Annotated in this window: 435 protein-coding genes, 3 tRNA genes and 1 pseudogene (2 of these 439 only partly in view); 187 read left to right on the top strand and 252 right to left on the bottom strand. The window is 49.4% G+C overall.

Annotated elements, in window-relative coordinates; all coding sequences use genetic code 11:
* On the top strand, positions 1–514 hold the 3' portion of the coding sequence (locus ACZ5ZZ_RS03065) for an alpha-ketoglutarate-dependent dioxygenase AlkB (RefSeq protein ID WP_464141190.1). Its footprint begins 404 nt before the window's first position; the window shows 514 of its 918 coding nt (coding positions 405–918); its start codon lies beyond the left edge, outside the window; it ends in the stop codon at positions 512–514.
* Here the strand turns inward: ACZ5ZZ_RS03065 and ACZ5ZZ_RS03060 are convergent.
* Positions 486–2,195 carry a hypothetical protein gene (locus tag ACZ5ZZ_RS03060; protein WP_464133339.1) on the bottom strand — a complete coding sequence of 570 codons (1,710 nt, stop codon included), beginning with the start codon at positions 2,193–2,195 and terminating at the stop codon, positions 486–488. The genes ACZ5ZZ_RS03065 and ACZ5ZZ_RS03060 overlap by 29 nt on opposite strands.
* Before the next feature lie 109 nt (positions 2,196–2,304).
* Here ACZ5ZZ_RS03060 and ACZ5ZZ_RS03055 point away from each other — a divergent pair, with 109 nt between their 5' ends.
* The 6 genes from ACZ5ZZ_RS03055 to ACZ5ZZ_RS03030 all read left to right on the top strand — a co-directional run bounded on the left by ACZ5ZZ_RS03055 (position 2,305) and on the right by ACZ5ZZ_RS03030 (position 7,818).
* Positions 2,305–3,579: a Glu/Leu/Phe/Val family dehydrogenase gene (locus ACZ5ZZ_RS03055; RefSeq protein ID WP_464120131.1), complete on the top strand. Its 1,275-nt coding sequence runs from the start codon at positions 2,305–2,307 to the stop codon at positions 3,577–3,579.
* Between the two features lie 30 nt (positions 3,580–3,609).
* The gene (locus tag ACZ5ZZ_RS03050) at positions 3,610–4,596 is read left to right on the top strand and encodes a quinone-dependent dihydroorotate dehydrogenase (RefSeq protein ID WP_464141188.1); all 987 of its coding nucleotides are present in this window, start codon (positions 3,610–3,612) and stop codon (positions 4,594–4,596) included.
* Positions 4,583–5,044, top strand: a complete 462-nt coding sequence (gene mutT, locus ACZ5ZZ_RS03045; protein ID WP_464120129.1) for an 8-oxo-dGTP diphosphatase MutT — start codon at positions 4,583–4,585, stop codon at positions 5,042–5,044. Before ACZ5ZZ_RS03050 ends, mutT begins: the two co-directional genes overlap by 14 nt.
* On the top strand, positions 5,032–6,144 hold the full coding sequence (locus ACZ5ZZ_RS03040) for a hypothetical protein (RefSeq protein ID WP_464141187.1): 1,113 nt from the start codon (positions 5,032–5,034) through the stop codon (positions 6,142–6,144). Before mutT ends, ACZ5ZZ_RS03040 begins: the two co-directional genes overlap by 13 nt.
* Before the next feature lie 3 nt (positions 6,145–6,147).
* Positions 6,148–7,407: a glycosyltransferase family 4 protein gene (locus tag ACZ5ZZ_RS03035; protein WP_464141185.1), complete on the top strand. Its 1,260-nt coding sequence runs from the start codon at positions 6,148–6,150 to the stop codon at positions 7,405–7,407.
* A 114-nt stretch (positions 7,408–7,521) separates the two neighbouring features.
* The gene (locus tag ACZ5ZZ_RS03030) at positions 7,522–7,818 is read left to right on the top strand and encodes an HU family DNA-binding protein (protein ID WP_464120126.1); all 297 of its coding nucleotides are present in this window, start codon (positions 7,522–7,524) and stop codon (positions 7,816–7,818) included.
* 50 nt (positions 7,819–7,868) lie between these two features.
* On the opposite strand, the gene ACZ5ZZ_RS03025 is transcribed toward ACZ5ZZ_RS03030, so the two are convergent.
* The gene (locus ACZ5ZZ_RS03025; protein ID WP_464120125.1) at positions 7,869–8,150 is read right to left on the bottom strand and encodes a hypothetical protein; all 282 of its coding nucleotides are present in this window, start codon (positions 8,148–8,150) and stop codon (positions 7,869–7,871) included.
* A 131-nt stretch (positions 8,151–8,281) separates the two neighbouring features.
* Between ACZ5ZZ_RS03025 and ACZ5ZZ_RS03020 the strand changes: the two genes are divergently transcribed.
* The gene (locus ACZ5ZZ_RS03020; RefSeq protein ID WP_464133333.1) at positions 8,282–8,854 is read left to right on the top strand and encodes a GNAT family N-acetyltransferase; all 573 of its coding nucleotides are present in this window, start codon (positions 8,282–8,284) and stop codon (positions 8,852–8,854) included.
* A gap of 30 nt (positions 8,855–8,884) precedes the next feature.
* Here the strand turns inward: ACZ5ZZ_RS03020 and ACZ5ZZ_RS03015 are convergent, their stop codons facing one another.
* The 6 genes from ACZ5ZZ_RS03015 to ACZ5ZZ_RS02990 form a co-directional block, all read right to left on the bottom strand.
* Positions 8,885–9,841: an ABC transporter permease gene (locus tag ACZ5ZZ_RS03015; RefSeq protein WP_464141183.1), complete on the bottom strand. Its 957-nt coding sequence runs from the start codon at positions 9,839–9,841 to the stop codon at positions 8,885–8,887.
* Position 9,842: 1 nt separating this feature from the next.
* Positions 9,843–10,376 (bottom strand): TolC family protein, encoded by a 534-nt coding sequence (locus tag ACZ5ZZ_RS03010; RefSeq protein ID WP_464141181.1) that lies wholly within the window; start codon positions 10,374–10,376, stop codon positions 9,843–9,845.
* 145 nt (positions 10,377–10,521) lie between these two features.
* A complete protein-coding gene (locus ACZ5ZZ_RS03005; protein ID WP_464141179.1) occupies positions 10,522–14,187 on the bottom strand; it encodes a tail fiber domain-containing protein in 3,666 nt (1,221 codons plus the stop codon).
* A gap of 208 nt (positions 14,188–14,395) precedes the next feature.
* Entirely contained in the window at positions 14,396–15,982 is a 1,587-nt protein-coding gene (locus ACZ5ZZ_RS03000) for a hypothetical protein (RefSeq protein WP_464141177.1), read from the bottom strand.
* Positions 15,983–16,134: 152 nt separating this feature from the next.
* Positions 16,135–17,304, bottom strand: coding sequence for an EF-P lysine aminoacylase EpmA (epmA, locus tag ACZ5ZZ_RS02995; protein WP_464141175.1), 1,170 nt, complete (start codon positions 17,302–17,304; stop codon positions 16,135–16,137).
* A gap of 60 nt (positions 17,305–17,364) precedes the next feature.
* Positions 17,365–17,601: a hypothetical protein gene (locus ACZ5ZZ_RS02990; protein ID WP_464120121.1), complete on the bottom strand. Its 237-nt coding sequence runs from the start codon at positions 17,599–17,601 to the stop codon at positions 17,365–17,367.
* A gap of 235 nt (positions 17,602–17,836) precedes the next feature.
* Here ACZ5ZZ_RS02990 and ACZ5ZZ_RS02985 point away from each other — a divergent pair, with 235 nt between their 5' ends.
* From ACZ5ZZ_RS02985 to ACZ5ZZ_RS02935, 11 genes are all read left to right on the top strand, one after another.
* A complete protein-coding gene (locus tag ACZ5ZZ_RS02985) occupies positions 17,837–19,261 on the top strand; it encodes a TldD/PmbA family protein (protein ID WP_464141173.1) in 1,425 nt (474 codons plus the stop codon).
* 11 nt (positions 19,262–19,272) lie between these two features.
* The gene (locus tag ACZ5ZZ_RS02980) at positions 19,273–20,610 is read left to right on the top strand and encodes a TldD/PmbA family protein (RefSeq protein ID WP_464133316.1); all 1,338 of its coding nucleotides are present in this window, start codon (positions 19,273–19,275) and stop codon (positions 20,608–20,610) included.
* Positions 20,611–20,618: 8 nt separating this feature from the next.
* A complete protein-coding gene (locus ACZ5ZZ_RS02975) occupies positions 20,619–20,942 on the top strand; it encodes a DUF4286 family protein (RefSeq protein WP_464120118.1) in 324 nt (107 codons plus the stop codon).
* A gap of 65 nt (positions 20,943–21,007) precedes the next feature.
* The gene (locus ACZ5ZZ_RS02970) at positions 21,008–21,481 is read left to right on the top strand and encodes an actin-binding protein (protein ID WP_464120117.1); all 474 of its coding nucleotides are present in this window, start codon (positions 21,008–21,010) and stop codon (positions 21,479–21,481) included.
* Positions 21,482–21,759: 278 nt separating this feature from the next.
* On the top strand, positions 21,760–22,092 hold the full coding sequence (locus tag ACZ5ZZ_RS02965) for a hypothetical protein (RefSeq protein WP_464141172.1): 333 nt from the start codon (positions 21,760–21,762) through the stop codon (positions 22,090–22,092).
* Between the two features lie 112 nt (positions 22,093–22,204).
* Positions 22,205–23,962, top strand: coding sequence for a phospholipase D-like domain-containing protein (locus tag ACZ5ZZ_RS02960; protein ID WP_464141171.1), 1,758 nt, complete (start codon positions 22,205–22,207; stop codon positions 23,960–23,962).
* Positions 23,963–24,001: 39 nt separating this feature from the next.
* On the top strand, positions 24,002–24,778 hold the full coding sequence (locus tag ACZ5ZZ_RS02955; RefSeq protein ID WP_464141169.1) for a hypothetical protein: 777 nt from the start codon (positions 24,002–24,004) through the stop codon (positions 24,776–24,778).
* A 58-nt stretch (positions 24,779–24,836) separates the two neighbouring features.
* Positions 24,837–26,021, top strand: coding sequence for an MFS transporter (locus tag ACZ5ZZ_RS02950; protein ID WP_464120113.1), 1,185 nt, complete (start codon positions 24,837–24,839; stop codon positions 26,019–26,021).
* A gap of 130 nt (positions 26,022–26,151) precedes the next feature.
* Positions 26,152–29,025, top strand: coding sequence for an aminomethyl-transferring glycine dehydrogenase (gcvP, locus tag ACZ5ZZ_RS02945; protein ID WP_464141167.1), 2,874 nt, complete (start codon positions 26,152–26,154; stop codon positions 29,023–29,025).
* A 3-nt stretch (positions 29,026–29,028) separates the two neighbouring features.
* Entirely contained in the window at positions 29,029–30,030 is a 1,002-nt protein-coding gene (locus tag ACZ5ZZ_RS02940) for a glycosyltransferase family 9 protein (RefSeq protein WP_464141165.1), read from the top strand.
* Positions 30,031–30,039: 9 nt separating this feature from the next.
* A complete protein-coding gene (locus tag ACZ5ZZ_RS02935; protein WP_464141163.1) occupies positions 30,040–31,056 on the top strand; it encodes a small ribosomal subunit Rsm22 family protein in 1,017 nt (338 codons plus the stop codon).
* Here ACZ5ZZ_RS02935 and ACZ5ZZ_RS02930 read toward each other — a convergent pair.
* On the bottom strand, positions 31,003–31,797 hold the full coding sequence (locus tag ACZ5ZZ_RS02930; RefSeq protein ID WP_464141161.1) for a substrate-binding periplasmic protein: 795 nt from the start codon (positions 31,795–31,797) through the stop codon (positions 31,003–31,005). The genes ACZ5ZZ_RS02935 and ACZ5ZZ_RS02930 overlap by 54 nt on opposite strands.
* A 171-nt stretch (positions 31,798–31,968) precedes the next feature.
* On the opposite strand from ACZ5ZZ_RS02930, the gene ACZ5ZZ_RS02925 reads away from it, so the two are divergent.
* Positions 31,969–35,151, top strand: coding sequence for an Ig-like domain-containing protein (locus tag ACZ5ZZ_RS02925; RefSeq protein ID WP_464141159.1), 3,183 nt, complete (start codon positions 31,969–31,971; stop codon positions 35,149–35,151).
* A gap of 145 nt (positions 35,152–35,296) precedes the next feature.
* Here ACZ5ZZ_RS02925 and ACZ5ZZ_RS02920 read toward each other — a convergent pair whose 3' ends face one another.
* Together ACZ5ZZ_RS02920 and ACZ5ZZ_RS02915 are read right to left on the bottom strand one after the other, a co-directional pair.
* Positions 35,297–35,722 carry a DUF4423 domain-containing protein gene (locus ACZ5ZZ_RS02920; RefSeq protein WP_464120107.1) on the bottom strand — a complete coding sequence of 142 codons (426 nt, stop codon included), beginning with the start codon at positions 35,720–35,722 and terminating at the stop codon, positions 35,297–35,299.
* 154 nt (positions 35,723–35,876) lie between these two features.
* Positions 35,877–36,407, bottom strand: coding sequence for an SAM-dependent methyltransferase (locus tag ACZ5ZZ_RS02915; RefSeq protein WP_464141157.1), 531 nt, complete (start codon positions 36,405–36,407; stop codon positions 35,877–35,879).
* A gap of 36 nt (positions 36,408–36,443) precedes the next feature.
* Here ACZ5ZZ_RS02915 and gcvT point away from each other — a divergent pair, with 36 nt between their 5' ends.
* The 8 genes from gcvT to ACZ5ZZ_RS02875 all read left to right on the top strand — a co-directional run bounded on the left by gcvT (position 36,444) and on the right by ACZ5ZZ_RS02875 (position 43,178).
* On the top strand, positions 36,444–37,526 hold the full coding sequence (gene gcvT / locus ACZ5ZZ_RS02910; protein WP_464141155.1) for a glycine cleavage system aminomethyltransferase GcvT: 1,083 nt from the start codon (positions 36,444–36,446) through the stop codon (positions 37,524–37,526).
* A 10-nt stretch (positions 37,527–37,536) separates the two neighbouring features.
* Positions 37,537–37,926 carry a glycine cleavage system protein GcvH gene (gcvH, locus tag ACZ5ZZ_RS02905; protein ID WP_464120104.1) on the top strand — a complete coding sequence of 130 codons (390 nt, stop codon included), beginning with the start codon at positions 37,537–37,539 and terminating at the stop codon, positions 37,924–37,926.
* A 100-nt stretch (positions 37,927–38,026) separates the two neighbouring features.
* Positions 38,027–38,109, top strand: a tRNA-Leu gene (locus tag ACZ5ZZ_RS02900).
* Positions 38,110–38,262: 153 nt separating this feature from the next.
* A complete protein-coding gene (locus ACZ5ZZ_RS02895; protein ID WP_464141153.1) occupies positions 38,263–39,018 on the top strand; it encodes an SDR family NAD(P)-dependent oxidoreductase in 756 nt (251 codons plus the stop codon).
* Between the two features lies 1 nt (position 39,019).
* The gene (locus ACZ5ZZ_RS02890; protein ID WP_464141151.1) at positions 39,020–40,666 is read left to right on the top strand and encodes a CRTAC1 family protein; all 1,647 of its coding nucleotides are present in this window, start codon (positions 39,020–39,022) and stop codon (positions 40,664–40,666) included.
* Complete coding sequence (locus ACZ5ZZ_RS02885) at positions 40,663–40,995, top strand: nuclear transport factor 2 family protein (RefSeq protein ID WP_464141149.1); 333 nt, start codon at positions 40,663–40,665, stop codon at positions 40,993–40,995. The genes ACZ5ZZ_RS02890 and ACZ5ZZ_RS02885 overlap by 4 nt, the downstream gene beginning before the upstream one ends.
* A 145-nt stretch (positions 40,996–41,140) precedes the next feature.
* Positions 41,141–41,593 carry a hypothetical protein gene (locus ACZ5ZZ_RS02880; RefSeq protein WP_464141147.1) on the top strand — a complete coding sequence of 151 codons (453 nt, stop codon included), beginning with the start codon at positions 41,141–41,143 and terminating at the stop codon, positions 41,591–41,593.
* Between the two features lie 127 nt (positions 41,594–41,720).
* Positions 41,721–43,178: a substrate-binding periplasmic protein gene (locus ACZ5ZZ_RS02875; protein WP_464141145.1), complete on the top strand. Its 1,458-nt coding sequence runs from the start codon at positions 41,721–41,723 to the stop codon at positions 43,176–43,178.
* A 10-nt stretch (positions 43,179–43,188) separates the two neighbouring features.
* On the opposite strand, the gene ACZ5ZZ_RS02870 is transcribed toward ACZ5ZZ_RS02875, so the two are convergent.
* Complete coding sequence (locus tag ACZ5ZZ_RS02870; RefSeq protein WP_464141143.1) at positions 43,189–45,051, bottom strand: hypothetical protein; 1,863 nt, start codon at positions 45,049–45,051, stop codon at positions 43,189–43,191.
* Between the two features lie 173 nt (positions 45,052–45,224).
* Complete coding sequence (locus tag ACZ5ZZ_RS02865; RefSeq protein WP_464133281.1) at positions 45,225–46,286, bottom strand: linear amide C-N hydrolase; 1,062 nt, start codon at positions 46,284–46,286, stop codon at positions 45,225–45,227.
* 134 nt (positions 46,287–46,420) lie between these two features.
* Here ACZ5ZZ_RS02865 and ACZ5ZZ_RS02860 point away from each other — a divergent pair, with 134 nt between their 5' ends.
* Positions 46,421–46,777 (top strand): zinc ribbon domain-containing protein YjdM, encoded by a 357-nt coding sequence (locus tag ACZ5ZZ_RS02860; RefSeq protein WP_464133279.1) that lies wholly within the window; start codon positions 46,421–46,423, stop codon positions 46,775–46,777.
* A 29-nt stretch (positions 46,778–46,806) separates the two neighbouring features.
* On the opposite strand, the gene ACZ5ZZ_RS02855 is transcribed toward ACZ5ZZ_RS02860, so the two are convergent.
* The gene (locus ACZ5ZZ_RS02855; protein WP_464120095.1) at positions 46,807–47,364 is read right to left on the bottom strand and encodes a hypothetical protein; all 558 of its coding nucleotides are present in this window, start codon (positions 47,362–47,364) and stop codon (positions 46,807–46,809) included.
* A gap of 132 nt (positions 47,365–47,496) precedes the next feature.
* Between ACZ5ZZ_RS02855 and ACZ5ZZ_RS02850 the strand changes: the two genes are divergently transcribed.
* On the top strand, positions 47,497–48,594 hold the full coding sequence (locus ACZ5ZZ_RS02850; protein WP_464141141.1) for a DUF2914 domain-containing protein: 1,098 nt from the start codon (positions 47,497–47,499) through the stop codon (positions 48,592–48,594).
* Between the two features lie 55 nt (positions 48,595–48,649).
* On the opposite strand, the gene ACZ5ZZ_RS02845 is transcribed toward ACZ5ZZ_RS02850, so the two are convergent.
* Complete coding sequence (locus tag ACZ5ZZ_RS02845; protein ID WP_464120093.1) at positions 48,650–48,892, bottom strand: hypothetical protein; 243 nt, start codon at positions 48,890–48,892, stop codon at positions 48,650–48,652.
* Between the two features lie 236 nt (positions 48,893–49,128).
* Positions 49,129–50,982, bottom strand: a complete 1,854-nt coding sequence (locus ACZ5ZZ_RS02840; RefSeq protein ID WP_464141139.1) for a monovalent cation:proton antiporter-2 (CPA2) family protein — start codon at positions 50,980–50,982, stop codon at positions 49,129–49,131.
* Between the two features lie 115 nt (positions 50,983–51,097).
* On the opposite strand from ACZ5ZZ_RS02840, the gene ACZ5ZZ_RS02835 reads away from it, so the two are divergent.
* Both ACZ5ZZ_RS02835 and ACZ5ZZ_RS02830 read left to right on the top strand, forming a co-directional pair.
* Complete coding sequence (locus tag ACZ5ZZ_RS02835; RefSeq protein WP_464133274.1) at positions 51,098–52,300, top strand: TCR/Tet family MFS transporter; 1,203 nt, start codon at positions 51,098–51,100, stop codon at positions 52,298–52,300.
* Between the two features lie 49 nt (positions 52,301–52,349).
* On the top strand, positions 52,350–52,949 hold the full coding sequence (locus ACZ5ZZ_RS02830; protein WP_464141137.1) for an NUDIX hydrolase: 600 nt from the start codon (positions 52,350–52,352) through the stop codon (positions 52,947–52,949).
* 327 nt (positions 52,950–53,276) lie between these two features.
* Here ACZ5ZZ_RS02830 and ACZ5ZZ_RS02825 read toward each other — a convergent pair whose 3' ends face one another.
* Positions 53,277–54,215 carry a hypothetical protein gene (locus tag ACZ5ZZ_RS02825; protein ID WP_464120090.1) on the bottom strand — a complete coding sequence of 313 codons (939 nt, stop codon included), beginning with the start codon at positions 54,213–54,215 and terminating at the stop codon, positions 53,277–53,279.
* Between the two features lie 90 nt (positions 54,216–54,305).
* Positions 54,306–55,154, bottom strand: a complete 849-nt coding sequence (locus ACZ5ZZ_RS02820; protein ID WP_464141136.1) for an NAD(P)H-hydrate dehydratase — start codon at positions 55,152–55,154, stop codon at positions 54,306–54,308.
* A 25-nt stretch (positions 55,155–55,179) separates the two neighbouring features.
* Between ACZ5ZZ_RS02820 and map the strand changes: the two genes are divergently transcribed.
* From map to ACZ5ZZ_RS02800, 4 genes are all read left to right on the top strand, one after another.
* On the top strand, positions 55,180–55,938 hold the full coding sequence (gene map, locus ACZ5ZZ_RS02815) for a type I methionyl aminopeptidase (RefSeq protein ID WP_464120088.1): 759 nt from the start codon (positions 55,180–55,182) through the stop codon (positions 55,936–55,938).
* A 77-nt stretch (positions 55,939–56,015) separates the two neighbouring features.
* The gene (locus ACZ5ZZ_RS02810; RefSeq protein ID WP_464135167.1) at positions 56,016–56,519 is read left to right on the top strand and encodes a GlcG/HbpS family heme-binding protein; all 504 of its coding nucleotides are present in this window, start codon (positions 56,016–56,018) and stop codon (positions 56,517–56,519) included.
* 107 nt (positions 56,520–56,626) lie between these two features.
* Entirely contained in the window at positions 56,627–57,022 is a 396-nt protein-coding gene (locus ACZ5ZZ_RS02805) for a hypothetical protein (RefSeq protein WP_464120087.1), read from the top strand.
* Between the two features lie 214 nt (positions 57,023–57,236).
* Positions 57,237–57,764 (top strand): MarR family winged helix-turn-helix transcriptional regulator, encoded by a 528-nt coding sequence (locus tag ACZ5ZZ_RS02800; protein WP_464141134.1) that lies wholly within the window; start codon positions 57,237–57,239, stop codon positions 57,762–57,764.
* Between the two features lie 59 nt (positions 57,765–57,823).
* On the opposite strand, the gene ACZ5ZZ_RS02795 is transcribed toward ACZ5ZZ_RS02800, so the two are convergent.
* Positions 57,824–59,071: a hypothetical protein gene (locus ACZ5ZZ_RS02795; protein ID WP_464141132.1), complete on the bottom strand. Its 1,248-nt coding sequence runs from the start codon at positions 59,069–59,071 to the stop codon at positions 57,824–57,826.
* Between the two features lie 207 nt (positions 59,072–59,278).
* Between ACZ5ZZ_RS02795 and ACZ5ZZ_RS02790 the strand changes: the two genes are divergently transcribed.
* The 3 genes from ACZ5ZZ_RS02790 to ACZ5ZZ_RS02780 are packed head-to-tail and all read left to right on the top strand — an operon-like array spanning position 59,279 to position 61,130.
* Positions 59,279–59,581 (top strand): hypothetical protein, encoded by a 303-nt coding sequence (locus ACZ5ZZ_RS02790; RefSeq protein WP_464120084.1) that lies wholly within the window; start codon positions 59,279–59,281, stop codon positions 59,579–59,581.
* Complete coding sequence (locus tag ACZ5ZZ_RS02785; protein WP_464120083.1) at positions 59,578–60,477, top strand: SAM-dependent methyltransferase; 900 nt, start codon at positions 59,578–59,580, stop codon at positions 60,475–60,477. Before ACZ5ZZ_RS02790 ends, ACZ5ZZ_RS02785 begins: the two co-directional genes overlap by 4 nt.
* A complete protein-coding gene (locus ACZ5ZZ_RS02780; protein WP_464120082.1) occupies positions 60,453–61,130 on the top strand; it encodes a flagellar brake protein in 678 nt (225 codons plus the stop codon). The genes ACZ5ZZ_RS02785 and ACZ5ZZ_RS02780 overlap by 25 nt, the downstream gene beginning before the upstream one ends.
* 146 nt (positions 61,131–61,276) lie before the next feature.
* On the opposite strand, the gene ACZ5ZZ_RS02775 is transcribed toward ACZ5ZZ_RS02780, so the two are convergent.
* Complete coding sequence (locus tag ACZ5ZZ_RS02775; protein WP_464120081.1) at positions 61,277–62,059, bottom strand: hypothetical protein; 783 nt, start codon at positions 62,057–62,059, stop codon at positions 61,277–61,279.
* Between the two features lie 76 nt (positions 62,060–62,135).
* On the opposite strand from ACZ5ZZ_RS02775, the gene ACZ5ZZ_RS02770 reads away from it, so the two are divergent.
* A complete protein-coding gene (locus ACZ5ZZ_RS02770; RefSeq protein WP_464141130.1) occupies positions 62,136–62,795 on the top strand; it encodes a hypothetical protein in 660 nt (219 codons plus the stop codon).
* Here the strand turns inward: ACZ5ZZ_RS02770 and smpB are convergent.
* From smpB to pal, 6 genes are read right to left on the bottom strand one after another with little or no spacing between them, the layout of a single operon-like run.
* Positions 62,740–63,198, bottom strand: coding sequence for an SsrA-binding protein SmpB (gene smpB / locus ACZ5ZZ_RS02765; RefSeq protein ID WP_464141128.1), 459 nt, complete (start codon positions 63,196–63,198; stop codon positions 62,740–62,742). The genes ACZ5ZZ_RS02770 and smpB overlap by 56 nt on opposite strands.
* Positions 63,195–64,022, bottom strand: a complete 828-nt coding sequence (rsmA, locus tag ACZ5ZZ_RS02760) for a 16S rRNA (adenine(1518)-N(6)/adenine(1519)-N(6))-dimethyltransferase RsmA (protein ID WP_464141126.1) — start codon at positions 64,020–64,022, stop codon at positions 63,195–63,197. Before rsmA ends, smpB begins: the two co-directional genes overlap by 4 nt.
* On the bottom strand, positions 64,019–65,056 hold the full coding sequence (tsaD, locus tag ACZ5ZZ_RS02755; protein ID WP_464141124.1) for a tRNA (adenosine(37)-N6)-threonylcarbamoyltransferase complex transferase subunit TsaD: 1,038 nt from the start codon (positions 65,054–65,056) through the stop codon (positions 64,019–64,021). Before tsaD ends, rsmA begins: the two co-directional genes overlap by 4 nt.
* Positions 65,057–65,060: 4 nt before the next feature.
* A complete protein-coding gene (locus ACZ5ZZ_RS02750) occupies positions 65,061–65,738 on the bottom strand; it encodes a tetratricopeptide repeat protein (RefSeq protein WP_464120076.1) in 678 nt (225 codons plus the stop codon).
* Complete coding sequence (locus tag ACZ5ZZ_RS02745; RefSeq protein WP_347358989.1) at positions 65,735–66,046, bottom strand: DUF4398 domain-containing protein; 312 nt, start codon at positions 66,044–66,046, stop codon at positions 65,735–65,737. The genes ACZ5ZZ_RS02750 and ACZ5ZZ_RS02745 overlap by 4 nt, the downstream gene beginning before the upstream one ends.
* Before the next feature lie 18 nt (positions 66,047–66,064).
* Positions 66,065–66,568: a peptidoglycan-associated lipoprotein Pal gene (pal, locus tag ACZ5ZZ_RS02740; RefSeq protein WP_464120075.1), complete on the bottom strand. Its 504-nt coding sequence runs from the start codon at positions 66,566–66,568 to the stop codon at positions 66,065–66,067.
* A 122-nt stretch (positions 66,569–66,690) separates the two neighbouring features.
* Here pal and ACZ5ZZ_RS02735 point away from each other — a divergent pair, with 122 nt between their 5' ends.
* Together ACZ5ZZ_RS02735 and ACZ5ZZ_RS02730 are read left to right on the top strand one after the other, a co-directional pair.
* Entirely contained in the window at positions 66,691–69,648 is a 2,958-nt protein-coding gene (locus tag ACZ5ZZ_RS02735; RefSeq protein ID WP_464141122.1) for a TolB family protein, read from the top strand.
* A 125-nt stretch (positions 69,649–69,773) separates the two neighbouring features.
* On the top strand, positions 69,774–70,283 hold the full coding sequence (locus tag ACZ5ZZ_RS02730) for a hypothetical protein (protein WP_374001263.1): 510 nt from the start codon (positions 69,774–69,776) through the stop codon (positions 70,281–70,283).
* 58 nt (positions 70,284–70,341) lie between these two features.
* Here the strand turns inward: ACZ5ZZ_RS02730 and ACZ5ZZ_RS02725 are convergent, their stop codons facing one another.
* Entirely contained in the window at positions 70,342–71,148 is an 807-nt protein-coding gene (locus ACZ5ZZ_RS02725; RefSeq protein WP_464141120.1) for a S1 family peptidase, read from the bottom strand.
* 185 nt (positions 71,149–71,333) lie between these two features.
* Between ACZ5ZZ_RS02725 and ACZ5ZZ_RS02720 the strand changes: the two genes are divergently transcribed.
* On the top strand, positions 71,334–72,299 hold the full coding sequence (locus ACZ5ZZ_RS02720) for a hypothetical protein (RefSeq protein ID WP_464141118.1): 966 nt from the start codon (positions 71,334–71,336) through the stop codon (positions 72,297–72,299).
* Here the strand turns inward: ACZ5ZZ_RS02720 and ACZ5ZZ_RS02715 are convergent.
* On the bottom strand, positions 72,296–72,538 hold the full coding sequence (locus ACZ5ZZ_RS02715) for a hypothetical protein (RefSeq protein WP_464120064.1): 243 nt from the start codon (positions 72,536–72,538) through the stop codon (positions 72,296–72,298). The two genes, ACZ5ZZ_RS02720 and ACZ5ZZ_RS02715, sit on opposite strands and share 4 nt — an antisense overlap.
* 3 nt (positions 72,539–72,541) lie before the next feature.
* Positions 72,542–73,453 (bottom strand): DUF2802 domain-containing protein, encoded by a 912-nt coding sequence (locus tag ACZ5ZZ_RS02710; protein ID WP_464141116.1) that lies wholly within the window; start codon positions 73,451–73,453, stop codon positions 72,542–72,544.
* A gap of 161 nt (positions 73,454–73,614) precedes the next feature.
* Here ACZ5ZZ_RS02710 and ACZ5ZZ_RS02705 point away from each other — a divergent pair, with 161 nt between their 5' ends.
* Positions 73,615–74,832, top strand: a complete 1,218-nt coding sequence (locus ACZ5ZZ_RS02705) for a hypothetical protein (protein ID WP_464120062.1) — start codon at positions 73,615–73,617, stop codon at positions 74,830–74,832.
* 70 nt (positions 74,833–74,902) lie between these two features.
* On the opposite strand, the gene ACZ5ZZ_RS02700 is transcribed toward ACZ5ZZ_RS02705, so the two are convergent.
* The 14 genes from ACZ5ZZ_RS02700 to ACZ5ZZ_RS02635 all read right to left on the bottom strand — a co-directional run bounded on the left by ACZ5ZZ_RS02700 (position 74,903) and on the right by ACZ5ZZ_RS02635 (position 87,843).
* Positions 74,903–76,105: a pyridoxal phosphate-dependent aminotransferase gene (locus ACZ5ZZ_RS02700; protein ID WP_464141114.1), complete on the bottom strand. Its 1,203-nt coding sequence runs from the start codon at positions 76,103–76,105 to the stop codon at positions 74,903–74,905.
* A 17-nt stretch (positions 76,106–76,122) separates the two neighbouring features.
* On the bottom strand, positions 76,123–76,605 hold the full coding sequence (gene coaD / locus ACZ5ZZ_RS02695) for a pantetheine-phosphate adenylyltransferase (RefSeq protein ID WP_464120060.1): 483 nt from the start codon (positions 76,603–76,605) through the stop codon (positions 76,123–76,125).
* Positions 76,598–77,179 (bottom strand): 16S rRNA (guanine(966)-N(2))-methyltransferase RsmD, encoded by a 582-nt coding sequence (gene rsmD / locus ACZ5ZZ_RS02690; RefSeq protein ID WP_464120059.1) that lies wholly within the window; start codon positions 77,177–77,179, stop codon positions 76,598–76,600. Before rsmD ends, coaD begins: the two co-directional genes overlap by 8 nt.
* On the bottom strand, positions 77,176–77,529 hold the full coding sequence (locus ACZ5ZZ_RS02685; protein ID WP_464141112.1) for a response regulator: 354 nt from the start codon (positions 77,527–77,529) through the stop codon (positions 77,176–77,178). The genes rsmD and ACZ5ZZ_RS02685 overlap by 4 nt, the downstream gene beginning before the upstream one ends.
* Positions 77,526–79,562, bottom strand: a complete 2,037-nt coding sequence (locus tag ACZ5ZZ_RS02680) for an ATP-binding protein (protein WP_464133237.1) — start codon at positions 79,560–79,562, stop codon at positions 77,526–77,528. Before ACZ5ZZ_RS02680 ends, ACZ5ZZ_RS02685 begins: the two co-directional genes overlap by 4 nt.
* Complete coding sequence (locus ACZ5ZZ_RS02675; RefSeq protein ID WP_464141110.1) at positions 79,483–80,166, bottom strand: hypothetical protein; 684 nt, start codon at positions 80,164–80,166, stop codon at positions 79,483–79,485. Before ACZ5ZZ_RS02675 ends, ACZ5ZZ_RS02680 begins: the two co-directional genes overlap by 80 nt.
* Entirely contained in the window at positions 80,153–81,607 is a 1,455-nt protein-coding gene (locus ACZ5ZZ_RS02670) for a glycosyltransferase family 9 protein (RefSeq protein WP_464141108.1), read from the bottom strand. The genes ACZ5ZZ_RS02675 and ACZ5ZZ_RS02670 overlap by 14 nt, the downstream gene beginning before the upstream one ends.
* 56 nt (positions 81,608–81,663) lie before the next feature.
* Entirely contained in the window at positions 81,664–83,226 is a 1,563-nt protein-coding gene (locus ACZ5ZZ_RS02665) for a glycosyltransferase family 9 protein (RefSeq protein WP_464141106.1), read from the bottom strand.
* Positions 83,226–83,837 carry a hypothetical protein gene (locus ACZ5ZZ_RS02660; protein ID WP_464120053.1) on the bottom strand — a complete coding sequence of 204 codons (612 nt, stop codon included), beginning with the start codon at positions 83,835–83,837 and terminating at the stop codon, positions 83,226–83,228. The genes ACZ5ZZ_RS02665 and ACZ5ZZ_RS02660 overlap by 1 nt, the downstream gene beginning before the upstream one ends.
* Position 83,838: 1 nt before the next feature.
* The gene (locus ACZ5ZZ_RS02655) at positions 83,839–84,885 is read right to left on the bottom strand and encodes a tetratricopeptide repeat protein (RefSeq protein ID WP_464141104.1); all 1,047 of its coding nucleotides are present in this window, start codon (positions 84,883–84,885) and stop codon (positions 83,839–83,841) included.
* Positions 84,886–85,031: 146 nt separating this feature from the next.
* Positions 85,032–85,457, bottom strand: a complete 426-nt coding sequence (locus ACZ5ZZ_RS02650) for a hypothetical protein (protein WP_464120051.1) — start codon at positions 85,455–85,457, stop codon at positions 85,032–85,034.
* Positions 85,458–85,480: 23 nt separating this feature from the next.
* Positions 85,481–85,888 carry a flagellar export chaperone FliS gene (gene fliS / locus ACZ5ZZ_RS02645; protein WP_464120050.1) on the bottom strand — a complete coding sequence of 136 codons (408 nt, stop codon included), beginning with the start codon at positions 85,886–85,888 and terminating at the stop codon, positions 85,481–85,483.
* A 36-nt stretch (positions 85,889–85,924) separates the two neighbouring features.
* Positions 85,925–87,292, bottom strand: coding sequence for a flagellar filament capping protein FliD (gene fliD, locus ACZ5ZZ_RS02640; protein WP_464141102.1), 1,368 nt, complete (start codon positions 87,290–87,292; stop codon positions 85,925–85,927).
* Positions 87,293–87,465: 173 nt separating this feature from the next.
* Entirely contained in the window at positions 87,466–87,843 is a 378-nt protein-coding gene (locus ACZ5ZZ_RS02635; protein WP_464141100.1) for a flagellar protein FlaG, read from the bottom strand.
* Positions 87,844–87,999: 156 nt separating this feature from the next.
* Between ACZ5ZZ_RS02635 and ACZ5ZZ_RS02630 the strand changes: the two genes are divergently transcribed.
* Positions 88,000–90,348, top strand: a complete 2,349-nt coding sequence (locus tag ACZ5ZZ_RS02630; RefSeq protein ID WP_464141098.1) for a phosphoenolpyruvate carboxylase — start codon at positions 88,000–88,002, stop codon at positions 90,346–90,348.
* On the opposite strand, the gene ACZ5ZZ_RS02625 is transcribed toward ACZ5ZZ_RS02630, so the two are convergent.
* Positions 90,338–92,494 carry a zinc-dependent metalloprotease gene (locus ACZ5ZZ_RS02625; RefSeq protein ID WP_464141096.1) on the bottom strand — a complete coding sequence of 719 codons (2,157 nt, stop codon included), beginning with the start codon at positions 92,492–92,494 and terminating at the stop codon, positions 90,338–90,340. The two genes, ACZ5ZZ_RS02630 and ACZ5ZZ_RS02625, sit on opposite strands and share 11 nt — an antisense overlap.
* A gap of 317 nt (positions 92,495–92,811) precedes the next feature.
* Complete coding sequence (locus tag ACZ5ZZ_RS02620) at positions 92,812–93,645, bottom strand: flagellin N-terminal helical domain-containing protein (protein WP_464120045.1); 834 nt, start codon at positions 93,643–93,645, stop codon at positions 92,812–92,814.
* A gap of 436 nt (positions 93,646–94,081) precedes the next feature.
* On the opposite strand from ACZ5ZZ_RS02620, the gene ACZ5ZZ_RS02615 reads away from it, so the two are divergent.
* Positions 94,082–94,720: a transposase gene (locus tag ACZ5ZZ_RS02615; protein ID WP_464141094.1), complete on the top strand. Its 639-nt coding sequence runs from the start codon at positions 94,082–94,084 to the stop codon at positions 94,718–94,720.
* A 186-nt stretch (positions 94,721–94,906) separates the two neighbouring features.
* On the opposite strand, the gene ACZ5ZZ_RS02610 is transcribed toward ACZ5ZZ_RS02615, so the two are convergent.
* The 4 genes from ACZ5ZZ_RS02610 to ACZ5ZZ_RS02595 all read right to left on the bottom strand — a co-directional run bounded on the left by ACZ5ZZ_RS02610 (position 94,907) and on the right by ACZ5ZZ_RS02595 (position 98,788).
* On the bottom strand, positions 94,907–95,731 hold the full coding sequence (locus tag ACZ5ZZ_RS02610; protein ID WP_464120043.1) for a flagellin N-terminal helical domain-containing protein: 825 nt from the start codon (positions 95,729–95,731) through the stop codon (positions 94,907–94,909).
* Positions 95,732–96,184: 453 nt separating this feature from the next.
* A complete protein-coding gene (locus ACZ5ZZ_RS02605; RefSeq protein ID WP_464141092.1) occupies positions 96,185–97,078 on the bottom strand; it encodes an N-acetylmuramoyl-L-alanine amidase-like domain-containing protein in 894 nt (297 codons plus the stop codon).
* 102 nt (positions 97,079–97,180) lie between these two features.
* The gene (locus ACZ5ZZ_RS02600) at positions 97,181–97,933 is read right to left on the bottom strand and encodes a 3D domain-containing protein (protein ID WP_464141091.1); all 753 of its coding nucleotides are present in this window, start codon (positions 97,931–97,933) and stop codon (positions 97,181–97,183) included.
* Positions 97,934–98,044: 111 nt separating this feature from the next.
* Positions 98,045–98,788 (bottom strand): substrate-binding periplasmic protein, encoded by a 744-nt coding sequence (locus ACZ5ZZ_RS02595; RefSeq protein WP_464120038.1) that lies wholly within the window; start codon positions 98,786–98,788, stop codon positions 98,045–98,047.
* A gap of 118 nt (positions 98,789–98,906) precedes the next feature.
* Here ACZ5ZZ_RS02595 and ACZ5ZZ_RS02590 point away from each other — a divergent pair, with 118 nt between their 5' ends.
* Complete coding sequence (locus ACZ5ZZ_RS02590) at positions 98,907–101,636, top strand: ATP-binding protein (RefSeq protein ID WP_464133217.1); 2,730 nt, start codon at positions 98,907–98,909, stop codon at positions 101,634–101,636.
* Here the strand turns inward: ACZ5ZZ_RS02590 and ACZ5ZZ_RS02585 are convergent.
* Genes ACZ5ZZ_RS02585 through ACZ5ZZ_RS02560 form a run of 6 tightly spaced genes read right to left on the bottom strand, consistent with a single transcriptional unit; the run spans position 101,633 to position 106,120 of the window.
* Positions 101,633–102,271, bottom strand: a complete 639-nt coding sequence (locus tag ACZ5ZZ_RS02585; protein WP_464141089.1) for an ATP-binding cassette domain-containing protein — start codon at positions 102,269–102,271, stop codon at positions 101,633–101,635. The two genes, ACZ5ZZ_RS02590 and ACZ5ZZ_RS02585, sit on opposite strands and share 4 nt — an antisense overlap.
* Positions 102,243–103,706 (bottom strand): ABC transporter permease, encoded by a 1,464-nt coding sequence (locus ACZ5ZZ_RS02580; protein WP_464141087.1) that lies wholly within the window; start codon positions 103,704–103,706, stop codon positions 102,243–102,245. The genes ACZ5ZZ_RS02585 and ACZ5ZZ_RS02580 overlap by 29 nt, the downstream gene beginning before the upstream one ends.
* Positions 103,703–104,743 (bottom strand): thiamine ABC transporter substrate-binding protein, encoded by a 1,041-nt coding sequence (locus ACZ5ZZ_RS02575; protein ID WP_464120034.1) that lies wholly within the window; start codon positions 104,741–104,743, stop codon positions 103,703–103,705. The genes ACZ5ZZ_RS02580 and ACZ5ZZ_RS02575 overlap by 4 nt, the downstream gene beginning before the upstream one ends.
* Positions 104,744–104,746: 3 nt before the next feature.
* The gene (locus ACZ5ZZ_RS02570) at positions 104,747–105,229 is read right to left on the bottom strand and encodes a DoxX family membrane protein (RefSeq protein ID WP_464141085.1); all 483 of its coding nucleotides are present in this window, start codon (positions 105,227–105,229) and stop codon (positions 104,747–104,749) included.
* A gap of 14 nt (positions 105,230–105,243) precedes the next feature.
* Entirely contained in the window at positions 105,244–105,897 is a 654-nt protein-coding gene (nth, locus tag ACZ5ZZ_RS02565; protein WP_464142359.1) for an endonuclease III, read from the bottom strand.
* Complete coding sequence (locus ACZ5ZZ_RS02560; protein ID WP_464120033.1) at positions 105,884–106,120, bottom strand: ferredoxin; 237 nt, start codon at positions 106,118–106,120, stop codon at positions 105,884–105,886. The genes nth and ACZ5ZZ_RS02560 overlap by 14 nt, the downstream gene beginning before the upstream one ends.
* Before the next feature lie 164 nt (positions 106,121–106,284).
* Between ACZ5ZZ_RS02560 and ACZ5ZZ_RS02555 the strand changes: the two genes are divergently transcribed.
* The 5 genes from ACZ5ZZ_RS02555 to ACZ5ZZ_RS02535 all read left to right on the top strand — a co-directional run bounded on the left by ACZ5ZZ_RS02555 (position 106,285) and on the right by ACZ5ZZ_RS02535 (position 112,228).
* Entirely contained in the window at positions 106,285–107,376 is a 1,092-nt protein-coding gene (locus tag ACZ5ZZ_RS02555) for a GNAT family N-acetyltransferase (RefSeq protein ID WP_464120032.1), read from the top strand.
* Positions 107,373–108,242: a hypothetical protein gene (locus ACZ5ZZ_RS02550; RefSeq protein WP_464141083.1), complete on the top strand. Its 870-nt coding sequence runs from the start codon at positions 107,373–107,375 to the stop codon at positions 108,240–108,242. Before ACZ5ZZ_RS02555 ends, ACZ5ZZ_RS02550 begins: the two co-directional genes overlap by 4 nt.
* 70 nt (positions 108,243–108,312) lie before the next feature.
* The gene (gene elbB / locus ACZ5ZZ_RS02545; RefSeq protein ID WP_464120030.1) at positions 108,313–108,966 is read left to right on the top strand and encodes an isoprenoid biosynthesis glyoxalase ElbB; all 654 of its coding nucleotides are present in this window, start codon (positions 108,313–108,315) and stop codon (positions 108,964–108,966) included.
* A gap of 44 nt (positions 108,967–109,010) precedes the next feature.
* Complete coding sequence (locus tag ACZ5ZZ_RS02540; protein WP_464133207.1) at positions 109,011–110,102, top strand: D-alanine--D-alanine ligase family protein; 1,092 nt, start codon at positions 109,011–109,013, stop codon at positions 110,100–110,102.
* 191 nt (positions 110,103–110,293) lie between these two features.
* Positions 110,294–112,228, top strand: a complete 1,935-nt coding sequence (locus ACZ5ZZ_RS02535) for a response regulator (protein WP_464141081.1) — start codon at positions 110,294–110,296, stop codon at positions 112,226–112,228.
* Here the strand turns inward: ACZ5ZZ_RS02535 and ACZ5ZZ_RS02530 are convergent.
* Positions 112,225–113,169: a hypothetical protein gene (locus tag ACZ5ZZ_RS02530; protein ID WP_464141079.1), complete on the bottom strand. Its 945-nt coding sequence runs from the start codon at positions 113,167–113,169 to the stop codon at positions 112,225–112,227. The two genes, ACZ5ZZ_RS02535 and ACZ5ZZ_RS02530, sit on opposite strands and share 4 nt — an antisense overlap.
* A gap of 195 nt (positions 113,170–113,364) precedes the next feature.
* Between ACZ5ZZ_RS02530 and ACZ5ZZ_RS02525 the strand changes: the two genes are divergently transcribed.
* Complete coding sequence (locus ACZ5ZZ_RS02525; protein WP_464120026.1) at positions 113,365–113,571, top strand: hypothetical protein; 207 nt, start codon at positions 113,365–113,367, stop codon at positions 113,569–113,571.
* Between the two features lie 43 nt (positions 113,572–113,614).
* Here ACZ5ZZ_RS02525 and ACZ5ZZ_RS02520 read toward each other — a convergent pair whose 3' ends face one another.
* From ACZ5ZZ_RS02520 to ACZ5ZZ_RS02465, 12 genes are all read right to left on the bottom strand, one after another.
* Positions 113,615–115,003 carry an aldehyde dehydrogenase family protein gene (locus tag ACZ5ZZ_RS02520; protein WP_464141077.1) on the bottom strand — a complete coding sequence of 463 codons (1,389 nt, stop codon included), beginning with the start codon at positions 115,001–115,003 and terminating at the stop codon, positions 113,615–113,617.
* A 5-nt stretch (positions 115,004–115,008) separates the two neighbouring features.
* Complete coding sequence (locus ACZ5ZZ_RS02515; protein ID WP_464141075.1) at positions 115,009–116,571, bottom strand: chemotaxis protein CheB; 1,563 nt, start codon at positions 116,569–116,571, stop codon at positions 115,009–115,011.
* Entirely contained in the window at positions 116,568–117,335 is a 768-nt protein-coding gene (locus ACZ5ZZ_RS02510) for a chemotaxis protein CheW (RefSeq protein ID WP_464141073.1), read from the bottom strand. The genes ACZ5ZZ_RS02515 and ACZ5ZZ_RS02510 overlap by 4 nt, the downstream gene beginning before the upstream one ends.
* Positions 117,332–119,068, bottom strand: coding sequence for a chemotaxis protein CheA (locus tag ACZ5ZZ_RS02505; RefSeq protein ID WP_464141071.1), 1,737 nt, complete (start codon positions 119,066–119,068; stop codon positions 117,332–117,334). Before ACZ5ZZ_RS02505 ends, ACZ5ZZ_RS02510 begins: the two co-directional genes overlap by 4 nt.
* 350 nt (positions 119,069–119,418) lie before the next feature.
* Positions 119,419–120,927 (bottom strand): di-heme oxidoredictase family protein, encoded by a 1,509-nt coding sequence (locus tag ACZ5ZZ_RS02500; protein ID WP_464141069.1) that lies wholly within the window; start codon positions 120,925–120,927, stop codon positions 119,419–119,421.
* A 12-nt stretch (positions 120,928–120,939) separates the two neighbouring features.
* Positions 120,940–122,025: an imelysin family protein gene (locus ACZ5ZZ_RS02495; protein WP_464120020.1), complete on the bottom strand. Its 1,086-nt coding sequence runs from the start codon at positions 122,023–122,025 to the stop codon at positions 120,940–120,942.
* Between the two features lie 37 nt (positions 122,026–122,062).
* On the bottom strand, positions 122,063–123,364 hold the full coding sequence (locus tag ACZ5ZZ_RS02490; RefSeq protein WP_464133195.1) for a hypothetical protein: 1,302 nt from the start codon (positions 123,362–123,364) through the stop codon (positions 122,063–122,065).
* Between the two features lie 153 nt (positions 123,365–123,517).
* Complete coding sequence (locus tag ACZ5ZZ_RS02485) at positions 123,518–124,540, bottom strand: NAD(P)H-dependent flavin oxidoreductase (RefSeq protein ID WP_464141067.1); 1,023 nt, start codon at positions 124,538–124,540, stop codon at positions 123,518–123,520.
* Between the two features lie 9 nt (positions 124,541–124,549).
* Positions 124,550–124,792: a DUF1653 domain-containing protein gene (locus tag ACZ5ZZ_RS02480; RefSeq protein ID WP_464133191.1), complete on the bottom strand. Its 243-nt coding sequence runs from the start codon at positions 124,790–124,792 to the stop codon at positions 124,550–124,552.
* 1 nt (position 124,793) lies between these two features.
* A complete protein-coding gene (locus ACZ5ZZ_RS02475) occupies positions 124,794–125,345 on the bottom strand; it encodes an inorganic diphosphatase (RefSeq protein ID WP_464120016.1) in 552 nt (183 codons plus the stop codon).
* A gap of 16 nt (positions 125,346–125,361) precedes the next feature.
* Positions 125,362–125,760, bottom strand: coding sequence for an HIT family protein (locus ACZ5ZZ_RS02470; protein ID WP_464120015.1), 399 nt, complete (start codon positions 125,758–125,760; stop codon positions 125,362–125,364).
* A gap of 103 nt (positions 125,761–125,863) precedes the next feature.
* Positions 125,864–127,381, bottom strand: coding sequence for a L,D-transpeptidase family protein (locus ACZ5ZZ_RS02465; protein WP_464133190.1), 1,518 nt, complete (start codon positions 127,379–127,381; stop codon positions 125,864–125,866).
* A gap of 244 nt (positions 127,382–127,625) precedes the next feature.
* On the opposite strand from ACZ5ZZ_RS02465, the gene ACZ5ZZ_RS02460 reads away from it, so the two are divergent.
* Entirely contained in the window at positions 127,626–129,356 is a 1,731-nt protein-coding gene (locus tag ACZ5ZZ_RS02460; protein ID WP_464141065.1) for a hypothetical protein, read from the top strand.
* Positions 129,357–129,437: 81 nt separating this feature from the next.
* Here ACZ5ZZ_RS02460 and ACZ5ZZ_RS02455 read toward each other — a convergent pair whose 3' ends face one another.
* The 6 genes from ACZ5ZZ_RS02455 to ACZ5ZZ_RS02430 form a co-directional block, all read right to left on the bottom strand.
* Entirely contained in the window at positions 129,438–130,577 is a 1,140-nt protein-coding gene (locus ACZ5ZZ_RS02455; protein ID WP_464120012.1) for a citrate synthase, read from the bottom strand.
* Positions 130,578–130,708: 131 nt separating this feature from the next.
* Entirely contained in the window at positions 130,709–131,602 is an 894-nt protein-coding gene (locus ACZ5ZZ_RS02450) for a PP2C family protein-serine/threonine phosphatase (protein WP_464133185.1), read from the bottom strand.
* A 23-nt stretch (positions 131,603–131,625) separates the two neighbouring features.
* Positions 131,626–132,795 carry a hypothetical protein gene (locus ACZ5ZZ_RS02445; RefSeq protein ID WP_464133183.1) on the bottom strand — a complete coding sequence of 390 codons (1,170 nt, stop codon included), beginning with the start codon at positions 132,793–132,795 and terminating at the stop codon, positions 131,626–131,628.
* Positions 132,773–133,525, bottom strand: a complete 753-nt coding sequence (locus ACZ5ZZ_RS02440; protein WP_464142357.1) for a class I SAM-dependent methyltransferase — start codon at positions 133,523–133,525, stop codon at positions 132,773–132,775. The genes ACZ5ZZ_RS02445 and ACZ5ZZ_RS02440 overlap by 23 nt, the downstream gene beginning before the upstream one ends.
* Positions 133,507–134,574 carry a prenyltransferase gene (locus tag ACZ5ZZ_RS02435; RefSeq protein WP_464141063.1) on the bottom strand — a complete coding sequence of 356 codons (1,068 nt, stop codon included), beginning with the start codon at positions 134,572–134,574 and terminating at the stop codon, positions 133,507–133,509. The genes ACZ5ZZ_RS02440 and ACZ5ZZ_RS02435 overlap by 19 nt, the downstream gene beginning before the upstream one ends.
* Complete coding sequence (locus tag ACZ5ZZ_RS02430) at positions 134,571–135,527, bottom strand: polyprenyl synthetase family protein (protein ID WP_464120008.1); 957 nt, start codon at positions 135,525–135,527, stop codon at positions 134,571–134,573. The genes ACZ5ZZ_RS02435 and ACZ5ZZ_RS02430 overlap by 4 nt, the downstream gene beginning before the upstream one ends.
* Before the next feature lie 92 nt (positions 135,528–135,619).
* On the opposite strand from ACZ5ZZ_RS02430, the gene ACZ5ZZ_RS02425 reads away from it, so the two are divergent.
* The 3 genes from ACZ5ZZ_RS02425 to ACZ5ZZ_RS02415 all read left to right on the top strand — a co-directional run bounded on the left by ACZ5ZZ_RS02425 (position 135,620) and on the right by ACZ5ZZ_RS02415 (position 137,277).
* A complete protein-coding gene (locus ACZ5ZZ_RS02425; protein ID WP_464120007.1) occupies positions 135,620–136,048 on the top strand; it encodes an acyl-CoA thioesterase in 429 nt (142 codons plus the stop codon).
* Between the two features lie 9 nt (positions 136,049–136,057).
* The gene (locus ACZ5ZZ_RS02420) at positions 136,058–136,513 is read left to right on the top strand and encodes a YkgJ family cysteine cluster protein (protein WP_464133179.1); all 456 of its coding nucleotides are present in this window, start codon (positions 136,058–136,060) and stop codon (positions 136,511–136,513) included.
* 152 nt (positions 136,514–136,665) lie between these two features.
* Positions 136,666–137,277, top strand: coding sequence for a L,D-transpeptidase family protein (locus ACZ5ZZ_RS02415; protein ID WP_464133177.1), 612 nt, complete (start codon positions 136,666–136,668; stop codon positions 137,275–137,277).
* A gap of 16 nt (positions 137,278–137,293) precedes the next feature.
* Here the strand turns inward: ACZ5ZZ_RS02415 and ACZ5ZZ_RS02410 are convergent, their stop codons facing one another.
* Positions 137,294–137,953, bottom strand: coding sequence for a hypothetical protein (locus tag ACZ5ZZ_RS02410; protein WP_464141061.1), 660 nt, complete (start codon positions 137,951–137,953; stop codon positions 137,294–137,296).
* A 153-nt stretch (positions 137,954–138,106) separates the two neighbouring features.
* Between ACZ5ZZ_RS02410 and ACZ5ZZ_RS02405 the strand changes: the two genes are divergently transcribed.
* Positions 138,107–140,029, top strand: a complete 1,923-nt coding sequence (locus ACZ5ZZ_RS02405) for a hypothetical protein (protein WP_464141059.1) — start codon at positions 138,107–138,109, stop codon at positions 140,027–140,029.
* Between the two features lie 6 nt (positions 140,030–140,035).
* Here ACZ5ZZ_RS02405 and ACZ5ZZ_RS02400 read toward each other — a convergent pair whose 3' ends face one another.
* From ACZ5ZZ_RS02400 to menA, 4 genes are read right to left on the bottom strand one after another with little or no spacing between them, the layout of a single operon-like run.
* Positions 140,036–140,353 (bottom strand): (2Fe-2S) ferredoxin domain-containing protein, encoded by a 318-nt coding sequence (locus ACZ5ZZ_RS02400; protein WP_464120002.1) that lies wholly within the window; start codon positions 140,351–140,353, stop codon positions 140,036–140,038.
* Entirely contained in the window at positions 140,350–141,513 is a 1,164-nt protein-coding gene (locus ACZ5ZZ_RS02395) for an AMP-binding protein (RefSeq protein WP_464120001.1), read from the bottom strand. The genes ACZ5ZZ_RS02400 and ACZ5ZZ_RS02395 overlap by 4 nt, the downstream gene beginning before the upstream one ends.
* A complete protein-coding gene (menC, locus tag ACZ5ZZ_RS02390; RefSeq protein ID WP_464133169.1) occupies positions 141,489–142,481 on the bottom strand; it encodes an o-succinylbenzoate synthase MenC in 993 nt (330 codons plus the stop codon). Before menC ends, ACZ5ZZ_RS02395 begins: the two co-directional genes overlap by 25 nt.
* Positions 142,478–143,365 (bottom strand): 1,4-dihydroxy-2-naphthoate octaprenyltransferase, encoded by an 888-nt coding sequence (gene menA / locus ACZ5ZZ_RS02385; protein WP_464133167.1) that lies wholly within the window; start codon positions 143,363–143,365, stop codon positions 142,478–142,480. The genes menC and menA overlap by 4 nt, the downstream gene beginning before the upstream one ends.
* Positions 143,366–143,483: 118 nt before the next feature.
* Here menA and ACZ5ZZ_RS02380 point away from each other — a divergent pair, with 118 nt between their 5' ends.
* Positions 143,484–144,707, top strand: a complete 1,224-nt coding sequence (locus tag ACZ5ZZ_RS02380) for a DNA recombination protein RmuC (protein WP_464119998.1) — start codon at positions 143,484–143,486, stop codon at positions 144,705–144,707.
* 91 nt (positions 144,708–144,798) lie between these two features.
* A complete protein-coding gene (locus ACZ5ZZ_RS02375; protein WP_464141057.1) occupies positions 144,799–145,749 on the top strand; it encodes a hypothetical protein in 951 nt (316 codons plus the stop codon).
* Between the two features lie 51 nt (positions 145,750–145,800).
* Here ACZ5ZZ_RS02375 and fliW read toward each other — a convergent pair whose 3' ends face one another.
* The 12 genes from fliW to flgF all read right to left on the bottom strand — a co-directional run bounded on the left by fliW (position 145,801) and on the right by flgF (position 156,063).
* Positions 145,801–146,328: a flagellar assembly protein FliW gene (fliW, locus tag ACZ5ZZ_RS02370; protein ID WP_464141055.1), complete on the bottom strand. Its 528-nt coding sequence runs from the start codon at positions 146,326–146,328 to the stop codon at positions 145,801–145,803.
* Positions 146,329–146,570: 242 nt separating this feature from the next.
* On the bottom strand, positions 146,571–146,798 hold the full coding sequence (gene csrA, locus ACZ5ZZ_RS02365) for a carbon storage regulator CsrA (RefSeq protein ID WP_038451346.1): 228 nt from the start codon (positions 146,796–146,798) through the stop codon (positions 146,571–146,573).
* Positions 146,799–146,858: 60 nt separating this feature from the next.
* Positions 146,859–147,941 (bottom strand): flagellar hook-associated protein FlgL, encoded by a 1,083-nt coding sequence (flgL, locus tag ACZ5ZZ_RS02360; protein WP_464119995.1) that lies wholly within the window; start codon positions 147,939–147,941, stop codon positions 146,859–146,861.
* An 88-nt stretch (positions 147,942–148,029) separates the two neighbouring features.
* Complete coding sequence (flgK, locus tag ACZ5ZZ_RS02355) at positions 148,030–149,439, bottom strand: flagellar hook-associated protein FlgK (protein WP_464119994.1); 1,410 nt, start codon at positions 149,437–149,439, stop codon at positions 148,030–148,032.
* 84 nt (positions 149,440–149,523) lie between these two features.
* Complete coding sequence (locus ACZ5ZZ_RS02350) at positions 149,524–150,042, bottom strand: flagellar protein FlgN (protein WP_464119993.1); 519 nt, start codon at positions 150,040–150,042, stop codon at positions 149,524–149,526.
* Between the two features lie 146 nt (positions 150,043–150,188).
* On the bottom strand, positions 150,189–150,518 hold the full coding sequence (gene flgM / locus ACZ5ZZ_RS02345) for a flagellar biosynthesis anti-sigma factor FlgM (RefSeq protein WP_464119992.1): 330 nt from the start codon (positions 150,516–150,518) through the stop codon (positions 150,189–150,191).
* A 78-nt stretch (positions 150,519–150,596) separates the two neighbouring features.
* Positions 150,597–151,349, bottom strand: a complete 753-nt coding sequence (locus ACZ5ZZ_RS02340) for a rod-binding protein (RefSeq protein ID WP_464119991.1) — start codon at positions 151,347–151,349, stop codon at positions 150,597–150,599.
* Between the two features lie 309 nt (positions 151,350–151,658).
* Positions 151,659–152,666 (bottom strand): flagellar basal body P-ring protein FlgI, encoded by a 1,008-nt coding sequence (locus ACZ5ZZ_RS02335; protein WP_374001217.1) that lies wholly within the window; start codon positions 152,664–152,666, stop codon positions 151,659–151,661.
* Positions 152,659–153,414, bottom strand: coding sequence for a flagellar basal body L-ring protein FlgH (locus ACZ5ZZ_RS02330; protein ID WP_464141053.1), 756 nt, complete (start codon positions 153,412–153,414; stop codon positions 152,659–152,661). The genes ACZ5ZZ_RS02335 and ACZ5ZZ_RS02330 overlap by 8 nt, the downstream gene beginning before the upstream one ends.
* Complete coding sequence (gene flgA, locus ACZ5ZZ_RS02325) at positions 153,411–154,340, bottom strand: flagellar basal body P-ring formation chaperone FlgA (protein ID WP_464119989.1); 930 nt, start codon at positions 154,338–154,340, stop codon at positions 153,411–153,413. Before flgA ends, ACZ5ZZ_RS02330 begins: the two co-directional genes overlap by 4 nt.
* A 3-nt stretch (positions 154,341–154,343) precedes the next feature.
* Positions 154,344–155,129 (bottom strand): flagellar basal-body rod protein FlgG, encoded by a 786-nt coding sequence (flgG, locus tag ACZ5ZZ_RS02320; RefSeq protein WP_464141051.1) that lies wholly within the window; start codon positions 155,127–155,129, stop codon positions 154,344–154,346.
* A 118-nt stretch (positions 155,130–155,247) separates the two neighbouring features.
* Positions 155,248–156,063: a flagellar basal-body rod protein FlgF gene (gene flgF, locus ACZ5ZZ_RS02315; RefSeq protein WP_464119987.1), complete on the bottom strand. Its 816-nt coding sequence runs from the start codon at positions 156,061–156,063 to the stop codon at positions 155,248–155,250.
* A 221-nt stretch (positions 156,064–156,284) separates the two neighbouring features.
* Between flgF and ACZ5ZZ_RS02310 the strand changes: the two genes are divergently transcribed.
* Together ACZ5ZZ_RS02310 and ACZ5ZZ_RS02305 are read left to right on the top strand one after the other, a co-directional pair.
* The gene (locus tag ACZ5ZZ_RS02310; protein ID WP_464119986.1) at positions 156,285–157,280 is read left to right on the top strand and encodes a lytic transglycosylase domain-containing protein; all 996 of its coding nucleotides are present in this window, start codon (positions 156,285–156,287) and stop codon (positions 157,278–157,280) included.
* Positions 157,277–158,464, top strand: coding sequence for an aspartate kinase (locus tag ACZ5ZZ_RS02305; RefSeq protein ID WP_464141049.1), 1,188 nt, complete (start codon positions 157,277–157,279; stop codon positions 158,462–158,464). The genes ACZ5ZZ_RS02310 and ACZ5ZZ_RS02305 overlap by 4 nt, the downstream gene beginning before the upstream one ends.
* Positions 158,465–158,476: 12 nt before the next feature.
* Here the strand turns inward: ACZ5ZZ_RS02305 and ACZ5ZZ_RS02300 are convergent, their stop codons facing one another.
* The 3 genes from ACZ5ZZ_RS02300 to ACZ5ZZ_RS02290 form a co-directional block, all read right to left on the bottom strand.
* Complete coding sequence (locus tag ACZ5ZZ_RS02300) at positions 158,477–159,883, bottom strand: hypothetical protein (protein WP_464141047.1); 1,407 nt, start codon at positions 159,881–159,883, stop codon at positions 158,477–158,479.
* A gap of 126 nt (positions 159,884–160,009) precedes the next feature.
* On the bottom strand, positions 160,010–161,590 hold the full coding sequence (locus ACZ5ZZ_RS02295) for a hypothetical protein (RefSeq protein WP_464141045.1): 1,581 nt from the start codon (positions 161,588–161,590) through the stop codon (positions 160,010–160,012).
* A gap of 127 nt (positions 161,591–161,717) precedes the next feature.
* The gene (locus ACZ5ZZ_RS02290) at positions 161,718–163,250 is read right to left on the bottom strand and encodes a hypothetical protein (protein ID WP_464141043.1); all 1,533 of its coding nucleotides are present in this window, start codon (positions 163,248–163,250) and stop codon (positions 161,718–161,720) included.
* A 154-nt stretch (positions 163,251–163,404) separates the two neighbouring features.
* Between ACZ5ZZ_RS02290 and ACZ5ZZ_RS02285 the strand changes: the two genes are divergently transcribed.
* The 3 genes from ACZ5ZZ_RS02285 (at position 163,405) to ACZ5ZZ_RS02275 (ending at position 166,557) form a co-directional block, all read left to right on the top strand.
* A complete protein-coding gene (locus ACZ5ZZ_RS02285) occupies positions 163,405–163,887 on the top strand; it encodes a glutathione peroxidase (RefSeq protein ID WP_464141041.1) in 483 nt (160 codons plus the stop codon).
* Between the two features lie 127 nt (positions 163,888–164,014).
* Positions 164,015–166,237 (top strand): S8 family serine peptidase, encoded by a 2,223-nt coding sequence (locus ACZ5ZZ_RS02280; protein ID WP_464141039.1) that lies wholly within the window; start codon positions 164,015–164,017, stop codon positions 166,235–166,237.
* A gap of 26 nt (positions 166,238–166,263) precedes the next feature.
* Entirely contained in the window at positions 166,264–166,557 is a 294-nt protein-coding gene (locus ACZ5ZZ_RS02275; RefSeq protein ID WP_464119979.1) for a hypothetical protein, read from the top strand.
* On the opposite strand, the gene ACZ5ZZ_RS02270 is transcribed toward ACZ5ZZ_RS02275, so the two are convergent.
* The 8 genes from ACZ5ZZ_RS02270 to ACZ5ZZ_RS02235 form a co-directional block, all read right to left on the bottom strand.
* Entirely contained in the window at positions 166,558–167,094 is a 537-nt protein-coding gene (locus ACZ5ZZ_RS02270; protein ID WP_464119978.1) for a DUF924 family protein, read from the bottom strand. It abuts the gene before it with no gap.
* Positions 167,095–167,143: 49 nt separating this feature from the next.
* A complete protein-coding gene (locus ACZ5ZZ_RS02265) occupies positions 167,144–167,887 on the bottom strand; it encodes a 3D domain-containing protein (protein ID WP_464119977.1) in 744 nt (247 codons plus the stop codon).
* A gap of 163 nt (positions 167,888–168,050) precedes the next feature.
* Positions 168,051–168,401 (bottom strand): DUF488 domain-containing protein, encoded by a 351-nt coding sequence (locus ACZ5ZZ_RS02260; RefSeq protein WP_464119976.1) that lies wholly within the window; start codon positions 168,399–168,401, stop codon positions 168,051–168,053.
* A gap of 189 nt (positions 168,402–168,590) precedes the next feature.
* A complete protein-coding gene (gene recA / locus ACZ5ZZ_RS02255) occupies positions 168,591–169,718 on the bottom strand; it encodes a recombinase RecA (RefSeq protein ID WP_464119975.1) in 1,128 nt (375 codons plus the stop codon).
* A gap of 70 nt (positions 169,719–169,788) precedes the next feature.
* Positions 169,789–170,274, bottom strand: coding sequence for a CinA family protein (locus ACZ5ZZ_RS02250; RefSeq protein ID WP_464133145.1), 486 nt, complete (start codon positions 170,272–170,274; stop codon positions 169,789–169,791).
* On the bottom strand, positions 170,274–170,726 hold the full coding sequence (locus ACZ5ZZ_RS02245) for a phosphatidylglycerophosphatase A family protein (RefSeq protein WP_464141037.1): 453 nt from the start codon (positions 170,724–170,726) through the stop codon (positions 170,274–170,276). The genes ACZ5ZZ_RS02250 and ACZ5ZZ_RS02245 overlap by 1 nt, the downstream gene beginning before the upstream one ends.
* A 29-nt stretch (positions 170,727–170,755) precedes the next feature.
* Positions 170,756–170,848, bottom strand: coding sequence for a hypothetical protein (locus tag ACZ5ZZ_RS02240; RefSeq protein ID WP_464121381.1), 93 nt, complete (start codon positions 170,846–170,848; stop codon positions 170,756–170,758).
* Entirely contained in the window at positions 170,817–171,449 is a 633-nt protein-coding gene (locus tag ACZ5ZZ_RS02235) for a GNAT family N-acetyltransferase (RefSeq protein WP_464119972.1), read from the bottom strand. Before ACZ5ZZ_RS02235 ends, ACZ5ZZ_RS02240 begins: the two co-directional genes overlap by 32 nt.
* Positions 171,450–171,835: 386 nt before the next feature.
* On the opposite strand from ACZ5ZZ_RS02235, the gene trpS reads away from it, so the two are divergent.
* Entirely contained in the window at positions 171,836–172,834 is a 999-nt protein-coding gene (trpS, locus tag ACZ5ZZ_RS02230) for a tryptophan--tRNA ligase (protein ID WP_464119971.1), read from the top strand.
* 55 nt (positions 172,835–172,889) lie between these two features.
* On the opposite strand, the gene ACZ5ZZ_RS02225 is transcribed toward trpS, so the two are convergent.
* Positions 172,890–174,578: an AMP-binding protein gene (locus ACZ5ZZ_RS02225; RefSeq protein ID WP_464119970.1), complete on the bottom strand. Its 1,689-nt coding sequence runs from the start codon at positions 174,576–174,578 to the stop codon at positions 172,890–172,892.
* Between the two features lie 90 nt (positions 174,579–174,668).
* On the opposite strand from ACZ5ZZ_RS02225, the gene ACZ5ZZ_RS02220 reads away from it, so the two are divergent.
* Genes ACZ5ZZ_RS02220 through alaS form a run of 3 tightly spaced genes read left to right on the top strand, consistent with a single transcriptional unit; the run spans position 174,669 to position 179,027 of the window.
* Positions 174,669–175,829, top strand: a complete 1,161-nt coding sequence (locus ACZ5ZZ_RS02220; protein WP_464133141.1) for a metallophosphoesterase — start codon at positions 174,669–174,671, stop codon at positions 175,827–175,829.
* 23 nt (positions 175,830–175,852) lie between these two features.
* On the top strand, positions 175,853–176,317 hold the full coding sequence (locus ACZ5ZZ_RS02215; RefSeq protein WP_464119968.1) for a regulatory protein RecX: 465 nt from the start codon (positions 175,853–175,855) through the stop codon (positions 176,315–176,317).
* Entirely contained in the window at positions 176,304–179,027 is a 2,724-nt protein-coding gene (gene alaS / locus ACZ5ZZ_RS02210) for an alanine--tRNA ligase (protein WP_464133139.1), read from the top strand. The genes ACZ5ZZ_RS02215 and alaS overlap by 14 nt, the downstream gene beginning before the upstream one ends.
* A gap of 8 nt (positions 179,028–179,035) precedes the next feature.
* Here alaS and ACZ5ZZ_RS02205 read toward each other — a convergent pair whose 3' ends face one another.
* The 3 genes from ACZ5ZZ_RS02205 to ACZ5ZZ_RS02195 all read right to left on the bottom strand — a co-directional run bounded on the left by ACZ5ZZ_RS02205 (position 179,036) and on the right by ACZ5ZZ_RS02195 (position 183,922).
* Positions 179,036–179,617 (bottom strand): hypothetical protein, encoded by a 582-nt coding sequence (locus ACZ5ZZ_RS02205; protein ID WP_464119966.1) that lies wholly within the window; start codon positions 179,615–179,617, stop codon positions 179,036–179,038.
* Positions 179,618–179,753: 136 nt separating this feature from the next.
* A complete protein-coding gene (locus ACZ5ZZ_RS02200) occupies positions 179,754–182,060 on the bottom strand; it encodes a hybrid sensor histidine kinase/response regulator (RefSeq protein ID WP_464133137.1) in 2,307 nt (768 codons plus the stop codon).
* Between the two features lie 11 nt (positions 182,061–182,071).
* A complete protein-coding gene (locus ACZ5ZZ_RS02195) occupies positions 182,072–183,922 on the bottom strand; it encodes a hypothetical protein (RefSeq protein ID WP_464142355.1) in 1,851 nt (616 codons plus the stop codon).
* A 227-nt stretch (positions 183,923–184,149) separates the two neighbouring features.
* On the opposite strand from ACZ5ZZ_RS02195, the gene ACZ5ZZ_RS02190 reads away from it, so the two are divergent.
* Entirely contained in the window at positions 184,150–184,539 is a 390-nt protein-coding gene (locus ACZ5ZZ_RS02190) for a hypothetical protein (protein ID WP_464133133.1), read from the top strand.
* Between the two features lie 196 nt (positions 184,540–184,735).
* Here the strand turns inward: ACZ5ZZ_RS02190 and rpsI are convergent, their stop codons facing one another.
* The 4 genes from rpsI to ACZ5ZZ_RS02170 all read right to left on the bottom strand — a co-directional run bounded on the left by rpsI (position 184,736) and on the right by ACZ5ZZ_RS02170 (position 187,611).
* Positions 184,736–185,134 carry a 30S ribosomal protein S9 gene (gene rpsI, locus ACZ5ZZ_RS02185; RefSeq protein ID WP_262553763.1) on the bottom strand — a complete coding sequence of 133 codons (399 nt, stop codon included), beginning with the start codon at positions 185,132–185,134 and terminating at the stop codon, positions 184,736–184,738.
* A 13-nt stretch (positions 185,135–185,147) separates the two neighbouring features.
* Complete coding sequence (gene rplM, locus ACZ5ZZ_RS02180; RefSeq protein WP_464119961.1) at positions 185,148–185,588, bottom strand: 50S ribosomal protein L13; 441 nt, start codon at positions 185,586–185,588, stop codon at positions 185,148–185,150.
* A gap of 108 nt (positions 185,589–185,696) precedes the next feature.
* The gene (truA, locus tag ACZ5ZZ_RS02175) at positions 185,697–186,485 is read right to left on the bottom strand and encodes a tRNA pseudouridine(38-40) synthase TruA (protein ID WP_464119960.1); all 789 of its coding nucleotides are present in this window, start codon (positions 186,483–186,485) and stop codon (positions 185,697–185,699) included.
* Between the two features lie 58 nt (positions 186,486–186,543).
* Positions 186,544–187,611: a hypothetical protein gene (locus tag ACZ5ZZ_RS02170; RefSeq protein WP_464119959.1), complete on the bottom strand. Its 1,068-nt coding sequence runs from the start codon at positions 187,609–187,611 to the stop codon at positions 186,544–186,546.
* Positions 187,612–187,898: 287 nt separating this feature from the next.
* On the opposite strand from ACZ5ZZ_RS02170, the gene ACZ5ZZ_RS02165 reads away from it, so the two are divergent.
* On the top strand, positions 187,899–188,156 hold the full coding sequence (locus ACZ5ZZ_RS02165) for a hypothetical protein (RefSeq protein WP_464119958.1): 258 nt from the start codon (positions 187,899–187,901) through the stop codon (positions 188,154–188,156).
* Between the two features lie 32 nt (positions 188,157–188,188).
* Here ACZ5ZZ_RS02165 and ACZ5ZZ_RS02160 read toward each other — a convergent pair whose 3' ends face one another.
* The 6 genes from ACZ5ZZ_RS02160 to ACZ5ZZ_RS02135 all read right to left on the bottom strand — a co-directional run bounded on the left by ACZ5ZZ_RS02160 (position 188,189) and on the right by ACZ5ZZ_RS02135 (position 193,935).
* Positions 188,189–189,283, bottom strand: a complete 1,095-nt coding sequence (locus ACZ5ZZ_RS02160) for a hypothetical protein (protein WP_464119950.1) — start codon at positions 189,281–189,283, stop codon at positions 188,189–188,191.
* The gene (locus ACZ5ZZ_RS02155) at positions 189,280–190,647 is read right to left on the bottom strand and encodes a CFI-box-CTERM domain-containing protein (RefSeq protein ID WP_464119949.1); all 1,368 of its coding nucleotides are present in this window, start codon (positions 190,645–190,647) and stop codon (positions 189,280–189,282) included. Before ACZ5ZZ_RS02155 ends, ACZ5ZZ_RS02160 begins: the two co-directional genes overlap by 4 nt.
* A 116-nt stretch (positions 190,648–190,763) precedes the next feature.
* Positions 190,764–191,771 carry an aspartate-semialdehyde dehydrogenase gene (locus tag ACZ5ZZ_RS02150; RefSeq protein WP_464133131.1) on the bottom strand — a complete coding sequence of 336 codons (1,008 nt, stop codon included), beginning with the start codon at positions 191,769–191,771 and terminating at the stop codon, positions 190,764–190,766.
* Positions 191,755–192,612 carry a CDP-diacylglycerol--serine O-phosphatidyltransferase gene (gene pssA / locus ACZ5ZZ_RS02145; protein WP_464119947.1) on the bottom strand — a complete coding sequence of 286 codons (858 nt, stop codon included), beginning with the start codon at positions 192,610–192,612 and terminating at the stop codon, positions 191,755–191,757. Before pssA ends, ACZ5ZZ_RS02150 begins: the two co-directional genes overlap by 17 nt.
* Before the next feature lie 27 nt (positions 192,613–192,639).
* A complete protein-coding gene (locus tag ACZ5ZZ_RS02140) occupies positions 192,640–193,227 on the bottom strand; it encodes a diacylglycerol/polyprenol kinase family protein (RefSeq protein WP_464141034.1) in 588 nt (195 codons plus the stop codon).
* Between the two features lie 204 nt (positions 193,228–193,431).
* Entirely contained in the window at positions 193,432–193,935 is a 504-nt protein-coding gene (locus tag ACZ5ZZ_RS02135) for a hypothetical protein (RefSeq protein ID WP_464141032.1), read from the bottom strand.
* A 137-nt stretch (positions 193,936–194,072) separates the two neighbouring features.
* Here ACZ5ZZ_RS02135 and ACZ5ZZ_RS02130 point away from each other — a divergent pair, with 137 nt between their 5' ends.
* A complete protein-coding gene (locus ACZ5ZZ_RS02130) occupies positions 194,073–195,137 on the top strand; it encodes an immunoglobulin domain-containing protein (protein WP_464133124.1) in 1,065 nt (354 codons plus the stop codon).
* A 30-nt stretch (positions 195,138–195,167) separates the two neighbouring features.
* On the opposite strand, the gene ACZ5ZZ_RS02125 is transcribed toward ACZ5ZZ_RS02130, so the two are convergent.
* Entirely contained in the window at positions 195,168–195,572 is a 405-nt protein-coding gene (locus ACZ5ZZ_RS02125) for an ExbD/TolR family protein (RefSeq protein ID WP_088566372.1), read from the bottom strand.
* A 2-nt stretch (positions 195,573–195,574) separates the two neighbouring features.
* Positions 195,575–196,204, bottom strand: coding sequence for a MotA/TolQ/ExbB proton channel family protein (locus ACZ5ZZ_RS02120; RefSeq protein ID WP_464119943.1), 630 nt, complete (start codon positions 196,202–196,204; stop codon positions 195,575–195,577).
* Between the two features lie 77 nt (positions 196,205–196,281).
* Here ACZ5ZZ_RS02120 and ACZ5ZZ_RS02115 point away from each other — a divergent pair, with 77 nt between their 5' ends.
* Entirely contained in the window at positions 196,282–198,093 is a 1,812-nt protein-coding gene (locus ACZ5ZZ_RS02115) for a sulfatase-like hydrolase/transferase (RefSeq protein WP_464141031.1), read from the top strand.
* Here the strand turns inward: ACZ5ZZ_RS02115 and ACZ5ZZ_RS02110 are convergent.
* Genes ACZ5ZZ_RS02110 through ACZ5ZZ_RS02085 form a run of 6 tightly spaced genes read right to left on the bottom strand, consistent with a single transcriptional unit; the run spans position 198,090 to position 204,950 of the window.
* The gene (locus ACZ5ZZ_RS02110) at positions 198,090–198,773 is read right to left on the bottom strand and encodes a hypothetical protein (protein ID WP_464133120.1); all 684 of its coding nucleotides are present in this window, start codon (positions 198,771–198,773) and stop codon (positions 198,090–198,092) included. The two genes, ACZ5ZZ_RS02115 and ACZ5ZZ_RS02110, sit on opposite strands and share 4 nt — an antisense overlap.
* 2 nt (positions 198,774–198,775) lie before the next feature.
* Positions 198,776–200,815, bottom strand: coding sequence for an FHA domain-containing protein (locus ACZ5ZZ_RS02105; RefSeq protein ID WP_464141029.1), 2,040 nt, complete (start codon positions 200,813–200,815; stop codon positions 198,776–198,778).
* Positions 200,815–201,993, bottom strand: a complete 1,179-nt coding sequence (locus ACZ5ZZ_RS02100; protein ID WP_464119939.1) for an FHA domain-containing protein — start codon at positions 201,991–201,993, stop codon at positions 200,815–200,817. The genes ACZ5ZZ_RS02105 and ACZ5ZZ_RS02100 overlap by 1 nt, the downstream gene beginning before the upstream one ends.
* On the bottom strand, positions 201,993–203,675 hold the full coding sequence (locus ACZ5ZZ_RS02095) for an FHA domain-containing protein (RefSeq protein WP_464141027.1): 1,683 nt from the start codon (positions 203,673–203,675) through the stop codon (positions 201,993–201,995). Before ACZ5ZZ_RS02095 ends, ACZ5ZZ_RS02100 begins: the two co-directional genes overlap by 1 nt.
* Positions 203,662–204,012 (bottom strand): DUF192 domain-containing protein, encoded by a 351-nt coding sequence (locus ACZ5ZZ_RS02090; protein ID WP_464119937.1) that lies wholly within the window; start codon positions 204,010–204,012, stop codon positions 203,662–203,664. Before ACZ5ZZ_RS02090 ends, ACZ5ZZ_RS02095 begins: the two co-directional genes overlap by 14 nt.
* Positions 204,012–204,950, bottom strand: coding sequence for a type II secretion system F family protein (locus tag ACZ5ZZ_RS02085; protein WP_464119936.1), 939 nt, complete (start codon positions 204,948–204,950; stop codon positions 204,012–204,014). Before ACZ5ZZ_RS02085 ends, ACZ5ZZ_RS02090 begins: the two co-directional genes overlap by 1 nt.
* Between ACZ5ZZ_RS02085 and ACZ5ZZ_RS02080 the strand changes: the two genes are divergently transcribed.
* Together ACZ5ZZ_RS02080 and ACZ5ZZ_RS02075 are read left to right on the top strand one after the other, a co-directional pair.
* Positions 204,949–205,524, top strand: a complete 576-nt coding sequence (locus ACZ5ZZ_RS02080) for a Maf family protein (protein ID WP_464141025.1) — start codon at positions 204,949–204,951, stop codon at positions 205,522–205,524. The two genes, ACZ5ZZ_RS02085 and ACZ5ZZ_RS02080, sit on opposite strands and share 2 nt — an antisense overlap.
* A 74-nt stretch (positions 205,525–205,598) precedes the next feature.
* Complete coding sequence (locus ACZ5ZZ_RS02075) at positions 205,599–206,456, top strand: polysaccharide deacetylase family protein (RefSeq protein WP_464141023.1); 858 nt, start codon at positions 205,599–205,601, stop codon at positions 206,454–206,456.
* On the opposite strand, the gene ACZ5ZZ_RS02070 is transcribed toward ACZ5ZZ_RS02075, so the two are convergent.
* Positions 206,457–206,882: a hypothetical protein gene (locus ACZ5ZZ_RS02070; RefSeq protein WP_464141022.1), complete on the bottom strand. Its 426-nt coding sequence runs from the start codon at positions 206,880–206,882 to the stop codon at positions 206,457–206,459.
* A gap of 216 nt (positions 206,883–207,098) precedes the next feature.
* Between ACZ5ZZ_RS02070 and ACZ5ZZ_RS02065 the strand changes: the two genes are divergently transcribed.
* The 4 genes from ACZ5ZZ_RS02065 to ACZ5ZZ_RS02050 are packed head-to-tail and all read left to right on the top strand — an operon-like array spanning position 207,099 to position 209,500.
* Positions 207,099–207,758: a YggS family pyridoxal phosphate-dependent enzyme gene (locus tag ACZ5ZZ_RS02065; RefSeq protein ID WP_464133106.1), complete on the top strand. Its 660-nt coding sequence runs from the start codon at positions 207,099–207,101 to the stop codon at positions 207,756–207,758.
* A gap of 9 nt (positions 207,759–207,767) precedes the next feature.
* On the top strand, positions 207,768–208,595 hold the full coding sequence (proC, locus tag ACZ5ZZ_RS02060) for a pyrroline-5-carboxylate reductase (RefSeq protein ID WP_464133104.1): 828 nt from the start codon (positions 207,768–207,770) through the stop codon (positions 208,593–208,595).
* Positions 208,596–208,655: 60 nt separating this feature from the next.
* A complete protein-coding gene (locus tag ACZ5ZZ_RS02055; RefSeq protein ID WP_464119930.1) occupies positions 208,656–209,195 on the top strand; it encodes a DivIVA domain-containing protein in 540 nt (179 codons plus the stop codon).
* A gap of 14 nt (positions 209,196–209,209) precedes the next feature.
* Complete coding sequence (locus tag ACZ5ZZ_RS02050) at positions 209,210–209,500, top strand: DUF167 domain-containing protein (protein WP_464119929.1); 291 nt, start codon at positions 209,210–209,212, stop codon at positions 209,498–209,500.
* On the opposite strand, the gene ACZ5ZZ_RS02045 is transcribed toward ACZ5ZZ_RS02050, so the two are convergent.
* Entirely contained in the window at positions 209,501–210,655 is a 1,155-nt protein-coding gene (locus tag ACZ5ZZ_RS02045) for a hypothetical protein (RefSeq protein ID WP_464133101.1), read from the bottom strand. It abuts the gene before it with no gap.
* 29 nt (positions 210,656–210,684) lie between these two features.
* Between ACZ5ZZ_RS02045 and ACZ5ZZ_RS02040 the strand changes: the two genes are divergently transcribed.
* From ACZ5ZZ_RS02040 to ACZ5ZZ_RS02025, 4 genes are all read left to right on the top strand, one after another.
* Complete coding sequence (locus tag ACZ5ZZ_RS02040) at positions 210,685–211,902, top strand: MFS transporter (protein WP_464133100.1); 1,218 nt, start codon at positions 210,685–210,687, stop codon at positions 211,900–211,902.
* Between the two features lie 5 nt (positions 211,903–211,907).
* A complete protein-coding gene (locus tag ACZ5ZZ_RS02035; RefSeq protein ID WP_464133099.1) occupies positions 211,908–212,243 on the top strand; it encodes a rhodanese-like domain-containing protein in 336 nt (111 codons plus the stop codon).
* A gap of 104 nt (positions 212,244–212,347) precedes the next feature.
* On the top strand, positions 212,348–213,394 hold the full coding sequence (locus tag ACZ5ZZ_RS02030) for a porin (RefSeq protein ID WP_464133096.1): 1,047 nt from the start codon (positions 212,348–212,350) through the stop codon (positions 213,392–213,394).
* 223 nt (positions 213,395–213,617) lie between these two features.
* On the top strand, positions 213,618–216,296 hold the full coding sequence (locus ACZ5ZZ_RS02025; protein WP_464119924.1) for a valine--tRNA ligase: 2,679 nt from the start codon (positions 213,618–213,620) through the stop codon (positions 216,294–216,296).
* A 64-nt stretch (positions 216,297–216,360) separates the two neighbouring features.
* Here ACZ5ZZ_RS02025 and ACZ5ZZ_RS02020 read toward each other — a convergent pair whose 3' ends face one another.
* The 6 genes from ACZ5ZZ_RS02020 to tsaA form a co-directional block, all read right to left on the bottom strand.
* The gene (locus ACZ5ZZ_RS02020; RefSeq protein WP_464141019.1) at positions 216,361–216,696 is read right to left on the bottom strand and encodes a hypothetical protein; all 336 of its coding nucleotides are present in this window, start codon (positions 216,694–216,696) and stop codon (positions 216,361–216,363) included.
* A gap of 129 nt (positions 216,697–216,825) precedes the next feature.
* Entirely contained in the window at positions 216,826–217,254 is a 429-nt protein-coding gene (locus ACZ5ZZ_RS02015) for a VOC family protein (protein ID WP_464141018.1), read from the bottom strand.
* A gap of 11 nt (positions 217,255–217,265) precedes the next feature.
* Positions 217,266–218,030, bottom strand: a complete 765-nt coding sequence (locus ACZ5ZZ_RS02010) for a hypothetical protein (RefSeq protein WP_464141017.1) — start codon at positions 218,028–218,030, stop codon at positions 217,266–217,268.
* Positions 218,031–218,038: 8 nt separating this feature from the next.
* Positions 218,039–218,518 (bottom strand): hypothetical protein, encoded by a 480-nt coding sequence (locus tag ACZ5ZZ_RS02005; RefSeq protein WP_464141015.1) that lies wholly within the window; start codon positions 218,516–218,518, stop codon positions 218,039–218,041.
* A gap of 126 nt (positions 218,519–218,644) precedes the next feature.
* Positions 218,645–219,628: an isopenicillin N synthase family dioxygenase gene (locus tag ACZ5ZZ_RS02000; protein ID WP_464141013.1), complete on the bottom strand. Its 984-nt coding sequence runs from the start codon at positions 219,626–219,628 to the stop codon at positions 218,645–218,647.
* A gap of 65 nt (positions 219,629–219,693) precedes the next feature.
* Positions 219,694–220,401, bottom strand: a complete 708-nt coding sequence (gene tsaA, locus ACZ5ZZ_RS01995; protein ID WP_464141011.1) for a tRNA (N6-threonylcarbamoyladenosine(37)-N6)-methyltransferase TrmO — start codon at positions 220,399–220,401, stop codon at positions 219,694–219,696.
* 129 nt (positions 220,402–220,530) lie between these two features.
* Here tsaA and ACZ5ZZ_RS01990 point away from each other — a divergent pair, with 129 nt between their 5' ends.
* The 3 genes from ACZ5ZZ_RS01990 (at position 220,531) to ACZ5ZZ_RS01980 (ending at position 224,348) form a co-directional block, all read left to right on the top strand.
* Complete coding sequence (locus ACZ5ZZ_RS01990) at positions 220,531–220,929, top strand: hypothetical protein (RefSeq protein WP_464119917.1); 399 nt, start codon at positions 220,531–220,533, stop codon at positions 220,927–220,929.
* 204 nt (positions 220,930–221,133) lie between these two features.
* Positions 221,134–222,717: a S8 family serine peptidase gene (locus tag ACZ5ZZ_RS01985; RefSeq protein WP_464141009.1), complete on the top strand. Its 1,584-nt coding sequence runs from the start codon at positions 221,134–221,136 to the stop codon at positions 222,715–222,717.
* Positions 222,718–222,809: 92 nt separating this feature from the next.
* Positions 222,810–224,348: a phospholipase D family protein gene (locus ACZ5ZZ_RS01980; protein WP_464141008.1), complete on the top strand. Its 1,539-nt coding sequence runs from the start codon at positions 222,810–222,812 to the stop codon at positions 224,346–224,348.
* 70 nt (positions 224,349–224,418) lie between these two features.
* Here ACZ5ZZ_RS01980 and ACZ5ZZ_RS01975 read toward each other — a convergent pair whose 3' ends face one another.
* Entirely contained in the window at positions 224,419–225,135 is a 717-nt protein-coding gene (locus tag ACZ5ZZ_RS01975; protein ID WP_464119914.1) for a Crp/Fnr family transcriptional regulator, read from the bottom strand.
* 260 nt (positions 225,136–225,395) lie between these two features.
* Between ACZ5ZZ_RS01975 and ACZ5ZZ_RS01970 the strand changes: the two genes are divergently transcribed.
* The 7 genes from ACZ5ZZ_RS01970 to ACZ5ZZ_RS01940 all read left to right on the top strand — a co-directional run bounded on the left by ACZ5ZZ_RS01970 (position 225,396) and on the right by ACZ5ZZ_RS01940 (position 232,534).
* Positions 225,396–226,376 (top strand): BMP family lipoprotein, encoded by a 981-nt coding sequence (locus ACZ5ZZ_RS01970; protein WP_464141006.1) that lies wholly within the window; start codon positions 225,396–225,398, stop codon positions 226,374–226,376.
* A gap of 5 nt (positions 226,377–226,381) precedes the next feature.
* A complete protein-coding gene (locus tag ACZ5ZZ_RS01965; protein ID WP_464119912.1) occupies positions 226,382–227,848 on the top strand; it encodes an ABC transporter ATP-binding protein in 1,467 nt (488 codons plus the stop codon).
* The gene (locus tag ACZ5ZZ_RS01960) at positions 227,845–228,873 is read left to right on the top strand and encodes an ABC transporter permease (RefSeq protein ID WP_464141004.1); all 1,029 of its coding nucleotides are present in this window, start codon (positions 227,845–227,847) and stop codon (positions 228,871–228,873) included. The genes ACZ5ZZ_RS01965 and ACZ5ZZ_RS01960 overlap by 4 nt, the downstream gene beginning before the upstream one ends.
* Positions 228,874–229,746, top strand: coding sequence for an ABC transporter permease (locus ACZ5ZZ_RS01955; protein ID WP_464141002.1), 873 nt, complete (start codon positions 228,874–228,876; stop codon positions 229,744–229,746).
* Positions 229,747–229,758: 12 nt separating this feature from the next.
* Positions 229,759–230,826: a hypothetical protein gene (locus tag ACZ5ZZ_RS01950; protein WP_464141001.1), complete on the top strand. Its 1,068-nt coding sequence runs from the start codon at positions 229,759–229,761 to the stop codon at positions 230,824–230,826.
* 55 nt (positions 230,827–230,881) lie between these two features.
* On the top strand, positions 230,882–231,916 hold the full coding sequence (locus ACZ5ZZ_RS01945) for a serine hydrolase domain-containing protein (RefSeq protein WP_464141000.1): 1,035 nt from the start codon (positions 230,882–230,884) through the stop codon (positions 231,914–231,916).
* 159 nt (positions 231,917–232,075) lie between these two features.
* Positions 232,076–232,534, top strand: a complete 459-nt coding sequence (locus tag ACZ5ZZ_RS01940; protein WP_464119907.1) for a hypothetical protein — start codon at positions 232,076–232,078, stop codon at positions 232,532–232,534.
* Positions 232,535–232,587: 53 nt separating this feature from the next.
* Here the strand turns inward: ACZ5ZZ_RS01940 and ACZ5ZZ_RS01935 are convergent, their stop codons facing one another.
* Positions 232,588–233,400, bottom strand: coding sequence for an EamA family transporter (locus ACZ5ZZ_RS01935; RefSeq protein WP_464142353.1), 813 nt, complete (start codon positions 233,398–233,400; stop codon positions 232,588–232,590).
* 233 nt (positions 233,401–233,633) lie between these two features.
* On the opposite strand from ACZ5ZZ_RS01935, the gene ACZ5ZZ_RS01930 reads away from it, so the two are divergent.
* On the top strand, positions 233,634–233,813 hold the full coding sequence (locus ACZ5ZZ_RS01930; RefSeq protein ID WP_464119906.1) for a hypothetical protein: 180 nt from the start codon (positions 233,634–233,636) through the stop codon (positions 233,811–233,813).
* 110 nt (positions 233,814–233,923) lie between these two features.
* On the opposite strand, the gene ACZ5ZZ_RS01925 is transcribed toward ACZ5ZZ_RS01930, so the two are convergent.
* Positions 233,924–234,556, bottom strand: a complete 633-nt coding sequence (locus ACZ5ZZ_RS01925) for a response regulator transcription factor (RefSeq protein ID WP_464140998.1) — start codon at positions 234,554–234,556, stop codon at positions 233,924–233,926.
* A gap of 492 nt (positions 234,557–235,048) precedes the next feature.
* Positions 235,049–236,128, bottom strand: a complete 1,080-nt coding sequence (locus ACZ5ZZ_RS01920) for a hypothetical protein (RefSeq protein ID WP_464140996.1) — start codon at positions 236,126–236,128, stop codon at positions 235,049–235,051.
* A 502-nt stretch (positions 236,129–236,630) separates the two neighbouring features.
* Between ACZ5ZZ_RS01920 and ACZ5ZZ_RS01915 the strand changes: the two genes are divergently transcribed.
* From ACZ5ZZ_RS01915 to ACZ5ZZ_RS01850, 14 genes are all read left to right on the top strand, one after another.
* Positions 236,631–237,704, top strand: coding sequence for an outer membrane beta-barrel protein (locus ACZ5ZZ_RS01915; RefSeq protein WP_464140994.1), 1,074 nt, complete (start codon positions 236,631–236,633; stop codon positions 237,702–237,704).
* A gap of 290 nt (positions 237,705–237,994) precedes the next feature.
* A complete protein-coding gene (rnr, locus tag ACZ5ZZ_RS01910; RefSeq protein ID WP_464140992.1) occupies positions 237,995–240,586 on the top strand; it encodes a ribonuclease R in 2,592 nt (863 codons plus the stop codon).
* On the top strand, positions 240,534–242,135 hold the full coding sequence (locus tag ACZ5ZZ_RS01905) for an ABC1 kinase family protein (protein ID WP_464140990.1): 1,602 nt from the start codon (positions 240,534–240,536) through the stop codon (positions 242,133–242,135). The genes rnr and ACZ5ZZ_RS01905 overlap by 53 nt, the downstream gene beginning before the upstream one ends.
* A gap of 12 nt (positions 242,136–242,147) precedes the next feature.
* On the top strand, positions 242,148–242,918 hold the full coding sequence (locus ACZ5ZZ_RS01900; RefSeq protein WP_464133062.1) for a LysR family transcriptional regulator: 771 nt from the start codon (positions 242,148–242,150) through the stop codon (positions 242,916–242,918).
* Between the two features lie 161 nt (positions 242,919–243,079).
* Complete coding sequence (locus ACZ5ZZ_RS01895; RefSeq protein ID WP_464140988.1) at positions 243,080–243,760, top strand: MotA/TolQ/ExbB proton channel family protein; 681 nt, start codon at positions 243,080–243,082, stop codon at positions 243,758–243,760.
* Positions 243,757–244,206 carry an ExbD/TolR family protein gene (locus tag ACZ5ZZ_RS01890; protein WP_464119895.1) on the top strand — a complete coding sequence of 150 codons (450 nt, stop codon included), beginning with the start codon at positions 243,757–243,759 and terminating at the stop codon, positions 244,204–244,206. The genes ACZ5ZZ_RS01895 and ACZ5ZZ_RS01890 overlap by 4 nt, the downstream gene beginning before the upstream one ends.
* 5 nt (positions 244,207–244,211) lie before the next feature.
* The gene (locus ACZ5ZZ_RS01885) at positions 244,212–244,709 is read left to right on the top strand and encodes an ExbD/TolR family protein (protein ID WP_464133060.1); all 498 of its coding nucleotides are present in this window, start codon (positions 244,212–244,214) and stop codon (positions 244,707–244,709) included.
* Positions 244,706–247,666, top strand: coding sequence for a tetratricopeptide repeat protein (locus ACZ5ZZ_RS01880; RefSeq protein WP_464140986.1), 2,961 nt, complete (start codon positions 244,706–244,708; stop codon positions 247,664–247,666). The genes ACZ5ZZ_RS01885 and ACZ5ZZ_RS01880 overlap by 4 nt, the downstream gene beginning before the upstream one ends.
* A complete protein-coding gene (locus ACZ5ZZ_RS01875; RefSeq protein WP_262554450.1) occupies positions 247,663–247,944 on the top strand; it encodes a hypothetical protein in 282 nt (93 codons plus the stop codon). Before ACZ5ZZ_RS01880 ends, ACZ5ZZ_RS01875 begins: the two co-directional genes overlap by 4 nt.
* Before the next feature lie 8 nt (positions 247,945–247,952).
* A complete protein-coding gene (locus ACZ5ZZ_RS01870; RefSeq protein WP_464140984.1) occupies positions 247,953–249,185 on the top strand; it encodes a TonB family protein in 1,233 nt (410 codons plus the stop codon).
* 12 nt (positions 249,186–249,197) lie between these two features.
* On the top strand, positions 249,198–250,214 hold the full coding sequence (locus tag ACZ5ZZ_RS01865; RefSeq protein WP_464133054.1) for a hypothetical protein: 1,017 nt from the start codon (positions 249,198–249,200) through the stop codon (positions 250,212–250,214).
* Entirely contained in the window at positions 250,214–250,957 is a 744-nt protein-coding gene (locus tag ACZ5ZZ_RS01860) for an outer membrane beta-barrel domain-containing protein (RefSeq protein ID WP_464140983.1), read from the top strand. The genes ACZ5ZZ_RS01865 and ACZ5ZZ_RS01860 overlap by 1 nt, the downstream gene beginning before the upstream one ends.
* Positions 250,954–252,021, top strand: a complete 1,068-nt coding sequence (locus ACZ5ZZ_RS01855) for a tetratricopeptide repeat protein (RefSeq protein ID WP_464140981.1) — start codon at positions 250,954–250,956, stop codon at positions 252,019–252,021. Before ACZ5ZZ_RS01860 ends, ACZ5ZZ_RS01855 begins: the two co-directional genes overlap by 4 nt.
* Positions 252,018–253,286, top strand: coding sequence for a hypothetical protein (locus ACZ5ZZ_RS01850; RefSeq protein ID WP_464140980.1), 1,269 nt, complete (start codon positions 252,018–252,020; stop codon positions 253,284–253,286). The genes ACZ5ZZ_RS01855 and ACZ5ZZ_RS01850 overlap by 4 nt, the downstream gene beginning before the upstream one ends.
* Here the strand turns inward: ACZ5ZZ_RS01850 and ACZ5ZZ_RS01845 are convergent.
* From ACZ5ZZ_RS01845 to ACZ5ZZ_RS01835, 3 genes are all read right to left on the bottom strand, one after another.
* On the bottom strand, positions 253,270–254,421 hold the full coding sequence (locus ACZ5ZZ_RS01845) for a hypothetical protein (RefSeq protein WP_464140978.1): 1,152 nt from the start codon (positions 254,419–254,421) through the stop codon (positions 253,270–253,272). The genes ACZ5ZZ_RS01850 and ACZ5ZZ_RS01845 overlap by 17 nt on opposite strands.
* 155 nt (positions 254,422–254,576) lie before the next feature.
* On the bottom strand, positions 254,577–255,410 hold the full coding sequence (locus ACZ5ZZ_RS01840; RefSeq protein ID WP_464119886.1) for a flagellin N-terminal helical domain-containing protein: 834 nt from the start codon (positions 255,408–255,410) through the stop codon (positions 254,577–254,579).
* A gap of 496 nt (positions 255,411–255,906) precedes the next feature.
* Positions 255,907–256,755: a flagellin N-terminal helical domain-containing protein gene (locus ACZ5ZZ_RS01835; RefSeq protein ID WP_262554465.1), complete on the bottom strand. Its 849-nt coding sequence runs from the start codon at positions 256,753–256,755 to the stop codon at positions 255,907–255,909.
* Positions 256,756–257,160: 405 nt separating this feature from the next.
* On the opposite strand from ACZ5ZZ_RS01835, the gene ACZ5ZZ_RS01830 reads away from it, so the two are divergent.
* On the top strand, positions 257,161–258,477 hold the full coding sequence (locus ACZ5ZZ_RS01830) for an HD domain-containing protein (protein WP_464119885.1): 1,317 nt from the start codon (positions 257,161–257,163) through the stop codon (positions 258,475–258,477).
* Positions 258,478–258,492: 15 nt separating this feature from the next.
* Here ACZ5ZZ_RS01830 and ACZ5ZZ_RS01825 read toward each other — a convergent pair whose 3' ends face one another.
* The 4 genes from ACZ5ZZ_RS01825 to ACZ5ZZ_RS01810 form a co-directional block, all read right to left on the bottom strand.
* Positions 258,493–258,867: a hypothetical protein gene (locus ACZ5ZZ_RS01825; protein ID WP_464119884.1), complete on the bottom strand. Its 375-nt coding sequence runs from the start codon at positions 258,865–258,867 to the stop codon at positions 258,493–258,495.
* Between the two features lie 7 nt (positions 258,868–258,874).
* Positions 258,875–259,627 carry an SDR family oxidoreductase gene (locus tag ACZ5ZZ_RS01820; RefSeq protein WP_464119883.1) on the bottom strand — a complete coding sequence of 251 codons (753 nt, stop codon included), beginning with the start codon at positions 259,625–259,627 and terminating at the stop codon, positions 258,875–258,877.
* A 72-nt stretch (positions 259,628–259,699) separates the two neighbouring features.
* The gene (locus ACZ5ZZ_RS01815) at positions 259,700–260,881 is read right to left on the bottom strand and encodes an acetyl-CoA C-acetyltransferase (protein ID WP_464133041.1); all 1,182 of its coding nucleotides are present in this window, start codon (positions 260,879–260,881) and stop codon (positions 259,700–259,702) included.
* Positions 260,882–260,899: 18 nt separating this feature from the next.
* Complete coding sequence (locus ACZ5ZZ_RS01810; protein ID WP_464119881.1) at positions 260,900–261,448, bottom strand: hypothetical protein; 549 nt, start codon at positions 261,446–261,448, stop codon at positions 260,900–260,902.
* A 341-nt stretch (positions 261,449–261,789) separates the two neighbouring features.
* Here ACZ5ZZ_RS01810 and ACZ5ZZ_RS01805 point away from each other — a divergent pair, with 341 nt between their 5' ends.
* On the top strand, positions 261,790–263,952 hold the full coding sequence (locus tag ACZ5ZZ_RS01805) for a hypothetical protein (protein ID WP_464140976.1): 2,163 nt from the start codon (positions 261,790–261,792) through the stop codon (positions 263,950–263,952).
* A gap of 81 nt (positions 263,953–264,033) precedes the next feature.
* Here the strand turns inward: ACZ5ZZ_RS01805 and ACZ5ZZ_RS01800 are convergent, their stop codons facing one another.
* From ACZ5ZZ_RS01800 to ACZ5ZZ_RS01790, 3 genes are all read right to left on the bottom strand, one after another.
* Positions 264,034–264,630 carry a hypothetical protein gene (locus tag ACZ5ZZ_RS01800; RefSeq protein WP_464119879.1) on the bottom strand — a complete coding sequence of 199 codons (597 nt, stop codon included), beginning with the start codon at positions 264,628–264,630 and terminating at the stop codon, positions 264,034–264,036.
* Between the two features lie 102 nt (positions 264,631–264,732).
* The gene (locus tag ACZ5ZZ_RS01795; RefSeq protein WP_464119878.1) at positions 264,733–265,737 is read right to left on the bottom strand and encodes a M23 family metallopeptidase; all 1,005 of its coding nucleotides are present in this window, start codon (positions 265,735–265,737) and stop codon (positions 264,733–264,735) included.
* A 23-nt stretch (positions 265,738–265,760) separates the two neighbouring features.
* Complete coding sequence (locus ACZ5ZZ_RS01790) at positions 265,761–266,486, bottom strand: Stp1/IreP family PP2C-type Ser/Thr phosphatase (RefSeq protein ID WP_464119877.1); 726 nt, start codon at positions 266,484–266,486, stop codon at positions 265,761–265,763.
* Positions 266,487–266,620: 134 nt separating this feature from the next.
* Between ACZ5ZZ_RS01790 and ACZ5ZZ_RS01785 the strand changes: the two genes are divergently transcribed.
* From ACZ5ZZ_RS01785 to ACZ5ZZ_RS01745, 9 genes are all read left to right on the top strand, one after another.
* A complete protein-coding gene (locus ACZ5ZZ_RS01785; protein ID WP_464119876.1) occupies positions 266,621–267,571 on the top strand; it encodes a TonB family protein in 951 nt (316 codons plus the stop codon).
* An 84-nt stretch (positions 267,572–267,655) separates the two neighbouring features.
* Entirely contained in the window at positions 267,656–268,849 is a 1,194-nt protein-coding gene (locus ACZ5ZZ_RS01780) for a Bcr/CflA family multidrug efflux MFS transporter (RefSeq protein ID WP_464133037.1), read from the top strand.
* A gap of 161 nt (positions 268,850–269,010) precedes the next feature.
* Positions 269,011–270,624 (top strand): putative zinc-binding metallopeptidase, encoded by a 1,614-nt coding sequence (locus tag ACZ5ZZ_RS01775; RefSeq protein ID WP_464133036.1) that lies wholly within the window; start codon positions 269,011–269,013, stop codon positions 270,622–270,624.
* Positions 270,625–270,749: 125 nt separating this feature from the next.
* Complete coding sequence (locus ACZ5ZZ_RS01770; RefSeq protein ID WP_464119873.1) at positions 270,750–270,917, top strand: hypothetical protein; 168 nt, start codon at positions 270,750–270,752, stop codon at positions 270,915–270,917.
* Between the two features lie 253 nt (positions 270,918–271,170).
* Complete coding sequence (locus ACZ5ZZ_RS01765) at positions 271,171–273,987, top strand: pyruvate dehydrogenase (protein WP_464140974.1); 2,817 nt, start codon at positions 271,171–271,173, stop codon at positions 273,985–273,987.
* Positions 273,988–274,070: 83 nt separating this feature from the next.
* Positions 274,071–274,841 carry a hypothetical protein gene (locus ACZ5ZZ_RS01760; RefSeq protein ID WP_464133032.1) on the top strand — a complete coding sequence of 257 codons (771 nt, stop codon included), beginning with the start codon at positions 274,071–274,073 and terminating at the stop codon, positions 274,839–274,841.
* Positions 274,842–274,910: 69 nt separating this feature from the next.
* A complete protein-coding gene (locus ACZ5ZZ_RS01755; protein ID WP_464133031.1) occupies positions 274,911–275,930 on the top strand; it encodes a hypothetical protein in 1,020 nt (339 codons plus the stop codon).
* A gap of 114 nt (positions 275,931–276,044) precedes the next feature.
* Positions 276,045–276,464 (top strand): hypothetical protein, encoded by a 420-nt coding sequence (locus ACZ5ZZ_RS01750; RefSeq protein WP_464133028.1) that lies wholly within the window; start codon positions 276,045–276,047, stop codon positions 276,462–276,464.
* Between the two features lie 45 nt (positions 276,465–276,509).
* Complete coding sequence (locus tag ACZ5ZZ_RS01745) at positions 276,510–277,001, top strand: methylated-DNA--[protein]-cysteine S-methyltransferase (RefSeq protein WP_464133027.1); 492 nt, start codon at positions 276,510–276,512, stop codon at positions 276,999–277,001.
* Here ACZ5ZZ_RS01745 and ACZ5ZZ_RS01740 read toward each other — a convergent pair.
* Positions 276,998–277,975: a hypothetical protein gene (locus ACZ5ZZ_RS01740; RefSeq protein ID WP_464133025.1), complete on the bottom strand. Its 978-nt coding sequence runs from the start codon at positions 277,973–277,975 to the stop codon at positions 276,998–277,000. The two genes, ACZ5ZZ_RS01745 and ACZ5ZZ_RS01740, sit on opposite strands and share 4 nt — an antisense overlap.
* 16 nt (positions 277,976–277,991) lie before the next feature.
* Between ACZ5ZZ_RS01740 and ACZ5ZZ_RS01735 the strand changes: the two genes are divergently transcribed.
* The 6 genes from ACZ5ZZ_RS01735 (at position 277,992) to ACZ5ZZ_RS01710 (ending at position 287,275) form a co-directional block, all read left to right on the top strand.
* Positions 277,992–278,642 (top strand): hypothetical protein, encoded by a 651-nt coding sequence (locus tag ACZ5ZZ_RS01735; protein WP_464140973.1) that lies wholly within the window; start codon positions 277,992–277,994, stop codon positions 278,640–278,642.
* Positions 278,643–278,777: 135 nt separating this feature from the next.
* Positions 278,778–279,434, top strand: a complete 657-nt coding sequence (locus ACZ5ZZ_RS01730) for a recA protein (RefSeq protein ID WP_464133021.1) — start codon at positions 278,778–278,780, stop codon at positions 279,432–279,434.
* The gene (locus ACZ5ZZ_RS01725; RefSeq protein WP_464133019.1) at positions 279,382–280,704 is read left to right on the top strand and encodes a hypothetical protein; all 1,323 of its coding nucleotides are present in this window, start codon (positions 279,382–279,384) and stop codon (positions 280,702–280,704) included. Before ACZ5ZZ_RS01730 ends, ACZ5ZZ_RS01725 begins: the two co-directional genes overlap by 53 nt.
* Positions 280,688–283,885: a DNA polymerase III subunit alpha gene (locus ACZ5ZZ_RS01720; RefSeq protein ID WP_464140971.1), complete on the top strand. Its 3,198-nt coding sequence runs from the start codon at positions 280,688–280,690 to the stop codon at positions 283,883–283,885. Before ACZ5ZZ_RS01725 ends, ACZ5ZZ_RS01720 begins: the two co-directional genes overlap by 17 nt.
* A 59-nt stretch (positions 283,886–283,944) precedes the next feature.
* On the top strand, positions 283,945–286,425 hold the full coding sequence (locus ACZ5ZZ_RS01715) for a hypothetical protein (protein WP_464140969.1): 2,481 nt from the start codon (positions 283,945–283,947) through the stop codon (positions 286,423–286,425).
* A gap of 46 nt (positions 286,426–286,471) precedes the next feature.
* A complete protein-coding gene (locus tag ACZ5ZZ_RS01710; protein ID WP_464140967.1) occupies positions 286,472–287,275 on the top strand; it encodes a hypothetical protein in 804 nt (267 codons plus the stop codon).
* A gap of 54 nt (positions 287,276–287,329) precedes the next feature.
* Here the strand turns inward: ACZ5ZZ_RS01710 and ACZ5ZZ_RS01705 are convergent, their stop codons facing one another.
* Positions 287,330–288,382: a hypothetical protein gene (locus ACZ5ZZ_RS01705; RefSeq protein ID WP_464140965.1), complete on the bottom strand. Its 1,053-nt coding sequence runs from the start codon at positions 288,380–288,382 to the stop codon at positions 287,330–287,332.
* A gap of 253 nt (positions 288,383–288,635) precedes the next feature.
* Between ACZ5ZZ_RS01705 and ACZ5ZZ_RS01700 the strand changes: the two genes are divergently transcribed.
* A complete protein-coding gene (locus ACZ5ZZ_RS01700; protein ID WP_464140963.1) occupies positions 288,636–289,694 on the top strand; it encodes an OmpA family protein in 1,059 nt (352 codons plus the stop codon).
* Positions 289,695–289,774: 80 nt separating this feature from the next.
* Here ACZ5ZZ_RS01700 and ACZ5ZZ_RS01695 read toward each other — a convergent pair whose 3' ends face one another.
* A complete protein-coding gene (locus ACZ5ZZ_RS01695) occupies positions 289,775–290,431 on the bottom strand; it encodes an O-methyltransferase (RefSeq protein WP_464140961.1) in 657 nt (218 codons plus the stop codon).
* A 115-nt stretch (positions 290,432–290,546) separates the two neighbouring features.
* Here ACZ5ZZ_RS01695 and ACZ5ZZ_RS01690 point away from each other — a divergent pair, with 115 nt between their 5' ends.
* The 6 genes from ACZ5ZZ_RS01690 to ACZ5ZZ_RS01665 all read left to right on the top strand — a co-directional run bounded on the left by ACZ5ZZ_RS01690 (position 290,547) and on the right by ACZ5ZZ_RS01665 (position 296,096).
* Entirely contained in the window at positions 290,547–291,071 is a 525-nt protein-coding gene (locus ACZ5ZZ_RS01690) for an OmpA family protein (protein WP_464133007.1), read from the top strand.
* A 26-nt stretch (positions 291,072–291,097) separates the two neighbouring features.
* Positions 291,098–291,760: an HAD family hydrolase gene (locus ACZ5ZZ_RS01685; RefSeq protein ID WP_464119857.1), complete on the top strand. Its 663-nt coding sequence runs from the start codon at positions 291,098–291,100 to the stop codon at positions 291,758–291,760.
* A gap of 105 nt (positions 291,761–291,865) precedes the next feature.
* Positions 291,866–292,858, top strand: coding sequence for an ABC transporter ATP-binding protein (locus ACZ5ZZ_RS01680; protein ID WP_464119856.1), 993 nt, complete (start codon positions 291,866–291,868; stop codon positions 292,856–292,858).
* The gene (locus tag ACZ5ZZ_RS01675) at positions 292,858–293,826 is read left to right on the top strand and encodes an ABC transporter ATP-binding protein (RefSeq protein WP_464140959.1); all 969 of its coding nucleotides are present in this window, start codon (positions 292,858–292,860) and stop codon (positions 293,824–293,826) included. The genes ACZ5ZZ_RS01680 and ACZ5ZZ_RS01675 overlap by 1 nt, the downstream gene beginning before the upstream one ends.
* A gap of 50 nt (positions 293,827–293,876) precedes the next feature.
* Positions 293,877–294,728: a PilZ domain-containing protein gene (locus ACZ5ZZ_RS01670; RefSeq protein ID WP_464133004.1), complete on the top strand. Its 852-nt coding sequence runs from the start codon at positions 293,877–293,879 to the stop codon at positions 294,726–294,728.
* Positions 294,729–294,965: 237 nt separating this feature from the next.
* On the top strand, positions 294,966–296,096 hold the full coding sequence (locus ACZ5ZZ_RS01665; protein ID WP_464140957.1) for a hypothetical protein: 1,131 nt from the start codon (positions 294,966–294,968) through the stop codon (positions 296,094–296,096).
* An 8-nt stretch (positions 296,097–296,104) separates the two neighbouring features.
* Here ACZ5ZZ_RS01665 and ACZ5ZZ_RS01660 read toward each other — a convergent pair whose 3' ends face one another.
* From ACZ5ZZ_RS01660 to trxB, 4 genes are all read right to left on the bottom strand, one after another.
* Complete coding sequence (locus ACZ5ZZ_RS01660) at positions 296,105–297,847, bottom strand: S8 family peptidase (protein ID WP_464140955.1); 1,743 nt, start codon at positions 297,845–297,847, stop codon at positions 296,105–296,107.
* Positions 297,834–298,574, bottom strand: a complete 741-nt coding sequence (locus tag ACZ5ZZ_RS01655) for a hypothetical protein (RefSeq protein ID WP_464140953.1) — start codon at positions 298,572–298,574, stop codon at positions 297,834–297,836. Before ACZ5ZZ_RS01655 ends, ACZ5ZZ_RS01660 begins: the two co-directional genes overlap by 14 nt.
* 177 nt (positions 298,575–298,751) lie before the next feature.
* Complete coding sequence (locus ACZ5ZZ_RS01650) at positions 298,752–299,249, bottom strand: response regulator (protein WP_262554540.1); 498 nt, start codon at positions 299,247–299,249, stop codon at positions 298,752–298,754.
* A gap of 7 nt (positions 299,250–299,256) precedes the next feature.
* Positions 299,257–300,201: a thioredoxin-disulfide reductase gene (gene trxB / locus ACZ5ZZ_RS01645; protein WP_464132996.1), complete on the bottom strand. Its 945-nt coding sequence runs from the start codon at positions 300,199–300,201 to the stop codon at positions 299,257–299,259.
* A 108-nt stretch (positions 300,202–300,309) separates the two neighbouring features.
* On the opposite strand from trxB, the gene ACZ5ZZ_RS01640 reads away from it, so the two are divergent.
* Entirely contained in the window at positions 300,310–300,600 is a 291-nt protein-coding gene (locus tag ACZ5ZZ_RS01640; protein WP_464140951.1) for a 2Fe-2S iron-sulfur cluster-binding protein, read from the top strand.
* A gap of 41 nt (positions 300,601–300,641) precedes the next feature.
* Here the strand turns inward: ACZ5ZZ_RS01640 and ACZ5ZZ_RS01635 are convergent, their stop codons facing one another.
* From ACZ5ZZ_RS01635 to ACZ5ZZ_RS01620, 4 genes are all read right to left on the bottom strand, one after another.
* Positions 300,642–300,926 (bottom strand): hypothetical protein, encoded by a 285-nt coding sequence (locus ACZ5ZZ_RS01635; protein WP_464140949.1) that lies wholly within the window; start codon positions 300,924–300,926, stop codon positions 300,642–300,644.
* An 87-nt stretch (positions 300,927–301,013) separates the two neighbouring features.
* Complete coding sequence (gene trmB, locus ACZ5ZZ_RS01630; protein ID WP_464119847.1) at positions 301,014–301,721, bottom strand: tRNA (guanosine(46)-N7)-methyltransferase TrmB; 708 nt, start codon at positions 301,719–301,721, stop codon at positions 301,014–301,016.
* Positions 301,690–302,730: a cation diffusion facilitator family transporter gene (locus tag ACZ5ZZ_RS01625; RefSeq protein ID WP_464132991.1), complete on the bottom strand. Its 1,041-nt coding sequence runs from the start codon at positions 302,728–302,730 to the stop codon at positions 301,690–301,692. The genes trmB and ACZ5ZZ_RS01625 overlap by 32 nt, the downstream gene beginning before the upstream one ends.
* A gap of 43 nt (positions 302,731–302,773) precedes the next feature.
* Entirely contained in the window at positions 302,774–303,775 is a 1,002-nt protein-coding gene (locus ACZ5ZZ_RS01620) for a GGDEF domain-containing response regulator (RefSeq protein WP_464119845.1), read from the bottom strand.
* A gap of 443 nt (positions 303,776–304,218) precedes the next feature.
* Between ACZ5ZZ_RS01620 and leuS the strand changes: the two genes are divergently transcribed.
* Together leuS and speA are read left to right on the top strand one after the other, a co-directional pair.
* Positions 304,219–306,609: a leucine--tRNA ligase gene (gene leuS / locus ACZ5ZZ_RS01615; protein ID WP_464132989.1), complete on the top strand. Its 2,391-nt coding sequence runs from the start codon at positions 304,219–304,221 to the stop codon at positions 306,607–306,609.
* A gap of 83 nt (positions 306,610–306,692) precedes the next feature.
* On the top strand, positions 306,693–308,597 hold the full coding sequence (gene speA, locus ACZ5ZZ_RS01610) for a biosynthetic arginine decarboxylase (protein ID WP_464140947.1): 1,905 nt from the start codon (positions 306,693–306,695) through the stop codon (positions 308,595–308,597).
* Between the two features lie 135 nt (positions 308,598–308,732).
* Here speA and ACZ5ZZ_RS01605 read toward each other — a convergent pair whose 3' ends face one another.
* From ACZ5ZZ_RS01605 to ACZ5ZZ_RS01590, 4 genes are all read right to left on the bottom strand, one after another.
* Positions 308,733–309,326 carry a hypothetical protein gene (locus ACZ5ZZ_RS01605; RefSeq protein ID WP_464140946.1) on the bottom strand — a complete coding sequence of 198 codons (594 nt, stop codon included), beginning with the start codon at positions 309,324–309,326 and terminating at the stop codon, positions 308,733–308,735.
* Between the two features lie 146 nt (positions 309,327–309,472).
* Positions 309,473–310,492 (bottom strand): ABC transporter permease subunit, encoded by a 1,020-nt coding sequence (locus ACZ5ZZ_RS01600; RefSeq protein WP_464119841.1) that lies wholly within the window; start codon positions 310,490–310,492, stop codon positions 309,473–309,475.
* A complete protein-coding gene (locus ACZ5ZZ_RS01595; RefSeq protein WP_464132984.1) occupies positions 310,489–311,526 on the bottom strand; it encodes an ABC transporter permease subunit in 1,038 nt (345 codons plus the stop codon). Before ACZ5ZZ_RS01595 ends, ACZ5ZZ_RS01600 begins: the two co-directional genes overlap by 4 nt.
* 138 nt (positions 311,527–311,664) lie before the next feature.
* Positions 311,665–313,287 (bottom strand): peptide-binding protein, encoded by a 1,623-nt coding sequence (locus ACZ5ZZ_RS01590; RefSeq protein ID WP_464119839.1) that lies wholly within the window; start codon positions 313,285–313,287, stop codon positions 311,665–311,667.
* Positions 313,288–313,435: 148 nt separating this feature from the next.
* On the opposite strand from ACZ5ZZ_RS01590, the gene ACZ5ZZ_RS01585 reads away from it, so the two are divergent.
* Positions 313,436–314,491: an agmatinase family protein gene (locus tag ACZ5ZZ_RS01585; RefSeq protein WP_464132981.1), complete on the top strand. Its 1,056-nt coding sequence runs from the start codon at positions 313,436–313,438 to the stop codon at positions 314,489–314,491.
* Positions 314,484–314,843, top strand: coding sequence for an arsenate reductase family protein (locus tag ACZ5ZZ_RS01580; protein WP_464140944.1), 360 nt, complete (start codon positions 314,484–314,486; stop codon positions 314,841–314,843). Before ACZ5ZZ_RS01585 ends, ACZ5ZZ_RS01580 begins: the two co-directional genes overlap by 8 nt.
* A gap of 36 nt (positions 314,844–314,879) precedes the next feature.
* Here ACZ5ZZ_RS01580 and ACZ5ZZ_RS01575 read toward each other — a convergent pair whose 3' ends face one another.
* The 5 genes from ACZ5ZZ_RS01575 to ACZ5ZZ_RS01555 all read right to left on the bottom strand — a co-directional run bounded on the left by ACZ5ZZ_RS01575 (position 314,880) and on the right by ACZ5ZZ_RS01555 (position 318,240).
* Complete coding sequence (locus ACZ5ZZ_RS01575) at positions 314,880–315,020, bottom strand: hypothetical protein (RefSeq protein WP_464119836.1); 141 nt, start codon at positions 315,018–315,020, stop codon at positions 314,880–314,882.
* A 68-nt stretch (positions 315,021–315,088) separates the two neighbouring features.
* The gene (locus ACZ5ZZ_RS01570; protein WP_464132977.1) at positions 315,089–315,226 is read right to left on the bottom strand and encodes a hypothetical protein; all 138 of its coding nucleotides are present in this window, start codon (positions 315,224–315,226) and stop codon (positions 315,089–315,091) included.
* Positions 315,227–315,461: 235 nt separating this feature from the next.
* Positions 315,462–316,532, bottom strand: a complete 1,071-nt coding sequence (dinB, locus tag ACZ5ZZ_RS01565) for a DNA polymerase IV (RefSeq protein WP_464132975.1) — start codon at positions 316,530–316,532, stop codon at positions 315,462–315,464.
* Between the two features lie 32 nt (positions 316,533–316,564).
* Entirely contained in the window at positions 316,565–317,401 is an 837-nt protein-coding gene (locus ACZ5ZZ_RS01560; RefSeq protein ID WP_464119833.1) for a lysophospholipid acyltransferase family protein, read from the bottom strand.
* Positions 317,365–318,240, bottom strand: a complete 876-nt coding sequence (locus ACZ5ZZ_RS01555) for a GNAT family N-acetyltransferase (RefSeq protein WP_464132973.1) — start codon at positions 318,238–318,240, stop codon at positions 317,365–317,367. The genes ACZ5ZZ_RS01560 and ACZ5ZZ_RS01555 overlap by 37 nt, the downstream gene beginning before the upstream one ends.
* Positions 318,241–318,357: 117 nt before the next feature.
* Here ACZ5ZZ_RS01555 and ACZ5ZZ_RS01550 point away from each other — a divergent pair, with 117 nt between their 5' ends.
* On the top strand, positions 318,358–318,885 hold the full coding sequence (locus tag ACZ5ZZ_RS01550) for a hypothetical protein (protein WP_464140943.1): 528 nt from the start codon (positions 318,358–318,360) through the stop codon (positions 318,883–318,885).
* On the opposite strand, the gene ACZ5ZZ_RS01545 is transcribed toward ACZ5ZZ_RS01550, so the two are convergent.
* The 7 genes from ACZ5ZZ_RS01545 to ACZ5ZZ_RS01515 all read right to left on the bottom strand — a co-directional run bounded on the left by ACZ5ZZ_RS01545 (position 318,886) and on the right by ACZ5ZZ_RS01515 (position 325,266).
* Positions 318,886–319,899: an L-threonylcarbamoyladenylate synthase gene (locus tag ACZ5ZZ_RS01545; protein WP_464119830.1), complete on the bottom strand. Its 1,014-nt coding sequence runs from the start codon at positions 319,897–319,899 to the stop codon at positions 318,886–318,888.
* 15 nt (positions 319,900–319,914) lie between these two features.
* Positions 319,915–322,464 carry an ABC transporter permease gene (locus ACZ5ZZ_RS01540; protein ID WP_464140941.1) on the bottom strand — a complete coding sequence of 850 codons (2,550 nt, stop codon included), beginning with the start codon at positions 322,462–322,464 and terminating at the stop codon, positions 319,915–319,917.
* Positions 322,464–323,129 carry an ABC transporter ATP-binding protein gene (locus tag ACZ5ZZ_RS01535; RefSeq protein WP_464132966.1) on the bottom strand — a complete coding sequence of 222 codons (666 nt, stop codon included), beginning with the start codon at positions 323,127–323,129 and terminating at the stop codon, positions 322,464–322,466. The genes ACZ5ZZ_RS01540 and ACZ5ZZ_RS01535 overlap by 1 nt, the downstream gene beginning before the upstream one ends.
* Positions 323,126–323,653, bottom strand: a complete 528-nt coding sequence (locus ACZ5ZZ_RS01530; RefSeq protein WP_464140940.1) for an arylesterase — start codon at positions 323,651–323,653, stop codon at positions 323,126–323,128. The genes ACZ5ZZ_RS01535 and ACZ5ZZ_RS01530 overlap by 4 nt, the downstream gene beginning before the upstream one ends.
* Before the next feature lie 138 nt (positions 323,654–323,791).
* Positions 323,792–324,145, bottom strand: coding sequence for an RNA recognition motif domain-containing protein (locus ACZ5ZZ_RS01525; protein ID WP_464140939.1), 354 nt, complete (start codon positions 324,143–324,145; stop codon positions 323,792–323,794).
* Positions 324,146–324,276: 131 nt separating this feature from the next.
* Entirely contained in the window at positions 324,277–324,762 is a 486-nt protein-coding gene (locus tag ACZ5ZZ_RS01520) for a YajQ family cyclic di-GMP-binding protein (RefSeq protein WP_464119824.1), read from the bottom strand.
* Between the two features lie 27 nt (positions 324,763–324,789).
* On the bottom strand, positions 324,790–325,266 hold the full coding sequence (locus ACZ5ZZ_RS01515; protein WP_464119822.1) for an FKBP-type peptidyl-prolyl cis-trans isomerase: 477 nt from the start codon (positions 325,264–325,266) through the stop codon (positions 324,790–324,792).
* Positions 325,267–325,449: 183 nt separating this feature from the next.
* Between ACZ5ZZ_RS01515 and ACZ5ZZ_RS01510 the strand changes: the two genes are divergently transcribed.
* From ACZ5ZZ_RS01510 to ACZ5ZZ_RS01475, 8 genes are all read left to right on the top strand, one after another.
* On the top strand, positions 325,450–325,983 hold the full coding sequence (locus ACZ5ZZ_RS01510) for an HNH endonuclease (protein WP_464119820.1): 534 nt from the start codon (positions 325,450–325,452) through the stop codon (positions 325,981–325,983).
* The gene (locus ACZ5ZZ_RS01505) at positions 325,980–326,435 is read left to right on the top strand and encodes a GNAT family N-acetyltransferase (RefSeq protein ID WP_464132963.1); all 456 of its coding nucleotides are present in this window, start codon (positions 325,980–325,982) and stop codon (positions 326,433–326,435) included. Before ACZ5ZZ_RS01510 ends, ACZ5ZZ_RS01505 begins: the two co-directional genes overlap by 4 nt.
* A 54-nt stretch (positions 326,436–326,489) precedes the next feature.
* Entirely contained in the window at positions 326,490–328,133 is a 1,644-nt protein-coding gene (locus tag ACZ5ZZ_RS01500) for an amidohydrolase family protein (RefSeq protein ID WP_464140937.1), read from the top strand.
* Positions 328,130–329,470, top strand: a complete 1,341-nt coding sequence (locus ACZ5ZZ_RS01495) for an AmpG family muropeptide MFS transporter (RefSeq protein WP_464119814.1) — start codon at positions 328,130–328,132, stop codon at positions 329,468–329,470. Before ACZ5ZZ_RS01500 ends, ACZ5ZZ_RS01495 begins: the two co-directional genes overlap by 4 nt.
* Before the next feature lie 205 nt (positions 329,471–329,675).
* On the top strand, positions 329,676–330,950 hold the full coding sequence (locus ACZ5ZZ_RS01490) for an NAD(P)/FAD-dependent oxidoreductase (RefSeq protein ID WP_464140936.1): 1,275 nt from the start codon (positions 329,676–329,678) through the stop codon (positions 330,948–330,950).
* Between the two features lie 45 nt (positions 330,951–330,995).
* The gene (locus ACZ5ZZ_RS01485) at positions 330,996–332,105 is read left to right on the top strand and encodes a 3-oxoacyl-[acyl-carrier-protein] synthase III C-terminal domain-containing protein (protein ID WP_464119812.1); all 1,110 of its coding nucleotides are present in this window, start codon (positions 330,996–330,998) and stop codon (positions 332,103–332,105) included.
* The gene (locus ACZ5ZZ_RS01480; RefSeq protein ID WP_464119811.1) at positions 332,102–332,602 is read left to right on the top strand and encodes a hypothetical protein; all 501 of its coding nucleotides are present in this window, start codon (positions 332,102–332,104) and stop codon (positions 332,600–332,602) included. Before ACZ5ZZ_RS01485 ends, ACZ5ZZ_RS01480 begins: the two co-directional genes overlap by 4 nt.
* A gap of 77 nt (positions 332,603–332,679) precedes the next feature.
* Positions 332,680–332,770 (top strand) — tRNA-Ser (locus tag ACZ5ZZ_RS01475).
* Positions 332,771–333,010: 240 nt separating this feature from the next.
* On the opposite strand, the gene ACZ5ZZ_RS01470 is transcribed toward ACZ5ZZ_RS01475, so the two are convergent.
* The 8 genes from ACZ5ZZ_RS01470 to ACZ5ZZ_RS01435 form a co-directional block, all read right to left on the bottom strand.
* Positions 333,011–334,156: an SIR2 family protein gene (locus ACZ5ZZ_RS01470; protein ID WP_464140934.1), complete on the bottom strand. Its 1,146-nt coding sequence runs from the start codon at positions 334,154–334,156 to the stop codon at positions 333,011–333,013.
* Positions 334,153–336,162 carry a Piwi domain-containing protein gene (locus ACZ5ZZ_RS01465; RefSeq protein WP_464140933.1) on the bottom strand — a complete coding sequence of 670 codons (2,010 nt, stop codon included), beginning with the start codon at positions 336,160–336,162 and terminating at the stop codon, positions 334,153–334,155. Before ACZ5ZZ_RS01465 ends, ACZ5ZZ_RS01470 begins: the two co-directional genes overlap by 4 nt.
* A 590-nt stretch (positions 336,163–336,752) precedes the next feature.
* Positions 336,753–337,058, bottom strand: coding sequence for a hypothetical protein (locus tag ACZ5ZZ_RS01460; protein WP_464140931.1), 306 nt, complete (start codon positions 337,056–337,058; stop codon positions 336,753–336,755).
* A gap of 17 nt (positions 337,059–337,075) precedes the next feature.
* The gene (locus ACZ5ZZ_RS01455) at positions 337,076–337,687 is read right to left on the bottom strand and encodes an adenylate/guanylate cyclase domain-containing protein (RefSeq protein WP_464140929.1); all 612 of its coding nucleotides are present in this window, start codon (positions 337,685–337,687) and stop codon (positions 337,076–337,078) included.
* A 97-nt stretch (positions 337,688–337,784) separates the two neighbouring features.
* On the bottom strand, positions 337,785–338,423 hold the full coding sequence (locus ACZ5ZZ_RS01450; protein WP_464140928.1) for a hypothetical protein: 639 nt from the start codon (positions 338,421–338,423) through the stop codon (positions 337,785–337,787).
* A 177-nt stretch (positions 338,424–338,600) separates the two neighbouring features.
* Positions 338,601–339,251, bottom strand: coding sequence for a PAQR family membrane homeostasis protein TrhA (gene trhA / locus ACZ5ZZ_RS01445; protein ID WP_464132954.1), 651 nt, complete (start codon positions 339,249–339,251; stop codon positions 338,601–338,603).
* 7 nt (positions 339,252–339,258) lie between these two features.
* Entirely contained in the window at positions 339,259–340,497 is a 1,239-nt protein-coding gene (locus ACZ5ZZ_RS01440; protein ID WP_464132951.1) for a DEAD/DEAH box helicase, read from the bottom strand.
* 161 nt (positions 340,498–340,658) lie between these two features.
* Positions 340,659–341,051 (bottom strand): DoxX family membrane protein, encoded by a 393-nt coding sequence (locus ACZ5ZZ_RS01435; protein WP_464132950.1) that lies wholly within the window; start codon positions 341,049–341,051, stop codon positions 340,659–340,661.
* Positions 341,052–341,164: 113 nt separating this feature from the next.
* Between ACZ5ZZ_RS01435 and ACZ5ZZ_RS01430 the strand changes: the two genes are divergently transcribed.
* Positions 341,165–341,803: a hypothetical protein gene (locus tag ACZ5ZZ_RS01430; protein ID WP_464140926.1), complete on the top strand. Its 639-nt coding sequence runs from the start codon at positions 341,165–341,167 to the stop codon at positions 341,801–341,803.
* Here ACZ5ZZ_RS01430 and ACZ5ZZ_RS01425 read toward each other — a convergent pair.
* From ACZ5ZZ_RS01425 to ACZ5ZZ_RS01395, 7 genes are all read right to left on the bottom strand, one after another.
* Entirely contained in the window at positions 341,800–343,110 is a 1,311-nt protein-coding gene (locus ACZ5ZZ_RS01425; protein ID WP_464140923.1) for a sensor histidine kinase, read from the bottom strand. The genes ACZ5ZZ_RS01430 and ACZ5ZZ_RS01425 overlap by 4 nt on opposite strands.
* Before the next feature lie 26 nt (positions 343,111–343,136).
* The gene (locus ACZ5ZZ_RS01420) at positions 343,137–343,274 is read right to left on the bottom strand and encodes a hypothetical protein (RefSeq protein WP_464140922.1); all 138 of its coding nucleotides are present in this window, start codon (positions 343,272–343,274) and stop codon (positions 343,137–343,139) included.
* 119 nt (positions 343,275–343,393) lie between these two features.
* Positions 343,394–343,741, bottom strand: coding sequence for an arsenate reductase (glutaredoxin) (arsC, locus tag ACZ5ZZ_RS01415; protein WP_464132945.1), 348 nt, complete (start codon positions 343,739–343,741; stop codon positions 343,394–343,396).
* 2 nt (positions 343,742–343,743) lie between these two features.
* Positions 343,744–345,042 (bottom strand): DEAD/DEAH box helicase, encoded by a 1,299-nt coding sequence (locus ACZ5ZZ_RS01410; protein ID WP_464140920.1) that lies wholly within the window; start codon positions 345,040–345,042, stop codon positions 343,744–343,746.
* Between the two features lie 94 nt (positions 345,043–345,136).
* Positions 345,137–345,634 (bottom strand): thiol peroxidase, encoded by a 498-nt coding sequence (tpx, locus tag ACZ5ZZ_RS01405; protein WP_464132941.1) that lies wholly within the window; start codon positions 345,632–345,634, stop codon positions 345,137–345,139.
* Positions 345,635–345,702: 68 nt separating this feature from the next.
* Entirely contained in the window at positions 345,703–346,461 is a 759-nt protein-coding gene (locus ACZ5ZZ_RS01400) for a transglycosylase SLT domain-containing protein (protein ID WP_464132938.1), read from the bottom strand.
* A gap of 106 nt (positions 346,462–346,567) precedes the next feature.
* On the bottom strand, positions 346,568–347,353 hold the full coding sequence (locus ACZ5ZZ_RS01395; RefSeq protein ID WP_464140919.1) for a phosphatase domain-containing protein: 786 nt from the start codon (positions 347,351–347,353) through the stop codon (positions 346,568–346,570).
* Positions 347,354–347,456: 103 nt separating this feature from the next.
* On the opposite strand from ACZ5ZZ_RS01395, the gene ACZ5ZZ_RS01390 reads away from it, so the two are divergent.
* Positions 347,457–348,068 (top strand): 16S rRNA (guanine(527)-N(7))-methyltransferase RsmG, encoded by a 612-nt coding sequence (locus ACZ5ZZ_RS01390; protein WP_464140918.1) that lies wholly within the window; start codon positions 347,457–347,459, stop codon positions 348,066–348,068.
* 90 nt (positions 348,069–348,158) lie between these two features.
* Entirely contained in the window at positions 348,159–348,545 is a 387-nt protein-coding gene (locus ACZ5ZZ_RS01385) for a SpoIIAA family protein (RefSeq protein WP_464132931.1), read from the top strand.
* 3 nt (positions 348,546–348,548) lie between these two features.
* Here the strand turns inward: ACZ5ZZ_RS01385 and ACZ5ZZ_RS01380 are convergent, their stop codons facing one another.
* Positions 348,549–349,163, bottom strand: a complete 615-nt coding sequence (locus ACZ5ZZ_RS01380; RefSeq protein ID WP_464132929.1) for a DUF899 family protein — start codon at positions 349,161–349,163, stop codon at positions 348,549–348,551.
* A gap of 190 nt (positions 349,164–349,353) precedes the next feature.
* On the opposite strand from ACZ5ZZ_RS01380, the gene ACZ5ZZ_RS01375 reads away from it, so the two are divergent.
* Positions 349,354–350,220, top strand: coding sequence for a M14 family metallopeptidase (locus ACZ5ZZ_RS01375; protein ID WP_464132927.1), 867 nt, complete (start codon positions 349,354–349,356; stop codon positions 350,218–350,220).
* 6 nt (positions 350,221–350,226) lie between these two features.
* Here ACZ5ZZ_RS01375 and ACZ5ZZ_RS01370 read toward each other — a convergent pair whose 3' ends face one another.
* A complete protein-coding gene (locus ACZ5ZZ_RS01370) occupies positions 350,227–351,207 on the bottom strand; it encodes an NAD(P)H-quinone oxidoreductase (protein ID WP_464140915.1) in 981 nt (326 codons plus the stop codon).
* A 119-nt stretch (positions 351,208–351,326) separates the two neighbouring features.
* Here ACZ5ZZ_RS01370 and ACZ5ZZ_RS01365 point away from each other — a divergent pair, with 119 nt between their 5' ends.
* The gene (locus ACZ5ZZ_RS01365; RefSeq protein ID WP_464132922.1) at positions 351,327–351,704 is read left to right on the top strand and encodes a cell wall hydrolase; all 378 of its coding nucleotides are present in this window, start codon (positions 351,327–351,329) and stop codon (positions 351,702–351,704) included.
* Here ACZ5ZZ_RS01365 and rnk read toward each other — a convergent pair.
* Together rnk and ACZ5ZZ_RS01355 are read right to left on the bottom strand one after the other, a co-directional pair.
* The gene (gene rnk, locus ACZ5ZZ_RS01360) at positions 351,701–352,105 is read right to left on the bottom strand and encodes a nucleoside diphosphate kinase regulator (protein ID WP_464119756.1); all 405 of its coding nucleotides are present in this window, start codon (positions 352,103–352,105) and stop codon (positions 351,701–351,703) included. The genes ACZ5ZZ_RS01365 and rnk overlap by 4 nt on opposite strands.
* 218 nt (positions 352,106–352,323) lie before the next feature.
* A complete protein-coding gene (locus ACZ5ZZ_RS01355) occupies positions 352,324–353,217 on the bottom strand; it encodes a phosphate/phosphite/phosphonate ABC transporter substrate-binding protein (protein WP_464140914.1) in 894 nt (297 codons plus the stop codon).
* Positions 353,218–353,342: 125 nt separating this feature from the next.
* Between ACZ5ZZ_RS01355 and ACZ5ZZ_RS01350 the strand changes: the two genes are divergently transcribed.
* The 4 genes from ACZ5ZZ_RS01350 to ACZ5ZZ_RS01335 are packed head-to-tail and all read left to right on the top strand — an operon-like array spanning position 353,343 to position 358,034.
* Positions 353,343–353,648, top strand: a complete 306-nt coding sequence (locus tag ACZ5ZZ_RS01350) for an Hpt domain-containing protein (RefSeq protein ID WP_464132918.1) — start codon at positions 353,343–353,345, stop codon at positions 353,646–353,648.
* Between the two features lie 6 nt (positions 353,649–353,654).
* The gene (locus tag ACZ5ZZ_RS01345) at positions 353,655–357,050 is read left to right on the top strand and encodes an ATP-binding protein (protein ID WP_464140912.1); all 3,396 of its coding nucleotides are present in this window, start codon (positions 353,655–353,657) and stop codon (positions 357,048–357,050) included.
* Between the two features lie 12 nt (positions 357,051–357,062).
* Complete coding sequence (locus tag ACZ5ZZ_RS01340) at positions 357,063–357,566, top strand: response regulator (protein ID WP_464132914.1); 504 nt, start codon at positions 357,063–357,065, stop codon at positions 357,564–357,566.
* 60 nt (positions 357,567–357,626) lie between these two features.
* Positions 357,627–358,034 (top strand): OsmC family protein, encoded by a 408-nt coding sequence (locus tag ACZ5ZZ_RS01335; protein WP_464119747.1) that lies wholly within the window; start codon positions 357,627–357,629, stop codon positions 358,032–358,034.
* On the opposite strand, the gene pbpC is transcribed toward ACZ5ZZ_RS01335, so the two are convergent.
* A complete protein-coding gene (pbpC, locus tag ACZ5ZZ_RS01330) occupies positions 358,035–360,056 on the bottom strand; it encodes a penicillin-binding protein 1C (protein ID WP_464140910.1) in 2,022 nt (673 codons plus the stop codon).
* Entirely contained in the window at positions 360,053–365,509 is a 5,457-nt protein-coding gene (locus ACZ5ZZ_RS01325; protein ID WP_464140908.1) for an alpha-2-macroglobulin family protein, read from the bottom strand. The genes pbpC and ACZ5ZZ_RS01325 overlap by 4 nt, the downstream gene beginning before the upstream one ends.
* 215 nt (positions 365,510–365,724) lie before the next feature.
* Here ACZ5ZZ_RS01325 and ACZ5ZZ_RS01320 point away from each other — a divergent pair, with 215 nt between their 5' ends.
* Positions 365,725–365,847 carry a hypothetical protein gene (locus ACZ5ZZ_RS01320; protein ID WP_262554655.1) on the top strand — a complete coding sequence of 41 codons (123 nt, stop codon included), beginning with the start codon at positions 365,725–365,727 and terminating at the stop codon, positions 365,845–365,847.
* Positions 365,848–365,910: 63 nt separating this feature from the next.
* Positions 365,911–366,474, top strand: coding sequence for a superoxide dismutase family protein (locus ACZ5ZZ_RS01315; protein ID WP_464140906.1), 564 nt, complete (start codon positions 365,911–365,913; stop codon positions 366,472–366,474).
* A gap of 32 nt (positions 366,475–366,506) precedes the next feature.
* Here ACZ5ZZ_RS01315 and ACZ5ZZ_RS01310 read toward each other — a convergent pair whose 3' ends face one another.
* The 3 genes from ACZ5ZZ_RS01310 to ACZ5ZZ_RS01300 all read right to left on the bottom strand — a co-directional run bounded on the left by ACZ5ZZ_RS01310 (position 366,507) and on the right by ACZ5ZZ_RS01300 (position 368,958).
* A complete protein-coding gene (locus ACZ5ZZ_RS01310) occupies positions 366,507–367,487 on the bottom strand; it encodes a fumarylacetoacetate hydrolase family protein (RefSeq protein ID WP_464140904.1) in 981 nt (326 codons plus the stop codon).
* An 11-nt stretch (positions 367,488–367,498) separates the two neighbouring features.
* Positions 367,499–368,062, bottom strand: coding sequence for an outer membrane beta-barrel protein (locus tag ACZ5ZZ_RS01305; RefSeq protein ID WP_464140903.1), 564 nt, complete (start codon positions 368,060–368,062; stop codon positions 367,499–367,501).
* 170 nt (positions 368,063–368,232) lie between these two features.
* Complete coding sequence (locus tag ACZ5ZZ_RS01300) at positions 368,233–368,958, bottom strand: hypothetical protein (RefSeq protein WP_464140901.1); 726 nt, start codon at positions 368,956–368,958, stop codon at positions 368,233–368,235.
* Positions 368,959–369,021: 63 nt separating this feature from the next.
* Here ACZ5ZZ_RS01300 and maiA point away from each other — a divergent pair, with 63 nt between their 5' ends.
* A complete protein-coding gene (maiA, locus tag ACZ5ZZ_RS01295; RefSeq protein WP_464140900.1) occupies positions 369,022–369,681 on the top strand; it encodes a maleylacetoacetate isomerase in 660 nt (219 codons plus the stop codon).
* A gap of 167 nt (positions 369,682–369,848) precedes the next feature.
* Here the strand turns inward: maiA and ACZ5ZZ_RS01290 are convergent, their stop codons facing one another.
* From ACZ5ZZ_RS01290 to fabG, 10 genes are all read right to left on the bottom strand, one after another.
* Positions 369,849–370,727: a UbiA family prenyltransferase gene (locus tag ACZ5ZZ_RS01290; RefSeq protein WP_464119731.1), complete on the bottom strand. Its 879-nt coding sequence runs from the start codon at positions 370,725–370,727 to the stop codon at positions 369,849–369,851.
* A 4-nt stretch (positions 370,728–370,731) separates the two neighbouring features.
* A complete protein-coding gene (locus tag ACZ5ZZ_RS01285) occupies positions 370,732–371,067 on the bottom strand; it encodes a cytochrome C oxidase subunit IV family protein (RefSeq protein WP_464140897.1) in 336 nt (111 codons plus the stop codon).
* Between the two features lie 3 nt (positions 371,068–371,070).
* On the bottom strand, positions 371,071–371,736 hold the full coding sequence (locus tag ACZ5ZZ_RS01280) for a cytochrome c oxidase subunit 3 family protein (RefSeq protein WP_464119727.1): 666 nt from the start codon (positions 371,734–371,736) through the stop codon (positions 371,071–371,073).
* On the bottom strand, positions 371,723–373,330 hold the full coding sequence (gene ctaD, locus ACZ5ZZ_RS01275) for a cytochrome c oxidase subunit I (RefSeq protein WP_464140895.1): 1,608 nt from the start codon (positions 373,328–373,330) through the stop codon (positions 371,723–371,725). Before ctaD ends, ACZ5ZZ_RS01280 begins: the two co-directional genes overlap by 14 nt.
* Before the next feature lie 10 nt (positions 373,331–373,340).
* The gene (coxB, locus tag ACZ5ZZ_RS01270; RefSeq protein ID WP_464132899.1) at positions 373,341–374,297 is read right to left on the bottom strand and encodes a cytochrome c oxidase subunit II; all 957 of its coding nucleotides are present in this window, start codon (positions 374,295–374,297) and stop codon (positions 373,341–373,343) included.
* A 6-nt stretch (positions 374,298–374,303) separates the two neighbouring features.
* Entirely contained in the window at positions 374,304–375,161 is an 858-nt protein-coding gene (locus tag ACZ5ZZ_RS01265; RefSeq protein ID WP_464140893.1) for an SCO family protein, read from the bottom strand.
* A gap of 35 nt (positions 375,162–375,196) precedes the next feature.
* Positions 375,197–375,733: a c-type cytochrome gene (locus tag ACZ5ZZ_RS01260; protein ID WP_464132896.1), complete on the bottom strand. Its 537-nt coding sequence runs from the start codon at positions 375,731–375,733 to the stop codon at positions 375,197–375,199.
* Positions 375,734–375,878: 145 nt separating this feature from the next.
* Positions 375,879–376,658 carry an alpha/beta fold hydrolase gene (locus ACZ5ZZ_RS01255; protein WP_464132895.1) on the bottom strand — a complete coding sequence of 260 codons (780 nt, stop codon included), beginning with the start codon at positions 376,656–376,658 and terminating at the stop codon, positions 375,879–375,881.
* Entirely contained in the window at positions 376,655–377,656 is a 1,002-nt protein-coding gene (locus ACZ5ZZ_RS01250) for an alpha/beta fold hydrolase (protein WP_464140891.1), read from the bottom strand. Before ACZ5ZZ_RS01250 ends, ACZ5ZZ_RS01255 begins: the two co-directional genes overlap by 4 nt.
* A gap of 29 nt (positions 377,657–377,685) precedes the next feature.
* Positions 377,686–378,435, bottom strand: a complete 750-nt coding sequence (fabG, locus tag ACZ5ZZ_RS01245) for a 3-oxoacyl-ACP reductase FabG (protein WP_464140889.1) — start codon at positions 378,433–378,435, stop codon at positions 377,686–377,688.
* Positions 378,436–378,582: 147 nt separating this feature from the next.
* Here fabG and ACZ5ZZ_RS01240 point away from each other — a divergent pair, with 147 nt between their 5' ends.
* The 5 genes from ACZ5ZZ_RS01240 (at position 378,583) to ACZ5ZZ_RS01220 (ending at position 383,118) form a co-directional block, all read left to right on the top strand.
* Entirely contained in the window at positions 378,583–379,590 is a 1,008-nt protein-coding gene (locus tag ACZ5ZZ_RS01240) for a ketoacyl-ACP synthase III (RefSeq protein ID WP_464132890.1), read from the top strand.
* Between the two features lie 21 nt (positions 379,591–379,611).
* Positions 379,612–381,117, top strand: coding sequence for an acyl-CoA synthetase (locus ACZ5ZZ_RS01235; protein WP_464140887.1), 1,506 nt, complete (start codon positions 379,612–379,614; stop codon positions 381,115–381,117).
* A 64-nt stretch (positions 381,118–381,181) separates the two neighbouring features.
* A complete protein-coding gene (locus tag ACZ5ZZ_RS01230) occupies positions 381,182–381,706 on the top strand; it encodes a hypothetical protein (RefSeq protein ID WP_464132886.1) in 525 nt (174 codons plus the stop codon).
* A gap of 73 nt (positions 381,707–381,779) precedes the next feature.
* Entirely contained in the window at positions 381,780–382,424 is a 645-nt protein-coding gene (locus tag ACZ5ZZ_RS01225; protein WP_464132883.1) for a matrixin family metalloprotease, read from the top strand.
* 1 nt (position 382,425) lies between these two features.
* Positions 382,426–383,118 carry a hypothetical protein gene (locus tag ACZ5ZZ_RS01220; protein ID WP_464140885.1) on the top strand — a complete coding sequence of 231 codons (693 nt, stop codon included), beginning with the start codon at positions 382,426–382,428 and terminating at the stop codon, positions 383,116–383,118.
* Here ACZ5ZZ_RS01220 and ACZ5ZZ_RS01215 read toward each other — a convergent pair.
* From ACZ5ZZ_RS01215 to ACZ5ZZ_RS01190, 6 genes and pseudogenes are all read right to left on the bottom strand, one after another.
* Positions 383,115–383,558, bottom strand: a complete 444-nt coding sequence (locus ACZ5ZZ_RS01215) for an outer membrane protein assembly factor BamE (protein WP_464119703.1) — start codon at positions 383,556–383,558, stop codon at positions 383,115–383,117. The genes ACZ5ZZ_RS01220 and ACZ5ZZ_RS01215 overlap by 4 nt on opposite strands.
* Before the next feature lie 86 nt (positions 383,559–383,644).
* The gene (locus ACZ5ZZ_RS01210) at positions 383,645–384,235 is read right to left on the bottom strand and encodes a hypothetical protein (protein ID WP_464140882.1); all 591 of its coding nucleotides are present in this window, start codon (positions 384,233–384,235) and stop codon (positions 383,645–383,647) included.
* Entirely contained in the window at positions 384,216–384,872 is a 657-nt protein-coding gene (locus ACZ5ZZ_RS01205; protein WP_464140880.1) for a hypothetical protein, read from the bottom strand. Before ACZ5ZZ_RS01205 ends, ACZ5ZZ_RS01210 begins: the two co-directional genes overlap by 20 nt.
* A 300-nt stretch (positions 384,873–385,172) precedes the next feature.
* Positions 385,173–387,659, bottom strand: a pseudogene (gene secA, locus ACZ5ZZ_RS01200) (preprotein translocase subunit SecA); the annotation flags it as partial.
* Positions 387,660–387,789: 130 nt separating this feature from the next.
* On the bottom strand, positions 387,790–388,272 hold the full coding sequence (locus tag ACZ5ZZ_RS01195; protein WP_464119698.1) for a tRNA (cytidine(34)-2'-O)-methyltransferase: 483 nt from the start codon (positions 388,270–388,272) through the stop codon (positions 387,790–387,792).
* The gene (locus tag ACZ5ZZ_RS01190; RefSeq protein WP_464119696.1) at positions 388,265–388,867 is read right to left on the bottom strand and encodes a gamma-glutamylcyclotransferase family protein; all 603 of its coding nucleotides are present in this window, start codon (positions 388,865–388,867) and stop codon (positions 388,265–388,267) included. Before ACZ5ZZ_RS01190 ends, ACZ5ZZ_RS01195 begins: the two co-directional genes overlap by 8 nt.
* A gap of 249 nt (positions 388,868–389,116) precedes the next feature.
* On the opposite strand from ACZ5ZZ_RS01190, the gene ACZ5ZZ_RS01185 reads away from it, so the two are divergent.
* From ACZ5ZZ_RS01185 to ACZ5ZZ_RS01175, 3 genes are all read left to right on the top strand, one after another.
* On the top strand, positions 389,117–389,455 hold the full coding sequence (locus ACZ5ZZ_RS01185; protein ID WP_347358666.1) for a P-II family nitrogen regulator: 339 nt from the start codon (positions 389,117–389,119) through the stop codon (positions 389,453–389,455).
* A 30-nt stretch (positions 389,456–389,485) separates the two neighbouring features.
* Positions 389,486–390,898, top strand: coding sequence for a type I glutamate--ammonia ligase (glnA, locus tag ACZ5ZZ_RS01180; RefSeq protein WP_464140877.1), 1,413 nt, complete (start codon positions 389,486–389,488; stop codon positions 390,896–390,898).
* A 70-nt stretch (positions 390,899–390,968) separates the two neighbouring features.
* The gene (locus tag ACZ5ZZ_RS01175; protein WP_464119692.1) at positions 390,969–391,379 is read left to right on the top strand and encodes a glycine cleavage system H family protein; all 411 of its coding nucleotides are present in this window, start codon (positions 390,969–390,971) and stop codon (positions 391,377–391,379) included.
* Between the two features lie 47 nt (positions 391,380–391,426).
* Here the strand turns inward: ACZ5ZZ_RS01175 and ACZ5ZZ_RS01170 are convergent, their stop codons facing one another.
* Positions 391,427–391,972, bottom strand: a complete 546-nt coding sequence (locus tag ACZ5ZZ_RS01170; protein ID WP_464119690.1) for a DUF4383 domain-containing protein — start codon at positions 391,970–391,972, stop codon at positions 391,427–391,429.
* A 152-nt stretch (positions 391,973–392,124) separates the two neighbouring features.
* Between ACZ5ZZ_RS01170 and ACZ5ZZ_RS01165 the strand changes: the two genes are divergently transcribed.
* Complete coding sequence (locus ACZ5ZZ_RS01165; RefSeq protein WP_464119689.1) at positions 392,125–393,012, top strand: DMT family transporter; 888 nt, start codon at positions 392,125–392,127, stop codon at positions 393,010–393,012.
* Here the strand turns inward: ACZ5ZZ_RS01165 and ACZ5ZZ_RS01160 are convergent.
* Positions 392,993–394,279 carry a hypothetical protein gene (locus tag ACZ5ZZ_RS01160; protein WP_464140876.1) on the bottom strand — a complete coding sequence of 429 codons (1,287 nt, stop codon included), beginning with the start codon at positions 394,277–394,279 and terminating at the stop codon, positions 392,993–392,995. The two genes, ACZ5ZZ_RS01165 and ACZ5ZZ_RS01160, sit on opposite strands and share 20 nt — an antisense overlap.
* 251 nt (positions 394,280–394,530) lie before the next feature.
* Here ACZ5ZZ_RS01160 and ACZ5ZZ_RS01155 point away from each other — a divergent pair, with 251 nt between their 5' ends.
* Both ACZ5ZZ_RS01155 and ACZ5ZZ_RS01150 read left to right on the top strand, forming a co-directional pair.
* The gene (locus tag ACZ5ZZ_RS01155; protein WP_464140874.1) at positions 394,531–395,178 is read left to right on the top strand and encodes a chalcone isomerase family protein; all 648 of its coding nucleotides are present in this window, start codon (positions 394,531–394,533) and stop codon (positions 395,176–395,178) included.
* A gap of 14 nt (positions 395,179–395,192) precedes the next feature.
* Entirely contained in the window at positions 395,193–396,191 is a 999-nt protein-coding gene (locus tag ACZ5ZZ_RS01150) for a hypothetical protein (RefSeq protein WP_464140872.1), read from the top strand.
* Between the two features lies 1 nt (position 396,192).
* Here the strand turns inward: ACZ5ZZ_RS01150 and ACZ5ZZ_RS01145 are convergent, their stop codons facing one another.
* The gene (locus ACZ5ZZ_RS01145; RefSeq protein WP_464119681.1) at positions 396,193–396,465 is read right to left on the bottom strand and encodes a peptidylprolyl isomerase; all 273 of its coding nucleotides are present in this window, start codon (positions 396,463–396,465) and stop codon (positions 396,193–396,195) included.
* A gap of 51 nt (positions 396,466–396,516) precedes the next feature.
* On the opposite strand from ACZ5ZZ_RS01145, the gene ACZ5ZZ_RS01140 reads away from it, so the two are divergent.
* Entirely contained in the window at positions 396,517–397,272 is a 756-nt protein-coding gene (locus ACZ5ZZ_RS01140; protein WP_464119680.1) for a substrate-binding periplasmic protein, read from the top strand.
* On the opposite strand, the gene ACZ5ZZ_RS01135 is transcribed toward ACZ5ZZ_RS01140, so the two are convergent.
* Positions 397,269–398,207, bottom strand: a complete 939-nt coding sequence (locus tag ACZ5ZZ_RS01135) for a hypothetical protein (RefSeq protein WP_464140871.1) — start codon at positions 398,205–398,207, stop codon at positions 397,269–397,271. The two genes, ACZ5ZZ_RS01140 and ACZ5ZZ_RS01135, sit on opposite strands and share 4 nt — an antisense overlap.
* A 103-nt stretch (positions 398,208–398,310) precedes the next feature.
* On the opposite strand from ACZ5ZZ_RS01135, the gene ACZ5ZZ_RS01130 reads away from it, so the two are divergent.
* Both ACZ5ZZ_RS01130 and ACZ5ZZ_RS01125 read left to right on the top strand, forming a co-directional pair.
* On the top strand, positions 398,311–400,689 hold the full coding sequence (locus ACZ5ZZ_RS01130; protein WP_464140869.1) for an ATP-dependent DNA helicase: 2,379 nt from the start codon (positions 398,311–398,313) through the stop codon (positions 400,687–400,689).
* A complete protein-coding gene (locus ACZ5ZZ_RS01125; RefSeq protein WP_464140867.1) occupies positions 400,680–402,245 on the top strand; it encodes a GIY-YIG nuclease family protein in 1,566 nt (521 codons plus the stop codon). The genes ACZ5ZZ_RS01130 and ACZ5ZZ_RS01125 overlap by 10 nt, the downstream gene beginning before the upstream one ends.
* Before the next feature lie 41 nt (positions 402,246–402,286).
* On the opposite strand, the gene ACZ5ZZ_RS01120 is transcribed toward ACZ5ZZ_RS01125, so the two are convergent.
* Positions 402,287–402,664: a SnoaL-like domain-containing protein gene (locus ACZ5ZZ_RS01120; protein ID WP_464119674.1), complete on the bottom strand. Its 378-nt coding sequence runs from the start codon at positions 402,662–402,664 to the stop codon at positions 402,287–402,289.
* An 80-nt stretch (positions 402,665–402,744) separates the two neighbouring features.
* The gene (locus ACZ5ZZ_RS01115) at positions 402,745–406,206 is read right to left on the bottom strand and encodes a hypothetical protein (RefSeq protein ID WP_464140865.1); all 3,462 of its coding nucleotides are present in this window, start codon (positions 406,204–406,206) and stop codon (positions 402,745–402,747) included.
* A 211-nt stretch (positions 406,207–406,417) separates the two neighbouring features.
* Here ACZ5ZZ_RS01115 and ACZ5ZZ_RS01110 point away from each other — a divergent pair, with 211 nt between their 5' ends.
* Positions 406,418–406,660, top strand: a complete 243-nt coding sequence (locus ACZ5ZZ_RS01110; protein WP_464119670.1) for an AbrB/MazE/SpoVT family DNA-binding domain-containing protein — start codon at positions 406,418–406,420, stop codon at positions 406,658–406,660.
* A gap of 14 nt (positions 406,661–406,674) precedes the next feature.
* On the opposite strand, the gene ACZ5ZZ_RS01105 is transcribed toward ACZ5ZZ_RS01110, so the two are convergent.
* Positions 406,675–407,439 carry a helix-turn-helix domain-containing protein gene (locus ACZ5ZZ_RS01105; protein ID WP_464140864.1) on the bottom strand — a complete coding sequence of 255 codons (765 nt, stop codon included), beginning with the start codon at positions 407,437–407,439 and terminating at the stop codon, positions 406,675–406,677.
* A gap of 96 nt (positions 407,440–407,535) precedes the next feature.
* Here ACZ5ZZ_RS01105 and ACZ5ZZ_RS01100 point away from each other — a divergent pair, with 96 nt between their 5' ends.
* Both ACZ5ZZ_RS01100 and ACZ5ZZ_RS01095 read left to right on the top strand, forming a co-directional pair.
* On the top strand, positions 407,536–407,856 hold the full coding sequence (locus ACZ5ZZ_RS01100; protein WP_464140862.1) for a hypothetical protein: 321 nt from the start codon (positions 407,536–407,538) through the stop codon (positions 407,854–407,856).
* Between the two features lie 116 nt (positions 407,857–407,972).
* A complete protein-coding gene (locus ACZ5ZZ_RS01095) occupies positions 407,973–409,337 on the top strand; it encodes a short-chain fatty acid transporter (protein ID WP_464140859.1) in 1,365 nt (454 codons plus the stop codon).
* A 222-nt stretch (positions 409,338–409,559) separates the two neighbouring features.
* On the opposite strand, the gene ACZ5ZZ_RS01090 is transcribed toward ACZ5ZZ_RS01095, so the two are convergent.
* From ACZ5ZZ_RS01090 to rpsU, 7 genes are all read right to left on the bottom strand, one after another.
* Positions 409,560–409,916 carry a hypothetical protein gene (locus ACZ5ZZ_RS01090; protein WP_464140857.1) on the bottom strand — a complete coding sequence of 119 codons (357 nt, stop codon included), beginning with the start codon at positions 409,914–409,916 and terminating at the stop codon, positions 409,560–409,562.
* A gap of 291 nt (positions 409,917–410,207) precedes the next feature.
* Positions 410,208–410,284: transfer RNA gene (locus ACZ5ZZ_RS01085), tRNA-Met, on the bottom strand.
* A 76-nt stretch (positions 410,285–410,360) separates the two neighbouring features.
* Positions 410,361–410,759: a hypothetical protein gene (locus ACZ5ZZ_RS01080; protein ID WP_464119569.1), complete on the bottom strand. Its 399-nt coding sequence runs from the start codon at positions 410,757–410,759 to the stop codon at positions 410,361–410,363.
* Between the two features lie 509 nt (positions 410,760–411,268).
* Positions 411,269–413,098: an RNA polymerase sigma factor RpoD gene (rpoD, locus tag ACZ5ZZ_RS01075; protein ID WP_464140854.1), complete on the bottom strand. Its 1,830-nt coding sequence runs from the start codon at positions 413,096–413,098 to the stop codon at positions 411,269–411,271.
* A gap of 14 nt (positions 413,099–413,112) precedes the next feature.
* Positions 413,113–414,981, bottom strand: a complete 1,869-nt coding sequence (gene dnaG / locus ACZ5ZZ_RS01070; RefSeq protein ID WP_464140853.1) for a DNA primase — start codon at positions 414,979–414,981, stop codon at positions 413,113–413,115.
* 14 nt (positions 414,982–414,995) lie between these two features.
* The gene (locus tag ACZ5ZZ_RS01065) at positions 414,996–415,442 is read right to left on the bottom strand and encodes a GatB/YqeY domain-containing protein (protein WP_464119563.1); all 447 of its coding nucleotides are present in this window, start codon (positions 415,440–415,442) and stop codon (positions 414,996–414,998) included.
* Between the two features lie 92 nt (positions 415,443–415,534).
* Positions 415,535–415,729 (bottom strand): 30S ribosomal protein S21, encoded by a 195-nt coding sequence (gene rpsU / locus ACZ5ZZ_RS01060; RefSeq protein WP_464121377.1) that lies wholly within the window; start codon positions 415,727–415,729, stop codon positions 415,535–415,537.
* A 179-nt stretch (positions 415,730–415,908) separates the two neighbouring features.
* Here rpsU and ACZ5ZZ_RS01055 point away from each other — a divergent pair, with 179 nt between their 5' ends.
* From ACZ5ZZ_RS01055 to ACZ5ZZ_RS01035, 5 genes are read left to right on the top strand one after another with little or no spacing between them, the layout of a single operon-like run.
* Positions 415,909–416,970 (top strand): hypothetical protein, encoded by a 1,062-nt coding sequence (locus tag ACZ5ZZ_RS01055; protein ID WP_464140852.1) that lies wholly within the window; start codon positions 415,909–415,911, stop codon positions 416,968–416,970.
* Between the two features lie 42 nt (positions 416,971–417,012).
* A complete protein-coding gene (locus ACZ5ZZ_RS01050; protein ID WP_464140851.1) occupies positions 417,013–417,765 on the top strand; it encodes a TerC family protein in 753 nt (250 codons plus the stop codon).
* Positions 417,765–418,697, top strand: a complete 933-nt coding sequence (tadA, locus tag ACZ5ZZ_RS01045; RefSeq protein WP_464140849.1) for a tRNA adenosine(34) deaminase TadA — start codon at positions 417,765–417,767, stop codon at positions 418,695–418,697. Before ACZ5ZZ_RS01050 ends, tadA begins: the two co-directional genes overlap by 1 nt.
* Before the next feature lie 59 nt (positions 418,698–418,756).
* Positions 418,757–420,079, top strand: a complete 1,323-nt coding sequence (locus tag ACZ5ZZ_RS01040) for a DEAD/DEAH box helicase (protein ID WP_464119555.1) — start codon at positions 418,757–418,759, stop codon at positions 420,077–420,079.
* Positions 420,049–421,065 carry a M48 family metalloprotease gene (locus ACZ5ZZ_RS01035; protein ID WP_464132824.1) on the top strand — a complete coding sequence of 339 codons (1,017 nt, stop codon included), beginning with the start codon at positions 420,049–420,051 and terminating at the stop codon, positions 421,063–421,065. The genes ACZ5ZZ_RS01040 and ACZ5ZZ_RS01035 overlap by 31 nt, the downstream gene beginning before the upstream one ends.
* Here ACZ5ZZ_RS01035 and ACZ5ZZ_RS01030 read toward each other — a convergent pair.
* From ACZ5ZZ_RS01030 to ACZ5ZZ_RS01000, 7 genes are all read right to left on the bottom strand, one after another.
* Entirely contained in the window at positions 421,062–421,871 is an 810-nt protein-coding gene (locus ACZ5ZZ_RS01030; RefSeq protein WP_464132822.1) for a gamma-glutamyl-gamma-aminobutyrate hydrolase family protein, read from the bottom strand. The two genes, ACZ5ZZ_RS01035 and ACZ5ZZ_RS01030, sit on opposite strands and share 4 nt — an antisense overlap.
* Positions 421,872–422,096: 225 nt before the next feature.
* Entirely contained in the window at positions 422,097–422,816 is a 720-nt protein-coding gene (locus ACZ5ZZ_RS01025; RefSeq protein WP_464140848.1) for a response regulator transcription factor, read from the bottom strand.
* Between the two features lie 53 nt (positions 422,817–422,869).
* On the bottom strand, positions 422,870–423,094 hold the full coding sequence (locus tag ACZ5ZZ_RS01020; protein ID WP_464140846.1) for a hypothetical protein: 225 nt from the start codon (positions 423,092–423,094) through the stop codon (positions 422,870–422,872).
* Between the two features lie 134 nt (positions 423,095–423,228).
* Positions 423,229–424,758: a SpoVR family protein gene (locus tag ACZ5ZZ_RS01015; protein ID WP_464119545.1), complete on the bottom strand. Its 1,530-nt coding sequence runs from the start codon at positions 424,756–424,758 to the stop codon at positions 423,229–423,231.
* A 15-nt stretch (positions 424,759–424,773) separates the two neighbouring features.
* Entirely contained in the window at positions 424,774–425,871 is a 1,098-nt protein-coding gene (locus ACZ5ZZ_RS01010) for a DUF444 family protein (RefSeq protein WP_464119543.1), read from the bottom strand.
* Positions 425,871–427,946 carry a PrkA family serine protein kinase gene (locus ACZ5ZZ_RS01005; RefSeq protein ID WP_464119541.1) on the bottom strand — a complete coding sequence of 692 codons (2,076 nt, stop codon included), beginning with the start codon at positions 427,944–427,946 and terminating at the stop codon, positions 425,871–425,873. Before ACZ5ZZ_RS01005 ends, ACZ5ZZ_RS01010 begins: the two co-directional genes overlap by 1 nt.
* Before the next feature lie 76 nt (positions 427,947–428,022).
* A complete protein-coding gene (locus tag ACZ5ZZ_RS01000; protein ID WP_464140845.1) occupies positions 428,023–428,622 on the bottom strand; it encodes a hypothetical protein in 600 nt (199 codons plus the stop codon).
* A 44-nt stretch (positions 428,623–428,666) separates the two neighbouring features.
* Between ACZ5ZZ_RS01000 and ACZ5ZZ_RS00995 the strand changes: the two genes are divergently transcribed.
* Positions 428,667–429,293 carry a hypothetical protein gene (locus tag ACZ5ZZ_RS00995; RefSeq protein ID WP_464119537.1) on the top strand — a complete coding sequence of 209 codons (627 nt, stop codon included), beginning with the start codon at positions 428,667–428,669 and terminating at the stop codon, positions 429,291–429,293.
* Between the two features lie 33 nt (positions 429,294–429,326).
* Here the strand turns inward: ACZ5ZZ_RS00995 and ACZ5ZZ_RS00990 are convergent, their stop codons facing one another.
* Both ACZ5ZZ_RS00990 and ACZ5ZZ_RS00985 read right to left on the bottom strand, forming a co-directional pair.
* Positions 429,327–431,198: a tetratricopeptide repeat protein gene (locus tag ACZ5ZZ_RS00990; protein ID WP_464140842.1), complete on the bottom strand. Its 1,872-nt coding sequence runs from the start codon at positions 431,196–431,198 to the stop codon at positions 429,327–429,329.
* Positions 431,199–431,303: 105 nt separating this feature from the next.
* Positions 431,304–431,801, bottom strand: a complete 498-nt coding sequence (locus tag ACZ5ZZ_RS00985) for a hypothetical protein (RefSeq protein ID WP_464132817.1) — start codon at positions 431,799–431,801, stop codon at positions 431,304–431,306.
* Between the two features lie 285 nt (positions 431,802–432,086).
* Between ACZ5ZZ_RS00985 and ACZ5ZZ_RS00980 the strand changes: the two genes are divergently transcribed.
* On the top strand, positions 432,087–432,611 hold the full coding sequence (locus ACZ5ZZ_RS00980; RefSeq protein WP_231839234.1) for a polyhydroxyalkanoate synthesis regulator DNA-binding domain-containing protein: 525 nt from the start codon (positions 432,087–432,089) through the stop codon (positions 432,609–432,611).
* Between the two features lie 70 nt (positions 432,612–432,681).
* On the opposite strand, the gene ACZ5ZZ_RS00975 is transcribed toward ACZ5ZZ_RS00980, so the two are convergent.
* The 3 genes from ACZ5ZZ_RS00975 to lpoB all read right to left on the bottom strand — a co-directional run bounded on the left by ACZ5ZZ_RS00975 (position 432,682) and on the right by lpoB (position 435,168).
* Positions 432,682–433,146, bottom strand: a complete 465-nt coding sequence (locus ACZ5ZZ_RS00975) for a hypothetical protein (RefSeq protein WP_464140841.1) — start codon at positions 433,144–433,146, stop codon at positions 432,682–432,684.
* A 168-nt stretch (positions 433,147–433,314) separates the two neighbouring features.
* Positions 433,315–434,532: a COG3014 family protein gene (locus tag ACZ5ZZ_RS00970; protein ID WP_464132815.1), complete on the bottom strand. Its 1,218-nt coding sequence runs from the start codon at positions 434,530–434,532 to the stop codon at positions 433,315–433,317.
* A gap of 36 nt (positions 434,533–434,568) precedes the next feature.
* Positions 434,569–435,168 (bottom strand): penicillin-binding protein activator LpoB, encoded by a 600-nt coding sequence (gene lpoB / locus ACZ5ZZ_RS00965; protein WP_464119529.1) that lies wholly within the window; start codon positions 435,166–435,168, stop codon positions 434,569–434,571.
* A 158-nt stretch (positions 435,169–435,326) separates the two neighbouring features.
* On the opposite strand from lpoB, the gene ACZ5ZZ_RS00960 reads away from it, so the two are divergent.
* On the top strand, positions 435,327–435,740 hold the full coding sequence (locus tag ACZ5ZZ_RS00960) for a JAB domain-containing protein (protein WP_464132813.1): 414 nt from the start codon (positions 435,327–435,329) through the stop codon (positions 435,738–435,740).
* Here ACZ5ZZ_RS00960 and ACZ5ZZ_RS00955 read toward each other — a convergent pair.
* Complete coding sequence (locus tag ACZ5ZZ_RS00955) at positions 435,734–436,330, bottom strand: hypothetical protein (RefSeq protein WP_464140840.1); 597 nt, start codon at positions 436,328–436,330, stop codon at positions 435,734–435,736. The genes ACZ5ZZ_RS00960 and ACZ5ZZ_RS00955 overlap by 7 nt on opposite strands.
* A gap of 336 nt (positions 436,331–436,666) precedes the next feature.
* Here ACZ5ZZ_RS00955 and ACZ5ZZ_RS00950 point away from each other — a divergent pair, with 336 nt between their 5' ends.
* A complete protein-coding gene (locus ACZ5ZZ_RS00950) occupies positions 436,667–437,191 on the top strand; it encodes a hypothetical protein (protein ID WP_464132811.1) in 525 nt (174 codons plus the stop codon).
* Between the two features lie 53 nt (positions 437,192–437,244).
* Here the strand turns inward: ACZ5ZZ_RS00950 and ACZ5ZZ_RS00945 are convergent, their stop codons facing one another.
* The 9 genes from ACZ5ZZ_RS00945 to ACZ5ZZ_RS00905 all read right to left on the bottom strand — a co-directional run bounded on the left by ACZ5ZZ_RS00945 (position 437,245) and on the right by ACZ5ZZ_RS00905 (position 447,293).
* Positions 437,245–438,162, bottom strand: a complete 918-nt coding sequence (locus ACZ5ZZ_RS00945; RefSeq protein ID WP_464132809.1) for a hypothetical protein — start codon at positions 438,160–438,162, stop codon at positions 437,245–437,247.
* On the bottom strand, positions 438,162–440,582 hold the full coding sequence (locus ACZ5ZZ_RS00940) for a fimbria/pilus outer membrane usher protein (protein WP_464140838.1): 2,421 nt from the start codon (positions 440,580–440,582) through the stop codon (positions 438,162–438,164). The genes ACZ5ZZ_RS00945 and ACZ5ZZ_RS00940 overlap by 1 nt, the downstream gene beginning before the upstream one ends.
* Positions 440,579–441,316 carry a fimbria/pilus periplasmic chaperone gene (locus tag ACZ5ZZ_RS00935; protein WP_464132805.1) on the bottom strand — a complete coding sequence of 246 codons (738 nt, stop codon included), beginning with the start codon at positions 441,314–441,316 and terminating at the stop codon, positions 440,579–440,581. The genes ACZ5ZZ_RS00940 and ACZ5ZZ_RS00935 overlap by 4 nt, the downstream gene beginning before the upstream one ends.
* 68 nt (positions 441,317–441,384) lie before the next feature.
* Complete coding sequence (locus ACZ5ZZ_RS00930) at positions 441,385–441,597, bottom strand: hypothetical protein (protein ID WP_464119515.1); 213 nt, start codon at positions 441,595–441,597, stop codon at positions 441,385–441,387.
* Between the two features lie 32 nt (positions 441,598–441,629).
* A complete protein-coding gene (locus ACZ5ZZ_RS00925; protein ID WP_464119513.1) occupies positions 441,630–443,597 on the bottom strand; it encodes a HAMP domain-containing sensor histidine kinase in 1,968 nt (655 codons plus the stop codon).
* A complete protein-coding gene (locus tag ACZ5ZZ_RS00920; protein WP_464119511.1) occupies positions 443,594–444,547 on the bottom strand; it encodes a hypothetical protein in 954 nt (317 codons plus the stop codon). The genes ACZ5ZZ_RS00925 and ACZ5ZZ_RS00920 overlap by 4 nt, the downstream gene beginning before the upstream one ends.
* Positions 444,528–445,007: a hypothetical protein gene (locus tag ACZ5ZZ_RS00915; RefSeq protein ID WP_464140837.1), complete on the bottom strand. Its 480-nt coding sequence runs from the start codon at positions 445,005–445,007 to the stop codon at positions 444,528–444,530. The genes ACZ5ZZ_RS00920 and ACZ5ZZ_RS00915 overlap by 20 nt, the downstream gene beginning before the upstream one ends.
* 98 nt (positions 445,008–445,105) lie before the next feature.
* A complete protein-coding gene (locus tag ACZ5ZZ_RS00910; protein WP_464119508.1) occupies positions 445,106–446,149 on the bottom strand; it encodes a rod shape-determining protein in 1,044 nt (347 codons plus the stop codon).
* Positions 446,150–446,249: 100 nt separating this feature from the next.
* Complete coding sequence (locus tag ACZ5ZZ_RS00905; RefSeq protein WP_464140834.1) at positions 446,250–447,293, bottom strand: hypothetical protein; 1,044 nt, start codon at positions 447,291–447,293, stop codon at positions 446,250–446,252.
* Positions 447,294–447,482: 189 nt separating this feature from the next.
* Here ACZ5ZZ_RS00905 and ACZ5ZZ_RS00900 point away from each other — a divergent pair, with 189 nt between their 5' ends.
* Positions 447,483–452,342, top strand: a complete 4,860-nt coding sequence (locus ACZ5ZZ_RS00900) for a hemagglutinin (RefSeq protein WP_464140833.1) — start codon at positions 447,483–447,485, stop codon at positions 452,340–452,342.
* Positions 452,343–452,346: 4 nt separating this feature from the next.
* Here ACZ5ZZ_RS00900 and ACZ5ZZ_RS00895 read toward each other — a convergent pair whose 3' ends face one another.
* Positions 452,347–453,981 carry a glycerol-3-phosphate dehydrogenase/oxidase gene (locus ACZ5ZZ_RS00895; protein WP_464140831.1) on the bottom strand — a complete coding sequence of 545 codons (1,635 nt, stop codon included), beginning with the start codon at positions 453,979–453,981 and terminating at the stop codon, positions 452,347–452,349.
* 3 nt (positions 453,982–453,984) lie between these two features.
* Complete coding sequence (locus ACZ5ZZ_RS00890; protein WP_464119503.1) at positions 453,985–454,440, bottom strand: hypothetical protein; 456 nt, start codon at positions 454,438–454,440, stop codon at positions 453,985–453,987.
* Between the two features lie 51 nt (positions 454,441–454,491).
* Between ACZ5ZZ_RS00890 and ACZ5ZZ_RS00885 the strand changes: the two genes are divergently transcribed.
* Together ACZ5ZZ_RS00885 and ACZ5ZZ_RS00880 are read left to right on the top strand one after the other, a co-directional pair.
* Positions 454,492–455,235, top strand: coding sequence for an HAD family hydrolase (locus ACZ5ZZ_RS00885; RefSeq protein ID WP_464119501.1), 744 nt, complete (start codon positions 454,492–454,494; stop codon positions 455,233–455,235).
* A gap of 129 nt (positions 455,236–455,364) precedes the next feature.
* The gene (locus tag ACZ5ZZ_RS00880) at positions 455,365–456,717 is read left to right on the top strand and encodes a PAS domain-containing protein (RefSeq protein WP_464140829.1); all 1,353 of its coding nucleotides are present in this window, start codon (positions 455,365–455,367) and stop codon (positions 456,715–456,717) included.
* Positions 456,718–456,752: 35 nt separating this feature from the next.
* Here the strand turns inward: ACZ5ZZ_RS00880 and ACZ5ZZ_RS00875 are convergent, their stop codons facing one another.
* Positions 456,753–457,824, bottom strand: partial view of an aminopeptidase P family protein gene (locus tag ACZ5ZZ_RS00875; RefSeq protein WP_464140827.1) — the 3' portion only. It continues 251 nt past the right edge of the window; the window shows 1,072 of its 1,323 coding nt (coding positions 252–1,323); its start codon lies off the right edge, out of view — the gene reads right to left on this strand; its stop codon occupies positions 456,753–456,755.

Below are 457,824 nucleotides of genomic sequence, written 5' to 3'. Positions count from 1 at the left end.
TGCTCCACGCGACATTCCCCGGGGCTGGCATCTGAACACATGTCTGATTAACTATTACGGCGACCAGATTGGTGAAGACGGCAAGAAAAATGATTGCGCCCGCGTGGGCGAGCACAAAGATTTTGAACCAGGGCCGGTGGCTTCAATTTCCTTCGGTGAACGTGCGTTCTTCCAGTTTGTGTCCAGCCAGGGAACAGAGTCCAAATCCAACGTCGTCTTTCAACAGTGGCTGGAAGACAGCTCTTTGCAGATTTTTGGCGGAGATAAATATAAAAAGCATCTTTTCCACCGGGTGCAGCGTGTGGACCGCAAGGAAAACCATATCTTCCCGTTAAACGAGATCGACAACTTTGAAACCCGCCGGATCAACTTCACGTTCCGCTATGTTCCCGATGAACACGTCACACCGTTTTATCGCCTGTCCGCGGAAGCCCAAGAAGACGTCCGCGGTTACATGACAAAACTGGCCGAGCACTCTGAGTTTTTTAAAGAGCAACTGGCCAAACAGCCCTGAGCGTCGCCCTGCCTGCACTCTGGTCGATGGAGATTTTCAGATTCTGATTCAACCAGCGCACGATCATTTCCTGCTCGGATCCAGTCATATCCTGATTCAGGAAACGGAAGTCAAATTGTGACAGTGGCAAGCTCAGGTTCATTGACTTTTCTTTGCCCTTGGCATTTTCCACTTCCAGCGCGATGGTCACAAAGCCGGATTTCTTGCCAGGCTCTTCAACCTCAAACCGCACCCTGGAACCCTGATCAAAGAAGCCTTTCCATTCCTCGTCCGACAGATCCACATCCAGATGTCTCTCGGTCATTTTGAAGTCCGGGGAATGAGACAGAATATACGACTGGAACAAGGACGTGATCGCAGACCAGTCATAGGGCACCGGCAAAGTGCAATGAACCCCTTGAGGCAGCTCCACGACCCGGATGTTTTTACTGTCCACTTTCAATTCTTTGTTCTGCAACTGCTGGGAGTTTAAATCATATGGCACCGCCGGGTCCTGCTCAGTTGCATAAACCAGCACGGGCTCTTCCACATGTTTGTAGTGACGCCAGAAATCGTTGAGCTCCCAGAAGTGAGTATTGTCTTCAACCCCCGGAGGCAGTCGGACCGAGTTCACATACGAAAGTCCGCCATGATATGTTCGGGCAATTTCAGAGATGGCCTTGCTCAGGTAAGAGAAGCTTTCAAAACTTTCAAGCGCCGGGATTTTTCTATCCAAACCTTGCAAACGCTGACGGCTCCATAAATCCACAAAGGCTGACTTCACCCCACTGTGGGTCAGGCTTTCCATCGTCGCGCGCAAGTTCACGACCGGACACAGGGCCGTAAACGAGTTGATCAGCGGTCCTCGCTTCGGCGAGTTGTATTTGTTCAGCAGAGACGAATACAGAACTCCATGCCCCCCCAGGCTGATCCCGAAAAGATGGATGCTGTCCACCAACTGCGACAGAGGCTCCACCGGGTCCGTCAACAACCGGGCCACCTGAATGTTCTGAATGCCTTCGTCATAACCGCCGAAGGAGAATCGACTGTTGTTGGCCACAAAGTCAGGGCTCGACATGTTTTCAAGCATCAGGACATTGAAGGGCGACTGTTCAAAGAGCATCATCAGCCACGCACGCTCGGGCTTGAAGTCTTCGACATTTGAGAAGATTCCCAGACGCACAATCACCAGCGGACGGCGTTTCATATCCCCCTTGAGTCCCAGCAAACCTTTGAGTTTTACATTGCCCGGCAGATTCACAACCACCCGGCGCAGGAAGGGATGCCCCTGAGGATCGTACTTCATCGTCATCATCCGTCGAACGTTCATAAACCAGCCGTCGTCGCCGGTCTCGAGTTCCGTCCGACAGTCCTGGAAGTATTTCTGAACCAACGCCCCCTGCAACTGAACCGACTTTTGGACGCGCGGGTCCTGCAATCGTGCCGCCCACACTTCAGGGGAGCATGCCGTGGACATCAGCTTCGGCGCTCCTGTCGGAATCCAACTGATGATGTTGGTCATTATAAAGTTCAGAGGCTCTGGATAACGCCCCGGGCTGTCTGCCAAAAGAGGAGAATTGTCGCCGGGGAAACTGATGCGAGAGCTTTGAAACTGTTCAAGAAAAGCTCGTTGCGGGTTGGCGGCAAAGACGTTGGAGCTGACGACTATAAGGCTGAAAAAACATAACCACGACCGAAGCATAGGGCCTCATTGTGGCCAAAAAGAATCATCGAGTCATCACCTTTTTCCGGAGTGACTTTGAGTATTTACTTCAATAAAATTTTTCGGTGTATTTAAGGAGACACATACCATGGAACACAAGATAGAGCCTCTCTATGACGGGCCTCTTTTCAGAAACGCCATTCAAACTCTCGATGAAGCTGCCAAAATTATCAACTGTGATCCCAACATCCTAGAGCGTCTGAAAAGGCCTCGTCGTTGCATCACTGTTTCCGTCCCTGTGCGCATGGACGACCACAGTGTGAAAGTCTTCACAGGTTATCGCGTGCAGTATTCTCCAACCTTGGGCCCTTACAAAGGGGGCATCCGTTACCACCAGAATGTGGACCTTTCTGAAGTTGTGGGCCTTGCGGCTTTGATGACTTTCAAGAACTCTGTTTTGGGTCTGCCATTGGGTGGAGCCAAAGGTGGTATCACTGTTGATCCAACCAAACTTTCCCGCGCGGAAAAACAAAGCCTGACTCGTCGTTATGCTTCTGAGATCGGGCCTTTTGTTGGACCGACAAAAGACATCCCGGCTCCGGATGTGGGCACAGATCCTCAGACCATGGCTTGGTTCATGGACACTTATTCTCAGGAAAACGGCGGCTTTGCACAGCCGGGTGTTGTGACTGGTAAACCAGTTGAGGTCGGTGGTTCTTTGGGTCGCAACCATGCCACAGGTCTGGGTGTTGTTTATGTTGCGGAAAAAGCTTTTGAAGCTTGTGGCATGAACTTGAAGGGCGCGTCCATCGCCATCCAAGGTTTCGGTAACGTGGGCTCTTTCGCGGCGAAATTCGCTTTTGAGCGTGGCGCCCGTATCGTGGCTGTCAGCGATGTGTCCGGTGGTATCTTCAACGGTGACGGTTTGGACATTCCTGACGTCATGGAATACATCAAGGCTCACAAGTTCCTGAAGGGCTATCCAAAAGCTCAGCCGATCAGCAACGAAGAACTGCTTGAAGTGAAATGTGATGCTTTGTTCCCGTGCGCTCTGGAAAACCAGATCGACACGCACAATGCTGAAAAAATCCAGGCAAAAATCATCGTCGAAGGCGCCAACGGTCCTGTCACAAATGCGGCGACCAAGATCCTTCATAAACGCGGTGTCTTCATTGCTCCGGATGTTATTGCCAACGGCGGTGGCGTGATTGTTTCTTACTTCGAGTGGGTGCAGGACACTATGTCCTTCTTCTGGGACGAAGAGGAAATCAATGGTCGCTTGAAAGGCATTATCACAAAAGCTTTCGACAAGGGTTATTCCCTGGCTAAAGAAAAGAACATTGACATGAGATCCGCAGCAATGGCGGTTTCTGTTCAACGTCTTGAGCGTGCGATGCTTTTGAGAGGCCTGTACCCTCGCTAGTGCTTGGGGCAGGATGTGGGACTGGATTTCATGAAAAAACCCTGGCTTCTTTTACCACCCCAGTGGGCTCACGACCTGAGCTCGCTGGCCTTACCTGCCTACGCACTTCTTCATGGCAAAAAAATCCCGCACTGGAAAAGCTTTACGTGGCGGGATCTTTACTTCCCCAACCCCGTGGGCATTGCCGGTGGCGTTGATAAAAATGCGGAGCATCTGAAAGACTGGTGGGCCCTGGGCTGTGGTTTCGTGGAAGTCGGCACCGTCACTCCCCGAGCACAGACACCGAATCCAGGTAAAATCATGGACCGCGATCTGAATCTTCAGGCCATGTGGAATAAGATGGGGTTTCCCAGTCATGGTGCGGAAGAGGTGTTTTATAATCTGGCCTCCTATGCGCCAAACTATCGCACCCCTATCTTTGTAAATATCGGAAAAAATCGTCACACCCCCAACAACAGTGCGGTGAATGACTATCTGACCTTGGTGGACCAATTCCGTCCGTTTGCAGATGCCTTTGTTGTGAATATCTCCAGCCCCAATACGGCCGGCCTGCGAGATCTTCAGAAAAAAGAGAATCTGCGCGCTTTGATTTCTCCGATTGTGGAACGCGTCTCTCACTTTGAGCCCACACCCGTTCTGGTAAAACTGTCGCCGGACATGGGTGATGAGGGCCTGGCTGAAGCCGTAAGCAACTGTCAGGAACTGGGTGTTGATGGCTTTGTGCTGACAAACACCACTCTGTCCCGCCCCGAAGGCTGCCACTTTCCTGCCGAAGGGGGCTTGTCGGGAGCTCCTTTAAAGAATCTCTCCAAGCGTGCCCTCGAAGTGGCTGTTCAAACTTTAGGCAAAAAACGTGAAGGCCTGCTTTTAGTCAGCGTTGGGGGCATTATGAGCCCAGAAGATGTCTTTGAAAGATTGCAAATGGGCGCCGATCTTGTTCAAATTTATTCTGCACTTGTGTTCCATGGACCAGGTTTCTTCCATAACGTAGCAAGAAGGTATAATGACGGGCGATAGCGCAGTGGAGACAAAACCTAAGAAATCAAAAATCCGCAAGGGTCATTGGATTCCTGTGGTGGCTGGTTTTTTGCGCAAAGACGGCAAGATTCTTGTCGGTCAACGTCCTGAGAACAACTCCCTGGCTGGCCAGTGGGAATTCCCTGGTGGCAAAATTGAAACCGGTGAAACCCCGGAAGAAGCTTTGGCTCGCGAATTAAACGAAGAGCTGGGCATTGAAGCCGAAGTAGGTGAACTGAAGCTGGCTTGCACTCATTCCTACGGAGATGTAGGGATTCTCATATTATTCTATGAAATCCTATATTGGAAAGGCGAACCCCGTGCCAAGCATCACATGATGCTGGAATGGATTCATCCGGAAGAACTCAAACACCGCAATATTCCGGAAGCCAACCGCAAGATCTTGCACAAGATCTACAAAGCTTTAGGACTTGAATGGCGAAAATAATACTGGTGAGCAAACATGTGAATGCGACTTCCTGGCAGCTTGCACAAGCTCTCAAGGCGCAACAACATGAAGTGATTCTGCTGACCAGTTACGGTGAAACTCCCCGCGACACCAGCGGTATCGAGTTCATGGGTTATTTCAAAAAATGGAGTTTCCTGGAAGGTATTCGCATCATCCCGGGATTGTTCGGCCTGCAACCGCAAATCCTGCATGTCCTTTTGGATGAAGACCGCATGAGCCCCGCGCAGATGGTACTTTCAACCTTCGCCAAATCCCATCCGACTTGTGTTTTAACGACGTCCCTTCTGAATATCCGCAAAGGCCTGAGCCGCAGAAATCCGGTTCGCTATCTGATCGAAGAAAGTGACATCATCACCTGCCCCACCGTGGAAGCACTGGGGTTGTTGCGTGGACTGGATGTTCGCTCCAACCGCCAGGGTCGCGGAATTTTACCGCCGGTTCTGGATTTGAAGGCGACTCCTCCCTCCGAAGAAGCCGTCGAAAGCAGCGAACTGCATTTACTGAAAACCCTGGCACAAAAGCCTTATGTGGTGATTCCTTTCAATGAACCTCGTTTCAATCCGGAATCTGAAAGCTTCATCCGCCTGCGCACGGTTGCACAAAAATATAAAGTGGCTTTGTGGGGAACGTATTCTCACTGGTCGCTGCGTGATCGCAAACGATTCGCTGCCTGGATGGAAGAGTTCCAATGCGGGGATCGCTGGCTGTTAACTGGACCTCTGTCTGCTTCGCTGACTCAAAATCTGCTTCAAAAAAGCACGGCTTTGATGCTCGCAGGCCAGCAGTTTACTCCGGTGGAAATGACGGAATACTATCTGCGGGCGATTCAGTCTCAGGCTGTTTTGATACTGGACTCGCGTCAGACCAGTGTGCATTCCGACCTTTGGAAAAACACGGTGAACTGCTGGGTTCTTAACCAAGGACAGTTGCAAAAAGACCTCATCAAACTTTTGGCCAAAAGCCATCTGAAACTTCCAGAATCCCTGTCTGAAAAGCTGGCTGAAGACCGCCATCTGATCGACTCTTCCATGAATGAACTCAATCGTCTGTACAACAAGGCCTTGAATCATCTAAGATAGGACATGGTCAAAAAGTCCCGTCTGCCGGAAACCCTCAATATCTGCCTGACATCCCATCGCTTTCCGATTCTCAGTCGTGCGACCGATCATGGTTTTTTGTGGCCAATTGCCAAGGGTCTGGCTCGCGAAGGACACAAGGTCACAGTTCTGGCGGCCAGCTCTGCCATGAAAAAGCCGGAAGTGCTTCGCGATGGTGTGAAAGTTCATTATCTGTTCGAGGGTGAAAAGAATCTGTCCCATTTAAGTTTTCAAATGGCGGTTCGCCAGAAGTTCGCACAACTTCACAAGGAAGATCCATTTCACATTCTTCATAGCATCGACAAGTCCGGTTACCGCGTCGGGACTCGCAAAAAAAAATTCAAAGTGGCGATGGCTTACGATGTCGAAGCGACTCAGATGTCCCAGCTTTTTGCCATTCTGGCGATGAAGCAGGAAACCCTGGGCAGTATGCTGACCACCGGAATTGCGACAGCCTATAAGTTTTTGACCACCTACTATGGTGGCGACCGTCAGTTGCTTTCTACCGCCGACGGAATTTTCGTCACCAATCCCCAGCAAAGGATCATTCTGGAGAGATATTATCTTTATCCGGATTTCCACACCTACACGGTGCCTTACGGGATTGAACTGGGTGACTTAAATCCGAAAGAAAAATCCCTGGAACTGAGAAAAAAACTGGGCATTCCTGAAAACGCCCATGTCGCTGTTTCCATCACCGACATGACCGAAGTTCAAGAGGTCATTCCGTTGTTGCGGGCTTTCGAAAAAGTCGCCATCAAAAAACCAGGCAGTTACCTTTTACTTGTTGGCAATGGGCCTAAATTTAAAGAGATCGAGTATCAAGTGCTGAACCTGGCCCTGGGCAACCGCGTGATCATGACCGGCGCGGTTCCGACGGGGGAACTGGAAGATTACATTGTTTTAGGTGATGTCTTCGTTAATATGGGCTCTCGTACAACTGGGTTTGAGCCCTCCACCTTAGAAGCTATGGCTCAGAAAAAGGTCGTTTTAGGTTCGGAAGTGTCCCCAATTGCCAATATCATCGAAGATGGCCGCGATGGCTTCCTTCTTAGACCTGCCGACGTCGACTCTATGAGTAATTTACTGGTTGAGATCTTTTCCGGGACGATGCCCGCCGAAGAAATCGGCGAAAGAGCCCGCCAGAAGGTTGTTGACCTGTTTGACACCCAGAAAATGGTCCAGTCAGTCCTTGATGCTTATCGTAAAATCCTGCTCAATACGGGCTTGTATAAGAAGCATTGAGTTAAATCATTGAAAAGTGGTAGTCAGCCCCCGGCTCTTCTGTATAATCGAGAGTGTTATCAATACTTTAAGTAGGTCAGTTGAGATCTTGGAAGTTCTGAAGGACGCGAGAACATGACAAAAGCGGATTTGATTAATTTGATCTCTGAAAAAGCGGGTATCACCCGTGTAAAAGCAGAAACCGTTGTGAACACCATTTTTGATTCTATGGTTGAAGCTTTGATGCGCGATGACCGTATCGAAATCCGTGGTTTTGGTTCCTTTGTGAACCGTCAGTATGGTGCCTATAAGGGGCGTAATCCCCGCACAGGTGAAATCATCAATGTTGATGAAAAGAAATTGCCGTTCTTCAAAGTCGGCAAAGAGTTGAAAGAGGATATCAACGGCGGCCCGGACGACGGCAAAGAATAAAAAAAGGGAGCTTCAAAGCTCCCTTTTTTATTTTCTGCGAATGAAGCAGCTTACTTACAAGTCGTATAATTCACTTGATAGAAGTACTCAGAGTCCACAAACGTCGTCACGCAAGTATAAGTCTTGCCATCGTAAACACGAACAGTGGTTTGCACAGCCAGATCAGCCCCGGCGACGCTCACAAATTTATGACCTTCGATCGCGGCGATTCCTTCATCAAAACCCAAAACTTCATAAACGCTTTCGTTGGTCATCGTGTAGATCTCTTTCATTTTCCCGGCAAATGCAGGAGCAGAAACAAACACCAAAGCAGCAATCAAAAGACCTTTCATATTGGAACCTCCGTTAGAATTTAAAAAGAGGCCCCTTTCTAACGGAGGCCCCGCAAATAAAACAGTCAAGATTCCCTTTTTGTCTTTTTTTCACCCGAAAAACCATGCGATCATCCCTCTACGGAGGCGCTATGAACACATCCGATCTGATCATCCCGACTTTACAGACTGAACGTCTTGTTCTGAGGGCCTTTTCACTGAACGACGCCAAAGAAATTCAACGTCAGGCCGGCTCACCCAGAATCGCCGCCACCACGTTGGCCATTCCTCACCCCTACCCTGACGGAGCCGCCGAGGACTGGATTGCCCGTCATCTGGAAACTTTCAAAAACGGCCACGGCGCCGACTGGGCCATCACACTCAAAAGCACCAACGAACTTATCGGCAGCATCAGTCTGATGAGCAGTAAAAATCATCATCGCTCCGAAGTCGGCTATTGGGTTGGCGAAGAGCACTGGGGCAAAGGTTATTGCACAGAGGCCACACGCGCCGCCATTCGCTATGGCTTTGAATCTTTGGGACTGAACAAAATCACATCTTGTCATATGGCCCACAACCCAGCTTCCGGCAAAGTCATGATCAAAGCCGGAATGGAAAAAGAGGGCTATCTCAAGCAGCAGATTTTAAAGAATGGCGAATACACTGATCTCGTCGTGTACGGTCTTTTAAAAAACGACTGGCTCAAGCAAAACAACACAGTGTAGCCAGAAAAAACAACCAGGCACCTTTTATATTCACTCGTATCTTAGGGCTTCGATGGGATGCAACTTGGAAGCTTTCGAGGCAGGATAACTGCCGAAGATAATTCCGATCAGGGCTGAGAACCCGAAGGACAGCAACACGGAGGATGGAGAAACCACCGTGGTCCATCCGACGACTTTGGCAATGAACAGAGAAAACCCCACACCCAACGCGATTCCCAGAAGGCCGCCACAGACACTGACGACGATGGATTCGGCCAGGAATTGCAGCAAAATATCGCGACGACGGGCGCCGATGGCTTTGCGCAGACCGATTTCTTTGGTTCTTTCCGTCACCGACACTAGCATGATGTTCATGATCCCGATACCACCGACCACCAAAGATATCGCAGCGATGGATGCCAGCAACATTGACATGGTCTGACTGGTGGAGTTCAGGGCCTGTTGAATATCGGCCATGTTGAAAATATTAAAGGCATCCCCTTGGGCCGAAACCGGCACACGATGACGCTTGTTCATAAGTGTCGACAGGGAGTCCTGCACATCCGGAATCTCCTGAGCGTCACGCACTTCAATGTCGACTGAGTCCACATAGTTTTTTCCGTACAAGCGATACATCGCCGATATGACAGGCACTATGATACGATCATCCTGATCCTGCGGACCGGCTGCGCCTTTTTCCGGAAGGACACCGATCACCCGGAAGTTGACCTTGTTGATTTTGATCATTTCTCCGATCGGGGATTTTTCACCAAACAGCTCTCGCGCTACCGTTGTTCCAATGACCGCCACCAGGGCACGTCGCTGATTTTCCTCTTCCGAAAAAAATCTTCCATACATCGGTGTGCTGGCACGCATCTGTTCATAAGCAGGTGCCACGCCCATCACGGAGGTGTTCCAGTTTCTATTTAAATAAGTCACCTGCCCCCGTCCCGAAGACGTGGGCGACACCTCTTTAATTGCCGGTATTTGCTCTTTGATTGTGGCCACGTCATCCAGAGTTATGCGGATGCGAACCCCGGATTCCTCGCCCCCCCTGAAAGCGCAGCCCGACCAGATTCAGATTGTCTGCGCGACGTTTTAGGATATTTTTGGCAAGCTTCAAAGAATCCTGTGCATACACCACACTGGCAAAAATGGTTTTCAAGTCATAACTCAGTTTTGCTTTTACTGTGCGCAGATTCGCCTCGGTCACTATGACCTTGCCTTCGGCTTCAGAAATCCGGGCACTGTCAGAAAAACCATTAAAGATATTTTGAGCGGCGTTCAAGTTGGCAGAATAGCCTTCATTTTCCAGATTGTCGGTTTCACCTTTTTGGTATCCCAGGTTGGCCGAGATCTGAGGCAGATAAGCGCCGTACAACGCCCGCATTTGGGATTGCACCGCTTGCAGATTTTGTTCAGCAGCAATCAATTCCGTATTATTCTTTTTTAGAACTTCCACACAGTCGGCAAACGAATAGGTCGCTGCCCCGACCGGGCCACAAGAGAAAGTCAGAATCAGGAAAACTATATTCTTTTTCATCACTCTAAATCTCACAGACTTTATTGCAACTCTCGCCAAAGAGTCAGTCAACTGTCTTAGAATAATCAATAAGTGATGACGAAACAGGGAAGGACCTTCTGTGCGTCGAAGGTCCAGAATCTAAGATATATCGGGGGCCTTACTTTTACTCTTGGCAGAACGCAAGACTCGCATCCTTGCTGCATAGAGACTTTTTAATGATCGTAATCTCTTCGACTTTCTTTTTAAGACGTTCGTTTTCCTCTTTCAAAGAGGCTATCTCACGCTTTTGTGTCGAAAGTTCACTGCGAATTTCCAGGGAATCCCCCAGCCATTTCGCATGAAGCTCCTTGAGCGCCTCAATCAGCGGCGCCACCAGGTTCTGATAGGCCACGGATTTGTAACCACTGGCATCAGTTTCAACAACCTCGGGGAAGACCTTTTCGACTTCCTGTGCAATCAAACCCATCTGCTTGCTTTGGTCTTTCTCTTCGTCTTTCCAGTAATAAGTCACTCCCCGCAGGTTCAGAATGTCATTCAAAGCTCCGTCAATGTCGACGATGTCTTTTTTAAAGCGAATGTCTGAGGACTGAGTCAAGGTTCCAGCCAAGGTCGCATTTCCGGTTGTGTACAAATTGAAATAACAAACACCAATGGCAAAACACATGGCGTTCGCTCCTAGAGGAGCCGCCGTGGACGAAGACAGCCACTTCCACTGCTGACCACCCGCGGCCGTGTTGGCATTGACGATCGATGTGTATTGCGCGTTGGAAGAAACATGCAGATGACCTATGGGATTGTTGGTGCCAATCCCCAGATAGCCCGAACTGGTCAAACGCATTTTTTCTGACATCGCTGAGCCGCTTTGTTTGTAAGCAAAGCGAAGACTGTCCTGAATGTCATCACCAAAGTAAAGCGTCGTATCGCCATCATTTAATGTTGCCGGATCCTCATCGCGATCCCACAGTGTCAAACCACCGAGATCATTTCCAGCACCATAGACAGCAATTCCCAACCCCGTCATATCAGTTCCACCCACGTACAAATCAGCAACGGTGAATTTGCTGATCGGAGTTGTCATATTCACCCCGACATTTCCCGTAGCAGCAACCGTCATTCGAGGAATATCACTGGTCACAAAGTGCACTGGATGAGCACTGCCGGTCCCCACCCCAAAGTTCGCTGCTGGATTTGTTGTATAACTTCGAAGCATGACCGAGTCCGCCTTGGGAATCGTGCCTCCCCCCCAGTTGCCGGTCACTCCGGTCCCATAACTGATCAATTGCACACCACTGCCATCAGTTTCCAAATCCACCGCCGCCGTGGCATTATCACCAGCGCTGGAGTTTTTAATTAGCAGTGCTGTATCGGAAGCCTGATCCCTTTGAATATGAAGGTTCTTGGTCGGAGCAGAAACACCGATGCCGACAAATCCCTCCGAAGTCACACGAAGCTTTTCCGTCGAAGTGCCTGCGGTCATCGTGACAACACTTAAAGCGCCGTTAATCGTGCTTGGCGTGGCACTGTCCCAAACGGTTTCGGTATAAGTACGTACACCCGCGGCCTCGGCAAAACCGACCCCGTTATAAGCTCGTGATTGAATAGAACCCACCAAGCTTCCCGCCGGCATCACGGCCGGGGCGGCAGCAGTGCCATACGATCTGTTCATGATGAGGGCCGGAGTGTTGGTGGTTGAATACGTGAAAATACCAAGATCATCGTTGGCATCCCCGACACCATCATTGACCAAAGTCAAACCCGAAGCGGGAGCCGTTGTGCCAACTCCCAGGCGTCCTGTTGTTGTCAAGGCCATGCGAGCGGTTCCACCTGTTACAAACTGCAGATTTTGTGCATCGGTCGTTCCAATATTGGCAGTCGCTCCGAAGGCGTTGCCGCCCTGTTTTAAGTACGTGCTGTCATATCCACCCGCAGGAAGATCTGCCGCCGCAATAGTTCTAAACGTCGGAGCTCCACTGGCACCCGATGGTGCGGCAAAGAAAGTCTTTGCTGACTGCGACCCAAAGTTCACTTTAGCCGAAGCAATCGAACCGGAGATATTGGATTCCGTAATGGAGATGTTCTGACACGTGAATGAATCTGTCAGCGAAGACCAGGTCAAAGTTTTATCCGCTGCACAGGATGAACCAGGGAAGATCGTATTTCCCGGAGTCACAGTCGAGCGAATGTCAGCAAGACTCAAGAAATTCGGTACATACTGAGTGCCATCATAGCGAAGCAACTGTCCTGCGGCTGTGGGTGCCGTGGCTGAAATCGCTTTTCCACGCAGCTTCACCACATCGGGATTGGGATAGGTCCCGTCCAGATCACCACCTGCAGTTCCCGCAGGAGCAACACCGGCAATAGTCACCTCTGTAACCGCCGTCAAACGACCTTGTGCATCCACCGCAAACTGCGGAACTTTTGTCGCAGTCCCGTAAGTTCCCGCCACAACGGAGGTGTTAGCTAAATTCAACGTGACTGCTCCGGAAGAGCCGCCCCCTGAAAGACCGGTGCCCGGATTGACTGAGGTGATCGTCCCGCCAGTTCCCGTGGCACTGATCGTAATACCTCCGGGACCGTTATTAATACTGACACCACTGCCGGCACTTATCAGCGCCGCTTGCGGAACATCCCCTGTTTTACCAATCAGAATCTGCCCGTCTGTCAAAGCTGGGGCTTCAACAATTTTCCCGGCGTTGGAAATCATAATCCGGTTGTTATTAAGTGCCGTCCCACTGCCGGTACCTCCCTGAGCAACCGGCAGCACCCCGGTGATGCCACTGGCTTTACCAGCAATATCCCCAGAAATTTTGGCCCCTGAAATCGAGCCGGATATCTGAGTTTCGGTGATTGTTAAAGTCTGACATTCAAATTTGTTGGCCGGAGTCACAAACACCACGGCCTGCCCTGCCGTACAAGCGGCCGATGGCAACACGGAGGAAGAAAGTTTATTGCCCATCGCCGTATCCAATCCGGCAATATCAGCAGATGTCAGGGTCGCTGGCACCCAGGTGCTGGAGCCGTCCAGTTTCAAAACCTGTCCCGCAGTTGGCGCCGTCGCACTCACGCTGACCCCATGGATCTTTTCGGCATTCAAAAATCGATTGTCATTGCCCGCAGCCAGGGTACCCGCCGAGTTCCCGATGACAGCCGAGATGGTGGGAATAGAGGCCGTTCCGCTTTTCACAAGGTAGGGGCCTGTCACATTCAAATCTGAAACCATTCCCGCTCCGCCGGCATCATTCTGGCAAAGGAAGTTGGTCCCATCGAACGTCAGATACTGACCCGCCATACACGAGGTCACTTCATTCTTCAGAACAAAGTCTGTCGGCAGCTTGTCACCGATTCGTGAAGACGAGTAAGCATAGTTTGCAAAGGGCACGGCCCGGATGATGTTGTTGGGGGTGATTGCCTTCCACCCGGTTCCGTCATGAAACTGAACCCGTAGAACCCGGACTTCGTCATGGGCCGGAGTGTAAGGAGTGGCAACACCGCTGCAACTGTGCGCGATGGAATTGTTAAAAACGTCACGCAGACTGTACGTGCTGGCCGTCGGAAACAGCTTGCTGCCTTCGCCGATCGCAATATCAAAGACCCCTTTGGATCCCTGCATGTTCACGCCATCACGTTGTTCACGGTAAAAGACACAAGATCCACTGGCATTTGTAATTTCAAATGCAAAGCTGACGTTGTTATATTCCAACGCCGTTCCGTCGGGTCGCAGAATACGCCCCTGATAATTCAATGTTGTCGGAGTGGCCCCTGCCAGATCTGAAAAAAGCAGGAGGATCACAGCCATATACCAAATACGTGCCGTTATATGTGTTCTCATATAGTACTTTTCGGCGACATTCCCGGATGGCGTTAATAAAGTTTCGCAATATTAATTCGTATTTGGACGAACTGTTCCGTGGTTGTACGTCAGTTTTTCCGGGAACTGTCTCTATATAAGACAGGCTCTGGCTGCAGGCTTTTCAACAAAAAAACCCCGAGGATTTCCTCGGGGTTTTTTCACTTTATCCTCTAAAAGTAAAGCTGGACTATTGTTTGACCAGCTTCAAAGTCATGCTGCGCTCTTCATTGGCGTTTTTAGCAAAGTGTTCGTTGGTCGCGCACTCTGCTGGATTGGAAAGATCCGCCACAAAGTTGTTTTCAACAGTCACAGACGCTGTTGTAGAACTTGTTTGCGTCAAGGTCATCTTGTCGATGTAAGTACCACCGCAAGTGATTGTGCCTGTGCGATCTGCATTTGGGAATGTGGAGTTAAAATGATGATTTTCCATCACAGTCCCTACGTTACCGATGATGAACAATTCCCCCAGCATGAACTGGTCCTGGGCTTTTTCCATCTGGAACAACACTTTGCCGGAAACGGAATCACGGCAACCGTCAAAGGACGTGTCAGAACACGTTCCGCTAGCGAACACACCTGCATCCGAACCCGGTCCTTGATAGTCCTTATCTGATGCCAGTTCATTGTTGTTTTCCCAGAAGACTCTGTAGCGTTTTTTACAAGTCGCCGCACCCCAATCAAAGTCAGGATTGTCGCCCCCGCTGCTCAAAGCGCCCATCACGCAATAAAGTTTACAGGCATCTTCACCCATGCCCCAGCCACCACCAGTGAAATCAACTTCACTGCAAAGTGTGGTGCCAGAAACAATTGCGCCGCCGCCTGTCTTCGTCGTTTTTCCACACACCGCCGTCATATTGTTTTGATGATCGGGATGCATTCTGACTTTAGCTTTCGTCGCCAAGGTCCCCAGCTTGTTGGTGTTGCTGATATCCATCGACACGCCACCAGTCATCGCACCAGCCCAGCCACCCGTCGCCGTCCAGCCACCATCCAAGGTGATACCTTCTTTGTCACCACAAGCCAGGCGAGCCGCCGCGTCTTTCCAAACTGACAAGCCCGTTTTTGTTGCGCCATCTTTTGTGGCTTGCAACTGTTTCAGATAAACGGAGGTTGGAATGTCATCTGCGCCTTGTGCCCCGTTACAGCTGGTCACCGGAATCCCGTTTTGATTTAAGGACGTTTCACAAGCGCCCGTGATGCTCCAAGTCCCCGTCGGATCATCCCAGACAACTGCCGGAGCAACCGATGAATTTTGAGTGATGTTTGCCACGGGAACAGACACCTTCGCATCCGTGATAGACAGATCTGTTGGAAGCTGAATGGCCGTTGCCCCTTGGTTGACGGCAAGACCGGATCCACCTGTGGCCCCAGTCATCCCGGCTTCGGCGGCCGTGAATTCAAAGTCTGCTACACGCTTTCCGGATTTAACCACCATACATCCAATGGGCTGTCCGGCACCGCCCGTGATGGACAATGAGAAACTGCCATCATCCGACAGCGCGCTGTGACCTGCGGTGAAGGGTTCAACCATCATGGCGCAAATCACTGTGTAGTCAGTGGCCGCAAATGTCGTGAAGTCGCCGTTTTTCGCCATGGGCTTTTTCAAGGACTGCAAACTTACGCCGGAAAATCCACCGCTGATCACAAGGGCGGCGCTGTCCGAAGGACTGTCTGAGGAACCTCCGCCACTGCATGCAGAAATCAAAAGTGCTGTTCCAGTCACCGCAGTCACCATTCCAGCCACCACTCTTACTCGAGAGCTTTTAAATAACATTCGCTTGTCCTTTCACTCTAAATGAGTCTTTATTTAAAGATAATTTCACATTAGCTTTATTCGCTCTGAAAGACTGACAAGGAACAATAAAGAATGGGAGTCCTTTGGACTCCGAACTAGACTGAAGTTTTCAAGATATAATAAAAGTGAACTTAGTTTTGTTGAGAAAACAAACGAAGGTCTGAGATGTTCTGGACATCGGTCAAAGCCATGAAAAGACGTTCCACACCCAAAGCAATCCCACCACTGGGCGGAAGTCCAGCCTCAAGACACTGGAAAAACTCCTCGTCCAAAGCGACGGCCTCTTTACCCATCAACACTTTCTTTTCAAGATCCTCTTCAGAACGCAATCGTTGAACCATAGGATCATTCAGCTCATGAAAGGCATTGCAAAGTTCAAGGCCCTTCCAGTAGGCCTCAAAGCGATCCCCCCAGCCATCTGCTGTCAGCCTTGCCAACGCGGCCTGATAGGGAGGATATTTTTCCACGAAAATCAATTCATCCGCAGGAAGCTGGGTTTCGATTTTATCCATGAAGATCAAAAAGAAATAATCATCGATACTTTCGGCGCTGCGAACATCAACACCGCATTTTTCAGCCAGCGCCTTCAGTTCGTCTTTGGAGGTCTCTGGTTTCAGTTCAAAACCGCAGTGAATTTTAAATAGCTCGGCCACCGTAAACGAGCGCACGGTTGTGGGAGCGGAAACGCCCAGAACTTTCGCCAACACCTGCACTAGCGAAATCATGTCTTCTTTGATGAGTTTCAGGTTCGCATAAGCCCGATACCATTCCAGCATCAGGAACTCGGGCTGATGGCGTTCCGTCACTTCGCCGTTACGAAAACACGGCGCCAGCTCAAAGATTTTCTCAGCCCCCAAAGCCAGGGCCTTTTTCAAGTGCAGTTCAGGACTTGTCGGCAAAAACAATTTTTGTTTTTTAGAGCCCACTTTCAGTTCGGTTGAAAACACATCCAAACTCGGCTCCGTTCCGGGGCACACAACAAGGCTTGGAGTTTTTAATTCCACGAAACCCTGGTCGACAAAAAAGGCCCGTAGAGCTTTCAAATAAAGCCCCCACCGCATCGTCATTTCTTTGTTCCAGGACCGATTCGGCAGCACCTGGCGTTGCGGCGCCAACAAGATCAGCTCTTGCGCAGAAATCACGGCGACCAAGTCACCTTCAATCAGGTGTTCGGAATAAGGCGGTGCTTTTTCAAATAGAATTTTATGTGTCTTTGAGTCGCGGTGAAGGGTCAGCTTTAATCCACCGTCTTCCCGCTCGATTTGATAAATGCGCCCGGCGGCCTGAGCATTGTCGGGCATTGCAGGATAGGGAGACCAAATCTGGGTTAGGTATTCATTTCGATTCAAAGCCCTGCCACTTTAGCGGCAAAGGCCCTGATCGCGCAAGGAATCAAGCTGGGACAAGATCGAATCCAGGTCATTGGCGCCATAAACGACATCTTCGTTCACTACGATACGGTGCTTCACCCAAGCTCCGTCGAAAAGACCTTCACTTTGCATCTGACAGCTGGGAGTTTCCAAGGTTGCCGCCTGAGCATTGAGGTGCACAACCATCATCATGAAACCTGTTGCTAACGCTGCTAGAAGTACTCTCATAATCTTTCCCCTCCCCTTGTTTGGCTGTAAGCCGGTTCCTTATGGCACCAGCAACCTCCTTGGTTTTATATAAAGCAAATGCCTTGCCAGAACATTTTGACCCCTTTTGCCACCCTCGCCCCCAGAGTACCAACCCACGAGACTTTTCATTCCGCGCCTTGAAAGGTTGTTTTTTGCCCCCTCTTCCGCTATGGAAGTGCTTAATTCCATTTAACTATTCAAAAAAGGACTGTGGATGCTTCACCTTGAAAGAACCATGAACTCCCTGAAAGGGGCGGCCGACTGGATCAGTTTGCGTCACGTGACTGAAAAAACCACCTTCCGCACCGTGCGCGATGAAAAACCCGATCGCAATCACATCTCGTTCGATCAAGGGATCATGGTCGAGGTTCTTGTGGACGGACACTTCGGCTTTGCTGGCACCAGTGACCTCAGTGAAAACGGTATCAAGCGCGCTTTGCACAAGGCCGTTTCCATCGCCAAAGCAGCCGCCTTGCACAAGGTTCATTCTTTCAGTGCCGAACACCGCCCGATGGCTGAAGGCAAATACAGCTCTCCGGTGGTAAAACCTCTGGATTCCTTCTCGGCCAAGGAAATTTCTGACATCTTCGTTGATGCCACTCGTGCCATGAAGGTGTCTGACAAGATCGTCAGTCGTTCAGCTACGGCCATGATTGTAGAAACCCACTTCCACACTGTGACTTCCAGTGGTTCAGACTTTGAACAGCGTTTTTCCATTGTCAGCACGGACTTCTCGGCCACGGCTGGAGCCGGGGGTGAAATGCAAACCCGCTCCGACAGTGGCGGTCTGGCCCGCTGTCTGCAAATCGGTGCGGAGGTCTTTGATCGCGCTTCTATTATCGACCGCTCCAAGAAGCTGGCCGATGAAGCTGTCGAACTGCTTTCTGCTGAAAACTGCCCGGATACGTCCATGGACTTGCTGCTGGCACCAGACCAGATGACTTTGCAGGTGCATGAATCCATCGGGCACCCACTGGAATACGATCGTATCCTGGGCGATGAAAGAAACTATGCCGGCTGGAGCTTCGTAAAGCCTGAAGACTTCGGAAAACTTCAATACGGTTCCAAGCTGATGAACGTGACTTTCGATCCGACGGTGTCCGATGCCATGGCTTCTTACGCCTTTGATGATTCCGGTCACAAAGCAACCAAAGAGTTTTTGATTCACGATGGTTTGCTAGTCCGCGGCCTGGGAGGGCTTGAATCCCAATCCCGTCTGAACCTGCCGGGTGTTGCCAACTTCCGCTCATCTTCTTGGAATCGTGCGCCGATTGATCGCATGGCGAATATCAATCTGGAGCCCGGCACTTCCAAGCTGGAAGACATGATTGCTTCCGTTGAACGTGGCGTGTTCATGCAAGCTAACAAATCCTGGTCCATTGATGACTATCGCAACAAATTCCAGTTCGGCTGCGAATACGGGAAGTTGATCGAAAACGGTCAGCTGACCAAGACTGTGAAAAACCCAAACTATCGCGGCACGACTGTGAAGTTCTGGAACAGCCTGAAAGCCGTCAGCGAAGTGCGTGAGACCTTTGGATCTCCGTTCTGCGGAAAAGGTGAACCAAATCAGGTCATTCGCGTGGGTCACACCAATCCTTATTGCCTGTTCTCTAACGTTGAAGTCTTCGGAGCCTAGAGGAGTCGCCCATGAATTTTACTGAAAAAACAAAACTTGCCTTCAACGCCGTGGCGGACCATCTTCTGGGAAATCTAAAATCCAATGAGCAGGCTTTGGTGAATCTTCATGCCGAAGAATCCCTGTTCGTTCGTTTCAACGGCAACAAAGTCCGTCAGAACACCCACGTCGAGCAGCGCTCTTTAAGTCTGCAACTGCAAAAGAATAAAAAAACCGCCAACATCACTTTTTCCATCACTGGTGAAGCGGATGAAGACAAAAAACGCGCGGACTTCTGGTTGGAACAAGCCCGTCAGGAATGTGATCTTCTGCCTGAAGATCCGTATCAGGTTCCCATCACCAACAACGGCACCAGCGACAGCACTTTCAAAGGCGCGCTATTGACCGACGAAGACGTGGTCAAAGCCATCACCACGCCGGCAGCAGGAACCGACCTTGCGGGGCTTTATTGTGCAGGACCGATCATTTCTGCCAATAAAAACTCTCAAGGCCAAAGTCACTGGTTCGCGACAGAGAACTTCTTCGTGGACTATTCCCTTTACTTGGGTGAAAAGGCCGTGAAGTCCATCTATGCCGGAACCAACTGGGACCAGAAGGCCTTTGAGGAAAATCTGGCACAAGCCAAAAACCAGCTCAGTCTGATGGATCGTCCTAAAAAAGTTCTGCAGCCGGGAGCTTACCGCACGTATCTGGCTCCGGGGGCTGTGGCGGAACTGTCCACAATGTTTGCCTGGGGAGCCTTGAGTTTTAATGCCTACAAACAAGGGGCCAGCGCCCTGCAACGTCTGGCTGACAAGGAGCGCACCCTTTCACCTTTGTTCAGCTTGCGTGAAAACTTCGCCATGGGGCTGACTCATCAGTACAACTCTTTGGGGGAACTGGCGCCGGAGAAACTGGATCTAATCAAAGAAGGACAACTGCAAAGCTTCCTGATCAGCAGCCGTTCAGCCAAAGAATATGGTGTCACCAGCAACGCCGGTGACACTGGTGAAGGTCCACGGGCGATGGAGATCCTTCCTGGCACACTGAAAAAGAACGAGATCCTGAAAGAACTGGGCACCGGTCTGTATCTGTCGAACCTGCACTATCTGAACTGGTCGGATCGTCTGAACGCCCGTATTACAGGAATGACCCGCTATGCCTGCTTCTGGGTGGAAAACGGGGAAATCGTGGCTCCGATCGCGGATCTGCGATTTGACGAGTCTCTTTTTGATTGTTTAGGTGCGAACCTTCTGGCTGTGACCGACTTCCAGGACATTGACCCTCAGGTTTCCACTTATGAGAGCCGCGCTTTAGGTGGCAAAAAAATTCCGGGCATGCTAATCAAGGACTTTAAATTCACTCTTTAAGGGGCGACATGGTTACTTATATTGTTCATATCTCTGTCAGACACGAAGTTTACACTGAGTACGTTGAGTGGCTCAAAAACGAACACATCAATGAAGTACTTGCTCTACCTGGCTTCATAAAGGCCGAACTTTGCTTGAGAAAAGGCGGCAGCATGGAAGCCTCCAGCAAAGACGTTAAGATCGTCTACACACTAAAAGACGAAGACGCGATGAAGACTTACATGACTGAATACGCAATGGGATTGCGTGAAAAGGGACTTGAGAAGTTCCCGGGCCAGTTCTCGGCCCACCGTGAAGTCTGGTTGGAAACAATTAATTTTACGTCAAAATAGGCTTGAGGGACTAGGAAATCCCCCGGGCGCAGTGTATGTTGGGAATGTAAACAAAGGAGACCGTTGTGGCATCTGCAGCTTTCCAAAAAATTCTTGAGAATCTTTCTGGTAACAAAAACATCCAAAACCTTCTTGAAAGCTTCCAAAAGCTAAGCGACGAAATCAAAAAGAAAGAAGCGGAACTAAAAGGCCGTTTTGATCAGGAAAAAGAAGACAAGATCGAACTTGCCTGGAAGAAATACCAGGAGATCGTAAAAGCTCTTTCTGTTTCTGAAGCAAAATTGGAAAAAGAAGTGAACAGCACTATTTCCAAAATCAAAAAGTCTGCTGATGACCTGGAAAAGAACATTCAGGCTTACAAGAAAAAAGCCATCGTTCAAAAAACGAAGCTTGAAAAAACTTTGTTCAAAAAACAAACGACGAAAAAAGCTTCTTCCAAAAAAGCAGCTCCTAAAGCAAAAGCTGCTACGACAAAGAAAGCGACTGCTAAAAAAGCTGTGGCTCGCAAAACCACCAAGAAAGTCGCGAAGAAAAAATAGTCTTCTGACTTTTCATAACTTTAAAAAGGGAAGGCCAAAACCTTCCCTTTTTTTATTTTCAGATCCAGGCACCTTCACTCGCTTCCCCACAAGACCCAACGCACTTGCTGTCGGCTCTGTTGCCAGGGGGTTTTGACCAATGATCTTTCTGTATATACTGGCGCAAGACACAGAAAGAGGTCGAGCCCCAAGTCTTGTTCCACGATAACCTGTGGACAGCTCTTCTTTCGCCCTGAGAGCATAAATATGTTTGAACGTTTTTCGAGGGGGAAATTATTATGAAACACCTATTACTTTCTTTGACCGTTTTGCTGTCTGGAGCTGCGGCGCAAGCCCAGGATTTATTCTGCAATCTGAAGGTTAACAACGACGTGATCGTAGACACGAAGGTGTCAACGATTGAAGGTAAAAACGTGACCTTTGGAAATTATGGAAGCTACCAGGCCAGCGTGCGCAACCTGGGGTCGTCTAAGTTCTATATCGAAATCTATGAAACCAACGTCTCTCGCACCTATGCGGACGGTGTTCTAAGAACTGAGGAAGACGAGATCAAGTGGACTCTGTGGAGCCGCGAGATCCTTATGGAAGCGTCCTGCCGTCTGGCGATCTAAGGTCCTTTCACGGCAAGGGTGACAGTTTTGGGCTCACCCCCACCCCCCTTGCACTGCCATTTCAAATATAAGCCATCCTCAAAAAGGCAGGGTCCTTGCTGTCTTTCAGAGGATGGTTAAGAAGTTATTATTCTTTAGTTTGTTCGTCCTTCAGCTTCTGGTCACCCCGGCCTGGGCGGACTCTTATGACTATGCTCGCATCTTCGATGTCACCTTCAAAGCCATGACCCAAAAAGACCTGTACAAGGCCCTGAATGAATCTGTCCTGCAGCAGAAAAAGCCACTGACACAGAGTCAGCTTGTCTTCCTGCTGAAAAGGAACCCCGAATACATCCGTATTCTTGAACAGACTGTCAACCGCCTGAAGGATTCCCAGGCAGAATCCCCGGAGTCCTATGCACAGGCTTTGAGTGAAATCAAAGTTCAACTGAAAGCCGTCGTACAGACACCGGCCTTTGCGGCTCAATTGGCCGCCTATGAAAGTCCGTCTCACCCCCTGACGATGGATCTTCCCGGTGGAGCCCCCGGGTTTCGCTCCATGCGCCTGTTCGTCAACCATCCTCGTCTGAAAGATGCAACAGATCCAAAAAGCCGTGTTCTGCCCGGGGAGGATCTGCGCAAAGTGGTGGTCGACTTTATTCGCGGGGCAGAGCAGGAAATCTGGTACAACGTTTTTGATTTTGACCTGAAAGTCATTGCGGAAGCTTTGAAAAACCAGCATCTCAAAAAAGGAGTGAAGGTCACCGGAGGTATTGATGCCGGAACCATCAACGTCCGCCCTGAAGTCAAAGCCATCTTTGATGATCTGGCGACCTTGGAAAGTGACACCTTTAAAACAGTGGCCGTTCGTTCGGTCGGGTTGAACCACCAAAAAATCATTCTGCGCGATCCCTTCGGCCCCAAGGCGGCCGTCCTGTTCCTGTCCGGAAATTTCACGCAAAGCTGTATCGGACCGGAAGGAGATCTGGTGGATCTTCCCAAAGAAAAACGCACCGAGTACTCTATCCCCAATGCCAATCACGCCTTGCTGATTCTGGGTTCTTTGCCGGCTCAGGCGACTAAGGCCGAACTGAAAAAAACCCTTGAACACAAAATCCGCGGTCAAAGCCAGTACCCGATCAGTGGCAGTTACAAAATTTTTGGCGAAAAACTTAAAGCCGATGAAGAGGCGCCCTACATCATTCTGTCCTTCTCCCCGAATGGCGGCGAAGGGGACGTGAACAAAAGCATTTATGTTCCCTTGATTCAAAATACCAAAGGCTCCATTGAAGCAGTGCACTTCGCATTTTCTTCAAAACAGATTCAGAATGCGTTGTTGGAACGCGCCACCCGCGACATGCAGGAAAAAGGTCATTTTGATTTCCGCTCTGTGGGTGACACTCCGTTTGCCCTGCGGGAGTGGAGTGCCTTCCTGTTGCTGTCCGGCCTGAAAAAAGATCTGCCTTCCGGCAAGTATCTGACCGACGGCGAAGCCCCGATCCTGCAGGCCCTGGGCGCTGCGGGAGTCACCGACTTGCAGAATAAAATCAGAACCGCTCCGGCGATTTATGGGGAACGTCATTTCCGTTTGGAGGATGGCAGTGCTGTGAAGACCACATCGAAAATTCATCACAAGGTTTTCATTTTCCCTGAGGACTCTTTGGCGGTTCTGGGAACCTCTTTCAATCCCAGCGAAAACGCCGAAAATAATAATGAGCAAATCGTGATTGTGAAGGACGCCAACATTGTTCGCCAGGCCCGAGGTCTGTTCGGATATCTGTATAAGAACTCCGCTCGGTCGGTCACGGCCGAAGCCAACCGCCGTAATTTGAAGGCCTTGCCAACCCCGGACGAGACTGTGGGCGGTGAGCCCAGCGAGCGGGATCAATAGAAGCTGACAGACTGATGCGTTTTTGTTAATTATCACCCTATGAGATTTCTGCGTAGCTCCCTTAAATACTTTGCCTTCTTTGTGCTGGGTCTGTTGACCTGTGCCTTCGTGGGCCTTGGGGCTATTACCTACTATGCCGTCGATTATCTGACGCAGAATCCTTCGGCCCCCCCGACCCAGAAAAAACCTTACCCGGTTGCCAAAGCCTCGCTGACACCCGAGATAAAAACCTCTAAGACCTCCACCGCCGACGATCTCATTCCCGAATCCTCCAAAGAAAACTTCCGCAGCGCCTTTAACACCAGCCGCTCTTTCTTGGAAACCAGCGCGCAGATGTCCAGTCTGCTAGGAAAACTGGATAAGCTCTCCATGCCCCCCCTGTGTCCGTCACTGTGCGACGCCAGCGCCATGGACAAAGAACAACTGAAAGCAGACGGAGTGGCCTATCTTGAAAGGTATTTACGCACTGAAGGGACTCGCGCCCTGCAAGACCCCGAGTTCCGCCTGCTCACCGACAATATTGGTCGCATCTATCACCTGATCGCTCCCGCACAGAAAATTATGGCAAAGATAGATCGTCTGAAAGCTCAGCAGGAAAAACCCGATGGCGCCAGCACCACGGACAAGCTTCTGATCACAGCTGAAATTCAAGGCATACTTATTTCTGATTTCTACAGCTTCGCGAATCACGTCGAACGACTCAAAGAGGACGGCGGCAAAATGAAGCTTATTCGCGATCTGCGCCGCGCCTGCCACAGAGGCAAGTCTGTAAAACAGCTCATATCAGAGTGCGACTCAATACTGTCCCAGCAATAATTCACATTGATATCTATTGATTGAATCTAAGATTCAAATGAATTACCTATAGGAGCCTATGGGAAAAGGCCTTTCGCGTTCACAAGTTTTCTTTATGACCCTGACCTGCATTCTGGTCGTGGGCAACCTTTACTACAACCAGCCCCTGCTGGGAATTCTGGCGCGCGAATATGGTGTGACCGAAGCCAAGGTGGCTTTGGTTCCGGCCTTCACCTTGATTGGCTATGCCTTGGGCATCTTGTTCCTGGTGCCGATGGGTGACATGATCGAGCGCCGCAAACTGATTCAAGGCGGTATGACGGCTGCAGGTCTGTTGGCGGTGACATTGCCTTTCAGTCCTTCGCTGGGCGTGTTCTGTGCGATCAGTTGCGTGATGGGTTTCTTCAACGTGTCCCAATCCATTCTGATCCCCTTTGCAGCAAATCTGGCCAAACCTGAAGAGCGCGGGAAAGTCGTCGGCATCGTTCTTTCCGGCATTCTGATCGGCTCTTTGATGGCGCGCACCCTGGCGGGGTTTATTGCCCAGTACTTCGGCTGGAAGACCGTTTTCATTTTTGCCGGCTCTGTCAGTCTGATTCTTTCCGTCGTCAGTCAGTTTGTCCTGCCGCGCTCCCAGCCGACGTTTAAGGGAACCTACAAAGAACTGATGGCATCCACCGCCCGCTTATTCAGAGAACTTCCCACCATCCGTGAAGCCGCTGTCATGGGTGCTATTTTGTTTGGAACCTTCTCGGCCTTCTGGACAACTTTGACCTTCCTGCTGGAAGCGGCTCCTTTTAACTTTGAACCAAAAACCATCGGCCTGTTCGGTGCACTGGGGATGATCGGAGCTTTGGCCGCCCCTCTGGCCGGGCGCTATGCCGACAAAAAAGGGGCTGCAGCCACCATCCGCATGGGACTTTACAGTGCGATGGCCGCCTTTGGTTTGTTGGCCCTTTCCTCTCAAGTGGTGATTGGAATTGTCCTGGGCGTTCTGCTTTTGGATCTGGGCATTCAGGTGGCCCATATCTCAAACCAATCCCGGATTTTCAACTTTGCCCCGGAAGCCCATTCCCGACTGAATACGATCTATATCTTCTTCTACTTTGTCGGAGGAAGCCTCGGATCTTATATCGGCTCAGCTCTTTGGAGCTGGGGTCAATGGCCTGCCGTCAGTCTGGGCGGCCTCGGCTTTTGCCTGATTGCCACGCTGATCTTCATGCGTGGGCAAAAAATCCGGGCAAGCTCTGCGAAAATGGCCTAAAATAACCTCATTTCGCCTTGCATTAGCACTTCTTCCCCACACTTCAACGACGCGGCCACGCAGCAAAAATGTTATCTGACGAAGTGGCCGGGGGTGTGCTAGTCTCGGGGCGTCTATTTTAGAGGTGCTCATGAAAATTGCAGATCTTTCTTCCAAGAACGAATTTATTCCCCGTCATATTGGTCCAACAGATTCCGACATTCACGAGATGTTGAAGACTCTGGGCTTCAACTCTTTGGACCAAATGGCTGACAAAGTTATTCCTTCGCAAATCCGCACAACTCACAAATACGAAGACGTGGGTTCTGGTATTTCCGAATACGCGCTTTTGAATCATCTGAAGCAGATGGTTTCCAAGAACAAAGTTTTCAAAAGCTACATCGGCATGGGTTACCACGACACCATCACCCCGACTGTGATTCAAAGAAACATCTTTGAAAACCCAGTGTGGTACACCGCCTACACCCCTTATCAGCCGGAAATTTCCCAAGGCCGCTTGGAAGCTCTGTTGAACTTCCAAACCATGATCGCGGATCTAAATGGCATGGAAATCGCCAATGCTTCTTTGCTGGATGAAGGGACTGCCGCTGCGGAAGCCATGTTCATGGCCCATTCCCTTTGCAAAAACAAAGCAAATGCCTTCGTGGTTTCCCCGGACATGCACCCGCATGTGATTGAAGTTCTGGGCACACGTGCCGAGCCTCTGGGCTTTGAGATGATCATCGCAGACCCGGCGAAATATGATTTCGCCAAACCTGTCTTCGGTGTGTTCTTCCAGTATCCGAACACCCATGGAAAAGTGGAAGACTACTCTGCCATTGCCAAAAAATACAAAGATCATGGCGCCTTGGTTACGGCTTCCACGGACCTGTTGGCAATGACCCTGTTGACACCTCCGGGGGAATGGGGCGCTGACATGGTGGTTGGTAACTCTCAACGCTTTGGTGTGCCGATGGGCTTCGGTGGTCCTCACGCTGGTTACTTGGCGACGAAAGATGCTTACAAACGCTTGATGCCAGGCCGCCTGGTGGGGGTCAGCGTGGATTCTCAAGGCAAACCTGCATTGCGTCTGGCTTTGCAAACTCGCGAACAGCACATCCGCCGCGAAAAAGCGACATCCAATATCTGTACAGCGCAGGTGCTTCTGGCGAACATGGCTTCCATGTACGCTGTTTATCATGGTCCACAAGGGCTTAAGAAAATCGCGTTGCGTGTGCAGCGCCTGACCGCGATTCTGGCAGAAGGTTTGAAAAAGCTGGGCCATAACGTGGCTGACGGCGCCTTCTTTGACACTCTGACTGTGACCACCGACAAAGCAGCGGCCATCATCGCACAAGCTGAAAAGATGCAGATGAACTTCCGCAACTTCGGCGACAACAAGCTGGGCATTTCCTTGAACGAAACAACTTCTTTGGAAGATGTGGAAATGATCTGGGCGGCGTTCAACCTTGGCAACATGGCCGGTTTCACCGCCTTGTCCATCGATGAAGCGCTGGGTGATGTGACGATGCCAGCGGCGTTGACTCGCTCCACGGCGTACATGACTCATTCCGTGTTTAATTCTCACCACAGTGAGACTGAGATCCTTCGTTACATCCACCATCTGCAGAACAAGGATCTGACCCTGACTCATTCCATGATCCCACTGGGCTCCTGCACGATGAAGCTCAATGCAACAACGGAACTGGTTCCTGTTTCCTGGCCGGAAATCAGCAAGCTGCACCCGTTCGCTCCGACAGCGCAAGCGACCGGTCTGATCGAGATGATCCATGACCTTGAGAAAAAACTTTGTGACATCACCGGCTTTGCGGCTGTGAGCTTGCAACCAAATGCCGGCTCTCAAGGCGAATACGCCGGACTTTTGGTGATCCGTAAATACCACCAGTCCCGTGGTCAGGGGCACCGTAACATCTGCTTGATCCCATCCTCCGCACACGGAACCAATCCGGCCTCTGCGGCTTTGGTGAACATGCAGGTTGTAGTGGTGGCCTGCGATGACCAGGGTAACGTCGACGTGGCAGACCTGAAACTGAAGGCTGAACAACACAAAGACAATCTGGCAGCATTGATGATCACTTATCCTTCCACACACGGTGTGTTTGAAGAAGGTATCGTGGAAATCTGCAAAATCATCCACGACAACGGTGGTCAGGTTTATATGGATGGCGCCAACATGAATGCTTTGGTTGGTATGTGCCGACCTGGCGTGTTTGGTCCGGACGTTTCCCACATGAATTTGCACAAAACCTTCTCCATCCCTCACGGGGGTGGCGGTCCGGGCGTGGGTCCAATCGGTGTGGCAGCACACTTGGCTCCGTTCCTGCCAAAACATTCCATGGTTCCTGAAGCCGGTCCGAAAGAGGGTATTTCTGCGGTGACGTCTGCTCCTTGGGGTAGCGCCAGCATTCTGCCGATCTCGTGGGCTTACATCACGATGATGGGCGCGGAAGGCCTGCGCAAAGCCACTTTGGTCAGCATCCTGAGCGCAAACTACATCGCGAAAAAACTGGAGCCGCACTACCCTGTTCTTTACAAAGGTAAAAATGGCCTGGTGGCGCACGAATGTATCGTGGATGTGCGTGAGATCAAGAAAACATCCGGCATCGACGTGACAGACGTTGCAAAACGTCTGATGGACTTCGGCTTCCATGCTCCGACCATGAGCTTCCCGGTGGCGGGCACCCTGATGATCGAGCCGACTGAATCCGAATCCAAAAAAGAGCTGGATCGCTTCATTGATTCCATGGTGACCATCCGCAAGGAAATCAGCGCAATTGAATCCGGAAAGATGGACAAGGAAAACAACGCTCTTAAAAATGCCCCGCACACTGCACAGATGCTGATGAAACCGGAATGGAATCATCCGTATTCTCGCGAAGAAGCCGTTTACCCGGTTGAATGGCTGCGCGCGAACAAGTTCTGGCCGGTCGTGGGCCGTGTGGACAACGCTTACGGCGATCGCAACCTGGTTTGCTCCTGCCCAAGCATTGAAGAGTACACGTAACGAATGAAGCGTGTTCTTCTGATCCGTTTAGACAAAATCGGCGACCTGATCTGCACCATGTGTGTAGATCAGGTTTCTTTTTTAAAGGACTGGGATCAGCAGTGGGTTATCGCCAAAGGATTGGGGTTTGTCCCCGACCACGCCGACCCCCGCCGGAAGTACATCGAGCTTTCCAAAGAAGACTCTAAAGAGTCCCTACAAAAACTTCGCGCTTTTCTGAAAGAATACAAACCCGACGTGGCCGTGAGCTTCCAAGCCCCCTGGTGGGTCAGCTTTGCCCTTTGGGCGGAAGGTGTGCCGGTTCGTGCCGGTGTGCGCTCGCAGTGGCACAGCTTTTTGTTCCTGAATAAGGGCCTGCGCCAGCGCCGCAGTCTGGCGGTGAAACACGAAGCCGAATACAACCTGGATGTTCTTAAGCATGCATTGAACAACACCAGTGCGGACACGGCCCCTGTCTTAAAACTTCAAGGCCCGACAAATCCTGACCTCCTGGCAAAACATCAACTGACTGCCAATGGCTATGTCGTGGTTCATCCAGGTATGGCCGGGTCAGCGCTGAACTGGCCAATTGCCAACTACATCGAGTTCATCAAACAAGTCAGCCCCCGCACCCAAGTTGTTCTGACAGGCACGGCGGCGGATGAAAAGTGGCTGACCGATATCAAAGCCACTTTCAAAAATGACCCTAACGTGATTTGCCTGCAGGGCCTTCTAAAGGCCTCAGAATTGTTCACCGTACTTAAAAACTCCAAGGCCGTGGTTGTGCCCAGCACGGGTGTCGCTCACATGGCAGCGTCTTTGGGTGCGGTGGTTTTGGGTATCTATCCGCATGTGCGGGTGCAAAAGCCTGTCCGTTGGGCAGCCCGCGGGCCTCATGTTCATATTTTTGAAGCCCCGACACTGAACCCGGACGGCAGCCACTGCGATGGCACCCGCTGTGAAGAATTTCACTGTATGGAGAAAATCACGGTGGAACAATTGCTTCACACCCTGTCCTCGCTTTAGAATACCGGCATGCAAAGAGAATTCAGTTTTCCCGCTTCATTTGAAGAATCCATTGACCGTGCTCTGGCGACTTACAAACTGTCGCTGAAGGACTCCAAGGCCTTGGCAAAATGTGTGCTGACTCTTTCTGATTACTTTATCACCAAGCCCGACAGTCCAACACCCTGGAATGAATCCTGGGCTCAGGTGGCCTATCTTTGCTACTATCTGCCGCTGAATTCCACGCGTCTGAATGGGATTTTCGCAGAAGCCGACAAAAGAAGCTTCTTCCAGGGTCTTGAACGGGTGATTGATTTCGGCGCAGGACTGGCAACGGCTTCGATCACTTTGAATGAACGACATAAGTTCAGCTATCAGTTGATTGAGCGCGCCTCTGAACCTCAGCAGATTATTGAAAAGCACTTCCCTCAATTTCCACCTCAGGACTGGCAGCGCACCTTCAGCTCCGCTCGCATGAAAGATGGGAATAAGACTTTAGCATTGTTCTCGTATTCCCTGACCGAACTCAGTGACCTGCCCGATTGGGCTTATCAGTGCGAAGCCTTGATGTTGGTGGAACCTTCCACCCAGCAGGACGGTCGCAAACTGTTACAACTTCGCCAAAAGCTTCTGGAAAAAGGTTATCATGTCTGGGCCCCGTGCACCCATGAAGGGCCATGCCCGCTACTGACCCAATCCAAAACCGACTGGTGTCATGATCGAGTGCACTTCAAAGTCCCGCAGTGGTTCCTGAATCTGGAAGCCGAACTTCCGATGAAGAATCGGACCTTAACCATGAGCTATCTTCTGATGCGAAAAACCCGCCCGACGGCCATTGCAGCCGCTAGGGTTGTCGGCGATCGATTGAAGGAAAAAGGCAAGGATCGCCAGATGATCTGTCGTGGTTCTGATCGCGAGTTTTTGGCCTGGATGCACAAGAACAAGATGGAACAGGAAATTCCTCGTGGTGTTCTTATTGAACTGCCAGAGAATCTACAGAAAGTTTCCAACGAACTTCGCGTCAGTCAGGAAATCACCATCTTGTAAGTCGCTTTTGCTGCCCAGAAGCTTTTTCCATTCACCGGATCGACGCAAACGCTGAATTTCACCTTCCAGCCACTTTTGCAGATTTTTATCCGCATCTCTGGATAAAAGAAACTTCCGCTCAAACTTCTCTACCGAGCGGTCGGAAATATAAATATCCTGACCCAGTTTCAAATCCTGAATCAGATAATCCGCCACCAGACGACCGGTGATCACAAAATCAATGCGTCCCCGGGCAAGCATTTGCAGGCCGTTACTTAAGGAGTTTGTCGTCTGGGAATCCACTTCCCCCGCGTGCTGCAACTTGCTGACGGTTTCTATGCTATGACCTGTGACGACAGTGGTCTTCAAATGCTTCAGGGATTCCATACCACGATAGTCCAATGGTTTTTTACGCGAAGACAGGACCAGGTTTTCATCATCCATCATGGCCGAAGTCCAAAAGAATTTCTTTTCATCCGTGTCTTCAAACCACTTCGGTGCCACCAAGGGAACGACCACAACCCCGTTTTTTTCCAATACTTTCAACAGACGTGCCCGGGGCAGAACCGTCACTTTAAATTCATACTTCCCCAGGGATCGGGCCGTCAGCAAAGATGCCAACTCAAACACCAGTCCCGTTTCTTTCTTCTGATCCACAATAAATGGAGGAGTATCATAAGGCGATATCATCTCGACGACTTGTTTAGCGAAAGCCTTTGTGGAAACTGCCAGAACAATTATTGTGATCCAAAGCAGACGCATAATTAACAGCTCCTTCGCCTGTATATCCATTGTAGCACAGTCATAGAGGCCCCATTGATCTAATTTGAAACATGAAAATTACTGGCACGTCATAACATGGACCTTAAAGATACATGCAAACAAGCCGATATATATTTGTAACGGGGTTTTACTTTGAATACATGGAGCGTAATGGGAAAATTCATTGTATGGATTTGCGTCAGTGCCTGGATTGCTGGTTGCACGATTAAGACCAGTGTTCACAACGGCGAACTCAAGGCTTCCCTGCAAGGCGCAGAGTCCCCGGCCTACTATACCAACAAGTCCCCGGTCAAAGTCCGGATTCAGTTCAACCGACCTCCGGATGTTGTGCACGCTGATCAATTCCAAGCTCAGAATGCCACGATCTCTGGTATTACCCGCCTCACAGGAACTGAGTATATAATTGAGTTAGTTCCAGATCATCAGGGACTGATCCGAATGCAATTGCCATCCGGCATAGCCGTTGGAAGCCGGGGTGAGAAATCCGAGCCCTCTGAAATCTTTGAAATTCACTTCGATGACATTCTGCCCACGATCGATACCGCCACTGTTCTGCCTGGTGCCGTCAGCTCGGTGGCTCGCCCCTCCGTTGCCGGCACAACAGAGCCCAAGGCCATTGTGACTTTATTTAATTCCATCACCTGCAGTGGTGATATTCTGGCAAACACCACGGCAGATGCCACCAGCGGAAATTATTCCTTCGAACTGGGACAAGCCCTGACGGCGGAAGGCTCCTATGCCTGGAGCCTTCTGACTGAAGATGCTGCAGGAAACACCTATTGCTATCCTTACCCGTTGGCTTACACTTTGGATCAGACAGCTCCGTCCACGCCTGCCATCTCCTTGGTTCACGGGACTATTTCCGACAATCCGGTTGCTGTGGATCTGGGCTCCTGTGCAGATGACAACCAGAATCCTGATTCTTATTATCAGGTGATTTTCACTCAAGACAGCTCGACTCCGCCAGCCCTGGACGATCCCGCATGGATGACCTGCACCGCCGGGACTAATCATTTCACACTTTCTGGTGCTGATGGCGCCCATACCATCATCTTGTGGGCCCGCGACGAGGCAGGGAATCTGACTGCGAGCAATACCATCCATCTGACTTTGGATACGGCAATCCCCAGCCTGAATTTACCGGCGACGATCAGTCTGGATCGCAACAGTGCCAGCACCGAACTTTTTGCTGATGCTTTGGTTGATTCAGACGAGGAAGGTGCTGGAACTTACAGTCTGGCGACAGCCGATGCCCCTCGATGTTCAGACTTCGGAAGTGTGTCGATTGATGCCGCAACGGGAGCTTTGACCTACGCCCCGACGACTCATTACTTCAATCGCTACAGCGGAGCCGACTATCATGGTGGCCCCTGCAACATCAAAGTGCAGTTTGCCGATCAAGTTCTGCCTGCACCTCACACCGTCACTGCCGATGTGGCCGTGACAGTGAATTTCGTTAACGAGCCGGTCCAGATCACCGTCTGGCCAGGCACCAACGGAACCACGTTGGAAAAATGTGGTAACAAGTGCTTTGCAAATTCCATCTTTGATCTGGCCTTTACCGTGTCCCCGGGCGGCAATGCAACCTTCCCGGACCCACAGCCTTTGACTTGTGCAGGCTCCACTGCCGATGCATATTACGTGGATATCGCCAATTGCGGAGTCTCTGGCACCACGGGGACGTTGGCGGTGCAGATGGGCACGGCTCACGCGTCTTCTAGTGATGGCACTATGATCACCTTCACAGCCAGCGATGGGATCGGCACGGACTCAAAAACTTTCAGCCTGCATGTAGACAACTATGTGATGAGCATGTATCCAGCCCTGGCCGTCAGCAAACAGCTTTCATGTATTTTGTGTCACGCTAACATTCAGGCCGATATCGTCACTGATTTCGGCGTCTCTCAAGCCAACTATGGCAATGCCTCGGACATTTTGGGTGTGGCCAACCTGGCTGGTTCATACATCTATCACAACGACAACAGTGTGATTGATTTCCTGGTCACGGGCTCAATCTATATGCCGAACATCACAGTGACCGACAAAAACTTTATCAAACAAACTTCCGGTAATCCGAACTCAGGTCCGCTCAACCTGCGAAACTTCCTGCAAAACAGCTGGAATCAGTACAGCCCCATCACCGACAGTCAGGGCACCATCCTGATGGATGGCGATGGTTTTATGCAAGTAAACCCCACCCCGGTGGCCAAGGCCCCTCAACTGATTCCTCCGAAAGTTCAAGGAGGACTGCAACTGAAGTCCTCGATCACGATCCGGGCCCCTTCCGATGCAGAGGTCTTGGCGCTGGACAGTTCTTTAAGCGCCGGAACAACGGCCTTTGTCTATAAAGGCCCGAACTCCAAACCGGGTTTAAGCGGTCTGCAAATTCATGACTTCGGTTATGGATCGTTTGTGCGCAACAATGGCACGATCATCTGTCATGGAAGTATTATCATCAGCGGAACTTTGTATTTGAATAATCCCGACATCCAAACCGATGACGTCGGCTGTTCTATTTATGTTGCAGGTAATGTCTTTATCGAAACCAATCGCGGCACTGCGATTCAGTACGTGGGGGGCGCAGCTTCGCCGACTTTACAAATCACAAGTTCGCGCAATATCCATATGGGTATTGGATTGTACGACATCCGCTTTATCCGCCGAAGTTTGAATAATTTTGAAGACGCCCAGAAGATCGTCAACGCCGCCAATCCGGGAGGTCTTCGCGACGCCGCAGAAGGCGCTCTGACCATCAAATCCAACAATGATGCCGGAGCATGGGAATGGATGCGCTGTCCACTGCGCCCTGAACATGCCCAGTATCTGGATGCTCACTATATTTCCAATGGAAACTATTCCGCTTGCGATCCTGGTGTCGATCCATGGAAGTGTGGCATGGCCAAAGAATTGTTTGATGATTGGACCGGGCCGGTGACGGGTTATGATCATGTCTTGGACGTCAAGGTCATCAACCAATCCGGCACTTTGGTTAACCCCATCGTGGCCTATGAAAACTTGTGCCGCTGGAACGGCTATCAGATGTCGAACTATGCTGCCCACTCGTGGCAGTGGTCAGGATACTGGGGAGAACAACCCGATCGTGTGGGCGCTCCGACGATCAATGCCACCCGCGTTTCAACGGTTTTTGATCACATTCGCATCAACGCGCAGAACGTGCACAGCCGCTATTATGGAGAATTCCGCGGATCCGTGATCGCCCCCTGGGCTCTGTTCGCGGTCGGAAATCTGGTCTTTAAATACGACACTCGCTTAAACAATGTCGTACCTTACCCCCGCCTCATGGTCCCCAATCCCATCTTCGATGTACAGTAATCGGCCCGGCCGAGCAGTGCTTCCCGCCAGGGGCCGTGCTGGAGCGCCGGCAGGCGCGCAAGCTGAAGCAGCTCCCCAGAAAATAAAAAACCGAGAGCTTTTGGGCTCTCGGTTCCTAGTCGAATTTAACTTTTGAATTCCGAAGCTACTCAGTCACGTAGCCAGAAACAGGGATCAAGGACACAGAGATCTGATAAGTCTTGCCTTGCACAACCCCAGCATCCAGGAATTGCGCCAGCTCACGACGGAAGCCTTTGATTTTTTCTTTAGCTTCAGCCAAACGCGCTTCATCCACATTGATTGTGATCGTGGAATGTTCACGTTCTTCACTTGGCATTTTCTCCAGAAGACGTTCCAACTTGCGTTTCATCTTCTTTTCACGGCTGATTTCGCCGAAACGCTGAAGTTCATCCGGAGTCAGGTTCAAACGCTCCCCGAACATACGGATGGTTCTCATTGTCACAGTACGTTTGCCGTTCAGGATTTTGGACAAGAAAGACGAGTCCACTTCCAAATGACGAGCAAACGCACGCAAAGAGTAACGGGGATAGTTTTGGCTACGGCGAGCCAATTCATCTTCAAGAAACTGTCTAAAATCTGAGTTTTTATTTACGTCCTGCATGAGGACACAATTATTTGCAGGGCCCCTGATAATCAATATTTTGTTCACAGTCTTACAGACATTTAATCTAGCTATTCGAGGCGCGTCATAAGGCCCGCGAACATTACAGAATTTTATCGAATATCAACAACTTACGATTTCGACCGCGCTCTTCGACGGAAAGCATTTCCGAGGCCCTCATGAAGTCGTTCGCCAGGGTTTTTTGCAATAAATCAGACAGCATCTGTTCGTCTCTTTGTGGACCCAATATCAGTCTGTCAGCGCTAAGAAGTCCCTTTTCCCGCAAAGTCTGCACAATTTTTAGAATCGTGTGAGCCCCCACTCCGGTAATGACCACCGTGCCTGACACAGACTGCCGCAGATCCTCCCCGGGCCGAGAGTGAAAAGCGGCCTGCGTAACAGCGTCTTCGCGGAAATATTCTGCCAAAAAACGAGCCTCCAGCTGTTCTACGATGTGCGGCACCTGATCCACGAAATGAACCTCGGAAAAAAGCCCGCTTTCATAGGCATTCAACCCCAGATATCCGTGGTCGCAGCAGAAGTCCCAGACGGGCTTTCCGGGCAAAAGGTGATCGTAGATAAGCTGCATGCGGCGAGAGAGTTTGAACATCGGGTCGCAAGATAGAATCCTCATTGACTGAATGTCACGGGGAAAGGGATATTCATGCGCATGAAAAAGACTCCATTAGCAGAAACACACGAGAAGCTCGGCGGCCGCATGGTCGATTTCGCCGGTTGGTATATGCCTGTTCAGTACGTGGGTGTGCGTGAAGAGCACAACAACGTGCGCACGAACGTAGGCCTGTTTGACGTTTCCCACATGGGGGAAATTCGCGTTAAAGGCCCCAAAGCCCTGGAAACCCTGGAATGGCTGACGACCAACGACGTGGCAAAACTGAATGTCGGAGAGGCTCAATATTCTTTGCTGCCGAATGATCAGGGCGGCCTGGTGGACGATATTATCGTTTATTGCCTGGAAAAGGATGCCGATTACCTGGTTTGCGTGAATGCCTCCAACAAAGACAAAGACTTTGCCTGGATGACCAAACACAATAAAGGCGCGGATATCACCGATGAATCCGACCGCTGGGGTCAGATCGCCATCCAAGGTCCAAAAGCTCTGGAGCTTTGCGACCGTGTATTCGACATCAAAGTCAGTGAAATGAAACCTTTCACTTTGAAGTCCGGCCAGTTCAAAAATCACAAGATCATGATCGCCACAACTGGTTACACCGGCGAAAAAGGCTGCGAAGTCTTTATCGAAGCCGCAGGAACTGTGGATCTGTGGATGACTTTGCTAGAAACCGGCAAAGACCTGGGCGTGATGAGCATCGGTTTGGGGGCCCGTGACACCCTCAGAACTGAAATGAAGTATTCTCTTTACGGCCACGAAATTGATGACACGACGAATCCCTACGAAGCAGGCCTAGGCTGGGTGATTAAACCTGCCAAAAAGGACTTCTTCAATAAAGCCCAGATTGTGGGCAAAAAAGAAGCCGGCTTAAGCCGAAATCTTGTGGGATTTAAGATGCTTGAGAAGGGCATCCCTCGTCAGGGCTACAGCCTGTTTTCTTTTGACAACAAAGAAATCGGCAGGGTAACTAGTGGTACTCACTCCCCGACCCTGGATGAACCTATCGGTATCGCTTTTATCGATGTAGCTTACGCAAAAGAAGGAACAGAGTTCCTTCTGGACATCCGCGGTCGCAAAGTGAAAGCCGTGGTTTGCAAAACACCGTTTGTAACGAAATAAGGAGCCAGACATGGGATATCACATTCCTGAAGACTATTATTACACTAAAGAACACGAATGGGCTCAGGTTGATGAGAACATCGTTACTGTAGGTATCACTGAATTTGCTCAGGATTCCTTGGGCGAAGTCGTTTACGTGGAGCTTCCAGAAGAAGGTCAAAAGATCACTCAAGGCCAAACTTTCGGCGTTATTGAGTCCGTTAAAGCGGTGAGTGACCTTTATGCCCCTGTTTCCGGCACGGTTATCGAAGTGAACTCATCTCTTAGCGATGACCCGTCTGTTTTGAACGACGACCCAGTGAATGAAGGCTGGTTGGTTCGTATCGAAATGGATACCGAAAAAGAGCTCGCAAACCTTATGAGAGCTCCAGACTACAAAAAATTGATCAGCGAGAAATAAGCTGAGTTGAGGCCAAGCGGACGTTTTTTTGAAATTTCCGCTTGCAATCTGACTCTGAAGTAAGCTATCAATAGTGCTTCCTTAAGCCTAGAGATGTGTTGCCCCGCTGGTGAAATTGGCAGACACGCTAGACTTAGGATCTAGTGCGCAAGCGTGGGGGTTCAAGTCCCTCGCGGGGCACCAAATCTCTAAGCTTAAGAACCACTAAAAAGCCAACTGAATAAGTTGGCTTTTTTTATGCCCAAAATCTTCAGACGACCACGAACTGTTCCTATTCCTAGACCTTCCTCTGGACCCGGCCTTGCTGAATAACACGCTGAAATTCATACTTTAATTATGGATTTATTTATCGTTACAGGCGGCTCCAAGGGGCTGGGGGAACAGGTTTGTCTTAAAGCTCTGCAACAGGGCCACCAAGTCGTAAATCTGTCCCGCTCCCGTCCCTCATTCAAATCACACAATTTCAAACATATTGCCGCTGACTTCAGCCGCGGCCTGGGGACGATCCAAAAGATCGAAGCCGTGCTGGAGAATCTGGATCTGGCTTCTTTCAAACATATCCATCTGATTAACAATGCCGCGTTGATCAATCCCGTGGGCTCTTTGGTCGATCTGGATCTGTCTGAAATGAACACACATCTGGTGACCAATCTGATTTCTCCTGTTCTGCTTTCCCAGGTCTGCGCCCGGCTCGCTGCTGAAGAAAAAAAGCCTTTGACGATATTCAACATCGGTTCCGGCGCCGCTTTCCGGCCCATTTCAGGATGGTCGATGTATTGTTCCTCCAAAGCCGGCCTGAAAATGTTTACCGAAAATACGGCTTTGGATCTGCAAAACTCTAAGAACAAAAAAATCAGAATCTATCACTTCAGTCCCGGTGTGCTGGATACACAAATGCAGCAGACCATTCGCAGCTTCAAAAAGAAGGACTTCCCCGAAGTGGCCAACTTTAAAAAGCTGAAGACGGATCATCAGCTGCGCCAGCCCGCAGATGTCGCTGATCTGGTCGTCCGCTTCTGTCTGGAACCGAAAAAATTCAAAACTCAATCGTCTGTGATCTCCATCCAAGATCTGGAAAAGAAGGTACGTTAAAATGAAACGATTATTTACCGGTGCTCTCGTTGTCGGGTTCTTTATTCTTGGCTTCAGGATCTCTAATCCCGAGGGGGGCTTTAACACCGCTCCCGTCAGTTCTGCTGAGTTCAGTTCAACCTCTTCGCAGTTCCAGGACATCACGGCGTCCTCGGGCCTGCCGGCGATCCATTCAACAACGCTGGCTTTTGGTGACTACGACAACGACGGCTGGGTCGATCTGCTGGCTGGCGGACGTCTGTTCAGAAATGTCAGCAGCAAAGTGAACATTCTGTTCTCTGACGTGACGGATCTTGTGGGCATTCGCGACATGAAGGGGGCTCCTTTATTTGCGGATCTGGACAACAATGGCCTGCTCGACATTCTGACAACCAAAGGACAGATCTTTATTCAGGTCTCCAAGGGTCAGTTCGTTGAATCCTCACGCCAGTGGGGCTTTTCTTTGCCAGAACACGCCCATGCACTGGCTATCGTTGATGTGAACAAAGATGGGTGGATTGATATTATTGCGGGCTTCAGCGAACCCAAATTCGGCGCCCCCCTTCTTCCCCAGAAGATGTACACCAACGTCAAAGGCAAGTTCCTGATCGACAGCACCCCAGTGGCCTTCCGGATGAACCCAAACTATCTTCGTGGCATTGCCGTGGCGGATTACAACAACAACGGTTCCATCGAAGCTTACTTTTCTAATTATCGCCTGCGCCCCAACAACCTGTACAACCTGGGAAGTGCGATCCTGATGGATCAGGCAACGGCCATGAACATTCAAGGGGATCACGACCCTAAAAAGTTCTACGACCAGTCCCGCAAAGCCTACTATGGACCACAATACGGTCACACGATCTCCTCGATCTGGTCGGACTTTGACAATGACGGAAATCTGGATCTTTGGGTTTCCAATCTGGTGCATAAGTTCGTGGGTATCAATGGCAAGGGCGTCTTTGATCAGCGCGGCTATCTGTGCGACGATTCAAAAATTTATCGCAACACCGGAAAGCCCTTCTACCGCCTGATTGACGTTCGACCTTCTTCCGGTATTGCCTATCGCCCTATCGGTGATTTCTCCAAATACAAAGGTGACGAACTGTGGGCACAAACGACGCCTGCTGATTTTGACAACGATGGTCTGCTGGATGTTTACATCAGTCAGGTTTACGATCTGGCCTATTCTTACTCTCTTCTTTACAAGAATATGGGTGGCTTCAAGTTCAGGGACGTCAGCGCAGAACAAGGCACTCGCGTTTTTGACAGTTATGCGGCGGCTTGGGCTGACCTGAACAACGACGGAAAAATGGACTTGGTTCAGTCAGGACGACGGCGCAACGGTGCCACTCCGGCACTTCGGGTTCTGCAAAACACCATGGGTGACAACAATAACTTCCTGCGCGTTCGACTGAAAGGCACCCGTTCCGGCACTCAGGCGGTGACGGCACAGGTTCGCGTTTACCATCGCAACGGGGTTTTCCTGCGCCAACAAGATGGTGTGACAGGGACCATGAATCAGCAAAACGATCCGACCCTGCATTTCGGCCTGGGCCCCGTCAAAGAGATCACCAAAGTGGAGATCCGCTGGCCTTCTGGAAAAGTGCAAACACTGGGACCGACTGCCGTAAACCAAACACTTAAGATTGAGGAACCACGCCAATGACCACCGAACAAAGAGTCGCCCTGGTACAGGGGCAACTGGATGCCTATAACAATCGCGACATCGAAAAGTTTTGCTCTTTTTACCACCCCGAAGTGACCGCCTACCGCCTGGGACAGGAAGGCCCGTTCTGCGTAGGGATGGAGACCTTCCGCAAACTGTATGATGAAAAGTTCAAAAACACCCCTGACTTGCACTGCACCCTGAAAAGCAGAATTGTCCTGAACAACAAGGTGCTTGATGAGGAGTCCGTCGTGCCTAGCGGGTCTCACGTCGTTGCCATCTATGATTTCAAAGACGGACTGATCAAAGACATCTGGTTTGCATACTAAGGCCTCAGGGGCCTGACAGCGCCTCTGATCAGCGAAGAGGCCCCGATTCATTATGCATTAAAGGCATATATACTTTCTTTTAATATAATTTACAAATAGCCCTCAAAGACCTACAAAAGCCCCATCAAAACATGGAGTTTTAATTATGAAGTCTTTGCTGGTGCTTTTATTGACTGTTTTTCCTGTGCTCTCCCTGGCGTCTTCCCGTGGTGAAGATCAATTCATTAAAAAAGTTTACTCTGTGATCGAGGCCAACAACGGAACTTTTAAAGAGGTGGCTCCGGCAAGCCTCAACCCAAAACAGCTCGCGGGTCTTATGAAAGCCGCACGCGAAGAAGCTGATATCTGGTATGACACCATTCTGGAGGGCGACTACATGTTGAACTCCGAAGCTGATATTGAGGTGGTCGAATTGAACCAATACTATTCTGCATCTGGAGAACTTGTAGCTTACCGTGCGGTCATTCAACATGCGGCCTTTGACGTGGGAGAGGACAACTGCACCCCAGGCTACATTTCCAGTGGCATCTTTATCAGTCCTGATTTCAGATTCCACTTCCGCGACGAAGATGCCATTGAGGACTTCACCGAACTGTAATGACCTCTCAGGGACCTGTCACCATTTCAGGTCCCCTTGATTTCCGGCAAAGGAACATCAAACCGGCAACAATGTGTCTGGAATCATTTTGACAGCCAGGGCGCGATTTCCAGATCATGATGCCACCATGAACATCAGCCGCCTCACTCAGATTATTCTATTTTCTGTGACCGCACAGCTTGTCCCTGTCTTTGCTGTTGGCGGCTTGAAGTTCGGCTTCAATCCCAGCAATGCGCCCCCTTTGCTTTATCAGTTTGAAAATAACGGCAACCCCATTCCCACGGGGGGACTGATCTACGAAGTTTCTGTCGCCATTGGCGATGAGCTGGGGGAAGACTACACGATCGAACGCATCCCCAGAAAACGTATTGCTCAGCAGATTGTGGAAAATCGCGTGGATTTGATCTGCCACAACAGCACCCGGTGGCGCCATGAATTTGCTGACAATGTGTTGTGGAGCACTCCTCTTTTTACCACCTCCAATGTACTGGTCAGCACAACGGCGATTCCTTTTGAAAAAGTCAGCCAAATCACAGGAATCACCATCGGCACGGTGGAAAACTACGTCTACGCAGACTTGGAAGATCGCTTTAATAACAAGGAACTGCAAAGATCTGACAGCGCCTCCATCGAAGTCAGTGTTAAGAAGCTGCTCAATGACCGTGTCAGCTACATTATTCTGGCCGAGCCCGAATACATCTATTTTAAGTCTCGGTATCCGCGCCTGGTGCGCAGCTCCTTTAGCTTCGATCAGACAGATATCCAATGTTCTTTGTCACGCAAGTCCTCTTTGTCATTGGATCGACTGAATCGCGCGATTGCCAATCTTCACCGCAAGAAGGTTCTGCAAAGAATTCTCGAGCGCTATTCCAACTCGGCGACGATGCCCCAGCCCTTCAGTTATGGTTTGAATAGCAATGATTCGCCCCCATTTATCTTCTTTGAGAAAAATGGGCACAACCTGAATCGCGTGCGTGGTGGATTGTTCTTTGATATCGGTCGCGAAATCGCCAAAAAGCTTCGCCGACCCGTTCATTTTGAATTGCTACCGCGCGGGCGCTTGGATGCCCGTCTGGCCGCCGGGCTGATTGAGATGGTCTGCTACGACAACGAGGCCTGGGCCGGTGAATACGCCAAACAATATCAATGGAGCCAGCCTATCTTTCGTCAAAGTGACCTTATCGTCAGCCTTCGCAACGACAAGGCAGACACTAAAGTCCGCTCGCTGGAGGATCTGAAGGGAAAGCGCCTTGGCACTGTGCTTAACTTTGTCTATCCCGCTTTATCACCGCTTTTTGAAAACCGCAGTGTCCTGCGTGAGGATGCAAGTTCAGGAGCCTCCAACCTGGAGAAGCTCTTTTCCCAGCGAATTCCGTTTATCGTTCTGAACAATCTTGAATACCAGTACTATGAAAGCAAGCACCCACACCTGCAAAGAGCCGCTTTGGAAGTGGACCCGGTCGATGTGAAGTGTGCCGTTTCAAAAAAAGCTGACTTGAAAATTCAAGAGGTGGACGCCGCCATTCGGGAACTGCAATCCTCGGGGAGGATGCAGAAGATCTTTTCGCCACCTTATGAACCTTAAAATAAAAAACTTACCACTTAAGACTGACCCAGATCATGCCGCGAAGACGGTCATTCACCCGTTCACCCTGCAGCTCCGGAGTAAAACCCTTGTCATAGAGTGGATAAGTGCGACGCCCCTGTTGATAGGACACTTCGGCTCCGGCCTGAACGAATTTTGCAAAATCCTTTTTCAGCCCCACACGGAACGAGTTGGAAGCAGGAATGTCATAGAAAGGATCCTGCTCTTTGTTGCTCATGACCTTGGCCATGTCGAAAGCGACATACACCTGTCCCATGCGTCCAGCCGGGAAACTGGCTTCTACAGTGTTCTTCAAAGCCGTCGCCGACATGTTTTCAACACCTTCGAACAAGAAGACTTCTCCGCGCACCAAAAGATAGACCTTGCCAATCTGCTTATCGAAAACCACAGACACTTTGTCAGCCTCAGTCACCCATTCAGTCTTGGATGAATAGTGACCTTCCTTCACACGACGGAAAGAACGTTCATAGCCTGCACTGACGTTGTCAGATACACGCTGGTCTACTCCGGCACGAACAACCAGATCCGCCGCACTGGCATCACCACCGTGAAGATTTGCATCCAGGTTGGTTCTCTCCAACTCCACTTTGCCTGTGGTTTTGTTGATCCGCGCTGTGCCTGTAAACTGAATGCCGTGGAAAAGAACTGTGCGCTCCTTCTCACTCCAGGTCATAGTTGGATTCAAAGTCGGGGAACCCACTTGGCCGATGCCGGCATATCCCTTGGCCACCAAACCGATTTCCTCTACGACCGAGTTCACGGCAATATTACCTCCGGCCTGCCCGGAAACACCCATACCCGAGAAACGATAACTGCCCTCGGCAGCATTGTGCTGTTGGTGCAACATGAAGGCACGAACGTATGAGCTGTCTTCAAACTTTTTTACGACCTGAACACCGACAGCATTGTCCTGATTCCCGATACGCAACTGCAAGATGGAACTTTCCGTCGACTTATAGGCCAACGAAGTAATACCTTCCTTGATCCACAAAGCTGTTTGAGGCAAATAGGCGTGATAACTGCCCTTGACGCCTTCCACATAGACCGTACCCACTAAAGGCCCCAGAACCCGATTGCTGACTTCCAGCATGTTCTGCTGCGTCTTTTGACCGGTTGCAATCACCTGTGAATAGTTCTGGATATAATACTGACCTGTTTTGGGATCTTTAAAGTGATAAATAAAATGACCACCGGAATCTTTACCTGATTTATCCTTCTGCCACACACCTGTGTGCATACCCACATCAGTGAAACCCAATGCCCGCGCCTGCCCGGCCAGATACTTATGAATGTCCCCGCAAACTCCGCCTTGATTGCCGTTCATCAGGGCGTTGCGGAAGACTTCTTCTGAGGTGTTACGGTTTTCCGTGGTCACTGAATAAAATCTGGAAAGATGCGATCCAGACAAAGACAGGATCAACAGTTTCTGATCCCGGCTTAGGACGATGGCCTCACGTTTCAAAAGACTCAGACTGCCTTCGTACGAAAGGGCTTTGGAATACATCGTGTTGTCCATGCCCGAAGCCGCTTTATAAAGCTCCACGGCAGCCCGATAATCATCCGGTCGATTCTTAAAGACATCGTTTATACTGAAGGCTGACACGTCCAGATTCGCACCTGATTTGGCGGTGTTGTAATAGAAATAAGAATCAAAGTACTTGGCTTGTTGGGCCTGTCCCTTGGAGGAGTTTCTAAGCTTGTCCTGGTAAGCCGCCTCCCGGCGAGCCGCTTCTTCCTGGAATGCACGGTCCATATCCTCTTCGTATGTGGAAGAAGATGGTGTGTCTTGAGCCATAGCCACAGAGGCCGATACCAACAGAACAGAACTGACAAGAATACCCAAACGCTTCATAGAGCACCTCAATAAGGAGGTCTCTATCCAAGAATCCGGCCAGCCCCACGACCGCTTAAAACACAAAAGAGTCTCGCAACTGCCTAAAGTGCAAATAAAAACGCCCCAAATTGTCTCTGCAATAAGGGGCGTTTGTTAAGACAAATCGAACACTTACCAAATATTAATGAGCCTTAAAGCTGTGCCTTCATCCCAGCAGGAACATCAGGTTTCAGGAATTGGAAGACCTTGGTGGGTTTAAACTTCCTGGTGATATCGCCACTCAACTCATAGTTTTTCACCAGGTTGATTTTTTTAACTCCGGCATTCTTTTTAAAATTCAATTTCGGCAGATCCACCCATACGATGAAGGGACTCATGGTGCTTTCATAGAAGTACAAGCCCCGATTCAGATCGGCTACGGTTCTCCAACGGGTCGTAGAAATATAGGGACGGGTTGGATCAGGAGTGCCAAAGGGCTGGGATACGTTTCTTAATACGCTAAAGACGCCGGCAATGGATTCACGATAGTCGTTTGGCTGCGGCAGCTGCTGAGCATAGAAAGCCGCTCGGACAAAGCGATCCGCCGCCGCTGTTGTGCCAGGCAGGTCTTTGTTTCCGCCAAAGCCCTTGTACTGCTTCATCGTCACAAGCTGCTGATCAAACGGAGGCGAATTCGTCATTACTTTGTATTCACGTCCATGATAGATCTTCGGCTGACCTTTGATGTACTCAATCACTGCACTGTCACCCGTCTTGTCAGAGATCGCCAAATGCACAGTCCCTTGTTTGATTCCCTGAGACGTTTGCACGCTGGCCATCAACACCTGGAACGGAGTTTTTTCCATCGCAGCCACAGCTTCCGCCACGGTTTCAAAGTTATCCAGGAAATACTGAGCCCACATACTGACGGACATGCCCGGGATCTTTTCATCTCGCACACCGAAATCGCTTTCAGTCAAAAACAACAGATTCGCCGTCAGACCTTTTTCATTAATACCATCCCCGGTGCCCATGTCATACATGGACAAAATCACGCTTCCGTATTTGGAAATCCATTTCAAAGAGTTTTTCTCTGCCAGGCCATCGCGCTCCATCCCCCGGGGAAAAAGCCACATATTTGAACCTGTGTCCTCGGCCCAATCCATATTTCGACCCACGATAATATCGTGCTTCTTTGTGTCCCACAGAACACGAGTGCATGGATAAGCCGGAACTGCCAACAAAACGGTCAGTAAAAAAGAAAGTGTTTTCATGCCCCATAGCCTAGAGAAGAAGAACGTGGAAGCCAAGTCCAGATATAAACCAGGTTGGGTTTTGACATATTTCTTATATTTGCGAGTCCTGTTTTTAATGGTCAAATCGACCTCGATATGATTTAGATGTACTCATGAACAATCCAACGAACTGTCCAAAATGTAATTCAGAACACATCTACCAAGATGGAAATTTATGGGTCTGCCCTGAGTGCGCTCACGAGTGGAGCCCCGAGGCTGTCGCTGCCGCCGCTGCTGCCGAAGCGGCCGCCAATGTGATCAAGGATGCCAACGGAAACATTCTTCAAGATGGCGACACGGTCACCGTGATCAAGGATCTGAAGATTAAAGGATCTTCCTCTGTGGTGAAAGTCGGAACTAAAGTGAAAAACATCCGCCTGGTTGACGGTGGCGACGGTCACGACATCGCTTGTAAGATTGACGGCTTTGGCGCAATGAACCTGAAGTCAGAATTTGTTAAGAAGGTCTAAAACGAAGGCTCCGCAAGGGAGCCTTCTTCTTATCTAATCGGCAAGATACGAATTTGATCTGGAATTCGAACGATTCGTCCTAAGGACAGCGTTTTCACAACCTTCGCAGATACGCCTGCGGCCCTCTCGGACACCTCAACATCCACATCTTCATGCACGACGATCATATAACTTGTGGTCAGAAAATCCCCGCTGCCGACATGGCGGAAGCCCACAAAGTAAGTGTACTGGGCGCCAGCCGCAAACCACCCCGCACGACCAAATGCTGTTTGAGCGCCGTGCGTGATCTCAATCCCACCGCAGTCTTCCACCCAACCGTCACTGCGTTGATCTGAATCCCTGCAATTTTCATTTTCGATGGTTTTGCGCAGCTCAGTCAGTCGTGAATCAGGATCATCCAAAATCATTTTCAGAAAACGCTCATTGTCGCTTCCATCCACATAGTCATGGGCCTGCACGGACTGCGACTCTTCCACCGTAAAGCTGATAACGGCTCTTTCAGCTGACACTCTTTCCATAGAGCGGGATTCCGCGGCCTGACAGACGCACGCAAGACTCATAACACATAGACTGATCCATGCTTTCATTCGCTAACTCCTTATTTTATGAGCGGCCATAGATAGCCCCCAATCTGCAAGAAAACAAATGAAGATCAATTAATGAAAACTCTGTCATCGGCGAGTCTTGCCAATATGCAAGACTCTGTTAACCTTAAGCCCATGACACAGCTTAAAGAACGCCTGCTCAACTTTTACGAAGAACATGAACGTACAGTAGATATCGCTTTCTTTCTTGGCGGCTTCTTCTTCGACGTCTGGACTCTTTCTGATATCGATGATCCCTTAGCCATACTTCAACAGGTCGTTTACCTGCTGATTCTGGGTGGTCTTCTTTATTTTGATTTCCTCAAATCCCACGGCTTTATTAAAATTCATCAAAAACTGGAGAGAGTGTGGGAATACCGTCGGCTGGCTGTGCATTTTCTTCTGGGCAGCTTGTTAAGTGTTTATTCTCTGTTCTTCCTGAAAAGCGCCTCGCTGTTCTCATCGTTGATTTTTATTCTGTTGCTGTTGGGACTGATGGTGGCCAACGAACTTAAACGAGTTCGTGAAAGTGAAATCAATCTGAAAATAGGTCTTTTCGTCATTTGTCTTTTTTGTTTCTTTTCAATGATGGTTCCCACCGCCCTGGGCTTTGTCGGTCTGGTGCCATTTACCCTGTCCCTGCTTCTGACCGCAGGGGCTCTATTCGGCATCTATAGTTTGCTGAAAAAGAACATCCAGGACATCACCGTCTTAAGAAAAAGTCTGATCATCCCTTCGGGCACCGTTCTGATTCTTTTTACGATGTTTTATCTTTTGGGCTGGATTCCACCGGTGCCACTGTCCGTTCAAAACATGGGCATCTATCACAGCGTTGAAAAGGTCAATGGCACCTATGTGCTTTCTTACGAAACACCTTCCTGGCAGTTCTGGCAAAGAGGGGATCAGAACTTTAAGGCCGAGCCGAACGACAGAATTTATTTCTTTGCCCAGATCTTTTCCCCCGCCCGGTTCAGCGATTCGGTGATTCTTCACTGGTATTACAAAGATCCGGTTCAAGGCTGGCAGACCACGGATAAAATCCCCATGACCATCGCGGGCGGCCGCGAAGGTGGCTATCGTGGTTTTGCTTCGAAACAGAACTATTCAGAGGGTCGCTGGCGTATCAGTGTGGAAACCACCGATGGCAGAGAGATCGGCCGAATCTATTTCAACGTCACAAAGGTCAGTGACATCAATCCGAACAGAGCCTTCTATAAAGACATCTTTAGATAAAAAACACCGCCGGGGGACAGCGGTGTTTGGGGGAAATACTGTCGAATTTTCTTAACTAGTGCCGAGCCTGCACCAAGCGAACTTCAAAGTCCTGGGAGGGGCTTTCTGTTTGAAGTTGCTCAGTCGCTTGTTCATTGGCCGCCACCGCCACCTGCTGCGAATTTAAAATTCGCAAGAGCTTCTTTCTGAGAAGCTTCTGACTCATCGAAGCCTCCTGAATCATCCCGTTAAAGTTCTGAACCTCAGCCTTCGAAAAGGCCGCCCACAATAAAACCGTCATCACAATCAAGAAGCGCATCCGTGCCCTCCTAACAATTCCTATTAGAAAGACCCAGAACCCACCCCAAAAAGGTTAAAAAAAATCCTCCGCCTCTAATCCCTCACCTCACCTACCCTCCACCGCCCAGCAAAGCGCCAGCAAAAGCGGCGGCGAAGCCCAGCCAGAATCCCCCACCTCCGTCTCCCCAGAAGGAGCAGGCAGGTCAAAAAGGCCCAGCCGCAAGGCGGAGGGGGGCCCCCGCAGCGCAGGCGTGCTTAATGCACGTCGGAGCGAGGAGGCCCCCCGACAACGACGTCGGATGGGCCTTTTTCACCTGCCTGCGGTTCGATGTAGGTTTTTTCGGCGTCTTCTTTGAGAACCTGAGCCAGTTGTTGAGCCGCCTGTCTGGATACATCTATAAAGCTCTTCTGATCATGGCGGACTTTGAATTGCTCCAACAACATCAGCTCATCATGACGACGGAACCGCTCGATAATCGCGTGTGCCCTGGCTTCCGGCGTTCCCATGGCAATCAAAAGCTGACCGCTAAGGTGGATGCTGGAATCCAAAGTTTCACGGCGAATAGACTTAACTCCAGCGTCAAGCAAATCGAAATTGTGCTGGCGATTGCGGGCACGGGCAAACACCTGAACGTGCGGGTAGTCTTCCTTCAGAATCTGGGCGATCCGATTGGACGTTTCAACATCATCCACGGCCAATATGAAAAACTTGGCATTACGAATCCCGGCAGCTTCCAGGATTTCCTTGCGAGCGGCATCGCCGTAATAAACCTTATTCCCAAATCGACGAAGCAATTCAATTTGTTCGGTATCATGCTCGATGGCCGTAAACGGAATGTCCTGAGTTCTTAGGATGCGACCGAAGATCTGGCCGAAGCGACCGAATCCCGCAATGATAACGGGATTGTTGGTTTCCTCGAACTTATCAAATTCCCGTCCCCCTGCCGCCGGAGTTTTACAAGCAATCCAGGCTTGTATCTTTTCATTCAAAACAATTATCAGGGGACTGGCTATCATGGACAAGGTCACCACCAAGGTGAATCGCTGTGTCCAATCAGCAGAAATTACCTGCGCACTCTGCCCTACACCAAAGATCACAAAAGCAAACTCCCCGCCCTGCACCAGATACACTGAAAGATTATTGGCGGCCTGAGAGTGCAACTTCATAAATCGGCCCACGGCAAAGATCAGAAGACCTTTTATAACCATATAACCGACCAACAACGACAGAATCATCGCCGGGGCCTGCAACAGCAACGAAAGCTTTACCGACATACCGACGGAAACAAAGAACAGCCCCATCAACAGCCCTTTGAAGGGCTCCAGATCGGCTTCCAGTTCGTGGCGATACTCGGACTCTGAAAGAAGCACTCCGGCCAGGAAAGCGCCCAATGCCATCGACAGGCCGACACTTTCCATCAGGAAGGCCACGCCAATCACAATCAGCAATGTCACACCGGTGAACAGTTCGCGACTGCGGGTTTCAGCAACCACCTGCAGAAATCTTCCCATCAGCAAACGACTGGAAATCGCCAGACCAATAAAGATCGCGATAGCCCCACCCCAATTGACAGAAGGCGTGTTAGCCGCCACCAGTCCCAAACTGGGAATCACCGCCAACGCAGGAATGGCCACCACGTCCTGCATTAGTAAAATCGCAAAAGAGGCCCGGCCAAACTCCGTGTTCAGAACTTTTCTTTCAGCCAGAGATTGCAACGCAAACGCCGTGGATGACAAGGACAGGGCAAAACCCACGACAGCGGCGCTGGCCCAAGGGATGCCCAGCTGATATCCGATCACGGTAAAGACGACCGTGCAGAACAGAATCTGCATTCCACCAAATCCAATCAGGGTTTTCCGCAAAGACCACAGCTTGCGAGGCTGCAGCTCCAGACCGATCATGAACAACAGGAACACGACACCGAACTCTGCGATGTGTTGCACGAACTGGAAATCGGATATCAATCCCCACCCCATGGGGCCGATAAGAATTCCCGCCGCCAGATAACCTAAAATAGTTCCCAGTCCCAGTTTTTGAAACAAGGACACCAGAACAACAGAAAAACCCAAAAACGCCAAAATCTGCAAAAGCTGCTCGTGTAAAACCATGCTCACAACGCTATCAAGAGTGCCCGGGCCACGCAATTGGATAGCAGAAAGTAAATTTTTATTAATATCAAAACAGCTGCTGACATTTGCAGATCGCTCTTCTAGCCTGAACCGTATGAAGAACTCAAAAGCGGGCATCTGGTTTATTTTTATCACTGTGACATTGGATATGATCGGACTGGGTCTGGTGATCCCGTCCCTGCCGGATATCATGCGCCGGTTCGTTTCCAGCGAAACTTCCGTTTCGGAATACTTCGGCTATTTCATTTCTGTCTATGCGCTGATGCAGTTTTTGGCCTCTCCTCTTTTGGGTGCGCTGTCAGATCGCTTCGGCCGCAGGTCCATCTTATTGGTGTCTCTGTTGGTCGCGGGCCTTGATTATATTCTGATGGCCTTTGCTCCGACTCTGGGAATTCTTTTCGCCGGGCGCGTGATTGCCGGGCTGACCGGGGCCAACATCACTGTCGCCATGGCATACATCGCCGATGTCAGTGATGAAAAAAATCGCTCTGCCAACTTCGGGATGGTCGGTGCCGCCTTCGGTCTGGGCTTTATCATCGGCCCAGCCATTGGCGGCCTGCTGGGGCATTTGGGGCCTCAGTATCCATTCCTTGCCGCCGCCGGTCTCAATCTTCTGAACTTCCTGTTTGGACTTTTCATTCTGCCGGAATCCCTGCCCCAGGAAATGCGTCGTAAGATTGACTTGCACAAGACCAATCCATTGCACTCTTTGGTCACCGTCTTCCGCTCCAAGCATCTGTTGGCGTTGTTGCTGGTTTACTTCTTTTTCCAACTGGGCGGTCAAACTCATCCGTCCATTTGGACATTGTACACAGAAACCCGCTTTAACTGGACAACCTCGCAAGTGGGACTCTCCCTGGCGGCGGTGGGTTTGTTGTCGGCCATTGCCCAGGGCTGGCTGACTCGTCTGGTGATCCCGAAACTGGGTGAACATCGCACGGTGGTGATAGGAGCTTTTGGTTATGCCGTTTCCTTCGCGCTTTTCGGGTTCGCCACTGAAGGCTGGATGATGTATGTCATTCTGCTGGGCTCATCGATTTTCTGGGTGGCACCTCCGGCATTGCAGTCTTTGATCAGTCACAACACGCCTCCGCAAGAACAAGGTGAACTGCAAGGGTCTTTGGTCAGTCTGGCAAGTCTAGCTGCCATTATCACCCCTTTGGTCACGACCAAGCTGTTCGCTCACTTTTCCGCACCGGCGGAAGGTGTGCCCTCCATTCCAGGTGCCCCTTATTTTTTTGCCGCGATCATCTGTCTGATTTCATGGGCGATTATGGCTCGCAGGAAGGTTTCCTAAAACGGCTGGCCTTGCGGGTCCTTCCCGTCAGGAGTACTCTTAAGAAGTCATGGATTCTGGTATCAAGTCTTTACTTCAAACTGCCATCACCGCGTTAGAGCCTCTGGATCTGGCCCCGATAATGGACCCGCATGCCTGCGTGGCGCTGATTCTGCGGGGACAGTCTGAAGAAAATCTGGAGCTGGGCTTTATCCAAAGAGCCCAACGTCCCGGGGATCGCTGGTCAGGTCAACTGGCTTTTCCCGGTGGCAAGCGTGAAGCCTTTGACATCACTGATCTGGATGCCGCTTTCAGAGAAACTCTGGAAGAAATCGGAGTTCGCCTGAGTTCCCACGAACTGCTGGGACGCCTGGATGATATTCAGGCCCGCAAAGCCGGAACACTGCTGGATTTTTATATCCGACCATTTGTGTTTTACACTGAACAGAACTTCCACGTGACTCTGGATGCCAACGAAGTGGCGGACTATTTCTGGGTGCCTTTAAAGAACATCCGCGATCCCCAAAGGCAAACCGTTTACAAAGTTCAGCGCGAAAACATGTCGATTGAACTTCCCGCTGTGTATCTGGATCGCGAGCCGCCTTTATGGGGTCTTTCCTATATGATGACTTTGAATCTGTTCGAACGCTTGCACAGGCTTTTAAAATAGCTTCGTCGCGATCAGAAACGGTTTTTCCGTTTCAAAGCAGCACAATTTAATTTTTTTAAACTTTTTCATTAAAAGTGCTCAACTATCCCAAGGTCCAGCCGATAAGTCTTATGAACCCAATGAGGTTCGCCTTGCACGAAAGGAGCCTTCAATGGCTAATAAGACAGTACGTAAAGAGTATATCTGGAACAGGGAGATTCGTGAATTGGTTCTCCTGACCGGAACGGGGCCACCATAACTCCAGTAAATTTTAAATTGGTGATTAAATAAAAAAACCAGGACGAAAAAGGCGCCCTGGTTTTTTTATTTTTCAATTTGAGACAACTCTTAAAGAATCGAGAAGATGGTCGAGAAGCTCAAAGTTGTGGATTCCGCTTTCAAATCTTTCGGGTAGAAATTCAAGTAAGGTGCAAAGTAGATGTCGCGGCTGAAAGCATAACCCATGCCCAGGCGACCGCTCAGGGTTTTGTTCAAAAGATCCCATTCCCCATCACGGGCGCGTGGATTCCAGAAGTTCATCGCCACAGAAGTGTAAACGTTCATCTTGTCAGAAACATTGTACTTCACTTGCGGATAGAAACCCAGGTGATAACGGGAAGCCTTGCCGTCTTTCTTTTCGTATCCACGCTCATACAAGAAGACACTCAAGCCAGTATCCAGGCCTGCCGCGAAGCCGGAATTGCCCAGGTTGTAAACCAAAGAGTTATCATAGGACAAAGAAGCGTACTGACCCACATCACGGAAGTTTGGAACTGTTGTCCAAGAAGCCCCATAAGAGTTTCTGACTTGCAAATCGCCCAGACGAGAATTGCGGTCATAGCTGATGAACGGCGTTTTTACGTCCGTGCGCTCAACCCCGTGGAAGGGAGTCAAAGCGTTGATACCTGTTCCGGCACTGATCGCGCTTTTTGAATCCAAACGGTAACGGCCGCTGATGGAACCGCTCAAAGAAACCTGATTCACACCGATGGAACCATCCGGATTTGGCTGCATTTTGCTGGAAAGATCACCCACAGGAGGGCCGAAGTAAGAAAGAGAGAATTTCAGAGAGTAACGGGACAAGGAACCGGATTCAGCTTTGAGCTTTGAGTCTGTGATATCTTTGTCGTCCTCAAATTTTTTGTTCTTCAGAACATCACCCACAGAAGTGGATGTTTTTTGAGTTCCGGATTCCACAGAAGGAGTGGAAAGTGTGGTGGAAGAAGTCTGCGCATTGGCTGCCAAAGAAATCCCCACAATAAACCCGATCAAAAGCCCTTTAACCATGAAAACCCCCAAAAGTTTCGAGAGTTTGTACCTGCCCCGAGGACAAAAGAAAAGTCATGCTTTTGTTATGTAATGCGCCAAGTAGAATTTTCAATCACCCTGACGAAGCTTATAGAGGACTTGAGGCAGCATTTCGACCACATCCGAGGCCGTCATCGCCAAAAGGTCCTTTTTTTGCGCTTTCCAAAGATTCGCCGTGGCCCCGTGCACATAAGCCCCCAAAAGTGCCGCCCGGGTTGGAGACAATCCCTGAGCCCTCAGGGACGTGATAACTCCTGAAAGCACATCCCCGGTCCCTGATTTCGCCAAGGCGGCATTCCCCGTTGAGATTCCATAAACACGCCGCCCATTGGCCACCAAAGTACCATGCCCCTTTAAAAGCACCACGCACTGAAAAAGCTCTTGCGCCATCTTGATAAATTCATAGCGATGCGCAGAGATTTCCTCTGCCGAAACTCCCAGACAGCGGGACAATTCCCCCGTGTGAGGCGTGACGATCCAGGTACGAGGTAGCGGGAACAAGTTCTGTTCCGCACAAACCGTGATGGCATCGGCATCCAGAATGACATTTGAAATATTTCGTTCTTTCAGCTCACAAATAATCCGGGCCGTGAAAGAATTCACACCAAAACCCGGTCCGCATAAAATCGCATCGAACTTTTGCGTTTGCCATTGTTTCTTGGCTAGATCCAACAGAAGAAAATCCGGATTCTCCAGCGAGGACACGGAAATATTTTTCTGCGCCAGAATCACATAACCACTTCCCATGCGCAGAGCCCCGCGGGCGGCCAGAATTCCGGCCCCGGGATAGTCGGCACTTCCCGCTAGCAGCAGACTGCGTCCGCGCGTGGCTTTGTTATCCTTTGCGGAAACAGCAGGTAAAAGTTTCCTCGCAGATGATTTTTTCAGAATACGCACGGGATCGTTGGCTTTTTCCATAGGGATCAGTGTATAACCCGAAGTCATGATCGTAAAGACAGAAGCCGACCTGGAAGGTCTTAAAAAAATTGGAAAGATTGTCGCCAACTGCCTGCAATACATGGCGGGCAAGATCGAACCGGGCATGAGCACCAAAGAGCTCGATGACCTGGGTGGCAAATACCTGGAGCTTCATGGGGCCAAGTCCGGCCCCATGGCAGTTTACAACTTTCCCGGCTACAACTGCATCAGCCTGAATCACGAAGTGGCTCACGGCGTGCCTTCTGACACTAAGAAAATTCACAAAGGCGACCTGATCAACATTGACGTGTCTGCCGAGCTGGGTGGCTATTTTGCAGATAATGGTGGATCCTTCGTTGTCCCTCCGGGGAAAAAAGCCGATGAAGAACTTCTGAAAGTCACACGCCTTGCTTTGGAAACCGCCATCAAAGCGGTCAAAGCCGGTGAGCTGATCAACGTGATCGGCTACAATATCGAAAAAGTCGCCAAAGCCCACGGTTACAGCGTGATTGAAAATCTGGGCAGTCATGGTGTGGGTCGCAGCTTGCACGAAGAGCCGAAGTTCATTGCCGGTTACTACGACAAAGACGATCGTCGCAAACTTAAAGAAGGCCACGTCATCACGATTGAACCTTTTGTATCCACCGGCGCCCGCTTTGTCGATGAGGAGTCTGACAATTGGACTCTGGTGGCTGGCAAAAATCATCGCACAGCGCAGTTCGAACACACGATGGTGGTGTTAAAAGACCGTGCACTGATCGTCACGATTCCTGATCCTGTCTAAAAACATCAGGCCTTTCTTTGCGACAGGCCCTTCTAAAGTTCTAAGATTTCCTTTCAACCTTAGGAGACCTTATGAACATGTCGAACTCACTTCTTTTTGTTTCTCTGCTTCTTGCAAACACCGCGGTGTCAGCCGCCCCCACTCCGGCAGCGGGGCTTAAATTTGAAGCCACAATTTCCTTGGCCCTGGCAGAAGAGGCCGCTCGCGAGGCCGTCGCCAACTGCGCCACCAAAGGTTATCAGGTCGCTGCCACCGTCGTCGATAAGGCAGGCGACATCAAAACTCTCTTTCGTGCCGATGGGGCTGGTCCGCACACTGTTGATGCCAGTCGCCGGAAAGCCTACACAGCCGCCTCTGCCAAGAATGGCACCTCCGCAATGCTTGCAACATCTCAAAGCAATCCTGCCGCCCAAAATCTGGGGGACATTGACGGATTCCTTCTGCTCGGCGGGGGGCTTCCCATACGAGCTGGCAGTATCGTCATTGGTGCTATTGGTGTGGGTGGCGCTCCAGGCGGTCCTTTGGACGACCAGTGCGCTCAAGCTGGAATCGACAAAATCAAGGATCGAATAGGCAACTAGTCCACCAGATTCCGCTTGAAAAGAAGCTAGACACACTGCCTAAAGGCTTTCAGGGCGGAATAAAAGGTGAAAGGCTATGGATGTTTCATTTATCACGGAGGACCTTTATGAAAATGTTTTTTGCAATCGCTTCTTTGTTCGTCGCTTTCTCAGCTCACGCTTCGGACCGTAAAGTTGGAAATGTCATCGCAGTTGAAAGAGAAATCTCTGACCTTTACAACACTTGCTTGAAGGCTGTTGAAGGTCCTACGGACAAACCTCAGAGCTTCTTCTCTTGTGCGATTAAGTATGTAAAAGATGGCGAGATTCCTGTGAGCAAAGGTCGTCTGTTGAAATTGATGGATGAACGTTGCCAAGTTCACGGTGAAGCAGTGAACGGCGTTGTTTTCATCACTTTCTCTGGTCCTAAAGCTCCATCTTCTTTCGAAGCTTCCCGCGCCTGCCTGGAAAGAGCACTGAGCGATAAAGATTTCGCAAAAGTGATCGTTTACACTCTAGAGTAAGAGATCTTCACATATCGCCCGATTTTACGAGGAAGAAGTGCTCCACACTTCTTCCTTTTTTTATTCTCCCTCAACTGCAAATAAACGGCGTTTCAGAGGAGAAAGGCGAGATAAGTTATGCTTTTTGTGCGTCCTTTTGCTTGCTTGGTCTTAGCCCCCTAATTAAACTGATACGGTGACTTGAATATGTTTGCTGACAGTTCCAGGAGGTTTTATGGCAAAGCTTTTTTTAACAGAGATTCCCTCCCGCGAAGCTATCCAGGAAGAAGCTGGTGTTTTGTATCCCCAAGTGAATCCTGAAGCTTGGTATTCGCACATTCTGTTGCGCAAGATCACCACGGAATTTGAAATCAATCTGGATAAGTTCTTTTCTCAGTACAGCCTATCTTCCGGCCGTTTCACGCTGATGATTCTTTTGAATAAATACAGCGATGGTCTGATGCCATCCGAACTGGCGCAGATGGTGGGCGTAACCCAAGCCACGATTTCCGGTCTGATCAACAGCTTGGAAAAAGCCGGAATCGTGCAAAGAACCACGCACGAAAAAGACGGTCGGTCTTATGTGATTAAACTGACGGAAAAAGGAAAGGCACAAACTCAAACCATTCTTCCCGAGTACCAAACGCGCATCAACAACTTCTGGGCCGAATTCGCCTCTGATGAAAAAAACTCGATCAACGATTTCTTCATGCGTCTGATCAAACAGATGAAAGAGATCGGACAGAAATCCACCGAGTCCTAAAAAGAAAAAGCCCGCTGAGAAGCGGGCTTTTTCTTTTATCAATCCCTTACTTTTCAATCTTACAAGTCACCCGCCAAAGAGCAGCTGACGATTGTGTCGAGCGTATAACCAGAAGTATTCTGGAATGGACCGAAGTGATTGTAAGAGCGACCTACGGCCATGTGTGGGCTCACACAACGCTCTGCTGGAGCTTTCAAAGTGCCGTTGGATTTCACATTGTACGGATGCGTGTTCTTGGAACTTGTCGCATTCACTTGCACCGCAAAGCTGCCTGTCACTTTCGCCGCCGCACAGAAGGCGTTGAAAGTCTGCAGGGAGCTGCCAAGGATGCGGATCAATTCTGCTTGAGAGGCATTCGTTTTGATCGCGTTTCTTGGATACAACTGATTCCACTCACGGATACAAGCCTGGATATTCCCACCAGCATCTGGCGTGAACTGGAACAGACCGATATTCAAACGGGATTCTGCCGGTTGGTAAGGATCTTCATAGAAGTTCACACCTGCTGGGCGTCGATAGCCCGCTGGAGCATACTTAGCCGCCACATTTTTTGCTTTTTGTGTGTCCGCGGTCGTCAAAGACTCCATGTACGACAGACACATCATGAATTTAGACCAGAGCTTGGAAGCCTTCACATATCCTTCACGATTGCCGGACAACGCCTCACGACGATAGCCATTCATCAGATCTGCAAACGTGTTGATCTTTTTGATTGTCGCTGCCGAAGGAATGTTCTTACCGGACAAAGTTGTATTCAAAGTCGCTGAGGTCACATTACATAGTGGATGTGAAATCAAGCTGTTCGGCAGATAAGTGTTAACGTCTTTATTAAGATTGAAGTAAGACGCCACATAACCCAGTTGCGCCTTGGACGGCTGCATTTTCAGTTCAACTGCATAAGCGATGCGATCTGCGAAACGGTCTTTACCATCCAGTTGTGGATCGGCGCTGTCGGTCGCGTGACCTTCCTGTGCATTACGAACCGGCAAAAGCTCGCGGTAGTTTTTATAGTTGTTATCTACAACACCACCGACCGGATAAGAAACTTCGGTAAAGACATCAAAGTTTTCCGGAGTGATGGAGTCAGCGATCGCCGCGGGTTCACGACCCGGAGCTGGAGCCGGGGCTGGACCCGGTGCCGGTGTTGTTGGAGGCGTCGTCGGTGTCGTCGCTGGTGGCTTCGTGGAGCCGGAGTTGTTTCCCGAGTCGATCGGCTTTTTCGCCATCGCGAACGCCGCCGGAGAAATAAGGGTTGTCGTAACGATAAGGCCTAGCAAGATGTTGGTTGTGCTTTTTTGTGTTTTCATACCTCCTAGATCGGAGCTAGGTCGCGCGACTAAAGGCGTCCTAGACCATTTTGAGGTCCAGTTTTCAGGATCTTGGTAAAGTCGGGGAAAACTGAAAAATTATTGTTCAGCCATATCCACGACCATAGTCGATGAACCGGGTTTAAGAACTCCGCAGGGGCATCCGATAATATGAAAGTAACCAAACCTACAAAAGGGAGTCTCATTATGAGTCAAAAATATGATGTACCGAACCTCTATAATTTCCTGCTGCACACTCCAGAGGGCGGTCTCAGAAAAATGCTCGTGGATAACAAGCCTTTCACGGAAGCGCACTTCAATCTGATGATGAAGGTTGTTCGTGCCTGCAACGAAAGTCAGTTTACAGAGCATTTCGACAAACAGGATTTCCCAAAGGTAAAAATGGGTCCTGGCGATATCAAAATTAAAGAGAAGTTCTGGGCCGACTGCATGACCGTCTGGGATAACCGTGGACTTCTGACTCCGGCTGTGGCAACTAAGGCGGCATGATCGCGTATCTTGCCCCTGAAAAATTTCTGCCAGAACTTCTTGAAGAGCTTAAAGACGTAAAGTCGGTTCACGGGAATCTGGTACTCACTGATGGGCCCTTGCAGAATTCTGTCTGGGCCCAAAACATTTGGCTTGATGCCCAGATCATTCCGTTTGAATCCATTTCCCAAGCGGCCAAGGCATTAAAGAGCCTGGGAAAACTCTGGGCTTGTTATACCTTCGAAAATCATCGCCGCGCCCAACTGATTCAGGACCAGCTTCCGAAGTTGCGTCCGCGTGTTCTGGATTTCCTCAGCGAACTTCCTGAAGACAATCTGGGAGCCTGGACTTTGTTGGATAAAAACACGCTGCTGGCCTCCCCGACCACGAACTCCCGCTTTCCTTTAGGGGAAGTAAAATTCAACGAAGACAAAAAAACACCGCCGTCCCGGGCTTACCTGAAACTGTGGGAGCTTTTCACCGTCTATGGCATCCGTCCTGAACCAGGTCAGAAGGTCGTTGATTTCGGCAGTTGCCCCGGGGGATGGACGTGGGTGCTTCAACGTGTGGGCTGCGAAGTCATCAGTATCGACCGAGCTCCTTTGGAGCCTTCCATTGCGGCCCTGCCGGGTGTGAAGTTTATGAAGACCAATGCGTTCAATGTGAAGCCGGAAGATCTTGGCCGCATTGATTGGTTCTTCTCCGATATTATTTGTTACCCTGAAAAACTGCTGGAGCTGGTACAGACCTGGCAAGCTTCAGGACTTTGCTCAAACTTCGTTTGCACGATAAAATTCCAAGGTGAGACTGACTACAAGACACTGAAAAAGTTTTTGCAGATGGAAAACACCCGAATTCAGCATTTGCACCACAACAAGCACGAGGTCACGGTATGGATCAAACCACCTTCAAGCTGATAAGTCGCGCTGACGAAAAGGCGAAACTTTGGGATGATATGGCAAAAGCTCGTGGCGAGTTTTTGTGCAAGGGCACCGACGACTTGATCTGCAAACTGCGAGTGCAGCTGTTCAACTCCAAACTTCAGGCTTTGGAATGCACCTTTGAATCCCCGACACAAATGAAGGATCAGGAAGAATATCTGGGACACTTCTTTTTAGGCGGTGAAAAGTATTACTTCCAGGCCAAGGCGCAAGTTCAAAATGGCAAGGTGTTGATCCCGGTTCCACAGGAACTCTATCACCTGCAACGCCGCCAGAATTACCGAGTGCATATTCCGGATGGTTACCATGCGTTCTATAATATCATTCTGGTGAATCAGAAACCGCAGAAAATCACCGGACAACTGGCCGACCTCAGCGGACAGGGTTGCCGCGTGATCTATCGCCTGGATGCCCCACTGATGAAAGTCGGCGACCAGGTCACAGGTCATCTCTTGATTGGCAAACGAGCTCCGATCGAAGTTCAGGGCGTCGTCCGTCACATCAAGGTCGATGACAGCAATAAAGTCATCCAAACCTTCGGCATTGAGTTCACCCCGCTGCCTCCGATTCTGGAAAACAAACTCTTCGCAATCACTCTAGAAATCCACAAAGAAATCTTCCGCCGTTAAAAGGTGCCTGGTTGTTTTTTCTGGCTACTGCGCAGCAGACCCCACAAAAAACAAAAAAAACCAGCACAATCTCGCACTGGGGCTCACCTTAGTTACGACAATCCACGACTGATGCGTCGTAGCCAGAAAAAACAACCAGGCACCTTTTACTCCGATCCTAGGACTGTCGGGTCTTTTTTGCGGATCGATTCGTATTCCTGATCGAGTTGTTGTTGCAGCTGCTTCTTTTTTAGCTCGGCTTGTTTTTTCTGATCGGCCAGAGCTTTCTTGTTTTCTTCAAAGCGTTTGGAATAGTCGCGGTGAAGCTGGTTGAATTCATCGGTTTTAGAGCGAATGTAGTCGTCGAAGTTCTTACGTTTGTCGCGCATGTCGGCTTCGAAGGAATCACGCTTTTCTTTTTGATTTGCATAGAAATCTTTACGTTTGGATTCCAGATCATCATAGAATTCCCGGCGTTCGTCCGACGTCGCCTTTTTCTTGGCAAAAGCCTTCCTTTGATCTGCCAGTTCTTTCGTGAACTCATCGCGCTCTTTCTTCTGCTGCTTGCCGAACTGTTCACGGGCCTTGGTCATGTCTTTGTTAAAGGCACTGCGCTTTTTATTCACAATCGAACTAAATTGGTTGCGAACCTCGGATGGAGACCTGGAAAGATCTGACACCAGTCCGTCCATGAAGGCCTTTTCATCGTTTTCCTTGCGGACCTCTTCAGGAATGTTCTTGCGAAGAGCCTCCAAAGCCTCGCGGTCTGCTTTCAAAGAATAGTTTTCATCCACCAATGCCCCGCCGCCCGGACCTTCTGCTTCTGCCCTGGCTTCCAGGAAAGACAGCATCACGACCAAGACACAGAAAAGAAGAGTCAAAACAGACTTAAGTCTCAATGTATCTTGCGCCTTGGACCCTGCAAAAGAAGGTGCGAGTGGTAAACTCATGGTGTTCTCCTTACGAATGAATCTTTTTGAGAATAATTGGACTCTACTCAAAACACAACAGACCGATAAGGAACCTATGTTATACGGTAGAAGAGTCATCGAACCTCAACGCGTACCACACGGGCAACACCCGCGTCGCTTTATTCTGAATAAAGCCTTTCAGTACAAATACAGCTGGTACATGATCACAGCCGTCGCTGGCGGAGCGTTGCTGTTCCTGATTCCGGCCTTTTACTTTATTAATCAGAACTATGACCTGTTCAAAAGTCTGGCTTACGACACCTATCCAAGCCTGGTTCAGCACCTGGAACGCGAAACAACGTGGCTGCGCATTTTCCTGGCCGCCAGCTTTGTCTTCCTGATCGGCGTGACATTGTTCCTCAGTATCCGCATGACCAAAAATCTGCTGTCCCCTTTGGTCAGCATGGAAAAGCACATGCACCAATTGATGCTGGGTCAGTGGCATATCCCCGACTATCAAATCCCGGAAGAAGATGACTTCCGCGATCTTTCCATGACCTATGATTACTTCTATCGCGCCCTGAAAGCGAACACGGAAACCGAACTGAAACTTTTGGAAAAGCTCAGCATCGATCCGCAGAATCGCGAGGCCTATGCCGCCTGGAAGACTTTATTGTCTGAAAAACGCGCGCGCCTGGGTATTAAGGAAGAATTTATCCTTAGCGAGAACGTCGTAGAGATGAACGAATTTGATCAGAGACGTCGCGTTTCTTGATCGCCTCACGCTTGTCGTGAGTCTTTTTCCCCTTCACCAAAGCAATCTGAAGTTTCGCGCGCCCGTTTTTGAAGTAGATCTTCAACGGCACGCAGGAATAACCTTTTTCACGTAAAGCCCCGAAGATTTCATCGAGCTCTTTTCTATGCATCAAAAGCTTGCGATGTCTTTCCGGGACGTGATTGTTATAGCTGGACGCTTTGTATTCAGCGATGTGGGCATTTTGCAAATAGGCCTCATCCCCTTTGAAAGAGATGTAGGAATCCTTCAGCTGAACATCCTTGTTGCGCAGGGATTTCACCTCACTGCCCATAAGCTGCAAGCCCGCCTCGTAGGTTTCTACGATCGTGTAATCAAACCGGGCTTTTTTGTTCTCATGAACAATCAGGATGTTTTCACTCATTCTTCAAATCCAAAATGCTTGTATAGCTTTACGAACTGAGCCGGACTGAGCTCCTCAGCACGGGCGGTTTCTTTAAAGCCCAGTTCTGACAGCCAACCGATCAGCTGCTCTTCAGTTAGCTTCTTTTGACTTAAAATACCAGACAAATTTTTCTTCAGAAGCTTACGTCTTTGCGCAAAGGCCGACTTCACAAAACCCAGGAAAGCCTTGCGGTTTTTGACCTCAGACTCAATACGCTCAAAGGACAACACTCGGCTGGCCACCCGCGGAGGCGGCTGGAAGTCCCTGGGACCGGCTTCTGTCACGGTTTCAATTTTCCAGAAAGTTTGTGCAAAGACACTTAAAAGACCGTAAAGCTCAGCCCCCACGGAACCGCGTATCTTTTGGGCCACTTCCTTCTGGAACATCAGCACCATCGCTGCCACACCTTCGTTTTCCAGAGATCTTTCAACCACAATACTGGAAGAAATCTGATAAGGCAGGTTGCTGACAAAGACCACGCGTTTTCCGGTATAAAACTGCTTCCAATCCAGGCGAAGGGCATCTTCTTCAATGACCGGCATTCCCTCGTCGCGCCAGTAAGCCGCAATGGCATGATCCAGTTCAATCAACTGCAACGGCAAATTCAGTTCACGCAACAGATCCGTCAAAGCCCCCGGGCCCGGACCGACTTCGATCAGGGCTTCGGGCTCAAAAGCCTTCACCTGATTGATGATGCGCTCAATGACCGTGTCACTGACCAGAAAGTTCTGACCTAAAGATTTTTTGGCGGCAATGCCCATGGCTTCTTGCGCGCGTTGCAGACGTTCTCTGGAATTACTCATCTAAAATCCGTACCTAAAGGTTGAGGCGATGGCCCCAGATCCAAACTTGAAACTTCACCGCGGGCCATGCGCAAAGCCCCCACATAACCAATCATCGCGGCGTTATCAGTGCAATAACGAAGAGGCGGAATCACCAAAGTGTAACCTTTTTTGTCGGCCCATTCCTGAGCACGCTGACGCAAGCGCGAGTTCGCACTCACCCCGCCGGTTAAAATCACCCGCTTTGAGCGGAACACTTTGGCAGCGCGATCTAATTTTGCAATCAACACATCGACGATAGCTTCCTGGAAAGACGCACACAGATCCGGCAATCTTTCCTGAACCAGTTCAGGCCCCAACTGCTCGATCATGCGCTGACCCGAGGATTTGAGCCCCGAAAAGCTCATATCGAAAGTGTCATCATGGATCATACTGCGCGGGAATTCGAAAGCTTCGGGGTTGCCGGTTTTGGCCATTTGATCCACGCGGACTCCACCAGGGAACCCCAGACCCGCCATCTTGGCAAACTTATCGAAACATTCTCCGGCAGCATCATCCTTGGTGGCACCCAAAATGCGGTAATCGCCAAGGCCTTTGATTTGATACAAACTTGTGTGTCCACCACTGATCGCCAGCCCCACATACGGATAACCGAAGTCTTCCGGTGGAGCATACTTATCATCGCGCAGGAACGGCGCCAGCAAGTGACCTTCCAGATGATTCACACCCAAAAAAGGCAAATGTTTGGCTTGGGACAGCGACTTCGCCGTCACCAAGCCCACAATCAGGGCCCCGATCAAACCCGGACGATTGGTCACGGCGATCCCTTGAACGTCGGACCAGTTCATGTTGGCTTTTTTAAAGGCTTCTTCGATCAGCGGAATTAAGGCGATGGAGTGGTTTCGGGCGGCGATTTCAGGAACGATACCGCCATAGATTTCGTGATCCAGATCCTGAGAAGCGGCCACCACGGAGTGCACCCAGCCCGTGCGATCCACGATCGCCACAGAGGTGTCATCACAGCTTGTTTCAATGGCCAGAACTCTTTCAATCACGATATTACTTTTTTAAACCCTTCAAACGGATCTTAGCACGACGAGCCTCTTCTGACTTCGGAAACTTGCTGACCACCTCGTCATAAAAGGTTTTGGCTTCGTCTTTCATGCCCAATTCCTGGAAAGAGACCCCGATTTTGTAAGTCGCATCCGCAAACTTAGGACCTTTCGGATTTTCATCACGGTATTTTTGGAAGTTCAGGATGGACTGCTTCCAGTCTTTCTTATTGAAATGGTCCTGAGCCGCCTCATAAGGGTCTTTTTTCGCCTGTTTGGCCGCTTTTTCAGCCGCCTGGGCATTGGCCACGCGTTCGGCGCGCAAAGCATTGACTTCCGTGTTCAGCGCATAGATCTGCTTTTCCATGGTTGCGAGGGCTTCTTGCATAATGCTGACTTTGGTATTTAAGTCGACATTTTGCTGCTGAGAAGCCTTCAAAGCACTTTCCACACCGGAATGGCTTTGACCCAGCTTATTTTCAACCACATCCACGCGACCATTCAGTTCACGAATTTGCTCTTCAATCTCGGCCACACGTCCGGCGGCGTCGGCGTTGGTTTTTTGCAAAGTCACCACTTGCTGTTGCATCACCTGACGCTGTTGATTGTCGCGAACGTCGTTGCGAGTTTTCAAACAACCTGTCAAAAGCAAAGAGGCTGCCGCCACTGAGATAATTAACTTCATAGGATGTCTCCAGTTTTCTGACGGATCAGACGGGCTGAGTTTTCAGCCTTTTCCGCTGCCATACGGGCGCGGATGAATTGTTCTTTGGCTTTTCCGTAATCACGATCTTCGAAGTAAATGCGTCCCTTGCGATAGGCCTCTTCCGCCTGATGCCAGTATCCGGGAGAGTGTCGGGCCGCTTGAACAGAACGAGCCGCATCCAGTGCGGCTCGAGCGAGAGAATAGTCATCTATTGGAACTGGCGCAGTTTGACAGCCGACGATCACCGTAAAAAGTAGAACTCCGATGAAAAGTCTCTGTAATTTCACTCTGCGCCTTTCTAACTATTACTGAGCAGGTACGAAGTTCGCACGACGGTTTTTCGCCCATGCTGCTTCAGAGTCACCCATCTCAAGTGGTTTTTCTTTACCGTAGCTGATTGTGCTCAAACGCTCTGCCGGGATACCCAAAGATACCATGTAAGCCTTAACTGCGTTTGCACGTCTTTCACCCAACGCCACGTTGTACTCGATTGTACCACGATTATCACAGTGACCTTCGATTTGTACGCGTACAGAAGGATTTGCTTTCATCCACTCGACGTTAGTCGCGATGTCTTTTTTGGAAGAAGCATCCAGGCTGGATTTGTCATAACCGAAGTGAACAGTCACCAAACCAGCGATTTTACCAGAGTCAGAACCCATTGGGTCAAAGCTCAGTGGTGTGGAATCAATAGCCGTTTGATCGCCTGTAGGCATCGTTTGAATGTCCTGATCAGACTGAGTTTGTTTTCCTTTACAACCTGCTACGAAAGCGATGGCAACAAGACCAAGAGCCAATTTACGAACCATGATGTCCTCCTATGAAGTTCGAGTCGTTATCATTAACAGTAAAAACTTTAATTTATAGCAGCTCATTGTCAAACCTTAGATTTCCGAATTGATGTTGCGTTGCTGTACGGCTAAGAAATCATATGCAAAAAAGATCCTTTGTTTACGGGCTGGCGTCTCTTCTTATAACAACGTTCCTTTCGATATTCCAAGCTGAGGCGCAACTGGAAGTTCCGCCCGATCTGAAGTGGAAGACCCTGCACACCCCACATTTTGAAGTTATTTTTAATGCCGAGCAGCAGGACCTTGGGTATCTGTACGCCGAAAAATTAGAAAAAGCCTATGCAGAGCTGCGCTCCTACTTCCGCACACAGCCCGAAAAAACCGTCGTTGTCATCAACGACAAAACGGACATCACCAACGGTTACGCCACTCGCATCCCCTATCCGCACATCATGGCCTATCCGGTTTTGCCCGGCCCCGAAGAAAGCCTGGCCGACACGGGGGACTGGGCGTTTGAACTTCTGGCCCACGAATACACACACATCCTGACGTTTGAGCCGGCCAACGGAATCATGAAACCCTTGCGAGCTGTGTTCGGCACCATTATCGCTCCGAACATCCTGATGCCTCAGTGGTGGAAAGAAGGCGTGGCCGTGGAGATGGAAACCCGCCTGGGCCACCATGGACGTTTGCGTTCCTTGTACCAGGATGCCACGGTCCGGGCCATGGTGGATGCTCAGAACTTCTATGAATACGACATCGCCGAAGCCAATGAATCCATTTACACATGGCCTCAGGGGGCTCGTCCCTACTTATTCGGCTCTCTGATGTGGAGCCAGATGCTGGCCGATCATGGCAACGCCCTTGTCGCCGATCTGCACGAGGCCCAAGGTGGTCGCGTTCCTTACTTTATTGAAGGCCCTGCCCGCCAATACATGGGACGCAGTTACACCAGCCAATACGGTCACATGATGAAAGACACCGAACAGCGCGCTTTAGAACAACTTAAAACTTTGCGCGAAGTCAGCCCCACAGAAATCATTCTTCCGAAAAATAATTTTCAGTCCGTCAGCGCACCCGCCATCTCTCCGGACGGGAAGTACCTTGCGGTGATCACCGAAGATGATGGCAACTCGCGTGCAGTTCGCATCATCAGCAAAGAAAACCTGCAGCAAAGCTTCCTGGATGCCAAAGCCGCCAACACGGTGGAACGGTTTAACGAAGGCTTTATCCCGGCATCACAAAAAGACGGCCCACCCACCGGAAGCATCCAGCGCATCAGCTGGTTCCCGGATTCGCAAAAGCTGATCTATGACAAAATCGACTACACCAATCGCATCCAGCGTTATTCAGATCTGTTTGTCTATGATCTGGGTAACAAAAAAGCCCAGGCTCTGACCAAGGGGCTTCGCGCCCGGGAACCTGCAGTCTCTCCGTCCGGACAACGAGTGGCTTTTGTTAAACTCGACGGCAACCGCACGCATTTGGGAATACTGAAATTGAACGGAGAAAAAAATCCTCCGTCTGAAATCATCTTGTCCCCCAAAATGCAGGAGCGCATTTCCTATCCCACTTTCTGGGATGAAAACACTTTGATCTACTCCTTGCGCAAAGTGGACGGCAGCGAAAATCTTTATCGAATCAATTTGGATTCGCGTCAGCCTGAAATTCTGTTTGCCGACTACCCCAGTGCCCGCTTCGCCCGCAAAACCAGCGAAGGGCTTTTGTTTGCCTCGAGCAAAAACGGTGTGCTGAATCTTTACCTGGCAGATCTGAATCTGCAGAATGTCCGACCTGTTTCTCATACCTTGACCGCTCTTTTCACAGCGGATCTGGACCCGGTTAAAAAAGAAATCTTCACCACTCAGATGACCAGTCAGGGATTGCGCGTTTCCGCGATTCTTCCCGAAGAATGGCAGAAAACTCCGACCCTTCTACCGCAGGTTTCCTCGATGGTCGGCGATCGCTATGAGGCTGTTGAAAAAAATCCGAAGGCCGAGGCTGAAGCCCAAGCGGCGGTGGCTGAAGCCACCGTAGAGGACTATTCCCCCTACGGCTATCTGCTGCCTCGTTATTGGATTCCATTTATTTCCGGTTCTTCCAGTGAAACCGGCGTGGTGTTGCAGGCGCAAACGTCAGGATTTGATCCACTGAAGAAACACTCCTATGCCATCGCGGCCTCCTGGGATACGGCTCTTAACAAAGGCAGCCTGCTGGGCAGCTATCTGAATCAGACAACGTCGTTGCCTGTGTCCTTGCTCGCCTACAAACGCAGCTACTATCTGGGCACCACCGTCAACGAAATTGAAGACACGGGCACTCAACTCTCAGTCCTTCCCGACAGCCACTGGATGTCGATTTACACCAACTTGCAAGTCGGTTGGCAGTACCTCGAACGCACCAATGCGGTTCACACAACCGTCAAGCGCACGGGCCCTTTTGTCTATTTGAACTATGCCAATTACTCAGAGTCCGGCGCACAGATTTCTCCTGAATCCGGCGGCGGGGCCTATGTGGGTGCTTACAACTACATTGCTCAGGATGGCTATCTGAACCATTCGCAATTCCTTGCGGGTGGTGAAATCTATCTTTCACGCTATCTGCCCAAACATCACGCCATCATGTTACGAGCCAATGGAGCCCACATACCAGAAAAGGTGTCTTCGATCTACGGAGTGTCCACCGAGTCCATGGTGTTCGTTCCCGACAGCCCCCTGCCACAGTACATTCTGCGCGGATACAAGCGCGGGCAGCTGTTCGGCCGAAATCTGGTCACCATGAATGCGGAATATCGCCTGCCGCTAAAAGAAATCTACAGTGGCTCAGGCACGGACCCTCTGTTCCTGCGTCGAATCTATGGTGCGGTGATTGTGGATGGCGCAGCCGCGGACGGAGTTTTCATCAACGAAACCAAGCCCTCCGAAATCGTGTCCTTCGATAAGAAGCAGTTCTGGAGCTCCGGAATTGAGCTGAAATTGGAAACCACTTTGGGCTATGTCGTCCCCGTCACTTTGGTCGCTGGATACTATGTGGCTTTCCAAACCGAACAAGGTCCGGAAGGTGTTCTGGCAACAGCTCTGCAAATAACCGGCTTCTAAGTCGATATAGTGCGGTGAGCCAAACCGCTCCATCTTGACAAAGACACAGCCCCTCGAAATTATTGAAGATATCGACAACTAGCGGCGAGGATGCCGCTCTATGCTGTCACCTTGGGGGGAGATTCATGGAAAAAATCAGCTGGATTAAAGAACTTGTGAAGGCTGAGCAACAGATGGAGGAATCCGGTCTTGTTGATATGAGCTTCGGCTTTGACGCCGAAAAGATTCTTATCAACGACACGATTCAGTTCCTTCTTGCTATGAAAACCGAGTTCGTGGACGCGTCAACGTCCTTCAACGAACTAAAACCGTCGGCTTTGGGCCGCATTAAAATCTACGGTATCGCCAAAACTCACGCAGACTTCATGCTCTTCCGTAACGGCTTTAAAATGATCTTCTCATTGAAAGCTCCGGGACAGATCAGCATCCGCTTCAACTTCATCGGCACCAACTACATTCCAACTCCGGGCATGGAGGCAGCACAAACTGCAACCAACGTGATGGATGAACATATCGTTGAAGCCAAATGGGGGGCCTTCGGCGAAGTGATCTGGACTTATCAAGGTCAGCCGATCAAGCTGGAATACATGGTTCGACACTACATGACTCTTTTCATCAAAGAGAGCTCCAAATAAAAAAGGCCCCGATGGGGCCTTTTCTTTTTTACTCAATTGTTTTTGATACCTGATCCGCTTAGTTTCCGCGAAGTTCAGCCACTGCTTTGGCAATGAAATCCTGATGGGCATCCACACGAGTGAAAACTGAGAAGAGCATACATTTCGGAGTCAGAAGACCTGGCAAAGAATCTCCGCGACTTGCCACACCCCAGACATGCAGGCGACCGTTCAGTTCCAGATAAGCCGGACCACCCGAATCACCGCTGCAAATTCCACGGCGCACAGACTGACCCAACATCACTTCCGTGCGAGAGAAGTTTACATCTTCAATGGACAGCTTGGCAGTTCTCAGTGTGCCCGCACCTTTGCTTAAAAGAATTGTCCAGTTCAGACCGTAACCGGCAACGATCGTGCGCACGTTGTTGTTCAGGTAACCTGAATCGAACAACATCGGCGCCACTTGGTATCCTGCTGGAGCCTCCCCTTCAAAGCGAAGAACCGCAATATCATTCGTGTCCTTGCTTTGCACTTCACCTGTGTAACCGTCATGAACAACCTGCCCCGTCACACGACGGATCTGTTCTTTGCTGGCTTTTTTCATTTCCGGTGCAAAGATCACGACGAGATCTTTGGCTTTAGGGTCCACACAGTGAGCCGCCGTCAAAATCAGATTCTTTGCAATCAAAGTTCCAGAACAGATGTAGCCGAGTTTGGATTCATAGATACCCACTGTGCTGCGACCGATATTGCTGGAGCTTTCAACCTTGTCACCACCAACGATCTGAGAGGAGTCTGTCGGAAGGACTGTTTGTTCCTGAAAATTCTGAGGCGCACAAGCCACAACCAGGAAAAGAGACGCGATCAATAATACTGCTTTATTCATAAAGCCTCCGTTTTGTATGGGCGGAGGTTTATTACAAGACCCCGGATCAATGCCAGTCTATTGCTTGACAGTTTTGCGCCCTTTTTGTCAGTCCCCCCGCCTTTCCTGGAAATTCCCCCTTTAAAACGAATTTATCGCTTCTGGCAGCGAATTTCTTGGCCCCGAGTTCGCATTAAATACTCTCCATGAAATCCCTTCTGTCGCTGACTCTGTGCCTGCTTCTACTCCCTTGGTCCTCTTGGGCCGGGGCAGACTATGCTGTCTCTGAAGCCTCTATTCGTCAGGCCCGCTGCCGTTTTGAGGTGGCACAGACAGATCAAGAAATTCAGCGATACTTTCACAACAGAGCCGATGCCGTGATCAGCGGAACCACGGCGCAAGGTTTTACTTTCAAAAACGACTCAGCAGAGTTGATCCGGGTCTTTAAAAATCTGACTGAAGCCGATCCTTACCGGGAAACAAGGCAGGACACACGCGCTTTCAGTGGAGCGGCTCAATACTGCTCCACCGTGATCTGCGCCACGGAGTATCTGTTCGGAAAAGAAAATGCCTGGAAGGTTCTATACCTGAACAGCCGCTTTAATCTGAATGTGTCACACTGGCGTTTTGAACACGCCTCGGCGTGGACAGCAAATGAATTGAGCACGATCTTAAAAGCCTTAAGCCTGGTGCCGACAGAACTAAGTCGTTTTACTGAAAACAAGAAGCTCGTCCACTATCGTCGGGGCACCAGAGATCCCCGCAATGAAAGCGCTGCGGTCGCCGCCAACAGCGAGATTCTGGTGTATGATTTCTGGAACACCTTAAGCGAAGAAAAAAAGATCTATATTCTGCTGCACGAATTTGCCCACCTGTGGGCCCTGCGCGAAGATGGCAACGACCTGGATCGCAGTGAACCGTGGTTGCAAATCACCGGCTGGGAAATGATCCCCGCAATCCCGGATGTACTGTGGCAGCACAACGGTCGCAAAACCTTCTGGGTGTCCAACTATGCTCAAAGCAATTCAATTGAAGACTTTGCCGAAAGCGTGATGGCTTATCTGTTTGAACCAAACAAGCTGCAACAAAACGACCCGGCCAAGTTTCATTACCTGAAGCAGACCCTTTTTAGGGGTAAAGACTTTCAACAGCCCGGTCAGTGCGAAAACTAAACCACACGCTGAAACTTGGGACTGCCTGACGAAAATATCTGAAACTGCAGGGGGTGCACACTTTGCACCTGCAACTGAATGGGGTCGCCTTTTTTAAGGGGGCGGCCCGTGTGATTGAAGATCAGTAAAAGCTCACCCTGGAAATTGCACAGAGCCTCTGTTGAAGAGGTCACCTCTTCAACGATGGCGTTCAGAATGCGGCCTTTTTCCAAAGAGCGAATAAAAGCCGCGGATGCCATGACTTAGTCCATGTCCTTGGTCAGATCAATGCGACGGAATTGCACAGGACGGATCTCGGGTTCACCGATGTACTGCACTGGCTTCTGAGTGGCCACAGTCGCTGCAGTGGGTGCGGCTGGCGTCGGCTTTTCACTTAAGAACGTCTGCGCAATATTCTGAGTCACATTGAACAAGGCCGATACATTGTTCGCCGTCTGTTGCGCGGCTTTTTCCTCTGCCTTGACTTCTTCGCAGGCGGCTTTAAAAGCATCACCCAGTTTCTTCAAGGCTTCTTTATCAGCCTTGGGCACCTCGAAGGCGGTACTGATTTCAATCGGAATCTCTTTTTGCAGTGGAGGCATGAAGCTGATGTTGTCCACGTCACTCAGGTCCGACGAGTTTGCTTCTTGTTGAACCTCGTCGTTGACCCACTCCGGAAGACTCTCTTCACAGAACATCAGCTGGTCGCGGTTGACTTTGGCGATAAACTCAATTTCACCACGGGACAGATCCACTTCGCGAGCGATCTCATCCACACTCATTCCCTGATGAGCCATGCGCGCGGCTTTGACATATTTTACAGTGTTCTGACGTTCAATGATTTCCGTGTGGGGAATACGATCCTGGAAGATCTTGGCCACTTCCAGACTCTTTTGCATATTTTGTTCGATTTTGCTGATTTGTTTGTCTGCCGCCTGAATCTTGGCCTGGATGTCTTTGACCTTTTGTTCCAACAAGGCGGTGAGCTGATTGACCTGGGTTTCAGTGCGATCTGATAGATCTTCTAAAACCGCGATCTTGCTTTGCAGAAGCTGCAGACCCTTGCTGAGGCGTGGATCATCTTTTGGCGGACGATTTAAGCGCACCCACATACCAACGACCCCGGCCAAAAGAATCAAGTTCACCAGAATTTGTAATAAGACCCAAAAGCTCACCCATCGCCTCCCCGGCTACAGCACTCCTTTAGTTTAGATGGGCTTGGTCCGTCTCACAATGAGACCTAGGTCCTAAATGTATCAAAGCAGGACCTAGACCCCAGATCGCTTTGGGACAGAAAATTCAGTGTGTTATTATGCAACAAAGGGGAGTTTGTATTATGTCGTTGAAAAGATGGCGTGGGGTTCGTTGGACCTCACTGTTGCTGGTGTTGGCCCTATCCGCCTGTGGACCTGTAAAATTTTCTGCGCCATCTTCTGATGATGTAGATACGGACGGAACTGGCATTGCGCCGACTCCAACCCCGAATATTCCGCTCAGAGATGTTCACTACTCAAATCAAGTTCAAGCCACCGACAACAAACTGGATATCGTTCTGATTGTTGATGACTCCAACTCAATGAAACCGGACAACTTGAAGTTGGCGGCGAAGCTCTCCTCCTTCGTCAATAAGCTTCAGGCGTCCAACATTGACTGGCAAATGTGTGCAACCGTGACGCGCGCTCTGCCCGTCAGTGCGACAGATTCTGCCTGGGGGGCTTCAATCTTCTGGCAAAACAGTGCCACTGAAAGTTATCAGCTGGGCATGGTCCTTAGAAAAACAAGCTCTTCTGACCTGAACAGTGTCTTCGTGCACACGATGGAATATATCGATGCGGGCTGGAAGAACTCTGACGATGAGCGGGCAATTAAAGCGGCCTATCACCACGTCTATAACGGTGACTACAATGAAACCCCGAACAATGGCTGCTATCGTCAGGACTCTGCGATTGCCTTCATCATTATTTCTGATGAAGACGAACGCAGCATCGGGGGCGATGCTTCCCAGCAGGTTTACACAGGCGAACTGAAACCGTTGGAAAACGAAGACAAACCACAGGTCTTTGTGGACTATGTCCGCCAAACTTTTGGGGCCGATCGCCGATTCACCGTGAACTCGATCATCGTAAAACCGGGTGATTCCGCCTGTAAGCAGGCGCAAGACACCGGCTCTGCAAAAAGCCACTATGGCTTTAAGTATGCCGAACTGTCCAACCTGACAGGCGGTGGTATCGGAAGTATCTGTGACAGCGATTATTCCACGAACCTGAATCTGTTCATTGATAAGATCAAAGATTCTTTAAGCTCAATTCCTTTGGAATGCACCCCCATTGGCGCGGTGAATGTGACCATTACTCCAAGTATTGGGGTGGTTGAATCCCGCATCGAAGGCATGAACCTGATTTTCAGCACGCCGGTCCCGGCTGGTAAAACCATTGATGTGACTTACCAGTGCGCCGACAACCGCGCTCCGAGCTCTGTGGGCGGAAAAGTGATTCCTCTGAAAGAAGAAGGCTTCTTTGCCCGCATCATGTCCTTCTTCCGCAATCTGTTCTAAGATTTAAAGCTCTAAAGTAAAAAAGGCGTTGAGAGATCAACGCCTTTTTTATTTCCTATGATCAATCTGATTAAACCAACTGCCCCACGAAGTCTTTCATGCGGGCGATGCCTCGTTTCATGGTTTCTTCCGAAACCGCGAAGCTCAGACGCATATACCCCTCGGTCCCACACTCGGCTCCCGGCACGGTGGCGACAAAGAACTTCTCCAACAGCACATCACAGAAGTCCTTGGAGGTCCGAATCACGCGATCCTGATAGGTTCTTCCCAGACAGGCCCGGATATCGACCCAGAAATAAAAGGCCCCTTGCGGCTCTGCCGTTTTAAATCCGGGAACGGTGGCCAGCTCATTCAGACCGCTGTTCTTACGCGCCACCAGTTTTTTCACAACCTCAGCAATGTCCGCCTCCGATGATCTAATTCCTTCCATCAAAGCGTGCTGTGAAATACTGGAGGGCGAGCCGGTGCTTTGACTTTGATAATCTGCCATCGCCGTGATCAGACGCTCCGGGCCCGCTGCCCAGCCGATTCTCCACCCCGTCATTGAATACGCCTTAGATCCACCATTCACCAGCACACAACGATCCTTCAGATCGGGAGCCACCGTCAAAATATGCGGCGCCACCAGGCTGCCATCAAAGACCAGACGGTTGTAAATATCGTCAGAGATGATCACCACCTGCGGATGCTTTCTTAAAACTTCCGCCAGCGCCTTAAGCTCTTCCGCCGAATACTGCAGGCCCGTCGGATTGCTGGGTGAACAGAATAAGAACCCTTTGGTTTTGGCATTGATAGCGGCTTCCAACTTTGCCGGGGTGATTTTAAAGTTTTCAATTTCACCGCACTCTACGATATGCGGAACCCCATCTGCCAGCTCCACCATTGCCGGATAGCTGACCCAATAAGGAGTTGCGATCACCACTTCATCCCCGGGCGAGCAGATCATTTGCAGAGCGGAAAAAATTATGTACTTCGCACCTGACGCCACCGTGATTTCCTTGGGCGAATATTCAAAGCCCAATTCGTTCTTCAGTTTCTGTGAAATGGCTTTGCGAAGTTCGACGGTTCCGTTGGCGGGAGTGTACTTGGTAATGCCTTTTTGAATGGCTTCAATCCCCGCCTGGGAAGGGCCCGCGAAAGTGGGCCAGTCCGGTTCACCAACCGTCAAAGAGATCACATCATGGCCCTGGGCCGCCAGCTCTTTGGCTTTAGCCACCAAGAAAAGCGTTGGGGAAGGCTTTAGATTTTGTGCTCTTTTGGAAAGCTGGATCAAGACACACTCCTTTATCTTTATCTTTTCAATTTTTCATTCATGGCATCAATCACGATGTCCGGAACCAGGTCCTTCAAAGCGCCACCATTGGCCGCCACTTCCTTCACACCTCGCGAAGAGATGTAGTAGTACTCGGGACTGGCAAAAACCAGCATCGTTTCAAAGTCGGGAGCCAGTTTGCGGTTCATATTGGCCATGGTCATTTCGTACTCGAAGTCGACCACCGCTCGCAGACCACGCACGATCACCTGAGCTTTGGCTTTCTTCATGTATTCCACCGTCAGACCACCAAAGATGTCGACTTTAACGTTCTTCAGATGCGCAAGAGACTTTTCTATCAATTGTTTACGTTCTTCGCCAGTGAACATGCTCTGCTTCTGGGAAGATTGCGCAACTAAAACGATCACCTGATCATAAAGCGGCGAAATGCGGTTGATGATATCCACATGTCCCATGGTGATCGGATCAAAGCTTCCCGGATAAACGGCAATTCTACTCATGGTTTTCCTCTTCCTGCTGCAAAGCACTTTCATGGCAGAACATACTCAAGATCTTGTCGCCATATTCTTTTTTGCTGTAACGAACCAGTGCGCCGTAGCGATCTTCCATTCTTTCTTTAGCCTGTGATTCAATGGCCAGCAAAGTCGTCGGCCCAAAAGCCACACTGCCACTGGCCGCTTCCATCACTGCATGCGCCATTTTTTCCGTAAACGGCGGGTCTGCAAAAATGATGTCGAAAGGCTCTCCCGAATAAGATTTCAGGAAGGCAATCACGTCCATATTGACGATCTTGTAATCCGAAGCTGGCACGCGCAGCTTTTCAAAATTCTGACGAGTGATCGCCAAAGACTTCGGATTCTTTTCCACAAACGTGCAAAACTCAGCACCACGGGACAGGGCTTCAATTCCCAGATTCCCCGTGCCACAGAAAAGATCGGCCACACGAGAGCCTTCAATTTCAAACTGCAATTTATTGAATAAGGTCTCTTTGACTCGATCGGTTGTGGGGCGGATATGGTCTGCATTGAAAGAGACCAACTGATGTCCACGATATTTCCCCGCAATAATTCTCATTTTTCCAAATCCTCGGCCATCTTAACGACAGCAAAAATATCTTCAAATGGTTTGGGTACAAAAAGATTGGCCCCCATTTGCAAAGCCGTTTCCATGTTATGTTCACCGGCAAACGCCGACATCAAGATCACCTTGGCTTCGGACTGTTCGCGCATTTCCTTTAAGACTTCAGGTCCGGTTCGCCCTGGCATCAAAACATCCAGGAAAACCAGATCGGGCTTGGAGCTCTGCCACAACTGCAGACCTTCATTGCCGTCCACAGCTTCCACGACCTCGTGCCCCTTGCCTTTTAAGGCACGGCTCAAAGAGCGACGAACCAGAGCCTCATCATCCACAATCAAAATCTTCACGGTGCATTCCTTTGCGGCAGCATGATCACAAAGCAAGTGCCATGCGGCTCGACGTTACGGAACTCGATGGTTCCCCCGAATTTTTCGATGACTGACTTAGACATACTTAACCCAAGACCCGTACCATGTCCCTCTTTTTTTGTGGTAAAGAAAGGCTCAAAAATACGACGACGAATGTCCTCTGGAATCCCCGGCCCGGTGTCTTCAATTTCCAGATACACATGCCCCTGATCGTGACGGGTTCTCACACTCAGACGTCCGGCTTCTTTCATGGCCTGACAGGCATTGTTAATCAAATTAAAGACCACCTGCTGCAAAAGATGAGGCTCCACATAAACTGTCTGCCCTAAAGTTTCCAAATCCACTTCCAGACGATGGGTGCGCAGCGCCGACTTCAGCATCGGCAGGGTTCTTTCGACCACTTCATCGACGCTGATGTATTCGGACGGCTGATCCTCGCCCTTAGAGAAATCCAGAAGATTTTTGATAATTCGTTGCGAACGGGCGGTGGCCTTTTCGATTTCCACCAGATCCGAATGCAGGTTGCTGCCAGGCTCCGCCTCTTGCAGTAAAACCTGTGACAACGAACGCAAACCTGTCAGAGGATTATTCAGTTCATGGGCGATATGGCCCGCCAGCATCCCGATCGCACCCATTTTTTCACTTTGCAACATGCGCAGGTACAACTCGCGCGATTGAGTGATATCCACATACTGATTCACAACGTTGGTGGGTCTTGTGCTTTGATCCAGAAGAACCGGATAGCTATGCACCTGATAAATCCGCCCATCCACCTGAATCTGACCTGCCGCTGGCGCACCGTCTTTCAGGGCCTGCGGCACCGGACACCCCTCACAGGCGGCATTACGACGAGCAAAGCTTTCATGACATTTATTGTGCATAAAACGATCGCTGAACTTGCGATTGGCGCGAACTACATTGTAGTCAATGTCCACAATCGCAATCGGATCACGCATACCATCGAAAGTTTTTTCCCAGCGATAGGAAAATCCTGAAAGCTGACTTTCCAAAAGAACGCGATCCAGGGCCATACTTAAGGGGCGCACCCGATCGCTCATAAAGTCCATGAAAGGACCCATCTCTTTGTCGTTCAAAGAGTTTTCAATACATAAAATAGCCTCACCCTGCCCGCTGGTCAGGTGACTGGTCAGACGCAGCTCAAAGGGCACAATATAGGCTTTGATAAAAGGTCTCCCAAAGTGATTCGCAAAATAGCGGGTCAGCTCGGGGCTTGGCACCTGGGCTGCTTTAGGAAACTCAAAGTAGCTGGCCGTTTCAGTTTGGGTGAAATGCCCGGACTGGAAGCTTAAGAAAAAGGTCTTCGCGCCCCCCAGGCGGAACGACAAGATGGGGTCACCCATCTTGTGGAACTTGCGAAGCTCCTTGCGCAGGATCGCCAGAATATCCTCGAAAGAGGTCTGCGTCGCCAGATCCTTGATAAACCGGATCAGTTGCCTCTCACGATTCAGTTTCTCACTTTCCTCGTGGTGGGACATTTCGATGTACTGGGTTCTTTCTTCGACCATCGCCTCTAACGAATGGGTCAGAGCTTCCAGCTGTTTGTTCTGGTGGGAGGATTCCTTCAGCAGCAGGGAGCGGGACAAAAACATCGAGTGGCGTTGCAACGCCAGATCCAGCTGCTCCCAGATCTCGTGCTCCGACAGTGGCCAGCGCATAAAACGATAAACTTGAGCCTTATTGATGCCCTCGCGCACTTCCTGTTCATTCAGATCCTCTGCAATCAACAAGCGCGGCGCCATTGGCTGCAAAGTGCGAGCTTTAAATAAGAACTCCAAGGCATCACTGTCCGAAGAACCCTGGACCAAGATCGAGGAAAATCGCTGGGTTTGCAAAAGAGGCAGAGCCTCACTGGTGGAGGCTCTGAATATGATCTCAACCTCCCGCTTTTGAAACGGGAAGAAATGCGGCAGTCTAATTGGCGATACGTTTCCGACCCACAGGATTGGATCCAGCTTGTTCGGAATCGAAATAAGACCCTGAGTACTCGCCATTCAGTGATTTCTCCAACACTCTCAAGTGGTCCAGCCACATCTGAAGAACATTGTTCAAATCATACTCCAGGACGTCGGCTAAAAGAACAAAATCCTTGTTTTCCAAAGCGCGCAAAGCCTCAAGAACCGTTCTTTTACTTTCAGCTTCGGTCTTTTCCCAGCGAACTGGACTTCCCCCTAGGAATTGATCTCCCATGGTTTCTTTGATCGTCATGGCGCTGTCGATCAGGAATTCGCAGTTCTGCACCAGATCGTGAATGGGCTTGAGCAGACCACTCAATCCCTGAACGCGCATGCGCTTAGCCAGATTCTCCGTTCTTTGCATCAGTTCCGGCAAAGCCTCCATCCAGCCGCGCAATACCAGTACGGTCAGATCACGGCTGTTTTCAGTCAGGTACTCCAGAGTTTCAATCTGCTCCAAAGTCACTGTGGAAAAACGGGCTTCGTCGGCTTCGGCGATTTCCAGACCGTTGACGATATAGCGACACACCACTTGGTTGGTGTGTCTTAGATCCTGTTCGATGTCGCTAAAGACTTTGGCCAAAGAAATGTTCTCTTGATAAAAATTGCGAAGGTCTTCTCCGCTGACTTTAAAGCGCTCCATTGCCTACCTCTTCCTTGAGTGCCTCATGCGGAATGTATACATGAAGATGGCGTTTCAAACGCTCATGCACATTCAAAGTTGCGGTACGGATTTCCTCGAGCGTGCCGGGTGCAATGCGGATTCTTTCCGCATGATACCAGCTTACTAAAGGACTCAATTCCGGAACCATTCGGCTAATATTTGAAATAACTTCTTCAGCACTGTCCAGGAACGGAGCCACCTTCTCCACCCCCAGTGTCGGCAACAGTCCCAACTGCTCCATAGCAAAATTGTTGATATCATTGAGCTTCATCGCACCCTGAACAATCTCCATGCGCTCGGCCACTGGGAACTCCCCCCCCAGATAAAGTGCCTGAACCAGATCCCACTGGAATCGCTCGGCCGCGGCTTCTTCGCGAGCATAACTCACAAGACCGCCACTTCGAACAATGAGTCCCGGATCCACATGACCTGCCAAGAGGTTCGCAATCGCGGCTCCCACCTGTTCAGGCACCAGTGTTCCCTGATCTTCTGCGCGATAGATAAAGCCCAAGCTGGCTTTCGGACCCGTTTCCCAGAAGTTCACCGGTCCGACGCTGACGTTCAAAGTCGGAGTGTCCGTCAAAGACGCCACATGAATCGGTGCACTGTCGCAGCCGATCAGCAATTCCGCATTTTTAAGAATCGCAAACAAATCTGACATCTGAGTGCGACCGGCCAGATTCACAAACTGAAGTTCCTTCACTTCAGCTTCAATCTGTAATGCCACCGGCGCTTCCCCTGCAGAACCGATCAAAACCACCGGCAGCTCTGTAAACTGACGCGCCAACTGACGAAGCGCCCGCACCCAGGCCCCCGCCGACAAAGCTTTGTTGGCATCACTGGCGCCCACATGCAAAACCAGATAACGTTCCGGCAGCGTCAACTTGCATTCCGGAATCTCAGCAATGCTCCAGTCCGCTTCGGTGTACTGAAGTTCAATCATCGAGGCCATGACATCGGCCACGTGAACCCTGTTGGGTTTGTCCAAACCCACCTGAGCATAAAAATAAGCACTGACCTCATCGGCCAGACACAAACTGCCATCTTTAAAGCGGGTGTACCCCTGAACCTCGGTATGCAACTCAGAAACTGCATGGGTCAGGTAGCTGGAAAACGGAGAAAATGTGAAGTTAATAATTCGGTCAAAGCCTTCCGACTTCAACTCGCTCACAAAACGATCCATTTCCTGCAAAGAGGCTTCAATATCCGGCTCTGCCTGGACCAGAGGAGTCAGTATTTCACTGGAAGGCAAGGACCAGTGACGATCCACCGCCTGAAGCCCCACCAAAGCCCCTTCAAAACGAGGACGTGTCAACAGATGGATCTCGGCCTTCGGATACATACGACGCAAGCCCTGCAGAGCCGGCCACGTCATATAGATATCGCCCAATCTAGCGAGTTGCAGAACGAGTATTTTCATTTTTGATCTGTTCCTTCACAAGCTCTTTGAGCATTTGAATTTTTTCAGCTTCTTTACTATAGCTCTGCGTTTTCAGGATTTCGCTGGAGGCTTTTTCCAGTCTCTTCAAAGCCGCTGATAGGTAATTGTCCAATTCCTTTTGCATAGTACGCTCCTTCCCTGAAGAGAGATTGCAAGTGACGGTAAATATCTTCACGGATAGTCAGCAACTCGCCCTGCTCCTGCAAGGCGGCCAAAACACGGTCCACGATCTGCACCGGTTGGGTATAACGTGCAATCAGGGCTTCCACAAAACCCTGGAAGTAGCCGGCTTCATCGTTTTTGGAGCGCACAATTTCCTGTGCCACCAAAACCAGGTCCGCCATTTCCGACGCCTGCACCGACTTCTTCTGCAGCATCATGTCTCTAGAAGGCAGAGCCTCCTGGATCCTCGCCTGCCAGCTCCTATAAAGAACTGTACGTTCAGCAAAGTCCGCAAGGATCTCTTTGGCTCCTTTTTTAGGTTGATCCCGCAACAGCCCTTGAACAGCGGTCAGCAGGGACGAAGGCGCCTGATCCAGATAGGTCTTCCAAGTGGCCCGTTCCAGAGCCTGGGCAAACTGGGTCACCTGATGTTTTTCATCACTCAGCTCGTCCCACACCGCTTCAAAAACCTTTTCAACAGTTATATCCTGCGCGCACAAATGACTTGGCTGAGAACACGCTTGAGAATGCCCACACGGTGAACAAGGCACCTGCGCTGTCAGCATCCGAGCCCCTTGAATGAAGGCTCCGGTCTTGGTGGCATCACTGCTTCCCAAGACAAGCTCCACGAGGGGAGTTCCCAGTTGTGCCGCCAGATGTTTGATACTGGTGTCACCGGTCACAAGAAGGGCGCAATCCTGAAGGTGACGACGGGCCTCATTGAGATCACAAATCAACAGATCCTTTTCGGCAAAGGCTTGCAGCAAAGTCTCTTTTTCAAAAGAAGCCCCCAGGATTTGAACCTTATAGTCCACCAAGGCGACTTCAATAGTTCGTTTCAACTGGGCAAAGTTCTCTAGCCCCCAGTTCTTCTTTTCATTGCTGGTCAGGCACTGAAACAAAATGCGCTTGTTTTTCTTTTTCTCTCCGCGAACTTGCGGCTGAACCGGCAAATCAAATGAATTCCCCAAAAGTTCGACGTAATGGAAAAGTGACTTTTGCGAACCCGCAAAGCGCTCATTAAAGTAGCGAATCCAGCGATTATCCAAACCCCGGAAACGCCCCGCACTGTGATACAGACCCTTTTTCACTGGAATTTCCAACGCCCCCAGCAGATAGCCGCTGAGTTTGTTGTGAGTGAAGTTAAATGCCATATCATAGTTCTCGACATCCAGGGACTTCACCAGCTCCTGCACCTGAGAAAAAGACCAAAGAATGTTGAATCCGCCTTCCCCTAGGCCTCGCTGAATCATTTCGCGATCAAAATAGATATAGCGTTCCACCAGTCCCTGCAGCAGTTTTTCCACCTGAGAAAATTGACGGTTGACCAGAAGGTGAATCTCCGCCTCAGGATGCTTCGCACGCAAAGCGCGCAACAGCGGTTCCTGCTGAATGATGTCACCAAGCCTTAAAAGGGAAAGAACCAGAATTTTCATTATTTCACCAGCTCACCGAGCACTCGAAACATCTGCTTTTGCTTTTCAGCCATCGCCGATGTTTCCACTACAGGTGTAATGTCGTTAATGGACAAATTATGACGAGGAAGATTGTACAGGGCCTTCATGTTGATGCCGAACTCCTGGAAATGATACTTCAAAGAATCCAAAGAACGACCTGTCATGTGAGAGAAAAGTTCGGCGAAGAAGTCCGCCTGCTGACCCCAGCACTCACGGAAAGACAGAACGAAAGAGCGATGATTCAGGATCTCCTGGAAAAGGTCGGACTTGAAAAGTTCCTGAGCATCCTGAACCACGCGGATTTCGACGCGTTCTTCAAGCTCGGGGAACTGCGAACGGAACACCGGGATCAGAGACTCGCGGGATTCAACCACCGTGATACGCACATCCGGGTCGACGTCAGCCAGTGCGGCCACATGGAAACCCGCACCCAAACCGACAACGATGACATGTTCGGCCGGCAAAACACCCAAAGAGTAAGCCCATTTCAAGCCCTCACCACGAGGGTCCTGCAAAGAGGCCAGAGGCTGACCTTCTTCAAAAGCAATCAATGAAGATTCGTGGTTTTCAGAAAATGTGATCATTGACATGTTAAGCAACCTTCTGTGAAGCGATGATTTTCTTTTTCAAGTTACGAACTTCCTGATGATCCGGATTCCAAAGAAGGACACGTTCCATTTCCAGCAAAGCCTGATCCACCTGACCTGCGCTGCACAGCAAGTTGATCAGAACCAGCGACATATCCTCGTCTTCTTCCACACTGGCAAGATAACCCTGAAGCGCTTCGATGGCTTTTTGTAACTTACCATCGCGCAGACCCCAGTTCGCCGCCAGATGAACAGCCGTTCGGTTTTGTGGATTGATATCAATAGCAGATTCAATGTTTGCCCAGGCCAGTTCAAGATCGCCGAACTGACTGTGTACCATGGCAAGTCCCACCCAGGCCTTGTCGTTTTCTGGATTGATTTCAACAGCCTTGCGGAAGCAGAACAAAGACTTATCATAATCATTGCGCTGCACTTCCAGTGTGCCGAAATTCACCAATAATACATCCGACTGAGGATTCAGAGTGTAGGCCTTATTATAGTATTCTTCTGCCCCGTCAAAATCACCCTGACGCACAAAAATATTACCCATGTTTTTGTAAGTCTCAAACAGCGTGGAGGTCTCTTCAGTCAGAACGGCCAGCGCCTCGTAGTACTTATCCAAAGCTTCCTGGTCACGGCCCGCTTTATACAAAGCAGTGGCATAGCCATGCAAACTTTCAAAGCCATAGTCCACTTCTGCCAAAGTCTTGCGTACAATCAAAGACTCTGAGTTGCGCGACATCTTATCAAGGCAGTTTGCCAGCATGTTCAAAGTCGCCGGATTCTTGGAATCTTTATTCGAGGCTTCTCTGAGAAGATTCATCGCCAGAGGATATTCACGGTGCTTCATCAGCACTTGTGCATTGCGAATGAACTTGGCCACACGCTCATCGACAATTTTTTCTTCTTTGACTTCAGACACTTCCGCTTCAAAGTCGGCAATAGCCTGTTGCGGATCAAAATAAATTTTGGGGGCATCCTGATAGCTTTCAGGATTTGAATTAATACCAGAAATTTCACTGGACTTTTGAACGATCTGATTTTCCAACATCTGACGTGATCTCCTCGCGCAGAATTGAAGGAGCAACACAGATGCCAAAGGGTGCTTTGTGCTTTAATTGATTCTGAGGCAGACTCAGCCAGTTGTTTGACTCTTTGACCGAATCTGCCGTCATGTTTTTGTCAGGAATTTTTTTCCTAGACCTCTTCATCCAGACGCTGATTGAAGGTCTTGGTCTTGTAACCACCAACTGCTTTACGGCTGCGGCGGACTTCCTGCAACTCACGGATGATAGAGTTCTTGGCCATTTCAATGCACGCCAGGACCTGAATATCCTGCTCGATTATGCGGGCAACATACTCGTCCTTGATAGCCAGGGCTTCTTTCACCTCGCGGCGCTCATTTTCCGGAATGACGGCTCCTGCCCCCATTTCGTCGTGCGCCTTTTCGATCTGTGCATCCACATATTTCAGAACATCCAGAATTCTATCGCGGGTTTGGTAGAAGTGCTCCAGATTGTCGAACTGCCCTTGGGCAAAGTTCGCCAGCTCCACCTCATTCAAAGAGTAGAACTTCTCGAGGTAGTGATTCTTTTCGTTCAACAACGTGATGATTCTGGTCATGTCCCCTCCACAGTGACTCATTCTTAACCCGCTTTTTTGTCTGTATTGTTGGCTTCTTGTTTCAGTTTTTCCACGGCTTGAACCCAACCATCATAAAGAGTGTTGAGAAGCTTCAGATTCTCTTTCAACGGCTCTGGACTGCCAGAGATGTTGGCTTTCGTGTACTGCTCCATCATGAACATATAGAGTTGTTCCAGTTGATTAGCGACTTCACCACCGACCTTGTGATCCAGGGTGTTGTTCAGCTCCATAATGATGTCGAAGGCCCGGCCGATGTTCATGCCGCGATCGGCGATCTTCTTTTCTTCTGCGGCCTTGATCGCCAGCTTGGTAAACTTAATGGCACCTTCGTATAGCATCAGCAGGATTTTTTCCCTGCTGGCACTTTGCACGGAAGTTGTTTTGTACTTCTGATACGCATTCTTATTCATAGCCCCTCACTCCATCATGTTCAAAAATCAACGCTCTTAACCCTGTGGTTGCGCCATTGCCGCAAACTTCGCCTGTTGCGCATTCAGGGCAGACATCTTCTGCTCCAGATCCGCAAACTTACGTCTTAGGCTGTCTTCTTTTCTTTCCAATTGGCGTTCTTTCGTCTCAATACGGTTGTTCACCTGCTTGATACGATCCTCCAAACCGCGCTTGCGGTTGGAAATAGTGCCGAACTGCCCGTTCACCAGATTTCCAATCTCACGCTTGACCGTGGCCACAAATCCGGTGTTAAAGCCATCCCCTCTCAGGAAGGCAGCCACCCCTTGGGGATTGGCCTGCAGTACTTTATTGAACTTGTCCTGGGAAAAGTTCAAAGTACCGTTTCGATTGAACTCGATCCCCAGCTCACCCACCCGGCGAATCGGAGACTCCACACCCATCTGTGGATTCAGAATCACCCGGCGCAAACTGTTTTCAATCGAGCGCAGCATCCCGTCGCCGCCCAAAGGGCCCAGTGACGGATTCTTGCCGTTTCCAGCCTGAAGCTTGTTCTGCTTCTGGATAAATTCCAAAGCCGCGTTGTAAGCATCCACGAAGCTTTTAATCTTGCCGCTGATGACTTCGAGGTTCTCTTTCACAGAAAGACGAATCTCGCGCCCCGGAGCCGCTGATTTGAAATCCAAAGTCACACCCGGCACCAAATCCGTGGATTTGTTGTCAGGAAGTTCAATCTCAAAGCCGTCGACTTTCACCTTCGCGTTCTGAGCTTTGCGGGATTCATCAAAGTACATGTCCTGATCGCCATCCAGAAGATAGATCTTCGGGAAGCTCACCTGACTGTCGCTTCCAGTCGCCAAACCGGAAACCAGCAGCTTGAAAGGATTCTCGCTGTCTTTGCGATCCTCCAGCACCTGCGCCTTGAGTCCCACATTGGAAGCATTAATCTGCTTGGCCACCCCCTCCAACGTGGAGTTGCTGCCATTGATATAAACTTCCTTTGTTCCTTCCGGAGTCTGGAATTTGATATATCCAGTCCCCATCTGAGTTTCATTTTTGTCCGGGAAACCGTTGGAGATCGCCGCCGGCTTCTGCGCCAGCTGCACGACTTCAATCGCATAGTCCCCTGGAATCGCACTTTGCGGATCGACCAGGCCATCCACCACATTGGGATCACCACTCAGGAATTTTTTGTCGATAAATCCGCTGGTCGAAGTCAGCTCACCCAGATTCTTGGTGATATCATTGACCTTTGTTTCCAGATCCTGCACCAGCTTGAGTTTGTCCTCTTGCTTGGCGCGACCGGCTTCCATCTGTTTCACAGGAATACGCTCAGCATCCATCAGCTGCTCAACGATATTTGGTGGTAGCCCAGAGGCCATGCCTGTAATTCGGAATCCTGCCATGAATTCATTGTGTCAAAATGATTCAGCAACCGTGAGTCAATTAAATGTCTCTAGGAAAGGCCAGTGGCAAGGCTTTCAGGGCTCTAATGAATTTTACGCAGCAGGGATTTTGACAGCAGGTCTTTTTGCTGGACCTCCATCCGGGAATCAAATGCTCTTTCGGAAATGAAAACTTATGCAGAACGCTTAAGGAGCTGTCCTCTTGGAGAGTCATCCGCGGGTAAAGTCCACAGCTCCAATTCGGGAATACGACGTATCAAGGTGCCCAGATTGTCTTTCACAAGAACAAATCGTCCACTCTCTGTGACCTCAAGCTCCACAGTCCACTTGTGTTCTTTCATCGCCGGAAGATTGCGCAGATGCTCCATGGATTTCTCCAGTTGCTCCTCTGTCATCGGCTCGCGATGAGGCTGTTCCTGACTCTGATACTGCTCTTGCCCGTTGGCATCGCGATCATGAGTGGAATCGGACTTGATAGTTTTACCGATGGACTCGACATTGCGAACCTCGTTATTCGGTAAAATGTTAGAGATCAGTCCCTTGATATTCATGCCCATCTTATCGGCACATCCTCCCTCCCCCAAAAGGTGCCTGGTTGTTTTTTCTGGCTATAGCGCATCAATCCAAGACTCTTGCCCAGAAAATAAACTTACTACCTAGACGAATGAAAGAGGCGTACCCTGTCCCTATGTAGAGGAGGCTCCCCCATGCAGCAGCAACTTGCCAAAGAACTCACCTCTCTTGTGGATTGGTCGGTCACCGAGTTAGGAAATGTCATCCGGGCCGAACTGGGGGCCGCTGCCTTCAATCGCATTGAAAAGATTCGCCGCTATGTAAAATCGCCTGCCAGCAATCACCTACAAGGATTACTAAAACTAAAAGCGCAGCTGGAAAAGCTCTCTGATCAAGAACGCTTTGGCATTGCCCACTCGTTTGCTCTGATGCTGGAACTGATCAACGCCTGCGAATCCGCCTATCGCACCCACCGTCTGGAAGAGGAAAGTTCCGCAGCTCTTAAGAGGGAAAAATATTCTTACGGTCGTGTGATTCACGTCCTGACGGCGCACCCAACAGAATCCCGCAACACCGACATGCTTATATACCTGCGCAAAATTCATGACCTGCTGGTGCAACGCCTGAAATCAGAACAGACTTCACAAACTCATCAACTGCATTCCCTGCTAAGAATGGCCTGGAACCTCCCCATGTCCAAACAGCGAAAGCCCAGCGTGATGGACGAAGCCGAATATATTTACTCGTTGGTGTTGCAGGACAATGTCATTGAAATTTACCTGCAACAACGCCAGGAACGGCATCCCTTCTATATCCGCACCTGGGTCGGCGGAGACAAGGACGGACATCCCGGAGTAAATGAAAAAACCATGCTGGGAAGCCTGGGCATGTCCCGCCTGCGCCTGCATCAGTGGGTTGTTCGACAATTTTCTCAGTATCTTGCAGAAATTTCGCCTCTGGCACGTTCCGGTCTGGAGCAACGTCAACACATTCAGAAGCTACAACGACAGGCGCAACAAGTAAAAGCTCACCTGAAAAAAGTCCGCCGCATTTCCGCAGGAGATGCCAGTCGAGTGCATCGGCTGACGGAATCTCTGCAACATCTTTCCCATGCACAAAATCGCCTGTTTGGCGCTGAATCCGAGCCGCTGAACCGCATTCGCTACCTGCTCAAGATCTTTCCTGGCCTGGTCGTCCCCCTGGAACTTCGCGAGGACAGCGCCTTGGTTCACGAAGCACTCGCCCAGCCAAACAAACAGACAAATATCTCTCGTATGCTGCAGACTTTGGCGCGACTTTGCCCTGATCACAGTCCCCGGAATTATGTGCGAGGGTTCGTTCTGAGCCAGTGCGAGTCCGCGCAGGATATCGACGCAGGTGTTCGTTTGAGTTCAAGGTTTCTCAAAGCCCCTCGTCTTCCCGTGGTTCCACTATTTGAAAGTTCACGCTCTTTAAAAACCTCCAAAGAAATAATCACAGCGTTTCTGGGGAAACCCAGGAACGTGCAACTGGTCAAAAAACACTGGTCTGCTCAGATTGAGGTTATGCTGGGCTATTCGGATTCGGCCAAGGAAAATGGCGCTTTTCCATCCCGCTATCTGATTCAATCCGCCATCGGAACCTTGGAAAAAACCATTGAAACCCACGGCCTGACGCCTATTTTCTTCCATGGCTCCGGAGGCAGCATTGAGCGCGGTGGCGGGTCTATACAGGAACAAACCGAATGGTGGCCATTGTCTGCGATGAAGACCGTCAAGATGACCGTACAAGGAGAAATGATTTATCGTAATTACAACTCTCCGGCTATTTTGCAGCGACAGTTGAATCTTCTGGTGCAAAACCGAGATGCCCGTAAAAAGAAACCCGCCATGCGTGGTTCTGTCAGGACAGAAAAAGCCCTGCGAACGCTGGCTGATTCGGTACAAACCAGTTACCAGAGTATTCTGAAGCAGGAGGACTTCTTAGAACTGATCGAAAAGGCCACGCCGTATTCTTTCATGAAAGACCTGCGCATGGGCTCCCGCCCTTCAAAACGGCAGGGCCCGGTTCAACTCAAGAGTCTGCGCGCAATTCCATGGGTGCTGTGCTGGACTCAAACTCGGGCGTTATTCCCGACGTGGTGGGGACTGGGTGCCTTCTGGACGAATCTAACCGTGAATGAGAAAAATCAATACCGCCGGGCTTTCAAAGAATCCTCCATGTTCCGCACCTACATCAAGGCTGTCGGTTTTACCTTGGAAAAGATCGAACTCGACGTGTTCTTCATGTATCTGCGCTCTTCAAAGCTTTCCGCGGATACGGTTGCCAAATACGAAAAAAGCTTCCGCACTGAATATGCGGAAGCCATCAAATGTGTCCGGGAGATCACCGGAGAAAAAAGTTTGCTTTGGTATCGACTGTGGCTAGAAACCAGCATCCGCCTGCGGTCCCCGTTGATTCATCCACTGAATGTGCTGCAGTTGATTGCCCTTGAAAAGAAGGACATCAAACTGCTGCGCGAGACAGTCACGGGTGTTGCCAGTGGAATGCTGACTACGGGGTGACTTTCAGCGAGTCTCGCAACTTGCTAAGATCCAATAGTTTTTCAACCTGGCCGCCAACATTCTGATCCAGTCTGGCGGCGGCCTCACGAAGACCTTCCTTCACCACTGACACTTCACCTTCACTCAGGCCCAGATTATTCAACTTGCCTGCGGCAATCGCCGCCTCAGCCTGATTAAAGAAGAAGTTAGGTCCCATTTCCACCTGTGGATTCAGGGACTTCAGATAAGCTTCCCAGCCTCCCAGCGCCTTAATCTGTTCGACGATCAAAAGATCCCCTTCGCCATATTCGTTGCTATTAAAGTCCGGCGCCCCTACCCCCCACTTCATATAGGGTTTTAGATATCCGCCGACCAACGAATCAATTGTCAGGAACAGATTCTTTTTCTCTGTCTTATAAAGCTTCTCCGCCAAAGAGAAGCTCGGAACGAAATTCACTCCAACGGACTGCTTATACTCATACTTAAATCCGGCCTTTTTGGCGTAGCGAATGGTCTCAAGCGATTGGTCTATCACCTTCATGGCCTCTTGCAAGACCTCTTGCTTAGCCTCAAAGAAGATATTTCCATAAAGATCGTGCCGTCGGCAGCCAAGGATCTCGCGCTCGCCCATCATGGCTTCCAGGATATGCTCATCAGAACAGTAAGCATGCTTCACCTTGCCGGATTCGATGTCGGCATACGCCCAGCCTATTGCCTTCTTGTCATAAGAAAGCACATTATTTTTGATGTAGCCACCCACCACCAGCGTAGGCGCATCTGTCGTGTAGTCCATCACAGTGCTGCTTAAACCGACTGGCTTTGAGTTGTCTCCTCGAGAAGCTCTTTCCACGGCGTTCTTAATGTCCAGATCCGATGCATCCGGAACAAAAGTGCCGGCAAAATTGTGACGCAGCCCTAAAACATGTCCTATTTCATGGGCGATCACACTTCGCACTGAATCTTCCTGTTCAATCAACGGACGATCCACGACCAGCCCACACAGATTTCCATGCTTTAGAGAAAAGAAGCCATTAACTTGTGCTGACTCATGCTTCTTTGTGAAGCTTGAAGTCATGTACACATATCCGCGGAAGGCCTCACCCGTCAAAGGGTCCACCTGAGCATTGGCATAAGCACCAAAGCCTTCATCCCATTTGATCCAACGAATGACGATGGACCGATCCTTCTGCGGCTCGCTGTCTTTATAACCATATTCCACCTTGAGCACATCTCGACCAAAAACCCGGTTCCAGTATGTCACGCCATCTGTCACCGCGCTCTTCATCGCCTCGGGCACGTTCGCATCCAGAAGGACACGAATATCCCCGTCTTCTGGAGCCACACTCCAGCGGGCAATTTGAGTCTTCATGTCGTTCTCGCCAGCTCCAAAGGTGTTATTGATAAAGAACCCAAAACGATTTTGCTCGTCCGAGGCCTTGGCTTTGAAGCTCTCTTTGGCAATGTAGGGCTTGATTTCAAAGAAGACCGTCTTGCTGCTTTCCACTTTTTCAGGAGCCGCCATGCCCATCATGGCCAGCTTATCCTGCTCGTCTTTTTTTCTTTCTCCGGCATAGGGATTTTTGTACTTTTCAACGACTCGCACAACCTGCTTCATCAGGATTGAATTATTACGAATGGACAACGAGCTCACGAAAGAATCTTTGATATCAAAGTGGGTTTCTTTCTTATTCTGGCCCATAAACTCCACGTCCACATACGTCTGAGGAATCAGAATGTCCATGGCGGTTTGATAGTTCATGGACAGGAATCCCTGCCCCATATCAAACACCAGCTTGTCGGTCGTTTCCTCGACCACCGCGAAGGTCTGCAGAAGTTGATCGGCCGCGACGGACTCCACGTTATCCCGGACAGTTTTATTGAAGACCGCCATACGATCACCGCTTCTTTCAAAGGAAATCAACTGAGGTCGAAAGAAACTGGGTGCCGCGGAACGGGAGCCATCTATAACAGTCGGCACCAGAAGGAACAGTTTACCCAATGATGACTTTTCAAAGGTCACAAGATTTTTACTGATCTGTGCAGAAGATTCGATCTTAGCCGGAGGCAGAGACTCTTTTACAATGATTTTCTCTGTGTCTTTACTGCAGGCAACCAGCAGGGAAGAGCACAAAAGCATGACAACAGACGTACGGCTCCAGGAACTCATGAAGTACTCCCAAATAGAATAGAACCCCGGAACAATGTCTAAAAAAGAGACAATGAACCCAAAATTGGTCAGGGCTGGAACCCAGTTCCAATATATAAAGTCCTAATTTTCAGGAAGTCTAAGAAAGCAAGAAGTGCTCCTGCACGGAACGCAAAAAACCCCGAGGATCCGAGGCGCCTGTAAAAATCAAAATGTGCTGCAAGATGCCCCAACCTGGTTTAGTACCCCAGGAAGACCCATGTCTTCCTGGGTAGGTTGGTACCGAGAGGGAACGGAGGTACCCTCTCAGGTCAAATCCTTATAAAACAATTCTAATATTAACCAATCAATCTTAGTGCAGAGTTTGGCATCGCGTTGGCTTGAGCCAGTACGGATGTATTTGCCTGCAAAAGAACCTGGTTACGAGTGGACTCCGCTGTTGCTGACGCCACGTCTGTATCACGGATACGAGAGTTGGCTGCGGAGATGTTCTCGTGTTGCACACCCAAGTTATCCACTGTGGACTGCAATCTGTTTTGAAGGGCACCGAGACTTGCGCGGAAACCGTTCACCTGAGACTGCGCCTTATCCACTGCTGCTAGGGCGTCTTGCGCTCCCTCTTTGGAAGAGAAGTCGAAACCTTCAATTCCCAAGCTGGAAGTTGTTGCATCTGTTTCACCGGCGTTGAAGGAGATTCTGTCTGCTTCACCGTCATTGTTGATACCTACCTGGAAGTCGAACTTGTCGCCGGAACCATCCAGAAGTTTTGTTGTACCGAATCTAGTTGTTTGCGTGATACGTTGTGCTTCAGCTTTCAATTGCTGAACCTCTTTATCAAGGAAGCCACGCTCTGTATCACCGATAGTGTCAGAAGAAGCCTGAACACCCAATTCTCTCATACGAGTCAGGATGTTGGAGATCTCAGACAAACCACCCTCTGCCGTCTGAACCATGGAGATACCATCGTTCGCATTTCGGGAAGCCTGACCTAGAGAGCGAATTTGTGATTTCAAGTTTTCACTGATCGCCAAACCTGCTGCATCGTCTGCCGCTTTATTGATGCGGGAGCCAGATGCCAATTGTGACATTGATTTACCGATTTCACGCTGAGAGTTCACCATTGTTCTCTGTGCGTTGATAGCGGATACGTTCGTAGAAATTCTCATTCCCATGTGGGACCTCCATTAATTCGGCCGCCTTATACCTACTTAGGCTGACCAAGTTGTACACGTTGGTGACTCAAACTTTCGTCTGGCTCTCTCAAGCGAATCTTCGTAAGGCAATCACTCCTTGCGGGTTCCTCGAGAGCTTCGACTTGGTTTGCGTCGTTGCTTCTGACATACCTTTCGGCGAGGTCTTGAAAGGCTTTAGTCGCGTCTAGCACTTCTGGACCATCATCCAGTAAAAGCTGGACCAAGATCCTGAAAAACAGACCAAAACCCGGCATTTTTCAATACCAAGGTCCAGCCAAACCAAACGTCTGCCCCGACCAACAAAAGGTGCCTGGTTGTTTTTTCTGGCTACAAAGCAGCAAAGTTCGCCTGCCGGACCTAGGAATTAATAGAAGAAGCATTCTCGGCGGCAATTCATTTGCTCGTGGCAGGCGATATGGCACGAAGAAAGTTTGAAAATCACACTGAATTTCCCTATCACATCACTGCAAGATGCATTAACCGCGACTGGTTTTCGCAAGATTTGCCGCAGGTGTGGGAGATCACCACTCGACATTTGTATTTCACTTCAATGGCGTTTGATCTACGCATTCACAACTTCGTCTTGATGAGCAATCACTTTCATATGATCTTACGTTCACCACAGGCGAACTTGAGCGAAGCGATGCAATACTTTATGCGTGCGTCAGGAGATGATCTGCGACAAATCAGTGGTCGAATTAATCAAACTTACGGCGGACGATTTCATCGTAGCCTGATCACTCATCCGCGACATTACGACCATGCATATAAGTATGTATATAGAAATCCTGTGGAGGCGGGACTATGTAAAAGAGTGCAGGATTATCCTTATTCGACAATTCAAGCGTTATTGGGCAGAAAGATGGTGGAGGTTCCCGTATTAGAAGACACTCGATGGGGCACGTGGGAAGAAAGAGTGCAAACTTTGAGGTGGTTAAATTCAAAGCCTCATGCTGACAACTGGGAATCTGTGCGCAAAGCTCTTAGAAAGGGCGTGTTTGCTCTTCCTAAAATGGATAGTCGTTCTTCGCCCCTGGAGGATTGTGCGCTGTAGCCAGAAAAAACAACCAGGCACCTTTTCCTGAAAATCCCCGGGGACGGGTGTCCCCGGGGTGGGCTTAAGACGAGGAGTATATGTGGGCGACCCCTCTTCCCGAGAGAAACCTTATCCCAGAACAGGCTTCTCCCGACATCCGTTAATTTCGCGAATGTGAATCTTAAATATTTACGCTGATATTAATTAGACCAACTTCATTGCCACTTGTGGCAACTGGTTGGCTTGAGCCAGTACCGACACCGCCGTATTCTGTAAAATACTTGCAGAAGTCATTTCGGCTGTCTCTTTCGCCACGTCAGTGTCGCGGATACGAGAATTTGCGGCTGACAAGTTCTCATAGGACACATCCAAGTTACTCACCGCGGACTCCATTCGGGATTGCATCGCACCGAAGTTCGCACGCATACCGGAAACCTTTTCGATGGCCTGATCCACTGTCTCCAGCGAGTCACGCGCATCACCCCGGTCTGCCATGGCAATACTGTCGATACCCAATGCTCCCGCCGTCGCGTCGGCGTCAAATTCAAATTTAATCACGTTATTCTCATCCGAGTAAGCACCCACCTGGAACTCCATCGCTCCGGCAGTACCATCCAGCATCTTCTTCGTACCGAAGACTGTTGTCTTGGCAATACGATCCGCCTCTTGGATAAGTTGTTGAGTTTCTTTATTTAGGAACTCCCTCTCTGTGTCACTCACAGTATCAGAAGCTGCCTGCACGCCCAGCTCACGCAGACGCACCAGAATGTTAGAGACCTCGTTCAAGCCCCCTTCACTCACCTGAACAAATGAGATGGCATTGTTGGCGTTGTTTCGCGCCTGACCGATACCTTTCAATTGTCCTTTGAAGTTTTCAGAAATCGCCAAGCCCGCAGCGTCGTCCGCTGCATTTACGATACGGCTACCAGAGGCCAATGCCTGCGCGGCATGCTCTGCGCGTTTCTGTTGTTTGGATAGCACACGTTGTGCTGCGATAGATGCGGTGTTTGTTGCGATTCTTAAGCCCATAGAACCCCCCTTGGGATTAGAGATCCGAGCCGCTGGTTTTTGATGGAATCTAAAATGATCTAAGGTAGCACCACTTACCCTTTGAACACCCGATGTCCGCCTACGTCCCGTGATCTGTTTGTTTAAATTTTACTTTTCAAAAAACTTTTAAAATTTAATTCAAGGTTGGAGCCGCCCCTCTCAGAAACGGTGATTGGACGTTTCTTTCGAGGAGCTTTAGCTTCAAGAGGAGGTATCCTGATTTGATCTGGAGATCCTTTTTAGCTTGCCCAACGTGTACAACAAACTCTTCGGACCTAGGTCCAGAAAACTTTAGCCTAAGGTCTAGGATTTTTTTCGGCGCTTTGCTTAATATTTGATTTTACTGGAAATTAAGTACCCAAAAATTTTTGACCTAGGTCCAGTTCGGGCTCGACCTAGGGCTAAAAAACGATGATTTATCGAAGTGTTATGTTACATGGGGACAAGTAGATTCATCCCCGCCATTGTAGGTGATGCCATCATCACACGCTCAACATAGTCAGAAAGCACTTCTTTTTTTACTCTCATGCTATCATCGCTACCATCACGAGAAGCTCCGTTACTGGCGTGAACCATATACAGCACACCATTCTCACGAACTAAGAAGCCCATGTGAGAAATATCCAAGCGAGTTCCGATAGCTTTACGCAGATCCCAGTTGGGCCTCATAACATGAAAAATTGTGCCCGAAGGAATACGCGCCAGCAGCTCTGAGGATGAAGTCAAATCTTCCTTCGCCACATAGGGAAGTTGAGCAAGAATTGGCTCGAAACCTTCGCCCATTTTCTCAAAGGCAGAACCCTTTCTTTTGAACCACTCACCTTTTTCAATCCAGGTCTGTGACCACTTTGTCTTAGCTCCGGCAACACGCCCCGTGATATCTTTCACAAAACCATTTTTGATATTGTTGGGGATCCAGTCGACACTTGGGAAATGATTCCGAGTTTGATAGGAAACGATCGCATCTTTATAGCGAATTTGATTCATGCGCTGACGGAACTGCTCTTCACTAGAAGATAATGCAAGTGCCAACACCGTCTCAACAAAAGTTGTACAATCAAAACCATCAAAACGGTACAAAGGCCCCTGACTGACAGTGCCAGTGCTTCCCTCACCAAGAGGATCAACAAGATAAGGAACCTTTTGCTGAGCAAATAAATTGGCAAAATCACTTACTCTTTGTGCCGTAGAAACAGAGATCATCTTCTCGGAAGCAGCCATCAGGATATTCAGTTGCTGATCCGCAACCACCTGATCAGCATGCGCAAATCCAGAGACAAAAAAAAGTCCACTGAGGAAAATACGTACAAAAAGATGTGCTTTCATATACACCTCAAACCCACAACCCTAGGGGCCGCATGTATACAAGCAAGATTGGGGCTGGGAGCTACTGGCTCCTACAAGAGTTAGAGGCAAAAAGAGTGTGTATCAATTTGACACGGAGACGTTTTCAGACACCCCGTCTGTGAGCTGGCCTTCCGCTAAAACGTCTTTGCGAAGGCCGGGATAACCCCGTCGCTCCCGGGCTGCTACGGCTTCACTTTCCGTGGCCATGCGATAGTGGATGCGACTTCGTGGGTCTCCAAATCCAAGGCGAGCCATGGGATTGTTCTTGTCTTTGTGATTCAAAAAGCCCGTAAAGAAATCAAAACGACCTGCTCCATTGATCCCGCCACCCGCATCGCGAATGACCAGGAAGCCATCATGGATTTCACCGTTGGGCATCTTTACCCCAACCAAGCGGGGCACATAGATCACTTCCCCGACTTTGTGAATCTTCAGATCCGCCGCAACCGAAAAATACGGATCCAGACAAACACTGCTGACTCCATAGCCGTAAGGGCACTTCTTTAGATCTGTCACAATAAAGCGCGCCACACCTTCTTTGGTGGAGTGATAGTTGTAAGACGTCAGAATCCCTTCATCTTCAACGAAGCAGGACCCTTGCATCAGACAGGACTTGTAATCGGCTTCACACAACGTGGCCAGGGTGACCCCTTCCGGCGAAAGAATTTCGCGCAACTGCGAAGAGGCACACTTAGTTTTACCCAGCTGAATTGTCGGCTTGTAGTAGATTGTTGGCGTCATGCCACCCGAGTCGGACGACGTCTTCGGAGCTGCACATGAAATCAAGGTGGATGAAACAAAAAGGAGCGACAACAGCATTCGTACCGACTTCATATTTAAGCTCCTTTCCAACAGGCTCAAGATATATCAAACCTTCGGCCTTTTGAACGGAGCACCCGATAAAATACAGCAAAGTAGTGAAAACCTTACCGGGCTGTCAAAACTTTAATCAAGACGACGCATGTACTTAAGCAAGTAATCGTCGACGATGCGCTGATAATTCACTTTGGTCAGCGCCTGATTAAGCTTCTCAACTTTACCCTTGTTGTGGATGTTGAACGCAAAAAAGTGATCCTTATCCTCGACAATGCGAGTGCTCACAGACACACGCCCGGCAAGCTTGGGATGAGTCACATGCATTAAGTAGCGGGCATTATTGATATCCATCAAAGCCCCATCCAGCTGCCCCAACGCCACCTTCCGCAGGTTCGTGTCATCACTCTTTACGGCCTCCACCTTCAGCACCTTTTCCTCAACCAACCGATTGAACTCCCTTGTGTTGCCATATCCCTCAGTGATGCCGATCTTCTTGCCCTTAAGATCACTCAGCTTGGTCCACACCAACGGTCTTGAACGCTGCTGGATAAGTCCCAGAGGAGATCTAAAAAGCAGGTTTGAAGGACTAAATCCGGGACGAAATGTCTCGGGCCAAACAGGAAAGAAGCCGACAACTTCAGGTCGCTCGCCTCTTTTGATGGCCTGGGTCCAAGGATAGAAAACAAATTCGACGCTGACACCGACGGTTTTCAGCGTGTCTTTCAGGGCTTTGGCGGCGGCCCCGTTTTCTGGGCAACGAGAACAAGTGAACGGTGGCCACTCCAAAGTCGTTACAACCCAGCGCTCAGCAAGGGCCGAAGAGGCAAACAACTGTATGACGAGAGCTAAAACAGCGCCTTTGATTACACTCATTTAACATCTCCCTCGAACGACTAGTTTCATGCCTAGTTTACTCGCTTTTTGCAACTCGCCCATTGCCCATGGAACACCTATACGATATCACTAAAACTGCATAGGCTAATCAAAAAGCATGACGTTACGTTTAAGAATTTTCTTATTCAATCTTATCTCTGTCTTTCTTGCGACATTTGTTGTTGCGTTGATTGGCCTCAAGATCGTGGAATCCACAGTCATCGACAGCACTTATGAAAGACTCACTCAGATTCGCATCAGCAAAACCAGTGCTATTGAATCCTATTTCCGAGATCTGCAGACGGCCATCAACCTCATATCCTCTCATGAATTGACCGACAATCTTCTGCAGGACAAGCGTCTGGACAGCCATCCAGAATTCCGTCGCCTTCTGGACAACTACGTTCTGGACTTCAACATCTACGACATGGCCTTGGTCAACAAGGACGGCGCCGTGGTCTATACCACACGCAAAGATATCGAAGATGGCGTCTCTGTCTTTACCGGCTTGCCTCCGGGGGCAAAGCTCAAGGACGTGTACACCTGGGGAGTGAAAGCGCAGGAGGGTTCAACCCTGTTCCTGGACTTCGACAAAGATGCCCTGAATCCCACCTCAGCAACGGGCTTTGTGGCTTCCCCGATCTATCGCAATGGCAAGGTCCTTGGGGTTCTGGTTCTGAAGATCTCTATTTCTGAGATTGATCGCATTACCAGCGACAACTACGCCTGGCCAACTCATGGAATGGGTCAAACCGGCGAAACTCTGATTTACGGGGAAGACTGGAGTCTGCGCAACACCGGACGCTTCCGTGTTGAAGCCGGCGCCCAGGGAGAGACCGGCCAACTGGAAGCCGAGGTCCTGTCTTCAAACCGTGGCGATGAGGATATCAAAAAGATTGAAAACCTCAGTGAAGTGCGCGAACTGGGCACGGACTATCGAAATCAGAAGGTCATCCGCTCTATTGGTAAGATCTATCTGCCGAATGGTGAGTTGTGGTATATCCAGACCAAGATCGATGAAAGCGAGGCCTTTGCCGTCCTGGACCGCATTGCCATCGCCTCCAGCGCCGCGGCCGTTCTGATCTTTATCCTGTTCTTCTTTGCCACCTTTGCCGCCACCGGAAAAGTCGTGGAACCCATTCAGCTTCTGACGGATCGCCTGGAAAAACTGGGCACCAGCAACCTGACCCAGAAGATCAACTATAACTCCCGCGATGAAATCGGTCTTCTGGTCAGCAAGTACAATCAGCTGGCGGACCGCTTGGAAACCACGACCGTTTCCAAAGAGTTCCTGGACAGTGTCATTCAGTCCATCAAATCGTTCCTGTTCATTGTCAAAGTGAGCCACCACGAGGACTGGCGCCAGTCTTCGTACGCGATCTCTCAAGCCAACGAATCAGCGCTTAAGTTCCTGGGCTATTCCATCAATCAGATATCCCAGGTGGATTTAAGAAAACTGATTCATGCCCAGGACGAATTCAACAACTACACCTGGCTGCTGCAAACCCGTCACAGTATCGAAGCTGAAATCATAGCCCATGACGGACGCCGACTGCCGATCCTGATGAACTGGACGGCACTTCCCAACCGCACCAGCAAAGATCTGACTTTTGTGTTCGTCTGCACTGACATCACCGATCGTATTACCGCTGAACAAGCCCTGATCGAGGCGCGTGAGCAGGCCGTCAAAGCCTCTCAGGCCAAGTCCGAGTTCCTGGCCCGCATGAGTCACGAAATCCGCACTCCGCTAAACGCCATCATCGGAATCACGGACATTCTGGCGGAATCCGACCTGAAACCCGAACAGGAACAACTGGTCAAAGTCTGCGCCAATGCCGGAGAAAACCTACTGGCCCTGATCAACGACATTCTGGATATTTCCAAGATCGAAGCCCGTGAAGTCCGTCTGGAGAAAATCGCCTTCGACCTGGAATCCACAACCACCAACATCTGCGACATTCTGAAACAAAAGGCCACCGAGAAAAATCTGCAGTTCAGCCTGACCATGAACCTGCCGAAGGACCGCGCGCCACTGGTTGTCGGCGATCCGACTCGCCTGCGCCAGATCCTGTTTAATCTGATCGGCAACGCCATTAAGTTCACACAAAGAGGCCGCATTGAGGTTCACGTCGACTTTGAAGGCAATCTGAACAGATTTGTGCGCTTCTCAATCAAGGACACCGGGACTGGAATTCCAGAGGACAAACAACACCTGTTGTTCCAAAGCTTCGTGCAGGCAGACAGCTCGATCACGCGTAAATACGGTGGAAGCGGCCTGGGTCTGACAATTTCAAAAAATCTGGTGGAGCTGATGGGGGGACGCATCTGGTTCCAAAGTGAAGAGGGCAAAGGAAGTTCCTTCCACTTTACGATTCCGTATGTTCCTACAGAGGGCGGCCTGGAACTGGCAAGTTCTGAGATCTCCATCAGTGGTGCACCGACCCCGGACCGAGGTGAAGAGACTTTACTGGCTCGCACCGCGCGCATTTTGGTGGTGGATGACACCGAAGACAATCGCTTCCTGCTTTTGACTTACCTTAAAAAATTACCATTTGAAGTGGTACAGGCCGAAAACGGAAAAGATGCGGTCGAGAAAGTGCTGGCAGAACCATTTGATCTGATCCTGATGGACATTCAAATGCCGGTGATGGACGGCTATGCGGCAACAAGAAAAATCCGCGAGTGGGAGCAGAAGAACCACACCAAGCCCACCCCTATCATCGCAGTCAGTGCCAACGCCATGGCAGAAGATGTTCAAAAATCTTTGGATGCGGGATGCTCCGAACACATGACCAAACCCATTAAGAAGTCAGCTCTGCTGGAAATGATCCAGCGATATATAAGCTAAGACTCCACCAGCTTCCCGTTACGAATGGTCGTGATTTTATTGGCCATCACCTCAACGTCGCGCTGATCATGTGTGACCAGCAGGGTCGGAATTTTTTCCCTCTCGATAACATCCTTGACCAACTTACGGCTTTCTTCCCGCAGTTCCTGATCCAGGGCTGAAAAGGGTTCATCCAGCAGCAGAAGACGCGGCTCCCCCATGATCGCGCGCGAGATCGCCACGCGCTGCTTTTCCCCGCCAGACAGCACAGAGGCCGGCCTGTTCAGAAAGGGTTCCATTTTCAAAATTTCAACAAGCTCTTTCATTCTGGAGCGTGCCTTGCCAGGCTCCACTTTGCGAGCCCGGGCGGCAAACATCATATTTTCTTCCGCCGTCAGATGCGGAAACAGATCCAGCGCCTGAAACACCACACCCAAACGACGATCCGGTGTTTTTAACCGAGCCAGATCCAGTCCCTGGTAAGTCCACTTCATGCCGGGACATTCTTCTAAACCCAGCAAAATGCGAAAGACCGAGGTCTTGCCCGAGCCCGACGGCCCCCACAAAACGGTGACTCCTTCATCCAGGATCTCCCATTTGTCTATGGACAATTTGAAGTCGCCATAATCACGGTGCAAATTTTCGACTAAGGACACGGCTTCCTCCCACACAAATCAGGAAACAAATCAATCCGGCAACAATGATAAGACTGCTTAATACGATGGCCTGATTCAAGCGATAACCTGACATCAAAGTTTCAGTCATCATGGCAATGCTTAAATCACGATGAGCCAGAATGCGCGAAACCGCAAAATCACCACACGCCCAGATCGAAGCCACACCTGCCAGCAGACCTGCCCGACGCGATAATTGCGGGAACAACACTTCGCGGAAGATCTGTCCGGACGAGGCCCCCATGGAATACGCCACAGTCATTTGATTCTGCAAAGCATGAAGTTCAGAATCCCAGCCCATACGGAACAGGCTGTTTAAACTTAAAATGGTCAGTGCCAGCGGAATTTTAAAAAAGGGAAATAAACCTTCATTAGGTCCTAAAATCAGCAAACTGAAACATGCCAACGATGTCGAAGGAGCAACATACCCATTCAAGAATCTTTCAAACCATTTTTTGGGCCAGCAATAGGCAATCCACATCAGACCCACATAACAAAGAAGGCCGACGGACAACCCCAAAACGATACTGCCTAGAAAATTCCAGATCAGCGCGGACTGCAGTTCATAGAAAGTGGAAATCATCGCCAGACCTGAAACAAAGCCCTGCACATATCCGAACAGATACACAAAGGAAAGAACGGCGATCACTATCAGCCCCGAGTAGCTGCGCAGTAACTTCAAATTGGCGGGCCGGTGATACAGACTTCCTTTGCCTCTGCTGGCGATAAAAGACAGAGCAAAAATAAACACCGACTGCAGGAAGGCCAGCAGAACCGCGTCCCCCCACTGACTGGATAAGCGGATCTTTTCATAGATCAGAACTTCAACGGTGGTTCCGCGCCCCCCGCCGACTATCAACGGCACTGCAAAACTGCCGAAGCAAACCACAAAGATGAACAGCCCCAGAAGCCAAATATCTTTCTTTAACATCGGCAGCAGTCCCTGACGCAGAAATCTGAACCGGCTGGCCCCTTCGACATACGCCAGCTCAATGATTCCACCCAACTTGGTTTCGATCGTTGATGCCAACAGCACTGCCGCCAGTCCAAAGTTCATCAGGCTGTGAATAATCACAATCCCAGAAATTCCCATGGGGAACGGATCAATCACACTTAAAGCCGACAACAGAATAAAAATCGGCGGCAGAAAGTTCGGCAGCAGACACAACAGCTCCAAAACAAATCTCAAACGACGTGTCCGGGGGGAATTCAATGACAACAATCCCAGCGCGACCCAGAAGCCGATCAATAAAGAAAAAACGGCCGACAGTGTGGCCTGAAGAAAGCTGTTTTTAAAGGCCCACGCCAGCTCGCCCATATCGGGCCAGCTGGTCACCTGAAACTGAGTCAGCAGAAATAAAAAAGGGAAGATCAGGAAAAGAACCAGTCCTATCCTGAGCGCCTGACGAAGATTCAATTGAGTTCGCCCCGGCGGATTTCAGTCCAGCGACGCAGAAGGCGATCCACTTCTGTGGCAGAAAGAATCTCAACCTGCTGCAGGGTTTTCACGTTCATCAATGGAGCAAAAGGAGTGTTTTCCATCACGCCCTTCATCACCGGGAACATATAGTTCTTTTCCATGATGATCTTTTGACCTTCTGGAGAAAGCATCAAATTAACAAACTGTTCGGCCAGGTCACAGTGCCGACAGAAATCCGGAATCCCCACAAACTCGAACTGCACCGGAAGCGCTTCTGTAAACGGCAGCGCCAGATAGTCTTTCTTTTTCTCTTCAGTTTCGTGATACAGCGGAGAAGTCACATACGAGTACACCAACTTGGTCTGCTTGTTCGTGAAAAGTCCATAAGCTGTTGACCAGGTCGGGGAAAAACTGTGAATTTGCGACATCAGCTTTTGCAGATAACGGAAGCCCTCTTCCTCACCTTTGGAGCGAATCACCCAATACAAAAACTGCATTCCCGGCGAACTGGTGCGAGGATCCTGCAAGGCGATTTTTTTCGCCAGCTCTGGTGCCAGCAGGTCATCCAAGGATCCCGGCATGTGGAGCAGTTCTCCACGACGGGCCACGAACGTCAAAGCGCCCCAGTCATAAGGCACAAAGTAACTGTTTGCCAGTGCCGGCTTCACAGCATCATAGACATCCAACTGTCCCAGGCTGAGCTTGCGCCAAGGTTGTTCAGCCGTCGCTTTGGAAAGATCAAACTGATCCAACCCCACGACAACATCCGCGCCCAGACTTTCCCCTTCGATTTTCAGACGCTGAAGCAAGATGCCCGAATCGCTGCCTTCGATAAATTCAACTTTGCACTTGCAGGTCTTTTCAAAAAGTTCCTTCAAGAGCGGACCCGGTCCCCAACGGCCGGTAAAAGACGCATAACCAAACACTCGCACCGTCGGCAAAGAGCTGGAGGGAGCGGCATTGTCCGTGCGATTTAAAACCGCCAGAAACAACGTCAAAAAGACAACAGAGATGAAAAGAACAAAATGCTTCACAATTTACCACCAAAGACCGCGACGGCGCTTGTAGAAGTAATAATCAAACCCAAGGCAACGACCGGCTCCGACCCAAGCCAAAATCAAATGAATTGCCAGAAAGGTCTTATAAAGATCTTCTGAGGCCGGCCCTAAAATAAAGAGCATCGTCACACACAACAACACGCCCAGCAAAGCCACCGGACGCACGACATATCCGACAATATAGGAAATGGCGATGGCAAATTCCAGACCCAGAACAATAAAGGCCACCGTCTGCCAATTGGGAATCATCGTGCTGCTGGCAAAAATTTTAAACCAGTTCGGTGCATGGCTGGCCGGCAGCCACTCGGCCATTTGATCGGCGATGCGTGGACGAGTCAGATAGTCACCGCGATATTTCAAAAGGGCATGTTCCAGGTAGTAATAACCCAGAAAGATTCTAAGGAAAGAAATCGGCAAAAGATGACCAACGTATTTAACGCTCTCAAAGAATGAAACTAACATGAAGACATTGTGAACTAGACACCCTTCTTAGGGCAAGTCTCCTCGAGAAAGCAATGACTGCATGCAGGTTTTCTCGCCTTACAGACAGCTCGACCATGGGAGATCAGATAGTGCGATAACATGATCCAATCATCCTGGGGCACCAGCTTGGACAGCTGACGTTCGATCAGCACGGCATTGTCCGTTTTGACCCATCCCAGACGATTTGCCAAGCGGGTCACATGAGTGTCCACGACGATCCCGCTGGGAATCCCGTAGGCATTGCCCAAGACCACGTTGGCCGTCTTGCGCCCCACACCTGCAAGCTCGACCAAAGCCTCGAGGTTTTCCGGCACATGGCCCTTATGCTTTTCAACCAAAGCCGTCGCACAGGCCTTCAGATTTTTGGCTTTATTCTTAAAAAATCCCGTGGAACGGATGATCTCTTCGATAGACTCGACCGGGGCCTTCGCCATGGCCTTGGGGGTTGGGTATTTCTTAAACAAATGAGGTGTCACCATGTTCACCCTCTCGTCCGTGCACTGGGCGGACAAGATGGTGGCAACAAGAAGCTCAAAGGGATTTGTGTAGTTTAAAGCACAATGAGCGTCGGGGTAATATCTCTTGAGAAGTTCAATAGTTGCATGAACTGAGGCCTGCTTAGCAGAAACCTTTTTACTGGTCACCATCGTTCCCGATAGCTTCAACTGGACAGCCTTCCATCGCCTCTTTGCACAGAGCTTCTTCTTCCGGAGTTTCAGGCTGTTTTGCCACGAAAGCGTGACCGTCTTCTTCGTGCATGGAGAAGTTCTTAGGAGCCGTCAGGACACAAGCATCACAGGCAATACAAGATTGATCCACGAACATTTTGCCGGGCTTATTTTCTTTCCAACTCTGACCTTTATCTGCCATTGCAATCTCCTTAGGGTGCCAAGCCGCCTTAATATAAGCCTTTTGCCCTTGATGTCAAATCCCCTTCCCGACTTGGGTCGCATTTTTCAGGCCGTCCTGTGTTGAATGCTGGGTTCCCCCTCGCCCCCCGTATAGTATCTATATATGTGCCCCAGGGAGGGATAATGGAAGGACCTCGTTCTCCAATGGAAGCTGAGCTTCCTCAAGTTTTGGACTTTTTGAATAAAAAACTAAGAAATGAAGCCTCTTGGTCAATCGCCGCAGAGTATCCTACGGCCTTTTCCTCTAACAACTTGCACAACATGCGCATTATTGCCGATGAGGGCGCCGTCCTTTCGCATGCAGTGTTAAAGCCTCTTATTATCAAATCCCCGCATGTCATCTTCAAGGTCGGCGCTATCGGGTCGGTGGTGACGGATGACCAGCATCAGGGCCAGGGCTACAGCACCCAAATCATCAAAGACTGCCTGAAGTCGGCCACGGAACAATCCTGTGATATTGCCATCTTGTGGACGGACCTGTTCGATTTTTATCGTCGTATGGGGTTTGAGCTGGCCGGTTCCGAAATCAGCTTTGTGATCGAGGATGAGTTCGATATCCCGCCCATCAACCTGCGTTTCTCGACGGACAATAAAGTTTCCCCTGATGCGATCTATCGCCTTTATGCGGCTCATTCCGTGAACTCGGTGCGCACCATTGAAGAAACCAGAAAGTTCCTCTCAATCCCACAAACCAAGGTGTATACAGCCTGGGAAAGCAACGGTCAGCTGGCAGCCTATGCCATTGAAGGCAAAGGGGTCGATCTGGGGGGCTACATCCATGAATGGGGCGGCTCTGTTTCCAAACTGATGGCGCTGTTCAGCTTTATTCGCTCGCAGAAAGGTCAGCCTTACACCATTATCTGCCCACGCCACGCGCAAAATCTGATCAAAGCTTTGCAAACCAAAACAGTGACTATGAACAACGGCTTCCTGGGCATGATCAAACTTGTGAACTTTGACCAGTTGGCCGCGAAAATCAAACGTGCCTTCCGCGCCGAAGGTGTCGCGGATATCGTGCTGGAAAAGCACCCACAGCACTTTGTCTTTGGTATCGGTCAGGATCTTTACACCATTAACAATGAAACTGACATGGTTCGTCTGTTGTTCGGCCCAGTGGACTATCGTGCCCTGGGAATTTTTAAAGAAGAAACAGTTCTGCAGTTTGAAAAAATTCTGCCTCTGAATCTTTGGATCTGGGGATGGGATTCCATATGAAGCGCTACTTAAAACCCCTGCTGCCCGTTTTGCTTTTAACCTCTGCTATTTCCTGCGTGAAAACGCCGGAAATGGAAGATGAAGAAAATCCGTCCACCCTTCAGGAGGTCGCCGGAGCTCTGGGGGATGCCTGGGACAATGCGGATCCTCTGACCATGTCCGCCAATGACTTCGTCTTTCAGCGCACTTACCGCAAAATCGAAACTGGTGAAGACAAACTTTGGCTTCAGGAAGGAATCACGATCTCCAAAAAGGAAGAACGTGAAAATGACTGGCTCTACACATATCTGTATCAAACCGAAGTGCTGACCTCTGACGGCAACACACAACAAAGCACTCAGGAAGAGCATCGCACAGTGACAAAGGCCGCTCCTGCCGTCGAAGTCATGGCGCGCGCCGCCCGCCTGAAGGGTGAAGTATCCACTATGGCTGATGACTTGCAAATGTCCTTGGGATACGAGCGGGTTTTGGGTTTGGCCTATGCCTGCCAGTTGTCCGATGCCCAACAAAAAATTTGCAAAGAAACTTTGGGTTACGACAGTTGCGAAATCAAGTGCTTCAATCTGAATGTGTCTGAAGAGATGCGCCCGGCACCAGACCTGATGAAGACACAACCCAACTGTGGCGGTTTAAGCAATTGCACCATGAAAGTAAAAACTGTGTCGTTTGACTGGGCTGCTTACTACAAGAAGGGTGAAACGACCGAGAAGCAAAAGGTCAATTACAGTGTTTCAATCACTCCGGATCTACCGTTCTTCTCGCGCGTGACCGACTACTGTTATCGCGCGTTGGCAAGTGCTGGCGACCAGAAAGCCCTGGTCACCGTCTGCAGCCGCTTGGCAAATTATCAAAAGGGCGGAAACTAGATTCCGTCCTCCTTCGTTGCCATGCCCCCACGAATCCGCTAAGCTAAAACCTCTTTCGGGAGGTTTTTTTATGAAAAAAGTGGCCGTTGTTCTTTCAGGCTGTGGCTTTAAAGACGGAAGCGAAATCACTGAGGCTGTGAGCCTGTTGATTGGCCTGAACCAGGCCGGTGCCGAGGTGTCCTGCTTTGCTCCCGATCTGCAAATTTCTGTCACCGATCATCTGACCGGAAAACCCTCCGGAGAAACACGCAGCCTTTTGGCTGAGGCCGCACGCATTGCCCGTGGCCGTATCAAAAGTTTGGACAAGTTGCACGCCAAAGACTTTGATGCTGTTGCCTTTCCTGGCGGCTATGGGGCAGCCAGGAACCTTTGCAACTGGGCTGAAAAAGGCGCTCAGTGTGATGTGAACCCTGAGGTCAAGCGTGTGATTCTGGATTTCTATAATTCCAGCAAACCAATCGGGGCTCTTTGCATTGCTCCCGTGGTGGTAGCCAAGGTTCTGGGCGACAAAAAAGTCACTGTCACGATTGGTGATGACCCAGAGACGGCTGCTGAAATTCAAAAAACCGGCGCTATCCATGAAGAATGCCCGGTGAATGACTATATCACTGATCGCGAAACCAAAGTAGTGACCACACCAGCGTATATGTACGGCGATGCAAAACCCAATGAAGTGTTCGCAGGTATTTTCGGCCTGGCCCATGAATTGGTGGAGTGGGCTTAATAACGTTTAGACAAATAAAGTTAAGTTAGGATTAAAGACAGTTTATGAAGCAAGTTGTAGCATTGATTTTTGGTGGCAAATCCGCAGAACATGAAGTCTCCATGCGCTCTGCCAAGAATGTGGCGGATGCCCTGGATAAAGACAAGTTTTCTCCTGTAATCATCGGCATCAGCAAAGAAGGAAGCTGGTATCGTTTCCCGGACATGAAGGTTTTTGCCGAGGCGACCAAGATTGTTGATCAATCCCTGCCCGCCAATGCCGAACCCGTAGCGTTGATGTCCTTGCAGGGAAAGCCCGTTCTTTACTCGTTGAAAGATCACTCTAAAACTCATGTTGATATTGCCTTCCCGATCATGCACGGAACCATGGGCGAAGACGGTACCATTCAAGGGTTGTTCAAAATGGTTCAACTGCCTTTCGTGGGCTGTGGTGTCTGGTCTTCAGCGGCGGGAATGGATAAAGAGATCATGAAGCGCCTTTTGCAGGTCGCCAACATCCCCAATGCCAAGTACATGCTGCTGACTCCGCACAAAAACACAACCTATGATGAAGTGGTGGCTCAGTTGGGTACGCCGTTCTTTATCAAGCCAGCCAATGCGGGATCGTCAGTTGGTGTTCACAAAATCAAATCAGCTCAGGATTTCGCTGATAAACTGAAGGATGCTTTCCAGTTCGACAGCAAAGTTTTAGCCGAAGAATTCATCCAAGGCCGTGAAATCGAATGCTCGGTGATGGGTTTGAATCATGCTCCGAAGGCGTCATTGCCAGGTGAAGTGATCCCCCAGCACGAATTCTATTCTTACGAAGCCAAGTACCTTGATGATAACGGAGCTTTGTTGAAAATTCCGGCTGAACTTCCGGAGGCCACCATCAAGGCCATCCAAAAAATGGCCGAGCAGACTTATCAGGCCATGGGATGCGATGGTCTGACTCGTGTGGATTTCTTCGTCCGCCCGAACGGGGATCTTTACATCAACGAGATCAACACCATCCCGGGCTTTACCAAGATTTCCATGTATCCCAAGATGTGGGAAGCTTCCGGCGTCACTTACAAAGATTTAATCACCCAGCTTCTGCAGTTCGGTTTTGAAAAGTACCAGGCCGAACAAAAGCTCAAAACCAGTTATCTGGATTAATTTTTAGCAATACTTCTTATCTGGGCCTCTCTAACCTCGGGGAGGCTGGCTCCAATGTCCTGATGTTAATCAAAAAAGCTCTTTTGTTTACAACAATAGTCATATATGCCGATAAGTTAGTGCATATGGGACTTCGACGTTTCTGGAAATTTCTTTCTGTAGCAAATAAACTCTATATCGTTATCGGAGTCATGGCGCTTCTGATTACACTGGAGCTCTTCACTCTTTACTTTGCCATGGACACTCTTTCATCCGTTCGTGGTTTTGTCGCCGGAGAGAGTAATTGGTCCAAAGCGCAAAAAGATGCTGTGCTAAATCTGCACAAGTACGCTCGCACCAAAGACAGTGTGTACTTTGAAAAATTTCAAAGCAACGTCCGTGTGCCCTTGGGTGACAGCAAAGCTCGTCTTGCCCTTGAGGAAAATCCCCCGGACCTGGCACGCGCACGGGAAGGATTCCTTGAAGGAAAAACTCATCCCGACGATATTACCGGGATCACCAAGCTGATCCTGCGGTTTCACAATTTCAACTACGTGAACAAGGCCATTCAGATCTGGCGAGAAGGCGACAAGATGACCCAAGAGCTGATTGGCTATGGAAATCAGCTTCACAGTCTTATCCAGCAAGGAGCCAAAGAAGACCAGATTATTGCCGCTTTGAACCAGGTGGATTTGCTCAATGAACGCCTGACGGTTCTGGAAGAGGCTTTTTCTCACACTCTTGGTGAGGGCTCCCGCTGGTTAGAGCAGGTCTTGATGGTGACATTGCTTTTAGCCGTTCTGCTTGTCGAAGGTGTCGGCCTTTTACTGACAGTTTCATTCAGCCGCAATCTTTCTAAAGGGTTGATAGAACTTAACGAGGCCGCCTTCAAGGTCGGCGAAGGCAAGTTCGATGTGAAAGTTCCCGTTCGATCGGGGGACGAACTGGGGCAGTTAGCCGAGTCCATTAATAATATGGCTCACCACCTTAGCAGCAGCATCGGTGGCCGCCGCCAGGCCGAACAAGCCAGTCAGTCGAAAAGCCTCTTCCTGGCCAACATGAGTCACGAGATTCGCACTCCCCTTGCCGCCATCATCGGCTTTTCAGATCTGCTGAAGGACTCTCACCTGACGGAAGAAGAACGCTTGCAATACGTCAACATCATCCATAGGACGGGCGAACATCTGACCCGGATTATCAACGACATTCTGGATCTTTCGAAAGTGGAAGCCGGACATCTGGAGCTGGAGTCCCACAACGTGAATCTTGTGTCTTTGCTGAGTGACCTGCATATCCTGATGGTGGCTCGGGTGGGATCAAAACCTGTGCATGTCGAATTCAATCGCCGCGGACTGGTACCGGACGTGATCCGCACCGACTCTCTGCGCCTGCGTCAGATCCTGACCAACATTCTGGGGAATGCTGTGAAGTTCACTGATGAAGGCTACGTGCGCATGACTTACGAAATCTCCGGACCCTATCTGGTCTTCACCATTAAAGATACGGGTGTGGGAATCTCCAGCGCACAACGCAGCTTATTGTTCCAGGCTTTCAGTCAAATCGACAGTTCGATATCACGCAAGTATGAGGGCACAGGTTTGGGCCTTGTGCTGTCGCGCCGCCTGGCCCAGATGATGGGTGGCGACGTCACCCTGGCAGAAGGCGAAACCACAAAAGGCAGCACCTTTGTCGTCAAAATTGCGCTGGATATTCCCAGAAATCCGAAGACCAACCCTTCTTTGGGATTACCAAAAGAGGTTCATCTGGGACAACAGCTTTCAGCCACTTCCATTTTGCTGGTCGATGATGTCGAGGACAACCGCCTGTTGATTCAAAGAATGCTGACCAAACGCGGGGCCCAGCTCACCTTGGCCACCAACGGTCAGGAAGGACTCACGAAAGCTCTGGAAAAAGAATTTGATATTATTCTGATGGACATTCAAATGCCCGTGATGGATGGCTATACCGCCACAAAAAAACTACGTCAGGCAGGCTACAAAAAACCCATCATTGCCCTGACAGCGCATGCGATGAAAGATGATCGCGAAAGATGCCTTGAAGCTGGCTGCACGGACTATCTGACCAAGCCCGTGCAAGTGGAATTCCTGATACAAACTATTCTGAATTATTCGATGGAAGGTAACTAAAAGCAGGTGGCCTTTCCATCACGGGTCACACACGCCGCCTGAGCAATCCCACTTGTTCCTTCAGTTCCAGTAGGCCCAACCGGCCCGTCAGCACCGCGTGCCCTATCAACTTGGACTTTGCAGAATCTTCCACCCTTTCCGCTGGGACCCGGAATTCTGCTACCATCGATACCGCCTTTTCCTCCAGCTCCGCCCAGTCCCCCAGCCCCTCCCTTACCAGGATGTTTGGTCAAAGAAACGGAAAACCCAATCTCCTTTTGTATGCTCAACTCTAGCGTTCCACTATGACCGCCGTTTCTCCCGGATTCTCCCCCATGACCTTGCTTTCCGTCTCCGCCAAAAGAGGGGATCAAATCTTGTGACGTCGATGAACAGCCCACTGTGATGGTTCTTCCATTAGCTCCATTCATGTTTGGTGTCGGAGGAGGGCCATCATAGCCATCACCACCGGCTTCCCCGCGCATTTCAATTGCTAAGCGTCCCCTACCGGTTCCTATATTCAGAAACAAATGCCCCCCGGATCGCCCAACAACCCCCTTTGGTGCTTTAGTCAGTTCCGGAAAAGTCCGAATCAAAGCCCCCTGGGAAACATTCAATTTGTCCACATGGAAGCGAACTCGATGCCCCATGGTATTCAGTATAGCCCCTTCTACAAATACCAACTCGGCAAAACGAAACTCAAAGTCACCCGTCTCGCGAGGTAAGGTCTTCTGCCCAGCCCTATACATCTCAAACTCCAACTCTTTCTTTTGTAGAAGTTTGCCTTTGAAAATAAATACCTCGCCCTCAATAACGAACTTATCTCCCTTAACCTCCTCCACCATTGAAGGAGTGACAGGGGCATCCCCAGCTGTTGGTTCGCTTTCATCTCTAATTTCGACGCAGCCGGATAGTAGAAGAAGGGGGACTGAAATAAATAGCAAAAGTAAATACGATTTCATTTTAAGATTCCTTTGTTAGGCCGATTGTCTGATTTCACTTCTTCTCAATTTCAGTTCCTGCCCGAAATCCCAGTACTTCAAGATTGAGTCCGGACGCCGGACTTTGGCCTGTGAACAGCTTTTGCATAGACACATTAATGCTCCGAAAAGGAGACTTCGTCAGGACGACGATGAACGCCCCAAGGATAGAGGCAAATGGAATACAGCAAGATCAACTACTTCGAAAAAGCCGAATCAGCACAACACCGCGAGTTCATCATTTCCCAAAACAATTGCATACTTTGCGGCACCGTACTGGAGCTAAAACATATCGCCGATCGAGAGCTTTCCGAAGTCAAAGAAGAGGCCTTCTGCCCACACTGCGAAGTGAAGACACGCAATCGCACCCATATTCTGAACTAAGTCCAGCCAATGTTTCGACGGGAATCTTGTCAGATGATTGACGTTACCGGGTTCCCGTCAAGATCTTAACATCCGAATAGAACGTCCCTGACCAGGACATATCGGGGTTGCCGAAGCTGGACTGCTTATGCCCAAAGATTGTCGGGCCTTCGCCCTTCATCCATTCGTTCATCCAGACCTGTGCACATTCTAACTGCGTGATCACCTTGTCCAGCTTTTCCGCCGGACCCCAGATCACTGCAGAGTGCGCAAGGTAAGAGGTGTTCACCCACTTGGCGATTTCATGCTGATACTTGACCGACGTTATTAGGAACAGAGGACCTTGAAGTTCATCCTGTTGCAAAACAGAGCAGTTTGGCAGATCCACCATCATCGCCGGCTTCACAAAGAATCCGGAACCAATCACCTTCTCTGCACCCCAGGCGACCTTCCCGTGTTCGGACACACCACCTTGAGTTTTCTTTAGAACCTCTTCCACCGCTTCGGCGGAAATCAGTGGTGTCCAAGGGGACGATCCGGATGGATCTCTTAACGGCTCTAACTGATCCAGCCTGGTCTTTAGGGACTCCATAAATTCTTTTTGGAAAGATTCCAGCAAAAACAAGCGCGAAGTGTTCCAGCACATCTGCCCCTGTCCGATCAGGAAAGAGCGCAGAATTTCATCCATATGACTGGCAAAGTCAGTTCCGGCCAATACAATCGCTGCGTTTTTCACACTGCCAGACAACTGCATTTTTTTAAACTGAGAAAGTCCGGCCTTGGCAATACTTTCCATCGTGCTGGTTTTACCCGCAGCCGTCACCGCGTGAATGCTGGGATGACCGGCAATGACTCTTCCTACGTCCTCATCGCCCTGTAATACGTTGACCACGCCGGCGGGAACCCCTGCGGCTTGCAAGACTTCGCCAAGAATCTGCGCCGTGATCGGGGACTTTTCAGAAATCTTGATCACACACACATTCCCCGCCGCCAGCGCCGGGGCCATACGTTCGGTGACCAGGCGCAAGGACAAGGACCAGGACGATATTATTCCCACCAGTCCCACCGGCTGCACCTGAATCTGCGACGAGAGTGGCTGTTGCAGCGACTCTGCATTTTGGCGCAAAAGCTTTATCGCCACCCGGATTGAATTTTCCAGAACAAAACTTTGCGGCAGTCCCTGATGCAAGGCCTCTTGATAAGCATAGTGTGACGCTTTGTCCTCTAGAGCCTGCGCTACCTTCTTCAGTAACAACGCCCGCTCTTCAAAGGAAAGGTCTTTAAAACCAGGCAGTGCTTTTTTAGCGCTTTGAATAGCTTTGATCACATCCATCGCATCGGATGCAGTGATATCGGCCAGCAACTGTCCGTCAAATGGAGAATATTTTGCGATTTTTTTCTGACTGTCGGAAGGGACAAAAGCCCCTCCGATAAAGTTTTGCAGTTCCAACAAAGATCCTAGTATAAGTTTTGGTTTCGATACTGCATCAGATGATGCGCCAACATGTCGGCATTGAGTATCTCATCCGCCACTCCCAATTCAATGGCTTTCTGAGGAGCGTAGGGAAATTGCGCCTCGTCGGGGTGTTGCACCACAGTGGCCCCGCCGACCTTTTGTACATCCACGAGACCTTCCACACCATCAGCCCCGAACCCACCCAACAAGACGGCATAAACCCCTTGCGAATAAGCTTGTGCCGCGGACTGGAACAAGACCGTGCTGGAAGGAAGCTGGGACGCCACCGGAGCACCTTTCATGATATTGATCATAGGCCCTTGGGGGCGTGACACGATTTTGCCATGGTGCTCAGCAGGAATAAAATACACATGCCCCATACGCAAGAACTCGCCGTCTTTAGCCAGGACAGGTGTCACCTTTGAACCGGCTTTTAACTTGCTGATATAGGCCGTCACGAAGTTGGCAACGGTACTGCAGGCCACCACAACAGGAGGCGTATCGGCCGCAAGACCTTTTACGAACTTTTCCAGCGAATCTGCGCTTCCGGCATTGCCGCCGACGACGATCACTTTCAGTTCGGCCGCTTTCTTGCGCGGCATCGTCGAAAGCGTGCTCGTTCGGACCACCTGTGGCGCAGGAGCTTCTTTAAGTTTCTTTAGAATATTCACAGACGCAGCCGCACGCACTTTTTCAACCAGCATGCCGGCCAGATCTTTTAAAACCGCCGGATCGAACTGCGATGGTTTATGGACAAACTCAACAGCCCCCAGCTCTAAAGACTTCATGGCCGCTTCCCCGGTGCTGGCCAATGAAGAAACCATGACCACCGGAATGGGATGATGCTTCATCAGTTTTTCTAAAAACATCACCCCGGACATTTTGGGCATCTCGATATCCAGAGTCAAAACATCCGGCTTCTTGGACAGAATCAGTTCACGGGCCTGATAGGCATCCGCCGCAGTTCCAACGACCTCCAGGCCGTTTTTGGTAAACATATTCGTGAACAAGGTGCGCACTGTCGCGGAATCATCCACCACGAGCACTTTCACATTTTTCGCTGCCGCCAAAGGGCGGAAGCCGGACAAATCCACAGGCTTGTCAACACTGCCGCTTTGCGAAGATGAATTATGCAAAACCTCAAAGGTCGCCGTGTTCAGCTTAATCGTGCGGGCGGCCTCTCCGGCGACGTTTTTTTCAAGGATTGGAATTCCCAGTTCGCGCAAAGTTTTTTCCGCAAACTCGATATTGCGCTTCCCGATCCCTTCTCCGATTTGCGCCACACTGATCACATTGCCGCCACCATAGATTTTGGCCTGCAGCTTGCTGCGATTCGCTCCCAGCCGAACACATTCTTCGACCAACAGGGGAATCGCATGAACTCCGTAACGGGTGTTCACATGATCATCCGGGGCACCATCAGAAAGTAGATAATGATTTAAGCCACCAATGCGTGTTGTCGGATCGTGCAGGGCCACCGCCACGCAAGAGCCCAGAAGAGTTGAAATGATCGTCTCTTCGCGAAAAGCGGCGATTTTTCCAGGAAACAAATAGTGCGTATTCATGCTGCCACCAGTTTTTCAAGATCCAGCACCATAATACTGCGCGAGTCTTTGATAAAAAACTGGCGAATAAAGTCGGCAGACATCATGTGGGGATGGTTTTCAATATTTTGTAGTTCTGTTTCTTTCAGTGTGATCAGTTCCTCCGTCCCCGTCACCTGCAAAGAGAAGCGAATCCCCTGTTGTTCGCAGATGACATAAAAGCGACTGTCAGAATCCACTGACACAAAGCCATGATCCTGCAAATTCACCACAGGGACAGCCTCACCCCTAAAAGGGACGACACCCAAGACGCCGTTTTGACGCTCAGGCAGACTGTACAAGGGCAGGCGTGGACTGATCTCAATCACACTCAGGATAGGAATTGCAAACTCCTGCTGGCCCGAACGACAGTGCAGCAGCTGCACCTGGCGCAGATTCTGAGAGTTCAAAGCAAACCGCGTGGCCAGATCCGCGCTGTCTTCTTTTTCCTGCAACAGCGCTTCCGCATAAGACTTTAAAGTCTTCAGAGCCTTCAACAGTTCGCTGACACCTTGAACTTCCTCGGACTTTTGCTCAAAACTTTCCAGCCATAATGCCAGATGTTCAAACTCATTGGTGCGAGCATCCACGGCCCAACTGCGGGCTTGTTCTGCCACCTCACCGCGAATACGGCGCCAAAGATTTTCATCGGTCAGATCAGAAAACTTTTCGACTTCCTTGATCAAACTGTCCAGAAAGTAGGATTTAAGCTCGGCCGTGAAGTCATCACCGAAGAAATCGCTCATGCAGCCTCCCTGTTTTCCTCTGGCAGTGCCAGCAGCGCTAACATCTTTTCCGGATCCACGATATAGGTGATCTTCTCATCCGCCAGGATGGAAATACCCTTGAAGCCTTTTTGCTCACGAATCAGATTGCCGAAGGATTTAACCACCAGATCTGTCTGCGCTTCAATTCGATCCACCATCAAAGCCAGCACCTGATCCTTCACGCGAATAAACACCGCCGAAGAACCCCGTGCGACTTCGTCAGAAACCTTTAGGTTCAAATTCAGAATTTCATCATAATTCATAAACGGCACCGTCAAACCACTGAACTGGCAATAGCGCAGATGCTGGACGGTGTTGATCTTGAGTTCCTCACACGAGGTGATATGTGCCACGGACGACAGCGGAACCGCAAACTGATGTTCACCCCAGACACACAACAGGGCGCTTTCAACCATGATGTGCTGTGGAATTGGAAGCTCCAGATGGAAGGACGCCCCCAGGCCGGGATGATTTTCCACCGTGATTCGACCACCGTATTTTTCCACGATCGCCTGGACAACATCCATCCCCACACCGCGTCCGGAGATCGTGGTGACCTTGTCTTTTGTGGAAAAGCCCGCTTGGAAAATAAATTTGTAAATCTCATCTTCTGAAAGACGGTCTGCCGCCTCGGCGGTGACCAGAGCGTTTTTTATCGCTCTTTGCAGGATGCGCTCCTTGTCCAGACCTTTCCCGTCATCTTTAAAAACCGCGTGGACCGAACCACTCTTTTCGAAGATCTGCAAATGCAAAGTTCCGATGGAGCTCTTTCCCTGCAAGGCCCGCTCAAACTGATCTTCGATACCATGATCAATGGAATTTCTAACCAGATGAACCAGACATTCATAAAGATCCTTGCCCAGCCCCTTGTCGATTAAAAGTTCGGAACCCACCACTTCCAGATGGACGTTTTTATTAAGTTCTGTCGAGGCCTGGCGAACCAGCACCGGCAAAGCCTGTAAGCTGTCACCCGCCTTTTCCTTCCGCGCCACCTGCACCTGATTCTGAAACTGGTCACAGATCTTACCCAGATTCTGGGCAAAGTCCCCCTGACGACGTTCGAAGACTTCCGGCTGAATGCGAAAGTTCACAGTTTGATTCATCATCTGGAAGAAGTTTTTTAGAACCAGCAGTTCCCCGGATAAACGCAGGAATTCATTCAACTGCGCCGTGGAAAGCCAAACACCGGGATCATCCCCGGAACTGGCTGCTGCTGCCGCCTCTCGAATGCGCGTCGGGCCTGACGGTGTTTCATTTTCAAAACTGAAACTGCCATAAGAGGAAATCACCTCAATGGCTTCGCTGAGCTCTTCGGGATAGACTTCCCTTTTTTCACGCAGGCTTTGCGCCAGCACTTTGAGAATGCGTGAACTTTTAAGAAAGATATCCACGCAGGCTTTGGTGACCGGCCGGGATTCGCGTTTGATTCGCGTCAACAAAGCTTCAAACTCGTGAGCTAAAGACCCCAGAAGTTGTCCTCCGGGAACCGCCCCCACGCTGCCTTTTAACGTATGTATTTTTCGAAAAAGAATATTCAGTTGATCCTGATCCTGCGGGTTGGCTTCAAGCTTCAGAATCAAGGCATCCAGATCTTCGAGAATCTCTTTGGACTCTTCAAAGAATGCGCGGGAAACTTCTTCGACTTGCTCAAAATCGATGAAGACAGCACCTTCCTGCTGTGATTTCTCTAGTTGATTTGTATCATCTGCCATTTCTGGGAAGGCCCGCTTTCTGCTTAAGAGGTTTCCAGAATTTTATCGGCATTTCAGGGATTTATCTTAGGACCGGGATTTCAAATTAATGGATGATATGTGAGCTCAAAAAGGAAGAGCGACCTTCACGGTCGCTCTTGTTACAAGATTCTTTCGAATCCTCGGCGAAGGTCCAGTCGTCCTAAGAGGACGCCACCTCCGCCTTGGTTATGTCTACGTGTTTAACCATAAGCACCACCTCCTTACCAGCCCCAATAGAAGCTTGTCTTCATGGTACTATGGTCAGACTGTTAGATGCCACTTTTCTGAGGTCCAGTTTTAACTTTCCCAGTTCAGATTGAAACAAGTCATTACAAAGACTTGATGAACTGAATCAAAGCGGCGCGATCCGTTTTGGGAAGTTGAGTATACCGAGTTTTTGAATACTCGGCCTCACCTCCGTGCCACAGAATCGCTTCTTCCAGTGTTCGGGCCCGGCCATCATGCAGGAAACCTGCCCGAGGATTGATCGTCTGAGTATGACCCATCCCCCACAGCGGGCGAGTCTTCCACTCGCGGCCATCAGCATCGAAATCCTGACGTCCATCCGCCAGGCCATCCCCCATGTCATGCAAAAGCATGTCCGTGTATGGATAGATCTTCTGATTTGCAAACGCCTTGATCGGATGATCGCCGGTTGTGAAGCTGGGGTGATGACAAGTCGTGCAGCTGACTTGATGGAAAAGACCCGCTCCGCGAATGACTTCTGCTTCGGTGGCTCCACGGCGCGCAGGCACAGCCAAAGTTTGCGAATAGAACACCAAATCATTTGCCACCTGATCACTGGCCTCCAAAGTCTGACTTGGCTGACGGCCCTGATTGAAAGCATCCAGCAAAGGCGTTCCCGCAATGCTTTCAACTGGGAACGCGTAGTTGGTCACCCCAATATCCCCACGCAAAGCCCCTAAGGACTGATGCAGTACTGACGGCGTGTTATTCTTCAAACCAAAACGCCCCATGGACACTGGATAAGGATTCCCCGCCATGCTTTTTTCGATATCAAAAACATAGTTCGGACGACCGCTGACACCTTCCGCAGAAAGATCTCGGGTTGCCAACGCCAGAATGTCAGATTCTTGAATCGCCTCGAGCAATCCCAGGCCGATCATCGGCGTGCCAATGCGAGCCCCCATCTTCACATCCCTTTCATAAAGACGGCTTCGGATTTGACCTGTCACGGAATCAAAGTACTCGTCATAGGCCCCTGTGACTTTGAATACAGGTTTGCGCAGCTCCACTTCCTCGCCATCGGGATAAACAAACGTGCTTTTTTCGTACTTCATCCAAACCTGCGCCTGCCCGGCACCAGGAAGATCTTCACGAACTCCCAAAGACCCCAGGTGGAAGAGCTGATCCGAGAAGCCTGGAACCGGAACCGGCGCTCCCCAGTTGTTTTCCTTATTCTTTGGGCGCTTGACACCATCCTCAATACTGATGCGCAGGAAAACGGCTTCATTTTGACGAAGCAGAACCCACTCTTTGTTGAAGGGCACCACAGGCAATGCCCCCCGGCCATCTTTGGAATGGCAGGCATTGCAACTGGTATTGTTATAAACAGGCCCCAAGCCATGATCAAAACGGCTGGCATCATCAGAGAAATTTCTCTCAAAAAGAGCGTCGCCGGTCAGATGACGGGCGATCTCTGCTTCAGACAAATTTGCAGCCGGATTACGGAAAGCCCAGATTGATTGTCCTTTGAAGAATACAGTTGTATCTCCGCCGGACTTTTCCGCGTACACATAATCCATGTCAATCTGTGGGGCAGCCGTCGCCGCCCCCGCCATAAGATTCAATACAGAAATAACAATCCAGGCTTTCATATTTTTTCCCGCTTACATATCCAGAGTTGGAAGAACTTCAGATTCCAAAGTTGCATGGAGTGCATTCAATGCATCAATCGCCGTCTGAGTGCGCGCACGACCATCTTTTGTGAAGATCGCCTGGCCGAAGTCGCCCCCATTTGCCGGGCGGATGGCTTCGATCAAGTTGATGCAGTTGATAATGTCCGCTTCCACGCGGGCTGCCAAAGCAGGGTCCACTTTTTCTACCAGGGCTTTTACGCCCGGGCCTTTGTTTTGTTTGTAGTGGCCAGTATAGATGCTGTAAACAGAGCGGATGTTGTGCTGGAAGTCCTTCAAAGAATTCCATGCAAAGGGAGATTCCACCAGCGCCATGTTTGCAGAACCGATGTCGGCCCCCAATGGATCTGCCATTTTACCATTGGCAACCTCATCCACGATTCCCATCATGCCCTGAACAAATTCTTCCATCACGGCTCTTTCAGAGGAGTAGAACTGATTGTTCATCCCAGGGTTGCTGATGATTTTTACATAACCCGGAGCCTTTGGATTTTCCGGATCATAGTTGGTTGTCCAGGCATGAGCCAGTTCTGCCGTGTGTTCTGCCAACAACTGAGCCGAAGCCTGCAAATACTGAATTTGTTTTGCCGTCAAAGCAGAAGCCGGTTTTGTGTTCGTGACTTTGCCGTCGCCGAACAAAAGATACTCCAGCGTGTGGAACCCTTGAAGGTTTGTACCCAAACCACGAACCAGATCCGTTGTGATCGCACGGTTTGAGTTCATCACCGCATCCAGATCCAGCTTGTTCAAAGGCCATGTATCCAACAACGGATCGATTCCCAAAGAGTCCACCGGACCAAACAGGAAGGATTCGGAGCTTTCCCAGGGAATACGAGCCGCACGCCAAGCAGCTTGGGCTTTATCCAGATTTTCTTGATTTACATTTGCCGCCAGAACTTCAACAGCTTGGGACAATTCTGCCGTTTTGGCAGCCAGATCATTGTAAGTCGCCAGAATCACATTGTAAGAAACGTGATTGATAATTTCTTTGTTGGAGGCCGCTTGTGCTGTCACACCGGCAAAAGCCAAGGCTGCCACCATCAATTTAAGAGCTTTCATTGAGTACTCCTTATGGTTGTTAATAAAATTTCAAAATCTATTTTTCAAACGCGGACAGGTCGAAGCCGAAGGCCACATTGGCCTGATATGTCTCTGGCAGACCTTGCAGTTCTGTTTTGTCACGGGAGTACTGCACTTTCATGAAGGCCGCTGTGTCCCACATCCACATAAAACCACCCGAACGACGGCTGACATCGTAACGAGGGTTCTTGGTGATGTTCCCCATGACGTCTGCAAACGTATTTACATGTTCGGCCTTCACATAGAAGGTCAAACCGGGCGCCGCCCAGTCATATGAAAGCTGCACGCTTTCCAGACGCGCCTTGGAACCCAACGGAGCAAAGGCTTTCGGTTTTGCCAGACCACCCAAGGTGGCATTCGCTGCAGAAACCTTATCTGCGTTGGTCAAGGAACCCTCAATGTATTCGGCCGCAATTCCAAAACCATTCCATTTATAGTTGCCCATCACGGTTGTGATACGGACCTCGCCAGGAACTTTGAGTTTGTCCACTTTATAGCGGTTGTCTGTGGTATCACCCACGTATTGAGCAATCGCCACACCCGTGCCTTTGGCAACGCTGCCCCACTCGATGCTTGCCACCGTCGCCAGATTGTCAGCATTCATGTTTTCAAAGTGACGCTGATATCCACCACCGACCCAAGAATACGAACGGAAGAATTCTGAGTTCAAACCATTCACCAAAGAAAGACGACCTGTGAAGCCGCGGTATTTTTGTTCCACTGAAACACCGGTTTCAGTCCAGCCCAAGGGAATCATGCGGGATTCAAGATCCGAAGCCAGGATCGTTGGGTAACGATGTGGCTTGCTCAGCACCGTACCCAAGGAAATGAACAAAGGAAACTTACCGATTTTCAATGCTGTGTCGGTTTTCTTGAAATCCTTTTTGTAAACGATTTCCTTCAGAACAACCTCACCACCTTTTTCAATTTCCTGTTCGAATTCACCGAACTCTTCAAAAGGATCGAATTCCACCGTTGTGCCCACACCGCCGTGCTCGATCTCTACTTCGAATTCGACTTTGGCGCTGTCGTTCAGATGGTATTCCCCCTCAAAGGCGAACTCTGCCAAATCCATGGAACGGCGAACGATCGGCTCCAGATTCTGGACTGTTTTAAAGGTCTCGCCCTGACTGAAAGAGATATAGCCATAAGAAGTAAACTCGAACTGCGGGAAGTCCTTTTTCACTTCCGGCAATGAAGCCACTTGTGTCACTTCAGCTGCTGTGGTTGTGGCCGTTGTCGTCGCGGTGGCCGGGGAAACTTCCTGAGCATGAGCTGCGGAAGAAAAGGCAAAAAGGATATATAGGACCCATTTCATTTTATCAATATCTCCGTGAGGCCCGTTTGTAGGCTCGCGGCAGACAAAGGTAAAGAGACGCGCTAAGAATTCTGCTTAACTGAGAATTTCCTGAATGTCAGATGAAAGCATATTGATAACAAAGATAGAAACCCGCGGAAACTCGTGGTTTCCTCAGACGGGGTTGGCTAACTTTGCCATAAACTCCCGAACCGAACCAGCCTGCAATGTCCCCAAACCCCGTCCTGCCCACAGGGACTGAAAGTCAGTGTTGCCAAGCTCCTGGGCTTTTCGACGAAGCGGTGTCGTCAACCAATGCTGAAGGGGATACGGCGGGATCTCGGCTTCGTGCACTTTCATTTCTGTCGTGAATCTGTTCGTCAGACCGCGAGCCCATCGGCCCGAAAAAACTTTGATCATTTCAGACTTTTCCGGACGAGCCGACAAAAGTGCCTGCTTGTATTCTTTCGAGGCTCCGCTTTCATCACAGACCAGGAACGCAGTGCCAATCTGCACGGCGGATGCACCGGCAGTCATGACTTTATCCAGTCCTTCTCGGTCACAGATTCCTCCAGCCCCAATCACTGGAATCTTTAAATTCAACGACAAAGTTTGCACCAGCTCTTTGGTAGGAATTAATTCAAACGTTTCACCAAGAAACGATCCACGATGCCCACCAGCCTCAGCCCCTTGAGCTACGACGGCGTCACATCCCTGCTCTTGCAAGACAAGGGCTTCCGCCAAAGTAGTCGCCGTACCCATGACATACACACCCTGAGCTTTCAGAGCTTGCATCTGCGACCCCGTCAAACAACCGAAAGTAAAGCTGAAGGCAGGAACTTTTTCCTGCAAAACCACATCCCACTGCTTTTCAAACAGCCCCGGATCAAAACTCAATTCGGGGACTTCAGCAAAACCCAGCTCCCGATAATACGGAGCCAGCCACTGTTTCATTTTTTCGACCTGGGACGTATCCACCGGGACATCAGAGGGAATAAACAAATTTACGGAAAAAGGTTTCCGTGTTCGGGCCTTCACCGCTTGGATCAATAGGCGCAGGGACTCTGGCGCCATGTACCCGGCCCCGATCGAACCCAGGCCCCCGCACTCGGACACTTCCGACACCAACTCTGCCGTGGTAAATCCGCCCGCCATAGGCCCTTGGATAATCGGAAGTGATGTCAGTGTCCATTGCATCGCAAGCTCCTATTTAAACAGGAACTTAAAACGTGGCACCTTTTCCCCGTTTACATCCACAAGCTCATTCCACATGTGTGCCGGACGGCTCCACAGGCGTCCCAAAGGATTGTCATACAGAGACTCATACAGCACCACATCTTCCAGTGTTTCACTGTGATGCCCCAGCCCGATGACCTTGTAAAGCCGACCTTTGTAGTGCTGATAAATAGCGCCGGGAATAATGTCTGTTTCTGGCTTGGAATCTTGCATCCTATCTTCCCGCTTCTTTCAGAAGTTTTTCCTTCTCTTTTTCATAAAGCTCGAAGGATTCATTGATGATCTTCAATGTTTCAGGCAGATCCAGAAAGCCCTCCACTTCGACCTTCTTATTCTCCAGGCCTTTGTAGATCTCAAAGAAGTTTCGAATTTCTTTGAGCTTATGAGGCGCCAGATCCTTGATCGTCTGCACATGTGCCATCTCCGGATCGTCTTCGTGGACCGCAATGACTTTGTCATCTGATTCACCCTGATCAATCATCCGCATGCAACCCACCGGGCGAGCCCGCATCAGGGACAACGGATAAACCTCTGCCTGTCCCAGCACCAGAATGTCCAACGGATCATTATCACCACAATAACTGCGGGGAATAAAACCATAGTTTGCCGGATAGTGAACCGAGCTGTACAGCACACGGTCCACCTTCAGCAGACCTGACGCCTTGTCCAGTTCAAACTTGGTTTTAGAGCCCCGAGGAATTTCAATCAATGCCGTTACGATCTGCGGAGCCTTTTCGCCAGGGCTGATGTCATGCCAAGGATTCATGGGAAACCTCCAGGAATTATAAGTTTTCTAGATGCTTGATAATTTCAGACTGAATCTGCTTCATCTCTGCATCGGAACGACGCTGAGCTCTTTTAAAATCCAGGTCCGGGATAGACCAAGCCGGGATCAAGTGCAAATGGTAATGCGGCACTTCGAATCCCGCCACCATCTGGCCGACACGCGGTGAACCTGCCGCCTTCAAAATAGCCTTGCCGATTTTCTGGGACACCTTGTGAAGGTGAGCATAGGTTTCTGCAGGAACCTCTGTCCAATGGTTGATTTCTTCCTTACTGATAACCAGTGTATGCCCCAGATTTACCTGATCCAATGCCAGGAAAGACAGGACGCGATCATCTTCATAGATTTTGTAACAAGGCAGTTCGCCGGAAATGATTTTTGTGAATACAGATGGCATGATTTCTCCTCAAATTAAAATAGTACAGAAAAATCATGCCTTAATCAGTGACGTTTGGCCAGTCCTCCAACATCTTCAACACTCCCCATTAAGAAAGCAGCAGTTACCACGCACCCAAGCGTAACAAACGGGGGCCCTGCTTATAGGAATCTTCTGCGAATCTCAGTACACCGTCTGAACTCTGCTGCGATGTCAGGAAGACCAGATACACCGGCATGTGCTGCTTCAGCTGCACACGGGTTTCATTTTCAAGAACCTCTCCGGGCTTAGCCATATATCTTTCAATGGTGCGACGATCCCAGGCCGTTCCCCGCATCAAGTACTCTGCCAGATCCACAGGCTTTTCAACTCTTATGCATCCGGAACTGAGCAGCCTGTGTGGCTCGGCAAAGAGCTCTCTTTGATTCGTGTCATGCAAATAAATCGCATAAGAGTTTGTCATCATAAACTTCAAAGAACCCAGGGCATTCATACGATGAGGTCTTTGCCGAATATAGATATTGGCGTCCTGATTAGGATCCATGTTGTACCAGTCGATACTGGCCGGATCGAGCTTCTGCGTGAAGGACTTGTTCCAGACTTCATAGTTGTGACGATCAAAGTACTGCCGGATTTCCCAGGGCCATAGATTTTTGATTTCCTCCACTTTGTCTTCGCGGAAGATCGTCGGTGGCACCACCCAGAATGGATTGATGACCAGGTAAACGATCTTGTCTTTCATAGTGGGAGACTTTCTTTCAGGACGTCCATTGATCGTGCGAAAGCTCATGGTGTAAAGGCTGCCACCCGTCTTATCCACCAGGCTGAAATAGGACATCGCCAGGTTCACAAAGATATAACGATCTTCAAAGTGCTGTGGAAACCAGCGCAGCTTTTCCATATCCAGACGCACCTGACGCATTCGATCCTGACAAGACACATTCAAATATTTCCACGTCTTACCCCCCGGAGAAATTTTACTGTCGGGCTTAAAACGCAAGTTCCATTGAATGTCGTTCACCGCCGCAAAAACTTTGTCATCAAAGACATCGTCCAGATTGTTCATCGGATATCCCAATTGTGACATGCGTGTTTTCAACGGAATCAGAACTGGATCTTTGCTTCCCAGCTTCAATGTCTTTTTCACCTTGGGAAGAGGACCCCATTCCCCGGCTTGACAGATTCGGTCTATTTTACGAAGGCTGTCCCGCAAAGCCAAATACTGCGGGGACTGTGGTGACAACGCTTCCAGCAAGATCGATGGATTGGAGGCTGCGACGACCAGCTTTTCTTCCAATTCTTTCACTGTCAGAAATGGCTTACGGGTCAGTTTGACATCCACCCCCACCAAGGCCGGATCCACCACACCCGACGACACATCCCTTAAAAGCCTCAGAAAATTCAAGTTGGCCTGAGCCTTCAGGTTGGGATTACCTGAATCCTGCAGGTAAGTGGCCTCCATGGCATCACTCCAGTAGCTCTTTGCATTCACACCGTGGTCTCCGGACCGAATCATCGCCTCGCGCAGATCCTGCAAGGATATTCTATCTACAACGGTCAGGTACTCCTTTTGAGTCTGTGCATTCGCAAGCAGGGACAGGCTCAGAACAATCCAGAAAACCATGAGACGTATCAACTCCATAACCCCTCCTCATGTTCTTCCTTATCTAAATTTTGGCCATAAACGGGCTGCAATGTTAGGGTTGGACTGGGCCTCTGCCCGGAAGATTTCCAAAACTAAACCCACCTCATGCAATTAGACATTTTTCTGGCTTCAGGTTTGCTCCTTACCAAATGTGACAGGACTCTTGCTGGCGCAGGAAATCTAATGCGAGCTGATCGCATAAAAGATCTACACCTGTTGAACTTTTTTGGGAGGTCTCAAAATGAGATGGTCTAAAACAATGCTGACTTTGGGTATGATTGCTTCGTGTGCAACACTGACCGCCTGTAAGAAAGAAAAAATCGACGGTGCGAGCATTCACACAGTGCGAACCAAGCCAGCTGCTGAAAAAAGCACGACTTCTCAAAAACAAGCTGAAGACACCAAGAAGACTTCAGACCCAGCAACAACCGCTGACGCTTCCAATCTGACTGTCGGCCAACGCTGCTATCAGGATCTGTGTGCCGCCAATGCTGAGGTTTCTTTGACAAAACTGATGACCGATGCGGCAAGTGCCAACGAGACTTTGAAAAAATATTATGATGAACACCTTGCCCCCCAAGTGCTGGCGACAGTCAACGCCCGTATCGAACAGACCTCGGCAACTTTGGCATATTTCGCTGAAAAAGAAGCCCAGTTTGACAAAGTTGAAGTCGCAGAGGATCAAGCCCGCCTGATCAAGGCCATCTATGTTCTTGTTCGTCCCGAAGCCACCGAAACCCAGAAAAGCATTATCGGCCTTCTGGGCAATGAAGCCTTTATTAAGGCACATACGTTAAAACAAGTAAAAGGGGCATCGGCCTATTTCACTGCCATCCACAATGGCAAGAATCTGACCGATGCAACCAAGGTTGAAATCAACAAGATTCTGGAGCTGGAAGAAAAGATCAACAATGCAGCCAAAGGCCGCATCCTGAATATGAAAACCGGAGCCTTGCAAAGATTCCTGAATGGCGAAGTCATTGAAATGGATGAACTTGAAGGTCTGGCTGACAACAGCTTTGCCTTGCGTCTGATCGATGCCGTGATGGATGAAAAGAACAACATCGCCCAGCAAATCAACCTGGATCTGGCAGAGATGAAACAAATCTATGGCAAGGCCACTTTGAAAGAACAGCTGAAAGACCTTGAGTCCCTTAAAACGGAAATGCTGAACCTTTGCCAGAAAGAAATGACCCAAGCCCTGAATTTGTATCCGCAAGAAAGTGAAGTGACCGCCTTCAAAGCAACGACTGAACAAGTTCGCAAGCAGGTCCTTTCTTTGTTAAGCGCTCAGGACCCCGCCTACCAAGTTGTACAAAAGGCCGTCGTCTACAGCCCTATGACAAACGAGAAGGCCGTGAAATTCTGGTCCCAAAGCCTGAAGGATTTAACGGCTGATTCCAAAGACGCCATCAGTGACCTTAAAAACCTGGATACTTCTGGCACGTTCACCCTGGCCACCATCCTTTCGATGACCCTCAACCCGAAACCAACCAACTGCTTCCACCTGGTGGATTTGCGGATCTCTGATGCCGCCCACACGACGGATACTGGAATCAAAGCCAGCTGGTTGTCGGTGAAAAAACCATCCTATGGCGTGGCGATTCTGGCACATGAATTCGGCCATTTGGTCTCAAAATTCAGCCAAAGCTTCAACTCACAAAAATCCTGCCTGGCAGGCAAACAGGGCAGCACCCGCTTTATTGAAGAAGACTTTGCAGACGTGATTGCCGGAAAAGTTATGACCGGCATGCAAAACAGCCTGAACGGAAAAAGCAATTATGGCTGTCTCTTTGCTTCGACAGAAGGGACTCCAAGCCTTCAGGTCGAAAAAGAGGATACCGAGACCATTCATTCCACTGGCCTGTTCCGCTCTCTGCAACTGGCGCAGCTAAGTAAAGCAGCCATCCCCGAGAGCTGCAAACAAGCCGTGCAGCAACAAGCCCCTAAAGCTCTGGACAAGTGCGAGTAACAAAACAACTGCTGAAAATAAAAGAACCCACACTTTGAAGGTGTGGGTTCTTTGTTTTAAGCCTTGAATCAAATCCAGATCTTAGCGCTGGTTGGCCGGAGTCCATTTCAGACCCTCTTTGCCAGCCCATTTGCCGCGAGGACGGTAGATACGGTTGTTCGCGTACTGCTCGAAAGCATGAGCGCACCAGCCGGAAATACGAGACGCTGCAAAGATTGGTGTGAACAAATCTGTCGGGATACCCATAGAGAAGTAAACCGTTGCAGAGTAGAAGTCCACGTTTGGCATCAAACCTTTTTCGTTGAACATGGTGTCGTCGATCAAAGTGGACATTTCGTACATGTGGTGAATACCAGCATCTTTAGTCAACTTTTCAGACATGCCACGCAAGATACGAGCACGAGGGTCGCCGTTTTTGTAAACGCGGTGACCGATACCCATCACTTTTTCTTTCGCCGCCAAAGCGTCCTTAACGAACTGCTGAGCTTTTTCCATCGTGCCGATTTTTTGCAGCATCAGGATAACCTGCTCGTTCGCACCACCATGCAAAGGACCTTTCAACGCACCAATCGCAGAAACGATCGCAGAGTGAAGATCAGACAAAGAAGAAGCCGTTACGCGAGTTGCGAAAGCAGAGCAATTCAACTCGTGGTCTGCGTGAAGGATCAAACAAGTGTCCATCACTTTTACGTGCTCAGCTTTAGGCTCAACCCCGCCGCCCAACATGTACATCATGTTCCAAGCGATGGATTTGTCAGTTTTTGGAGTTACAGGCTCTTTGCCTTTGCGGATAGCATCGAACGCACAAAGAAGAGTTCCCATTTTGGCAGTCAAACGAACAGACTTGCGCAAGTTTGCTTCAGCGCCGTTGTCGTTAGCATCTGCATCCCAGTGTGCCATCAAAGAAACCGCAGTGCGCAGCCAGCCCATTGGATGAACATTTGTAGGGATTGCTTTTAGAACCTTGATGAACTCAGGGCTCAAAGCCATTTCATTATGAAGCTGAGTGGAGAACGCCGCCAACTCTTGAGCATTTGGAAGTTTGTCGTTCCAAAGAAGGTAAGTGACTTCTTCAAAAGTGGAATTCGCAGCCAAATCTTCGATCGTGTAACCACGGAAATTAAGAGAATCACCGACGATAAATGATACTTTCGTCGTACATGCAACTACGCCTTCCAAACCCTTGTCCAAGGCGCCTTCATAGATATTTACTTCAGCCATCGCAGTTTCCTTTCTGACTTTTTCATTTCAATAGCATTGTAGACTTATCAATAATTTTGACAAGTTGTCACGGAGTTCCCGCCCCAAAGTCGCATAAACAACCCCACTGAAAACATAGTAACAATCAGGTTCTAGCGGGAAGCTAGTTTAATGACTCGATCTTTGACTTCGGTGACGATCAAGGTCTGATCTCGTACTGGGTCCGACTTGCCGGAGTACTTCTCATTGGCGAAAAGAATCTCGTTACGCAGCTCATGCACCCCTTGCTTCGGGGCCCGAGAAATCGCCTCGGAAATTCCATGTCCACCCCAGTTCACACCCAGGGAATTCTGAGACATCTTCAGCCCTTCCGTCGCCAGAATCAGGCGGTCTCGCGGATTGAGCTGGATCACTCGACTTTGAGGCTCCGTGTTAAAATCTTTGCTGAGACTCGGACCTGTCGGCAGAAGCTCCACCAAGCCTTCTTGCCCGTAGACCTGCATAAAGCCGTCGATATTGCCGACGGAGCAATACTGCATTTCAAAACTGCGACGGTCCACGATCCCGTAAAAGACGCTGGCCTTGTCTTCGTTCTGAATATTGGGAACCACTTCCTTGGCCAGGAGCGCCACAACCTTGTGTGCCTCCAGCCCCCGGCGTGCTTCGATCTGAGAGGAAATTTTGATGATCATGGACAGCAACAATGACGACAGCGAATAGCCGCTGGCACTGGAAATCAGGATCCCAAACTTCAGCTTGTCTTCATGTTCAAAAATATCGAAATAATCACCGCCGGACCGAGTGCCCGGCAGGAATTTGGTGCTGAACTCAAAGCCCTGCACATTGGGCAGTTCGGTAGGAGACAGGAACTTTTGCAGACTTTGCGCTAGTTTCAGTTCCTGACTGACTTGCACAATCATTTTTTCCAGGGCCCCATTGGCCTTGCCCAGTTCCAGACGATAGCGGTGAAGCTCGGCTTCCTTGACCGCCAATTCGTGTTCAAGTTCTGAAATTCGCTCTTTGAGTTCGTCTTGTTCTTTTGCCATGACGGCTTATCTTAAAGGCTTTTTTAGTGCCAGTCGTGAAGGAACATATTCAACTGTTCTTCTTCGGCCTTTAGTCGAGCCTGTATCGGTGCCGGAACTTGCCCCTCTGTCAGGGTTCCTAATCCCTGCAGATGATAGCGGATCTCGCTGTGTCTTTTGTGGACCTTTTCACGAGCCCAAACCATCACGGGGGCTGACAACAAACCCCAGGCTTTCCAGTTTGAGCCAAAATATTTCGCATCCTGCATTTCATCCACCGGAGCTTCGGCCCCGAAGTGACCCCAGATCATCTGCGCCATCCACTGTGTTGCCAAAATCAATGCAAACAGCAACACGAACTGTAAGCTCTTGTCCTGAAATGACGCCAGACCGGAAGTGAATCCCAAGCCCAGGAAAGTTCTGATTTCACCCGCCAGCAATAGGCCCACCACTGCCCCCAGCGCAGAAACACCCGCAAACTGCAGGGCCATACGGCGGCATTGCTGATTTAGGGATCGGCTTTGCCACCAGAAAAAGATCATGCGCCCCACACGCTCCCCAGCGACAAGCCCCAGGGCTCCGTTGAAAGCGATCGTGTTTGTCAGAAGCAGGCTCAACGCCAGCGCCAGGGACCAGAACTCAATCTGCACCACCAGACTTAAAGCAGCAGCCAGCACAAAGAAAGTCACCACCGTCGGGAAACGACCATCTGCCAGGAAGAAAGCCAAATCACTTTGCCCCAGAATTGTCTGAATCACACTGGAATTACGAAGCATGCTTTCGCCGCCCACCAGGAACAGCCCCACGGCACCCACGAACAACAAAACGTCGCGGGTTTTAGCGCCGACAAAAACTGTCAGGCACAAAAGACCGGCAACCCCTAACAGGAAGAAGCCGTTGAAGCTCATAAATAGTACACCCAGAATCAGAACCCACCACGCCCCCAGCGTGCTTAAGCACATGACCAGTGCACTGGGACGGGCCGGAAGAACTCGCAAATTCAAAAGCGCCAATCCCGAATACAGGGATCTTTGCGAAGAAACCTCCAGCATCACCACACTGAAGGCACGTACGAACATCGTGCCGAGCTTTGCTTCCAAACCCTTGTCCAAAAAACTTTTTTGCAGACCGGACAGCAGCTTTGCCAGAAGTTGCTGGGAATACACCATTCCGGCCAGCATCAGAACAAAACTACCCAACCACATAAGTATCATAGCGAACCACCTTTCCTTCATAGGAATGACGAACTCCCGGCAGCAGTTCTTCCGCCTGCATGGGGCGCTTCACCACCACTCTTTGCACAGGCCAGGTCAGGGCTTCTTGCAAAACCAGACTGGCATCTTCGTCATGTCCGACCAAATCCCTGAATACAACCATCTCTTGCTTGGGAAGAGCGGACTTCTTTTTGTGCGGATACATCGGATCAAAATAAATGGAGTCGATTTCAAGCAGGCCTTTGTTCTTTTTTAAAAACTCCAGCGCATCGCCAAAATGAAGCTGATAGGACTTCAGATAATCTTTTTTCGTGCGAGCAAAGGCCTCGGACAAAAGCGCATACAGCACCGGGGACCGCTCCACACCAGTGACCGTGAACCCCAGTTGAGTCAGGAACACGCTGTCGATGCCCATCCCTACAGACAGATCCAGAATGCGTCGGGCCCCTTTTGCAACCCCAAGTGCCTTGGCGATCAGCTCATTCTTGCCGCGATGACCTTTGCGCTCGTAATCCAGATGATTTTTATCAAAGTCGATTTCCAGCAGACGCTTTTCCAGATCGCGCACAAACACGCGGTCGCCTTCGAGACAGAAATGGAAAAAATAGTTTTCAGGATTTTCCGGATTGAGCGGCGCCTGCAAAAACGCCGCCCACTTTTGAGCTTTTTCAAGGCCGGCGTCATCGGCCCTGACACATATGCGAGAGCCGCCTAGCGGAGCAGATACCATAGACACTCAAAAACCCACATGCCGATGGCCAAGAGGAACAAATAAAAACCAGAGCGGAAAACAGCTTTCATGTCGCTGCCAACAGGGCTGGAGATGTTCTTTAACTTATGGATAAATCCCACCGACGCAAACACCAGCACAACCGTCAAATACAAGCCCCAGTAGAATCCGGCGTACAACAGATGATAAGCCAGATTGAAGATCACAAACAAAACCCACCACGCCGCGATCAGTCTGCGGGCTTTATCAAACCCCAGCCAATTCACAGTGTTGGTGAACCCAGCCTGACTGCTGGGGAAGATGTTCATGAAGTTGCGCAAGTGAACCATGAACAGAATCAACCAGCCCCAAACACATCCCAGCCAGAAGCTTTCGATATCCGCAGGAACCCCCATGGACATCTGAAATCCCACTGTCAGCAAGGGCCCTAACATCACAAAGAGCGCCAGCTCCCCGCCGATACGATATTTGAAAGAATTCTGTTTTTTAAACTGCGCCCACAGTCCAATAACCAGACTGGCGCCAATAATTCCGGCCAGTTCTGGAAAAGCAAAAATCAACGGGATCGCACACAAGATGGCCAAAACCAAGAAGACGGTGGACAGACTTTTTACCTGAGCCGCAGTCACCCATCCACTTTGAATGGCGCGGCTGCCGCTGCGCTCAAGCACGCGATCCACGCCCTTCATGTGGTCCATATAATCATTGCGCAAATTGACGGCAATAAAAGCCAGCAAGACCCCCACGGTGGCGATGATTGTCGTCACCGGGTCCTGCATGGTGTGATCATCCACGTTCTTGGTCATGATCAAAAGCAGCGGCAGGAAAATCAAAAGAAAGCTGCGAACTTTATAAATCTGTGCAATCGCCATCCACAAAGACGGCTTGGGGATTTCATTTAAGGACATCACTTTGAACGTCACCGTTTCAGCAGCCGAATTCACATTCAGCGTCTGTTGTGGCAGCGCCCGTTGAGTCTTTGAAAATGTTCCGAGCAGATAAGATTCAAACTCCGGGTTCTTTTTGGAAAGCGTGATCAGCTCACTCACGAAGGCTTCCTTCTCCAGTACAGGATCTCTGTCAACGGACGAAGCTGGTCGATCAGTTTTTCCTCGCCCGGCTTCAGGAAGGTTTTCAGACGCTCCAGATGATGATCGTACAGCTTGATCAGGCCCTTGTTGATTTCGTCAAATTCCAGAAGCTTCTGATCAAAGCGGGCTTTACCCCCCACGTTGGCATAGAATTGTTCCAGGTTTTTACTTTTGACGATTTGATCAATTTCATGACGAGTGGCCCCTTGGCACATGAATGCACCGAAAGAGTTCAGATAACCTGATTTCAGATCGCCCAGAATCGCTTTGCCTTCATCGTTGCGGATGTCATAGTCCAAAAGATCATCACTGCGCTGGAACAACTGCCCCAGTAAAGTTCCCATCTCAGACAGAATGTTGTGCAATTCTTCGTCGTAGCGCTCTTGCGCGATGAACGGAGCACGGATGCACCATTTGAACAGACTTGCGGTTTTCAGATTATGAATGCGATCCAGTTGTTCAATGGTCACAAAGAAGTCACCGACCACAGAGTCCTGCAGCCACTCCCCTTCCAAAAGATCCGAAATCACTTCGGCCGTGTACTGAACCAGCTTGATGTTCCCGTGACCGGACAGATTCACCATCACTCGCGCCAGCAGATAGTCGCCCGCCAGTACCGCGTATTCAGGAGTGTACTTTAGCCAGGCCGCCGTCTTTCCACGACGAAGATGAGAGCGGTCGATCAGATCATCATGCAACAGCGAAGCGTTGTGGATGAACTCGATTGTTTGAGACAACAAAAGCTCGGTTTTGGGTTCGATCCCCAAATTGGCCGCCATCATACGAATCAATTTTGCACGAAAGCCTTTGCCGCCGGAAAAGAGATCGTCATAAAGCTTGTTCAGCTTCGGCAGATAGGCCGGGAAATCCTTTGAATCATAGACTTTCAGATCAATGACGCTGCGTTGCAATTTTAACTCCTCAAGAGGGCGACTTGTCCCGCTAACTTCGCGATTTATCTGCTTGCTGTCAAGGGATCAAAGGCCGTAAAGTCCGAGACATTATGAATAAAGTCTTTCACACAAAGAAGACCATCACCTTCCGGGAAGCCGACCCCGCGGGGATCATGTTTTTCGGAAATATTTTTGGCCTGGCCCACGACGCTTTCGAGCAATTTATCATCGAGGCGGGCTACACATGGAATGAATGGTTTGGCAGCCGCGAGCTGATCATTCCCCTGCGCCATTCGGAGGCCAACTATCTGGCACCTTTCGTGCCGGGCGAAACCTATGACATTCACGTTTGTGTGGCGAGTTTTGGTGAGACTTCCTTTAAAATGAAATACGTCTTTAGCCGCAACGACAAAACAAACGCCGTCGTCACCATGGTCCATGCCGTGCTTGACGGAAAGACCAAACAAAAAACTGCATTGCCAACTTTGATGAAATCGCGCCTGGAGCCCTATTTGGAATCCACCGGTCAGGGTTGCTAAGGGAGCGTGATGGAAGATTTTAAATTTACCGGAAAAGAATGGTGGCGCGAAGGCGTTCGTTTTGAGTGCACAGGTTCAGGCAAGTGCTGCACCTCCCACGGCGAATATGGCTTCGTTTATCTGAGTCTGGAAGACCGCCAGCGTTTTGCCAAACACTTGAAAATGCGCACGGGTGACTTCACTCGTAAGTACTGCGAGATGACCGGTGGTATCTGGCATCTGAAAGAGGATCCCAAAAATCCGGATTGTATGTTCTTAAAAGGCAAAGGTTGCAGCGTCTATGAAGCGCGCCCCACCCAGTGCCGAACCTGGCCGTTCTGGCCCGAGGTGATGAACGCCAAGTCCTGGGCTAAGGATGTCAAAGCCTTCTGCCCTGGCGTGGGTAAGGGTCCGGTGATCCCGGCTGAAAAAATCGAGCAGCAGATCCGCGAACAGATCGAAAGTGAAAAAGGCTGGGGCAAATAAGCCCCCTTTTTTGCCCATTTTTGTCCCTTTGAATACTGTCTTGTCAGAGCGCACTGTCGACTCCTTTGACAATGCTGAATTACCTTCCTTCTCCACTAGATTCCGCACTTGCAATTCTCGGGGGCCGACAAAATATGGTACAAGGATGCCATATGAAAAAAATCATCTTCCCCCTATTGGCAGCAAGTCTTCTTTCCGTACAAGCTTTTGCGGGCAACCCAAAGGATCGCTCCTACAAATTCTGCGATGACATCACCCGCATCGACAAACTTCTGGATCGCAGTCGCGAATCTGTGGAGCGCATCAAGCGCGAAGGTTTAAACGTCGAACGCATCGTCGTTTCCAAAGACCGCCGCCAGCTTTATCTGGTTTCCGGAGAAACTTTGCTAAGAACTTACACCGTGGCTTTTGGCTGGAACTTCATCGGTCACAAACAATTCGAAGGTGACGGAAAAACTCCGGAAGGAATCTACACCATCGACTACAAGAATGCGCAAAGTGCTTTCACCAAATCCTTGCACGTGGACTATCCAAATAAAGACGACATCGCGTATGCAAAATCCCAGGGTCGCTCCCCGGGCGGCGATATCATGATTCACGGCTTGCCGTCGAATCCGGCAAAATACGAGCGCATCAGCAAAATCCATCCACTGGATTGGACACTGGGATGCGTGGCTGTGACCAACGCGGAAATCGAAGAGATCTTTGCCTTAACCAAAGAAAGAACTCTGGTTGAAATCTGCAAAGTCAGCCCAACGAAATAAGCCCCCAAGCTTTGCCCTAGGGGCGACGCAGCAGATACTTTCGTTCCACACCCTGAAGGCAGGATAACTTGCCTTCATCGGTGAAAACCTTCTCACAGATTCTAACTTCATCAGCGACAATAAACTTATTGCGCAAAATCGCCAGGCACTGGATCTTTTCGTCATCAGAAAAACGGTCCGCGCAGAATCCCACCGCATCCACTGTGAAGAGTTCGGCGGCGGTGAGCTCTCTTAAACAACGGCGCTTGTCTTCATCAGTGAAGAATGACTGACACAATCGTGAAGCCGCCTGCAGTCCTGGAGTCGGATCCACCTTCAGACGGGTTCGATAAGGAAAAGGTCTGTTGATCTCAGCCAGACAGCGCGCCTTTTCATCATCAAAGGTCAGGGATTCGCAGACCTGCACTTCTTCAACACGGATATGGCTGTTTTGAATACCGCGTAAACAGCGAACTCGATCTTCATCGAAACTTTGCTGCATGCAAATCGGAAGGGCTTCTTTGGTAAACCAGTTTGCGGAACTTTCGATTCGCACACAGGCTGGGATCACTGTGTCGTCCTCAATCTGCGTGCAAAACTGCAAGGCAGCCATCAAGCCCGGCACGGGATCGGGGACGGGAATGGCCTGAGCAGACACCGAACTCATCACAACAAAAATCAACAACAAGTGTTTCATATTAAGACCCTCCATTTCACTATTCCGCTGAATGTGAGCAGACTCAAGACATGCTCGGTCAAAATGATGCAAAGACCTTACATTCGAACAAGAACACTGCTGATTCTCAGTTTGACGCTTAAGGGGTCCTAAGAGCCTGTCGAAAAGTACAGCATGACGTACGTAACTGGTAAAAAACTCACCGCTTTTTTGTTTACATGCTTGATCCTGGTCGGATGTAAAGAGCCCGAGATGGAGATGTCTCCGCTGGGGAAAAAGCTTCCGGCGCCCGCGCTGAAAGGGACCAACCCTTTCCAGCAGGAATTTGAAATTCAAAACTATGCACGCCTCCAAGGAAGCTGCGACACACGGGTCAGCACCGTGCTTGTCAGTTTTGACAAGAAGGCATGGCACCAGGCTCCGACCACTCCTGATTCAACGAACACCTCTCTGCCCGTGGGGCAAACCAATGACACCGATTGCGCTGATGGCAGTTTTGATATTTATCTGACGAAGAATGATCTGCTCAACCTTTGGGGTATCAGCACGTCGGATGATGTGAACGCGATCTATATCAAAGGTCTGTCCGTGATTGGCGATACGGAAACCCTGACCCTGCTGGATATGAGTCCCGGCAACGGCGGCGGCGCTGGCGGAGGAAGCTCTGTCGCGACAACCTTGAATTTGGAAAAAAACTGGCCCCGCGGATATGCGGGAGCAAATCAATGTGGTTCTTTCTTCGTTTATATTAGCAATGCTTCCGGATACCGAGTCGCTCATAGCGCCGACGTTACTTTCAAAATCAGTCAAAGTGCTTCAGGCAACACTGCTAGCGCCATCACAGCTTATTCCAACTGGGGAGATTGTCACAGTAGCATTAATCCGAGCGACACGTTCAAGATCCCCGCAGGATCCGATTATGCCGAAGTGATTTACCGCTTCCCCAATACGCCCATTGATGGTTTGTTGGCCTTCACACTGTCGAACCTGTCAGCTTTGACCGCCAACCCCGTTGCGACCAATGTGATTCTGCGCAGTTCAGAGTATTCCTCCACCCAACGCTGGCTGTCCCTGGAACAAACTGTCCCGCAACTTTATAAAAATGTCTGCTATCCACTACGAATCCGCTCGCAGATGTACAACAACAGTCCTGCCAACGATCAATTTGGCGGCACTCTCAATCTCAGTGCCACGGATGCGCGGCTGAAGTTCTATTCCGACGAATTCTGTATGAATCAAGCCACCGAATATAGCTTCACCAGCTATGATCCGGTTCTTAAGGCTTATATGAAGTTTGTCCCCAGCGGGGCTGACACACAAAGTTTTGTCGCCTTCCAATTTACAGCGGCGGGATCACCGGGCAACTCTCTGACTTATGATGCCCAACCTTGGGATCTTCGGGCGGATCTCAGTGACAAAAATACGGTGACCCGACTTGAGTTCCAAGGTCCGCGTAATATCGTTAATGGTGATTGCAACGTGTACCAAGTTCTTACAACGAATGCCCATGGCTCGTTACTGCCAATGACGGGTGCCTTGAATGTCAGCCTGGCAACACAGGAATCCGGCCTGGGTCAGTTTTACTCTGATGAGGGCTGCTCCTCGCCGATCTCCTCCACCACCATCGCAAAAAATAAAAGCAGCGCCACCGTGTACTTCCGCCCCATGGCATCCAGTGCCGGAACATATCATTTCAATATCACGGCTTCCGGCCTGACCTCGGCCACGCCTCTTGTGGACATTCATTCCATTGCCCGTCAGTTTAAAATTGCGCCCATGGATCTGACGGCCGGGAACTGCAAGCCTATCTCTGTGGGGCTCATTGATGGAGCGGGAATCTTCAAGACAGCCCCCAGCACGATCACAACGGCTTTGCAGGTGTATCTGACGCCCGGTGGGGTGGCACCGCTTTATGCTGATCCGAACTGCATGACCCCGATGAGCGGCGGCAGCTCGACACCACTGACAATCACTGAAGGTGAAAGTATCGGGACCGTCTACATACAGACTTTGGGTCTTGCCGGAACTTCCTTCACGATTTATGTCAACAGCACAGCCGGTTACATGGGGGCCGACTTCAGTGAGATCTTCAAGTAAGCTGCACTAGTCGATTTTTTCGTGCAGGTATTTCAGGATCTTTTCGCGGTCCTTTTCCGGATGGATCGCGAAAGTTTCTGTGTCCCCATCGGTGCCGGCATAGGTGATGGCTTGAGTGTCATCAATACAAACATCCAAACAGCTTGAAGTCACCACGCGGATCTTGGAAGAATCACCGGATTCTTTAAATTTCTTTTTCAGGAACATTTTCAGATTTTCGGCGCTATTGCCCTCTTCTTCCAAAAGTTTGGGACTGATGGACTTATGGCATTTCGTGCAGATCAGCACAATACCCTTGGACCACGGATTCTTTTCGTGTTTCATAGTTTTCTCCTCAACTCCGCCCACAGGATTTTACCCAACTCACTGCGCGGAATCTCTGACATATAGTAAATCTTACGAGCTTTTTCGAACGGAAGCACTTTTTCCGCATACAACTGAAGGACTTTTTGCGTATCTGCTTCAGACAAAAGACTGACGGCGTGAATCTCGGCCCCCAGCCTGTCAGAAGGCATGTCCAGCAATGTCACCTTCACCGGCCAGTCCGGATTTAAATGCAAAGCACACGATTCCAGCACAGCACGCAGGCGAGCCACGTTGGTGCCCTCGCCACCGATCTTGATATAGTCTTTGCTGCGGCCCTCAATTTTCAGTGCGCCCTCAACAACCTCACCACGATCCTCCGTAGTGAACCAGCCATCTTCTTTTTTGGGATTCCAATGACGGGGGCCTTCAGGGGTGTTCTGAGCATAAAGACTGAACAAAGATTCCGCCCACACTTCCAGATATCCTTCAGCGTTCTTGCGAGCTTTCGCATGGGGCAACAATCCCACCACCGGGAACTCGTGCCCACTGAGTGATTCCAACGATGCCGTGGCAATCTGCGAGGCAGTCTCGCTCATCCCATAACTGGGAAGCACCGGCCAACCCAAGGCGCGCGCTTTTTTATAAAGATCCAACTCAAAGGCACCGCCTCCGACGACAATGGCCCTCATATGGGACGGAGCCCGATAACCCTGCGCCACCAGGTCATAAACTTGCGTCGGCACCAGAGCCGAAAGAGTGCATTTTTCATTGAGGAGTGTTTGATAGAAGTGATGCACATCCCAGCGGTTTTCTTTCAGGGCAGCCACCACTTTCGCCCCGCTGAGAGCCGCACGAATTTCAATCCCCAGCCCCCCCACATGAAAATGCGGAAGCACCTGAGTCCAGACGTCCTGCTCAGTACTTTGCAGATGGGCATTCACAGCCTTGGCAGAAGCCATCAGGGCCTTTTTAGAAAGCGCCACCAGTTTGGTGGCAGAAATTGAATGAGCCGTCGAACCCGAGGTCGCAATCCACACATGACCCTGCAGATTCAAAAGATCCTGCGTGTCTTGGGCCAATTTATACAAAGCCTGATAGTCCGCCTCGGGCCAGCGTGGGTTGAGCAGAATTTCGTTGTCGGAAGAATAAAGGTCTAAGGTCTTTGAACGGGTTGCCACGGCAAAGCCTCCAACAAAGCATCAAAGCCGACACCGACTCCTTTGGTCTTTAGTATATACGGTCCTTGAGTTCCTATCTCGGCCGAGAAAGAGTCCATCTGAAACAGTCGATGGGTCAGGCAGCCTGCCTCTAGCACCATATCACCGTGCTGTTTCTTGAGGTCCATCGCAACACCCAGGGCATGAATCACCCCAACGGGATGATCCATATAACTGGTCACCGTCAGTTTGAGATTCCACTTCTGACAGTATCCCACGGCTTTATCCACGTCTGTCTTCGCGGGCTTAACCACGATCACATCAAAAGGCGCCGACGGAATTTTTCCCCACGGAACCTTATCATATTGATTGTCCAAGGCGATCTTACACAGCTTGCGCGCCTCATTCCAGGCATGGAAATCAAACGGAAATGGATCTTCCACATAGTCGATCAAAGCACGCACTGAGGGGGAAAGTCCCGTCATGAACTTTTCAAAAATCTGCCAGCTTCCCAGCGCATTGAAATCCAGTCGGATGCGCAGGCCTGCCGCCGCCAGGTGAGTCAAAGCCACCGCCTCTTGCTGAAGATCCTGCCCCATTTTGACTTTTACGGTGGTGAAGCCTTCTTTTTTAAGTTCATCCAGAAAACCCGGCTTTAAATCCTGATAGTTCGAAAGCAAAAAGTTATTACGGATCTTTTCACCCACATCAAACACGTTCTTGCGCTGTTTTCTTAAGACCGCATCCCGACGAGCCAGCCAGATGCTTTGCTCGATTTGCGTGGTCATACGCCCTAAACGCAGATCCTCCAGTTGCTCCGCCAAAGACAGATCACCCAGTTCAGGCCAGGGGTGCAAATCCGCATAGCCCACATGTCCGTCATTCCATTCCACCCGCAGCAAAGCCCCTTGCCGTGCTGTGGGCTTGGAGGCCGCATTCAGGACGGTCATGGGCTTTAGAAAATAAGGGTGAAAGAAGATTTTAATCAAAAGGCAAATCCTAACGCGATAAGAAGACCAAACACCAAGTGCAATCCCGCCGCCTGCCCCAAGAACTTGTTATAGGCCGGACTGGGCTCTGTGTTGAAAATATTCTTGGTGATTTTGACAGCCAAAGGAATCGCCAGCAAAGAAACGATCGCGGCAATTTTGTATCCTTCAAACCACCAGTAAAGATTCAAAACAAACGGCAGGAAGCTCAAGGCGGCAATCTCCCAGCGGGAAAATTTCACTCCAAAGCGCACGGCCAAAGTTTTTTTGTTCACCAGACGATCCCCGGTGTGATCGCGCAGATTGTTGATCGCAATCAACACAGTGGCATGCAAACCAATCTGCAAACCTAAGACAAACGCCTCGACCATCCATTCCCCGGTGTTCAGGAAGACGATTCCCATCACCGCCAGCAGGCCGAAGAAAATAATCACAAACAAGTCCCCCAACCCCAGATACGCCAAAGGGAACGGGCCTGCAGTATAAGAGTACCCCATCAAGACAGAAGCAATCCCGATTGCCACAATCACCCAGCCGCCTTTCAGCACCAGCGGAATCCCGCACAGCACCGCCAGCAGGAAACACAAAGAACCCAGCAACATCACCTGATTGGCCGAAAGAATCCCGGCTTGCGTGATACGCTGAGGGCCGATGCGCTTTTCCGTATCCGCGCCCTTTTTAAAATCCACGGCATCGTTCACCAAGTTGGTTCCGATCTGAATCAGGAAGGACGCCATCAGTGCGTAAAACAAAACCCACCCATCCCAGGAAAGGCCGATCGCCTTGACCAGCGCCGTCCCCGCCACACAGGGCACCAGGGCAGCAGTCAAAGTTTTAGGACGAAAAGCGAGAAGAATACTTTTAATTTGGCCAGCAGAGGTCATTTTGCATCGCATTGTTAAGAGTTAAAATCCAGTCTCTTTGTATCAGATTCTTTTCGCGTGACCAAAAGAATTTCTAAGGGCACAAAGGGGATGAATTCGATGATCTCAAGGGGGTTTTATGAGCGTATGGACAGCACTGGCATTTGTGGCGGGAGCCTTGATTTCCGGACTGTTGGTTTATTTTAAACTCAAAGCTCAAAACACCGCAGACCTGGCCCAGATGCAGGCGGATCTTTTGGCCGCGCAGATGAAAAATGATCTTCTGTCACAAAGCCTGAAGGAACAAAAATCCCTGATGGCCGAAACCAAAAAGCAGCAGGATGAACTGGCACAAAGAATGAACACCCAGTTTGAGGTCATGGCGCAAAAGATCTTTGAAGAAAAATCTGCCAAGTTCACCGACCAGAACCACAAAAATATCGCCTCTGTTCTGGAACCCCTGAAAGAACGCATTAAAGACTTCGAGAAAAAAGTGGAAGAAACTTATTCCACCGAGCGTTCTGAGCGTGGGGTTTTGCGTGGCGAGCTGACCAAGCTGATGGAACTCAACAAAGTCATGTCCGCTGAAACTCAAAACCTGACTAAAGCGCTCAAGGGTGAAGTGAAAACCCAAGGCAACTGGGGCGAGCTGATTCTGGAAAACATTCTGGAGCGTTCGGGCCTGCGCAAGGGCGAAGAGTACATCATTCAAGGCACGGACATGGATCTGCGTGGCGAAGATGGTCAAATCTTACGTCCGGATGTGATCGTCAATTTGCCGGATGAAAAACATCTGATTGTGGATTCTAAAATGACCCTGATCGCCTATGAGCAATACTCTTCGGCGGAAACTCCGGAAGAACAGGAACGTCTGGGCAAGCTGCACATTGATTCGTTGAAAAAGCATATCGACGGTCTTTCTGACAAAAAATACCACGCAGCTGACAAGTTGATCTCCCCAGACTTTGTGATTTTGTTCATGCCACTGGAACCTGCGTTCGCATTGGCCTTTAAACTGAAGCCAGACCTTTTCCAATACGCTTGGGAAAAGAACGTGGCCATCGTCAGCCCAACTACTTTACTAGCCACACTGCGCACCGTGGCGGCTTTGTGGAAACAAGATCGTCAGGAAAAAAATGCGCTTGAGATCGCCAAACGTGGCGGACTTCTATACGACAAGTTCGCAGGCCTGCTGAAAGACCTTCAGCACCTGGGGAACAAGCTGGAAGACGCGCAGAAAGCGCATGAAGACGTGATCAAAAAGGTCTCTGAAGGTCGCGGCAATCTGATCGACCAGGTCGAGGATCTGAAACGTCTGGGTGCGAAGACCGAGAAGTCCCTGCCGCAGTTGGAGCAAGCTTAGTTTCTGCATTTTGGCATCTTGTGAGTGAACACAAGATGCCCATCAAATTTGAATCTCTCCCCTTGAAAAATTAGTCTAATCAAGGGGCCTCATGACTGGAAATAGCTTTTTTCTTCTCGCCCTGGTTGTCATCATCGGCGCTTCGCTGTGGATGGTTCGCTCGTACAAGGGAATTCAGAATACCCAAACACAGCTTGTTGAACGCGTGGAACAAATCCAGCAGCGCCGCCCCGCCAGCGCGCCTGTGGTTGTAACGGCAGCCCCGGACAACAAGGCTGTTGCCGCCACCAAGGCCCGGCTGCGCAGCGAGGCTTTAAATCTGCAACAACAACTCACGGAAGAAAACCGCAAGTTGGAACAACAAAGACAAGCCTTGGAAAGTCTGCAGGCCCGACAGCAGGAAAATGCACAGGCCCCCACCCCCGACAGCTATGCCAATGAACTGCGTGAAAGCAATTTACAACTGCAAGACTTCATGATGGAGCTCAACAGTTATGATCGACTCAGTCAGGATATCAATCGTCGGGCAGACGAAATTCTGAAGGCACAAAACAGTCAGATGCAAGCGATCCGCGATCAGCTGGATGATAATATCCGAATACAACAACAAGCCATCCAACAGACCAGGGAACAACTCAATTACTGGCAAACCAACTTCAACGACATCACCGCCCGACAGAATGAACTAAGCGTTTTGAATGATTTGCTGTCACAACAAGAACAGCAGCTGGTACTGATGCAAAATGAAAAGCTCCTGCTGTCGGCGCAAGCGCTGGAAGCCCCCAGCCAAGTTCAAGCCGACCGCGAACAGGCCTTGGCCGAAATCAACAGCAATCGCCAGGATCTGCAGAATGAAATTATGGGAATGCGATCCCAGATTCAAAATCTGCAAGAAGATATCTATCAGTCCACAATCTCGGAAACATCCCTGCGTCGGCAGATCCTGCAAACACAGCGGGCCTATGAACAACAGCAACAGCAGGTGCGAAAACTGGAATCCTCTTTGCTGGAAAAGAACGCCGAACTCAATGCTTTGGAATAAAAAAAAGGAGCCTTGCGGGCTCCTTCGTCGTTTTTTTTGATTCTTCTGAAATTAAAGTTCAGCGTCGCGAATCACAGTCAGCTTCGTCGCAACGTCGATGCCTGTGGATTGATTCTTGATCGCCACAGCCGGGTTCTGAACCACACGCTGTTGCAGCTTCGTGAAGATCGGCTCACGAATCGCCAGGTTGTTGTCCTGAAGAACACACTGACGAGCAGTGCGCGCTTCAATGTTCACCACAACGGGTGCCTTCAAGTTCGCCGTCATTTGTGTAGGATCGTCAGGGATTGTCACGATAGAGAAGTAACGAGCTTTGTCTTGAGACGTCAGCTTCAAAGCTTCCATGTCACCTTTAGTGAGGTTGACTTTGTATTGAGGAGCAAACAGCTCAGGCTCAAGCACGGGGAAGGCAATGGCGGGCGCTTCGCAGCTTTGCAACCAAGCGAAGATCTCGTCATTTGGATCATCAAGAAGAACGAATTTGCGCAAATCAGCGAAGCCCAAAAGGCCTTCGGTGAAAGTCAGAACATCTTCTTGTTTCAGCTCAATCTGGCCGAATCTTGATGTCGAAATGATCATTCAACCCCTCCAAACAGGTACACAGATTCACCCTTATTTTAGACACACCAAGGCACTAAGACGGTGAATACACCTATAAATCTGGACCTAAATCTAGGGAGACTCAATTAAAATCTAGAGAGGATGACTGACCGCTTCAGGCGCAACCCCTTTGCCAGAAAGGATTTGGGAGGGATTTCAAAAACGAAAAAAGGCCTGACAATCAAATGCAGGCCTTTTTATGCACAAGTTCAAAGAAACACTTATGGTTTCAATAGCTTAGCAATATTTCGCGTCTTATCAGCGTCTGTTGTGGCAGACTGCTGATTCTGATCTTGGATCGCAACGTAAACTTCTTCACGGTGGATTTTGGTATCTTTGGGCGCTTCGATGCCTAGGCGGACCTGTTTACCTTTAATTTGAACTACTCTGATTTTGATGTGGTCATCGATAGCGATGCTTTCACCCAACTTCCGTGTGAGAACCAGCATGACAACTCCTTTTGCTGCAGTCGTTATCGGTAGTTTTAAGCGGAACTGTAGGTATTATTTTTATCTTAGAAAGTCAAGAAGGCTTGGCTGAATAAGCTTTCCAGACGTTTCGAGGGTCGCTTTGAGCGTGCTATCGGTCTTATTGATGTCGGAAATAACCTGGAAGGCATCCGCATCTTCAAGCTGGGAAGCCGTAATTTTATTGTCCACCACAGCCTTTTGCAGGGAATCCATGGTGTTATTCACCGCCATAATTCTGGACCCAACTTCAGATCGGGCCAAAACCACCTGGGAAATAGCCTGATCAAGGGTGTCCAGGGCTTCCTGGATGCCCTCTTTGTCGTTGGTGCGCATGGAAATCTCAAGATTCTTCAGGGTCGAGAACAGGTTCACCCCGCTCGACCCCGTCACCGGATCTTGCTTATCCAAGCGGCTGGAACGACGCTCCGAGGCAGGACCGCGAGTTTCCAAGTAGTTGGAGTCGATCTGCTCATTGCGCTCTTGACGCTGAATCTCCTGATTTTGGAAGTCTTTTAAGGACTCAACATCCGTCGGAGTCTCATACTGCGCCCGAACGATCCCGTCCCCGCCCAAGCCCCGACCCAGGAACACTTTACTGCCCGGAAGGTTCATCGCCACAAAAGCGTCCTTCTGGGTCTGAATCTTCATGTCCGAGTCGTTGCCGAAGTATTCGCCGCTTTGATTAAACGGCGTCGTCTGAGTTTTCTGCCCACCAAAGATATATCTTTCACCGAGCTTGCGGTTGCCGATCTGGATGGACTGATTGTAAATCTGTTCAACCTCAGAAGCCGTCACCATACGGCTTTCTTCGTTTCCGCTGGCATCATTGGCCTGACTGACCGCCAGCTCTTTGGCGCGCACCAGAATGTCAGTCAACTCACTCAGGGACTGATCCGAGAACTCCAGGAAGCTTTTGGCGTTATTAATATTCTTAATAAACTGAGAATTTCCACGTTCTTCAGTTCGGGCCGTCAGAACACGCGCTGATGCCAATGGATCGTCAGATGGCTTGTTGATACGTTTTTGAGTCGCAGCCTGATTTTGCAAATCAGCCATGTCCGACCTGTTTTTGGTCAGATTCTGGTTCACCTGATTGAAAGCCATTTTATCTGCGATTCTCATCTATTCCTTCTCTGCTTCAGCTTACGCGGCTGCCGCCGCTACAGCTCTGCCCGCTAGAGCGGAGCTTCAGCTCTGCCCGCTAGGGCGGCTACATCCGTTTTAGATTCAACACTGTATCAAACATTTCATCGGCGGTTTTGATCAAACGCGCGGATGCATCGTAAGTTTTCTGGAACTCGATCATTTTCGTGGTCTCTTCATCCAGACTCACACCGCTGATACTTTCGCGGATGTTTGTCAGTTGAGACATCACATTCTTTTGCGACTCCTGTGACTTCACCGCACGCTGGGCAATCGCACCGATCTGACCCACTTGCGTGTTGTAGTAATCATCCAAGGTCGCTGTACCACCATCCATCACCTGGCGATACTGCAGGGACGAAATCACGTTGGCCACGGTGTTGTCACCCGGAGCCCCCGCTTGAGCCGCCGTGGCGATACGACCCACGTCATTAAAAACGGTTTTGTTAACAGCGATCTGAGACGCCGCCCCCTTGACGGCATCGGGCATCTCAAAGAACAAAACCCCATTACGGCCGGTTTTGTCATAACCTTCGATATGGGCCGTATTCACCTCTTTTGCCAAAGTGTAGGCCATATTGTCGACGTGACTTAAAAGATCCTCAATGACACGGTCACGAACATCCAGAGCCCCCCCGATACGACCGCCCGAGATCTGCTCGGTTATGTTGGCAGAGGTGCTGCCGCTTCCCATGAAGAAGACTTCGACACGGTCACGAGCATCTGTCTGCTGGGCCTTCAACTCTGAAGAACCGATTCCGGAAACCAGAATTGCCGTGCGACCCGCCGTCACGGTCACCATACCATCCTTACCCTCTGCCCAGGAAATATCGATCTTTTCACCCATTTTTTTAAGCAAAAGATCACGACGGTCACGCTCGTCGTTGGCAGGAGTGTTTTGAACTTCAATCATCTGAATCTTTTCATTCAGAGAGGCAATTTCCTTGGAAAGCTGATTGATCTCTTCAACAGTCGTTTTCACCTGACCGTCCAGATCTTCTTGCACGGCTTTCAACTGTCCCACCACGCGACCGAAATCTTTGGTCAACGCCACCGACGTTTCACGCACCATGGTACGTGACGCCAAACTTTCTGGATTGTTGGAAAGCTCACGGAAGGAATTGAAGAAATCCGTCATGTACTGATTCAGACCCTTGTTGGTCTGTTCGTTGTACACCTGTTCTACACGGCTCAGGGCTTCCGCGCGGGAATCCTGAAAGCCCATGTTCATGCCTTCTTTTTGGATTTGTTTTTCAAGCCAAGGATTGTTCACACGGGTCACAACACCCGCACGGGCCCCCATACCGATCTGAAGATTGCCTTCCGTGATAGGCATGTTCGTCTGAAGCTCCACTCTTTGGCGAGAGAAGCCTTCAGTCGATTTATTGGCGATATTATGACCGACCGTCTGCAACGCTGTCTGAGAGTTCATCAGAGAGCGTTTACCCGTATCCATCATAGCCGAGATTTTAGACATCCTATCCTCATCTCCGGTGGGTTCCGTTTACTGCTTCAGCCTGCGGGGCTCCGCCCCTTCGGCTCTGCCCGGTCAAGCCGGGCCTCAGGCTTCTTTGCTAACGAAGTTGCCTGCGACTTGAGGGCCTTGTTTTACCTGGCCCTTGCCTCCGTAAGTCTTCTTACCGGAAAGCGTGTCTTTGATATTATTCAAAGCGCCGTTCAATGTATTCAGAGCGGACTTTGTGTATTCTTCGTTTTCTTTGTTAATTTCGGTGATTCGTTTGATCAGAATATCCAGCGCCGCGTGCTGCGTGCGCAGACGATCTGCCGCTGGAGTGCCCGCCAGTTTTTGCGCCAGCTCCAACAAACGCGGATTTTCCGCATCAGCACCCACGATTGTCGCCAGCTCCATCGCATAGCGAGAGCGCAAAGAATCTTGCGCACGAAGCTTGAACAGCAGCTCTTCTTTAAGTTTGTTGCTTTCATCCAAAGCTTCACGGTCCGCTTTCAAAAGAATTTCTTTTTCTTTGCGAACGATATCCAACAGGGAACGGTAGATTTTTGTAAGTTCTTCGAGATTTGCTTCCAGCTTGTGAAACGCTCTTTCTACTGTTGCGTCCATCTTTATCATCCTTCCGCCTTTGCTGAAGCTTTGGCGGACAGGTCCGCGGGCTTACTTGGGGCGGGATTGAAATCGTTTTACTTCAGCTTCCTTGCTGTCGCTGCCGCGTCCGTCTTCACGGCGCGGACTTGTTCGGTGTCAGCCGATTAGAACTCCAAATGTTCGTCGACCATTTTGTCGGCGATGGCTTTGGCGTCAACTTTGTATTTTCCTTCGTCGATCAAAGCGCGGAATTTAGCAACTTTGGCTTCGTCAACATCAGGAGCAGACATAGCAAGTTCTTTGATGCGTTTTGCTTCCTGAGCACGAGGAGACAACTCCACGCGTGAGGATTCACCAAGATTGGAAGACGTCAAAGCATCCGCTTTTGTCAAACCTGCATCCGGCGCTTTATTCTTGATACCATCCGCTCTGTCAGATCTGGAAGAATCTGTAAGATTCAAATTTTGACCGACTTTGTTGTGCGTGATCTTCATCGAGAACTCCTCTGTCAGAGTGTAGAAACACACTCTTTTATTCTTTTTATAGTATCACAATGGGACAGTTACACCAAATCATTCTGAGACAGTTTCTGGTCCAGGTTCGATGGTCCAGTAAAGGGATTTTGCCTCTGGACTTAAAAAGCCAAGCGTGTCGCCAGCTTGCAACTTTTCCCCTGTCGAAACTTTAGACAGTCCACCCTTAAAAACAAGCTGACTTTTAAGACCATTGTCGTGTTCGATTTCCACCATGGTCTGATCATCTGCCAAACTTCGCTTCCCCAGCAAAACCCCGTCCCATGGGGCTTTGACTGCTGCTTCAGCTTGCGCGCCTGTCGGCACTCCAGCACTGCCGGCTGCCGCCGTGTCAGACGAAGGTCCAGCGTTGGGTGACACATCAAATTTGTAGGACACGGCTTGTTTTTTTCCGGGATGCTGAAACGGCTTTGCCGTGTAATTGCTTTTTTCGTCCATCGCCAGTGGGCCGACAGGTTTGGTGACAGGAGCTTTGATTCCCATCATCACACCAAACTTATTCATCAGCTGATCGTAGATCATATTGGAAAGACCAATGCCGCCACGCTCGCCCCACTTTTCGACATACTGATCATCCAGCTGTTCGCGAAAGATTTTTTCAGCCTGGTTGGATTGAATGAAGCCACCCTCTTTGACGGTGGAGCGCATCGCCTTCATCATCTCGCGAAGGAAATGTTTCTCGTACATATCAGAAACTTCGCGCAGCTTCTGCTCGGGCGGCTTTTGTTCCGGCCGCCCCATCATACGATTTCCCATTGGTTTGAAGCCGCCGGAGGATCCCACATCGCTCATTGCGAGACTCCTACATCAAAAAAGAAAAAGGTACGGATGTACCTTTTTTGAAAGAGAAAAAAAGGGGAGTTAGAGTCGGAGAATCATGTGCATCCTGCACTCGATTCTGAGAGTGTAGCTTCGGCTCGTGTTGATCACTCCGTGATCTCTGCTGACCTATTGCTCCTGTTTCCTGCGAGAAACTTTTGACTCTTGACCTTCCATGGTTCGCGATCTCTTTCTCACCCTCCCCGCGTTTCAAACACGTCCATGTGTCTGAAACTATAACTTTGATTGTATTAAATGCTGTGTCATTCTGAAACAGAAATCTCATAAAACTTCGAGTTCCCCGTGCAAAGCTCCAGCTGACTTTATGGACTGAAGTATTGTAATCAGGTCCTTCGGCGAGACTCCCAGTTTGTTTAGTGCTTGAACCAGTTCTCCGACGCTGACACCGCTGTCGAGAACCGCCACTTTTTCTTCAGATCCTTTTTTACCATCGCCCACTTTAACAGAAAGCGCACCGTGTGAGATTGCAACCCTGGAGATTTTCACTTTGTCTCCAATCACGATCGTGCCGGTTTTTTCATTCACCACCACACGCGCTTTCATGTCCGGATTGATCTCGATGGATTCAATGGTCGCCAACAGTTCCACGCCCCGATTTTCATAGGCAAATGGAGTTATGATGTCGATCGTTCCAGAGTCCTTGGCCGAAGCGTAGTGACCGCCCAGTTCTTTGTTAATCGTAAGTACGGAACGCGCAGCCGTGGTGAAATCCGGATTAATCAGTGTCAGACGATACATTTTTCTGGAAGAAAAATCCGCCGTCATGTCACGCTCAATGATCGCCCCGTTGGGCACACGCCCAGCGGTCAGATGCTGGTCTTTGCCGTCACCACCGATGATAATGCTTCCCTGAGCCACTGCATACACCTGTTCATTCGCAGCGCGCAGCGGAGTTTGCAACAGTGTGCCCCCCTGCAATGACGAGGCATCCCCGATCGCACTGACTGTGATATCAATCGGATTACCCGCTTTGCCAAATGCCGGCATCGTCGCCGTCACAATGACAGCTGCCACGTTTTTACTGGAGAAATCCACATTATCCAGTTTCATGCCCAGCTTATCCAGCATGCGCACCATGCTCTTGCTCATAAATTCATTTTTGCCGTCACCAGTGCCCTTCAGGCCCACAACGATCCCGTAACCGATAAGTTGATTCTCGCGCACCCCACGGATACTGGCGATATCCTTCAGGCGAGCGGCATTAGCCGACTCAATCAAAGTCATAAAGAACAAGGCCGACAGCAAAAAGAAGTTGATGATTTTATTCATTGCTCTTCGTCTTTCTTAAGCTGACCACGTCGTACTGTGGATCAAGCAGTTTTTCTGAATTGATTCCGGCATCGTTAAAGTCTTCTGGACGAATCAGACCCGTCACAATCACCTTGTATTCACGTTTGCCGATCATGAACGGCTGCTGTCCCTTGATGCGATAGTTGCCATCCGCCATCTTTTCCACAATACGGGTTGGTATGTTCTGCACATCCGCCAGGCCCTCATCTTTTTCCTCAGCCTTTGGTGCTTCCGCTTTTTTAGCTTCGGAAGCCGGTGCCCGGGAAGCATCCCCTGCATTTTGCGCCAAAGAGTTGCTCAATTCCTGCTGTTGCTGCTGTTGTTGTTCTTCCAACTGCTTCAACAACTTTTTAATCACTGACACTTTGGTTTCAACCTGCTTGCGGGCCGGTCCATCCAAAGTCACATTCAGTAAATCACCCTCTTTGCGCATTTTGTTTTGTGCAAAAAGATAGGCTCCCTGACCTTCCATCACCCACGTGGAACCGGCATTGGCCCCCAGATCGGATTCTTCTTCCATACGGTTGCGGGTCATACGCTTGTACTGTCGGTCTGTGGGCACACCCATGTTCTGATTGTCAGAAAAACGTGGCGCCGTATTGATGTCTTTCAAAGCCGGAGCCTCTTTCGGTCCGTCCAAAGACGTCAAAAAATCCTGCATCGTCGCACAACCTGTTGCGAACACGGACATAACCAAAACTGAGAAGAGAGAAACCATCTTCATCATTGCAACTTCACCACACCTTTTTCAGTCACGAGACCGGAGAGTACTTTTTGTGTTTCCAGATTTTTTACTTTAATGATGTCTCCGACAAAGCCACTGTCCTCCGCCATCATATTCACGGAGATCTCGAAACTGTCGTCGCCAAGCAAAGCTTTAACGACTTGTCCCTTCTTAGCTGCCGGTTCACGTTTGAGATCAGAAGCCCATACAGTGCTTCCAACGGGAAGAGAGCGAGCTGCCAACTGACCCTGGATATCCTCCATGCGCAAACTGCCATCCTTGGCAAAGGTCACGTCCGTCATGGACATGCGCAGGTCTTCGGCCTGAACCCTCTCTCCTTGTAAGATCAAGCGAGTGGTCACGGGGGTTAATCGGGAAACACGAATTGTTCCAGAGATCCATTTAATTTGTCGCTGATCCCCGTCGCGCAACGGCAAAAGGAACCCACCCTTTGCTGAAAGCTGAGTATAATCCAGATCCCACAGCTTTGATGCCGGGCGTGGCGTACTTTGCACGCTGACCTGATACTCACAATCCTGACAACGGGCTTTGAGCACATTGTGAATCTTTCTTTCAATTTCCTGTTTGGAAACTGGTGTGCTGGCAAAACTCACCTTCACTTGGGAAGGAACTTTGAACTGCGGATTCATGCGGCGCAGGCTTTCCTGGCTGTTCAAAGCCGCTCGCATCTTGCCCAGAATCTCGCTGGATTCCAGATGCTGACTCAACAGCAAGTCACGTGCGTCTTCACGCAAAACCACCGCATCCAGGGCCGCCAGCAATTCCTCGCTGCCACCTTCAACAACGGCGATATCGCCCAGGCGCAGAAGTTCTCTTTGCGAAATCTCCACGCTGGCCGGAATAGAGATCTCAGGCCTTGCAAAAGCCTGAGCGCTCAAAAGAAATAGAAACACAAAGTACTTAATCATCAATTATCTCAAATTGTTGATGGATTGAAGCATCTGATCGGAAGCCTGCATCACTTTGGAGTTGGTTTCCATCGCACGCTGGGCGGTGATCATGTTCACCATCTCGTCCACGATATTCACGTTACTGGATTCCAACTGTCCTTGTGCCAGATAGCCTGTGCCGTTCAATCCCGGACGCGAGGCAATGGCCTGACCGCTGGCCGGTGTTTGTGTGAACAAGTTCTTACCGACGGCCTTCAGACCGGCCGGATTAACAAAGTTCACCACATCAATCTGACCGATCGTCTGCGGAGCATCGTTAAGACCTGTGATCACACGAACTTCTCCCGTCGGTGCGATCTCAAGACCGGAAACATTCGGCGGGACTGTGATTTCGGGCTGAAGAACGTTGCCGTTCTTGTCCACCATGCGACCTGCCGGATCTTTTTTGAAAGCCCCGTCGCGAGTGTAAGCCGTTTCACCATCTGCCGTCAGAACCTGGAAGAACCCCTGACCTTCGATTTGAATGTCCAATGGATTTTTCGTGACCTGCGCCTGCCCACCTGCAAAATCCTTTTGCACGCCCGCAGTGCGAACCCCCAACCCCACTTGAACACCGTTGGGTGAATAAGCATTCAGACCCGAAGCCGTCCCTGGCTCCTTTTGGGTCTGATACATGAGGTCTTCAAACTCAGCACGGGATCTTTTAAAGCCAGCCGTTGAAACGTTGGCAATATTATTGGCAATCACATCCATATTGGTCTGTTGGGCTGCCATCCCTGTCGCTGCTGTGTTTAAACTCTTAAGCATTCACGAATCCTTCCGTTAGCTTCATTTCAATTTTCTATCTAACCTTGCACATACGATGGCTAACCCATTAACCGCATCTCCGCGAGAGCTAACCTGTTAGCCGTAGCTTCAGCGAAGGCTAATTTGTTTTTCCCACCACATTGATCATCTTGTCCGCCATCTGATCGTAAGCACTGATGGCTTTTTGCGTACTTTCAAAGACACGATTGGTGGTGATCATGTCTGACATTTCCTGGATGATATTGACGTTGGAGGTTTCCAAGAATCCCTGCTTTACGCTTGGATTATTGATGTTCTGCATATCCGGCGCCATATTCGGCTTAAAGGTATAAAGAGAGCTTCCTGCCTTTTGCAAAGAATCAGGGTTATTCACTGCAACCAATGACAACTTGCCCAGGTTTTCAGTTCCTTCAAACACATCACCATTGTCAGCGATGCTGATAGCGCCATTTCCAGTGAAGCGAATCACTCGGCCGGCCGGGTCCGCGCCCGGTTCCGCTTGACGAAGGACCGGGTGTCCATCCTTGGTTACAAGCTGCCCATTACCATCCAAGGTGAAGTTCCCGGCACGTGTCAATTTTACGCCACCCGGAGTGGCTACTTCAAAGAAGCCTTTTCCGTCAATGGCCACATCCAGATTGTTCCCTGTAGGCTTCAGACCCCCTTGTGAGAAGTCCGTGAAAGTACCCTTGGTATCGACATAACTTTTGTCGCCACCTTGCATATTATAAAAACTTTCAATGGATGCGACATCGCGAGGGATTTGTGTGGTTTCCGGCATCTTTTCATTGGCGGTCAGATACTCTTGAAAGAGCTGCTGATCACGCTTAAAAGCGGGCGTGTTCACGTTGGCCAAATTATTGGCGATGGTATCAAGCTTTGTACTTTGAGCCATGGCACCACTGAGCGCTGTATAGACACCTTTTACTCCCATGAACTTCCCTCCCACTGTGTTGAGCAGCAAGGCGTGTGCCATCTTTTGACAGGACGGATCTTCGTCTAGGAAAAAGGTTCCAAGCTCGACCTTTGAAGAGTTCAAAAATTCTGGGCTCAAGTTTTTTTCGATTTGGCCGTGCATTGACCTTCGTCGATGGCGCCAGGGAATTGTCAGATCTTTGTCGACAGTGTCAAAGAATCGGCTTCATAATTGACTACATGAGGACGTGGGTTTCTTTCTTTTTCATTGCATCTCTTTCTTACAGCTTCAAGACAGAAGCAGCGCCAGTGGCTCCAACCAAGCCCTTGCCTGCTCCTGCCGTGGCCGCTGCAACACCAGAAAACCGCGCCCTGAGCTTGAAAGAAAAACTTAAAGCTCTGACCGCCAAGTCGACCCATGCGCAGTCGGACAATCTGATCTTTGATCTTCCCGTGACGTACAATAAGAAAGTCAGCAAGTGGATCGCCTACTTCCAGGGAAGTGGTAACAAGTGGTTCCGGACCTGGTTGCAACGCTCTTACAAGTACATGCCTTTTATTCAGGAAGAACTAAAACGTGCGGGCCTGCCTTCGGATCTTGCCTATATGGTGATGATCGAAAGTGGATTTGCGCCAAACGCCATCAGCCACGCCGATGCGGTGGGACCTTGGCAGTTCATTGAAGCCACAGGTTCACGCTACGGCTTAAGTAAAACCTGGTGGCTGGATGAACGCAGAGATCTTAAGAAGAGTACCTTGGCTGCCATCCGTTATCTGAAAGATCTGCATGCGGAGTTCGGTTCCTGGTACCTCGTGGCCGCCAGCTACAACATGGGCGAAAGTGGCTTACGCCGGCGCATCAAGAAGTATGGCACCAAAGATTACTGGGCCCTCATCAAGCTCGATGCTCTTCCGCAAGAGACTCAAGATTACGTTCCTAAAATCCTCGCAGCCATGCTAATTGCCAAAGCGCCAAATCTGTATGGATTCCGAGACTTGGAAAAAATGGACCCGTTGGAATACGATGTTGTCCTTGTCCCCGGCGGCACCGATCTGGAACCTTTGGCCGACCACTTGGGAGTCACCAGAAAGTCATTAAAAGATTTGAACGCCGAGCTGTATTTGGGATACATTCCCCGACAGGTGCAAAAACACTTTATCCGAGTCCCTAAAGGGGCCGGGCGAATGGTTTCCACCTACGTCTATCAGAACACTCGGAAAGTTGCATTGGAATGAAACCCCTGATTGTCCAAAAATACGGTGGAGCCACTCTGGCAGATCCTGAAAAAATCAGATCTGTCTCGGCTCGCATCGCAGCTCAATCCAAAGATAATTCGCTGATCGTTGTCGTCAGCGCCATGGGTAAAACCACTAATTCTTTGATCGATCTAGCCAATCAGGTGTCAGCTCATCCGCAAAGACGCGAAATGGATATGCTGCTGACTGTGGGTGAACGTATCAGCATGTCGTTGGTCAGCATGGCCTTAAATGACCTGGGCTGTTCGGCAATCAGCTTCACCGGAAGCCAGGCCGGCATCTTTACGGATGACTCCCACGTTAATGCTTTTATCAAAGATGTGAAACCCATCCGCGTAGAAGAGGCTCTGAAAACCGACCGGGTTGTGATTCTGGCAGGTTTTCAAGGCGTGTCCCCCGTCACTAAAGAGATCACGACCTTGGGTCGAGGCGGATCCGATACATCAGCCGTGGCCATGGCCGCTGCCTTCAAGGCCGAACGCTGTGAGATTCTGAAAGATGTGCCCGCCGTTTTCACCGCCGACCCCAACATTGTAAAGTCCGCCCGTCCACTGAACGAACTGAATTATGATCAGTTGATGGAGATGACTTTCTGGGGCGCCAAAGTTCTGCACTATCGCTCGGTCGAATTGGCCAAAATGCGTGATGTAACTTTATACATTGGTCCCGCTTCCAATAAAACCTCTGACGGCACACTCGTCAAAAAAGGATTGAATATGTTTGAATCCTGCAAAGCTCTGTCCTTGAACTCGCATGAACTGGTTTTGGGAATTCACTGTAAAGAAAAGAATCCCGCTAAAGCTCTGCACGGCTTGCAAAGCCTGTTGGATCAAAACCAAATAGCCTTTCCTCAGTTGTTAAGCTGTGAACTTTCTTTGGACAAGACAGAAATCTTCCTGACCGGTCCGCAGGAGATCATGGTGGCAGTGAAGAAAGAGTTGCAGAAGCATTCCGACTTCACATTGCTGCCAACGGATTATTCCACAGTGACTTTGACCTGCACCGGAGCGACGTCGCCCGAGATTACCCAGAAGGTCCTGAATAATTTGAATGAAAAGAATTTGTCTGCCCAGAAACTTCTGGTCAGCGCCATGAGTCTGACGGTTTTGGTGGAGGCCCCCCTGCGCAAGCAGGTGATCGAGGCGCTCCATCCTTTGATTTAGTTTTAAGCTGAATTAAGGCAACAACGTCGGCGTCATCACACGATAACGATTCTGAATCTTCTGCCAGATATTCGAATGAGGGCCGGTGATCCCATCGGCTCCACCCATACCGGAGATTCCGCGTTTTGGATCCCACTGTCCACCCGGAAGAAACTTGCTAAGATCCGGACCACCCTTAGTGGTCGCAGTTCCAGCCGCACCAGCACCGGGACGACCTCCGCCACCTGCAGCTCCACCGCCATAGCTTCCGAAGCTTCCGCCTCCGCCGCCATAGAAACCTGCTGTCACTTGAACACCATCAAGGCCTTCGCCGCCCCCACCAGAGCCGCCGCCAGAATCTCCACCACCGCCCGAGCCGCCTCCGCCACCGGCCAAGCCTGCACCGCCGCCCTGCTTGCCATCAACCGCTTCTCCCGCACCGCCAGAGCCTGGTTTTCCCGGAGAAATAGAGGGCAGACCCGGAAGATCTCCAGAAAGTCCATCACCGCCTTTGGCTGTCAGTCGGGAACTTGAATCCAAACTACTGCCCACGAAAGTGCCGCCACCTGATTTTGTATTCAAACAAACAGGATCCGTCGGACTCTTCGCACAAATACATACTTTGTTTGAGGCCATTTCAGGTTTCGTACAATCTACGGGACCCGTTGCAGAACATCCGGGCAGGTTCGGATTGGTCTTACAGATTTCCGGAATCGGCGTCGAATCACCCGACGTCAACGAAGCACACTGAGAAGCGTTCTGCATGGTATTACCAAAGTTCGCGATCGCCTGATTGGCTTCCTGAACTTTATTTTCAAAGTCCGAACAACGCTTTGCCTGGGATTCGGCACTGGATATGGAAATCGACCCACCACTGGCTTGCACACATGTGGGGTTTCTGTTCACCCATTCCACCAAAGCACCGCAAGCGGAATGACATGAATTAATAGAACTGCTGCAGGTCAGGCGATAAGCCGCCACTGCCGCATTGGCTGCCGCAGAAAGACTGGCCATCTTAGAACAAGCGGCCTGGATGCTGGCCGCCGTCTGCTGACCAAACATCAAACTGAGCTGGGAGGCCGTATTCGCCACACCACTCATGCCCGAGTCATTTTTTTCATCACAGGTATAAGCCGTATCGGTAATCTGGGCACTGCACTGTTCTTGCAGCTGCTGATACTCCGCACAGCCGCCTCCGCCGCCTGTCATTTCACTTCGACAGACCCAGCCATTCCCACCATTCACGTTGATGCAGTCACTGACTGCGCATCGGTTACCACAATGATTCACCGGGCCTGGAGGACCTACAAATCCGCGATCAACTTCGCATCTGTATATATTTGTCGTGGTATTTTCTGTGGCGTCATAGACCCTGACACATGTCATTCCTTCAGGACAACCATCGGTATTACAGCCGGCCTGCGCCTGCGAAGGAAGCATAAAGAGAATTAAGAAAAATCCTCCGACAATAAACTGCGATAAAAGCACCTTCATTCCCATGGTGATTCTTTTCGGTACTTTTCAACGTGAACTTTACCAAAGTATAAGTAATCTCGATTTGAGACACTAAGGCATCAATGTCGGGCTTAAGACTTGATATCTGTTCTGAATCTTCTTCCAGATGTTGGAATGGGGTCCCGTGATTCCATCAGGACCTGACACACCGGCAACGCCGCGAGCTTTGGGATCAAACTTTCCACCGGGCAAGAATTGGCGTAAATCAGGCCCCCCCGCTTTGCCATCCGCGCCCACAGCTCCGGCTTTTCCAGCAGAGCCCCCGGCAGATCCCATAGCGCCACCACCGTAGGCTCCTCCGCCACCACCGCCATAGAATCCGGCATTGACGTCAGGATCAAGACTGTCGCTTTCGGCCTGCCCTGAGCCAGAACCAGAGGCGCCGCCTCCCGCTCCGCCACCAGAGAGGGCAAGTCCCGCGCCCGCTCCCTGACGACCCTCCACGGCCTCACCGGCACCGCCGGGCCCAGGCTTTCCGGGAGAAATAGAAGGCAAGCCCGGCAAATCACCACCAGGCCCATCGCCCCCCACAGAGTTCAAGCGTGCAGCGGAATTAATACTGGAATAAGTTGTCCCGTTCATACCTTTTTCAGAACGACAGACCGGATCTGTTGGATTCTTCGAACAAATGCAAACTTTATTGGTAGCCATTTCCGGCTTGGTGCAATCAACAGGTCCGGCACTGGAACATCCTGGCAGGTTGGGGTTGGCCTTACAGATCTCTGGCACAGTCGTGTCCCCTGAGGTCTGATCTGCACACTGAGATGCATTTTGCATCGTACCTGCGTAGTTTGCGATCGCTTGATTGGCCTCTTGAACTTTGTTTTCAAAGCGATCACAACGCTCGGCTTGGGAACGCGCACTTTCAATTATCATTGAATTGTCTCCGGCCGCCCCGGAAAAACCCTGCACGGTGCATGTGGGATTGTTCGTAACATAGTCCACCAACTCCGAGCAGGCCGAGCGGCAGGAACTGATCGAACTGCTGCAGTTCAAACGATAAGCCGCCACCGCAGCATTGGCCGCGGCAGACAATCCCGCCATTCGCGAACACGCCGCCTGAATACTGGAAGCCGTCTGCTGACCAAACATCAGACTGAGTTGGGAAGCCATGTTGGCCACTCCCCCCATTCCGCTGTCATTCTTTTCATCACACGTGTGAGCAGTTTCTTCGACCGCCTCGGAACACCGCTGCGCCAACTCGGAATACTGCGCAGAACAATCCGGCCCACGCTGCTGAATTTCTGATTGGCATACATATCCACCATTGCCATTCACATCCAGGCACTGATTGACAGGGCAACGATTGCCGCAAGGATTGGTTTGCGAGGAGCCTGGAGGTTCCTGTTGTTGCCGGGATTCAGCAGGCCGTTGGGTTTGCGAAGGACGAGAGGTGCCGCCCCCGGAACCACGGTTGGTGGAACCTGAGCCACACCGACCTTCCCTCTGTGTTTGCACGACACAGTTATCGTATCGAAGCATCTGATCCCGGCTGGCTGAACCCGATTTGGGCAGATATCGACTGGCACACCATTCAGCACAACCCAGAAAGGTGCCGGCCGAAACCTTCACGCTTCCGAGAAGTACCAAAAGAATAAGAGGGAGGAATCCCCTTAAATACCAGTTTCTCATAGAATGCCTATCGGCCCCCAACCCAGTCTGCTACAACTGTGTTCGGATATGTTCTCATATTTTAATGAAGTTGGATTCGCAAAACAGAATCAAAATGAAAAAACGATTCAAGATGAAACACTTCTTACTAGGGTATCAAAGTGGGACGCACGAACTGATAGCGGTTTTGAATTTTCATCCAGATGTTTGAATGCGGCCCGGTGATACCATCGGGTCCTGATACTCCCGCTGGACCACGAATTTTGGGATCGAATTTTCCACCCGGCAAAAACTGACGAAGATTGGGTGACACCGTTGAAGCGCTCACTGTCGCAGTAACTCCTGTGCTTCCTCTTCCCGCAGGGCCCGCCCCTGCAGAGCCAAAACCACCACTGCCGCCACCGCCATAGAAGCCGGCTGTGACAGCATGTCCACCGCCCTCAGATTCTTCGCTTGAGGATTCTGTTGCTTCAAAGTTTCCGCCTGCTGCTCCTGCTCCTGAACCCGAAAGGTTTGCACTGCCACCCTGGCGCCCTTCAACGGCTTCTCCTGACCCACCGGCTCCCGGTTTTCCCGGAGATATCGCCGGCAGACCTGGCAAGTCTCCTATGCCTGCCCCCGCAGCCCCTGGAGTGGTCAAACGCGCTGACGGATTGATGCTTCCCATTTGAATCGACCCGGCCGAGCTTTGCGATAAACACATTGGATCGGTCGGGTTCTTGGAGCAGACACAGACTTTATTGGTGGCTAATTCTGGTTTGGTACAATCCACTGGCCCAGCGGGTGTACATCCCGGAAGATTGGGATTGGTTTTACAAACATCCGGAACCTCCGCAGATTCGCCCGACGTTAAGGATGCGCATTGAGAGGCATTGTTCATGGTGCTGCTTAAATTGCTGATGGCCTGATTGGCCTCTTGAACCTTATTTTCAAACTCAGAACATTTTTCTGCGTCAGTTTCGGCCGCCTGCAGGATCAAAGGATTAGTCCCCATGGTCCCTTCAAAACCAGAGGCCATGCATGCTGGATTACTGGCGACAAAATCTTTTAAGCTGGAGCAGGCAGAACGGCACTTGGCAATCGCACTGCTGCAGAGCATGCGGTAAGCGGCCACTGCACTGTTGGCCGCTGCCGAAAGACCCGCCATCTTAGAGCATGCCGCCTGAATGCTGGCACCTGTCTGCTGCCCAAACATCAGCCCCAACTGCGTTGCTGTATTGGAAACACTGTTCATTCCTGAATTGCTTTTTTCATCACACGAACGGGACGTTGCCTGAATTTCCTGACGGCAGGCTTCCTGCAATCCGGAATACTGCTGACACCCCTCGCCCGCCACGGGGCTGGTCGAAGGTGAGCCCGCACCCGCAAATCTTTCACGGCATCGACTGTAACAGGTCTCCTGATAGTGAATCATCACATTCACATTGCAGGTATCGATGCAGTTTTGCTCAGAGAAGGCCCCCTGAACCGTGAAACTGATGGCTCGCATCTCGCGATCCCGCTCATCCGACTCTGTTTGCTGTGGTAAACTGTTAAGATACTCCAGATGCGCTTCGACGGAACCGTCGTTGGATCGTGAAGGACTTCTTCTTTTATTGGACGAGGCCCAGGCCAGATCCACCACAAGGGTGACAGCCAGAAGAGAATAACTAAGAAGAATGAAACGAACCCCTTGCCTCATGGGTTAAAAATCGGCCAAACGTAAGGACTGCTAAAATTTCCAAATCGGCTATAAGAGAACTACCAAAGATCTGTTTCCTCCTTCAGACGGAACGTATCAATTTGCACCTCAACTTCTTCCAAGCTATGCTAGCCTTGCATAGACAGGAGATCACATGACAAGCCTTTATAATTTCTCTGTAGCCAACGCCAGTGGTAAATCTACTTCTTTGGAAGAGTATCGCGGCAAAGTCGTTCTGATTGTAAACGTCGCCAGCAAATGCGGCTTCACCCCACAATACAAGGGCCTTGAAGAGCTTTACGCTCAGTTCAAGGATCAGGGCTTGGTTATTCTGGGCTTCCCTTGCAACCAGTTCGGCGCACAGGAACCAGGAACAGATTCCGAGATCCAACAGTTCTGTGAACTGAACTATGGCGTTTCGTTCCCGGTGATGGCCAAAATCGACGTGAACGGAGATAAGGCAGATCCTCTTTACCAGTGGTTGAAATCTTCCGCACCAGGTCTGCTGGGCACAGAGATGATTAAATGGAACTTCACCAAGTTCCTCGTGGGGAAAGACGGTCAGGTTCTGAAGCGCTACGCGCCTCAGGAAGAGCCCGCGAACATCGCTGGCGACATCAAGAAAGCTCTGGCTTAATATTCCGCGAACATCCATAAGCTAATAAATGGCACCGCCCTGTCAGAGACTTCGACAGGGCTTTCTTCACCGCCGACACCACGATGCTTGCGATTGTCTGGCACCCTCGTTGCTATCTCTTCTTTTCATGATGAAGAGCCCTTTTCAGACAATCAGAAACTCGCTGCTCGCAACGACCCTGTGTCTCGTTCTGGGACAGTCCTTTGCGTGGGCCTCTGTCACAGTTAAAACTGAAAAGTTCGACAATGGCGTCACCTCAAAAGAAAGTTACTATCAGGATACGGTTCTTACTGAGCGGCGCTATTTTGATATCGAGGGCCGCTTCACTGGCTGGATGCGGTTCACCAAGTCCACGCAAGGCCTTGTGATAGTGACCGAACTTTCTGTCGAAAAAGAAAACTATGGTCAGATTAAAAGTCAGGAAGAGTGGTCTTTGCTTGATCAGGAAGGCCATCAAACCGACAAGTCACGTCTGATGCGCAAATGGCACTACACCAAAGAAGCCCCTGTCACTTTGGAATACATTGGCCACCACGAACAGAATGAGCCTTTCAGAGAAATCCGCAAAGACTATTTGAACAAGGAAAATCAAATCACATCCTCGATCTTCCTTTACTACAAAGGACAGGATGAAAAGCCCTACGCCTTTATTGAAAAGAACCCCCAAGGGAAGGTTCTCAGTCAATTTTCGCTTTATGAAAAATATGATCTTGTGGGCAGCTTAAAAAAAGCAGGACTCACGGCAGATGAAATTGCCGTTTTAAAAAAGCAGCAGAAAAACCCCAACCGTTTTCTTGTAGCCATCATCGATTCTGGCTTTGACTATAACCACAAAGAACTTGTCAGCAAGTGGTGGAACAACCCTCAGGATCCGGTTGATGGCATCGACAATGATGGAAACGGCTGGATTGACGACAACTTCGGTTGGGAACAAGTGCGCAATATCGGCCTGCCCACAGAATCGTCCATTGGCATGCATAAAGACCACCGTCCGTTGTCCCATGGAACCCATGTCGCCCACATCGCCAGCCGTGGACTGAATAATATCGCACTGGTGGGCTTTGCTGGCGATTACACCCGTGCCGACTACATTCGCAAAATGTCGGCTTTCATCAAGAAACATCAGGTTCGCATCGTCAACATGAGTCTGGGCTTTCCTGCTGACAACAAAGACCTGCTGGGCCTGCGCGACGGTATTCGGGCTTATAAGACTATGATCGAAGAAAATCCCAACACTCTTTTTGTCGTAGCCTCTGGCAACGCCGGTGTTGATCTGGATATGACCAAGAACCGCCAGTACCCTGCCAGCTTTACCCATCCGAATGTTCTGAAGGTCGGCGCGCTGACGGCCAGCACGATCGAAGAAGTGACCCCTGAAAATGCCAAAATGGCTGATTTCAGCAACTTCGGTAAAGAGAACGTCGATATTCTGGCTCCGGGAGTAAAAGTCAATGCGGCTTCCTTGGGCGGCGGTCTGATTGAACACTCTGGCACCTCCATGGCAACACCTTACATGGTCAACCTGATTGCCCGCCTGTGGAGTGAGTTGCCTGAGCTTTCCGCCTCTGAAGTGCGGGACCTTTTCATCTCCACAGCTCAGGTCACCAAAGACCCCGCACCAGTCAAGTCCGGGGGATATGCGGATTTGAAAAAGGCCCTGCTGACTGGAAAGATGAAATTGCTCAAAGACCGCTACGCCAAGGTCGATGGTCCAAACTGCTGGAATGCCTCCACCTATCTGGCCGGAGTTTCCAAAGGACTGCACCACACCTTTGCCAGCGAGTTTGCCAACATCGTGGACTCAGCTCTGTGTCAGCCTGTACCGTTGGAGCAAGCCCAAGCTGGCGACACCATCGCATTTCGTCGCTTGAACAGACACGGTAAAGTTTTACCCGCCGCCTTTGCTTCGGAAGTGCATGGATACACGCTGATTGGTCCGGGACTGGGTTTCACCAAGAATGGTGTTTCTGCGGCAGCCCCCTATCAAGAGCAGCCTTCACAAGAAATCTTCTACAAGTACCGCTCGCAGGAAGGACGCGAATGCAAGAAACTGGGTATTGAACGCCAGGACTGTCGGTTGGCGCAAATGGCCTATCGCTGCAGGGGACTTGAAGAATTTATGAGCCAACACGGCGGACTTAATGTCTTTGAAAAAGATCTTCTGCTGGAAGTCAGCCGACTGGAAAAAATAGTCCAGAGTCAGATGCTTGATCAGAAGAATCTGAATGTAAATATCGAGCCCGTGCTGGAAAGACTAAAAAATAAAGTCCTGGAGCTGAAGGCTCGCGGCAGTTCTTTGATAGTCACCGACTATTTTGAGTCCCGCCTGGAATCTTTGGAATACAGATAAAAAAACAAAACTAAAAAGGAGTTCCCATGAAAAAGATCTTTATCACCGCACTGATTCTGGCCGGCGTTCAAGCCCAGGCTGAAGGCGACCTGCGTATCTTCGTCAACAATCAAGGCTGCAGTGTGATTGAGCAAATCGAAGCCACCAAGCGGATCGTCGATATCCAAAAAGGCAGCGAGCGAGAACTTATTGTCATCAACAGTGATGGCACAATGGATGGCGATCTCCAGATGATCGAAGATGCCGGCGGCATCCGAGCCGTCAGCGCCAATCAGGGCCGCCTTCAGTGCGCTGATCTGGAAGAGGATATCGGGCCTTAGTTAAAAGCCCGGGTGTTCTTTCATAAATTCCAACTCTGCCGTCGTGGACTCTCTCCCCAGGACGGCATTTCTATGTGGATAGCGTCCGAACTGATCGATGATCTTTTTATGGGCGACCTCAAACTTATAAGAATTCTCAAGCCCCTCTTGCGCAAACAGCTTCATGGCCTGATCATGGATCAACGGCGATTCGCTGTGCATATAGGGCATATAGAGAAAGCCACGCTGTTGCAGAGGTAATTCCATATCATCCCCTTGCGAAACTGCTTCCTGAGCCAACACCAAGGCTTGTGCATCACTGGCAAAGGCCTTCGCTGATCCACGAAACATGTTCCGGGAAAACTGATCCAGCACAAGAATTTCTGCCAACCGACCTTCTGGAGAATTTCGCCAAAGATAGGTTTCACCTTTGCTGACTTGGTCATGCAAATCAGAAAAGCGGGCGCGCAGAAGTTGATCAAACTCTTCATTCCTGGCAAACCACAGCTGCGGATCAATTTCTTCAAACCAAAATGAAATAACAGTCTTTGCATTCATGTCTTGAGCATCCCCGAAGCCACCCCCGGTGTCCAGACACATTGAGACATCAGCGGTGCGGAGGCAAAAGAATGACCTTCCTGGTCTTGGGATACCCAGTCCTTTCGCGCACCAAAGCAGCTTCTTCTTCCGTTGCCATTCGGAAAGGAAAGCTGTTTTTGATATTGGCAAACCCCAGACGATGGAAAGTGTTTTCAGGGACAAAGGGTTTGGTAAAACCCGTATAGAAATCAAAACGATTCGGACCTTTGATGGCTCCTCCGGCATCGCGCACGACAAAGAATCCATCGTGTTCCGTTCCATCAGGCATTCGCTGGCCTTCCAAGCGAGGCACAAAAATCACATCCCCCAACTTATAGATACTTAAGTCGGCTGCGACCGTATGATATGGATCCAGGCACACGTTTCTCATGCCATACCCATAGGGGCACTTTCGCAGATCCACTTCCTTAAAGCGTGGCACCCCATCCTCGCCACGAGCATAATAGTTGAACGACCGGAATCGTCCATTTTCATCATGAACGTAGCAAGCCCCTTGCATCACACAATTATTAAAGTCCTTCAGACACAGACGGGTCAGAATTTTGTCCTCTGGGGACAGCATCTCCACACGGGTCTGCTCTTCGCAGCGATCCACATCATATTTGATAATGGGCTTGTAATAGATTGTTGGATTTAAAAAGGTTGGCTCTTGCGGCTCGGGTAAGGGCGGTGGCATCGGTGGCTCAAAAAAGCCCACCCCTTGGGCCTGCACACCCATCGCCAACATTAGTCCCATCACCAACTTGATCATCGGCTCATACTAACAAACTCACAGGGCATCCTTCACAACTAGGTCAAAAGACATAACAAGGTGCGCTTGACCTGAACTGTAAATAAACGACGGTTCAGCGCCGTTTTCGCTCTTTATTTGAATTTATTGAATTAAAAAAACATAAGGTTCAGCCAGAGGGAGATCAGAACTTTTCTAAAACCTCTTTCAGCACATGAGCATGATTGATCTTTTCATCCCGAGCCGCATACAACAAGGTGACGTTCTGAGCTTGCGCACGCTCCGCCAACTCAGCGAGCTTATCTTGGGCTGCCGCAGCCTTGAGTTCTTTTTTGTATTCCGTTTTGAATTCAGAAAACTTTTCGGGCTTGTGTCCGAACTCTTTGCGCAGCTCCGTGCTGGGACAAATCTCCTTGGGCCACTCACTGAATTTCAGCTCTTCTTTCTTAATTCCCCGCGGCCACAAACGATCGACAAGAACACGATAACCATCATCCCGACTAGGCTTTTCATAAACTCGTTTAATCTTAATCATAAAAGGTACCTGCTCACTTTTGCAGAAGCTCTGCGTTGGATTTCTTCCATTTTACGCGCAGCTTCTGCAAAAGTGAGCAGGTACCTTTAGGGTGGGGAAAAAAACAAAACCCACTCTTGTTAGGAGTGGGTTTTGGAGTTGCTTCAGCTTGCGCGACTGCCGTCGCTCCAGCTCTGCCGCTGGCGCGAGCTAGTGTTTGCCTTTTTTGCCTTTTTTCGGAGCGTCTTCAGCTTCAACTTCTGGCTCAACACCTTCGTGGTCTTCGCCGTTGTTGCCGTTGGTATCAACCAAAAGTTTGCCGATACCGTTGGCCGCAAGGATCTTCTTACGAAGTTCAGTCATGTACTCTGGGTGCTCTTTCAGGAAGGTCTTCGCAGCATCACGGCCTTGGCCCATGCGCTCGCCGTTGATAGAGAACCACGCGCCGGATTTTTCAACCATGCCCGCAGTCACTGCCAGATCCAGAAGATCGCCTTCTTCAGAGATACCTTCACCGTACATCAAGTCGAATTCAACTTTGGTGAATGGAGGTGCCATTTTGTTCTTAACAACTTTCACCGCAGTACGGTTCCCAGTCACGTCCTCACCGTTTTTGATCGCGCCCACACGGCGTACATCCAAACGAACAGAAGAGTAGAATTTCAAAGCGTTACCGCCCGTAGTTGTTTCAGGGTTCCCGAACATAACACCGATTTTCATACGGATTTGGTTAATAAAGATAACCAGAGTGTTGGAACGATTGATCGCCGCAGTCAATTTACGAAGAGCCTGGGACATCAAACGAGCCTGCAAACCAACGTGGGAATCACCCATGTCGCCTTCGATCTCTGCGCGAGGAACCAAGGCTGCTACGGAGTCGACAACCAATACGTCGATCGCGCCGGAGCGAACAAGAGTTTCAGTGATTTCCAAAGCCTGTTCACCAGTGTCTGGCTGGGAAATCAGAAGATCTTCCGTGTTCACACCCAGTTTACGAGCATAGTTTACGTCCAACGCGTGTTCCGCATCGACGAAGGCAACAACGCCGCCTTTTTTCTGAGCTTGAGCGATCACAGACAAGCACAGAGTTGTTTTACCAGAAGACTCTGGTCCGTAGATTTCAACGATACGACCTTTTGGAAGACCGCCGATACCCAAAGCGATGTCCAAGCTCAATGCACCCGTGCTGATCGCTTCAACGTCTTTAACCAAAGATTCGTTCGCGCCCAGACGCATGATAGAGCCTTTACCGAATTGCTTTTCGATAGTCGAAACAGCCAATTCAAGGGCTTTGATTTTTTCTGAGTTTGCTTTGTTGTCTACAGTAGCGTTTGCCATCTGTCGTCCCTCTCTCGTGACTTCTGTCACGACACTTTTATTGTTTAAAATTCAGGCCGGGGGCCTTTTACTATTTCTTGTCGAGAACTTCTTTCAGCCAAGACACTGCGTAGTCTACCGAAGCCATCTGGATGGATTTGCGATCGCCTGAAAAGAGTTCTTTTCGGGAATCTTCAAAACCCGGTCCAGCGATGGCAAAGCATACAGTGCCCACTGGCTTTGACGGTGTTCCACCTGTCGGACCAGCGATACCTGTGATTGCCACAGACCAATCAGTTTTAAGCTGACGACGCACTCCGTGCGCCATTTGACGAGCGACTGTCTCGCTCACCGCACCCTCTTGCATGAGAGTGTCTCGACGAACCCCCAGAAGATCCACCTTCGCCTCGTTAGAGTAAGAAACCACAGAGCCTAGAAATATGTCGGACACGCCTGCTTGCTCTGTTACAAAAGCCGAAAGTGCACCTCCAGTACAACTTTCCGCAAAACCCACTGTGAGTTTTTGGTCGCGAAGGGATCGAATGAGTTCTTGAAGCTTTTCATGACTCAGTGACATTAGTTTGCCACCAGAATCTGAGAGCCCAACCAGTTGGTTTGAGTGTAGATCACTTGCATGATGAGGCTCGCAATTATCCCCGCGGCCACGTCATCAATCATCACCCCAAGTCCTCCTTGGATCTTCTTATCTAAATATCCTATGAATAAAGGCTTTGTGATGTCCAGCACTCTGAACAAGGCAAAACCGATTAAAATGGCTTGCCATGTCATTGGCAGCCAAACCATGGTAATCAGAAAACCTAAAACCTCATCAATTACGATCTCTTTGTGATCATGACCGCCCTTAACCTGCTCATAAGCTTCGCAGGCCGCGATTCCGACTGGGAGCAGCAAAATCACCGCCCCCATATAATAGAGCGGCCCCAGTTTGCTTAAAAGAATGACAATAGGAATAGTCACCAGGGTGCCGACAGTACCGGGGCCTTTGGGAAAACGGCCGATACCGAACATAGTCGCAAGTTGTATCAGAAAGCTTGTCATCATACCGATGACGTACGCCGGACCCACAGGCCTTGCAATGCAGAATGAGAAGCGTCAGAACTAAAGGTGCAGTTCCTGATGGAAGCCCACAGGTTCCCGCAAAGAAGACCTCCAGAGCTCGCCGGATTGGGCCGAATATTTTGTGAAGAATTTTTCCCGACGGCAGACCATCACCGCCGAAGAGCGCTCCGGCATCTCCACCACTCCCTGCATCTCAAAACACGTGGCTTCTGCATAGCGAAGCACCATGCGGTTGTTGATGTCCGGTTCACCAAAAACCCGCTGCGTGCGCACATCCTGAAAAAGAAATTTCAAGAAAGCCGCAATCAGCGACGGTGTGAATCTGCGGCCCAGATATTCCTTTTCACCAATAAGGAAATGCAACCCTTGATCAAAGGGCTGAGTTTCCACATAGCGACCCAGAATATCCTGCTGCAACCAATAGCGTTCCCAATAGCTGACGGGAACCCCATCCACACAACCGATAAAAAGACTCTGATGTTTATCTGCGAGTTCTTTTTCCAGATGAGTTTTTAATTCCGCCGGAGATTTTGCCAAGTTCCACCATTGCGATACGTACGACTGATTCATCCACTTGGAGTAGACATCAAAATCACGTTCGATGGAAAAGGGGCGGAAAGAGTACGTGTGCCCGTTTTGCTTGTTATAGATCTCAAAACACTCGGACTGCATACCCAACGTCGTATTTTTCGACCTCCCAACAGGCAAGTTCCCGTCACAAAAAAGACTCAACTGCAAACCAACCAAAAATATTTTCAAGTGGCTTTCACCTTCGACTGATCATAACTCAGTGCGAAAAACTTATGGCTTCCATCAAAATTAGCGATTCGACTTCTCCGAGTCCTTTTCGCATACTGCCTTCACGGAGGCCCCATGATTCGTTGGATGATTCTGTTGGCTAGCTTGGTCTACTTCGTAGACACTCTGATAGCTCTCCAGTTGTAGATCAAACGCCGGAAACTAAAATGTTTGGTTTCACCTCTAAGACTCTCGGGGCCGACCTATTTTCTTTCCAGAACTCAGTTCCCAGCCACTTCCGTTAATGCTATAGCTTTTTTATGAAACCAATCATTCTTACGGGCGACCGCCCAACAGGTCCCCTCCATCTTGGCCATTATGTTGGATCGCTTAAAAACCGCGTGGATCTTCAGGACTCCCACGATCAATACGTCATCATCGCAGACGTTCAGGCTTTGACGGACAACTACGATGACACCACCAAAGTTCGCGAAAACATTCTGCAAGTAACTTTGGATTATCTGGCGGCGGGTATTGATCCGGCGAAAAGCACGATCTTCGTTCAATCTGAAATCCCAGAACTGTTTGAGATGACCACTTACTTCATGAATCTGGTCACCGTGGCACGCCTGGAAAGAAATCCCACCGTAAAAACGGAAATCCAGCAAAAAGGGTTGGAAAAATCCTTGCCTGCCGGCTTCCTGACTTATCCCGTCAGCCAGGCCGCCGACATTCTGGGATTCAAGGCCAACCTGGTCCCAGCCGGTGAAGATCAAAATCCAATGATCGAACAGACCAACGAAATCGCTCAGCGCTTCAACCATATCTACAAAACGGACTTCTTTAAGCCTGTGAAAGGTATGCCGGGTGTGGCTGGCCGTCTGCCAGGCATCGACGGCAAGGCGAAGATGAGTAAATCTTTGGGGAACGCCATCTATCTTTCCGACGATGCTGACACCATCAAAAAGAAAGTTCAAAAGATGTACACTGATCCAGGGCACATCCGCATTGAAGATCCAGGCAAAGTGGAAGGCAACGTGGTCTTCAGCTTCCTGGATGTCTTCGATCCAAGAAAAGACGAAGTCGCTGCACTGAAAGAACACTATCAGCGCGGCGGTCTGGGGGATGGCACTTTGAAAGTGCGGCTGACCGAGGTTCTCAACACGATCATCGCCCCTATGCGCGAACGTCGTGCGCAGTACGCTCAGGACCCACAGGCAGTTCTGAAAATCTGCAAAGAGGGTTCTCTGAAGGCGCAGACCAAGGTCCACCAGACATTGAAAGAAATGAAATCTTTGATGGGAGTCGGACTCCAATAAGAAAAGGGCGGTACAAACCGCCCTCTTTTTTTTGCATGAACTTCCACTGGCTTGCCTACGGCAGCTCCTGCGCCCAGGTGTCGGCAATGCTGATCTTGGAATCCTCTTCCCAGAACTCATAGGGCGCCCGTTCACCGCTTTGGCGCTTTTGTTTTTCCATCGCAATCAAGTCAGAACGCAAAGTTTCGCCGGCCGTGTTTTTGGGAATTTCCATAAATTCCAGGCGGCGGATCCGTTTAAACGGTGACAGTCTGGTGCGCGCAAAGTTCATAATGTCCAAAGCCAGCTCTTTGGTGGGCTCCACCCCTTTTACAACAGAAACCAAAGCTTTGGGAACGGCCTCACGCACGGGGTCCGGACTGGGAACAACCACCACATCCCGAATCGACGGGAAGTCCTTCAGAACAAATTCAAGCTCGAAAGGACTGATGCGGTAACCCGAGGACTTAAACAATCCATCGATGCGTTCACAGTAAGTATAATTTCCAGAAGCATCGACATAGGCCGAATCCCCCGTGTGATAATATTTTTGAGTGCTGTCCAGCCCGCTCATCAAGCCCCATGGATTGCCTGAGATATCCACACAGATTTCCCCAGTGTCGCTCTGCTCCCCTTGTCCGTCCAGCAGCGCGATTTTAAAGCCTGGCATGGCTTTCCCGGTGGTCCCAAGACTTTCTTTTTCCCCAGGAGGCACTCCTATCAACGTGGCAGTTTCTGTCTGTCCATACCCATCCCGCAGGAAAAGTCCCCAGGCACTGTGAATCTTCACGATAAGATCCGCCGTCAATGCTTCACCTGTGCTTATCACTTCACGCAGACTGATTTCACTGGCAGCAATCTCTTCCTGAGCCAGCAGCCGCCAAACTGTCGGTGGCGCGCACAGGGTTGTGATTGGATATTCTTCCAGCACATCCAGAATCAGCCGTGCATTAAAGCGTTTTTCCTTGAAGACAAAGACCGTCGCTTCGGCATTCCAAGGCACAATGAACGAATTCCAGTCGTGCATCGCCCAGCCTGTGGAGTTGATCGCCAGGTGCACATCCCCAGGACGCAAGCCCATCCAGTACATGGTCGACAAATGCCCGACCGCGAACCCGCCGTGACTGTGTTCGATAGCTTTGGGTTTCACACCACTGGTGGAAATAAAATAGCGAAACAGCGGATCGGTCGCCTTGGTTTTCCCTTCAGGCTCAAACTCTGAACTTTCCAGATAGGCGTTTTCGTAATGAATCCAGCCCTCCTGCTCACCATCAACAACAATGGGAATGACTCCAGAGGCCACCACATCAAACTTTGCAGTGTGAGACTTGGTTGTGGCTATGAGTTTGATCTTTTCCCGATCCAGACGGTCTTTCAGTTCCTGTTGGGATAACAGCGGATTATTGGGCACCAGGATGGCCCCCACCTTCATCGCCGCCAGCATGATTTCCCACAAGGCCACATCATCTTCGATCAGCAGAAAGATGGAATCACCTCTTTGCAATCCCTGAGCTCGCATAAAGTTGGCAACCTGATTAGATCGTCGGGACAATTCTGAAAAGCTGAATTTCTTTTCCCGCCCCGTTTCATCCACCAGCCACAGTCCAATCTTGCTGTTGCCGTTGGCCATTGGGTCAAAGTAATCAAGGGCCCAATTGAATTCATCCAAGCGCGGCCAGCGGAAGTTTTTATAGGCATAATCATAATCCGAGCGATGCAGGATTAAAAAATCCCTCGCCTGTTCAAATTCATTGCGAAAGCTCATACAAACCTCCAGGGATTTTCTAAGGTTAGCACTTCTAACTCGACTCGCCGACGTGTGTTTCTACATTGGACTGTGCAAAGACAAGGGGACATGTTAAAAAAATCCATGGGAATTTTTCGCACTATCGCCAGCACCTTTGTTCTTGTGATCTTCGTCTATGTTTCGCACCAATTGACTCGCTTCACAGATTTTTCGTGGCAAGGCACAACTTTGCTGGTGAGCTTTCTGGCCTTCCTGTTCGCCCTGGTCCTAGGCAGCTTCACACTTCTTCTGCGCGAAAAGCGTCCGGACCACAATCCATGGCGCGATCGTTTTATGAACGGCGCCCTGACAGTCATGGCCTATATCAACTTTCTGATTTCGTTTGTAATTCTGCGTGACGTCCTGGCATTTGCGGATAAGATCTCGGTTGAATCATTGTCGTTGGAAACGCTTTACAGCGCTCAGGCCACGACGACACTGATGGGGCTTCCGCTGTTATTCATCCTTGTAGGTCATCTGATCGTGCGCAAAGGGGCCTTTAATAAAACGGTGCCCATCAAGTTTGCTCATCTGCCCGCCGACTTGGAAAATCTGCGCATTGTTCATATCACCGATCTGCACATCAGCCCCAGCCTGCCTGTTCGGCTGGTTAAAAAACTGGTGGCGCAGGTGAACCGCCTGGACGCCGACCTGATCGTATTTACCGGAGACATACTGGACAGCTTCGCGGAAAAGCACCACGAAGAATTCCAGATCTTAAAAGGTCTTCAGGCTAAACACGGAATCTACTACGTGCCCGGAAACCACGAATACTATTGGAACGGCAGTAAGAGCCTTCAGGCCTTTCGCGACATCGGGTTCCGGGTCCTGATTAACCAGGCCGAATCCCTTCGTTTCGGAACTGCCGAGTTGCAGATGATCGGCATCCCCGACCCTGCCGCCAACCATTTCAAAGAAGAAGGACCGGACCTGGCCAAGGTGCATGCTCAGTTGAAAACGGACAGCTTTAAGGTCCTTTTGTCCCATCAGCCGGCACTGGCTAAAAAAATCGAAAAGCTGGGGGTGGATTTGCAGCTTTCCGGTCACACTCATGGTGGCCAGTTCTTTCCATGGAACCTGTTGATTGTTTTCTTCCAGCGCTACAACAAGGGCTTGTACCGCATCGGCGACATGCAGCTCTATGTCAATCAGGGAACCGGCTATTGGGGACCTCAGTTGCGCCTGGGAACATATTGCGAGCTGACTGAAATTATCCTTCGCAAGAAATAAAAAACGGGGTATTAATTTCCCCTATGTCCCGAGAGAAAGATCCCCTAAAAACCCGACAAGCCGCCAAAAAGAAGGTCATGGACATGATCGCGCGCCGGGACCATTCCGAAAAAGAACTGCGCACCAAGCTGCGCGAAAAGTTCTCGGACGAAGATGACGTGGGGGATATCATCGACGAGGCCATCGAGTTCGCCAAAGACAACCGCTGGTTGGGTGACCCGTTGGACCTGGCCCATCGTTTGGCCGACATGCTTCATCGCCGCAACAAAGGCATCTATTACATCAACAACTACCTTAAGGAAAAAGGTCTTCCCACTATTGAGACCGATCGCGCTTTGGAGCTTGAAAAGGCGCTGGCGATTGTCAAAAATAAGTACGACGAGGACCACAGTTTTTCCCGTGAGGAAAAAGCCCGTGTGGGCCGCTTGCTGGCTTCCCGTGGATTCGATTCTGAGACCGTAAGAAAGGTTATTTATGAAAAGCTCTGAGATCAGAAACGCCTTTATCAAATACTTTGAGAAGAACGGACACAAACATGTCGCCTCTTCTTCCCTGATTCCTGAAAATGATCCTACGTTGCTTTTCGCCAACGCCGGAATGAATCAGTTTAAAAACACATTCCTGGGTCTTGAGAAGCGAGACTACAACCGCGCCGTGACCGCACAAAAATGCGTGCGCGCCGGTGGTAAACACAACGACTTGGAAAACGTGGGATTCACCGCACGTCACCACACGTTCTTCGAGATGCTGGGGAATTTTTCTTTCGGCGATTACTTCAAGAAGGATGCAATTCACTTTGCGTGGGAATTCCTGACAAAAGAATTGCAGATCCCGAAAGAAAAGCTTTACGTGACCGTTCACCTTTCTGACGATGAAGCGGCCGACATCTGGCACACCCAGGAAGGTGTCCCGCGTGAGCGCATTTTCCGCTTCGACAAAGACAATTTCTGGAAGATGGGTGACACCGGTCCTTGCGGTCCGTGCACAGAAATCTTCTATGATCACGGCCCCAAAGCTGGCACCATCGACGATCCTTACAAAGGCATCGCGGCCGGCGAAGACCGCTTCGTGGAAATCTGGAATCTGGTCTTCATGCAGTACTTTGAAAATCCTCCGGGCACTCTGACACCGCTGCCGAAGCCTTCTGTGGACACTGGTGGCGGTCTGGAGCGCATGACTGCAGCCATGCAGGGTGTGTTTAACAACTATGACACCGATCTCTTCCAGCCGATGATTCAACATGCCTGCAAAATCGGTGGTATTGAATACATCACAGACAAAGAGGTGCTGGCGAAAAACCCTGCGGCGGCGGAAACTACAGCCGCTCTGCGCGTACTGGCCGATCACTGCCGTTCCACGTCTTTCCTGATTGCTGACGGCGCTTTGCCATCCAATGAAGGCCGCGGTTACGTGCTTCGTCGTATCATGAGACGCGCCATCCGTTACGGGCGCAAGCTTTCTGCTGACAAGTCCTTCTTGCCTGGCATGGCGGAAGCGTTGATTGAAAGCATGGGCTCTGTTTATCCAGAGCTGAAAACCCGTCGCGACCATATCATCAACACCATCCGTGACGAAGAAGACCGCTTCATCGCCACTTTGGACAAAGGGACCGCGATTCTGGCCGATGAACTTTCCAAGGCCAAAGCCAAAGGCGTTAAAGAGCTTTCCGGCGAAGTCGTCTTCCGTATGTATGACACCTATGGCTTCCCTGCCGATCTGACTCGCGTGATAGCCAACGAACAAGGCATCGAAGTGAATGAAGCCGCGTTCGAAAAGGAAATGGAAGACAACCGTGCCAAATCCAAAGCCTCCTGGAAAGGCAAATCCATGGGCGCTGACGAAGCTCACATGATCAAGTTTGCCAAAGACTATCTTCAGTCCGGCAAAACAGTGACCTTCCTGGGCTATGAAGGAACCATCGGCGACGGTAAAGTGATGGCCCTTTCCAATGGCCAGGCTGAAGTTTCAGAACTCAAAACCGGCGATTCCGGTTTGATGATTCTGGATGCAACAACCTTCTATGGTGAAGGAGGAGGTCAGTCCGGTGACGTGGGTTACATCATGCAGGACACCCACCGTGCGCGTGTCGTGAACACCACAAAAATCGACGATATCGTTCTTCATCATGTTGAGATCGAACACGGCTCGTTCAAAGTGGGCAATGCCGTTGTGACGGGCGTGGATCCAGTTGAAAGACGCAATACGGCTGCGAACCACTCTGCAACTCACTTGTTGCATGCGGCTCTTCGCAAAGTACTGGGCACGCACGTGACTCAGGCCGGTTCTTTGGTTGATTCGCAAAAGACCCGCTTTGACTTTACTCACAACAAGCCGGTGTCTTCTGAAGAAATCAAAAAGATCGAAGACCTGGTGAATGAACAGATCGCGCGTGCCAATCCGGTGCAAACCGAGATGATGTCCCACAAGGCCGCCCTTGAAAAAGGGGCCATGGCACTGTTTGGGGAAAAGTACGCAAGCGACGTGCGCGTTCTGACGATGGGTGATTTCTCTTGCGAACTGTGCGGCGGCACACACGTAAAGAACACTTCCGAAATCCGCTTGTTCAAAGTCGTTTCTGAAGCAGGTGTCAGCTCAGGCGTTCGCCGTATCGAGGCGATTACTGCTGACAATGCCGTTCACTATGTGATGAGCGCTGTAAATCATCTGGATGATGCTTTGGCAGCCGCAGGCTTCCAAAAAAGCCCGCACTATATCAAGCATCTGGAAACCACCGGCGAAACAGCCACTTTGGCAAACCGTGTGGAGTCCCTGAAAGATCAGGTGAAGCAGCTGGAAAAAGAAATGAAGAAACTGCAGGGCGGACAGGTCAACGTCGATGATCTTGCTGCCAAAGCCCTGACCTTCAAAACCAAAGCCGGCGCTTCTGCGAAACTGGTATTGGCGGATGTTCCTTTGGATGACCGTCAGGTTCTGGCAGAGGTCACTGATCATCTGAAGAACAAAATCCAGTCCGGCATCGTGGTTGTGGTTGGCCAGGGGGACGGCAGTCACCCGATCATCGTGAGTGTTTCCAAAGAGATCACCTCCGAAACCAAAGCCGGCGATCTTTTGAAGGAAGTTGCTGGTATTATGGGTGGTAAAGGGGGCGGTCGCCCAGACTTCGCTCAAGGGGCCGCACCAAATCGTGCGCAAATGAACGAAGCCTTCAGTAAGATCAAATCAATGCTGGGTCTGTAAAGACCTGGCTATTCGCAGCTCATGTCCGACCAGTTGGCGCGGACATGGGCGACGTAAGCTTGGAAAACATCAGCCAAGCCGCCACATAAATCCTGGCGACCCCGGCCGCAGGAATCTTTTTCTTCGCCCAGATTCACACGCTTTTCATCTGCATATAAAGAGGCATAAGCTGGCGTGTACTTCATCGCACAAATATCATTCGATTTCACCGGCGCCGCACACACAGAGGAACCACTCAGGATTGTTTTAAGTTCCGCCAGATTAGCAGACCCCAAACAACGCTCTTGCAGAATGTTGTTCCCATCATCGACCAGATGAATTTTTCCCGAATCGATTGCAATCACCAGTCGGTAAGGGCTGACTTCGGAGGCCTTTGCAGATACTGCGCCGTCCTCAGAGATATTGGGAATTTCAACATAGGTGACCTTGCTGGCTTCTGTGGGGGACTCGCCACCAGCTGCCGGAGGCACGATCACAGAGACATCGTTCATGGATGCCATTTCGGATGTTTGAAGTGCACTTTGGCTGCAATTCTGAAATCCCACAATGAGACAGACTGTACCAGCCAACACTGCCAAACGCTTAGTCATGAATTCCCCCTGTTTACCCGTTTCATAATGAATAGAGGCAAGATCCGTTCCGGGCTCAGACCTAAGTAATATCGGGAATAGCTGTTAAGAACTTAACGCTGTCTTGATAGTTTTCACTTTTGTGGGTGCAAATAGATTAGACCTGAGCGGTTTCAATATTCTGCAAACAGTACTTCTGAACCACTTCGAGCACCGTCTGCTTGCGCACCGGCTTACCCAGGTGTTCATCGGCACCGGCAACCAGGCTTTTCTCGATATCTTCTGTAAAGTTATTGGCTGAAATCACCACCACTGGGGTCCGGCGCAGGCCGCGCACCCGTTCTATTTCACGCAGCTTGCGAATGGTGTCCAAACCCGACATCTTCGGCATTTGCACGTCCATAAAGATCAGGTCGTAGTGATTCTTTTCCCACATTTCCAGACATTCAAAACCATTATAGGCGGACTCCGTGGTCACAAAGTCCAAGCGCTTGATATACGCTTTTAACAGCGTGTGGTTTTCTTCCATGTCATCCACGATCAAGACCGTGCGACGACCACTGTCCACCACCTTTGGGGCCGCATCCGTCACGGGGACCGCAGGAGCCAGGTTCAGATCCATCGCCAGACGACGGCTCCACAACTCTGCCTTGCGCGAAACAAACTTCAGCGAGAAATGAAAACGTGAACCCACAAACTGGCGGCTTTCACAATAAAGTTCGCCCCCCATGGACTGCACCACTCGCTGGGAAATACTCAACCCCAGCCCTGTTCCCCCAAAGCGTCGGGTGACGGAAGAATCTTCCTGCCCGAATTCATCAAAGACTTTCTTCAGATTTTCTTTCGCGATACCGATACCCGTGTCTTTGACCTCAAAGAAGATCACTTCACGACCATCTTCTGCGGCTGGATAGGGCTGAATGGTCAGCTCAATGACCCCACGATCTGTGAACTTCACTGCATTCCCCAGAAGATTCATCAGCACCTGCTTTAAACGCAGGGAGTCCCCCACAATCCACCGATCATACTCCGGAGGATGAAACACAAACTGCAGATTCTTGCGCAGCACTGCCGTGGCAATCAACGCCTGAACCTCACGCACCAGATCGCTCAGCAGAAACTCACGACTTTCCATCTGCATTCGGCCGGACTCGAACTTCGAATAATCCAGGATATTGTTCAACATGCTAAGCAGGGTTTCTCCTGCGCTTTGCAAAGAGCTCAAGAGTTCTTTCTGTTCATAACCCAGCGGCGTTTCGCTCAACAGTTCCGCCGAGCCCAGCATGGCATTCAAAGGGGTGCGGATTTCATGGCTCATCGTGGACAAGAAAAGTGACTTGGCGCGAGTGGCGGCCTCAGCCCGATCCCGGGACTCCTGCAATTGGGCCAGGGCTTTTTTATCCTGCTTGATCACGTAGTTCCCGGTCATCCAGACCATCACCGTAAAGACGCCATACGTGACCAAGGCCACAAATCCAAAGAAGAACAAACGGAAGTACAAACCGGAATAAGCTTCCGACTTTTCCTGATAGATTACCAGATGCCAGGACTTGCCTTTGATCGGATTGGAGTAGGTCAGATAAGTTTTTCCATCAGCGCCGGGAAACTCCCGAATCTGTTTTTGCGCCTGGATATTAAAAACTTTCTGCGAAAGCTTCGGCATGGACTTAAATTCGTCCTGACTTAAAGCCCGCAGATATCTGTAACCCAGCAAAGGCAAATCTTTGGCGATCAAGGGCAGCACGGGGCGCCCATGTTCATCCACAATGACAGCCCCACCGGTTTCCCCCAGCTTGAAGCTTCCCAGACGGTGGGCAATGTCACCCGCCAACGTGTCAATTCCAACAACGGCCTCCAACTTACCAGCCTTATAGATGCCGGTGGTCGCACTGAACATGACCTTTTCCATGAAGCCTTTGTCGAAGTAGAAATCTGAATAATTGACGTTTTGATTCTTTTCATTCAACCACCACCACTGTTGATCAGGGTCACGGTCGTATCCAGGTTCAGAAAAAACCTCGGCAATGAATGTCGAAGGTTCATTGTACTGTGGACTGGCGAAAAGTGAAAAGTCCCGGTGCAGGACATAGACGTAAGCTTTTTTTCCGAAGTATTCATTCGCCAGACGAGGCCCCAAAGCCACGTAAGCATTAAACTGACTGCTGTGACTGGCGATGGTTGTGGAGGCAAACTGACGGAACTTTTCAATGCGCGTGCCCTTGGGCATGACATCAAATAGCTCCACCATGCTTTTAAGCCTCAGGACGTTGGCCTCCAAAGCGGCAAAATCGTGGTTCATTCGCTCTACTTCCCGAACGGAAGCCGGCTCCATGCGCTCGCGCAATGCTCTTTGCTCCTGAATGAACAAGTGAGTCCCATAGACCCCCAGCACCGTCAAAAGCACCAGGGTGGTCACCAGTTGGTTCAGCAAAAAAAGATGGACAAAGGTGAGCTTCTTTTTCATCAACCTTCCGTTTAAAAGTTAAGCCCCAACCCCACGGTTCCATAGAAGGTCGTTAATTTGGCTCCGGAGCCGTCAGACTTTTTCTCGTAGTAGTAGTTCTTCAAACCAAACCCCGCCTCGCCAAAGAAGCTGGAGGTCCACAAAACTTTTCCGTGGAAATTCAAAACATAGTCATCACCCAGGGTGATGTCACTGTCCGTGGACGACATGTACTTGATGAACTCCATATCAACCCATTTTGGATAGTTCATGAACGGAAGCTTCGAGAACCAATAATCAATTACTCGCGGCATAGAGCGCGCCCAGAACAGACCCGCTCCCATCTTTGGAACATTGGTGTCCCCCAAGGACATGGCCTCGTAGGCCAGAATCACACCCAAAGTTTCATCCTTTTCCCAAAGTCCCGGAGTCAAACGATAACGTAAATCCACATCCGCCACGTTCAGATTCACATCTTCAGAACCGCCCCCCGCCGTGGATGCCGGAAGTTTTGTTAACGAAGTGAAGTACTTCGCACTGACACCCCATCGTTGTTTGGACAAGTAATAGTTCTGCCAGTCAAAAAGATCATTGAACCACCAGGAAACGTGCCCTTCACCAAGGACCACATAATCACTTTCGCTGGTCACCACACCGGTCAGACGAAGACTCGCCTCGCCCGCACCTGCACGATAGATTTCCATATATGCTTTGTGATTTGCTTTTTCTCCAGGAACTTCCAACAGAACCGTATTCATCGCAAACTTCTGCGGGACATCGAAATGCCAAGGCGTCACTTTGTCTTCTATATCACGCACTGGCACCTGGTCTCTGGAAGAATAAGTACCCTTCGGAGCGCGGTAGGAAATAAAGCGACGATCCTTTTGTCTCGGAGGATCGGCAATTTCCAATCCATAAACGAAGACGCCACCAGATTTTCCAGGAATCACAAGGCGGGTGTTTTTCTGCGGAAGATCGGCCTGCCATAAATCTTTGGGTGCCCCAATGGTGCTTTCAAAACCCAGGATGCGGGTCACAGTCCCATACTGCTCTCCCTGAATTATTGTGGAATCAACTTTGAGCGGGCGCGGCAGTTCGGCCGTCAACGTGACTTGACCTGCTTTCTCAGATTCGATCATGTCCCGCACCACAGGCATCACCGGCTCGGAAACGAATTCATACGTCGCATCTGATGTCAGCGTCGCCAGAAACTGCACTGGCGTTCCCACAGCCACTTCCTCTGAGCCCTGCAGCTTTCCTTCTTCGTTTTGGAAAATCACGCGTGCAGTGGCTTCGGATTTGGTCACACCAATTTGTGCCTGCCCATCTTTGATCTCAACCCCATACCACTGTGAGCAGATGCTCGCATAGCCTTTGCCGACCTCTGAACGCAGACAGAAACGGAATCTTTCACCGTCTTTCCACGGCGGAGCTTTGGCACCGCTCAGTTCAGCTGACTTCCAAGAGCCCGTGCCCTGCACCGTCTGTTTCCACAGCTCTTTTCCCTGCTGGTTGATAATTGAAAGATCTCCGCCTGCAACCAGATCGTAATTCCATGTCACAATCAGGCTTGAGTTTTCCATTTTCGCCACCAAGGAATCACTGCTGAAAGTGACTCCACCGATGTCCATCTGCTTTCCTTTGGAGGTCTTCAGATCATACTCCACGACGGGATTTTTAATTTTCAGTTCCTGATCCATGACCGAGAAAAACAGAGGCTTGGAGTATTCCGATGCAGCTTGTGAAGGCTCTGCCTTCTTCTCTGAATCGGTGGCAGGTTTGGTCTCAGCAGCGGCTGGTGCCGGGGTGGAAGGGGCTTCAGGAGCTTTGTCCTGAGCAATAGATAAGGAGCAAACAAGAATGACGATCAAAGATGAAAGCATGGATTTCACGTAACGTTCCTTCGGCAAATTTTCCTTAACACATAGGGTAATCAAGAAACGCGAGTCTGTCCCTTAAATCAGAGGGAACTCAGACCAAGTGCTAGTAAAGATGTGCGTCCAAGTGTGGGTCATTCTAAAAGTCCTCCTCCAATAGTGCGATGCATTTGGATTGCAAGGCTTCGTCCACTGAAATAGCCTCCCCCCGTTCACCTTATAGGAGGTTGATAATGAAAAAGCTTATTATGGCTGCTTTGGTTCTTATGGGTTCTTCTGCTATGGCAGATACAACAATCATGAAATGTGTTGTTCCTTCCGAAAGCAACGCTGTCACTTTGACAGTTGAATTGGCTGATGATCAGTCCGTTGACTTCGTGGTTGTGAACTTGGTTGAGCGTGCAAAAACGGCTGTCTTCTTCTCTCAAATGGATAAAGGCACCGTGGCACAACAAATCCAAAATGGTTTCTTGAACCTGTTGGCTTTGACTGACAAGTCGTCTCAAGTAGACGGTGTGATCACAAACACTGGTTTCTTGGGTCTGGGTCTTGAAAACGATGGTACGTTCGGTGGCTTCTTGGCTGCGAACGGCAACATCTATCCTTTGTCTTGCACAAAGTAATTTACCGGACTTCAAAAGGCGCCTGCTACAGGCGCCTTTTTTTTATCATCCTGTTACGTCCCCAGAATTCGATTTCAGACAAATTTTATGACGGAATAAATGTAGGACGATCAAAAAAAAGACAAAAAAAAAGGGAGCTCGAAAGCTCCCTTTTTTCTTCCATTCCCAAAATCCGAAGATCTTGAGTCCGTGCGAATTAACGCTTGGAGTATTGGAATCTACGGCGTGCACCAGCTTTACCGTATTTTTTACGCTCAACCATACGAGGATCACGTGTAACGAAGCCAGCTTTCTTCAAGATCCCTTTGAATTCAGGATTGAAAGCGATCAACGCACGAGTGATACCCAAACGGATAGCACCAGCTTGTCCAGACTCACCACCACCGGAAACAGTGATTTTAGCGTCGAACTTGCCAAGTTGGTTCAACAGGTCCAAAGGCTGAACGATAACCATTTGAGACTGCATACGAGTCAAATAGTCGTCAGATTTTTTACCATTGATTGTGATTGTACCTTTACCAGGCTTCAAGAAAACGCGCGCGGAGCTTGTTTTTCTTCTTCCAGTTGCATAGTAGAATTTATCTGCTGCTGCCATTGTCTATCTCCGATTATTTCTTAGAAGGGAGTGTGTAAAGAGCCGGCTTTTGAGCTGCATGAGGATGCTCAGCACCAGTGTATGTCTTCATTTTCGCGATAACGTGACGGGATAGCTTGTTTGTTGGAAGCATACCGCGTACAGCTTCGTGCATGATGAAAGTAGAATCTTTCTCTTTCGCCTGAGCTGCAGTCATCTCTTTCATAGAACCGAAGAAGCGAGTGTGAGAGTAGTACTTCTTATCCTGCCACTTAGTTCCAGAAAGCTCCATCTTGTCCGTGTTGATAACGATCACGAAATCGCCAGTATCAACGTTCGGAGTGTAGATAGCTTTGTTTTTACCACGAAGGATAGTCGCTACGTGAGTTGCTACACGACCAACTTTTTGGCCAGCGGCATCGACAATCCACCATTTTCTTTCAACTTCATCTGCCTTAGCATTGAAAGTCTTCATTAGAATCTCCAGTTTCATTTTGAACAGTCAGTTTTACCGTCTGCTGCTCGGCAAAAATATGTTTGAGTTTACAACGGGCTCTTACACTATTTTGCGGGAAGGGATGTTTTAAAGTTCTAGGCACCTATTGTCAAGGTCCTGAGGATAATAAACCTTCATCAAATACAGGCCTTGAGCGGGCGCCGGAGGCCCTGCTTTCATGCGGTCCTGAGCCGCAATGATCTCCTGCATTTTAGAGGGGGCTAAGCCTTTTCGCTCCAAAAGCAATGAGGTCCCCACAATATTGCGGACCATCTGCTTCAAAAACCCACTGCCAGTAATCGTGAACTGCAAGACACCGGGTTTACGCCATTCCCAGTCGGCCTTATAGATCTCTCGAATGGTGTCCTGAACCGGTGTTCCGACGGACTGAAAGCTCTTAAAGTCTTGATTTCCCAAGAGATATTTAGAACTTTCCTGCAAATGTTCGATATCGATCGGCAGGCGCACCCAATCGGCATAACGGTTCAGATGGGCACTGGGGCGGGGTTTATTCATTATAAGATAACGATATGTCTTATGGGTGGCTGACAAAGTGGCATGAAAGTCCTCTGGAGCAATCCAGGCCTTCTTGGCCACGATGGACGGAGGCAAGTGCGAGTTCAAAGCCCAGCACAGATCCCATTTCTTGGCCGGGTCGATCTTGCGATGCGTAGAAAAGTGGCAGACCTGGTTCAGAGCATGAACTCCGGCATCCGTTCTTCCCGAGGCAAATAGAGTGATTTTTTCATTAAAGACCTTGGAAAGGGCTTCTTCAATAACCTGAGCCACCGAAATCTGATCTTCCGGCTTTTGCTTCTGCCATCCGCAGAATCCTGTTCCGTCGTAAGCAACGGTAAAGCGCACTTTTGTCGTCATGGCCGGAACCTATCAGGTTCCCCTGCCCACGGCAACCCTGAGGGTAAAAGGTACCCACTTACAAAAGAGCACCGTCGCAGCGGATGATTTTTCCGCGATTGAAGGCAAAACTGCGCAGAGCTGATACGATGTTGTCTTTGAAACCCGCCAACGCCGGGAAGGAAGCTCGAAGCCCTTCCGTTCGGAACAAATAATAGCGAGTGGCTTCATCCTGATAAACCAGCAGAATCCCGATCCCCGGAGGCAAAGACATTCCGGTGGAAGCCGCCCAGCCAAACTGCTGAGAGCCCTGACGGAAAACCCCAGTCGCACCTCCATACATGGTCGTGCTCTTTTGACTTCTTATGGAACCTTCACGTTTTTCGAAGACCAGTCCGTAAGTACCCGCCGCCGACACCTCGGCAATTCCGGTCAGAGTTTTCTTCAGTTTTTCCACATCCAGGAAGAGTTCGAAAACAAAACGAGCTTTGCCGTCCGCACCCACCTGCCGAGAAAATCCTGCCCCCAAACCCAGCATGTAATAAAACCCGCCGGACGCCGGGACAAAGTTTCCGATACTGCGAGCTCGCATGGCTTCCATCACTTTTTGAGGCAAGGCCAAGCCCGCAGAAATCGAGAACATCACCGTGCCACCTTTGACGTTACTCTTGGACACCACGTGGGAGCTTTCATAAAAACGGGCGTTTAATTCATTCAAAGCTTTGTTCACTTTCGCCGGGGAAACCTTAAAGAATCTCAGAACCCTGGCAAACTTCCCAAGGAACGCTTTCTTCTTCGCCAGAAAAACTTCGATCTCGGCATCCGGCAACTGCAGCAGCTTTTCCAGCTCCGCTTCAGTACGAGGACCCTCAAATTCATAAACAACATCCTTGGGAATATCGGCCTTCATCGCCAGGCGCGCCCGCTTGATAAAGTCCTCTCGATGAAACTTTTCGGTTTCCGCCACTTCAGAAGGATCCAGCTGAACCACGACCTCCTGGGCCTCGGAACGAATCTGTTCTGAACCCGCACTCTTTTGTTCGAAGATCAGAAGGTTGGCTTCATCATCCACTCCCCAGGCCAGGGAAGCAGAAAGACTTAAGACCAACGCCAGCGCCGCGGTTTTACAAGCATATAAGAGTTTCATGGAAGCACTCCTTGTGCTTCCAAAAAGCAACGACTGTACCAGTCTCATCTTGAGACGGCACCCGCCAGGGACGGCTCAAGTCCCACTCTTTCAAGATCAAACGGTCGGAATGTCACGGCCTGAAGCCGCTGTCGGCAAAAAGCCGTGAATCGGCAGACACTCCGTCGCGTTCTGACACTTTCCGCCTCGCAATCCACCCTGTCCAATTTTCACAGGGCATTGCAATCCCGCGCGGATAGGCGTACTTCTCTGGGCGTTCATTTTCATTATTAACTCAGGAGAATAAAATGAAAGCTTTGATCGCTGTATTGTTGTTGGCTTCCGGTTCCGCAATGGCTCAAACTTCCCAGGTTAACCAGTCCCGTCCAGATGATTTTTATGTAGATTTCATCAGCTGGTGTGACCAAAACAATGTTATGGGTTACGACTCTAACAACCAGGTTTATATTCGCGCCAACTGCAGCACCTACGGTCAAACTTGCTATCAGGCAGTTACTCACCGCCACGCAAGAACCATCTACACAGCAACTTGTGTGAACAAGTAATGAAACAAAAAAAGGGGCCCACGGCCCCTTTTTTAGTAGTCCACCGTCACACCGGCGGCAATGATCCCTGAAGAAAAGTCCACGTCCTCCGTGAACGTCTGCAACTGACGATACTCCAAAGAAATCCAAAGATTTTTAATTCCGTATTCTGAGCTCAGGGTGAAGGCTGTGTCCCGGCTCATGGCCGAAACATTAAACAGCAAACCCCCGGCACCATACACACCCGGTGTTCCCACCAGGGATGGAGACTTGCCGTCATCGCGGATCTCAGCCACGCCGATATAAGTTCCCCCCCCTGAAATGTACGGTGCCACCCACTGACGGTGACCCCACTCCAAACGATAGATAACACCCAAATTCAAAGGAATTGCCAGAAACGTGTATTCCTCTTTGGCTTGCTGATCCGGGAACTGAGGATCTGCCACAATGAAACGCCCCTGACCTGTGGCGTACATGATGCCCAGACCGACCTGCAAGCCCAAGCTTCCAAAGCCGTTAAACGGTTTCCATTCGTAATCAAACATAAAGACCGGCTGAGAGGAGCCACCATACATGGAGCTAAAATCTGTCACCTCATCCGCGGACTTGATTTTGGGAGGATCAATCATTCCCACCCGGAAGGTCCCGGATTCTTTCGACGCCGACGGCGGCTTCACGCGATAAATATAGGCGCCGTCTTTTGTGATGGTCATCAAACCCTTGGCTGCCTGAGGATGCTGAATGTATTCCACCCCACCACTCTTTGAGCGGCGAACCACTTCCACCTGCGGTGTCTTGCGCGCCGGAGCCACTTCGTAAGCGGGTTCTTCAGGCACCGGTGGTTTTTCTTCCACGACGGGCGCAGCTGGCTCTTCAAACAACAGATCTTCTTCAACCTTTGATTCACCGGGACTTTGTTCGTTCAGATTTACTGTTTCTTTTTTGCTCTCTGGTGAAGCGCTTTGAATTTCACTTTCAACAGCTTCCGCCTCGTTTGTGAACAGGTCGTCCTCTGGCGCTGGAACTTCAAATTCACTTTCCTCCTGAACAAAAGGAGGCTCCTGCGGCGCAGACTCTTCCTGCGCTGGGGCCGAATGGAAAGCTAACACAGCCAAAACAACAACGAAGTGCTTATGCCATGATTTCACACTACACCTCTTGCTTTACGCACCTGAAACCAGCGGCGACAAACCGCATAAGCAGACGCCCCGGCCAAAGTCAAAATCAGTAAGGTCGTCCACAATCCGAAGGTCACACTTAAACGTGCAAAGAACAACAACGGCCACAAAACCGCACGTGCCGCGGTCTTGGCATACTCATTTTGAGAAATCCATTCTGCATAGAAAGGACTGTGCTTGTAATAGAACTTCACAAACTTCGTGCCTGCGGAATTGCTCAGTAAATACTTATTACGGAAGTCCCGGAAGCTTTGAACTTCCGGAGCCATGTCGCTGCCAAAAGCTGCCGTGGCAATAAAACAGTGCTTGTCATCCAAAAGTCCGACCACCTGGGAAGGTGTCGCACACAAGTCCGTCGCATTCACTCCCCCGGAGGTTCCCGGCAGTGGCGTGAAGAAGGAAATAATTCCTGTCTGATCCTGGTTCGCCATCACCATGCAGTAGCGAACTTCATTTTTAAGACCATCAATGCGGTTGTCCTGCTCTGGAGAAATCAACTGCATGTAGTCTGACGCATTGGTGATGTTTGCGATGGTGGTGTTGTCGTCTTCGCCCTGCAACTGTTCGCGGAAGAAGAACACCGGGCCGGTGTACTCAATTCCCGCCGCTGTCGTCGCTGGATATCCATCGGCACGACCCAGTTGATCGGCATAAATCTTCGCATCACCACGATAGACTGAAAAGTGACAGTAACCCGAACCCGGCGTCACCTGCGAATCATCGGTCGGACAGTCCTGATAAACCAAGTCCTGCCCGGCGGCGATCGCGCGTCCATATACTTTAAAAGTCAGAAGGTCATTCGTGGTGGTGGAATCCGTTGTGGTCTTAAAACCCAGAGCAAACTCTCCGGAAAAGCTTTTGGTGCAACTGTCATTATCAGTCGCCATCGCCCGGCACAGTTCATACCATTCTACTTGTGCCGTCAGAACGCCATCTGACAACGTCGGTGAGATGTTCGGAGTAAAAGTTGTGTCGTTGATCTTGAAAACAGCATCTGTCACAGCCACAGAGGTGCTGCTGGACCGGATCCGAATGGTCAATCGCATGGTGGGATAGGCATTGCGTTTATTGCAAGGCCACAACTTGCTGCCGCTGACGTCTTCCCCTGTGCAGCTGTCACACGTTTTGGTGACATCCGTAGAGGTACAACTGCCGGCAAAGCCCGCAAAAATCTTCGGCGTTGCGGCCACTGAAAAATCAGTCGCCGAGGCCCCTTCGGCCGACACCAGGGTGATGGTTGCAAAACTGGAAGTTGAAAAAAGCAGACCGCCCACCAACGTGGATAGGGCCCAAGACTTATAATTGTGAATTCCCGTCCATGGAAAGAGTCTCATCCTTTAATCGAACCATGCTAAGGTCCGGAAGTCAAAAAATGGACCCTGCCCAGACCTTGGTCGCACAGAATGAATTAGAAAGGCCGTTTTTGAAACGGCCTTTCCACGATTTTTACTTATTGAAAGAAGATCTTTTCGGCGATCTGAATTCCATTCAGAGCGGCCCCTTTGCGAATGTTGTCAGACACCACCCACATCAACCACATGTTGGGATTATCAACGTCGCGGTGAATACGCCCTACGTAAACCGGGTCCTTGCCTGAAACATCACGAGCCAGCGGGTAAATGCTTTTCTTGGGCTCATCCTGCACCACGATGCCTGCCTGACCTTGCAAAGCTGCGGTCACTTCATCACGACCGACAGACTTTTTCAACGTCACCCACACAGATTCACTGTGAGCATTCAAAGCAGGAATACGAACTGTGAAAGCCGAAACCTTCAGATCATTCTGACCCAGAATTTTGCGGGTCTCTTTCATGATCTTCACTTCTTCACTGCAATAGCCTTGGTCGTTGAAAGACCCGATTTGAGGGATGCAGTTGAACAAAATAGTATGAGGGAATGTTTTCGGTTCATGGCTTTTTTGATGATTGGAGGTTTGCTCCATCAATTCATCATAGCCACCCTGACCAGCCCCGCTGACTGCTTGATAAGTGCTGACACGCACCTCTTCCAAACCGAACTTTTCCTGCAAAGGTTTTAAAGCCACCACCAATTGAATGGTGGAGCAGTTTGGATTGGCAATAATTTGTGGTTTTGAGTCCTTGTTCACCAAATGACCGTTCACTTCAGGAACAATCAAAACTGTGTTCGGATCCATGCGGAACGCCGCCGAGTTATCCACGGCAAAGGCTCCGGCAGCAACAGCTTTCGGCGCCCACTCTGCAGAGATTTCATCCCCGGAAGAAAAGAACACCAAATCCAAACCGTCAAAACAGCCTTCTTTAAGAACCTGCACCGGCCATTGCTGACCCTGCAGTTCAATCTTTTTACCCAGTGAATTTTCAGAGGCAAACGGGCGCAGTTCCGCAATAGGGAAGTCACGCTCTGCCAAAATGTTCATGAAGGTCTGGCCGACCATACCGGTCGCACCAACAACACCAACTTTAAGTTTTCTTTTCATCTTTCACTGCCTGTTCTTCCTCTTCTTCGAGGACTAGGTCGCTCTCATGCACAGAGGCTGGAGCGTACACACTTGGCTTGATCTTACGGATATTCTTTCCGAGCTTGAAGACACCAAAAACAGCACCCAAAGCAGCATAAGCCATGAAGAGAACAAACAGCATCACTTCAGGACGAAGTGCGACAACAACAAGAACACCCAGACCCAGAATCAAATAACGGAAAGGCAAACGCTCTTTCAGATCCAAATCTTTGAAGCTGCGGAATCGGAAGTTGCTAACCATCACCAGCGCCAGCAAAATCGTCATCACCAACAGACCGTAGTTCCCCAGCGGCTCCAACTCAAGATCCTGGAACGCCAAAACGGAAGAAGCCACGATACCTGCCGCCATTGGAATTGGCAGACCCTGGAAGTAGTTCTTTTCAACTACGTTGGCCTGAACGTTGAAACGCGCCAAACGAAGAGCGCCACAAGCCACAAACAGGAAGCACGCCACCCAACCCAAACGGCCAAACGGTTGCAGAGCCCATAGGAACAACAAAACACCCGGCGCCATACCGAAGCTGACCAGATCACACAAAGAATCATATTCTGCACCGAACTTACTTGTGGAACGAGTCAAACGAGCCAGACGACCATCCAACTGGTCAAAGACGGCTGCCACAACGATCGCGTAAGCAGCAAAAAGGTAGTTACCTTTGATGGATTGAATCACCGCAAAGAAACCTGAGAACAGATTCCCTGTCGTCATCAGGTTTGGAAGGATATAAATGTACATCGCCAAGCGCTGAGCCTTAGCGTCTTCAGAGTCAATTTTATCGATGTGAGTTTCAGTAGCCATAATATCCGCCTTTAATAAGGACAGACATTATCCTACGGTGGCAAAAAATCCAAAGAAATAAAACAGGATGGTCAACCCCACCGCACTCATCAAAGGCAGAGTCAAATTGTCATCAAGCTTTGCCACAGGAATCAGCTCGGCAAAAGCGCCAACCAAACCTGCGAACAAACTCACGACGATCAGACGATCCATAAGATAGTTGTGGTAGATTAAATAAATGAAAGTCACTGCGGCGCAGACAAAGAATGCCGCCATGAAACCTTGAATGGACTTGTGACCAAAGATTTTATCTTTGCCGTACAAGATTCCAAAATAGCTCGCGATAGGATCGGCAAAAGCCAAGAATAGCAAAGTCAACGCGACGATAGGTCTTGGGAACAAGACATCCACAATCAAAACACCACTGAGAAGGAAAGTAGTTCCCGCCAGCTTCTTGACTTCACTTTGACGCATGATTGGCTTGAAGGCGTGCATCACCCAGTCATTCAGAGCCGGGTATTTCAAACGCAAGAAATCAAACGGAACAAACAAAGCCCACGAAATCAAAAGGATAGCCATGGACGCCGCGGGCGGCAAATAAACATACCCCAGGAACATCGCGAAGACTCCGGACATATGCCAAATTTTGCGAGCATAATGAATGTCCGAGCGTTTTTTTAAGTCCACAGGTTGGGTTAATCCTTCAATTAGCATCAATAAGTCCACTCACTATCCACACGGTGATCGTGGGACGGGGGCTAACTTAAAGGCAGAGCGAGGCAAGATCAATTTAATTGATCTTACTCTAGCTGGTCGCATTAAGTGCTTGTATTTTCAAGGTTAAATTTGGTTCGAATGGACCAGAACAACCTCTTCAACGGCTTTTCCAGGGCCATCGTGATAACGAATCGTAATTTCGTTGTCGCCCTTCTGCAATTGAATCAGGTCGGTTTGGTATTTGTCAGTGCCTTTGAGGAATACAGAGGCCGTATAACCATTACTTTTATTGACGATCTCAAGAGTCTTATCCCGAAGACAGTTTTTGCCCTCGAACTGGACATAGCTGCCCTCAACACGCAACGGACTCGCCGCCTTCTTCGCACAACGCAGATCAAGCTGAGCAAGGTGGGAGAGAGCTGAAGACACTTTGTTTGTTAGCCCCGCCGTTGGCACACTGGCCGGAGTTCTTCCCTGTGCGAGCACGGCGCCCTGCCCGGCCGCCACGGCCTCTGGGATCAAAACATCTTCTTCGGTCAAATTCATGAAGGTTGGCACTCCCAAAAAGAGCACCAAAACAAATGTCACAATGAGAAATTGTGTGTCCGAAGGCTGACGTTTCAACATACTTCCTTGATCGGAAGTTCAACGCAGGACTTTAGCTGTGTCATTTTGAGAAAAATGACCAAAAAAACCGGACTTTCGCTTTAGTTTTTCCACGATTCTTCCGTATTAAAGTCCAGGCACTGAGGGGAAAGGTGACCATGAACAGACGTATTCTGCGAAAAATTCGAAACTTTCGAGTTCTTTCTGCGATTGTTGTCGCGTCACTCACCATTGTGAGTTTCCAGAACTGTGCGCCCCAGAACTCTCTGTGCGGTGGTGCGGACTGTGAAAACCAAAACAGCGAGGGCTCATCCTCGACTGGCTCCAAAGGCTCATCCACAAGCAATTCATCTATTTGGGGCTCCCGACCCGGCAGCAGCGGCGGCATCAATATGGGGGGCGGCTCCAATACCGGTGGAACTTCCGGCTCTGGCAGCCCTTCCGGCGGGGCGGTGACGATCGGCGGTGGATCCGGTGGTGGCTCCTCCGGCGGTGGCGTGAGTGTTGGCGGCGGTGACTCTTCCAGCGGTTCCAATGGTGGCGGGGATGGTCCTCTGAAGATCGTCAATCAACCCACCAGCGTGAGTGTCGTGGAAAAAGGCTCCTTCCAGCTTGAAGTGACCTTCAGTGGAGGAACTTCTCCTTATACAATTCAGTGGTATCACAACAGCAAGGCCATCACCAACGGCATGGGCCACTACAGCTTTTATTCAGGTTCGGCCGATTCGTGGCACAACGAAGGCACTTACTATGTGGTGATCAAAGACAGCCGCAATCAATCAGTCCAAAGTAATTTGGCGCGCGTCACTATTCTGGAGCCTGCGGTGGGTTGCACTGCCGGCCGCTATTTCACCTACACCAATGCGACTTATGATCAGGCCTATAACTACTTCACTGAATATTTTGATGGCCCCCGCGGGAAGTTCCTGCTGCATCAAAGTTACGATCGCTACAATGCCCTGTTCCCTTATCCAAGCTTCAGTAAGCTGAGCAGCTATGACGTCCCGGCATTAAAGTATCTGGATAAAACCTGGATGAACTGCCGAACAACCATTCCGCGAATTCATACGCCCACGGTGAACCCCAACTACGACTATGATTATGGGGACCGCTATGCTGACAATTATATGTGGAAATACACCGGAGAAGTTTTATTTGAGTGTCGCAACAACAAACTGAAGCTCATCTCTAACACCTGCAAATGGGTGCGACAGGACAACTAAAAAAGGGCTCTTACGAGCCCTTTTTTAGTTCTATTTTTTATCGATACTGATGGCGAACTTTTTAACTCCGGACCCTTTGACGATATCCAGAAGTCCGACCACTTTTCCGTGCGGTACATCTTTGTCCGCTGAGATGATGGCCTGAACATCCGCGTTCTTGCCCACTTCTTCAGTGGCTTTGGCGCGAACGTCCTCTTCCGTCACGAAAGATCCATTCAGATTGATGCGTCCGTCAGCAGTCAAAGCAATATTCAGCTTGCTCGGAGCTGTCTGATCACCGCTGGCTGCCTTGGGCAGATTCACGTTGATCGTGGGCTTCATAAACATGGGTGCTGTCACCATGAAGATGATCAGAACCACAAGAATGATGTCCACGAGCGGAACGACGTTAATGTCCGCTATGGCTTCATTATTGTCGCTGTTATTAAATGCCATTTTTAAACACCTTTTTTCTTAGCGTAAGCAAGGCACAACTCTTTCACGCTCTCCAGATTCTGGAACACACCACGAACCTGTTTGCTGTAATAGTTGTACGCCGCCACCGCCGGGATCGCCACGAACAGACCCGCTGCCGTTGCCACAAGGGCCATGGAGATACCCGCCATCACCGTCTGTTGACCCGCTTCTGGAGCTGTCGCCAAGTCGTTGAAAGCTTTCATGATACCCAAAACCGTACCAAACAAACCGATATACGGAGCGTTCGAACCGACTGTTGCCAGGAAGCCCAGGAACTTTTCCAGTTCTGGGCGTTCGGTCAATGCGAAGGTGTTGAAGATCTCGGAAAGACCTTTGCTTCCTGCATCCTTCATATGTTTCAAAGCGTAACCAGCCGCACGACCTTCAATGGAGTTTGGATCCTTTGCCAGATCTTCGACATCTTCCAGGCTGTTGCTTTGCAACGCCAGCTTGATGCGTGCGCGAACACGTTGAGACTCAGCGGAAACTTTTTTCAGAGCAAAGTAACGCTCCAGAATCATGCCGATGCTCAGGACGCTGAGAACAAGCAAGATCCACAAAACGACCTGATCCGCCAAGTGGGCAACTGTAAATATTTTTTCCGTGAGCATGGGTGATTTCCTCCAAATCTTTGACTGCGCAATCTAATTGATCCATTATCACTAAAACCATTACATACGGTCAAGGTATGCGGAAAATCATTTTAACTCTCACACTGCTCCTTCTGAGTTTGGTCCAGCTTTCTTGCCAGACACACGACAGGAAATCCATTCTGGTCATTGCCGTCGATGAATTGACCATCAGCGACGTCAATTGCAATCAAGAAGCCCCCGAGAGGTCTGGTTTTCAATTGCTTTGCAAAGAGTCCGTGCGCTTCACCCACGCCTTTTCACCATCCCCCCTGTCCGTGCCCGCCCTGACTTCACTGCTGACTGGACTTTACCCCTATCAGCACAAGGTTCGTCACAATGGCGGTCCGGGTCTGGCGGCCGAATTTGAACTGGCCTCCGAAGTGGCTTTGGATCAAGACTATCGCACCAGCTTTTTTTCCGGTGGCGCCCCGGTCTTCCGTCGCACAGGTTTAAATCAGGGCTTCGAGCTTTTTGAAGACAATATCGTTCCGACCTTCCGCAGCCTGATCCGTCCCTTTAAGCAGAATGCCGATGCCTTTCGACAATGGGTCCATGAGGATGCGGCCGGTATGGCTTTTTTCAGTGTGATCTACGTTCCGGATCTGCTTTTCACCACAACTGAAACCGTCACGGATCTGGGGGAAACACGCAACCTCAGTTTTGAAAGCCAATTGGATGAGTTGGATGAAAGCCTCTACGAACTTTTTGAGGACCTCAAAAACAGTGGTCGCTGGGACAAGACCACCATCTTCTTGGTCGGCTTAAACGGTCACACAGGCAATGATCGCCCCAAAGAGCTCAGCACCATGAACCTGCATGGCGAAAACACTCAGGTCGCCTTGTTTATCAAACCATCCCAGAAACAAAAACGTGACGAAGCCATTCATTGGAAAATTGACCAGAACGTCAGCCTGGTCGATGTGGGGCGCACCTTATTCCATCTTCTGGGAGAAAGCATCGTGGATCAGGCCCCTCCGGCCTTCCCGGCGCAGTCTCTGGTGGAGGTTCTGAAAAGTCCGAACGCCAACTGGCCTGATGATCGTCCTTTACTGCTGGAATCAGGCTGGGCTCTGTGGCGCAAGGCGGGTCCACTGAAAACCGCTGCCATTTCCAACCATGTTCTGCTGATCAATGATGAAAAGCCTCTTTTGTATAACACCCTGGTGGATCGCTTTGAAACCAATCCACTTCCCATGTTGCAGGAAAGTATTCTACCAACGACTCAACGACTGCAGTCGCTGCTTTACAGAAATCAGTTCCCGGCCTTCCCTCCACTCGCGTCCGAATGGACCACCAAGCTGAGCCTGCCTTTTTCGCGCTGGATGCGACTGGATCAGGAAGCCCAACTGCTGAAGGATCTAAAACGACTCCTGCAAGTTCAACCCGGCAGCCTGGATCTGCTGAACTGGACCGCACAGATCGCCCTGAACCAAAAAGACTGGGAAACCTTGAAACAACTGGGCACCAAACATAAAGTCCCCACCTGGCAGTTTATTGCGGAAAAGAATCTGGGCATCAAAAGCGCCAAGGTTTCAGACCCGTGTTTTGATTTGATTTCCGCCAAGACAATCAACACCGACAACCTGAAAAACTGCGGGGACTCTTTATTCCTGGAATGGATTGACTGGATTCGTGCGGATGCGCGGGGACTTTCTCGTGACACTCAGAAAAAACGTTTTGAGCGTACATTTAAAAACTACATGTTGGATCAGCAGATTCAGCGCACCAACATCGCCGCAGGCCTGATCTGGGATACGTCCCGGGATAATGTGTTCGCCCCTTCAAGGGTGGAACTGGCGTTAAGCCTGCCGGAATTCAGCAAACTGCGCAGTCAGGTTTATAAGAATCTGACATTGGAAGATCTTTAATCCGCATCCACTTCAATGAGTCCCAACCAGAAAGGCGACTCAGGGCTTTCCTGAATCATACCGGTTGTGACTGAGGACAGATCCAAAGAGTTGCCTTCACGAGTCCACAGGGTCGTCGCGACTTGGCTGCTGGCCAGCAGAACCAGACGATCCCCTTCTTTCACCGAGGTGTGCCCGCACTGGATATAGCAGGTTGGGTCCAAACCTAGAAGCTGGGCCGGAAGCGGTGGCAGTTGCTGGGAGGCCGACTCGCTGGACAGATCCAGCCCCACAGAAAGCGGCTGCAATCGTTGATTCTTTCTTTGAATGAATAAACTCGGACACCCTACATGGGCCCAAGCCAACTGCGATCCTCTTCTAAAGATCGCCATCAGTTCCACACCGGAAAAATATTCGGCGCGGTTTTCACCCCGATACAGCAGATCATTGGCAATCAGAATACCGGTGCGCACATAGTTCACTTCATCTGTCAGGCAGGTTAAAAACTCAAAAGGCGAAGTCACTTCCACGTCAGCCTTGGCAGCACTGACATATTTCACCACTTCCTCCAGGGCACGCTGTGCGTGCTCTGGCTGCCCCCAGGACGTCGCCACGACGATCAGACTTCCGTCATCTTCCCGATGAATCAGCGGCTTGGGGCGAAGCATCTTGGTGCTATAGGACCGTTCTTGAATCTTCACGACTACAGGGCTCCGTATTTCTTCAACTTGATGTAGGCCTTTTTATAGTATTCCCCGTCAGGAATATCCATTTCCAAAATCTTGCGCCATTTGTCCTTGGCACCAGCTTTGGCCTCGCCTCCATCGACGTTCCCGAAGCTTTCCTCAAGAATGCCTTCCTGATAAAGCGTCATCATCTGCTTACGCAATTCCACCACGTAACGTTCGATCCGTTCAGGCAGCTCGTCGTTTGTCGGATCCAAGGTGCGAGCTTTACGCAAAGACAGAATGGCCCCTTTAAGATTCTGAGCCTGATAGTATTTTTCAGCCTCGGCCTGCAAACTAGCCGTCTTGGAATTCATCATCTGACGAATGGAGGCAATCGTCCGCTTCGACTGACCCTTATAGCCGTTCGGATCCGGAAGCTGTGCCTCGATCACTTTCTCATAGGCCGCGATGGCATCCAGTGGTTTGCCTTTTTTATGAACTGCTTGGGCTCTGTCATACAGACCCTTCATTCTTGAAACCAACGATTGATAAGCGGCCTTTTCAGCTGCTTTGGCTTCACGCTGCATATTCAGCATTTCAACCTGAGCTTTCAAATCCATAATTCGTGGATGCTCGGGATTAAATTGCAACACCGGGCTTAAGCAGTCCTCAATTTCTTGAGCCGTGATCATCGGATTGATCTTTTTCTGACATTCCGCGACCTGCTTCTGAATTTTTTCTTCCGCCTCTATCTTGGATTTTTCAATCTCAGCCTGACGTCTTTGCTGCTCCTGAATGAAGATGGCCTCTTTGGACAGACGTTCAATCTCACGAATATCCTCATAATCCGGAACCAGTTCCTGAATCTTGATGATTTCATCCTGAGCCAACTGGTACTTACCCTGCATGTACAGGTTCTTTGCATCTTTATAGCGCTGACGGACCAGAGCCTGCTGTTCGGGTTTCAACTTCGCAAACAGATCTGCCGGTGAACCTGGCGCCACCAAACCCTGCCCCGGTTGCGCCGGAGGAGCCTTGGTGTCATTGCCACTGAACAAATACGCCACCGCCACCAGAACAACCGCGCCAATGATGATCTTTGGACGGTGCTTTTGGAAGTCAAACTTCTCAGCCGCCGCCTGAGGATAATGCGGCTGCGGACCCGGCACACCCATTCCCGGATACTGCATCGGTTGCTGATAAGGCATGGGCGGCATCGCGCCTTGATAAGGGGCCATTTCATAGGACTGCTGCTGTTGATATTCCATCGGCAGACTGTCCTGCGCCGTCGGAACCAGCGGACTGAGCGGCGCCACACTGACCAGCTCCATACGACTTTGGAAGCTGGCATCGTGCAATTCAAAATAAAGATAGTTTTCCAGCACACTGATCGCATCACCGCTCTTGATCGGTGTCATATCCGTGGAGGAAATAGGGTTTCCATTTAACAAAGTCCCATTGACGCTGCCCAGATCCAGAATGACATACTGGGAACCGGCTCTGCGGATTTCAAACTGGCGACGGCTGACACGCTGATCCCGGATCTGAATATGGCAGGACGGATCACGACCCGCAACCCACGAATCCCCCGCATCCAGACGGATCATTTCTTTGGCTTCATTCTGACTGTCCACAATCTTGATGAAGGCCGCCGTCGGCGCCACACCAATCATGGTCTTTTCATCACTGCCTTCAAAGGACTCAAGGTGCGCACCGGCCAACGCAGGCAGGTTTTCCCCTGTAGGGGCCTGCGGCTGCTCTTCATACACAGGGGCTTCCGCCACTGTGTTCAGGAAATCAAACTCATAGGGCGGAACAGAAAACTGACTGCCGTGATCCAGGGAAAACTGCTGAACCTGCTCTCCGTTATGGATGACTTCGCCATAACGGGACACCACCTCAACATTCCAGGTGCCACTGGCAAAGAAGACCTTGAAGTGTTCCCGCGAGATTCCTTTTTCAGGCTGCAACACAATATCGCAGTCCTCTTTACGGCCAGCCACGTAAGAACGGTCTTCACTTAAATTCACTTCACAAACTGTCTTGCCACGAAGGCGAACCCGAAGCAGTGCCATTAGTATCTGCCCTCCAGGTTCAAAGTACATTCTTCATAATACTGTTTGGCTTCTTTATAGGACGGATCATCCTTCCTATGTTGAAGCATTGTCATCACATTGGAATAATTGGACTGGCACATTCTCCAGTTCTTTTTCTCTCGGTAACGGTTGCCCTGAATCATGTTGAATTTCACCAGCTCATCAAACTTAATCTTCGACAAATGGAAATAGCGCTTGGCCAGTTCATTGTCCGGATCCAGATTTAGCACCACCTGGAATGCTTCACGGGCACGGGCGTACTGTCCCTGCTGGAAGTCACGGAAGCCCTTGATAAAGTTTTCCTGGGCACGACGATATTGAATGGAATCATACTTTTCTTTTTTTACTGTCAACAGTTCCTGTGAGCGCTTTTCTGCTTCGGCTACATCGGCCATCGACAACGCAGATGTTCTGAAGGCATTGGCATCCTTTTTCGGTTTTGAATCACCCGAGAACAGGAAGAACCACGCCGCCAGACCAATGAGGGCCACAATTCCATAGAAGCGAACTTTCGGATTCGACAATGGCCCACCTGTCGGTGGCGGAGCCATCGTTCCCATCGCCGGCCCACCAACACCACCGGAAGGAGGCGGTGTGTATCCGCCATAACCCATCGGCTGAGCCGGAGGCATGGACGGATTGGGCATTGATGGCATAGGGCGCGGTTGTTGATACGCCGGCATCTGCTGCGGGCGAGGCGTCGCCACTGGTGTCGGGAAGGGATTAGGGGTCAGGCCCGGTGGCCCCTGCTGAAGAGGCGATCCCGGATTCGGAGTCAGGAAGGACACCGGGGCTGGAGCCGCCGCTGGAGGCGGAGCCACCTGAACCTCAGGCATCTCGGCGCGGAAAAGAATTTCTGTCTCACCAATCTGAATCACCGAATCGTTTGTCAACGGCTCGGATTGAACGTTCTGGCCATTGACCATCACGAAGTTCTTTTGACTTAGATTGACGAGCACAAATTCGCTGCCCCGCTGTTTGATTTCCGCATGTTGACGGCTGACGCGCGGATCCCCGGAAAGAACAATGTCGTTTTCCGGCCCACGCCCCAGCGACACGGAGGCTTTGCTGAAAGAAAGCTTCAAACCGCTGTGAGGCCCCTTGATGACCTCAATATCGAATTTCAATGCATCCTTCATTGAAGGGGCTGCACTCATCAGGAGCCTCCTTCAGTTGGCGATACTGTAATTACGAAATAGTCCACTTCTTGTCCTGTGCACATGGCCTGACAACTCAAAATACAAAGATGGCCGCTGAACTCCAGCTGATCCGTATGGATGCCTCGGGTGTTTTCGCGCGAGCGCACCATCAGGCCTTCAATATTCTGCTGAAGGGCCGCATCCGGAATCGCCTTATAAGGCTGCCCCTGCAACTGCGCCATTTCCGCGCGCGCCACCTGCAGGAAGGCAGGATTGCAGGCCACAATGCGACCTTCTTTGGAAATCGTCACACACGGGAAGCCCACGATCTGCACCAGATTCTCTGCTTCGCCGTCTTTATTCACAAAGCCGGCACCACCTGACCCGCTATCCGTGTCACCATGGATATAGCGAGTCAGAAGACTGTTGATATTGCCAATCAAAGCCTGCAAAGGCGGGAACTGGAAATCCAGTGCAGTGTTATCGGTTTTTTCACGCATGGCTGTGTCCAATTGAGCATTCAGTGCCACCAATGGATATTCGATCAGCTTGTACATGAAGTAATAAATCAAAAGTCCCAACAGGGAAGCGATCACCAGCGTCTGCATGAACAAGCTGATAGCCCGTCCGTCATCGAACGCCAGACTTCCCACATCATACAACACGATGGCATGCGCCTTCACTGACTGCTCACCCGTGTTCGGGTCAAACAAACCAATCGGGAAGCTTGCACCAATTGTGGAGGAATCGACCTCCATAGCCTGAGGCCGCATCTCACGACGAGCCGAATGCACGAACGGAAGATCCGGTGTGGTCCCCGCACGGGAGGCCGGCGCCAGGATCATGCCATCGGACTGCTGCACAATCAGAACCTGCTTCACACCGTCCTCTGCCTCAGCAGCATTCGTCGACAAAGACGAATAGCTGTTCTGGATCAGCGCCGACTGATTCAGAGTTGCCACGGTACGGGCAATGGAAGACGCCCTTCTTTTACTTTCATTGATAATACTGGCCCGAGTGATCTGCACCATCGGAATCATCGACAACAGCGTCGTGGAGAAAATAAACAGAACCACAAAGCCCAGAAGGACCATTCTCATTTCCACAAACTGTGGCAAACGATAAACCCCTGGCAAAGCCACGCGGTCCATATAATCGTTCAGCTTATCCATCAAGCCGCGGAATCCACCCTGCTGGAAGGCCGGAGCTGGAGCCGGAGCGACCCCGGGAGACGCCATCCCCGGCATACCGGCCATCGGTTGCGGCATTCCATGAGGCATCCCCATCGACATTGGTTGTTGTTCGGGCATTCCCATCGGCATGGCCGGTGGCATTTGCGGAGCCGCACCACCACCATAATATGGCATGGGTGCTGGAGCATTATTCTGAGCAGGTCGCTGTGCACGGGCCTCTGGTGACGGGATCACATCGGCAATCACATCATGAATCCCGAGTTTGTCCCCCAAGCGCATCACACCACTTTGCATGCGAACACCATTTAAATAGGTCCCATTGCTGGAGCGCAAATCGGTGATCACAATTTTATCTTTATAAACTGCGATTTCCGTGTGCTCTTTGGAAACACCCGGACTTAAAAGCTTAATATCACACTGCGGAGCCCGACCGATGAGGTTCTTCCCCATCTTCAGCTCAACAACGGATCCGGCCTGTGGGCCGGTCAAGATTCTAAGCGCCCACATAAAGTTGATCTCCCACGCTGACATTCACTTTGCTGACGGTCCCTGCTGCCATTTCAATCACAGAGGCGGCACCCCAAACTGGCAAAATCAGTCTCCAAGGGCGCACATCCCTGCGAATGGCACGAACTTTCAGATTCTTGTCCACAAACACACAATCAATTGCAAATTTCATAAAGAAAGTATGAATGCTGTTGCAATGATGAATCCACAACGCCTGATGGGACGGAAGATCCTCCCGCCCCAAAAGTCCCTTGCCACGGCTGAGGAAAGTGGAAGCCACTTCCAAATCCGCTATCAGGGTCTGATTTGTTGTTGCATTCATCAACTTAGCCATCATTACTTACCACCATACATAAAGGACACAGCCACGGGTCCAAAGACGACGATGAAAACCGCTGGCAGAATAAACAGCATCAACGGAATCAAAATCATCTGTGACGCCTGAGCCCCGGCCTTCTCTGCACGCACGAATCTTTCCAGACGCATTTGTACAGACTGGTCTTTCAAAACCTGGGAAATACTGGCACCTGTCGCCTCCGCATCCACCAGAACGGCCACGAAGCTTGTGATCTCGTTCATATCCAGGCGCTCGGCCATCTCTTTCAGGGCCTGGGCCTTGGAGGAACCGATTTTGATATCCTTCAAAACAATCGAAAGCTCATCCGCAAGCACACTGTCGGTCCCACGTGCTTTATCCACGATCTTTTGAATCGCAGAGAAGAAGTCCAAACCCGCCTCTACCGACAAAGCCAGAAGATCAATAAAGAACGGCAAGTCGGCACGCACGGAAAGCTCCCGGCGTTTCTTTTCACCCTTGGCGTGAATCTGCGGCAGATAGAAACCAATCAACCCCATCCCGATCACAACCGGGACAGAAAGACCCAACTGCAACGAAAAGTTCATAATCATCAGGAAGATCGGGAACATGATCCCCCACAGAAGCTGTAAACCGATGAACTCATCTTCATTCAGCTCCGAGGACAGGCCCGAGGTTTTAATGTATTTGCTGATCTTCTTGCGATAGGACTCACTGCGGATTCTCATCGCATGTTGCAAGGTAAACTGATGCACCAAGGGGCGGGAGAAATTAATCACCGGATTTTTGGATTTCACCGGCTCATCGTTATTGGCCCACGACAACTGCTGCTTGTCCGAGTTGCTTGCAAATATCGAACTGACAAATAGGAAGACCGCCACTCCTGCGAGCAGCAATCCCAGAATCAGCATTAACTCTGCACTTCCCATTTTCGCCTCTTCGTGTTCAAGTATTCCCATGAAGCCTTTAGTTCTTGCCTCAGAGTCCCCGCGCCGAAAACAACTGCTTAGTGAAGCTGGTTTTTCATTCGACGTGGTGCCAGTTAAAATATCGGAAATTCCCAATAAAAACCTGAATGTAAACGAGCAGATTTTAGATATTGCCCGTCGTAAGGCGAGGGCCGCTTTGCCCCTGCTAAAGGCCAGTCGCACAGAGCCCTTTATCGTGCTCACAGCCGACACGGAGGTGATTTTTGGGGGTGGTCCCCTGGGTAAACCCCAGGATCGCGAGGATGCCTACCGAATTCTTAGGCTTTTGTCCGGAAAATATCATGAAGTCCTGACTGCGGTCTGCGCAGTCGAGTCCAGTTCTGGCAAAGAGCTGTCTCATGTTGAGACGACAAAAGTTTACTTTAAAAATTTGAGTGATGCTGAAATCTGGACCTACATTGACACCGGGGAACCCATGGACAAAGCCGGAGCCTATGGAATTCAGGGCCAGGGTCGAGCCTTCGTGGAACGAATCGAAGGCCCCTTCGACAATGTGGTGGGACTGCCTGTCGAAGCGGTGAAAAATCTACTGTCCAAATTTTAAACGATCAAAGTTCTCTGGGGTCGAAACGCAATCCTCTGGTATGGTGATCCATCATTTTTTACCGGAGGTCGTTCGTGAAACGTTCCGTTTCTCTTGCTCTGGCGGCACTGACATTGGCTGCCACTACCACACAAGCTCAGGAAGTTCTGCCACAAGCCCCTTCCATTCAGGAAATTATTGAACGCCAGGCCGAAGAAGGTCTGAAGCGCACGCAAGATTATGATGACACCTGGGGCATCTGGGATGTGCTTAAGCCCCGCAACAAATGCAAGTACGCAATTCAGCTTCCCGATCCTGTGACCCGCGGAACTATCGCACTGACCTTCGATGACGGTCCCAATCCAGCGACAACTCCGCTGATTCTGGATGTTCTGAAAGCACACAATGCCAAGGCGACATTCTTTATGTTAGGCAGCGCCGTCAAAAACCATCCAGCGCTGGTTCAACGTGTTGTCAACGAAGGTCACCTCATCGCAAATCATTCATACAGCCATCCAAACTTCCACGAACTGGGTTCGTCCAAAGCACAATCCGAGGTGTCTGCCACGGATCGCCTGCTGCGCGCCTTCGATACGCCGGTTTACTTCCGTTATCCTTATGGAAACTCCACTTGTTCTGCCAATGAGCTGGTAGAGTCCCTGGGTTATCGCATCACCGGATGGGATATCGACACTTGTGACTGGGCCTATGCGGATGGCCATGTCAGTGACAAAGAAAATGCCACGTGCCAGACGCCCGACAGCTTGCGCCGCGACTATGCCGGCCACGTGATGCGTGAAGTGGCTAAAACCCAGGGTGGCGTCCTGCTGATGCATGACGTTCACATGAATACAGCACAAAGCCTGGATCGCCTGCTAACTATGCTGGAACAAAAAGGCTATCGCTTTGTCACCTTGGATGATCGCAACATCTTCCCAAAACTGAATCGCTAATCACGAAGATTCAAGAATGCTGGGTCTTCCCAAAAGACCCGGCAGAACCTTGATGTGCTGAAGATGCCTTAGAAGGCCCGCCTCCGCGGCGACAGAAAATTCAGAAACCAGATCCACGATCCGTGTCCACGGTCGAAAATCCCAGAACTTCTTCTGCAAAGCCCGCGTTTTCCCTGATCCCGTGATCAACAAAGCCAGCATGCCACTGACCGCCCGGATAAACGGAGCGAAGGAAGATCTGTTTTTTAGTTTAATCGTTAAATGCAAATCCTGACCGTGGGTCAAAATCTCCCGAATGGAAATGCCATGTTTCATGGCCTGATTTTTCACAACCTGACGAATAATCCGCCGGTTGCGACCGGTTTTCAAAGACCATTCACCCCGGGCCTGCTCGGAATGAAGCGCCACATGCACGGCTCGTTTCAAAGAAAGCGGCCTTGCTGTTTTCGCATGGCTTTTCTTTAAAAGCGTACCCCCGAACTGCTTCACAGGATGCAGCCGGGGGTCATCTATCCGGGGTGTAGCTCTTCGGGAGGAGCGTCTCATGCGTCATGTTCTACCACCATTTCACACATTGTCAACAAAAAAGTAGCGATGGTATTTTAATGGACAAAACGACCTGGATTCTGCTATGAAAAACACATGGATTTAAAAGAGATTCTTCAGAAAGCCCAGCCAGCCAAAGTTCTTGCAGTTTCAAAGCTGCAACCCGCGGATAAAATTCGTTTTCTTTACAGTCAGGGACAGCGACGCTTTGGTGAAAACTATGTGCAGGAGGCTTTGCAAAAACAGAAGGACCTGGCAGACCTGACGGATATCGAGTGGCATCTCATCGGCCACCTGCAAAAGAATAAAGCCAAGATGGTGGCTGGCGCCTTTCACCTGATTCATTCAGTGGATTCTCTGGAGCTCGCACAGACCCTGAGTCGCCAATGCCAAGCCAAAGGCGCTCAACAGAACATCCTGATTCAGGTCAACCTGGCACAGGAAGAATCCAAAGAAGGCTTTTCCAAGCAGAAACTTCTGGAATGCTGGAAACCCCTGACCGAATTGCCTCATTTGCACATATTCGGCCTCATGACCATGCCACCATTAACCGAAACCGGGGCCGAGGTGCGTCCTTACTTTGTAGAGCTGCGCGAACTGCGCGACCAGCTCAAAGGCGTGACAGATCTTCAAACTCACCCACTGACTGAGCTGTCAATGGGCACGAGCCATGATTACTCTGTCGCCGTTGAGGAGGGCGCAACAATCGTACGTCTCGGGACTATTTTGTTTGGCGAACGACCGGCCAAAGGGTAGGATCACTTTATGAATCCCTTGTTGAAATCGCAAAAAGTCGGCTTTCTCGGGGCAGGAAATATGGCTCAAGCCATGATTAAAGGTCTCATTGAAGGAGGCCTGCCTGCCAAAAATATTTACGCTTCCAACCGCTCCGAAGGAAAACTTCACAAACTCGCAGAGACCTACCACATCAACCCGGTGTCGAGTAACGATGAACTGGTCGACAAATGTGACATCATTATCCTTGCCATCAAACCGCAGGATCTTTTGAGCGCCCTGGAGCCCGTCACACGCAGCTTTGATGAACATAAAATTGTTATCAGCATTGCCGCCGGCATTCGCATGGAAAAGCTTGAACGCTATGTCCAGGGCGCACGCCTGGCCCGAGTCATGCCCAACACCCCCTCCCTGATTGGACGCGGAGTGATCGGCTATCTTCTGAACGATGATGATGACGACGGACTGGAAGCCACCGTCGAAGATCTGTTCACCCCACTTGGGCGTGTCATTCACGTGGGTGACGAAGATCAGTTTGAAGCTTTGATGGTTTCTTGCTCCAGCGGAACCGGTTTTGTTTTCGAAATGATGATGTACTGGCAAGACTGGATTGAAGAACATGGTTTCTCGCCTGAAGAGGCCCGCCTGATGACCATTGAAACATTTGTAGGCGCCTCCCTGCTGGCCGCACAGGCCCGCGAAGACGTGGAAGACCTTCAGGCTCGCGTCACGTCGAAAAAAGGAGTCACCGCAGCTGGACTTCAGTCCATGCGTGAACTGGAGATCGAACGCGCACTTCGCATCAGCTTTGAAAAAGCGGCGATGAGAAACAAAGAAATGGCCCGGGAAATCAAATAGGCTTGCCCACAGACAGACTCGGCCTTTATCCTTAATTCATGTTGTTCAAGGAGGAACAAAATGAGAATTACTCCTATCGATATTGCTCATAAGTCTTTTGGTAAAAAGATGATGGGACTTGATGCTGACGAGGTTATGGATTTCCTGCAGCAGATCGCGGCACAAATGGAAGCTCTGATCCAAGAGCGCAACACACTGAAAGAAGCCATCCGCGAAAAAGAACTTTCTTTGATGGAATATAAAGAGCGCGATCAGGTTTTAAAAGAAACCATCGCCACAGCCACTCAGATGGCGGATCGTTTGCGCCAGGATGCGGACCGCGAAGCAAAGTTGATCATCGCGGACGCTCAACAAAAGGCGGAAATCATCACTCGCGATTCCCGTGATTCATTGAAAAAAATGTATCAGGAAGTCAACGAACTCAAGCGCGCACGCATGCAGTTTGAGGCCAACCTGAAAGCCCTGGCGCAAGCTCACCTGTCCCTGCTGGAACAAGGCGAGAAGTACATGCCACAGGCACAGCTCCCGAATCACAACATTGTGAGTGGGGGCAGCAGCGCAGGTCGCTCTCCAAACGTCTCCCCTCTGTCCGCTGAGTAATTCCGGTCGCCTTCATGATTGAAACAACAAAAGGTGGAGTTCGGCTCCACCTTTTCATTCAGCCTAAAGCCTCTAAGAATGAAGTTGTGGGTCCCCACAATGGCGAATTAAAAATTAAAATCACAGCACCCCCTGTGGATGGCCGCGCCAACGAGTGCCTGATTGAATTCATGTCCGATCTTTTTGATATTCCCAAAAGAGATGTGCTGCTGGTGAAAGGCGAAACGGGCCGCCATAAAGTTGTCGAACTCAGCGGCCTGTCTGAACAGACTGTCCGGGGCATTTTAAACATACCCCCGGGATAATCAGCGCCCTCTTTGCTTCTTGTTGGATTTCAATTCGATTTGAAATTCGGTATTGTCCAATTCCTGTTGCAACTGATCCTGATTCACACGCTTGCGCTTTTTAGGTTTGGTCGGACGTGGCTTGAAAAGATTCTGATCCACACCATCATCAAGCTGTTCCTGGAAGCGACGAACCTTTTGCTGGGAACTCAACTCGCTTTCTTCGTACATATTGGAACGATAGTTCGGAACCGGGCTCGCCACTGGCGCCACGTACTCAGGTTCTGAATACCCCTCACTCATGTCAAAGCTATAGCGCAAAAATCCGCCGACATGAAAACCCGCAGCGGCATTGGAACCCGTCAAAGTCGTTCCGCCATTGACCTGCAACGTCCACTTGGGTGTCATCAGCCAGGTGGCATAGACCTGCGAATCCATCAGATTGGGTTTCACCCCGTAGAACTTCATCGAACCCGCATTCACTCCGCTGATATAAGAGGTGCGCAGTGCCGCATTCACATCCGTCGTATCATCTGAAACACTCTGATATCCGAACAGCTCCCCGCCCAGACGCAGGCGATTCATTTTGAACTGCGCTCCCACGCCCCAGGGCATCAGGAAGGAACGACCGCCCCCTCGGAAGTTAAAACCCAGCCAACCATATCCACGCAAAGTTCCGAAGTCTTTCTGCGCAATCAAACGGGAGCGAACCTCAAAAACCCCCTCTGAATTCAATACGGTATCCGAAGCAGGATCAACCTCTTCAAAGGGCATGACGGCGATGATTTCAGGAATTAACTGGAAGGCATCGGAATACATCAGAAAATCAAACCCGACGGCCGCCTCACTCAAGGAGCTGTTCGCACGAGTGGCAACAGAATCTTTGCTTTCGGCATTGGAAACCGTTCCCCAGCCAAAAACAGACCAGTTTCTTTTAGGGGTGTACCGAGTTCCAAAAGATGAGTCCAATAATGAATAACTGTTTCCACTGGGCAGATTCTGACTGCCTCCACCAGAAGACGGATAATTGGCCTCAGAATAGAAGTAATTGGCGGACGCCTCGAAATCCCAGCGATCCCGCCGGAACTCTTTGTAATTATCCAAAGCCAGAGCTGACAATGAAACCGAAAAAATACTTAAGAAGGCAATCGCCCCACGCTGAAGATTATTTGCCATTTTCATAACTTCCTAATATTAACAAGCCTATGACGGCGACATCAAACAAATCACAGCTAGCGATCATCTTTTTCACTGTTTTCCTGTATTTAGTGGGCTTTGGTGTGGTTATTCCAATTCTCCCCATCCTTAGTCGCAACTTCGGTGCGACGGCGCTTGAGACAGGCCTTCTGCTTTCTGTGTATTCCTTGATGCAGTTCTTGTTCTCTCCGTTCTGGGGTCGCCTCAGTGACCGCTACGGCCGTCGTCCCATTCTGCTGTTCTGCCTTGTCGGAGAAACTTTTTCTTACATCATGTTTGCCTGGGCCCGCTCGCTGGAGTGGTTGTTTGTCGCCCGCCTCCTTGCTGGATTCTTCGGTGCCAGCCTTTCCACGGCGTCGGCCTATATCTCTGACATCACCCCAAAACACGAACGCTCCAAGGGCATGGCTTTGATTGGCGCCGCCTTCGGCCTGGGCTTTGTCTTCGGTCCGGCACTGGGCGGAGGCTTGGCTGTTTGGGGTCAGCACATTTCCTCAGCTCCGCACTTTGACACTTCTTTTGCCTCTTACTGGGTGGCGGGACTTTGTTTTGCCAACTTCCTTTTTGGTCTGAAGTTCCTGAAAGAATCCTTAAGTGAAAAAAGTGAATCTGCCGCAAAGAAAAAACGCTTTTCAATCATGTGGCAGTACCTGAACAAAAAAACCGTCGGTCCACTGATGATCATCTTCCTTTTAAGTTCGTTGGCGATGTCTTCGATGGAAGCCACCTTGATTCTATTCATGGGTGAAAAGTATCATTGGGACGTCAAACAGGTCAGCTTCGGCTTTGCCTACATCGGTCTGATCATTATCTTCACCCAGGGCTTTCTGGTACGCCGTCTGCTGCCGAAATGGGGTGAACGCAAAGTCTTGCGCCTGGGCATCCTGCTTTTGGCTGTGGGTCTGACAGGAATTGCCGTGGTGGATTCCATCACGGGCATGGCAATCACCATGACGTTACTTTCCTTGGGTAACGGCCTTGCCAATCCCTCCACTTTAGGAAGCATCAGTCTTCTTTCCGATTCTTCTGAACAAGGAGCCACAATGGGTGTCACCCAAAGCATGGCCTCCTTGGGGCGGATTCTGGGACCAGCTCTGGGCGGGGCCCTTTATGGATCTGTGGCCATCACTGCCCCTTTCTGGGCCTCGGGAGTTATGGCCTTCGCTGGCCTTGCTATTGTTGTTGTCATTTACAAACTCATCCCTGAACACGGGCGCGTAGGATAAGCATTATGGAATTTAACTCTATCGGCTACTTTCAATTCGACAATCTCATCCAAACACGCACACCGTTTCTGCTGGTGATTTTGGATCAAGTGGATCTATCTGATTGGTACAAAAGTGTTACCAAAATGCATTTGGACAATATCAGCCTGCACTGTCAGATCGAAAATGTCTTGGAATCCGTGCAGTCCAAGAATCTTCCGCCGCACTTTGCCGTGGTCGTTTTGGATCGGGATGAAAAATCCAGCCCCCAGGTGGTCACACAACTGGAAGGGGCCGGATTCATTAATAGTTTCTATGTCAAAGGTGGCCTGAACGGCTTATTAAGCGAACGCCAACCATAATTTGACATAGAAGCGACAGCTTTTCTCAAAGCCTTGTTGTTGATTTCCGCCGTTTGTAACATACTTGGTACATCAAAACTTGAAACTTTAAACAAGGATGTACCATGAAAAAGTTTTTGATCGCAGCTATTGCAACAACAGTGGCTTCTACAGCTCACGCCGGTTCTTTAAATTTGGATCTGCGTGCTGACTACAACTCCACTACTTACACAGACTCTTCGCAGAAAGACTTCACCAAGTTCTACTTCAAGACGGGCCGCTTGGATTATCAGGGTAAAGCCAATGATGATCTTTCTTTCCGCGTGCGTCTGGCTTTCAACAAAGAAGCCACTCGCTTGAACACCGACAGCGCACAAACCGCTGTGGAGTACGCTTTCCTGACTCACAAGATGTCTGAATACTTCTCTTTGTCAGCAGGTCGCTTCAACACGGAGTTCGGCGGCTTTGAAGGCGCAACAAGTGGTGCGGATCTTTACCTGACATCTCAGTTCTACACTCGCAAAGGACCAAACGGAAATCTGGCGGCAGGTGTGTTTGGAACGGCAGACCTACTGTATATGACTGGGGTTAAGGGCACCTTCACTTTCGGAGATCATTCGATTCATGTTCTTGGAACCAACGAAAAGTTCAAAGAAGCAGCAACTCCGATGGACCAGAACCAATCCATGTATGGTGCGATTTGGAGAGGCGCCTTCATGGAAAAGGCTTTGATGACCAACTTGTCCTACCACACAATGAACGGCCCTGCTGATGGCGACACCAATCAGTTCGTGGCAGCGGGCGTGATGTGGAACTCCAAGCCCGTGATGGTTTCTGTGGACTATCTGATGTCTGAATTCAAAGAAGATGCCTCTGGCGACAAGGACACTGTGACGTCCATCGTAGCGAAATTCGCATACTCCGGCTGGGAACAATGGACACCTCGTCTTGAAGTGGTTTCTTCTGAAGAAAAGCTGGAAACAGCTGGCACTGTGACTAACAAATTCATGGGTTACGGCGCTGTTCTTGAATACAAGCCTTACACTGACGTGAACTTCCGCTACCATCTTGCTTACAACTATCAAAAAGAAGAGTTAGATGCTGGTGGCGACGATCCAGTTTCTCAAGAGATCGTTCTGGGCGCTCGCCTGATGGCGGACTTCCTGAAATAATCCTCTGACAACACAGACTTAGATCGAGGGAGGCTTTCATGCCTCCCTTTTTTTATTTCAACTCACGCCTCAATTTCGCACCGCTCCTCATGCTCGAAGGTCCCACGGGCCCTTTGACCCAGATTCCTTCATTTGGCCTACCCCAAAAGGCTTGAATTTGTTAGTCTCTAAGGGTTAAAAACTTAAGCATTTCATGTCCTTAAACCCTCAGAGGTCTTTACAAATGTCAGAACAGTTATCAGATCGTTACAATCCCGCAGATGTTGAATCTCGCACTTATGAATGGTGGGAAAAAAACGGCTACTTCAAAGCCCAGGATCAATCCACGAAACCTCCGTTTTCCATTATCCTTCCTCCACCGAACGTCACAGGTTTTCTGCACATGGGTCATGCCTTGGACCACACTATTCAGGACATGCTCATCCGTTGGAAAAGAATGAACGGCTACAACACCATGTGGTTGCCGGGAACAGATCACGCCGGAATCGCGACTCAATCCGTGGTAGAGCGTGAACTGAAGAAAGAAAATATCACTCGCCATGACCTGGGCCGCGAAAAATTCGTGGAAAAAGTTTGGGACTGGAAACACCAATACGGCAACCGCATTTACAATCAAATGCGCCGCCTGGGTGATTCCTGTGACTGGGATCGCGCTGTCTTCACTCTGGATGAAGGGGTCTCCAAAGCCGTTCGCAAAGTCTTCGTGTCTTTGCACAAGAAAGGTTTGATCTATCGTGGCCAGCGTCTGGTGAACTGGTCCGGCCCTCTGGAGACGGCAATTTCAGATTTGGAAGTGGAACACAAGCAGGTCAAAGGATCTTTGTACCACATCAACTATCCGCTGGAGGATGGCTCTGGCTTCCTGACAGTGGCGACCACCCGTCCGGAAACAATGCTGGGCGATTCCGCCCTGTGTGTTCACCCGGATGATGAACGCTACAAGCACCTGATTGGCAAAAACGTGGTGATTCCTTTGATCAACAGAAAGATCAAAATCATCGCTGACACTTATGTGGATCAGGCGTTCGGCTCTGGTGTGGTGAAGATCACTCCGGCCCATGACTTCAACGACTATAAAATTGGTAAATCCCACAATCTGGAATTCATCAACATTCTGACCAAAAAAGCAGAACTGAATGAAAATGCAGGCGCTTATAAAGGCCTGAAAGTTCAGGAAGCGCGCAAACGCATTCTGGAAGACCTGAAAGCCCAGAACCTTCTGGCAAAAGAAGAACCACACGTTCACTCTGTAGGTCACTGCTCCCGTTCCGGTGCGGTGGTTGAACCGTTCTTGTCTGAACAGTGGTTCGTCAAAATGGAAGCTCTGGCTGTTCCGGCAAAACGCGTGGTTGAAAGCGGCACCATCCGCTTTGAGCCCGAATCTTGGACAAAAGTATACCTTCACTGGCTGAACAACATCGAAGACTGGTGTATTTCACGTCAGTTGTGGTGGGGTCACCGCATCCCGGTTTGGTACTGCTCTGATTGCAATCACCAAACTGTGGCCGAAACAGACGTCACTGCCTGCGAAAAGTGCGGCAGCACCAAGTTGCATCAGGACGAAGACGTTCTGGACACTTGGTTCAGTTCTGCTTTGTGGCCGTTCTCCACTATGGGCTGGCCAAATGAAACTGAAACTTTGAAGACATTCTACCCAACCAGCTATCTGGTCACTGGTCACGATATCATCTTCTTCTGGGTGGCTCGTATGATCATGATGGGTCTTGAATTCCAAAGGGACGTTCCTTTCCGCACGGTTTACATCCACGGTCTGGTGCGCGACTCTCAGGGCCGCAAGATGTCCAAGTCTTTGGGGAACTCCATTGATCCGGTGGAAATGATTGAAAAGCACGGGGCCGATGCCTTGCGCTTCACCTTTGCTGCGCACTTGTTCTCTGGAAAAGACTTTAAGTTCAGCGAACAGCGCCTGGAAGGTTATCGTAACTTCATGAACAAGATCTGGAATGCGGCTCGTTTTGCCCTTTCCAATCTTTCCGACTTCAAAGCTCCGGCGGAAGGTGTGAAGGCCCTGCCAAATCAGGCGCACATCAGTGTGTTTGATCAGTGGATCATCACCAAGCTTGCCGAAGTGACCAAAGAAGTTGAAGAGGCGATGGAGCAGGAAAGATTCTCTGACGCCTCTATGGCGCTTTATCAGTTCATCTGGAATCAGTTCTGTGACTGGTATATCGAGTTCACTAAACCGATCCTGAATGGCAATAACGCTGAAGAAAAGGCCGCAACACAACTGGTGATCGCGCAGGTTCTTAACCGCATCACCCGCCTGTTGCATCCGTTCACACCGTTTATTTCTGAAGAAATCTATCAGAAACTGCCAATCAAGGGCGAAGCGTGCATCATGGACCAATATCCGAATGTGCGTAACGATAAAGATTTCCTCAGCCTGGGCTCAGCCCAAGCCGCACTGGAAATTGATATTGTGAAGGAAGTGATTACTGCCATCCGTAACATCCGCGGCGAAAACCGCATCAGTCCGGCTGTGAAACTGAATGTCCGCCTGGGTGTGACCAACGATCAAACTCAGAAAATTCTGGGCAACAACCGCACCGCTTTGATGACGATGGGTCGCCTGGAAAACGTGGAAATCGGCCCCGAGGGCAACATGATGAAATGTGCTGTTGCGCCGGTCGTTGTTAAAGACGCCAGCGTAAAAGTGATCATTCCATTGGAAGGCCTGGTGGACTTCGATGAGGAGATCAAACGCATCAACAAATCCATCGAAAAGCTGACTCGCGATATCGGCATGCTGACCGGCAAACTTTCCAATGAAAAGTTTGTGGCAAATGCAGATGAAGACGTGATCGCAGCAGACCGCGCTTTGTTGGCGCAATCCAAAGTTCAACTGGATTCACTGCGCGACGCTTTGACTCGCTTCCAGTAAGTCTTAAGCCCAAAAACACAAATCCTCCGTGATTCGCAGTCACGGAGGATTTTTTTGCCCGAAATCAATACCCTCGGCGCACCCGGCGCAAATGACGACGTTGTCGGCGCCGAGGCTCAGCCCTCTCTTCCCGACTGTCGAAGTCCATGTCATCACTGCCGTAACGAAAATCAAAGTGAGGATCTACATGTGGTTCCAGCTGAGGGTGCAGGGCCTCATAAGAATGACGATAACCATTTTTCTGGCGTTCGGCCTCAAAAGAATCCCAGAGAGTGGACTCGGGCTCGGTCTTGGGCTCGATCTCTGATGAATCCTGATACTCATTGATAAATTCACCGTAGTCTCTTTCTGGCTCTTTTCGACGGGAATCCTGTCGTCGCCAACGATCCGATGGCTGCATACAGACCTCCTTGTTTGAGGGCATAACTTATTTTAAAAGTCCGCCGACGCCCGCACAACAAAGCAAAGGGTCCTGTGCCAAAGCAAAGGACCCTCATTGTAGTCTGACATTAAGATGTGCCTACACTGCTTAGAATGTGATCTTGATCGAGTCCGCAGATTTTTTTGCCGGACCGTGGAAAACCGCCTCAATATTGTTCCCGTCCGGGTCTAAGAGGAAAGCGGCATAGTAGCCTGGATGATAAGGGCGTTCGCCCGGACCACCGTTGTCTTTACCTCCGGCGGCCAAACCCGCCTCATAGAATTTCTTTACGGCATCGCGGTCCTGCGCTTGAAATGCCAAATGTGTTCTGCCCGTCAGTTTGCCAACGCTGGCCTGACTGTCGACGGATGAAATAAACAGTTCATCGTACCAGAAAAACCCCGGACCTTCACCGCCCATTGGAATCCCCAAAGATCCCAATACCGCCGAATAAAACTTCTTACTTTTTTCAAGATCCGCAACCACCAACTGAAGGTGATCAATCAAACGGCCTCTGTGCAGCTCATTTGTTTCCATTATTTCTCCCTTTATTTGCACTGACACTGGAAGGTGGAGGATTTATCAGCTCCAGTACAGCTGTAAGTGGCCCCATCATGTGTCAGCTGGAACGAGAAAATCTTCCCGTTCTTTTCCACCAACAAAAGATCATCCCCGTTTTGATAGAAAATTCGGCGCGAAACGGAACGCCCCACCACTTCACCGTCGGCTTCAAGACTGGCCAACAATGTTTCAGACGGGTTGATTTTCTGCTCTTTTGCAAGCGGAAGCTCTTTGCGAGACCCATCCGCTGCGTAAGAAAAATACTGCAATGAACGTGACCCTTCCGGGTCACCCAATCTTTCCAAATACAGACGACGAAGTTCGCCTTCTTTGGTTCTTAAATCGGTGGCGACCCACTCTTCATCCTGAGTCACAACGTCACCCAGATCCGCATTAATGGACTGATTGAAGGTTTCAAAATTCACCTCCACACCCGGATCCAAGGGCTTTACAATCATATTCAGGCAGGTGCCCATTTCTTTGATTTTTTGCTGATAGAGCTCAAACTTCTGAGGATCTTCCATCTCTGTGGGCAGGAAGGCCGCAGAGGGTGTGACTGCCGGAGCTTCAATGGGAGGAGGCTCGGCTTTAACGGCGGTTTTTCCTTCAGACACAGACGAAGCCGAAGTGCCCAGGGTTTCTGGTGCCAACTCCTTTTCTTCCTGTCCTGATTCTCTTTGTCTGTGACAGTAAGAGATAATAAGAACTATGGCGACAATAAGACCTAAAAACAAAGCTGATTTCTTATTCATACCTTCAGTTATCGACTGATATGGACAGAGACGTCAATGGGTACAAACGGTGGCAGCGAAATTCGCCGAAATAGGAACCGAACCTGCAGTTTATCAAAATACTTGGCCACCAGCGCACAGCCCGGCCCCTTCAATGCCACATACATCAAATAATTCGGCAACCCGGGTTCATATTCAAAATGCCACTGACTGACTTGGTGACAGGATTTTTTGGCTTCAACATCATTGGATTCAAAAAGCACTTCCGCTGCAGTCCCAAAAGAGATCGATTGGTTGATCAGCTCCGCATCAGCTTGTGACAACACCAGACCAATGCGCAGAAGAGCCACTTGGGTCAACGGATTCCACAATGACGAATATTCATACCCCTGCGGACCCAACGACTGAATACGGAAGCTCATATGACCTTCTGTCGATGGATTCGCCGTATAACCTTCTGCAGACCACAGAACTGCCAGAATCATCACCACAAACATCAAATATCGCATGATTCCCCCTCATGTGAAATTCGTGAAGTGATTTCTTTTTATTCGGCGACAGGTTCAAAACGCAAGAAAGGGATCTTTGCAGATCCCTTTCTTGAAGTCATTTCAGCTGTGGTGACAAGTTTGGGCTTATTTCAGCAAGCCAATCTCACGCAGTCGCTGCATCAAGAAATCCTGACCAGTAATATCAGGGTACTTCGCACCTGTCCCTTTACAAGATGGCAAGCAGCTCAGCATGGCATCCGGATGAGGATGCATGAAGAACGGCATGGAGTAACGACTTTGATTTGTACCATCTTGTGGATTGATCACACGGTGAGTGGTGGAAGGCAAAACGTCATTGGTCAGACGAGCCAACATATCCCCGACGTCCACGATCAAAGTGTCTGGTTCAGAATCAATATCCAACCAAGTGCCATCACGATCTTTCAATTGCAAACCTGAAGCCGTCGCAGCTGGAAGAATTGTAATGAAGTTGATGTCTTCGTGAGCTGCCGCGCGAACACAGCGCGGATCCACACCTTCAGGAATCGGTGGGTAATGCAAAAGTCTGAGGATGGAATTTCCATCCTTGGTCATCTTAGCAAAGAAATCTTTTTCAACTTCCAAAGGCATCGTCAAAGCTTCCAGCATCACATCGCCGGCTTCTTCCAAGGCGGCATAAAGTTTTGAGAAGTGAGACTGGAACTCGGGCAATTCGGAAGGCCATACGTTCGCAGGATAGATTTCTTTCAAAGGATTGCCCTCGGAAAGCTCACGACCCACGTGCCAGAACTCTTTCAAATCCATCACCGGGGAATCTTTGGCGTGCTCTTGACCAAACGGAGTGTAACCACGCTGGAAGCCCGCGTTTGGAGAAATGTAGGATTTTTTAACTTCAGTGGGAAGCGCATAGAACTTTTTAAGGATGTCGTAAGCTTTGTGCAGATCTTCAGCTTTGACGTTGTGATCTTTAAGAATGATGAATCCGTATTCTTTAAGACCTGTGAAGAGCTTGTCGATGAACTCTGAGCGCTCAGCTCCGGTTCCTTTGGTATAACTTGCAAGGCTCAATGTAGGCACTTTACGAAGAGTGCTGTTTTCAGAATGAGAAGCAGTTTCCGTTGTTCTCAAAGTATCCCCCTTGTATTGGTTCAGCTCGGACTGTAGCCTGCTGCGCAAATAAAAGGCAACAGCAACTAATTATGCATAAAAAGAATATCGAAAACTCTGACGTGCGTCGGGCTTTCAAACTTGAAATGGATATCCCCATCAAACAGTCTTACGGCGTGAGAACTTCTATAAGGCGACTGCCCCTCTTCAAAGCCTCTATACACCACGGGACGCGGATCCAACTTCAAAGTCTCTTCGATAATTTCTCGCAAGGCTTTATCTGGATTTTGACTTTGCCATTGCTGTAAAAGTTGCTCGGCCTTGTCGTCAAAGGTCACTTCAATCGGAGTCTTGGCGATCTCGGCGGGCCACCCCGTTCGGGCTGTCGGAATCGCTTCAACTTCAGGCAGATAAGGTTTGATATCCAAAATAGGTGTGCCATCAACCAGGTCCGCACCGGCAACGATGATGCCGTCTTTTTCCACCTTCACAAGCTCCACCAACGAAAGTCCAATCGGATTTGGGCGATGAGGTGTGCGGGTCGCAAACAGCCCCATACTTTCCCCGCCCAAACGCGGTGGATGCACCTTCGCATGAAAACGAGCGACCTTGTTTTGATGGAAGACCCAGATCAACCAGACATGACTGAACCCCTCCAGACCCTGCAAAGATTCTTCGGGCTGAAGATCGGCACGAATCTTCAAACGCGCCTGAGCCTGCTTTACCAAACCAGGCTGTCGCGGCGTTCCAAATTTATCTTTAAAGCAGGATTCAAAGTAGCCAATCGGTTCCATAAGGTACGCCGTACCTTTTTGGAATGTTATGCGTCAAGGACTTTCGAATTACAGACTGTTTTCAGATGACATGGGCTCTTGAAAGCATAAGAAAGAGGCAAAACAAACAGCCATTAGGAGGCTTCAGATATGAAACAGCTTATTTTGGTCGCTGCTCTGACTTTGGGAGCAACAAGCTTTGCCTTTGCCGGTGAACTGGACAATGAGTCTTCCGTCACCAATCAATCCATGAACGGCACTGTCGTGATCCGCGTGGACAACCGCAACAATCAAACAGCGGTATTGGCAACCCCGTCACCCCTCACAAGCGATGCTCAAGCGCAAACTTTGGCGCAAACAGGTGCTTTCGAACAAGCAGCCAACGTGCGCAGCGAACTTGATCAAGACGGTGGCGCTTCCAGCTGGTACTTCTACAGCGGCTACAACTACTACAGCTACGTTTACTGGTACGGCAACTGGTACACACCATGCTACACGTACAACTACGGCTACTATTCCTACTACTACTACTCTAATTACTACTGGTAAAGCGTCCGGCGGCCTTCCTGGCCGCCCTTAGCAGAGGGTTCACCGCTGGAGACGACCTCCAGCCAGCGGACGCGTTGGCCGCTCAAAGAGCCGACAGGCTGGTGAGGGCAGGAGCCCGAGTCGTCGCAAGCGGTGAACCCTCTGCTAAGGGCCGAAGTAAGTCCTGGGTCTTGGACTTCGAAGATAGTGATAGGGGGAACTTATATGAAAGTTTTTGTTTTTCTTTCTTTGATGCTTTTTTTGGCTTCTGGGGCTTTTGCAGCGAAGCCATTTTCCAATACTGATTCTTTGAAAAACTCTTTGGGTTTTACTCCTTACTACTCGGCTCAGAATCCGGGGCGCAAGTTGAAGATTGCAGTCCTGGACAAGGGCTTCTTTGGCTATGAAAAGGAAATCGGCAGGACTTTGCCAGTGGGAACTCGCTATGTGGCAGGCCCGGTGGCAAATCCTGAAAACTTGAAAGTCGTGCATGGCTTAAAGATGGCGCAGATTCTGATTTCCATGATGACCAACGATATGAAGGCCACACAGTGGATTCCGGAACTGACGCTTTATAATGCCTTTGGTTTTTCCAACTTCAAGGCGGCCATTGATGACGTGATTGCACGCCAGTATGACCTGGTTCTTTATTCTGAGGTTTGGGAATACGGTGGTAATTTTGATGGTGGCGGCTTTATTAATGCGGAAGTCAATCGCGCCACTCGAGCAGGTGTGATCTGGGTGAATGCGGCCGGCAACTTTGCACTGACCACCTATAATGGCCCTATCACAAATGGTCACGACAATTGGGTGCAAATGCCGGATCAGAACAATGCCCTGGCGTTACGCTGCCAGGCTGCTGCTGGTAAAAAATGTCCGGCGAAGATTGTTCTTTCCTGGAATGACTTCAAAGATAACGTTGAGGAAGGTACCACCAAAGACCTGGATCTGGCTTTGACCGATGATCTTTTAAACGTAATTCAAAGCAGCGCCCTGAAACAATCCGACGACCGCAACGAGGGCCGTCCCGGGTTTTCCAAATACCCGCGCGAAATAATCTCTGTGGAATTGCAACCGGGTCTTTATTTCCTACGTGTGAAGAATCGTTCCAACAATTTCACTCAGCGCGATCAGTTGCGTCTCACGGCAGATGGTGAAGGCTTGGTGATGCCGTCCCATTCTCGTGGGGAAACATTGCTGAATCCCGCAGACAATCCAACAGTGATAACAGTCGGCGCGAGTGATTCAGACCGTTCGTCGACATCTTTCTTCCGCGACAAACCAGACCTGCTGGCGCCGTCGTCATTGAAATTGGAAGATGGGACTGAATATCGTGGCAGCTCCAACTCGGCAGCGATTGTGGCTGCGGGCCTGGGTCTTTTGAAGTCCCGCGAACCGCGCATGACTCGCGTGGATCTGCTGAATGCTGTCAGTTCAAAACACAACTGGGAACAGCGCGGGCTGTCCTTGAATCTTTTGGGCTTCGGTCCGACGGGCCCAAATTGCTTCTTAGACGTGAGCTTTAATCCTTTGCCTGTGCAAATTCGCGATGTGGTCGCACGCGGCGGGGTCCCGGTACAAACGACAGCTGCTGTGCGCGTGATGGTTCCGTTTGATCCGATTCTTTTGAACACGCAACTGCGCCGAAATCTTCTGAATGACATGATCGTGGCGATGCCTCAAGGGGGCTATGCAATTTATCCTCGCAGAGCTCTGATTCCCGCTGGCGCCGTGGAGATTTTCCAACGTCCGCTTGAAGCCGGCTTGTGTCGCCCCACTCCTGTCAACGGCAAGAACTTCCACCTTTGACAGAGTCGGCAAGTCCAATGGCTGCCGTCTGAAGTATTCATTTGAGTGCCTAAACAATGCCCCGTAGTCTATAAAGAACTGCGGGGTTTTTTGTGTTAAAGAAGCTTCTTTATATCCATTTGTTTGCGGGCCTGATGCTGGGTTGCTCAACCCTGCCGCCAAACAACAATCGAAAAGAATCACACAGCCTTCCTCCCGATCCGACAACTCGTCTTGGCACAGCCATCGACCAACAACTCAAAACCCATCCCGGACAGTCCGCTTTTTATCCGCTCAGTTCAGGTCTTGAAGCCTTCATTGCCCGAATGGCCTCTGTCGCAGTGGCGGATCGAACTTTGGATCTGCAATACTATATCTGGGAAAATGATCTGACCGGACGCCTGATGTTTCATTCTGCTGTCACCGCCGCAGACCGGGGCGTACGAGTGCGAATCCTTCTGGATGACTTAAATCAGGCGCGGCATGAAAAAATGCTGGCGATTTTGGATTCCCATCCCAATATCGAAGTGCGCATGGCCAACCCTTTTGCCAGCAGATCCTTTAGAATTTTCGATATCATGCGCTTTTCCACCGTCAATCGTCGCATGCACAACAAAGTCTTTATCGTCGACAATCAAGCCGGCATCATCGGCGGTCGCAATATTGCCAATGAATACTTCGATGCGAGCACCGAGATGAACTTCGGTGATTTTGATCTTTGGACTTTTGGCCCTGTCGTGCAAAGTCTGTCACAGGAATTCGACACCTACTGGAACAGTGAAATTTCATATCCCATCACGGCTTTAAACCACTTCCAGGCAAGTCCGGCGGACTTAGAGAATCTTCGTCAGGATTTTGCCAACTCTGTTCAGGAAGCCGAGGCCACTCGCTACGCCGAAGCTTTGCAGGACACCCCGATGGTCCGCCAGTTCACGAAAGAGCCTCTGAAGCTCTTCTGGGGGAAGGCCGAAGTCGTCATCGACCCCCCAGCCAAGTTGAGCAAAATGGATGACCTTAAAGATCAGCATCTGCCCTATCAGCTTTATCCGTTAATTGAAGAAACCAAGAAGGAACTGTTGCTGGTTTCCCTTTATTTCATTCCGGGTGAAAAGGGTGTGAAGTTTTTTGGCAGCTTGCGCGACCGAGGTGTTCAGGCGTTTGTCCTGACGAACTCTTTGGCTTCCAGTGATATCGCCACTGTCTTTTCCGGATATAAGGGGTATCGCCAGGATTTATTGAGAAACGGCGTGAAGCTGTTTGAGCTTAAGCCCAACCCAGTCAGCAAAAAGAAAAAGAAGCAAAAAACCATTGGCAGCTTTTCAAGCTCTGGCTTGCACGGAAAGGTGTTTGTCTTTGATCGCAAGAAAGTCTTTGTCGGCTCGATGAATTTAGATCCCCGTTCCGTCACCTTAAACAGCGAAGTCGGGGTCGTCGTGGAAAGCCCCGAATTCGCGCGCACCGTGGCTGACCGATTTACGGAAGATCTTGCCGAAGACACCTATGAAGTGGTGCTGGCGACCGATAAAAACCTTCAATGGAAGACACAAGACGGCCCTCTGCAAAAAACCTACTTCACTGACCCCGAGACAAGCTGGTGGAAGCGTTTCAAGGCCGCCGTTAGCGCCATCTTCATACCTGAATCCTGGCTTTAAAATAAAAAAACCCCGAAGCATACAACCCGGGGTTCATAAGATTCTGTCAGCAGATAGAAGTTTGAAAGAGCTAGAAGTTGCCAGATCTTCTCATCAAACCATCTTTGTTTTTGATGATGATCTCTTTGCCATTCAAATCAATCAGTCCTTCGTTTTTGAACTCTGTCAGATGACGTGACAAGGATTCATTGATCGTGCTGGCAAGCTGGGCAAATTCATTTCGTGTCAGTTTCAAATTCAGAGAAATACCCGCCGGCGTCTGCACACCAAATCTGTCAGCCAACAACACCAACTGGTAAGCAATGCGCTCTTGCACAGATGCCAGATAGTGCAACTGACTGGTCGTTTCGAACGACTCCAGATCATTCACAGCTTGATTCAAAAGCAACTTGATCAGTGGACTTGCTTGCGCCATGGCCACTTGAATAAGTTCACGTGGATACAACCAAAGAACTGTCGATTTCACAGCTTTGGCGTGACTCTGCGTGGGGGTTCCTTTGACAAGGGCTTTGTACCCAAAGTACTCCCCTGGGGAAACCAGCTTTGTCACATATTCGTTGGTCGTTGTGCGGCCGCGCGCATGCGAACGGTTAACAACAACTTTAACACATCCTGACTGAACGTAGTAAAGACCCTTCACCGGTTCGCCTTCTTTGAAAATCATCTCTTCTTCCTTGAGATGAATGACTTCGTAGGGAACGTTTGAAGTACTTGGAATACTTAGGTTTTGACCACCCATAAAACCAAGGGAGTTTACTCCGCCGTTGAGTATCGTCTGAGATTCCATACTCTATTACCTCCGAGCTTTCTTCGTTGGGTTATTCGTTGAAGCCATCCTAAGCTGGTATTATACAGCTTCCTAATTGAAATTTCGACATAACAACCTTGTAACGGCCTCTCCTCGAAGGTCCTAACATCCTTTTGACTTGACTCACAGGGACACGTCCCCTACTTTCAGCCCAACTCAAAACTGGAATTTTTTCGTAATTTCAACCTCTTATTCGACAGATTACGGCCTGTTAAAAGAGGTTCAATGGAGTCCAATACATGGTTAAAAGTATTCTTACGACCTTGTTAATCTTGTCATGTAGCACGCTTTCCTCTGCAAACACACTTAAAGTTGGTCTGGTTCTCGATAAAGGTGGCAAAGACGATAAGTCTTTCAACTCTGCTGCGTATCTGGGTGCGAAGAAGGCCGAACAAGATTTGAAGATCGATCTGAAATACGTTGAAGCCACAGACACCAACGCCATTGAAAATCTACATCGCGCTTTTGCCCGAAAAAATTTCGATCTGGTGATCGGCATTGGCTTCGCTCAGCAAGACGCTGTTAAGAAAGTGGCAGCTCAATTCCCAAAAGTGAAATTTGCTGTCGTCGACAGTGATGTCAAAGCACCTAATGTTCGTTCTTTGCTTTTTGAAGAACATGAAGGATCTTTCCTCGTTGGCGCATTGGCTGCCATGGCCACTCAAACAAACTCTGTCGGTTTCGTGGGTGGCATGGACATCCCGCTGATTCGTAGATTCTCGATGGGTTATGCTGCTGGGGCAAAGTACGTTAATCCGAAAATCAAATTCACAGAAAACTACGTCGGTGTCACTGGCGAGGCCTGGAACAATCCAGCCAAAGCCAAAGAACTGGCGCTAGCTCAGATCGCCAAGGGCAGCGATGTGATCTTCGTGGCTGCTGGTGCTTCCAATACTGGCGTCTTTGATGCTGCCGAAGAAAAAAAGAAATTCGCCATCGGTGTGGATTCAAATCAGAACTGGATCAAACCAGGTGTCATCCTGACCAGCATGATGAAAGCTGTCGACATCGCCGTATATGACACCATCAAAGAAACCCAGGCTGGAAAGTTCACATCCGGAACTGTACTTTACGGACTTAAAAACGAAGGCGTGAACTACATACTGGATAAGCACAACGAAAAGCTCATCACTCCCGATATGAAGAAAAAGGTCGAAGAGATCAAAAAGAAGATCATCGCAGGCCAGATCCAAGTTCCTGATTACTACAAGAAAAAGTAATTCGCATGACGGCTGCAGTAGAGTTTAAGGGAATCAGCAAATACTTCGGCGAGGTCCGCGCCAACTCTGATATTTCCTTTTCCGTCGCCAAAGGCTCCATTCACGCCATCGTGGGTGAAAATGGAGCCGGCAAATCCACAGCCATGAAAATACTGTTTGGAATGTACCGGCCGGATTCAGGGAAAATTCTGATCAACGGACAGGCTGTTGAGTTTGATTCCCCGATTGATGCCATGGCCGCCAAAGTCGGCATGGTTCATCAGCACTTTATGCTGGCAGAGCCCTACACCGCCCTGGACAACATCCTTCTGCAGCAAAAGGGCTCAGCCTTTTCCCTGCTTCCTCGCAAAGAGCAACTTCAACGTATCACTGACATCGCCAACCGCTATGGCTTTCACGTGGATCTGAACGCCAAAGTCGAGGATCTTTCTGTCGGCGAACAGCAGCGCATAGAAATTCTGAAAATCCTTTCCCAGGATTCGGACATTCTGATTCTGGATGAACCTACGGCCGTCCTCACCCCACAAGAGGTGCAGGATCTTTTTGCCAATCTTCGCAAACTGAAAGCCGAAGGCAAAACCATTCTGATCATCACCCACAAACTTAAAGAGGTGATGGCTCTTTCCGATGCCGTCACCGTTTTCCGCTCGGGTCGCATGGTGGAATCCAAAAAAACAACCGACACTTCGGTCGAAGATCTTGCCGCCCTGATGGTGGGTCGCTGCATGCAAACACCGGCAGAGCGGGTTTCAGTTATTGATGAATCCAGAATCTTGCTGGACATCGAAAATCTTTCCGCAGATCTGGGCACCCACACACTTCGCAATATCAACTTGAAGATCCGGTCCCGCGAAATCGTCGGTGTTGCCGGCGTTGAAGGCAACGGACAGGATGTTCTGATTCGCTGTCTGCTGGATGCCAAGTCGCTGAATAAGAACTCTTTGACTGGCGCTATCCAGTGCCATGGGTCCCTGCAGGCCTTTCCCGAGGACCGCCTGCGCTTTGGTGTTCTTCCGTCACGTCCCGTATATGAAAACTTTCTGCTGGGGCAGGAACATAGATTCACCAAAGGACTTTTCCTGAAAACCCGCGAATTGATCGCGCGCACTCAGGAGATCATGAAAACCTACGACATCCGCCCCCCCAATGAGCACCTTGCCTTTGGCAAACTTTCCGGGGGCAATCAACAAAAGCTGGTCGTGGCGCGAGCGTTGACGCAAAAACCGGATGTGATTCTGGCGGCCCAACCCACTCGTGGTGTTGACATCGGCGCCATTGAATTCATTCATAATGAGATTCGCAAAAGCCGGGATGAAGGCGCAGGTGTTCTGTTAATCTCTTCCGAACTGGATGAATTAATGGCTTTGTCTGATCGTATCGTGGTTCTTTATAAAGGCCAGCTGGTTGCCGAATTCAAGCGCTCTGAATTCAACGAGATCGCCCTGGGTAAGGCCATGGGAGGTGGACAGTGAAACGCATCTTCGGCTTCCTGCTGGGATTGACCCTGGCTTTGCTTCTGACCTTGTTCGCTGGCGAAAATCCTTGGAATGTATTTACTATTCTGGTCCGCAGTGCCTTTGGTTCGATGTATGATCTGGGACTGACCCTTTCCTACACGACTCCGCTTATTTTCTGCGGTCTTTCTGTTGCCATGGGTTTCCATGCGGGGCTCTTTAACATCGGCGCTGAAGGACAAATGACCATGGCCGTTGTTACAGCGGCCGCTGTGGGGGTCTTGTTTCCTCACGTACCCTTTCCGCTGGCGCCCGTTCTGGCGGTTTCTGCTGCACTGATCGCCGGTGGGCTTTGGGGATGGATGGCCGGATGGTTGCGCGCTGAGCGCGGCAGTCACGAAGTTATCATCACTATCATGATGAACTTCATTGCCGCGGGCCTGGCGGGTTGGTTTACCTTAAAAATCATTCCAAACCCTGATTCACAGAATCCGGAAACAGCGTTGGTGTCGCCGAACTACATGTTTAAGGACTATGATCTGATTGCCCGCCTGTTCCCGGATACTCCGGCCAATGCGTCTTTGGTTTTTGCCATTGTACTTGCGATTTTGATGTGGATATTTCTCTGGAAAACCGCTTGGGGCTTCAAGTTGCGGGCGGTGGGATCTAACCCGGAAGCCGCTCATCGCGCGGGTATTTCTGAAAAGAAAGTACAGATCGCTGCCATGACCCTGGCCGGAGCTTTGGCTGGATTTGTAGCCCTTTCAGAAGTTGTTGGCAGCGCTGGGCAGTATCGTATTGGTTTTTCTCCGGACTATGGATTTATCGGTATTGCTGTGGCTTTGATGGCCAGTAACAATCCCTTGGGTATTATCCTTTCCGCTTTTCTTATGGGAGCCCTTCACAAAGGGGCCTCAGATCTAGATCTGGAAACCAGCACCATCACTCGTGATTTCTCTCGCATCATTCAAGCATTGGTCATCCTGGGCGTTGTGGCGCAAGGATACTGGGAATGGTTTAAGCACAAAAGGAGGAAGGGTTAAATGGAAACACTAACCTGGATTCTGGCCTTGACCCTGGCAACACTGCGTTTGGCAACACCACTGATTTTTGCCTCCATGGGAGGCTTGATGAGCGAGCGCTCGGGCGTGGTGAATGTAGCCCTGGAAGGTTTCATGCTCATAGGAGCTTTTGCGGGTGCGGTTGTGGGCTACAGCACGGCCTCGGCCTGGGCCGGATGGGGAGCAGCTTTGATCGCGGGCCTTATTATTGGTGCTCTGTATGCTTTCTTCGTGATTGAACTGAAAGCTGATCAGATTATCACCGGCATGGCTTTCAATCTTCTGGTGATGGGTCTTATTCCCTTCATCACAAAAATCCTGTATAGCTCCACCGGATCGACACCGGCCTTGTTGGTCGAAGATCGTTTTACCTTTGAACCTTTGTTGTTGGCGATGGCCTTGGTGGCAGCAATCAGCTTCTGGATGTATCGCACGCGTTCTGGTTTGTGGGTCCTTTTCGCCGGAGAACATCCCGAAGCCCTGACCGCCAGCGGAGTCAGTGTTCGCAAAGTGCGCTGGGCGGCTGTGACTTTGAGTGGCGGCTTTGCAGCCTTTGGCGGGGCAAGTCTGTCATTGTTCCTGGCCTCTGCCTATTCACCGATGATGACCGGCGGGCGAGGCTTTATGGCTTTGGCGGCATTGATCTTCGGGAAGTGGAAGCCACTTCCCGCCTTGGCTGCCTGTATTTTGTTTGCCTTCGCAGATGCCGTCCAGATCCGGCTGCAAGGTGTGCAGGTCGGTGGTGTTGAGATCCCCGTTCAGTTTGTTCAAATTTTACCTTACATCGTGACTATCATTGCTCTTGCGGGCTTCATTGGCAAAAGCCGAGCTCCAAAGGCATTGGGTCACCAATAGGAAGAGGTCACTATGAAAAACGTATTGTTGGCATTGATTCTTTTATCTTCAACCCAAGCCCATGCTTGGGGCGGCCGCGGGCATGATACCATTTGCCGTGTGGCTACGTTCCTGGTGAAAGAGCCAGGCTTAAAAGAATACCTGCAACACAAACCCCAGATGATGGGTCACCTGTGCAACATGCCGGACTTCTATTGGAAGAGCCTGGGCGGTGACGCTGCCAAGCTTGGCAACTCCACACATTTCATCGACATCGAAGTGATTGGTTTGGACGTCAAAGACATCACTGTTGATTATAAAAAACTGATGGCCGACTTCACCGGTCAACCGAACAAATTCAAAAACGACGGCACCACGATCAAGTCCATTCCGCAGGAGTTCGGTTCCTCCTGGTGGAGAGCCGACCAGTTCATGCGCCATATCGCCAGCCTGAAGGATCAATTCGCAGCCGCGAAAGCACCAACCAACTTCAAAGAAGAACAAGACAACGAACTTCCTTACAACAAACTGGCTTACGACATGGTGGTGTCCATGGGCCTGATGGGTCACTTCGTCGGTGACAACTGCCAGCCGTTCCACACAACGGCTGATTATGATGGCTACGCCGCAGGTCATGGTGGCATTCACGCTTACTTCGAAGATCAGGTCGTGGGTCAATTCGATGGTGATTTGGATTATCTTGTTTTGAAATCCGCTCGAGCGATGAAGAACCCTTCGTTCCTAAAACCAAAGACCGCGATCGAGAAGATGAAAGTTTTGAGTGTTATTTCCAACAACGAAATTCCCAAGCTTCTAAAACTTGATCCCGTGATCAAAAAATCCACTTTGGTAAAAGAAAAAGGGATGGAGCTAAAAACAGCGGCCGAAAGAAAGCCCGCTACTGAAGCCTTTAAGAAAATGAAGCCGATGATCGTGACCGAGATGGCTCGCGGTGCAGTTCTTCTGGCAGCCTTGTGGGACGAAGCTTATGTTTCCGCAGGCAAACCCAAAATTGGAGCTTACAAGTCCTACAAGTATCCTTTCACTGTGGATTTTGTAGCGCCGGACTATATTGATGTCCCGAAAGCTGAAACCAAATAAATTCTATTCTTTGACGGTGGACAAACCACCGTCTTTCCCGATGAAAAGATCAGATATGAGTCTAAAAAAAATTGCAGATTATATTGGAACAACACTGATCTTTTCCTGGGTGGCCCTGCAGTTTATTTCCTGCGAGCCTCAAATCTCTCCCACCACCGAGACGGAACTGCCTCAGAAAATCCAATCCCTCTGGAATGACCTTAAAGCTAAAAACCTTATATCGGGATCCATCCTGATTCAGCAGGGTGATCAGGTGCTATTTCAAGATGGACCGCAGGATCTGCAGTATGCGGTTTCCAGTATTTCCAAATCGTTTGTCGGTTGGAAGTATTATGAACTTTCCCAGCAGGGGTTAAACCTCAACACCCCGGTCTGCTACTGGCTGCAAAACTTTTGCGAGGATTCCCTGAAGTCCATCACCGTTCAGATGCTCTTGGATCATAAGGCAGGATTTGGACGCGACCTCAGCTTTGTTCATTTCTTAAAAAGAACCTTCAACCCGGACTGGAGCATCGAAAATATCGACAAACTTTCCCTGACTGCCGATGATCTGAAGAACCCGCCCGGCAGTCAGTTTCTATACTCCAACTTCGGCTATCTGGTTTTATCCCGCCTGCTTGAAGTTATAAGCAGCAAGAACTTCGCTGGGGTTATCAAGGATGTGGCGGAACAATCCGCCATGAGCGAAACTGATCTGATTGCAAAACACGACATCATTCCCATCAAGGTCCTTCTGCCCTACACTCGATGGCAGACCAGCTTAGAACTTGAAACGATCCTGTATCGATCCGCCGGCACCGGTGGCGTGCGGTCCTCAACCCGAGATCTGGCGAAGCTTTTGGGGACTTTCCAAAAAAAGGACTTTCAGAAGATTTTCACGGAGCCCCAAAGCTATTATCGCCATGGCTGGGTTCGCTCCCAGGACACTTCCTATAAAGCCTACTGGCACAATGGGGCTTCTCTGGGAGCTTACTCGTTGATGGCTCTGATCCCTGAATCCGATCTTCGTATTGTTATTCTCACAAACAACTTTAAACCTGCGAAATTCTGGTCACAACAGGCAGAACAATTCGAGCTGCTTTTCTATTAGGGGCCCGCGTCTCATCCTGAGAATGGCTCCCTCGCTGTATGCCGCTGTTAGGCCTCTGTCATATCTCTAGACAACCCCGAGGCCTCTAATTCCTTTCCAAGCGGGCACGTTGCTCGCATTCATTCTGATTGGAAGAAAATTCCTAAAGGAGAGAGAGTTATGAAAAAGAAGATTGTATTGGCAATGGCCGTTATCATGGTTTTGGGTTCTGTTAAAGCAATGGCAGAGGATTACCATAGCATCAACATGGAAGGAAAACTCCAGGCTACAGAGGCAGATGCCGCTGAAAGAGACGACTTTCAAATGGGCTTCAATCAAGACAAGTGGGATGCCGCTGAACTGGATTCAAATCTCATGACTATTAATTCCAAAATTCAAGAGCTGGAAAAACTGCAGGATGAACTAAGCGACATGGAAAACACCAATGGTCTTCTGAGTGCTATAGGCCAGACGGTCACCACCGCAACTGAAATTCAAAAGGAAATCGCAAAATCATCCGACTTGAAAAAGTCGCGCCAATTAATTCAGGAGCTGAATAGTGAAATCAACAATTTCAAGAATCAGCACCCTAGCTATAATATTCGCGGCATTAAGAAGCACGACGAACTGACGTACTAATCAGACAAATAAAAAAATCCAAAAAGCCCCGGACTTAAAACACGGGGCTTTTTTTATTTACCGCGTGCTCGCGCGGTGACGGTGCTGCCTGCAGAGGCGATCACGATACAAACAATGGCTGCCCACTGCACCGGTGCCAAGGTCTCTCGTAAAAATATTATTCCTATAACGGTCGCAACCACGGGTTCCAGACTCATCAGGATGCCGAAAGTTTTTGCTGGCATGTCTCGCATCGCCTTCATTTCCAACGAATACGGTAACGCACTGGAAAGGATCGCGATCGCTATCCCCATAGGCCACAAAGAAGGATTGGTGACCTGTTCAAAGTTCGTAAACAACCCCACCGGAAAAGTCACCAAAGCCGCAAAACACATTCCCACGGCCGCGTTGGCAGAAGAAGACCCTTCTGCATTCCCCACTCTTTTTCCGAAGATGATGTAAAGGCCCCAAAAAGCTCCTGCGCCCAGGGCCAGAACAACTCCGGTCAGGTCCAAGGCCTGGGACACTTCGGATGTCGGCAGAACCAGATAAATTCCCACTCCGGCAAGCACCGCCCAGCACAGATCCAAAGCGCGCTTTGAAGAAAACAAGGCCACAGCCAGGGGGCCGGTGAACTCCAACGCCACAGCAATGCCCAGGGGGATGCGCTCAAGGGCAAAATAAAACAGCAGATTCATAAAGCCCAACGAAATTCCGTAGGCGGCTAAAGACTTCAGGCGCTGACCAGAATAACTTTCTTTCCAGGGGCGCATCACCAGAACCAGAATCAACGCAGAGATAAACACGCGCAAAGCCGTGGTGCCCGCAGGCCCTGCAACCGGGAACAGACCCTTGGCAACAGAGGCTCCAAACTGAATGGACAGCATCGCGATCAAAATGAGACCGATGGACTTATAAAGAGAACTCACCTGGCAACTCCGTCACTTTTCTAACAGGGCGCGCGCAATCTAGGGCACGCTTTGGCACTTCGATCTCACTCTGAGAATGAGCCCTTATAAGTGCTTGAAAGCTCGTTGGCAAATTCTCATTCCAAAACGCGAGCTCTGGCACGGTCATAGCATTAGGGATATGTATACCGCGTATCGCAAAGGAGTACAAAATGACATTCGCTAAGATCTTCACAGCAGCCATCATCACAGTCACAGCAACAATGTCCTTTGCAGCTACAAAGTGTGACAGCAAAGTGAATGTAGGTCGTTTTGCAAATACGAATCCTCCTGCAAAATTCACTCAAGTTGCCAAAGATGTGAAAACGACGACCAAAGCGGGCGTTCGCTAATTCACAAAGATCTGAACAAACCCCCGAACCCCAGGTCTATCCCCCCCCAAGGCCTGGGGTTTCCCCTTTTAAAGCAAAAGCCTCTCTGTCGAGAGGCTTTTTTATTTAAACTAGATATTCAGAATGTAGCCAGAGCCGTGGACCGACGACAGATGGTCCTTCAATTCAGGGAACTTGCGTTTCAGATTATACAAGTGAGTATCCAGGGAGTTTTTGGCCACATGACGACCACCCCAGATATTCTTTTCGAGCTCTTCCCGAGTGATCAACTGGCGTGATTTGGTATAAAGCGTTTCCAATATGATGTACTCAACACGAGTCAAAGAGCATGAACGCCCTTTGAAACTGGCACTTCTATTTAACTGATTTAAAATCAACGAAGAACTAAACCAGTCAATGGCCCGCAAGCGGCTGTTGAGTTCTTCTTCCATGATGGGTTTTTCAATAAATCCACTGACACCATAGTTGATGGCATTGATCGCCATCTCTTTGCTGGAATGGCCGGTGACAATAATAATATGAGAGCGAGGGTGAGCGCTGCGGATGACCGGAATCAGATCAAAGCAGGTTTTTCCATCCAGATTGTGATCAAGAAAGAATAAATCCCATGACCCCTGAGTAAGGCACTTCAAAGCCTCCTCATAGGAGTGCGCACACTGGATTTCGCCAATATGACTGAACTTCGCTTGGAAAAGCAGTGCAAAGTCCTTGTTGTCATCAACAAGAAGTACTTTCTTCTTCATGGCTCCTTCTCACGTTCTATATTACCACTAAAGAATTGATTCAATTTGCTGTGTTAAAGCAGTGTCAAAACTAAACTAACATCAACTTACCTGACAGACATTAGAAGAGTTTTATTCATACTTTGAATTGAGTATTTCTTGAGTTTTTCAGAAAGAATTTGAAATCATCACCCACTAGGGGACCAACTTCAGGCTTGCGGATTCCAGTCAAATACGACCGTTACTTCAGTTTGCTTGCCTTGGTTGTCAGGCTCCATTCTTTTGCTCGGCCGCCCATGATTTGCTTATATACAAAAACATCAGCAAATGACTAACAACATGATCAAGCACGTCGGCCTTGTGTGCGTGAACTATTTTTTGCGGTGATGGACCAGGACGAGGTAGCGAAGCTGTTTGATAAGGCTTTAATAAGCTTGCAGGAAGATCATTAGGAAATAAAAAAAGCCCAGGGGGTACCTGGGCTTTTCTCTTCTCAACTTTTAAGACTAAGTCTTAGAAAGTGTAAGTGTAAGCTACGTTAGAGAAGAAGTTGTTAGCATCGATAACACCTGCCGCTGCACCTTTGAAGGAAGCGTCGATCATGCTCTTACCGAACTTGATACCAGCGCCTGCCGCCATAACTGTAGAGTCAAGGTCAGATTTGTCGCCGCTGTCTTCTTTAGTTTCGTTCAAGATCACGTTTTGAGCAACGGATGCACGAAGAACCAACCAAGAAGCTGCGTTGTGCTCTACACCCAAGTAAACTGGCAAAGTCATAGTCTCATCGCCATCTTTTACTTTAGAGTTAGCAACTTCAACACCGTAGAAGAAGTTACCTTCGTCAGATTTAGCCAATGTATTCACCATACCAACTTTGTAAGAAGTTGTTTCTACAGTGATGTCACCAACTACTGGCAGAGTACCTTCTACTTTGGAAGTTTTGAAGTTTCCGTAGAATTCCATTTCTGGAGATACATGGTAACCAACTGTCAAGCTAGTCAAACCTTTGGATTCAACTTCAGCCGCAACTGTACCTGTGTCGAATTCAGATTTACCAGTCAAGCCTTGAACCAATTCAACGTCCCAAGTGCCGTTTGTGATACCAAGAGCCAAACCTGCAGAAGAAGACTTAGCATTAATAGTTGCCGGAGTAGCAGCACCATCGTTATCTGCTTTACCATTGCTGTACTTAACAGTTACGCCGTAAGTCCAGTCAGACATTTTACCAGCGTAGAACACGTTCAATCCATTTTGCTCAAGAAGCAAATGGTCATTAGCAGCACCTAGCGCTGCATTTGCTGTGTTAACTGCGTTAGAGAAGTCCGCAGAGCGACGACCGAAGTAAACACCAAATGCAGAGTCATCACCGTGACGTTTAATGAAACCACCTTCAGCGTGAGGAGTTGCATTACCAGTTGCACCCCACTCGATAGTTGCTTGCTCAGAAAGAGCCAAGAACTGGTAAGGTCTGTCAAATGCAGTTTGGAAATCTACAAGGTGACGAGAGTTAGCCAAAGCCTCAACGCGTGCCTTAGAAGCCATCGCCATTGGAGCTGCCATTGTCAAAGCTGCTACTACTAAAAGTTTTTTCATTGTTGCATCCTTTCGTTTCGTTGCAATCGTATGATTTCTTTTAAATCCATTAAAAGTTTTAATCGAGTACACAAAAAATGCTAATGAGGACCTAGCCCAAGATCAACAACAAAAATTTTCGATACGTTTTCACTGCACCGAAAACTTCATCAACGCGATTCATCTTGTGACCTTCCGAACACAGCATTCTGCGACCATACACCCGTGCGGCAGAAGCAAATTTTTTAGAACAATTATTCCACTCAAACTCGCACCAGGAGCGGGTTTGGCGGAATCAACTGAAAGGTGATTTTTTCAAGGCGGCCCAAGGTCCGGTGGCAAATAGGACACTGTTTGAGGTCCAAAAAAGATTTGAAAAATGACAATTGACGCGAAATTTCAATTTCGTCATGCCACGCTAGATCAAGGTCTAGCTTTACAATGTTTTTACGTTACACAACTGGACCTAGGTCTTACCATCTTTTGGTTCCCAAAACATTCACACTATATATAAGGAGCTACTTTGAAAAAGAATGTACTGATCTCGGGTCTATTAATTTTGTGCAGTTTCGGCGCGCAGGCCGCTGAAATCTCTGGTCTGACCGTGAACGGAGAAGTCGCCTTCGACTTTAACTTCCTGTCCACGAAGAGCACAGCGATGCAATACACTGATGGAGTTAGCAATGAAGCTTACCGTTTGCGTAACGCTCAGATCCTGATTAGCAAAGAAACTGATCAGATCTATTTCCTGACTCGTTTAGCGTACTCGCCTACATCGTACATTTCAGAAGTAAAAACCCCGGCAACACCAACAGATGCCAAATCTTCCACAAACAACTTCGGTGCCCTGGAACAGGCAGAGATCTTCTATAAACCAATGCAAAATCTTTATGTTGGTTTCGGTCGTTTCCTGACAACGATGGGTTACGAATCACTGATGAAGTATGAAAATGCTTTCTACACAACAACCATCGCATACCAAAGCATCGTGCCAGGTTACGGTGAAGGTTTGCGCGCCAAATACATTGCGGGTGACTGGTTGACAGGAACTCTTTCCACTTACAACCAAGCTGCTTACGGCGCTTTCGGTGAAGACTACACACCAACCAAAACGACCGAGCTTTCTTTCACTGGTAAAATCGCTGGCGACTTCACGTGGTTTGCTGGTTACTACCTAGGGACAGACAAACCAGATACTACAAAAGTTGAAAAATCCTCTTCCAGTGTATGGGCTTCTTATCAAGTCACAGAAAACATGCTGGTGGCTTTGATCTATGATTCATTCACGACAAAACCGGATGGTTCTGGCACCCACTGGGCTGATGCAAGCACCGCTCTGATCACTTATGGTCTGGGCATGAACAACTTGGCCCTTCGTTATGAAATGGTCCGCGGCACCAGCACGATCGACAAATATAGTGCCGGTGAGAAAGTAGACTCTCTAACGGTTGGTGACAAAATCGTTCTTAACGAAAACCTGAATGTTTATGTTGAGTACCGCATGGACAAGGCTGATGAAAAAGTATTTGTAGACGGCGATGGAGCTCCTACAGATACGGCAAACATCATCACTTTGGGCGCATTGGCTCACTTCTAATCTGTATTTTAAAGGCAAGGGAGCCCGCCTCCCTTGCCTTCTAAGTCACCGAAAGCACTCGCTTTAGCTCGAATTTGCTTTCTTCATCAATCTACGATATCTTTATCCCACATATCTCTTAGAAAGACTTTCGATAGAGTCTTATCCAGTTTCTAAGTTTCATTATCTGTTCAATCACAAGTCATTGCTGACATTAACAGGACTTCGGCGTCGCTTTTGTCGCACAAAGATTCTCCTTTTCGCCTGCCTAACTTGTGATAATCTTTAATAAAAGGAAATACAGCCTGACAATGCAAAAAAAGAAGATCCTCAACGGCACCATAAAAAGACATCCAGACGGATTTGGTTTTTTCATCCCCGACGACAAAGAACACCCTGACGTATACATTCCCCGCCATTCCATGGAAGGCATCATGACCAACGATAAAGTGGCCATCGAAGTTTTCCCGGAAAAGGGTGGTGAACGCTTCCGTGGCGAGTTGGTTCGAGTTCTTTCGCGTGGAACCAAAACCGTGGTGGGCCGTTTTTACAAAATGAACGAACGAACCGGCGCCCTTCGCGATGAAGGAAAAGGCTGGGGCCAGGATTTAAAAATCAAACTTGAAGATTCCATGGGCGCCAAAGACAAAGAACTGGTCGCCGCTGAGATCACCAGCTATCCGGATGACGGCAAACCTTTCACAGGTAAAGTCACAGAAATCATCGGCAATGCACTGGATCCTTTGACTGATATCAAGCGGGTCATTCGTGCGAACAATATTCCCCTGGAATTTTCAAAAGCGACTTTGGAAGAGGCCGAACACTTCAGCGAGCTGCCTGATGAGAAAGACTTCCAAGGACGTCGTGACTTGCGCGACAAAGCCCTGATCACCATCGACGGTGCGACGGCGAAAGACTTTGACGATGCCGTTTATGTTGAAATGACCAACGAAGGCTTCTTGCTTTATGTGGCTATCGCTGACGTCAGCCACTACGTGAAAATCGGCACCGCGATTGACAAAGACGCCTATGAACGCGGGACTTCCGTGTACTTCCCGAACTATGTTGTCCCCATGCTTCCAGAGGTTCTAAGTAACGGACTGTGTTCTTTGAATCCTCATGTGCCGCGCCTGTGCTTGGTGGCCGAGATGCTGATTGACTTCACTGGTGAGCTGGTAAAATCCGACTTCTATGAAGGAGTCATGGAAAGCAAAGCCCGGGTCACCTACGGTGAAGCCCAGGAGATCATTGACGGCAATGACATCGAAAAGCACCGTCACGTCAAAGAGCATATCTTAAGACTTTATGACCTGGCGAAAATCCTGATGGCAAAACGCTTTAAGGAAGGCTCTCTGGATCTGGAAATCCCGGAAACAGAACTGGTTATTGATGGCGCCGGAGTCCCGGTCGACATTCAAAGGTCTGAACGCCTGTTCTCGCACCGCTTGATCGAAGAAATGATGCTGGCTGCGAACGTGGCCGTGGGTAAGTTCCTGGCCAGTCGCAATATCCCGGCTCTTTACCGTATCCACGAACCGCCAAATGAGATGGCGATTCGGACTTTGGAAAAGTATCTGGAAAACTTCGGCGGAAAAACCAAACTGGGCACTGGTAAGTTGCAAAAGCGCCTGACCAAAGCTTTGGAGGAGTTTGAGAACCGCCCGGAATCTCAGATCCTGAACATCCTGACATTGCGATCCATGAGTCAGGCAAAATACAGCATGAACAACGTCGGCCACTTTGGACTGGGCTTTGAGTTCTACACTCACTTCACCTCCCCGATCCGACGTTATCCCGACCTGATTGTGCATCGTTTAATTAAAAATCAGGTGATGCCAAATTCCCGTTATCGCCTGATGAGCGAAGATGATCTTTCGACAGCGGGAACAATCCTTTCCGCGGCAGAGCAACGCTCGGTGAAAGCCGAACGTCAGGTTCAGTCCATCAAAAAAGCCCGCTTCATGGAAAAATTCGTGGGTCAGGAGTTTGATGGCATGATCAGCTCCGTGGCGAAATTCGGAGTGTTCGTGCTACTTCGCGAATACGACATCGACGGTCTGGTTCGTCTGGATGATCTGGGCGGTGATCGCTTTGAGTTCGACGAAGAGAACCTTCGCCTGGTCGCAAAACGTTCGGGCTTCTCCTACAATATTGGTGACAACATCCGTATTCAGGTGGTGGCGGCTGATCCCGAGCAAGGACAAATCAACTTTGCGCTAGCCGGGCTGGACAAGGATGAACATGACGAACAAACCAGTGCGGAAAGATCTGCGGCGGCGGTTTTAAAGAAACTGCATGCACAGAAGCGCCCGAAAGATCATATTGCCCGCGGCAAAGAACGCCATGAAGAACGTCATGCGGATCGTTCTGAACGCAAAGGCCGATCAGAACACGAAAAAGACCGAAAACACGGCAAATCCAAAGACACTGGCAAAAAGAACTTGCGCGAGGAAGGCCCTGATCGCTTCAAGCAAAAGAACAAAGTTCAGGAGCATGGAAAATCCCGGTTCTTCGGTGATGTTCGCAAAGATGCCCCGGAAGGAAGTTCTGAAAAGCTGCGTAAGGTTGAAAAGCAGTACAATTTGAAACCACGTCAGCTGGATGAAGAAGACAAGAAGGGCCCCGACAAGACTTTGCTCGAGATGATCCTTGGTCCAGAGAAGTACCGTGAGCAGCACCAGGGGGAAGCCGCGGACAAACCAAAGCTCAGCAAAAAATTGATGTTTGCCGAACAGTCTAAACTCCGGGATAATAACGATTATTCGGAGAAGAATAGTGACAGCCTTAAGCACCGGACGCCAGATCGGAAAGACTCTAAAAAACGCAGCAAGACTCAGAACGATCGTGGGGGTGTTCGCAAAGCACGGCTTTCATCAGGTCGCGGAAAAGGTAAAGCTCGGTAAGTTCATTATCCAAAGACTCAACGCAAGCTCTGATGTTGAAGACCTTTCAATGCCAGAGCGTATGCGGATGAGTTTTGAGGAGCTGGGTCCCACGTTCGTCAAACTGGGACAACTGCTTGCAACACGTCCCGACCTTGTTCCCGAAGAGTATGTCGCTGAATTCGAAAAGCTGCATGACCGTGTTCAATCCATTTCATTTGAAACTGTCGAAGCCGTTCTGCGCGAAGAGTTCGGCAACACCCTTTATCAGAAATTCGAAACCATTGAAAAAGAGCCCCTGGGTTCCGCCAGCATCGCCCAGGTGCACAGGGCCCGTCTTAGCACCGGCGAAGATGTCGTTATCAAGGTTCAACGTCCCGGTATTATCCAAACGATCAACGATGACCTGAATGTCCTGTACCTGTTGGCTGATTTGCTGGTGACCTATATTCCTGAAACCCGATCCTACAATCCCGTGGGCATCGTGGATGAATACTTCCGCACTTTGGAGTTTGAAACCAACTTCGTGGTTGAAGCCAACAACATCCGCCGCTTCCAGGAAAATTTCGCCGGGGATGAGAACATCAAGATCCCCAAAGTTTATCTGGATCTGACCACCGAGCGTGTTTTAGTGATGGAAGCCCTTCCCGGTGTTCCACTCAGTCATGAATCTGCGCTGCTGCAAGCTGGGATCAACCCCGAGGAAGTCATTCGGCGGGGGCTAAAAGCCTACCTTAAAATGGTCTTCCAGGACGGTCTTTTCCACGGGGACCTGCATGCCGGAAATTTCTTTGTTCTTCCGGAAAACAAGATCGGTCTTATCGATTTTGGGGTTGTTGGGCGATTGAACTCCCGCACGCAAGCCTCCATCGCCAATATGCTTCTGGCGTTGTCCCGTGAAGACTATGAACGGCTGGCTTACGAATATGTCGATCTGGCACCTTTTACGGACCGCGTGAACGTGGACATCTTCGCCAAGGATTTGCGCGAACTCATTGCACCTTATTTCGGATTGACGTTAAAGAACGTCAATCTGGGGAAGGTTCTGATGCGCTCCTCAGGGATTGCGGCCCGTCACCATATCCAGGTTCCAACGGACCTGATGCTGTTCTTTAAATCCATCGTGGCCATTGAAGGCATGGGACGCAAGATCCACAAAGACTTCGACTTCCTTCAATATTCTTTGGAATTTGCCGGCGAACTGGCCAAAACTCATTTTGGTCCGGACAAGTTGATTCACGAGATGTCACAGATGGCCCGGGAATCCAAAAACTTCCTGAATTCGCTTCCCAGACAATTGAACTTCTTCCTGCGCAAAGTGAACAGCCCCGATCATGCCTTCCGTCTGCATGTGGGTGAAATCAAAGAACTAAAAAGATCGGTGGAAAGCTCCTCGAATCTGCTGTTTTTGGCGGTGATCATTGCGGCATTGATTCTCAGTTCCTCGTTTATCTTTGTTCACCCCACCGGAAGTAACGTCATGGGCATGCCAACAATGAGCTTCATCGGCTATGTGATGGCGGCTTTGCTGGGCATGCTGGCCTTTTTAAATTATATCAGAAAACCTTAATGCGGAGACTTGATGCAACAGTTGTATTATGAGCTGAGCGTACTGGCAAAAGCTGTGAACTTCAAAAATCTGTCAGCAGCGGCCCTGCATGTGGGTTTAAGCCAACCCCAGCTTTCCCGTATTATCGCAAAAATCGAGGACGAGCTGAAAATCGTTCTGCTGGATCGTTCGGCCAAAAGAAAATCCGGATGGACCAGTGTGGCCTTTCAGCTCTCAGAGATCTTTGAAAAGTCCATCCGTCGTCTGGAAACTGAATTGCAGGGTATTAGCAACAACCAGATGGTGGCAGAACTTCACATCGGGACCCTGGAGGGTCTTTCCGACTTTGCCCTGAACGCTTCTCGACTGTGTTTTGAAGAAGTGGGCGTTAAAAAGATCACCTTGGATATCTTCGATCTGAACGAACTGGAAGCCAATTTCCTTTCCGGAAATCTGGATTTGATCTTCACCTCAAAACAACCCGGTCGACAGAAGTTTAAATATCTGATGGAGCTAGGATTCCAAAGACTGGAGTCGATTGAGACCTCCAGAAAGTTCAATGTGCTGAGCACCTTTGAATATGGAAGAGCCAACAAAAAGGAACTGGAACAGTTCCCTCACCTGTTTGTTTCAAATTCTTTGGCAATTCGTCGTTCCTGGTTTGAACTGAACGGCGGCACAGGGCACCTGCCCACCGAAGCCAAGCGTGGCCGCGCCAAAGACGCTGAGCCCGTTATGATGATCGGCTCAGAGCTGTTAAGCCCCATGCTATGGGAAAACATCACAGCCGCAATCGAAGAATAAAATTAAAGGCCGGGCAACCGGCCTTTTTCAATAGTGACGCCCTAAAACGTCACCTCCGTTAAATTAATGCACAGTCTGATCCTTTAAAGCCTCGTAATGAGACGCTGGGCTCTGGCACCCCCCTTGCTCTTAAGGGTTCGGATTCTTTTAACGGAGGACTTATGGAATTCCTATTGTCACTTGGTCGTGGTTTTACTTCTTCAGACGCTTTCTGGATGTGGGCTATCTTGGCTGCTCAAGTCGTGTCTGTAGCGATTATCGCTGAGCGCTCTATCGCTCTTTTCGTCAATCGCAAGATCAATCAAAAAGAGCTTTCTAAAGCGATCGCTGAAGATATTAAAAGCGGTAACTTGGACAAGGCTCTTCGTCGTTCCCTGCAATTGAGCTCCAAAGAGCCATTGGGTGTTGTTGCCTCTGCGGGTATTCAGGCCGCTATTGATATGGGTGGCAAAGAAGAAATCCAACTTAAGATGGATGAAATTCTTCTTGAGGAAAACACTCGTATTGAAAAGCGCATTGGCTTCTTGGCGATGTTTGCCAACGTGGCAACCCTGATCGGTCTATTGGGTACCATCACCGGTTTGATCCACTCTTTCGCGGGTATTGCCAACGCCAACCCGGTTGAAAAAGCGGCGATTCTTTCCAACGGTATCTCTTTGGCGATGAATACAACAGCTTACGGCCTGTTGGTTGCGGTTCCTGCTTTGATCATGTACGCGGTTCTGCAAAACCGTGCTTCCCGTTTGACGGAAGATCTGAACAAAGCCGCGTTGAACTTGTTCATCCAGTTGGGTTTCCACTACGCACCGGTATCTGACAAGAAAGAAAGATCTCTTGTATGAGCCACAAGAAAGAGTTGAACTTTGAAATCAATATCCTTCCTATTCTGGATATCCTTTCCGTCCTGATTTGTTTTCTGTTGTTGACGGCGGTGTTTGTTCAGATCGGGACTTTGGATACAAAGCAGGCCATTGGAGACAACTCCACAGCCGGCGCCAAAAATCCCCCTTCGCTGTGGGTGACGATGGCTGCTGACGGTGGCGTTCAACTCTCTTTGCGAGATGTTCCTAAAGCCAAAGTCCTTGAATCCCGCATTGGCAAATCCACCAAGGGCGTGAACTGGGAAGCTTTGGAAGGAAAACTCAAAGCGCTTCGCGATCAGTATCCAGATCTTAAAACAAGTGTTGTGCGTCCAGAAGCGAACACATCCTACGGTGATGTGATCCGCGTGATGGATCAACTTAAACAAAGTGCCTTTGAAGGCGTGGGCTTGTCCCCGCTGGGGTAGGAACTATGAAAAAGACATCCTTTTTGGAAACTTCCACAGCCAAACGCTCTCCAATGAAAGAAGCTCTTGCATTGGGTGGTGGCGGCAAAAAACAAAGCCTGCTTCGTCGTGATCTGGCTTTGGCGTTGCCGCTGACTTCACTGATCGATGCGTTTTCGATCATCGTGATTTATCTGCTGATTGGAACTCAAAATGGTGGCATGGAAACACAAATCCCATCCCGCATCAGTCTTCCAACCGCCAATCACAGTCAGGGTGTCGAAAAGGTGGCTCCGATTCTGCGCATCGAGAAGGGCAATTACTTCCTGGACGACAAACGAATTGCTGCGCGTGACCTGACAGACAAGCTGGCAGAAATCAAAAAGAACTCCGAGGAAAAAGACCTCGAGTTAATGATCCAGGCGGATACAGAAATGAAATACGCCGAGCTGGATCCTTTGATCAAAGCAGGCTCTCTGGCCGGTATCGAAAAACTTAAATTTGCTGTGGTGCCTGGAAAATGAAAAATCTAAGACGAATCACCATTCTCAGTGTTGTTTGCCTCGGAGTATTGAATGTTCGTCTTGCCCATGCTGACAAGATGAACTCCGGAACTCAGGACCTGGTTATCCAGAAGATGGAACGGGTCCTGTCTGCCATCGGCAAGGAAGATCCATCTTGGGTTCCCACCCAACAACGTTTGGCCGATCTTTTGGCTGAACGTGCCCGTGACCGCTTTATGACCGAAGTGGAGGCAAACTGCGACGGTTGCAAAGGCTCCAAAGCCGACCGTCAAAAAGCCATAGGCATTTACGAAGAGCTTCTTCGCCAGGTTCGTCTCAACGAACACGGTCCGATCCTGTTCCAATTGGCGCACTTGTATGAAATGGCCGGTCAAAATGACAATGCCATTCGCCTGTTTGAACAAATCATCAAAGAAGCCAAGGCCAAAAAGATCAATCCTTCCATCGTGTCCCGTTCTCACGCGGCCTTGGGTGATCTTCTTTTCCAAAAGAACAAATTCGCTGAAGCTCGAAAAAACTACGTGATTGCGCTTAAAGACGACAAATTGGAAAATCGTGCGCTGGTCACCTACAATATGGCTTGGTGTGATTTCAACGAGGAAAAGCTTTCCTCGGCCATCGCGATCATGGAAAACCTGCTTAGAAACAAACACCTCATCACTCGCGACACCGAAGAGGGATCTAAGTATGATCCTGTCTTCCACGCCGATATCATGAGAGATCTGGCGACGTTCTATTCCCGTAAAGCCATCAATGACAAAGAAATCAATGAATTCGAGTCTCTGGCTCCTGCTCAAAACCGTAAAGAGCTGATGTTCCACTTTGCCTCTGAAGCCGACCGCCTGGGACAAAAGCAGGCGGCGCACAAAATTTTAAATCGTTACTTGGAACAACCGGATCTAACCAAAGAAGAACGCCTGGAGGCTTTCGTTCGCCTGGCGCAGGTCAACTACGACCGTGGACAGACCACTCAATCGACTCAAGACTTCGCCAAAGCTGCCGCAGCTTTCAAAAACACCGGCTGTGAAGAATCCAAGTGCGAAGAACTGCAGAAAACCATGAAGCGTTATGTAACAGAACTTCACCGCTCCAAGAAATTGAAGCCGGATCAGGATCTTCTGAACGCTTACTTGATCTATAACAAGACCTTCCCTTCGGATATCGAGATGGCGAACCGTGGTTCCCAGATCGCCATGGATATGGCGAAATATCCATTGGCTATCCAGATTTATCGCAGCATCAGCGAAAGCCGTTCTTTCTCTGAAAAAGAGCGTGAAACAGCTTTGGCTAATGAAGTTTCCGCGGCAGAAAAGTCCCAGGACCTGAAACTGCGTCGTGAGGCCTATCTGCACTTCTTGAAATACTCTGATGACGATGCCAAATCTTTCGAAGTCCGCTATCAGCTGGCATATCTGAGCTATCAGGAAAAAAATCTAAAAGAAGCTGCCTTGGCATTCAATAAACTGGCGCTGGATAAAAAAGGCAATGCCGATCTTCGCAAGAAGGCGGCCGATCTTTCCTTGGATGCTGCTGCTCAACTGAAAGATGAGGAAGTTCTGCAAGAGTGGGCCTGGGAATACTCTGAAAAGTTCCCGGCTCACAAAGTTGAATTTGCAACTCTGGCTCGCAAGGCCCTGATGAATCAGGTGGCTGCTGTTGCCAACAACCCCAAATCTTCCACTTCAGAACATTCAAAACTTCTTAAAAAAGTTCTGACGACAGACGTCTCTGGTGCGAAGGCCGAAGAAAAAATTCTGTTTTATAACAACATCAGCGTTCTGGCAAAAAAGACTGGTGAAGACTCCACCTACGTTCAGGCGACCCTGGCACAGATTGCGATGCCCGAAGTTTCTGCGTCTCGTAAAGATGAATTGCGCGAACAATTGGCTGCTCACTATGAAAAGCATCTGGATTTCAAGAATGCTTACCGTATGGCATCCCAGGTTCAGAACTCCAAGATGTCCGAAAAAGAACGCGAGTTCCGCCTGGGCACCCTGGCGGATCTGGCTGATTTGAATCCGGAAAGGCACTACAAATCCGCCTTGAAGGCAGGCCTTAAAGGTGAGCGCGCTTTGGTGATGAGATCCCGTTTGGTTCTGTTGTCCTCCAACCCGGTCAAAGAACTTAAAGTGCAAGCCAAAGAGCTGAAGGCAAAACCAGATCTTCTGAATGAAACAGCTTTGCTGGTTTATGCGCGCACCCTGGATAAAAAGGGTTTGAAATCCGTGTTTGAGATGAAAGAGCTTCGTCGTAAATCAGCGGCTCAGTTCTTCCAGAAGCAGGACTTCTACAATAAAGTGGGCCAATTCCATCCAACGATTGTCCGTCACCAGTTGAACGCAAAGAATGATCGTACCGTGCAAAAATCCATTCAGGAGCGCATGGGCCTGACAGCGAAAGCGGACAAACTTCTAAGCGAATCTGTGGCCCTGAAAGACATCACAGCCCAGCTGATCATGTTGAATATAGTGGCCTCTGAAAATGAGCGCCTGGTTCGTGATCTGGCGGCTTTGCCAATGCCTAAAGGTCTGAGCCCGGCAGAGCAAAAGCAGTATGTTGATATCCTCAAAGGCCGTTCCAAGCCTTATCTGGTAAAGGCTAAAACAGCTCGTCAGAAAATGGATGAACTGTGGGCAAGTTCTCCAGCTTTGGCGCAACTGGCGAATGAATACAAGATGGCTCGTCCGGAAATTCAGAAGCTTCTGCTGCGTGAAATGCAAATTCTGGAAGAGCTGCCAGGCCGTGGTCGCATGAAAACGGCCGTAGCCGACGCTTTGGACAGTTCTTCATTCACGAGAAAAGATCTGGTTTCTGCACGTAAATCCGTGTCTGAAAACCCGTCCAATGTGCGTGACCTTGAAAACCTGAAATACCTAGAGACAAAAATGGGCCACCCTCTGATGCCGTCTTACCTGGAAGCCCGTTTAAATCAAATTCAGAGAGGAAAAAGCCTATGAAACAGGTGATTTTTCTGGCCCCCCTTTTGCTATCTCTACTAGCGGTACCAGCTTCTGCGTCTCAAAAGGCGACAGGAGCGAATAAGGTGAAAAAAGAGCAAAGCCATAGGCCCAAACTCGGCACCTCGTTCAAATTTGATGGCAGTGCCCTCAGAGGTAAGTACCAGAGTTCGTTGAACACCAAAGCAACCGTTGAGAATGACAAGCTTCTTGAGGATCTGCTGGGTGGTCGAAACCGGTTCGATGACAAAATCGACCAAGACGAGAAAAGAAACTAGGATTGAATATGAGTACTGCAAAGCTGTTAATTCTTGAAAATAGGTTGGGACAAAAGGTCCGCACCTTTGCCGTGGACTCTGAATCGCTGAATATCGTGTACTTGAAAGACAGTCGTCGTATCGAAGCGGTTTCCAACCTTCAAACTCTTGAATCCAACGAGATCGAATACCGTCTTTTGCAAACCATTGATCTTTCCCAGATGAACGAACAAGGCGTTGCCTTGGAAGGCCTGGGGCATCTGCGTCTGGCAGCCAATGGAGTGCCTGCAAACAGTCCGACCTATCAGCTTTCCGAAGACCAGGACGACGAGCAGCTGAAAGTGGTTCTGAAGAAGACCACCTTGGCGCATATCGCAGCCGTTCTGAGTCTGATGATGGGAACCTGGATCTGGGCTTCTTATTTCTCTAAAAAAGAAGAGCCTACTCTAGTGACGATCGTTCTTCCCAAAGAAGAGCCCGCTCAAAAAGTTCAGGAGCCTCGCGCCCACGTGAAGGTCTCTCAAACCAAAATCAAACAGACCAACAAAGTCTATAGACCCAAAGCCCAAGCCAAGCTGAAAACAAAACCCTACAAGGTGAACACAGCCAAAGCCAAGGACGTCAGCCGTATTGGTGCGTTGGCTGCTTTGGGTGGCACACCGAAAGGCACTCGTGGTTACGAGGGACTGGATAACAACTCTATGAAGGCCATCCATTCTGCCGGCGTGGGCAGCGGCGGTGGCGGTGTTGGTTCCGCAGGCCGTGGTGGCATCAAAGGTTACCTTCCAGGTAACGGCTTGATCGCAGGTTCTGCTGGTGAAGGCAGCGGTCGTGCGCAAAGTGCGGGTGGCTACGGCACGAAAGGTGTTGGTGGTGGTCGCGCCGGTTACGGCAAGATCTCTTTGGTGGGTGGCACTTCGGCTGTCAGCTTGCCATTGGATGAAGAAGCCACTGTCGAAGGCGGTCTGGATCGTGACCAGATCATCGCGGTTATCAATAAAAACAAGGGTCAGATCATCTACTGTTATGAAAAGGGTCTTCAGGCACAGCCATCCATCGGTGGACGCGTGGCCGTGGACTTCGTGATCGGCCCGGCGGGAAGAATCACCACGGCGAAAGTGGCTCAGTCTTCCCTGGGATCTCGTATGGTTGAAAACTGCATGCTGCAGAGAATGAAATCATGGCAGTTCCCTCGCCCTGTTGGAAATGTAAATGTTGACGTTCTTTACCCATTTGAACTTATGCGCGTGAGCAGCCGCTAAGAGAGGTACAAAATGAACTTTCTGAAAACCACTATTCTGACCGTTCCAGTGACTTTGATCCTTGCCGGTTGCGGTGATTGGAAGAAGGATCCTGTACCAAATTCGACTCTTGAAACTTTGAGAAAACACTCTCAGGATGTGATCACTCACGGTCCCGACAAGCCTCGCGAAATCACCAACACTGTTGTGGTTGAAAAGCCCAAAGTCGTGGTGAAAGAAGAATCCACTGTTGACGAAAAGTTCATCGTGATCACTCCGGATGCACAAATGACCTTCAACGAAGGTCAGGAATCTTCTTTCAAAGTTTACGCACGTGTTCTTATTCCGGGCGTTCAGATCAAGTTGACAGCTCAAGGTCTGCCTGAAGGTGCGACACTGGAAGCTTCTGAAAAGGAAAAAGATCTTTATATTCTTAAATACAACCCGGCTCTTTACACTGTGGCATCCACAGCCAACATGAAAGCTGTGAATGTTAAATTCGTCGCTGAGGTTGTTTCAGCCACAAGCCAGAATGCTGACAAGCTCAAAGGCCTTGTGCGTGAAAAAGAAACGACTTTGTTCGTGTTCAAAAACCAGGAAGCTCCGTCTGAATTGAAAGTGGATGGACTGGGTTCTGAAGTGATGCAGGGCCTTGAAACTGTCTTTACCGTCACGGTGAAAGTACCAGGCATCGACGGCCGCAGCCAGCAGAAGCCACGTCTGGTTGTGAGCTATGATGGTGTCAGCTACACAGCCGGGAACGATTTCCTGGAGCTGGATGGCTCTCGTCACGTGATTGCTGATTCAAAACAAAAAGATCCTGAATACCTTGGGGACTCTCGCTGGAAGTTCAAGTTGGTCTTCGACACAAAGAAGATCACTGTGCAACCACAACTGGCGAAAGATGGGACATTCATGGTGAATGCTAATGGGGTGCGTGTTCGCCTTAGCTTTAAAGTTTATGGTCCAAATGGACTGTCAACTCCAGAATCCCTGACTCAGTTGAAAATTCGTTTTGCGCCTGAGCAGGCTTCCCAAGGAGCCCAATAATGAAAACAACACTTAAGCTTCTTTCTCTTTCCGTCATTGCCGCCGCCTTTATGGCGTCTCCTGCGATGGCGGCTGGCAAGTCCTCTGCAAAGAAGGCCACTTTGGCTGATGACATTGATTCCCTGGGCGGAAATCAGGAATTGATGGAAATGGCTCAAAACATCAAGTCCCAGACACGCACACGCATCGTACAGGACCGTATCGTTGAAAGACGCAACCGGGTTGAGTTCGGCGTTTCTTACGGCAGCGTTTTCGGTGGTGACTCTTACGTAAAAACCCAGTCTTTGGGTCTGGCAGCTGATTATCATATCACTCCCCGCTGGTCTTTGGGCGTTCGCTACTATGATTACGGCAACAAACTGACCGACGAGGGTCAGCGTATCTTCGATCAAGCCAAAAAGAACTACGAAGCCGGCGGCCGCGCCTATGCGGTGGATATCGATTATCCGGAAAACGCTGCCATGGCCGTTGTGAACTGGTACCCGATTTACGGTAAAACCAGCTTCCTGGATATGGGTGTGACTCAGTTTGACCTTTACTTGTTGGCAGGTGGTGGTCAGATGACTCTTTCCAGCGGCACAACCAGCTTGATGACAGCTGGTGCTGGTGTGGGTGCCTGGATCACGAAACACATCTCAGCCCGCGCCGAGATGAGATATCAAACTTATAAAGATCAGCCTGTCACAGGCTCCAGAACTCTGGACACTGTTGTGGGCTCTTTGGGAATCGGATTCATTTTATGATCTCCCGTAGCTTGTTTTTTAAGAACATTCTTATCGCTTCTTTGCTAGGCACGGCGTCCGTCGCTGGCGCTGCAGAGACGCTTGTTCTAAAGAACTGGGGTCAGTCTTTTGAAAAAGCCCTCTCCGCCAAGGACAATGCCACAGCCTTAAAGCTTTTGGATTTCAAGACTCTTGAAAAAGAGATTCTGCCGAAATGTGTGGATTGCTCAGGCAAAGAATCCATGAAAAGAGCCCGTTTGGCTTTTGCCAAGGGTCAGTTTGACGAGTCCTTGAAGCTTTACAACCAAATTCCCAAAGGCAGCGACTATTGGTTTGAAGCCGTCGAAGAAAAAGGCTGGGCTTATTTCCGTAAAAATGATTCCGAAAAAGCTCTGGCACAGACCAAAACTCTGATCAGCCCGCAGTTTGGTGAGGTTGTTAATTCAGAGGCTTACTTCCTGCGTTCTCTGACTCAATTAAGAATCTGTGATTACAAAGGTGTCTTTGAAACTCACGAAGCCTTTAAGGAAAGACAAAGAAACCGTATCCTGGAAGTTCAAAAGCTGGCTGAAACCGGCATGAACGAATCCTTTGCTAAGGTTCTGTCCAAGACTGTGAACTTCCCACTGAAAGCCTCAGAAGTTGCGGAATCACTGCTGACACTGCCGGTTCTTTACTATAAGGATCTGGATCTTCAGAAGGAAATGCTGCGTTTCAAGGTTTCTGAAAAAGCATTGGAAATCCTGAAGGACCGCAACACTCAGCCCACTTTGCAGTCTCAAGTTGCCAAGATCCAACAAGAAAGCTTTGCGAAACTTAAAAACCGCATGAAGCAGCTGGCAAAGACTGAGTCTGAAGCCAACTTCCGTATCGTTCAGAAGTTGAATTTGATCGAGGTTGAAGCCATTCAAAGAATTCATACCGACATGAAACTGGCCCAAGAGCTTTATTCAAAAGGCGACTTCCAAAAAACAGGCGAAGATCAACTGGTCTTTATGGATGACGGTCGCCCTTGGATTGATGAACTTGATAAGTACGACGTGGCAGCCAAAACCTGCCCGCAGAACATCAGGAGGAAAATGTGAAACAAGTCATTGCCCTTTGCATTTATGCTTCTGCTTTGATGCTGGTTGCGGCCTGCAGTCCGGAATCCAGCGGCATTATGGCGCAACAACCCGAAGTTCCACCGACTCCTGTGGAAATCCCTCAGTATGAACACGTTGAGGAACAGAAATTCACGTGGATCACTGAAGATGGCGGTCAAAGCCAGCTGGATTTCAACCCGCAAGTAGACATCCTGTTTGTGACAGACAACTCTGAAAGTATGAAGTCGGCCCAGGAAAACCTGTTACGCAACTTGGATCGTTTTACCAACGGCATTAACAAGAATGCGATGATCGACTACCACATTGGTGTGATCACAACTTGGGACAGTTCTGAACGTTTCGCAAAAACAAAAAAGGACTCCTTCCAGATCGGCGAACTGCGCTACATCAAGGACTCCAAAGGTCAGTCCTACAACAAGCGTTATGTAACGAAGAAAGAAAAGAGCATTTTATCATCCTCATTGAACGTAGGTGTTGCGCCTTACTCTCAGGGCGGTCCTGAAGACGAGGAATTCTTTGCTCCCCTGACGGCCGCTTTGGAAAAGTCGGGTCGTGGTGGCGTCAATGAAGGCTTCTTCCGCCCCGAAGCGCAGCTGGTAGTGGTTTTCCTGACGGACGCTGATGAAATCAAAAACTCTCGCATCACAACGGAGCAAATGACTCGCACACTTTTGGATTTCAAAGGTGGCAAGGCGAACAAGCTGTCCGTTTATGGCGTTCTTGTGAAGGCCAATGACGCTGACGAATACAAGGACTGGGCTTTGCGTATTCATCCGAAATACAACCCTCAGTGCTTTGACATGACTCAGAAGACACCAAAAAACAACGGCACTTGCAAAGGTTTTGGTCCTGAAAAGCTGGAAGAACTGATTGTTCTGGCCAACGAGGAAAAAGGATCTCCAGAAGCCATTAAGTCCAAATACATCGTCGGCATCGTGAACAAGAACTTCGGTGACGATCTGGCGCGCATCGGTTCTGATATCACCAAAAAGACTTTGGCGAAAGAGATCTTCCTAAGCCAGCGTCCTCGTGTTGACAATGGTGTATTACAGGTTCGAGTTCGTTACGGCACGCCGGCAGAACTTAATGCGGGCCGTGGCCAGATCATCCCGAACAAAGTTGCGGGCGGTTGGGCTTATGATCCGGAAAACAACTCGGTCCGCCTGGGTGGCGACATCGAGTACAAGTATCAGGAAAATGCCCGCTTTGCGGTGGATTTGATTCCTCTTACTCTTGCGCAGTAATTCTGTTGATCAGGTCCGCCACCTCGGCGGACTCGTTGATCGTTCTTTGGCTGATCGCCACGTTTCGTCCGAAATATCCAAAAGCTCTGATTTGATGAGTGTTCCACACTTCAGGGCTCATGTTGCCAAGATTGTATTTGGCGTTGGCATAGATTTCATGACTCCACAGTTGATCGACTTTAAGTTCCGGACGTTTATTCAAAACCCATTGAATAGCCGGTTGAGCCACGTGACAACTGACGCAGTCCATGTTTTCCGGGTTGAAATTCTTGGGATTTTCCACGCGGAAAGCAGCCCGCACTTCTTTACGAATCAACTCCTCTGTCCCCGGCTCATCCAGACGGATGGATTCTCCGGCCAGGTTGCTGAATGTATCCGGCCCTTTCGGTGAAGGAGCAATGCCCCCGCCCGCAAAGTGATCTTGAGGAACCGCCAAATTTATAAAGGACTGCGCCTTGCGATCTCCCAATCGAGGCACTGACAACATTTGCAACTTGCCACCCTCCGCGGGTTCGAAGCCCGCAAAGGCCCACATGTCAGCATTCCCCCGTAGCACCATGGCGGTCACACGCGTAAAGTTTTCGGCGCCAGCGTACTTCAGAATAATTTTATTAAATTCAGCAAAAGCCGGGGCTGCATCCCCTTGCTGCTTCCACGCCGGGTGCACCTGCAATGGCAGATAGGTCGTATTCACTGAGTGTTTCTTTTTCCACGCCGCCAGCTCTTTCAAAAGACCGTCAAACTCCCAGTCCTGCAGAACATAGAAACTATGCAATGCTGCATCCACAGACTGGATTTCATCACGACGGGATAATTCTATCGGCTGCCACACAAGGCGAATCTGACGCTGGCAAGACTGAGGCGTTGGCAGAGGGAAGCAAGGATCAATACGAACACCCACCACACGCAAAGTAGTGTTGACCTCTTCACGGCTGCGATCGATAGCCAGGACCGGAATCTGATTTACAAAGGATAGGGGCAATAAAGCTCCACCGCGGGCGGGGCTTTCCAGCTTCAGCAAAGAATCTTCGCCCACTTTGGTCGGCAAAGGCATCAAATAAGAAACGTCATTTAAATCCCAGGCTACCTGAGCCTGAAGCACCATACTGCAAAGAAAAGCCGCAATGAATTTCATAGACTTTGTACGTGCCTTGCGGAAGGCCCCAATTCAACAATATTCGCATTACTCTGGGCGGCATTTGTCTAAATGAAAGTCCGTTGAAAACATGGGAACAGAAAATAAAAAAGGCGGCTCTTTTTTAAAGGAGCCGCCTTTTGCTTTTTAACTTATTAGCCCAAGAGCTTCAAAGCCAATTGTTGTGACTGATTGGCCTGACCCAAAACGGAAACCCCGGCTTGCAACAAGATATTATTTCTTGTCATCTCAGAGGTCTCTGCCGCCACGTCAGTGTCTCTGATTCGGGAGTTCGCTGCCGACAAGTTTTCATCAGCGATCAACAAGTTGTTGGATGTTGATTGCAGACGATTCTGTAAGGCACCGAAGTTCGCGCGAATCGCGTTCACCGATGTCAGGGCCTGATCGATGGTATCCAAGCTCAGCTGAGCTCCTTCCTTCGTCGCCACACTTTCTGCCGTCAATCCCAGGGCATCGATAGTGGCATTGGCCGCACCGGCATTAAAGCTGATGCGATCTCGGAACGGGTCGTTGTTTACGCCGACCTGAATATCAATCATTCCACCAGTACCGTTGAGCAGCTCGTAACCGTTGAAAACCGTGGATTCCGTAATACGCTGGATCTCGGATTTCAGCTGTTGATACTCAACGTCCAAAAACTTTCTTTCAGTTTCACCAATAGTGTCAGAGGAAGCCTGTACACCCAACTCTCTCAAACGAATGAGCATATTGGAGACTTCATTCAAGCTGCCTTCCGCGACCTGCACAAGAGAAATACCGTCGTTGGCATTTCGGTTGGCCTGTCTTAAACCTCTGATTTGTCCTTTGAGGTTTTCGCTGATCGCAAGACCTGCAGCATCATCAGCAGCTTGATTGATTCTCATTCCAGAAGCCAATCTTGCCATTGATCTGTTTGCGTTGATGTTAGTCATGTACAGATTTTTTTGTGCATTCAACGCTGCCACATTGGTACCGATTCTTAATCCCATTCTATCCTCCGTGCTTCATAGTTCTTCCTCCGTGAAAATGTGCCATCCGTTGGCATAAGGCGCGATCCGTGCACCTGTAAAATTAATATTCGGAACTTGCGATACAGTTCCCTGCTTACTTTTCGGAAATAAATTACAACGGCTCGAGTCCAGTTTTTTTCTTTTCTTTTTTATTTTTTGCTGAGGGAAAATTTTCTGAAAAATCGGTCGCTGCAGAATAGAAAAAGCAGCATCTAAAATTGACGGACAAAGTCACTCGCAACGGAGTCCTTTATCAAAAAAATCGGTCACACATTCAGAAACCGGATGCAGAATCCTGTTTCTTAAATCCACTCCCCGTCAGTCAAGGTGTGACTGAAAAAATGAGGCCGCCGTGAAAGACGGCCTCGGTCGCAGGAAACAGATCAAATTGTCAGCTCGTTTTACAGAGCTCGGGTCGTTACACTTGAGGGTGATCTTGATCAGTCAAGATCGGGAACCTAGGTCACTCCAAGGATTAACCCTGGAATGACTTGTTCAAGAGTCCAAGTGCTACGTTAGCTTGGGAATTTGCTTGTGCTAGGACGGAAGTACCGGCTTGCAACAAGATGTTGTTCTTGGTCATTTCAGATGTCTCTTCAGCCACATCCACGTCTCTGATTCGAGAGTTCGCAGCTGACATATTCTCTACAGACACTTGAATGTTTGAAACTGTAGATTGAAGACGATTCTGAATCGCACCGAAGTCTGCGCGCATTGCGGAGACACTGACGATCGCCTGGTCAATCGCTGCCAAAGCATTCTGAGCAGAAGCTTTGTCGGCAACAGAGGTCAGGTTCACACCCAAAGCGGCAGAGTTTGCGTCGGCTTTGGAAGCGTCGAAAGAGATACGGTCGATTTCAGGATTATTTCTAGTACCAACTTGGAAGTCCAGGATGGAACCCACACCCGCCAGCAACTGAGTTCCGTTGAACTCTGTGCCTTCGGAGATACGGTCGATCTCTGACACCAATTGATCGTATTCCACGTTCAGGAACTGTCTTTCTACAGGTCCGATAGTATCGGAAGCTGCCTGTACGGACAATTCTCTTAGACGGATCAAGATCGAAGAGATCTCGTTCATGGAACCCTCGGCCACTTGAACCAGAGAGATACCGTCTTGAGCGTTTCGGGATGCTTGTTTTAGACCGCGAATCTGAGCTTTCAAATTCTCAGAGATCGCTAGGCCGGCGGCATCATCACCAGCTCTGTTGATGCGGAAACCGGAAGCGAGCTTTTCCATGCTCTTATCCAGACCGATCTTCGTCCCCCAGAGAACTCTCTGAGCATTCAACGAAGCACTGTTCGTATTAATTCTGAGACCCATGTTTCCTCCTCCTTGAAGATTTCTGAGTTTCGATCCTTGAAACTCAGTGCACCTACCGTGGTGCCCTTGGGCGATTCATTTCTTACCTTACTCATCGGAGTCCCCAGAAATTCCTAAAGTGATACGTCTCAATTTTTTACATTTCTGGCCCTTGGACCCGGAGCGCCCCACCCAAGCTCCCTTTTAGGCGTGAGCCCTAAATATCTATTTTCAATGAAGTTTTTTCATTTCCCCATGCCACACCTGGAGTCATAAAATCCCTGTATCTAGCCCTTGGTCCTATATCAAATACGCATATATAGGCCTCTGAGTGAGAGTCCTTTATCTTTAATTGAAGCTGTTTGACATAGCCTGAGAAGACCCGCTAATTGAGTCTCATAGCAGTGCTGCCCCAGAGGAGAAAAAATGGAAATTCGCGATCCTGTTCATGGCTCTATATATTACTCAGAACCTGAAGTGGCCGTGTTGGATACCGCCGAATATCAACGCCTGCGCGCGATCAAGCAGCTGGGTTATGCGGAATTCAGTTTTCCTGGTGCCACCCACAACCGCTACATTCACTCTGTCGGCGTGGGTCATCTGGCTGGCGAAACCTTCGATGCGATCTTCCGGGTTTATCCCTTTTCAAAACCTTCTGTAAAAACTCGCTTCCGTCAGGTGCTGCGCCTGGGGGCTTTGTTGCATGACGTGGGACACGGCCCTTTGAGCCACACCACTGAACAGGTCATGCCCCATCTGTCTGAATTGAAGATTCAACTTTATAAAGAACAGGAACAGTACGGGGAAGAAGCCCACACGGTGATGAATCACAACCGCCGTGCCAATCACGAAGACTACACGATCAAATACGTTACGGACTCCGCGATCTCTGAAACCCTGCGCACCCAATTCCCTGACATTCAGCCGATCCACGTGGCGTGCCTGATCGACAAGGCCCTGCACTGCCCGGATGATTTCTTTATCGACAACGGCGTCGATTTCCGTCCGATCCTAAGTCAGCTGGTTTCCAGTGAACTGGATGTGGACCGCATGGACTACCTGGAACGCGACAGTTATTTCTGCGGCACCAATTACGGCAAAATTGATCTGTCCTGGTTGATTCAGAACATGACCTTCCATCGCAAAGAAAACAAAATGTATCTGGGCCTGAACCGCCGTGCCCTTTATTCTTTCGATGACTTCCTGATTTCCCGCCACCACATGCACTTGATGGTTTACTGTCACCACAAGAGCATCATCTACGAGGAAATGCTGAACCGCTATCTGACGTCACCTGACTGTACGTTCGTTTTGCCAGGAGATATCAACGAGTACACCAAGTACAACGACTATCGCCTACACGAACATCTGTCTGGCGCCAACAACCCTTGGGCACAACGAATCGCCCAAAGAAAGCCGTTCAAGGTTTTGATCGAGCAACACAACACCGCTGAATCAGAAAGCCCGGAAGCCATCAAGAAGGCACTGGAAGCTGACGGTATTGAGGTCATCCGCACCAGTTCCAAGGCGCGTCTGTCCAAGTACCACACGGCCTCCCCGGAAGAGCGTGCGCTGCAGATTTACGTTGTGGATCAATATGACCGCTGGGCCCAGCCCTCCCCGATCAATCAGACCACCGAGATCTTCCAACGCTATGAAGGCGCTCGTATCATCGACCGCATCTATGTGGCACCGGAAAATCTAAGACAGGCAGAATTGATTCTGAAAGGTCTGAAACTCTAGGCGGAAAGATTCCGCCTAGCTTCGGAAAGCAAAGAACATTTTCAAAAGGACAATCGTGACAAAGGCCAGACCTAGCAACTTGGGGAAGGCCTTTTTCCATTTAGAGGGAAAATTGCGGATGACCTTCACGACCTCAAAGGGACCCACCTCTTGAACAGGGATGTGCTTTAACCCCTCAGGCACATCACCCAGGTAAACCAGATAGTTCACATCCTGACGACGGCAGTGATATAGGTACGCAGGACCGCGCTTGTAGATCGCCTGGACCTCGGAAATATCGAGCTCCAAAGGCGCCTTGTTCCAGCAGTCTTTCAAAGTGTAGTGGGGAATAAAATCCCACCACTGAAACATCACCGATGCCGGACGAATGATAAGCTTACCCTGCTGCATACCTCACCTAACTTAAAGAAATAACCTGACCGTTCACCGCAGCTCCGAACTGACTGACCAGATAAGTCACGGTGTTGGTGACCTTGTCAGGCTCAGTGATTCTAAGATGCGGTTCCTTCACCTTTAACGCCTCCACTGCTTCTTTGATGGATTTAGCTTCCGGGTGTTGGGCCAGAATATACTCTTCGGTCAGTCCCAATTTCAAGACATTCACGGTGATATTATGCTCTGCCACCTGTTTTGCCAAAGACTGCGCAAAGGGCACCAACGCCCCGCGAGCTCCGGCCAGAATAGGATCCGGATAAATTTCATTAAGCAGGTACAAAATTCTGCCGCGCTTGCGATTCTTCAAAAAATTCAGAACAGCATGAGTCAGCATCACAGAAGATTTAAAGTTGTGTTGAATCTCTTCATCCAGATAGTCAATACTGTCGCCAATTTTGTAGCGATTCTGTTTGTTGTAGGTTTGTGCATCAATAAACAGATCCACGCTGCCAAAAGACTGCGCCGCTGTTCCCACCGCATCCTTGATATCGTCTGCGGTTTTCATAGCTGATTTCACCCCCAAAGCTCTGCCAAACTTTGGGTTGATTTCGCGCGCATCATTGATTTGATTGCAAAAACGCTGACTGGCCGTATTGTCGAAATCCAACAAAACACAGTCTGACCCCATTTGAGTCAGCCCCATCACCAGGCTTTGCACGGTTGTTGTAAAAGGACCGACGATCAATGCTGTACGTTCTCGAAGATTAAATTCCATGAAGAGAGTCTTTCACTAAAAGGGCGAATTAACAAAAACCCCGGCAACAGTCGTTCCGGGGTTGGCAAAGTTTTAGATTTTTTCGATGATGATCGCAATACCCTGACCGCCGCCGATACAGGCAGAGCCCAGAGCATACTTCCCACCGCGACGATGAAGCTCATAAACCAGATGATTCATGATACGAGTGCCTGAAGCCCCCAAGGGATGACCCACGGCAATCGCACCGCCGTTCACGTTTGTTTTAGCCGGATCTAGTTTTAGTTCTTTTTCGACCGCAAGATATTGAGCAGCGAAAGCTTCATTCACTTCCACCAAATCCATTTGTTCCAACTTCAGGTTCGCTTTTTCCAAAGCCTTGCGAGCCGCCCCCGCAGGTCCAATACCCATGATCGTCGGATCACAACCTACAGAAGCATAACTGATAATGCGAGCCATCGGCTTCAGCCCCAGTTCTTTGGCCTTGGATTCGCTCATCAGAAGCGAACAGGCCGCACCGTCCACAATACCTGAGGCCGTCGCTGCCGTAACCAGACCGTCCTTTTTAAAGACCGGCTTCAAAGTCGCCAGTTTTTCAAGCGTTGAGTCCGGCTTTGGATGTTCGTCTTTTTCGACAACCACCGCGCCCTTGCGACCTTCGACAGTCACCGGACAGATTTCCTGCTTCATGAAGCCTTTTTCAACCGCTGCATTGAATCTTTGCTGGGATTGAATCGCATAAGCATCAGATTGCTCACGCGAGATGCCATACTTCACTGCCAGATTCTCTGCTGTGATTGCCATCGGCATTTTTGCATAAGCATCCGTCAACGCCGAGGTCATCAGATCTTCCAGCTCAAAGTTCCCCATGCGCATACCATCAAAGCGGACCTTGCGAGCAACATACGGAATCTGTGACATCTGCTCGACGCCACCGGCAAGAACGACAGAAGCTTCCCCACACTGGATCATTTGCACGGCATTGACCCAAGCCTGAAAACCGCTGCCACAAAGGCGATTGACAGCAAAGGCACCCACCGCCACTGGCACACCGGTCTTCAAACCGATATGACGAGGCAGGTAGGCGGCATCAGCACCTGACTGCACGACGTTTCCGAAGATCACATGATCGACTTTTTCAGGTGAAAGACCGGCTTGTTCCAGGGTTGCTTTGGCGGCAGCCACACCCAGATCCGTTGCTGAAACATCCTTTAGAGATCCGCCAAAGGCTCCAAAGGGAGTTCTTTTCCCAGAGATAAAAACAATATTTTCCATGAATTAAGGGTAGGACGCTTACCAGGACCAGGCAAGGCCAATCATCGACAAGCCCTGCTCTTTATTGGCTTTATGACTGACAATCAGATCTTTGTTATCCAGGACTTTGTCTTTGAACTGAATATCTGTTTCAGAGGCCTTCGCATCGTAGTTGATAGCCGCCTTCAACCAGCCTGAGTATTCCATCTTCGCCAAAGCCTGAAAGGCTTCCACACGGAACGAGAACTTATGAACCACACCGTGCGGAGTTGTGGCCGGAACAACAACATCTGTCTTCAGCTTTTCCTGGGTTTCTTCCACGGCTCGGCCCAGAGCGCTGTTTTTCATAAATTCAGAATTAAACCATAGATTGAATCCGCGGTCGGCAATACGACTCATGACAGATCCGGTGCTTTCATCTTTTTTGATATCCAGGGGAATGATCTTGGCCACATCTTCTTTGGTGATCTTTGGTGTGACTTTATCCTCGGGAATCACCAGCGGCTTGGTGGTACGCAAGTCCACCTTGGCCCAGCAGGCTCCGGAGAAGGTCATCATAAAGAGAAGGCAGGAAACCAAAAGTCTCATACTCACCTCTTATACAAAGAGCGTTCCATGCAAAGTGACCCCAGTCCCTTTAAAATGGAGATAATAAGCAAATAACAGTGGAATCCCTGGAAAAACGTCAGGAGCCGTCCAGTGGCACTTCACTTGGCAATATATTGTCACCTCGACCATAGACTTGTTTCAAAGTGATGCAGCCTGCGCATTGAATTTGCATCGTTGCCACCTGAACTCGTGTGACTGCTTGGGAAGTTTAGAAGGAACTATGTGATTCTAAGTATTTAGACTCATAGGAGCCTGCGAAATGTCTCAGGATGGCACGCGAAAAAAGGTAAAGTGGCTAAAAGTTAAACACTGGAGACTTTATGAAATTCAAGAACGTTCAAAGAGGCGCACTGGCATTGGCGCTGACCGCGAGCTTCATTGTGCCCCCTCAGCAAGTGTGGGCCAGTTCAAGCGCAAGCATCTTTTCACTGAACCTGTTTGGTGACGATGATGACACCGGAGTGACGCCAACCAGCCCGACGATTCCAAAAACGAACACGGGATCTTCGGCTTCAACACCTCCGAACCGTCCCAACACGTCGAACAATACACGTGTGACTTCTACAGGTTCGGCTCAGGGAAAAATGAATGCAGCCAAAGTTCCTGAAGCATACAGCTGTCCTTTGTTTGACAACCGCCCACATGCGGAACTGATCTCGGCCATTGATTCTTTGAACAAAGAAGTTCTGACGTCTCCGGAATGTACTGGCAGCCCTTCTGCCAAATCCATCGAAGACAACGGTAACGCCATCAAACAAAGCATCGCGGCTTTGCAACAGATCATGCAAACCCAGGATCCTGCTCAGGTGAACGTTAACAGTGTCGAACAAACTATGACAGCTGCTTTGACTGCCGTGGGAAATCTGGGTGACATCGTCAATAACAACAACTTCCTGAACTCCAAGTGCGGTCGTCAGACCATGTCCACGGGTAAAGTTCTTTTGGCTTTGAATGACGTGATCAACGGCCTGGCGCCTTATGCCTTGTTCGCCGTATCCATGAATGCCGCCCTGGCTCCGGCACTGCCGTTCGTTATCGGTGGTGTGGTTGCAACAAGTGGTATTTCTGCCGTTGCCAAAATGATCGATCAGAACACTTTGGATATGAGTAAAGCTGAACACCGCAAAGCGGTTCTTCAGAACACTTGCCAATTCACGAAGGTGGCCAAAAAGGTTCGTTTCATGCAGTTGGCTCAAAGTGGAAAAATCGAAAAGATCACCCAAGAGCTTGAAAAGAGCGTGGATCTTTATAACGCGAAATTCTCAAAACCTTCAGCTGAGCTTACAAATCTGCTGAACTATAAAAATTCTTCTGAGAAATACTTCGCAGCCGTAAACAATCAGCTGGCAAATGACCGTGCGGATGTTGAAACTGTCGAGGCTCAACTTAAAACAAACAACGACGATTTGATGGTTTGTACACTGGCAAACGAGCTGGTGAACTGGGCTTCCGACGGCAAGACCTTCCCGGCTTCTGCCTTCGTAAATCTGGATAAGGCCACAGTACAAAGTGATCGTACCCAGAAGCTTCAGGCTTTGACGCTGAAGACAGTGCATGCGAACTCGATGAAACGTGTTGCTGAATACGCAGCAAAGTCTGTTGAAGACGAAAGTGCCTTGAAACTTTGCGCTCAGAACGGCCGCTCCTGGATTCAGGCGATGCGCCAGGCTGTGAACGCCACTTCCGGTGTTGTGTCCCAAAGCAAAGTGGAGCTTGAAAGTTATCTTTCTAAGAGCGCGGACTACCGTCAATGGAAAGCTCAGTACACTTTGATCGAAACAGAAAAATTGACGATCAAACGTGTTGAAAAAGCGATGCAGGAGCTGGCTCAGGACAACTCCATCATCGACCGTTCTGAATTGGCCCAACGAATGGTCAATCTGAAAGCCGGTCTGTTTGGTTCTCGCAGCTCTTGGGGCTTCGGCAAGCCACCAGTTCTTGCTTGGATCAACCATACAAAGACTATGCATGACCAGGCTGTTGCCGCCTTCACAACCAACATGAGAGCGCTTCGTCAGGGTTCTTTCAGCATGACAGACTCTGGCCAGGGTAAAGGCATCAAAATTGTTATGGGCACAGTCTTCGATGACCCTGTCATGATGAAGAAAAGCAAAGAGATCAGCCAAGCCATGAGCAACTTCAATCTGAGACAGCTTCCAGTGGGTTCTCGTGAGAACGAACTGGTCTGTCAGCAACTTGAGTCAGCTTGGTTGGATTGGTCTGCTTCCATCGACCATATCGGTGCGATCCAGTTCTTCTGCGATATGATCGATCCGGTTTTGGATGTTAAGATGGATTCTGCTGTTGTGATTGCTTGCCGCGGTAACAAACAATTGGGCGGCCAAGGCTACCTGAAATCTGTCGTGGATCAGGCCAGAACGACTCTTGCGACCAAAGTTTTCCAGGCTGACGCCAACCTGGTTAGCAAAAAATTGAAGGAACTTCAGTGCCCAATGCCTGCAGTTTCTGTGATGAACCAATAATAAAGTTCCAGTACAAATGCCAAGACAAAGGGCTCCTCAACGGGAGCCCTTTTCTTTTTCGTATCTTCCCGCCAAATCCCATCAGGGAAAAATCGAAACCTTTTCCGTGTTCAACTGCGCCACATCCAGAATGTCCTGGCGACTTAAGCCCGCCTGCGAAGTGCGAATCACAATCTGCATTCCCGCGCGAACATAGTCCTGTAAATCAGTTTTCGACACAGCGGAATTCACATTCAAAATAAACGACTTCGCCGCAGCCATGGCCAACAAATCCAGCTTGCTCAGGCCCGCGCTGCCGGACAAAACCACAATCTGGACGCCGGCATTGAGCAAAGCCACCAGATTATCACGCGACAGGCGACTGCCATCCACGTACAAAACATAAGTTCCGGTTGCAGCCATATCCAACAAATCCTGATAAGAGTAACTGGTTTTGCTGACCGAAATTCCAATATTCACATTGGGATTAGCCAGCATGGCCTGAAGGTCCGCCTTCCCCACAATACTGACCTGATTCTGGCAGTAAGTAATGCGTGAGACTTTGGCGATTTCAGCCACATCGCTCGCACTCATATTCGTGCCACTGTTTTGCGAAAGACATTCTGAAAATTGAGGAGGCAGAGCCGCCCCGGCTGATGCCACCAAAAGAAGAGAGGACAGAAACACCGTGAATTTCATAAACACCTCACCACTTCAGTTTAGTGCTTAAGAAAATTTTAGGCCCATAAATTTCAATGATATTTGCCAAACTTAAGAAGCGACCGGTCGCCCCGCCGGAGTCTATTCGTCGAGGATGTAGTTCAGAGGATCAACAGCCGTACCGTTGATGCGAACTTCGTAGTGCAGGTGAGGTCCAGTGGAGCGTCCGGTATTACCCACCGCCCCGACAACATCCCACTTGTTCACCCGCTGACCGGCCTGCACATAAATCTGTGACAAGTGCCCAAAGCGAGTCGTCACACCGTAACCATAGTCAATTGTGATCAGCTTTCCGTAGGACTCATCATAGCTGGCAAAAACCACAACACCATCTGCAGGAGCATACACCGGCGATCCCGGAGCTGCCGCAATATCAAGTCCCGCATGAAGGGCTGTTTTCCCGGTGAACGGAGAAATACGATAACCGAACCGTGAGGTGATCCAGCCCTTGGCCGGCTTCATATTCGGCGTGGAGTTCAACAAACTCTGCCTTTCGGACAAACTTTCCCAAAGATCGATAACACTTTGTTCTTTAAGCTGGGTTTCCTTCACAGCCTTATCGATACGCACGACCAAAGAGGCATAGTCCTTGTCGGCATTTTCATTGGCCAGCTCCCCGGCCTGATCATTCAAAGGCTTTTTATTGGCAAAAATCTGATCCTGCTCAACCAGCACATCGGCGTCTTCACGCTGTTCCATCGGTTCGTATTCTTCCACGGGCTGACCGGCAGAGGGCTTTGCGCCCATGGTCAACTTGGTGATACGGTCATCCGCTTCGACGTTGGTAATCAATTTCAGTTTGGTCGTGAAGGTCTTTACACGCTCCAGCGAATTTTCCAGGGCACTGACTTTACTTTCAACCACCTGGAACTGCTTGATGAGCTGGGCGTTTTCCGCTTTCAGGCGTTTATTTTCCATGGCCTGCAGAAGCAAACCGAAATAATCCACCAAACCCGCAGCGAAGATAATGATCACAATGGCAGAAATAAAGGAGATGGCTTTAAGCCAGGCAGCCGAGAGCACAAGCTTACGGGTTTTTCCCGTCTGATTGCTCACAATAAACAGCGTGACTTTCTTTTTATCCAAAACCTTAGCTCCTTAAAACAGACTTACTCGTGGAAATGCACCAGCATGACTGTGACGTTGTCATCTCCACCATTGGCCAAGGCTTGTTCTACACAGGCTTTAACAGCTTTGTCAGGTGTATTTTGATTCAAAATCTCAGAAATTCTTTTATCGTCCACCAGACCGGACAGACCATCGGAGCACATCAGGAAAATTTCCCCCGGGAAGATCTCTCGTTCAATGATATCCGGATAGACTTCGCGCTCATACCCCACGCTGCGTGTGATGACATTTCGCCCCACAAACTGACGAACCTGTTCCTCACTCATGACGCCGGCACGCAGTTGTTCATTGATAAGTGAATGATCTTCGGTGATCTGCCACAGATGGGGCCGCTTGAAAAGATAACAGCGTGAATCGCCCACATTTCCCACATACAGGTGTTTGCCGCGAATGTACGCCATCACCATTGTGGTTCCCATTCCCGCCAGTTCGGGGCGTTCATTGGCCGCTTTATCGAAGATGCGTTTGGAGGATTCTTCGTACGCCTGCAGGATCACTTCGCGTGGTGATTTTTTATGAGCATCCGGCTGAAGCATGATTTCCTCAACCGTCTCAACCGCCATGCTTGATGCCACTTCACCGCCGGAGTGTCCACCCATTCCATCCGCCACGATAAAGAGTCCCAGCTCTCGATTGATGAGGCAGGAATCCTGATTCGAATCACGACGAAGACCTTTATCTGTCAGATACCACGAGTCAAATTTCATAGTTGTATCATTTTCACCCACACCTGACAGAAGAGTCAAAGTCTGGCCCTAGACTTGGGTCGCAATCTTTGAGCCCGACTCACCATCAACTCAATATCAAGTGTCATAATACCGATAGAAAGGGGTGAGGTCTTATGAAGAAGTCACCGTCTTTCAGAAAGTATATTGTGCTCTCCCTGGCTCTCCACGCAATCGTGGGGGCGGGTTTCTACATCGCAGGACTTTTCAAACATGAAGCCCCTCTGAAAGAGACAGTCAGCATCGACTTTCTGACTCCAGACCAGCTTCAACAATTTGCCAAGGCCGAGCAGTTAGCTCAAAAGAAAGCCTTGCAGGTATCTGCGAACCAAGTCGTAGAACAGAGTGAGACTTCCGCCAATGAGGAAGAGGTCGACACGCGTTTTTTGAGCGCCAAAAACCAGAAGGTCGCAAAACAAACCATTGCGGCAGAACGTGGTCAGTTTCAGAACGTAAAAAAGGCCGAGCCCACCAAAAGTGGACCGAAGGGTGATGGTCGCCAGAAAACGGCCGCCAAGTCCGAAGAGGCCAAAAAGCAGATCGCCAAAGATCTTTTCAAAGGTTTTGATGCCAACGAAGCCATGGAAAGACAGAAGCTTGCTGAACAAAAAACTGGACTGGGCGAAGGACGTGGAACCGGCGAACAAAACACCGGTACTGGTTCTGAGACCAGTCAATCCAACGATTATGTGAAGGACGTCGACAGAGGTTTGGAGACCCTTTTGAACACCCGCGAGTTTAAGTACTACTCGTACTACAACCGCATTCGCAAGCAGCTGTCCCAGCACTGGGAAGGGCGCGTGCGCGAAAAGCTCAGTAAAATGTTCAAGGAAGGTCGATCCCCCGCTGCGACAAATCAGGATCGCATCACCAAGCTGATGATCGTTCTGAATGACAAGGGCACCTTGGTGCGCGTGCAGGTTCTAAGTGATTCCGGCGTGCGTGACCTGGATGATGCCGCGATTGAGGCCTTCCGTGCAGCAGCGCCATTCCCGAATCCTCCCAAAGGAATCATTGAAGGCGATGGTACTGTGAAGATCCGCTGGGATTTTGTTCTGGAAACCTAAGCGCTTTTCCTGAGGCCTCCTCACTAAGAGGCCTCGTCTGACTTCCTCCGTGCAAATCACAGCTCTTCCTGTTATGAAGAGCCCATGCACTCCTCCACTGCCAAGTACAATGTTCCCTTTGCCGCTCTGATTTTACTTCTGGCCAGCCTGACGGCCTTCGGTCCGCTATCGATTGATATGTACTTGCCCGCCTTCCCTGCGATTGCAGAAAATCTGGGCGTGCCTCTATCGTCCGTGCAGCTTTCCCTGGCTTCTTTCTTTGTGGGACTGGCCACCGGTCAAATCTTCTATGGTCCGCTGACGGATCGCTATGGGCGCAAGAAACCTTTATATGTCGGGCTGAGCATTTATGCCCTGGCATCGGTTGTGTGTGCGTTCACCAAAAACGTTGAAATGCTGATTCTGTTCCGCTTTCTTCAGGCCCTGGGATCTTGCTCGGGCGTGGTGATTTCGCGCGCGATCGTGCGGGATTTGTTTTCTCATCAGGAAACCGCGAAAGTGTTTTCCCTGCTGATGCTGGTGATGGGTGCGGCTCCAATTCTGGCGCCGGTTCTGGGTGGACAGATCAGTGAGCTCTTCGGCTGGCGCATGATCTTCGCCCTTCTGGCGGTTCTGAGCACTTTGTGCATCATTCTAATCGCCACCTTCCTGCCCGAGACACATCATGCTGATCAACGGGTGCATATTAAAGATTCATGGAAAGTGTATGGCAGCATCCTGAAAGACCGTAATTTTATGGGTTACGCTTTGGCGGGCGGCGCCGCCCAGGCCGGAATGTTTGCCTATATCACCGGGTCTTCGTTTGTCTTTATCAATCACTTCGGCATTCCGGCAAAAAGCTTCGGCTGGGTGTTTGGGTCCAATGCCGTGGGTTTGATTCTGTGTTCGCAGATCAACACCCGTCTGCTCAAACGCCAGAGCTATGATGCCATTCTGGAAAAGATCTTTGTGGTCCTGGCTGTGCTCGGAGTTTTTCTGGCAACCGCCGGCATCCTTAACTGGGGCTTCTGGGGCATCATGATTCCTCTGTTCTTATTTATCGCAAGTCTGGGAATGACCTTTCCCAACTCCACAGCAGGTGCCATGGCCACGCAAAAGAAAAGTGCGGGAAGTGCCTCGGCCCTGTTGGGAACTTTGCAGTATGGAATTGCCGCTCTTTCCTCGGCCGCCGTCAGCCGTTTACATAATGGCACAACCATGCCGATGTGTGTGCTGATGGGTTGTTTTGGTGTGCTGGCCTTGATTCTTCATCGCGTGATCATCAAAAGAGCTCTTTAAAAAAACATCCCTTAAAAATTATCGAACACAGGAAAAACGTCAGAGATCGTCACCTCAAGACGACTTTGACAATGTCTTCCATCCCAAGTACCGCCGATTACTTAATAAAGGGCACGATAGCTGCTTTATAAAAGCAGTGACCTCTATTAAGGAGTCTCAGAATGAGAACGCTGTCGCTGCCGGGATTGCTAAATAAAATCAGACTTTGTTCACTTTGGGGCGGGGCTTTTTTCAGCCTGCTATCGTCAGCACCGGCACTTGCTGCTTCTGAGCACTTTGCCGGCGGGGCCCATGAAGTGCAAAACGCTCCATGCCGTTATCCGGTTTTGACGAAGGCCTCGGACCTGGAAAAGTACTTTCAAAACAAAGAACGCCAGTCCGAAAAAAGTAATTTCGAAGTATTGGGCTTTAAATTTGTTAATGACAGCTCTTTCTACGTAAAACACTTTAAAGACCTGATCGAGCCTTCCGAGAACACCGCCTACGATGAGCAAGATCCCCGCATCGAAATCGCCAGACAAAAATGCCAGTCAGTTCGGTGTGCCCTGGCAACGATCATGGGAAAGCCGGAGTCTCTAAAAGCTCTTTATCTTTTGGATAAATACCGCCTGAATGTCGCGCCCATGAAATACTTTGGGGCCGGCTATTTCAAAGACAGGGATCTCGATATTATTCTTGAGGCCATGGCGCTGGTGCCCCCGCACTTGCTGCCCCTTTCAGATATCAAACAGCTGACTCATTCCGGTCCCAAGACCAAACAGGAAGAACGTGTCTATGCGGATTCTTCCATGCAGTTTTACGATTTTTGGGATACGGAATCCGCGGACATGAAGAAGTATCTACTGTTTCATGAAATTGCCCACAACTGGTCCGACGTGGTAGCCACAGATCTGGATGAATCCCCAGAATGGATGAAAATCACCGGTTGGGAAAAGATCACGTCCTTTATGACGGTGGACTGGAAGCATCCTCATCGTGGGGACTTTAATTACAAGCAATGGGTTTCCCAGTACGCCAGCATCAACTCGTGGGAGGACTTCGCTGAAGCTGTTTCAGCTTATCGCTTCAACCCTGAAAAGCTGTTGAAAGCCAGTCCCGCCCGCTATCAATTCATAAAGAATAAAATCTTCGGCAACATTGACTTCCGCACTGGCAAGAATTGCCAGCTGGACAGTCAGTCGCAAGCTATCGCCCAGTTGGAACAGCAGGCCCTGCAGGCATTGGATCGCAAGATCAATATTTACAACGAAATCACGACTGAGATCGAAACGATTTCTTTACGCGGCGGCATCGCCAAGTCCTGCGGAATCGAGCTTAAGAATACCATCCTGAACAAAGCCGGGGCTGTTTCTCAATTCAATGCCTGCTTCAAAGAAATGATGACAAAGAATCTTGCGGATTCCTTCAATTGGATGACATTGGATCGCCAAGCAGGTTCAACCCGCGTTCAATTTAAAAAGGCCAAACGGGATTTCATCAGTCAATGGCTGGAAACCACGTTTGTAACACAGAAAATGAAATCCATCCGCTGGTCCCCCACAAAGGAGTTGAACTGCTCTTCCTTTGCCAAGAACTACAAAGCCGTGTTTGCACTGGATTTGGAAGCCCCGAATTTGGCAAACAAGGACGTCCATGCCGTGAAACAAGAGCTGGCACCCGCAATTGGCTATTGGATTTGTGCGGATTCAAAAAACAAACGTGCCAGAACTTCGACAATCGACAGAAACAGTTTCGATTTTTTGAAGAAGTGGCTGTATTCCCGTTTGAATCTTTAAATTCCCGAGGCAACTTGCCCCCACCCTGGAGGCGGTCTGCCCCTGCGACCGGCTGATTGTCGCTTTTATTCCAGCCAAGCAGACACGACACTTGCACCGTTGGAGTTTCTAAAAAAGGAGACCCCATGAAACACCATCCAGCAAAGCCACCCATCACCAAGCCCACACAGAAACCAAGTCCTCCAATTCACAAACCCAGTGGCCATCAAGGCACCGCCAGACCGGATACGGGCCGAGTGAAAAGAACCCCCGAGGGAACCATAGAGGAAAGCCCCGAAGAGCAAGCCCCCTAGGCTTAGAAGTCGGTTATAGTTTCTAAATTTCCCTATAAAAACAGTGCTCTATGTGATTTGAGCGGTGCGTCCCAGAGAGAGCCTTTTTCCCTCTGAAAACAGGCTTAAAATGTGGTCCTCTAAGCAACTCTTCCAAAGCCCCCTGTAAATAGAGCCAGAACTCTTGCTGCGGGGCTTAAACCCATGGACTCCTACAGTGTAGAGTGCTAGGTTGCAGACGCTATAAAAGACTGAAAAAACTTAGGAGAACCACGTGGATAACTCTACTCTAAAAAACACAAAACCTGAGGTTCTGGACTCCATCGCAAGACGCGCCCACTACCTGGCAACCCAGATGATCTGGCAAGCCAATCATCGCACTGACAAAGAAAAAGGCGATCCAAAAATCGGTGGTCACCCAGCAGGTTCCGCAAGCTCCCTGCACATCATGGGTGCGTTGCACTTGCTGGTGAAATCTGGTTTCGACCACATTGCCAACAAGCCTCACGCTTCACCAACTGATCACGCTTACAACTATCTTTTGGACAATCTTCTGAAAAGCGATCTTTCCAAACTTTCTTTGGAAGAAGCCAATCAGGCAATGCACGGCTTGCGTAAGTTCTCCAATGGCGACGAATACGTCTTCCAATCTTACCACTCTGCTTACGATCCGGATCAGCACAACTTCTTCCCTTCGGGCTCCGTGGGTATTCCTCCTGTTGAAGCCGGTTACATGGCCCTGGCTTACCGCTATGCTCATGAACACGGTTATGAAGTTCCTAAAGACGCTCACTTCTGGGCTGTTTGCGGTGACTCTGAATTCCGTGAAGGTTCCATGTATGAAGCGGTTCCTGACTTCGCTGAGCGCGAGATCGGCAACCTGACTTGGATTCTGGATTACAACCGCCAATCTTTGGATGGTCACCGTCTGGTGAACAACGCCATCCTGGGCGGTACGGATGCCGACCGTGTTGAAAGAACTATGGCAGCCAACGGCTGGGAAGTGATCCAGGTTCGTCACGGTGCCAAGCGTGAAGCTTTGTTCGCGAAAAAAGACGGTGAAACGTTCAAGACCTTCCTTGAAAAAGAACTGACGGACTATGATCTTCAGGCTTTGTTGCTGGTTCATGATCCGAAACTTTTGAAAGAAAGCCTGATCAAGGACTTCCCGACTTTGAAAAAGTTCCTGACTCCTATTGCAGATCAGGACATCTACGAAGCACTTCGCGATTTCGGCGGACACGACATGATGTCTCTTGCCAAAGCGATGATGAAGTCCAAGGAATCCAAACGCAAACCAACCATCATCATTGCCCACACGCTGAAAGGCTGGGGATTGAAAGCGGCTGCGCAACAAGGTAACCACTCTTCTCTTCCACACGAAGACGAAGTGGAAGAACTGCGCGCAAAACAGGGCATCACAGGTGACACTCTCTATGCACGCTTTGACGAAAAGTCTGCTGAAGGTAAGTTCCTGGCGGCTCGTGGTGAGAAAATCTACGCAGACATCAAGGCTCAAAACGCCCTGAAAGCAAAAAATCAGGAATTCTTCCTGAAAAAGCTGACTGAGTTCGGCGAGATCCCGTCTTCTTTGGAAATCAACACGAAGATGACAAGTTATCCGCACACCCAGTGGATGTTGGGGCAGTTGACTGCTAAACTGACTCGTATTTCCAATACCTCTTTGAATGAGTCTGAACTTAAAGCGGGGCAAAAAGCTCTGACCGACAATGAAAAACCGTTCAAACTGCCGGGTGAACTGTTCATCTCCATGGCTCCGGACGTGGGAACTTCCACGAACTTGAATCCAGCGATGGATGGTAAGATCTTTGGTGCCCAGGAAGTTCAGGATATCGAAGCTGAATTGGGTGTTAAAGACGGCAAGCTTCCTGACCTGGTCCCTGGTGAAGATGTTACGGACCGCTTCCTGCGCTTTGAAATCGCAGAAGGCAACGTGATGTCTTGCGTGGGTGCATTCGGTAAAATGCGCGACATCGTGGGCGTGCCAATCATCCCATTGATGACCGTGTATGACTTCTTCCTGAAGCGTGCTTTGGATCAATACTTCTATAACTTGTACTGGAAGTCCTCTTTCATCTGCGTGGGAACTCCATCGGGCGTGACTCTGTCACCTGAAGGTGCTCAGCACGGCTGGAAGTCCGACATTCAGATTCCAAATCAGATCACGTGGGAGCCATACTTCTGCCAGGAACTTGACTGGATCATGGTGGATGCAATTCGCAGACACGTGATGAATGACAATGCCGGCAGATCCGGTGTGTTGTTGCGTCTTGTGACTCGTGGCGCGGAACAAAAAGATTTCGTGAAGTATCTTTCCAAACAAGCTCGTTTCAAAGTGGGCTTGGAAGGCAAGCTGGCTCGTGCGGAATTCCCGATTGCAGGCGCAGCCAACGAAGAAGAAGTTTCCGCAATGAGCGAAGCAGAAATGTTCGCTGTTGTTCGTGAAGAGGTTCTTAAAGGTGCTTACTTCCTGATTGATTACCTTGGTTACGCGGGCTATGAACCGGGCGACAACGTGATCAATATCTTTGCTATGGGTGCCCTGGTGGCAGAAGCCATTAAAGCTTCTGAAGCCCTTCTGGCTCGTGGTATTTATGCGAACGTGATCGTGGTGACTTCATCTGATCTTTTGACAGGCATCCAGGCTCACGAAAATGATTACCACTACCTGCGCAACGAACTGGGCATCAATGCAGATCTTTACCTGAAAAAGGCGGAAGAAATCTCTACGGGTGATTTGATCACTGTGGCTGGTCGCCGCGTTCCTGTTGTCAGCGTTCACGATGGTGAAGCAGGTCTGTTGGATAACTTGGGCTCTATCATTGGTGTTCGTCAGGAATGTCTTGCGGTTCGCAAACACTCCAAGTGCGGTCGCCCGTCTGAGATCTACAAGTACCACCATCTGGACGACGCTTCTATCGTCGAAGCCTGCGGAAAAGTCCTTTCTGAAACCGCTCTTGAAAAAGTCATGGTTTCAGAACAAGCTTTGGGCGAGGCCAATCAGGCTTCCACCAAGGCTGCTCACTGGACTGATTTGTGGCCATCTGCAACCCACAGCCAAAAGCACTAACGCGCTTTCGCGCAGGAGTGCAGCGGGCACTAGGCGCTTGGCGCAGGAAGTGCAGCGGGCCAGGCCCGCGGAACTGGACTTAGATGAACTACTCTGACTTAGCTCAGCAAGAACTCCCCTTTGATGGGGAGTTCTTTTTAGCTCGCGAGAAGAAGTTTGAAGAACTGATCTTCTTTGTTCATTTCTTCGAAGGCAGCAAAAAGCATCTTCTTCGTCATATCAAGCTCGTGAACTCCTGGGGCTTTGATGCCTTTGTCTTTCAACTTCAGGGTGATCATAAAGACCTTCGCTCTCTAAAGCTTCCTATCAGCGCCAAGGGCGGATTTGGTCTTAAACATATCTATGCCGATCAGATCGAATCCCTGTTGAATCTGATCCCGGGCAAAAAGATCATCTTCTCTTTTTCCAACCCCTCGGCATCGGCCATTGAAGCCATGGCCCGCAGAAGTTGTAGCGATACGGTGGCTTTGGTCTGCGACAGTGGCCCCTCGGGAAGATTCCTGCCATCCGCCTACAACCTGTACACACACGAATACAAAATTCGACCTTTGCCACTAAGACTGGCGCTGACTCCGATCTTAAGCCTGAGCTGGAGTCCGTTCCTGCACAAGGACCTTCACGCAGATCTGGCCAAGTTCCCGGCAGGATTCCGTATTTTGTCGATTCGCGGATGGAAAGATCTGTTGATCCCGCCAGAGCATATTGATGCCGTCTTTGAGCCCCACACACAGCTTGACTGGAGCAAACTGTCCTTACCAGAGGCCGGTCATCTGACAGGGCTTCGTGACTTTAAGACCGACTATGCCCCAACACTGGAGAAGTTCCTGAAACGCGTGGCCCATCCTTGCTCTTGAACAAGACAAAGGAATTTAACTAGGCGTTCGCATGTTCTGTTTTCTATTCTGGTCCCTCATGGAGGGACTATGGCAAATGGAATCCGTCTTCAGATTGTTTTAGTTGCTGGCCTTCTTCTGGGCCTCTCATCCACCGCTTCAGCCTTCGGCTGGGGTCGTAGCTCCGGCTACCTCTACGAAAAGCTGTTCAACAACATGGGGGAGCGCTATCTTTCCCTGCTGGAGGACAAAGCCACTGACAATCCTGCCAATCTGACTCCCGAAAAACGTTCCATTTGTTTAAAACGCTATGGCGGAATTCTTAGCGACGGCGTTCTGGATATCCGTATCGCCCTGGGATACTTCGATTGGACCACCGGAAGCAACGTCGGCTATTCCGGAAGAAGTTACGGTCTGAGCCCCTCGATGGACATCGGTGCCTTTGAAGCCCTGAAAGAACTTCTGACTTCGCGCTGTAGTGGCAATGCCCGATTCTGCGGATTCCAACAAAGCTCCGAAAGCTCTTCTGTCTTTGGGCGCGAGGTGATAATCCAAGGGCGCCGAATCAAAGCTCGTGTGGAAATCCGCTTTTCCTCGCAGTCCGAGCTTCTTTCTGACAATCTTGGGAAGTATCGGGAACAACAACGCCAACGAACCCAATATATGGAAAACTACTTCAGTAAGGCCCTGAAAGAAGCCGATGCCGTCTTCTACTTCGGACATTCCCGCAATGGCGGCGGACCTGATTTTGCTCCTCCGGTCTTTATTGGCAGCTCCAACAAACTTGACTATGCCGGTTACTACAAAGCCCAACGCCCCGGATTTAAGAAGATGCTCAATGCGCTGTCATCAGGCCCCAAACAAACCGCCGTCCTGGGTTTGATGTCGTGCGCTTCCCGCGATCACTTCCTGTCACGCACACGTTCCATCGCACCCAATACGGGTATTATCACCTCGATGGATGTACTGAACGTTGATGAAGTTTATACAGCGATGATTGGTGGAGTCGATGCCTTGTTGCGAGGACAGTGCCAGCACAGCTTCTATCAATCCATCCGCATGACAAACAACAATCAAAAGTTCATCACCATGGATGGAATGTTTGAATAAACTTTGATTCCTCCAGTTCTTTGTCCTGCCTGCATTTACAAATCTGCAAACCTCCGGTTCCAGGCATTCAGAGACATCTGAATGCCGTATACTGAGTCTATCCAAGGAGGAGATATGAGTCGGCTGGAACACCTGCCCCATCCAAGTCGTTTGCCATCCTTAAATCACCACACACTGGCCTTTTTCACCAATCCCGAAGACGTCCGCAGAGCCGCGTCCGCCCTGATTAACATCGGCTTCAGCGAGGCTGATATTAATATCTTCGAAGGTGACGAAGGTGTTGAGGCGATTGATATAGATGCCACCCATTCTGATCTGGTCAGCAAATACTTCCGCAAGTTTGTAAAGTTTTCTGACGCAGCCGAGTGGCACTTCTTGGCAGAGGCGGATGATGAGCTTCGGCGGGGGCATGTCCTTTTCTGCGTGGTCACCATGAACGAAGAGGAAAGGGATAAAGTCGTCCCGATATTAAAGCGCTTTCATGCCTATGACATCCGCTATTGCAGCGGACTTTACGTCGAGGAGGTTGTCTAAGGGCTTCTTCTGCGATAGATCTGTCCGTTCACAAATGAGGTGGACATGGCAGACTTGGAGTTTCATATCTATAAAGTTCCTTCGGAATTTGGCGAATGGCTGGCCGCCTTTGAACAGGATGAATTGATTTTCCTGGGCAGCTACAACGCCGGAAAAAAACGGGTCGAAGGTGATCTGGCTGAGTTCTTTAAAACTCATTATGCTTTTAAGGTCGGCCCCTTCATCCCCGCGAAGTGGAACAAAGGGAACTTCTGGAAAAGCAAGCACAGAATCAAACTTCAGGGTACGGACTTTCAAATGAAAGTGTGGCTGGAGCTCTTGAAGATTCCCGCAGGCAAGACAATCACTTATTCTGAACTGGCGAAAAAGCTCCGCCGTCCCTCCGCCGTCCGGGCTGTGGCCTCTGCGGTTGGGAAAAATCCCATCAGCTATTGGATTCCCTGCCACCGCGTGGTGGGTAAGAATGGCAACATTCTGAAATATCACTGGGGTCCGGAGGTAAAAGAATATCTGCTGAAAGTGGAAGGCGCTCTTTAGAACTGTAGATCCAGAATCATAGTCATCCCGGGGATGCCGCGATAGTTGTCTTCAGCACTAAAACCCAGCCCCGGGATCAGCTGGTAGGACAGGATGTTCTTGTAAATGGTCTGACTCCAAGAAGTGGAAAAGCTAAAGCCGGTCATGCGATAACTGGGTTTATTTTCTGAGATAACAAAGAAGTTGTATGAGATATTGGCGGTTTTGTTAAACCACTGCCCCAAAGCCACACCGTTAGTGACCGTATAAAGGTGTGTTCGGTCCTCATAGTCCCCTTCGTTGATGAACGTCAGGGTGAAAATCTTTGTTAACAGGAAGTTAAAGTTAAATGCCTGGAAGACCCCGGTTCCCTTGTCCGCATCAGCGTAAAACTGCAACTTCGGATTGACCCGATAGTTTTCACCGCGCTCAGCGACACTTTCAAAGGTCAAAGAATTTGAAATTTTGAAAGACCCGGCAAAACTCACGTGAGGCTGAAAGGATGTTCGAACCTCGCCCAACTTTTGGAAGAAGCCCAAGGTCGCTCCATAGTCCCGTTCACGAGGTGTTTGACGAAGATAGGTCTGACTGACCCCGCGCTCTTTGGTTTCATCATAACTGGTGAACGTGATCATCCAGTATTCTTCAACATTGGGCAGACGCAGATTCAGATTGAAACTGGTGGCATCAGAATAGTGATCTTTTTCATTATAATAAAAAGCGGATGAAACCGTTGCCGACGTCGGGTTTCGTTTTCTGGTGTACTGCCGACCGGCCAGAAACAAATCCAAACCTTCGGCCACCCCGTCAAACCACTCTGAAATGGCTTTATTGCCACTGATGAAGGATTCTTCGATGCTTTCTGCCGGGGTTTGTTTGGTCCCAGGTGCGGTGGTGCTGACAGGCTTTTGAGCCCACGCCCCAGAACTGGTTCCCAGAACAAGCAGGATGGAAACAAACGTCTTTAAAGATGTTGATGCTTTTTCCTCTTTCACGTTTTAGTCTCCAAACATGAATTATTTTAGACTGATCCTTTGCTTTCTGTCGCTGAGTATCTCACTTCTTACTGCAAAAACAGCCTTGGCTTATATTCCACAGCGGGGAAATGTCTATGCGGCTTTGGGTCCTTATATTTTTAAAACCAATTATGAAGGCTACAAGTCCGATGAAAACTCACTGAATTCCACAGGACTTTCGCTGGTGGCCAATGGGGATGTTTCAGACAAAGGCAGTCTTGAAATTGCGGCCATCTACATGAACAAACTCTTTTTCCGCGAAGACAAAAGTAAGTACGTCGTCGAAAAAACTCAGGTGATGCATATCACTTTGGGGTATCGTCGCTGGTGGAGTCCCTCGTTTTCAAGCTCTCTCTCTGTTTACACTTCCTACCCTATGGGCAACATCACGGTTCTTCACAATGACTTCAGCGTCGCGGATGACATGGGGACGACGGCGCGCTCTTCTTCTGAAACAGGCTTGGATCTGGCACTGCAAGGAGAGCTTTGGAGCAGTGGCCGATATGCGATTGTGGCAGAGGGACGCTATTCTTACTCTTTAACGAAGAAGTCCCACGAGTTCGCGGACCAATATGGAGGATCTATCGGGCTTCGGTACTTCATTCAAAGTCGTGTCGCCGCCCCCAAAGAACTGCGCCAACCCTAACGGAAGGCCTGTTTAATTAAATTAAGTTATTGTTTTTTATGTGTTTTATTAAAACACTAACTTTAGTCCATATTTGAAATACGCCCTTTACTTACATATAATTTACATAGTAATTTATATGTAAATGGAGAGCGTATGAGCACCCTGGCCCTTCCCGAATTAGCCAACATTCCTTTTGTCTCTGCCGAGCAATTGCAACCACCAGCAGGGCTCCCCACGGGAGTTCGCCTGCTGGATGATTTTCTGCTGTGGAAAGGGTTCCCGCAAGGGGATCTGAGTCTGTTGCAAGGGGCTCCCGGCACTGGCGCCACGTCTTTGTGGATCCGCCTTGTGCAAGGGGTGCATTCTCAAAATAAGTGGGCGGCTTGGGTGAACGGCGACACGCAATTGTTCCCTGCGCATCTGAACAACTATCAAATCAATCTGAAAAAACTTCTGGTGGTGAAAGAGCCCAAAGATCAGGAACAGTTATTCTGGCTGCTGCAAGAGCTGATCACCAGTTCCCTGTTTGAAGTCATCGGCTGCAACCTGAAAGAAATGTTTTTAAAGAATCATCAGTTGCAGAAACTCAAACGTCTGTGCCGCCTGCACAAAGTGGCTCTGGTTTTTGTAAATCAGAAAGTCAGCAAGTTTGTGAATCCTCTTTTTAGCCTGATGATTCACTTTCAGCGCGACTTTATCACCATTCAGCGCGCCCTTCACCGTCCAACACCGTTTAATCTGGCTGGGAGTATGATCCATGCGAACTTTATGCATCAATTTAAAAACACCGCAAGAAAGCTCCTCAGCTGAGGCGTTTTTACTGCTAAGCCCCCGGGTTCAATTCCGCTTTCCCCATTTTATCTTCGTGGATATCGCCTCAACCCAGCACCTTCTGGGAGGTGAGCGCGGCTGCCTGGAGAAGGCTCTGGAGATTGCCGGAAAATTTTCCCCTGACGCCTCAGCCGCTATTGCAGACACAGCTCCGGCAGCCCAGATGCTGGCCAAGTGGCGACCTTCGCACATCACCCTGCGCGGGAAGGAACAAGAAAGCTTCAAAGGCCTGGGACTGGACGCTTTGAAAGACCTGGAAGGCTTGTCCCCCTGGGCGCAGAAAAAGCCGGTGGAGCACATGATCGCCTTTTTCCACACTCTGGGCGTGCATGGCTTGGAAGATGTTTTAAATTTCCGTCTGAATTCACTGCGCGAACGCTGGGGGGATTTTGGTGTTTTACTTTGGAATCGTCTGCATTCTCAGGACTCTCAAGTCATTTCACCTCTTGTGCCTCGCGACCCTCTTGTGGGCTATGGCTACCTGGATGATCCCATAGGCTCTGCGCCCTTGCTGATGGCGCGCCTGAAAGTGCACTTGGATGTTTTATTTGCGCGTTTGCTGGGGCTGGCCCGCCACGCCCAGCGCCTGGATGTGGTTCTGCACTGCGAATATTCTGACAAACGTTACAATCTGTCGATTGAGCCTGTCAGCCCCACACGGGATCAGAATCTTTTCGAGGATCTGCTGTTCAAAAAATTAGAACAGCAGGTTCTGGAAAATCCAATCCGTGAGTTTGAGATTTCCCTGTTCGACGTGCCGGAAAAAGTGCAGCAGCTGGATTTTTTCGAGCCCCGCGACAACACCGAAGATCGCTGGCGTCGTCTGATCAGCTTTGCCAAACAGGCCCAGTGTGAAATGGGCTTTCTGCAAATGGAGGCCAGTCATTTTCCGGAGCAAAGTTTCCGCCTGGTCACCGACTGGCCGGAAGACTTCAGTCCGCGCGATCTTGTGGAAAGACAGGATGAGGCCTTACAAATCAAATCCGTTTACGCCAAAGCCCTGGCTGAAAGCCCCCGTCCATCGCTTTTATTGGAAAAGCCGCAGGCTTTGTCTGCGGCAGAAGTGCAAAAGCTTCGTTTTGTGTCTTCTTTACCCAGCGAAAGAATCGAATCGGCGTGGTGGCAGATTTCAGTTCAGGATTTAAAAAACCGAGATTATTACTTTGCGCTCTCGCACCAAGGTCAGCTTCTGTGGGTTTTCAAAGATCGCATAAATTCACAGGTCTACTTGCATGGGTACTTTGACTAATAAATCTTTGATCACCTCTCAGAACTCCCGCCTGCCGGCCCAACCCCGGCCGCGCGCCAAAGGATTCGTCGAACTTCTGGGACGCAGTAATTTTTCATTTCTACAAGGAGCTTCCAGCCCCGAAGAGATGGTGTCCCAGGCCGTGGAGTTTGGCTATGACGGGATGGCACTGTGTGATCTGAATGGATTGTACGGTGTGGTCCGTGGTTTTCAGACCATCCAGTCGCCGTCTTTGTTCACCGCTTCGCCCCAGGTAAAAGAAAACTTTCATTATTTGATCGGCTCTGAACTCACTTTGACGGATGAAAGCTCCGTGGTGTTAATCCCGATGAACAAGCAGGGTTATTCGCATTTGTGTGAAATCCTGACGTTGGGAAAACGTCAGGCAGCCAAAGGATTTTCCAAGCTCAGCCTGGAGCAGATTGAAAAGTACAATCAAGGCCTTTTGTGTCTGGCCATCCCGCCCTGGACTGAGGAACGCTATGAGCGCCTGGAGAAAATTTTCGACAACCGTCTGTATCTACCTCTATGGCGGGATCTGACCTGGGAATCCCAGGAGTTTTGCCGGCAGGGATTTGCGCTGGAAGAAAAATATCAGGCTCGTCTGTTTGTCAGTCAGCGTCCGTTTATGCACAGCCCGGAACGCAAGCCCTTGTTTGATGTTCTGACCTGCACCCTTCATCACACCACACTGGCAGAGGCCAAAAACAAACTGATTCAAAACTCTGAACGATGCTTAAAAAGCCTCGAGGATATTTCCTGGCTGTGGCAGGACCGGTTGGATCTTGTGGAGAAAACTGTGGAGATCTCGGCACGTGTGACGTTTTCTTTAAACGAGATCCGTTACCGCTATCCCGCATCCAGCTTGCCTTTGGGGATGACGCCCACAGAACACATGCGCCATCTGACCCTGAAGGGGGCGCAATGGCGCTATCCCGAAGGCATTCCTGAAAAGGCCTTAAAGCAGATCGAATACGAACTGGCTTTGATCAAAGATCTACAGTACGAGGATTATTTTCTGACTCTCAAAGAGATCTGCGATTTTGCCTCGAAAAAAGGGATTCTTTATCAGGGCCGCGGCTCTGCCGCCAACTCGGTGGTGTGCTTTTGTCTGGGGCTGACTGCGATTGATCCTGTAAAAATGGATCTGCTGTTTGAACGATTCCTTTCACGCGAACGGCGCGAACCTCCGGACATTGATATCGACTTTGAACACAGTCGTCGCGAAGAAGTGATTCAGCATATCTACGAAAAATACAATGAACGTCACGCCGCCATGGTGTGCACGGTGATTCGCTATCGCTCGCGCATGGCGATTCGTGAAACCGCCAAGGTGTTTGGCATGCCTCTGCCCAAGATCAATGCCATGATCAAATTCATGGGCCGTGATGGCATGAGACGTCTGCTGGATCCCGCCGTAGCGGCGGATTTCGGCATGGAGCCAGGCGAATGGAAGATGTTTATGACCTTGGCTCAGCAACTGCATGGCTTCCCCCGCCATCTGGGCATTCATACCGGCGGTTTTCTGATCACCCAGGATCCCATCACCGAAATGGTGCCGGTGGAAAAAGCCACCATGGATGGCCGCTATGTCATTCAGTGGAACAAAGACGATGTGGATTTTCTGCGTCTGATGAAAATCGATGTCTTAAGCCTGGGAATGCTGACCTGCCTGCGCAAGTGCTTTGATCTTTTGCGCGATGTAAAAGGGAAAAACTACAGTCTGGCCACTCTTCCCGCCGATGACAAACCCACTTACGATATGATCTGCCGGGCCGACACTGTCGGTGTTTTTCAGATCGAATCCCGCGCACAGATGAACACGCTTCCCCGCATGCAGCCGCGAAGCTTTTATGATCTGGTGATTGAAATCGCCCTGATCCGCCCGGGTCCTTTGCAAGGGGGCATGGTGCATCCGTTTTTAAAACTGCGCCAGAATCGCCCCAAAGAAATCAAGTACGCACATCCCGCACTGAAACCCATCTTGGAAAAAACGATGGGTGTTCCCATCTTTCAAGAGCAAGTGATGAAGATGGTGGTGGCTGTCGCCGACTTCACCCCGGGTGAAGCCGATGAACTGCGCCGGGTGATGTCCTCGGCCTGGAAACGTAAAGCCACCATGGGAGGCATTGAACAACGCCTGCGCGAAGGGTTTGCCCGTCATGGGATTTCTTCTGAATACGCCGATCAAATCTATAAAACCATCGAAGGCTTTGCCAACTATGGCTTCCCCGAAAGTCATTCGGCCAGTTTTGCCCTTTTAACCTACGCCAGTTGTTATCTGAAGTGCCACTACCCAGATGTGTTTGCCTGCGGGCTTTTAAACAGTCAGCCCATGGGTTTTTATGCTCCCCGCACGATCATCGCCGAAGCTCAGCGCAATGGCGTGGTCGTGGCCCCTCTGGATGTTCAGCGTTCAGATTATGACTACACTATCGAAAAAGGCGAAAGCAGCGATGTCCTGCGCGTGGGCTTAAGATCCATCTATGGAATTCCTGAAACCCTGCTTCGTCGAATTGAAGACAGCCGAAAAAATGACGGTCCTTACGCAGATCTGGCGGACTTTATCCGCCGCACTCAACTTCCACGCAGTGTGCTTTTGAAACTTGCCGCCGCCGGAGCCTTTGAAGGCTTTAACAGCAATGTGCGAGAGCTGATCTGGACTCTGGAATCTCTGAGCCTGGATCAGCAAAGTTTTTTATGGGGACACCCCAAAGAGCAGTTTGAACTGGGTGATGATGACGAGGACGAACCCGAACATCTGCCGTTTGAATCTAACTGGGATCGCTTGCGCCGCGAATATGACAGCAAGGGATACTCCGTCAACTCACACCCGATGTCTGTACTCAGGACTTATCTGCAAGATAAAAGCAAGGTCTTGCGTGAAAAGCGCTTCGTGCCCTATTTCCACTCTGAAGATCTTAAAAACATGAAAACAAAAAACAAAGTACGTGTCGCAGGCCTGGTCGCCATCACTCAACGTCCACCGACAGCCAAGGGTATGTGCTTTATCACGCTGGAGGACGAGTTCGGCTTTATGAATATCGTCATTCATCCTGAGATTTATCAGAAGGACCGCACCACCATTTACACCCGCTCGCTGCTTGAAATCCACGGTCAGGTTGAAAAAGTGGGCGCCATCACCAATATCCGCGCCGAACGCATTCTGCCGCTGGGTTAAAAATCTCAAATTGGAATAAACTTATTGTAGTATATAGAATATCTTATACAATTACTTGTATGAACCTAAGTGAAGCAGATATTGCATTTAAAAAGTTTAAGCAGCATGTTGCAAGTAAAGTTCTAGAGAATTCCCCTTTCAAGGGATTATCAGAAGCAGATACTAGGGCAAAACTCATAGATCCGATTTTCAAAGAAGTATTAGGGTGGCCAGAAACGGAGATAAAACGAGAAGAGTCCGCAAACGACGGATTTGCTGACTATTCTTTTGGTTTGGACTATATTTACTACCACGTTGAAGCCAAGAGAGCTGAGCCCGCGTTCAAAGTAAATGCCAGCCGAGCATCTAGAATTCTACAACTTAAGGGCCCTCATCTTCTAGGCAACAAAGAAATAAAAGTTCATCTTGAACAAACGGCAAGATACTCTTCGGATCTAGGATCCGAATACGCCATACTCACAAACGGATACCAATTTCTGGTATTCAAAACTAGGGTTCCAGGGAAAAGCTGGCGAGAAGGTCGTGCCTTGATCTGGCATGATTGGGCAGATATTGAAGAAAATTTTGCTGAATTTTATAGTTTACTTTCTCGTACCGATGTAAAAAAAGGAAGCTTAGAAACAAGGTTTTCTTCTGCAGAAGAGATCACAACAAATCTATATTTAATCCGAGAGGCCATCCCAAATCCAGATGCCGAATTGGTAAGAAACTCATTCTGGCAGAAGATCTCTAGTGTCTTCACTCCTCTTTTAACTGATCAACCCACGAGTGAAGAACTCCAGGAGGAGATCATACGTAACTGCTACGTCCAAACTCCTTTATCTGATCAGGTAGACATTGGAATAAATCAACTATTACAAGACAATCCACCGAAATTTCTATCCGATGCTGATGTTAAAAACATTGATCCTGCGCAAATGCAAAATAGCTTCAATAGAAACATAGAAAATGATATAAAAAATAGACATATCAATACTTATATCCTTACAGGCGGAGTCGGATCAGGTAAAACAACGTTCCTAAAACGCTTTAGAAAGGTTGTAAATCCGACTTTAGTAAAGGAATATTGTATATGGCTACATGTAGACTACCTTGCTGCTGGCTCGATCTCCGAAGAAAAGTTGCGTGACCAACTAGAAGAGTTTACCTACAAAGAGCTTCGCACTCAATTAGAGACAAAATATAAAGATTTCTATCCTGCTAACGGAGAAGAGCTTAGAAGCTTGTTCAAGAATGAAATCGAAAGCTTAAGAATGACTAAACTTTTTGGAGTGCCAGAAAACTCTGAAAAGTGGACTGAAATAATTAACGCCGAAATTAGTCAGCTATATGGGAACAATTCTCTATTCATATCCAGAATTCTCCTCAACGCTCCACACAGAGGCAGACGAGTCGTTCTGGCTCTAGATAACACAGACCAACTTGGAGAAAAATTTCAAGAGCAGATATTCCTCTTCTCACAAAAGCTGTCAAAAGAATGTCGTGCTTTGACCATCGTAGCTCTAAGGGAAGAGAAATTCTTCGCGGCATATAGATCTGGGGTTTTCGACGCCTATGGAGATCGAAGATTTCACATTGGGTCGCCCAACCTTCAAGATGTAATCGCATCAAGGCTCCGCTATGGACTAAAGAAGTTTCAGACAGAGGGAAGAATTAAGGATCCCACCCAGGTAAAGAAGATATCAACTCTTATACAAAGCTTTATTAACTCAGCGACAAGCAAGAACCAGAACATCGTTCGTCTACTTTCCTGCGTCTCAAATGGCGACATGAGATATGCCTTAGGAGTATTTAGAGACTTCGTGAGCTCCGGAAATACAGATACAGATAAAATTTTAGAAAAACTGTCACACAGTGGCAGATACAATGTCCCATTTCATGAATTCGCAAAATCTGCAATTCTGGGAAATAGAAAATACTACAGCTCTCAGGTTTCGCATACGGCAAATTTATTTTTGCGGACTCAAGCTCGAAACTCATCACATCTTACTGCCTGCCGAGTACTTGCGCGCCTTACGAATGCTCAGAATGCTCCTTCTAGATATGGATCAGGTTTTATTTACACAAAGCAGCTACTCGAAGAATTTACTCAATCTTTTGGGAATGCGCAGGATTTCGTTCTAAGGGGTAGTGATTTACTAAGAAGAGGTCTAATTGAGTCAGAACCTCCTAAAGCAGACAACATTGAGAAGACTGATGCATTGAGAATATCCGCGTCTGGAGCCTACTATTGGAGATTTCTAGCTCGCTCTTTCGCCTATTTAGACTTGGTATACGTAGACACACCTCTTACGGACAAAAGCTACTTTGACAAGCTAATACATATGACGGGTCTTACCGATCTTTCCACTCGCTTTGAAAGAGTGCGTGTATTCCTTGACTATCTGAAATCAGAGGAGCAGAAGGAGATCAACAACGTGATATCACGCGGCGGACCTTATACTTCCTCGCTAATTTCTGAAATTCAAAGTCAAATCGAAAACGAAATTAGGCTTATATCGGATAAAACAGGAGCCCAGGATCTAAGTGATGCAGACTGATTCATGAACTACTTGAACCGATAATAGAAAGTGCTATGGTGCGGGCATGATCCGCGAAGCCATTGAAATGATTTTCACTCCTGCCACTCCTCTTGCCAAGAAATACGGGTTCTTGTACCACTCGATTTCTTTGAAACACCGCTATGAACGCTGTGAAAAAGTCTGGCTGCCGCATTTGAAGAACTGTCAGGACATCTTTCTGCAAAGTCTTCAGGATCTGCCACAGAAAAAATCCGTGGTGGTGCTGGGCAGTGCCCACCTGCATGAAATCCCTTTGCACCTGCTGATGAACAATTTTGAATCTGTCACTCTGGTGGATGTCGTGCATCCGCTGAAACATCATTGGGCTGCGAAAAGAAATCCGCGTCTGAAGCTTGTCACCATGGATCTGGGCGGTTCCTTGGCCGAACTGGAAAAACTCAAATCCCTGCAGGATCTGAAAGACCTGATTCAGAATCTTTCACAAAAAGAACTTTTCCATTTTGAGGCCGATCTGATCGTCTCTGGCAACCTGCTTTCGCAACTGGCTTTACTTCCGATGGAAGCCCTGGAAAAATTCACCAAGACAAATCTGACCCTGGCTGAAAAAGACGAGATCTGCACTGCCTATGGCGAAATTCACCTTAAGAATCTGCGTGCCTGCCAGGGGAAAAAGCTGGTTTACAGCGATCGCGCCGTCACCTATCGCGACCCGGAGGGCAAGATCACCTACACCGGATCTTACCCGGTGCACTTTGAGGGTTTCACAAAAATAAAAGACTGGGACTGGATGCTGGCCCCCTTGAAAGAGGCCTCCAAAGACTACTCCATAGAAATGAAAGTCGAAGCCTACACCTCTAACAAGCTGTAACGACTAGCACGTCGACGACGCAGCAACGCAGCTAAAAGCTGATTTTACAGCTTGTTAGCAGCGAGGACCGCTTGAGCAGGACAAATTGATGCCGGATTCATCCAGCTTAAAGAAGTTCTGGATGCGCTCTTCTTCGGCCTTGCCATCCAGGCACAGGCTGCGGAAGGCTTTTTTCACCTTGGCTTTTTTTACCTCGATGTCTTTTTCGTTTTTCAAAAGGGCATTAAGAACTTTATAGCCCCACAGATCCGCCTGAACCTGATCCACTTGCAAAGAGCTATCAGCGTCCTGACTTAAAGAGCCTCCGGACAAACAAGCCACTGCTTTATCATCTGGCTTGGCTCCGCGCAGTTTCATTTGTACGGCCATTTCACGGGTCAAATCAAAGACCAGGCTCAAGATACGGTCTTCCTTTTCTATCCCGGCATTTCTCATCAAGCGGCCCGGACAAATCGCAATCACTCCATTGGGGCCACCACCGGGAACAATCGACATAGACGCATTTCTTCCGCCGTCCAAACCGCAGGTTTCCTTCAGTTTGGCGACAACTTGATCTTTAAAAGTAAAATGATTGGTCAAAGTTTCAGTGACAGAAAACACCAGTGACGTGTTGATGATGCTAAACAGTAGACGCTTATCATCTTCCGAGATTCCCTGCTCTTTCTCAACAACTCCGATCAAAGCTGTGCGCGCGATTTCTGCGGCCTCTGTCACATCGGCATCGTACTTATAAAAGACCTGATATTCTTCATCCGCCCGTTTCAGAAGCTCTGAATCCAGATTCAGTTTTTTCTTTTCTTCGTCCAACGCCGCAAAGCTTGCCGGCATTCCGTCGAAGTTTTCGCTCAAGCCATGGGCTTTCTTTAAGGCGTTCAAAGCATTTTTGGCCAGTTCGGCCTGCGCTTTGGTTCCGATATTGGTCAAACTCTCGCACACAACCGCCGCGGGCTTGTCACACATGCTGACCGTCTTTCCTGCCGGAGCAGTCTGCTCAGCTTTGGCTTTCAGGCCCTCTTTGTTTTTGTACTTTCTGGCATATTCGGAATCGCTCTGGGCACAAGCAGCCAACCCCAAGCTCACAGCAAAAACAAGACTGAGTTTTTTCATAACTGCTCCTTCTCTATTCACATGAAGACAAAAAAATGTCACTTCCATCTGTGAAAGCAGCCCCAGTGGAGCTCTTCACTTCAAGGAAAGGAAAAGCAAATGCAGGGCCAGAGACTTGTCTCAGAATGATTCAGCATCAAAAAGACCGTTCCCTTTAAATTTGCAACCATTTCATTTAGATTCCTTTGTTGCACTCATTGACAGGCCCCCTGGTCGCGCAGATAAACGAACCTCCAAACAAAAGGGGTTTTATATGAAGTCCACTATCGTGCTGGCAAGCTTGCTGACACTTTCTCTGAACAGCTATGCTGATCAAAACATCAACTCAAATAGCCTGGAATTTTCCAAAGAAGCTGTTGAAATGGCGCCTCAAGGCCTTTTGCCATTCATCGGCTTCGGTGGTGGTTACACTGGCAACAATGACAATATCCCTGTTGAAGGAACTCCAATTTCTTTGAAAGTCCTTGGCTCTTACTACATGGCTCAACCTTATGTGTTTGACGCCGGGTTTGGCATTTCCAATCAGCAGTTCTCTCAATCTGCTGCCAAAGACACGGCAGTCACCGGTTCCAGTCTTGAATTGGCAGCTCGCTATCGCTTCGCAAATAAATGGCAGGCTGGTCTGGTTGCAAATCATCTTTTCGAAATGGGCTCCTCCTATGCGGCCTCTCAAGGTGACGCACAGTTTGTCGGTCTTCAGGCTTTGAAAGAGTTCTCTATCGCAAAAGGCTGGCTGGCTCGTGTCGGTGGCCGCGCCATGACTGAAACCAACAACACAGGCGAGATGGTTAACATGTACATGATCGACCTTCAGTTGGGCTGGAATCCGTATGCTCAGGCGACAACTGTGAAAGCTACTGCTGCTGCTCCGAAGGCGCAAACCGCACCTGTAGCCAAAGCTATGGAAGTGAAACCAACTTCTGCTTTGGATTACATCAACTATGCATCATTCGAAAATGGCAACAGCATCTTCTTCCAAGAGGCCAGCTACACCATTGATGCAAAGAACCAAGCTCAATTGAAAAAACTGGCAAGCCTGCTGAAACAGAACAAAAATCTTTTCAGCAAAGTGGAGGTTCACGGATATGCAGACATCTCCGGACCGGAAGCGCTAAACCAGTCACTTTCAGAAAAAAGAGCGGAACAAGTCAAAGCTCAACTGATCAAAGGTGGTCTGAATAAAGAGACTATCGTGGCTTTGGGTAAAGGCTCCAGTCAGTCGAAGGAAATTCTGGCTCAGGACCGCAAAGTGGAACTTCTGTTCACAGGCGTAAAAGACGAAAAAGCCCTGCAAAAGGCTTTGGCTCTTTAATATACAAAGGTTCCCGTTTATTTTTGAGGTCCACAATGCATCTAACGCAAAGAGGACCCCAAAAGAGCCGGGAACCTTTTTTACTTTTTAATGGCTACAAAAAGGCCTTCATACGTCGGCACAATTGCCGAATCAAAAAGTGCGGAATCAGACAATCGCTTGTTGAAGTCCTTCATGATATTGATTTGTTTGTCAGAGAATCTTTGCGTGGGTTCTCCCCACACACCACCGGACAAAAAGATATTGTCCGCCAGAATCAATCCTCCAGAACGCAGATTTTTTTCCGCCCAGGTCAGATAGTCTAAGTACGCCGCTTTGTTGCCGTCGATAAAAATGCCATCAAACGGGCCTTCACTGGAAAGCTTTTCCAGTTCCGCGCGGGCATCACCCATCACCAGGTGAATTTTCTTTTTGCTTTGGTCCAATTTCGCAAAGGCCTGCGCGGCATAGTCGCCGTGACGTGGCTCCTTTTCCAGGGTCCACAAAGTGCCACCTTCAGGCAAAGCTTCAAAAATATATTGTGCTGACAACCCCGTCAGGGTTCCGATCTCAACAAATTTGCGACACCCATGCAGACGGATCAACGTGCCGATCAACTGTGCTTCAGCAGGATTGATACTGATGCGGCCCAAGTTCAGTTCATCAGCGAACTGGCGGGACAGTTTTTTAGGCTCTGACTCTTCAGCGAGAAGAGACAGCATGTATTCTTCTTTGTTGGTTAGCACGGATTCACGCATACCTTATCCTCGCATATTCCTGCGATGAAGTTAACAGGAAGTTAATTTGCCCGCCTTGCCTGACAGCGCATAGCCTTTTCTGGATACACACTTTACCCATAGACGGAGGTTTTTCATGCGTTTTCAATCCACGACTGTGAAAGTAGTAACATCCCTGGCTCTGCTACTGGCTCTGGGGGCTTGTGCCAATAAATACAAAAAAGACAACGAGAACATGGTCAGCTCCCAACGCTCCTCTGATCGCGGTCCCCAGTCCGCTTTATCCGGGGCAGCCGGAGATCTCAGCAAAAGCACGAAGTTCTCAACCCTTTCCCAGAATATCCGATTTCACGTCGGCAGCTCCGAGCTGACCGCCTCCAGCCGCCGGGCCCTGAACGAGATCGCTTCAGAAATGAAAAAGACTTCAGGTTCATACGAAAAAATCCGCATTGCCGGTCTGGCTGATCCACAGGGTGATACGGCTCGCAATCAAAGACTTTCTGAAGAACGTGCCGAGCGCGTGCGCGAGTATCTGATCTCCAAAGGTGTACCGGACTCAAAACTGGAAACCATCGGCAAAGGGGCTGTGGCTCGAGACACTCTGGGCACCGCCTCACAAAGAGCACGCGACCGTCGTGTGGACTTTGAGATTGTCGAATAAACATAAAATCGGCAAGATAGAGGGTTATGAATCCTCTTCTTGTCTTTGATCTTGATGGCACTTTGATTGACTCAGCTCCGGATATTATCACGGCCGTCAATCGCACTCTGGCAAATCACTCTAAACCCATCTTAAGTGATGCCACTATTATTTCTCATATCGGCGAGGGGATTAAAAAACTCATCGCCGATTTATTTAAGAACGACAATCTGGATCCCGGCGACATGATTGGTCTTGAGATGGAATTCCTGCGCACCTATGAAGAGGAAATGCTGAACAAAACCCGCATTTACCCTGGAGTCGAAAACTTCCTGAGTCAGTATCAAGGCCCAATCGCCATTATCACCAATAAAAACGAAGAGCCCGCCAAGGCCATCATCAATCACCTGGGACTGAACCGCTTTCCCTGGGTCAATATCTTCGGAGCCGACACCCTGGAGGAGAGAAAGCCCAGTCCTCTACCTCTGCGCACCATGATGAAGCTGGCTGGGCGCCTTCCCTCCGACACCCTGATGATCGGAGACGGAACACCGGATATGCTTTCTGCCCAACGAGCCGGCGTAGGGTCCATCGCCATCGGATTCGGCTATACGGACCCACATATTCTTAAAAAATATGAGCCCTTGGCGGTTCTGGATCACTATCAGGATCTGTCGGCGTTACTGGCTAAAATCACCCAAGAGGCTTGACGCATCTTTGCCGTAAAAAATAACCATGCACCCTTTGTGGGCTTGCCTCAGGGCGGCGTGGACTATATAAGGTGAAAGCTTTTTGATAATGGGGGGTTGTCTCCGGTGAACGACATTCTTTTAGAAGTTCAAAATCTTAAGACGCGCTTTAAAACTGACGAAGGCACTTTTCTCGCGGTAGACGACGTTTCCTTTAACGTCAAAAAAGGCCAAACTCTTGGAATCGTTGGGGAATCTGGGTGCGGAAAATCCGTAACCTCTCTTTCCATTATGCGTCTTGTCCAGAAGCCTGGAAATATTGAATCCGGCAAGGTCCTATTTAAGGGCCAAAACCTTCTGGAGCTGTCTGACGACCGCATGAGACAAATTCGCGGTAACGAAATCGCGATGATCTTCCAGGAACCGATGACTTCCCTGAACCCGGTTTACACCGTAGGCGATCAGATTGAGGAAGCCATCCTTTTGCACCAAAAAAACCTGACCAAAACTCAGGCTCGTGAACGCGCGATCGACATGCTTCGCATCGTGGGTATTCCAGCACCTGAAAAACGCTTCCATGAATTCCCGCATCAGCTTTCCGGCGGTATGAGACAGCGTGTGATGATTGCCATGGCGATTTCCTGCAACCCGGAACTGCTGATTGCTGACGAACCAACAACGGCGTTGGACGTGACCATTCAGGCTCAGATTCTGGATCTGATGCGAAAACTGCAAAAAGACTTCAATGCCGGCATGATCCTGATCACTCACGATCTGGGTGTTGTGGCAGAGATGTGCAACGAAGTGGCCGTGATGTATGCGGGCCGCGTGGTTGAATTCGGTACCGTGGAAGACATCTTCTATCGTCCGAAACATCCGTACACTCGTGGTTTGCTGGATTCCATTCCGCACTTCGAAACAGGACACAAGCTGGAGCAGCTGAAGACCATCAAAGGCATGGTTCCAAGTCTTTACAATCTTCCGAAAGGCTGCCGCTTTGCGGATCGTTGTCCTTATGCTCAAGATGACTGTCGCCAGTCTTATCCATCCACTGAAAATCTTCGCGGCATCCATAAGGTCGCTTGTTTCCACCCCTTGTCTGACGAGGTCACGAAATAATGAGCACTCCTCTGTTGAAAGTTGAAAATCTGGTAAAAAGCTTCCCGATTCACGGTGGTATCTTCAATCGCGAAGTGGCCAGTGTAAAAGCAGTTCAGGGTGTATCCTTTGAAATCAACAAAGGCGAAACACTGGGGCTGGTGGGTGAATCCGGTTGCGGTAAGTCCACTTTGGGTCGCTGCTTGATGCGTTTGCATGACACTACTTCCGGAAAGATCATCTACAACGGCAAAGACATCACTCATATCGAAGGCGAAGAGCTTCGTGAAATGCGCCGTAAAATTCAGATCATCTTCCAGGATCCGTTTGCGTCTTTGAATCCGCGCATGACTATCGGAGCCATCCTTGAAGAGCCTCTGATTATTCATAATCTTTACTCCACTGCGAAAGAGCGTCAGGATCGTATTCATGAACTGATCGACCTGGTGGGCTTGCGCCGTGAACACCTGAATCGTTATCCGCACGAGTTTTCCGGCGGTCAACGTCAGCGCGTGGGTATCGCTCGCGCTTTGGCGGTGAATCCGGAACTGATCGTCTGTGACGAGCCGGTTTCCGCTTTGGACGTTTCCATTCAGGCACAGGTGATCAACCTTCTGATGGAACTTCAACAGAAGCTGGGCCTGACCTACATCTTCATTGCGCATGACCTGAAGGTGGTTGAACACGTCTCCACTCGTGTGGCCGTGATGTATCTGGGTAAAGTGGTTGAAATGGCAGATTCTGAAGAGCTTTATAAGAATCCGAAACATCCCTATACCAAAGCCCTGATGTCTGCGATTCCGGTACCGGATCCACGCAAAAAAGAAGAGCGTATCATTTTGACTGGCGACGTTCCGTCCCCGATCAACCCGCCTTCTGGCTGTCATTTCCACCCTCGTTGCCCTATGGCGATCGACGATTGCAAGACTATCGTCCCGACTCTGGAAACAAAGGCGAAAGATCACGTCGCTTCGTGCATCCGAGTGTAAAGAAGTAACTCATTCTCTCCGATAACTCCTTAGTACACACTGAGGAGTTCATGAAGACGCAGGGGAAAATCTGGATTATCTATGATGCCGAAACCAAAACGCAGACGAAGCCTATGTCTGTGGTTCAGGCGCAAGTGACGATTCTCTCCATCGCGGTCCAAGATCACACCAAATTTTTCCTGTGGACTCCCGGCTGGGAAGGCTGGCTTTCCATCAAGGACTTCCTCGAGTCCGATCAAACTTACTTCGTGATTGTTCAGCCGCCCAAACCGGGCGAAATGCCGGGTTTGCCAGGTGAAGAACACACTTTGACCGCCACCAAAAATGCTCCTGCCACCAAGGGTGACAGTCAATACACTCAAGTTGTGGTCGGCGATATGCCAATTAAACACCGCGAGGTCGGTGGCTATCACGCCAAAGATTTCAACGGTGATGATCTGGATTTAAACAAGATCAAAAAAGACAAATCCGAAATGCCCAAGCCGAAAAAAGCGGCTCAGGCTGAAGAAGCTGTGACCCCCGTGGCCGTTGCGAAGGCAGAACCAAAAGGATCAGACCGTCGCCGCGACCCTCGTCACAACTTTAAAATCGAAGTGGTGTTGGTTTCCAAAGTGCGCTCGTTCAGAACGTACTCCAAAGATATCTCTTTAAGTGGAACCATGCTGGAGGATGAAATCCCCAGAGACTTCCTGAACAAACCATTTGATCTGATCATCGTGAATCCTTTCGAACCGGATCCCGCCAAAGCCCGCCTGCTTTTCAGAGCGAAGATTGTGGGCGACCTGACCGACCCACGCCGTCTGATGTTCATTGAGCAGGACGTGGCGATGACGTTGCGTTTGGATGCTTTGTTGAAAGCTTACGTCGCTTATCAGGATCAGGTTCGCAAGAACGCCGGATAAAAATCCCTCACCAGAAATCTGTTGCTCTCAGAAGATGAACTGAGACTTCTCTCTCGACCTTCGTCGCATTCCTTGCAGAAGTTTTTTGTTCATTTCTTACATGAAAACAAACCAATTCAGAGACTTTTTTGCATTAAAGTATCTTAACGATACATTTAGGCTAGTTTTTCTCAGAAACAATCAAGGACTCTTAACAATCGCCGATATCTTATTTTGAGAACTCGGCAAGGAGAGCCTATGGGTCACTTCAGATACGTTGTTGCAATTGGTGTCGCGGCAAATCTGCTTACCGCCTGTCAACCAGAGGTCGAAGAAGCTGCCAAGCCCCGCTATTTATACGTAGCCAGTGGGCTCTGTTATTCGGGAACCGGCAACACAACTTACTCTGCAACCACAGCTTCGAATGTGATCTTTCGCGTGAACCTGGAAACGGCTCAGTATGAAGGGCGCATTGCTGACTTCACCACAGGTTTTGATGCTCCGGGAACAACCCCCGTAGGGATTGCTGACTATGATTCAGAACATTTACTGGTTCTGCTGGAACATACAGGTCAGCGCCGAATTGAGCTGATCAAAAAAACTCTTTCTGGAGAAAGACAGACTTACTATAACAACACTTCCGCAACAGCTCCCATAGGGGCCTTGCAATCAGCCGGCCGATATATTTTTAAAGCGTTGGATGGGTTGCTAATCAGTCGATCCACTGCCATCGAAAAACTGGACACCGGCAAATCCCGCGAAAGTGGAACAGGAACCAATGCGTGGGTTCAGGCGCCGGGCGGCTCTTGCAGCGCCTCAATCACCAACATCACCTCACTGGCCACCTACCCAACAAGCTCCAATACGCTGGGCTATAACATCATCTATACGCATTCGCAGAACGCCTCCAGTGCCAACAATCGCATTGGAATTATCAATGGCCAAACAGGATGGAATGGAACCTCAGGGTGCCTTGCCAGTCAGGCCGCACCGGCCTTAACTGCATACCCCACTTCATCCGTTTATATGCAGGATTCCGGTCGCGTTGTGGTCAGTTATGCAGGAATCTCGGGTTCCATGCTGAATTCGATATATTCATATGACGTCGATGAAACGGCCAACACCATCAGCGATGAAGTTAATGGCTATGAAGTTCCCAGTGTCATCTATGGCGCCTCTGCCATGACTTATGACAAATCGACCAAAAGTCTTTATGTTGCCACCGGTGGGGCTATCACCAACAATTTCACGACCGGCAATATTCCGTATAACATTGAGAAATTCAGCTTTAACAGCACAACCAAAGAATTCACACGCGTAGGTTCCACATCCTTTTATCCGGGGAATCTGGAAACTCGCTGTATTTCATCAATGTTTATTGGAAACTGAATTCGCCCCTACGGAGCACCGATAATATTCACACCCCAACTGGTCAGCGTGCCGGTGATGTCATTGCTGCCACCATCATAAACCTTCAAAGTCCAGGTCCCGTTGGATCTTTCGTGGAAGAAGGCATTGCTCAGGAAAATTTCATTATTGTATCCGGAAATTCCCGTCAGCGAATTGCGCATATTAATGATCATGCTTTTAGTGCCTGAAGGAGAAATCAACTCAACCCCCAGATCTGCGATATTGTTATGAGCAATTGCAAACTGAACCTGAACCGCTTCGATGCGCAGATTGTCGGACACTGACACCGTACTGGACAATCCCGCGGAACTGTATTCGGGGATTGCATTGGGATTGGGATTGGAGTTTGTCACAAATCCTGTGGCGGTCTGCGCCGCCGTATAAGGTGAACTATAGCTTCTTGCCAACGCCACCGCTGCATCCACATTCACACGGCCGAACCCAAACCAGTTTTGGAATTTAAAGCCCGCCGCATTCGTTACCCAGGCATTTTCCCAGACAGCGCCTGTCGGTAGACGCACGTTCTTAGATGAATCCCCGGGATAACTGTAAAAAGGATGTCTGGCAATGGCCGACATGTTCGGACTGACTGGAACCGCTGTTTTGGCCAGAACGTATTTTACATCTCTCCAGGTCAAAGCCGGGTTGGCTTCCAAAATCAAGGCCACGGCACCGGCCAGAACAGGCGCTGCTGCGGAAGTACCGTTGAATGTCGTCGTGTAATTGCAGTTGCTGTTACCGTTGCTGCCACGCTCGAACTCGATCTTCCCGGAAATCTGGGTCTGGGCATATCCAGCACTGCACCCGCTTCGATCCGTTGTGATCATCGCCGGATAGTCATCGCCAAATTCTCCTCCAAACGAGGAAATCCAAAGATTTGCCCCTGGGGAAGAATAAGAAGCAATTTCTCCCATAGAGTTCAATGCCCCCGTCATGATCGTATAGGGCATGTTGTTATCCGGATCAAAGTTCGCATTGCCGATACAGTAGACGTTTTCTGAGTTGTGGCACTTCACAATAAAATCGTTGCCCGCTGATTTGACATAGATGGAACCTTTACCCGCTCGCCCATTGACAACGCCGGTAAGCAGTCCGCTTCCCCAAACAGCCACCACTTCAGGAAGATTATTCTGGGTGTTCCCCCAGCTCATGTTGTAAATGTCATGACCACCGGAAACCTGCTGACCAATGCGCGCGTTGGTCTGGGAGACATTCTTGGAAAGAAGGTTGTACGAGATAAGTTTGGCTTTGTAAGCCACACCCTTCGTCCCCACACCATTCCCACCCACAGCGGCGATCAGCCCTGCGACGGCAGTTCCATGGTTGTCATCAGAGGAATAAGGTGCCGCATTATTTGCCCCCGTCGGCGTCGACTGATGGTAGTCAATCGAAGCGCCATATAAAAAGTTACTTTTAAGATCTTCGTGACTGTCCTGAACGCCATCATCAGACACAACAATCTTCAAACCTGAACCGGAAAGACCCGAGGTCCAAGTCTGGAGCATATCCAGATCAAATCCGACCACCCCGCCCCCAGAAGAGGCAAAGACAGACTGCCCGGTGTTGTTGATATGCCAGGCATAACCCAGGAAAGGATCATCGCCCTCTTTAATATCGGCAACAACCGCATCGAACCCCTGCTTTGAACAGTTGGTGAAAAGCAGGCTGATGACGGCACCAACCATCATCAATGGCAGAAAGATTTTTACTTTTCCTTTAAAACTTTTCATACTGCCTGCTTAGAATTTCCAAACGTACATCACTGATGCCAGGCTCACTGCCCAGGCGATCCTTCAAAGAAAACAGGTCATAAGGTTGCTGCGCCGATGTGACAAAGTAAACGCGCATCTCGGGCAGCTGACTGACAACTTTCAGATCAAAAGCGCGCAGCAAAGGCTCAATCTCGACCCCTTCACGCAAGGTGATCTCAATACTTCCCGTCACCACTCCGGCCAAACTTTTACGCTCATTGAAAACAACCATGGGTTGTGCATTCGAATAATTTCTTTCATCCACCCGCAAGCCCTCTTGAGGGACCAGATAAAAGCCGCTGACTTCAGCCATCGCATCCGGCCGTGAACCGGCTGACATCGGATAGGCCGTCATTCCCTCCCACACCTTCCACGCGGTTTCTGACAGCATGGAAGACTGAGCCAACCGGCGAGATGTGGGACTAATTCTTTGAGGGGCGGCTTTAGCCTCAGGTAAACGCAAACGGCGTGCTTCGGCTGCTGTGTTGTCACCATGGGAAGGGATATCTGTCACTTGGGTTTTATCCAAAGGCTTTGTGCTCAGGGCGATTTCCTCTTCGCTTTGTGGATCTGAGGATTCCACCACAGCCATGGCTTCCTTCACAGATTCTGCGAAAGTAGGCTCCTGATCTTTCTTAAAGAACAAGCCCAGCGCCACCAGGCCGGCGGCAACAACAATGAAAATATACGTGCTTTTACGTGTCATGGGTCCTTATTATTCTAACTTTAAAAAGCAGCTTCGATCACTATTTTCTGCAAGAACCACTGGGAAAGTATGGAGACACGGTGAAATCCCAAACTGAGACAGAACTTTGGTCTATAAAAAAAGCCCTGCTGTTTCCGGCAGGGCTTTTTGGATATGAGAGATTGAAAATTGGAGGAACTAAGGGTTCAGCTTTAAAAGGGTTTCCACGGTCTTTTTCAGCTTCTCGACATCAAAGGGCTTCTTGATATAGTCGTCGGCTCCAAGCTCGAAAGCTTTCTTCATGTCCTCTTCGGAAGCTTTACCAGAGACAAACACCAAAGGAATCTTTTTCAGATCGCGATGGTCTTTCAACAGTTGCGCCAGCTCAAAGCCGTTCACCCAAGGAAGACCCACGTCCATCAGAATCAAATCCACCGGATGGTCATCAAGCACCGTGGAAAGCTCCGTTCCGTCAGCAGCCAGCTTGGTCACATAGCCTTCGCTTTCCAGAATTCTTTTCATCGCCAAACGCATTGTCTCGTCATCTTCGATAACCAGAATGATTTTGGGGTCGAGCTTTTTCTTCGCTTCACGGAACTGATCCAAAGGCACCACTTCCTGGGAAGCGATGCGCGCCTTGGTCATTTTCTCGATCTTTTCGATCAGATCCTTGGTGTTGATTCTTTTATCCTTCATACATTCCTTAGTGAGACTCTTGAGCTTCCAGCCATCTTTCTGCATCGATTGCAGCCATACAGCCCGTACCCGCCGCTGTGATCGCCTGGCGATACACATGATCTTGCACGTCTCCGGCCGCAAAGACACCTGGAATGTTAGTATACGTGGTATTAGGCTGGGTGATCAAATAGCCTGTCTCATTCATATCCAACATTCCCTTGAAAAGGTCTGTATTGGGCTTATGGCCAATGGCCAGGAATAGACCTGTGATTGGAAGTTCTTTGACAGCGCCGTCCACAGTGCTTTTGATTTTTGCGCCGGTCATACTTTTGCCATCACCCAGAACTTCAACAACTTCTGTGTTGTACAGAACCTCGATCTTTGGATTCTTCAGCGCACGGTCCACCATGATCTTAGAAGCCCGGAAATGATCGCGTCTGTGAATCAGATAAACCTTCGAGGCAAAACGAGTCAGGAACTGAGCTTCTTCCATGGCGGTATCACCACCACCGACAACACCGATTTCCTGATTACGGAAGAAAGCGCCGTCACAAGTTGCACACGCAGACACCCCGCGGTTGGCATACATCTTTTCAGAGGGCAGCCCCAGATACTTCGCACTGGCCCCGGTAGAGATAATAATGGATTTTGCCAGATGCAGTTTATCCCCGATCCAAACCTTAAATGGACGCTGGGAAAAATCCACTTTCGTCACATTACGGGTGATAAAGCGCGTGCCAAATCTTTCCGCCTGTTTTCTCATAACTGTGATCAAGTCAGGCCCCGTGATTCCATGCTCAAAGCCAGGGAAGTTTTCAACCTCAGTCGTGGTCATCAGCTGACCACCAGCCTCTTCACCCTCGATCATCAAGGGATTCAGATTCGCACGGGATGTATAGATTGCGGAAGTCAGCCCCGCAGGACCAGAACCGATGATAATGACATTTTCTACTTTTTGATCTTCAGTCATAAATTACCTCATAAATAGGGTCGGAAATTACGCTCAAAGGCTATCAACAAATAGGACCCTTTTCATTAGTTCTTTGCACGTTTTGGGCTGCGTCAGCTACAATCGGCTATGCCCTTGATTTCCTTTAAAAAGAACATTCACGCACCTATTGAGGTTCCCTCGCAAACCATCTTGATGACGGCGTTGCTGGATGCAGGACTTCCCGTCGCCTCCAGCTGCGACGGCGACGGCGTTTGTGCGAAGTGCAAAGTCACTATCGTGAAAGGAAAAGAGAATCTGACCCCGGAGAACCCCACTGAGAACTTTCTCAGGGAAACCAACAACATCCCCAAGGATGTCCGCATCAGTTGTCAGACGCAGGTTCTGGGCGACATCACCGTGGACACCACTTATTGGTAGGCTTCAAAGCCGACAAGTCCTGACGACACTTATGCTGTCAGCTAAAGATCCCGCTTCTTAAAGGGAATGCCGGGATCTTCCGGCTCGTGATCAGGACGATCCAGCCGCCGAGCCTCTGTTGGTTTCGGCAAGGCGCAGCGGTCGCCTTCGATGTATGAAAGCCGCAACCGGGCCGCAAGACCCTTCTGATTCTGATTGTAGCAAGGAAGCGCTGAACTGCGCAGGGTGGATACGGAGGGCTCAGCCGGTATAAGGTATTCAGAGCCTCGGACGATCGCAGCTTCCGTGGATGGCGACAAAAGAAGCCCCAACAAAATCCATCTCATAAGACCCCCTTGCAGAGGTCTCAGTATAGCCTGTTATAACGACAAAATCTTAAATCTGCCAAACGACGCTGGACCCAGCCCCGGGGCCTAGACAGTGCGGTTGTTTCTTAAGCGGACAAAATTGATCTTGATACCTTCACGAAGGAAGATCTTTTCAAAAGCGGTTTCGAAGTTCTGCTCTTTCATTTCTGAATTGTGCAGATCCTGCGTTTCAAAAACGATCTCATAAGGGGACTGACGGATTTCATCCATCGCCCACAGGAAGTACACCAAAGAATCTGTTTTAAAGTTGATGTAAGAGCCCGGCTTCTGCAGACGATACAAAAGCTCCAGATTCTGTTTGCACACAAATCGGTTCTTCGGCTTCTTCGGAGACGTCCAAGGATCCGGGAAATGAATGTAAACGTTGTCGATTTCGTTTTCTTCAAACAGCTCATCAATGTTGAAGGCATGAAAACGTGTGATCGCCGCATTCGTGCAGCCCGCATTCACCGCGCGGCGGATGCTTTGAATCAAAGGCTTGTATTTCAACTCCAGGCCCACCAAAAGACGATCCGGATGAGTCTTGGCGTGATGGGCAAAGTAAGTCCCGTTTCCGGTCCCCACTTCCACATCCATCGGCATCTTGGCATCTGCCTTAAAAACATCAGAACGCCATTTGCCCTTGTTAAGCGGCGCACGCAGTTCATCAAAGGCCACATGGGAATATTCCCCGTTCAAAGCCAAAGTGTAAGCGTTCTGATTCGGTAGGTCTTTTGTGATATTAATTTGTCTTCTTGGAGCCTGAGTCGTCATGGGTCCCTTGATTAGTCGGCCCCGGGTCATCGGTCAAGCTTTTCACAGAGAAGTCGGCCAGAGACTGGAACGGCTGCAAACGAATCGGGCACTGAGCCAAATCACAGTGAGCACAAAAGGATTTTTTACAAGGGTCCAAGTGAAAAGCCAGCTCTCCATCAAACTCATAATCCTTGACCACACGAGCCTCGAACTCCTGGGTCATATCGTGAACCTGAGCCACATCCCAATATTCCGGAACCACCATGTGAGCATCCACGTGGTGGAAGCGCCCCGAGCGGATCACACGCATATGATGAATGTCGATGACTCCAGGGACCCGGTTCTTTCTGATCGCCTCCGCCAGAAGCTCCAAAGATCCCAGATCCTGCGCATCCAGTAAACCACCCAGTGATTCACGTACAATTTTGAAGCCGGAATACGCCAGCTGCAACCCCACGACAATGGCAATGACCGGATCCAGCCACTCAAGCCCCGTCAAAAGCACCAGGCCCAGGCCCACCATGACACCCACGGTGGTCCATACATCCGACAAAACGTGAGACCCACTGGCTTTCAGGGCATCAGAATGATGACGAGCCCCCACCGTTTTCAGATAAAACCCAAGAATCAAATTCAGAACTGCCGCACCACCCACAATCAGCAAACCAGTTTCCAGCTTCTGTGGAGGTTCATGAAAAAGCAACGCTTTGGCACTTTCGCCGATGATCATGATCGCTGCAAAAAAGATCATCCCGCCTTCAAATGCAGAAGAAAAGTATTCAGCTTTGCCATGGCCGTAGGGATGATTTTCGTCCGCCGGTTGCGCGGCAAAACGAATCACAAAAAGAGCCACCACTGCGGCAATCACATTCACAATGCTTTCCAGAGCATCTGACAAAACCGCTGCCGAGCCAGTTACTTTGTAGGCCCCAATTTTCAGACTGAAAATCAATACACTGGCTACCGCCGACACCCAGGCCGCGCGCGAACGAACTTTATCTGAAGAAGATGGCATTGCTTTATTCATATATGAGGGTTTTCGTAGATCCCCCCAGGAAGGTCAATAGATATTAGCCCGCAGCCTTACGACGCTTCATCGCCGCTGCTGATTTGAGCTCGACCACCGGGGCCGTTTCGGGTTTGTAGAAAGCCACACGGTTTCTGCCCGCGCGTTTGGATTCATAAAGAGCATGGTCCGCACGACGAACCAGTTCACGGGCACTGATATTTTCCCCAGGAACCGTGATTGCAAACCCAAGGGACGCCGTCAGCTTCATGGAGTCTTCCCCATTGCGGAAGGTCGTCTTTTCAATATTCTCGCGCAAACGTTCGCAGAAATACATCGCTCCGGCGTGGTTGGTCTCTGTCAGAACCATCAGGAACTCATCCCCACCATAACGGGCCGGGATGTCAATATTGCGGGTGTTGGCACGAATGATCTTGCCCACCTCGGACAGCACATAGCTTCCGAACAAATGGTCATGACCATCATTCACGGTTTTGAAGTAGTCCATATCCATCATCACCACGCAGACATCACGATGGAAACGACGTCCCCGCTCCAGCTCGAAGTCCAGACGTTGATACAGCGAACGCATGTTGTACAGACCCGTCAGGTCATCCGTATCCACAAGTTCCTTGAGTTTTTCATTAGCAAAAAGAAGCTGTTCATGCAGATCACGAATTCGCAACTGCGAGCGAATGCGTGCCAGCAGCTCCAGCGGCACAAAAGGCTTCACGATATAGTCATCCGCCCCAGAGTCCAGGGCTTCGATAATAGCTTCAGTGCTGGAGTTTTCAGAGACGAAAACGCAGGAAACATGAGACAAACGCTCACGCACGGATTTTAAAACCCGCAAACCCGCCATCGACGGCGCCATCCAGTCAAGAATCACAATGTGAGGAATCCAGGATTCGATCAGCTTGTGCGCTTCAGCTTCCGTCGTCACACCACGAGCGTCATAGCCTTCCCAACGCAAAGGCTCCAGGAGAATCTCCAGGCTGTCTTTGTCATCGTCGATCACCAGGATACGGCGACTTTTAGGTTGTTTGGGGCTGACTTCAAAACTCATCTACATACCAGTGTAACGTTTGGAATACTGATCGGTTAATTCCGGGAATTGTTTAGACGATTTTCTAATCATTAGACCAGAAGCGGACTTCGGTCGGGGACCGGTCGGAGAAGGGCTGTGGGAGGGGCTCCGGCGCTTCGGACACATCCTCGCTCGTTGCTGCTTTAGGGCTTCGAGATGGTTTTGCGGCTCGTTGGTGGGCCTGTTAGTTAAGTGGTCTGGGATCACTGCGGAACTTGCGACGGAGCCCCTCCCACAGCCCTTCTCCGGCGCGGCGACCTTGTTTCTTACGCAGACTTAAGACTGGGCGGATTCTTAAATTTTCTGTGATTTTTTGTCGGGTGTTTTTATGCGGTTTTGTGCGGGCTTATTCGTTGAATTGTCTTGGGATTTTCGTTATTTATGGTTGTGGTGTTTTTCTTTGAATTTTGAAGGATGTTTTTATGAGTTTGAACTTCACCGAATACGAAGCAAAGTGGCAGAAAAGATGGGCGGACGCGAAAGCGTTTCAGGCTGAAACAAACAGTTCCAAGCCGAAGTACTATGCCTTGGACATGTTCCCTTATCCGTCTGCTTCTGGATTACATGTGGGTCACATGGCCTCTTACACCCCAGGGGATATTATCTCTCGCTACAAGCGCGTGAACGGGTTCAATGTTCTTCATCCGATGGGATATGACGCCTTCGGCTTGCCGGCAGAGCAATACGCCATCCAAACAGGTGTTCACCCGGCTATCACCACTCGCAAAGCTATCGACAGCTTCCGCAAAACTTTGCAGACCTTTGGCTTCAGCTTCGACTGGAGTCGTGAGATTTCCACCTGTGAGCCTGATTACTACAAATGGACTCAATTTATTTTCCTGAAACTTTACGAGCGTGGACTGGCTTATCAAAAAGAAGTTCCGGTCAACTGGTGCCCGGCTTTGAAAACGGTTTTGGCCAACGACGAAGTTGTCGATGGCAAATCCGAGCGCGGCGGTCACCCGGTCATCCGTGTTCCGATGAAACAATGGATGCTGAAGATCACCGACTATGCCGAACGTCTTTTGAATGATCTGGACAAATTGGACTGGCCGGAAAGAACCAAAGAAGGTCAGCGCAACTGGATTGGCAAATCTGAAGGCGCGCGCATCACCTTCCAGGTTTCTGAAGACCCCGAAACCTTTGAAGTCTTCACCACTCGTCCGGACACTCTGTACGGAGTGACCTTTATGGTGATGGCACCGGAGCATCCTCTGGTGAAAAAGATCACTTCTCAGCCACAATACGCGGCGGTGGAAAACTATATTGCTGAAACTGCCAAAAAATCAGAAGTGGACCGCAAAGCCACGACTGAAAAAACCGGTGTTTTCACCGGGGCTCATGCCATCCACCCCATCACGGGCGAAAAGATTGAAATCTGGATCGCCGATTATGTTCTGATGGACTACGGCACGGGCGCCATCATGGCCGTTCCCGGTCACGATGCCCGCGACTTTGAGTTCGCAACCAAGTTCAATATCCCAATCAAGAGTGTTCTGGAAAGTGATCAACTGCCGTTTGAAGGCGACAGCGTCATGATCAACTCTGAATTCCTGAATGGCCTGAACAAGCAAGAAGCCATCAAAAAAATGCTCGACTACCTTGAGCAGAACAAACTGGGTGTACGCGAAGTTCAGTACAAACTGCGTGACTGGCTGTTCAGCCGTCAGCGCTACTGGGGTGAACCGTTCCCGATTGTTCACTTTGCGGACGGCTCCAAGGGTGTCCCTTTGAACGAGCTTCCTGTGGTTCTGCCGGAAGTGGCAGACTACGAACCGGCTGACACTGGCGAAGCTCCGTTGGCCCGCAATGCTGAATGGGTGAAATACATGGATGGCGACAAAGAAGGTCGCCGTGAAACTGACACCATGCCAGGAGCGGCAGGATCTTCCTGGTACTTCCTGCGCTATATTGATCCTCACAACACGGAAGCTCCTTTCAGCCCCGAGGCTGAAAAGTACTGGATGCCGGTGGATCTTTACGTCGGTGGCCCCGAGCACACAGTCGGCCACTTGTTGTATGCCCGCTTCTGGACAAAGGTTCTTTTCGACTGCGGCCTTGTAACACACGATGAACCGTTCCAAAAACTGGCTCACCAGGGAATGATCCTGGGGCCCGATGGCGAGAAAATGTCGAAATCCCGCGGAAACGTGATTTCTCCAGAGGACATTGCGCGCTCTCACGGGGCTGATGCTTTGAGAACCTTTATCAGCTTCATGGGTCCGGTGGACAAGGACAAGCCTTGGGCTCCGACCGGTATTGACGGCGTCAAACGCTTCCTGGATCGTATCACTCGCCTGGTGGTCAACGACGATGGCCAGTTGGTGGCAACTCAGGACACTTTAACTCCGGAGATTGAGAAATTAGTTCACAAAACGATTAAAAAAGTCACAGAAGACATTGAATCCATGAGTTTCAACACGGCAATCAGTGCCATGATGATTCTGGTGAATGAACTTTACCGTGCAGAATGCCGCTCGGTTTTGGCTCTGAAACCTCTGGTCCAGATTCTGGCGCCGTTTGCTCCGCACTTGGCTGAAGAATTGTGGGAAAAAATGAATGGCGAAGGACTTTGCGCTTTGGCTCCATGGCCAAAATATGATAACACCCTGTGCGCTGATGACACTGTGACTATCGGCGTGCAAGTGAACGGAAAAATGCGCGGCACGATCGAAATTGGCGTGGCAGCTTCTGAACAAGAGGCTGTGGCGGCGGCGAAAGCCGTTCCTCAGGTGGCTTCCGTTCTTGGCGATAAGAATCCCGACAAGGTGATTTACAAAGCCGGGAAGATTTTGAATTTGATCGTTAAATAACTGGGTTCTTTTACCGAAAAGGACCCCTGAAAAACAACATGGGGTCCTTTATCCGGGCCCCCTAGTCGTGAGGGCCAAAAGAGATGTCTAATTGGAGTCCTGAAAAAAGCGCTGAGCTTTATGGGATCAACAACTGGGGCAACGGTTATTTCAGAATTAACAGCGCAGGCAATGTTGCTGTCACTCCTATGGGGGCGAACGGTCCAACTGTGGACCTGCATGAGCTGACCCAAGATCTTTTGGACCGCGGTATTCGCGTTCCTATCATGATTCGTTTTCCGGAAATTATTAAATCCCGCGTGGAACTTCTGAACGGCTGCTTCCAAAAGGCATTTGCCGATCATGGTTACAAAGGCCAATACCGTGGCGTTTATCCGATCAAGGTGAACCAACAACGTCACCTGGTTCAGGAACTGGTGAAGTACGGTAAAGGTTATTCCATGGGTCTTGAGGCGGGCTCCAAGCCGGAACTATTGGTGGTTCTGGCATTGATGAACACCGAAGACGCGTTGATTATCTGCAACGGCTTCAAAGACTGGGAATACATTGAAACGGCGATCTTGTCCCAAAAACTGGGCCGCAACACCATCATCGTGGTGGATCGTAAAGAAGAATTGAAAATGATCGTGGACGTGGCGAAGAAGTTCAACACTCGTCCAAAAATCGGCTTCCGCGCAAAGCTCAACACTCAAGGCGCGGGTAAATGGGTTGATTCTTCCGGTGCACGCTCCAAATTCGGTCTGACTTCCACAGAAATCGTCGAAGGTGTGGAGTTCCTGAAAAATGAGGGCATGTTGGATTGCCTGGAACTTCTGCACTACCACATCGGTTCTCAGGTGCCTCAGATCCAGTCCATCAAGTCCTCTTTGAAAGAGGGCGCACGCTTCTACACTGAGCTGTACAAAATGGGCGCAGGCCTGAAGTACATCGACGTGGGCGGCGGCTTGGGCGTGGACTATGATGGTTCTGGCCACTCTGACAGCTCTGTGAACTATTCTGAGCAGGAATACGCCAACGACATCGTGTCTGTACTTCAGACTCTGTGTGATGAAAAAGGCATTCCACATCCAAACATCGTGACAGAATCCGGCCGCTTCCTGGTGGCTCACCACTCGGTTTTGGTGTTTAACGTGATGGGCGTGAACGATCTTCACCGCCATGAACCGCCTCGTCCCGCGACGAAAGGCGATCATTCCATCATGCAGGACATGCAGTACATCTTTGAAAAGGTGAACAAAGACAATATCAACGAGTGCTTCAATGACCTGGAACAGGCCAAACAAGAAACTCTGCAGTTGTTCACTTACGGCGTCTTGAGCCTTGAGCAGCGTGCATGGTGTGAATCCATGTACTTTGCAATCGCGACCAAGATGATCAAACTAGCGCGCGCGACTCCGGATTGTGAAGACATCGTGGCGGCTTTGGGCAAAGAGCTGTGCGACACTTACTTCTCTAACTTCTCCGTGTTCCAGTCTGTACCGGATTCCTGGGCAGTGGGTCAGTTGTTCCCGGTGATTCCTATTCACCGTCTGGGTGAAGAACCCAAGCGTGAAGCGACTTTGGCGGATTTGACTTGTGATTCTGACGGTGTGATCGAAAAATTCATCGACACAGCTTCCGGCGAACCGAAAGAGACCATTCGCTTGCATCAGTTCACCGATGGACAGCAGTACTATCTGGGCGTGTTCCTGACCGGTGCTTACCAAGAGATCCTGGGCGATTTGCACAACTTGTTCGGGGATACTGATGCGGTTCATATCTCTTTGAACGGCGTGGGCTACACCATTGACCACTACGTTCCTGGTGACACTGTGACAGAGGTTCTTTCCTACGTTCAGTACGGCCGCTCTGAAATGGTTGATAGCGTTCGTCAGGCGACGGAGGAAAGTATCCAGAAGGGCTCCATCACCAAGCAGGAAGCCAAACTTCTGATCAAACATTATGAAGAAGGTCTTTCCGGTTACACGTACCTGGAAGAGGCTGAGTAAGAAGAATTTTAAGTTCCCAATAAAAAAGGGCTTCTTACGAAGCCCTTTTTCTTTTTCCAGAAAAATCATCGTCCCGTGGAAACCTTTGAGGAACTCTATAAGTCCCTCAACATAGAATTTATTCTCGCTCTGACATTACTGAATCGTCGCCACAAAGGAACTGCTGGATTTCATTTTGGTCGGAATGATCACAGCCGGGCAGCGAGCGTAGTCTTTTTTTGATTTATAAGCTACTCGATCCTGAGACTGTTTGCGGGTAAAACGATAACCATCCGCGGACTTGGCAAAGGAATAAGTAGTGACTGTATCAAGACGCAAAGTCTTGCGACTGGTTGAATAAGGACGACAGTCGAAATCATACTGCGTGTCCTGATACTGGACTGTAGAGTCAGTGTGGGCTGTGAACTCGACTGTTCCATCCGCCAGAATACGACCTTTCTCCTTCCCTTGGGCATCCACCAAGGAACCACCTTGAACCTTCAAAGACACCGGCAGATCATTCCAACCACCAAGGCGGTTGCAGTCATAGAAAGAAAAATCCAACTCCACTTTCTCGGCGGACTGGTGGTAGTTCAAAGCCACCGTGCACTTCAGATCCATGTTCTCATACGTGCCGTCCAGACGTTCAAAAGAAGCCGTCATAGGACCTGCGCCCTTCAACTCCCCTAACACCTGCGCTTGGGAAGCCGAGAATCCAAGAACAACTAAAATGGAAGCCATGTATTTCATCTAAAACTCCTTTGGACTGGGATGCTGACGCGCCTTGGCCAGAAAAAACAACCAGGCACCTTTTTCCAAAAAAAATGGGTGAACTTTCGTTCACCCACATCATCAAATCTGTTTTTATTTTGCACCAAAAATAAGACTGTTTTGCCTTACATTTTTGAATCGAAGGCGTCGCGGACTGCGAAACCGATATTGATCAACAAAGTCAGTGTCAAAACAATGGCCACCATCGGACCCCAAACGATCCACTCTGCAATCGTGAACCATTTTTGGGCCTGAGCCAACAGCTCACCCCAGCTTGGTGTCGGTGGACGAAGACCCAACCCCAGATAATCCAGGAAGGACAACGTGTTAACCCCACCGGCGATAAAGAACGGCGCGAAGGTCACAATCGGCGTCAGACCATTCGGAAGGATGTGCTTACCGATAATACGTTTGTGGTCCGCCCCAATCGCGCGGGCCGCTTCCACGTATTCACGCTTTCTCAAAGAAAGGAACTGGGCACGCATGTAAGCAGAAATTCCTGTCCAACTAAAGACAGAGAAGAACACAACCAACAATGGCAAGCTTGGGTTGAAGATCGAAATCACTGTGATCAATACGAACAGGATCGGAATACTTTCCACAACCTCAACGATACGCTGACCGAACAAATCGGCTTTGCCGCCCAGATAACCCATCAGGGCCCCCATCGTGATACCGATGGCATAAGTCACAATCCAGCACCCGATAGAGAACAACATCGTATAGCGGAAACCGTAAAGCAGACGAGTCAAGACGTCACGACCACTTTCATCAGTTCCAATCCAGTTGATCTTTGTTGGAGGAGATGGGTAAGTGTCGACCATTTTATTGGCCTCATAAGGGTCCCACTGAATCAGAGGCCAGACTGCCCAGTCGCCCTCTTTCATTTCAAGCTCACGATAGTCCATCACAAAGATGTCATCACGGCCAAAGGCAGTTGGGTGATAATCCTTAAATAGAGGGAAATACAATTTACCCTGATAGCTCAAAACATGGGGATGATTGTTCGCCCAAAGTTCTGCCGTGAAGCTCACGAAGAACATCGCCATCAAAATCCAGAAAGAGACCACAGCCACGCGATCGCGCTTGAATCGCTTATATCTCTTCAACGTCAATTCATTGCGGATAAGATATTTTTCGATCATTTGAAGTCAATCCTTGGATCAATAAGAACGTAAATGATGTCGCTGAAAATACGGCCCAACATCAACAACATGGATGAAATAAAGGTCAGACCCATGATCACGTTATAGTCACGGGACAAAACGGATTGATAACCCAACAAACCAATCCCATCCAAGTTGAACATCTGTTCGATAATCAGAGAACCCGCCAGGAAGGCACCAAAGAAGCCTCCCAAACCTGTGGCAATCGGGATCAAGGCATTACGAAGAGCATGTTTGAAGACGACCACTCTCTCAGCCAGACCCTTGGCGCGTGCTGTACGAACGAAGTCGGACTTGATCACATCCAGCATGGAGTTTCTCATCAAAGTGGAAAGCTCCGTGAAGCCGCCGATCATGTAACAGATCAAAGGCAATACAAAGTGATGGGCGCGGTCCACGATTTTACCCCACGTCGTCAGGGACTCATAGTCGTCGGAGTGCAAACCGCCCAGTGGGAACATATTCAACTTACCTGCCAAAACCACGATCAGGAAGATACCCAAAACGATCGGCGGAATAGAATAAGTCAGATTCAGAATAATGGTTGTCCAGCGGTCGAATCCCCCGCCCGCATTGATGGCCTTACGAACACCCAATGGGATACAAACCAGATAGGTCAAAAGCAAAGAGGCAATACCAAACTGCAGGGAGACCGGGAATTTACTTTTGATAACGTCGATCACCGGCTCCTGGTAGGTGAAGCTTTCACCGAAGTCCATACGAACCAGGTTTTTTACCCAGATAAAATAACGAACGTGGATGGGCTTATCGAAGCCATATTGTTTTTTCAAAGCCTCGATAACTTCTTCATTCACGGAGGTGTCGCCACGGGTGTTGATCCCGCCTCCACCGCCGCCGCCCCCACCACCACCGGCAGCGCCGAAGCGGATGGCTTGAAGCTTCTGCTCAATAGGGCTTCCTGGAGCGAGGTTAATCAACGCAAAGGTGACGATGGTAATTCCGAAAAAAGTCGGAATCATCAATAACAATCGGCGAATCAGGTAAACGATCAAGGCCTTACTCCCACAATATGCATTCGATTACAGATTAGACAGTTACGCTGTAATACTAATTTCGATGAGGCGCAAGAAAGAAGGCGTACATTGTACGCCTTCTGGTAAAAAATTAATTATGATTGCGCAGGGCAAAGGCTATTTAGCCTGCAACCACCAGTAGTCTCTACCGATCTCATATTTGAAGGTGTCTGCAGGTTTCCCCATACGAGAGGAATTTGCATAAAATGCATACTTATCGTTGAACAGGAACGCATAAGGAGCATCTTCAGCGATCTTCGCGTAAACCTTTTTAAGTGCAGCAACACGTTTAGCTTTATTTGGCTCAACACGGGCCTGGTCGATCAGCTTGTCCACTTCAGGGTTTTTGTAAGCGATGAAGTTAGAACCACCGGCAACCGCACTTGCAGAGTGCCAGATTTGTTTAGGATCTGGATCCACAGAACCACCACCCCAAGCCATAGTCACAGCGTCGAAGTTCCCTTCGTCAACCAGCTTCAGGAAAGAGTTCCATTCCAAGTACTTAAGATCCATGTCGATACCCGCTTTTTTCAGGTCTTCACGATACATGGTGTAGTATTTTTCAGTGTCTTTAGACGGATAGATCAATGTGAATTTGAATTCCATCTTTTTGCCGCCAACTTCTTTTTCAAGAACACCGTTCTTGTCTTTGTCAGTCCAGCCAGCTTTAGCCAAAAGTTCTTGAGCTTTCTTCGGATTGAATTCCAAAGCCTTGTTACCTGGGTTGTACTCAGAACGAAGGTAGATCGCACCGTTAGCAAGATCAGACATGCCGTAACGGAACTTTTTGTTCATTTCTTCGCGGTTCAACAAGTGAGCCAAAGCCACACGCACGTTTTTGTCCTGGAACAAATCTTTGCGGAAGTTCCAGCCGATGAAACCGTAGGATTTCGGCGCGCTGTTTTCAACTTTGTTCTTGATGATAGTTTTGCCCCAAGGAGCACCCACCGCTTTTTTCATGAACGCTTCAACACGCAGATCAAGGTAATCAAGCTCGCCTTTTTTCGCGCGCTCAAGCTCTACGTTTTCATCTTTGTAGAAACGCATTGTGATGGTGTCGAAGTTGTACATACCAGCGTATGCAACGTCTTTGTTGCCGTACCACTTATCAAACTTTTTCAAAGAGATCAGCTGACCACGGTCAAACTTGGAAAGAACGTAAGGACCCGCGCAGATAAGCTGGCGGTTCATTTTTTTGGACTTTTCAACATCGCTGTAGATCTTCTTAGGGATTACAGTCAAAGTTGCCGCAGATTCGAAGTTGTTGAAGTAAAGATCACGAGCCGTGAAACGGATTGTGTGAGCGTCGATAACTTCAGCTTTCGTCAAACCTTCATAGTACGGACGCAAGTGAGCAGCTTCGTACTTAGGCTCAAAGATCGCGTCGAAAGAGAATTTCACGTCGTCAGCCGTGACTGGCGTGCCGTCGTGGAAAACTGCGTCTTTGCGCAGGTGGAACGTGAATACTTTATTGTCTTTGGAGATTTCCCACTTTTCAGCAAGACGTGGTTTCCAGTCGTAAGTTTCGCTATCACGAGTCGCCATGCCGTCACACACGTAGTTTTGAACATAACGTGAGTAAGCGTCTGTTGCTGTGATCGGATGAACCGTCGGAGGCTCACCGCCAAGATTGAAAACGAAATTTCCGCCTTTTGGTGCGTTCGCATTTGGTGCGGCTGCAAAAGCGGGAGCTGTCAAAGCTGAGCTCAATACAAGAGCCAGGAGTCCCTTCATATTCATTGTGTATCCTCCAAGGAATTTCGCTGGGAATTTAAGTGGTTCCCAAAGTTGGGTTAAAATGGGTTATGCGACAAAAATAATCAAGTTATTGCTCGATTGACGCCGCGCTTAAATGCTATACCATTGGGGCTGATTTAAGGAGTAAAAAATGTCTGAAAAGACTACGAAATTTGATCCCACAACCACCATCTCTGCAGAGTTCGGAATCTTCGGAATTCCGATGACCGAAGAAGAGTCCAAAGTCGTCTTGGTCCCTGTTCCCTGGGAAGTGACAACGTCTTATGGCGAAGGCGCCTCTCGCGGCCCAAAAATCATCCGCCAAGCCAGTGAACAGATTGATCTTTTCGACATCGAAGTGGGTAAAGCCTACGAGGTCGGCTACCACATGCGCGATTTCCCGGAAGACCTGTGCACTATGAACGACAAGTTCAAAGCGGTGGCTCAGGAATTGATCGAAATGCGAACAAATCTCAGCGAAGACGAAGCCAAAATGAATAAACTGGCCGCTCAGGTCAACGAAGCCTGCGAAGAGATGAGCCAATGGGTCTATGACCAGTGCTCAGACGTCCTGAAAAAAGGTAAACTTCTGGGGCTAGTGGGCGGCGACCACTCCACACCACTGGGGGCCATCCGTGCCGTCAGCGACAAATACAAAGGCGAGTTCGGCGTTTTGCACATCGATGCCCATGCCGATCTTCGCAAAGCCTACCAAGGTTTCAAACAGTCCCATGCCTCCATCATGTACAACGTGATGACTGATGCTAAAAAGCCTCAGAAACTCGTTCAAGTCGGCATCCGGGACTTCTGCGAGGAAGAATACGACTTCAGCAACTCCCGCGAAGACATCAAAACCTTCTACGACCTGGAACTAAAGCGCCGCATGCTTAAAGGCGAAACCTGGGAACAGGTCTGCAAAGACATCATCAAAGAGCTTCCTCAGAATGTGTATATCTCTTTCGACATTGATGGGCTGGACCCGGCCTTCTGCCCGCACACTGGAACCCCGGTTCCGGGCGGTTTGAGCGTGGATCAGGTGTTCTTCCTGTTCCGTGAAGTTCACGCCTCGGGTCGCAAGATCGTGGCCTTTGACCTGAACGAAGTTTCCACTGGCGGCCTTTCCGAAGAAGAGGTCGAGTGGGACGGCAACGTCGGCGCACGTATTTTGTATAAGATGTGCGGTTGGCTGGTGAAGAGCCATGCTTAAGGTTTACGAATACGCCAAGTGCTCCACTTGCGTGAAGGCTTTGAAGTTCCTCGATGGCAAAAAAGTCAAATATGACAAGTTGCCCATCGTCGACAAAGCGCCCACTCAAAAAGAGCTGAAGGAAATGCTGGCCGCCCTGAAAGAACGTGGCGGCAATCTTCGCAATCTCTTTAACACTTCTGGTGTGATGTACAAAGAGATGAAGCTCAGTGAAAAACTTCCTGCAATGAGCGAAGCGGATGCGATCAAGCTGCTTTCTGAAAATGGCAAGCTGGTGAAACGCCCATTTGTGATTGGCGAAAATGTTCACCTGGTCGGCTTCAAAGAAGACGATTGGAAAAAAGAGTTCTAAGACGACAAAAAGGGATTCAGCAACTGAATCCCTTTTTTAATGGCGTGGACGATAGCTCGGAGGACGTTTTTTGTTCACTTCCTCCTCGAAGAATCCATGCTTTTTAAAGCGCAGGATCAACAAAGCTCCCCCGAAACTTAACGCCAGCACCAGAATCACGACAGACAGGCTGATCATACCAACCTCCTCTCTTCGCTTCCTGATTCTTACACAGGAAAATGTGAGCAAATAGCAGAAGTGTCGTCTTAGTTCTTGTTTTTAAACAAGTCAGAAATTCTCTGCATCCAGCGCTTCACTGCACGCCGCAAAGGTGTCGCATCCGACATATCGTCCAGATTCACCAGGACGTGCAGGACCACTATCATCACCGTGACCAAGGCCATAGAGCCTGGAATAAGGGCCAACGCCGGAGAAAGCCCTGAGAGCTCTTCCTGCAGGATTCTAACCGAGATGGCCTGAATAACGAAACAAAGTGGCTATGAGAAGGCCAGATAAAACCATCTTCTTCATAGGGGTGTCCTTTCTAATACAAGCGAAGCCGTTGTGACTCCGTTGCTTGGCAAAAAGGATCTAAAGCAACAGTGATGCCAGAAAAAACGCACCACCTCTTCCGTGAGATTAGATGGCAAATTTCAATTGAGAGGAATCTTCATCTGTCGTGGATTTCTTTTGGGAGCCTAAGCGAACTCCCAACCCCACCAGGCGCACGGGCACCGCACGTCGGTTCCAGGCCTTTACTAAAAGACGTTCAAAATCCTGCAGCGTGGGAAGCTCATGAAAGACCTCCTCATGAGTGGTTTGTTTGAAGTCGAAGAATTTCAACTTCACAACCATGCCCTTGATGCGATCATGATACTGCCCACGATCCATGCGCAAAACAAAGTCCTCGTACAGAGAAGGCAGTGCTTTGGCGCAATCCTCAAGTGTCTGCAAATCCTTGTTAAAGGTTTCTTCCACCGTCAGGGACTTTCGCTCCCACTCAGTGACAACATCACGATTGTCGATCCCCCGGGCGAAGTCATAAAGTTCCGCCGCCCGGGAACCAAACCAATGTGAAAGCTCCAAGACCGAATACTTCTGAATGTCACCGCAGGTGTGCAACCCCAGATCATTCATTTTTTGTCCGGTCACTTTACCAACCCCGAAAATTTTCCCCACAGGCAGATCCTTCACGAAGGCCTCTACATCCTGAGGGCGGATCACAAACTGACCGTTGGGTTTTTTCCAATCGCTGGCTATCTTAGCCAGAAACTTATTCGGAGCCACCCCGGCTGATGCCGTCAACTTCAACTCGGTAAAGATCAAGCGACGGATTTCCTGCGCAATCAGGGTTGCACTGCCACCAAACAGCTGGCAGTCCGTCACATCCAGATAGGCCTCATCCAACGACAGGGGCTCAATCTTGTTTGTGAATCTTTCAAGAATTTCGCGAACTTTGCGGCTTTCAGATTTATATAAGTCAAAATGCGGAGGAATCAAAATCAACTGCGGGCACAGGCGCACGGCTTGAGACGACGGCATGGCAGAACGAACCCCGAACTTGCGAGCCTCATAGCTGGCAGTGCAAAGAACACTTCGGGAATTCGGTGGCCCACCGATGCCCAAAGGCTTCCCCTTGAGCTCAGGATGGTGCTTCACCTCCACCGCTGCATAAAAGCAGTCCATGTCGATGTGAATGATCTTCCTCATTTACATATTATTTACACATCAACGGAACTAAATCAAGTCGGATCTGCTTCCATCTCGGCCGGAGGCTGGGCCTCGATCGGAAGTCCCTTCACCGGAACGAACTTCGATGAAATCATCAGATGAACTTTGTCGGCAATCAAACCACGATCATCTTCCGGGGTGGTATAGACAGGCTCTAGGAATTCGATTTCACCTTTAACGGATTTAAGCACCGCCGACTTCCACATCGAAGTCACAAACGGAATGTCACCATACCAACAAAGGTGATCCCGCCACTTCAATGAAAACTCTTCGCCATTCACTTCACGGAAGTTGATCACCACGGGCTGAATGGGAACCCCGGCCTGAGCCGCCGCCATCATCAGGGTCTTTTTAAATGGCAGGACTCTCTCTCCGTTTGTGGATGTCGCCTCTGGATAAAGCACCACGCGGAAACCGGCACGCAGGGCCTTTACGATGGATTTCATCTCTTCCAAAATTTTTGTGCGGCTGCGGCGCTCGACGTAGATACAACCACCCATTTCAGTGAGCGTTCCCAAAAAAGGAGTTTCACGCATTTCATTGGAAGTCACAAACAGCATCGGGTGGCAGGAAGCAAGCATCAAGATATCAACAAAGCCCATGTGGTTGCTGACTATCAGACACTTCTGGTCCGGCGAAGGTTTATTGACGACTTTCAGATCAAGATTGAAGACTTTAAGAATCAAGCCTGCAAAGAAGTTAGAGTTGCTGGAAAAACGAATCAGTCGCTTATGGGGATCCCGCACCACCAAGTGGCAAATAAAGGACCACACCATAAACGTCAGAATGATGATAACAAAAACGGTCAGTTTTATGACTCCGCGGAGTCCAGCTTGAATCTCTTCCACAGGGTCCTATTTAAATCTTCCCGGTGAAGAATGGTCAAGAAGTCAATGCACTGAAACTCGCGATCCCAGGCCGGTTCCCCGCCGATATAGGCCCCCGCCTTCAGATAAGCACGACATAAAGGAGGAAGAAGTTCCTCGGCCTGAGCTCTCTGAGTCTCCGTGAGAGGGCTTCGGACTTCTTCTAAAAAGTGATTTAACATAGGCATGGTGTATGCCAGAGTCGGGCGCGTGCGCAGTCCCGGTACCACCCGACCTTGTTCCTCAAAGTATCGAGTCAGCAAGGCCGCATCACGTGGGTCATCCGTTTTCACCGTGGCACAGCCAAAAAGCATTTTGGAATCAGAGGCTGCCATGTACTCCGCAATCCCTCTCCACAAAAGAGAAATTAAAACCCCGCGGCGGAAGTCTTTGTGAATGCAGGCACGGCCCAGCTCCAACTTCACACCCGGCTGCGCCAGAATTCCGTTCATCATAAACTCTTTGGCCGAATAAAACTCATCGGTAAAGAGGGAACAGTTCAGGCGATAGGTTCCAATAATGCGATCGCTGCGTTTTTCCTTGATGATCAGATGATCACAATCAAAATCAAACTCATCAACGTCCACTCCTGTCGGAGCTTTCTTCCCCTGCATTTCGCGGTGAAAAACCTCGTAACGCAAAGTCAGGGCCTCTTTCAGCTCTTCCACATCCGTCACCGTTTTGATTTCAAACGGTCCGACATCGGAATGAATCTGGATTTTGGATTTGAACTTGTGAATGCGGTTCAAACGCAATTGATAGAAAGACTGTAAATTCAAAGAAACACGTTCCAGACTGGCGTAAGCAAGTGAGTTGATCATCAAGGCCCCTCCCCTTTTGGATCTGCCTCAGTGTAGCGGGATTTGTTTTTCAGAATTGTCAGAACTCGATCAGGATATTGTTGGCATTACCTTGAAGATCCATGATATGACCAGCTCATGGGTGAAGACACATTCAAAAATACTCTCAGTCATTTGCAATTGAACGAAGAGGCTCGGTCCTACCTGAAAGAAATCATTCAGAACCTGCCTCAGGACCTTGCTCCAGATCGCCCCGGTTACTACTCGCACGAAACCATCGAAAAACTTTACACTGACGCCGGAGAAAGACTGTCGCGGCAGTTGGCTTCCGCTTCCGCTTCCGGCATCATCGGTTTTGAAGAGCTTCGCTCTGCTTGGACCATCGTGGTTGTAGACTATCACCGCAACAACAACTGGAACTATCCCGTCACAGACAAGAAGCCTGAAAAAATTCTGACCCAGGAACAAAAAACCGCCCGCGAGCTGTGGCCTTATATTCTGATCATGACTCTGGGGCTGCTTGTTTTAAAAACCAGCTTCTTCTATTTCGGAATGCATTCTGCGGCAGCTCCCAGCGCCACCAACACGGTCATGCTGGTGGTGACTCTTTTGGCGTTCTTCGGCGCCCTGGGATTCTTTATATGGAAAAAGAACAAGAAGGACTGATTAAATAATCAGAGAAGCCGCCTTGTTCAGGCGATCAAACAGGGATTCCCAACGTTCACCCTGTTGATGAGCTTCGCGATAAAACAGGATGCAGTCCTTGCCATGGGATGCCGATTCGCGCAGATGCCCGTAGAGCTCGCGCGTGGCCAGCAAAGGATCCGCCGACAGTTTCAATATTTCATAAGAATGAATACCGCCCTTGGGTTTGATGATCTTGATACTTTCGATTTCATCGGGCAGATCATTCATCTTGGTATTTACTTCCGCCAAAACACTTTCGGGGCTGCGCTGCGGGTCCAGACACACAATCAGCGGAACTGGTGGCATATAGTGATGCTTCATGTGACCCGGTGATTCCCTTTTGTCCACCTGCTCTATAAACTCGTAGGCAAGTCCTTTATTTTTTAACACCTGTTCCAGATCAGATTTCAAAATGTGCCCACGGCGCAAAATCGACAAAACTACTTTTTCTGGACGGTGTCGCACCAACAATACGGTCGACTCGATACCGATTTCACACTCACCACCATCGACGACAAAGACATTTTCATTTTTGAATTCCACACGCACATGGCTTGCCGAGGTCGGCGAGGTTCGACCAAATTTATTCGCACTGGGCGCTGCCAGCGGAACACCCACCTGCTGCAAAAGCTCCAGGGCCAAGGGGTGGTTCGGCATACGAATCCCCACCGATTCCAATCCCGAAGTGATCATGGAGTTCACCGACGGATCACGTGGCAGAACCATCGTCAAAGGTCCCGGCCAGAAGGCCTCGGCAAAGGCTTGGGACGCTGGCCCCCAGAAGGCGGTCACCTTTTTGGCTTGTTCAATTGATGCCACATGCACGATCAAGGGATCGAAGAAGGGTCTTTCCTTTGTCGTAAAGATCTTTTCAATGGCTGAGGGGATATCAATACGGGCAGCAAGCCCGTAGACCGTTTCGGTGGGGAAGCCAATGACTCCCCCTTCTTCTAGAATAATTTTTGCCTTAGCCAAGGCTTCGTTCGGCGTCATGGTCTGTTTGTACCACTACTTTTCTTCGCGGAGAATACCTAAAGCACTTTCCCGGACAATATCCACACTGGCCAGGAAGGAAATCAGCAAACTTAAACAGGTGATAATCACCACCGACAACAAAGGCTGAACCAGCGACAACCTGAATTCACTTTCAAATATGAAAGTATTCAGCCCAAAACTGACCAACACGCTCAAGGCGGCCCCGAAAAACGAGGCAATGAAGGCCAAAAACGCAAACTCCGTCAGAATGAAGCTCGCGACCTCACCTCCGGAAGCGCCCAGAATCTTCAACATGTTCAGTTCCCAACGGCGCAGCTTGATCTGACTTCGCACGATCGAAAACAAGACGATGTATCCGGTCAGCAACGCCAGGCCCGCCATCAGCTCCAAAGACCAGCTCATCTTTTCTGCGGTTTTAAGAACATCATCCACCGTGCGAACCACATCGATGATAGATACGTTGGAAAACTGCTGCGCCAACGCATTTTGCAGATCAACCCTTTGCTGTTCTGGCAGGAAAGGAATGGCCGAAATCCACGACTTCGGAGCGTCATTTAAAACACCCTCCTGAACCAAAATAAAGAAATTCGGCTGGAAACTTGTCCACTTCACTTTGCGCAGATTGATGATCTCACCTTCCACCTCCACGCCCTGCACATCAAAGACCAGAACGTCTCCCAGCTTAAAGCCCATGCGATCGGCGAAGCGGGTTTCCACCGACAGTTCGGCACGCTTTTGTTTGTCCGGGTCAAACGGCCCTGAGAACGGCCGCCCCTTGATCATGATCTCTGAGCTCGACAGCCCTTCGCGGTAAGACAGATTCATACCTCGATTGCGGAAGCGGGCTTCGCGTTCTTCTTCGCGGGTTTTAAAGCCCTGGCTTTCAATCTTTCTTTCATAGTCCTGGCCGTTGACCTTCAAAATACGCGCGCGCACCAATGGTGACCTTGCCAGCGGTGTCACACTTTTTTCTTTTAGAACCTGATCAATGCCCGGCCACTGTTCATCCTGAATATCAAACATGAACAAGGATGGAATTTTGGATTTTCCTTCAAACTGAAATTCGGCCTGCAAAGAGTTTTTCAACTGGGGCAGAATATTAATCAGCAAAGCACCCATCCCCAGCGCCACAAAGACCGCCAGGCTGGCTCCGGCACGTCGGGAAAGACTTAAGAAGCTGAATTTAAAGAACCAACTATGCAATCCCTTGATAAGGCCTGCGGCTTTGACGGTCACATAACCAATCAACAACAATGCCAAAACCACCAGAATCATGGCACCGATAAACAAGCTGCCAATTTTCCAGGAGTGCGCCTGATAGACCGCCAAAAAATAGAAAAGCACCAGACATGGCAGGAACGTCCAATAACGTCTTTGCCCTTCCCCGACAGCAAACTTTTCTTCGCTGAATAATTTTGCCGCGCGAAGATCAAAGATTTTCATCAGGAACGGGATACTGACAACAAAACTGCCAAAGACCGCCATGAAAAGACAAATCACAAACGCTTCACTCGTGATAGTGGGATGCAGATCAAACGGCGTAAAACTTCCTAAGAGTTTACTTAGAAGGGGCAGCACCAAAAGACTGAAAAGCATCGTCGGGACTGCTGCAATCAACCCCAGCATCGAGGCCTGCAGAATATACACCCCAACGGCTTGCCCGCTTTGCAAGCCCAGAGTGCGAAGGATCGCAATCTCCTTCATGCGCGTGGAAAGGAACAGACGGTAGATGTAGGCCGCCCCCAACGCTGACATGAACAATGCCACAATCGACACCAGCCCCAGATAGTCCGAAAGATAACCCAGCTGTCGACCGGAATCCTCTCCTGCGGTCGCCGGGGTTTCCACGTTAATCTGTGGATCGTTCAGCACATTGTAAAGCCCCTCTCGCACCTGGGCTTCCACAGATCCTGATGGCAGCAGAAATAAGTGCGCCAAAGAAAAGGTGCTGCCATACTGAAGCAGACCCGATTGCGGCAACAACTCACGATTGATAAATACACGCGGCGCAAGACTCGCAGCCCGGAAGGTCTGAGTCGCATCCTTCTTGACCAAATCAGAGATCTGCAACTTGAGCTGCCCCAGTTGGATTTCATCACCGGCGTCCAATCCCAGTTGGGATCTTAGTTCCGGATAAATCCAGGCCTTTTGTTCTTTCAAAATATCCTTATTGTCGCTGGTCGAGGTGATCTGACGACCGGATTCCAGTTCCAGCTCTCCATAGAACGGATAGGTGCCATCCACGGCCTTAACCAAAACCAGACGTGAGCCCTTGGAAGAACTTAGCATCGCAAAGAACTCGTAGATCTTTCCTTCTTTGGTGCCCGCAGGCAGAGCCTGGCGCATCTTCGCAGTTTCATCTTCGGTCAGCTCACGACGAGCCGTCACAGCCAGATCCGCTGAAAGGATGGCCTTGGAGTTGGCCTGGATTTCAGTTTCCAACGCCTCATTAAAGGCCTGGAGGGACACAAAGCCCGTCAGCCCCAGACTTAAATTGAAAATAAAGAACAAGCCAAAGCGCCAACTGCGCAAAAGCTCTCGGCAGGCCAGTCTTAACAACATTATGCTTCCCTCAATTGGCCGTCTTCAAGGCGCAAAGTGCGTTCACATTTTTTCGCCAACGCTTCACTGTGTGTCACCAGCAAGGTCGTGATCTTGTGTTTGCGAACGATATCAAAGAAGACATCCATGACCTTGTCACCCGTGTGCGTGTCCAGATTTCCGCTGGGTTCATCCGCTAAAAGAATTTTTGGTTTTACCACCAACGCCCTGGCAATCGCCACACGCTGGCACTCCCCACCGCTCAATTGACTTGGGAAGTGAGTCAATCGATGCCCCAATCCCAGTTCACGCAAAGCCTCTTCGGCTCGTTCGCGCGGGTTTTCCATTTTCAGGATCTCCAACGCCAGCATCACGTTTTCCAAAGCCGTCAAGTGAGCGATCAGGTGATACTGCTGAAAGACGACAGCAATGTTTTGCGCACGAAACAAGGTCATCTGTTGTTCTGTCATCGGGGTCAGGTTGATATTATCCACAAGGATTTCCCCACGATCCGCACGTTCCAAGCCAGCCAAAATTGACAGCAGCGTGGACTTTCCGCTTCCCGATTGACCGACGACGGAAACCACCTGGCCGGGTTCAATGGTTACGTTCAGGCCTTTGAGAACCTGAATCTCGGTTTCGCCTTGGTTAAAACCTTTACGGACATCTTTCAGGATCAAGCTCACAGGGCCCCCTTCAAAGCTGTAAAAACATTGTCAGCAATAATTTTGTGACCTTCTTCATTTGGATGAATTCCGTCGGCCAGATTGTATTTCGGATTTCCCGCCACCTTATCCAGGATGAACGGAATGAAAGTGACCTTGTACTTCTTCGCCAAGGTCTCGTACATCTTTTTGAATTGGTCGGTGTAGGCTTTGCCATAGTTCGGCGGCATGTACAGGCCCCCTAGAATGACCTTCACCTTTTGCCCTTGAGCATACTCTATCGCCTGAGCCAGATGCTTTTCGCTGTCTGCAATCTTAAGACCCCGCAGGCCATCGTTCGCCCCCAAGGCCAGAATCACCGCATCGGGCTTGGACTTAAAGACCCATTTCATACGACTGATACCAGACGCTGTCGTCGACCCACTGACGCCGGCATTGATGACGGTCCACTCCTTTTTGCCAGCTTCATGCAGCTTCTTTTCAAGCACCGCCGGAAAAGCCGCCTCTTTAGCCACGCCATAACCTTCAGTGAGCGAATCACCCAAGACGACTAGTTTTTTTTGAGCAAATGAGAAGGAACTAAAAGTAAGAATCAGAAGAAATAAAAAAGGTCTCATAGGGTTCCTATGAGACCTTAGTTTTGAAGACTATGACAAGTCCAGCTTCGTCAAAGTATGGGCTACTTAGCGAGGACCACCACGGCCGCCACCGAAGCCGCCGCCACGTGGACCACCGGCATTACGGCCGCCACCACCGAAACCACCACGACGAGGACCACTCTCACGAGGAGCTTGAGGACGAGCCTCAGAAACATTGATAGCACGGCCATTCAATTCAACGCCGTTGCCTCTTTCAATCGCCTGATCCGCAGCGGAATCATCAGCCATCTCTACAAAGCCGAAGCCTTTAGAGCGACCTGTATCTCTGTCCATGATGACTTTTGCTGAATCCACCGCACCGAATTGTGCGAAGTGCTGATGAAGTGCCTCATCGTCTACAGAGTAAGGCAAATTGCCAACGTAAAGTTTTTTAGCCACAAAGACCTCCTATAATGGTTGGGCTGTTATACCCGAGGAAGCCTTCGAACAAGATAAAATCGAGTACACTCACACGGGGACCTTAACTATCAATAACGCTAGCATAGCCCAAAAAACGTGCAAGACCAAATTTATGAGCGCATATTATTAAATTGTAAGGGTACTGGGAAATTGCCTCCACGTACCAAGCTGATGCACTCCTGAAGCTCGTCAATACTTTTTGACGACACCTTCAATTTGTCATCAGCAACCTGAGGCTGCACCTTTAGCTTGGAATCCTTAATCAATTTAATGATATCCTTGGCAACCTCGCGGTCAATTCCCTGTACTAAAGTGACCTTTTGACGAAGCATTCTTCCGCCGGCTTCCTCAATTTTTTCAAACTTGATGGCTTTAATATCAATCCCGCGACGATGCAGTTTGGTCTGAAGAATACTGGCCATGGCACCGATTTTGTAATCGTCTTCGGCCGTCAGTGTGATTTCTTTTTTATCCCACAGAACTTCAGCTTTACTGCCCTTAAAATCATAGCGCGCTTCGATTTCCTTGCGCGCCTGATTGATGGCGTTGTCCACTTCCTGAATGTCGATTTCAGATACGATATCAAAAGATGGCATAACGTTTTCCTCTATCCAAAAAATCTATTAGTGGTGACCTGCGTCCCCGTGCAAACCATGCGGGTGACCGTGTTGAATTTCTTCAGCCGTCGCTTGACGAACCAAAACCATTTCAATGGCGAACTCAAGATCCTGACCAGCCAAAGGATGATTGCCATCCAAAGTCACCGCTTCGTCAGTGATTTTAGTCACGCGAACGATGTGTGCTCCTTGACCTAGCTCCAAACGAAGGTGAGCGCCCACTTCCAACTGAGGAAGATGTGCAAGCTCTTGCTTAGGAACATCCATGAACATGTTGTCCTTCACTTCACCGTAAGCATCTTTCGCCGCAAGCTTAACAGTTTTTTTATCGCCCTCTTTCATCTCTTTGATTTCTTCTTCCAATTTAGGAATGATCTGGCCCGCACCCTCAAGGAATGGAAGTGGTTGATTCTTTTCAGAAGCGTCCAACACATTGCCATCAGGCCCTTTTAGAACGTAATTAAATGCCAAGACTCTTTTCATTTTTAGGCCTCCTATAGCGCTAATGCCCGAGGGTATCCCATTTTGGGCCCCCTCAGGCAACCGAAAAGACCCAGTTCTTTTGAATATTTAACGAGACACTTGAAATTGAGACGCAGAGCTAGATATAATTATATTTAGGACCTCTTTCTGAATGAAAACGGTCCCGCACCTGAGGGGGGAAGCATGATGCACGTGTCCTCGCTGAGGTCCTTGTTGCTCAACTCCAGTTACGAACCCATGAAGGTCGTAAGTTGGCAAAAGGCCTTGGTATTGTGGTTTCAGGGTAAAGTAGAAATACTTGAATATCACTCAGCGTTTGCCCGGTCGGTCCACCGGAGGTTTCAGCTGCCCAGTGTATTACGGCTGAAAACCTATGTCCGGCCGCGGACCTTCGAAGCCGTCCGGTTCTGCCGGGAAAATGTTTACATCCGCGATAATTACACCTGCCAGTACTGCGGCACCAAACTCGCCGCCAAACAACTCACCCTTGATCACGTCGTCCCCGCCTCTCATAACGGTCCCAAAAACTGGACCAATGTGGTTTCCGCCTGCCGGGACTGCAATCAGAAAAAAGCCAACCGAACACCCCGCACCGCCAATATGCCTTTACTGAACGAGCCTCGTGCTCCATCATGGCTGCCGACACTGGAACTGGAAATCGGCGAAGATCATATTCCACCGGATTGGACGCCCTACTTACGATTGAGCACAGGATGACCCTCGAGCACGAAATTAGAAAAATCAAAACCACCGACACGCTTCCCATCCGCAAGCGTGTCTTGAAACCTTTTCTTTCTGAAGAAGAGTGCATCAATCCTGGCGACGATCTGATTACCACCTATCACTATGGCCTTTTTCACGCCGACAAGCTGATCTCTGTTGCGACTTTCATCCAGGAATCTCACCCAGCCTTCGGTGCGGGCTTTCCTTATCGACTGCGGGGCATGGCCACGGACGACAACTATCGCGGTCAAGGTATCGGACAAAGACTGGTGCGATTTGCGGTTGAAGACTTGAAACAGCGTCGTTGCGATCTTGTCTGGTTCAATGCGCGCATCAAGGCGTTCCCCTTCTATGAACGACTCGGGTTTTCGTACTATGGCGACCTGTTTGACATCAAGGACATCGGCCCCCATAAAGTCATGTACAAGCATCTGATTCCCCGTTAATCTTCCTGTAGGACTTAAACGACCTTAAGTCCTCGTTTTGTCAGGAGGAATTCCGTGAATAAGGATGTTCACAACAAGCTGACCACAGCTCTTACCACCATCATCAGCGAAACAAACGGAATCTCTCTTTCCGACACCATTGACCTGCTGATTTCATCTAAACTTAAGAACGAAAGTCCGGACGCTTATCAGCTGGTTGTCGAGTTTCGGGAACTGCTGAATAGCTTTCAGATCAACCAGGTCACGATTTCGTCGCTGTTAAAGCACCCGCTGTCTGCCGCTCTTTTTGAGTTCTTTAAAAACTTCCCGCTAAAGTATCACGAAGAACACATCCATTTGACCGGTGCCATCACGGCCGAATTCATTTATCCACGCCTGAAGAAACTTCTGGAGGGCCCTGACAAGGCCATCTACGAACAGAAGATCGCAGAGGTCTATGGTGACAAGGCCCTGCCGATTAACTCCGTCGAGGACGTGGATCGACTGATCCGTTTGCAGGAAAATGAAGGCTTTTCGCGCTATCTGAAAATTTTGTATCTGCCGAAGTTGATCTTCATCAACCGCGAAGTTCACAAAGAAGCGGCCTATTCCATGGCCGAGGAGCTCTATTATAAATTCAACGTCGGTCGTGTGCGCCTGAAGTTTTCCCTGTCACGTTCGACCGCCAGCTCTTCTGAACAAATTCCCGGAATTGACAGTGTCACATCTGAAGACGTGGTGTTGGGTTTGTACGAGGGTTTCCGCGCCTTCCAGGAAAAACACCCCAACTTCGACTTCATTTTGTCACCGTCGTTCAGAAAAGAAGCCAATCACTTTGATTCAGAAAAATACGAAACCCGGCAAGAACACTTCATGGCCCAGATCAACGAAATCGTGGACATGATCGACAAATATCCGTTCCTGGAACGCCATCTGCGTGATGTGGACACGGTCGGAGATGAACGTGAACTTTATCGCAAAGAGCATTTCAATGAAATGCAAGCCGGCTTCCGCAAGTTGCAATATCGCGGATTCAAGATTCGTTCGCATCACGGCGAAACCTGGCACACCCTGAAAAAGGGCATTCAAGCCGTCGATAACGCCATGAACATCTGGCACATCGACACTTTGGAACACGGAATCAGCCTGGGGATTAATCCCAACAAATACTTCCACCGCATCTATCAGGATATTCTGGCGAAAAACCAGCAAGGACAGGCCATCACGGAAAAGGATCCCCTGTTCCGCGAATTGAATGAGCTGGATTGGGGCTTTAACCGTCATGTCCTTGAAAAACTTCACAAGGGAGTCAAGCTGACAGCGGAAGAAGACATTCTTTTTGTCAAAGCCAAGTTCCACACGGCCCGTGAAGTTGAACACTACCAGCACGACGTTTTAAATCGCATGATTCAAAAAGGTGTTACTTTGGTATCCCTGCCCTCTTCAAACAACAAGCTGACCGGCAAGTTTGAAGATTACAAAGACCACCCGTTTTCGTGGTGGGAGAAAAAAGGTGTTCAGCTGGGCGTCGGCACCGACAATCACGTGACACTGAACACGAACTTCATCTATGAAATGTTAATACTTCTGTACACGGATGCCGTGAACTTGAAGATCACGAAACTTCTGATGGTGACGACGGGTGAAACCCGCCGCCCTTACATCAGCCACCTTCTTTGGAAGATGAGAAAGCAACTGGGAAAGACAGCACAGAAATGACAACTGTTAAAAAATCACGACGTCTGAGTTGGATGGACACCATCCGCTCGTTGGCCCGACCTAAAGTTTCAATTATGCTGGCCTTGGGCTTTTCTTCCGGACTTCCCTTCATGCTGGTCGGTAATACTTTGGGTTACTGGCTGCGTGAAAGCGGTATTGCCTTAGCCACCATCGGCTTTCTGTCGTGGGTGGGTCTGGCTTATTCGCTGAAATTCCTGTGGGCACCTTTGATCGACAAAATGGATGCTCCGCTGGTCGGAAGATGGCTGGGCCGTCGTCGTGGCTGGATGATCATCTCTCAAATCCTTGTGGGGCTCTGCCTTTTGGGCATGTCCTATGTGAAGCCTGAAGGTGGATTGATGCTCTTCACCTTGCTCGCAGCTATCGCCGCGTTTGCCTCAGCCACACAGGACATCGTTGTGGATGCGTGGAGGATCGAGGTTTCCGATGCCAGTGAGGATATGGCGCTTTTGTCATCTTCCTATCAATTGGGTTATCGCGCATCGTTGCTTGTCACTGATGCCTTGATTTTGATTTTGGCAGGCGCCATCGGCTGGTCGATTTCTTATACTGCGATGGGCGCCTTGATGGCTGTAGGAATCATCGCCACTTTGTTTGCCACAGAACCCAAAAGAGGCCCTGCCGTTGCCGATGTGGCCCCACTGTGGAGTGCTCGCGGCCTGTTCGATGCTGTGGCAGGTCCTTTTATATCCTTCTTTAAACAACACGGCCACCGCGCAATTTTAATTCTGGCGGCGGTCTGCCTGTACCGCCTTTCTGACTTTGTCATGGGTCCGATGGCCAATCCCTTTTATGCGGATCTGGGACTGACGAAAGAAACCGTGGGGGCTGTGCGTGGCTCCATCGGATTGATTGCATCTGTCGTGGGTGTTGCGGCGGCAGGACTGACCGCGGTTCGATTTGGGTTTATTTCAACCCTGCTGATCGGTGCTGTGATTGGACCGGCCTCCAATCTGGGGTTCTCTGTTCTGGCGATGGTCGGCCCCAGCACGGAAGTGTTCACGGGTGCCATGATCGTGGATAACTTTGCCACTGGATTTGCAGGCACCGCTTTGGTGGGCTACATGTCCAGCCTGACCACTCTGGGTTATACAGCCACACAGTATGCGCTGCTCAGTTCGTTCTATGCTCTGCTGGGAAAAGTTTTAAAAGGATTCTCGGGACTGGTTGTGCAAAAGCTTTCTGAAACTCATGCACTGATGGAATCTTATGCCATCTTCTTCCTGGGAACAGCCCTGATTGGCGTTCCGGCATTGTTGCTTTGTATCTTGTTGGTCCGAAGCAACACCAAGCTGCCAAAAACCTCTAATTCCTAGACCTAAATTCCAATCTGCATATTTCTCTTGTTAAGCAGATCGGAGTCAAACGACAAACTTAAAGAATCCAATTCACAACAGTGTTGTTTTTACGACAACACTGTTGAAAATAAATCCTTCAGAGCCCAAGTCATTTCGCAACCAGATAAAGGCCTTTCTATTTCTCTCTATCAGAGAAAATGTTAAGGTGGGCCCAGAGGTATATATGCCAACTAAAAAAGTCGTCATCGTCGGTGGTGGTTTTGCAGGTCTCAAGGCAGCTCGTGCGCTCGGCAATAAAGAAGATGTCTCTGTGACGTTGATCGACCGGCGCAACTATCATCTATTTCAACCTTTACTTTATCAAGTTGCCACCGCGGGACTTTCACCTGCGGAAATCTCGGGCCCGATTCGCGGCATTCTTTCCAAGTATCAAAACATCTCCGTGTTTCTGGACAATCTTGAATCGGTCGATTTACTGAATAAAAAAATTCGTGTTCCCGGTCGCGATATCAACTATGACTATTTGATTCTGGCTTGCGGTGCCAAGCACAGCTATTTCGCCCATCCCGAATGGGAAGAAAATGCACCGGGATTAAAGACACTGGAACAAGCCACTGAAATTCGCCGTCGTGTTTTGATGGCCTTTGAGCTGGCAGAAAAAGAGACGGATCCCGAAAAACAAAAACAACAACTAAGCTTCGTCATTGTGGGAGCCGGTCCCACAGGTGTTGAGCTGGCCGGAACGATCGCCGAAATCAGCCGCCACACACTGACCAAAGACTTCCGCCATATTGATCCTTCCCGTACTCGTGTCATTCTGATTGAAGCAGGTCCACGCATTCTGGCCGCCTTCCATCCAGATCTGTCCCGCAAAGCAGCTCTGGATCTGGAAGATCTGGGAGTGCAGATTTGGACGAACACCCGAGTCACAGATGTGCGCGTTGATTCCGTGGTTTTAGGCGACGAAGTGATCACGGCGTCCACGATCTTGTGGGCCGCCGGGGTTCAACCTTCCAGCATCAACAAAACCCTGAATGTGCCTTTGGATCGCGGGGGCCGCGTGCTCATCGAAAAAGATTTAAGCCTGAAGAATCATCCGGAGGTCTTTGTGCTGGGGGACCAAGCGTGTTTCCCAACAGAAGACGGCAAATCCTTGCCTGGCCTTGCGTCGGTAGCCATGCAACAAGGTGTGCATGCGGCGAATGTCATTCTAAATGAAATTAGCGGAAAGTCGCGGACCGAGTTTAAGTATCTCGACAAGGGACAGATGGCGACGATCGGTCGCAGAAAGGCCATTGCACAGATTCACAATCTGAAGTTCAGCGGTTTTTTTGCCTGGCTTTTGTGGCTCTTCATTCACGTCTACTATTTAATTGGTTTTAAGAACAAGGTCTTCGTCATCTGGCAATGGGCTTATGCCTACTTCACCTTCAAACGGGGTGCGCGTTTGATCGTCGATAAAGAGTGGAGATCAAAACCAAAGCCGCCTGTTTCGTAACACTGGATCTATTCAAGCCTTGAGGCGATCTCTTAGCCTCAAGGCATGTACTTAGAAAACTTTCACTCCATTCAGCCGCCTTATCAAAAAAACCAAAAGGAATGCCTCGAGTGGCTTTCTGAAGCTCACAAACTGGCGCAGAAGAAGCAGGGGTTTTCGCAGGAAGAATACCTCAAGATGCTTCAGCGCGTGGGCTGTCCGGAAACGCAAATCGAAAAAAGGTATTTCTTCATTCCGGATGTCGAAAAGACCCGTTGGGAGGACAAGCCCATCTATCCGGTGAAAGAAAACTCCCACGGCGTCAGCATGCATCGGCGCCATGAGTACTATCACAAGATCGTCACCGAACTCTTTGATCGCATTTACACCGAACGTCCGTTTCCGGATGATCTGATCCATGTCAGTTGCACGGGATACATTTCCCCCAGTGCGGCACAGATGACGGCAGTGAAGTCCAAAACGCCGGTCACAGTGACTCACTCTTACCATATGGGTTGTTATGGCGCTTTCCCCGCCCTGCGCATGGCTTCGGGCTTTTTGGCCAATGAAAGTATTTTGGGGAAAAAGAAGAAAGTGGATCTGGTGCATACAGAGTTGTGCAGTCTGCATATGAACCCTGAAGATCCGACGCTGGAACAGATGGTGATTCAAAGTCTTTTCGCGGATGGCTGCATTGCCTACTCTTTATCCCAGAATCAACCGCAAAAAGGATTCAAGGTTCTTTCCCTTTACGAAGAGCTTCTGCCGAACACCACAGGAGCCATGGAGTGGATGGTGTCAGACTGGGGCATGAAAATGACTCTGTCGAAGGATGTTCCGATGATGGTGGGCGATAAGATCCGGGAATTCACTCAGCGTTGGTTAAGCGAAAGGGGATTTGATGTGGCTTCCATCATGAAAGACGGATTGTTCGCCGTTCACCCCGGAGGCCCCAAAATCATCGACCAGACGGTAAAACATCTGGAGCTAAAGGAATCACAGGTCCATCACAGTCGGCAGCTGTTACGTCAGCGGGGGAATATGTCTTCGGCGACTTTGCCTCACCTGTGGGAACAAATTCTGCGCGATGATTCCGTGCCTTCAGGAACTCCGATTATCAGTTATGCTTTCGGTCCGGGTCTGACTGTTTGTGGAAGTTTGATGGAGAAACTATGAGCGCGTTCTTAATTGCCTCGGTCGTCCAGGGAGCCGTGATCCTGTTTGATGAATTTGTCTTTCACCGACGCCGGGGCCTGCCTCGGTGGGAACGTATTGGGCACCCTATAGACACTTTCTCGGTGATCGCGTGTTTGCTGTTTTTAACTTTTGTGGATCGCACTCCGACCACCGAAATCGTCTACTATGTGATGGCCATCGGGTCTTGCCTGCTGGTGACCAAAGATGAATGGGTGCATCGCAAGTACTGTTCCGCTGAAGAAATGTGGCTGCACGCCCTTTTGTTCATTATGCACCCGCTGGTTCTGTTCACAGGGATGGCCGAGTGGGAGGACAACCGCCCCTTGTTCCTAGCAGTAGCCGGAGGTGTTTTCGTATTTTTCATCTACCAGATCGTTTATTGGAACTTTGTGGAGGCCCGAGCCCTTAAAGCCAAACAAAAGGCCCACTATGCCCGGGTCCGGCAGGAGGATTTGTACGAATACTTCAGTGAGTGAGGTCTTTTTTCCGTAGAAGCTCTTGCCTTGCTGCAATGCGCTATGCTATCTTGGCTTCTCTTTACGTTCCTGTTTGCGGAGAGGTGGCCGAGTGGTTGAAGGCGCACGCCTGGAACGCGTGTGTAGGTCACAAGCCTACCGAGAGTTCGAATCTCTCTCTCTCCGCCAATTTTCTTCTGTTCGATACAAAATAAACTGAAAATTTATAAAAGCAAAATACCATCAAATGGTTGGATGAATCCGACTTCTCAGATCCTTTTTCTTCGATTATCTCGAGTTACCTAGGGAGATTTTTCCGTGTGATTGCTGTTTGTAGTTTGGGCTGTAGTTTTTAGTTCATCAACTACAGCCGAACCAACTACAGGAAAAACCTTACGCGCGATAAGCGCGGAAAGCGCTATTAGTAATTTAGAATAGAAGACTTTCTGATTCAATCGCACTAAGTTCTTCAGATAATTTTGCGGCATTGTTTCCCAGATACTCTTGGAAAAATGCTTTCGCAGTAACTGGTAAAATCTTTACCTTCGCATAACTAATTTTAGTCAAATTAATTACCTCTGTTAGAGACTTAGCTTTTTGTGTGTTTTCAAGTTGATTCACAAATTGTTCATTCGTTTTGTTTTGCAAACCGGGATCGACAATCAACGCAATTCTATTTGGGTCGCTATTCAAGCTTTGAATCAAAATATTGTTAATATATCTGTCTTGAAAACTATAACCAATAACAACGAAAAGCGTAGCAGCATCTAATTTCTGCTTAAAGCTACTTAGCAAAGTTAAAAACGGATCATAGGATTGCATCTTATAACTTGATCCAAAAATGATCAGAGGTCTTACATCTCCTACTTCACCAGGTGGTCGGCATCTGACCTGCTCTTGAAGCTCATCAAAATACCAATTTGATGAACCATGGAGTTTGTATAATTTAATCTTTGCAGGCGATGCTGGATCTTCGAATTCTCCGTCCCATGTTTGAGATGAGAAGCCATCGTCCAACAGATCCTCTCCTGGGAGTAAAAAGTTCTTTTCGAAAATTTGGTCATAATTCAAAGAAAAGATACTTACATTGAAACGCTCAGGAGCACCAATTAAGGCTTTGATAGGAGCAACTAGATCTGCAGCTTTTCCCTCGTCAAATACCAGCCACTTCTTCAGCAAACGCTCATAAATAAAATCCAAAAACTGCGTGAATATTGCTCCGTCTCTAGACTCCCATATACTGATTTTATCATTCCAACTCGCCACCAAGGGACTCGGGATAATAAACTCCCGATCAATTAGCTGGCGCAACAACATCACAAAATCTTCTATATTCGGCAATTGACCAGCTAATGCCTCTAAATCAGGGTTTTTAAAGGTAATTTGGTAGGACAGACTTGATAAGATAAAGTCATAAATTCCTTTAAAGGAATCACGTTGCTTTTGATCGTCTAACGTATTTATGGAATGACGTAAATCAAGTAACATCTGCTTTGACGAAAGGCATCCAGCATCCATTGATGCCCCAGCTCCCAGCAGAAAAACTACTTTTTTAAACGTATTCTCGTTACTCATAAAAACCAAAGTGATTTCTTTGCTACTTCAGTGTTTGGTACAGCCAAAGTTTCCATAAACGAATTCATTCGTGCAATCTTCTCGGAATAGATTACAGTAACTGGTTTTCCCTTTTGTTTAACACTAACCCAATACATTCTTGAAAACTGATAAATTTGATCTATGACCTCACGAATATCAGACTCCACTAGATTTAAATCTTTTGCCGAGAAAGTAATTTTCACAGGAAAAGGATAATCATCAATATTCCCGGCCGAGTTGTTTTTATATCTAGTATTATTTGCAAGCAGGAAGGTTCTGTTATCTAGCTTCACACAAACGCCACTTGTTGGCATCTTTCCAGCATAGTCCTGATCGAAGAAAATTATATCGTGATTATCCCCATCAACTACATTAACAACAATATAAGGAACCTTAATGTTCAATCGTTCTAGGGTTTGATTAAGAGCTCTTTCTTCTCTGTCATTTATTTTTTTGTAAAAATGAATGACAACTCTTTTCACTGAATCGAAATTATCTAGATAATTTTTAATTGCCTGTTCGAAAAATGTACCCAGATGTTCAACATCAGGCTCATGCGCAGAATCAAAGCCGACAAATGTACCGTCATTTCTAAAGCAGAACGTCGTACCAAGATATCTTCTGTCTTTGCCTTTGAATGCGCCAAATCCAATGACTAGATCATCCTTAGCCGGAGCCTTTAATCGCCAAGGTATTCCACCAATTTTGGCTAAAATCGCAATTGATATATTTGGTAAAAAATAGTTAAAACTCGGCTTCAGAATATTTTCTTTAAAAATGACCTGGGAACTAATATTCTTGTCTAACAATGCTTTTTTAATCTTATAGTACTCAGAATTTTTTGCCGGGTCTTTCTCATCCTTCGTTATTCGAGATATGTAGAGTGCGCAGTAGGTTATATTTGGCTCTAACGTCATATTTGCAAGCTTTTCTGTGATTTCACCTGATGGCAACTCGGAGGAAAAGCGAATAGATCGCTGGGTATCAATTTTTACCTGAACACCAACAAACCTAGAAAGTCCTGGATAACTTTTGAAACCCTTATTCAGATACGAGAACAGCTGATTTGCGAGATCCTTGTCATTTTCATGGAATACAAAAATGAATCGATGCTCCCTAGGGGGAACTTGATATGGCCCAAATTCCTTCAAACCATAATATGTACTGAAGTGAGTTTGCTCCTCTGCAAAGACAAGTAGATTACTACCGCTCTGAGTGTATTGAATCTGTGAGTCTGGAACTCGCAGGAGACCAGACTCCAAAACTGAAAAACCATCGCTGATCTTTTTAGCAAACATCATCTCGTGATAAAATCTTTCAATCTCTTTGAAAGCATTTAAATACTTATTTTCAACTCTTCTTGGAGTTACTCCAATCTCGAAACGACCTTCCCGAGACAAATAATATTTAGCTTGAGCGGGAGCAGCATGATCACGATGCCAGCGTTGAAGAACGGGGCCATCAGCAATCTTCTTAATTGAGCTCTGTGCCTGAGCAGACAAAGCAGTAATATCCGACGTCAAATACGCCAAACCACGATAGTTGATAGATAGGTACCATCCAGTTTTTTGACCAAATATTCTTTTGTTCGGAGGGTGTATGGCCAACGAAAATTTTTTATATCTCGCAAGACCGTCTTCTTGTCCGTTTGGTTCTAAAACTTCAATTTCTCCAATATGTCCGTTTCCACAAATAAACTCTTTTGAGCGTAGGTATTGAAGTAGTTCACCCTCAATAAAGCGAACCGTTGGAGTTTCGAAAAATGCATTAAATTTTAATTGAAAAGGCTCGGAATTTTCAAATGCTTGTAAAGACCAAGAATAGCTCTTATTAGGTTCCACTTCGAATGGGAAGCCTTCCAGGTCTCTAAGCTTAGAACCTCTTACTTGAGAGCAATCATTTTCTGTATCCTCGGAGAAATAAACCTCGATTGAGCTTTTATTCAATCTCAATGGTACTAGGTTCAAAACAAGGTTTTCTTTCATATCTCTCCAAAGCCACCAAAAATGCCGTAATTTTGGGCTTTTCTACCACTCATCACAGCATTATTAAATTCAAATCTATATTGCTTTACTGGATAACGAAACCTGAGCGCTAGATTTGAGCAACGCATTGCGGCATGTCTGCGCACCGCTGCAAGTAGCCTCAACATCCGCTATTGATTGAATCCTTAAAATATTCGCCTGATTGTCGCAAAAAATAACATGCCCTTGATGAAGAGGTGCATATGGAAAGCTTTTTTCTGCAGCGTCCCTAACAGCCCTATAGATTCCCTTCATTATACTAACTCTTGTAAGAAATCTGTCCTGGGGGTCACACGTGACTACGGTAATCGGCCTGATGGAATTCTTAAAATATCGTCCCCAAAACAATGACGTTAAAATATCAGTATCAAGTAAATCTCCATTCTTTTTCATTTTCATGCCATCCCTGAAATAATCCATGTCAAAGCCAGAGCCGGAAGGTAGATTTATCTCACTGACAATCTTGTCATAGATGGTAGTTTAAAGTGGAGAGGATATTGAAATCCCTTAAGAATTTTCCAAGGAAATCCTCTCCGCCATTTTTGATCAAGCTACTCGCTTAAATTCTTTCGACTGACGAATTCATTCTCTTCGCTGACAAAGCCTTCCATCCGCGCCAACTGAACAATGGTATTAGATAACATCGCATCGATATTCTTGGCGGCAGTCTGAAGCCAGATGTGAGTCGCGGCATCCTTGGGGTACTTCGTGATACATTCCGTTGTGTAATCGTGAAACTCCCGAACCTTCGCCAGAATCGCCATCAGATGGGCCGGGCATTCGCACTCAATTAAATCAGTGTGGCGACTTAATTCGGCCAGAGCTTCTGGTGTTATGTGGCCATTGTTAAAAATCATCGAGTTCTCCTAAGAATTTATAAGAAGCTATTTGTGGGCAACAACCAATAAGTCGGTTGGCTTGCCTTAACACCCTTTAAAGATCGCAAGGGCATTTTCTGAAATTGCATACGCTCTTTACACGCCTCAAAGACCGACTGAGAGACCAAACAGTCCACAAGAAACTCTTTTGTCAAATTCTCAATCCTTGCCGCAAGATTCACGACATCCCCAAGAACAGTAAATTCTGATTTTACAGAGGTTGAGATCACACCCGAGGCAACGACGCCCGTGTGAATGCCCATGCCTACCGCAACGACAGGCTGATCCGCGAAGTAACGCTGAAGATTTAGTTTTGCCACACTTTCGCGAATCCGCACGGCGCACCAGCAGGCATCCTGAATATGAGTCGTATTTTTTTCCAGGACTCCAAAATGAGCCAAGAACCCGTCCCCGGTAAATTTATCGACGACTCCCCCACAGGCTTCCACCACCATGCCTAATTCAGAGAGAACGGTGTTCGCGAAATGAAGAACTTCCATCGGATCATGCTCATCAAACATATGAGAGAACCCACGTATATCCAGGAATAAAACTGTAGCTACATCCCGACTGGGAGCACGTGCCAGGAGTGTTCGTTGAGACGGCATAGGCTTCATCTTAATTCGACCCTAAGATCAGGCAACTAAATTGTCGGGGTCTAGACCGCAAACCTGATGTAGGCCCTCCGCTTGAGGCAGGTCTTTCTTAGTTAAAGTTGACCGTTGCTGTCGCTGGCACTGAGCCCGCATCAAACACCCCAGGCACTCCCACCGAATTTTCCCCCAGGCTCAGGACACCATTGCTGTAGCTGAAGGTATTGTAGATGTCGTCGTTAGAGGCATTGGGCAGGGTTATGTTTGAGCAAGTCATCGTATAAGTGGTTTTTTGCTGGCCGATATCAGCCATGTCACCACCTGGCTGATAAGGGCTTGTCCCACCGCAGGCCGTGTTAAAGCTGTCCTGAACATCCAAATTAAATGCGATGATCGAGGCAGTTTCTGAGCTCAGCACATGAAATGCCATCGTCGATCCGCTGACGGTCCAAAGGCCCCCAGCGTAATGAGCCACCCTGTAGTTTTCAGGCAAACAGGTGCCTGCATACCAGTTTTCAAGATAGCTGTAGGTGCCACTTCCATCCAGGACCAACACGCGCTGAACGTGATCCGCTTCGCCCACGACGGGGTGAACCTTTGCATCGCAAGTCGAAGTCCACTCTTTAATCAGATAGCTGGAGGCCAGATCCCCACCACCGATTTCTTCACCGGCCTTCGGCGCACAACCCATTCCCAAAACGGAAAAGACGGCAAGAAGGCTTACCAAAGAGCGAATAAAATAATTTCTCATTTAGTCCTCCGGCAATAAAAGCTCTTAAAGCTTTTCGACCGAAGTCTTTAGAAGTTTAACCTTTTTAGGCGACTTTCTCACAAAGACTCGCCTAATAGAGTCGTCTTCACAGAATCCCTCTCAAAAGGAGATTAAACGACAGCGATATTCAGAATTAAATCAGATATGAAATTCCGATCAACTACTCATCTTTTGCAGCATCACAATGGCAATAAAATGCAAGGTCGCTGCAACGATTGTCAGGATATGAAAGATCTCGTGATATCCGAAAGTTTTGGGCCAGGGATTGGGTTTCTTAACGGCATAGATGACGGCTCCGATTGTATAAATCAAGCCCCCCACCAGAATCAGCATCAAGCTGGGAAAACCCAGGGCCGCCTTGATATCAGAGATATAAGGTGACGCCAGCCAGCCCATCGCCACATACAAAACCGCCGAAAGCCATTTGGGTGCTTTCACCCAAAACAAGGACTGAATGACCCCCAACAAAGCGGCCACCCAAACCAGGATCAAGAAATTCTGGCCACTTTCTTTCAGAGCCAAAGCTCCAATGGGAGTCCCTGTTGCGGCAATCATGATGAATATCGCCGCATGGTCCATTCGTTTCATCCACAGGCGCGAATTCTCGTTCCAGTTAATACGGTGATACAACGAACTGACACCAAATAATGTCACAAGACCCACGGAATAAATGGTCATCGCCACAAATTCCCGCGAACTTCTGCAACCCGCAATCAACATCGCACAAGCACCCAAGGCAAAGTAAAAAGCGCCCTGATGAAAGTGACCCCGAAGAAATGGTTTTACGAGTGCAGGATTGTTGCTCATCGTTTCTCTATTTTTTTCGTTTTTTGGATTTCTTATATTCATCTTCGCTGGCCAGCATCGCTGCCAGACTGCGGTCAATGTCATCTTCCAGCGGAGCAGAAATGACAGCTTTATAGTCGGTCTTGCTCACATTGATCACTTCAACTTTTTTCGTCAGCAGCTCTTCGATGGCTGTCAGAAGCTCTTTTTCGTCCTGACTACAGAATGAAACTGCAATTCCTTTATTGAATCCCCGCCCCGTGCGCCCGATGCGGTGAACATAGTTCGCAGGTTTTTCCGGCAGGTCATAATTGATCACATGAGTGACATCAGGGATATCAATCCCGCGCGCACTTAGATCCGTCGCGATCATGATTTTACAGTCACCATTGCGGAAAGCCTTCATAACCTCCGCACGATCGGTCTGATCCTTTTCACCGTGCAAGGTCAAAGACGTGATGCCCGCACGCTCCAGTGCCTTGGCAACACGTTCTGCACGCACCCGGGTGCGCACGAAGATAATAAACTTCCCATCCGGATTCTGGTGCAGATATTCGGCCAGGAAGAAGCGCTTATCGTCCATCTCCACGAACATCACAAAGTGGGACACATTTTTAGACACCGGATCTTCCGGGGAAATCTGAATACGAATGGCGTTGCTGCGCACCTGTGAAAAGGCCAGCTTCTTGATTTCCGGATTGATCGTGGCCGAAAAGAACAACGTCTGATGACGACGGGTCAATTTGCGCTTGATGGATTCAATATCCTCGATGAATCCCAGATCCAGCATGTGGTCGGCTTCATCCAAAACTAAAGTTTCAATGTGGCTGATATCCACATACCCCTGGCTGATCAAATCAAACATACGCCCCGGAGTCGTGATCAAAATATCAATACCGTCTTGGAGCTTTTTGATCTGCGCATCCTGCTCCACCCCACCATAAAGGGCGAATGGCTTGGCTTTGGTGTGTTTGGACAGGCGATTGAAGACCTCGCCGATTTGCTGAGCCAGTTCCCGCGTTGGCACCATCACCAGGCAGCGAATGCCCAGGGAACGTTTGCTGCTTTTGCTGGCGTGAATGCTGTCGATGATTGGAATAGCAAAAGCCGCTGTCTTACCCGTGCCGGTCTGGGCAATGGCCAGGACATCTTCGCCCTTTAAGATGGACGGAATAGCTTTAAACTGGATATCAGTCGTACGGAAAAAACCATTGTCATGCAGGTTGCGCAACAGATCTTCAGATAGGTGGAACTTCTCAAACTTCAACGCGAACCTCGCTATGGATACAAGTCAAACAGATGATTGCATTTACCACAGAAGGCGACAGGGGTGAAATCCTAAAGAAAAAAAGGCAGAAAGCCTGTGATTACTACACGTTATCACCTCTTTCTGCCTGCCAAAAACCACTAAAAATGGGCCCGTGGGGACTATTTACGACGGAACAGCCCTTTTACAACGTGGGCATAAGGTTCTGCAAAGAACGCCAGATGCAAGGTGAACATCCCGATAATGATGGCCAGAGGAAGCCCACTTGGCGCAAGGAAGGCATGAACAAGAACGATATTCAAAACAATTGGAGCCAAAACCACCAAGGCCAGCGGAACAAAGTAACCACTGAGCAACAACAATCCACAGACGGTTTCAGTCCCCTTCAGAAGAGGGAAGAAATAGCCAGACGCTGCCAGACCGGTATTGAAAGCCACCAGACGCTCTGGCAAATCCGCAGGAGGTGGCACCAGATTCAAAAGTCCGGTCAATCCTGCGGCAAAAAAGATCAGACCCAACAATATTCGCACCACCAATGTCAGTTTGGATTTCATTTAAATCTCCTTTCCCCTATCCCATAACACAATCCCAACGGGGGCAAGAAAACTCTTAAGGCCTTGTCTGACAAATGCCGGGTATGGAAGGATGAAGTATTGGATGATTCAAGATGACTGACACAAGCGTGCTTTTAAATTTTGGCCTTAAAGCCGTCCAAAAAATTTTCCTGCTTTCTGGGGGAGCTTTTGCGGTCGGTTTTGTTCTACACTGGATTTCGTACGGCCTTAGAAACTGGATTGCGGAAAAATTAGGGGAAAAAGCTTTTTTATGGATTTTCGCCCCCGGGATCATGATTCATGAAATCAGCCATATGCTGGCGGCCCTGGTGTTTCTGCACGAAATTGTCGGCTTTAATCTTTTTGATCCCAAGGCCCGCAACGGCAGCCATGGTCACGTCGTCAGTCGGCCCCGCCAAGTCCCGAATATCCTGTTCATTCCACAGATCTGGATCGCCATGGGGGATTTGTTCATTGGCATTGCACCTTTGATCGTAGGTCCCGTTCTGCTGGCCGGGGCCTTATACTTCGTTCCCGGCGGCGAGATGTTCTTAAAGCATCCCACCTGGTCATCCATTCCAGGCTTGAGTTGGCAATTGGGAATCTGGATTTATCTATTTGCCGCGACAATCTTTCACATGGAACTAAGCAAGGCCGATCTGAAGGGAACCTGGAAAGGTTTTTTGTGGCTAGTGCTAGCCACCTTCATAGTCGCTATCACTTATAAAAAACTGCATCCCTACTTTCCTTAGGCTTGCGGAACAGTAAAGACAAAACGAGTGTGCTCCGACTGGTTATCCAGATAGATGTCACCGCCATGAGCAAGAACAATCCCCTGACTGATACTTAGCCCCAGCCCCGTCCCCTTGCCGACCTCTTTGGTGGTGTAAAACGGTTCAAAAACCCTGTCAGTGCCAGGAATGTCTTTGAAGTGCCCACTGTCTGAAACACTGAACTCGACCATGGGTCCTACTTTCTGCACCTGCAAACGAATCCATGGGGACTTGGTATCTTCAATGGCATCCTTCGCATTCTGCAGCAAGTTGACCAACACCTGCAGTATCTGAACTTCACGGCAAAGAATTTTAACGTTCTTTGACGGCAGCTCCAGGAAGAATTGTATATTCCTGGACAAATACTGATCTTCAAAGAGCACGCAGGCATCACTCACTATTTTTTCAACTGACACAGGCAAGTAGGGATCAGCTTCATTTTTGCGTGAAAACACACTCAAAGACCTGACAATCTTATTGATCCGCTCGGACATTGAAACAACTCGGGTCAGATAGTCCGTCATTGTGGATCGATCTAAAGCATCTTCGCCCAACCCCTCCAAAGTCACTTCGCTTAAACCTTTGATAACCGACAGGGGATTATTGATCTCATGAGCCACGCTGCTGGCCATCTGACCCAAAGCCACCATTCGCTCATTGTGGATAATCCGCCCCGCTTCAAGCTCAAGTTCTGCCTGGGCCAGAGCATAGATTGTGCGCAAATATCGGATGATGAAGAAAATCATCATCGCCGAAATCAGAAACGATATCTTGCGATAATTATCAGAACCAACGCCTTCAATCGAAGGCAAACTTAAACGGGATTCGGGCAAAAGATACTGTCCGATCACAAACAAAGTGATCGTATAAATCACAAACGGAGTGACATATCGATCCTCTTCTTCCTTATCGAACATGATGAACGTCACACAGATCAGCATCAAATAGAAGAACTCGGCCCCAGAGCTTCTTCCTGTCACATAAGAAATCGCAAAGATCGCCAGATTCCCCTGAATTAAAAAAGCCACACGCGTCAGAGTATTCCATTTGGGGTTACCGACGACTAACAGAAGTAAGATGCCGCAAAGAAGAAAGAACACATTCACTGACATCATCACATAGTCAGCCGTCAGTAGATAAATGATGTCAAAGGAAAGATAAGCCGGAACGGCCGTCAGCATAGCCACATTGGAGGCGCGAATCGCCGTTTTGCGACTGGGCGTATCCTTTGCCGACACACCTCTATTAACCAAGAATCTCCAATACGCACCGATCTTATTACTCATTGTTTGTTTATATATCACAACGCGCACTAGTCGTTGAAGAATTTCTCTCGAATACTCCAGAAGTATTTTTGCTTACGCGCCACCGCGAACAACGGGACTCTGAACTTTTCTTGAATGCGCAAAACCTCATCAACACTGCGGACGAAGATTTTTCTTTCTGGCACGCGGTTGTGCATTCTGATGAAGTTAAAATGGAAGGCCTGGCAGTCCTCGGGGGAAACTCAAACAGGTCCGGGAGGAAATGTCATTTTCCTCCCCACACTTGTCACAAGTTGATACATGTTTAGCTTAATAGCTTATTCAGATTCTCTGTCGGTCGGGCGACAACCGCTACAGGGCCTTTCACAACCACCGGGCGCTCCATCAACTTCGGATTTGCGGCCAGCTTCTGAGCCACCACTTCCGCAGAGTTCACATCAAACGGCGCCGTCTGGAAGTCCTCTTCTTTCGTACGAACCAGGGCAGGTGCTTCGACACCCAGTTTATTCTGAAGTTCCAGAAGTTCAGATTCAGACAAAGGCTCTTTCAAATACTCAACAACTTTGGCATCAATGGACTGGGCCTGCAACAGAGCCAGAGCCTCGCGGCTTTTGCTGCATTTGGGATTGTGATAAATGATCCAGGAGCTCATGCTTATTTCCTTTTTGTTGAAACACCTTTTTTAGGTGCCACAGACTTTCCGGTAAAGGGATTGATCTTGCCACCGCGGCCTTTAGCTGGCGGTGCAGTCCTTGCGTCGGTCTTCGAACTCTTTGCATCGCCACGCAGATGTTTCTTGGAGCGATCAATAAAGCTGAATCGTGGATCCACCTTGATTTCCTCGGCCCCCTGCAGATATCCCTTGATACGGCCGTACATCCTTGTATCCGATGGGGTCACAAACGTAATCGCCTCACCGGCACGCCCGGCGCGCGCCGTTCTTCCAATACGGTGTAAGAAATCTTCCGGCTGAAAAGGCAGATCAAAGTTCACCACGTGATCGACATGAGGAACATCCAGACCCCGCGCCAGCAAGTCGGTCGCAACCACAATGCGCAGTTCTCCATCACGGAAAGCGCGCACCACGCGGTTTCTTTGCCCTTGAGAAAGACCGCCGTGGATCAGATCCGCCGAAAAACCGTACTCTTGCAGATAACTGCCAACCGCTTCGCAGGATTCCTGATTACCAGTAAATACGATGACTCCGCCACGGGTGGCGTTGAGCTCATCCAACAATCGGTCATTTTTCATAGTGCGATCCAGGAACAAAACCTTCTGCTTCAGACTGGAAACCGGCGCCTCGGCTTTTTCTGAGCGAATCATCGTCACATCGTTACGCATGAACAATTTTGCAATAGCCTCGACATTCGAACCAAAACTTGCAGAATACATCATTGTCTGTCGGGGGCCACGCAGAGTGTTTTGAATGGTTTTAAGCTGTGGGGCAAAGCCCATGTCCAGCATACGATCCGCCTCATCCAAAACGATGATTTCCACATGCTGAAGCAGCAGTTTGTTTGTAGAAAGATGATCATTCATGCGCCCCGGTGTCGCAATAATCAAACGCGGATTCTTCTTCAACTGATTGGCTTGCTTAGAACCGGTGCTTCCGCCAATGGCCAGACAGACTGAAACCGGCATTTCCGTACAAAGCTCCAGAAAGACTTTATAGATTTGTTGAGCCATTTCCCGACTGGGCACCAGAATCAAGGCACGTGCTTGTGGTTTCTGATGCAACGTCGTCAGCAATGACAGGGCAAAAGCCAAAGTCTTCCCGCTGCCAGTCTGAGCAATGGCAATCAGATCGGAGCCTTCCAGACCCACGGGGATCGCCTGACTCTGAACTGGAGTCGGCTTGGATATTTTCATTTTCTGAAGAGCCGTCATCAGTGCCGGCGCCAGATTCATTTCCTGAAAGGTTTTAGCTTTATGCGAAGATGTATGCAGTTTCATAAGGGGCAGACTTACCACAAACTGCTGAAATGAGACAGTAAAAGCGGCTTCAAACCCTGGGTTTCAAGCCGCTCTGCAATTATAACAGGCTCTCTTAACGCAAAGACGCCAGAGCTGCCTCGTAGTTCGGCTCGTCCACGATCTCAGCCACCTGCTCGACGTGCAAAACCTTGTTATCCTCAGAAAGTGTCACCACCGCACGGGACAACAAACCTGCCAGCGGGGAATCCGCGATCTGCACACCCCAGTCCTGACCGAAGTTGCTGCGGAATGAAGAAACTGTTTCGCAGTTTTTAATGCCTTCAGCACCACAGAAGCGTGCCTGTGCAAATGGAAGATCTGCAGAGATATTCAAAACAACCGTGTTGTCCAGTTTGGCTGCTTCCTGATTAAAACGTCTGACGGAAGCTGCGCATGTGCCCGTATCAACACTTGGGAAGATATTCAAAACTTTCTTTTTGCCAGCATAAGACGCCAAATTTACTTCGGACAAATCATTGCGCACCAATGAAAAGTCTTTTGCCTTTGTGCCCTTTTCTGGAAGGAAGCCGGATGTCTTTACAGGGTTGCCTTTAAGAGTGATCGATGCCATGAGTTCTCCTTTTTATGCTCAGATATGGAAACGAGAATCAGCATAGCACCGTTCATCTTAAGATCAAACTACTTGCAGAAGGATAGATTCTGACTCCAGCTCAGAATTGATTTGTAGCTGGTCTTATCGCCTGCGCGCAGCACCGACCAATATCTCGCCCCTCCGCGCCATGCTCCATCCACCTTACCTGCGATACGCCCATCGCGCCCCAACCAACGATCCAGAATGCGGATACCGCAGCTAAGATTCTGTTTGGGATCGTGCAAGTCTTTGGTGGTCTTAAATCCACAGCCATACGCATTGCCGCTTTCAATCGAGATCTGCAGCAGACCACGGCTGATCACACGATTGCCATGACTGTCGTTGAAGTCCTCCGTATAAGAAGTCTCGGTCTTAAAATTGCTTTCAAAGCGCACCATGGCTGACAGCATAAAGGCCCAATACTGCTTTCGTTGAGCGTAAGAAAGACTTTGATACTTCGGACAAAACAAATTCTTATCCGCAGGAATCACATCCAACAGATTTTGCCCCAATCGATCCAGCTCACGATCCACATGCGTCGTCCATTCTTTGGCACCACTGACTTTCCCTTCCCATAAAGGTGTGACTTCGCGCAAGACCTCTTCTGTCGTCGTCGGCGGCGGCAGTGCCGGAACCGGATCCGGCTCGGGAACCGGCTGGGGCGTTGGGGTTGGTTCGACGGCTGAAGAGGAGTTGTCAGCAGAACCCTGCGTCCGAGGAGCTTCCGAAGTTTTACAGCCTGCCATGATTTGAACAACGAACAAAACGAGAACAATATAAAATAATTTGTTTGTGGCGTTTTTCATAAGTAACAGATCGGCAGACAAACCCCGATCTTTACTGTTGAAAAAAATGTCGAAATTCTAGTGAAAATTTCAGAGATTGGACTGGCCTAAATTCCGTAAATTAAGGCTATTTACGACTTTGACAGTAACTGGAAATTTTGGTCTTCATCTCATCACATACGCCGCGGACTCCAATTAAAAACCCGGCGCAGGGATCATAGTTCTTCGGACAATAAGCATAGGCCGGAATCCAGTTTTCCATATCTTTCTCACTCAGAATGGAACGGCCCACCGCCACCAGATCTTCCTCGTTCAGTCGCCCACTGACGAACTCTCGGAAGGCAATATCGAAAGAAGTCACAAATGTCCTGGCGTGCGGCGAGGTCTTCCCTTCGACTGTTTGTCTTAGATAGATCTCAGCCACTTTCCCCGGGTGCAAAGCTTTCAACAGCTCTGCCAGCTCAAGACTGGCGGTGGAATTATCCAGAATCACAACCAACTGGCTGTTGGGATTTACTTTTAGAACTTCCTCAATGTGATGGATTTTAAATTTCGTGATGGACCATTCGGTCACCCAATCTCTCATTGTGACGGAATGTGGCGGATACTGATAGTCCTTCATAAATTTCTCAACCCGGGACTCCAGCCAGTTTGTCAGTCCCGTGATGACATAGAACTGCCCGGCCCCACTGCTGGCCAACATACGGCGATAGAGTTCCGGCATACCCGCATAGGACCGATCCTTATCCATCAGTTTCAGACCCGCGGAAAGAATGTTGGTGTTGTGGGCTTGGCGAAGGACATCGTCGAAGCCGCTGACCAGGACCACCTTGGGACCCTGCGCTTGGGAAGGCAATGGATCAAATACAAAGAAAAGAATAAACAGAGAGTATAGTAGTGCCGATGTTCTCATATACAAATATTGGCTTAGTCGCTGCTTGTTGGCAACCGGGCTCCGCCTAAAGTCGGCTTCGGAAAGACCTTCCCTTTTTGTCAGGAACTCTTTAAAACAAAGTATGTATTTTGAAAAACGCATCCCCGTCTTTTTACAATTGGGCTTTAATGAGGCCGCTTTGCCTAAGCTCAAGGCTTACCTCGACCTTCTTTGGAGCGCCAACGAAGAGCTGAATTTGATCAGTCGAAAAATGACTTATGAGGAGCTGATCGACAATCACGTGATTGATTGTCTGCTGCCTCTGAGTCTGTTCCCTAAGGATGTTAAAGTGGCTGCGGACTTTGGGTCCGGCGGGGGACTTCCAGGAGTGATCTACGCCATTCAATTCCCGGATATTGAGTATCACCTTTATGAAAAGAGTAATTTAAAACAGGACTTCCTTAAGCGCTGCACAGCCATCGCTCAGAATCTGCGCATCCACGGTGAAATCCCACCCAAGCTGGAGAAAATCGAAGTGGTCACTTCCAGAGCGTTCAAACCGGTGGATGTCATCCTGGAGTTTAGCCGCGACTATTACAAAAAGGGTGGCAAGTACTTCCTGCTGAAAGCTCGCAAAGAAAAGATCGACGAAGAAATTGGCCTGGCCCGCAAAAAGTTCAAAGATCTGAAGGTCACCATCCAACCCCTGACTTCTCCCGTTCTGGAAGTCGAACGCCATTTGGTCCTTATTTAGTTTCTTTGCGAATCAACAACGGTTCGCAATTTAATTTGTCACCCCGGGGCTTCTTCCTAAAATCATACGTTAATGAAAGAAGGAGCTCGCATGCTGAAAGTAACAGCTGAACATCCCAAGTTTAGATACATTGAAATTCTGATCGATGGCGACATCAACTCTGAATCCGTCACGGCCCTTCTGAATCTTCTGCAAAAACGCATTGATGAATGGGGTGAAGTCAACCTTCTTGAAGAAGTGCGAGGCATTGGCAAGGTCGAGCTGGCCGTCTTTTGGAAAGAGCTTCGCTTTGGCCTTAAAAATCTTCACAAGGTCCCCAGAACCGCCATTGTCACAGACATCCACTGGGTCAAGAACATCAGCAACTTTCTGGATCCCATTGTTAAAATGGACATCGAGGTTTTTACCAGCAAAGAGCGTGATGTCGCACGCGCCTGGCTGGCACAAAGCGACCTGGAAGAGTCCATGTATCCCTGACTGTCACAGAGAAAGATTCTGGCCTCCATCTTCCAGCCGCTCAGGACGACGCCAGTAAGAGTACTGTGGTGTCCACTCCTCCATCCCGACTCCCGCCAGACTTAAGATGCTCCACAAGGCACAGAAGTCATCGCCGGGACCGAAGACGCTGCTGTTTTTTCTGAAGATGCGCTCCCCTTTTTTTTCGTAGCAGACGATTCCTGGCATGTTGTTCTGCCCGGCAAGCACACTCTGCTCCCTAATGTACAATCCACCCCCGTGCGAAACCATATTAAATCGCCAGCCTCGCGAGTTGGCAAAACGCCGCTGATCTTCAGGCGCATCCTTGGACAGCATCACAACGGAAAACTGATCCTCCAAAGCCGGTAAAAAACCATTCAGCCCATCTCCCCACAAAGTGCAGGAACGACACCCTTGACCCATATTATGAATGGCGATCAGTCGGCTCTTATCCGCAAACAGATCCCTCAGCGTGACTTCGGCATTGAGACTGTGAAAGATATAATTCTTCACTTCCATCGCAGGTGATTCTTTTCGTAGGGACTCCAGACGACGATGCAGACGATAAATTTCGTTTTCCACTTTCTGGATTTCATTCAAAGGATGTTCGTTCAACATAGAGCCTCCTAGAAGCCCTATTTTAGATTGATCACTATCGGATGTCTGAAAAATCAGTTGGCTCTGTCAGATTTCAGAATTCCCAACACGAGCTGAGCTTCGGGCCGCAGGCTACGACCTTAATCCAGTTTGTCAAAGTGGCCCAGAGGGGTATTTTGACTTCGTGCCAGAACACATTGAGCCTAGTTGCATGCTAGAAATGATTTTGTCTCTTTTCCTCATGACGAAAGCCGCTCCTGCAAGCAATTACACAAGTGTGCAAGACACTCTTCGCCGAATTACTCAGGAGAACCCCACAACAACACAATGGATCGACATCGGGCTTTCCGATTCCGGTCAAATGATTTCAGGCCTGAAGATCGGCAATGGCGAGGTGGCGGACTTGATCGTTGCCACTCACCACGGAAACGAATACGGATCCACAGCTGTTGCTCTGGGAGCCGCCGAGGCCTTTGCGCGAAATCCAATTCCAGGGCACACCGTCTATGTCATTCCCGTGCTGAACGTATCCGGTTACAATTCGCGCAATCGTTACGAAAGAACATCTAACGGCACCGTTGATCAGAACCGCGACTATCCAGGCCCCTGTGTATCAGGTATGTCTTACAGGTCCAAGGCCACCAAAGCCCTGGCTGAATTCCTGGAACAGGCCAACATCGTCAGCTCCGCCACTTTGCACACTCACTGGCCGGCAGTGCTTTATCCGTGGGGTTTTTCTACACGTGACACCCAGACACAGTACGACAGCACGTTTATCGGTCTTTCCAAGGATGCCGTCGTGGAAAGCGGTTATCAGGTAGGAAACTCCAAAGAGCTTCTGTATGCCGCCGACGGAGCGTTTGAAGACTACGCTTACTGGAAACACGGCATCTGGTCTTTGCTGTTTGAAATGGGAACCACGCATTCCCCATCGCAGGCTCAGATGAAGCAGATGATTGAGGTGAATGTGCCGGGCTTGCGTCGTTTCTTCGAAAATGCACCCAAACAGCGCGCAACCAACCATGCCTTTACGGGAAAATGTGACAAGAGCTCCCGTCAAAGAGAGCACTTGGAATAGCGGCCTCTATCTGACCTGAAGAACAATCTTGCCTGTGTGCTGACTGGACTCCATTAGCACATGGGCCTCAGAGGCCCGATCCAACGGCAGAATCTTAAAGATCACGGGTTTCATCTGTCCTTGATTTAACATCGGCCAGATATTTTCCTCCAAAGCCTGGGCAATTCGCGCCTTCTCGACAACGGGACGCGCTCGTAAAGTCGATCCCGTCAAAGTCAGTCTTTTGAACATCATCTTACGCAGATCCAACTCCACCTTAGAACCCTGCAAAGTGGCGATTTGCACCAAACGCCCTTGCATCGCCAAAGCCTCCAGATTCCGCGCAAAATAATCCCCGCCCACCATATCCAGAATCACATCCACACCGCGGTCCTGAGTTTCCTTTTTTACCGCGCTGACAAAATCCTCTTCCTTGTAAATGATCACTCGGTCCGCTCCTAAATTTCTGCAGATCTCGACAGAATCCCGCTTTCCAACCGTCGTGAAAACACGAGCCCCCATGGCAGAGGACATCTGAATGGCCGTCGTCCCAATGCCACCGGCACCGCCATGGATCAGAATGCTTTCGCCTTTCTTCAGGGCTCCACTTTCAAAGACATTTGTCCATACGGTAAAGAATGTCTCGGGCACGGCGGCCGCCTCGACCATGCTCATCCCGGCGGGAATGGGCAGGCACTGACCTTCCGGAGCACAGACATACTCGGCGTAACCTCCCCCTGTAACTAACGCACAGACTTCGTCATACAGCTTCCAGCGGGTGACATCTTTCCCGACAGCGACGATCCGTCCTGCCACCTCCAACCCCGGAATGTCAGAGGCACCAGGCGGAGGTGGATAAGTTCCCTGTCTTTGTGCACAGTCCGGACGATTGATTCCTGCGGCGTGAACTTCTATCAGCACTTCGCCCGTTCCTGGTTCCGGCCGGGCTCTTTCTGCCACCTGCAAAACCTCTGGACCACCGGGTGTCTTAATTTCAATCACTCGCATAGAAGCTCCTTTAAAGTTTCAAAATGCTCTTGGAACTTCTCTCAGTCAAGTCAGGCAAACTGGCCCAAAGGCGAGCCCTCCGGCGTTAAGTCTTAAGACGGAAAAACGATAAGTTAACTATGGGAAAATGGCTTGTTTACTTCATCTTGGGTATGGCACTTCAGACACAGGCACAAAGCTCGGTCTATAACTGCAATTTTGCAGAAGACTACAACAACTTCTCTTCTGTGCGCATGAAGAAGTATTTTGATCCGACAGAAAACATGTACTTGGGAAAAGTGGATCTTTTACAGAACACAACGGTCGTGGAAAGCACTCCCGTGCGTATTTATCAAATCCCACTGCTGGACAATCAAACTTATGTGCAACTGTGGAACTCCAAGGACGTGCGCGTGGATGCGCAACTGTCCTATTCGCAAGGTGGCCGCGAATTTCGAGCCACCTACACGAAAAATGAAACCAAGAAAGCTCTTATTTGCAAAGAGCTTCGGGATTAAAGCTCGAACTGACCTGAAGCTTCGGGCTGATAAATCACAGCCTTCACTCTCAGTTTTTTAGTCTGTCCATTTGGCATTTTCCAGTTGATCTCCTGACCGACGCTCAGACCCAACAAAGCAATACCCACCGGTGCCAGAATAGAAAGTCGACCTGCTTCCAAGTTGGCTTCCTGCGGATACACCAAAGTCATCTCACTTTCCTGACCAGTGACTTCATCCAGGAACTGCACGCGAGAGTTCATGGTCACCACGTCTTTAGGGATCTCTTTCTGAGCGATGACGTTGGCTCGGCCCAGCTCTTCTTCCAAGGCTTCTGAAAATGGTCCTTCAACCTGAGACACCAGTGCAGACAAACGATGGAAATCCTGATCGGTAATAAGAATACGAGGTTCTGTGTTCATAAATTCCTCCTCACGAGAGAATGATGTTGTGTGTGTTTTTGATTTTTAAGAAAGATGTTCAGAGAACAAAAAAGATAGAACTAGGCCTTCAGCAGATCTTCTCTGCTGCAACAAAATCTTAGAATAAGATTCATGAACGTTGAACGGCGCATGGAACCATTAGACCTCAAATTCGGGCTTTTTTCAAGGTCGAGCGCGAAATCCGTCTAAGTTGCTGATTACTTTACAAGATCCTGAACCTTCTGGCCCAGATCCAGCAGAATTTGTCGGGCACCGTCATAATCTTTATCAGAGCAATCTTTGAATCCCGTCAGATGATAGAGCTTCTTTAAGGCCGCTGCGCCTTCTGGAGTTGAGGAGAAGCTTTTTAAAGCCTGACTGATCTTTCTTTCCAGCTCCGTTGGGAAGTTTTTTCGGTAAACCACCGGTTCACTGGGGATCGGCCCGGTCTTGGCAAGAATTCGCACCTTTTCATAGACATCCGGAAACTGTGTCGTCACCAAACGACGAGCATCCTGGGGGACTCCGTTTTCAGAGGGGGTGTTATAAGTGGCCCCCGCATCCACGCGTCCCTGATAAACCATGGTGACCACGCTGTCGTGTTTGCCCGCAAAAATGGTTTCACCAAGCTTGATCTTTTCATCCTGCAGAAGTTTGGCCGCAAGAATATATCCCGAAGTTGACACCGGATCGACAAAGGCAAATTTTTTACCGTTTAAATCCTTCAGATTTTTAATCTTCGGATTGGCCGTGATGATCTGACCCCAGTAGTGAGAGTACTCTCCATTGACCCCCATAAGCTTCGCCGTCGCCCCGTACTTTTCGTGCGCCAGGATGTATCCAAAGGGATTTAAGATCGCAACATCCACACGCTCAGATCCCATAGCTTCGACCACAGCGACAAAGCTGACAGGCACCTGCACTCGGACATGCACACCGCTTTCTTGAAGAATCCATTTCTCAAGAATTTTTCCATTTTCAATCAAGACGGCAGAGTCCTGCCCTGGCACCAAAGCAAGACGGACTGGCCGTTCCGAAGAGCCCAGTTCCTTTTGTGACGTGCATGTAATCATAAAAGCGGAGCAGACGACGACGAGTACTTTCTTGAACACAAAACCTTCTCCTGAAATCCATTTTTCGAATCTACTCTCGGTATTAAATGTATGCAATAAACACTGTCATAAACTAATATGAATTGAAAACCTGAGCCATTATCGAGGATAAGGAGGGCATGGAAATGTCTAAAGTGAAGGTTGAAATTGATGCTGACCTACAGGATCTGGTTCCTCAATTTGTTGAGAACCGGAAGAAGGATATAGAGTCTCTGTCTGTTCTTGTAGAGAAAAACGATCTGACAGCCATTGCTCAAATGGCTCACAAAATCAAAGGTGCCGCTGCTGGATATGGTTTCGTTGAACTCAGCGAGCTTGCCGCCCAGATGGAAGTTGCTGCAAAAAAGAATGATTCAACTCCACTTCCTGACCTTCTGAAAAAAATGAAGATTCACTTTCTTAACATCGATATCCACTACGTTCCAATGTAGGAGTCTATGAACCACAAAAACCGCCTGTTTCTTTTCACCTCGGTACTGGTACTGGGCACGCTCCTGGTTGCCGGAACTGTGGGTTATCAGGTGGGCAGTTCTTCACTGGAACAAAGTACTCGGGAACGTCTGACACAGATTCGCCAATCCAAGGCCGAAGAACTGCAAAGCGAATTTTCCTATATCAAAAACACTCTGGTACTGACTTCGGAATACTCTCCGGCCCTGGAATTCCTCAAACGCTTTCCCAGCGAATCTCAGCAAATTCAAGACTGGATTCGCCGTCATCCCAGCCTGAATCAATGGCGCAAGGGTTTGGCCGAAAACTCTCCGCTGACACAAGTGACGGATCTTGAAAAAGTATTGAGTCAAATGACGTCCCTACCTTTGTTTCTGCAGTATCAGTTCCTGCAAAGTTCAAAAGTAACAGGCCGTCCCCTGTTGCAGGTTTCCACGGTTCAGGGATTCCCAGATCTGGCCTACTTCAAAAGCTACGAATCTTTGCACACCAGATTGACTGAAGTTCTTGAGCGAGCTCACCTTGGTGATATTCTGCTTGTCGACCCTCGCGGTGTCGTGGCTTATTCAGCCCAGAAAGGGCTGAACTTCGGTGAAAATCTGACGACCGGGACCTTTGCAAACTCGCGTCTGTCACAAGCCTATCGATGGTCACTAAATGCCCCCAAAGGGGCCACCAGGTTCTTTGATTTCGCATCACTAAGCCACTTCTGGCACGTCCCGGCAGGTCTGATGGTGATGCCTCTGTTTGATCAGACAAAGTTTGTCGGCAGTTTGATTTTCCAAATTCCACTGGAAAGAATTGATCGCATTCTATCCAACAATAAGAACTGGAAGGATCTGGGACTGGCTGAAACCGGCGAGGTGGTCGCCTTCGGATCTGATGGTTTACTTCGCAACAATCCTCGTCTGTTTCTGCAGTCCCCCGAAGCTTTTTTGAAGAAAGTTCGAAATCATCATGATTCGGCGATCGTCCTTGAAAACATGCGCCGTTCCCAGAACGCCGCTTTGTCCGTGGTCCTTCCCAGCAATCAGGTCCGACGTTATATGGACAAGACCACCCTGTTTGAATCATCTGACGACTATCTGGAAACCCCCAGTTTGCAGTCCATCGGCCGCGTTAATATCCTGGACAACAGTGACTGGATTCTGATCAGCAAAACCAGTCTGAACGAAATCCTGGCCCCTTTGTCCCTAAAGATCCCTTGGTTTTTTATCGGTGGTTTTCTTATCTGGAGCCTGGCCTTGGCCGGAGCCTGGCTTTTATACCGCCGCATCTTTTTCCCCACGGCCGTTTTGGCCGACGGCTTGGAAAAGCTGAAAGAACACCAGTTTACAGAGAAGCTTCCCCTGATTGAGGAGGACGAATTTCAAGATATTTTCAAGAAATTCAACGAAGTCTCGGAAGAATTCAGCAAAACTCAGCTGGCCCGCGATTTCCTGGAAAATGTGGTTCATTCCCTGAATGAAGTGTTCTTTGTCGTTGATGTCGAAGAAACCACTCCAGGAAAGAATGTCTTTCGTATCCGTGGCCTCAATCCGGCAGCCGAGAATCTTATTGGAACCAACGCCGCAACACTCAGAAACACCGACCTGCGCAATTGGCTGGACACTGATTACAAGAAAATCGAAGAGTCTCTTCATCGCAATTCAGGCCCGAAAAATCCACACACCTCGGAAGCCACACTCAAGCCGGTTAACGGGGAAAGAATTCCTCTGGAGATATCCTGGGCACGCATACGCAGCGAGCGATCCAGTAAAGTCATTCTAGCGCTCATTGGTGCGAATATGACGTGGAAAAAGGAAATTGAAAAAGAGCTCAAACTGAAAGAGGAACTGCTCAAAGAATCCCAGGCACTGTCCAAAACAGGCTCTTTCCGTTGGGACATTAAAACAGGTCGCTGCCTTTGGTCCGAAGAAGAGTTCCATCTTCTGGGACTGACCCCTGAAGATGTTGTCCCCAGCTATGCTCTTTTCCGTTCCCTGATTCACCCCGAGGATCTTCCACTTTTTGATAAAGCTCTGGCTGAGGCCCACAAGAACATTACGCCGTTCCAGGTGGATCTGCGCATGAAAAAGGACGCCAATGAACTGATTTGGGTTCGCTGCAAGGGCCGGACGGAATATGACGACTACGGAAATGCCCTGTATATGTATGTGACCACTCAGGACATCACAGAGCTTCGAAGGGTTGAACAGTCACTGATAGCCACAAAAAATGAAGCTCTGAAGTCGTCACAGGCCAAATCTGAGTTTCTTGCACAAATGAGTCACGAGATCCGCACACCGATGAACGCCATCATGGGTATGGCCGAACTGTTGAAGGAAACAAAACTGGACGCAGATCAGCAGTATTATGTGACCATCTTCTGTAAGGCCGGTGAAGTTTTGATGGCTCTTATCAACGACATCCTGGATCTTTCCAAGATTGAGGCTGGCGAGGTCTCAATTGAAAATATCCCCTTTGACCTGAAGAAAATTCTTTCGGACCTGGAGGACATGGTCAAACCCCGAGCTCTGGAAAAAGGGCTTCAATGCAGTTGCGAAATCGCCCCGGGAGTTTCACCGTATCTGATGGGAGACCCCACAAAGCTGCGACAGGTGCTGATTAATCTGATTGGGAACTCGATCAAGTTCACCAATAAAGGGCATGTGCGTGTGTTGATCGGGAAAAACCCCTCGAAGAAGGACACTTTAATGATCAGTGTCAGCGACACCGGAATTGGAATCCCTGAAGAAAAACAGAATGTTATCTTTCAAAAGTTCTCTCAAGCCGACAACTCCATCACACGCAAGTATGGTGGAACCGGCCTGGGTCTGGCCATTTCCAAAAGTCTGGTGGAACTGATGGGTGGACAAATTTGGTTTAAAAGTAAACCCGGCGGAGGCACGACCTTCTTCTTCACAATTCCTTATCGGGAACAGATTTACAATCCGGTGACGCACAAGCCGTTGGCCATGAAAACACCCGAGTTGACTTTTGCCCAACCCAAAGTCCGCGATCCGAACAAGAAAATTCGCATCCTGATCGCCGACGACACGGAAGACAATCGAACCCTGTTCACACATTATTTAAAGAACGAACCTTACGAAATAATTGAAGCCGAGAATGGACTTCAAGCCATAGATCAGGTAAAGTCAGGTGAGTTTGACATCGTCTTTATGGACGTGCAAATGCCTGAGATGGATGGCTACGCAGCCACTGATCGAATTAGAGAATGGGAACGAACTGAGCACAAAAGCCCAGTTCCCATCATAGCCTTGACGGCCCATGCGCTCTCGGAAGATCGCCAGAAGTCTCTGAAGGCGGGATGCAATGACCACATTGCCAAGCCCTTTAAGAAAGACACCCTGTTGGGAGTCATAAATAAATACTCTTTATAGGGAGAACTCAGGATGGCCGGCCAAGAAGAGAAAAGTCGTTTACTGATTGTAGAAGACGATTCTGATATCCGCGAACTTCTAAAGCACTTCCTGAAAGAGTTTGTCGATGAGATTGTCGAGGCGGAAGATGGCTCCGCGGCCCTTCAGTTCGTCAAAGCTCAAGAATTTGATACCATCCTTTCTGATATCGAAATGCCTCACATGAATGGCTTGAAGTTCCTGGCCTATGTTCGTTCTTTGGGCCAGATGACTCCCTTTGTGGTTCTAACCGCTCACGGGGATCATTCCCGCGCCCTGGAAGCCCTGTCGCTGGGCGCTTTTGACTTCATCACTAAAGACTCCAAGCGCAAAGTGGTGATCGAAAGTGTGTGTGCGGCTCTCAAATTTGGTCGCGAAATGAAGACCTCCAAGAATGACCCTGTGAGATCCACTCATCTTCGTAAGATCTACGCGGATATGTCCAAGTCCTCAGAGATGCGCCTGCGTAAAATTATCGAAGAGATGTCCTCTTCTTAGTTCTGTCCCCATTGACCTTGTAGCAATTTGAGTCCATGTTAAGGCTTTAGGAGTTACTTCATGGTTAAAATGTCTGCCGTCTATCAAGGTGAAAAACATTGTGAGATCACTCATGGCCCGTCCTCTTCGCGCATTGAAACAGATGCTCCCAGAGACAACAATGGCAAGGGTGAGGCCTTCTCTCCAACGGATCTGTTGGGAGCCGCGATGGGATCTTGCATGATGACTGTGATGGCCATTGCTGCAGAAAAAGATGGTGTTGAGCTTAAAGGCGCTCGCGTTGAGGTTGAAAAGGAAATGGGCACAAACCCACGCCGCATTGTAAAGCTCAACGTTGTTTTGCACATGCCTCAAAGTGTTCCACACGATTATCGCAAAAAGCTGGAAGACATTGCCATGACATGCCCGGTGAAACAAAGCGTGCATCCGGACATGCAGGTTCCTGTGTTGTTCCATTACGATATTTAATCATTTAACCAAAACCGAAACCTCACCCAGCTTATTATCCCCATCATAAAGGGAAAAGCGGTGACGACCCAATGAAGGCGACCAAAGATAAGAACCGGTCGCCTTTATTTTTTCTGTTTCATTGATCCGCCAATACAAGTCACGATGAAGTGTGTTTTCAACCAACAAAGGCATCTTTTGATGGGCCGCCGGAATGGCCGGATCCAAGGCCAGAATCATTCCATCCTGAGGATACAAAATACGTGCGCCGGGGTAGGCCTGAGGTTTGGAGACCTCTTTGCCGTCACCTTCAACCAACTTGACCTCTTGTGAAGGGTAATGTTCTTGCAGCCACATCATCGTTTTCTTCCAGATCGGCGCAGCCCCGGTAACCCCCATCACGTTCCACATCGGTTCGCCGCCAAAGTTACCCACCCAAACACCAACGGTAAAACGATCATTCATACCCACACACCAGTTATCGCGCATATCCTTGCTGGTTCCCGTCTTGACGGCAGCGCCAGCAAGGGCCAATGCCGAATCAAGACCAAAACCCAAAGCACGATTCTGATTCTCGGATAAGATCTTACGAACCTCTCTGGCACTTTCGGGTGTAAATACAGGCTGCGCGGACGGCAGGACTTCGTCGGTTTGCCACTTCATCGGGCCAAAGTATCCTTCACGAGCCAAGCTTCGATAAGCCAGCGTCAGGTCTTCCAAATTCACATCAGCGACCCCTAACGCCAAGGCCGGGCCATAGTGCTCCGGATCCTCCAGATTTTTAAAGTTAAGGTTTTTGAGTTTGCTCCAGAAAGAGTCATCATTAAGAAGTTTAAAAACCTTCACCGCGGGAACGTTCAGGGAAGAACCTAATGCCGTCTTCGCCATCACCCAACCATAGAACTGCCGATCATGGTTTTGCGGCTTATAAACACCTCGGTCAAAAACAATGTCCACAGCGGAATCTTCTATCCACGATTCTGCATTCAGCAATTTTTTTTCAAACGCTGTGGCATACAGAAACGGCTTCAAGGTCGATCCCGCCTGCCGCAAAGCCTGAACGCCATCCACATAAGGAGCCGAGGACAGATCACCCGAACCACCCACATAAGCCCAGACTTCACCGGTTGCATTTTCAATCACCAGAACGGCGGCATCGCTCACATTCTGTTCTTTGAGTTTTCGGATCTGACCTGTGATCTGCTCTTGGATATAATTTTGCAATTCGCGATCCAAAGTGGTTTGCACAAGTCCCCGACGCCCCTCACGAGAAATCCTTTGCGCCAGATGCAGAGCTTCATTGGTGGTGTTCATTTTCAAATTATTGGCGTGACGAATGCGCGACTCAAAAGCAGCACATAAATCCGGCTCCTGCCAGCAGGCCCTCTGCGCCCACTGTTTTGCATCCGCATTCGGAGACCGAATCAAAACCGCCAGCAAGGTTGCATCAAGCCTTGAAACATCCCGCGGAGTCTGACCGTACATGTTCCATACCGCAGCACTGATTCCGCGGGACTCTCCGCGAAATCCCACCAAATTCAAATAGGCCTCCAGGATCTGCTCTTTGCTCCAACGGTTTTCCAGAAAAGACACTGCCACAATTTGTCGGATCTTCCCAGAAAATCCGCGCCATAGATGCTTGCGTGGATGAAGCAGCTTCAAAAGCTGCATGGAAATCGTGCTTCCTCCCCGAGAAGACTCCTTAAAGCTGCGCTGATAAGCTGATGCCACAAGAGCTTTCCAGTCCACTCCGTGGTGACTAAGAAAGTTTCTGTCCTCTGAAAGAAGAACCGCTGAAATCACTTCCGGCGAGATATCCTTGTATTTCACCCACAGAAATGAGCGCTTGGACATATCCTGCCGCCATTGCTGCAGAGGCTGACCTTTGCGATCCACCAGAAAAAGATCTGAACTTTTGTAGGACTTCTCCAGTCCGGAAAAATCCGGCACAGCGGGAGCGGTGTAAGCATAGTACCCCAGCCCCGCCATCAACGCCAGAACACCGGTGCCCACGATGAGTCCTGCGATTACCTTCTTTCTCACTCCTGAACCTTCCATACTGATTCTGGCAACTCCGCAAACAGATCCGGGCTGTACATGGCCTCAATACGGGTGACTGGCAACTGATAAGTTCCGACCTGATTAAAGCGCAGTGTGTATTCGATGATCTGCTCTTCCTGAGGGAACCACGAATGATAGAAGCGGATCAGCTCCGGCTTTCTTTCCACAGAAGTTGCGTAGGATGCCTGAAGAATACTGGCCCCGGCAGGGATCGGATCTTCCACCACCACCCAGGTTTGTGCCGCTTTGGCTTTGATCTTCAGTTGAACCTTCGCGGTATCTCCGACACTCCAAACGCCCTTCTTCTTTTGTTCAACGGCCGTGATCGTCTTTTCCACGTTGAAACCTGCCAAAACCGGCTTGGTCACCGGAATGGCCGCTTTGGCAGAAACAGTGATCCAAGGATTGCCCGCACCTTTCTGCTCCAGAGCCAGTTCCCCTTTGTCGGTCGTCCACGGTAACGTCAGAACGCCGGTTCCACCTTTGACCCAATTCCACGTTTGAGAGTTTTTATTCAATGTCGCTGCAAAAGTGCCTTCGACCTTTTCAGAATAAACCTCCTGAAGCTTTCTCGCGGTTAAAGAACCCCAGGCATTGCCTGCCGTCAGACTCCACGCTCCTTGCACCTGACGAGCAAGCACACCCTGGAACAATCTTGGAGCATCCTGTTTCCACTGCGGCAAAGTCACTGTCGTCAAAATCAGCCTTAAAATGGAGCTTTCCGGATCTCTCATCAGCCACGGCATGGATTCAAGACTTTCCTCGCGCAACTGCAGTCTCTTAGCAGAGAAATAGAATCTGTTTCTTAAAACAGGTTCTATTTCCGCCAGCTTCTGCTCGCGCCCTGGAAGATCTTTTTCCCACAGATGAATCTGATACCACTCCACCAGACTGTACAGCGGCCACTGGTTCGGCTGATAGTCCACTCCAGACAGAAGATCCACATTCAACCGACGATAGCGGGAGAGGGTCTCGAAAACAGAAATCTTCTTCAGAACTGTATCCGCTCGATTGAACTCAGCCCCGTCATTCAGTCGGCCTTCTGCAAATGCGTTCATGGCATCAAGCAAACGTGCCTCATGATCGTCACTGAAAGTAAATCCGGCCTCGTGTGCAACACTAAGGATATAAGCCGTCAGGTTCACACTGCCGGGGGAATTCCCCGGGAAGTAGCGCAACAACCCATTGCCATCAATATACGCATCCAGTTTTTCTTCCAGCTTCTGCCAGGCCTTTTTGTCATTTAAAGACACTGTGCGGGACACCTGCTGCTCAAGGCAGGTGAACACATAGTTCTTCCAGAAGTCCTCAATACCCGCGCTGGAGGCTCCTAAAGAGTTTGCCACCTCCACTTGAATCGAACTTTTTGCAGGATCGGCCCCCTGAGGCTGCTGCAACGACAGCTTTTTAAAATCCGGCCATGAGCCCCATTCACTTTGATAGATTCTTGCCACTCGTAACGGCAGAATGGTCTGTGTCTTCTTGATCTCATCCATCACACGCCCTTGAGAGTCTTTGGCGGTGATCACATAGGTCATGGTGCCAGCCCCCGAGGCCTTGATGTTCCAGAAAACTTCATTCGCTTCTCCCGGATTCAAACGAAGCTGTTGAACATTGTGACCTTCCTGCGGCGGTGTTACTGCCAATGCCAGATTCAGGTTTTGCACCGATGACGAGGCATTGCGCACGGTAAAGCCAGCCTGGAACGCATCACCTTCACGAGCCACCGCAGACAACCCGGGCAGAATCATCAGATCCTGTGAGGACTGAATGGACGTCCATCCCGTTCCAAACTGATCCTTGCCCTGCAAGGCCACCGCAACAATCCGGAAGCTGGTGGTTGAATCATTCAGGGTGATATCGATCTTGGCTTCACCCTTCGCATTGAGCTTCACGGACGGATTCCAGTAAAGCAAGGTATCAAACAGCTCCCGCCGCAATCCCCCGCCGCCGTCACCGCCAATAGGAAGAGCTTTTAAACCGAAATGACGTTTCCCCACCACCTGTGTCTGCGACGTCGCCGTCTGCACACTATGAGGACGCAAGCGCATCATGGAAGACAAAAGGTCCCACGAGTTATTATCTCGCAAAGCCAAGAGCCCCTCATCCACCGCCACTAAAGCCACTTCTGCCGACGAGGCCGGTCTCCCCAAGTGATCTTTCACACTGACAGTGACCTGGGATTTTTGACGGGCCTTATAAGTTTTCTTGTCCGTCGTGACCGCGACCTTCAGTGTATTTTCTTTCCAGCCAACTTTAATCTGCGCCAGACCCAGCTTGTAAGCGGGCTTTGCCAAATCCACCAACGCTGTTGGTTTCGGATCGGCCAGTCGACCGCGAATGGCAAAGGCCGATACTACGACATTGGGAACATATTCTTTCTTAATCGGAATCTTGATTGTCGGCTTTTCACCGGACACATCCAGCACTTCGGAATGCAGAACACCTTCGCGTTCCACCGTCACCAGAACCTTCGACTGCGGGAAGGGAGTGCGCAGCTGAAACTCCGCCACCTCGCCCGGTTCGTAAGTCTTCTTAAATGGAATCAGGTCCGCGCGATCGTTGTCATCGGCCCCGAACCACTGCGTTTCGCCGGGTTTAAGAATCCACTGCGAAACATTGGCGTAGCTGATGCGTCCCTGGGAATCCTTGCTGGACACCACCGCAATCACATTGCCAGCCACCTTGGATTTTCCGCGACACAGGAACTGCCCTTTGGCGTCGGTGGTGCCTTTGCATAGCTCGCCCACCTTCTTGTATTCTTGGAAATCCTCGTAAGCGTAGAACCCGCCGACCAGACGCTTCCGGTGAGAATAATAGCGGCTGGTGAAAAGATCGACCTGAATCGACTGGCCCTTCAAAGCCTTCTGGTGCAGATCCAATGCCACCACGTCAAATTCAACGGCCTCTTGTGTCGCAGACCAACCATGGGACTTGATCCCCAGAACAACTGAAGACGGCCAGAGCGGGAATGTGCGACTGACACTTTGAATCTCACCATTGGGATCTTTGAATTCAACTTCGGCGCGAAGATTCTGAGGACCGTCGGCGTACCTGATTCCACTGACAGTTTCTTCGGCCACACCCTGTTTGTTCAGGCGCAAGTCCTTCACACCACTTTGAGGAATATAGCGATTGCTGTCGCTTTCCCCCTGACGGAACAATCCCTCTTTCACCGCACCATTAGCGAAAGAATAGTCATTGAAATCATCATCCTGCGGAGAGAAATATCCCGGCTCCACACTCCAGCGCATTTTTGCCTGTAAATCCCCGGTGGGCCCGCCTGAAAAATAAGTTCCGGAAACCTGCACGGGGACGTCTTTTTGCAGAACATAGGATGGCTGACGACCATCCACGCGCACCTGAATCAGTGGAACACGGAAACTTTCCACTGCCACATCCCCGACAACAATTTGCATGGCCGGTTTGTCGCGCTCCAAAGTCAAAGACCAGTTCCCCAGTTTGGCTCCGGCCGGGATCGTCCACGAAAACAGCGCCACACCCGAATTTCTATTCCACTTCAAAGGCAGTTTGAAAGACTGCAATCCCGAATCATGGACCAAAGAAATTCTGGTTGGAAGTTCCGATTCTGCCGGCAGACCCAGTCCACCCGCCGTGGTTTTACGAAGAACAATCTTGGCCGAAAGTTTGTCTTCCGGCTTTAACAAAGTCCGATCCAAAATGGCATGCCCCAGGAAGGAACTTTCACTGTCGCCTCCACGAATCTGGAATCTCCAGGATTCAATACCCTTATCCCAGGAGGTGTGGGTGAAACTGAAATCATCGCCCTTTTCTGCAACAGCAAAGAATCCGCCATAGAAATTACTGTTTTCGTCTCTTTTCCAGTCGGAAATCGACTTTGCAAACTTGAAAGACGTCCATCCCTTGGCATCCGTCGTTGCGGTGGCCATGACATTTCCAGCGTTGTCGAAGATCTGCACTTTGGCACCTGAAACTGTTTTTGCCGACTTCAGCTCCGTGACCCAGACCCAGGCTTCCTGCTGTGTGTACTTCACATGGACAGAAAGATTCGTCACCAATCCGGAAGAACGAACATAGAATGGTTTCTTTTTGTCCAGAAGACTTTCACCCAACAAAGGACTTTTCATTTCGACCACAAAAAAGCCGTTGCCTTTGAGTGGCACGCCAACGACTTCTGTTTCCGCAGGATTGGACGGTTTTTTAATTTGAATCTTTTGTGTGGGTTTATTTCTCCACTTCAGAGGTTCTTCACCGTACGGACGCTGCTGCACTTCACTGAGCATGGCGATGATGGACTTAAAATCCACCGCTTTAAACTGCCCGGTCCATCCGGCAAACTGCGTATCCACCGTCTTTTCCACACGTCGTAGAGTCACGGCCATGGCCGCATCGGAACCGGACTCAATCACACCGAAGCTGGCTGGGAACTTCAGCAGGGCTGGATCATCACCTGTTTTTATTTTTAAAGGAAACTGCGACTGATTTGACAGCAGGCGCCCCTCTTCATCTTTTAAACCTTTGGGGATGACAAGAGTGAACAAAGACTTTTGTGCAAAAGGTCCCTTGAACTCCAGATAGCTGATACGCTCTTTGGCACTTTGATCTTCCAGTCCCCAGGGCTTGAGGATCTTTTTGTCAGCCGTCTCGATGTAAATCTGACGGGCGTCCTGAAGACTGATTGAAGAATTAAATGAAAGACGCATCCCTAAAAGAGGTACGCAGGGCTTTCCCGCCCCCTCCCGTTCACAGCCGAATTCAGCTTTGAACGGCTCACGCACCTGAAACTCAAATGTTTCATCTTCTTGCGAAGTGTTTCCTGAAGGGGACTGAATCCACTTGGACCAGACAAAGCTGACACGACCTCCGGCAGGAAAGGGGCGCTGGGCTTTTAACACAACGATGTCGCCCTTGAACTCCTCTTTTTCATATTGGTATTCCTGCTGGGCCGCCTTGAGAACCTTATCAGCTTCACCACCAGTGACTTCCACAACCGGCAAGCGGTCTCCCAAGCCCTCCGCAACAAAGTAGGCTTCGGTTTTCAACGTCTCTTTTTTGACCGGAGAATCCAAAACGATGACGAAGTTCTGTTCCGGATCCACAGGGCGATAAATCTGCGGGAAGATCTGCTTTACGTGAGGCCCACCTGTATTGAAGCGGTACTTTTGCCCGTGCACAGTGACCTCGCAGGAAAGCCCGCCAGCAAGTGGTTCTTTATAGTCAAATACCCAGTTGCGTGTGTCGATCCAGCGCCCTTGCCCTTTTTTGAAGTCCAGACACGAACTCTGTGCCGGAGCTTCCAGATTCAGCTCGCCGAACTTCACCATGGGTTTGGCAAATTCAATACGAATCTGTTCTACAGATTTGACGTAGCCCTGAGGCGTGAATGTGCTTACTTGCGTTTTTTCCTGAGCAAATCCCACAGAGAAAAGAAGAAAGACAAAGACGTTGAACATAAGAGGAACTCCTTCTGACCTCTAAGCTTGTCCCTCGGTCTCTAAATGGTCACTGGTTGATGCCCTATGACGATGCCTGTGAATGCCACTTCCACTAAAAACTAGACCTCTCTGGACGCGGGACCTGAAGGTTTTCTCTATAGCGCTCTTAGCTTTTATCTATTGGAGCGGCCTTCTCAGAACATGAGATAATACAAAAAAGTAAAGGAGGCCTTATGACGACTCTTGAAACCAGAGCCAGATTGGCTCCTAAAATCCGCTTGGGCCGCGTGGTCATCTACTTTTATCTGAGTGTTTTCATCTTGGTCGGTATTGTCGCTTATTTTGCGAATGGGTAATGACACGGACAAGTTCTGATGAGTAAACTATTTTGCATATAAATCACTGAAAGGGGATCTCATATGAAAAACATGTTACTCATCGGGCTTGTATCTCTTTCCATGGCTGCTTGTGCACAGAAGGAAAAGGCCGCCGAAACACACCACCATGATCATCACAATCATGAAGCAGCAGCTGCAGCTCCACAAAAAGCTCAGGCTGTTTTGAAGACTGTTAAAGGGTCCAAACTCAAAGGCATCATCCACTTCACCGAAGAAAACGGTAAAATGAAAATCGAAACAATGGTTGAAGGTATCAAACCAGGTCCACACGGATTCCATATCCATGAAAATGGTGACTGTTCTGCAGCGGACTTCTCTTCCGCTGGCGGTCACTTCAATCCAAGCAAGGGCACCCATGCAGGTCACGATGTGGCCGGCCGTCATGTGGGTGACTTGGGCAATCTAGTGGCAGACAACAAAAGCAAGGCCAACACCACTTTGATCGTTGATGGCATGACCATGAAAGGTCCTGAAAGCATCATTGGTAAAGCTGTGGTTATTCACAAAGACAAAGATGATTTGAAATCTCAGCCTGCGGGCAACTCCGGCGCACGCATTGCGTGTGGAGTGATTGAAGCTCTTTAATCTTAAAGAGCTTCAAAAAGAAGGGTGAAGGCTTAAACGGCCTTCACCTTTTGGAAGATTCTTCCGAAGATACTTTCGCCTTTTTCATTCAGCATTTGCATCTCGACAGTATCACCAGACTTCATGAACGGAGTTTTAATAGCTCCTGTTTCAATCTGTTCGATCATACGCTTTTCTGCCAGACAACTTGAACCATTGCCGTGCTCTTCGTTGGATACGGTCCCGCTGCCGATGATGGTGCCAGCCGCCAGATTGCGCGTCTTCGCCGCATGAGCAATCAACTGTCCAAAGTGGAAGTGCATAGCTCCCGCATTGGCCTTACCGAAGAATTCTCCGTTATACTTTACATGCAACGGAAGATGGATACGGCCGTCTTTCAAAGCCGACCCCAGCTCATCCGCCGTCACCGCAAACGGAGACAGCGCAGAAGCTGGTTTACTTTGGAAGAAGCCAAAGCCTTGCGCCAGTTCTTCAGGAATCAGACCACGCAACGATACGTCGTTAATCAGCACATAAAGGCGGATGTACTTCAAAGCTTCCTCAGGAGTCACACCCATCGGAACATTGTCTGTAATCACACCCACTTCACCCTCGAAATCCGTGCCGTGAGCAAAATCACGTTGCGGGATATCTTCCGTCGGAGCCAGGAACTGACCACATTCGCCCTGATACATCAAAGGCACAGTGCTCAAAGTTTCCGGCAACGCCGCCTTGCGGGCCATCCGAACAAGTTTGATATGATAAATAAAAGCCGAACCGTCAGCAAACAGCCACGTGCGAGGCATTGCCGAATGGAAGTCGTCTTCTTTCACCGCAAAAGCGCCGGAGGCTTTACCTTCATTCAGATCTGAGTAGAGTTTCTGCAAAGCAGACTCATTTTCAGACCATTTTTCCATCGCTTCACGCAGGCTGGGAGCAATATGTGTCGCCTTCACTGCCGTCTTAAGATCACGGCTGATCACACACAATTGTCCATCCTTACTTTCAGAAGACTTCAAAGAACCTAATTTCACGTCACAAATCCTTAGTCAAAAGTGATCATCAAGTTAGCACCCACGGCACGATAGTCTTTAAGATTTTTCGCAGCCTCACCACTTGCTGATTCATAATACAAAGTTGCACCCAACTGCGGGGCAAACTTAAAGCTTGCACCGATCAACAAAGGAATCAGCGGCGATTTAACATCTGTTACTTTGCAACCAGTCGCATCGCAGGAACTATCCAAGTTCATACCCAAAGAAACCCCGGCAAACACACCAGCATATTCTTCGAACTTGTACATCAATGCCACTGGGATATCGAGATAGTTCATGCTAATTTTTGTCTCATCGCCGGAAGCATCATCTTTTGCAATCAAAGGTCTTTGCGTGAACAGCATACCTGTGCGCAGATGCAAAGGACTGGAAATCGGGAAATGAGCTGTGGCCCCAAACTGGAAACCCATCTGAGATTTAGCAGAAGACGTCGCCGCATCCACTTCACCAGACTGCTGACGAATACCCACCTCCAAACCATAATCAATATCAGCCAAAGCCACCGAAGACATCATCCCCAAAGCCGCCACAACAACAACAACTAACTTCTTCATTATATCCTCCAGAAGAAAATCCAATTCAGAGTCACTCAATACCCACTTAAGATACTACCAACACCAGCACGCCGAAGCATTAGTTTTTACAAGGCGCAATGAGAAAGGAGTACTACAAGTATGCCGCCGACGAAGCAACGCAGCTAAAAACTAATGATCCGGCGCGCGAGTTATTTGTCGAGGCACCAGGGGGCATTCAATGCCATCTCATTGATAACCTTGTCCAAGGAGACCTCGCTGTGTTCCAACGCAAGGTGATGAGGCTCGACTGTTCCACGCGCCGCAAGAACGATAACAATCAAAGGCAGAAGTATTCTAAGGACAATTTCGATTTTACCACCGGGCTGTGGTGAGTATTCATCTTTCCAGTCTCCGAATTTCAGACTTTTGATCAGCATGTAACCCAGGCTGAACAAAAGCACCGTGATGATTGTGAATATCCAAGACTGGTTCGCCGGCATAGTCTGAAACTGCTGCAGCCAGGATTCAAAGTTCCACTGACTGTATTCGGCCCAGCGCATGCGCTGACCAAACTTTGCGAAATGGAAGAAGTCCAAGTAAGTTAAAGCACAGATGGCAAACCAGACAGTCAAAAAGTAGATCTTATAGATCACAAACAAAGACTTGGGCCACTTCTGCGCAAAAGCCTGCAGCATCAATAGAAAATAAATCGGCAGGAAGATAAAGCCGAAGATCAGAAGATCAAATCGAAACCCCGCGAAGAAAGACTGCGCAATTTCAACGAACGCAGCATCCGGTGTCGCATGAAACACTGACAGGAAGTACAGATTCATGCGGAACAACGTCATGAAAGCGATCAGGGTAACAGCCAGAAAACCGAGCTTAAGAAATACTTTCGTTGAAAAACGCAGGGAAAAGATAAAACGATTGGGCATCGAAAAGTCCTTTGACTGAGTATCAAAAGCACGCGAACAATAAAACTCAATAGGAGTCAGTATATGGCCTCGATGGTACTTTACAACTATTTTCGCAGCTCCACTTCTTACCGCGTTCGCCTGGCCTTGCATTACAAAGGTCTGCAGTTTGAATACAAACCGATCAATCTTTTAAAAGGCGAACAACTTTCCGCTGACTACAAAAGAATCAATCCTTTGGGGGGTGTCCCTACTTTGGTTCACGACGGAAAGATCATCCCGGAATCCTTTGCCATCATGGAATATCTGGACGAAGTCTTCCCACAGCATCCCCTGTTCCCCCAAGACGCCTACACCAAAGCGCGCATCCGCCAGGTGTGCGAGGTGATCAATTCCTTCATGCACCCGATGGCCAACCTGAAGACCCTGAAGTACATGGAAACCAAACATGGCTACGACCAAAACCAAAAAGACGAATGGGCCCAACACTGGATCAACCAGGGCCTGGAAGTTTTAGAAACAACATTGAAAGAGTTTTCAGGCACCTACAGCTTCGGCAACGAAATCACCATGGCCGACCTGTTCCTGATCCCACAGCTTCTGACATCCCAAAGATACAAAGTGGACATTTCCAAATATCCAACCCTGGTGAAGATCAACGAAAACTGCCTAAAACTGGAAAGCTTCCAAAAAGCCCACCCGTTCGTACAGATCGACACCCCAGAAGAATTCAAAAAGAAATAAAGACAGCGCCGCCGAAGGTCTGCCAAAAAAAACAGTCGCCAAGACTGTTCAAAACGGTTCAAGCGCAAGGCGGAGGGGTTTCTCCGAAACGGAGGCGTGCTCCAAGCACGTCGGAGGGAAGGAGGGGCCCCGACAACTCAGTCGATTGGGCCGTTTTCAACAGTCGTCTAGTTGTGAGAAATAAATAAGAAATTCCATTTGTCGATGACTGGGATGATTAGGAACACCAGCATCGAAACGTTCAGCCACATAAAGAAAGCCAACCAGCGCTCAGTGCCATTGGATTTATAGTAGCGATAGAACTCTTGAAGAACTTTGAAACAGAATGGGAACGTCAAAAGGATGAACATCCAGCTGGCGTGAACAAACATCGGTGCCGCCAAAGCCACACCCACGTACACGAACGTATAAAGACCCACCTGGAACATTGTGCGATCCATCCCCAAAGCCACAGGCAAAGTAGGAACACCGCCCTTGGCGTAGTCGTCTTTGTAGCGAATCGCCAACACCCAGAAGTGCGGCATCTGCCACAAGAACATGATCAGGAACAAATACAGGGATTCCGAATTCCAGATGTCAGGATTGGCCACCGCATACCCAATGGTCACTGGCAAAGCTCCCGGAATGGCTCCCGGAACTGCGGCAAAAGCCCAACGACGTTTCCACCACAAAGTGTAAGGACCGTTATAAAGGAACACACAGAACAGACCAATCCAGCCCGCCACGGGTTCCAGCGTGAACAGGAAATTTAAGCCCACAACCAGAAGGCACACAGCCAGAATACCCGCCGCCGCCGGCTTGATTTTGCCAGACGGAATCGGGCGCTTGGCCGTGCGAGGCATCTTGGCATCCATCTGCCAGTCCTGCACTTGATTAAGCGCCAAAGAGCCCGAGCTGAGGAAGTAAATCCCCGCAAGGGTCTCTAAAAAGACTTTCCAATCAAATGTGTTTTCGATCTGAAAACCGGTGGCATAGCCGGCCAGTCCCGCAAGAACTGAAAAAACGACTATGCCAAACTTGGTAAGATCCGCGTATGTACGTAGCACGATCTTAAAGTGGGCTGATCTCTGGAACGCGAGTTGCGAAGTCCAAAGCACAGATAGCAAATAGCAACGCCAGGAAGAAGAATCCGATACCGAAGATGAAACGATTCATCTTAGTGTCGTCCTTCAAGTGCATGAACCAAAGGATCACAAGAGCTGCTTTGACCAGGGCGATCAAGAAAGCCACTGGAGCTGCCCAGGAACCCATCTGGTGATGGAACTGGTGCGCAAAGACTGTCAGGAAAGTCAGACCAAACAAAGCCAGGGCAACTTTGAAGTAAGTTGCCATTGGCGTGATGTGTGGATGAAGAACATTTGCGTTGTTGTCGTTATTTTGAGCCATGTATTACCCCACCAAATATAAAAGAGGGAACAGGAAGATCCAGATCAAATCGACGATGTGCCAGAACAATCCTACACCTTCAACCGGGATCCAGTACTGACTGTGGAAGTCCCCACGAACCGTACGGATCAAACACCAAGTGATCAAGCCGATACCGATCAGAACGTGGATACCGTGAAGACCTGTCATTGTGTAGTAGAAGCCGAAGTACAAACCAAGGTTGGCGTGCTCTGCACCCACTTTCGCAGCGTCCAGGAACTTCCCTGGGTACAAGCCCAAGTGGAACTTATGCTGGTATTCGAAGTACTTGATCACCATGAAGATCGCGGCACAAAGAATCGTCGTGGCCAAAGCCAATGCCGCTTTCTTCTGCTCGTTCTTCTGGATGAAAGAGATCGAAATCGCCATGGTGAAGGAAGAGAAGATCAACACCAAGGTGTTCACGAAGCCCATCTTCCAATCCAAGGATTTCGCACCTTCTGCGAACATCTCTGGATACATATTGTGGTAGTAGAAGTAACCAACAAAGATCGCACCGAACATCAGGATCTCTGTCAGCATGAACAACCAGATACCCTCTTTACCAGAGGAGTACTGCTGCTCGGCTGTTTTAAAGTGGTGAGCGACATGCGCTGTGTGAGCGCCGTGTGCGTGATTATCTGTACTCATATGGCCCCGCTGTTACTACTGGTTCAACACTGAAGTTGTCGTGAGGAGGAGGAGATGACGTTTGCCATTCCAACGTTTTAGAGCCCCAAGGATTCATCGGAGCTTTCTCACCTTTCATAAGACCTTGAACAATTGTGTATAGACCGACCAAGAATCCAATACCGATCAACCAAGAACCGACAGTGGAGATCTTGTTCAGAGTCTCATAGGCTGGGATGTAGTCGAAATAACGACGAGGCATACCCATCGCACCCAGGATGAACTGAGGGAAGAAGGTTACGTTAAAGCCGATGAAGATGAACACGAAGGAGATGCGCGCAGCCGCTTCGTTGTACATTCTACCGAACATTTTCGGGAACCAGTAATAGTATCCACCCATCAACGCCATCAAAGTACCACCCACCATCACGTAGTGGAAGTGAGCCACCACGAAGTAAGTGTCGTGGAAGTGAACGTCGATTGGAAGAGTCGCAAGCATGATCCCAGTCACACCACCGATGGCGAACAAGAACATGAAGCCCAATGCATACAACATCGGAGAGCGGAATTCGACAGAACCTTTATAGAAGGTCGCAACCCAGTTGAACATCTTGATCGCCGTCGGAACCCCTACCAACATCGTCAGGAAGGAGAACACGATACCCGCTGTACCAGACTGACCGGATACGAACATGTGGTGACCCCAAACGAAGAAGGACACCGCCGCGATACCCAAAGAAGAGTAAGCGATCGCTGTGTAACCGAAGATCACTTTCTTGGAGAAAGTCGTGATCAGCTCAGAGATGATACCCATTGCCGGGATGACCATGATGTAAACCGCAGGGTGAGAGTAGAACCAGAAGAAGTGCTGGAACAATACCGGGTCACCACCCAGTTTAGGATCGAAGATACCGATACCCAGGAATCTTTCCACTGCCAAAAGAAGCAATGTGATACCCAAAACCGGAGTCGCCAGCATCTGAAGGATCGCTGTTGCATACAATGACCAGATGAACAAAGGCATTCTGTGCATAGTCATGCCAGGAGCTCTTAGTTTGTGCACGGTCACGATGAAATTCAATCCTGTCAGGATGGAAGACATACCCATGATGAAGGCCGCTAGAACCATCATCGCTGTCGCAGTCCCCGTTCTGATAGAATACGGAGTGTAGAACGTCCAGCCAGTGTCGATCTTAGTAGTGAAGAACGTTGCAATCGCAAGGATCGCACCCGCCATAAAGCAGTACCAGCTCAGAAGATTGATTTTAGGGAAGGCCACGTCCTTTGCGCCGATTTGCAGCGGCAGGAAGAAGTTACCCAAAATCGCCGGGATACCAGGAACGATAACCATGAAGACCATGATCGCCCCGTGATATGTCATGACCTGATTATAAACGTCACCGTTTGCAAGGATTTGACCCACATTCGGAGCTGTATTTGGAGCAAAAAGCTCCAAACGAAGCAACAGGGCCATGATCCCACCGATCAGGAAGAAGAACATAACAGTGATGAAATACATCAAACCGATACGTTTATGGTCTACCGTGGTCAGCCAAGACCAGAGACCTTTTTCAAAATTAATATAGTTGTCGCCGTGAGCTTTAGTATTCGCCATGCTCAACTCCTTACTTCAGATTCTTGATGTACTCGACCAGAGCACTGAGTTCGTTTTCGTTCAACTGACCCTGGAAGGTAGGCATTACACCTTTAGGGAAGCCTTTAACGATATGTTTATTCGGCTCTAGGATGGATTCACGAATGTAGTTTTCGTCAAACACGATCTTGGATCCGTCATCCATAACTTCTTCGTGACCAAACTTCTGGAACAAAGAAGGACCAACCATTGTTGCCGGGCTGTCCACTGCGTGGCAGGAGGCACAAGCCTTCACCGCAAACAACTTCTTACCTTTTTCACCCAGCGGAAGATTTCTTTCTTCCTGACCTTGTTCCATATATTTGTCGAAGTCCTCGCGAGAAACGACCTTCACCTTACCGATCATGCCGGAGTGGGAAGTTCCGCAATATTCAGTACAGAACAAGTGGAAATCGCCCAGCTTATCCGCTCTGAACCACAAAGCCGTGTAACGACCTGGAACCGCGTCTTGTTTGATACGGAAAGATGGGACAAAGAAGGAGTGAATCACGTCAGAGGACGTCAGAAGAATCTTAACATCCTGATTGATTGGCACCACGATCTCATTGACGGCTTTGAAACCGTTTTTGTATTCAACTTCCCAAGCCCACTGTTTACCCAAAACGTTGATTTCCAACGCATCTTTAGGCATCGCGCGCATTTGGTGATAAATGTACCAACCCCAACCGAACACAGCCAGGAAGATCACAAGTGGAATAAACGACCACAAGAACTCCAAAGCGGTGTTGTGAGAGATATATGCTGTTTTATCATTGGGAGTCTTACGTCTGTACTTCCAGACGAAGTAGATCATCCCACCGATGACAAGCACGCAGGCAATGAAACTTGTTACAAGCAAAAATCCGTATAGATTGTCGACCTGCTTCGCAATCTCGGTTCCTTGCGTGGGCATGAAGGATTGGGCCTTCGCTAAATTAAACCACATCATGTACCTTTATCTCCCCGCCGTATTTTCCTGCTCTCTGCGAGCACGGATCCATACAGGCAATAACCAAATTACCATCACCAAAACCATTACCGCTCCGCCCATCTTCATGACGTTGAAGGCGACAAGCGTGTACTTGCTTTGATGTGGGTCATACTTAAAACAATAAAGCACCAAGCTGTCGACGAAGGTTCCGATTTTACCATCGGTCGCTTCATTCAGAGCGATCTTGATGTCCTGAGGATTAAACATAATCCCCGGCAGATAGCGCGAAATCGTCCCGTCCGGAGTGATCACAATGGCCGCCGAAGCGTGTGCCCACTCCTGAGCTTTCTCGTCCCATCTGAACTTGAACCCCAAAGCCTGCATCATCGCCTGCACTGTGGGTTCGTCCGCCGTGATGAAGTGCCAGTCTTTTTCAGCCCCTGCACGATCATACAGCTTCATGTAAGTCAGTTTCTTGTTTGCCGCCAAGTCGGGAGTCTCTTTTGAGTCAAAACTCACAGACAGCAACTTAAACTTCTTACCGACTGTCCATTCTTTATCCATCAGCTTGAGCGCGTCGGTCAGACCATTCAAGTGGAAGTTACAAAGACCCGGACAGGAAAAATACACCGGCGAAATAATCACCGGATGCTTGCCATCGAAGAAAGACCCCAAAGCCACTTCCTGGCCATTGTCATCTTTCACTTTCAGAGTCAGGTCGATTTTAGAACCTAACTTTTCGTCGATGCCGACCCCTTCAAGCTCCTGAGGCTTTTCACTGGCCACCATCGGAGCTGGCTTACCATCGTAAGCAGGCGCCTGAGCCGAAAACAAAACGAGAACGGACGCTGCCAGCGCCGCTCTCATTGCTTTTGTTTTCAATACAAGCTCACCGGCAAGCATGAATAAATCCTTAATTATTGTGCGGTTTTTGCAAACTCAGCAACTTTAGCAGGATCGTCTTTAGATTTGTTTTCAGTGATAGACTCGATGAAATGGATCACAGCCCAGCGGTCCGCTGGCTTAAAGTGAGCATAAGCCGCCATGGACGTGCCCTTGATACCATTTTGTAGAACTTGATAGTGGGCGATAAGACCGCCACCTTGAGTCCACTTACCTTCAACCAAGTTACGTGGCTTTGGATTCAGGCCCGCACCCGCAGCACCATCACCCTTGCCCTCAGCACCGTGGCACATAGCGCAGTTTGTGGCGAAGAACTTTTTACCGTAAGCAACCATTTCAGGAGTGGAAACCCATGGCTCTTGTACTTTCGCGATGTCGAAAACAGGAACCGCACCCTCTTCAACAGGGGCATTTGGATCTACAACGTTTTCACCCAGATCAACACCTTTATTGATCACAACGATGTAAACGAAGAATGCACAGACGAATACCATTGAAAAGGCAAACGCCAGCAGACCACCACGATTATACTCATCTCTAGCTTCAGACATAGGTTGGCACTCCCTAGGGGACGCAAAGTAGTTTTGTCACAGTATTGTAATTTATTAATCGATAACTAACCGAAAACAGACCGATGGGCAACCTATTAAGCCGCCCCGGACTAGTTGATATTATGCACCGCAAAAGACTGTGTCCTTAAGAAAACAGATAACTCCGAGTGATGTTCACAAACTTTTCGGGATTTTCAATGTTTGGACAGTGTCCTTGGCCGGCAATACGTTCGAACTTTCCGTTTACAAACAGGCCTGCCAGAGCCTGAGAATCAACCTCAGGTAGAAGGGTGTCATGCTCCCCGTGCAGCACCAAAACTTCATGCTGAACGGTTTTCAAATCACCGCGAACATCAAGCCCATCAAGCGCTTCCAAGACCCAGTGACCCACAGCCTTCACAGCTTTAAAGGCGTCCTCCACCACCACCTGGCGGAAGAAATCCGAATCGGCATTATTATTATGAATCGTAGATCCGATCACCGCCGCCGTCAGATCCTTGTCCAACTTCATCTTTTCAAACGCCGAAATCATGGAGGAATCAAAGGTAATCCCCTGCGCTCCGACAGGGTCCAGCAAGACCGCCTTGCGGAACAGGTTTGGCTCTTTGGCTAACATCAAGGCCGCAATCAGACCCCCGGTGGAATGTCCAACAACATGATAAGGCCCTGGTCCCATCGACTTTAACAACGCGATGAAATCCTCGGCAAATAGATGCAGATTTACTTCGTCACTGCTTTGGGGAGGCGTGCTTTTGCCGCACCCACGGAATTCGCCGTAAATCAAAGAGCCGGAATAGCTTTTACCGGCCGCCTGTCGCTTCCAAATTTCTTCAGCCGGATACCACCAGCGATTGGACGCCAGATTTCCGTGGATAAAGAAAATGCTTTCGGGAACGACGCCGGAAACAACCTCGTGGTGAATCATTCGCGACCCACCGTCACCTGATCCTGCCCACTGCGAGCCTCGCCTCGGAAGGGATAACCTTCGAAGTCACGACCTGTAGAAAGCAATTTATTTCCCGTCACGATTTCATAAACCCAGGAAGCCGTGAAGTAAGGAACCGCTTCGACCATTTTGTGTTCAGAGCCGTTGATATAAAGACGGCTTGCGCGCGCCGCTGCTGGAACCGCATCCCAGTATTCATCCAGAACGCTTGTTTCGATGTACTGATCCTGGCGGGCAATCATCAAGTGCAGGGACCTGACCGGGATCGCATGAGTCAAATCCACCGGGCGGAATTTACGAATCCCCTGCACCAGACGGAAAGTCGCTTCCAGCTTGAAGGGATTTTCCAAAACCACAGGTTCTGCCTGCGGATAGGTGGCATAGATGATCTGATGCAAGAAATGATCGTACAACTCATCATCGGTCATTTTGTTAAAAGGGAAAATCTGACGAGTCGCCCAGATCTGGGATTTGATCCAGCGATCCTGTCCCTCCAGAGGACGCGTGAACGGCGCCATCATAATCAGATTCTTCACCAAGGATGGATAAGCGGCGGTGAAGCCTGCGGCCACACCACCGCCATAAGACAGTCCAACAATATTAAATGGACCTTTTAATTTCATTTTCTCAAGAAGGACTTTCAGGTCCTGCACCTGATCCTGCACAGGAATCGGCGCTACAACCGGGGCATACTTCAAAAGCGTCTGCCCTTGCCCGATGGGATCATAGCGAAGAACACCCACGCCTTTGGCTACCAAGACATCAACAAAGCGTTCCCATTGACGGGTGCTGTAAGTCAGTCCGTTAACCAAAACAACCGTTGGCTGCTTTTCTTTCGCCGGAACATAATCCACAAAAAGCTCTTTTTGCGGAGTGATTTGCACAAATCCCTTAACCGCTTCGGCATTCGCCAAAGATTCCAAGGACACAAAGAAACCTGATACCAAGACAAACAAAGCCAAGAACAGAGATCTCATCGAAGTCACTCCTTCAAAAAGTTTATTTATTACAGAACAATACCGCCATCAACACTGAGAACAGTGCCATTGATATAACTTGCCTGCGCGCTGGCAAGGAACAAACAGGCATTTGCAATATCTTCCACCTCACCCAAACGAGCGACTGGAACTTTCGCCGCCATGCCCTCCAGAACTTCCTTCGGCATCGCCTTGGTCATCGCCGTTGCAATAAAGCCCGGAGCAATCGCATTGGACGTAAAGCCTTTGCGGCCCAATTCTTTACCCCAGGTTTTGGCCATACCGATAACCCCCGCCTTGGCGGCAGCATAATTGGTCTGACCGAAGTTTCCATACAATCCCACCACAGACGAAATACTGATGATACGCTTGTGTGCGGATTGAGGATTGAATTTTTCCAACAATGTTTTCGTCACATTGAACAAACCAGTCAGGTTGGTAGAGATCACGGCATCCCAATCTTCGGGCGCCATCTTCGCGAAAGACTTATCGCGTGTGATCCCCGCGTTGTTCACAAGAATATCCACAGCCCACGGCAAGGAGGCCGCCGCCTTGGCAACCGAATCACGATTGCCAACATCGACTTGCGCCAAATGAAGTTGCGCTGAGTGCTGAGAAAGTTCCGCCTTGGCGTTCTGCAAAGCCTGCTCGGAATAATCCCAGATAGAAACATTTCCACCTGCTTCAAGGAAGCTGCGAGTGATTTGGAAACCGATGCCGGAAGCACCACCAGTGACAACTGCATTTTTATTTTTGAAATCAAAAGTAATATTGTTCATACGTCACGAGTACCCCGACTCTCCCCCCACCCGTCAAAGGAAAAAGCACTTTTTCGCTCGGAGTATAGAGTTAATGCTCTATAAAAGTTTTCTTGCCAAAGTGGCAAAACTGATTTGTAGATAAGCGAAATCGCAAAGGAATAAACGATGAACACGACAAGAAAAGCGACCATTGTAGGAACCGGGATGTACGCGCCTGAACGCGTGATCACCAATCAATACTTTAATGATCTTTACAAAAAAGACATCGGAACTTTCTTAAGTGAGCAAAGAAACATCCGCGAACGCCGCTGGATGAATCCAGAACAACGCACGTCCGATTTGATTCTGCCTGCAGCCGAAGAGGCCATGAAAGTCGCAGGTATCACTGCCAAGGATCTGGATCTGATCATTGTTTCGACCGACACACCTGATTACCTTTCTCCCTCCACCGCCTCGGTGGTGGCTTATCGCCTGGGGGCCGTTAACGCAGGAACCTACGACATCAACACAGCCTGTGCCGGCTTCGTGGTGGGCTGTGATATCGCCTCCAAATACATTGCAGCCGACAGCAAGTACAAAAACGTTCTGGTGGTCGGCGCTTACGGCATGAGCAAGTATCTGAACTTCGATGATTACAAAATCGCCTCCTTGTTTGCCGACGGTGCGGGCGCTGTTGTTTTGCAACCCTCCAAGGACAGCTCCGGCTTTATCGACAGCCAAATGTACACTGATGGTCAGTATCATGACTATATGGGCATCTATGCCGGGGGCACGGCCCAACCGGTCAGTCATCAGGTCATTGAAAACAAAGGTCATCTGCTGGCCTTCCCGAAACGCATTCCCCCTGAAACCAACGGGATTCACTGGCCCCGCCTGACTCATCAGATTCTGGATCGTATTAAAAAGAACCCTTCCGACATCCAGCACTTCTTTATCACGCAGTTTAACGTGCAAAGCATTTACGAAACCATGGATCAGTTGTCCCTGCCTCGTGAGCGCGCCCACTACGTGATGGATCGCTATGGCTACACGGGCTCCGCCTCCATCGGCATGGCCGTGGCGGATGCGGCTTACCAAAAGAAAATGAAAAAAGGGGACTTGGTCTTTATGTTGGGCTCTGGTGGTGGTATGAGCATGGCTGCCTTGGCCTTGGAATGGGGCTACGACACATAGTCGTCTAAGCAAGAGGAACACATGGAACTGGATTGGCTGAAAAAATGGAATATGTACTCGCCACAAAATATCGCCATTCAAGATGGCGATACCGGGCGTGAGTTTTCCTATGCACGATTGTTTGAATTGGCAAACAAAGGAGCAAAGCTTCTTCAGCAAAACTTCCACGTTGGCCAAGGCGACCGCGTTGCGGTTTTGGCCACCAATGAACTGGAATATGTGTTTCTTTTCTTTGCCCTGCAGCGTCTGGGCGCGATCATGGTGCCGATCAACTTCCGTCTGACACAAAGGGAAGTCCGTCACATTCTGACGGACTCCGCTCCGAAGCTGGTGGTACTGCAGGAAAACCTGAACCATCTGATTGAAGATCTTTCTACAGATGTGGTTCCGCAAAAGCTTTTCCTGCAAGGCTCTGACAGCTTTGCCTCGGCACTGGAGGCCTTTTCCGACAGTAGCGAAACCGCTTTCCTTCCGACTGAAGAAGATCCCGTGATGATTTTGTACACCTCGGGGACCACAGGAAGTCCCAAAGGTGCGGTGCTGACATACAAAATGCTGTTCTGGAATTCCATCAACACAACTTTGCGTCTGAACATTTCACAAACAGACTGCACTGTGATCTTCCTGCCCTTCTTCCACACTGGTGGCTGGAATGTTCTGACGACTCCGTTCATACATCGTGGCGCCAAAGTGGTGTTCTTGAAAAAGTTCGATGCCGATCAGATTCTTCGCCTCAGCGAGGAACAAAAGGCCACTTTGCTATTTGGTGTCCCCACAACCATGGACATGATGGCCCGATCACCTCTTTTTAAATCTGTGGATCTTAGCCGCATTCGCTATGCGATTGTCGGTGGTGAGCCTATGCCTTTGGAGCTGATAAAAACCTGGGACAAGAAAGGCGTGCCGGTTCGTCAGGGCTACGGCCTGACCGAATTTGGCCCGAATGTGTTTTCTTTGAATGAAGAAGATGCCATCCGCAAGATTGGCTCTATCGGTTTTCCGAATTTCTATATAGATGCCAAGGTCGTGGATAATGAAGGACACGAACTGGGCAGCAATCAAGTCGGCGAACTGGTTCTGCGCGGCCCGATGATCATGCAAGGCTATTGGAATAACGAAAAGGCAACACAAGAAACCATCAAAGATGGCTGGCTTCACACTGGGGATCTGGTTCGTCGCGATGAAGAAGGTTATTTCTATGTGGTGGGACGCAAAAAGGACATGTTCATTTCTGGTGGAGAAAACGTCTACCCTCCCGAGGTAGAACAGATTCTCAGATCCCACCCCGCCGTGCTGGAGGCCGCTGTCATCGGAGTTCCTGATGAGAAATGGGGCGAAGTGGGCAAGGCATTCATCGTGCGTCAAAAACCCGATTTGACCGCAGAGGACCTGCTTAACCACTGCGCCAAGAATCTGGCCAAATTCAAAATTCCCAAGCATTTCGTGTTTCTAGCCACTTTACCCAAAGGCGACAGCGGAAAGATTCTCAAACGCCAGCTCATGGAGACTGCTGCCAGTCATTCCTAAGAATTTTAAGTTATACAACGGCCCCCACTAGAGTTATACAAGGTCCTCGAAATCGGAGTTTTGTATGAAAAAATTTATGTTGGGCCTACTTGTAGCCGCAAATTTGATTTCCCTGAACGCCTCTGCTGACAAGCAATTCGTGGGTGCTGATAAGTTCTATGACTTGGTTGCAGAGTACAAATCTGCGTGCATTCAATCTGAGTGCGCAAAACCCTATCGTGAAATTCCAATCTATTTCGACGGTGCTCGCACAGTCCTTATTTCTGATTACGAAGTCAGAAAACTTCAGCAGATTTCCCAGAAGCAGTCCTTTATCTGGATGGACACCGTCCTTCAAGGTGACTTCCATTCTGATGGAAAAACCGTCCTGGAAGAAGTCGTGGCGATCTTCAAGTCTTCCACTCTGGTCGCTTACAAGATCGATTACAGCGAAAAGGCCTGGTACATCGGCACTTGCAAGTGGGATGGCGTAAATGCCTCCACATTGGCAGGCTGCCCGGAAGGCAAGATCCACGAATCTTCCTTTGTTTCTCCAGACTTCAAAACCTTTATCCGTAACACCGACGATATCGCTAAGTTCTACAACTAAAGGCGACTCGTCGAAAGTCGAGTAATCAACACTTGTCAGGATGTCCGAAGGAATCTCGTGTAAACTGACAAGTATGTTGAAATTTCTCGTTCTGCCTCTGACATTGCTCGCTCTGTGCTCTTGCCAGAAAGGGCCCACACTTGGGCCCGGTGACGAGGATCTTTTAGCCAGTGCCGCAGAAAATGACTGCGGCTTCGTGCAAAACTCTTATGGCCAGCGCGTTTCCTGGAAAGGAAACATCCCGGTTCGCCTGAAACTTCACAAAGACTTCCCGCCTGATTACGAAGACGCCCTTAATAAAGCGGCCTATCGTTGGAATGAAGCTGCTGGGATGACTTTGTTTCATTTCGAACGCGGCAGCGACACTCTTCCCAATGCCGCCACCAAAGACAGTCAGAATACGATTCATTGGCATTTGACCTGGCCCAATAAAAACATCAACTATCAGGGGCTGACTTCCCTTTATTGGAAAACCAACAAGCTCTATGAAGCAGACGTGGCCATCAACAATCAGTACTTCAGTTACTTCACCGGGACCACTCCGACAACAATCAAAGATGTGCATCTGGAAAGCCTGTTCGTGCACGAACTGGGTCACGTACTGGGACTCAAACATCGCAGCACCGTTCCCAGCGTGATGTGGGCCGTTCTCAATGGCGGATCGGTTCGCGAGACCCTGACTGAAGCGGACCGAACCACAATAAAGTGCGAGTATTAATATGAAGAAAAACCGGACGCCATTACAAAAAATGTCCCGCATGCTCAGCCTGATTCTGCTCATGGCAGCACTTCCTTTTGCTTTGCACCTTTTGGACAAAAAGTTTCTTCCAAAAAGAAATGTGGCCTCGGACGGAGGCCTGAGTGCCGTGGGAAGCCACAGTGACAACTTCGATCTGTCCGAGGCTTCTCCAGAAGAGTTCCGCAAAGCTTTTAAGTATCAGATCCTTAAGAACGTCGAATTGGATTCCTTTGAAGCCGGTCCCGGCATCAAGCTGGGCTTGTTCCTGATGAAAAGTCCCGCTGGGTCCCGCGTGTTTGTGTGTGACCGCTACCCGACACTGGATCTTAATTTTGCCGCTGAAGGTATTGCGATCTCGGGCGAGATCCCCAAGATGGTGGTTCGCATTCCCTGCACCGTCAGCGAAGATCAAAATCATATCGCGGCCTTCCCGATCCCTTTTCAGGAGATTTTCAAAAGCCCGATCAGTCAGTTTGAATTTACAACTTCAGCTCCCGGCATTCGCGAAACTGGTAAAATCTACTTCCGCAATGTGGTGGATGAGTGGCCTCAGGAATGGACCTGGACAGGTGTGAAGTTCTACGGACGAGAAGCCTCAGACACCTTGGAAGTTAACGGCTATGAAGTGATCTCTGTCTTGGGAGAACCGTTGATTCTTCCGGTGGCAAATTAGCGAACCGGCTCAAAGGTCGGCACATAACGGACTTTGTCTTCGCCTTTGGCTTTCTTTTCATATTCTTCGTAAGACTTGCGATGGCTTTCCACTTCACGGGCCAGCATCTCGTCAATCTCGCGATTTTTTTGATCATTGCGCGTGTCCATCGCTATAGCCGTACGATCTGCCGGAGGCTGCCAGACATCGCCGACATACACGGCATTGCCTTCAAAGAACTGAACTTCTTTTTCAAAACGGATTCGTTTGTCGTAAAAAACATAGGTCCAGCGGTCTTTACCATGAAAACGCTGGGTGCGGGTGGGGCTTCCCATCAGATTCAGTACGTCATCTTTTTCCATTCCTGGCGTGATTTCATTAAACTGCTTCAGCATGGATGTCTGACAGGCCGTCGTCACCAAGCTCAGCGAAATCAACGGAATGGCCAAATATCGGAGCATACTTCCCCCACTCTTCTAAGGTACCAGCTTCCACTGATCTCTCAAAGTGAGCAACTTTCTTTTGTCTCATTTTGATGCGCGGAAAATTATTTTTTCAAAATGACAGGATCCACAAGGCCAGGCGCCGGCGTTGTCGCTCCTTTGCCAGCCTGACCGTGGGCTTCAGCCGCATCGTGCTGTTGTCTTTCCTCTGGGGAGCTGTATTGGCTGCGAACCTTTTTCAATGTTCTTTTCACAGAGGAACCCAGGCTCATTTGATTTTCCATTTCCTCAATGGACTTCAAATCAATGCGCTCATATTCCCTTTTGGCCGCCACTCCTTTTTCAGGGTAACGATACTTCAGCAACGTTCGCTGCTGATCATATTCTTTCAGATTCTTTTCCATGTCCTTATGCAAGGCGACCATACTGGAGATAATTTCACTGACTCGCGCCGGATCTTTGCTGGTTTGTTTTTCCAGAATCAACTTTTGGATCTCAGCTTCCCCGGAGCGAACCTTAGCTTCCAAAGCAGCCACCCGGGCTTGCACCACAGCAAAGGATTCTTCACTGCTGCGGACTTCTTTAGCTCCCTCTACCGGAGCCGCTTCCCCACCGCCTTCATTGGCAAAAGCCAAAGAAACCGACAAAAGGACTGTAAAAAAGCTCAACGTTTTTTTAGGAACCAGACAGGACATCTTGCCTCCAGGAAATTTTAAAAGGCAGATATTTAATTCGGTTGATAAGAACAGATGCTTTAGCCGGATTCAGACCTCGTAGGACCAACCGTCCACCACCAATCTGAGACAAAAGCGAAGGCACATCCCAACCAAAACGGGAATCCGTCATGGCTTCCTTCAACTGGCTGACCAGCAAGCTGGATTCAATGCCGTCAATCGTCAGGGTATACGCCAAAGGCCCGCTGACCGTATCTGCATTGGCAAAGTCCGTCACATCTGAAAAGTCCGGTGTATCGCTCACCCCTGATGGAGCCAAGGGCTCCGGCATTGCTGGCGACCCCACGGAGTCCAAAGTCTGACTGAAATCATAGGGAGCTTCTTCCACCGCAGGAACCTCACCATGCACTTCCTGATCTTCAGAAGGCGCTTCGTAGGTCATATCCGCTGGTGGCTGCTCCGCCATATTCAGGGCTTCATTGAAGCCCCCATCGAAAGCGGCCGGCGTCTCAGGTTGCTGATAGCCCTGCTCCTGTTCAGGATAGCCACTTTGCTCTTGGAAATTTTGATCTTGATAGTTTTGCTCGACAGAAGCCTCAAAGGACGGAGCCGCCGTCGGCTCTACAACTGGTTCTGGCTCAGGTTCATGCTGAGCCATCTCAGGTTGGCCATTCCAGTCGATAAAATAAACTGCATTGCAATGGGGACAGGTGTAAAGCGTCCCCAGGTGCTTATCCAGAATCTCTACCGACTTATGGCAATTCGGACAAGGGATCAATTATCTTTTTCCCTTCGAATCTTTTTCCAAACGACGACGCTCTTCGCGGTTCATCGGACGATCCTCACGAGGACCGCTTTGGAAAGTCATTTTGCGCTTCGGAGCCTCTTCAGCTTCCGGGATGCTGTGACCGATATCCGCTTCGCTTGGAGACGAGTAATCCAATTCATCCAAGTCAGCTTCTTCCGGACGCAGGCTCTCCAGCACCTGCTCTTCAGTTTGTTGAGCAACCAACTGAACACGCATCACTTTTTCGATCGCGTCTGACTTGATCGTATTGTTCAAAGTCTCAAAGGCTTTGAAAGCCTCTTTTTTATACTCAAGCAAAGGATCTTTCTGAGCGTAACCACGCAGACCGATACCTTCTTTCAGCTTGTCGATAACATAAAGGTGGTTCTTCCAATGGTTATCGATGCTTTGAAGCAGGATCATTTTCTGAACTTGCTCAAAGAACGGACCCATAGAGTTTTTCTGACGATCCCAAACTTCTTTCACACCGGCTTTCACAGCTTCAGTCACTGTGTCGGTGTTCACAGACATTGTCGAGAAATCAACTTTGAAACCAAACGTCTGAGCCAGGGCATTGTTCAGGCCCTCCAGGCTCCACTCTTCTTTTTTACCGTTTTCAGGGATGTGAGTGTCCAGAATTCCGGAAACCACATCGCCCAACCAGTCCAACGTGGTTCTTTCGATTTCCTGACCTTCCAAAACCTTACGGCGCATTCCATAGATCGCATTTCTTTGTGCGTTCATCACGGAATCGTATTCCATCAGGTTCTTACGGATATCGAAGTTGTGTCCTTCAACCTTACGTTGCGCCCCTTCGATGGCGTTGGTCACCATTTTGGCTGTGATCGGTTCATCTTCAGGGATGTTCAGCATTTCCATGATTTTCTGAATACGCTCACCGTTGAAGATGCGCATCAGTTTGTCTTCCAAGGACAGATAGAATCTGGATTCACCCGGATCCCCTTGACGACCGGCACGACCACGCAGCTGATTGTCGATACGACGGGATTCATGGCGTTCTGTACCGATGATATACAAACCACCCAGGGAACGAACTTCGGCGCGTTCCGCTTCGACTTGCGGCTTCAGCTTCTGAACGGCCTCCAGATACTCTGGAGAATCATCATTACCGACCTGAGTTTTTGCCAACATCTCGGCGTTACCACCCAGCATGATGTCCGTACCACGACCTGCCATGTTCGTGGCAATAGTCACAGCCCCTTTACGACCGGCCTGAGCGATAATTTCCGCTTCACGTTCGTGGTGTTTCGCATTCAAGACTTCGTGTTTCACACCCTCTTTACGAAGGAAGGCGCTCAACGCCTCGGACTTTTCAATGGATTCCGTACCGACCAGGATCGGCTGACCCTTGGCAATACGTTCTTTGATATCCGCCGTGATCGCCTTGAACTTTGCAAGTTCAGACTTGTAAACCACGTCTTCCTGATCCTTACGCATGATCGGACGATTGGTGGGAATCACGTTCACATCAAGTTTATAGATCTTTTTGAACTCGACCGCTTCTGTATCAGCCGTCCCCGTCATACCTGACAGTTTTTCATACATACGGAAGTAGTTCTGGAAGGTGATTGTTGCCAAAGTCTGATTCTCAGACTTCACTTCAACACCCTCTTTGGCCTCGATCGCCTGGTGCAAACCATCGCTCCAGCGACGACCTGGCATCAAACGACCTGTAAACTCATCCACGATCACGATTTCACCGTCTTTGATCATGTATTCCACGTCACGACGGTACAGATAGTGAGCTTTCAAACCCTGATACACGTGGTGCAGGATTTCGATGTTTTGCGGATCGTAAAGGTTGGAAAGACCCATCAGTTCTTCCACTTTCGCGTTTCCGGCGTCGGTCAAAGAAGCTGTTTTTGATTTTTCCTCCATCGTGAAGTGCACATCGCGCTTCAGGTGAGGAATGATGGCGTTCACAGCGTAGTATTTGTCAGTGGAGGATTCCGCAGGACCGGAAATGATCAGCGGAGTACGCGCTTCGTCGACAAGGATGGAGTCACACTCATCCACGATGGCATAGTAGTGCGGGCGCTGAACATAGTCGTTCAGGTCAAACTTCATGTTGTCACGAAGATAGTCAAAGCCCAGTTCATTGTTGGTGCAATAAGTGATGTCACAAGCATACATCTGCTTGCGTTGCTGGTCGTTCAAACCATGAACGATGATACCTGTGGTAAGACCCAGCCAGCCATACAGACGGCCCATGTGTTCGGCGTCACGACGAACCAAGTAGTCATTCACAGTCACAACGTGAACACCGCGACCCGTAAGAGCGTTCAGGTACACCGGCAGAGTTGCCACCAGGGTTTTACCTTCACCCGTTCTCATCTCAGCGATATTTCCACGATTCAGAACATAACCACCGATCAACTGAACGTCATAGTGGCGCATTCCCAACACACGCTTGGAGGCTTCACGGCAGACCGCAAAAGCTTCAGGCAGAATGTCATCGACAGTTTCGCCCTTTTTCAGACGTTCCTGGAACTCTGGAGTTTTGGCTTTAAGTTGATCATCCGTAAGGGCTGCCATCTGAGGTTCCAAGGCATTGATACGATCCACAGTGGGCTGGATCTTTTTCATCTCACGGTCGTGCTTCGTTCCGAACATTTTTGTCAAAATTTGTGTAACCATAGCCTAAGAGGATAGACCCAAATACTTGCAAGCGGCAAGGTAAGGGGGCAATTTCTGGATGCGTCATTGACGCGATTTCATTCGGAATTTTAAAGACTTCGTCGGGTTGAACCCCGACCAAAGCCTTAAACTATCGCAATGGATACTTGAGCTGACGAAGGCCCTCGTAGGCGGCAATGGCGACACTGGTGGCCAGATTCAGACTGCGCGCACCTTCGCCAATCATTGGAATGGTCACTGTTTGACTGGGGTGTTTCATCAGGAAATCAGGGTCCAGACCCTTGGTTTCCTTCCCGAACACGAACCAATCCCCGGCCTGGTATTGAGGCTCAAAATAGGTTCGCTGTGTTTTGGTCGTAAACAGCCAGATACGGCTGGGATCTTCGACGTGTTTCCACCAGTCTTCGAAAGTCTCGTGGCGGTGCCAGGTCAGATGGGGCCAGTAATCCAGCCCCGCTCTTTTCAGGTTCGTATCGTTGATTTCGAACCCCATTTTTCCCACGATGTGCAGCTCGCAGTTGGTGCCGACACAAGTGCGCCCGATATTTCCCGTATTCTGAGGAATTTCGGGCTCAATAAGAACAATGCGGAAAAGTTTCTCTGTATTAGGCAAGGTGTCTGTAAACCTCTTGGCCCAGTTTAGACAGCGCCAATCGACGACCTTTATCGACGATCAGCTCCAGATTCATCAGCTCACGATAGAGCGTCAGATCAATCGGAACGATCTCGCGGCCCGAAGAACGTCCCAGTCTTTGAATATAAGTTGCTTGCTTTTCACTGAGTTTGGAAGTCAAAGCCGGTTGTTCCTGTAAGGAACGTTTCCAGTCTCCGCCGGCAATCACAGTGGCATTCACCGGAAGTTTTAACGGATTCAGGAAGTAAATCCAAGCTTTCACCGGCTCAGACGCACCCTCTGGATGCACATCAATTTCTTCCCTGGAGTAAAGGCTCTTGTCTGGATCAAGGCGGTTGTATCCGTGGAACTCATCCATCAGATTCAACAAAAGATCGGACCCCTTAAGCTCGATCATCTGCCCCGGAACCAGATCAGATCCCCCTCTGACCAGTGCCGGGAAGCCTACTTTCAAACGGTAAGCTGTGGCCTTAACTCGTGCAAATACTGAAGATTCCACGAAATTTTGGATCTTGCTGAAGTGAACCATGCCTTCGCAGAAAGAACCGTAAACGAAAAAACGATTTGTAGTCATTATCCCCCCCGAGTACGACAACAATAGTGATTTTCCGAAAATGAGGTCCCGTGTGTACCAAAAACCACATAGCCCCGCAAGCCGCTTTACGAGAGCTTTTTCTTTTTTTCCAAACAGTGACACTTACTGGAATGCGTTATGCAGAAATTAAAAAAATAAAATGACCTTTTCAGTTTTTGCATTCTTCGGATGCTTTGTTATCCTTTTACAAATCTGACGTAGGAATTCTTTTTCAGAACAATGAAGTACATGAAAAAAATTGAGGCCATTATCAAACCCTTCAAATTGGATGACGTGGTCGATGCTCTAGCTGAGGTCGGCGTTGAAGGGATCACTGTCTCGGAAGTCCGGGGCTTTGGCCGTCAAAAAGGCCGCACTGAAGTTTACAAAGGTGCGGAATACGTCGTCGACTTTCTCCCAAAAATAAAAATTGAAGTGGTTCTTCCGTCTGCACTGGTTGATAGCGCCGTGGAAGCCATTCAAAAAACAGCTCGCACAGGAAAAATTGGTGACGGAAAAATCTTCGTTATTCCTGTGGAATCCGCCCTTCGCATCCGCACCGGTGAGAAGGACGAACAAGCACTTTAAAAAGTTTTTAACCCCTCAGGGAGGCTCACGATGACCGGACAAGACGTTTTAAAATTCGCCAACGAAAAAGGCGCAAAAATGGTGGATCTGAAGTTCTGTGACATGATCGGAACTTGGCAGCACCTGACAGTGCCAGTGCACCAGTTGACTGACGAGGCTTTTGAACAGGGCTTCGGCTTTGATGGAAGTTCCATCCGCGGCTGGAGAGGCATCGAAGAATCCGACATGATCATCCTTCCAGATCCGTCCACAGCGATGATGGACCCGTTCATGCAAGTGCCCACTTTGTCTTTGATCTGTGACGTCTGCCTTCCGGAAACTCTTCAAGCTTACAACCGCGATCCTCGTCAAGTGGTGAAAAAAGCCATCGCTTACATGCAATCCACCGGCATTGCTGACACCGCTTACTTCGGTCCTGAAGCGGAATTCTTTATTTTCGACGATATTCGCTACGAACAGACCAACAGTTCAGCTTTCTACATGATCGACAGCGATGAAGCTTCCTGGAACACCGGTCGTGACGAGGGTGGCAACAATCAGGGCTACAAGATCCGCTCCAAAGAGGGCTACTTCCCCGCTTTGCCAACCGATTCCCAACAGGATCTCAGAACCGAAATCTGCCTTGAGCTTGAAAGATGCGGCATGCAGGTGGAACGTCATCACCACGAGGTCGCAGCGGCACAAAGTGAGATCAACTTCCGCTTCGATACAGCCTTGAACATGGGCGACAAAATGATGTGGTTCAAATACATCGTAAAAAACGTAGCCAAACGCTATGGAAAAACCGCGACCTTCATGCCAAAACCCATTTTCGGCGACAACGGTTCGGGAATGCACATCCATATGTCCCTGTGGAAAGATGGCAAAAATCTGTTCGCAGGCAACAAGTACGCCGGTCTTTCGGAGATGGCTTTGCACTATATCGGCGGCGTTCTGAAACATGCTCCAGCCCTTTGCGGAATCATCAACCCAACAACCAACTCTTATAAACGTTTGGTTCCAGGTTTTGAGGCTCCGACGAAGCTGGCTTACAGCTTTAAGAACCGCTCTGCAGCGATGCGTATCCCGAATTCAGGGCCAAATCCGAAGGCAAAACGTATCGAGTTCCGCACTCCAGACCCTTCGGCCAACATTTATCTGGCGGAAGCGGCGATTCTGATGGCCGGTCTAGATGGCATTATCAACAAGATCAATCCGGGCGATCCATTGGATAAGGACATCTACGGACTGCCTCCTCAAGAGGCTGCGGCGATTCCTTCTGTTCCGGGAACCCTGGAAGAAAGCTTAAATGCCCTGCTCAACAACTGCAGCTTCCTGAAAAAAGGCGATGTTTTCAGCGACGATCTGATCCAGACCTGGGTTCAGTACAAAATCGACAAAGAAGTTCGCCCAATTCAGCAAAGACCAGTTCCCTACGAGTTCCATTTATACTACGATTGTTAAGCCGCAACGCGGGGATGTGGTGCGGTTCTGCCGCACCACTGGATTAGATCAGCTTAGATAAGGAAAGATTATGGCATCAGACGACGTTAGAAATTTTATGGGCTACCTTTGGGTGCGCCAGGAAGATGGACTCATCACCATCGGCATCAATGAAGACGGCCTTGAAGACTTCGAATCCATCTCTTCCGTGGATTTACCGGCGGAAAATGAGCAAGTGGATGAAGATGTCGTTATCGGCACCCTTGAAACTGATGACGGTCCTTTGGATATTTATACTCCGGTTGCCGGCACTGTGGTTGAAGTGAACTCTCAGGTCATCGACGATCCGTCCCTTATTATGGAAGACCCTTATGAAGAAGGCTGGCTGATTCGCATCGAAGCCGACGAGGACTTCGATGAGGATGAAGAAGACGACGAAGATGATGAAGACGATGAGGACGAGGACGAAGACGACGATTATGACGATGAGGATGAAGACTAGTCCTTAAAGCAAAGCCCCGGACAGCCGGGGCTTTTTTTATTTTTTCTTTAGTGCCAAGTTGTGCCCTTCGGCGCAATACGATCGAGTTTTCGAGCGGTCAACCAGGCCCCAATCACAAACACCGCTCCGATCAGGATATGCACAACATGGTCTGCGGTCCCCAGTTCCAGATATCCCGGAATCAAACGCCACCAGAACGAATCATAGTCCATAGTGGGTGGAATCATGCTGGTGTTGGAACCAAACAAGAAGCCCGCCAGCCCCAACATTCCATAGATGGCCCCAAAGATGTAACTAAAGCGTTCTGCCGTGATAATGGAGTTTCCCACTCCAAACCACAGAGCTGTGATTCCTGAAACAATATGAATGATGTTATGCCCCCAGCCCAGATGCATTCCAAACAGATTGGGCAGAACAAATCCCGACATTCCCACCAATACGAACGCCACCCCTAACACCATGCACACCCACTGGGCCGGGCTGGTCTCGGATTCCACCTGAACCGCCGGCTTGCTTTCAACTTTTGCAGTTGTGGGCTTACCGACTTTCTCAGGCTGGGGTGTCTTCTCTAGATCCGGTCTTTGCGGTTCCATAAGATGCTCCTTGTTGATTTGCTCTTTCATTATGCCGCCGGATGAAAGGGCGAAGCAGAAGAGTTCTCGAACTTTGACAAGATTCAGTTGATTCTCTGCGAACCCACAAGAAGTGCAGTGACCCCTTCTGGACCTTCTGCTAAATTTCCTCTATGCCAGCAAGATTCGAAAATCTCATCCTTTACACCATCTGCACCGTGATCTGGGGTTCCACCTGGCTTGTCATCACATTCCAGATTGATTCTGCGTCTCCAGTTACCTCAGTCTTCTGGCGGTTTCTGCTGGCAGCGGGAATGCTTTTCACTTTCTGCTTCTGGAAAAAACAGAACCTAAGATACACCCGACGTGAACATCTGCTTTTTGCGGGTCAGGGTATTTTGATGTTCTCGATTAACTACATGCTGACCTATGTGGCAGAAACCATGATCAGCTCTGGTCTGGTGGCTTTGAGTTTTACCGCCTTGGTTTATTACAACATGTTCGGGATGAATCTGTTTTTCAAAAAACCCATCACCCGCAACGTGATCTGGGGGTCAGCTCTGGGCGGGATCGGAATCATATTTATATTTCTAAATGAGATTCTGCATTTTGATCCGAATTCGAAAACCATCTGGGGTCTTTTGGTCGGTTTTCTGGCAACTCTTTCAGCTTCCATGGGTAACATGGTGGCGCAAAAAAGCTATCAGCTGCGTATTCCCGTCGTTGTCACCAACACTTGGGGCATGATGTATGGAAGTCTCTTCACCTTGCTGGTGGCACTGATTTTAGGTCATGATCTCAGCATCCCACTGACCGCCAAATTCCTGGGAGCTTTGACGTATCTGGCTCTGTTTGGGTCTGTTATTGCCTTTGGGGCCTATCTTTCTTTGGCCGGAAGAATTGGAGCGGAGAAAGCCGCCTATACCAGCGTACTTTCCCCGGTGATTGCTCTGACACTTTCCAGCTTTTTTGAAGGCTTCCACTGGACACCTTACATAGTTTTAGGTGTCGTGCTTTGCCTGCTGGGAAATATCCTGACACTTACCAAGCGGGTGGGTTGATTCCCGGAGGAAGGAAAAACACACCCACCTGGTACATGATTGAAATTGTTTTGTCTGTTGTCTTGCGCAGATCCCGGCCCTGAGGGGCTCCGTTATCCACGATGATCATTCCATCGTCCCCGGCAGAGATATACGTATGCCCCGGCGTATAGCCAGCCCCATTCATCATGATGGATCCCAGAATCGGACGATACTTGGTCGCATCCCACGGAACCCACCCGGCCTTATACAAGGCCATCGAATAATTCACCACCGCTGCTGTACTGGACCAGATCAGCTGATTGCCCTTAGCTTTGTTGAAGTCATCGGCCACCCGATACCCGGCGCGCTGATAAGCCTGTCGCAAAAGTTCTGACTGGAACTCTGCACAGGGCACATTCGAAAAGCCATGACGAACAGCCGTGCCTTGGGTTGCAATACTCCAGGCCCCACTGGTGGATATCACACCGGTCTTTTCAAAGTTAATGGACCACTGAGTCGCAACCGCCTTGTCCATCATCAGATAGGACTTCGGTGTCGCCACGGTTCTGTTCACAGCTTTCTTGAGTTCATTGAAAATCGCCTGATATTTGGCGCGCGTTTCAGATTTCATCGTGTCGGGATTTAGGCCCTTGTTAAGTCTTTCCCCAAATCGTTTCATCACTGACGAGGTGTAATTGAACTTCGGCTTGCCGCTGGCATTAAAGTTTTTGATAAACCCATCCCCCAAAGCCGCAGCTGTCACCACGGCGAAGTTCCCTTCCGTCCCTTGCAGATTTCCGACGATCGAAGCAAAAATGAAAAGCCCGCCAGAGGTTTTGTTAATCTCGGCAATCTTCGCTGCCGTAAACTGAGATTGATACTGGGACAAGACCGAGACCACCTTCACCGGATAGATGAAGCCCGTGCTGGAGCGTTCGACTCCACCGCTGGAAGTGCGATAATCCAGATGTTTGACTTCATAGTTCGCCGGAATCTCGATCTGTGTGCCTTCGGGAAGTTCAATTTTGTTTTCCAGAATGCCAGCCTTTTCGTAACGCAAGGTCATGGCCTGATTCAAAAGCAGTTTCTGACTTGCTGTCACCGGAACTTCCGGAACATCCGGCGCTGGATCCAGCACTTCCGGTGTTCCCGGATCAGAATTGGGAACACTTGGTTCCACGACAGAAGCACTTTCATTTCCGCTTTCATCAAGCGCAGGAAAGTCATTGGAAGGCGCACAAGCTGCCAAGACCAGCAGTCCTGCACTTAAAAGAAGACATCGGGTGATTGCTTTGGTTGCCGCCATAGGACCTCCGTTCCCAGAGGTCTTCGGCCGACTCACATTCGAAATTTAATATTTTTTGTAGTGTCCAAATTCTGTTCACCAATTCACTTTCTACTGTCGAATTTCTTTCAGAAAGAAAAAAGCATCTGTTTGTTTACGCGTCCTGTGTCGTGATCCGACCTTACTTGGCGGAAAGATTGATTGCCGACAAATAAAGGGACTCACTCGGCTTTCTCCCGTATCTAGCACGGATCAAGAAGGAGTTTTATTTTATGAGAATCATCGCTTGCGCTCTGCTATCCACTCTACTGACGTTGTCTCTGACATCCAACGCGGCCCTTTTACAAATGGAACAAGGCACACGTACCATTGAGGGAGTTAACATAGCTAAATCCGCCCAAGGCACGGTTGACAGCAAAAAGATTGAACTGGGTTCTGTCGGGGCAGGTCTGCGCTGGAAGAAAGTTCTGTTGATGAAAGTAAAAGTCTATGTGGCTCAGCTTCTTATCAGCAGCCCCGAGCGTTTTGTCAGAAAATCAACGGAAGCTCTGAAGTCTTTGGACGACAGCGAAAGCGTGGCTATTCAACTAAGCTTCCTGCGCTCGGTAGACGCCGATACGGTGCAAAGCTCTTTCCGTGAAGCTTTAGGCGCCAACAAAGTGGATATGCAAAATCCTTCCATCAAAGCATTTCTGGATGCTGTCCGTCTGGGAGGCGATGCTGATGCAGGATCCAGCCTGACTATCCTGGTGACTAAGCATTCAGACGGTTCAGAGTCCCTGATCTATGAAGACACCGCAGGCCACTTGACCCGTATCAATGGCGACAAAGGCCTTTCTCAAAAGGTCTTCTCAATCTGGCTGGGCACCCCTGCCGACGATGGTGTGGCTTCTCTTAAGAACGACATTCTCAATCCCTAATCATGGATATTCAGATGAAAAAACTATCTCAATTACTGATGTCTGTAACACTCATCACGGGCCTTGTCGCCTGTGATGCCCAAGATGCCATCGACAGCACCAAACAGATTCCCGAAAAAATGAATCAGACCAACTCCAAGATGGATGGCATGCTGGACGCCATGAAAACCACCAACAAAGGTGTGCATGACCAATCGCTGCTGATTCCCTTGGAAAATCTTTTGAAAGAGGAAAACTACGACACCCTGGCTCCTGTTCCATTCAAGCTGATGCCTTTTGGAAAGAAGTTTGCCGAGGCTGCCACATCCGAAGAACTGGTGGAACTGACTTATCTTTGGCTTAAAGAGGTCGATGAGGCCCTGCCCGCCAAAGGCATTGATGAAATCACCGGCGAGGAGCTTCCTTACAGCAAGACACAAATCCAACGCATTAATACGCAAAAGATTGCAAAGCTCACCGCCTTGCAGATCATTGCTGGCTTCACGCCGCAGTCGGTAGTGCAAGAAATGATTCAGAACTACGTCATCGGGGGATCCATCGAGGGCGGGCGTCGGTTTGAAGAAACCACCTACTCCTTCCTGATGTTGCGAACGATGTTCATTCGCGATGTGCTTCTAAAAGAAAGCATTCTTTCAAAGTCCATCGACAATGTCGGAAAACTTGAAGAGGCCATGAAATACATCAAAAAAATTGATGCCATCGCACGACTGCGTTTTCACGACAAGATCCAGTTCAAGTCCCGAGGTCTGGTGGGTTTCGATGGCCGCCAGCTTCCAGCCGATGAACAACCTCAGGAAAAATTCAATCGATCCACAGCACGACGACTGTGGGAGTCTTTGTACGACAAGGCCTCAGCCCAGATGAAGCTGGAAGTCCGCAGTGTCGGAACTTCACCGGAAGAAGATCAAAAGTTGCTGGAAAACGAAAAGAAGCGGATTCAGTACAATATGCAGCTGATTGAGCAGTCTCTGCAGTACTGGAAAAGCCTGCACCTCGAAGAAAGTGAAAGCTAGATTACCGGGTTCGTTTGATAATGTGATAGCCAAATCGCGTGCGCACTGGTTTGGCTGTCACTTCATTCACCTTCAGTGCAAAGGCCGCTTCCTCAAAGTCCATGTCCATGCGTCCTTCACCAAAAACCCCCAGGTCACCACCGAGTTTCGCTGAGGAACATTGCGAATAACGTTGTGCAAGCTCCTCGAAGCTCTTTCCGTCCTTCAGATTTCTGATCAAATCCTCGGCTTCATACTGATTCTTAACCAAAATATGACTGGCTCTGATTTTCATAAGATCCCTTTTAATTTGACCATCCCGGAAAGACTCCTTAAGGTTCTTAATGTGAAAACTGCTTTAATTTTAATGCTAACAAGTCTGACGACTTGGGCGAAACCTATTCCCGTTCGACTGGGGGGATATGAGTTTCCACCTTATGTCATCAACCGCGGCGGCACTTATGAAGGGCTGACGCTGGATCTCATTGCATTATTAAATCAAAAGCAGACGAAGTATGTCTTTTCTTTTGTTCCCACAACCACCTATCGACGATACCACGATATGAAATCGTCCCGCTATCAAATCATGGCATTTGAAAGCAAGACCTGGGGGTGGCCGGCCGAATCTGTTGAAACCTCAAAAATATTCCGCCACGGCGCCGAAGTTTTCATTGCCCATAAAGACAACGCCAAAAGCCAAAAATATTTTGAAAACCTTCACAACAAGACCATCAAGGGCATGCAAGGGTATCATTATGGATTCCTGGGCCACTCCACCAGCGACAAAGCGCTTAAGCGATTCAACGTGGAGTTCACAAATACTATAGATGGCAACATTCGATCGGTCGTAACCAAACGAGCAGATATTGCCATGGTGACCAAAGAATACCTTGAAATGTACCTGAAGAATCATCCCGAAGAGCGAAGCAAGCTGGTGGTTTCCACCAAGTATGATCAACTTTATGATCTGGGTATTCTGGTATCAAAAGGACAACACGTCATCACCGTTGCTGAAATCAATCGACTGATCGATCAAATCGTCAATGACGGCTCCTGGTCGGCTCTTTTAAAGGACAAGGGCATCGAGGAAATGCGAGACTAAGAGTCCTCGTTACCAAAAACCAGCTCAACCGTCATGTACAGGGCCCACGCCGGAGTAAAACCGTCTTCGCGTGACCAAGACAGCGAGGGCGTGGTCTTCAGGTAAATCCACTGCATCGGAAGTCTTTGGGTAAAGGTTGAGGAAAGAACGAAACTTTCGCTGTACATCGAGCTGCCAATCAACTTCGTATTATAACGAAAATCCTGTGACAGGGCCGAGTCCTCACTTAAAGTGCGAATCAGGGACGGACCATGATGCGTATCAAAATCCCGGTTGGTCATTGCCCAGTTGGCTTCATTGACGAAACGAAATAACAAATCCCGGGAAATTGCATAGTCCGTCGTCAGCGAGGTGCGCTCTTCCCATTCGTCCTTCTTTGACCAGCCAATCTGTTCAAAGAAAGAATTTTCAAAGTACCCCCATAAAAAATTACGACGCAGACGAAGACGCGCAAAATAGTTCACGGGGATGGCCACGACCAATCCAGTCTCGCTATTCAGATCCCACAGTCGCTCTTCAGTATCGACTCCAGAGGAACTCGAAGTTCCGGCAGATCCCGCACCTGGTTTAGGTAACTGGATCTTGTCCTGAACCGCCCTTTCCCAGCGCTTCAAGTTCGGCAGAAAAAGATTTAATGACGTCCCCGGATCGTCTGCCCCCAAGTTTCCGCGACGAATATAGTAGGTCTGGCTTACACGCAGCGTACTGGTGTTCTTCTGGTCGTCCGCCCGGGCATTGCCAAACAAAGAATCTACACTTTCAGACAGACGGATTACGCGCGAAGACAGCAACTCTCGTGTGCCCTCCAAATAGGCGGTGGCTTTTTGTGCAGAAGTGGTTTGTTCAACGGATTCTTCCGGCAAGGCCTCTGATTCGACTTGAGCCCCCGCAAACGGGGAAAATGCAATAAGAATAACCGGAAGAAGACGCCACATATAAACAAGGTATGTTTCAAGTTGCGCCGTGGGCAAGGAAAACCGAGTTCATTTTAAATTTTTGCTATCGCGTTTAGCAGTGGTTTGTGATTGATTAGAGCCTGTGAGAAAAGTGTCTTTGGATGTCCGACAATTTGCCCTGCCCTGCCCCCGCCGAGGAAGTATTGAGCTGCACTCGGGTTATGGCGCGCCTCCGATGAGTGGTCAGGAAATTCATCAATCCATCCAACGCCGTCGCCAAAAAGAATTTGACGACTACACCCCGGAAAAACGCATGAGCTGCGTGTTCACAGCCGGCCCCTATGAGTTCCATGTCTCAGGTCGTGCGGATGGCATCACCGCCAACCCCGTTCAAATTGAAGAAATCAAAACTGCCTTCGACGTGGAAGAACTTTGGCGCAAACTTCGCGCCGATGACAATCATCCTTATATCTGGCAGCTGCGCACCTACGGCTATTTCCACTATAAAGACACCGGCCACATTCCCTTTTTGAATCTGCACCTGGTTTCCTCACGCAATTTCAAATCCATGGATCTGCGTGTGACATTGGATATTGCGCACTACGAACTGTGGCTTGCACTGCGCCTGGAAGAATTGGTGGAAGAAACCAAGGTCAAAGAAAAACTTTTCAAATCCCGTCAGAAGATGGCAGAGGAAATGACCTTCCCGTTTGCCACCCCTCGTCCCGGGCAGCGCGAGCTGATTGAAAGCATCGAAACTCAGGTGGCCAGCAAACATCCTTTATTGGTTCAGGCCCCCACTGGTTTGGGAAAAACCGTGGGCGTTCTTTATCCGAACTTGAAGGATTCCCTGGCGCGAGGACAGAAGACTGTCTATGTAACACCGAAAAACTCCCAGCACATCGTTGCGGAAGAGGCCGTTGAAAAGCTGCAAGAGCAAGGCAGCAAGCTGCGTTCGCTGACGTTAACGGCAAAAAGTAAGATGTGCCTGAAGGCCGAAACCCTGTGCAATCCCGGTTACTGTGAGTTTGCCCGGGGTTATTACACCAAACTGGCCGATCATGACCTGGTGAACAAGCTTAGCAAAAAACGCAAGCTGACCCAGGAAAAGCTGATCGAGATGGGGAAAGAATACGAAGTCTGTCCTTTTGAGCTTTCCGTGGAAGCCATCGAGCAGGCCGACGTGGTGATTGGTGATTACAATTATGCCTTTTCCCCCCGAAGTTTGCTGGGACGACTGTCAGAGCCTCTTTTAGAATCCGCAGAAAAACCCAACCTGGTGATCGATGAAGCTCACAACCTGCCCAGTCGCGCGCAGGACTATTTCTCGCCTTCGTTAAGTGTGCAGGATCTGGATATTCTGGAATCTGACTTTACCAAACTGCCGGCCACGTTTTCTTTGCAGGCCGGGACACTGATCCGCAGAGCCAAGTCGTTGATTCAGGAGTACGGTGAAGACGGTGGTTCCCGCAAGGTTGACATCGACATTGAGCCTTTCCTTGATCTGGAGAGATCCATCCGCGCCTTGACCACAGAATACCTGGACAGTGAGACCGAAATTATTCAGCGTGACCCGATGTTACGCATGATGAATATGTGGAGTGATTTCATCGCGGCCCTGGACTATCGCGGGCCCGAATTCTTCACGACCTATCAGAACACCCGCTTCAGTGAAATGCTGAAGGTCACCTGCTGTGATGCTTCTGAGCAATTAAAGTTGGCTTATAAAGAATTTAAAAATGTCGTGGCTTTTTCAGCGACACTCAAGCCCTTTGCCTATTATCAGGAACTGCTGGGCTTCCCGAAAGAAAGTCAGACTCTGGAGTTCCAGTCCCCGTTTAAGGTTGAAAATCGCCAGCTGATGATCATCCCGCAGATTTCCACCAAGCTGAATGACCGCGCGCTGAACTCCGGCAAGGTCGCCGAGGTCATCGCCAGAGTCACGCGCGTGAAGGCCGGCAACTACATAGCTCTTTTCCCAAGTTTTGAATTTCTGGCCCAGGTAGAGAAGCTGTTACAGGTCCCGCATATGCGCGTTCTGCGCCAGGAACGTGACATGAAACAGCTGGATGTGCAGATCTACCTGGAAGAGTTGAAATCAGCCACCGAGCCAATTTTGCTTCTGGGAGTGCAGGGCGGAGTTTTCTCTGAAGGCGTGGATTTCCCTGGGGATATGTTGATTGGAGCCTTCGTTATCGGTCCGGCTCTGCCAAGTTTTGATTTTGAACGTGAACAGATCCGCTCTTATTTCGACAGTCGCTATGGGAAGGAACACGGTTTTAATTACACCTATGTGTATCCAGCCATGGCGAAAGCCATTCAATCGGCCGGCCGCGTGATCCGCTCTGAAACCGACAAAGGTGTGATTATCCTGATGGATTCACGCTTCTTAAATTCAGTCTATGCCGAGGCTATGCCCAGCGGCTGGTTCAAAGAAAGCCCGAAAGAGCTGGTGTCACAAAAGATCATTTCTGATCTGGAGTCTTTCTGGAAGAGCACGGAGGAAACTTCGTGCGATTAAAAGACCTGCCCGTTTTCTTTTTGGATCTGCAAACCACCGGAGCAAAACCAGGGGCCGCCAATATTCTGGAAATGGCCTGGGCCTTGTCGGATCTTTCCGAAGCTCGCAGTCACCTGGTGGCACAACCAGATGACCAGCCCGTGCCCAAAAGAATCCTGTCTCTGACCGGCATTCGCAGCGAAGAACTTGAAAGTGCCAAGCCATTGCCGCAGGTCTTTGAGATTCTTTACAGTGAAATCTCTGATCGCCCGGCAGTCATTCACTTTGCTCAATTTGAAAAGCCGTTTCTGGCGGCCAGCTTTGAAGCCTTAAACCTTCGAGAGTTCCCGGTGATCTGCACCCATGCGATTGCCAAAAGACTTTTTCCGAATCTTCCGGCAAAAGGTATCAAAGGGCTTGCGGGATACTTTGGTCATGCAGCGGGCGAGTTCAAGCGAGGCCATAGCCACGTGGAAGCCACCCAAGTTATCTGGAAACACTTGCTCGACGAACTTGAAAAACAACACATCATGACGCTGGAAGATCTGAATCTCTGGCTGAATCAGGAAGCTCCAAAGAAGACCAAGTACGAATATCCGATGCCCAAGGAAAAACGACTGAATCTTCCGAAAGTTCCCGGCGTCTATCGCTATCTTTCCCAGTGGGGTGAAATCCTTTATGTCGGCAAAGCCACATCCTTGCACGATCGGGTGAACAGCTATTTCCGCGGGCAAAAAGGCAGAGACTCTTTTAAGCTCGAGATGCTGACGCAGGCCTATGATTTGATTGTGACCCCTTGTCGTACGCCTTTGGAAGCTGCCCTGCTAGAAACAGATGAAATCAAAAGACACAACCCCCGCTACAACATCAGTTTAAAAGCCGGTGAACGCAGTTTGGTTTTCTTTAGCCGCGATTTTCTCTCTATGAGTCCTGAACAGGACGAACAACATTTTATCGGTCCTTTTTCAAACGCTCTGGTTTTTGATTCAATTTTAAAGTTGAATGCGTCTTTGCGCACGGAAGATCAAACATTTGATCCCAATATGTTCTATGAGCCTTTGGATTCCAATCTTCTTAAGGCCGGATTTGAAATATTCTGTGCACGCCATCAAGAATCCATGCAGACCTTTAAATCCATGCGGTCTATTTTTGCCCTGGGCTTATACTTTGTGAAGAATGCTGCGCCGGAAGAATCGACGGAAGAAGAAGACCTGTCGGAGCAGGATAAAGAGACTGACACCTCAGAGACAGAAGATATCGAGGTCGAACTGACTGCAGAAGATATCGCAGATAAGTTTGAGCGCCACTTCATGCGGGCCGCTCAGGCGTATTTGCGGGCACGCAAGCTGACGAAACTTCTGAACTCAGATATTGAATACGCTCTTTCAAGTAAAGGCCCCCGCTATGTTCTTCACTTCAGGAATGGACAGCTGATCGAAGACTCCCCGGCGGACGAAGTAACCTCTTCATCTCGACGCTGGCAGGACTCTTCAGTGGTGACATACGATCGTATGGCCGTTCTTTTGTCCGAGTTAGAACGTGTGCGCTCCAAAAAGGGATACTACATTCTTACTTAGACCCTCCTGACTCTTTCAGAAGGGTCCTGAGTGCTCAGTGTTTACATGGCATAGAAGAATTCTTCTTTGATAATCTTACCGTTATGAACGGTGTAAAGACCCACCTCATTCATCTTCATGCGCTTTTTAGTCTTCTTATCAGTGGCATCAACCTTAAAATAGACGGCAAAGCGATCTCCACAGGGAAAGGGACCATCCACTTCCATGGAATGAACATCCATGGTTTCTTCCCACTCTTTGTTTTTCTTACGGATGGCTTCAATTCCGTTCACCCCCTCAGGCATCCCCGGCATTGACATCGCTTCATGACTCTCGATTTTATCAGAATAAAGCTGTTCCACGGCTTTGAGGTTTTGACCTTTTTTACAGAGCTCCACCAGCTTCTGTCCGACTTGTAGGGTGTCCGATTGTCTTTCCATATCTCCTCCTTAAAGGTTAATGAAAACAATACTGAACCTACGACGGGACCGAGGGAATATGTTTGAATACAGGAACCGCCTCAATAAACAGGTTGCAACAAATTAGCCCGACGGAATCGGTCCAAATAGCTGTGCCCTTGATATTTGCCAATCTCCCGGGCCCAGAACTCCCCATTCTTCTGTTTACGGAATGTGGGATGACTGAGTTCAAGCATGTTCGCGATGTTAGTGGTCAGCCAGATGTTCTCGTCACGAGTAAACCGTCGCAGTTGCGACACCATCTCGGCTTTTTTTCCGGTCAGATCCTCCAGCAGACTTAAAAGATCTTTGGCCTGGGCTTCTAAGGTATAAAGCTTCCCGAAGGTGGTCACCTCGCGGTCCATGGCCTTCAAAAGCTTCTGCGCCTTGTGACTGATGCCTTCGCGCGGATCATTTCCGGCAGAATCATCACCGTAACGAGCCCCCGGCACGAGATAATCCAGATTGTTGATATTCGTGGCCGCCATCAGGATGTCCCGCAGAGCCTTCTTCGAGATCTGCCAGCGCATCGTGCCTACCAGTTCGGGATAAGCATCCAGTTCATCAGGCATTTGGAAACGAATGTAGCCTTCGACACCCGCCCTTTTGTTAAAAAACTTCTTAAAGGTTTTTTCAAATTCTTTGCGAGTGCAATAGTTGTCAAAAATTGATTGAGTCAAAGTCACTTCAATCTCAGCAAAACGCCTTGCTTTGTCATCCACAACGGCTTCCAAAGCCATGCCAATCTGAATGCCTTCGCCCCAAAAATCTGTCACAACATCCGTCGTCGGCTTGAAGAAGCCAATATCAAGCTTATCTTCCCACAGACGACTGAGCCCTCGATCATAAGATCGCGATTTATGCCCCAGCACCAGTCTTTGCCCATCTACCAGCAGATCACTGACACCGGTGTCAGAAGACCGCTTCCAGACCATAAAAGCCAGATTGAAGCTTTTGCTTTTCGCCGACTCAATCCACTCATGGGGTTTGACCATCTTGGCAAGGGCTGTAAAGTCGGTGTCCACCAGTGCTGACTCCACCGCATCCTGCAATTGCATCTGCTTTTCCAAAGACTCATTCAGCAGATCGACCCGGTACATGCGATAGACTTTCTTCGTTCGTTCTGCCCTCACGTTGGCGGCCAAACGCAGATAAGTCCTAATATCAATTCCACTATAGGCAGATGCCACGTCCACGTGATCCGTACTGATCTCAAAAAGCGTGGGATGAGGCTTGGAATAATAGATGGATTTAACCGAGGCATAGCCCAAGCCAAGCAAGGCCGCTTCGATCTGAACGTCCTCAATCACCTTCAACTTGGTCTTTCCGACCGAGGCACCAAACGAATGGCTGACACGCAGTTGTTCACCCACAGCCAAAGATCTTCGGATTTCGCGAATACTGAACGGGTTCAGCAGACTGAAGAATCGGCTGGTGCCAACTTCCTTCATTGTCGAAACGCTGTGCAGATACTCAAACGTGTAGGTATAATAAAGCCCCACCGGCGCTGTGACACGGTCGTTGAATATACCGACCGGAAGACTGATGCTCAGTTTGTCGTTCAGAAGATACCGCTTCTGGCCGGGGCCCAGTTCCGGATTCACGCTGACGGCTCTGGAAGCTTCAAATCCAATCCCGCCCTCCAAAGTCCCGTTGCCCAAATCAACGACGAAGTCCGCCTTGCCGTAGTTTGCCGGATTAAACAGAGATAAAAATTTATTCTGAAGAGTGTTAATGGTGAGAACTATCGCCCCTTGAAACGGGGTAAAACGATTTCCCAGAATCGGCAGGGTATTGCCGGGATATTCTTGCGCGCCTTCCTTCAAAAAGCCGTGCTCATTGATATAGTCCGGATATGCTGAAGCCAGGTCCTGCTTGGACTGCACCGGATGCGGTTGGAACCCCTCTTTAAGCAAATCAAAATCCACCATCATCTTGTTCAGTCGGGATTTCAGTTTTTCCGCATAAAGTCTTTGCACCGGCTCGGGGAATCCTGATGTCTGCATAATGCCATCAATTTGATCTGTGCGAATCTGCGCCATACGACGGGCCAGCCACTTCACATCGCTGTAAGTGGTGTCCTTCCAAGTTCGCGAATTAAAGACCGAGAACCAGAACAGACGAACTTGCCCGTTGTTTCGTTTTGTGAACTCCCACGTAAACTCATTCACAGCCCCTACGTTTCCAAGCATGGCCGGAAGCCCCAATGCAGAACTGGTGTCCGACAGGAAGAAGATCGGCAACCATCCCCGCCGCTCGTCGCGAACGGCGTCCACACGGGCCTGATATTCAAACTGGTCCTGCAACGAGATCAAAGCATTATAAAGAACCATGGCCCGGTATTCGCGGCGATTGCGCAAACCATTGTCCCCCATGCGGAACGGACCCATCCGGCGATAGTCGTCCTTGTCTGGGTAGGCCTCCAGGGTCACGTTCTTCATGATGACGGCATTTTCACCAGGAATTCGTTCAACATGCGTCATCGCTGAGCCCATTTCCAGTCCATGCACATTGCGCCACTGAGTCAGGAACTCTTCAAACGAGGTATCCCCCAGTTCCAGCTTAATCGCCGACCGAAATGTTGTCGGATTGGCCGGATATCCAATGATTCGTGCCAAATGGTTCACCACAGAGGCATTGTAGGCTTCAAAGCCCACACGCAAGGTGACGTCTTTCTTTTTAGGAAGGCCTTTTTTATTTAGCTCCTGATCGTCTAACCAGTGGGTCTTAAACTTGATCGTTCCATTCCCCATGCGCTCATAATGAAAGACCGGCAGAGGGTTGTTCCTTGGAGGGAAAAACTTTCTTTTCCAATAAATCTCTAAATAAGGATCGTAAGCTGCGATGTCATTGTCCGTCCAGATCGCGGAGGAGGGAGGATCCAGCTTGGAAAGATCATTCCCTGCCTGCTGATAGGCTCTCAGTTCTTTTTGATTTGCGAAGTGTCCGTTTAAAAGAAGGTTGCTGGCTTGGGTTTTAGCGGAGTCATCGATGGAAAACTCAAAGAAATTTTCCGCAAGATTCTTCACTCTCTCTACCAAAGAAGTAAAGATCGTCATCGGATAAGGGGTGTAACCAGCGGCAATAAAAAGAAGAATCAATTCAACCTTTTCATGGATTTCATTGGGGCTCATTCGCGAATAGCGCGCCTGCAAGTCTCGCGTGTGCTCCAGGGCAAAGATCAAAGGTGCGATGGCTTCGGACTCGCTGCTTTGGGCTTCCAGGCCCTCTTTTTCGGCCTTATCGTTTTCATAGCCGTGCACCAGAATCAAATTGGTCTTGCGGTTCATCTTGGCCGAATCCATCAACAACGACTTTTGAAACTCCAGAAACTGCACCAGAGACTCAAGCTTGCGCGGGGACAAGGTCCCTTCTGAATTGTAGAAGAACTTAGTGCGATAAAGCTGCAGGGCCGGGTCATGGCCTTTTTCAAGGACCCCCTCTGACGGAGAGTACGGGCTTGTCGCCAGGACGGACAGGGGGACGGAAAGGACAAGGATCAAAAGGGACAAAAAGCGATTCATGGCATTCACCTGCGACTTGTTAAAGGTCACTTTCTAGTGAATTCCACTGCCGAACGCCAGTTGCGAAGAGTTCAGGTCTGTTACTTATCAGAAAGGCAGGCCCTTAAAGCCCCTAACTGGACGAAGGATTGTTTGTAGAGCCTTATGGCAGGCGGAATGGGGACAAAACCCCCGTTTAGCCTTTAAGATAGACTTACGGAGATCCAACAGCATGAGCAAATCAGGTGCAACATCCAAAGCTTCCCGTAAGAACCAAACCACAATCCCCGCCCGCGTCCGCCAAGCCCTGGGCATCGCCAAAGGCGACACCCTGTTGTGGACCGTGAATGGAAACGAGGTCTCTATCCGCATCATCAACCGCAAACAGGTTGATTGGTCCAAAACCTCGGAACTGTCGCTATTGGAGTGGACCCCAGAAACTGAAAAACCCACAGAGCCCGAAGCGAGCGTTTAACCCCAGCAAGGCGGTTAATCTTTAAGCTCGTACTGCTGCCAGTTGGTTTCATACGGAGCAAATGCATACAACCAGCGCACTGACTGGAGCTGATCCGCTGATAAAAGATTCTTATCGCGCAAAGCTCGTGCGCGATACTTGGCTCCAAGCGCATGAATCTCGTCAACCAGCTCCATGATACTTGCTTTGGACAGCTCCACTTCTGCCGAGTGCATGCACACATCTTTATTCTTTAAAAACACATCCACATGATCCAAAAACTGCGCGATCTGCGGGCGAAGAATCGCACGCGCCAGCGGACCTTTGTGCTGGAAACGAATGTTGCCAACGGCTTTAATCCGAACCTGATTACCAGGAAGAACTTCCAACAAGCCGTAGTTTTCAATTTTACGCAGAACTTTGAAGAACTTCTGACTTGAAAGCTTCCAAGCTTCAGCCAATGTGCCTGGACTCACTCCTCGATGAAGAGATCTGAAGATTCCGAACATCGCAGGATTGGCGGCAAAAAACTTTTCCTGTTCTTCGCTCAGAACGTAGTCCACTTCCTTTTCCTGATTGGCAAGAGCCGCCAGATCAAAAAATGAAATCCCCACAAGATCACAGATCTTAAAGACCGTTTGTAGATTGCAGTTCTGGGTTGAGAAGAGTCTTTTCACTGTGACTTCAGACACTTCCATCTGAAGCGCCAGTTCCGCATAGGTGATCTTCTTGGATTTCAAAACCTCTTGCAGGCTTTTCAGCAGCTTTTTGGCATCGGTGTGTTGATTGATTTGATCCATAATGGTCGTTTTCGTATCACCAAAAGATACCAAATTAAACAGAATTGATAAAGGTATCATATTTTGACATCTCTAGACCCAACAAGGAGTTATCAAATGATCAAAGTACTTACCCACACTGCACTTATGGTTCTCTTCAGCGCAACGGCTTTGGCTGGCTACCTACCACCCAAAGAGAACGTGGCTTACTGGTGTTATCAAGGATGTATCGACGACTACTACAGCAACCACAACGAGTGTGTGGCAAAATGTTATGGCGGGAGAAGACCGAAAGCCAACCCAATTCAAATTCAGAATCTGAACCAGAACTACAATCAAAACCAAAACTGCCAGGACAACACCAACGCAGCCGAGATCAAAGCCGCCGCTTGCTGCTCTTGGGGTGAAAACATCCAAGGCTGTATGCCGGGTTGCTAAAAAAGTTGGACCCAAAGTGAGTGGGGGCACACGTTCGCCAGTGCCCCATTAAGCTCTTCTTAAGATGACAATCACGACCTTTGCCGCTCTAATTTAGTCTTCACCAAGGAGCAGCAATGAACCCAACCCGCGACAATGCCTTTCAAAAACTCATTCGATTCAGTGTGAAGCTCGTCAATGAATACCTGCCTGATCCCTTTATCTTCTGCGCGCTTTTGACTTTTATCGTATTTGCCGCGGCAATGCCCGTAACTGGCATGAGCTTCCTTGAAACTGTGAACGGTTGGTATGAAGGCTTCTGGGGCTTGTTGGGATTCTCGATGCAGATGGTCCTGGTGCTCGTGCTCGGCCATGCGTTGGCGAACTCGCGCCCCTGCTCCAGCTTGTTGTCGTCTTTGGCCTCCCACCTGCGCACCCCTGGTCAGGCGATCGTTGTCGTTTCTTTGGTCTCGCTGCTGGGTTCCTGGTTCAACTGGGGTTTTGGCCTGGTGATCGGCGCTCTCTTTGCCAAAGAGATCGCGAAAAAAGTAAAAACTGTCGACTACCGCCTGCTGATCGCTTCTGCTTATTCCGGCTTTCTAATCTGGCACGGCGGTCTTTCCGGATCTATTCCTTTGACGATTGCCACGGACGGGAATCTGGCCAAGGCCTCTAACAATGTCGTCACCGGAATGATCCCAGTATCTGAAACCCTGTTTTCAACCTACAACCTGGCCATCGTGATAGTCCTTTTGGTGACAGTGCCCCTGCTGAACATGTTCATGCACCCACGTCCGGAAGAAACCGTGACTGTGGATCCGGCTTTGCTAAATGACGAAGTTTCAGACACGGAAAACGGCAACAGTACGTGGGCAGATCGCATTGAAAACAGCAAATGGGTTTCTTTAATCTTGTGCGCCCTTGCCAGCGTGTACATCGTAAACTATTTCTTCAAAAAAGGTTTGGATCTGAATCTGAACATTGTGAATTTCATCTTCCTGTTCCTGGGCATTCTGTTGCACGGGACTCCACGTCGCTACATTCTGGCGATTCGTTCTGCCGTGATCAGCTCCAGCGGGATCATCCTGCAATTCCCGTTCTATGCGGGAATCATGGGTCTGATGGTGGCCAGCGGCAGCAGCGGTGTTTCGCTGGCCGGAGCCCTGTCCAATGTGTTTGTGAACATCTCCACCGTCACAACATTCCCGTTCTTTACCTTTATCAGCGCGGGTATTGTGAATTTCTTTGTGCCCTCCGGCGGTGGTCAGTGGGCCGTACAAGCTCCGATCATGCTGCCTGCGGCGCAAGAGCTGGGCGTGTCCGTAGCCAAGACCTCGATGGCGATTGCCTGGGGTGACGCATGGACAAACATGATCCAGCCCTTCTGGGCCTTGCCAGCCTTGGGAATCGCAGGCCTTGGCGCCCGCGACATCATGGGCTTTTGTTTGATCGTCCTTTTGTACTCGGGCCTTGTGATCTCGGCGGGATTCTTGTTCCTATAATTACCTGAGCTTTCTGGTCATCAGGGCCGACTTCGTTGGCTCTGATAAAAAGTCTTTCTTTCGCACTGTTTTATTATAAACATCACTTTTCCGGTGAAATTCCCGGCGGCATTTCGTTATGGCTATGACTTAGGTTCCGAAGGAAAAGTTATTGGGAACACGCAGCCCATTGAGTTCTTAGCACAATAAAAGTTCTGCGGGTCCTCTGTTGTTGCGACACCCTTATTGGGTGACTTTGCAGTCCACAGGAGCCATCCCAGGATGGCCATCGACAACAAGCTTGAAGTTGCTTTTAGACGTCACATCCACTTTGCCCAGACAGATGGGCTTATTGTCGGTGGAGATGATTTCATATCTCAGAACAAGTTCGTTGGTGTCCAACACCCCGTAGTTTTTCTCGAAGGCTTCACCGGGCGCCAAGATTTTGTCGTCCACGACACTGAGCGGGGCTCCTCCGTTCGCTCGAGTTAAAATCAGGTCCGCCATAAATCGCACGTCCGTTGAATTCACAACCTTTGCCGTCATCGCCTGCGCTGCGCCGCCAAGAATCAGTACAGAAAACATAGTTAGGAATTTCATCAGTACCCCCATTTACATTTTTAACACTGGCAACCCGGCAGAGATATGGGAAATTGGAGATTAAAGGATTTTTGCTTTGCAAAAATGGCAGGGGGCGAGGTTGTGCCCGCGCTAAAAAGTACCAGTGGCACTTTTTAGTGTGGAGCATGCGTGAGGCTCTTGCGGCGAAGGCCGCAAATGCCGAACGCTTAGAAAGACGAGGCTCGATGCCTCGACTTTCGCGTCCCGACAAAGCCAGCAAATTTCCAGTTAAATGAATGTCTCAGCGGCAGATAAAAAGAAACAGAGGAATGGTAGGGGGCGAGGGACTTGAACCCCCGATCCCAGTGTTATGAGCACCGTGCTTTAACCAACTAAGCTAGCCCCCCACGAACTGGAATGGGAAAAGCCTACCAAACCTCCCCCACCTTGGCAAACGCACATCGCATTAGACCTCCGTGAGGACTAAAAGAAGTACTTCAAACCTGCCTGCAAGCCATCAAACTTCACCATTCCGAAGTTGGCCTTATCACCACTTGTACCATCGATTTTAACCTCAAAGTTCAACTTGCGATACATTAGCTCTAAGGCCAAGTCTTTATCCAAAAACATACCGACGCCCAATTGAGCTCCGAATCCTGAGGCTGCCGAGACAGAAATATCCTTTTCGCTAGTCTCGATACTAACGATAGAATAGTTACCCCCAAACTTTGCGTATTTAGATCCTGCAAAATATATCAAACTGGCGTTAATATTCATCAGCTGCAAATCCACCCCATGGACAGAATAGGATTCTCGGGGGAGGTCATACTCAAGTCCCAAGTTCCACCCGAAACCCTCCTGACGAAGACCCACTTCCGCCATGAGAGTTAACTCAGACTCAAATTCTAATCTAGACGGTCCGACCGTTGAAGCTCCTCCTGTAGTGACTTTGACAGATGATGACGCGACCTCAGAGGCGCTACTGTACGCAACTCCGACTGCACGGTAGATACCCAAAAGTGCCCACGGACTCTGATGTGATTGCGTAGAAAATGTGGGATTTGGTATCACGGGCGTCGAAGATGAGTTCGCTGGTGACGCAGAAGATGGCCTTACGGTCATGGATTCCACATTTGTAGACTCAGTTAGCTCAGAAGATTGCTCTTGGGCATTCACCCCAATGCCGCAAGCCAAGACAAAAAGTAAAAAAACAGATTTCAACATAGCCCCTCAAAAATAAATAAATATTGATTGATTTATAATAATAGGAACACGTCTAGAGAATGGCCAGAAGATATCAAGACTGCTGAACTAAGGTCTTAAACGAAAAAAGGCTCCCCTAAGGGAGCCTTTGAAGTTGCTTCAGCTACGCTTTGCCCGCGTCCGCAGGACTAGCTATCAACAAACGCTTTCAGTTTGTTGCTGCGAGAAGGATGACGAAGCTTTCTTAGAGCTTTCGCCTCGATCTGACGGATACGCTCACGGGTGACGTTGAAATCCTGACCCACTTCTTCCAAAGTATGATCGGACTCTTCCCCGATACCGAAACGCATACGCAGGACTTTTTCTTCTCTTGGAGTCAAAGTCGACAGCACACGGCGGGTTTGTTCAGCAAGGTTCAGGTTCACAATCGCTTCTGCAGGATTGATAACCTTTTTGTCCTCGATAAAGTCGCCCAGGTGTGAATCTTCCTCTTCACCCACTGGAGTTTCCAAAGAGATAGGCTCTTTCGCAATTTTCAAAACTTTACGAACCTTATCAACCGGCATGTCCATTTTATCCGCGATCTCTTCCGGGGTCGGCTCACGGCCAAGCTCCTGGATCAGGTAACGGGATGTACGAACAAGTTTATTGATGGTTTCGATCATGTGCACAGGGATACGGATCGTGCGCGCCTGATCGGCGATAGCACGAGTGATCGCCTGACGGATCCACCAAGTCGCATAAGTCGAGAATTTGTAACCACGACGGTATTCAAACTTATCAACGGCTTTCATCAAACCGATGTTACCTTCCTGGATCAGATCCAGGAATTGCAGACCGCGGTTGGTGTACTTCTTCGCGATGGATACAACCAGACGAAGATTGGCTTCAACCAACTCGGATTTCGCGGCATCGGCCTCACGCTCACCTTTCCAGATGGCCGTGTAGGTTTCTTTCACCCAGTTGTGATTCATTTCAGTTTCTGAATCCAAACGGCTGATACGCTTTTCCGCTTCCTGAGCCTGCAATACGTAGGATTTGAACTTCTGATAGTTCAAACCAGTATCACGGGTCATGCGGGTCAGTTCTTTTTCATTTGCATCGATCAGCTTCATACGCTCGATCATCGCACTGACGTCTTTAGAGAACGTGCGCTCCACACCGTCTTTGATACGACGGCGAAGAGTTCCGATACGGTTTACCAAGTTTTTAAACTTGATCACAATACGGTTGATCGTCTTACGGTTGAAGTTCACGGATTCAAAGTTCGCCATCAGCTTGTCATTCATGACAACAAGCTCTTTCATGGCAGCCTGGCGAGCTGGCGTGTTGGTTTCTTCTTTACGAAGAACCACGAACAGCTTTTCTGCGGCTTTCTGATACTCTGTGACCTTACCGATCAATTCGTGAATTTTGTCGATGTATTCCTTTTCGTCGTATTGAGTGTCTTCGTCCTCAAGACCACGGAAGATCGATTTAACTTTGATACGGCCTTCATCAAGGCGCTTACCAAGCTGGATGATCTCGTAGGTGCCCAGTGGGGACAAAAGGATCGCACGAACGATCTCGCGTTCCCCTTTTTCAATACGACGGGCAATTTCCACTTCCCCTTCACGGGTCAGTAGGGAAACGCTTCCCATTTTGCGCAGGTAAAGGCGTACAGGGTCATTGCCCTTAACGTCTTCACTTTCGGCCAATTCTTCTTCATCAACTTCTTCGTCTTCAGAATCGACATTTTCAAGGAAGGAACCTTCGCCTTCCTCCGCTTTCGAACTTTCAGACAAGTCTGAAATAACTACACCACCGCCCTCAAGGCCATGCATGAACATGTCCAGGACTGACGGAGCGATAATTTCAGGGGGAAGGAGCTCATTGATCTCTTCGATCGTGAGCGCACCCTTCTCCTTCGCAAGCTTCAGGAATCTCTGGATTTCTTCTTTAATCAGAGACTCTTGTTCTTGCAAAGAAAGCACCTTTACAGGCTCTTTCTCTTGTTTGTTTGGTAGGTTCGGTTTCATCAATACCCCGCCTTTTACCCTTTATTCAGAGAGATTCGGTTTCTCTGAATATTCATAATCTGTTCCAACTTTTCCGAACTAGGTTCGTTTTTAAGATCTCGTGCCAGGCGCTTTGCTTGTTCGCGCAGGAAATTTTCTTTTACGCGCTTAAAGCAATCGCGCAGGAGTTTCAGTTCTGCCTCTTCGTCAAACCCTGGATCGCCCTCATTCGCTGGGCTCACTTGGAATAAATATTCAGGCTGATCGACGTAAGAGACAAGGAGACTGGTCAATTTATCAAACTTACCGAGATCTTGTCTATACACATCCGTGGCTTTTTCGAGGATCTTCTTCACTCCTTCATGGGCCGTGCTCTCGAGAAGATTTTCATTCACAAACGACTCGAAATTGGCACGACTTTTGAGTACCAACCCCAAGAGCATCAGCTCCGCTTTAGAGGCTCCCTGGAGGCTGATTTTGCCCCCCTCCACTGACTGGGACACCTCCGAAGAGGCTTTTGGGTTAGCTGCCCCCGCAGAAGGGTTTGGCTGCACCGTCCTAGTCATTCCTGGGCGACTTTGTGAACTTACAGGACCACTGCCCTGTATTCCCACAGCCTGACGCAACCAGGGAAGGCCTACGCCCATTTTCTGAGCGGCCTCTGCCAAGTACAAATCCCGCAATCGAAGGTCGGGAATGGACTCAAACAGTGGCTTTAGCTTATCGGCTAATTTTACTTTTTCCGAAGCCTCGCCACGGTATCCTTCCATCCAACGCGACAGAATCATCACAAATAGATCCGGAGCGCGATCCAGCTCGATTTTCAGAGCTTCAGATCCGTATTTTTTCACATAATCGTCCGGATCCATTCCATTCGGCAATGTGAGACCTTTTGGATATAAATCCGCCGCCAGCAAAATCGGCAAACTGCGCTCGGCCGCTTCCATTCCCGCGGAATCCCCGTCAAACAGGGCCACCACGTTCTTGGTCATACGCTTTAGCATCTTGCCATGATCCGGCGTCAAAGCCGTTCCCATGGTGGCCACGACGTTGCGAATGCCCGCCTGATACAAGGACACCAGGTCCATGTATCCTTCCACAATCAAAGCCAGATCTTCACTGCGAATGTAGCGCGCCGTCTGCGACAGACCGTACAACACACGGCCTTTCACGAACACCGGCGTCTCTGGAGAGTTCAGATATTTCGGCTCGTTTTCTTTTTTCTCTAAATAACGTCCACCGAACGCAATGGGCTCCCCCATCGGCGAGAAAATCGGGAACATCAAACGATCACGGAAAATATCAAAATGCCCGGACTTGTTGTTGCGGGCCTTCACCAGACGCGCTTCTTCCGCCAGGGCCATCGGAACGTTTTTACTCAGCAGGTACTGCTCCAGCCCGTCCCACTCTGGCAGGGCATAACCCACACCAAAAGCCTCGATCACCTCTTGCGACAAACCACGACTGGCGATGTAGCGTTTCACCGGGTGATCGTGAGGAACGCGCTTAAGTTGCTCTGAAAAATAATCAGCCGCGAGCTTATTTACTTTTAACAACAACTTCTTTTTGTCGTGCGCCTGGTCTCTTTGGGCGTCTTCTTTTTCCGGCGCTGGCATGGGGATGCTGGCGCGATCGGCAAGGTATTCCACCGCTTCAGGGAAACTCATCCCCTGATAGTCGCGCAAAAACGAAAACAGGTTGCCGGATTTATGACAACCGAAACAGTGATAGACCTGTTTTGTTTCAGAAACGGAAAAAGACGCCGTTTTTTCGGCGTGATCAGGAAACGGACAGCGGCCCATAAGGCCGCTACCGCTAGGTTTCAATTGAGTGTATTGGGAGATGATGTCTACGAGGTTATTGGCCTCTGACACCTTCTCGATAAAGTCTTGAGAAAATCGCATGCCTCTCCAACAAATTAAGAAAGCTTAGATTTAATAACTTCGCTCACTACTTTGTTGTCGGCGGCGCCACCGGATTTCGCGATGACTTCTTTCATCACAGGACCCATGTCCTTCACGGATTTAGCACCCAATGCTGCAATTACTTCTGTAACAAGAGCTTCGATTTGTTCACGGCTCATTTGCGCTGGCAAATAAACTTCCAGAACTTTCAGTTCGGCAGTTTCCTGCTCGACCAGATCCGTGCGGCCTGCGGCCTGGAACTGTTCGATGGATTCTTTGCGTTGCTTAACAAGCTTTTTAACCACATTCATCACTTCTTCCGGAGTGATGGGATCTGGTCTCATGTCGATTTCGCGGTTTTTGATCGCAGACTGGAGCATACGAAGAGCTCCCAACTTTGCAGATTCTTTTGCGATCATGGCAGCTTTAACATCTGCGGCGATTTTATCTCTGAGTTCCATAGTGCCTCCAAAGGGACTTAAGAAGAGATTTGGTCATAAAACAGAGGCGACCAGTGGTCGCCTCTTGAAAAAACAAACTTTCAAAAAGGGAACTAGTCGTTCCAACCTTTTCTGGATTTTTTTACAGCGCGTTTACGAGCTGAAAGAGACTTCTTTTTAAGTCTTACAGAAGGTTTTTCAAAGTGTTCGCGTTTTTTAACTTCAGAAAGAATACCTGCTTTTTCGCAAGACTTTTTGAATTTTCTGAACGCTGATTCAAAAGACTCACCGTCTTTGATCTTAACCATTGCCACGACAATCACCTTCCCTTCTGATGTGGAATTAGAATTTGAGAGAAAGAGTGTATAACAAAGCGGCAGAAAAGGGGCAAGTCTCGGGGTCCTGACGCAACGAATTATTCACACCTTTGCACAATTTGATTGAAACACCCCCCAAGGAATGCGGAAATTGCAACAGAGGGGACCCTATGAAATTACTTATCTATTTGATATCACTAATATTCGTCGGAACTAACCACGCCCATGCCTGGGAGGATTTTTATATCCTGCAACCAGGCCAACTGCGCTTTGAGCGCGCCGCTACTCAAAAGTTCACTCACTTTTCCCAGTCCGACTGCCGTGCGCGCATACAACAGATCACCTGCATCGTGAATCCGTCTCAGAATCCTCAAGAGCCCCGAACGTGCCAAGAGGACAGCCCCACAGCCGCCCCGGCACTCGAAAAGATCTACGATATTCTGCCCCCGAAACTGCAAAAGGTCTTCTGCGGACTGGATGTCATTTACATCGAAAATCAATTGGAGGCTTTGGCCTATGCCGGAGTCATCCAGGCTGATGCCCAAGGCCATGTGCAAGGCTCTTTCATGGGCATCCGCCGCACCCTGATTGAACAAAACTACGACGCCACCTCTGTCTTTGGCTGGAAGGAACAAAAAGCCTTCGGGATTAAGGCACCTCCGTTTGTTCATCTGCCAGAAGGACCTCGCGTGGACGTGACCCTGCCCGTTTCCCTTTCCGCCCTTCATTATATTGTCGTGCATGAATTCGCGCATATTCTGGATTTCGCGAACTCTGCCAACAACTTTGTCTGCCCGGAGGGGGAAACCTGCAACCTTTCCCAAGGCCAGATGGAAGAGTTCAAAAAACTCATACCCAAAGAAGGCTCCTGGGGCACTTTGAGCTGGAAAGGCCTGATGGAACCGCTGCCAGAGCAAAGCTTTCCCCTGTGGAATAAACTCTGCTTCTATGGCTGCACAGAACAGCTGGGTCTGCAGGATATCGAGGCCTTCTATCACCAGCTGAATCCGACCAACTTTGTATCCACTTATGCCGCCATCAGTCCGTATGAAGACTTCGCCGAAAGCCTGACTTTTGCGGTGATGGCTGAACACGAAGACTTCCAGTACCGGATCCAAACCCCCTATGCGTCTTACTCCCTGGATGCCAAGTGGCGAAGCATCGGGCCGAAAAAAATCTGGATGCAGGACTTCCTGAACCGCGATCTGAAATACCCAAGCCCGATGAAGTAGTTTATAAAAAAGAGAACGACTTAACAGGAGTTCTCTTTTTTTATGACCGAAATGCTTGCGAACCCACAAATCTGGATCGCCTTTTTCACCCTTTTTGCCCTGGAACTTGTTCTGGGAATCGACAACGTCATCTTCATCTCCATTCTGGCTGGAAAGCTCCCCAAAGAGCAGCAAAGCAAAGCGCGCATGATGGGCTTGGGATTGGCCGTGATCACTCGTGTGATTCTGCTATTCTCCTTGTCCTGGATCATCGGACTGACCGAGCCTTTGTTTGAAGTTCTGGGTCAGAAGATCTCAGGACGGGATCTCATTCTGCTGCTGGGCGGTTTATTCCTGATCGTCAAAAGCACAATGGAAATCCATCACAAGCTGGAGGGTGTTGAGGGCAGTCAATCCAATGCGGTGGCCCACTCCTTCAATGCCGTGATTGTGCAGATTTTGCTTTTGGATGTGGTGTTCTCTTTGGATTCTGTCATCACCGCCGTGGGCATGGTGAATGAAATTGCCGTGATGATTGCTGCCGTCGTTTTGTCAGCTGTCGTCATGATTGTATCCGCGAAGACCATCAGCGACTTTGTGGACTCACATCCTTCCTTGAAGATCCTTGCCTTAAGCTTCCTATTGATGATCGGCTTTACGTTGATCGTTGAGTCTTTGGAAGTTCACATACCGAAAGGATATGTTTACTTTGCGATGGCCTTCTCTGTCGGTGTGGAAATGTTAAACATTCGCATGCGTCGCAAAAAGCCAGTTGAACCGGTCAAACTTCGCGAAAGAATTGCTGAGGAAGTGTAATGAGCACCACGTCCCACGACGAAAAATGGATGAAGAAGGCTTTGCAATTAGCACGCAAAGCCGCCGCCCGGGATGAAGTTCCCGTAGCCGCCATTGTCGTGGGTCCCGAGGGGCTGATTTCCTATGCGATCAACACGCGCGAACGCCAGCAAACTCCACTGGGACATGCGGAAATGCTGGCCCTGCACAAGGCCTCGCAAAAACGCGGAAGCTGGCGACTGAGTGACTGCACTTTGTACGTCACACTTGAACCCTGCATCATGTGTGCAGGAGCTATTCAGCAATCCCGTGTGGCGCGCGTGGTGTATGGCGCCACCGACCCCAAAGCTGGCGGGGTCGGCAGTTTGTATCAAATCCTGAACGACCCACGCCTGAACCATCAGGTGGAGGTCACCAGTGGCATCCTGGAAGACGAATGCAGCGATCTGCTGCAAAGTTTCTTTAAGGACCGCCGTGAGGAAAAGAAAGTCGACAAGGCTCAAAAAGTTTACCGTGAAAGATCTTCTGTCGTGGTTCTGCATAAGAATCAGGTCCTTGGTTTTCACGCTGTTGACCCCACTTCAGAGGTGCCTTACTTCTTCCTGCCTGGAGGGGCGATCGAAGAGGGTGAAACACCGGCCGAATCAGCGGCGCGTGAATGTCTGGAGGAAACAGGCTATCGCGTGCGCATTCTGGAAGAAACTGCTTTTGAACGAAAGTATGACTTCCCCTGGGATGGAAAAGTTCACGCCTGCAAGACCACCTTCTTTGTCGGCGTCTTGGATCAAGAGTGGGTCGCACCGACACAAGTTGAGGATGCCTCTTATCACCGGGGTGTGGAGTGGATTGACGCCAAGACCGCCTCCACGGCGTTTGCCTATAGCAAAGATATCCTGTGGGCCGTGCAAAAACTTCTGAAAACAGCCCAAAAGAAAAATCAATCCAGACGATAACCCCTCGAAACCAGAATTAAATTTACAGGAAGCAGGGCCCCTGTTAGAAGTCTGATCCAATGACGACTACAAAATTTACTGATCTCCCCCTTATTGCCCCTCTTCAATTTTCCTTAAAAGAAGCAGGTTACGAAACTCCAACTCCCATTCAGTTGGCAGCCATCCCTGTGATTCTTGAGGGGCATGACCTGCTGGGAATCGCCCAAACAGGCACCGGAAAGACGGCAGCCTTTTCACTGCCTATTTTGCAGAATCTTGCAAAACACACACGCAAGATTGAACCCAAGTCTCCACGCTGCCTGATTCTGACCCCCACACGTGAGCTGGCGATTCAGATCCACGAAAACATCGAGGCCTACAGCAAGCATCTGAAGATGAAACACACTGTGATCTTTGGTGGTGTTGGACAAAGCCCGCAAGTGCGCGCCCTGCAAGGAGGCGTGGATGTTCTGGTGGCAACACCAGGTCGCCTGCTGGATCTGCACGAACAAAAACATCTGAAGCTGGATCGCGTGGAAATCTTCGTCCTGGATGAAGCCGACCGCATGCTGGACATGGGCTTCATGCAGGATATTAAAAAGATCCTCCCCCTACTGCCGCAGAAACGTCACAACCTGTTCTTCTCTGCGACGATGCCGCACGAGATTCAGACTCTTGCCAATCGTATTTTGGTGAATCCTAGGAAAGTGGAAGTGACTCCGGTTTCCTCCACCGCCGAAAAAGTCGAGCAGCGTGTGATGTTTGTTGAAAAACCGCAGAAGCTGGATCTATTGCTGCACCTTTTGAAGGACCCGGCTCTTCACAAAGTTCTGGTGTTCTCGGCGATGAAATTTGGCGCTAATAAAGTTGTGGATAAACTGATCAAGGCTGGCGTCAAAGCGGCAGGCATTCACGGTGACAAATCACAAAATGCCCGTCAACGCGCCCTGGAAGATTTCAAAAGCGGTGATGTGCGTGTTCTGGTTGCCACTGATATCGCCGCTCGTGGTATCGACATTGACGGCATCACACATGTTATCAACATGGAACTGCCACACATTCCTGAAAGCTATGTGCATCGTATTGGAAGAACAGCCCGCGCTGGCGCTGAGGGCATTTCCATTTCCTTCTGCACCGCCGAAGAAAAGTCTTTCCTTTTCGCAATTGAAAAAGTCACGCGCACAAAAGTCACCGTGATCGAGGACCAACCATTCCATTCTGTTGAAGCTGCCAATGCGGCCGTTATGACGGTTGGAAAAGCCAAAGCGATTTTGGAAGGTCAGCGTTTGCAAAACAAGGCAAAACACAGACCTTCTGGCGGGAATAAACGCCCAGTTGCCAAAGGCGAAGGCGGTCGCGTAAAATCGACTCCATGGCACAAAAGGAAGCGATCCAAAAACTAGATGACGTATTGAAACAATGGACCAGCACCCCGATGGGGCGAAGAACCTTCTTGGCTTCGCTCCCACTTCTGATGGCGGCGTGTGCAACAGAACAGCATCGCCAACGCGAGGGCAACCTACGCGGGGATGAAACCTCTCTGACTGTGGCCGATGAAAAGCGTATGACTTCGGAAGTTCTTCCGCAAATGCGCAAAGACTATCCGGCCATTCAAAATCCCCAACTTCAATCTTATATCAGCCAACTGGGCCGCAAGATCGTGACGGCCAACGGTTTGGAAGGTCAACCCTACAATTACAACTTCACAGCCGTCGATGTGGGCTATGTGAATGCCTTTGCGCTGCCGGCAGGAACTGTGTTTGTCACTGCTCCACTGATTGCCATGGCTGATTCTGAAGCTGAACTGGCGGGCGTGATCGGGCATGAAGTCGGCCACATCAAAGCCCGGCATACGGCCATTCGCATGGATGCCGCGAAGAAAGCCGAAAGCAAGTCCTGGATCTATGCTGCTGGCGGGGGCCTGCTTGGAGGCGCCTTGGGTTACGGACTTGGTAAAATGCTGTGCAAACAAGGCGACGATGAATGTATGCAGAAGGCGACTCTGTACGGAGCTGCCGCCGGAGCTGGTGGTGGTCTTCTGATTCAAAAGTATGCCTTTATGGCCAATTCCCGCGAAGACGAGATGGAAGCAGATCGTATCGGTTTCAGAACCTCGGTGGCGGCGGGTTATGACAAAGACAAAGTCGGTCTTTTCTATGACAAACTTCTAAAAATGGAAGAGCAGAACAAAGGTCAGCAGAACCCCCTGATGATTTCACTGGCTGATGCCATGAGCACTCACCCGCCAAGTCGCGAGCGCGTGACTCAGATGAATCAGATGGCGTCCGATCAACCTCGCAACCCAAGAGCCATCACTTCGACCAAGGAATTTGATCGCATGAAAGCTCTTTGCACCGAGCTTGCGAAAAAGAAGCAGCAAAAAAGCTAAAGATCGTAGGATTTTTCGACAGTTTTCGGGAGGCCCCGGCAGGCCTCCAGGAACTTTTTCACCAGAGGCTCCGACGACAAGAAACGAGCCTCATCATCAATATGAAATTCCGGGTGCCATTGCACTCCCACAAAAAAACCATCTTCCGTGGAACTGAAGGCTTCAACCAGACCATCGGGAGAGCGCGCTTCCACACGCAACCCATGCCCCAGCTTTTTCACCCCTTGATGGTGAATCGAAACAATCTCACCGCCGGATGAATACATGTCTTGCAACATTCCCCCAGGCTCAATATCCACGGTGTGAGTCAGTTTTTCATAAAGTTCAGATTTGAAGTGCGAAAGATTGCTGGGAAGTTGAGTCGGCAGATCTTGGAACAAAGTGCCGCCTTTAAAAACGTTCATCAGCTGAAAACCCCTGCAGATTCCAAGAACCGGTTTGTTGCGAGTGACGAAAGCTTTCAGAAGTTTCAATTCATAGCGATCGCGAATGGGATCAATCTGGTGCTTTGCCATGATCTCGATGGGTTCTTCCCCATAGACGGTAGGGGAAATATCCACCCCGCCTTGCAAGACCAAGCCATCCAGAATTTCCGCATATTGATGCACATTCAGATCATCTTTTTCCAGAAGACCGGAGGATTCCAAAGAAGGAACCATAAAGACAAGACCGCCATGTTTGGCAATCAAATGTGCCAGGCTTTGCTCAAGATACTGAATAGTTTTGCTCTTAATCTCAAAACCATCCGGCGTTCGGTGCAAAAGACGAGGAGAAAGTCCAATGAGTAAAGGTTTTACTGCGTCCACTCTCTAAGTGTGGCCCCAAAACCTGTCGATGTCGATAGACTTTGTCTCTTCTCAAGAATTCACGACCCATCGCAAACACACCCTTTACCCAAACCCAAAGGTCGGTCAAAAGGGTTCAGCCGCGAGGCGGAGGGCTTTTTACGAAACGGAGGCGTGCTCCAAGCACGTCGGAGAGAAGTAAAAGGCCCAACAACGAAGTGGATGAGCCCTTTTCACCGACCGCGCCTACTCTTGGGCTTCTAAGCGGTATCCTAGAGACGGCACAGCCACGATACGGCCGTTGAAATTCTGGATCTTGCGCTTCAGATAATTGATCTGAGAATCGACATTTCGGGACGTCACTTCTGTGTCACCCCAGATTTCAGACAAACACTTTTCACGAGTGACAAGGTTGTTTTTGCCAGCCACCAAAAGTTTCAGGATGTCGAATTGTTTTGGTGTCAGATTCACCTCATTGCCATCGACAAACACCTGGCGAGACAGAAGATTCATCTTCAGGTTCGCTGCGTTTAATTCAGATGCTGTTTCGGTCTCTTTTTCTGAAAGACGAGCTTTGATTCGCAAAATCAGTTCTTTGACATGGAATGGCTTGGAAATGAAGTCATCCGCACCAGTTTCAAAAGCCTTGATACGTTCATCAATAGTCGCTGCACCAGAAACAAAGATGATCGGTGTGTTCTTGGTTGTATCGCTTTCGCGAACCATGCGGCACACATCCACACCCATCACTCCAGGCATCTTATAATCTAATAAAATCAAATCGGGACGCTTTTCGTTGATTAAACGAAATGCAGAAGTGCTGTCCGATGTATAGGAGCACTCGTAGGTAGAGCTGAGAATCTCGGCAAGAAGCTTACAGCTCTCTTCATAGTCATCTACAATTACGATTTTTTTTGCGCCCAAGTCCGTTCCCCTTAAAGGAGTGGAAGTTGTAAACATATTCATATTTGAAGCATCCCCCGTTCAGGCGAAAAGTGCAAGCGGCAAGGGGTCTAGTTTTACATTCCCTTAAATTTGATGCGCTTACTTTCTAGGATTTTCTTCAATTGATCACGTTTGTCACCCTGAATTTCAATCATCCCGGACTTCTCACCCAGGATATGGGTTCCTCCCACCCCGCATTTGGCCTTTAGTTCCTTTGCCAGAGTCTTCAAATAAGTCTCATTCCTTGGAAACCCATCCAAGACCGTGACGATCTTACCGCCCCGTCCGCTTTTTTCCATTCGGAAAATCACTGTAAATTGTCCGTCCTGCACCGCTTCTTCAGGCTGGCAGCGACATTCGGCCTTTAATTCTTTGCAATCGGGACAAGTGACATTGTCCCGAGGGTCTGTACTAAAAACTAAGCGAGTATTTTTCACGAACCTGAGCTCTCTTGATTGGATGGATTGGGGCTGGGCTGCTCTCCCAGCTTGTGCTGAGTATACTCTTTTCCATCGAATCTAAAAAGCTGCGGGGTTTCATCCATCACCGTGGCGATGTTGACCGGTCTCTTCCAAATCTTGAAAACGTTCTTCAATGTTTCGCTCATAAAATCCGGCTGCATATCAATGCCCTCATGCAGGTGGGTCAAAAGCAACTCGCCCCGGTTTTCAAAGTTGGCATCCTCAATCCGAATAATCGGCTGACCGAAATTCGTCATGTGGAACAACAACTGAGCTTTGATAGCCTTAAAGTCCTTGGTATCCACCTCAAACTTCTGGGTCTTTTTATTGAACTTATAAACGAACATTTTATTACGAACACAGAAGTCCTCGGTCAGGAACTGATCGATAAAGGTCACATCGTTGCAGACCTTTCTGACTTCAAAGATCTTCTCGCGCCCCAGGCCCAGTTTACGGTCCCAGTGCTTTCTTTCGCGAACGTCATCACATTCTTCCCATTCGCGACCGAACTGACCTTTGTTCCACCGGTCTTCGATATCGCGCATAAGCTCGATACCGACCTTGTAAGGGTTGTATCCATTCGGGGCCATCGCCATCGTGCCCGCGTGATGATCCGCAAAATCGATAATTTCGGAATCATTCAAAATCTTGGTCGTCATCAGCTTGGAATGCCAGTAAGACGCCCACCCTTCATTCATGGTCTTCGTCATCCCCTGCGGAGAGAAGTAATAAGCCTCATCCCGGATGATCGACAGCACGTCCTGCTGCCAATCTGTCAGCGGTGCATAGTGAATGAAGAAATTCAGCACATCCTTTTCAGGTTCGCTTGGGAATCTCTGAGCCTTGGCCTGTGCTTCTTCATCCGCCTTGCGGCGTTGTTCTTCAACAAAAGAGGGCGGATTGATATAGTCGCGCATGTAAGAGCGATCCACTCTTAACAAATAGTTTGGTTCCTGCTGTGGGCGCGGCTCTTGTGCTTTAACCACAGACTTTTCCACATAGGGACTGTACCGGTCGATCAGGTTTTCCAAAGACAAACAGACGTCGATGAAGTTTTCCACCACATCCTGACCATAGCGATCCATATAACGGCGGATGCGAGTCGCATGGTTGGCCATCTGATCCATCATTTTGCGATTGGTCTTTGAGAACCAGATATTATTCTTAAAGAAGTCACAGTGACCGTACACATGCGCCATGACCAGCTTCTGGTCCATCATGGCGTTACCTTCCATCAGGTAAGCGTAACAAGGGTCCGTGTTGATCACCATTTCATAGATCTTGGAAAGGCCGTATTCATAGCTCTTCGACAGATGTTCGTATTCCATCCCGAACTTCCAGTGCGGGTAGCGGACTGGGAATCCTCCATAAGCGGCGAACTGATTGATCTGATCGTAGGTAATCAACTCAAAGATCGTTTCAAAGAAGTCCAGACCCGCATCTTTGGCGATCTGGCAGATTCTTTTTCGTTCGGCTTCAAGTTCGGGTGTCAGATTAGCCATGTTCGCTCCGCTTCGTTACTTCCCTTTGCCAAGGAAGTCTTTAATGGAATCCAGGATCTTGTCGCGGTTTTCAATCTGACTGAGCGTCAGTCGTTCGTCCTCGCCAAATTCCTTTTGCAGATCTTTTAGGAACTGCCCGCTGCCATATTTACTTTCCACCTGGCCGTAACTAAAGACGTTACAGTTTGGCAGGAAGAATTCCTGCAGCATCTTAATACATAGACGCGTATCTTCGCCGGACCAGTTATCGCCATCTGAAAAATGAAATGGATAAATATTCCATTCATTCACCGGATAGTCCGTCTGAATGATTTCCTGGCAAAGCTTATAAGCCGAACTGATCAGCGTTCCCCCGGACTCACTGGTACGGAAGAACGTGTCTTCATCCACCTCTTTTGCCGCGGCATCGTGAATAATGAACCGTGTTTCAAGGCCCTTGTAGTGTTTGCGCAACCACGTGTTGATCCAGAAGCTTTCCAAACGAACGATTTCTTTTTGTTCGTCACCCATACTTCCGGAAACGTCCATCATGTAAATAACCACCGCCTGAGTTTGCGGCTGTTCTACACGCTTGAAGGACTTGTACTGCATGTCCCGGCGAATCGGCAGAACCAACGGTTCTTCGGAATCATAGGTTCCGGAACCCACCATGCGCTTTAAAGCCCGCTTATACGACGACTTAAAGTGGCGAAGTCCTTCCGGACCTACCGGCGCCAAGCCCGTGAACTTTGTCTTTAAAGAATCTATATTTTTCGCACCCTTAGGCTGGATCAAAGGAAGTTCCAGTTTTTCACCCAGAATGTTGGCCAGCTCCTCCATCGACATCTCGATTTCTACAAGATGTTCTCCAGGAGCCTCCCCCGCCTGTCCCTGTCCGCCCTCACCAGGGTCACCGACATCCTGACCAGGCTGACCTTCCCCCTGACCGACGCCCCCTTGCTGTTTGGGGCCGTAGCGGAAGTTGGGAATATCGATACGAGGAAGCGGAATTTTCACAAACTCATCTTCACGCTTCCCGATCATCTCACCCTGAGAGACGTACTTGCGCAGATCCTCTTTGACCTTACCCTTAACAATCTCTCTGAATCTGTTATGGTCTTCACGTATCGACATTATTTATTCTTTACGTCCCCTCGGGCGAAGATACTTGCCACGTAATGCAAAACATCCGTAGCAGAGATTTCATCGTATCCGAAGTCCTTGATGAGACGGGTTTTAACAATATCAATTTTCTCTTGTGTGTCCTTGTCAGCAACATTGCTCACCAAAGTGGTCAGCTTGATGCTGTCTTTCTGATCCTCAAAGAGTTTCAGTTCGATGGCTTTGTGCAGGCGTTCGTTCATCTTGTAATTGAACTTCTTGCCTTCCAAAGCCAGGGCCCCGATATAGTTCATAATCTCGCGACGGAAATCATCCTTGCGGGACTCTGGAATCTCGATCTTCTCCTCGATGGATCTCATCAGACGCTCATCGGGCTCTTCGTCGTTTCCAGTGAACTGATTGCGAACTCGTTCTCTCTGCGTATAGGCTTTGACGTTATCTATATAATTAGCACACAGGCGCTGCATCGCACTTTCATCAGCACTGATGGCTCTTTGCACCTCAGCTTTGATGATTTCTTCGTACTCTTGCATGACCACGCCCAAAAGCTCTTTGAATTCGGTCTTTAGTTCCTCGTTGGCAATCAACGAGTGATTCTTCAGACCCGATTCCAGCTCCTTAAAGACCATGAACGGATTCACAGACCCTTTGTTGGACTGCTGGGCCGCCACCAGGGCATTGGAAAGTTTGTCCTGAATATAACGGGCCGAAATCCCCTCAAGACCCTCGCGCACAGTTTCTTTACGAAGCTCGCGCACGTTGTCTTCGGTATAATTCGGCAACGTCTTACCGTTATACAGTTTTAGTTTCTGCAAACGGGTCAAGTTGGCTTTCTTCGGCTTTTCCAGTCGGGTCAGAATCGCCCACATCGCCGCCATTTCTACAGTGTGAGGAGCGATACTGATTCCACGCACTTTCTGAGAATTGAAATCACGCTTGTAAATATTGATCTCATCTCTCCAGCGCGTGATGTATGGAATGTCAATTTTCACAGTACGGTCACGAAGAGCTTCCATGAACTCGTTGTCCTGCAGACGACGGTATTCCGGTTCATTCGTGTGACCGATGATGACCTCATCAATATGGGTCTGTGCGAACTTCTTGGGTTTCACACGGTGTTCTTGCGAAGCGCCCAACAGATCATACAAGAAGGCCACATCCAGCTTCAGAACCTCGACGAATTCAATCATTCCGCGATTGGCAACGTTGAATTCCCCATCGAAGTTGAACGCCCGTGGATCAGAGTCCGATCCATATTCGGCGATCTTACGATAGTTGATATCCCCGGTAAGCTCCGTGGAGTCCTGATTCTTTTCATCCTTCGGCTGGAAGGTGCCGATCCCCACGCGGTCGGCCTCTGAAATGAACAGTCTTTTCACACGCACATGCGACAGAACCTTCATCAGGTTGCCATCATATCTTTCCATCAGGGCTTTAAAGATAAAGCGCGAAGGCGGACTGAGCTCCCCATCCACATGCACACGGAAGCTGCCCTCTTGTCCTTTATTGATGGAATCATAAACCGCACCACGCAGTTCTTCCGGAATCAAAAGCAGAGGCTCTTCATTCATCGGCGAGTGGAACACTTTCACACCCTTACCCAGAAGACCATCCAGCTCAAGCTTTTCATCGATCCATTCAAATGTGTAAAGTGCGCCTTGCTTTGAGTGAGAGTAGCGCTCAAGGCCCTTCTTCAGCATGCGGCAGATGGTGGATTTCGCACTTCCCACCGGGCCGTGCAGCAGGATCACACGCTTTTCTGTTCCGTATCCCAGAGCCGCTGCCTTTAAGACGTTCACCAATTTCATCAACTGCACATCCAAACCGAAGACGGCATCTTTGCCGTTGTTATGGACATCGTCGAAGAACTTATAGCGAATCACTTCTTTTTTGAAGTCGATGTAAGTTTCCGTGCCTTCTTCAACGATCATGTCATACATTCGCTGATAGGCATTTCTTGTGATTTTCGGATTTTGTTTTACCAGGTCGAGATATTCCTCGAAGGTACCACTCCAATGCTCTTTGGCATGAGTGCTTGAGTTTTGCCAGTTGGCGACCAGTGATTGCAGATCAAACTTCGAGGCCATATTCTCTCCCCAAGGTGATTGGTGACACACCTACTCTGTTAGAGTATGCCTCATTACTAGACGGTTAACGAGTTTTTTAATTTAGTTGTATTGCTTTGAACCCCTGAGGCTGTCTCAAGGTGAAAAGATCTGATTTGAACTGGACCTCAGTCTTGGGCGCAGAGAAAAGCCACTGCATTTCAAATTGCGGTGCCGTAATCACAACTTTCTTTTGTCCCTCTTTTCGATCCAGCCACTCGACACGGGTCCTCTTGGTCAAATTCTCACATTGATAAATCAGACCTGCCGGATCCAATCCGCATTTCCAACCAGGCCCACGCACGGGCTCATCAAATGCGATATTTGTCAGATTCATGGGATGCAGGGGCATACCCACCACATTCAGGAAGGCGCGCTCAGAATTGCGACCGTAATAAAAGGCCTTCTGAGGATAAACAGCATAAGAGATCTCAGACGGACTCATCACGAGACTTGCAACCTGGAATCCCAGCAAAGCTGTGATTTCAAAACGCGCTCTTTCGTTCTTTATCGCAAAGATATCTATATTCAGAGATTGGGTTTTGTTTTCTTTCTGATTTTTGATCAACGCCTTGGTTTCCCACTGCGCTTTCTGAAAAGAACCCTCCTTCACCATCTTCGTGACACATCCGGAAAGGAAAAGGGCTAATACGATCATGAAAAAAGCATTGAACCTGTTCATCATTGCCTTAGCATAGAGAAATGAATTCCCTTAAACAAGCCTTGATTCAATTAAAAGAAGACTGGCGCAACAGCCTTCTTTTAGGGTGTATTGCCACTATATTCGTTCTGCTGGTGCGTTTTGTGCCTTATGTAAGCGCTTTCCTGATCTCCTTGGGTTTGCTCTTTCTTCAGGAAGTCAGCAATCAGTACTCTCAAACCCGGAAGTGGCCTCAGAACTTTTCTTTCCTTAAACAGCATCTGCTGTCGTTTGTGGTCACTGCGCTGATCCTTTTGCCCACCAGCGCCCTTCTGGGGTCCGCAATGGGACTATTGCAAAGCCCTCAGAACTTTTTGCAGACGGTCCCACTATCATTGGGCCTTCTGATCCTGGCATTATACTTCTATCTGATACTGAATCACGCCTTGCGCTTAAGTATGGAAAGCGGCACCTCGCTGGCCAAGTCGATTGATGTGGCGGCTCTGGCCTCTGTCAAAAAATTCAAAGACTACTTTCTAGTCAGCTTCTATCTTGGTGTCGCTGTCCTGCTTGCAGGACTGCTCTGGGGCCTTGGCTTTATCATCGCCCTGCCCTTTGTCTTTTTTGCCACCAACTATATCTATGCCCACATCAAAAGTTCAGGCGTCTTAAATAAAAATCCCGCATAAATGCGGGATTTTTCATCTGAATTTTCGCTTTAATTATTTTTCGGTGTGTTCTGCGATTGGCTTATCAACAGATGCTGGCAGGCGAGGCGCGCCGTTCAGCTCTTGCTTTTCAATCGCAGTGATTTTGCTGCGGATCTCTTGAACCTTTTTCGTGTCGGTTTCAAGGTCAGCGGCCTTCTTGTACATTTTCTTGGCTTTATCCACCATGGACTGCTTGTAGTAAGCATCACCCAAGTGTTCTGCAATAATGCTCACCGTGGACTGATGTTTGTGAGCGGCTTCCAGGAACTTCACCGATTCGGAATACTTGGATTGTTTGTACAAGATCCATCCCAGTGTATCCAGGATGTAGCCGTCCGTAGGCTCTAGCTCCAAAGCCCGACGAGCCAGCTTTTCTGCCTCTGGAAGTTTGACGCCCATTTCAGCCCAGGTGAACGCCAGATAGTTCATACCCTGAACATGATTTGGATCCAATTCCAGCACCTTTTGCATTTCCTCCACGACCACATCTTTGTTGCCCATGCGATCGTTGATTGTTCCATAGTAGAATCGCAACTGCGCATTATCCGGGAACTTCTGCAGACCTTGCTCCAAAGTTTTGGATGCATTCTTGTAATCACCTTTTTCATCCAGCAAAGAAGCATACATCGCAAAGACCTGCGGCTGATCCTGGCGAGATTTCAAGCCTGCCGCCGCCACCTCGATACCTTCATCCAAGCGACCCAAACCTTTTAGAAGGTAAGCAGCATGAACAACGGATTCACCGTAATAGGTGCTGGACATCGGGATCTTGCGATATTCTTTTACAGCCTTTTCATGCTGACGAGTTTCCTCATACACTGCCGCCAGATAGAAGCGAACCTTGTCAGACTCTGGAGCATCCTTCAGAATTTCTTCCAGTTTCTGCACGGCTGTATCGTAGCGCTTTTGTTCAATCAGGATCAAAGCCATCTTCATGCGCACATTCAGTGGCTCATCAGAATCGCTTTCCATCACTTCCAATTGGGCATAGGCATTTTCATAGTCGCCGCGCTCAATATAGATTTGCGCCAAAACCTCGGCCACACGCGGGCTGGGGGTGTTTTCCTTTTGGAAAGAACGATAAAGGCTGACCGCCTTGTCTTCATTTTTCTGTTTTGAATAAAGCACACCCAAAGACAATACGGCGTCGGCAAAATCAGGCTTTAGCTCCAAAGCCTTCTTGAAAGAGGCTTCGGCCACTTTAGCGAACTTTGCCTCAGACTGTTCCATACGAACGCGGCCGATGTAGTAGTACGCCAGATACGGAGTTGTGTATTCCGGATTCTTCAGCAAGGTTTCGAAATACTTTACGGCCTTGTCTGATTGTTTTTGCTCAGAATACAGCGCCCCAATGTACAACGGAGCTTCCGTGTTATCCGGTTGAAGCTTCATCACCGTGTGATATTGCTCCATCGCCTTTGGATAGACTTTCAGGGACGAATATAAACCACCCAACAACAGGTGGGCGTCCACATTCTTCGGATCCTTCTTCACGGCCTCTTCCGCCTGCGCCAAGGATTCCGTGATCATACCCTGCTTCAGGTATTCCGCAGCCAGACGCATATTCACCGCAGGAGAATTGGTGTCATAAACCAAAACCATCTTGAAGGATTCAATAGCCTTCTGGGAGTTGCCTTCCAGTGCGTAAGCCTCACCCATCGCGAAGTAGTAATCGGCCTGAGTGCGCATATAGAGCGGATCTAATGTGCTGCCGCCATCCAAGGAAAGCACTGCGGGAGCAAAGGAAGCCGGAGCCCGGTTTTTATCGTCAAAAGACGCCTCAAAATACGGAGCCTTGTCTGAGTCATTCGAAGTGAATGTCGCACAAGCCGTGAGGGAAAGAAGAAGCGGAGCGATTATCGCGGTCCTAGTGTATGGAAACATTAGATCTCCTTGGTCACTAGGCTGATCGGCTTTTTATGAGATTTGCTTGATGCAACTTAAACGGGCAGAATGGAATCACGACCAAGATCGCGCTCCACCGGCAGTCTAGTTATGAGACACACTCAACAGGACCCCGATGTCGTCCCCTTCATAAAGGGGCTGGTTGTCCAGGGGCTTGTCTTCATCATCCAACGACGCAGTTTCGATTCTCTGATTTGGCCCGGTGGACCAGACCAGGATGCGGATCTTTCCCGTCTTGGCTTCGGTCGACAAAATGCGATAACGATACGGCTGGCCCCATGGGTCGGTGCCCATTGTGCCCGTGCTTCTCAGGTTTTCCGGGGAAAGACCTGCTTCCTCGGAAAGTGAAGCTGGAAGCCGTCCTGAAGGCTGCTCCCCCATATTTTGGGTTTTTGCTGCTTCGCGGTAAATTTGTACAACTTGATAGCCCACAACCTCTGCTTTTTGACGAGCTTTCTCAGTTCGAGCGTCCTGAACCTGACGATTCCAAGGAGTTGCGATTATCGCCGTGGAAAAGCCCACAAGGCCCAGTAGGGCCAAGACTCCAGAGGACTTAAACTCTTGTTTTTGCTCGTTTTTCATCAATTTTCTTTCCGAAAATAAGGGACGTCATTTAACATTTCGGCGGCCTTTGAAAAAAACTTTAGACAAAGGTCTGTAAAATCTTAGAAAACTAATGGCTATTTGCAGAAAAAATAACGCCTAGAGTCTTTTCTTTTGATTTTAGGACCCCTTGACAAGGGGTGGCGGCAGGGATAGGTTGCGCCCATCTGCAAGGGGACGCCGAATCATAAGGCACCGTTAACCCCTTGGGACTTTGGGGAAATTTCAAATTGGGAGGCACTTTTGATCAACCAAAACGAAACTATGACATCTAAGCCAAATTCTAAAGTTAAAATCATCAAGCGCTATCAGAACCGCAAACTCTACGACACTCAACAAAGCTGCTATGTGACTTTGGACGATATCGCTAAGATGATCCGCACTAACGAAGAAGTGATGGTTATCGACAACAAGTCTAAAAATGACATCACTGCTGCGACTCTGACTCAGATCATCTTCGAAGCTGAAAAGAAAGCATCTCAATACGCTCCTCTTTTCACACTGCGTGAGATCATCCAGAACGGTAACGGCAGCATCTCTGGTTACTTGGCTAAACTTGGCGCGTTCCCTCAGGACTACATGACCAAGCAACAAGTAAACACAGTTGTTGAAAACGCTTCTACTGACAGCGTTAAACAAAACTTGGAAAACCGCGTTGCAACTGCAGCGACTCGCTACAACACAGACACTACTGCTAAAGTAGCTGCTGAAAAAGCGACTGTACTTCCAGGTCTTCAGCAAGACGACGAAACTCCAAACCTGCCAGGCACTTCTTTGTTGAACAACTAAGAAGACCTTCCAGCAAGGGTTTCAAAAAAGGCTCCGCAAAGCGGGGCCTTTTTTATTTTTCTTAACAGAATTAACGAGAACAGCTGAAAGACTCTGTTCTGCCATAAACAGTGCTTCGTGTGCTGTAGCTAGCCAGCTTGCCGGCTTTATCCAGAATGATCTCGACCTTTTGAGCCACGTTTCCGTCGGCAGAATTACAGAACAGGTTGATGGCGTTGGCATCCAGATGATAGCTGAACTTTAAACCCATGCTGGTACAGAAATGCTTTGTTCGCGTCACGCCGCTGCTGTTCACCTCAATACCAGCCCCCAGACCCACGGACTGCCTGCGATCCTCGTCATAGATTCCATAGACTTCAAGAAGTCCCTGTCCAACTTTATAAGTGACACGGCAGTTCGCCTTTTCTACGCGATCCGACATATCCCCGCTTCCCGACATCACCATGGCAGAATCCTTGCTTTCAGGCGTGCCGCCAAAATCCGCAAAAGCAGGTGCGGAAGCCAACATCACAAGACTCATCAAAAGACATTTCATATAAACTCCTTGGTTTTGAATTGAAAACTCAATCAACCCGGGTCACGGGCCGACATCGCCAAGAAGGATTGCCAAGAGCGGGCCAGTTCATTTGTTTGTTTATTTTCATCTCATGATGTGGCGACTGTCTAAGCCACAATTGAAGGCCGCAATTTGATTCGGGATCAGCTATTTCAGCGATCGCCAGATCACGAATTTCTTCTGACCGGCTTTGATTTCCACGTCACGGGAATCAAGACCTTCCCCGGTGGCTGTGTTGCTGTAGTCCACACCTTCCAGGCGGAACTTGTAGGTTCCCGCGCGCAACGGCACACGGATGATTTGAATAGTCTGTGGCAGGAAAGACCACTGTCGCACATCCGCGCGATCGGCCACCAACAACGCGATGTAAGCCAAATCCCCCAAGGCCTGATTCTGCTGACGGATCTGATCTGATAGAACCGCTTTGGTCGCAATCCCGCCCATCCGTTTGGCAAACAAGATTCCGTAGTCCTCTTCCAGGGTTTTCATTGCGGCGGACTGCACATCATAAACCTCGCGGCTTAACAGCGGCTCGATTTGGCTTGATAGATACAGCCGTGCCCTTTGAGTCTGACTGCGCACCGGCACCAGCGTCGGCAAAGTGTGCCCGTTGTTTTTACCCGCGGATTTTCTCGGTCCCCAACCCTGTTGATAAATGATCACGAGCTCTCCATTGGAGCGGTCATACCAAGAGTCTGATTCCACAACGTCAGGGAATTTCTTTTTCCAGTCTTTGTAACTGTCCATGCGACGGGCCAGCTTCGCCGAACGAATCAGGTCCTCGCGGATCGTGGAAATGGACGGGTCAATTTTGTAGGCTTCCGCGTAAGCGATATAAGCATCATCATAACTGCGGCTGGCTTCCCAGATCACGGCAGACAGATACTTACTAAACGAGTTCAGTTCAAACGCCTGCTTTTCGTCGGCGCGGTATTTCAGATATTTTTCATTAATACGACGAGCTTCAACCAAAGCATCATCCAACTGTCCCATCTGCAGGAAGTTCATCGCCAGATACGCATTGATAAAGATCTTTTCGAAGGTGTCGCCCTTGTACTGAACCATTTCCTCACTCAACGCCAAAGATCCGGCGATGCGCGACACCGACTGATAGTCGACCAGTTCAGCCAGGCGATCCGCCTGCATGAAAACCTGATTGCTTTCTTTTAGTTTTCCCGCCACCTGCAAAGTCACAGCATAATCCAACAAATACACCAACTGATCATCACTGGATTTTTCGGCCAATGACTTAAGATCCTCGATGGCTTTTGAGTATTCGTGACGAACCAATGCTTCGCGCGCTGGTTGCACCTTAACCTGATAAGTGGCGCAACCCAAAAGAGGCAAAACTAAAAAAAGACCCATGACAGGCATGAGTCTTTGATCAATCCGCTTCATCAATTATAGACCAATGGATTTCTTTTTGAAGGTTTTACGAATCTGCTTCTGGTCAGACCAGGTGATCATGCTGCTTTTCAGGTTCGTCAGATTCAAAGTCAGTTTGTAGTAGACAGACTTGTCTTTGCCTACTTCTTGAACGATGGAATCCAAACGTCCGTTGATGATGAAGTCAGCACCCACTTGGCCACCTGGACCTTTTTTGCTGGTTTCTTCCACCATGCCGGAATTCTGATAGTTGTATTCATCGGCGATATCCTGACGCGCTTCTTTGTCGATAAAGCCCACCTTGCCGGATTTCATCAGCTCAACACGAACCATATCCATGATGCTTTGAGTATCGATGTGTTCGCTGGTTTTGTTCTGCAAGTTTGTCACCATAACCACCGGCATTTTCTTAGCGCTATTGATGGCTGGAGAACTCATCAAGCTGGCAACCAGATCTTGAACGGCTTTTTGCATATCTGTTTCGGACCATTGGTCATTCAGCAGATTTTCACGGTTTACGTCATCGTACTGGCCTTTAACAAAGGCTTTCGGACCACAACTGGTCATCGCCAAGAAAGAAAGAGCCACAGCTGCGAAAGTCAGATTCTTTTTCATATTACCTTCCTGTCCCTTTGGACACTTCCAAAGTCTATGCTCGGGGACTTTCAGACGCAAGTCATGCCCCCCCGTTTCAGGACGGCTGTCCAAAATCCGACCATCAGCTTGCTCCTACTTACGCCCTGCTTCCCTTATATATTGCAATACAGACCTTCATGAAAGAAGTCGCCACAAGTCTCCAAGCCTATGAATCCCTTCGCCCCCACATCAATCCTTATGCCGAGGAACTTTGGCTTCTGGCTTTGGACTCACAAATGAATTTGATCCGAAAAGAGATGGTGTTTCGAGGAACCGCTGACTATTGCCTTATTCATCCCCGGGACATTTTTCGGATTCTGATTGCCTCTAATGCCAGCTCTTTTATCCTGGCCCACAATCATCCCAGCAACAGCGCGCTGCCGTCCGAACAGGATTTGGTCCTCACACGAAAAATTCACCAACTGTCTTTGTTATTTGAAATTCCCCTGAATGATCATCTGGTCCTCTGCACAAGCAGCTACTTCAGCATGGCTGATCATGGATACTTTAAGAAATGGAAGCGCACAAGGAGCTCTCAGGTTCTTTACTGAATCGCTTCCAAAGTGCTTTGATACGGATTGTTGCTCGGGTTGCGAATCGGCGTCACCGACAGAACGCGGGACAAGTCCTCACTCAGAATAATTTTATAACCACCACGACGGGCATTTTCAACGAACTGTCGTGCGTATTCTTCTTTATAAGCCTGCGAGTACTCTTGCGCTTGCTCCGCATTGAACAGCTCTTTCTGAACGATGTCGTGAGGTGAAAGGGCCTCTTCATGACGAGCTCCGCGCCCCAGCTCTTCTGCCAGCTCTTGCGCTCGAGTATCCATGGAAAGATCCAAACGACGGTCGTTTTCGTAAGCTGCCTGTGCTTTGGTTTGACTGAAGTCACTATTCATCAGTTGTGCATTTTCCACCTGCATGCGCTGACGGGCCATTTCCATCTTTTCATTGGTCAGCATCAGATGTCTATTGACCGACTTCTCGAATTTTTCAGATTTTACTGCGGCTGGTGTCCCGGCAACTTTTTGGGGCGCATCAGATGTACCCAAATAGACAAAAACCATCGCGGCTGCCCCAACAAAGAGCAACAAAGCCAACCACATGGAGTTTTCTTTTTCAGTCTTTTGCGAATCCATAAAAACCTTATCGGAGTTCCCTAAACAAATCTAAAGAGCTCCATCTCTCACTTTGAAACGCTCCGTCGCTAACCGTTCCGGTATCTTCCGGCTTCTAATGATCAAGACTTGGTAAAAATATGAGTCTGATTTCTATAATAATGTTCAGGACCAGCTCAACACTAGGTCTAACCCGAAGAGGTGATCGGAATTTACGGCACAAACGTCAAAGTTTTAGACAGCATTTAGGTCTTATTAATCAAATTACAGTGAATCCATGTCGGGCACAAAACGTGAAGTAAAGAAACTGTCAATGATGACAACCTCCCCCCTCCACTTAGTGAAAGGAACTCTTGTATGAAAATGTTCAAAACTCTAGCTGCTGTGAGTGCTCTTGTTGTATCCACAAATGCGTTTGCCGCAAGCTCCGGTCAGCTCCTGATTACCGGAACTGTTGCTGAAACAACTTATCTGTCTTTGACAGCCACGGGAACCGATCCCCTTGAAAATGTGGATCAGACCCTGAACGTTGACGACATCGTTAACGGTGCAGCGACTCAGTTGTCGTTCGCAAACATCATGCACGAAATTTCCAACTCGACAGCGGGTTACAAAATCACATTGTCATCGGTGAACGCTGGTGAATTGCAAGGTCCGGGCACCAGTAAAGTAAAGTACTCCTTGGACTATAACTCGGCAAAAATCGGCATTTCCAACTGCGCTCTTACCAGCTCCTGCACAGCCTCTTCCGGTGCGCTGACTGCGAAAACAAGCAGTGCCGTTTCTGTCAATGTTAAGGCAACCTCCACTGCGGCTGAAATCGCGGCTTTACAGTCTGGTGTTTACTCAGACACAGTCACTGTAACCATTGAAGCTCTTTAAGAAGTTCTGAATAGGCTGAGTAGGCAAAAGCCGGTCTTTTGAGGCCGGCTTTTTTATTGATTGGATTGAATAGTCAGATTGATCGTATCCTGATAAGAACCCTGGGACTTGCCGGTGGTATTCCCGATAATGATCTCAACCGGATTGACCAGTCCGCTCGCGGGTGAAGCCCCTGAACCCGAGGCAATCAGTGTCCACCAAGGAATGGCGATGACATTTCCGTTGATCTTGAAAGTATAATCAATCGTATCTGTGCCCCCGACCTTCTTCAACTTTCCGCCATTGTCTGTCCAGGCATACAAAGAAAATCCAGCATTGTACTTCAAAATAATATCCGCCGTTCCCTTCGCCCCGGTGACAAGTCCATTAGCAAAGTTCATTGTGTGTGTGGTTTTGTTGATATCAAAAGAGCCGCCAGAGGAAACCACGGAAATATCGGCCTTGCGATGAGACCCAAAAGTTAACGTTTGTGAGTGTGACGCCACCAGGGTGGCATTATTCACGGGCCCTTGATATAACCTGACCGTCAACGTATCGACATAGGTGCCCGCCGCTCTCCAGTCATTGCTTGTATCGATGGAAATTGTGTATGAATGCGTTTGCGTATTATACGAATTATTCCCCTGAAGTTTATCACAGATAAAATCACCGCAAGAAACCCCTTCGGGAAACTTCTTCAGAATCTGCATGCCAGAGGCATCCTTTGAAACCTGATAAGGCCACGTGTTAGAAGCGAATTTCAAGGAACGTGTCGTATAAGAAGTTGAAGAACCATAATCAAACGTCAAAAAATAGTTGCAGGCCCCTTTGGTGGTGTCGCCATTGACGACCACTCCGAAGGTTTCCTTCATGCTGCCACCGGTCTGAAAGTAAGGCGCTGGCTGGGTCAGATAAAATCCCATATCAGAGCAGGCCTCGACCAACTCTGCGAAGAACAAGGGTAACGCCAGGAAAAGAATCCACTTTTTCATTATCGCGTCTCCTGAGGTTTCAGCTTAACGGTTTCAACTATCAGCATTTTTTCCGCCTGCTTAGGCACTTCGAACATAAAGCCTTCCAATCCGGCCCGATCCGTCACAACCTTGTAGGTGCCAGGCTCAAGCCCCTCAATAAGGAAGCGGCCTTCTTTGTTGGTGAAGAACGAGTTATCCACCAACGTTCCCCGGGAATCAAATACGTCTCCCGCCGCATAGGACAGGGGTTCGCCTGACGGAAGAAGAACCTGTCCCTTCACCATGACCTTCTTAGTAATCTTCACATCCAGCAGCAAGCCACTTCGATAAGTTAACTGAGTTCCATAGAACTCCTGATCCATCAAATACCCCACAGGCAGCGATGTCGAATCCACATTAAGAGTGTTTCGGTAATAGGCTGATTGATCGCGCAGCACCACGGTCTTTCGCGGACCTAACTGAGCCTGACCACGATCTCCCGTCGGATTGATTATCAGCGATTGATCCTGATCCAGCTGATCTGAATGAATCAACACAAAGCTGTCACTGATAGGCTGAGTAAAGGCCGCTCGATTCCCCACCCAGGCTATCCCGGTATTTAAGCCCACGGATGAAACATTCGACTGCTGACCATCTTGATCAAAGTTGAAGTGATCCAATCTTATACTGGCTGGTTGAGTCAGATATTCGGCAGAGAGGCTGCGTGAATTCTTATTGTCACTATTTTGCAAAGAGGCATTCCAACGATAGTCATCGTACTGGTAGCGATTATGACGATGAACCGCCAGATTGGTCGTCTTCTCAAGCGAATCATGATAAGCGCTGGCACTATGCAGGCCCTGGGATTCATTCCAGAAGAAAGATAGCAGTAACCGGTCTTCTTCTTTGTTTTGCATCGTCTTGTTATAGGCGATTTCAAGACGCATCTGTCGGCGTACAGGGATTGTCAAATTTCCACGATAAATCCGCTGATCTTCCTGGTTGGCAAACTGCAAAGCTCCGGCTCCGACTCCCAACAACCACGACGAGTCAAAGCGATAGTTCAGTTGCGTGTCATAGCGTCTGAGGTACTTCTGCGTATCCAGGGACGAGATCCCTGCGACGACGGGGCTGAAATCGCGATCTTGATTTTCAGCTTCTAGCATAAATAACACGGGCATCTGATGCCCCATAATCTTATCCAGGGACCGATAGGTCAGGCGTTGCGCAAATCCCGTCTTCTGCGAAGACTCTGAACCTTGCGCCATCTGCATTGACAGATATCCCCAAGGACTCACTCCAGAAACCTCTCCACCCAGCAACAGTTGCGAAAAATAGCTTTGATAGTTCATGCCGACCGTCAACTGATCGGTGATACCTCGCCGATGAAACAGACTGACAAAGACCGCTGAATTATCATAGGCCCGATCACCACCTGACACCTGCCACGGCATGCCTGCCGCATAAGAAAACTCTTGAATGTCCTTAGCCAGAAGACTGTTTTCATAAAGTAGCGAGAAGTCATAAACTTCCTCTTGCCCAAGGTCGTCTTTGACCTTGATCCGCACACTGCTTTGGCCGCTTGCCAAAGGAAAGTCGCGAATATTAAAGACTCCGGGGCTTAGACGCAATTGACTGAACAACAGTCCATTCACGTAAATTTCAACGATTGAGGATCGCTTGATAATAATCTCTGTGCTGCTTAAAGGAGTCAGAGTTTTGTACGGCTGAATGGAAAACTCTCGGCTTGCCGCCACACCGGCCAATGATGGTGAAATCTGAAATCCCACCGAGCGAAGAGTGAGGTCTCCCAGAGTATAACGGACCATATTCGCTTCGTCGTCATGACGAATTCGCGTGTCCTGACGACGCCATTTGTCCGTTCCGTCTTCTTGGAAATCCGCGCTGGACTCCAGGACAACGCCCCTGACATTTTCCACCAATTCCACATTACCGGTCATTCCACGTCGCTTGTTTTCGATCTCACTTCCATATTGCCAGGATTGCTGAGTCCTCAGATTCAGATATCCACTGTGTTCGGACGGTCGCAGATACTTTTTATTTTCAAACTCAATGAAATTCAGATCCACCGTCTGTGGCTTGCGATGCTTCGAAGGAAGATCCAAACGCAATTCCAGACTTGGAGGATCAAATGACACTGAAAAGCCCGCAGCCTCGAGATCCTTTAATGTCAAAACGCCCTGCGGACGCACACTTTGCTGCAATTTCAAAAATAATTCATCTTTCAGGACAGGCTGGATGGCCATAAGCAGTGGTGCTGCTTCGACCGAAAACTGGTCCGCATCCTCACGGGGGAAAAGCCAAGCCTCCGCAAGTGATCTTCCATCCAGCACCAAAGGAGCCATCAAAAAAGGCTTCTCAAGATTGGGGCGAGCTTGTGCCAAGTTAGCGAGCGGGCCCAGGATCAGAAAAATAAGAACGTACCAGAACTTCTTCAATTATCAGATTCCTTCAACGTCAGTTCAGCTTTCAATTCCTGATTTGCAGGGACTTCTTTTACAGTATCCAGCTCAACAGAAGCCACATCCCCCGGCAAAAGATTGATGGATTCAATTTCCTTTTTGCTGGTTAGATCCAGCAGAACTGTCTCTGCAGCCTTGATCTTAAGACCTTTAAAAAGCAGTACCCGATGAGCATTACCTTCATTGGCAAAAGTCACGGTCACCTTCTTGGGTCCTGACTTCTTTACTTGTTTGACGACCACCTGGGCCTGCGCGCCCTCAGGAGTCACGTAAGCAGAGGCTACATACTGCAATAAAAACTTCAGATTGACTGATGTCTTCTTCGGAGCAGAGTTCTTTTCACGAAAATCCACTGGCAACTGGGAGGCCACCAAGCGATAGGCCTTTTCCTTTCCATCCGTGATCTGTCCTGCCCATGACACGCGAACATTTCTTTTTTCTTTCGGAAGAAGAACCACCTGCTCTGGATAAATGGCAAAGTCTTCCGTTTTTGTTCGGACTTCTTCGCCTTTTTTGTTGGTGGATCGCGCAAAGGCTTCAATCTGCACCGGCAGCTTTTCGTCACCGGGATTTTCTATGACAAGCACTTGTGTGGAGCGCGGGCCCGACGGAGTAAACTCCACCACCATCGGCGAAAAACGAAAGGCCCATGCTGAAAATGACGGAAGGAAAAGTAAGATAGCAATCGACTGAAGAATGATTTTTGTCATACCTCTTAATAATAAGAGGTGTTTTAAGAGCGATGAAGAACTCATCAATCAAATTTTAACAACTGGCCTTAAGGCGCTTCAACACGCACGACGGAAGCGGGCGCGCGTTTATCCACTACGACTTTCAGGTGAGGAGAGTTTTTGGATATGTGCAACTTTCCATTTTCTGCCTTGATGTCGACCTTCTCCGGAACTTTTCCGCTAAGGTGAATTTTTCCATCTCCGGCCATGGCCAGTGAACAGAACAAAGTCAGAATTGCAGTTGCGACAAGAAGTCTCATGCATTTCTTGTCGGCGTTGCTGGACCAAAGCTTTAGGACAATGGTTGAGGATTTTTTTCCTGAATCGGAGGATAAACCGGAATGACCAATATAAATTCAGTTCCCACACCCACCTCGGAGCGAGCCTGAATTTCCCCACCGTGGTTCTGTACAATCCCATAGGAAATACTCAAACCCAGACCGGTTCCCTGCCCCACACCCTTGGTGGTGAAGAACGGATCAAATATTTTTTCCAGAACATCGGCTGACATCCCTTTGCCGCTGTCTTGAATTGAGACTTGCACCCAACCGCGCTTGTCCTTGGAGCCCTTAAAGTCCTTCAAGGCCGTGGTGGAAATCCAGATGTGACCATTCCCCTCAATAGCCTGCACGGCATTTGAAAGTATGTTCATAAACACCTGATTGATCTGACTGGCATAACAGTGAACCAAAGGCGTCGGCTCATATTGCCTGTGAATCTCGATGCGGTTTTTGATTTCGCCCTGCAACAGATTCAAAGTTGTATCCAGACTTTGATGAACATCGATCTCTTGAAGCTTTGCCTCTTCCAGGCGCGAGAAGTTGCGCAAACCCAGGACGATATCGCGCGTACGACGAGCCCCATCCTGACAGGATGCCACCAGCTTCGGCAGATCTTTCACGATATAGTCAAACTCGTATTCTTCTTTCAAAGCAGGGAGCTTCGGTGGATCTTTTTCAGCCACTTCCGCAAGCTCGATCAGCTTTTCAGAATACTCTTTCAGGTGAGTCATATTGCTGTAAATAAATCCAATGGGGTTATTCAGCTCGTGGGCAACCCCTGCAACCAACTGACCCAAGCTGACCATTTTGGCAGAGTGAACCAACTTGGTTTGTGTGTCCTTGAGCTCTTTGTTGGCAGCCTCAAGTTCAGTGATTTTTTTGCGCAAATCAGAACGCGCAACCCAGATTTTCTTACTCATTTCATTGAACGACTCTGTCAGAAGACCGATTTCGGTGTCATTTTTTACCGGAATGGTCACTGCCTGCTCTTGAGATTCAAAAGACTGCAAGGCCTCTACCAGATCATACAAGGGCTTTAGCACCCAGCTGGAAGTCACCAGAATTGTCAAAATCAAAAGAATGATAACGGCGCCAACGACACTGATAAAGGCATAGTTCACGTTCTTCAAGACGGCTTTGGCTTCAATCTTGGAAGCCCCCAACGCCACATAGAACTTTGTGATACCCCAATCAATGGGATAGATCAGGAAGCCGTAAGGATTGCTGCGCACATTCAGATCGAAGAAGGGCTCCACTCCGGGCCGGAAATAGGGTCTGAAGAAGTCTTTTTTATAAAGATAGAAATCGGGATGGCTAGCCACCACCACCTGACCGTTGTCAGAGAAAAAGATCAGCTCCAGTTTCAGACGACTTTTTATTTTACCGACAAACGCCCTGTTGAGATCCACGATCTGTTCCATGTAACCCACCAGACGCCCCCCGGCGCCCGTCACCTTGGAAATCAGGATCAGATTGACCTTTTGTTTGTCACCGAATTCAGCCAGTGCGATCTCTTTTTGATCTTTGAGCTGCGCCATGTATTTCGCGGACAGAAAGACTGCATCCTGAACCGGCACAAAGCTTCGCACGTTGTCTTTTTCATCTTTAAACACAGAAGCCAACATGCGCCCTTCCCGATTGAAGAACGTCAAACTGGAAAGACTGTCTGATTTGATCCATTGAGATGAGATATTGCGAATAGTCCCGCTGTCCCCTTCGGACATATGATAGATCAGACTGGGATCACGAACATAACGATCCCGCTTTTGCCCCAGGCTTGAGCGCAGATCGTTGAGCATCAAATCGATTTCCCGAGCGTTGCCGCTAAGACGCTGCGACAGCTCGTGGTCGATGGCTTTTTCATACTTGATCATTGAGTAGCCCGTGACAAAAGCCAAGGGCACAACGGAAAACAGAACAAACCAGACAATCAAGATCGTGCGCAATGATCGTTTGGGTTTCTTTCTGAGTGTTTTCACTTTTTCGATTCATCCAATGTGAAGATCAGTCGAATGATTCCATCAGGCATCACGCGCGGATGTTTTTCCTTCGAGAACTTCGGTTTGCCATAAGCCGACATGAAATTCATCAGGTCCTGATATTTCGCCTCTGGGATTGTGAAGTGATAATACATGGAGGTTGGTGTTTTCTTCCAACCCAGTTCCACGGAGCCGGCTTTACGACCACCCAGTTCAATAATTTTATCTGAAAACTTGGGGCCGATGGTCTCAATGTTGGTGGCTGAAATTTCACCCCGATAAAGATAGCCTCCACCACCACTGGCAGCAGGAACATCCGTCGCTTTTTCCGGAGCTTTAGCAACGGCCGTCGGGGCCGGTGTGGCTGACGGCGATGCTTTCAGCTCCGCCGCAGTCGGAACTTTTTCCGGTGACTTCGCCACCACCGCCGGAGATGGAGCCTCTTTCACGCCCTCATCCACAAACTCGGGCTTTTCTTCCACCACCGTCTTTGTTTCTGTTTTCGAAACTTCGGCCAGTATCACTTCCTTGGAGCCCATCATGCTTCCAAGCTGCATCACCTTTTGCCAAGGCGTTACCGACAGCAAGGTGACAATCACACCAACCACTACCAAAGCTTCCAATCCCCACTTCAGGCCCTGGGGCCACTTATCGAAGTTGGACTTTTGCATCAGAACCGTCAGATAACTCGACGGAGCGTTGATTTGTTCGATAATGGGCTCTGAGACCCGCGTGTCTGCCAGGAGTTCAGCGTATTTCTGACCATTTTCAATTTTGTTCAGATCCAGCTGGGCATCTCGTGAAAACTTCACGTGGTCCGCCACTGCCGCACGACGCTCGGGATCCAGACTGTCAGTCAGGAAATCATACAAGAGTTCATGCCCGATGAACGGGGACATTTCTCTTTTGTTCTTTTTTGAAAGAGGAATCTTATTTTCCTGCTGAGCCATGCTTTATTTTACTCACACCTTGGGTCATACTTCCCAGCTTGCGTAGCGCCCGGCCCAATCGATAGCGAATGGTGCCTTCGGTAATTCCCAAACCAGCGGAAATATCGTCATCATGAATCTTTAAAATCTTAGACCAGATCACAGTCAAAAGCTCGTCTTCAGAGGCGGTCTTTTGAAATTCGCGCCATGGGCCCAGATCAACGGATTCAGGGATCAGCCAGCCGGATTCAACTGTGGTATTGGGACGCCCGCGCGAAACTCGCACCTTGTACTTGTCCCATACCGATTTGGTGGCCGCCACGATCGCAACAGAGTTTTTTAATTCAGGATTTCTATTTTTGCGGCCCCGACAAAGGACCAGAGCTTGTGATGAAGCCTCTACCGCCTTTTGATCATCCAGCAAAGCAAAGTAAAAGAATAGAGCGATAGATTGTACGTCGGCCTCTGTCATCGGAGTCATACTATCAGGTAATTCGGAAACAATCTAACAGGCTGTTGAAAAAGTCCAGTCAGACCGGAATGCCAGGATGGCACTTCGGCCTGATCAATGAAATGCAATTAGTCGACAGTCAGCTGTCTTAGAAGGTCGAGTTGGTCAAGCACCTTGCCAGAACCCATAACCACACAACTCAATGGATCTTCTGCGATAGAAACCGGAAGTCCAGTTCTCTCTCTCAAAAGTACGTCCAGGTTTGCCAGCAAGGCGCCCCCGCCGGTCAGAACAATGCCGTTATCCACGATATCGGAAGCCAATTCAGGCGGAGTCTTTTCCAAAGCCGTGCGAACTGCATCGACAACTTCAGACAAAGGATCCATCAAGGCATCGTTAACCTGGGAAGAAGTGATTTCAATGGTCTTCGGAGCGCCCGCAACCAGGTCACGGCCTTTGATCTCCATGGATTTTTCTTCTTCGAAGGGATATGCGTTACCGATTTGGATTTTGATGTTTTCAGCTGTTCTTTCACCGATCAAAAGATTGAACTGACGACGAACGTAATTCACGATCGCTTCATCAAACTTATCACCGGCCACTTTGATGGATTTGCAGTAAACAATACCGCCCAAAGAAATAACTGCAACACCTGTGGTACCACCGCCCATATCGACAACCATATTGCCGGAAGGTTCAGTGATCGGAAGGCCCGCACCGATAGCCGCCGCCATTGGTTCCTCAATCAAATACACCTCACGAGCCCCAGCGGACTGAGCGGCCTCTTTCACCGCGCGTTTTTCAACTTGAGTGATTCCGTAAGGTACGCAGATGATGATACGTGGACGGATGAAGGATTTTTTCTCTCCCAAAGATTTGCCGATGAAGTATCTCAACATGGATTGAGTGACTTCAAAATCCGCAATAACGCCGTCTTTGATTGGGCGAATGGCCACGATGCTGCCCGGTGTACGTCCCAACATGTCTTTGGCTTCTTTACCCACCGCCAGAACGCGATTCTGCATTCCACGATAGTTCTTTTGAACTGCAACAACAGAAGGCTCATCTAGGATAATTCCGCGGCCTTTTACATAAACAAGGGTGTTGGCAGTGCCGAGGTCAATGGCGATATCATTTGAAAAATAGTCTTGAACTTTGTCAAAAAAACTCATGCTGAATCTCACTTCAGGAAATATTCATCGGGCCTAAAACATCTCAAGTCTAGGTTCTATAAAAACCGGAGTCAATGCAGATATTTAGGCCTTTTTTGAGTTATTTTGACGCAGGCGCACAACTCAGAGTCACCTCACGACCCGCAAGCTTTGCACGGAAACGAACCTCCAAGCCACCCGTCAAAGACGTTTCGGCCTGCATAGTTTTATCGACATCAAGATCTTGAGCCACCACCTGAATGCGCTCTTCCTGCCCGCCTTGTGCCGGCTTCAAACGAAGAAGAATTCTTTCTGAAGAACGCCCACGGAAAACTTCCTTTTCCACGGTGTTTTTCACGTCCCAAACAATTTCTTCCGCACGCTCGGTGCTGCGACGACCCACCTCGTTGTTGGCAAAGCTGCATCTAATACGGCTTAAATCCGCTTTCGCACGCTTAAAGGAGCTGTGGGAAATACATGTCGCTGACACTTCCTTTTCGGTTTCTTCATTGGTGACTTTCAACTGAATCGGATACCCCAAAGCCGATCGCACAGAGAAGCGGTATTCCCCCTTCTGCTGGGACAGATCAATTTCACCCTGAGCTGCTGTCTGGGCTTGGGCCGGAGTCATGACAAAACGGGCCCGACCGTAGGTATCAATCAGGCTCCCCAAAATCTCGTATGAATTTTCAGACTTCGCATTCCAGAACATGTCACGATAGATCTGGCGACGTTGTGGATTGAACGGGTTCATGTTCTGAATAATAGAGCGGTCGCGCAGATCCATGCCGTTCACTTCACAGCGTGCCGTGCTCATACCCTGCAAGCCGCCTGTCGGAGACACCGTGGTCCCGTTGGCACACATACGATTGAAAGTTTCCACACGCATCTCGCGCGCGCAGTTATTATTAAGGGCATCATTCAGCAAAGCATCACAGTAGGCCGCCTTCGAAGTCAGGCGCTGTTTCCCAGTCGTACAGCCATTCTGATGGTATTCATAGGTGAACTCTGATGTCGCACCCGGCACCTGTGGAGTTGGACTTGTCGGATTCACCACAACAGGAGGAGTTGCACCACCACCGCCGCCGCCGCCGCCTCCACCATTGGAGCAAGCCGCCACTGACAGGGCAAGAACCGATAGAACTATGTGCAATTGAGAACGCATGGGCACCTCCAAAACAGGAAACCACCTCTGATGTATCAAAGAGCCTGCCAGCCTCTGGTCCATACAGATTCCATAATGAGACAACAGAGCTGTTAAAGTTTTGTCATCGGTGACATTTTGAGACACCAGGACGTGAGCGTGAAGGATCCTCGCCTAAACATAAGAACCCTTACATCCGATAAGGCTAGTATGAACGTAATGGGTCTTGGAGTTATTCTCCTGTTTTTCGTGGCTTTTTCCACGGGATGCACTATCAATGGGCATCTATGGGACTTCACTGCCCTGACGCCACCGTTCTTAACCGATCCGCAGGGTAACAAGTTAGACTCTCTGACCATCAACTCCCAGGCACCACTGAATCAGTATCCCCTGAAGGGAGAATGCTTTTACGAAGGTCAACGCATTGACGTCATCATCGCACCGATCACAACGACGCTTTCGGATTCTGAAGTCAAAAAGTTTTCTGCCCTTTGCAGTAAAGGAAGTTTTGAACTCACCATCGACACTCAAGGATGGCCGGACACAGAATACAAGGTAAAACTGGAAGTGACCTCTCAAGCCGGAGTCAAGTCCTCTAATGAAACGGCTGTCGTTAAAGACATCCTTGCCCCCGCAGTCGGTTTTTCCACACCACTCCCCACAGAAGTCGGCAACTCTTTGGTCACACAACTGCCCGTGGACGGGACGTGTGAAAGCAATGACGGACCCGTCAGTATTTCGGCAGCTGGAACAGTCCTGGCCACCTGGCCTTGCAACAATGGCACATTCGCCGGAATACTGACCACCGCCGTGCTTAGCGATGGTGCGACTCAATTAACAGTGGAACAAACCGATGCTGCGGGCAACAAAGGAACTTCTTTAAGTTCCGTCTTTAACAAGGACACCCAAGCACCGCTGTTCCCGATCGCCCTGGGACCCCTGGGCCCCAGTCTTTCCAATAACAACTCCGACCGCTCAATTGCTGTCACACTGCCTTCCGACGGTGCCACCGAATATCGCTATATCGTCGTGAAAGATACTGACTGTACAGGGCAGTGGGCCGCACTGATGAACACAACACCGGTGCCAGCAGGAACTGATGCCACGATGACATTTAGCGGAGATGGTCAGTATCGACTTTGCCTGATCGCCGGTGACCAGGCTGGAAACTGGCAACCGGAGGCGGGCCTCATTGAATCAGCCATCATCACGCTCGATACCACGGCGCCAGCCCTTGCCGTGTTGTCACCTGCTGACAACAGCAAACACAAGTCTGCGGTCACGGTTTCTGGCTCCTGTGAGGCCGGCACAACAGTTTCCGCCTCAGGAGGATTCACCCCCTCCCCGACCAGCACAACCTGTTCAGTTACGGGAACTTTCTCGTTGAATCTGACACTTTCCGGGACCGATGGGAATAAGACTTTGCTTCTTTCCTCCACAGATGCCGCAGGAAACACAACAAATCATCCTGCTTGGAATCTGATTCGCGACAATGCTATTTCAGCTCCGTCCATAACCCTTAACACGGCCTCAGTGACCAACAATCCCATCGCCCAGTTCACAGCCAACGACTGCAGCGATGCGACTTTCATTTTACTCAAAGAGGTGAACTCGCCTCCGGCGTTGGGCGATGCCGGATGGATCGCCTGCTCAACGGCGGCGCAAAATTACCAGTTCGATCTCAGTGCCAACGGAGATCAACAAGGTCTGCGCAACGTCCGCTTCTATGCACGTGATGAGGCCGGAAATATTTCAACCGCAACTGTTGTCACCATCACCTATGACAGCAAGGCCCCGATCCTGACATTCGATCCGGTGCCCACGCTGGCTATCAACGTCAACTATCCATTTGTCGTCTATGTTACGGAGGCCACGATCTCTGCCGCTGCGACTCTTTATCTTGATTATTCCACCGATGGTGGCACCAGCTGGAATGTAGCGACCAGCAGAACTTTGGGTCTTGCAGGCCCCATGAACAACAAGTCCTTCACCGTAAACTGGACACCCAACGCTTACAACACTGGAGTCCTTGTGCGCGCGCGCCTGACCGACTCCCATGGGCTGACCGGAACAGGAACCAGCAACGCCTTTGACGTCATTCTTGACACCATCAAACCTGTCGTGACCGCTGGTGAGATGAAAATCAATGGCCAACTTGACCCGGATGACACCGTTCGATCTTATGTGACCGTCAGCCTGAAAGCTGCTGATGCTGAGACAGCCATCACCAAGTTCTGCCTTAAAACAGTCAACAGCGCACCCGCGGCCTCGGACAGCTGCTGGATCAGCGTCAAAGCCCCCAAGCCCGGCTTGGAAGAACTTCCAGATTTAAATCTTGTGGATTTTGATTTCTTTCTGGGAATCAACTTTGGAACTTATAGTATCTATGCCTGGGTGATGGATGTCGGGGGCAACATCAGCACCAACTCCGCCGTTCTGAAAAAAGACTATAACATCGTGAACTATATTAACGATCCACCACCAGAGGTGACCAAGTTCCTGACAGTGAACTCAACATCGCCAGCAAACCCACCCAACACCTTTGATATGAACTTCGCCAACGGCGCCCCGGTTTATATCAGCTGGCAAGCCAGTGACAACGGCACCATCACAAAAGTGGAGCTGTTTTACGCTGAAGATGGTCAGCCCTTCACTTTAATCACTGATTCACTGTCAAACAATTCCAGCAACTCCTCCGGTTGTTCTTACTCTGCTCCGCGCACTGGCTGCTATCTGTGGAATTCAATCATCCCGAACGACACTTTCTTCAAGCTGCAGATCCGAGTCACAGATAACAACGGTCAGACCTCGCAGGTCACAAGTCCTCCGCTGAACAGTGGTGCCTACAATCTGCTTGCGGGGAACCAAGACCCAGGCCACAACGGCAACGCCAAAAGTACGGTCTTCAACACCAGTGTCGGCAATGACACGGCCCCGGGCACACTTCTGGTGGCAACTGACGGAAAGATCTTCTTTAACGACTCTTCTTTCGGGATCCTCTATATTGATCCGAAGACCAACAATTCCAAAGTTCTTTTGCGCCTGGCAAAAGACGGCGAGGACTCTTACGGCGACGGCATTCCTGTAGAGCAAGCCCGGGCCAAAGCCATCCTGCGCACCGCCTTGGACTATCAAAACCGCATTCTGGTGTACGACCGTTACATGATCCGACGAATTGACACCAACGTCACACCGATGACCATCGAAACCCTGATCGGAGCCGACCCCGCAGGAAATCTGGGAACTGACACTTCAGACACAGTGGCGGATCCACGGGACTTAAAAATTAATCTGATACAAACTTCCTCCACAGATGAGACCTGGTCGATTCGCAAACGGGCACCCTTCATTCCTATGCCCAATGGCGACTTGTATTTCGTCTCTGACAAACCTGGTGCTGCTCCCAACAATGGCGGGCGCATTCGTCTTTATAAAGGCTCCCTTGCTGTCCCACGCGTAGAAACAATTCGTTTCTCTGGAACCGGAGTCACTGGACAGCCTTCGTGGGATCTGAGTTCAAATTCTTATTCATTCTTCAGTCTGCGCTACGACCCGACCACCAGTGCACTGATCAAAGCTTACGTGCAGGCCGTCTATTCAGTTCCGGGCAATTCCTACGGGCCCTCGACAGAACTTGATACCACAACATTTGTTGGCACAGGAGTTTTCCCTTCCCACCCGTTTACCAATTCCTCACTGGTGTACTATGATGTGCATTCCATGGATGGCCGGGTTTATCGCGCCAATCGTTACACCGATAACAGCGTGAACCAGCTGCAGGACGACGGCAGTTGGGTGCGCGTTCTTGGCACCGGGGCTTCCGGAGAATGTGTGGATGGCACTGATGCCACATCCTGCCCCGTAGCCTTGGATGACGTGTTTGTCGATCGATATGGAAGAATCTTCTTCTCCACCCGCGGAATCATTAAAACGGTGGTCGCGGGAAAGGTCTACACCCTGTTCGGCCAAAGAAAAGATGCCGGCGACGGCGGATCCGGATTTGACATGCGTATGGCCTCCTTGTTCTACATCGATCATGGCGTCGGCGACAGTGTCGTCCTTTTGGACCACCAACAGAATAAATTGCGTGAAGTTTCCCCGGGCGCCTCTCCAGAGGTTCGTCTGCTTGCCGGTAACGGCACCAACACCAGCGTCAACTTTGGTGTCGCCGCCAACGCTCAAGGCATTAAACTGGGGAACTGGGCCGAACCAAATGCCTTTGCCACCAATCCCGCCAACGGCGATATCTACATGAACTGTGCGCAGAACGATGTCCTTGTCACTCCGCCCAGCACCTACACGGCTTATCACAGATTGTGTCGTCTGAATCGCTCCACAGGTCTTTGGGAACAGCTTATGAACGGTGAAGGAGGAACTCCCGCTTACACCCAATCTGACGTCGCTTATGGTGATCTGCTGATGACTGGATATGCTCCATCAGTCATGGCTTATAAAGCAGGAAACTTCCTTGTGAACTTCATGTACTGGAATGGCAGCGCTCACAATAACTCAACCCTGCGCCTTGTGACTCCGGCAACAACATCCTATGTGGGGGGACGCATTGGTGTGGATTCTGATCTGGATGACTGTCCCGATGGTGCGGCTACGAACTGTTCTCTGGGGCCTCGCGGAACGCACAACACGGGAACGCCCACTTACTTTGATCCATTGGGTGGCTGGCTGTACAAGCCCAACACCAACGCCGCCATAGTGACGGCAAATCTTCATGTTCTTTATTCAGGGAATGTTAAGACACTTCTGACTTTACCACAGCAACCGGCCAGCTTTGTCTATGACAGTGCCGGAGCACTTTACTATTGCGGCGCCAAAGACAAAAAACTCTATAAGGTGGCTGTTCACAACTTCGCAGATCTTTCCAACACCGCTGTCTGGCCGCTGACAGAAGGCGTTCATTACACGACGACAGAACTGCCTTTCCCAGCAAGCTCGATCGCGTGCCAAGGGCGTCGTATTCTGATCAAACCGGCCTCCGGCCCCAAACCCAAACGGCTGGTCTTTATGGCCATGCAAAACGGGCTTCCGGCCATTTCAGAATACTTCCTGCCTTAAAGCTTTAGACGTGCTTCTTCCATTCCAATTCATGCGCCATGTATTCAGTCAGCATGTGCTTTTCATCTTTCAAGCGGCTGTCACTCCAACCCAGTTTGTCCTGGAAGACCTGCCCGATCTCTTCAAGATATTTGACTCCATGATTGCGATCCGCAAGGAACAACGGCACACGGCGGGCGTAAAAATCACGCATATGAAGACACATCGTGGAATCAATTGCCTGGGCCGCTTCCAACTGCCAGTAAGTCATGTCAGAGGAGTACTTGTTAAGAATCTCCTCACCCTCCATACCATAGCGTTCTGCCAGAAGTCTCATCTCTTCATAAGGGCGACCGGTCTCTTGAGACCACACATCGGCCTGAACCTTGGCCTGAAGGAAGGCGTCCACACTGGTATAGGCGTTCAGAGGCTTGGTTGTATCAGATTTGCTCCAGGCCACACGCTCTTCGAAAGAAAACGACTGCAAAGCCGCATCGACGGTTTGTTCACACATCAAACGATACGTCGTGTACTTTCCACCCGCCACAAAAGTCACACCACGATCATCATGAATGATTGTATGTTCGCGGCTGGTCTTGCCTTCGCTGGAGGAGCCATCATTCACCAGAGGGCGTACCCCGGCATAACTGGCGATGATGTCGTGAGCTGTCAGGTTGGCACCCGGGAAGTAGTAGTCCGTGACTGACAGAAGATATTTTACATCTTCCGGTGTCGCTGAAACATTTTCCGGCGCATCCTTAAAATCAGTGTCCGTGGTTCCAATGATAATCATTTCGTGACGGGGAATACCGAACACAATACGGTCACTTTTTTCCGCCGCCATCACCACAGCACTGCTTAAAGGCAGACGGTGCTTTGGCAACGTCAGGTGAATACCCTTGGTCGGGCGCAGGATGTTCTTCCAGTCTTTAAATATCTTTTCACCCAGACTGTCAGTCCATGGGCCAACGCTGCTGATGATATGCCGGCCTTTGATTGCAAACTTTTCTTGCGAATGCTGATCCTCACACAGAACTGATTCAATCTTTCCGTCAGATCCGAAGTGCACGCCCGTGGCTTTCACATAGTTCGCACAAAGTGCACCATTTTCATTTGCCGAGCGCAAGGTTTCATGAACCAAGCGATCATCATCCATATAAGCGTCAGAATAAATATAAGAGCCCAAAAGTTGCTGATGGCGCAGGGCCGGCATACGATCCATGGATTCTTCGGCATTCAGTCGCTCATGAATTTCCGGAGCCTGAAACAAGGAAAGAGCATCGTAAAGCCACATGCCCATTCCCATCTTGAACATTCCGACCCGGCTTTCCTCATAAAGAGGAATCATGAAGCGCAGTGGATGCACCAGGTGAGGCGCCATATCAAACAAACGTGTGCGTTCGTTCAATGCTTCAAAGACAAGCTTAAATTCCATGTTTTCCAGGTAGCGAATACCACCGTGAATTAATTTGCTGGATTTGGATGACGTGCCCGATGCAAAATCCCGGGCTTCGATCAAAGCCACCTTCATGCCACGGGCGGAAGCATCACGCGCCACACCCGCGCCATTGATTCCTCCCCCGATAATAATCAGATCAAATTCCTGAGATTTCATTTTATTGATGTTCTGAATTCGATTTGCGAAGGAGAAATTTTTCATGTTCTATCCTTTTGTCGTCTTCACAGAAAGAGTTCCCGGCTGCCATGATTCGGGCCTGAAGGCCTTCACAGAATTGGGCACTCCATTTTCGTTCGGGAAATAAACTCTTTGTAGATGTTTTTCTCTTCCCAGTTTATAGGCAAGCTCACATAGTTCATCGCGGGCCTGCAAAGATGTGTATTGAACGTGCTCAACCCACAAGGACTGTGTCTGGCCATCCAGGAACAGCAGTGGCTGGGCTATGAAGTATCCCATCAACTTGTTTGTGTCCTGCTCCAGCGCCAGAAAGCTCCAGCCCAAAGCAATATAATGATTCAAGGCTTCCACTCGAAATTTCGAGTTCCAGCCGGCCATCATTCTTTCCATCTCATCCGGATAAGCTTCCGCAAGCTTTCTGCTTTCCAGATCCAAAATTTGCTGCAAATCTTCCGACTGAATCACTCGACAATAAAGGCTCATGGCCTCAGGTCTCCTTGTCATTTTTCATTTCATATTTCATACTAAGAGCCTATGAAATACAAAGATTATTCCACCGACATTTGGAAGCGCATAGATACGATACTGGACCTCGTTCTGAAAGAAGATTCTGCACCAGTGGCAGCTTTTGATGCGGATGGAACATTGTGGGATACCGATCTGGGCGAAACCTTCTTCCACCATCAAATTGACAATCGCCTGGTGCAACTTCCGCCGGATCCCTGGGAACACTATCAAACCATGAAAGCGGCTGATCCGACAAAGGCCTACCTTTGGCTAGCTCAGATCTGCCGGGGGCAAAAATTAGAGCAGGTTCATCAATGGGCTATTGACGCCGTTAAAGGACACTTCCCGGTTCCCGTCTTCACAGAGCAGAAGAGACTGATCGATCTGTTTCTTTCCAAAGGCGTGCGTATCTATGTTGTCACCGCATCCGTTAAATGGGCGGTCGAACCCGGCGCAGAAATGCTGGGTCTTAGCAAGGATGATGTCATCGGAGTTGAAACCGTTGTCGAAAATGGAACCATCACAGATATTCAAAAGGGTCTGATCACCTACAAACAAGGCAAAGTGGATGCATTGCTGGAAAGAACCGGCGGAAAAAAGCCGTTCTTCGCTTCCGGAAATACCATGGGTGATTATCAGCTTTTACAATCAGCCACCCACCTGGGACTGGCAGTTAGCGCCGCTGCACGCGACGATAAATTATTTAAGACAGAAAAAGAGCTGCAAGAATACGCAGAAAAGCATTCTTGGCTGTCCCACAGATTTATATAACTCAAGGAATGTTTATATAACTCAAGAAATGTCTCCACCGAGCCGGTGGATTATTTCAGGGACTTCCTCATATTTGTTGATGTGATTTGCGGCTTGAAGCTATAGCAGTGTTTCTTTGAGGAGACACTGGTGCTTAATCTTGAAGCCGACTTTGCATTACACGAATTATTCTTTTCAAAAACCGATTTCAAAGGCCTGATTCAAACCGGAAACAAGGTCTTTCTTCGGGTGAGCGAATATCAAGAAGAGGAAATTCTACGTCGTCCTCATAATATCATCCGCCATCCCGATATGCCCCGATGCGTTTTTAAACTATTCTGGAGTTTTCTCAAGGAAGGAAAACCCATCTGTGCTTACGTAAAAAATCGCAGCAAGAACGGTCGGTTTTACTGGGTCTTTGCCATGGCCTTCCCAATGCCTGATGGCTATTTATCCATTCGCTTAAAACCCAGCACAGCCCTGATGTGCGAAATTCAGACCGTGTACGCCGATCTTCTGCACAAAGAGGAAGCCGGCGTCTCGCTTGAGCAGGCGACTGAATATCTTTTAAAGGCTTTACTGGAGAAGGGATTCTCATCCTACGAAGACTTTATGAATAAAGCCCTGCTGGCTGAGATGAAATCTCGTGATGGCCTGCTGACGCTGTCTCAGGAAAATCTCGCACCGGCAATCAACACCGACAGCGGACTTCTGGAAGGACTTCTGAGAGCATCACGAGCCTGCACAGAAACTGCTCGCAAAGCCTTCAATCTGGCCGATCAACTCAGCGAACGGACCGGCGCTCTTAAAACAAAATCCCGGGCTATCGATGAACTCTGCCGCGAGGTTCAGATGGTCACCACGAACCTCACCATCTCCGCAGCCAAATTGGGGGAAGTAGGCAAACCCCTGGGCGTGGTTTCCAACAACCTGGAAAAGCTGGCTGAAGACATCCTCAGCAACACCCTGGATTTTGAAAAAACTTTCACTTCGTTTCATCAATCAGCTGCAGAAATGTATCTGGCGATTGGCGTCTCTCGCTTTCAGATAGAAATGATGAACCATCTGCTGGAAGAAACCTTGTATCGTGAGGACGCCCAGGCTTCTATCAGCGAGGAACAAGAGCAGATGCTGATTCAAAACTGCGATCTCTTAAAGCAGTTGATTTCCTCAAACTTTGCGACGGTACTGAACACCGCCAAAGAGCTCACAAAAGAAAACAAGTCGCTGATCCGATCAGTGTCCATGCTTTCCAAAGTGACTGCCGGGATGGATGTCATCTGCGTGGTAGGAAAAATCGAAATGTCCAGAGTGAAAGAGCTCTCTTCGTCGCTGGAAGCTCTTCTGGGGGACATGGAAGAGCTGACAGAAAGCTTTAAAAAAATTCTGCGCTCTATTGAGGGGGAAAGTAAATGGGGACTGGGTATGTCCAATGAGCTGCGTGAACAGCTGACTTTCATTTCTCAGAACTTACGCCAGGTGGATCGCGCCATCATCGCCTAAGAAAAAAGCCCTCGATCAAGAGGGCTTTTTTTTACCTATGCTTGGCCAACAACTTTTTCGATGTCCGCAATTTCTTTTGGCACGGAAGAGGTCATATTCTCAGAGCCTGTGGATGTGACCCGCAAATTATCCTCAATACGAATACCAATGCCGCGGTACTTCTGAGGAGCTGACGTATCGTCAGCTGGGATATAAATACCCGGCTCAATGGTGAAGCACATGTTGGCTTCAATTGGACGAGGCTCGCCCTTCTTGAAGTAAAGGCCGGCATCATGCACATCCATCCCCAACCAGTGACCGATGCCATGCGGGTAGTATTTTTTCTGCGCCAAGGCCTGAATAAGATCATCCTTGCGACCGGATAGAAGCCCCAGATCCAGCATCAGATCCGTCAGTAACGACGTCCCCATATCATGCAGGTCTTTAAACACAATTCCCGGCTTCACGAAATCGCAGATCTGCTTCTGAACTTTCAAAACACCTTCATACACCCGAGCCTGCTCATCCGTGAACTTTCCGTTCACAGGATACGTGCGCGTGATATCGCCCGTGTAGTAATTAAACTCGGCCCCGGCGTCGATCAAAAGAAGATCCCCATCCTGGCAGACCTGATCGTTAAAATTATAATGAAGAGTCGTCGCTGCATTGCCCGAAGCGACGATGTAATTATACCCTTCGCGCGCTGAACCGCGCATGTAGAAATTGTGCGCCAGAACCCCTTGGATCTGACGTTCGGTCACCCCCGGACGAGTAAAGCGCATCGCCGCCAAATGAGCTTGCGCAGAGATCTCGCACGCCTCACGCAGCTGAGTCAGTTCATATTCGGATTTTACCAAACGCATTTCACCCAACAGCGTATCGGCATCGAGAATCGTCAAAAGACCATTCCCCATGCGACCCTGCAAAGCCTTCACGCTTTCCAGAACATCCTGCATCTTGTGATCCATCTCAGGATTCTTGTACTGGCGATAGTAAACACGATCGACTTCTTTTAATAGTTGTGGAGCGACTTTGCTGAACTCATCAATTGGATAGGCCTTATCAACCTTGAACTCGCGCTCACAGCCCTCGGGTCCATAGCGGAAACCATCCCAAGTTTCTCTTTCG

Source organism: Bdellovibrio sp. HM001 (genome assembly GCF_055397275.1).
The sequence above is the reverse complement of the archived record's forward strand: the minus strand, read 5'-3'. Positions and strand labels throughout refer to the sequence as shown.

Excerpts from the sequence above, each read along its gene's own strand:
- ACZ5ZZ_RS03060 (WP_464133339.1), bottom strand. The coding sequence starts at position 2,195 with ATGCTTCGGTCGTGGTTATGTTTTTTCAGCCTTATAGTCGTCAGCTCC.
- ACZ5ZZ_RS03055 (WP_464120131.1), top strand. The coding sequence starts at position 2,305 with ATGGAACACAAGATAGAGCCTCTCTATGACGGGCCTCTTTTCAGAAAC.
- ACZ5ZZ_RS03050 (WP_464141188.1), top strand. The coding sequence starts at position 3,610 with ATGAAAAAACCCTGGCTTCTTTTACCACCCCAGTGGGCTCACGACCTG.
- mutT (WP_464120129.1), top strand. The coding sequence starts at position 4,583 with ATGACGGGCGATAGCGCAGTGGAGACAAAACCTAAGAAATCAAAAATC.
- ACZ5ZZ_RS03040 (WP_464141187.1), top strand. The coding sequence starts at position 5,032 with ATGGCGAAAATAATACTGGTGAGCAAACATGTGAATGCGACTTCCTGG.
- ACZ5ZZ_RS03035 (WP_464141185.1), top strand. The coding sequence starts at position 6,148 with ATGGTCAAAAAGTCCCGTCTGCCGGAAACCCTCAATATCTGCCTGACA.
- ACZ5ZZ_RS03030 (WP_464120126.1), top strand. The coding sequence starts at position 7,522 with ATGACAAAAGCGGATTTGATTAATTTGATCTCTGAAAAAGCGGGTATC.
- ACZ5ZZ_RS03025 (WP_464120125.1), bottom strand. The coding sequence starts at position 8,150 with ATGAAAGGTCTTTTGATTGCTGCTTTGGTGTTTGTTTCTGCTCCTGCA.
- ACZ5ZZ_RS03020 (WP_464133333.1), top strand. The coding sequence starts at position 8,282 with ATGAACACATCCGATCTGATCATCCCGACTTTACAGACTGAACGTCTT.
- ACZ5ZZ_RS03010 (WP_464141181.1), bottom strand. The coding sequence starts at position 10,376 with ATGAAAAAGAATATAGTTTTCCTGATTCTGACTTTCTCTTGTGGCCCG.
- ACZ5ZZ_RS03005 (WP_464141179.1), bottom strand. The coding sequence starts at position 14,187 with ATGAGAACACATATAACGGCACGTATTTGGTATATGGCTGTGATCCTC.
- ACZ5ZZ_RS03000 (WP_464141177.1), bottom strand. The coding sequence starts at position 15,982 with ATGTTATTTAAAAGCTCTCGAGTAAGAGTGGTGGCTGGAATGGTGACT.
- epmA (WP_464141175.1), bottom strand. The coding sequence starts at position 17,304 with ATGCCCGACAATGCTCAGGCCGCCGGGCGCATTTATCAAATCGAGCGG.
- ACZ5ZZ_RS02990 (WP_464120121.1), bottom strand. The coding sequence starts at position 17,601 with ATGAGAGTACTTCTAGCAGCGTTAGCAACAGGTTTCATGATGATGGTT.
- ACZ5ZZ_RS02985 (WP_464141173.1), top strand. The coding sequence starts at position 17,837 with ATGCTTCACCTTGAAAGAACCATGAACTCCCTGAAAGGGGCGGCCGAC.
- ACZ5ZZ_RS02980 (WP_464133316.1), top strand. The coding sequence starts at position 19,273 with ATGAATTTTACTGAAAAAACAAAACTTGCCTTCAACGCCGTGGCGGAC.
- ACZ5ZZ_RS02975 (WP_464120118.1), top strand. The coding sequence starts at position 20,619 with ATGGTTACTTATATTGTTCATATCTCTGTCAGACACGAAGTTTACACT.
- ACZ5ZZ_RS02965 (WP_464141172.1), top strand. The coding sequence starts at position 21,760 with ATGAAACACCTATTACTTTCTTTGACCGTTTTGCTGTCTGGAGCTGCG.
- ACZ5ZZ_RS02960 (WP_464141171.1), top strand. The coding sequence starts at position 22,205 with ATGGTTAAGAAGTTATTATTCTTTAGTTTGTTCGTCCTTCAGCTTCTG.
- ACZ5ZZ_RS02955 (WP_464141169.1), top strand. The coding sequence starts at position 24,002 with ATGAGATTTCTGCGTAGCTCCCTTAAATACTTTGCCTTCTTTGTGCTG.
- ACZ5ZZ_RS02950 (WP_464120113.1), top strand. The coding sequence starts at position 24,837 with ATGGGAAAAGGCCTTTCGCGTTCACAAGTTTTCTTTATGACCCTGACC.
- gcvP (WP_464141167.1), top strand. The coding sequence starts at position 26,152 with ATGAAAATTGCAGATCTTTCTTCCAAGAACGAATTTATTCCCCGTCAT.
- ACZ5ZZ_RS02940 (WP_464141165.1), top strand. The coding sequence starts at position 29,029 with ATGAAGCGTGTTCTTCTGATCCGTTTAGACAAAATCGGCGACCTGATC.
- ACZ5ZZ_RS02935 (WP_464141163.1), top strand. The coding sequence starts at position 30,040 with ATGCAAAGAGAATTCAGTTTTCCCGCTTCATTTGAAGAATCCATTGAC.
- ACZ5ZZ_RS02930 (WP_464141161.1), bottom strand. The coding sequence starts at position 31,797 with ATGCGTCTGCTTTGGATCACAATAATTGTTCTGGCAGTTTCCACAAAG.
- ACZ5ZZ_RS02925 (WP_464141159.1), top strand. The coding sequence starts at position 31,969 with ATGGGAAAATTCATTGTATGGATTTGCGTCAGTGCCTGGATTGCTGGT.
- ACZ5ZZ_RS02915 (WP_464141157.1), bottom strand. The coding sequence starts at position 36,407 with ATGAGGATTCTATCTTGCGACCCGATGTTCAAACTCTCTCGCCGCATG.
- gcvT (WP_464141155.1), top strand. The coding sequence starts at position 36,444 with ATGAAAAAGACTCCATTAGCAGAAACACACGAGAAGCTCGGCGGCCGC.
- gcvH (WP_464120104.1), top strand. The coding sequence starts at position 37,537 with ATGGGATATCACATTCCTGAAGACTATTATTACACTAAAGAACACGAA.
- ACZ5ZZ_RS02895 (WP_464141153.1), top strand. The coding sequence starts at position 38,263 with ATGGATTTATTTATCGTTACAGGCGGCTCCAAGGGGCTGGGGGAACAG.
- ACZ5ZZ_RS02890 (WP_464141151.1), top strand. The coding sequence starts at position 39,020 with ATGAAACGATTATTTACCGGTGCTCTCGTTGTCGGGTTCTTTATTCTT.
- ACZ5ZZ_RS02885 (WP_464141149.1), top strand. The coding sequence starts at position 40,663 with ATGACCACCGAACAAAGAGTCGCCCTGGTACAGGGGCAACTGGATGCC.
- ACZ5ZZ_RS02880 (WP_464141147.1), top strand. The coding sequence starts at position 41,141 with ATGAAGTCTTTGCTGGTGCTTTTATTGACTGTTTTTCCTGTGCTCTCC.
- ACZ5ZZ_RS02875 (WP_464141145.1), top strand. The coding sequence starts at position 41,721 with ATGAACATCAGCCGCCTCACTCAGATTATTCTATTTTCTGTGACCGCA.
- ACZ5ZZ_RS02870 (WP_464141143.1), bottom strand. The coding sequence starts at position 45,051 with ATGAAGCGTTTGGGTATTCTTGTCAGTTCTGTTCTGTTGGTATCGGCC.
- ACZ5ZZ_RS02865 (WP_464133281.1), bottom strand. The coding sequence starts at position 46,286 with ATGAAAACACTTTCTTTTTTACTGACCGTTTTGTTGGCAGTTCCGGCT.
- ACZ5ZZ_RS02860 (WP_464133279.1), top strand. The coding sequence starts at position 46,421 with ATGAACAATCCAACGAACTGTCCAAAATGTAATTCAGAACACATCTAC.
- ACZ5ZZ_RS02855 (WP_464120095.1), bottom strand. The coding sequence starts at position 47,364 with ATGAAAGCATGGATCAGTCTATGTGTTATGAGTCTTGCGTGCGTCTGT.
- ACZ5ZZ_RS02850 (WP_464141141.1), top strand. The coding sequence starts at position 47,497 with ATGACACAGCTTAAAGAACGCCTGCTCAACTTTTACGAAGAACATGAA.
- ACZ5ZZ_RS02845 (WP_464120093.1), bottom strand. The coding sequence starts at position 48,892 with ATGCGCTTCTTGATTGTGATGACGGTTTTATTGTGGGCGGCCTTTTCG.
- ACZ5ZZ_RS02840 (WP_464141139.1), bottom strand. The coding sequence starts at position 50,982 with ATGGTTTTACACGAGCAGCTTTTGCAGATTTTGGCGTTTTTGGGTTTT.
- ACZ5ZZ_RS02835 (WP_464133274.1), top strand. The coding sequence starts at position 51,098 with ATGAAGAACTCAAAAGCGGGCATCTGGTTTATTTTTATCACTGTGACA.
- ACZ5ZZ_RS02830 (WP_464141137.1), top strand. The coding sequence starts at position 52,350 with ATGGATTCTGGTATCAAGTCTTTACTTCAAACTGCCATCACCGCGTTA.
- ACZ5ZZ_RS02825 (WP_464120090.1), bottom strand. The coding sequence starts at position 54,215 with ATGGTTAAAGGGCTTTTGATCGGGTTTATTGTGGGGATTTCTTTGGCA.
- ACZ5ZZ_RS02820 (WP_464141136.1), bottom strand. The coding sequence starts at position 55,154 with ATGGAAAAAGCCAACGATCCCGTGCGTATTCTGAAAAAATCATCTGCG.
- map (WP_464120088.1), top strand. The coding sequence starts at position 55,180 with ATGATCGTAAAGACAGAAGCCGACCTGGAAGGTCTTAAAAAAATTGGA.
- ACZ5ZZ_RS02810 (WP_464135167.1), top strand. The coding sequence starts at position 56,016 with ATGTCGAACTCACTTCTTTTTGTTTCTCTGCTTCTTGCAAACACCGCG.
- ACZ5ZZ_RS02805 (WP_464120087.1), top strand. The coding sequence starts at position 56,627 with ATGAAAATGTTTTTTGCAATCGCTTCTTTGTTCGTCGCTTTCTCAGCT.
- ACZ5ZZ_RS02800 (WP_464141134.1), top strand. The coding sequence starts at position 57,237 with ATGGCAAAGCTTTTTTTAACAGAGATTCCCTCCCGCGAAGCTATCCAG.
- ACZ5ZZ_RS02795 (WP_464141132.1), bottom strand. The coding sequence starts at position 59,071 with ATGAAAACACAAAAAAGCACAACCAACATCTTGCTAGGCCTTATCGTT.
- ACZ5ZZ_RS02790 (WP_464120084.1), top strand. The coding sequence starts at position 59,279 with ATGAGTCAAAAATATGATGTACCGAACCTCTATAATTTCCTGCTGCAC.
- ACZ5ZZ_RS02785 (WP_464120083.1), top strand. The coding sequence starts at position 59,578 with ATGATCGCGTATCTTGCCCCTGAAAAATTTCTGCCAGAACTTCTTGAA.
- ACZ5ZZ_RS02780 (WP_464120082.1), top strand. The coding sequence starts at position 60,453 with ATGGATCAAACCACCTTCAAGCTGATAAGTCGCGCTGACGAAAAGGCG.
- ACZ5ZZ_RS02775 (WP_464120081.1), bottom strand. The coding sequence starts at position 62,059 with ATGAGTTTACCACTCGCACCTTCTTTTGCAGGGTCCAAGGCGCAAGAT.
- ACZ5ZZ_RS02770 (WP_464141130.1), top strand. The coding sequence starts at position 62,136 with ATGTTATACGGTAGAAGAGTCATCGAACCTCAACGCGTACCACACGGG.
- smpB (WP_464141128.1), bottom strand. The coding sequence starts at position 63,198 with ATGAGTGAAAACATCCTGATTGTTCATGAGAACAAAAAAGCCCGGTTT.
- rsmA (WP_464141126.1), bottom strand. The coding sequence starts at position 64,022 with ATGAGTAATTCCAGAGAACGTCTGCAACGCGCGCAAGAAGCCATGGGC.
- ACZ5ZZ_RS02750 (WP_464120076.1), bottom strand. The coding sequence starts at position 65,738 with ATGAAGTTAATTATCTCAGTGGCGGCAGCCTCTTTGCTTTTGACAGGT.
- pal (WP_464120075.1), bottom strand. The coding sequence starts at position 66,568 with ATGGTTCGTAAATTGGCTCTTGGTCTTGTTGCCATCGCTTTCGTAGCA.
- ACZ5ZZ_RS02735 (WP_464141122.1), top strand. The coding sequence starts at position 66,691 with ATGCAAAAAAGATCCTTTGTTTACGGGCTGGCGTCTCTTCTTATAACA.
- ACZ5ZZ_RS02730 (WP_374001263.1), top strand. The coding sequence starts at position 69,774 with ATGGAAAAAATCAGCTGGATTAAAGAACTTGTGAAGGCTGAGCAACAG.
- ACZ5ZZ_RS02725 (WP_464141120.1), bottom strand. The coding sequence starts at position 71,148 with ATGAATAAAGCAGTATTATTGATCGCGTCTCTTTTCCTGGTTGTGGCT.
- ACZ5ZZ_RS02720 (WP_464141118.1), top strand. The coding sequence starts at position 71,334 with ATGAAATCCCTTCTGTCGCTGACTCTGTGCCTGCTTCTACTCCCTTGG.
- ACZ5ZZ_RS02715 (WP_464120064.1), bottom strand. The coding sequence starts at position 72,538 with ATGGCATCCGCGGCTTTTATTCGCTCTTTGGAAAAAGGCCGCATTCTG.
- ACZ5ZZ_RS02705 (WP_464120062.1), top strand. The coding sequence starts at position 73,615 with ATGTCGTTGAAAAGATGGCGTGGGGTTCGTTGGACCTCACTGTTGCTG.
- coaD (WP_464120060.1), bottom strand. The coding sequence starts at position 76,605 with ATGAGTAGAATTGCCGTTTATCCGGGAAGCTTTGATCCGATCACCATG.
- rsmD (WP_464120059.1), bottom strand. The coding sequence starts at position 77,179 with ATGAGAATTATTGCGGGGAAATATCGTGGACATCAGTTGGTCTCTTTC.
- ACZ5ZZ_RS02680 (WP_464133237.1), bottom strand. The coding sequence starts at position 79,562 with ATGGCGAGTACTCAGGGTCTTATTTCGATTCCGAACAAGCTGGATCCA.
- ACZ5ZZ_RS02675 (WP_464141110.1), bottom strand. The coding sequence starts at position 80,166 with ATGGAGCGCTTTAAAGTCAGCGGAGAAGACCTTCGCAATTTTTATCAA.
- ACZ5ZZ_RS02670 (WP_464141108.1), bottom strand. The coding sequence starts at position 81,607 with ATGAAAATACTCGTTCTGCAACTCGCTAGATTGGGCGATATCTATATG.
- ACZ5ZZ_RS02665 (WP_464141106.1), bottom strand. The coding sequence starts at position 83,226 with ATGAAAATTCTGGTTCTTTCCCTTTTAAGGCTTGGTGACATCATTCAG.
- ACZ5ZZ_RS02660 (WP_464120053.1), bottom strand. The coding sequence starts at position 83,837 with ATGTCAATGATCACATTTTCTGAAAACCACGAATCTTCATTGATTGCT.
- ACZ5ZZ_RS02655 (WP_464141104.1), bottom strand. The coding sequence starts at position 84,885 with ATGTTGGAAAATCAGATCGTTCAAAAGTCCAGTGAAATTTCTGGTATT.
- ACZ5ZZ_RS02650 (WP_464120051.1), bottom strand. The coding sequence starts at position 85,457 with ATGACCAGAATCATCACGTTGTTGAACGAAAAGAATCACTACCTCGAG.
- fliS (WP_464120050.1), bottom strand. The coding sequence starts at position 85,888 with ATGAATAAGAATGCGTATCAGAAGTACAAAACAACTTCCGTGCAAAGT.
- fliD (WP_464141102.1), bottom strand. The coding sequence starts at position 87,292 with ATGGCAGGATTCCGAATTACAGGCATGGCCTCTGGGCTACCACCAAAT.
- ACZ5ZZ_RS02635 (WP_464141100.1), bottom strand. The coding sequence starts at position 87,843 with ATGAATATCAAGGGACTGATCTCTAACATTTTACCGAATAACGAGGTT.
- ACZ5ZZ_RS02630 (WP_464141098.1), top strand. The coding sequence starts at position 88,000 with ATGCAGCAGCAACTTGCCAAAGAACTCACCTCTCTTGTGGATTGGTCG.
- ACZ5ZZ_RS02625 (WP_464141096.1), bottom strand. The coding sequence starts at position 92,494 with ATGAGTTCCTGGAGCCGTACGTCTGTTGTCATGCTTTTGTGCTCTTCC.
- ACZ5ZZ_RS02620 (WP_464120045.1), bottom strand. The coding sequence starts at position 93,645 with ATGGGAATGAGAATTTCTACGAACGTATCCGCTATCAACGCACAGAGA.
- ACZ5ZZ_RS02615 (WP_464141094.1), top strand. The coding sequence starts at position 94,082 with ATGGCACGAAGAAAGTTTGAAAATCACACTGAATTTCCCTATCACATC.
- ACZ5ZZ_RS02610 (WP_464120043.1), bottom strand. The coding sequence starts at position 95,731 with ATGGGCTTAAGAATCGCAACAAACACCGCATCTATCGCAGCACAACGT.
- ACZ5ZZ_RS02605 (WP_464141092.1), bottom strand. The coding sequence starts at position 97,078 with ATGAAAGCACATCTTTTTGTACGTATTTTCCTCAGTGGACTTTTTTTT.
- ACZ5ZZ_RS02600 (WP_464141091.1), bottom strand. The coding sequence starts at position 97,933 with ATGAAGTCGGTACGAATGCTGTTGTCGCTCCTTTTTGTTTCATCCACC.
- ACZ5ZZ_RS02595 (WP_464120038.1), bottom strand. The coding sequence starts at position 98,788 with ATGAGTGTAATCAAAGGCGCTGTTTTAGCTCTCGTCATACAGTTGTTT.
- ACZ5ZZ_RS02590 (WP_464133217.1), top strand. The coding sequence starts at position 98,907 with ATGACGTTACGTTTAAGAATTTTCTTATTCAATCTTATCTCTGTCTTT.
- ACZ5ZZ_RS02570 (WP_464141085.1), bottom strand. The coding sequence starts at position 105,229 with ATGTTAGTTTCATTCTTTGAGAGCGTTAAATACGTTGGTCATCTTTTG.
- nth (WP_464142359.1), bottom strand. The coding sequence starts at position 105,897 with ATGGTGACCAGTAAAAAGGTTTCTGCTAAGCAGGCCTCAGTTCATGCA.
- ACZ5ZZ_RS02560 (WP_464120033.1), bottom strand. The coding sequence starts at position 106,120 with ATGGCAGATAAAGGTCAGAGTTGGAAAGAAAATAAGCCCGGCAAAATG.
- ACZ5ZZ_RS02555 (WP_464120032.1), top strand. The coding sequence starts at position 106,285 with ATGGAAGGACCTCGTTCTCCAATGGAAGCTGAGCTTCCTCAAGTTTTG.
- ACZ5ZZ_RS02550 (WP_464141083.1), top strand. The coding sequence starts at position 107,373 with ATGAAGCGCTACTTAAAACCCCTGCTGCCCGTTTTGCTTTTAACCTCT.
- elbB (WP_464120030.1), top strand. The coding sequence starts at position 108,313 with ATGAAAAAAGTGGCCGTTGTTCTTTCAGGCTGTGGCTTTAAAGACGGA.
- ACZ5ZZ_RS02540 (WP_464133207.1), top strand. The coding sequence starts at position 109,011 with ATGAAGCAAGTTGTAGCATTGATTTTTGGTGGCAAATCCGCAGAACAT.
- ACZ5ZZ_RS02535 (WP_464141081.1), top strand. The coding sequence starts at position 110,294 with ATGGCGCTTCTGATTACACTGGAGCTCTTCACTCTTTACTTTGCCATG.
- ACZ5ZZ_RS02530 (WP_464141079.1), bottom strand. The coding sequence starts at position 113,169 with ATGAAATCGTATTTACTTTTGCTATTTATTTCAGTCCCCCTTCTTCTA.
- ACZ5ZZ_RS02525 (WP_464120026.1), top strand. The coding sequence starts at position 113,365 with ATGGAATACAGCAAGATCAACTACTTCGAAAAAGCCGAATCAGCACAA.
- ACZ5ZZ_RS02515 (WP_464141075.1), bottom strand. The coding sequence starts at position 116,571 with ATGAATACGCACTATTTGTTTCCTGGAAAAATCGCCGCTTTTCGCGAA.
- ACZ5ZZ_RS02510 (WP_464141073.1), bottom strand. The coding sequence starts at position 117,335 with ATGAGCGATTTCTTCGGTGATGACTTCACGGCCGAGCTTAAATCCTAC.
- ACZ5ZZ_RS02505 (WP_464141071.1), bottom strand. The coding sequence starts at position 119,068 with ATGGCAGATGATACAAATCAACTAGAGAAATCACAGCAGGAAGGTGCT.
- ACZ5ZZ_RS02500 (WP_464141069.1), bottom strand. The coding sequence starts at position 120,927 with ATGAAAGCCTGGATTGTTATTTCTGTATTGAATCTTATGGCGGGGGCG.
- ACZ5ZZ_RS02495 (WP_464120020.1), bottom strand. The coding sequence starts at position 122,025 with ATGAAAGCTCTTAAATTGATGGTGGCAGCCTTGGCTTTTGCCGGTGTG.
- ACZ5ZZ_RS02490 (WP_464133195.1), bottom strand. The coding sequence starts at position 123,364 with ATGAAATGGGTCCTATATATCCTTTTTGCCTTTTCTTCCGCAGCTCAT.
- ACZ5ZZ_RS02485 (WP_464141067.1), bottom strand. The coding sequence starts at position 124,540 with ATGCAATGGACACTGACATCACTTCCGATTATCCAAGGGCCTATGGCG.
- ACZ5ZZ_RS02480 (WP_464133191.1), bottom strand. The coding sequence starts at position 124,792 with ATGCAAGATTCCAAGCCAGAAACAGACATTATTCCCGGCGCTATTTAT.
- ACZ5ZZ_RS02475 (WP_464120016.1), bottom strand. The coding sequence starts at position 125,345 with ATGAATCCTTGGCATGACATCAGCCCTGGCGAAAAGGCTCCGCAGATC.
- ACZ5ZZ_RS02470 (WP_464120015.1), bottom strand. The coding sequence starts at position 125,760 with ATGCCATCTGTATTCACAAAAATCATTTCCGGCGAACTGCCTTGTTAC.
- ACZ5ZZ_RS02465 (WP_464133190.1), bottom strand. The coding sequence starts at position 127,381 with ATGGAGTTGATACGTCTCATGGTTTTCTGGATTGTTCTGAGCCTGTCC.
- ACZ5ZZ_RS02460 (WP_464141065.1), top strand. The coding sequence starts at position 127,626 with ATGAGATGGTCTAAAACAATGCTGACTTTGGGTATGATTGCTTCGTGT.
- ACZ5ZZ_RS02455 (WP_464120012.1), bottom strand. The coding sequence starts at position 130,577 with ATGGCTGAAGTAAATATCTATGAAGGCGCCTTGGACAAGGGTTTGGAA.
- ACZ5ZZ_RS02450 (WP_464133185.1), bottom strand. The coding sequence starts at position 131,602 with ATGGCAAAAGAACAAGACGAACTCAAAGAGCGAATTTCAGAACTTGAA.
- ACZ5ZZ_RS02445 (WP_464133183.1), bottom strand. The coding sequence starts at position 132,795 with ATGATACTTATGTGGTTGGGTAGTTTTGTTCTGATGCTGGCCGGAATG.
- ACZ5ZZ_RS02440 (WP_464142357.1), bottom strand. The coding sequence starts at position 133,525 with ATGGTATCTGCTCCGCTAGGCGGCTCTCGCATATGTGTCAGGGCCGAT.
- ACZ5ZZ_RS02425 (WP_464120007.1), top strand. The coding sequence starts at position 135,620 with ATGAATAAAGTCTTTCACACAAAGAAGACCATCACCTTCCGGGAAGCC.
- ACZ5ZZ_RS02420 (WP_464133179.1), top strand. The coding sequence starts at position 136,058 with ATGGAAGATTTTAAATTTACCGGAAAAGAATGGTGGCGCGAAGGCGTT.
- ACZ5ZZ_RS02415 (WP_464133177.1), top strand. The coding sequence starts at position 136,666 with ATGAAAAAAATCATCTTCCCCCTATTGGCAGCAAGTCTTCTTTCCGTA.
- ACZ5ZZ_RS02410 (WP_464141061.1), bottom strand. The coding sequence starts at position 137,953 with ATGAAACACTTGTTGTTGATTTTTGTTGTGATGAGTTCGGTGTCTGCT.
- ACZ5ZZ_RS02405 (WP_464141059.1), top strand. The coding sequence starts at position 138,107 with ATGACGTACGTAACTGGTAAAAAACTCACCGCTTTTTTGTTTACATGC.
- ACZ5ZZ_RS02400 (WP_464120002.1), bottom strand. The coding sequence starts at position 140,353 with ATGAAACACGAAAAGAATCCGTGGTCCAAGGGTATTGTGCTGATCTGC.
- menA (WP_464133167.1), bottom strand. The coding sequence starts at position 143,365 with ATGACCTCTGCTGGCCAAATTAAAAGTATTCTTCTCGCTTTTCGTCCT.
- ACZ5ZZ_RS02380 (WP_464119998.1), top strand. The coding sequence starts at position 143,484 with ATGAGCGTATGGACAGCACTGGCATTTGTGGCGGGAGCCTTGATTTCC.
- ACZ5ZZ_RS02375 (WP_464141057.1), top strand. The coding sequence starts at position 144,799 with ATGACTGGAAATAGCTTTTTTCTTCTCGCCCTGGTTGTCATCATCGGC.
- fliW (WP_464141055.1), bottom strand. The coding sequence starts at position 146,328 with ATGATCATTTCGACATCAAGATTCGGCCAGATTGAGCTGAAACAAGAA.
- csrA (WP_038451346.1), bottom strand. The coding sequence starts at position 146,798 with ATGCTGGTTCTCACACGGAAGTTGGGTGAAAGCATCGCTATCGATGAC.
- flgL (WP_464119995.1), bottom strand. The coding sequence starts at position 147,941 with ATGAGAATCGCAGATAAAATGGCTTTCAATCAGGTGAACCAGAATCTG.
- flgK (WP_464119994.1), bottom strand. The coding sequence starts at position 149,439 with ATGTCTAAAATCTCGGCTATGATGGATACGGGTAAACGCTCTCTGATG.
- ACZ5ZZ_RS02350 (WP_464119993.1), bottom strand. The coding sequence starts at position 150,042 with ATGGACGCAACAGTAGAAAGAGCGTTTCACAAGCTGGAAGCAAATCTC.
- flgM (WP_464119992.1), bottom strand. The coding sequence starts at position 150,518 with ATGAAGATCACGCACAACAAAGTCGGTCAAAATTTGAATCTTACAGAT.
- ACZ5ZZ_RS02340 (WP_464119991.1), bottom strand. The coding sequence starts at position 151,349 with ATGAGCGATGTGGGATCCTCCGGCGGCTTCAAACCAATGGGAAATCGT.
- ACZ5ZZ_RS02335 (WP_374001217.1), bottom strand. The coding sequence starts at position 152,666 with ATGAATAAAATCATCAACTTCTTTTTGCTGTCGGCCTTGTTCTTTATG.
- ACZ5ZZ_RS02330 (WP_464141053.1), bottom strand. The coding sequence starts at position 153,414 with ATGATGAAGATGGTTTCTCTCTTCTCAGTTTTGGTTATGTCCGTGTTC.
- flgA (WP_464119989.1), bottom strand. The coding sequence starts at position 154,340 with ATGATTAAGTACTTTGTGTTTCTATTTCTTTTGAGCGCTCAGGCTTTT.
- flgG (WP_464141051.1), bottom strand. The coding sequence starts at position 155,129 with ATGCTTAAGAGTTTAAACACAGCAGCGACAGGGATGGCAGCCCAACAG.
- flgF (WP_464119987.1), bottom strand. The coding sequence starts at position 156,063 with ATGGGAGTAAAAGGTGTCTATACAGCGCTCAGTGGTGCCATGGCTCAA.
- ACZ5ZZ_RS02310 (WP_464119986.1), top strand. The coding sequence starts at position 156,285 with ATGAGGACGTGGGTTTCTTTCTTTTTCATTGCATCTCTTTCTTACAGC.
- ACZ5ZZ_RS02305 (WP_464141049.1), top strand. The coding sequence starts at position 157,277 with ATGAAACCCCTGATTGTCCAAAAATACGGTGGAGCCACTCTGGCAGAT.
- ACZ5ZZ_RS02300 (WP_464141047.1), bottom strand. The coding sequence starts at position 159,883 with ATGCTTCCTTCGCAGGCGCAGGCCGGCTGTAATACCGATGGTTGTCCT.
- ACZ5ZZ_RS02295 (WP_464141045.1), bottom strand. The coding sequence starts at position 161,590 with ATGAGAAACTGGTATTTAAGGGGATTCCTCCCTCTTATTCTTTTGGTA.
- ACZ5ZZ_RS02290 (WP_464141043.1), bottom strand. The coding sequence starts at position 163,250 with ATGAGGCAAGGGGTTCGTTTCATTCTTCTTAGTTATTCTCTTCTGGCT.
- ACZ5ZZ_RS02285 (WP_464141041.1), top strand. The coding sequence starts at position 163,405 with ATGACAAGCCTTTATAATTTCTCTGTAGCCAACGCCAGTGGTAAATCT.
- ACZ5ZZ_RS02280 (WP_464141039.1), top strand. The coding sequence starts at position 164,015 with ATGATGAAGAGCCCTTTTCAGACAATCAGAAACTCGCTGCTCGCAACG.
- ACZ5ZZ_RS02275 (WP_464119979.1), top strand. The coding sequence starts at position 166,264 with ATGAAAAAGATCTTTATCACCGCACTGATTCTGGCCGGCGTTCAAGCC.
- ACZ5ZZ_RS02270 (WP_464119978.1), bottom strand. The coding sequence starts at position 167,094 with ATGAATGCAAAGACTGTTATTTCATTTTGGTTTGAAGAAATTGATCCG.
- ACZ5ZZ_RS02265 (WP_464119977.1), bottom strand. The coding sequence starts at position 167,887 with ATGATCAAGTTGGTGATGGGACTAATGTTGGCGATGGGTGTGCAGGCC.
- ACZ5ZZ_RS02260 (WP_464119976.1), bottom strand. The coding sequence starts at position 168,401 with ATGATTAAGATTAAACGAGTTTATGAAAAGCCTAGTCGGGATGATGGT.
- recA (WP_464119975.1), bottom strand. The coding sequence starts at position 169,718 with ATGGCAAACGCTACTGTAGACAACAAAGCAAACTCAGAAAAAATCAAA.
- ACZ5ZZ_RS02250 (WP_464133145.1), bottom strand. The coding sequence starts at position 170,274 with ATGTCACTGAGTCATGAAAAGCTTCAAGAACTCATTCGATCCCTTCGC.
- ACZ5ZZ_RS02245 (WP_464141037.1), bottom strand. The coding sequence starts at position 170,726 with ATGTTCGGTATCGGCCGTTTTCCCAAAGGCCCCGGTACTGTCGGCACC.
- ACZ5ZZ_RS02235 (WP_464119972.1), bottom strand. The coding sequence starts at position 171,449 with ATGCAGTCCGAGTGTTTTGAGATCTATAACAAGCAAAACGGGCACACG.
- trpS (WP_464119971.1), top strand. The coding sequence starts at position 171,836 with ATGAAACCAATCATTCTTACGGGCGACCGCCCAACAGGTCCCCTCCAT.
- ACZ5ZZ_RS02225 (WP_464119970.1), bottom strand. The coding sequence starts at position 174,578 with ATGAGCTTTCGCAATGAATTTGAACAGGCGAGGGATTTTTTAATCCTG.
- ACZ5ZZ_RS02220 (WP_464133141.1), top strand. The coding sequence starts at position 174,669 with ATGTTAAAAAAATCCATGGGAATTTTTCGCACTATCGCCAGCACCTTT.
- ACZ5ZZ_RS02215 (WP_464119968.1), top strand. The coding sequence starts at position 175,853 with ATGTCCCGAGAGAAAGATCCCCTAAAAACCCGACAAGCCGCCAAAAAG.
- alaS (WP_464133139.1), top strand. The coding sequence starts at position 176,304 with ATGAAAAGCTCTGAGATCAGAAACGCCTTTATCAAATACTTTGAGAAG.
- ACZ5ZZ_RS02205 (WP_464119966.1), bottom strand. The coding sequence starts at position 179,617 with ATGACTAAGCGTTTGGCAGTGTTGGCTGGTACAGTCTGTCTCATTGTG.
- ACZ5ZZ_RS02200 (WP_464133137.1), bottom strand. The coding sequence starts at position 182,060 with ATGAAAAAGAAGCTCACCTTTGTCCATCTTTTTTTGCTGAACCAACTG.
- ACZ5ZZ_RS02195 (WP_464142355.1), bottom strand. The coding sequence starts at position 183,922 with ATGCTTTCATCTTTGATCGTCATTCTTGTTTGCTCCTTATCTATTGCT.
- ACZ5ZZ_RS02190 (WP_464133133.1), top strand. The coding sequence starts at position 184,150 with ATGAAAAAGCTTATTATGGCTGCTTTGGTTCTTATGGGTTCTTCTGCT.
- rpsI (WP_262553763.1), bottom strand. The coding sequence starts at position 185,134 with ATGGCAGCAGCAGATAAATTCTACTATGCAACTGGAAGAAGAAAAACA.
- rplM (WP_464119961.1), bottom strand. The coding sequence starts at position 185,588 with ATGAAGACTTTCAATGCTAAGGCAGATGAAGTTGAAAGAAAATGGTGG.
- truA (WP_464119960.1), bottom strand. The coding sequence starts at position 186,485 with ATGACGACAAAAGTGCGCTTTACCGTTGCTTACGACGGAACAGGATTC.
- ACZ5ZZ_RS02170 (WP_464119959.1), bottom strand. The coding sequence starts at position 187,611 with ATGAAACTCTTATATGCTTGTAAAACCGCGGCGCTGGCGTTGGTCTTA.
- ACZ5ZZ_RS02165 (WP_464119958.1), top strand. The coding sequence starts at position 187,899 with ATGAAAGCTTTGATCGCTGTATTGTTGTTGGCTTCCGGTTCCGCAATG.
- ACZ5ZZ_RS02155 (WP_464119949.1), bottom strand. The coding sequence starts at position 190,647 with ATGAGACTCTTTCCATGGACGGGAATTCACAATTATAAGTCTTGGGCC.
- ACZ5ZZ_RS02150 (WP_464133131.1), bottom strand. The coding sequence starts at position 191,771 with ATGAAAAGAAAACTTAAAGTTGGTGTTGTTGGTGCGACCGGTATGGTC.
- pssA (WP_464119947.1), bottom strand. The coding sequence starts at position 192,612 with ATGGCTACTGAAACTCACATCGATAAAATTGACTCTGAAGACGCTAAG.
- ACZ5ZZ_RS02140 (WP_464141034.1), bottom strand. The coding sequence starts at position 193,227 with ATGTCCGGAGTCTTCGCGATGTTCCTGGGGTATGTTTATTTGCCGCCC.
- ACZ5ZZ_RS02135 (WP_464141032.1), bottom strand. The coding sequence starts at position 193,935 with ATGTTGAAACGTCAGCCTTCGGACACACAATTTCTCATTGTGACATTT.
- ACZ5ZZ_RS02130 (WP_464133124.1), top strand. The coding sequence starts at position 194,073 with ATGAACAGACGTATTCTGCGAAAAATTCGAAACTTTCGAGTTCTTTCT.
- ACZ5ZZ_RS02125 (WP_088566372.1), bottom strand. The coding sequence starts at position 195,572 with ATGGCATTTAATAACAGCGACAATAATGAAGCCATAGCGGACATTAAC.
- ACZ5ZZ_RS02120 (WP_464119943.1), bottom strand. The coding sequence starts at position 196,204 with ATGCTCACGGAAAAAATATTTACAGTTGCCCACTTGGCGGATCAGGTC.
- ACZ5ZZ_RS02115 (WP_464141031.1), top strand. The coding sequence starts at position 196,282 with ATGCGGAAAATCATTTTAACTCTCACACTGCTCCTTCTGAGTTTGGTC.
- ACZ5ZZ_RS02105 (WP_464141029.1), bottom strand. The coding sequence starts at position 200,815 with ATGGCACTGCTTCGGGTTCGCCTTCGTGGCAAGACAGTTTGTGAAGTG.
- ACZ5ZZ_RS02100 (WP_464119939.1), bottom strand. The coding sequence starts at position 201,993 with ATGAGTGCAGCCCCTTCAATGAAGGATGCATTGAAATTCGATATTGAG.
- ACZ5ZZ_RS02095 (WP_464141027.1), bottom strand. The coding sequence starts at position 203,675 with ATGTGGGCGCTTAGAATCTTGACCGGCCCACAGGCCGGATCCGTTGTT.
- ACZ5ZZ_RS02090 (WP_464119937.1), bottom strand. The coding sequence starts at position 204,012 with ATGATGGCTAAGTTGATGAATGCAACAACAAATCAGACCCTGATAGCG.
- ACZ5ZZ_RS02080 (WP_464141025.1), top strand. The coding sequence starts at position 204,949 with ATGAAGCCTTTAGTTCTTGCCTCAGAGTCCCCGCGCCGAAAACAACTG.
- ACZ5ZZ_RS02085 (WP_464119936.1), bottom strand. The coding sequence starts at position 204,950 with ATGGGAATACTTGAACACGAAGAGGCGAAAATGGGAAGTGCAGAGTTA.
- ACZ5ZZ_RS02065 (WP_464133106.1), top strand. The coding sequence starts at position 207,099 with ATGGATTTAAAAGAGATTCTTCAGAAAGCCCAGCCAGCCAAAGTTCTT.
- proC (WP_464133104.1), top strand. The coding sequence starts at position 207,768 with ATGAATCCCTTGTTGAAATCGCAAAAAGTCGGCTTTCTCGGGGCAGGA.
- ACZ5ZZ_RS02055 (WP_464119930.1), top strand. The coding sequence starts at position 208,656 with ATGAGAATTACTCCTATCGATATTGCTCATAAGTCTTTTGGTAAAAAG.
- ACZ5ZZ_RS02050 (WP_464119929.1), top strand. The coding sequence starts at position 209,210 with ATGATTGAAACAACAAAAGGTGGAGTTCGGCTCCACCTTTTCATTCAG.
- ACZ5ZZ_RS02045 (WP_464133101.1), bottom strand. The coding sequence starts at position 210,655 with ATGGCAAATAATCTTCAGCGTGGGGCGATTGCCTTCTTAAGTATTTTT.
- ACZ5ZZ_RS02040 (WP_464133100.1), top strand. The coding sequence starts at position 210,685 with ATGACGGCGACATCAAACAAATCACAGCTAGCGATCATCTTTTTCACT.
- ACZ5ZZ_RS02035 (WP_464133099.1), top strand. The coding sequence starts at position 211,908 with ATGGAATTTAACTCTATCGGCTACTTTCAATTCGACAATCTCATCCAA.
- ACZ5ZZ_RS02030 (WP_464133096.1), top strand. The coding sequence starts at position 212,348 with ATGAAAAAGTTTTTGATCGCAGCTATTGCAACAACAGTGGCTTCTACA.
- ACZ5ZZ_RS02025 (WP_464119924.1), top strand. The coding sequence starts at position 213,618 with ATGTCAGAACAGTTATCAGATCGTTACAATCCCGCAGATGTTGAATCT.
- ACZ5ZZ_RS02020 (WP_464141019.1), bottom strand. The coding sequence starts at position 216,696 with ATGCAGCCATCGGATCGTTGGCGACGACAGGATTCCCGTCGAAAAGAG.
- ACZ5ZZ_RS02015 (WP_464141018.1), bottom strand. The coding sequence starts at position 217,254 with ATGGAAACAAATGAGCTGCACAGAGGCCGTTTGATTGATCACCTTCAG.
- ACZ5ZZ_RS02010 (WP_464141017.1), bottom strand. The coding sequence starts at position 218,030 with ATGAATAAGAAATCAGCTTTGTTTTTAGGTCTTATTGTCGCCATAGTT.
- ACZ5ZZ_RS02005 (WP_464141015.1), bottom strand. The coding sequence starts at position 218,518 with ATGCGATATTTGATGTTTGTGGTGATGATTCTGGCAGTTCTGTGGTCT.
- tsaA (WP_464141011.1), bottom strand. The coding sequence starts at position 220,401 with ATGGAACCGATTGGCTACTTTGAATCCTGCTTTAAAGATAAATTTGGA.
- ACZ5ZZ_RS01990 (WP_464119917.1), top strand. The coding sequence starts at position 220,531 with ATGAAACAGCTTATTTTGGTCGCTGCTCTGACTTTGGGAGCAACAAGC.
- ACZ5ZZ_RS01985 (WP_464141009.1), top strand. The coding sequence starts at position 221,134 with ATGAAAGTTTTTGTTTTTCTTTCTTTGATGCTTTTTTTGGCTTCTGGG.
- ACZ5ZZ_RS01975 (WP_464119914.1), bottom strand. The coding sequence starts at position 225,135 with ATGGAATCTCAGACGATACTCAACGGCGGAGTAAACTCCCTTGGTTTT.
- ACZ5ZZ_RS01970 (WP_464141006.1), top strand. The coding sequence starts at position 225,396 with ATGGTTAAAAGTATTCTTACGACCTTGTTAATCTTGTCATGTAGCACG.
- ACZ5ZZ_RS01965 (WP_464119912.1), top strand. The coding sequence starts at position 226,382 with ATGACGGCTGCAGTAGAGTTTAAGGGAATCAGCAAATACTTCGGCGAG.
- ACZ5ZZ_RS01955 (WP_464141002.1), top strand. The coding sequence starts at position 228,874 with ATGGAAACACTAACCTGGATTCTGGCCTTGACCCTGGCAACACTGCGT.
- ACZ5ZZ_RS01950 (WP_464141001.1), top strand. The coding sequence starts at position 229,759 with ATGAAAAACGTATTGTTGGCATTGATTCTTTTATCTTCAACCCAAGCC.
- ACZ5ZZ_RS01945 (WP_464141000.1), top strand. The coding sequence starts at position 230,882 with ATGAGTCTAAAAAAAATTGCAGATTATATTGGAACAACACTGATCTTT.
- ACZ5ZZ_RS01940 (WP_464119907.1), top strand. The coding sequence starts at position 232,076 with ATGAAAAAGAAGATTGTATTGGCAATGGCCGTTATCATGGTTTTGGGT.
- ACZ5ZZ_RS01935 (WP_464142353.1), bottom strand. The coding sequence starts at position 233,400 with ATGCTGTCCATTCAGTTTGGAGCCTCTGTTGCCAAGGGTCTGTTCCCG.
- ACZ5ZZ_RS01930 (WP_464119906.1), top strand. The coding sequence starts at position 233,634 with ATGACATTCGCTAAGATCTTCACAGCAGCCATCATCACAGTCACAGCA.
- ACZ5ZZ_RS01925 (WP_464140998.1), bottom strand. The coding sequence starts at position 234,556 with ATGAAGAAGAAAGTACTTCTTGTTGATGACAACAAGGACTTTGCACTG.
- ACZ5ZZ_RS01920 (WP_464140996.1), bottom strand. The coding sequence starts at position 236,128 with ATGAAAAAACTTTTAGTAGTAGCAGCTTTGACAATGGCAGCTCCAATG.
- rnr (WP_464140992.1), top strand. The coding sequence starts at position 237,995 with ATGCAAAAAAAGAAGATCCTCAACGGCACCATAAAAAGACATCCAGAC.
- ACZ5ZZ_RS01900 (WP_464133062.1), top strand. The coding sequence starts at position 242,148 with ATGCAACAGTTGTATTATGAGCTGAGCGTACTGGCAAAAGCTGTGAAC.
- ACZ5ZZ_RS01895 (WP_464140988.1), top strand. The coding sequence starts at position 243,080 with ATGGAATTCCTATTGTCACTTGGTCGTGGTTTTACTTCTTCAGACGCT.
- ACZ5ZZ_RS01890 (WP_464119895.1), top strand. The coding sequence starts at position 243,757 with ATGAGCCACAAGAAAGAGTTGAACTTTGAAATCAATATCCTTCCTATT.
- ACZ5ZZ_RS01885 (WP_464133060.1), top strand. The coding sequence starts at position 244,212 with ATGAAAAAGACATCCTTTTTGGAAACTTCCACAGCCAAACGCTCTCCA.
- ACZ5ZZ_RS01880 (WP_464140986.1), top strand. The coding sequence starts at position 244,706 with ATGAAAAATCTAAGACGAATCACCATTCTCAGTGTTGTTTGCCTCGGA.
- ACZ5ZZ_RS01875 (WP_262554450.1), top strand. The coding sequence starts at position 247,663 with ATGAAACAGGTGATTTTTCTGGCCCCCCTTTTGCTATCTCTACTAGCG.
- ACZ5ZZ_RS01870 (WP_464140984.1), top strand. The coding sequence starts at position 247,953 with ATGAGTACTGCAAAGCTGTTAATTCTTGAAAATAGGTTGGGACAAAAG.
- ACZ5ZZ_RS01865 (WP_464133054.1), top strand. The coding sequence starts at position 249,198 with ATGAACTTTCTGAAAACCACTATTCTGACCGTTCCAGTGACTTTGATC.
- ACZ5ZZ_RS01860 (WP_464140983.1), top strand. The coding sequence starts at position 250,214 with ATGAAAACAACACTTAAGCTTCTTTCTCTTTCCGTCATTGCCGCCGCC.
- ACZ5ZZ_RS01855 (WP_464140981.1), top strand. The coding sequence starts at position 250,954 with ATGATCTCCCGTAGCTTGTTTTTTAAGAACATTCTTATCGCTTCTTTG.
- ACZ5ZZ_RS01845 (WP_464140978.1), bottom strand. The coding sequence starts at position 254,421 with ATGAAATTCATTGCGGCTTTTCTTTGCAGTATGGTGCTTCAGGCTCAG.
- ACZ5ZZ_RS01840 (WP_464119886.1), bottom strand. The coding sequence starts at position 255,410 with ATGGGATTAAGAATCGGTACCAATGTGGCAGCGTTGAATGCACAAAAA.
- ACZ5ZZ_RS01835 (WP_262554465.1), bottom strand. The coding sequence starts at position 256,755 with ATGGGTCTCAGAATTAATACGAACAGTGCTTCGTTGAATGCTCAGAGA.
- ACZ5ZZ_RS01830 (WP_464119885.1), top strand. The coding sequence starts at position 257,161 with ATGGAAATTCGCGATCCTGTTCATGGCTCTATATATTACTCAGAACCT.
- ACZ5ZZ_RS01825 (WP_464119884.1), bottom strand. The coding sequence starts at position 258,867 with ATGCAGCAGGGTAAGCTTATCATTCGTCCGGCATCGGTGATGTTTCAG.
- ACZ5ZZ_RS01820 (WP_464119883.1), bottom strand. The coding sequence starts at position 259,627 with ATGGAATTTAATCTTCGAGAACGTACAGCATTGATCGTCGGTCCTTTT.
- ACZ5ZZ_RS01815 (WP_464133041.1), bottom strand. The coding sequence starts at position 260,881 with ATGGAAAATATTGTTTTTATCTCTGGGAAAAGAACTCCCTTTGGAGCC.
- ACZ5ZZ_RS01810 (WP_464119881.1), bottom strand. The coding sequence starts at position 261,448 with ATGAGACTTTTGGTTTCCTGCCTTCTCTTTATGATGACCTTCTCCGGA.
- ACZ5ZZ_RS01805 (WP_464140976.1), top strand. The coding sequence starts at position 261,790 with ATGAAATTCAAGAACGTTCAAAGAGGCGCACTGGCATTGGCGCTGACC.
- ACZ5ZZ_RS01800 (WP_464119879.1), bottom strand. The coding sequence starts at position 264,630 with ATGAAATTCACGGTGTTTCTGTCCTCTCTTCTTTTGGTGGCATCAGCC.
- ACZ5ZZ_RS01790 (WP_464119877.1), bottom strand. The coding sequence starts at position 266,486 with ATGAAATTTGACTCGTGGTATCTGACAGATAAAGGTCTTCGTCGTGAT.
- ACZ5ZZ_RS01785 (WP_464119876.1), top strand. The coding sequence starts at position 266,621 with ATGAAGAAGTCACCGTCTTTCAGAAAGTATATTGTGCTCTCCCTGGCT.
- ACZ5ZZ_RS01780 (WP_464133037.1), top strand. The coding sequence starts at position 267,656 with ATGCACTCCTCCACTGCCAAGTACAATGTTCCCTTTGCCGCTCTGATT.
- ACZ5ZZ_RS01775 (WP_464133036.1), top strand. The coding sequence starts at position 269,011 with ATGAGAACGCTGTCGCTGCCGGGATTGCTAAATAAAATCAGACTTTGT.
- ACZ5ZZ_RS01770 (WP_464119873.1), top strand. The coding sequence starts at position 270,750 with ATGAAACACCATCCAGCAAAGCCACCCATCACCAAGCCCACACAGAAA.
- ACZ5ZZ_RS01760 (WP_464133032.1), top strand. The coding sequence starts at position 274,071 with ATGAACTACTCTGACTTAGCTCAGCAAGAACTCCCCTTTGATGGGGAG.
- ACZ5ZZ_RS01755 (WP_464133031.1), top strand. The coding sequence starts at position 274,911 with ATGGCAAATGGAATCCGTCTTCAGATTGTTTTAGTTGCTGGCCTTCTT.
- ACZ5ZZ_RS01750 (WP_464133028.1), top strand. The coding sequence starts at position 276,045 with ATGAGTCGGCTGGAACACCTGCCCCATCCAAGTCGTTTGCCATCCTTA.
- ACZ5ZZ_RS01745 (WP_464133027.1), top strand. The coding sequence starts at position 276,510 with ATGGCAGACTTGGAGTTTCATATCTATAAAGTTCCTTCGGAATTTGGC.
- ACZ5ZZ_RS01735 (WP_464140973.1), top strand. The coding sequence starts at position 277,992 with ATGAATTATTTTAGACTGATCCTTTGCTTTCTGTCGCTGAGTATCTCA.
- ACZ5ZZ_RS01730 (WP_464133021.1), top strand. The coding sequence starts at position 278,778 with ATGAGCACCCTGGCCCTTCCCGAATTAGCCAACATTCCTTTTGTCTCT.
- ACZ5ZZ_RS01725 (WP_464133019.1), top strand. The coding sequence starts at position 279,382 with ATGCGAACTTTATGCATCAATTTAAAAACACCGCAAGAAAGCTCCTCA.
- ACZ5ZZ_RS01720 (WP_464140971.1), top strand. The coding sequence starts at position 280,688 with ATGGGTACTTTGACTAATAAATCTTTGATCACCTCTCAGAACTCCCGC.
- ACZ5ZZ_RS01715 (WP_464140969.1), top strand. The coding sequence starts at position 283,945 with ATGAACCTAAGTGAAGCAGATATTGCATTTAAAAAGTTTAAGCAGCAT.
- ACZ5ZZ_RS01710 (WP_464140967.1), top strand. The coding sequence starts at position 286,472 with ATGATCCGCGAAGCCATTGAAATGATTTTCACTCCTGCCACTCCTCTT.
- ACZ5ZZ_RS01705 (WP_464140965.1), bottom strand. The coding sequence starts at position 288,382 with ATGAAAAAACTCAGTCTTGTTTTTGCTGTGAGCTTGGGGTTGGCTGCT.
- ACZ5ZZ_RS01700 (WP_464140963.1), top strand. The coding sequence starts at position 288,636 with ATGAAGTCCACTATCGTGCTGGCAAGCTTGCTGACACTTTCTCTGAAC.
- ACZ5ZZ_RS01695 (WP_464140961.1), bottom strand. The coding sequence starts at position 290,431 with ATGCGTGAATCCGTGCTAACCAACAAAGAAGAATACATGCTGTCTCTT.
- ACZ5ZZ_RS01690 (WP_464133007.1), top strand. The coding sequence starts at position 290,547 with ATGCGTTTTCAATCCACGACTGTGAAAGTAGTAACATCCCTGGCTCTG.
- ACZ5ZZ_RS01685 (WP_464119857.1), top strand. The coding sequence starts at position 291,098 with ATGAATCCTCTTCTTGTCTTTGATCTTGATGGCACTTTGATTGACTCA.
- ACZ5ZZ_RS01675 (WP_464140959.1), top strand. The coding sequence starts at position 292,858 with ATGAGCACTCCTCTGTTGAAAGTTGAAAATCTGGTAAAAAGCTTCCCG.
- ACZ5ZZ_RS01670 (WP_464133004.1), top strand. The coding sequence starts at position 293,877 with ATGAAGACGCAGGGGAAAATCTGGATTATCTATGATGCCGAAACCAAA.
- ACZ5ZZ_RS01665 (WP_464140957.1), top strand. The coding sequence starts at position 294,966 with ATGGGTCACTTCAGATACGTTGTTGCAATTGGTGTCGCGGCAAATCTG.
- ACZ5ZZ_RS01660 (WP_464140955.1), bottom strand. The coding sequence starts at position 297,847 with ATGAAAAGTTTTAAAGGAAAAGTAAAAATCTTTCTGCCATTGATGATG.
- ACZ5ZZ_RS01655 (WP_464140953.1), bottom strand. The coding sequence starts at position 298,574 with ATGACACGTAAAAGCACGTATATTTTCATTGTTGTTGCCGCCGGCCTG.
- ACZ5ZZ_RS01650 (WP_262554540.1), bottom strand. The coding sequence starts at position 299,249 with ATGAAGGATAAAAGAATCAACACCAAGGATCTGATCGAAAAGATCGAG.
- trxB (WP_464132996.1), bottom strand. The coding sequence starts at position 300,201 with ATGACTGAAGATCAAAAAGTAGAAAATGTCATTATCATCGGTTCTGGT.
- ACZ5ZZ_RS01640 (WP_464140951.1), top strand. The coding sequence starts at position 300,310 with ATGCCCTTGATTTCCTTTAAAAAGAACATTCACGCACCTATTGAGGTT.
- ACZ5ZZ_RS01635 (WP_464140949.1), bottom strand. The coding sequence starts at position 300,926 with ATGAGATGGATTTTGTTGGGGCTTCTTTTGTCGCCATCCACGGAAGCT.
- trmB (WP_464119847.1), bottom strand. The coding sequence starts at position 301,721 with ATGACGACTCAGGCTCCAAGAAGACAAATTAATATCACAAAAGACCTA.
- ACZ5ZZ_RS01625 (WP_464132991.1), bottom strand. The coding sequence starts at position 302,730 with ATGAATAAAGCAATGCCATCTTCTTCAGATAAAGTTCGTTCGCGCGCG.
- ACZ5ZZ_RS01620 (WP_464119845.1), bottom strand. The coding sequence starts at position 303,775 with ATGAGTTTTGAAGTCAGCCCCAAACAACCTAAAAGTCGCCGTATCCTG.
- leuS (WP_464132989.1), top strand. The coding sequence starts at position 304,219 with ATGAGTTTGAACTTCACCGAATACGAAGCAAAGTGGCAGAAAAGATGG.
- speA (WP_464140947.1), top strand. The coding sequence starts at position 306,693 with ATGTCTAATTGGAGTCCTGAAAAAAGCGCTGAGCTTTATGGGATCAAC.
- ACZ5ZZ_RS01605 (WP_464140946.1), bottom strand. The coding sequence starts at position 309,326 with ATGAAATACATGGCTTCCATTTTAGTTGTTCTTGGATTCTCGGCTTCC.
- ACZ5ZZ_RS01600 (WP_464119841.1), bottom strand. The coding sequence starts at position 310,492 with ATGATCGAAAAATATCTTATCCGCAATGAATTGACGTTGAAGAGATAT.
- ACZ5ZZ_RS01590 (WP_464119839.1), bottom strand. The coding sequence starts at position 313,287 with ATGAATATGAAGGGACTCCTGGCTCTTGTATTGAGCTCAGCTTTGACA.
- ACZ5ZZ_RS01585 (WP_464132981.1), top strand. The coding sequence starts at position 313,436 with ATGTCTGAAAAGACTACGAAATTTGATCCCACAACCACCATCTCTGCA.
- ACZ5ZZ_RS01580 (WP_464140944.1), top strand. The coding sequence starts at position 314,484 with ATGCTTAAGGTTTACGAATACGCCAAGTGCTCCACTTGCGTGAAGGCT.
- ACZ5ZZ_RS01575 (WP_464119836.1), bottom strand. The coding sequence starts at position 315,020 with ATGATCAGCCTGTCTGTCGTGATTCTGGTGCTGGCGTTAAGTTTCGGG.
- ACZ5ZZ_RS01570 (WP_464132977.1), bottom strand. The coding sequence starts at position 315,226 with ATGGCCTTGGTCACGGTGATGATAGTGGTCCTGCACGTCCTGGTGAAT.
- dinB (WP_464132975.1), bottom strand. The coding sequence starts at position 316,532 with ATGAGGAAGATCATTCACATCGACATGGACTGCTTTTATGCAGCGGTG.
- ACZ5ZZ_RS01555 (WP_464132973.1), bottom strand. The coding sequence starts at position 318,240 with ATGATCAACTCACTTGCTTACGCCAGTCTGGAACGTGTTTCTTTGAAT.
- ACZ5ZZ_RS01550 (WP_464140943.1), top strand. The coding sequence starts at position 318,358 with ATGGGTGAAGACACATTCAAAAATACTCTCAGTCATTTGCAATTGAAC.
- ACZ5ZZ_RS01545 (WP_464119830.1), bottom strand. The coding sequence starts at position 319,899 with ATGACGCCGAACGAAGCCTTGGCTAAGGCAAAAATTATTCTAGAAGAA.
- ACZ5ZZ_RS01540 (WP_464140941.1), bottom strand. The coding sequence starts at position 322,464 with ATGTTGTTAAGACTGGCCTGCCGAGAGCTTTTGCGCAGTTGGCGCTTT.
- ACZ5ZZ_RS01520 (WP_464119824.1), bottom strand. The coding sequence starts at position 324,762 with ATGCCATCTTTTGATATCGTATCTGAAATCGACATTCAGGAAGTGGAC.
- ACZ5ZZ_RS01515 (WP_464119822.1), bottom strand. The coding sequence starts at position 325,266 with ATGAAAAGAGTCTTGGCATTTAATTACGTTCTAAAAGGGCCTGATGGC.
- ACZ5ZZ_RS01510 (WP_464119820.1), top strand. The coding sequence starts at position 325,450 with ATGATGCACGTGTCCTCGCTGAGGTCCTTGTTGCTCAACTCCAGTTAC.
- ACZ5ZZ_RS01505 (WP_464132963.1), top strand. The coding sequence starts at position 325,980 with ATGACCCTCGAGCACGAAATTAGAAAAATCAAAACCACCGACACGCTT.
- ACZ5ZZ_RS01495 (WP_464119814.1), top strand. The coding sequence starts at position 328,130 with ATGACAACTGTTAAAAAATCACGACGTCTGAGTTGGATGGACACCATC.
- ACZ5ZZ_RS01490 (WP_464140936.1), top strand. The coding sequence starts at position 329,676 with ATGCCAACTAAAAAAGTCGTCATCGTCGGTGGTGGTTTTGCAGGTCTC.
- ACZ5ZZ_RS01485 (WP_464119812.1), top strand. The coding sequence starts at position 330,996 with ATGTACTTAGAAAACTTTCACTCCATTCAGCCGCCTTATCAAAAAAAC.
- ACZ5ZZ_RS01480 (WP_464119811.1), top strand. The coding sequence starts at position 332,102 with ATGAGCGCGTTCTTAATTGCCTCGGTCGTCCAGGGAGCCGTGATCCTG.
- ACZ5ZZ_RS01470 (WP_464140934.1), bottom strand. The coding sequence starts at position 334,156 with ATGAGTAACGAGAATACGTTTAAAAAAGTAGTTTTTCTGCTGGGAGCT.
- ACZ5ZZ_RS01465 (WP_464140933.1), bottom strand. The coding sequence starts at position 336,162 with ATGAAAGAAAACCTTGTTTTGAACCTAGTACCATTGAGATTGAATAAA.
- ACZ5ZZ_RS01460 (WP_464140931.1), bottom strand. The coding sequence starts at position 337,058 with ATGATTTTTAACAATGGCCACATAACACCAGAAGCTCTGGCCGAATTA.
- ACZ5ZZ_RS01455 (WP_464140929.1), bottom strand. The coding sequence starts at position 337,687 with ATGCCGTCTCAACGAACACTCCTGGCACGTGCTCCCAGTCGGGATGTA.
- ACZ5ZZ_RS01450 (WP_464140928.1), bottom strand. The coding sequence starts at position 338,423 with ATGAGAAATTATTTTATTCGCTCTTTGGTAAGCCTTCTTGCCGTCTTT.
- trhA (WP_464132954.1), bottom strand. The coding sequence starts at position 339,251 with ATGAGCAACAATCCTGCACTCGTAAAACCATTTCTTCGGGGTCACTTT.
- ACZ5ZZ_RS01435 (WP_464132950.1), bottom strand. The coding sequence starts at position 341,051 with ATGAAATCCAAACTGACATTGGTGGTGCGAATATTGTTGGGTCTGATC.
- ACZ5ZZ_RS01430 (WP_464140926.1), top strand. The coding sequence starts at position 341,165 with ATGACTGACACAAGCGTGCTTTTAAATTTTGGCCTTAAAGCCGTCCAA.
- ACZ5ZZ_RS01425 (WP_464140923.1), bottom strand. The coding sequence starts at position 343,110 with ATGAGTAATAAGATCGGTGCGTATTGGAGATTCTTGGTTAATAGAGGT.
- arsC (WP_464132945.1), bottom strand. The coding sequence starts at position 343,741 with ATGAGCTCCTGGATCATTTATCACAATCCCAAATGCAGCAAAAGCCGC.
- ACZ5ZZ_RS01410 (WP_464140920.1), bottom strand. The coding sequence starts at position 345,042 with ATGAAACTGCATACATCTTCGCATAAAGCTAAAACCTTTCAGGAAATG.
- tpx (WP_464132941.1), bottom strand. The coding sequence starts at position 345,634 with ATGGCATCGATCACTCTTAAAGGCAACCCTGTAAAGACATCCGGCTTC.
- ACZ5ZZ_RS01400 (WP_464132938.1), bottom strand. The coding sequence starts at position 346,461 with ATGAAAAACGCCACAAACAAATTATTTTATATTGTTCTCGTTTTGTTC.
- ACZ5ZZ_RS01395 (WP_464140919.1), bottom strand. The coding sequence starts at position 347,353 with ATGAGAACATCGGCACTACTATACTCTCTGTTTATTCTTTTCTTTGTA.
- ACZ5ZZ_RS01390 (WP_464140918.1), top strand. The coding sequence starts at position 347,457 with ATGTATTTTGAAAAACGCATCCCCGTCTTTTTACAATTGGGCTTTAAT.
- ACZ5ZZ_RS01385 (WP_464132931.1), top strand. The coding sequence starts at position 348,159 with ATGCTGAAAGTAACAGCTGAACATCCCAAGTTTAGATACATTGAAATT.
- ACZ5ZZ_RS01380 (WP_464132929.1), bottom strand. The coding sequence starts at position 349,163 with ATGTTGAACGAACATCCTTTGAATGAAATCCAGAAAGTGGAAAACGAA.
- ACZ5ZZ_RS01375 (WP_464132927.1), top strand. The coding sequence starts at position 349,354 with ATGCTAGAAATGATTTTGTCTCTTTTCCTCATGACGAAAGCCGCTCCT.
- ACZ5ZZ_RS01370 (WP_464140915.1), bottom strand. The coding sequence starts at position 351,207 with ATGCGAGTGATTGAAATTAAGACACCCGGTGGTCCAGAGGTTTTGCAG.
- ACZ5ZZ_RS01365 (WP_464132922.1), top strand. The coding sequence starts at position 351,327 with ATGGGAAAATGGCTTGTTTACTTCATCTTGGGTATGGCACTTCAGACA.
- rnk (WP_464119756.1), bottom strand. The coding sequence starts at position 352,105 with ATGAACACAGAACCTCGTATTCTTATTACCGATCAGGATTTCCATCGT.
- ACZ5ZZ_RS01350 (WP_464132918.1), top strand. The coding sequence starts at position 353,343 with ATGTCTAAAGTGAAGGTTGAAATTGATGCTGACCTACAGGATCTGGTT.
- ACZ5ZZ_RS01345 (WP_464140912.1), top strand. The coding sequence starts at position 353,655 with ATGAACCACAAAAACCGCCTGTTTCTTTTCACCTCGGTACTGGTACTG.
- ACZ5ZZ_RS01340 (WP_464132914.1), top strand. The coding sequence starts at position 357,063 with ATGGCCGGCCAAGAAGAGAAAAGTCGTTTACTGATTGTAGAAGACGAT.
- ACZ5ZZ_RS01335 (WP_464119747.1), top strand. The coding sequence starts at position 357,627 with ATGGTTAAAATGTCTGCCGTCTATCAAGGTGAAAAACATTGTGAGATC.
- ACZ5ZZ_RS01325 (WP_464140908.1), bottom strand. The coding sequence starts at position 365,509 with ATGTTCAACGTCTTTGTCTTTCTTCTTTTCTCTGTGGGATTTGCTCAG.
- ACZ5ZZ_RS01320 (WP_262554655.1), top strand. The coding sequence starts at position 365,725 with ATGACGACTCTTGAAACCAGAGCCAGATTGGCTCCTAAAATCCGCTTG.
- ACZ5ZZ_RS01315 (WP_464140906.1), top strand. The coding sequence starts at position 365,911 with ATGAAAAACATGTTACTCATCGGGCTTGTATCTCTTTCCATGGCTGCT.
- ACZ5ZZ_RS01305 (WP_464140903.1), bottom strand. The coding sequence starts at position 368,062 with ATGAAGAAGTTAGTTGTTGTTGTTGTGGCGGCTTTGGGGATGATGTCT.
- ACZ5ZZ_RS01300 (WP_464140901.1), bottom strand. The coding sequence starts at position 368,958 with ATGCCCAATCGTTTTATCTTTTCCCTGCGTTTTTCAACGAAAGTATTT.
- maiA (WP_464140900.1), top strand. The coding sequence starts at position 369,022 with ATGGCCTCGATGGTACTTTACAACTATTTTCGCAGCTCCACTTCTTAC.
- ACZ5ZZ_RS01285 (WP_464140897.1), bottom strand. The coding sequence starts at position 371,067 with ATGGCTCAAAATAACGACAACAACGCAAATGTTCTTCATCCACACATC.
- ACZ5ZZ_RS01280 (WP_464119727.1), bottom strand. The coding sequence starts at position 371,736 with ATGAGTACAGATAATCACGCACACGGCGCTCACACAGCGCATGTCGCT.
- ctaD (WP_464140895.1), bottom strand. The coding sequence starts at position 373,330 with ATGGCGAATACTAAAGCTCACGGCGACAACTATATTAATTTTGAAAAA.
- coxB (WP_464132899.1), bottom strand. The coding sequence starts at position 374,297 with ATGATGTGGTTTAATTTAGCGAAGGCCCAATCCTTCATGCCCACGCAA.
- ACZ5ZZ_RS01260 (WP_464132896.1), bottom strand. The coding sequence starts at position 375,733 with ATGTCTGAAGCTAGAGATGAGTATAATCGTGGTGGTCTGCTGGCGTTT.
- ACZ5ZZ_RS01255 (WP_464132895.1), bottom strand. The coding sequence starts at position 376,658 with ATGATTCACCACGAGGTTGTTTCCGGCGTCGTTCCCGAAAGCATTTTC.
- ACZ5ZZ_RS01250 (WP_464140891.1), bottom strand. The coding sequence starts at position 377,656 with ATGAGATCTCTGTTCTTGGCTTTGTTTGTCTTGGTATCAGGTTTCTTT.
- fabG (WP_464140889.1), bottom strand. The coding sequence starts at position 378,435 with ATGAACAATATTACTTTTGATTTCAAAAATAAAAATGCAGTTGTCACT.
- ACZ5ZZ_RS01240 (WP_464132890.1), top strand. The coding sequence starts at position 378,583 with ATGAACACGACAAGAAAAGCGACCATTGTAGGAACCGGGATGTACGCG.
- ACZ5ZZ_RS01235 (WP_464140887.1), top strand. The coding sequence starts at position 379,612 with ATGGAACTGGATTGGCTGAAAAAATGGAATATGTACTCGCCACAAAAT.
- ACZ5ZZ_RS01230 (WP_464132886.1), top strand. The coding sequence starts at position 381,182 with ATGAAAAAATTTATGTTGGGCCTACTTGTAGCCGCAAATTTGATTTCC.
- ACZ5ZZ_RS01225 (WP_464132883.1), top strand. The coding sequence starts at position 381,780 with ATGTTGAAATTTCTCGTTCTGCCTCTGACATTGCTCGCTCTGTGCTCT.
- ACZ5ZZ_RS01220 (WP_464140885.1), top strand. The coding sequence starts at position 382,426 with ATGAAGAAAAACCGGACGCCATTACAAAAAATGTCCCGCATGCTCAGC.
- ACZ5ZZ_RS01215 (WP_464119703.1), bottom strand. The coding sequence starts at position 383,558 with ATGCTCCGATATTTGGCCATTCCGTTGATTTCGCTGAGCTTGGTGACG.
- ACZ5ZZ_RS01210 (WP_464140882.1), bottom strand. The coding sequence starts at position 384,235 with ATGTCCTGTCTGGTTCCTAAAAAAACGTTGAGCTTTTTTACAGTCCTT.
- ACZ5ZZ_RS01205 (WP_464140880.1), bottom strand. The coding sequence starts at position 384,872 with ATGGCTCAGCATGAACCTGAGCCAGAACCAGTTGTAGAGCCGACGGCG.
- ACZ5ZZ_RS01190 (WP_464119696.1), bottom strand. The coding sequence starts at position 388,867 with ATGACTACAAATCGTTTTTTCGTTTACGGTTCTTTCTGCGAAGGCATG.
- ACZ5ZZ_RS01185 (WP_347358666.1), top strand. The coding sequence starts at position 389,117 with ATGAAAAAAATTGAGGCCATTATCAAACCCTTCAAATTGGATGACGTG.
- glnA (WP_464140877.1), top strand. The coding sequence starts at position 389,486 with ATGACCGGACAAGACGTTTTAAAATTCGCCAACGAAAAAGGCGCAAAA.
- ACZ5ZZ_RS01175 (WP_464119692.1), top strand. The coding sequence starts at position 390,969 with ATGGCATCAGACGACGTTAGAAATTTTATGGGCTACCTTTGGGTGCGC.
- ACZ5ZZ_RS01170 (WP_464119690.1), bottom strand. The coding sequence starts at position 391,972 with ATGGAACCGCAAAGACCGGATCTAGAGAAGACACCCCAGCCTGAGAAA.
- ACZ5ZZ_RS01165 (WP_464119689.1), top strand. The coding sequence starts at position 392,125 with ATGCCAGCAAGATTCGAAAATCTCATCCTTTACACCATCTGCACCGTG.
- ACZ5ZZ_RS01160 (WP_464140876.1), bottom strand. The coding sequence starts at position 394,279 with ATGGCGGCAACCAAAGCAATCACCCGATGTCTTCTTTTAAGTGCAGGA.
- ACZ5ZZ_RS01155 (WP_464140874.1), top strand. The coding sequence starts at position 394,531 with ATGAGAATCATCGCTTGCGCTCTGCTATCCACTCTACTGACGTTGTCT.
- ACZ5ZZ_RS01150 (WP_464140872.1), top strand. The coding sequence starts at position 395,193 with ATGAAAAAACTATCTCAATTACTGATGTCTGTAACACTCATCACGGGC.
- ACZ5ZZ_RS01145 (WP_464119681.1), bottom strand. The coding sequence starts at position 396,465 with ATGAAAATCAGAGCCAGTCATATTTTGGTTAAGAATCAGTATGAAGCC.
- ACZ5ZZ_RS01135 (WP_464140871.1), bottom strand. The coding sequence starts at position 398,207 with ATGTGGCGTCTTCTTCCGGTTATTCTTATTGCATTTTCCCCGTTTGCG.
- ACZ5ZZ_RS01120 (WP_464119674.1), bottom strand. The coding sequence starts at position 402,664 with ATGGAAAGACAATCGGACACCCTACAAGTCGGACAGAAGCTGGTGGAG.
- ACZ5ZZ_RS01115 (WP_464140865.1), bottom strand. The coding sequence starts at position 406,206 with ATGAATCGCTTTTTGTCCCTTTTGATCCTTGTCCTTTCCGTCCCCCTG.
- ACZ5ZZ_RS01110 (WP_464119670.1), top strand. The coding sequence starts at position 406,418 with ATGAGCAAATCAGGTGCAACATCCAAAGCTTCCCGTAAGAACCAAACC.
- ACZ5ZZ_RS01105 (WP_464140864.1), bottom strand. The coding sequence starts at position 407,439 with ATGGATCAAATCAATCAACACACCGATGCCAAAAAGCTGCTGAAAAGC.
- ACZ5ZZ_RS01100 (WP_464140862.1), top strand. The coding sequence starts at position 407,536 with ATGATCAAAGTACTTACCCACACTGCACTTATGGTTCTCTTCAGCGCA.
- ACZ5ZZ_RS01095 (WP_464140859.1), top strand. The coding sequence starts at position 407,973 with ATGAACCCAACCCGCGACAATGCCTTTCAAAAACTCATTCGATTCAGT.
- ACZ5ZZ_RS01090 (WP_464140857.1), bottom strand. The coding sequence starts at position 409,916 with ATGAAATTCCTAACTATGTTTTCTGTACTGATTCTTGGCGGCGCAGCG.
- ACZ5ZZ_RS01080 (WP_464119569.1), bottom strand. The coding sequence starts at position 410,759 with ATGGCGGAAGTGGGTCTTCGTCAGGAGGGTTTCGGGTGGAACTTGGGA.
- rpoD (WP_464140854.1), bottom strand. The coding sequence starts at position 413,098 with ATGAAACCGAACCTACCAAACAAACAAGAGAAAGAGCCTGTAAAGGTG.
- dnaG (WP_464140853.1), bottom strand. The coding sequence starts at position 414,981 with ATGCGATTTTCTCAAGACTTTATCGAGAAGGTGTCAGAGGCCAATAAC.
- ACZ5ZZ_RS01065 (WP_464119563.1), bottom strand. The coding sequence starts at position 415,442 with ATGGAACTCAGAGATAAAATCGCCGCAGATGTTAAAGCTGCCATGATC.
- rpsU (WP_464121377.1), bottom strand. The coding sequence starts at position 415,729 with ATGGTTAAGATCAAAGACGGTGAGTCTTTTGAATCAGCGTTCAGAAAA.
- ACZ5ZZ_RS01055 (WP_464140852.1), top strand. The coding sequence starts at position 415,909 with ATGAAATTACTTATCTATTTGATATCACTAATATTCGTCGGAACTAAC.
- ACZ5ZZ_RS01050 (WP_464140851.1), top strand. The coding sequence starts at position 417,013 with ATGACCGAAATGCTTGCGAACCCACAAATCTGGATCGCCTTTTTCACC.
- tadA (WP_464140849.1), top strand. The coding sequence starts at position 417,765 with ATGAGCACCACGTCCCACGACGAAAAATGGATGAAGAAGGCTTTGCAA.
- ACZ5ZZ_RS01040 (WP_464119555.1), top strand. The coding sequence starts at position 418,757 with ATGACGACTACAAAATTTACTGATCTCCCCCTTATTGCCCCTCTTCAA.
- ACZ5ZZ_RS01035 (WP_464132824.1), top strand. The coding sequence starts at position 420,049 with ATGGCACAAAAGGAAGCGATCCAAAAACTAGATGACGTATTGAAACAA.
- ACZ5ZZ_RS01025 (WP_464140848.1), bottom strand. The coding sequence starts at position 422,816 with ATGAATATGTTTACAACTTCCACTCCTTTAAGGGGAACGGACTTGGGC.
- ACZ5ZZ_RS01020 (WP_464140846.1), bottom strand. The coding sequence starts at position 423,094 with ATGGAAAAAAGCGGACGGGGCGGTAAGATCGTCACGGTCTTGGATGGG.
- ACZ5ZZ_RS01015 (WP_464119545.1), bottom strand. The coding sequence starts at position 424,758 with ATGGCTAATCTGACACCCGAACTTGAAGCCGAACGAAAAAGAATCTGC.
- ACZ5ZZ_RS01010 (WP_464119543.1), bottom strand. The coding sequence starts at position 425,871 with ATGTCGATACGTGAAGACCATAACAGATTCAGAGAGATTGTTAAGGGT.
- ACZ5ZZ_RS01005 (WP_464119541.1), bottom strand. The coding sequence starts at position 427,946 with ATGGCCTCGAAGTTTGATCTGCAATCACTGGTCGCCAACTGGCAAAAC.
- ACZ5ZZ_RS01000 (WP_464140845.1), bottom strand. The coding sequence starts at position 428,622 with ATGATCGTATTAGCCCTTTTCCTTTCCGGATGTGTCACGAAGATGGTG.
- ACZ5ZZ_RS00995 (WP_464119537.1), top strand. The coding sequence starts at position 428,667 with ATGAATTCCCTTAAACAAGCCTTGATTCAATTAAAAGAAGACTGGCGC.
- ACZ5ZZ_RS00990 (WP_464140842.1), bottom strand. The coding sequence starts at position 431,198 with ATGTTTCCATACACTAGGACCGCGATAATCGCTCCGCTTCTTCTTTCC.
- ACZ5ZZ_RS00985 (WP_464132817.1), bottom strand. The coding sequence starts at position 431,801 with ATGAAAAACGAGCAAAAACAAGAGTTTAAGTCCTCTGGAGTCTTGGCC.
- ACZ5ZZ_RS00980 (WP_231839234.1), top strand. The coding sequence starts at position 432,087 with ATGACATCTAAGCCAAATTCTAAAGTTAAAATCATCAAGCGCTATCAG.
- ACZ5ZZ_RS00975 (WP_464140841.1), bottom strand. The coding sequence starts at position 433,146 with ATGAAATGTCTTTTGATGAGTCTTGTGATGTTGGCTTCCGCACCTGCT.
- ACZ5ZZ_RS00970 (WP_464132815.1), bottom strand. The coding sequence starts at position 434,532 with ATGGGTCTTTTTTTAGTTTTGCCTCTTTTGGGTTGCGCCACTTATCAG.
- lpoB (WP_464119529.1), bottom strand. The coding sequence starts at position 435,168 with ATGAAAAAGAATCTGACTTTCGCAGCTGTGGCTCTTTCTTTCTTGGCG.
- ACZ5ZZ_RS00960 (WP_464132813.1), top strand. The coding sequence starts at position 435,327 with ATGAAAGAAGTCGCCACAAGTCTCCAAGCCTATGAATCCCTTCGCCCC.
- ACZ5ZZ_RS00955 (WP_464140840.1), bottom strand. The coding sequence starts at position 436,330 with ATGGATTCGCAAAAGACTGAAAAAGAAAACTCCATGTGGTTGGCTTTG.
- ACZ5ZZ_RS00950 (WP_464132811.1), top strand. The coding sequence starts at position 436,667 with ATGAAAATGTTCAAAACTCTAGCTGCTGTGAGTGCTCTTGTTGTATCC.
- ACZ5ZZ_RS00945 (WP_464132809.1), bottom strand. The coding sequence starts at position 438,162 with ATGAAAAAGTGGATTCTTTTCCTGGCGTTACCCTTGTTCTTCGCAGAG.
- ACZ5ZZ_RS00935 (WP_464132805.1), bottom strand. The coding sequence starts at position 441,316 with ATGACAAAAATCATTCTTCAGTCGATTGCTATCTTACTTTTCCTTCCG.
- ACZ5ZZ_RS00930 (WP_464119515.1), bottom strand. The coding sequence starts at position 441,597 with ATGAGACTTCTTGTCGCAACTGCAATTCTGACTTTGTTCTGTTCACTG.
- ACZ5ZZ_RS00920 (WP_464119511.1), bottom strand. The coding sequence starts at position 444,547 with ATGGCTCAGCAGGAAAATAAGATTCCTCTTTCAAAAAAGAACAAAAGA.
- ACZ5ZZ_RS00915 (WP_464140837.1), bottom strand. The coding sequence starts at position 445,007 with ATGACTCCGATGACAGAGGCCGACGTACAATCTATCGCTCTATTCTTT.
- ACZ5ZZ_RS00910 (WP_464119508.1), bottom strand. The coding sequence starts at position 446,149 with ATGAGTTTTTTTGACAAAGTTCAAGACTATTTTTCAAATGATATCGCC.
- ACZ5ZZ_RS00905 (WP_464140834.1), bottom strand. The coding sequence starts at position 447,293 with ATGCGTTCTCAATTGCACATAGTTCTATCGGTTCTTGCCCTGTCAGTG.
- ACZ5ZZ_RS00900 (WP_464140833.1), top strand. The coding sequence starts at position 447,483 with ATGAACGTAATGGGTCTTGGAGTTATTCTCCTGTTTTTCGTGGCTTTT.
- ACZ5ZZ_RS00895 (WP_464140831.1), bottom strand. The coding sequence starts at position 453,981 with ATGAAAAATTTCTCCTTCGCAAATCGAATTCAGAACATCAATAAAATG.
- ACZ5ZZ_RS00890 (WP_464119503.1), bottom strand. The coding sequence starts at position 454,440 with ATGAGCCTTTATTGTCGAGTGATTCAGTCGGAAGATTTGCAGCAAATT.
- ACZ5ZZ_RS00885 (WP_464119501.1), top strand. The coding sequence starts at position 454,492 with ATGAAATACAAAGATTATTCCACCGACATTTGGAAGCGCATAGATACG.